Raw genomic sequence first — 389,008 nt, 5'->3', positions numbered from 1 at the left:
CTGGCGGAAGAGGTCACGCCGCAAAACGACGGTTCGGTCATTATTGACGGTACCGCCAACGTCCGGGAAATCAATAAAGCGTTTAACTGGCACCTGCCGGAAGATGACGCGCGCACCGTCAATGGGGTGATTCTGGAGGCGCTGGAGGAAATTCCGGTTGCTGGCACGCGCGTGCGCATTGAGCAGTACGATATCGATATTCTCGATGTACAGGAAAATATGATTAAGCAGGTAAAGGTTGTACCGGTAAAACCGCTGCGCGAGAGTGTGGCGGAGTAACACAATGGCGAACTCCGGTTCGCCTTTTTTATCGCCGTCTTTTAAGATTCCATCAATTCCTGCCATTTACTTAACAATGCAATAATGTCTTTTCAGGCATTCAGAAAGGATATTGATGTTATGTCAGAAAATTATGTAATTGAATGGGATAAAAATTTTGCAGACGACCTCAACGTCGTCGCCAACGTTTTTTTATCGCACAACCCAACCTTATGGCCCACTATTTTCTCTCAACTTTCGACGCAACCTGAAATCTTTGAAGACGAAGATGAAGACGAATATGGGTTGCAGGACGTCCTGGATTGTAGCGGTGGCGATCTCGGAAATAACGAGCTGGCACAGGCATTTTTACAAGTTCTACGCGGCGAAGGATTTATTCACCTCGTTGACTGGAAAGGTGAAGATGAAGAAGGCGAACTGGCTAATTTTGCCGCAGATCGCTTTTATGAACTCACAAAAAACCTGACGGATTCTGAGGAATTAAGAAATCTTCTTGTCGAAATAACCCAAGAGGATGAAATCTCCGATGTCTGTGAAGCCGGGGATCGTTACCTTGACGAGATCTTTGAACGCATCCAGACCGAACTCAATAAGAGGGGCTTCCAGATTTTTGATCTGAATGAAGGATCTGACACCTATAATGTGGTCGTTCTGCCAATGAGCGAATATAAAAAAATAGAGGATTTCAACACGCCGTGGCTGGAAGTGCAGGATTTTTTAAGCTAAAAAAATGGCCGACTTTACATCGGCCATCAGACTTTTACTTCGCCTTCGCTACAGTCACCATCGCCGCGCGAATGGTACGACCGTTCCTGGCGGAAGAGGTCACGCCGCAAAACGACGGTTCGGTCATTATTGACGGTACCGCCAACGTCCGGGAAATCAATAAAGCACTTAACTGGCACCTGCCGGAAGACGACGCGCGCACCGTCAATGGGGTGATTCTGGAGGCGCTGGAGGAAATTCCGGTTGCTGGCACGCGCGTGCGCATTGAGCAGTACGATATCGATATTCTCGATGTACAGGAAAATATGATTAAGCAGGTAAAGGTTGTACCGGTAAAACCGCTGCGCGAGAGTATTCTTGAATACCCCTCCTCCTTTCTTAAAACGGCAGCCAATGGTTTGCCGTTTTCCTTATTAATTAAGATTTTATTCATTCATCTCCTCTCCGGCATAGTGACACAATAAAAACTTATTAATGGAAAGGAAAACCATACTATGTACGATGATTACGTTATTGAATGGGATCTGGCGTTTGCTGAATATTTAAAAAAGCTGGCCAGCATTTTCTTAAAGGAAACGCCAGATTTATGGCCCAATATCGTCTCCCGCCTCGCCAGCGATCCTGCCAGTTTTGAAGACGACGAGGACGATGACTACGGGATGGTGGAGGTGCTTGATTGCAGCGGCGGTGATTTAGACAATCGTGCGTTGTTACAGGCATTCATGCAGGTTCTACGTGCTGAAGGCGTTATTGAAGAAATCGATTACAAGGGTGAGGGTGAAGAAGGTCTGCTCGCCACTTTTGCGGCCAATCGTTATTATAACCTGACAAAAGATTTTGCCAGTACAGATGAACTAAAAACGCGACTACTGGCACTCACCAGATATGATGAAATAGGCAAAGTCTGCAAAAAAGGCGACCGTTACGTCGATGAGATATTTGAGCGCATTCAAAGCCAGCTCAACGAACGTGGCTTTCAGATAGCCAGTCTCAATGAAAGCACTGATGCCTATAATATATTTGTTTTACCTATGGATGAGTACGAACAAATAGCTGACTTCGACACTCCATGGCTCGAAGTACAAGATTTTTTAAGCTAAAAAAATGGCCGACTTTACATCGGCCATTAGACTTTTACTTCGCCTTCGCTACAGTCACCATCGCCGCGCGAATGGTACGACCGTTCAGCGTATAGCCTTTCTGCATAATACCCAGCACATTGCCTGCCGGAACCTCTTCCGACTCCACCATCGCAATAGCCTGATGCACGTTCGGGTCCAGCGGCACGTTGGTCTCAGCAATCACTTCCACGCCGAACTTACGCACCACATCCAGCATAGACTTCAGCGTCAGCTCAATCCCTTCGACCATTGCCGCCATATCCGGATTGGCTTTGTCTGCGACTTCCAGCGCGCGATCCAGGCTATCGATTACCGGCAGCAATTCGTTGACGAACTTCTCGAGAGCAAATTTATGCGCTTTTTCGATATCCTGTTCAGTACGACGGCGCAGGTTTTCCATTTCCGCTTTGATGCGCAACACGGTGTCGCGTTCGCGAGTCTGGGCTTCTGCAAGCTGAACTTCCAGATTCGCAATTTTTTCATCGCGCGGATCCACCTGCTCAGCAGAATCGTTTGGTTCAACTGCCTCAACCTCTTCGTGCTGATCCATGATAATTTCTTCCGGGGCTTGCCCCTCAGGCGTTTTCTGTTCTTTACTACTCATGAATTTCTCCGCGTTTTTTTTCGCATTCATCTCGCTAACTTCGCTTATTATGGGGATCAGATTCAGGGTTTCAAGGGAAGTACTCACATTGTCATCAATCTTCGCTACAAGGACCTCAGAAAAATGAATAATCATTTCAAGTGTATCGGCATTGTGGGGCATCCGCGTCATCCCACCGCACTCACGACACATGAAATGCTCTACCGTTGGCTATGCGATCAGGGTTATGAGGTCATTGTGGAGCAACAAATCGCCCACGAATTACAGCTAAAAAATGTGCCAACCGGCACGCTGGCGGAAATTGGTCAACAGGCGGATCTGGCGGTAGTCGTGGGCGGCGACGGCAATATGCTTGGCGCAGCGCGTACGCTGGCGCGTTATGACATCAATGTGATTGGCATTAACCGCGGTAATCTTGGCTTCCTGACCGATCTCGATCCGGACAACGCCCTGCAACAATTATCTGATGTGCTGGAAGGGCGCTATATCTCCGAAAAACGTTTTCTGCTGGAAGCGCAGGTCTGCCAACAGGACCGCCAGAAGCGTATCAGCACAGCCATTAATGAAGTGGTGCTGCATCCGGGAAAAGTGGCGCATATGATCGAATTCGAGGTTTATATTGATGAAACCTTCGCTTTTTCACAGCGATCTGATGGTCTGATCATTTCTACGCCGACCGGCTCCACCGCCTATTCGCTCTCCGCAGGCGGCCCTATTCTGACCCCTTCACTGGATGCAATCACCCTGGTGCCGATGTTCCCGCATACCTTGTCGGCGCGCCCGTTAGTCATTAACAGCAGTAGCACGATTCGTCTGCGTTTTTCGCATCGCCGTAGCGATCTGGAAATTAGCTGCGACAGCCAGATAGCGCTGCCTATTCAGGAAGGAGAAGATGTGCTGATTCGCCGCTGCGACTACCATCTCAACCTGATACATCCCAAAGACTACAGCTATTTCAATACATTAAGCACAAAACTCGGCTGGTCAAAAAAATTATTCTAATTTTACGTTAGCCTCTTTACTGTATAAAAAACCAGTTTATACTGTATTTAATTACAGTCATGGTTTTTCATACAGGAAAACAGCTATGTTGGCGCAACTGACCATCAGCAATTTTGCTATCGTTCGTGAGCTTGAGATCGATTTTCAGAGCGGAATGACCGTCATTACTGGTGAAACCGGCGCGGGTAAATCTATTGCGATTGATGCCCTGGGTCTGTGTCTGGGCGGTCGCGCTGAGGCCGATATGGTCCGTACCGGAGCGACCCGCGCCGATTTGTGTGCCCGCTTTGCGCTGAAAGACACGCCTGCGGCATTGCGCTGGCTGGAAGAAAACCAGCTTGAAGAAGGTCGCGAATGCTTACTTCGCCGCGTTATCAGCAGCGATGGCCGCTCACGGGGCTTTATTAACGGCACCGCTGTGCCCCTGTCTCAATTGCGCGAGCTCGGTCAGTTGCTGATTCAAATTCACGGTCAACATGCGCACCAGCTGCTTACCAAACCCGAACAGCAAAAATCGCTGCTGGATAGCTATGCCAACGAAGCCGCTTTAGCGCAGCAGATGGCTGCCCGCTACCAATTATGGCACCAAAGCTGCCGCGATCTCGCCCATCACCAGCAACAAAGCCAGGAACGCGCCGCGCGCGCGGAACTGCTGCAATATCAGTTAAAAGAGTTGAACGACTTTAATCCGCAGGCCGGCGAATTCGAGCAAATTGACGAAGAATACAAACGGCTGGCCAACAGCGGGCAGTTGCTTACGACCAGCCAGAACGCTCTGGCGCTACTCGCGGACGGCGAAGACGTTAACCTGCAAAGCCAGTTATATAGCGCAAAACAACTGGTTAGCGAGCTGGTAGGTATGGACAGCAAGCTTTCCGGCATCCTGGATATGCTGGAAGAAGCCACTATCCAACTCACCGAAGCCAGCGATGAATTACGCCACTATTGCGAGCGTCTGGATTTAGACCCCAATCGCCTGTTTGAGCTTGAACAGCGCATCGCTAAACAAATTTCGCTGGCGCGAAAACATCACGTCAGCCCGGAAGCGCTGCCGCAGCTTTATCAGTCACTGCTCGAAGAACAGCAGCAGCTCGACGATCAGGCCGATTCGCTGGAAACGCTGACGCTGGCGGTTAATAAGCATCACCAACAAGCGCTGGAAACGGCGCAAGCGCTGCATCAACAGCGTCAGTTTTACGCCCAGGAGCTGGGGCAGTTGATCACTGAAAGTATGCATTTACTTTCGATGCCGCACGGTCTGTTTACTATCGACGTGAAATTTGATGAGCATCATCTGAGCAACGACGGCGCCGATCGCGTGGAGTTTAAAGTGACGACAAACCCGGGTCAGCCGCTGCAGCCTATCGCTAAAGTCGCGTCTGGCGGTGAACTGTCGCGCATTGCGCTGGCTATTCAGGTGATTACCGCGCGCAAAATGGAAACGCCAGCGCTAATTTTTGACGAGGTCGATGTTGGCATCAGCGGCCCAACCGCCGCCGTGGTCGGTAAACTCCTGCGTCAGCTTGGCGAATCCACTCAGGTGATGTGCGTCACTCACCTGCCACAGGTAGCCGGGTGCGGTCACCAGCACTTCTTTGTCAGTAAAGAAACAGACGGGGCAATGACCGAAACCCATATGCAACCTTTGGATAAACGTGCGCGTTTACAGGAACTGGCCCGCCTGTTGGGAGGAAGTGAAGTTACGCGTAATACGCTGGCAAACGCAAAAGAACTGCTGGCGGCGTAAACTTTTTTATCTCCCGAAGGTCTGAGTTCACAACAAAAACGCCGTAAGACCCGACAGCAAAAGGTTTTAAAGTGATGAAAGGTCTATTATCATCGGCATATTAATATGAGCCACGTACTGCTCAGGCCCGAAAAGGAACCCAATCACTATGCGCTGTAAAACGCTGACTGCTGCCGCAGCAGTACTCCTGATGTTGACCGCAGGCTGTTCCACTCTGGAGCGAGTGGTTTACCGACCTGACATCAATCAGGGGAACTATCTTACACCTACGGATGTCGCCAAAGTGCGTGTTGGTATGACGCAACAACAGGTTGCGTATGCTTTAGGCACGCCGATGATGACCGATCCTTTTGGTACGAACACCTGGTTTTATGTCTTCCGCCAGCAGCCAGGACATGAGAACGTGACGCAGCAGACTCTGACGCTCACCTTTAACAGCAGCGGCGTGTTAACCAATATTGATAACAAACCGGCGTTGACGAAGTAATTTTGTGATACCGCCTGATGAGGTTACGTTCATCAGGCCTGCAAACCTCTCCCCCGCCATTTGGTACGAATTTGCCTGATGGCGCTACGTTTATCTGGCTTACAGGCACACCTGTGCTTCAGGTGTTGTACGGCTTTCACACCGTTATCCGGCAAAAGAGGCTAATTATCTACCAGCCGATTTTTCGGCGCGCTGGCGGCGTAATGCTTTTGGATCGGCGATTAAGGGACGGTAAATTTCAACCCGATCGCCATCCTGCACCGTATCGGTGAGTTTTACCGGGCGACTGTAGATGCCCACTTTATTTTTCGCCAGATCGATATCCGTGCGCAATTCCAGCAAGCCGGAAGCGCGAATCGCCTCTTCGACCGTCGCGCCCTCCTCCAGCGTTACGCGCTGCAAATACTGCTTTTCCGGCAGCGCATAAGCCACTTCAACCACAAGTTTATCCGGCACGGTAAACCTCTTTGGCGCGAACCGTAAACGCCTGCACCATGTTGGACGCTAACTCTTTGAATACACGACCAAACGCCAGCTCAATGAGTTTATTGGTAAACTCAAAATCAAGCTGAAACTCAATGCGGCACGCCTCGGGGCTGAGCGGGGTAAATTTCCAGCCGCCGATCAGCTTTTTAAAGGGGCCATCCACCAGATGCATCAGAATGCTCTGGTTACGCGTTAGCTGATTACGCGTCGTAAACGTCTTGCTGATACCCGCCTTCGACACGTCAACAGCCGCCGTCATCTGTGCTGGCGATGACTCCAGGACGCGACTACCAACACACCCAGGCAAAAACTGGGGATACGATTGCACGTCATTCACTAACTGATACATCTGTTCCGCACTGTAGGGGACTAAAGCAGTCCGACTAATCTGAGGCATAGCAATTCCCATCAACATAAATCGTGTAAATAATACCACTTATCAGCGAGTAAAAAAAATGCTGTCCCCAACCGTCATGCCTTAATTGTGCGTGCATAGCCCAACTCATGCTAAGATAGATTTTTGCACCTCATCAGGACGTAATGGGGTGTTTTCGATATCAGATTACCTATGAATTCACGACACTTATGACGAAGAAAAAAGCACATAAACCGGGCTCAGCCACCATCGCGCTGAATAAGCGCGCCCGGCACGAATACTTTATCGAAGAAGAGTTCGAGGCTGGTCTCGCCCTGCAAGGCTGGGAAGTAAAATCTCTGCGCGCAGGAAAAGCCAATATCGGCGACAGTTACGTTATCCTCAAAGATGGCGAGGCCTGGCTGTTTGGCGCAAACTTTACGCCGATGGCGGTCGCCTCGACACATGTCGTATGCGACCCAACCCGAACCCGCAAACTGTTGTTAAATCAGCGTGAGCTTGATTCACTGTATGGCCGTATTAATCGTGAAGGTTATACTGTCGTCGCGCTTTCTCTGTACTGGAAAAATGCCTGGTGCAAAGTAAAGATCGGCGTGGCGAAAGGTAAAAAACAACATGATAAACGTTCCGATCTTAAAGAACGTGAGTGGCAACTGGATAAAGCACGCATTATGAAAAATGCAGGCCGATAATAGACATTTTTTGTGACCAGCTTCTCAGTATGAAGCTGGTCAATATTCATATCTCATTCATGCCTCGAAAATATATTCTCTGTGTCTGACGCTTATCAATAGCAATAAATATCACAACAAGAATATATTCTTTGTTTAAAAAATTTTTATAGCCTAATAACACAATACTTCAAATGATTTTTATAAAATTTAATATTGCTGAATACCTTCACAAAAGGTATTGTTTTTATGTTAAAAAAGAAAAAGAAGAAGAAATTAAAATTCATTATAAAACATAAAGATAAATAAAAAATCATCATACGTTGTTAGCCCACCCCACCTCTCCTTAACACAAACTCCGTTATATTTCAGACGCACTAACACCTTTATCAATAGATCTTAATTTGCAGAAAGATTTTTTTCTGACTATATCATCTAATACGAAAGCACTAGTCAGGCACAAAAAATAAAGGGTTATTCGGCGAGAAAACCAGACCTTCACCTACGCTCATAAAAAAGAATATGGCTACGGAAATTCATCTCTCATGATGAACGGGAAGGCTCGTCTACGCATTTTGCCCTGAACGTCGTGCCCGTTAATTAATACACAGAGCAAATCCATCAGGAGCTAATTTATGCGTCTACTCGCCGTGGTTTCGAAATTGACTGGCGTCTCCACCACTGTGGAATCCTCAGCGGTCACTCTTAACGCCCCGTCAATTGTTAAATTATCAGTGGCCCGGGAGGAAATTAGTCAACTTACGCGCATTAATCAGGATCTGGTGGTGACGCTCCATTCCGGCGAAACGATCACGATTAAAAACTTTTACGTTACCAACGATCTGGGCGCAAGCCAGCTGGTACTGGCGGAAAACGATGGCACGTTATGGTGGGTAGAAAATCCGCAAGCCGGGCTACATTTTGAACAAATCGCTGATATTAATGAGCTGCTGGTCACTTCTGGCGCTTCCCATGAAGCAGGCGGCGCCGTTTGGCCGTGGGTACTGGCTGGCGCGGTGGCGGCTGGCGGCATTGCCGCTATCGCGTCTTCCGGCGGCGGCGATTCCCACCATCATTCGGATGGCGATAATCCGCCCCCCGATAACACCAATCCTGACGGTAATCCCCCTGATAACAGCAATCCCGGCGGCAGTAACCCTAACGGCAATACTCCAGGTAGCAGTAATCCTGTAGATACTACCCCGCCTCTCGCTCCCGGCAAATTGTTGATTTCAGCGGACGGAAAAACGGTGAGCGGCGAGGCCGAAGCGGGCAGTACCATTACCATCAAAGATCCTTCAGGTAACGTCGTTGGCGAGGGCAAAGCGGATAGCGACGGTAAATTTAGTATTGATCTGACAGCGCCACAGATTAGCGGCGAACAACTTACCGTGACCGCGACTGACGATGCCGGCAATACCGGCCCATCCGCAACCATCGATGCGCCCAACATTCCTCTCCCCGATACACCAGCTATCACCGCCGCTATCGATGATGCCGCTCCCCTCACCGGCACGCTGAGCAATAACCAGTTTACGAACGACAATACCCCCACTCTGGAGGGCACCGGCAGCGCAGGCACAGTCATCCATATTTACGCCAATGGTCAGGAAATAGGCTCAACAACGGTTGATAGCAGCGGAAACTGGCATTTTGCCATTACCAGCGCGCTAGCGGATGGGGAAAATCATTTCACCGCCATTGCAACTAACGTTAAAGGCGAAAGTAGCGAATCAGCCCGCTTTACGCTGACTATCGACACACTCAGCCCCGATGCCCCACGCGTTGAACTGATTGCCGATAACACCGGTTTGCTCACCGGGCCGCTACAGAATAATGACCGGACTGACGAGGCAAAACCGCTATTTTCCGGGCAGGGAGAGGCAGGCAATACCATCACGATTAAAGAAGGTTCAACCGTTATCGGCAGCGCTACCGTAGACGAAAATGGACGCTGGACCTTTACGCCGACTACGCCGTTAAGCGATGGCGAACATACCTTTACCGTCGAACAAAGCGACAAAGCCGGAAACACGAGCCGCGTGACGACAACGCCTACTATCATTGTGGACACCACGCCGCCTGACGCCGCTACCATTGATAATGTCGCGAAAGACGGCACAACCGTTAGCGGCACCGCTGAAGCTGGCAGTACCGTGTCGATCTATGACCCGGCGGGAAATTACCTGGGCTCCACGATTACCGGAGAAAATAACCACTTCAGCATCACGCTGAATCCGGCCCAGACCCACGGCGAGCGTCTGGAAGCGCGTATTCAGGACGCCGTTGGTAACATCGGCCCCGCCACAGAGTTTACCGCTTCTGATTCACAGTATCCTGCCCAGCCGACTATCCTTACCGTGACGGATGACGCTGGCGCCGTTACCGGGCTGCTGAAAAATGGCGATGCCACAGATGATAACCGCCCAACCCTCAGCGGTACTGCTGAACCCGGCAGTACGATATCGATTAACGATAACGGCTTTCCTGTACTGACCTTTCCGCCCATTGTCGCTGACGCTGACGGCAAATGGAGCTTTACCCCCTCGCTGGCGCTTGCCGATGGCGACCATGTCTTTACCGCTACCGCGACCAACGATCGCGGCACCAGCGGGCAGTCCGTCTCCTTTACCATTGATATCGACACGCAGCCGCCGGTGCTGGAAGGCCTGGCGGTTAGCGACGTCGGCGACAGACTTACCGGCACTACGGAAGCTGGCAGTACTGTGGTTATCAAAGACAGCCTGGGAAATACGCTCGGGAGTGGAACGGCAGGCGACGACGGTACCTTCTCAATAGGTATTAGCCCGGCGAAAATTAACGGCGAAACATTAAGCATTAGCGTTACCGATAAAGCCGCGAATAGCGGTCCGGTAGAAACGCTGAACGCGCCGGATAAAACTGCGCCTGCGGCACCGGACGGTCTTACCGTGGCGACCGACGGTCTGTCCGTAAGCGGTCAGACGGAAGCCGGGGCAACGGTCACTATCCGCGACAGTAGCAACACCGTACTTGGCAGCGCCGTCGCTAATGGCAACGGACAATTTATCGTTCCGCTGAATACGGCGCAGACTAACGGCCAGGCGCTTATCGCTACCGCCACCGATGTCGCGAAAAACGAAAGCGCCGCCGCGACGGTTATCGCGCCGGACAGTACCGCGCCGGAAATGCCGAAAAACGTGGTAATTAGTGAGGATGGCACCAGTATCAGCGGCACCGCCGAACCGGGTAGCGCCATCACGATCGCCACGCCGGACGGCAAGCCGCTTGGCAGCGGCAAAGCAGATGGCGAAGGTCATTTTACCCTTCCCCTCGTCCCCGCACAGACCAACGGCGAACAGGTTACCGTCACCGCTACCGACAGCGCCAACAACGTCAGCCCGCCAACCACAGCGCAAGCGCCCGATATCACCGCCCCGGATAAGCCCATTATCACTCAGGTGCTGGACGATGTTGAAAGCTTCACCGGGCCGCTGGTTAACGGACAAACCACCAATGACAACCGCCCCACCCTTAGCGGTACGGCGGAGGCTGGCGCGCGTGTCGAAATTTTTGATAACGGCGTTTCGCTGGGACTCGCCACGCTACAGCCCAACGGCGGCTGGACGTTTACGCCGTCGCAAAATTTAGGTGAAGGCGCGCATCGACTGACCGTAATCGCAACCGACGCTAAAGGCAATGCAAGTCCGGCCGCGTCATTCGACCTGGTGGTCGATACGCAATCGCCGCAGCAACCGGTAATCACCTTCATTACAGATGATGCGCCGGGTATTCTCGGTAGCGTCGCGCATCTGGGGCTCACTAACGACAGCACGCCAACGATTAACGGTACAGGTGAACCGGGTTCCACAGTACACCTGTATCAGAATGGCGCCCGGATAGCGGATATTATCGTCGGTAATTCCGGCGTCTGGAGCTACGCCTACACCACGGCCTCGCCACTGGCGGACGACACCTACACCTTTACCGTGACGGCCAGCGACAGTAACGGCAACACCACGCCTTTTTCGACCGATTTTACGATTACCATTGATACCCAGGCCCCTGCCGCTCCCGGCGTTATCGGCGTAGCTGACGGCGACGGAAATACGATTGATACCAATCAGATTACCCAGGAATCCCAGCCCCGGTTGAGCGGTAGCGGCACCGCAGGCGATACAATCATCCTTTACGATAACGGCAATGCCATAGGTCAGGCGCTGGTCGGCACGGACGGGCGCTGGCAGTTTACGCCGCCTGCCGCGCTGGGCGACGGCGACCACCTTCTGACCGCTCGCGCCAACGATCCGGCGGGGAACGAAAGTCCCGAATCCATCAGCTTTACCCTACGCATCGATACCCAGGCGCCGGATGCGCCGCAGATCGTGTCAGCCGCCATCACCGGCGGAGAAGGCGAGGTGCTACTGGCAAACGGCAGTATTACCAATCAGCGTATGCCGACCCTCAGCGGCACCGGCGAACCCGGCACCATCATCACCCTGTACAATAACGGCGTAGAACTGGCTACCGTCCAGGTCAATCCACAGGGTAGCTGGACCTATCCGCTAACCCGTAATCTGAGCGAAGGGTTAAACATCCTGACGGCCACCGCCACGGATGCCGCAGGCAATAGTAGCCCCACCTCCAGCGTTTTCTCCGTTACCCTTGATACCCAGCCTCCAGCGCAGCCTGACGCGCCGCTAATCAGCGATAACGTCGCGCCGGTTATCGGCAACATCGGCAATAATGGCGCAACGAACGATACCACGCCGACCTTCAGCGGCACGGGAGAGATCGGCAGCACGATTATTCTCTACAATAATGGCAGTGAAATTGGTCGCACAACGGTAGGCGATAACGGTAGCTGGAACTTTACGCCTGCGGCACTTACGCCAGAAACCTATACCATTACCGTCACGGAAACCGATATAGCGGGCAATATCAGTCCGCCTTCCGCCTCAGTCACTTTTACGCTAGACACCACTGCGCCCGCCAATCCAGTTATCACTTTTGCCGAAGATAACGTCGGCGAAGTCCAGGATACTATTGTCAGCGGCGCAACCACTGACGACAATACACCAGTCATTCACGGCACTGGCGACATCGGCAGCATTATTACGCTCTATAACGGCAGCAGCGTTTTAGGCGTAGTCACCGTCGATGAGACCGGCACCTGGACGCTAGCGGTGACCAGCGCGTTGCCGGATGGCGTCTACACCCTGACCGCCATTGCCGCCGATGCCGCCGGAAACAGCAGCGGCGTATCGAACAGCTTTACCTTTACCGTCGACACCGTTCCGTTGCAGCCGCCCGTCGTCAATGAAATCCTTGACGATGTTGCGCCAGTGACCGGGCCATTAACCGATGGCGCCTTTACTAACGATCGGACGCTGACTATTAACGGCAGCGGCGAAAACGGCAGCACCGTCACGATTTACGACAATGGCGTGGCAATAGGGACGGCGCTCGTTACCGACGGGACCTGGACATTCAATACGTCCGAATTGTCAGAAGCCAGCCATGCGCTAACCTTCAGCGCGACTGACGATGCTGGAAATACCACGGCGCAAACCCAACCGATCACCATTACTGTGGATATCACCGCCCCGCCCGCGCCAACAGTCCAGACGGTGGACGACGATGGCACGCGCGTCGCCGGACTTGCCGATCCTTACGCTACCGTTGAAATTCACCATGCCGATGGCACCCTGGTCGGCAGCGCTGTCGCTAATGGCACCGGTGAATTCGTCGTTACGCTCAGTCCGGCGCAAACCGATGGCGGTACACTGACGGCAATTGCTATCGATCGCGCGGGGAATAACGGCCCGGCTACGAATTTTCCCGCTTCCGACAGCGGTCTGCCCGCCGTCCCGGCCATCACGGCGATTGAAGATGATGTCGGGAGCATACAGGGGAATATTGCGGCGGGCGGCGCCACGGACGACACCATGCCGACGCTGCGCGGCACCACGGATATCGGCTCTACCGTTGAAGTTTTCATTGATGGCGATTCGGCAGGCTTTGCCACCGTTGACGCCAGCGGGAACTGGATCTTTGAGATCGCGACGCCATTAAGCGAAAGCACACATTACTTCACCGTCCAGGCAACCAATGCGAATGGCCCGGGCGGCCTGTCCGCACCGGTCGGGATCACTGTCGATCTTAGCGCGCCGGCGCAACCGGTTATTACCAGCGCAACGGATGATGTCCCCGGCATGACCGGTACGCTGGATAACGGCGCGCTCACCAATGATTCACGCCCGACGCTCAACGGAACGGGAGAAGCAGGCGCCACCATCCATATTCTGGATAACGGCGTAGAAATCGGTTCCGCCACGGTAGATCAAAGCGGCAACTGGCGCTTCACCCCGAACGCGCCGCTGGAGAGCATCGCACACATCTTTACCGCCGTGGCGACCGATCCCGCCGGCAATAGCGGCCAGCCTTCGGACGGCTTTACGCTGAACATTGACGCGCAGGCGCCAGATGTGCCGGTTATCACGTCCGTGATTGACGATAACAATCAACCGACCGTCCCGGTGTTACCGGGGCAATCCACCGACGATCGGCAGCCAATACTGAACGGAACTGGCGAACCTGGCGCGACAATCACCATTTTTGATAACGGTACGCCGCTTGGCACGGCTCAGGTAGGCGAAAACGGTAGCTGGACCTTCCCGGTGCCCCGCAATTTGTCAGAGGGAAGCCATAATCTGACGGTTAGCGCTACCGATCCGGCGGGCAATACCAGCGCGGTCTCCGCGCCGTGGACGATCATAGTCGATATTACGCCTCCGGCGATCCCGGTTCTCACCTCCGTCGTGGATGACCAGCCCGGTATTACCGGCAACCTGGTTAGCGGGCAGCTAACGAACGATGCGACGCCCACCCTGAACGGGCGCGGAGAGGCAGGCGCGACGATTAATGTCTATCTTGACGGTAATCCCGCGTCCATCGGTACCACGACGGTGAATAGCGACGGCACATGGAGTTTCACGCCGCAGACGCCGCTTGCAAACGGTAGCCACACGTTCACCCTTAGCGCCACCGATCCGGCGGGTAATAGCAGCGCGGTGTCCAGCGGATTTGTGCTGACGATTGACGCCACACCGCCCGCCGCGCCGGTTATCGCCAGCGTGGCAGACAATACGGCGCCGGTGACGGGCATCGTCCCCAACGGCGGCTCGACGAACGAAACCCGACCAACACTCTCGGGTACCGGTGAGGCGGGTACAACCATCTCGATTTATAATGGCAGCGCGCTGGTCGGCACGGCGCAAGTTCAGGCCAACGGTAGCTGGAGCTTTACACCGTCTACCTCGCTGGGCGCGGGCATCTGGAACCTGACGGCGACAGCAACCGATGCGGCAGGCAATACCAGCGCCGCGTCCGAAATACGCTCGTTTACTATTGATACCACGGCTCCCGCCGCGCCTGTTATTGATACGGTCTACGACGGTACGGGCCCCATTACCGGCAATCTGAGTTCAGGACAGATCACAGACGAGGCGCGCCCTGTCATTAGCGGCACCCGTGAAGCCAACACAGCTATTCGTCTCTACGATAACGGCACGCTGCTGGCTGAAATTCCCGCCGACAATAGCAGTAGCTGGCGCTACACGCCCGATGCCTCGCTGGCGACGGGCAACCATGTAATTACCGTCATTGCCGTTGATGCCGCAGGCAACGCCAGTCCCGTTTCAGACAGCGTTAATTTCGTCGTCGATACCACGCCGCCGCTGACGCCGGTAATCACATCAGTCAGTGACGATCAGGCGCCAGGCCTCGGCACGATCGCGAACGGCCAAAATACCAACGATCCTACGCCAACCTTCAGCGGCACCGCAGAAGCCGGCGCCACGATTACGCTCTATGAAAATGGTACGGTCATTGGCACGACAACGGCTCAGCCTGACGGCGCGTGGAGCATCTCCACCTCAACGCTGGCAAGCGGAACGCACGTCATCACCGCCGTCGCCACCGATGCCGCAGGAAACAGCAGCCCGAACAGTACGGCTTTCACCCTGACGGTCGATACCACCGCGCCGCAAACGCCGATCCTGACGTCCGTAGTGGATGACGTCGCGGGCGGGGTCACAGGAAATCTCGCTAATGGTCAGATAACCAATGATAACCGCCCCACGCTGAACGGCACTGCCGAAGCGGGCAGCGTGATCAGTATCTATGATGGCAACACTCTGCTTGGCGTCACCTCGGCTAACGCGGGCGGCGCGTGGAGCTTCACGCCGACGACAGGGTTAAACGACGGCACGCGCATATTAACAGTGACCGCCACCGACCCGGCAGGCAACGTTAGCCCGGCCACCAGCGGTTTTACTATCGTGGTCGATACCCTTGCGCCAACGGTTCCGCTTATAACCAGCATCGTTGATGATGTCCCGAACAACACCGGCGCCATTGGCAATGGACAATCGACCAACGACACACAGCCGACGCTCAACGGTACCGCGGAAGCCAACAGCGCGGTAAGCATCTTCGATAATGGCGTGCTGGTCGCGACCGTGAACGCCAATGCCAGCGGCAACTGGAGCTGGACGCCAACCGCCGCGCTCGGCCAGGGAAGTCACGCCTATAGCGTTAGCGCCGCCGATGCGGCTGGCAACGTTAGCGCCGCTTCGCCATCGATAACGATTATCGTGGATACCATTGCGCCCGGCGCGCCCGGCAACCTGGTCATCAATGCTACCGGTAATCGCGTGACGGGCACCGCGGAAGCAGGCAGTACAGTGACGATTACCTCTGAGACTGGTGTGGTACTGGGAACCGCCACCGCCGACGGTACAGGCAGCTTCACCGCCACACTCACGCCCGCGCAGACCAATGGTCAGCCGCTACTGGCATTTGCCCAGGATAAAGCAGGCAACACCGGCATTGCCGCCGGATTTACCGCGCCCGATACGCGCGTGCCGGAAGCACCGATCATCACCAACGTAGTGGATGATGTGGGTATTTATACCGGCGCTATCGCCAACGGTCAGGTCACTAATGACGCACAACCCACATTGAATGGTACCGCTCAGGCGGGCGCCACGGTGAGCATTTATAACAACGGGGCGCTGCTCGGCACCACCACGGCGAACGCCAGCGGAAACTGGAGCTTTACCCCGACAGGTAATTTGACCGAAGGCAGCCACGCCTTCACCGCCACCGCGACTAACGCCAACGGTACAGGCAGCGTCTCCACCGCCGCGACGGTGATTGTCGATACGCTGGCGCCCGGTACGCCGTCAGGTACGCTCAGCGCCGATGGCGGTTCACTTTCCGGACAGGCAGAGGCAAACAGCACCGTAACCGTCACGCTGGCGGGCGGCGTGACGCTCACCACCACCGCCGGCAGCAACGGCGCATGGTCTCTCACCTTGCCGACAAAACAAATTGAAGGTCAGCTCATTAACGTGACGGCCACTGACGCTGCGGGTAACGCCTCCGGCACGTTAGGCATTACCGCGCCGGTTCTGCCGCTGGCGGCAAGGGATAACATCACCAGTCTTGATCTGACCTCGACCGCCGTCACCAGCACGCAAAACTATTCGGATTACGGCCTGCTGCTGGTTGGCGCGCTTGGCAATGTCGCCTCGGTTTTGGGTAACGATACCGCTCAGGTTGAGTTCACCATTGCTGAAGGTGGTACGGGCGACGTCACCATCGATGCCGCCGCAACGGGAATCGTGCTTTCGCTGCTCAGTACTCAGGAGATTGTGGTACAGCGCTACGACACCAGCCTCGGCGCCTGGACGACGATCGTCAACACCGCCGTTGGCGACTTCGCGAATTTGCTTACCCTGACCGGGAGCGGCGTTACCCTGAACCTGAGCGGCCTGGGCGAAGGCCAGTACCGGGTACTCACTTATAACACCAGTCTGCTCGCTACCGGGTCATATACCAGCCTGGATGTCGATGTACACCAGACCAGCGCAGGTATTATTAGCGGGCCAACCATCAGTACCGGCAACGTCATGGCTGATGATACCGCGCCGACGGGCACCACGGTCACCGCCATCACCAACGCCAACGGCGTCAGTACGCCGGTCGGCGCGGGCGGCGTGGATATCCAGGGACAATACGGCACGCTGCACATTAATCAGGACGGCAGTTACACCTACACGCTGGCTAAGCCCACGGCAGGATACGGACATAAAGAGAGCTTCACCTACACCATCACCCAGAATGGCGTCGGTAGCAGCGCCGCGCAACTGGTTATTAATTTGGGTCCCGCGCCTGTACCGGGCAGTGTGATAGCGACAGACAATAACGCCTCTCTGGTCTTTGATACTCACGTTAGCTACGTCAACAACGGTCCCTCGACACAAAGCGGCGTCACGGTATTAAGCATCGGACTTGGTAATGTACTGAACGCGAATCTGCTTGATGATATGACTAATCCGATCATCTTTAACGTTGAAGAAGGCGCTACGCGAACCATGACGTTACAGGGAACCGTCGGCGGCGTCTCACTGGTTTCCACGTTCGATCTGTACGTTTATCGCTTCAACGATGCCATTCAGCAATATGAGCAGTTCCGGGTGGAAAAAGGCTGGATTAACACCCTGTTGTTAGCCGGACAGTCCCAGCCGCTGACCCTGACGTTGCCTGGCGGCGAATACCTGTTCGTGCTGAATACCGCCAGCGGCATTAGCGTCCTCACTGGCTATACGCTGGCGATTTCCCAGGACCACACCTATGCCGTTGACAGTATCACCGCCAACACCACCGGCAACGTACTGACCAATGATGTCGCCCCTACGGGCGCCCTCCTCACTGAAGTAAACGGCGTGGCGATTGCGGCGACCGGCACGACGGAGGTAAACGGGCTGTATGGCTCGCTCATCATTGACGCAAGAGGCAACTATACCTACACGCTGAAGAACGGCGTCGGCGCCGACAGCATTAAAACGCCGGACAGCTTTATCTATACGGTCAAAGCGCCAAACGGCGATACCGATACGGCCTCGCTCAATATCACGCCAACCGCCAGGGCGCTGGATGCGATTAATGATGTCAGCGATACCCTCAGCGTCGCCACGCTTCAGGATACCGCTGCCTGGCTGGACTCCAGCGTCGGCAGCGCCAGTTGGGGGCTACTCGGCAAATCGGGCAGCGGGAGCGGCACCTTTGACGTTGCAACGGGCACCGTACTTAAAGGCGCGTCACTGGTCTTTGATGTCTCCACGCTCATTACGCTGGGCAATCTGAATATTAGCTGGGCCATTCAGGAGAACGGGACCGTCATACGCAACGGAACCGTTCCGGTGGCGAATATCACGCTGGGCAGCGCGACGGTGACCGTCAACCTGAGCGGCCTGGAGCTGGATGCCGGAACGTACACGCTTAACTTTACCGGCACCAATACCCTGGCCGGGGCGGCGACGATCACGCCACGCGTCATCGGCACCACCGTCGATCTGGATAATTTTGAAACGTCCGGAACGCATACCGTTCTCGGCAATATTTTTGACGGCAGCGACGCGGCGGGGGCGATGGATCAGCTTAATACGGTGAATACCCGCCTGAGCATTAGCGGGTATAACGGCAGCGCCGCCACGCTGGACGCCGCGGCGAATACCACCAGCGCCATGATTCAGGGACATTACGGCACATTGCAAATTAACCTTGATGGCGCCTACACCTACACCCTGAATAATGGCGTCGCGATGTCGTCCATCACCAGTAAAGAGGTCTTTACCTATCAACTGGATGACAAGATGGGTCATACGGATAGCGCCACATTGACCATTGATATGGCGCCGCAAATCGTCAGTACCAACCAAAACGATGTTCTCATCGGCTCCGCCTATGGCGATACGCTGATTTATCACCTGTTAAACGGCGCGGACGCGACCGGCGGCAATGGCGCCGATCGCTGGCAAAACTTCTCCACCGCGCAGGGCGACAAGATCGATATCCACGAACTGCTGACCGGCTGGGATCATCAGGCGGCGACGCTGGGTAACTTTGTTCAGGTTCATACCAGCGGCGCCAATACGGTGATATCCGTCGATCGCGACGGCGCCGGCAGCGCGTTTAAATCAACCGACCTTGTCACTCTGGAGAATGTGCAGCTTACGCTAAATGATCTGTTGCAGAACAACCACCTGATAACCGGCGGTTGATAAAAAAGCCCCGAACGCCACGACGTTCGGGGCAACAAGCGGTGATATTTAAAAGGGATAAACTATGGGAAGAGTCGCGCCTGTCGCCATCGTACTGGCATTTGCTTTGTTTCATCACCAGCCCCGGGGCGCAGAAGCGCCGCCAATTATTACATCCGAAGGATTAGCAACGGACCAGATGCTCCCTTCGCTGGATGGCTCCGCCGCTGAGTTGCCGCTCAGCGCCGCCGCGCCGGGCAACCTGACGCTCAATGACGCGGTCAATCGCGCCGTTAACTGGCATCCTTCTATTCGCGAAGCCGTCGGCAAACTGCTCGCACAGAATGAACAAATAGAGGTCGCCAAATCGAAATATTATCCGCAAGTCAGCGCTGGCGTGAACAATGGGTACAGCAATACCTACACCGATCACGGGTATAGCCCCTCGCTGGTGCTGTCGGTATCGCAAATGCTTTATGACTTCGGCAAAGTGGCAAGTCAGGTTCGTGCCGAAACCGCAGGCGCAGCGCAGCAACAGGCCAATGTGTTGCTCAGTATTGATACCGTCGCGCACGAAACCGCCAACGCCATTGTACAAACGCAGAGCTGGCAGCAAATGGTAGAAGCGGCGGAAGAACAGCTCGTCGCGCTGGACGGCATCGGTAAACTTATCCGGCAGCGCAGCGATGAAGGCGCTACGTCGCTATCTGACGTGGTGCAAACGGAAGCCAGAATCGAATCCGCCCGCTCGCAACTGGCGCAGTATCAGGCCAATCTCGACAGTGCGAAAGCCTCACTGATGAGCTGGCTGGGCTGGAATTCGCTTAACGGCATCAATAACGACTTCCCAGCGAAACTTGCTCGCAGCTGTGAGACGGCGACTCCCGACGATCGACTGGTGCCCGCGGTACTGGCCGCCTGGGCGCAGGCCAACGTTGCGCGGGCGAATCTGGACTATGCCAGCGCGCAAATGACGCCGACGATTTCGCTCGAACCTTCTGTACAACATTATCTTAATGATAAATATCCCAGTCATGAAGTGCTGGATAAAACCCAGTATTCCACCTGGATAAAAGTTGAGATGCCGCTTTATCAGGGCGGAGGGCTGACTGCCCGACGCAACGCCGCCAGCCATGCGGTAGACGCGGCTCAGTCGACCATTCAGCGCACCCGGCTTGATGTCCGCCAGAAACTGATGGAGGCGCGCAGCCAGGCAATGAGTCTTGCCAGCGCGTTACAAATCCTTCGTCGGCAACAGCAGTTTAGCGAACGTACGCGCGAACTGTATCAGCAGCAATACCTTGACCTCGGTTCCCGACCGCTGCTCGACGTACTTAATGCGGAGCAGGAAGTTTACCAGGCGCGTTTTGCCGAACTGCAAACGGAAAGCCAGTTGAATCAGTTGCAACTGAACTGTCTGTATAACACCGGCGCGCTTCGTCAGGCGTTCGCGTTAAATCATCGCAGCATTCAATCCGTGGAGATCCAGCCATGACCCGCGCCGCCCCCGATGCAGAAGAGGTACTCAGTGAGCGCGCGCTGAGCCAATGGGCGCAGGCCATCAGCCATGTCGCCGGTCATTATCGCGTTGCCTGTTCTCCCGGTTCAATTCAGGCCAACGCCCCGTGGTTTAGGGGTAAAAGCAGAACGACCGCCTTAACGCAGCTCGCGCGGCAGGCGGGTTTATCCTTTCATGCGCCGGACATAGACAAAACGGCATTTAGTCAGTGGCGATTGCCGTTGGTTGTCGAGCTCCGGGACGGGCAGTTATTGGTCATCGAGCATGTTAATGGCGAAGATGCGGTAGACGTTTTTGTGATTGAAGAAGAGGGTCAGCGTAACCGCCTGACGCTCAGCGAGTTATTGCCGGAGATCCTCTATGTTGCCGCGCTACGCCCGCTATCGGCGCTCAAGGATAGCCGCGTCGATCGCTATATCTCCCGCTTTAAACCCGACTGGATGCGCGAGCTGGTTCTGCAGGATATTCGCCCTTATTTACCGGTAATGGTCGCCGCCTTTCTGATTAACGTGCTGTCGCTGGCCGGGATTGTGTTCTCTATGCAGGTTTACGATCGGGTGATCCCCGCTCAGTCATATCCTACCCTGTACGTGCTCTCCTTCGGCGTGCTGGTAGCGGTGCTGTTCGGTTTTCTGCTGCGTGAAGCGCGTACGCACATTATGGACGTGCTCGGTAAACGCGCCGATATGCGCATTTCCGATCGGGTATTCGGTCATGCGTTAAGGCTGCGCAACAGCGCTATTCCCCGTTCCACCGGCAGTTTTATCTCGCAGTTACGCGAACTGGAGCAGATCCGCGAGATGATTACCTCTTCAACGCTGGCGACCATTGTCGATCTGCCTTTCTTTTTCCTGTTTATGATAGTCTTGGCGATTATTGCCCCACCGCTGGCATGGATAGCGCCCGTGGCGGCTCTGCTGATGATCCTGCCGGGCGTCGCACTGCAAAAAAAACTGGCTGTCCTCGCCAACCAGGCCGCCCACGAAGCGACGCTACGCAATGCAGTCTTGGTCGAAAGCGTTCAGGGGCTGGAGGATATTAAACTGATGCAGGCGGAGAACCGCTTTCTTCAGCAGTGGAATAGCTATATCCGTATTACCGGCGAGTCGGGTCTACGCACCCGCAAACTCACGCAAGGGCTTATCAGTTGGGGGATGTCGGTACAAAGTCTGGTGTATGCCGCAGTGATTATGTTCGGCGCGCCGATGGTCATTGAAGGCAGTATGACTACCGGCGCCGTGGTCGCCGCGTCGATGCTCGGCTCGCGGATGATCGCGCCAATGGCTAACCTGTGCGGCGTGCTGGCGCGCTGGCAGCAGGTGAAAGCGGCGAAGATGGGTCTCGACAACATTATGCAACTGCCCACCGAGACACAGCATGACGATAGCCTGATACACCGCGACATCCTCCACGGGCATTACCTCTTTGAAAACGCTCAGTTTCGTTACCATAACGACGATCAACGCATACCGCTGCGCCTCGTGCGTCTGGAGATCATGCCAGGCGAGCGGATTGCGATACTGGGGCGTAACGGCGCGGGTAAATCCACACTTTTACAGGCGATGGCGGGCGGCCTGGAGATGATTCAGGGAGATGCCCGGCTTGATAATCTCAGCTTGTCGCACATCGATATGGCGGATTTACGCCGCAACATCGGCTTTCTTAGCCAGAACGCGCGGCTTTTCTTCGGCACCCTACGAGAGAACCTGACGCTCGGCGCGCCGCACGCCAACGATGAACAGATTTTTGACGCGCTCGAAGTCAGCGGCGGCGCCGTCTTCGTCAGGCGGCTGGCAAAAGGGTTGGATCATCCCATTATGGAGGGCGGTAACGGCCTGTCCGGTGGGCAGCGCCAGTCCCTGTTGCTGGCGAGAATGCTGCTGCGCTCCCCCAATATTGTGCTACTTGACGAACCCAGCGCCTCGCTGGACGAGCATACGGAACGAGAGTTTATTCAGCGGTTACATCAGTGGCTTGGCAATCGAACCCTGGTCGTCGCGACGCACCGGGTACCAATACTGGAGCTGGTTGAGCGTGTCGTTGTCCTGAAAGAAGGACAACTGGTGATGGATGCGCCAAAAGCGCAGGCGCTTAACGCGGATCGGATGCAAAGTCACCGTCGGGAGTGGAAAAATGAAAATCAATCAGCATGATGCCGCGATGGACGATCCCGATATTCAGCGTGAACGGGCGTTTTCCGGCGCGGGTCGTATTGTTCTGATCTGCTCACTGTTATTTCTCATTCTCGGCATCTGGGCGTGGTTTGGCCGACTGGATGAGGTTTCCACCGGCAACGGGAAAGTGATCCCCAGTTCACGCGAACAGGTTCTGCAGTCGCTGGATGGCGGCATTCTGGCGCAGTTGACGGTGCGGGAAGGCGACAGAGTTCAGGCTAACCAGATTGTCGCCCGGCTTGATCCGACGCGTCTGGCGTCCAATGTGGGTGAAAGTGCGGCAAAATATCGAGCTTCACTCGCCTCCAGCGCACGGTTAACTGCGGAAGTCAGCGACTTACCTCTCGCCTTCCCCGCTGAGCTGAACGGCTGGCCGGACCTGATTGCCGCAGAGACGCGTCTCTATAAAAGCCGCCGCGCGCAACTGGCCGATACCGAAGCCGAGCTACGGGATGCGCTGGCGTCGGTTAATAAAGAGCTGACCATTACCCAGCGGCTGGAGAAAAGCGGCGCGGCCAGTCATGTTGAAGTGCTACGCCTGCAACGACAAAAAAGCGATTTAGGCTTAAAAATTACCGATCTGCGCTCACAATATTATGTGCAGGCACGCGAAGCGTTATCAAAAGCGAACGCTGAGGTCGATATGCTCTCCGCCATTTTAAAAGGACGCGAGGATTCCGTCACCCGCCTTACCGTGCGTTCGCCGGTACGCGGCATTGTTAAAAATATCCAGGTCACGACGATTGGCGGCGTGATCCCGCCTAACGGCGAGATGATGGAGATAGTGCCGGTAGACGATCGTCTGTTGATTGAAACCCGCCTTTCGCCGCGTGATATCGCCTTTATTCATCCCGGCCAACGCGCATTGGTTAAAATTACTGCTTACGATTACGCCATTTACGGCGGGCTTGACGGCGTGGTGGAGACCATTTCACCGGATACCATTCAGGATAAAGTGAAACCGGAAATTTTCTACTATCGCGTATTTATCCGCACCCACCAGGACTATCTACAAAATAAATCAGGACGCCGTTTTTCGATTGTTCCAGGCATGATCGCCACGGTAGATATCAAAACCGGTGAAAAAACCATTGTCGACTATTTAATCAAACCGTTTAATCGCGCGAAAGAAGCGCTGCGCGAGCGGTAAATCGTTGAAGATAAGAAGATACGGGGGCTGGTCACGCGTGTCACAAGTCTGTTATACTTACCTTACACATTGGGGCTGATTCTGGATTCGACGGGATTTGCGAAACCCAAGGTGCATGCCGAGGGGCGGTTGGCCTCGTAAAAAGCCGCAAAAAAATAGTCGCAAACGACGAAAACTACGCTTTAGCAGCTTAATAACCTGCTTAGAGCCCTCTCTCCCTAGCCTCCGCTCTTAGGACGGGGATCAAGAGAGGTCAAACCCAAAAGAGATCGCGTGGATGCCCTGCCTGGGGTTGAAGCGTTAAAACGAATCAGGCTAGTCTGGTAGTGGCGTGTCCGTCCGCAGGTGCCAGGCGAATGTAAAGACTGACTAAGCATGTAGTACCGAGGATGTAGGAATTTCGGACGCGGGTTCAACTCCCGCCAGCTCCACCAAATAAATCAAGGGGTTACGTAAAAGCGTAGCCCCTTTTTCTTTGGTGGTGGCGGCAAAATGGCGACAGACTTTTGCGTCCATCTTGCCTGTCGCCATCTTGAAATCATGCAAAGAGGTTTCACATGGAAGAACTTCACTTTGTTTACATCAATGCAAATGGTCGTATCGGAGTTCACTCAATACAGAGCATCAGTTATAGCGAAAATCATATACAGGGCATTTGTAAGAACACCGATCGAATAAAAACCTTCCGAAAAGACCGCATTCTTAAACAGTACGATTCACCAGAACAAGCCATTCAGGAATGCGCGTCATTCCTCCCCGAAAACTACTCACACCTCACTAAGCAGTCTGGTCCGAAAAAAAATACATTCGATGTGTGTTTCACCGGATTTAAGAAAGCAGATAAAGAAAGATTGGTTGATAAGGCGAATGAACAAGGATTAACGGTAAGAACCTCTGTAACCCAAAGCCTTCAGATGCTCTGTTGCGGTTACAATGCAGGCCCATCAAAAGTATCGGCAGCCAGGATGAAAGGCACAATCATCATAGATGAGCCTGGCTTTATACATTTTCTTGAAACGGGTGAGATCCCAGATGAATAAAAACCTGCCGTAGCAGGTTCTCTTTCTCAAAAATTCATATGCCCCTGACCACCTGGCAATGGATGTGGAGGAGCAGTAGCAATCAGTGCGGGTGTCACAATAAACCGGACCACTGTTTCATGGGTAACAAAAGTGCTCCCGCAGTTAATATTTTGGCACTGGCAGTAACGCTCTTTGGTGCTTTCAGTTACTTGAAAACTGCTCCTTGTGTGTGCCGCATGACCACACTTTGGACAATTCATCATATCCAGATCCCTACCTTTGCTATCAGAATCATTGTAATGATACACAAAATATCAATATTGAGAACACTTTATTCCATTTCAAGATCATCAATCTTCACTTCGAGTTCAATACTGGTCGTAAAACCATTATCCGGGCTGACGGTATGAGTCAGAGTCGTAATGGTCCATTCCGCATCATCTATCGGTTGTTTAAAGCCACTAACTTTCACTGGCATTTCCGTGTAAAGATCTGCCCGCCCTTCCGCCAGTTGTAGCGAGAATGACGCAACGCCGCGTTGCAGGCGTTCCCACTGCATTTTCGCTGCCCGTTCAGCGTTGCTCCGGTTGGCATAAGTGCGATTAAGTACCAGCACGTTTTCATCCGTACCCACCAGGTAATCGCCCTGCTTCGCTTCCGGCTCTTTCTTCTGCTTCTTAGTTCTGCGCTTACGCTTCACCGTGGTGCTTTCTTTCTTCGCAGGTTCGCGGGTATGCAACCAGCTGGCAATTACGCCCGTGTAGGCTCCGCGATCTGCCAGGGTAAATCGGTGACTGTCGCCGTCCTTGCGTGTGATAGTGATCACTGGCAGAGGTTTACCAGTGGCGCTTTTGCCCTGCCCCTGCCGGATGAATAACAGATTGCCATTTTTCACCGACGCGATGGCACCGTACTGTCGCGCCAGCCGCATCAGAAAACTGCCGTCACTCTCATTAGTCTGGTCTATATGCTCCACGGGCTTATCCGACAGGTCTTTACCCAGTGCCATCTTCAGCTTGTGCCGCGCGGCTATTTCCTTCACCACTTCCCCGACGGTGGTCTTATGCCACGATTTTTCACGGCGGGTATTCAGCGTTTCCCGAAAATCAGCACTTCGCGCCCGGATAGTCAGGCGGTCCGGTGCGCCAGTGTGTTCAATCTCGTCCACTGTGAATGCCCCTTTCGGGAAAAGCGGCTGCCCCTTCCAGCCCAGCGCCAGCGTAATAACCGCACCACGGCGCGGCAGCACGATTTTTCCGTCAGCGTCATCCAGCTCCAGATCAAGCTGGTCCGCTTCAAAGCCCCGGTTATCCGTCAGCGTCAAACTCATCAGGCGGTTATCCAGCACAGTGGTGATATCCCTGCCCTCAATACTGATGCTGAATGCGGGAGTTTTGTTGCCTTTGTTAAGCAGTTCAGAGCTGAAATTCACGACAGCAGCCCTCCCACCGTTTTACTGATATCGCTTAAGGCAGACGTTGCCGTGTCCTGCAGATTATTCAGTTGCGCACTGAGATCACCGAACATATCGGACAGGGATTCATCCACTCGTTTGAGCGACAGGGTGAACTCAATCCGGCGCGGCATACCGTCGCGGAAAAACTCCGTTTTAGTCTGATTCAGTCCCTCAATCACATACATGCCGTAAATCGTGCCGCTGCCTTCAATCAGGGGCCATGCTTTCCCCTGTTCTGCCATCTGCTCCAGTGCCAGCAACGACAGCCTGCCGCCTGTTATTTCCGGCATAAGAACACCGGAAAGCGTCAGCATGTCGTTTTCCGGTCCCAGAAACTGCGTGGACGGACGTCGGTTTACCCGACTGTTTGCCGCATGTCGCCAGCTGCGTTGATACTGCAGTTCCTGATACGGAACGGTGCGCAGCATAAACACATACAATCCCAGCACCATCATCATGCGTCGTATCCCCCCTGATCGCTGTAGTTACTCCTGGCTTTTGCCTTCAGCCTGCGTTCACGTTCATCAAGCTGGCGTGCCACCTCCCGCGCAATATCCTGCGCACTTTGTCCTGGCTGCGTCTGAATGATGATCTGCGTCGGTGCCTCAATCCGTTGAACGAGCGGCACAGTGGCTGCGCGACTCACAATTGCTTCTCCACCTTTCGCGGGAAGTGCCAAAGGGTGCAACGGTGGAAGCTCTGCTGGCGCGGCAGCAACGCCCATCATTCCGGCAACAACGGCAGCCAGTGCAGCTGTATTTCTCCGGCTGGTCACATTTGCCGGGCCGTTAACAATTTCCGGCCCGTTTTCACCGACGATGCCAAACTGCCCACGCGGGATATAGCCGCCGCTGTCATACATCCCCGCAAAGCCATATCCCCATGACGGAAAACCACCCGATGGCATCATCACTTTACCGTCTGCATTCACCGTCGCAGGTTGCTGACGCGTCACGCTTTCCGGCAGTTTCGCCTTTGCAGCCTCTTTACTGACAATGCCGAGTTTATCCAGCAACCAGGAAACGCCAGATTTCAGGGAGTCCAGCGGATGCATAACCATATTCAGCCCTTCCGCCAGTGCCTCCCCGAATCGTCGCCCCATTGCCGCTGCGCTCTGCAGTTCGGCAGAGGTCGACTTAACGGGCGTCAGCAGATCAGTAAACCAGCCCCACAGCGCCTGCACTTTGTCACCAATCCACTGGAACACAGGCTTAAGCGGTTCGAACGCTGCACTGATGGGACCTGCCGCCGCTTTGAATCCTTCCACCACGCCACCGAGAAATGCGGTGATGGGTTGCCAGTATTTCCAGACAACCAGTGCCACACCCGCCAGTGCAGTAACCACAAGACCTATCGGACTGAGCAAAGCACCTAACAGACCAGATACGGCATACAGGGCAACGCGCAACATCGCCAGTGGACCAGATGCCAGTACTCGCAGCACCGTGCCTGCGGCAGCCAGCCCGCCGCGCAGTACCGCCAGAGGATTCATAAACATCACAGCAACAGCACGTAAAGCGGATAATCCAGACCGCAATAGTGCAACCGGCGCACCTGCTACAGTTTTCAGGACATTTCCCGTCAGTGATGCCGTACGGCGCAAAGACGACAACGGCGCAGTAAGTAAACCCGCTGCGTTACCCGATGAAGCAAGCCCGCGTCGCAGCACTGCCAGTGGAGCGCCAGCCAGCCAGGACAACGCGCTGCTAGTTCGTGTTACTGCTGCCATAACGGAAGGTAACGTTTTGATGCCCAGCACAGAGAATCCCAGACGGATGACTGCCAGCGGCCCCAGCACTGCAGCCAGCGCCACAGCCAGGGTGCCGAGGCCTACGGTAACCGCAGCCACAATAGCGGCTACTTTCATCAGTGTGCCCGTCAGTTCCGGGTTAGCTTCCACCCAGCGACGCAACGCTCCCGTAACGCTTTTCACCGTGTACAGAATATCCATCAGCGGCTGGCGCAGCGTTTCGCCCAGGCTGCTGAAGGTATTCTGCGCTCCGGTTTTAACCAGCAACCACTGAGCAGAAAGTGAGTCCTTGTTGATGTCGGATTCTTTCTGCATGGAACCGAGCGCATCATTGCCCGCTGTCAGTTTTAGCTGGCGCTGTAGTTCCGGCAGGTTGTTTGCCAGTTTCGCCGCGTCATCGCCAAACTCTTTACCAAACAACATGGTCATGGCAGACAGACGCTTGTCCTGCGGCAGTGCGTTCACCTTCTCCAGCACACGCTGGATAGTTCCCATCGCATCCTTCGTCATCTGCTTTTCAATCACTTCAGGATTGAGTTTCAGCAGATTCATCCCTTCAAAGAAACTCTTGCTTTGCATGGTGGCAATGGACAATTCACGCACCATCGCGTTGGCAGCACTGGCAGCGACCTCCGGCGCAGCCCCCAGTGTCAGGAAGGTGGAACCCAGCGCCGCCGCTTTACGATAATCCAGACGATCAGCCACACCGCCCAGGCGTTGCATGACATCAATGATGTCTGCCCCTTTCGACATAGCGTTATCATCCAGATAGTTCAGCGCATCACCGAGCTGTTCAATATTGCGGGTTGGTATTTTGTAGAGCTGGGCGATTTTCCCCAGACTTTCTGACAGTTCATCCGCTGGCAGCTCAAAGGCTGTTGCCGCCTTTGCTGCCGTACTGGCGAAGGCCAGCAGGTCACGTTTCTGGTCCTCCCAGCTGTCGTCAGGGTTTGCCACATTCATGCGCGCACCACCTTCAACCAGTGCGGCGAAGTCCACAGCACCGTTTTCCATTGGCAGCTGTTCACTGGCAGCTTTGATGGCATCCTGCATTTCGTAAAAACGCGCAGTGCGGTTGCCATTATCGTCACGCAGACCATTGACCTGCTTTGCCACACCTTTCATGGCATCTTCCATGCTGGTATAGCTTTTTACCGCCGCCATCACTGGCGCGCCCATTGCCAGCCCTGCAGCCGTGGTGGTGGCTCCGGCTCCTGCGATGCGATCGCGCACTTCAAGCCGTCTTGAGTATTGTTCTCTGGCAGCGTTCATCCGTGCCTGTTGTTCACCCAGACGTTTAAGTGCTTTTTGCTGGCCCTCCAGTGCCTGACGAGTTTCTTCGGCATTTTTCTTAAGTTCTCGCTGGGCACTACTGAGTTGTCTGGTATCAATCCCTGATTCTTTAAGTGCCTGACGTTGTCTCTGGACCGCCCCCAACAAGCCGTTATAGGTCTGCTGAAGTTCCTGTACTCGTGTTTTGGCCTGACTGAATAACTTTGCCTGCGCGGCGGTTGGCCTGTTAGTGGCAGCAAATTGTGTGGCGAGTTTTGCCGCCTCTTCGCGGGCTGCGTTCAGGTTGTTGGCTGTTATGGCTAGTTGCGAGCGCGTCTTGCGAAATTCATCAATTCTGCCAGCCTGCTTATTCAGTTCTTTGAGGCTGTTTCGGGTATTCTGAATTGCGCCAGCCAGCTCTTTCGAACTGGCCTGTGCAGCACGGAATGGGCGGGTGAGTTTGTCAACCGCATTAAGAATGACCTGCAGGCGCAGGTTATTATCACTCATCGTTGGCCCCGCTTCTCTGAATCGCTTTATACCGCCATTCCAGCACTTCGGTCAGCGGCATAACGTCAGTAACGGATGGCGGCCAGTGAAAGATGGTGGCGATATCAGCCACCAGATCGTCAACCGTCAGGCTGTCGGTAAACCGGCAAGCACCGACTTCTTCAACAAAAAAGTGACAACCTCAACCGACATGGCTGTGAGATCTGCCGGGTCCATCTCTGCGATTTCCTGTGCAGTCAGTGCCGGACTGGAGATGCGAGGGATCACGGTCATCATCGCGTTCACATCCATATCCATAATGGCCTGCAGGCGTGTGCCGCGCAGCGCACCGGACTGCGGTTTACGCAACACAATTTCGGTAATTTCTGTTTTACCGCGCATGATGGGGGTATCCAGTTGAATGGTCTTTTCAGTCTGTTTATCGCTCATTTTGTTGTCCTGTAAATTAGGTTCTGGCGCGGCATTCCGCGCCGTTCAGATACATCAGAGGCCGAGGGCGTTGCGGTGCGCTTCCATCAGGTCCACACCGTCCACAATTTCCACCATATTGATAAGGTCCACTTCATAGAGCACCTCACCATTGATGGTCAGCTTCGCGTAGCTGTTGGTACTGGTCACTTTGGTGGTGTTGCTTTCGCCCGTCTTCCACTCGCCGGAATCCACTTCTTTGTGACGTCCACGCACGACAAGCTCCACGGGCTGCACTTCCCCGGTATCGTCACGCTGGATAGAGCCGGTAAAGCGCAGCTGGATGCCATCCACCGTGGATTTGCCCATCTGCTTAAACAGCAGCAGTTCAGTACCACCAATGGAAAATTCTGTATCCAGTGCACTGTCATCCAGTCCCAGATCCACATCCACTGCACCCGGCATTCCGCCGCCGCGATACTTCTCATATTTGCGGGTGAATTTCGGCAGCGTCAGCGACTCAACGATCCCCTGCCAGTTGTTCCCGTCGTTAAACAGGTTCAGATGTTTTAATTTGCGTGGTAAAGCCATGTTGTCCCCTTACGCGCTGACCTGGCTGGCGAAATTCACCAGGTACTGATCGGTGATGCGCTGGCGCAGCATCAGATTTTCAAGTGGCGGCACTGGCGTGTAGTCATAGTCGATGGTGAGTTTTCCGGCTTTCAGCGTGTCTTTGTCGTTCACCGACTCATCCAGCCAGCAATCACCACCAATGAGATAGCCCTGACTGACCAGGCTGCGCATTTTGGCGCGGATACCTTCGATAATGTCGCGGGCCAGCGACGGGTTAAGCGGTTTATCCACCGCCCACATGTGTGCTTCTGCCATCGTGTCCATCAGCACCTGGGCCGTGCGGGTGTAGTTTTCGAAGGCAAAGAGCGGGTCATCACTCAGGCAGCGGGAACCCCAGAAGCGGAAACCGTCTTTACGCACAAGCGTGGTGACGTCGTTCTGGTTCAGCAGACCTGCATCGGTTGCCGGGTCCTGCAGATCCCAGAACACATCAGCAGAAATTCCGGTGACACCGTTCACGCCCACGTTGGACAGGCTTTTGTGCCATCCAGTCTGCTCATCAATTTTGGCGCGCAGACCAAGCGCACGGGCGGTGGCATATGCCGTTGCTTCGGCATTCAGCACCGTGTCCCAGCCAGTAAAGTCAGGCCAGATCAGCATCCCTTCGCGCTGGCTGAAGTTTTCGCGGTAAGTGATCGCCTCCTGCACTGTCTTGCAGCCATACGCTGACAGGTAAGCAAATCCACGCAGGCTTTGCGCCACGCTCAGCAACTCAGTAGCTACCGCCTTGGTGTCGTGGCCTGGCACGCCGAGAATGCGCGGTTTAACGCCGAGCTGTGACTGGGCAGATAACAGGGCTTTCATACCTGTTTTTTTACCTTCAGCAGTCACTGCGCCGATGATATTGGTCGTGGTTTCGTCTTCCGTTTCACCCTGCGGCACACGCACAACAATGGTCACGGGTTTTGCCTGGTCAGCGATGGCATCCAGCGAACGGGCCAGAGTACCTGACTCACCCGCTTTACCGCTGGCAGTCAGCACATCAGTGATCAGCACGGGTTTATTAAGAGGAAACATTTTTGCATCGGCATCATCGCCCGTGCAGACCATACCCACGATGGCGGTGCTCACCGTGGTAATAGATCGGGTGCCTTCGTTGACTTCAACAACGCGCACCCCGTGGTGGTAATCCTGAGCCATAGTGGCGAACCTCCTGATTGGATTAGGCTTCGCCCTATGTTGAAGTGATTGTGCCTGACAAACAGCTAAGCGCAGTTGTGTCGTTATTCACACAAAATAACGGTATTTGTCTGCTTGCAGGGATAATCAACATAATGCTGATTCAGGGGGATTCATTGATCTTATTTGCCGGAAATTTTCTATAAATGGTAGAAACGCCTACATCAAAAATCAGTGCAATACGCTGTCTTGATTCTCCGGCCTCGAGTAAACGCCCAATCTGTGCCCACTGTTCGGTGGTCAACTTAGGACGGCGTCCACCTACTCTGCCTTTGGCACGAGCTGCAGCCAGCCCTGCCCTGGTACGTTCAACTATCAGTTCGCGTTCCATTTCAGCCAGGGCACCCATGACATGAAAAAAGAAACGGCCCATTGGGGTACTGGTATCAATACTGTCAGTCAGGCTTCTGAAATTCACACCACGCTGGCGCAACTCTTCTATCAGCGTAACAAGATGCCGCATACTGCGCCCCAACCTGTCCAGCTTCCAGACAACCAGCGTGTCTCCTGCCGATAGTGTCCTGAGTAGTTTTTTCAGCCCCGGTCTGTCGGACTTAGTGCCACTGATTTTGTCCTCAAAAATCCGCTCACATCCCGCGCAGTTCAGTGCATTACGTTGCAAATCGGTGTTCTGGTCATTTGTTGACACGCGTACATAGCCAATAAGCATGATCATCCCCCTGAATAAAAACCGGAGATGATGCCAGTTAGCTGTTACCTCTGCATTTTCTTAAACGTTGGTTTAGGAGAAGCGGCGAAAAGGGATGTGGGCACAGGAGATAATCAGATACCGGATATGGGAGCATTCGCTTCTGGTTCGGGATGGTTCAGGCTACCAGGTGGATATATTGTTCAGTTTGGCACTTTTGCAGGAAACACGACCCGCTTTATCAGTGGACACTTCCCTATACCATTCCCTAATCAGCCGATGGTTTCAGTCAGTGTTATGTCTGATGCCGTTCAGTCAGACCCGTCGATTCCTGCCCCGCAGGTTTTGTCTGTAAATTTTGAACATATCAGTAATTCAACGTGGCGTGTGGCAACCAGTGATATCTCACAGCAATACAGATTCAGTTATATTTCGATAGGACGGTAGAAATGCAGAAATATATTTTCAGTGCCGATAAAAATGCGTTTTTCCCTGTGGAGCTTAAAATCGCTTATCAGGAATCCGGCGAATGGCCCGGTGATGGAATCGAAATTGACGACACTGTTACCGCCGAATTTATGAAGGAAGCACCAGAAGGAAAATACAGAGGTGTCATCGACGGAATGCCTGCATGGATTGATATTCCACCGCCAACTCATGAGGAACAAATTGCTGCAGCCGAACTGGAAAAGCAGCAATTGATTAATCAGGTCAACGAATGCATAAACAGTAAGCAATGGCCTGGTAAAGCGGCGATTGGTCGCCTGAAAGGTGAGGAGCTGGCGCAATATAATTTGTGGCTGGATTATCTGGACGCACTGGAACTGGTCGATACTTCCGGTGCGCCAGATATTGAATGGCCTACGCCTCCGGCAGTTCAGGCCAGATGATATCCGGCGCGGTGCTCGTATCTGTTGCCGTCACCGCGTCAATGTAATCAAGCACGGCGTTAAGCCGGGTGGTTTCTGCCTGCGTCAGCTTCCGCCCGGCCTGTAATTTCAGCTGAATCAGACTGATGGAAGCCATTGCAGCATCAATCAGCGACTGGCGCTGTGCTTCTGCCGCTTCTACTGCGGCGCTATGCTGTGCCTCGGTATCCGTCACCCATTTCTCACCATCCCATTTATCGTATGGCGTTAACGGGGCGATAGTGGTTGTATTTTCAGGATAATCACCCGGAGCTGTGATTTCTTTCGATTCTCCTGTTTCGGTGCTATAGATGATTTCACCGCGATGGTCTGGCACATATTCCCATGAGTTAAAATCTGCAGAACGGCAGATTGCATAACCAGCTTTATGTGTAACTGGTGCATCTAAACAAGAACATGCCGGGATACCGACGCCAACCGCAAGATATTCAGTTGATGTGGAAATATATTCCCGCGTTTCACCATCATAATTATAAATGGTAATGACTCCCGCTTTTATGGCAATGAGTTCGTTATTTAATACGGCTTTATTCATCAGGCAGCCCTCACGATATAATTAAAGGCAATGTTACGAGGACGGTTTTCGTTTGCAGTTGGAACAATTCTTGAAGCATCAAGGCCAATCACTTTTGGGTAAACAGCGCCATCTGTTCTTTCTGTCACCATACTTCTGATTAAGGAGAAATAACTATTGTTCGTTGAGGGGTTCAAAGGCACTACTGCCCCCTTAAACGAGCCTACTGATTCCCATATTGAATAATTTTCGGTGTTTACAGTCTTGAACTCACCATAGATATTACGTATGGCATCGCCCTGAGCGGATAATATTGCCCTCCCCGTATCCATACCACGTCCGTCATCCCAGCCACGAATAAACTCACCACGTAAATCAGGCAATTTATTTGTCGGGTAAGCCTTTGCCAGCTCCGGGTATTCTTCAGCAGAAAAAGCTGCTCCGTTGCATTTCAGCCAGCCTGTTGGCGGAGTGGCTGAAGGCCACGGAACAGGCACCCCAACAGGTAATGCAGAGCCTTCTCCCAAACCAAGATATGTGAGAAGACCAGCTACATCCTTTCCACTCAAATTGGTAAGCGTATTGTCCAGCGGTTGTTTACCTGCCAGCGCATTAAGCATTGTCGTGGCAAAGTTCGGATCATTCCCCAGTGCCGCCGCCAGTTCGTTCAGTGTATCCAGTGCAGCAGGTGCAGAACCCACCATTCCTGCAATCGCCGATTTCACAAAAGCCGTAGTGGCAATCTGTGTATTGTTGACCGACTGCGCCGCCGTGGGGGCTGTTGGCGTTCCGGTGAGTGCCGGACTCGACAACGGTGCTTTTAGTGCCAGCGCATTGTTAATGGTGGTACTGAAATTCGGATCATTGTTAATGGCTGCGGCTATTTCTTTCAGCGTGTCCAGCGTGGCTGGCGCACCATTAATAAGGGCCGTCAGTGCCGCCTGTACAAACGCAGTGGTCGCAACCTGCGTGGTATTATTCCCCGCCGCTGGCGTTGGCGCTTTGGGGGTTCCGGTAAATGTCGGGCTGGCTTTTGGCGCGTACTGTGAATGCGGGTCCGGTGCGGCAAGATGTTTTGCCATCTGATCATCCGCGTACACCTTCAGCTCCAGTGCCTTGTCATCCACATACTTGCGGGTTGCCAGCACTACAGCAGGGTCGATTTTCAGGGTGATATTGTCCGTGCTGCTGGTAATCAGCACCATGCGCACGGTCTGAGTGCGCCCGCTACCTTCAGCCAGTTGCGGCTTATAGCTTTCCGGGCAGTTGCCCACGGCAATCAATGCCCCGGACTCATCAAACAGGCCCACTTCACGTATCCACCAACCGCCCTCGTTTTCAGGGATCACCTGTTCGGCAATAATCTGGCTGCTGTTCTGCGGGTCGATATAGAGCATATTCAGCGCAGCCCGGCGTTTCTCATTTACCAATGCTGTCTGCTTTGCGTCCGGCGTTGGCAATGTTCCGCCGCCATCGCCGACCGCCATATGGGTAATTTTTAAAGGCACACCGAGCGCGGCGGCGCTGGCAAGTTTCGCCGCGCCAATATCCGTCAGCAGGGTATAAAATTTTGTGCTCATGGATTCACTCTCATTGTGTCAATAACATGGACCGCCCCGCCTTCATGCGCGGTGCCACCGGAAATAATTGTTTCGTTGATATACGGATAGATCGTGATTTCTTCGCCAAGATAGCTGGCGGCTCCCACCCAATGCGGGCCGCTGGTCTGCAGATTGATGGACATGCCGATCATGTGACGGCTACATGGTTTGGCATCGCTTATCAGTCGCTCAAGTTCCAGATAGGTATCTTCAGTGATGCCCTGGTCCTGCACGCCGATATCCAGGCGAAACGTGCCCGGTGCCTCTCCGGTCTGCCACCACTCAATAATGCGGATCAGAAAGCCGAACGGCTCCACCACCCGCCGCACGGCACTGGTGGTCCCTTTATGCTGATGAATATAAAAAGCATCCTTCACCACCTGGCGCTTGACGCTTTCTGTCCAGCCCTCGTCCCAGCGATCCACAGAGAACGCCCAGGCGAGATAAGGCAGGAAACTGACCGGACAGGTTGCCGGATTCCACAAGTCACGAAGCGGCACCTGCAGATCAGAAATCCCGCTGCAGGTTTGCGCCAGTCGGCGCTCCAGTGAAGTTGAACCCGGTGGCAGCAGACTATTCATCCGTTCCTCCGTTGGTTACGCTCCACTGCGTACATGATGCGGCCTGTGTTTTGTTCAGGACCACATCCGCCAGCGGTGAAGCCAGCTCCACACGTTGAACCCCCTCAACATGCAGCGCGGCAAAAATGGCACTACGGCGAATATCCCGACCAAGCCGCGTCTGACTGGCGATGTACTTCTGCAGGCTGGCTTTTGCCGCTGCCATTACCGGCTCCGCTTCCGGTCCCGGATAGAGAAAAATGGTGGCTTCCACACGGTACGGGATGATTTCTGCGCTGCGAACCGTCAGACGGTCAGCCACCGGGCGGACGTTCTCACTGTTCAGGGCTTTCTCCACCACATCCAGCAAATCTTTTTCTGCTGTTCCGTCGCCTTCACGGCTTAGGACCGTAAGCACCACCTCTGCAGGAGCCGGACTGGTTGCACTGGCATCCGCCACCCGACCGTCGGCGCTTCGGGCATGAAATTCATAAGCGGCAGTTGGTCCCGCAACTGAAAGCCCCTCAAAGGCTGCAGGCACACGCAGGCGTAACGCTTCATCACTTTCCATCACAGCCGCAACGGGCGGCACAGCGTCATTATCAGCAGGTGTCACCGTCAGGCGTTTCACGTTGTAATTGGCAGCAAGCTGGTCCAGATCGCTCCCTATGGCATAAGCCACCATCACCGCCTGCGCGGCTTCGTTAATGCGCTGGCGCAGAAGCAACTCACGGTAAGCGTTCTCCTGCAACAATTTGGTAACGGGTTCAGATTCCAGTTCCAGCGTGCGGATCACTGCTTCCTGCTCATCTTTCGGATGAAGCGCCACAAATTCTGCCTTGCGTTCGGCAAGCAGCGTCTCAAAGTCCGGCACATCCACAATTTGCGGCGCAGGCAACTGCGAAAGGTCAATCACTGCCATTCTCTGCTCCTGTTGATACGGAAATGGAAACAGGCACACCGCTATTACGCCGCCCGGTCAGCTCCACCACCATTGAACCGTCAAAATTGCTGTTAATAGTGATGGAATCCAGCGTCAGCCGTGGCTCCCAGCGACTCAGCGCCACATACACTGCCGACATGACCTGCAGACGTAATGCCGGATTTTGTGGCTGGTCTATCAGTGCCGACAGCAGGGAACCATATTCACGACGGGTAATGCGGCTACCCTGCGGTGTCAGCAGAATGTCCCGCACCGACTGGCGCAGATGGTCAATATCAGTAATGGCTTTACCGCTGGTATTGTTCATCCCGATATAAAGCGTCATACCGGACCTCCGGTTGTGTCGCCGCCTTTCAGGACGCCAGTATGTTGATGCGCATCAACCACGATCCCGTTAGAACTCATCGCTCCGCCGCCCTGGGTAACGCCACCATTGATCACCACTTCGCTGTTAATGCGCGTGCGGTCAGCCTCCAGTACAAACTCACTGGTTTTCATGGTGATGTTGTCAGCGGCCTCAATGACCATTGATTTGATGCCCCTGACATACCAGCGCCCGGTGGCGGGTTCGTATTCAAACCAGCCACCGTCAGGATGTTCTGTCACGCAGGCGTCCGCCGACGTCGACGGTGGCGCGAACTGATTCGAATAGATGGCGGGTAACGCAAAGGCGGTTTCCAGATTGCCGCCCAGACTCAGCAGCACCACCTGCTCACCTTCCGATGGTCGCCACCATGTGCGGGCATTCCCGGCACGCAGCGTCAGCCAGCTGATCCAGTTGGTTTCAAGCTCGCCCGTTTTCACCCGGCAAAGCCAGTTGTCCCTGTCCACTTCGGTAACTACCCCAGTGCGGATCAGGTTGGTGATAAGGCGCATGATTTCGGTTAATTGTGCGTTCATAGGGAAAGGTTGCCATCAGGGGAAGAAAGGCGGCAGTGCTGCAACTTGTATCAGTGCTGATACAAAGATCACCCCGCCAGCCATTGCAAAATCATGTCGCGGGTCATTGCCTCAACATCATCATTTACACCCAGCAGGCGGCGCTCTGCGTAACGGACCTCCGGTCCTTTGCGACTGACGCGATCACGCAGGCCGTAATGGTGAACACGGGCAATACGCTGCACCTTGCCTTCAAACTGTACGCTGGCAGAGTCGGCGCTGGCGGCAGTTTTCAGGTATTTTGTGGTGCGCAGCTTTGCAAACATCTGACGTTTGATGCGGCCTTTTTTGCTGCGTGCTGTTACCCTGCGCGGTTCATAACTGCTGCCATCTGGATTGCGCTGCATCCTGATATTCTGCTGCTGTGTCCGGCGCAGTTCCTGCGCCAGCTGGCGCATCATGCGGCTTCTCGTGGCTGGTTCCAGATTCGCCAGCAAGGCACTCAGCCAGCCGTCCACCTTCTGCAGTTCAGCCACGTTTCACCGTCCACATTTCTTCAGGTTCATCGGGTTCTGCTACAGCTTCAACGCTCGACACACTGCCGTCAGTACTGACCAGCACACGTTCCGTCAGTTGCAGGTTAAGGCTGATATCACAGACATCGTTGCGCAAAATATCCACCTCAAAGGTGAAAAGCTTTTCCCGTAACGCCGGGTTATTGATGGCATCGGGCTGGTTATCCCGAAGCCACAGTAAAACCGGGGCCATCAGCAGATTCTGGTCGCCGCTGAAATCCTCTATCACCACGTTCAGGGTATAGCGGTACTCCCATGACATGGAGCTGGCCCCCGTGGCAACCAGCGAACCGTTATCCACAAACAGATGCAGTTTGTCCGGGTTATTGCGGACATAAGGCACCGCTTTATTGAGGGCGTGGCGCAGGGATTGTGGTTTGTTCACTGTTTCGCTCCTGACACGCAATAATCATGTCCACTTTGTCTGCACAGACCGCCCAGGCGGCCTCCGTTTCATCCAGCAACGCGTTCAGGTCACCGTTAGTGCGCGGCGCTGCCTGCCCCAGCCGACACGGCGTCACTCGCGGACAACCACTGACGGTAAGCTGCACCTCCGGTGAGTGTGGGGCGTTCCCGCAGCCGGATAATGTCAGCAGGCAAAGGAGTATCAGCCCAGCGGCGTAAATCCTCGTTCTCACGTTTCAGTTCCTCAATCCGGTGTTGTCGTTGTCTCAGCAGTACACTGGTCTGTTCTGCTTCGGCATAGAGCCGCGCCTGCTCCCGGTTATTGGTTTCAGTCAGAATGGACAGGCTGATAAGCTGGCTGTTGCTCTTTACCAGTGCCTGGCTTTTGCTCCGAAGCTCGTCTGCCTGCGTGCTGATGGTCTGGCTGGCATCAGCCAGCCGCCACGTCTGCCAGCCCAGCGCCGCCAGTAATAACGCCAGCACAACCAGCAGCAACCGGTTCATGCTGCTACCTGTTGCGCCATCTGATTACGGGTGATCCAGAAGGCAATAACGGTCAGTAGATAAAAGACCAGGGTAATAGCCCACCCCGTCCAGGCGAGACTGACGACAATCAGCAATCGCATCACCCAGCTGATAAATACGTTTTCTTTTCGGGTAATTGTCTTCAGCAAAGATGCCCTCAACTCCTGCCAGAGCGGGCCATTCTTAATTAACACAGCCAGTGCTACCGTAATTGCCCCCCATGTCAGCAAACAGGCTACCCAAACGCCGGACGCTGCCAGTACCGGAAAAATCCCCTGCGGATACACCATTGCGGCGATTAACAACGCCATCAATAACATCAGAAACAGCCCGCTGATTAATTTCTTTTTCATTTCAGTTTGCTCCCTGTAAACACCAGGCCATCTCCCGCGCACGGCGGTTATCCAGCCCCTGATTAAAAACACCTTTCACATAAACCCAGCGCGGCAACTGTCGGCACGCATCTGCCCAGCGCCGCTGATTGAGTAATTTCACCAGCGTGGAACTGCAGGCATTGCCCGTTCCCACGTTGAAGGCAAACGACACCGCAGCGTCATACACCTTCTGCGGCGGCTGTTGCTTCACACACCTTTCCAGCGCCCGCTCCACACGCAGCACGTTGGAGATCAGCCCTTCCGCTGCCTGTCGTTCCGTAATGGTTTTGCCTGGAATGACGCCAGATGTATTACCAATGCCGTCGGTCCAGACGCCCGCGCTGCACTGATACGGCTGCAGACGACAGCCTTCGTAATCGGCAATCAGTTTCAGCCCCTCCACGGAGGTGTGAAGCTGCTGAAAACCCGGCAGCGTGGCAGCAATAGCCAGCACGGCCCCGACAAGGCAGCGTTTAACGATTGATGGATTCATAGTCCTCCCGCGAGATCTGCCCGTCGCGCAGAAGCTGGTAGGCTTTGTGTTTGTAGTACCAGTTGATAGCCAGCATCAGCACACCAATCATCAGGCCGCCCAGCGTTGAGGCATCCTTGATGGACAAATCGCCCAGCCAGGCCAGCACAACGGCGATGCAGTACGTGATAAAGGCGCTGATTCGCTCAAGCGTCATAATTCAGTCCCATAGCTGGACGGTCTGCACGGTGGTGGTAGTCGGAATGTCCGGCAGCTCCACCTGCAGCCCGTGAGGTAAAAAGGGGCCGTATTCGGCAAGCCCCGGATTTGCCTTCAGTACCTGCTCCGTGACACCCTGCGTGCGCCCGTAATGACGCCAGCAAAGCGCGTCCACCGTGTCATACTGATGCGCACGCACTTTCATCAGATAAGCTCCACTGTGCAGTGCGGCGCGTCCTGTACCCGGCTGATGGCCCAGCGGGCGTCACGCCATAAATCACCGCTGGCTTCCGCCAGTTCCTCGCCTCGCTTCACACCAGACGCCGTGGCGTCATAGTCCTGGTATCGTTCGTTGAGCATGGCGCGTGCCCAGCAGTAAACCGCGTTGAAATAGTGCTGAATGCGCTCACTTTTCCCGTCCAGCTGTTCTGCCGGAACCTCTGCCAGCGAGGCATACCCCAGCATCTGCTGGCGTCTGCGAAACTCATACAGCTCTGCGTTAACCTCCGAAATTGCCGACAGCGCAACCTGCTTTAAACGCGGCTGCGTCACCGTGCCGTCAGTGCGCATGACACTGCGAAACTCCGACAGGTCCACATCAGGCCAGAACGGCGTATTTCTGATGATTTCCGCCTGTTCCGGTGCCTGTTCTGGCGCAACAAACTTCATGCTGCTTTCTCCTGAGATAGAGGGCGGTGGACGGGGTTTTGATGTGGCTGTGCCTTTCGCCACCCCGTGCCGCCCGTGCGCGGGGGCACGTTCTGTCAGCGGCTGTCATTGCGCAGTCTGCGCTCCAGCTGCTGTTTGTCTTTTTTCACGCCACAGCGGGGATCGAGCTGTAACGCATGGTTGAGATGATTAAGGGCGGAAGCCGGATTGCTTTCACTCAGGACAGCGCCAATCGCTTTATGCAGACGCGCCCGTGACTGGTCCGGCATATCCAGACCGTCTGTCAGCTCCAGCGTCTGCAGCAACAGATCAGCATCAAAGCCGGTGGCGGCAAGCATTGCGCTCTGCGCCGCGTCTGCCATTTCCTCTGCCAGCACGGTCTGCACGTTGCGGTTACCCAACGGCATCACCCATCCATGACGCAGGGCGTGACGCCCGATCTCCAGCGCCCCGGCATAATCTCCGGCATCAATGCGCCACAGCATCACGTACATCAGCACGTCATCCTGTTGCGCGCCTCCGCCAGCCAGGACACCCTCTGCCCAGGCGGCGTATTTCGGCAGCAGTTCCACCTTGATTTCCGCTTTTTTGACCGTGGACTGAACGCCCTTGAGACGGCGGCGGTCTTCCGCCAGTTGCAGCAGCATCAGGTCATAGCCCGATGCGTGGCGAACACTGCCGCCCTCGCGGGCGGCCTGTTCAGCCTGAACGCGCAGGCGATGCTGCCGTGCGGGACTCAGGCTCATGGATTACGCTCCGGTTTCGGCTGCGGCGGCGCTGAAATCACCAATCTGGATGTTTTCCACCAGTGCGGCGCAGCGGTAGTCCTCAACCACATAGGCTTCATTAACGGATTCAAAGTTTTCAATCCGGTCACGTTTCGGGTTGTCGATAACTGAACGGCGGCGGGTGTCTTCCTGCCAGTAGATGGACAGGTTATCCAGACGGGTGATCAGCAGCGCATTCGGCGGGAAGAACGGCGCACGCACGGCCTGCAGGCCACCCATGCGTTTCTGGCTGATGATCATATCGGCAGCCAGTTTTTCACTGTTTTCCTGCTCTTTGTTGACCAGCGGGAAATACTTGTCAGACAACAGTTCACGACCGCAAATCACCACCAGATCGTCATCGTCCTGGTAAACCACGTCGATAAGCTCATTGACGGCATCCATCACCACAGCGTCCAGGTTGGCATATTCGCCACCTTTCCCGACTTTCACCGCACCCGGAGTGGTTTCACCGCCCGTGGTGGTGCTGCCCATGACGTGATCCGGTGCATCCTCACGGATTTTCTGCAGCCAGCCTTTGTTCACATCCTGCAGCAGCGGGTTTTCACTACGGTTGGAGGTTTTCGCACGCTTCACGCCGTTAAAGCCGATCATGATGCGGTCCAGTGCCTGACGTTTCACGATGGCGTCACGGATACGCACCTGGAAATCCTGAAACTTCGCCCACAGGTCCAGCTTCGCGTAGGTCAGCACCGTGTCAAAGTTGGTCTGCTCGCATTTGTATTCCACATCGACCATCAGCGTCGGATCGACAGGTTCACGCTCTTTCGCGGTGGTGTCAGTGGTTCCGGCAATGGTGCTGCCAACACCCAGCCCCAGCAGCTGACCGGACTGCTCAGTCACTGGCGTGACGTTAATCAGCGTCAGGAAAGCGGCGGACTGCTGGATCTGGTCTTCCAGCGTCTGCTGCACAGACGGCTCTACAGTGAACTTGCTGGACAGTTCTTCAACTGCCACACCGTTCAGACGTGCCAGTTGCTGCAGGTAAGCGTTAAAAGCAAAGCGGGTATTCTTCTTCATCAGGTTTGTGCTCCATCAGCAATTGGTCAGAGTGTCAGCGGGGGCGTTACCGCCTGTTGCACGCTGGCGGTAGTCCTGGCGGCTGTCTTCATGACTCAGCTTATTCACCAGTTCGTTAAAGGCGGTCTGCTGTACCTGCAGGGCAGTCTCCAGCTCAGACAGACGTTCTTCCTGCTCAGACAGGGATTTTTCGGTGCGTGCGCTCAGGTTCTGCTGCTCAGTGGCGACCAGCTCCACGGCCTTATGCACATCAGAGAACCGGGCGTCATCGGACTGCTCTTTTTTGGTGAACAGCGCCGTGACGCGGGAAAACAGGGACGGTTTGTCATCCTGGATTTCTTCCAGTTCGATCACCGTTTCCTCTGCAGCGGTAAAAAGATTGGCGGGATTCTGCTTGCGGTTTGCCAGCGGGTTATGGGCTGCACTGGCGCTGAATGTCAGCATTTCCGTACCCAGACTGGCTGGATCATCAGTGGCGGCCAGGCCAACCAGGTAGGCTTTGCCCGTATCAGCAAACTTCGGGCTGACTTCCATAGAGGTGAATAATTTCTGGCCTTTTTTCACCAGCTCCACCAGGGATTCCGTTGGCTCAACGTCGGCATACAGCGCCATCTTGCCCGCCAGCGGACCTTCCGTGATTTCTTCAGCAAACAGCGCCGTCACCTTGCCGTAGCGGTTAAAGGTGCTGTCCGGCAGATAAGACTTGATGTGCTCAAGGTTAATCAGAGCGGTATACACCGCCGGGTTGTAGCTGGCTGCCATCTGTTCCAGCCATTCACGCTGGATTTCGCGTCCGTCGGTGGTGGCACCTTCCACCCCGATGCGAAAACGCTTTGCTTTCACTGTCATGAGCCGTGCTCCGTTAGAAAAAACTTACTGGAGCCTTATGGTTGCGGTGATGGGGGCAGTGAAACAATGCGCGGTATTTGTACCGACAACCACACAAACCGCAGGCGGGGAAAGCCTTCATTCAAGGCTGTAGGTTTGTGCCATGAACACCACACTGACACCCGCAGATCTCGATCCCCGTCGGCAGGCCATGCTGCTGTACTTTCAGGGATACCGCGTAGCCCGCATTGCTGAAATGCTGGGCGAGAAAGTTGCAACCGTTCACAGCTGGAAAAAACGCGACAAGTGGGGTGACTATGGGCCGCTGGATCAGATGCAGCTCACCACCGCCGCACGCTACTGCCAGCTCATCATGAAGGAGCACAAAGAAGGGAAAGATTTCAAAGAGATTGACCTGCTGGCGCGCCAGTCTGAGCGCCACGCGCGGATCGGCAAGTTTAACAATGGCGGCAACGAAGCCGACTTAAACCCTAACGTCGCCAACCGCAACAAAGGCCCGCGCCGTCAGCCGGAAAAGAATGTCTTCACCGATGAACAGATTGAGAAGCTGGAAGAAATCTTCCATTCCTCCATGTTCAACTACCAGCGCCACTGGTGGGAAGCCGGAAAAACCAATCGCATCCGTAACCTGCTGAAGTCACGCCAGATCGGCGCGACCTTTTACTTTGCCCGTGAAGCCCTGATTGACGCCCTGCTTACCGGACGTAACCAGATTTTCCTTTCCGCCAGTAAAGCACAGGCCCACGTCTTTAAGCAGTACATCATCGACTTCGCCAAAGAAGTGGAGGTGGAGCTGAAAGGCGATCCGATGGTGCTTCCCAACGGGGCCACACTGTATTTCCTCGGCACCAATGCCCGCACGGCCCAGAGTTACCACGGCAACCTGTATCTGGATGAATATTTCTGGATACCGAAATTCCAGGAGCTGCGCAAAGTGGCTTCCGGTATGGCTATTCACAAGAAATGGCGACAGACCTATTTTTCCACGCCATCCAGCCTGACACACAGTGCTTATCCGTTCTGGTCCGGTGCGCTGTTCAACCGTGGGCGCAACAAAGCCGATAAGGTGGACATCGACCTGTCCCACAGCAATCTGGCCCCCGGCCTGCTGTGCGCAGACGGGCAATACCGCCAGATAGTCACCGTGGAAGATGCGGTACGCGGCGGCTGTAACCTGTTCGACCTCGACCAGTTGCGCATGGAGTACAGCCCGGACGAATACCAGAACCTGCTGATGTGCGAGTTCGTTGACGATCTCGCATCTGTGTTCCCGCTCAGCGAATTGCAGGCGTGCATGGTGGACAGCTGGGAAGTCTGGACCGACTTTCATGCACTGGCCCTGCGCCCGTTTGGCTGGCGCGAAGTGTGGATCGGTTATGACCCGGCAAAAGGTACGCAGAACGGCGACAGCGCCGGATGCGTGGTGGTGGCACCGCCAGCCGTGCCAGGCGGTAAGTTTCGCATTCTTGAGCGTCACCAGTGGCGCGGGATGGACTTCCGCGCCCAGGCTGACGCCATCAAAAAACTGACCGAACAGTACAACGTGACCTATATCGGTATCGACTCAACCGGCGTCGGTCACGGGGTTTACGAGAACGTGAAAGCGTTCTTTCCTGCCGTCCGGGAGTTTGTCTACAACCCCAACGTTAAAAACGCCCTGGTACTCAAGGCCTACGACATTATCAGCCACCGCCGTCTGGAGTTTGACGCCGGACATACCGACATTGCGCAGTCATTCATGGCAATCCGTCGCGCCACCACCGCCAGTGGCAACCGCCCGACCTACGAAGCCAGCCGCAGCGAAGAAGCCAGCCATGCCGATCTGGCATGGGCAACCATGCACGCACTGTTTAACGAACCGCTGCAGGGCGAGTCCGCCAATACCAGCAATATTGTGGAGATTTTTTGATGAAAGAACATATCGCGCCAGGCGAAACCGTAACTGCAGAAGAAACTAAAAAACCCGTTGCGGAGGCTTTCAGCTTTGGTGATCCCATTCCTGTACTGGACCGCCGCGAACTGCTGGACTATGTGGAATGCGTACAGATGGATCGCTGGTATGAGCCGCCCGTCAGCTTTGACGGACTGGCGCGCACCTTCCGCGCCGCCGTGCACCACAGCTCCCCGATCAGTGTTAAGCGTGACATTATCAGCAGTACCTATATTCCACATCGCCTTCTCAGCCAGCAGGCATTTACCCGTTTTGTGCAGGACTATCTGGTTTTTGGTAACGCCTACCTGGAGAAACGCACGAACCGCTTTGGTGAAGTTATTTCGCTGGAGCCTGCACTGGCAAAATACACCCGACGCGGGCTTGACCTTGAAACATACTGGTTTGTGCAATACAGCCTGACGACACAGCCGTATCAGTTCACAAAAGGTAACGTCTTCCACCTGATGGAGCCGGATATCAACCAGGAGATTTATGGTCTGCCGGGTTATCTTTCTGCCATTCCGTCAGCTCTGCTCAACGAATCCGCCACGCTGTTCCGCCGCAAGTATTACATTAACGGCAGCCACGCAGGCTTCATCATGTACATGACCGACGCCGCACAGAACCAGGAGGATGTGAACAACATCCGCAAGGCAATGAAAAGTGCTAAAGGACCGGGCAACTTCCGCAACCTGTTTATGTACTCGCCTAACGGCAAAAAAGATGGCATTCAGATTATCCCGTTGTCGGAAGTCGCGGCGAAGGATGAATTTCTGAACATCAAGAACGTCAGCCGCGATGACATGATGGCGGCTCACCGCGTACCGCCGCAAATGATGGGCATCATTCCCAACAACACTGGCGGCTTTGGGGATGTGGAAAAAGCGAGCCGTGTCTTCGTCCGCAATGAACTGATGCCCCTGCAAAAGCGACTGCAGGAGCTGAATGACTGGCTGGATGAAGAGGTTATCCGTTTTGAAGCCTATGACTTAGGACTTAAGGGCAAACGAAGCTGACATACTCATAACATCAATAACCGACCAACTCTCACAACGCCTCAGCAGCATTCTGCGGGGCGTTTCTTTTTGCCCTGACATCTCCCCCCCTCCACTAAATGAGGCCGCCAGCGGGCCAGAGGCTGTGCCGGATTTTGGCCATTTTACCCCGTTGCGCGCGCTCGTATCCCCGCCACGCCTGCCCGCTTTATGTAGTGGTTTTCATGCACCTGCATGATCTACGCAAAAGCCCGCCAGTTCTGGCGGGCCTTAGCAAAAACGATCCTCAAACGATCATGCGATCTCATGCGGCATAGACATGCACTACAGAGCTAACGCCTCGCAAGGGCTCGTTGTTCAACCTTGCTGACGCCAGAAGCAAGTTCAGACGCCAGCAACGTTTCTTAATGCAGCCAGCTGTCGTCTTCCCACACCTTCTGCATAATTTTCATCACTTGTTTTCTTTCTTCGTCCTGTTGCAGCCCAGTCAGTTCCACACCGTTAGAGCTACCTTTGCGGATACGAATTACCGTTTTTGGATACAGGGGGCGCAGATTGCGGTAAAGCTCGGATTCAAGGGCGTCCAGGGTAGACTGGCTAATCTTCTGCTCTTTATCGATCATTATTTCAATGCGCATAAAAGTCACCTCAGCTGATGACATCCATTGAGCGGTTGTATTCGTGGCTTCTGATTTTTGCCATGAGTTCATCAGTCAATTCAGAAACCCACTGCAGAGCCAGCCCCTTCTCTTCATCACTACACTCACTAGCCGCTACAAGCTTAAGAAAAAAATCAATGCGCTGGAGCTTCAAAGACTCCAAAAAATAGTCCTGCATCTTTCCTCCTATGACACCACAAGCAACACTGTATACATAACCACTGTTTATATTTACAGTATATAATAATCTTACTGATGTAAAACGTTTTTTACGTTCATCAGCCTGATATGCCTGGTATTATTAAGAGCACGAATTGTTAACCCGCGTAATTAATACAGGTTTCGCCACTTATCATCTTCCTGCAAACGCTGGTTCCGATAGAAGATACGCAGGCCTGCTCCTGACGGAATACTGCCGCCGCGAAGGAGTAAATCGACCTCTTTCTCGCTGCCATCAAATCCTCTGGACTTCAGTTCGTAGACGAGCTGCTGTCGCTGATGGTCTGTAATTCGCTGTTTGTAGTCTTTACGCCGTTTCGGTTTCACCAGGCGTAACCTTGCAGCCAGTTCCCGGCGCTCTTTTTTGCTCATACTGTGCAGGTAATCGTGCAACTCCTTGTCATCCATGCGGGTAATGTCCGTCCTGGTATCCCCATCAGCTGATTTGTCTTTCCCTTGTTGGTTCAAATTTTCAGCAAGGGGACAGTTATTGCCACGAGTCCAAGGGGCGCAAGCGCCCTGGTCGGCTGCCGCCTCCTGAACGTCAACGGCCTTACGAACCATTTTCCACTTCACGGCATGAGTGCAGATCTTGCCCTCTGCAATAGGTGACCAGATGCCATAAATACGAATGCCGTGATCGCCATAGGCGGTCGGCTCTTCGTTGATTTCATAAGCAGTTCTGATGAGGTGATATTTACGGGGAACCAGTACGCCGCCCTGCTTCATGATGTAGGTGGCAAAACAACCAGCATCAGCAGCAGCCAGGATTGCATCAAGGCGCGGGTTATCCAGTACCGGCGCACCTGCTTTTTTGTCACCCTGTTGCCTTGCCGCCTGACCAGCCAGCAATCGCAGTTCACGGTAAGCCTGACGCCCCGGAATACCAAAGAAGCGGAATTGCTGAACACGATGCAGAGACGCCCAGGCATTCACGTATTCAGCGTTATCACGCAGGGATTTACCCGTTTCCTTGCTGATCTCGCCAGCCAGACCACGCCCGTCAATGTTCTTACTGATATATTTCGCGATGTAGCTTGTCGGCGTTCCTTTGCGCGGGTTAATCAACTCAGACTTAAAGCGTGGCCCCGTGTTATTCCCCAGCTCCTCGCGGTCTTCACGAATGGCAAACTTACGCAACAAAGCAGTAATGGCGCGGCGATCTTTTTTGCGCATAAAACACAACAGGTGCCAGTGAACTGTACCGTCATGATGCGGCTCAGCCACCCGCACGCCATACCAGCGCAATCCGGCTTTGTGCATCGCCTTACGAAATGCAGCAAACATGCCAACCAGATAATCACTGCTTTGTCTTACCGTCGCATTTGTCCAGGTCGGGTTGGGCCTGCCGTTATTTAGCGTGGAATGGAAACGTGACGGACAGGTGATGGTGTAGAAAACGGCGCAGTCACCGCGCATTTCCGCGATAAGCTCCAGGCCTTTAACACAGGCCATCATCTCATTGCGGCGATGCGCAGGGTTGCTGCTGCTGGCGTTTACCACATCCTCCATGTCCAGCGTGTCGCCGTCTTCGTTCACCAGTTCATGAGAACGGAAAAACTCCAGCGACTTACGGCGCTGCTCACGTTTATGCATCACGGCTTCATAGCTGACATAGGGAGATGCTTTTTTGCTGACCAGACAGACAGCACGCAACTGCTCTTCCCGCCATTCGCAACGCATCTTCCATAATTTCCGATACCACCAGTCGGCGCACAGCATACGCGCCAGCGAACCCGGAATGAGTTCATAGGGCACAGGTTTGCGGCGGTTTCTTTTCCGGCGGAGTTGCTCAAACGCAGGCGGTATGACATCCAGTCGCAGGGTTTCTGCTGCCACCTTTTCCCATGTCTTGCGGATTTCTTCCGGCTTAACGTCATCGGTGGCATACAAATCGCCACAAGCGGCATCAAGGCACATACTCATATGCGCAGCTACCAGGGTGGACAGGCGTTTCACCTGATCCTGACTCATTTCAGGCAGGATCAGCAGGCCGTCCAGCCCTTCATGGCTTGCCATAAAGCGAAAAGATGCAGATAGCTGACTGTCGCGTACATGCTCCAGTCGTTCCAGACATGGCTTAATCGTCTCACGTAAATAGCGGGAATAAGCCTTTGGCCTGCCCAGGCTGCTGAAGTATTCAATACGTTGCATCAGCGGCTTGCTGATATGGGAAGGCTGGGCGTTGACGTCCGCCAGAATGACCATATCCGGATTAAAACGCTGCTGCTCATGCGCCAGCTTTGCCCGACTAATGAGCTTATCCTGTTCCATTTCGCGCTGGACAGGATCACGGGATTCATTAAAGAAATAACGCTCCCAGACCTGATCACTCAGCGCCTCACGGCGCAGCTGTTCCTGCTCGTTATCGGCAGCGTACAGAGTGATCAGGTTTGAAAGCGTAGAAACCGGCGCAACTTCCGCCGGGTCCAGATAAGGGTTAATGGCCTTTTTCGGGCTGTTCCATGAGAACGATGCGGCAGCTTCGTTAAAGCCGCAGCAGTTGTTCATATCGGCATGACTCATGCACGTACTCCGTACACGGCAGAACTATCCACGCCACGCGAATAATCAAATCCCACCCAGCAGCGCGGCCCGGAAACAGCAATGATTTCTGTTGCTGATTTACCCTCGCCAGCTGCCACACCGATGCTGCGTTTTGCCTTGATGTAGTGGTGAGTAAAATTGCGATACAGCGAACGGATCAGGGATGTGTCACTGTTAGAAACAATGACCGGATGTCCTTCTGATGACCGATGTTCAAGAACAGATGCCAGGTGATACTGGTCATCTTCAGTGAAGCCGTCAGTGTGATAGCCGGAAAACGTACCGTCATACGGCGGATCGCAATACACCACATCCCCCGCCTTCAACATCGCCAGCGTTTCATCAAAGCTGGCGCAGATAAACGTTGCCCGCTGGGCTTTTTCTGCAAATGCGCGAATTTCTTTTTCAGGGAAATACGGATTTTTATAATTACCGTAGGGAATGTTGAAATGCCCGCTCTTGTTATAGCGACATAAACCACGGTAACCGTGACGATTGAGATACAGGAAATATACCGCTTTCATGAAATCAGTAATTTCAGTTGAGTAATTAAACTCCTGCCTTATGTTGTAATAAGCCACCTCCCTGTTTGCGATCTCAAATAAAACTCTGGCGCGAGATATAAACGATTCACAATCAGCGGCAACCTTTTTATAGAGGTTGATTAAATCAGGATTAATATCCGCAACCAGATAGCTGGGATAATCCGTCTCCATCATCACAGCACAGGAACCCGCGAAAGGTTCAACCAGTCGCGGGCCAGCAGGAAGATGTTTTTTCAGTTCGGACATTATGGCAGTTTTATTTCCCGCCCATTTCAGGATGGTGCTCATACAGCACCTCCTGCAATAACATATCCTAAAGCTTCTAATGGGGTTAATGGGCGAATTGATAGCATCACCCATTGTTCTGAAACTGCCATGACGTCATTAACCGGAAGCACATGAGAGATAACAGCGGCCCATTCCCTACCCGTAAATACGCCATGCTTCCATTCGCAAAGAGAAAGAACATCACCAACTTTATAGCCACGATCGTCTTTACGAAGTTCAGCCGTCTTTTGACCTGCAACCACAGCGTTGAAATACTTAGGTGCAATTTTTAATTGATGGATACGCACTGCCCTTGTCATACAGCACCTCCGTTGTAGTGCTTGCCTTTAAGCTCTGCGATTTCCTGACAGGTAATGCAAAGCTGCACACCCGGAATGGCGCGGCGTCGTGCTGGCGGAATTGGCGCTTCACATTCAATGCAAAGTACGCGGGACACGCCCGGCGTTTTGGTACGGTCAGCACGGATATGGCGCTGGCGTTCTTCTTCTACGCGCTGCTGTACGAGATCCATTGCATCAGCCATTAGTGGACCTCCTGCGCTTCGTTCTGGATTGCTTCAGCGGTCACACGCAGCAGTTCTGCTGCTTCGACGTGGTTTAGCTGGCGGGATGTAATATGACACGCAAGGCTATCAAGGCGGGCAGCCATTGCCTCAGCCCTTGCCCGACGTTCTTCCAGACGAGCCTCTGTCAGTAAAATATTAAGTCCTGCGTCATCCGGTCCGGTTTTAGTCGAGAGGGTTTCAATATTACGCATAATCAATTCTCCTGAATTTAGATAAAGGAATGCCCGGCGGGTTTACGCCATGAATTTCATTAATTGGTTAATTCGGCATGGCTAGCCGTCTGGGAAATAAGCTCACCACTGCACGAAGATGATTCATTACTTTAATCAACTCCCGCTTTTCGTCAGTGGTCAGTTCATTAATGCTGATGCTATGACGTTCAGCTGGAATTTTTGCTATAAAGAATATAGCAGCCAGTGCCCGTTTATTTCGTTCATAATTAACATCCCGTGGATCACGTATATCTTTAATAAACCGCTCAAGCTCTGACTCAATATTCAGGCCAAATACTTTCGCCCTTAACTCCGCAATATAATTAAGTCCATTCAGGCGTTCACCTGGGCTTAATGGAACAGTCGCCGCAGCGCCATTAATTGCCATAATTCATATCCCCAAAACGCAACTATCGCTCTTTGTTCTTACGGTAACGCTCAAGAGGAGATATATTTTTTCGTATCATCTCTTTAACCTGCTCTCCCCGTAAAAACGTCCCATCCTTTAGCGTGAAAAAGTAACTGCCATCGCCCGACAACGACGGATAACAACAGAGCAAATCATCTTCAGGTACTGAATAACTCTCCCCTCTGTAACGAAACTGATAAACCACTTCACTTTCCGCTGCATACATTTTGACTTTCTCCGTTTCCCCGTGGTCAATTCAGACAGCAATTCATCTTGTGAACGGCACGGATGCCAGCGTTTACCATCCTCACCCATGATCCAGCCGTGACCGTAGTGCATTGCCGGGCTTTGTTTTACCAGCAGCGATGCAAATGATGGTTCTTTCGTCAGCATAAGCACCTCACAGCAAACCGAATGAAGCACCGAGGCCAGTCACGGTATCAACTGCACTCGCCATCGCAGGATTAGCCTGTAAACGGGCCTGCAATGAAACAGCCGCCAGCGCCATCAGTCGTGTTACAGAGTTAATGCTGCTGATAGCATCACGACGACCTGCACTGGTTTTTACATCGCCAGATACCGCACCTGCAGCAACACGCCCGATCTCTGCGGTTGCACTCATGACGTAATGTGGCAGTTTCTCTTTTGCCACCTCATTAATTGGTACGCATGGCAGGCAGTGAATCTGTGCCAGAAAGCCATCTACCAGCGTTGAATCTTCAGTCAGATCGGTGAGCAACCAGATTTCTGGCGCTGTGAGCTGATGCGGTTGATCTGGGTTGAGTTTGTTTCGCAGTGTCTGAACATTCATTCCTGCACGTTCTGCCAGCTTCGCCATATTGTGGCGTAGTGCAAAAGCTCTACAGGCTTCATCAAAATGCGGATGTTTGGAAATCTTGTAATCAAACATGCTGCCCCCTTAGAAAGTTCTCATAATTGAACTTAGCCACCAACGATGACATTAAAATTGAAATTGGATTGGCCCATGTTTTTCCTGACTTGTTCCTTTTTGTACTCAAGGTAACGTATACATACTCTGTCTTTCGGTTTTTCCTTTTTTTCCAAGAATTTAGCGAGCTTACCATTATGAATCATTTGATATACCGAACCGCGAGAGCGGCCTTCCCATTCCGCGAACTCTGCAGGTGTCGCCATCACTTTTGGTACACGAATTGAAATGTCGTTGCTCATAGTGCAGTATCTCTCGATTAAGGTTTGGTTTATGTCGTTTTATCTTGTTTTACTAGATTCAATATTTGATACATCGAGATACTACGATCCAATATTTGATACGTCAATAGGATTAAGAAATGATACAGGTAAAAGCTGGCGAGAATACAGGGGGAAGAGAGGCTATCCATAGACTAATGGCAGCCTATGATTTCAAGTCCAGACAGCAACTTTGCGATCACTTAGGCGCATCAAAAAGCACTATGGCAAACAGATACTTAAGAGATAGCTTTCCCGCAGAGTGGGTGATTCAGTGCGCCTTGGAAACAGGAGTTTCTTTACTGTGGCTAACCACCGGACAAGGCGAGCCAGGTTCAAACATTGACCCTAAAAAAAATATCAATTCTGTGAACTCCAGCAGGGTTAAACCTCTTTCTGAGCTTGTATCTCCTGAAATTGACAAGGCAACTCTCAACGGTGGTTTATTGGTCGATGCTGGAAAAGCAATCATTGATAGCAGCATACTCCCCTCAGACTCAAGCAACCTGCTGCTGGTGAGTACTTCTGGTGATTCTTATTTAATAGATCGCAACCAAACACCACCAGTAAATGGTACGTGGTTAGTGGACATCGACGGGATAAAAAGCATTGTAAAATTGACACGACTCCCGGGAAACAGATTAGTAGTGCATCAGGATGATTCATCGTTTGAGTGCGAACTGGATGACATTGAGGTAATAGGTCGCGCACTGAAAATTATTAAGAGCCTTTGATATGACCATCAGAAAACAGCCGAACGGAAAGTGGTTATGTGAATGCTACCCAAACGGAAGAGATGGCAAACGCGTACGCAAACAATTTGCGACGAAAGGCGAAGCCATTGCGTTTGAGAATTTCACCATGGATGAGGTAAACAAGAAACCTTGGCTGGGAGAAAAGGAAGATCGGCGACAACTGTCAGAAGTGATTGAGCAATGGTATTCCCTGTACGGTCAGACACTCGCTGACCCTAAGCGATTAATGGCTAAGTTAAAAATCATTTGTAATGGACTTGGCGATCCCATCGCTTCTGAATTGACAGCAGGTGATTTCACAAAGTACCGGGAAGCCAGATTAAAAGGTGAGGTCAAAAACGAAGATGGCGTGCTCATGTCACCGGTTAAGCCCAGAACGGTGAACCTTGAACAGCGTAACCTATCCTCAGTTTTTGGCACACTGAAAAAGCTGGGACATTGGTCTGCACCCAACCCCCTCGCCGGTCTGCCAACTTTCAAAATTGCAGAAGGTGAACTGGCGTTCCTTGCTGCTGATGAAATCAAACGCCTGCTTGACGCATGTGCTGAATCTCAAAGTCCCAGTCTGCTAATGATTGCCAAGATTTGCCTGGCTACCGGGGCAAGATGGAGCGAAGCCGAAAACCTGCAAGGTAACCAGATATCAAAGTATCGAATTACCTATACCAAAACAAAAGGAAAGAAAAACCGAACTGTTCCTATTTCTCAGGAACTGTATGAAGAATTACCCAAAAACAGAGGAAAGTTATTCACACCATGCCGAAAGGCTTTTGAGCGTGCGGTAAAACGAGCTGGAATTGAACTACCTGAAGGTCAATGTACCCACGTTCTGCGCCACACTTTCGCCAGCCACTTTATGATGAACGGCGGAAACATTTTGGTATTGAGGGATATTTTAGGACACGCTGATATTAAAATGACCATGATTTATGCCCATTTTGCACCGGATCATCTGGAAGATGCCGTTACCAAAAATCCACTTCATAACCTCAACTGGCATCGCTAATAAATGGCGGCACTTTGGCGGCAGAGCACTAAAAACAAGTAAAACAAGCAAACACAGATTAACATTAACATCATGATTTAAAATGAGAAAATATGATTTCGTTAGTATAAAAATGGTATGTAGGAATTTCGGACGCGGGTTCAACTCCCGCCAGCTCCACCAAAATTCTCCATCGGTGATTACCAGAGTCATCCGATGAAGTCCTGAAAGCCCGCATGGCACAAGCCCTGCGGGCTTTTTTGTGTCTGTCCTTGTCCGAGAACATCCGGCTAAATCCGGTGATTGTTGGTATACGTTTAGGTATACGGTAGGATGTATACCTAAAAGCGTATACCAATTCATGAAGGAGCGGCCACAGTGGCACGGACAACGCGCTCCCTGACCAACACCGAAGTTCTGCGCGCTAAAGCGTTAGAGAAGGATCTAACGCTGCATGATGGCGATGGCCTTTTCCTGATAGTGAAAACCAGCGGGAAAAAGCTCTGGCGCTTCCGTTATCAACGTCCGGCGACAAAACAGCGGACAATGATGGGGCTAGGTGCTTTCTCCGCCCTTTCGCTTGCTGATGCTCGCGGACTAAGAGCGGATTACCTTGCCTTATTAGCCAACGGAATCGACCCGCAAATTCAAGCTGAAGTTGCAGAGGAACAGCAGCAAATCGCTCTGGACAGTATTTTTTCGACGGTCGCTGCTAACTGGTTCAAGCTCAAAAGCAAAAGCGTCACCCCTGATTACGCAAAAGACATTTGGCGTTCACTGGAGAAAGGTGTATTCCCTGCCATCGGTGAGATCCCTGTTCAGCAAATCAAAGCCCGGAAACTGGTTGAAGCTCTTGAGCCAATCAAAGCTCGTGGGGCGCTTGAGACTGTACGTCGACTGGTGCAGCGCATTAACGAGATAATGATTTATGCTGTCAACACTGGTCTGATAGATGCGAATCCAGCATCAGGTGTTGGGATGGCCTTTGAGAGGCCCAAAAAACAAAACATGCCGACACTGCGTCCGGAAGAATTGCCGAAGCTGATGCGTTCTTTGGTGATGTCAAATCTCTCTGTTTCGACTCGCTGTTTAATTGAATGGCAACTCCTGACGCTTGTGCGCCCTTCTGAGGCCTCCGGTGCTCGTTGGGCAGAAATCGATCTCGATGCAAAGCTTTGGACTATTCCAGCCGAACGGATGAAGGCGAAGAGGGAGCACATTGTACCTCTATCTTCTCAGGCATTAGAGATTCTGGAAGTGATGAAGCCAATCAGTGCTCACCGTGAACATGTTTTTCCCAGCAGAAATGATCCAAAGCAGCCAATGAATAGTCAAACGGCTAATGCGGCTATAAAGCGCATCGGATATGGAGGTAAGCTAGTAGCGCATGGATTGCGTTCTATAGCCAGTACAGCTATGAATGAAGCAGGATTAAACCCTGATGTTATTGAATCTGCTTTAGCACATACAGATAGAAATGAAGTAAGAAAAGCTTATAATCGGTCAACATATATTACTCAACGTGTTGAAATAATGTCATGGTGGGGATGCTATGTTAATGGTTCAAACAAATAAGATAAGGGAGTCTAACATGTCAAAAAAGACAAATGACCAAATAATACTTGAACAAATTCTTAAAGATAAAAAGAATTAACTCGATGTCGATATTAAAGATTCTGAGTTCTTTGAAATATACTCAGCGTCAGAAATCCTCAAAGATTACGATGTTACCTATGATGACATTGAATATGGCATTGTTGGAAATGGTGGTGATGGCGGCATTGACTCTATATTTACTTTTATTAATGGTGAACTACAAAAAGAAGATACTCAACTTAATACTCAAGCAAGAAAAAACCAAATTGAATTGGTAGTAATTCAGTCTAAAACATCCTCAACATTTAAAGAGGATGCAATAATTAAATTCCGAGAAACCATTCAGGATTTATTTGACTTAGGTAACGATCTCGATAAATTTAAAAAACGATATAACTCATTATTACTCGAGAAAGTTAGCCTGTTCAGAAATGCTTATTCAAAACTTGCAAAAACATTCCCGACGATTTTAATAAAATTCTTTTATGCAACCCAGGGTGTTGAAAATGACATTCATCAAAATGTAATTGATAAAGCAAGTAAGTTACGTGACGATATACATGGATTATTTAGTGGTTCAGTCTGCGACTTCTCTTTCATCGGAGCTACCACTCTATTAGAAATGAGCAGAAACATACCAGCGAGTTCACGCATATTAGAGGTATCAGAACAGCCAATAAGCACATCTGCAGGTAGCTACATTTGCCTTGCTTCACTTACAAAATATTATGAATTCATCAGCGATAATGGCGCATTAGCTCGAAGTATTTTCGAATCAAACGTTCGAGACTACCAAGGAAGTGTAACTGTTAACACAGGAATTCGACTGACGCTTCAAAATATGAACTCTGATGACTTCTGGTATTTGAACAATGGCGTTACAATAATTACACCGAAAGCAGTCAGCGCAGGAAAACAATTAACCATAGAAGACCCACAAATTGTTAACGGGCTCCAAACCTCACATGAAATATACCGACACTTTTCCAATTCCGAGAATTCTCAAAATGATAAAAGGTCTATTCTCATTAGAATAATCTGTGAAGAAAATGAAGATGCACGTGACAGAATAATCCGTGCCACCAACAGCCAAACAGCTATTTTACCTGCATCCCTTCGCAGTTCTGATGAAATTCATAGAAACATTGAAGATTATTTGAAAGCCAATGATTTCTATTATGATAGAAAGAAAAATTTCTACAAAAACCTTGGAAAACCAGTATCAAAAATCATAAGCATCGCGTATCTTGCACAAGCAATGATGACAATATTATTGTTCAGACCTGATAGTGCAAGGGCACGTCCATCAACACTTATCAACTCTGATGCTGAATATAAAAAAATATTCAGTCTAGATATCACCATTGATACCTACTTAAAAGTAATACTAATTATAAAGGCTACTGAAGCTTTTTTGAAAGTAGAAACAGAAAAATACACCCCAGATCCAAAAACCACAACAAATATTAAATATTATGTTGCGATGGTTGCAGCCATAAAATACTTAGGAACCAAAGATAATATCTTACAGGAACTATCAACAATAAATCAAATAAACATCGACAATGCTATATTTAATGAAAGTCTTGATATTGTATTAGCTCATTACCATAAGCTAGGAGGGGATGATCAGGTTGCCAAAGGCGCTGCGTTGACCCCAGCGATTCTAGCTTCACTTTAAAATAATCACTATACATCTGGAGGGGAGTCCCCTCCATTTTTAAAATAATTAATAATATTTCCAGCGCGCAATGTTCTCCCCGCCACGCCAGCCCGCTAAAGAAGTCGTTTTTAATGCAGGTGCAGGTGCCAGCTCCGCGCCGTGCTGCTGCATAAAGTCATGGAGCCGGTTAAGGATGTTGATACGTTGCACCTCCTCATGCGAGAAGATGTAGCGACCGGCGGCCTGATTCACCTCCCATTTTTTTACGTCAATCAGGTCACGCAATGTCTGTAATCTGCGGGAACCTGATGCGTGTCATCCAGCAATAATTCCTGATATTCCTGCTCTGCGGCGGTCAGTTCAGCTTTACGATCCAGCCACGCCGTTTTGTTCATCTGACAGGCTTCAAACGCCTGCTCTAAGGTCAGGGAGGAGCTCACTTACACCTGCATGTGTTTACCAAAGGAGTACAGGTTACTAATGCCTCGTCCATTTTCTCTCAACCCTAAGAAGAATTAGCCCGTAAGGAATAAGGGTAATATCCATGCATATAAACCTGAAAATCCAAACTTCGTGGTAAGTCCAAGCCTTACCCCCACTGGTGCTAAATTTTATCTCATATTCAGAAGGAGATGATAGAAAACTATATCTTTCACACGGTATCGAACTTCCTTGCCAAGCCATAATTGGTCAGTTATCTCTACCGTTTCAACACGTTTCTTTTTATCAGTAAAACCAGCATAACTAATATCTGAAACATATTTTTTATAATCTTTTGTCAGTTGCGTAAAATCGTCGATATCACAGTAAACTATAATAAATACCGGACTTAGCCCCTCATTATCATAAGATGAAATCTTATCCAAATGCCCACTAATAGTCCTTTTTTCAAGTGAGAAAAGGCGAAAAGCCTCAAAAATAGCAATTCTAGTATTATCACTGTGCTTAATAACACCATCTATTTCTCCGATACTTTGACCCGATGCTGAGCGCCCCATCCTTTTCTGGTCACCAAAACCAATCCTGGCTTCAGACATACGCATATCAAACAACGACGTAAACCAATCATTAATCAGATCCTCATTAGTAATCTGGTTGGTTATTGTACCTTTTGCTCTCCCACTAGCTTGAAGCTGAAGATTTTTTTTGCGCATCAAAAGTTCACGACCAATGCTGATAACCACATCTTTCAAGAAAATCTCAGTGGTTTGACCATTCCCAATAATTTCGACATATTCGTTAAATTTACGGCTAACGATCAAACCGTATTGTTGGGCAAGTTGAAATGTACTATTCTTCTGTGACTCAACCATAGCCCTGAAAATACCAGTAACAACAGGTTCTTCAGGAAGAGACTTATTTAACTTCTCAAGAAGTGGCATTAGACTGGTATCGTCGCCGATTTCAGCATTTAATTTTCGATAATTATCAATGATCTGCTGCGCTGCCCAGACTTCGTTTCGTTCTAGAAGAGCCAGGCAATATGGCAGCATTATTTCTTTAGTGTTACGCTGCTCAGGTGTTAATTTTCGCCAGAAAATATCAGCCTGATGTTGAAATTTCAGTTTCCGCATAACATCCAGTATTTGGCTTGCCCACTGAGTTCCAATATCTTCTGGTTTCGTCTCTTTAATAGATATGAGAAATTTATCAAGAGCGAGAGATAGAATTGAAAGATCCCCCACTTTCTCGCCATATTCAACTCTTGCCACAAAAAGGGCAAAGGAATGGTGAAGACTCTTACTAGTCCTACAAAGGGACTCCATTATACTTACACTTTTCTCCGGATCGCTTTTATACAAGGCTATTGCACAAATGTAACGACTAAACTGGTCACATTCATAACACAAATTCTTAAAGTGGATGTTATTCTCAGATAAATCTATATTGGGTTTCTTGAAAGTTATTAACTTCGAGGCTCTAATATATTCATCAGGGTTATCTTTTAATTCCATAAACAATCTTAAATGTTCATACTTATAAGCATATCCTTCCCATCGACAAATACGCTCTAGCAAATCAAGATTTTTCATACCTTTCAGTCGACTAAGAATAGGCTTTGCTGCCTGCAAGACCCCCCAAGCTAATTTTAAATGATTATTGTCACATGCCGATATGAATGCTAATTCAAGATCATTGAGACCTAAATTTTCTTTATCCAGGTCTCGACGAGATAAAATAATATCTTGCAAAACCTGCTCTCTAGCCAAGATATGACAATGGTCAAGCATGATGTACAAAGAGCTAACTGGAATTCTCTCTTTACACTGTTCAATGAAATCAACATAGAGATCATCGGGGATACTATTCAAAAAAACACTAAAGGCTACCCATAAATCCCTAGCATTATCAGTAATATATCTATCAAATATATATACCCTACCTTCCTGTTTTCCAAACCCATACGAACACACTATTTCTGTTACTTTTCGCCAAACCCTTTTCTGCTCAATGACATCAATTTTGCACTTAACAACACACATCAAAGTCTGCATGTAATGTCTTATAGCAGAAGCAACTGCCGACCAGTTTTCATTTTTATATGTCAGTGAATCTCTCCAATCTAATATCCTCACTGACATAGAAAGCAAAGGACTAGCTCCTTTTACTGCAATCAGACTTGCCCATGGTAAGGAGGCAAAAAAAGCACCAGGTTCAAGATCTCGGCGCTTTCCACTAAAACATTCTTCAAAGGCTGTTTGATAGAAGGTATACAAACAGGTACACAATTCATGCTGAATCTGTTTGTTATGGTTTCCCTCCACTTTTTCAATACGCTCAGCGAGCCAAAACCCAATATAATAAATGCTTCTTTCTCTAAGCCTCAAAACTCGTCGAGGTAGTTGCTCTTCTAATTGCTTAATGAAAGAACTGACCAATTGCAGCACACTCGCATCGTCAAGACGTTGTAGTAGACAAGTTAACATTCTGTATTCTGGCGAATCAATATAATTATCATTATAGAAACTACATAAATCAGCGATATGATATGCAATCTTCAGTAAACGTTGTCCATTGGCATCACAACTCTCAATTGTTCGTAAATACTCTTTTAAAAGCGCTTCCCTGTAGGTTTTCTCAATACCCGCAGCCCCAGAATAACTGCTCAAGAGCGTATGAAGCGTTTCCCTACTGGTCAAATGAACTAAGGCTGTATCACAAGTATCGACGCGGGACAACAGAAATAGCATATACGTCCAGGTAAATCGTTGTGGTAGGATATTAAATAGGATGTGCCTTAAAACCGGATTGATTTTAGCCATTACAAGCAGATTTAATAAAAAAGACGAACCTCTGAGGCATTGTCTGTCAATGTAGATTGAATGAATCAAACACTCTTGGATCAACCATGTTAAGGGCATCGACAATCCAATTTCATACCCGCGTTGTTCCCATTTTTCAAAAGCCTCCATTTCATCGGGGTCATCTCCTGCAGGATACATATATAGCGCATCTAAATCCTGAGCCGTTATATTTCCAGTAGCTGATATTTCTGACTTCATTCCAATTTCAGGCATATCCTTATTAATGGATACATTAAATTGTATAGTTCGAGGCTCAACAAGTTGCCGGAAATATCGAGAATTTGTAACTTGTTTGAATATGGTTTTCAATGAATATGACGACGAGAGTTCTGATGATAAGAACCTTTCAATTTCTTCAAGAAAATTTTCCTCTTGCTTCTTTTCCAGAAGGCTAAATAGTACAGGAACAATGGCTCTTCCCTGTACTTGTATACAGAGCATCCAGCGTCTAAACGCCTCCTCCGCAGGATACTTCTCAAGTAGAGTTTGCCAGAGATATGTACTATGAAGAGGAGTAAATTTTGAGGTCTCAGGTGCAACACTGACAGCGTCGTTTATCCGCGTACATAGTGGTAATAATGTTTCCAGAGAAACGTTGCCAAATTCTTCACTTAATAGTGCTGTAAGTTCGTTAACATTTATGCAAAAGTGTGGTTCAATAAAATCATTCAAGCCAAGCCGTATCTGTTTAAGCTGTTCCGCTGTGTTCAAAATATCGATAATACTGTCATCGAGCACTTCTGTTTGCCAAGGATGTTGACAATGTACGCTACACCAGTCAGCGTAAAATGACAAAAATCCCGCATCCTCGAGGAAATCAAGCGAACAGTTAGTTTGTATAAAATGGTGCTTACCATCTTTACATGGCCAGCCTCTCGATCCAGATAATAGTTCAGCTATAGTTGTTTTGTTAAGTACAGGGGTTGCCAAAGTGGCGTGCGCAAGATAGATCGCGAGCGCTCTGGCATGCTGATGCTCTTTGTAAGTCCAGAGTCTATCCCGAGTGAACACAGGTGTTTCATCAACCAATAACTTATGCAAAAGATACCAATTTGGGGAGTAATTATTCATTTTGTTCATCATCTTAGCATTCTTGCCTTTTGCTGATTGTAACCTAACTTAAAATGAATACTTATTTTCTCACTTACTGTAGTCCCTCAAGGTGATTATGGTTGTGAGGTGCCCCTAGCTTATAGCCTGACAGCTCCTGAAATCCCCATCAGAATATTAAACGTCTACTCCAAGTAGATAGAGGTCTGAACGAAAGGCTATCAGATCAGCTAGAAGCAACAAACCTATGACGTCCACCCACAAGCCTCGACTAACACGCAAAATTCTTCCTACAACAATCAACTTAAGAATCAATAAGATCCCCCCCTTCCATATCAACACCATCGCCACTCTTTTGCGCCTTCGCGCAAAAATAAAAATCCCCAACAAACTCAACCACCTCCCCCACCAATTACAAGGACGCCAGCAAATAAAACAAGGGGCAACGTGAATACGTAGCCCCTTTTTGTTGTCTATGTCCACTTTACGTCCACCAAATTAAAGGATTTAACGCCAGGATTAATGCAGTCATTAAAAGTATGGCACTGACTACTTTAGGAAGAGGCGTACGTCACATCACTGCACGGAAAGTCCACACAGAACACGATCTGCCGCCGGACACCAGTAAATTGCCCCGCAACGCGTTATCAATACTACTACCTACGTTTCCCATTACCTTGCTGTCGGTACGTTTACCTCATTGTCTGAAAGGTTATTTACGAAGTTATCATTAATAATCCACGGGCGTCTGGTATGCGAATCCAGTTCCCCAATCCTGGCGCTTTGCCTTCGCGACCATACGCACGTAAATAAGTCTGAAACCAAACTTCACCGCTTAACGCTCTCCTCTTCCCCGATTTTTATGAAAAAAATCATCACATGATCAAGGGTCGTATTTGTTATTGCATTTTTCAAATGATATTGGTAATTATTATCATTCTCATTAACGACTTGTTCGATTTATGACGTGGAGAGAGAGGATTTCTCATGCGTATTCTGTTTGTCGGTCCACCACTGTATGGACTGCTATACCCTGTGCTGTCCCTGGCGCAAGCTTTTCGTGTTAATGGCCATGAAGTGCTGATTGCAAGCGGTGGACAATTTGCACAGAAAGCAGCCGAAGCTGGGTTGGTGGTATTTGACGCTGCGCCTGGTTTCGATTCGGAAGCGGGTTATCGCCGTCAGGAGGCATTACGAAAAGAAAATAACATTGGAACAAAAATGGGGAACTTCTCATTCTTCAGCGAAGAGATGACTGACCCGCTGGTCGCGTTCGCCGGGCAGTGGCGACCAGATCTCATCGTCTACCCTCCCCTTGGGGTCGTTGGACCACTGATTGCCGCTAAGTATGACATTCCGATAGTGATGCAAACCGTCGGCTTCGGTCATACGCCCTGGCACATCAAAGGCGTGACGAAATCACTTTCTAACGCCTACCGCCGCCATGGGGTCAGCGCGCCACCAAGAGATCTGGCGTGGATAGACGTCACACCGCCCAGCATGAGCATACTGCAAAATGACGGAGAGCCGGTTATCTCCATGCAATACGTCCCGTATAACGGCGGCGCCGTCTGGGAAGAATGGTGGGAACGTACACCTGATCGCAAGCGTCTTCTGGTCAGCCTCGGCACCGTCAAACCGATGGTGGATGGCCTGGATCTGATTTCCTGGGTAATGGATTCTGCCGGCGAAGTAGATGCCGAAATCATCCTGCATCTTCCGGCAAACGCCCGCTCGGATTTACGTTCACTGCCGCCGAATGTCCGTCTGGTCGACTGGCTTCCGATGGGCGTTTTCCTTAACGGCGCCGACGGTTTTATCCACCATGGCGGCGCAGGCAACACCCTGACGGCGCTGCATGCCGGCATTCCGCAGATAGTCTTTGGCCAGGGTGCCGACAGACCCGTCAATGCCCGCGCCGTGGTCGAGCGCGGATGCGGAATTATTCCCGGTAAAAGCGGACTTACGAGCAGCATGATCAATACCTTCCTCGATAATCACGCGCTTCGCGAGGCGTCGCAGGAGGTCGCGGCGGAAATGGCGGCCCAGCCTTGCCCGACCGAGGTGGCAAAAAAACTGATCGCCATGCTGCAACACGGCTAACCGCGGCAGCGCAATGACAATATGGCGGCTGAACCCAGCGTGTGTCGCCATATCTCATCTTTCACCGATAAGGAGGCTTAATGCCCGCGACTCATTCCCCCATGCCCGCTCGTGCCTGGATAGTTCGCCTTGCCCGCGTGTGTTGGGAACGTAAAACACTGAGCATCATTGTCATCGTAGCATCAGTATCGACCATTTTACTGGCTGCGCTGACGCCGCTAATAACGCGTCAGGCCGTCAATGACGCGATAGCAGGCGATACGACCCACCTGCCGTTACTTGCCTGCGGCCTGCTGTTAATTGCCCTTTTTGATTTTATCGGGAATTACGTGCGCCGCGGCTATGCCGGAGAACTCTCGTTGTGGGTTCAGCATACGTTACGTAGCCGTGCGTTCGACAGTATTCAAAAACTGGACGGCGCAGGCCAGGACGCCTTGCGTACCGGGCAGGTCATTTCGCGTACCAACAGCGATCTTCAACAGGTACACACCTTGCTACAGATGTGTCCGGTGCCGCTGGCGGTGCTCACTTACTATGTGGCCGGTATCGCGGTGATGCTATGGATGTCGCCATCCATGACGCTTATCGTGATTTGCGTACTGGCCGCCCTTGCTATTACCGCCCTGCGCGCCCGTCGCCGTGTTTTCGCGCAAACGGGGCTTGCCTCAGACCGGCTGGCGCACATGACGGAACATATGCGCGAAGTATTGGAACAGATCTCAGTGGTGAAGTCCTGCGTGGCGGAGTTACGCGAAACGCGTTGGCTCGATGGTCAGTCGCGGCAGATGGTGCGGGTACGCATCGGCGCCGCTATCTCGCAGGCGATGCCGGGCGCAACCATGCTGGCGCTACCAGTGATAGGGCAAATCGTCCTGCTGTGCTATGGCGGCTGGTCGGTAATGAATGGGCGCATCGATCTGGGAACCTTCGTTGCGTTCGCGAGTTTTCTCGCTATGCTGACCGGCCCTACCCGCGTACTGGCATCGTTTTTGGTTATCGCACAGCGCACACAGGCGTCGGTAGAGCGCGTCTTCGCGCTTATCGACACGCGTTCTCGCATGGAAGACGGTACTGAGTCGGTTGAGGGTCAGATTATCGGGCTGGACGTGGAGAAGATGAGTTTCCACTACGACAACGGTAACCGTATCCTCAATGAGATCTCGTTTTCCATTCACGCCGGTGAAACCGTGGCAGTGGTTGGCGCCTCCGGCTCCGGGAAATCAACGTTGCTGATGTTGCTGGCGCGCTTTTACGATCCCACCTCCGGCGGGGTGTGGCTCAACACCACTACGGGTCAACAGAATATTCGCGACCTGAAACTGTCGGCGCTTCGTCGTCGCGTTGGCGTAGTGTTTGAAGACGCGTTTCTGTTTGCCGGTACGGTGGCGGAAAACATCGCCTATGGGCACCCGCAAGCGACTCAGGACGACATTCGACGCGCCGCCGATGCCGCAGGCGCCAGCGGGTTCATCAATGCGCTACCGCAGGGGTTCAACACCCGACTGGCCGAACGCGGAAGCAACCTCTCCGGCGGCCAACGCCAGCGTATTGCGCTAGCCCGGGCACTGATTACCGCGCCGGAACTGCTGATTCTCGATGACACCACCTCGGCGGTCGATGCCGGTACTGAAGCGGAAATTAACACGGCTCTTGGTCGTTATGCCGATAATGAGCATATGCTGCTGGTGATTGCACGCCGCCATTCAACACTGCAGTTAGCCGATCGGATCGTCGTGCTGGATAAAGGCCGCGTCGTGGATATCGGTACCCAGGCGGAGCTGGATGCAAGGTGTCCGACGTTTCGCTCGCTGATGAGCGGCGAGGGGGATTTTCTCGCCCTTGCCCCAGCAGAACAACGTACGCTATGGCCAACAACGCAGGCGGTAAAATCCGACGACGCGCATGAGCGCCAGACAACCGCCGGAAAAGGTTTTGTCGACCGGATGACGCGCGTTCCAGAACGCGCCGTACAGATGGCGCTGGCAGGCCACGGGCGTCAAGTCTCATCGCTGCTGACGCCAGTAGCCTGGATGTTCGTCATCGCCGCCCTGCTTATCGCGCTTGATTCCGCCGCAGGCGTTGGCGTGCTGGTGCTTTTGCAGCGCGGTATTGACTCAGGCGTTGCCGCAGGGGATATGTCGACTATTGGCATATGCGCTCTGCTCGCGCTGTGTCTGGTAGCGATCGGTTGGTGCTGCTATGCGCTGCAAACGATCTTCGCCGCCCGCGCGGCAGAGTCGGTACAGCATACGGTACGCTTACGCAGCTTCAGCCACCTGCTACGCCTGAGTCTTCCCTGGCACGAGAAGCACATCGACTCGCGTCTTACTCGCATGACCGTCGACGTTGATTCACTCGCCCGATTTCTGCAAAACGGTCTTGCCAGCGCGGCCACCAGCATCGTGACGATGGTCGCTATCGCCGCGGCAATGTTCTGGCTTGACCCCATTCTTGCGTTAACGGCATTAAGCGCCGTACCTGTAGTGATACTGGCGACGTGGATTTACCGCCGTTTGAGCTCGCCTGCTTACGCCCAGGCACGGCTGGAAATTGGTAAGGTGAACAGTACGCTTCAGGAAAAGGTCTCCGGTATGCGGGTAGTGCAGTCACACGGTCAACAGAAGCAGGAAGCCGCCAGGCTACGGGCGTTATCAGACAACTTCCGCGCCACCCGCGTGCGGGCGCAAAAATACCTTGCTGTCTATTTTCCGTTCCTGACCTTCTGCACCGAGGCCGCCTATGCCGCCGTGCTTTTAATCGGGGCGACCCGGGTCGCCGGAGGCGAAATGACGCCCGGGATACTGGCGGCGTTCTTCCTGCTACTGGGACAATTTTATGGCCCGGTACAGCAGTTGTCAGGCATTGTTGATTCCTGGCAGCAGTCGACCGCCAGCGGCAAACATATCAATGCGCTATTGGCGACTGAGGAAACGGAGAATATTGAACCGTCATCCATAACGCCTGGCACTGGCGGCGCGCTACGTCTGGAGGCATTGACATTCCGCTATCCCGAAAAAACGCAACCTGTGCTTGATAATCTCTCGCTCACTATTCCGCCAGGAACGGTAGTCGCGGTAGTCGGACGTAGCGGCGCCGGCAAATCGACGCTGATCAAGCTGCTGGCCGGGCTCTACTCTCCCGGCAGCGGGCAAATCCGTGTCGGTGAGCGCCTAATTGATGCCGCGTCGCTTAGTGATTATCGTCGCCAGACGGGGCTGGTCACTCAGGATGTCGCATTATTTAGCGGCGATATTGCCGAAAATATCCGCTATTCGCGGCCAAACAGCAGCGACACGGAGGTGGAAATCGCGGCGCGACGGGCGGGACTCTTTGAAACTGTGCAACATCTGCCGCTGGGGTTTCGTACTCCGGTCAATAACGGCGGCACGGATCTGTCCGCGGGCCAGCGTCAGTTGATTGCCCTCGCCCGCGCCCAACTGGCGCAGGCGCACATTCTGCTGCTCGACGAGGCGACAGCGCGTATCGACCGCAGCGCCGAGGAGCGCTTAATAACCTCGCTTACCAGAGTGACGCATACCGAGAAACGCATCGCGCTTATCGTCGCGCACCGGCTGACCACCGCTCGCCGCTGCGATGTTATTGTCGTAATCGATAAAGGATGTATCGCTGAATATGGCAGCCATGAGCAGTTGATAGCGGCTCATGGCCTGTATGCTCGTCTGTGGCGGGCCAGCGTCGGCCAGACACGCGATACGCAAGGAGAGGTCGTAGGATAGTTTTTATCGCCACGATTTACGCAAAAGAAAGCCCGCAAGCGGCTGTTCCTGTAACAGCCGCTTTAGCTATTGATACTGACCGAAATATAAATGAGATGGAATACAAAGAATGAGACTGAGCCCGCCCGTCGCTCCTGTCGCTATACAGACCGCTACGCGCCTTCGCCGTCAACTCGCCGCCGGAAGCCAGGTTGACGCTTCTCACTTCTGGCGAGAAGCAAACTCGCTCGCGCTGCCGCTGGTGACAGCCATTAACGGCGCAGACGATGAACGGGAAGTCACCTTCCTGTGGCGTGCCGCCTCTCCTCTGCGGGGGGTTTATGTTCGCCTGAACCGTGTCACCGATAAAGATAACGTGGCGAAAGGTATGATGACGCAACTGCCCACAACGGATATCTGGCATCTGACGCTTCGCTTACCGGCGTCCTACTGCGGTTCCTATACGATGGTCGAAATACCACCGGAAACCCCGGACGAGACGGTGTTGCAGCTTGGAAGCCGTTTCGCCCCCCTTGTCGGGAAGGCGGACCCGCTGAACAGCACGCCGGGAATAAATGTTCGGGGCAATGCGCAGGAGTCCGTTCTGGCGTTGGATCATGCCCCGGCACAGGAGGAGTGGTCAGGCTGTCGCGCTTACGCCGGGCAGCTTTTCACCTCAGAACATCGGCTCGCCGGACAATGTCGCCGTGTGCGGCTGTATCTTCCTGACGTTCCTGTCGAACAACCGCTGGGCTTGCTGGTACTCACGGATGGCGAGATCTGGTTCGACCATCTTGGGGTAAGCGCCGCCATTGACGCCGCCATCCGCAGCGGACGCATCGCGCCGGTGGCCGTACTCGGCGTTGATAATATCAATGCGCGTGAACGCGTCGCAATCCTCGGCGGTCGCCGCGAGCTGGTGCTCGACATTGCCGAACGCCTGCTGCCAACCCTTCGCGCCAAATACCCGGAACGACAGTGGGCGGACCGTACACAAACGGTGCTGGCAGGGCAAAGCCTCGGCGGCGTGACCGCGCTGATGGCGGCCCGCCACGCGCCAGAGAGCTTCGGCCTGGTGCTGAGCCACTCCCCCTCAGTGTGGTGGACGCCGGACAACCGCAATCGCCCGCCCCATTTCAGCGCAGAAGAGCGCTCATGGGTCAGCGAACATGTGTTATCCGCGCCCTCGCCAGCCGTACGTACGCATCTGTGCGTGGGATCGTTAGAAGGTTCGACGGTCCCGCAGGTCAAACAGTTGCATGAAAAATTGCGCGCCGCCGGCGTTGAAAGCCATTGCAGCGTGTACACCGGCGGTCACGATTATGCCTGGTGGCGCGGCGCGCTGATTGACGGATTACGTCTACTGCCCCGATAAAACTTCACCTGCCAAAAAGGAATCACATCCGATGTATGGTCGCCAGTACCACAACAAGTGCTATCGCATGGCGCTATTTTTAGTGAGTTTTTGTTTTAGCGCGCTGAGTTATGCGCAGCCGGATATGCAGCCATTAGGACCGAATATCGCTGATAAAGGTTCGGGATATTACCATTTTAGGGTCAATGACTTTCAATCTGCCGATGGCGCAAGACATTACCGGGTATGGACCGCTATCCCCAATAAAGCCGCCCCGCCGTCGGGTTATCCTGTCTTATATATGCTGGACGGCAACGCAGTGATGGACAGACTGCCGGAGACGCTGCTCAAACAGCTGGCAGACCACTCGCCGCCGGTGATTGTGGCGATTGGCTATCAGACTAACCTGCCGTTTGATCTTAACGGCAGAGCTTATGACTATACGCCGGCGCCGGGAATCGATCGCGAAGGCAGTGAAAATAACCCGCGTTTTCATCGTAAAACCGGCGGCGGGCCAGCGTTCCGCCAGCTACTGGAGAGACATATCGCGCCGCAGGTGGAACAAGGAATAACCATCAACCCCGAACGGCGCGGGGTATGGGGACATTCTTATGGCGGCCTGTTCGCTTTGGACTCCTGGCTGTCGTCATCCTTCTTTCATATCTATTACAGCGCCAGCCCGTCACTCAGCAGGGATAACTTTGCCCTGTTGAATCGCCTTACGGCAGTGAAGCCGTCGCCGTTCTACCATAAAAAACTCATTATAATGGAAGGTTCAGCGTCGAATGGGGATAGCAGGCAACGCCAGATGGCCGAGCTCCTGCAAAAAGTTCAGGAGACCGTGAGAACGCTTGAGAACAACGGCGTTAACGCGGCCCTGCAGCATTACCCGGGCCTGGGCCACGGGCCCATGTTTAACGCCTCTTTTCGCAGTGCATTGCTGGATATCAGTCGCGAACCGGCAAGCCAAAAACCACGCTGCCATTAACCCGCCGCCAGAATATGCCCGCCAGCGGCGGGCATAATCCATCAAAACGAGGCCGTCACACCGGCATAATAAGCCCGCCCCGGTTCGTTATAGGTATTTGCCCCTTCGGCGGAGCGATAGATCTGTTTATCGAAGATATTGCTGATACCGACATTAAGACGCAGGTTCTTATTGATATCGTAGTTAACGTTAGCGCCGACCAGTGAGTAAGCCCCCAGCGCTTTCCCGGACAATCCTTTGGTCTCTTCACTACGCGACTCCGCATGTGTTCGCGGTTTTTGCTTGCCGTATAACGTCCAGTTGACGTTAGCGGAGAGCGCGCTGGTGATAGTCCAGTCGAGGAAGGTATTCACCGTATATTTCGGGATTATCGATAAGGGATTGCCGGTATCTTTTTGCTCAGAAGCAATCATATAAGTCGCATTGGTATTCCAGTTCAGACGGTCCGGCATCAGCGGAACAGTCATGCTGGCTTCAATACCTTCAATCAGCGCTTTACCGCCGTTCTGCCATTGCAATACATAAGCGCCAGATGCGCTTCTGCCAATAATTTTATCACCTGCGACAATCTTATTCTGATAATCGTTACGGAAATACGTGACGCTTGCGTGGTAATCGTCTACGGTAAATTCCAGCCCGATCTCTTTATTGATGCTAATTTCAGGATCGAGGTTCTTATTACCGACCAGGTAACAGCCGCCCGACGTAATATCTTTTGGACAACCGTTGCCTTTCGAATAGAGTAAATACCCCTCACTGGTTTGATACAAGTTCGGTGCCTTAAAGGCACGGGCAATACCGGCTTTCACCTTGACGTATTCACCTAACTCCTGGGAAAGGTTAAGACTGGGACTAAAATTACTCCCGGATTCGCTCAAATAGTCAAAACGCAGACCCGGAATAATATTGGTACCGGCCATGGGTTCGATATTATCTTCAACGTACAGCGCACTGATTTCCGATTTATTTTTGCTGCTACGGTTAGCCGCCGAACCGGAAATCCCGGCGATATTGCTATCCTTAACCGTCAGACTGGTAGAGGAAGGATCGTTCAGCTCATCGCGGTTCCACTCCGCGCCGACGGTGAGCGTTTGCTCAAATAGCCATATCACCGGGACATTCACCTCGCCGCTGGTGCGATACGAGGTCAGGCGGTTAGTGGTGAACGTCTGGTCGTTGGTAATACGCCCCTCGCCGCCGCCGGAGAGCCCCTCATTCATGCGGGTGTTATCGGTTTTTTCATAGTAGAACCCCAGGCGGCTTTGCCCCCAGTCCCAGATGCCGTTATGAGTTAGACCGTAATTCTGCCGGTACAGGCGATTGGTCTCCCGCCCGGACTGCGCCAGACTTTTGGTAACCGCGTTTGAAGTACTGTTTTGCGTATCGCCAGCATAAATATTCCCCTGCCGACTATATCCCGCTTCAAAATCAAGGATTTGCTGCGGGGTCATTTTCCATGAGAAGACGCTATTAATATCTTTATTGGTGACCCCCTCCCGTCCGGCGGCATTTTTGGTCCCGGCGGAGGAGTTAATATCCCAGCTATCGGCATCGGTTCTGTTGAGATTACCGTACAGGCGCATCGTCAACGTATCTCCAGCCAACGGGCCGCTAAGGCTAAAGTTACCCCGCCGGGTGTCACCTTCTTTGCTGCTTTCCGGCTGGTTGGTATAGAGCGACAGCGAACCGTGCCAGTCATTAGTGGGGCGTTTGGTGATGATATTCACCACCCCACCTGCGGCACCGGAGCCATAGCGCGCGGCGGCGGGCCCACGGATCACTTCAATACGTTCTACCATCTCCGGCGGCACCCAGTTCGTATCGCCACGGGTGTCGCGTTCTCCGCGCCAGCTATAGCGAACCGAATTTCGCGACGTCACCGGCACGCCGTCAATCAGCACTAAGGTATTTTCCGGCCCCATACCACGAATATCAATTTGTCGGTTATTTCCGCGCGTCCCCGAGGCGCTATTGCCGGTAAGATTAACCCCAGGCATCTTACGAATAATATCGGCAAGATCGTTAACGGGAGGATTCTTCTGAATATCGTCACGAGTAATAATCGAAACGCCCGGCTGTTGCTTTAATACTTGCTCGGCGGTGGATTCAACCACCATCGTTTCGCCGTTGTCGTCAGTAGATTCTGCTGCTGATAATGGACTATTAACCCCTGTAGAAACCACGGTTATTAACCAGATGAACTTCTTAACTCTCATACCCATTCCCTAAATAATGTCTAAAGTAGCGCTGTTGCCCTCAAGCTCACATCCTTGCCAGGTTACGTCTATATAGTAATTATTATCATATGCTAATGATAATAATTATCATTCAATCAAGGAAAAGGCAATCTTTCGACCGCAAAAATCTGGTAATAAAAAAACGGAAACGGGATTTTGCAATATGACTCTCTGTCCGGGCTCCGCTTTGCCAGTAAATCCGGGAAGGGTGGCAGAATGCGCCTACTGAACGGAGGTTTTACAAAACAGGAGTAGAGAAATAAAACTATTTTTCAAAGCGTTAATGACAAGAAACACCCAGGTAAGATGGTATAGTGCGGTTCAGAGTTCACCGGCGCTTCCCTGTCGACGGCAAACCGTTCTTACAGTTTGCCGTCAGGGTAATGGCGGGATCGGATACGATTGTAGTCATTCGATATATGACAATGAAAGTGATGTTGGCGCCAAAATACAAAGCGCCTGGTAATATTTATCAGGCGCTTTGCAGACTGAAAACCATTAAACATCGGTTTCTCGTTCTCCAGGAACTACTGGAAAATATGGCAACCCACAGTTAGTGGATTTTACTGTCGGGTCTTGCCAGGGATGTTGTGTTACCCCCAAGTCTTTTAAAAGACCTCGTAACAGCACTAACTCACTGGGTGTCATTTTTTGCTTTGGTTCACCCTCCTTAGGTGGACGAATATCCTCCTGACTAGTACATGTAACACAATAACCTTTTAACTCTATCCACTTAGGCTTAGGGGGGGCCTTAGGATCGGGAGGCGTCGGGCTGGCAACGCACGAACAGGCACTTATACATCCAGGCATAACGTTTTCCTTTTCAAACAATTCGCTTTAGTTGGAAGTTCTACTTGAGAAAATAGAAATAGTTATTCAGATATTTTGATCGTCGCATACTCCTGTAATAATAAAAGATACTGTAAATAATTAACTCTCGGCTACTATTCAGTAGCAGATTGTCATTCTTACATTGCTTTTATTTCAGATTCACGTCAAAAAGGGCTAAATATTTTCACTATAAAATTCGTTAAAGAGTGTTTGTGTGCTTGTAGACATTCTGGCGTCTTCGGTACGCAAATGGGTTAGTGTACAATCTTTAAAACAGGTATTGTTTAAATTAGCCTCAGCCAAATCAGCCCCGTCCAGGTTCGTAGAAATGAAACTCGCCTTTCGCAGGTTTGCCCGGGTTAAGATAGCGCCTTCCATATCAGCAGCCATTATAGTAGCACTCTTTAATGTCGCACCGCTCATATCGGCGCGTATAAGGGTTGCGCCTGAAATATTAGCATGCTCCATATTTGCACCGGAACAAAGACATTCTACCATGCTACAGCCTAACAGACTTGCGTGTTGTAAATTGGCGCCGGTAAGATTAGCGCGATCGAGGGTAGCGCCACACATAATACTATCTTCCAGACAGGCGTTCATTAAATTACTGTCGCCTAATGATGCTCCCGATAGATTTGCCCCCTTAAGATTTGCACCGTCACAATCCGCCATGAACAGTACTGCCCCCCCTAAATCTGCGTCGCTTAGGTCTGCGCCACATAAATTTTCTGCCGTCAGATTTGCTCCGGTAAGGACAGCGCCTTTAAGATTCATGCCTCCCTGGTCAGTTAACATTACAGAATCCTGAGGGAGAGAAAATTCGCATCTGAATAGTAAAACTCGACATATTTTTTCAAAAGAGGCAAACGGAATTTCTCTCGTCTCAAAATTGTCGCCTTTACTGACCCGTACAATAACTTGTCCAGCTTCGTTATTCTCACCAGGAAGATTAAATTCGACACGACACCCATCCACATCCTCCAGTATGATGTTTTCTGGCAACGGAGCACCTCTGTCATGCATTGAACTTTTCAATGTATCAGCCATAACCTCTATCAATTCCTGATATTGTGCTTCATTTTTCCGACGTACCCCACCACAGGTAAAAAAGTTAATGATATGTTCCAGAATAGTTTTGGGAGAGGTGACTTGCCGCATAGCAGCAGAAGTCCCCGCGCCAAAAGCAGATGTAGCCATACCAGCCAGACTATCGAGTGAACGCTGCATATATTTTCTCCCAGAGAGAGCAACACAGTACATGATAAAATTTATCATATAGATTTGCATTTAGAGATAAGGTGAATACCCCCTTTGCGTCTGGTTACATAATCACGTATCACGGCGCTTTGCTGTCTGGCTTACACAATACCAGCCAAATAAATATATTGGCTTATACTCGTCATACTTCAAGTTGCATGTGCTGCGGCTGCGTTCCCTCACCCCAGTCACTTACTTTAGTAAGCTCCTGGGGATTCGCTCGCTTGCCGCCTTCCTGCAACTCGAATTATTTAGAGTATAAACATTATTTAAAATAATAAATACGGCATTCGTTTTAATACTACGTTCAGGACTCATCCCACTCATTAGCAGAAAATCTATTAAAAAGCGTGTTCAGGCGTTTTATTGCTGCCATTGATAAACTGTTTAACAACGTCGTCTGTACAGGCCTTCTTCGTTGCCTTTACGTTTAACTCAATCAGGCTACCGTCTCGGTTATAAGTCTATCGAGTAGTAGGGACGTAGTATGACGATGCAGCAAAGTGATATGGAAAGATATAATCCATTATTAATGTTAAAAGAAGTCATGGCGCAGACGCCTTATCGCCATAAACGCTGGGGAGAGCGTAAGTTTCGCTATAAATTTGTATTACGTTGCCTTATTAACCCCGTAACGACAATTAAATACTTCAATGAATTATGCCATCTGTCTCAGCCCAGAACGCTGATCATTCATCGTCCACTATTGCCGGCAAAAATCCAGCGGCCCTATTTGTATACCGGACTTAGCATACGTTGCCGGGCAAGGGCTATTCTGGAACACTACCAGTTCGTTCAGTCCTTTCCGGAAAGTAAAATTAAAAAGATCCTTCTGTCCGAGGAACAAATCTTACTCGCTCACCTGGAAGGAAAAAACGGTGCTCTGGTAGATATCTACTGCGGTCCCTGTGGCTATGACAGGGAAGGTGAACTGACATTAACGCTGTGCTTCAATGATACGCCGTTGGCACGTTTATCATTTTCCTTTATCCGTCATGAAGGGAAGCAAATAGCGCTGGTTGCCGGGTTACAAGGGCCCAGTAAACATGTCGGCCCACAAGTCATACGTAACGCCACCAAAGATTGTTACGGTCTCTTTCCTAAACGGATGCTGTATGAAGCATTTGCAACATTGATGCAGGCCTGTAATGTCGACGAGATTTATGCGGTAAGTGAAAACAACCATGTTTATCGTCAACTCAGGTACTTATTCCAGAAGAAAAAAACTTTTGTGGCCAGCTATAGTGAATTCTGGGAGTCGCTAAACGGCGTTAAGAAAGGTGCCTTATATCATCTGCCATCACAGGTGATGCGTAAAGCGCCTGAAAGTATCCCCAGCAAAAAACGCGCAGAGTATCGGAAACGCTATCATATTCTGGATACAATAATACAAGAGGTTAACAGCCTCTCCCGGTAGAACTATTTCATACGCGGATGTGCAGATCCTGCTACTGTTCAGCGGATCTTTTGAAATCTGTATCGCTACTGAATGGTTAAATACAGAATGGCTTGCGAGTGAAAAGTGCGGCATTAAACCGTCGCTTTCACTCATACTATGATCAACATCTTAATCTTATTCCCTTCACCATAACGTCATCGATTAGCATGTTAACCATTAAATACAAGCTAAACATTTGTCACATTTTTATTTGGTTGAGCAAAAAAATAATACAAAATAGAATTTTCAGTAAGCTAAGTCAGGAGTTTTGGTGAAAATACAAGAAGTTAAGCGTATATTAACCCGCTGGCAGCCGTCTTCCTTTACCCTATACCGGGAGGTGTTTACGCAATACGGCGGTAGTATCAATATGCACCCAGATATTGTGGATTATTTTATGAAGCGCCATAACTGGCATTTTAAATTCTTCCACTATAAAGAAGACGATAAGATTAAAGGCGCCTACTTTATCTGTAATGATCAAAATATTGGCATCCTGACGCGCAGAACCTTCCCGCTATCGTCAGATGAAATACTTATTCCGATGGCACCAGATTTACGCTGCTTCTTACCCGATCGTACTAACCGGCTTTCGGCGTTGCATCAGCCACAAATACGCAATGCCATATGGAAACTCACCAGAAAAAAACAAAATTGTCTGGTCAAAGAAACGTTCTCTTCTAAGTTTGAAAAAAGACGCCGTAATGAATATCAGCAATTTCTTAAAAAAGGCGGTAGTGTAAAAAGCATTGCTGATTGTTCTTCTGATGAACTGACTCATATTTTTATCGAGTTATTTAAGTCTCGTTTCGGCAATACTTTATCTTGCTATCCCGCTGATAACCTTGCCACCTTTTTTAGTCAACTGCATCACCTTCTGTTTGGGCATATTCTTTATATTGAAGGGATACCTTGTGCATTTGATATCGTACTGAAATCTGAAAGCCAGATGAACGTCTACTTTGACGTATCTAATGGTGCAATTAAAAATGAGTTCAGGCCACTCAGTCCCGGCAGCATACTGATGTGGCTAAATATTAACCGCGCCAGACATTACTGCCAGGAAAGACAAAAAAAATTGCTTTTTTCCATCGGCATACTAAGGCCTGAATGGGAATATAAGCGCATGTGGTCGACCCCCTATTTTACCGGGAAATCGATTTGCTAAGAAGAAAGCCTGGACGTAAATATGTTTTTACGCCCAGGTTTTTCATAAATCCTGATGAACTGATAAAAAACGAAATTTAATCAGAATTTAAAAAATAAGTTAACCACCATATAATCATAATGACAATTACTCGAAATTCACTTACACTATACTCGGTTTTATGGAATTGATTAACACGGTATGTTACAGATAACGTGCTAAAAAGCGTGCAGCGGTTATACATTTTCATATGTGTGTGTCATTAACCTGGCGTCAGGAACAGATGATGATGACAACTACCCTTTTATCTCTTCTGGCCTGGCATACCGTCAGTAGATTAAAGGTGTAGCCTTGCTTTATGGCATTACAAAAATGTGGGTGAGGTCTATGCTCAATGTATACGTTATTTGTAACAACGCTCTTGTGCATAAACAATACGTTATTGCCAACAGCACTGAACGGGTACAGTGGTTCTTGCTGACAACAGGCTTAAAGATCGCCTTAACACGGGATACCTGATAACTGGATTATATTATGACACATGCAGACTGGCTGATTCTTGGGTATACAACTGTTATTATTATTTTTGGTATTGTATGTTATATCGGATTGCTTAAATTGATAACGAAAGGCAAGCATGAAAAATAACGCGCTTACCGGGAAGAATATACTCTCAGGAGATAAAATGCTTCGGCAATGATATGACACCACTGCCGAAATGCTATTTTTACAGAAATCAATCAGGTATTGAGGGTGATTTTATCATAGCCGCGCCAGCGATAATTCAACAACGAGAGCAGCCAGAATAGCACGAAAGCGCCCACTACCCAGAAGCCCACATTCCCCATATGATCGTTAAGCGTGCTTACGGTCTGCCAAAATGTTCCGCTTAACTGTAACGCATCATCAATCAACCCCAGCGCCTCAAGCCCGCCAATCGCCAGCGCGACAATGACGGATGCGGCGGTAATGGTCATATTATAATAAAGCTTACGTAATGGATGCGAGAAAGCCCAACCGTAAGCGCCGACCATGACAAAGTTATCTAGGGAATCCACCAGCGCCATCCCGGCGGTAAACAGCACAGGAAAAATCATCATCGACCAGAGAGATAGCCCCTGGTTGGCTGCTGAAGCGGAAATGCCCAGCAACCCAACCTCGGTTGCGGTATCAAATCCCAGACCAAACAGAAAACCGACAAAATACATATGCCAACTGGAAGTGACTAAACGAAACGTACGCTGAAATATACGCGTCATCAGCCCGCCAGGTATCGCCTCGTCATGCGCCCTCACTGACTCGCCGCGGGTAACCGAGCGAAATTGCCGCCAGACGTTGAACAAAATAAACAGGTTAAGCAGGGCCATCGCCAGCAGAAAAAAAGCGGAAACAGCCGTACCGATCAATGAACCATATTGATGCAAAACATCAATACGATCGCGAAATGCCATCGACGTCACAACAATCGCCAGACATGCCAGAACGACAATGGTCGAATGACCCAATGAAAAAAATGCCCCCACGCCTAAAGGCGTTTTACCCTGCTGCATCAGTTTACGGGTGACAGTATCGATGGCTGCGATATGATCGGCATCAACCGCATGACGCAGCCCAAAGCTATACGCCAGTATGGCTGCGCTTAGCATGACGGCATGGTGATGAAAAACACAGAACGCCCAAATCCAGGCCAGGATGTTAACCCCAACAAGAAAGACGGTTAATGCTATTCCCCGTCGTTTAGTATGATTATTCATGCCCCTGCACCCACTATATTTTAATTAACGCTACGGTTTGTAGGGGGAATGTATGATCATTTGATTAAAACGTCACACCTCAAGATGCGACTTTTTGTAAACGTGCTTTACCGCTGACACATTTGTGCGCATTACTGCGGAACAAGGCTTAAAAAGCGTATCCGAACGTATAACCCTCCCAACGCTTCACTACGGGAAAAATGGGGATGAGTACGGTGCAGGCGTGCGATATCATTGACCAAAGCCAGACCAATGCCCGCCCCGGCCACATTTCCTACGTTATCGAGCCGGTGGAACGGCTGTAGCGCCAGATGGATGTGTTCATCATCAATGCCGGGGCCGCTATCTTCGACAACCAGCGTCACGGCATCGCCATCCCGTTCAAGCCGCGCGGTGACGATGCCTTGCTCAGGCGTGTATTTCAGCGCATTATCCAGCAAGTTTCCGCACAGCTCGCTAAGCAGTACCTCATCCCCCTCGATCCACATCGCTTCCTGTTCGCCTTCGTAGCCCAGGTCGATATGTTTACTCCGTGCCTGCGCCAGGCGGGTAAAACAGCCGCTCTGTACGATATCGTACAGATTCACCGGGGAAAAACGCCGCTCGCCCTGCTCTTTATGCTTTACCGCAGAAAGTTGCAACAATCTTTCCGTGAGCTGAATGGTGCTATCCAGCGTTACGCTCATCGCCTGCAGACTTTCGTACCAGTGATGAGGGTGCCGGCTGGCTAACGCCACCGCCGCCTGCGTTTTTAACACCGCCAGCGGCGTTTTTAACTGGTGAGAAGCATCAGCGCTAAAGCGTTCCTGCCGGGAAAGGATACCGCGGAGCCTGTCAATGTAGCGATTAAACGCCACGATTAACAAGCGTGTTTCCGACCACGGCAGCAGTTCCGGCAGCGGCGTTAACAGACCCGGTTCGCGGCGTACCATTAATGATGAAAGTTGACGCATAGGGCGCAGGATCCGGCGTAATAACCAGCCAACCAGCACCAGGGTCAGCAACACCAGCAGCCCCTGTGAGATCCAGGAAGAGAACAGCAGTTGGCCCGCCAGATAACGACGGGACTGCAGCGTCTCTGCGACATAAATCTCCGCCATGCCGATAATGCCGCCTTCGTTGACCGGCTGTAGCAAACGCGCCACGCGGATCGCCTCGCCGCGATACTCGGTATGATAGAACCACGCCAGCGCCGGATAAAGCCGGGTACGGGGCGTAGCGGGCGGCATGACGGGCAGATCGTCATAACCGGAAATGACCTTTCCGGAAGGGTCGACGACTTTGTAATAGAGTCGATCATTCATATTAAGCTCGAAGCTATCCAGCACCACCCAGGGCACGTTAACTTCCAGATGGTTATTGCGTACCACCAGCCGTTCCGATACCGTTCGCGCCGAGGAGAGCAACGTACGATCATAAGCCTGAGTGGCGGCCTGTAGCGCATTGACATAGCTGTTAAACGCCGACAGCCCCCATAGCAGAATCAGCGGCAACCCCAGGAACAGCAAGAGTTGCAGGTACAACGATTGCGGCTTAACCCACTTCATCGCCGCGCTCCAGCACATAACCCAGGCCGCGCAGCGTCGTAATTCGTACATCGCTTCCCTGGAGTTTTTTACGCAGTCGATGAATATAAAGTTCGATGCTTTCAGGGCTTACCTCATCGTTCAGGCTGAACACCTGTTCAAAAAGCTGCTGACGCGAAACCGGCCGCGTTCGTCGGTACATCAATACGGTTAAGAGCGCCTGCTCACGCGGCGTCAGCGCTAACGGTTGTCCCTGTAACAGAAAATACCCTTCATCATGAAAGATCAATTCCCCCAGTTGCTGAACTTCATGGACCTGCCCAGCGCTGCGTCGCAGCAAGGCCCGTAAACGGGCATCCAGTTCTTCCAGTTCAAAGGGTTTCGGCAGATAGTCATCGGCGCCGACGTTGAGACCTTTTACGCGATCCGCCACCGCGCTTCGCGCCGTGAGCAGCAAAACGGGCAAGGTCTGACCGCGTTTACGCAGCCGTTGCACCACCTCCAGTCCATCCATTCCCGGCATATTGATATCCAGCACCGCCAGCGCGTACATTTCACTGTGCAGAAGATGGTCAGCCGCCAGGCCGTCAAATACGCAGTCCACGGCAAAGCCGTTTTGCACCAGCGCTTTCTCCAGCCAGTGAGCCAGCTCACGGTTATCTTCCGCCAATAAGAGACGCATATCACATCCTGTAAAGTTTCTGCCGCATTGAAAGGGAATTGAAAGGTTATTGTTTTAACAATCACGCAACCGAACTGCTACATGTCGGCTCACATAATCACAAAAATCTTCTTCCGAACCTGAAAAATCCGGACGTCCGGCGTGAGGATAAAAAATGAAAAAACAATTACTTCGTACCCTTACTGCAAGCATTTTATTAATGAGTACCTCTGTTCTGGCGCAGGAGGCGCCGTCGCGAACGGAATGTATCGCACCAGCCAAACCTGGCGGCGGTTTCGACCTCACCTGTAAGCTGATTCAGGTGAGTTTGCTGGAGACTGGCGCTATCGAGAAACCCATGCGGGTAACGTATATGCCCGGCGGCGTCGGCGCTGTGGCCTATAACGCGATAGTCGCCCAACGCCCTGGCGAACCCGGGACTGTGGTCGCCTTTTCCGGCGGTTCGCTGCTCAACCTGTCGCAGGGGAAATTTGGTCGCTACGGCGTGGATGATGTGCGCTGGCTGGCAAGCGTGGGCACTGATTACGGCATGATCGCCGTGCGTGCGGATTCCCCGTGGAAGACGCTGAAAGATCTGATGACGGCGATGGAAAAAGATCCCAACAGCGTGGTCATTGGCGCTGGCGCCTCTATTGGCAGCCAGGACTGGATGAAGTCGGCGTTGCTGGCGCAAAAGGCGAACGTCGACCCGCACAAGATGCGCTACGTTGCCTTTGAGGGCGGCGGCGAGCCGGTGACGGCATTAATGGGCAACCATGTTCAGGTTGTCTCCGGCGATCTCAGTGAAATGGTGCCTTATCTGGGCGGCGACAAAATCCGCGTGCTTGCCGTCTTTTCAGAAAATCGTCTGCCGGGCCAGCTTGCCAATATCCCTACCGCTAAAGAACAGGGCTACGACCTGGTGTGGCCGATTATTCGCGGCTTCTACGTCGGGCCCAAAGTCAGCGATGCCGATTACCAGTGGTGGGTGGATACCTTCAAGAAGCTCCAGCAAACCGACGAGTTTAAAAAGCAGCGCGATCTGCGCGGCCTGTTTGAGTTCGACATGACCGGCCAGCAGCTCGATGACTACGTGAAAAAACAGGTTACTGATTACCGTGAACAGGCGAAAGCCTTCGGACTCGCGAAATAATCGCGGAGGCAATGATGAGCGATCGTATCTTTGCGGGTATCTGGCTGTTGCTCTGTATCGCCGGGCTATTCATCGCCTGGCAGATCCAAAGCGAATACAGCTATGAACCCGTCGGCCCCCGCCCTTTTCCGCTGGGGATTATCGGCCTGATGGCGCTCTGCGCGCTGGCGCTGTTATTGCGCCATCCCGACACGGTGAGCTGGCCGCGCCGTCATGTTCTGCAAAAGCTAATTACCATGATCATCATCCTGCTGATGTATGCCTGGGGATTCGAATGGCTGGGTTTTCCCATCGCCACCGCGCTTCTCACCATGGTTATCGGGATGCTGTTCGGCGCCACGATTCCGGCGGCGGGTATCTCCGGCGCGGTATTAGGTATTCTGCTGTGGTATGCCTTTGACCGGCTGCTTGATGTCACCTTACCTCTCGGCGCCTGGCTGAGTTAACGGAGCAACGATGGATACCTGGATATATCTTTCTCAGGGTTTTGCGGTGGCGATGACGCCGGAAAACCTGGTTATCGCGTTGATTGGCTGCTTCGTGGGCACGATCGTCGGTCTGCTGCCGGGCCTGGGACCGATCAACGGCGTGGCAATCTTACTGCCGCTGGCCTTTGCGTTGCATCTGCCTGCGGAGTCGGCGCTAATTCTGCTGGCGACGGTGTACATTGGCTGTGAGTATGGCGGCAGGATCTCCTCCATATTGCTCAACGTCCCCGGCGATGCGGCGGCGATCATGACGGCGCTGGACGGTTACCCAATGGCGCAGCAAGGGAAAGGCGGCGTAGCGCTGTCGATTTCCGCAGTCAGCTCATTTTTCGGTTCATTAATCGCTATCGGCGGCATCATTCTGTTCGCCCCTTTACTGGCGCAATGGTCGCTGGCCTTTGGTCCTGCGGAATATTTCGCCTTAATGGTTTTTGCCATCGCCTGTCTTGGCAGCATGATGGCGCAAAACCCGCTTAAATCATTTCTGGCAGCGCTGATCGGTCTTGGCCTTGCGACCGTCGGCGTCGACGCCAACACCGGGGTTTATCGCTTTACCTTTGACAGCGTTCATCTTTCCGACGGCGTACAGTTTATCGTCGTGGTGATCGGCCTGTTCTCGGTATCAGAAATACTTTTAATGCTGGAACATACCAGCAGCGGGCAAACAATGGTCCGCAAAACGGGTCGAATGTTGTTCAACCTGAAAGAAGGCGCGCAGTGTATCGGCACCACCCTGCGTTCTTCGGTAATCGGCTTTTTTGTCGGCGTATTGCCCGGCGCCGGGGCGACCATCGCCAGCGCCATTACCTATATGACCGAGAAAAAACTCAGCGGCAACAGCGATAGCTTCGGCAAAGGGGATATTCGCGGCGTCGCGGCGCCGGAGGCGGCAAACAACGCCTCTGCCTGCGGCTCCTTCATCCCGATGCTGACGCTGGGCGTTCCCGGTTCCGGCACTACGGCAGTGATGATGGGGGCGCTGACGCTGTACAACATCACGCCAGGCCCGGCGATGTTCACCGAACAGCCGGATATCGTCTGGGGACTCATCGCTGCGCTGCTGATTGCGAACGTGATGCTGCTGATCATGAATATCCCGTTGATCGGTCTGTTCACCCGTATGCTCACCATTCCGCTGTGGTTCCTGGTACCCGCCATCGCTGCCGTATCGGCGGTAGGGGTGTATGCGGTACACAGCACCACCTTCGATCTGGTGCTGATGGTCGCGCTCGGCGTGTTAGGGTACATTTTACGTAAAATGCACTTCCCCATGTCGCCGCTGATCCTGGGATTCGTACTGGGGGAAATGCTGGAGCAGAACCTGCGTCGCGCACTCTCCATCAGTAACGGCAATATGGCGATTTTGTGGCAAAGCGGCGTTGCCAAAGCCCTGCTGATCATGGCGATCATGGTCATTGTCGTACCGCCAGTGTTACGTCTGATCCGTAAACACAGCCGTAAACCGCAGGTTGACGCCGGTTAATTGACTGCTGAAATACGTTGTACTTGTCCGGCCTACGCGCTCATGTGCCAGGCCGGGCAACCCCGCCAGCATCACTCTTTCCATAACTCGCTCATTTTATACCCCTTCTTGCCGTTGTCAGGCTCGTGGCGCCGTTAACCTCACCTTTCGCATTGTTAAATATTTGTTGTTTTTGATCACAATAATTAAACAAAAGCGGTTATTTCATACGCGTTCCTGGAAAATGTCGATATTTTTAATTTATGGCTACGAAATGAGCATCGCCATGTCTCCCTGACCATCTACCGAGAGGAATGATTCTGATGAATGCACTGACTGCCGTAAAAGCGAACACAGATGATTTAGCCCAACGCCATACTGGTTTCACTCTTGCCCCTTCGGCGCAGTCGCCGCGCCTGCTGGCGTTAACGTTTACGGCGGATACCACAAGACAATTTCTCCACCAGGTTGCGCAGTGGCCGGTGCAGGCGCTGGAATACAAATCTTTCTTACGTTTTAAAATCGGCAAGATCCTCGACGATCTGTGCGGCAATCAGCTACAACCGCTGTTGATCAAAACGCTCCTCAACCGTGCACAAGGCGCGCTGTTGATCAGCGCCGAAGGGATCGATGATGTCGCACAGGCAGAAGAGATGGTCAAACTGGCGACGGCGGTGGCGCATCTTATTGGTCGCTCCAACTACGATGCGATGAGCGGCCAGTATTACGCGCGTTTCGTGGTCAAAAACGTCGACAACTCCGACAGTTATCTGCGCCAGCCCCACCGCGTAATGGAACTGCACAATGACGGTACCTATGTTGAGGAGGTGACCGACTACGTGCTGATGATGAAAATCGACGAACAAAATATGGAAGGCGGTAATTCGCTGCTGCTGCACCTTGATGACTGGGAACATCTGGAGTCGTTTTTTACCCATCCGCTGGCGCGTCGCGTCATGCGCTGGGCGGCGCCGCCAAGCAAGAATGTTAGCCATGACGTCTGGCACCCGGTGTTTGATGTCGACCAACAAGGCCGCCCGGTCATGCGTTATATCGACCAGTTCGTCCAGCCAAAAGACTTTGAAGAAGGCGTCTGGCTCAGCGAGCTTTCAGACGCGCTGGAAACCAGTCAAAACATCCTCTCCGTGCCGGTACCGGTCGGCAAATTCCTGCTGATTAACAATCTGTTCTGGCTACATGGACGCGATCGTTTTACGCCGCATCCTGACTTGCGTCGCGAGCTGATGCGCCAGCGAGGTTACTTCGCCTACGCCGCCAGCCATTATCAAACTCACCAATAAGCGCCACGGCGAAGGAATTACGCGGATGTATGATTTTGTGATTATCGGCGGCGGCATTATCGGCATGTCGACCGCCATGCAACTTATTGATGTCTACCCGGATGCGCGCATCGCGTTGCTGGAAAAAGAGTCCGCGCCAGCCTGCCACCAGACCGGGCATAACAGCGGCGTGATCCATGCCGGGGTGTACTACACGCCCGGCAGCCTCAAAGCGCGGTTTTGTCTGGCGGGCAATCAGGCGACCAAAACCTTTTGCGATCAAAACAACATCCGCTACGACACCTGCGGCAAAATGTTGGTCGCCACCTCGGAGCTGGAAATGGCGCGGATGCGCGCGCTATGGGAGCGGACGGCGGCCAACGGCTTAGAGCGCGAGTGGTTAAGCGCGGCGGAGCTGCGTGAACGCGAACCCAATATCATTGGCCTGGGCGGGATTTTTGTCCCTTCCAGCGGGATTGTCAGCTATCGCGATGTCGCGACGGCCATGGCGAACCGCTTTCAGGCCAAAGGCGGCGAGATCATCTACCATGCCGAGGTCAGCGCGCTAACAGAACATGCCGCTGGCGTTGTCATTCGCACCTCGCAAGGTCGGGAAATCGAAACCGCTACGCTTATCGGCTGTGCAGGACTGATGGCGGATCGGCTGGTCAAAATGCTGGGCGTGGAGCCCGGTTTTATTATCTGCCCTTTCCGCGGCGAGTACTTTCGTCTGGCCCCGCGACACAACCGGATCGTTAACCATTTGATCTACCCGATCCCCGATCCGGCAATGCCGTTTCTCGGCGTCCATCTTACCCGCATGATCGACGGCAGCGTTACGGTCGGGCCGAATGCGGTGCTGGCGCTTAAACGCGAAGGCTACCGTAAGCGCGACGTTTCCTTCACCGACACCCTGGAGATTTTCCGCTCCGCCGGCATTCGCCGCGTACTGCAAAACCATCTGCTTTCCGGACTGGGCGAGATGAAAAACTCGCTATGCAAAAGCGGCTATTTGCGGCGAGTACAAAAGTATTGCCCCAGCCTGACCGTCAACGATCTCCAGCCCTGGCCGGCAGGCGTGCGGGCGCAGGCGGTTTCACCGGACGGCAAACTGATTGATGATTTTCTGTTTGTCACGACGCCGCGTTCCATTCACACCTGTAACGCCCCCTCCCCGGCGGCGACATCCGCGATACCTATCGGCGCGCATATCGTCAGCAAAGTTCAGGCGCTACGCGAAAGCCAGAGCAACCCCGGACGTACGCTGCGTGCGGCACGCAGCGTGGACGCACTACACGCCGCATTTACCCGTTAACCCTTCAGACAGGAAGCAATTATGCAACTTAACGACTCTACCCTGTTCCGCCAGCAGGCCTTTATCGATGGCGACTGGCGCGATGCGCGCGGCGGCGATGTCATCCCCGTGAGCAACCCCGCCAACGGGAAACCGCTTGGCAATGTGCCCAAAATGGGGGCGGAAGAGACGCGCGACGCCATCAACGCCGCCAATCGCGCCCTGCCCGCCTGGCGCGCGCTCACCGCCAAAGAGCGAGCCAATATCCTGCGTCGCTGGTTCAATCTGATGATGGAACATCAGGACGATTTGGCGCGTCTGATGACGCTGGAACAGGGCAAACCGCTGGCGGAAGCGAAAGGCGAAATTAGCTACGCCGCCTCGTTTATTGAATGGTTCGCCGAAGAGGGGAAGCGTATCTATGGCGACACGATTCCAGGTCATCAGGCCGATAAACGGCTGCTGGTGATTAAACAGCCCATCGGCGTCACCGCCGCGATTACCCCGTGGAACTTTCCCTCGGCAATGATCACCCGTAAAGCCGGCCCCGCGCTGGCCGCAGGCTGCACGATGGTACTCAAACCCGCCAGCCAGACGCCGTTTTCCGCGCTGGCGCTGGCGGAACTGGCCCGGCGCGCCGGAATTCCCGCAGGCGTATTTAACGTCGTTACCGGTTCGGCAGGCGATATCGGCGGCGAGCTGACCAGCAACCCGCTGGTACGCAAACTGTCGTTTACCGGCTCGACGGAGATTGGCCGCCAGCTAATGGAACAATGCGCCAAAGACATTAAAAAAGTGTCGCTGGAGTTGGGCGGCAATGCGCCGTTTATCGTCTTTGACGATGCCGATCTGGATAAAGCCGTCGAAGGCGCGCTGGCTTCGAAGTTTCGCAACGCCGGGCAGACCTGTGTCTGCGCCAATAGATTGTATGTTCAGGACGGCGTTTACGATCGTTTTGCGGAAAAACTCAACCAGGCGGTAAATAAGCTCGCGGTCGGCGACGGCCTGCAAGCCGACGTCGCTATCGGGCCGCTGATTGATGAAAAAGCCGTGGCGAAAGTCCAGGAGCATATCGCCGACGCGCTGGAAAAAGGCGCCCGCGTCATTACGGGCGGTGAAGCGCACAAATTGGGCGGCAACTTCTTTCAACCGACCATTCTGGCGGATGTCCCTGATAACGCGAAAGTCGCCAAAGAAGAGACATTCGGGCCGCTCGCGCCTCTGTTCCGCTTCAGCGACGAGGCGGATGTCATCAGGCAGGCTAACGATACCGAGTTCGGCCTGGCAGCCTATTTTTATGCACGCGATTTAAGCCGCGTTTTCCGCGTCGGCGAAGCGCTGGAATACGGCATCGTCGGTATTAATACCGGCATTATCTCCAACGAAGTCGCGCCTTTCGGCGGTATTAAGGCCTCCGGATTAGGCCGTGAAGGTTCCAAATACGGCATCGAAGATTATTTAGAAATCAAATATATGTGCATCGGCCTTTAACAGGAGAGTCGCTAATGAATACCAATAACGCTTTAATGCAGCGCCGTCATAACGCCGTTCCTCGCGGCGTGGGGCAGATTCACCCGATTTTCGCCGAGCGGGCGGAAAATTGTCGGGTCTGGGATGTCGAAGGCCGTGAGTATCTCGATTTCGCGGGCGGCATTGCCGTCCTGAACACCGGTCATTTACATCCGGGCATTGTTTCAGCGGTCGAAGCGCAGTTGAAGAAATTGTCGCATACCTGTTTTCAGGTGCTGGCCTATGAACCGTACCTGGCGTTGTGCGAACGCATGAACCAGAAGGTACCGGGCGATTTCGCCAAAAAAACGTTGCTGGTCACGACCGGTTCAGAAGCGGTTGAAAACGCGGTGAAAATCGCCCGCGCGGCGACAAAACGCAGCGGCGCTATCGCGTTTAGCGGCGCTTACCACGGTCGTACCCACTACACGCTCTCTCTGACCGGGAAAGTACACCCGTACTCTGCTGGAATGGGATTGATGCCAGGCCATGTCTACCGCGCGCTTTATCCTTGCCCGCTACACAACATCAGCGACGACGACGCGATCGCCAGCATTGAACGCATCTTTAAAAATGATGCCGCGCCGGAAGATATCGCCGCCATTATTATTGAGCCGGTACAGGGCGAAGGCGGATTTTACGCTGCCTCTCCCGCGTTTATGCAGCGACTGCGCGCGCTATGCGACCAACACGGCATTATGTTGATTGCCGACGAAGTGCAAAGCGGCGCGGGCCGGACCGGTACGCTGTTCGCCATGGAACAGATGGGCGTTGCGGCAGATATTACCACGTTTGCGAAATCGATCGCTGGCGGCTTTCCGCTGGCAGGCGTTACCGGCCGGGCAGACGTGATGGACGCTATCGCGCCGGGCGGGCTGGGCGGCACCTATGCCGGAAACCCGATTGCCTGCGCCGCCGCGCTGGCGGTACTGGACATTTTCGAGCAGGAAAATTTACTGCAAAAGGCAAATACGCTTGGCAAAACGCTGCGCGATGGCCTGATGGAGATAGCGGAAACGCACCGTGAGATTGGCGACGTGCGCGGACTGGGCGCCATGATCGCCATTGAGTTGTTTGAAAATGGCGCCCCCGGCAAACCGAACGCGACTCTGACCGCCGACATTGTGGCCCGCGCCCGCGAGAAAGGGTTAATTCTGCTCTCCTGCGGTCCTTACTACAACATCTTGCGCATCCTCGTTCCACTCACTATTGAGGCCTCGCAGATTCGGCAAGGCCTGGAGATTATCGCCCAGTGCTTTGATGAGGCGAAACAAGCGTAATGTCCAATAAGCAGCGTCGGATGGCGACGTAACTGTCTTATCCGGCCTACAAAAACCGTTTCGATTGTAGGCCGAATAAGCCAGGCGCCATCCGGTAAACGAGCGCAATAACAATAAAGAGGTTTTAGGATGGGGCAATTGTCAGAATCACATGCATTAGGGGGCGGGCTGAAATCACGCCACGTCACCATGTTATCGATCGCCGGCGTCATCGGCGCCAGCCTGTTTGTCGGTTCCAGCGTGGCGATTGCGGAGGCCGGCCCTGCGGTACTGCTGGCCTATCTGTTCGCAGGACTTTTAGTCGTCATGATTATGCGAATGCTGGCTGAAATGGCCGTCGCCACGCCGGATACCGGTTCTTTTTCCACCTATGCGGATAAAGCGATCGGCCCCTGGGCCGGGTATACCATCGGCTGGTTATACTGGTGGTTTTGGGTACTGGTTATTCCGCTGGAGGCCAATATTGCCGCCATTATTCTGAATTCATGGATACCGGGTATTCCGGTGTGGCTATTTTCATTAGTGATTACGCTTGCCTTAACCGGAAGCAATTTATTGAGCGTCAAAAATTACGGCGAGTTCGAATTCTGGCTGGCGCTATGTAAAGTAATTGCCATTCTGGCGTTTATCGCGCTGGGCGCGACGGCGATTAGCGGTTTTTATCCGTATGCCGAGGTAAGCGGTATCTCCCGGCTCTGGGATCACGGCGGTTTTATGCCTAACGGCTTCGGCGCGGTGTTAAGCGCCATGTTGATCACCATGTTCTCTTTTATGGGCGCGGAAATCGTCACTATTGCTGCCGCGGAATCCGATACGCCGGATAAACATATCGTACGCGCCACCAATTCTGTTATCTGGCGAATTTCCATCTTTTACCTGTGTTCCATTTTTGTGGTGGTGGCGCTGATCCCGTGGAATATGCCGGGTCTGAAAAGCGTAGGTTCGTACCGTTCGGTACTGGAGCTGCTTCATATTCCGCACGCAAAATTCATTATGGACTGCGTGATTTTATTGTCGGTGACCAGTTGTCTGAACTCCGCATTATATACCGCCTCCCGGATGCTCTATTCCCTTAGCCGCCGCGGCGATGCGCCTGCGATAATGGGAAAAACTAACCGTAGCAAAACGCCCTGGGTGGCGGTTCTCCTCTCTACCGGCGCGGCGTTTTTAACCGTTATCGTCAATTATTACGCCCCGGCAAAAGTGTTTAAATTTCTTATCGACAGTTCTGGCGCCATCGCGCTGCTGGTCTATCTGGTGATTGCGATTTCGCAATTGCGAATGCGTAAAATTCTGCTGGCGCAGGGCGGAGAAATTAAGCTGAAAATGTGGCTTTATCCGTGGCTCACCTGGCTGGTTATCGGCTTTATCTGCTTTGTCCTGGTGGTGATGCTATTTCGACCGGCACAGCAATTAGAAGTCATTTCGACGGGGCTGTTAGGGCTGGGCATAATAGGTACTGTCCCCATTATGTCTCGCTGGAAAAAACTGATAAGGTGGCAAAAAGCCCCCCTGCAAAACCTACGTTAGTTATTCCCGGCGTCAGCCGGGAAGCTTCTCAGGAGTAAAAGATGACCGCCCTTTCCCAACCGACGGCCATAGATGGCTATCGCTGGCTTAAAAATGACATTATTCGCGGCACTTATCAGCCGGATGAGAAACTGCGGATGAGTTTATTAACCGCCCGCTATGCGCTCGGCGTAGGGCCGCTGCGTGAGGCGCTGTCGCAACTGGTGGCGGAACGGCTGGTCACCGTGGTGAATCAAAAAGGCTATCGCGTGGCATCCATGTCAGAGGCGGAACTCCTCGATATTTTTGACGCGCGCGCCAATATGGAAGCGATGCTGGTACGCCTGGCGATTGAACGCGGCGATGATGCGTGGGAGGCGGAGATCCTGGCGCGAGCGCATATGCTCAGTAAACTGGAAGCCAGCGATGCCAGTGAACATATGCTCGATGAATGGGACCAGCGCCACCAGGCGTTCCATTCCGCCATTGTCGCCGGGTGCGGCTCCCACTATCTGCTACAGATGCGCGAACGCTTATTTGACCTGGCGGCCCGCTACCGCTTTATTTGGTTACGTGAAACCGTTCTGTCCGTCGAGATGCTGGAAGATAAACATATCCAGCATCACACGCTAACCGAAGCGATACTGGCGCGCGAGGCGGCACGCGCCAGCGAATTAATGCGTCAGCATTTGCTGACGCCGATTCCCATTATTCGCCAGGCGATGGCAGGAAAAATGTAGCCAGGCGCGGCTTGATAGCCATTATTCTTCAGGAATACGCAACACTTGTCCCGGATATATTTTTTCCGGGCTTTTCAGCATCGGTTTATTTGCCTCGAAGATTTTATTATACAGATTGGCGTTACCATACACTTGCTTTGAAATAGCGCTCAGGGTGTCGCCTGATTTTACGGTATAAAACTGACTTTCAGCCGCTGGCGTCGTGGTTTTAACCTGATCGTCAACGCTGCTAATCCCGGCGATATTCCCCACGGCAACCAGAATTTTTTCTTTTGCCTCCTGACTCAGCCCATCCCCCGTCACTGTCGCTTTTCCATCCGCAATTTGCACATTCACTTTATCAGCGTCGGGTATTCCCGTTTTATTTAAATGTTCCTGGACTTTTTTCGCCTGATCGTCCTTATCATGATTAGCGGTTACCGCGTCCCAGAGTTTTTCACCTGCATCTTTTACAAAATTGAAAAGTCCCATATTCACCTCGCTTGTCAAAAATACACACAAAGAAAAGTGTAGCAGAGGGAATGAGGTTATCCTGATAAGCGGCGCTTATGCGCCGCCGGTGGCCGGTAATTAATGACGCATCTGAACCCAAAATGCGTGGATAAGCCCCGGAATATATCCGAGTAATGTCAGCAGGATATTAAGGATAAATGCCCAACCGAACCCTTTTCCTAAAAGTACGCCGAGCGGAGGCAAAATAATCGTAAATACAATTCTCCAGAAACCCATATACACTCCATACAAGCAAAATTAGTCATTGTTTAAAAAGAGATTTTATCTCTAAGCATAGTCAGTTTACCTGAGCCTGCCAGTCGCGCGCCGCGCTTTTACCCTCCTTTACGCTTTTTACGCTGGCATCAGGTTGATGTTTATTTTAGAATTAACTAAATTTAGAAAATACTTAAATAACTATGACAGAGCTTGAACAACTTCAGGCCAGCGCAGAACAGGCGGCGGCCCTGCTCAAAGCGATGAGCCACCCAAAAAGATTACTGATTTTATGTATGCTTTGCGGTTCGCCAAAAACCAGCGCAGGCGAACTGGCGCGCATTACCGGGCTAAGCCCCTCCGCGACGTCGCAACATCTGGCGCGGATGCGGGAAGAAGGGCTGATTGATAGTCAACGCGATGCCCAGCGCATTCACTATTTCATTAAAAATGAGGCGGTTAATACGATTATCGCCACGTTAAAGAATCTCTATTGTCCATAAGGAGGCACGATGTCCATTGGGATAGTTTCCCCCCGTGAGGCGCAAGCGCTGATAGCGCAAGGCGCGAAACTGATTGATGTGCGCGACGCCGATGAATATCTGCGCGAGCATATTCCACATGCGCAACTGGCGCCGCTTTCCCGGCTTGAACAGGGCGATTTGCCCGCCAACCTGCGAGCGGAACAGATTATTTTTCACTGTCAGTCAGGTAAACGAACCAGCAGCAATGCAGCAAAACTACAGGCCATTGCCGCCCCTGCTCAGGTCAGTCTACTGGAAGGCGGCATCGACGGATGGAAAGCGGCAGGATTGCCCGTCACAGAAGACAAATCGCAACCGTTGCCACTGATGCGTCAGGTGCAAATCGCCGCCGGCGGGTTGACGTTGCTTGGGGTGATTCTGGGCTATACGGTCCACGGCGGCTTTTTCCTCATTAGCGGTTTTGTCGGGGCCGGGTTAATGCTGGCAGGCATGACCGGCTTCTGCGGAATGGCGCGACTACTGGAAAAAATGCCCTGGAATAGCCGTACTCATTAAGCGATACCTTCACCACGCGTCGGTAAGTGTGTAGTAGACTGAAGGCGGGTTTATAGCATTGTTCAACAGGAGGGCGTGATGTTCACACCAGGCGATATCGTACAGCCCCGAATGGGTGGGCCGAAACTGAAAGTGATTGAAGTCAACGAGGATCATATTGTCGCGGTACAGGTCGGTAATGAGCCGGGCGAAAAATTGCTCCTCAAAGCGGCAGATGTCACCCCCTATTGCGAAGAGGGCGATTTTGGCGTGTGCTGATTTATCAGAATGAGCATGGCGCAACGTTCCCTGAGTCCCGGTTAATAGAGACAGGAAACGAAGCGCCATCTGTTAAAGGTTATCCGTGATTAGATTAAGAAATCATCCAGAGATTTCCCCGCCGCCAGCGCCTGGGCAATCGGTTTAGGCGTACGACCTTGTCCGGTCCAGGTTTTTTCTTCGCCATTGAAATCAGTAAAACGATATTTTGCCGGACGCGGCTGGCGCTTTTTAGCAGAACGCGGCATTGCTGAATCCATGGCAAATAACTCTTCCGGGTTAATACCGTCTGCTTTCATCAGCTCCAGAAAGGCATTAATTTTCTCCTGCTTCTCGGCAAGCTGGCGTTGCTGCAATTCTTCTTCTTCGCGTCTTTCTTTAGTGACAACCCTGAATTTTTCGAGCATTTCTTCAAGAACGTCAATGGAGAATTCGCGAGCCATAGCGCGCAGCGTGCGGATATTATTTAAGTTCTGTAACATCAAATTCATATCAATAAAAACCTTTTAACGCAGAAAACAAAAACTATTACAGGCGGTATTGTATGCGATTATTGATTATATTTCCAGATCCTAAAGTTCATACAGATATACTCAGTATAACTCGATTAATTATATTAATCTGTTAACCAGAAGGTTATATTCATTACCCCCTGTGTGTTTCAGGTTATTCTGCCTACGGTATATCTGTAGGTTTCCCGTTCGGCTGTTTATACCCTTCATTCTTCAAGTTGCTTATGTGTTGGCTACGGATTACCCGGCTCATCCATGGGCCTCGCCCTGACGGGTCGTCGCACGCGACGTTCAAATCTGCTCCCGGCAGATTTGTCGCTCCCCACAGTCACATCGTTATCTATACTCCTGGGGACTCACTCCCTTGCCGCCTTTAAGCAACTCGAAATCCATAGCGTATATAGCGTATTGCGTATCTCAGTAACCACGGTGACCCTCACGGTGGCTGACCTTATACAGAAGTGAATATTTCAGCACAATAAGAGATTAACCATTCAAAAATCATCATCAGAGCTTTATGCTAAAAATCAGCCTGCAATAGCTATAATTATGCTGAGAAAAGTAGAGCGCGTGCCGTTAGCCGAGAATACATCGCATCTGACAACATTTGGAATGTGGCTGAAAATCGCCAGAAAAACAATGCATTATAATGCATTGATTTAAAAGTAATTAATAACTAACAACAACGAAAATCTCGCCGCGAGTAAAAAACACACAACCACAGAGTATTTTATCGACAAAAAGTCTATAAATAAAAATATTGCACTAGTTGATAGTTATTATATAGGGATATACTCTATGCAAAGACAAAAGTGCTTTATGATTTCACTACCAACCATCACCTCATTCTGATTGATACACTACAAGGAGCATTAACATGTTCTCTCCACAGTCACGCTTGCGTCATGCCGTAGCAGACACGTTTGCGATGGTTGTTTACTGTTCTGTTGTGAACATGTTGATCGAGATATTCCTCTCCGGAATGAGCTTTGAGCAGTCGCTTTCTTCCAGGCTGGTAGCGATACCTGTCAACATTTTGATTGCATGGCCATACGGCGTTTACCGCGATCTGATTATGCGCGTCGCGCGTAAGGCAAGCCCGGCGGGATGGGCCAAAAACCTGGCGGATGTATTGGCTTATGTCACCTTTCAGTCACCCGTTTATATTATCATCTTGCTGACCGTCGGCGCCGGCTGGCATCAGATAGTGGCCGCCGTGAGTTCAAACATTGTTGTTTCAATGTTAATGGGCGCGGTTTATGGCTACTTCCTGGATTATTGTCGCCGCCTGTTTAAAGTGAGCAGCTATCATCAGGCTAAGGCGTAAGTTAACGTCGCGACTGGCATTGCCAGTCGCGCTTTTAGTCGCTTTTTTCGTCGCCAAAAAGCCCGTTCAGATAACGTTCTAACGCTATTCGGGAGCTAAAGCCGTGGGGAATACCGTAATGTTCGTGGGTCTCGCCGCCTAAATAGAGCGGAAAATTTTGGTAGTGATCGCAGGTTTTAATATCCGAAGCCGGGTCAGCCAGTGATGAGCTACGGTCTTTTAATCTGGGGTGAATGATCAGCGCGGTACGCCCCATACGCGCCTCGCGGTTAACATAAACATAATTCTCGCCGCGTCGATAACCATACGTCTTATTCGTCACCACATCGACGGTAAACCCTGCCTTTTCCAGTACCCGCGCCACCTCGTCAGGTCGTAAATACATATTTTATCCTCATTCTCTTGTACTGCGGGCTTACCTTACCCGATAGCGCGTTATCAACGCTTTCAGAAAAGTCCAGAAACGCATGATATCGCCGTAACAAGCCTCAGCAGGTAAAAATATGAACTACACTGAAAGCTACATCGAAATCAATGGAGGATCATATGCTTAACAAACCGAACCGAAACGACGTCGATGATGGTGTTCAGGATATTCAGAATGATGTCAATCGATTAGCCGACAGTCTGGAAGATGTCCTTAAATCCTGGGGAAGCGATGCGAAAGACGAAGCCGAGGCTGCGCGACGTAAAGCACAGTCGTTGCTGAAAGAGACCCGGGCGCGGATGCAGGGTCGTACTCGCGTAAAACAAGCCGCCTGTGATGCGATGGGGTGCGCGGATACGTTTGTGCGTGAAAAACCCTGGTGTAGCGTAGGAACCGCCGCAGCGGTAGGGATTTTTATCGGGGCGCTGCTTAGCCTGCGTCGCTAACGACGTGCGCTGCCGGATGGCGACATACTTTATTGGGCCTGCATCATTGCCGCAGGCCCAGGTCGCGCCATTCGGCGAAACGGTTACTGTATCGCCTGTCGAAGCTGCCATGCGACCTGTTTCGCCATGCCAGCGGAAGTAATATTGGTAAACGACAGTAAAATGCCCCCCTTTCCTGACGAAACCACTCGCCAACGGCTTAGCGCCTGTACCGCCAGTCCGGCCTGATTCGCTTTTGCTACCTGCGCTTTATCATCACCTTCAACCTCAATAACCAATTGAATACCGCCTTTCTGTAATGTCACGACAAATCCCTGTTCTGCCAGCGCCTCTTCAATCCATAACCGTCGCTGAGCATAATGTTGGCGCATCTTTTTCAGATGCCGCCAGAAATGGCCATCACGGATAAAATCAGCCAGCGTGTGCTGCCATAACAACGGTACGCTACAGGGCATCAGCGACGCCTGCTGGCGGAAATGCTCAATCTGCTTTATCGGCACCACCAGCCAGGCGGTACGTAATGCCGGAAAGAGCGACTTACTGAACGTTCCGGCGTAAATCACTCGCTGCGGGGCATCCAGACTCTTGAGCGGCGGAAGCGGTTTACCGTGATAACGAAATTCGCTGTCGTAATCATCTTCAATAATCCAGGCCTGCACATTCGCCGCCCATGCCAGAAGTTGCCGTCGGCGAGTTAACGACAGCGCCACCCCCAACGGACTTTGATGGGCGGGCGTCACCAATGCAAAGCGCCCCTGCGGGCAATCCCGCATCCCCGCCGCGACATTCAGCCCATCGGCATCGACCGGAATCGGCGCCAGCGTAATCCCCTCCTGCGTTATCACCGGGCGAATTAACGGAAAGCCGGGATCTTCCACCCACATGCTGTCTCCCGGCACAGACAATGTACGCAGGATTAGCCGCATAGAATCCGCATAACCCGAGGTAATAAATACCTGTTCCGGCAGACATTCAATGCTACGCGAAACCCGCAGGTAATCGACTATTGCCTGGCGCAAAATCGCCTCGCCGCAGACGTCGCCTAATGCCAGATCGAAGCGCGTCTGCGTGCGCAACCGACGCCCCATTACTCGCGCCCACTTCTCGCGTGGAAAGAGATCCAGCGCCGGTAACCCCATCTGAAAGGGTTTCGGTTCCGGACTTTCTCCGGCAAAAACAGCGGGTATCGGCGGCGCCGTCTCAAACCGTAGAGCGTTGCTCACAAACGTGCCTGCCTGGCCACGTCGCTCCAGCCAGCCCTGCGCCACCAGCTCGCCATAGGCATTTTCCACCGTGGCGCGAGAAACGCCCAGTTCCTGCGCCCACGTCCGACTGGAAGGCAAACGCGTTCCGGGCGCGAGTTCTCCTTGCTCAATGGCCGTTTTTAACTGACGAGCGATGTGCTGATAGCGCGGCATATGGTCTGCTTTTTCTGTAAAAATATGGCCCTCTTTTACAGACCATTATAGTGCTACAGTGCTCGTCATCAACACGAGGAGAAACATGATGACGACGTTACGCCAACCCTATTATGAACTGAGCCCGGAGGTTTACAGCGCTCTGGTGCAGGCGAAAAACGCGCTGGAAAAGAGCACGCTTGACCTCACTCTGATGGAGCTGATTTACCTGCGTGTTTCGCAAATAAATGGCTGTGCATTTTGCCTGGAGATGCACAGTAAAGCGCTGCGTAAGGCTGGCGTAAATCAAGCTAAATTAGATGCGCTGGCAGGATGGCGGGTAAGCCACCATTTCAGCGAGCAAGAGTGCGCGGCGTTAGCCTGGGCGGAATCGGTGACGCACATTGCTGAAACCCACGCCGAAGATAATGTTTACCTGCCGCTGCTCGATCATTTCAGCGCGCGTCAAATCAGCGATCTGACCTTCGCCATCGGTTTAATGAACTGCTTTAACCGTCTGGCGATTGGTATGCGAATGTGACGCATTGTTGCCGGATGGCGCGGATGTCAGCCAACTCTGTTATGCGTGAACCTGCAGGCCGGATCGGGCGTTCACGCCGCCATCCGGCAAAAATTAGCCATGCCGCCCCTACCCCGCTGCGTTCATCAGCGACGTTAAAATCAATCGAAAATTCCCATATCTTGTATGGTTGAATCTTAATTCAACTACATCTAGTATTTCCTGTATCAACACACGACAATCCGACGCGTTTCATCGCGCCGTTTTCTCATTTTAAATGGAAATACGAATCATGAGCATTACTATTTACACTCGCAATAACTGTGTTCAGTGCCACGCCACAAAGCGGGCGATGGAAAGCCGTGGATTTGAATTTGAGATGGTGAACGTCGATCTGGTGCCGGATGCAGCGGATACGCTCCGGGCGCAAGGATTTCGTCAATTACCGGTGGTGATGGCGGGCGATTTGAGCTGGTCTGGCTTCCGCCCGGACATGATTAACCGTCTGCACCCGACACCCCACGCGGCAAACGCATGAGCGCGCTCGTCTACTTCTCCAGCAGCTCTGAAAATACGCACCGTTTTATGCAGCGTCTGGGGCTGCCTGCCACGCGTATTCCGCTCAATGAACGGGAGCGAATTCAGGTAGACGAACCGTACATTCTGGTTGTGCCGTCATACGGCGGCGGCGGGATGGCCGGTGCGGTGCCGCGACAGGTGATCCGCTTTTTAAATGATGAACACAACCGGGCGCGCATTCGCGGCGTCATTGCCTCCGGTAATCGCAATTTCGGCGATGCCTGGGGATGCGCTGGCGATGTGATAGCACAAAAATGCGGCGTACCCTGGCTGTACCGCTTTGAGCTCATGGGCACACAACGCGACATCGATAACGTCCGAAAAGGAGTAAATGAATTTTGGCAACAACTACCCCGGAGCGCGTAATGCAGGAAACCATGGATTACCACGCCCTGAACGCGATGCTGAATCTTTATGATAAAGCAGGCCATATTCAGTTCGACAAGGACCAGCAGGCGATCGACGCCTTCTTTGCCGCCCACGTCCGCCCGCATTCCGTGACGTTTGCCAGCCAGCATGAACGTCTGGAGACGCTGGTTCGGGAAGGGTATTACGATGACGCCGTCCTCGCGTGTTACGACCGCGCCTTCGTCCTCCGCCTGTTCGAGCACGCCCACGCCAGCGGCTTTCGCTTCCAGACGTTTCTTGGCGCCTGGAAGTTCTATACCAGTTACACGCTGAAAACCTTCGACGGCAAACGTTATCTGGAACACTTTGAAGATCGGGTGACAATGGTGGCGTTGACGCTGGCGCAGGGTGACGAAACGCTGGCCACCCAACTGACCGATGAAATGCTTTCTGGTCGCTTTCAGCCCGCCACCCCGACTTTTTTAAATTGCGGCAAACAGCAGCGTGGGGAACTGGTCTCCTGCTTCCTGCTCCGTATCGAAGACAATATGGAGTCGATCGGGCGGGCGGTGAATTCGGCTCTACAACTCTCCAAACGCGGCGGCGGCGTCGCGTTTTTACTCTCCAATCTGCGCGAGGCGGGCGCGCCGATCAAACGCATTGAGAATCAGTCTTCCGGCGTGATCCCGGTGATGAAAATGCTGGAAGACGCGTTTTCGTATGCCAACCAGCTTGGCGCGCGCCAGGGGGCCGGCGCGGTTTATCTCCATGCGCACCACCCGGATATTCTGCGTTTTCTGGATACCAAACGGGAAAACGCTGACGAAAAAATCCGGATCAAAACGCTCTCTCTCGGCGTGGTGATCCCGGATATCACCTTCCGGCTGGCGAAAGAAAACGCGAAAATGGCGCTCTTTTCGCCCTATGACGTACAACGACGCTACGGCAAACCGTTTGGCGATATCGCCATTAGCGAACGGTACGATGAATTAATTGCCGATCCGCACGTGCGTAAAACCTATATTAACGCCCGTGACTTTTTTCAAACACTGGCGGAAATTCAGTTCGAATCCGGGTATCCCTACATCATGTTTGAAGATACGGTAAACCGCGCGAATCCCATTGCTGGGCGCATTAATATGAGCAACCTGTGCTCGGAAATTTTACAGGTCAATAGCGCCTCCCGTTACGACGATAACCTTGACTATACCCACATCGGGCATGACATTTCCTGCAATCTCGGCTCGCTGAATATCGCTCACGTCATGGATTCACCGGACATTGGTCGTACCGTAGAAACCGCTATTCGCGGCCTGACGGCGGTGTCGGACATGAGCCATATACGCAGCGTACCCTCAATAGCCGCCGGTAATGCCGCCTCTCATGCCATCGGTCTGGGCCAGATGAATCTGCATGGCTATCTGGCGAGAGAAGGCATTGCCTACGGTTCGCCGGAGGCGTTGGATTTCACCAATCTCTATTTTTACACCATTACCTGGCATGCCGTGCATACTTCAATGCGGCTGGCCCGCGAACGCGGCAAAACCTTCGCCGGATTTGCGCAGTCGCGTTATGCCAGCGGCGACTATTTTACGCAGTATTTACAGGACGACTGGCAACCGAAAACAGCGAAAGTCAGGGCGCTATTTGCCCGCAGCGGCATTACCCTGCCCACACGAGAAATGTGGCTAAAGCTGCGCGACGATGTGATGCGCTATGGCATCTATAACCAAAATTTGCAGGCGGTGCCGCCGACCGGTTCGATTTCTTACATTAATCATGCGACCTCCAGCATTCATCCGATTGTGGCCAAAATTGAGATTCGCAAAGAGGGCAAAACCGGGCGTGTGTATTACCCCGCGCCGTTTATGACCAATGAAAATCTGGACATGTATCAGGATGCTTACGATATCGGTCCGGAAAAAATTATTGATACCTATGCCGAGGCCACGCGCCACGTCGATCAAGGACTGTCGCTCACCCTGTTTTTCCCCGATACCGCCACGACCCGCGATATCAACAAGGCGCAGATCTATGCCTGGCGAAAAGGTATTAAGTCACTGTATTACATCCGGCTTCGCCAGTTGGCGCTGGAAGGTACTGAAATTGAAGGCTGCGTATCCTGCGCGCTATAAGGAAAGCCATATGAAATTATCTCGTATTAGCGCCATCAACTGGAACAAGATCCAGGACGACAAAGATCTGGAGGTGTGGAACCGGCTGACCAGTAACTTCTGGCTGCCGGAAAAAGTGCCGTTATCGAATGATATTCCGGCCTGGCAGACGCTGAGCGCCGCCGAACAGCAGCTCACCATTCGCGTGTTTACGGGACTTACGCTGCTCGACACTATCCAGAACATCGCAGGCGCGCCGTCGTTAATGGCAGATGCCATCACGCCGCATGAAGAGGCCGTGCTGTCGAACATCAGCTTTATGGAAGCGGTACACGCCCGCTCTTACAGTTCTATTTTTTCCACGCTGTGCCAGACGAAAGAGGTTGATGCCGCCTACGCCTGGAGCGAAGAAAACCCGCCGCTACAGCGTAAGGCGCAGATTATTTTGGCTCATTACGTCAGCGATGAACCGCTAAAGAAAAAGATTGCCAGCGTCTTTTTAGAGTCTTTTCTGTTCTATTCCGGCTTCTGGCTGCCGATGTATTTCTCCAGCCGCGGTAAGCTCACGAACACTGCCGACCTGATTCGTTTAATCATTCGCGATGAAGCGGTTCACGGTTATTATATTGGCTATAAGTATCAGATAGCGCTACAAAAACTATCGGCAATCGAGCGTGAAGAGTTAAAGCTTTTCGCGCTGGATTTGTTGATGGAACTGTACGACAACGAAATCTGCTACACAGAAGCGTTATATGCGGAAACCGGCTGGGTTAACGACGTCAAAGCCTTCTTGTGCTACAACGCCAATAAAGCCTTAATGAACCTGGGTTATGAGGCGTTATTTCCGCCGGAGATGGCAGACGTGAATCCCGCAATCCTTGCTGCGCTCTCGCCGAATGCCGACGAAAACCATGATTTCTTTTCCGGCTCAGGTTCATCTTATGTGATGGGGAAAACAGTCGAAACCGAAGACGAAGACTGGAATTTTTAACCTTACGGGCATGGGAAATAACGTTACATTTTCCATTCCTTTATTTCAAGCAATACCGGGTTAAATCGCGCAAATATTACAACATGTCCTACACTCAATACGAGTGACATTATTCACCTGGATTCCTCCAATTCAGGTGGATTTTTGCTGGTTGTCTCAAAAAATATCTCTCCCTCCCCATTCGCGTTCAGCCCTTATATCATGGGAAATCACAGCCGATAGCACCTCGCAATATTCATGCCAGAAGCAAATTCAGGGTTGTCTCAGATTCTGAGTATGTTAGGGTAGAAAAAGGTAACTATTTCTATCAGGTAACATATCGACATAAGTAAATAACAGGAATCATTCTATTGCATGGCAATTAAATTAGAAGTGAAGAATCTGTATAAAATATTTGGAGAGCATCCGCAGCGTGCCTTCAAATATATTGAAAAGGGACTATCGAAAGAGCAAATACTGGAAAAAACGGGGCTATCGCTTGGCGTTAAAGACGCCAGTCTGGCCATTGAAGAAGGCGAGATATTTGTCATCATGGGATTATCCGGCTCGGGTAAATCCACAATGGTACGCCTTCTCAATCGCCTGATTGAACCCACCCGCGGGCAGGTACTGATTGACGGTGTTGATATTGCCAAAATATCAGACGCTGAGCTTCGCGAGGTGCGCAGGAAAAAGATTGCGATGGTCTTCCAGTCATTTGCGCTCATGCCACATATGACCGTGCTGGATAATACGGCATTCGGTATGGAATTAGCGGGCATCGCGGCGCAAGAGCGTCGCGAAAAAGCGCTGGACGCCTTGCGTCAGGTGGGGCTTGAAAATTACGCTCATGCCTATCCGGATGAACTTTCCGGTGGGATGCGTCAGCGTGTTGGACTTGCCCGCGCGCTGGCAATCAACCCTGATATCTTATTAATGGATGAAGCGTTTTCCGCCCTCGATCCATTAATTCGTACCGAAATGCAGGATGAACTGGTGAAATTACAGGCGAAACATCAGCGCACCATTGTCTTTATTTCCCACGATCTTGATGAGGCTATGCGTATTGGCGACAGGATTGCCATTATGCAAAATGGCGAGGTCGTACAGGTTGGTACGCCGGATGAGATCCTGAATAATCCGGCAAATGATTATGTCCGCACGTTCTTCCGTGGCGTGGATATTAGTCAGGTCTTTAGCGCAAAAGATATTGCCCGTCGCAGTCCGGTCGGCTTAATTCGTAAAACGCCAGGTTTCGGTCCCCGTTCGGCACTGAAATTATTACAGGACGAAGACCGTGAATATGGTTACGTCATTGAGCGTGGCAATAAATTCGTGGGCGTCGTGTCCATCGACTCATTAAAAGCGGCATTAAGCCAGGCGCAAGGGATTGAAGCGGCGCTTATCGACGACCCTTTAGTTGTTGATGCGCAAACCCCACTCAGCGAGTTGCTCTCTCACGTCGGCCAGGCGCCCTGCGCGGTGCCGGTTGTCGATGAAGAACACCAGTATGTTGGCATTATTTCAAAACGTATGTTGCTACAGGCTTTAGATCGCGAGGGGGGTAACAATGGCTGATCAAACGAATCCGTGGGATACCGCACAGGTGGCCGATACTACGACGCAAACGGCTGATGCCTGGGGAACACCGGCAGGCGTAGCCACGGACGGCGGCAGTACCGACTGGTTGAACAGCGCGCCCGCGCCAGCCCCTGAACACTTTTCTCTTCTGGACCCGTTCCATAAGACGCTGATCCCGCTGGATAGCTGGGTCACAGAGGGAATCGACTGGGTCGTCACCCATTTCCGTCCCCTTTTTCAGGGGATTCGTGTGCCGGTGGATTACATCCTTAACGGCTTTCAGCAACTGCTGCTGGGAATGCCCGCCCCTGTGGCGATTATTCTCTTTGCGCTGATTGCCTGGCAGGTTTCCGGCGTGGGCATGGGGATCGCGGCGCTGATATCGCTGATCGCCATCGGCGCGATCGGCGCCTGGTCGCAGGCGATGATTACCCTGGCGCTGGTATTGACCGCCCTGTTGTTCTGCGTCGTGATCGGATTACCGATGGGAATCTGGCTGGCGCGCAGCCCGCGCGCGGCCAAAATAGTTCGTCCGCTGCTGGATGCGATGCAGACCACGCCCGCGTTTGTCTATCTGGTGCCGATTGTCATGTTATTCGGCATCGGTAACGTGCCGGGCGTGGTGGTGACGATTATTTTTGCTCTACCGCCGATTATACGCCTGACGATCCTGGGCATTAACCAGGTGCCTGCCGACTTAATTGAAGCGTCGCGCTCGTTCGGCGCCAGCCCGCGCCAAATGTTGTTCAAAGTGCAGCTACCGCTGGCGATGCCCACCATTATGGCAGGCGTTAATCAGACGCTGATGCTGGCTCTCTCGATGGTCGTCATCGCCTCGATGATTGCGGTCGGCGGGCTTGGCCAGATGGTATTACGCGGCATTGGTCGTCTTGATATGGGGCTGGCAACCGTCGGCGGCGTCGGCATTGTGATTCTCGCCATCATTCTGGACCGTCTGACGCAGGCCGTCGGGCGCGACTCGCGTAGCCGTGGTAACCGTCGCTGGTATACCACCGGTCCTGTTGGGCTAATCACCCGCCCTTTCGTTAAGTAACTCTCCTACGCCCGGTGACATTGCGCTTACCGGGCTTACAACTCCCTACCATAATTAAAGGAACAACGATGCGACATACCGTGATATTTGCCTCAGCGTTTGCCACCCTTGTCACCGCCAGCGCTTTCGCTGCCGACCTGCCTGGCAAAGGCATTACCGTCCAACCTATCCAAAGCACGATTTCTGAAGAGTCCTTCCAGACGTTACTGGTCAGCCGGGCGCTGGAAAAGTTGGGTTATACCGTAAATAAGCCGAGTGAAGTCGATTACAACGTAGGCTATACCTCCATCGCCTCTGGCGATGCGACGTTTACCGCCGTGAACTGGCAGCCGCTGCATGATGATATGTATGCCGCAGCAGGCGGAGACAAAAAGTTTTACCGTGAGGGCGTCTTCGTCTCCGGCGCTGCGCAGGGCTATCTGATCGATAAAAAAACCGCCGAGCAGTACAACATCACTAATATCGCTCAGCTAAAAGATCCGAAAATCGCCAAAATCTTCGATACCAATGGCGACGGAAAAGCGGACATGATGGGCTGCTCGCCGGGCTGGGGCTGCGAAGCCGTAATCAATCACCAGAATAAAGCGTTTGATCTGCAAAAAACCGTTGAGGTCAGCCACGGTAACTATGCGGCGATGATGGCTGATACCATTACCCGTTTTAAAGAAGGCAAGCCGGTGCTGTATTACACCTGGACCCCGTACTGGGTGAGCGACGTAATGAAGCCGGGTAAAGATGTCGTCTGGCTACAGGTGCCGTTCTCCTCTCTGCCGGGCGAACAGAAAAATATTGATACTAAACTGCCGAACGGCGCGAACTATGGGTTCCCGGTTAATACCATGCATATTGTCGCCAATAAGGCATGGGCGGAGAAAAATCCGGCGGCGGCGAAACTGTTCGCCATCATGAAGCTGCCGCTGGCGGATATCAACGCGCAGAACGCCATGATGCATGCCGGTAAATCGTCTGAAGCCGATGTTCAGGGCCACGTAGACGGCTGGATCAACGCCCACCAGCAGCAGTTTGACGGCTGGGTGAAAGAAGCGCTGGCCGCGCAGAAATAATATCGTTTTTTATGCCGGATAAGGCGCAGTTCATGCGCCGCTATCCGGCCAACGCAATCTCTCCTCAAAGCGCACGATTCATCACGTCACTGTTCCCCTTTATTCATCAACATCCGCTATGATTGTTTTCCCAGGAAATAATTATCTAAATCACGATTACCATAATGACGAAACCCACTCATGGGCTTAGCCCGGCGCTGATCGTTTTAATGTCTGTGGCCACGGGGCTGGCGGTCGCCAGCAACTACTACGCCCAGCCGCTACTTGATACCATCGCGCATCACTTTTCGCTTTCCGCCAGCTCCGCAGGGTTTATCGTTACCGCCGCGCAGTTGGGCTATGCCGCTGGCCTGTTGTTTCTGGTGCCGCTCGGCGACATGTTTGAACGCCGAACGCTGATTGTCTCCATGACGTTGCTGGCGGCTGGCGGAATGCTGATCACCGCCAGCAGTCAGTCGCTTAGCATGATGATACTCGGAACGGCCTTAACCGGACTGTTCTCCGTGGTGGCGCAGATTCTGGTTCCGCTGGCCGCCACGCTTGCGACGCCCGCCACCCGCGGTAAAGTGGTCGGCACCATTATGAGCGGCCTGTTGCTGGGGATCCTGCTGGCGCGAACGGTCGCCGGACTGCTGGCAAACCTCGGCGGTTGGCGCACCGTATTTTGGGTAGCGTCGGCGCTGATGGCGCTGATGGCCGTCGCGTTGTGGCGCGGACTGCCAAAGCTCAAATCCGACACCCATCTTAACTACCCGCAGCTGTTGGGTTCTGTATTCAGCCTGTTTATTCACGATAAGCTGCTGCGTACCCGCGCGCTGCTGGGCTGTCTGACCTTTGCTAATTTCAGCATCCTCTGGACGTCAATGGCCTTTTTGCTCGCCGCGCCGCCGTTTAGCTATTCCGAGGGGATGATTGGCCTGTTTGGCCTGGCGGGGGCCGCCGGCGCTTTAGGCGCGCGTCCGGCTGGCGGATTTGCCGATAAAGGTAAATCTCACCTCACCACCACGTTCGGCTTACTGCTGCTGTTACTCTCCTGGCTGGCGATCTGGCTTGGGCACACCTCGGTACTGGCGCTGATTATTGGCATTCTGGTACTGGACCTCACCGTTCAGGGGGTACATATCACCAATCAGACGGTCATCTATCGTTTGCATCCGGATGCGCGTAACCGGCTCACCGCCGGCTATATGACCAGCTACTTTATCGGTGGCGCCGCGGGGTCGCTGATTTCCGCCTCCGCCTGGCAACATGCCGGCTGGGCCGGCGTTTGTCTGGCGGGTGTCACGGTAGCCTTACTTAATTTACTGGTCTGGTGGCGAGGTTTTCACCGACAGGAAGCCGTAAATTAAGCGGATAGTGAGCGTTTACCTTTGTTTAAGCTCCTTAGGGTGTTAAGGAGCTCCCCAGTCTGTTAAGGTTATGCTATTCATTTATCATGGTTATTTTTATACCGGTGAAGAATAATATAATTCTATGGAAAGCCCTGCATCCCCATCTGCTCCCAGGCCAATAGCGCCCGTTCAAGGATTCGAAGGTCGTTCACCGATAGCTATCCGTGATATTCCGGTGGCTTTTGCATCGGGTTGTAAGGCCGTTTACCCGGCTTTCGCCCCTCCCGCTTATCGTTCTCTCCTGATTTTTTCATGCAGGCACTCACGCTTTTCTCGTCATTCCTGGATTTGCCGCAGGCGGCGCTTTACCGGGCCCAATGTTCCCGCTGACGTCTCAGTCTGCGTATCATTGGTTGCTTTATAGCCTGAAAGAATGATTTTGTATTAATAATACATTTACTTTATTTGTCACTGTCGTTACTATATCGGCTGAAATTAATGAGGTCATGCCCAAATGGATAGTTCGTTTACGCCCATTGAACAAATGCTAAAATTTCGCGCCAGCCGTCACGAAGACTTTCCTTACCAGGAAATTCTTTTGACTCGTCTTTGTATGCACATGCAAGGCAAGCTCCTGGAAAACCGCAATAAAATGCTGAAGGCTCAAGGGATTAACGAGACGTTGTTTATGGCGTTGATTACGCTGGAGTCTCAGGAAAACCACAGTATTCAGCCGTCTGAATTAAGCTGCGCGCTGGGTTCATCTCGCACCAATGCGACACGCATTGCAGATGAGCTGGAAAAACGCGGCTGGATTGAGCGTCGTGAGAGCGATAACGACCGCCGTTGCCTGCATCTGCAATTAACGGAGAAAGGCCAGGCATTTTTGCAAGAAGTGCTTCCGCCTCAGCATCATTGTCTGCATCAACTCTGGTCATCACTTAGCACAGCCGAAAAAGATCAACTTGAGCACATCACTCGTAAACTCCTGACGCGTCTTGATCAAATGGAGCAGGAAGGCACTGTTCTTGAGGCGCTGCGCTAAAGCGCCGACCCGCTCAAAAATCCAGATTAATAACAGGAAAGCGGACAGGCCGGCACGCATTACTGCTGGCCTTTCTGACAACAGGTCGGCTCAGCCGATGTGAATAATAAGATCGTGGAGAACAACATGAGCGCAAATGCGGAGATCCAAACCCCGCAGCAACCGGCTAAGAAGAAAGGCAAACGCAAAACAGCGCTGCTACTTCTTACCTTGCTCTTTGTTATTATTGCCGTGGCATATGGAATTTATTGGTTTTTAGTATTGCGTCATATTGAAGAGACAGATGATGCTTACGTGGCAGGGAACCAGGTTCAAATCATGGCGCAGGTGTCAGGCAGCGTGACGAAAGTCTGGGCTGATAACACCGACTTTGTAAAAGAGGGCGATGTTCTGGTCACGCTTGATCAGACGGACGCCAAACAAGCGTTTGAAAAAGCCAAAACGGCGCTGGCCTCCAGCGTGCGCCAGACGCACCAGTTGATGATTAACAGCAAGCAGTTGCAGGCGAATATCGACGTGCAAAAAACCGCCCTGGCGCAAGCGCAAAGCGACCTTAACCGTCGTGTGCCGCTGGGTAATGCCAATCTTATTGGCCGGGAAGAGCTGCAACACGCCCGCGATGCCGTCGCCAGCGCGCAGGCACAGCTGGATGTCGCCATTCAACAGTACAATGCCAACCAGGCAATGATACTCAACAGTAATCTGGAAGATCAGCCCGCGGTTCAACAAGCGGCGACCGAAGTGCGTAACGCCTGGCTGGCGCTGGAGCGTACTCGCATCGTCAGCCCAATGACTGGTTATGTCTCCCGCCGCGCCGTCCAGCCTGGCGCGCAAATCAGCCCCACCACGCCGCTGATGGCCGTGGTGCCTGCAACCGATCTGTGGGTGGACGCTAACTTTAAAGAAACCCAATTAGCGAATATGCGCATTGGGCAGCCAGTGACGGTGATTACTGATATTTATGGCGACGACGTAAAATACACCGGTAAAGTCGTCGGTCTGGATATGGGAACAGGCAGCGCCTTCTCCCTGCTGCCCGCGCAAAATGCGACGGGTAACTGGATTAAAGTGGTTCAACGTCTGCCGGTACGCGTCGAACTGGACGCCCGCCAGTTAGAACAACATCCGCTGCGTATTGGTTTATCGACGCTGGTCACCGTGGATACCGCTAATCGCGACGGTCAGGTACTGGCCAGCCAGGTACGAACGACGCCGGTTGCCGAAAGTAACGCACGCGAAATTAATCTCGCGCCGGTCAATAAACTGATCGACGACATCGTACAGGCTAACGCGGGTTAATCCTGAGGTGCGTGTGATGCAACAGCAAAAACCGCTGGAGGGCGCGCAGCTCGTCATCATGACGATCGCGCTGTCGCTGGCGACATTCATGCAGGTGCTGGACTCCACCATTGCCAACGTGGCGATTCCGACCATCGCCGGGAACCTGGGTTCTTCCCTAAGCCAGGGGACATGGGTTATCACCTCTTTCGGGGTGGCGAACGCTATCTCGATTCCCTTAACCGGCTGGCTGGCGAAACGTTTTGGCGAAGTCAAACTGTTCATGTGGTCGACGGTCGCCTTTGCCGCGGCCTCCTGGGCCTGTGGCGTATCCAGCAGCCTGAATATGCTGATCTTCTTCCGCGTGGTGCAGGGCGTGGTCGCCGGGCCGCTGATTCCGCTCTCGCAAAGCCTGTTGCTGAATAACTATCCGCCTGCAAAGCGCTCCATTGCGCTGGCGCTCTGGTCAATGACCGTCATTGTCGCGCCGATTTGCGGCCCGATTCTGGGGGGCTATATCAGTGATAATTACCACTGGGGATGGATTTTCTTCATCAACGTGCCGATTGGCATCGCCGTCGTCCTGATGACGTTACACACGCTGCGCGGACGTGAAACGCATACCGAACGGCGACGTATTGACGCCGTCGGGCTGGCGTTACTGGTGATTGGCATCGGCAGCCTGCAAATTATGCTCGATCGCGGTAAAGAGCTGGACTGGTTCTCCTCGCAGGAAATTATCATCCTGACCGTGGTCGCCGTCATCGCCATCAGTTTCCTGATCGTCTGGGAACTGACCGACGATCACCCTATCGTCGATCTTTCTCTTTTTAAATCGCGTAACTTCACGATTGGCTGCTTGTGCATCAGCCTTGCCTATATGCTCTATTTCGGCGCCATTGTTCTACTGCCGCAGCTTTTGCAAGAGGTGTACGGCTATACCGCAACGTGGGCAGGTCTGGCGTCGGCGCCAGTCGGCATTATTCCGGTAATTTTGTCGCCGATTATCGGACGCTTCGCGCATAAACTGGATATGCGCAGGCTGGTCACGTTCAGCTTCATTATGTACGCCGTCTGTTTTTACTGGCGCGCCTGGACGTTCGAACCGGGTATGGATTTCGGCGCTTCCGCATGGCCGCAGTTTATTCAGGGATTTGCCGTCGCCTGCTTCTTTATGCCGCTGACCACCATTACGCTCTCCGGGTTACCGCCAGAACGGCTGGCAGCGGCATCAAGCCTGTCGAACTTCACGCGAACGCTGGCAGGTTCAATTGGCACCTCGATTACCACCACTATGTGGACCGATCGTGAGTCGCTACATCATGCTCAGCTCACGGAGTCGATTACGGCGTATAATCCAAACGCTCAGGCTATGTACGATAAACTGGAAGGCTTAGGGATGACGCACCAACAGGCGTCAGGCTGGATAGCCCAGCAAATCACGAATCAGGGGCTGATTATTTCCGCCAACGAAATCTTCTGGATGTCGGCGGGGATCTTCCTGGTGCTGCTCGGCCTGGTGTGGTTCGCCAAACCGCCCTTCGGTGCGGGCGGCGGCGGTGGCGGCGCGCACTAACTATCTGATAAAAGGGATCTGCGGATCCCTTTTTTAGTAGACCAACAATCAGAAGAAATATTTGAATCTCAGACGCCCGCCGTAACGCGCATCTTCACTGTTATCGCCATTATTCGGATTGGCCTCTACCCATGAAGCATAGGCACCGAGGTAGATGTTAAAGTTTTTCATATCCATCACGTTGGGGAATAAATATGAGGCATGAATAGTGTGAATGTCATAATTGCCGGGATCGGTGATCCAACAATCGTCCTCACAAACGGCATCGATATTAGTAGCATTGAAGGCTTCGATTTTGTTATGCGCATAGATATAACCCAGTTCAAATCGATGCCACAGCGCATTCACCCCAGCGGTAAAATCTGTCTCATCGGTCGCATCCATATAGGCGGTATTCAGGTTAATCACCGCGCCATCTTCCGGGTCAGTTTTTTGACCATTCCAGGTCATGGTAAAACCATAGCCCGTACGATCTGACTGATCGATCCACTTCCCATTCTCATAATAGCCATAGGCGTTGTTAACGACGTTACTTTCCATCGCTATCGCCGTTGAAAAACGCCCGTTTTGCCAGGCGATAACCGGACGGACGTAAGCCACGTTTTTATCGTTGGTTAAATCCATTCCGTGGTACTGCTTCTCTGTATATAACGTACTGCCATTTTCCAGCAATGTGTTAACTTCGAAATACCAGTTGTCGATGGTTTTACTCAGCAGGAAGTTACCCCCACTGTCGCTACGTCCCCGTCCTTCTTTCATCATATAGATATAGCCGTAACCGTCACTGTAAAGATCGTTCGCTGTATTCCCCGAATATTCAATAAACGTATCCTGATTCAGCGGGAACATATCGTAGGCTTCAAAACGACCAACCTTAATTTTCCAGTCATTCTCACGACCAAAGAAGAAAACGGCATCATCAAGGTTCATTTTTCCGGTCAGGTCCGCCAGAGGCTGTACAGAGAATCCGGCAAAATTACCGTTGTCCAGCCGCTGGTAGCCATCAAAGCCCAGCAACAAGCGCCCGTTAATATCCCAGCGTTCATTGGTTCCTGATGCCCAATCTTTATTCGCTGACGTTCTCATCGAGGTCAGGCTACCGGAACGGCTTGCCGCATCCATATTAAATTCGACATCGCCATAGAACTTAATATCGCTGAATCCGGATAAGGTCAGCTTCGGCGGCGTTTTATCTGCTGCAATGGGCTCGGCGGACTGGACATTCACCGTCGGCGTAGCGGCGACCTGCTGCTGTTTCAGCGAGCGAATTTGCGCCTCGGCATCGGATGCCCGTTTTTCAGCATTAACAACACGTTGCTCCAGTTCAGCCAGACGCTGCTCAATAGTGATATTATTCGCTGCCCAAAGGTTATGAGAAAAGCAAGCGCCGATCATCAGCGCCAAATATTTAGCCTTCATTTTCTATCCCTTAAGTTTGATGTATACCAGATAAGATTTGCTAAAAACCCCATCGACCGGCTATTAGTAGAGTCTTGTTATTACCTGGATATCTGGCGCATTCCATTATGTTTTTCTATTAATTATTTATGATTTTTAGTTTATGTGATCAATACACTCTGGCATCGTGAGTTATCCGCCTTTTCTGTTTACCAGATCACATTTTATTATTTAACAGGCCAGGCATTACTTAATTTAAAATGTATTCTCGCCGCAAATATAATAAACGCAAATTATATTAAGCAATAAAAAAACCCGGCCATAGACCGGGGTTAATTTAAATACTGGAACCGCTTACCAATAAGACTAAATATGCAGTTCCTGCAGTTTTTCTTTCGGCAGCGCCAGCTCTTTATTGCTGTTCACGCGCACATCACGCTCCAGAATATGACGGGCAATGTCCTGCGCTTCACTGAGCGAGTGCATCTGATACGTACCGCACTGGTAAACGTTCAGCTCCGGGATCTGATTTTGATCCTGCACTTTCAGCACATCCGCCATCGCCGCTTTCCAGGCGTCGGCAACACGCTGCTCGTCCGGCGTGCCAATCAGGCTCATGTAAAAGCCGGTGCGGCAGCCCATTGGCGAGATATCGATAATCTCAACGCCGTTACCGTTGAGGTGGTCGCGCATAAAGCCAGCAAACAGATGCTCAAGCGTATGAATCCCTTTTTCCGGCATCACTTCTTTGTTCGGAATGCAAAAACGCAGATCAAACACGGTGATTGCGTCGCCATGCGGAGTGTTCATCGTTTTTGCAACCCGGACCGCCGGCGCTTGCATCCGGGTATGATCGACTGCGAAGCTATCTAATAATGGCATTTAGTCACCTCCGATAATTTTTTAAAAATAAACTGAACTCTTTGTTCCGGGGCGAGTCTGAGTATATGAAAGACGCGCATTTGTTATCATCATCCCTGTTTTCAGCGATGAAATTTTGGCCACTCAGTGAGTGGCCTTTTTCTTTTGGGTCAGGCGTGTTTTGCAAGCCACGCGGCAAACGGCTCGGTATCCGCCGCCTCAATCTCCTGCTGACGACGTACTGAAGCGTCACGTTCAGCAATAAACTCTTCTTCCTGTAAAATCTCCAGCGGCTCTTCGCGTAACAGATTACGGTAAGCCTCACCGAACGCTTTCCCGGTGCCGCCAATGCCTTCATCAATCATAGACCGTAGGATCCGGGCGGAGAATGTCAGTTCAGGATTATCAAAGCAGGCGACCAACTCATCACACACCTTTTGATACTCTTCTCCCCCGTGGATACTGTCCAGCGTTTGCGCCACGCGTTTCAGATCGCGGAAGAGATCTTTCCCTACTTTGGGCAGCGGGAACTGCGCAGTTTCACAGCCAATGCCTAACGTCAGGCCCGGCTTACGCCCTTCCAGAATAACGCGATTCCAGTTAGTACGCGTACATAACAGCTCATCGCTACTCATTTCCGGCGCATCGGCCAATACGCACCAGACCATAAACAGATCGAGGAAGCGCACCTGTTGCTCGTCTACGCCGATCGGTGAGAACGGGTTAATATCGAGAGAACGAACTTCAATATACTCAATACCACCACGCAGAAGCGCGTCAGAAGGCGATTCGCCGCTGCGCGTCACGCGCTTGGGACGAATGGGCGCGTACAGCTCATTTTCAATTTGCAGAACGTTGCTGTTAATCTGTAGCCGCTTACCGTCTTTTTCCACACCAATCCGCGCGTACTCCTCGGAAGGGGTTTTAATCGCGCGCTTCAGACCTGCAACATATTCATGCAAATCGTTAAACGTAATTCCGAGATTGCTTTGCGACTTATTGGTATAGCCCAAATCACTCAAACGCAGCGACGTCGCATATGGCAGGTAGTACATGCCGCAGTCCGTTTTTTCAAACGGTAATGTGGTTGGCTTTCCTTGCAGGAAAGAGGAACAAATGGCCGGAGACGCGCCAAACAGATAGGGGATGACCCAGCCAAAACGGTAATAGTTGCGAATCAGACGAAAATAGCCGGCAGAAATTTTTTCTTTTGCCGCTTCGCCTTCCGTAACGCCGCATTTCGCCTGCCAGAACGCCATCGGTAATGAAAAATTGTAATGTACGCCGGAGATGGTTTGCATCAAAGCGCCATAACGATTTTTCAGCCCTTCGCGATAGAGCGTCTTAAAGCGCCCGGTATTGGATGTGCCGTACTGCGCCAGCTCTATGTCCTGCCCTTCCGCAATATAGCAGGGCATACTTAATGGCCACATCCGCTCATCGCCCAGTTTCCTGGCCGTATACCGATGGAGATCGCGCATAAAAGTGAGCATATGCTGGATATCGCCATCGACTGGCGTAATAAACTCCAGTAGGGCTTCCGCAAAATCCGTGGTAATCCATTTATGGGTCAGCGCTGAACCTAACGCTTCAGGATGACCTGTTGTCGCCAGCGTGCCATCAGCATTGACACGCAGCGTTTCGCGCTCTAACCCGCGCTGTATCCCCTTTAACGCCTGAGGATGTTTTTCCAGCCAGGCCAGAGCCTGTGATACGTCCGGGATCAAATTGACCTCCCGCCTGTCCAAATCGTTTTAATAAGCATAACTGTAATGGCGGCCATACATGCCAAACCTACAATTATTACCACCACATCATGCCCTGAACCGTCGCCGCTGCGAGCGCAACATAGCGCAGCGCCTTACCAAGACACAAAAAAAAGATCGTCCGCCCCCACGGGATGCGCATCCATCCCGCTAACAGGCACAACAAATCACCGATGACCGGCATCCAGCTTAATAATAGTGTGGCTGCGCCATAACGCTTTAGCCAGCCAGTCGCTTTTTCCTGCCAGCGCGACGTTTTGCGCAGCGGAAAGAAACGCCCAAGAATAACGTTAGTTACCCCTCCAAGGCTATTACCCATTGTTGCTGTTAAGACTAAGACCCAGGGATGGCTGACGCCGGAGACCAGCATAGCAACCAAAACCACCTCAGAATTACCGGGTAACAGCGTCGCGCTGAGAAAACTACTGGCAAACAGAGACAGGAGCGACAGTCCGTCACTCACAATAGTCGGACATCCACGGCATCCATTCCCGCCGCCCGCGCCGCCTGTAAACCAAAATCGGCATCTTCAAATACCACGCACTGCGTCGGCATGACGCCCATCTGCTGGGCGCACAGTAGGAAGGTGTCAGGCGCAGGTTTGTGATGCTGTACGTGATCTGCCGCCACAACCGCATCAAAATAACGACGCAGCCCCAGATGCGCTAACAAGGCTTCCGCGATAGCGCTTTCGCTACCGGTACCGACCGACATGGGACGCCGCCCATGCCACGCTTTGACCACCTCAACCAGCGGCAGCGGTTCTACGCAGTCCAGCAGGATGCTTTTTACCGCGTCGGTTTTCTCACGCGCCAGTGACAGGGGATCAAGATCGGCATGGTTAAGCTCAATGATTGACTGGGCGATAAGCCAGGTTGGCGAACCGTTAAGCGCGACCATTGCCTGTTCATCAAAACGAAGACCATAGCGCCCCAAAACCTCACGCCACGCTTTGCGATGCGTGGGTTCGGTATCCAGGAGAGTACCGTCCATATCAAAAATCAAACCAGCATAACGTGCGTACATCGTGTTCTCGCAAACCGAATAACCAGACAGTACTTTATCGCAATTGGTTGATTTTGTCGCTAATAGAGATGAAGAGGTATATTCAGGATAAGGGGAAAAGCGATTGCAGGGCAGTGACGTATCCGGGAGGATTATTCACCTTATGGGCCGTTGCTGACGCAACGTTATCCTTCTGATGCCAGCGGTGATTACCGCTATCTTATCTGCATTGCTGAAAGTACGGAGAATATGGTGCATCCGGGAGGATTCGAACCTCCGACCGCTCGGTTCGTAGCCGAGTACTCTATCCAGCTGAGCTACGGATGCATTGGGAAACTTGCTTTACTGCTGATATTGATACCGCGGTGAAAGCCGTATCAAGTAAGAGATGGTGCATCCGGGAGGATTCGAACCTCCGACCGCTCGGTTCGTAGCCGAGTACTCTATCCAGCTGAGCTACGGATGCATCGGAAAACTTGCTTTACTGCCGATATTGATACCGCGGTGAAAGCCGTATCAAGTAAGAGATGGTGCATCCGGGAGGATTCGAACCTCCGACCGCTCGGTTCGTAGCCGAGTACTCTATCCAGCTGAGCTACGGATGCATCGGGAAACTTACTTTACTGCAGATTTTGATACCGCGGTGAAAGCCGTATCAGGTAAGAGATGGTGCATCCGGGAGGATTCGAACCTCCGACCGCTCGGTTCGTAGCCGAGTACTCTATCCAGCTGAGCTACGGATGCAAATGGCGGTGAGGCGGGGATTCGAACCCCGGATGCAGCTTTTGACCGCATACTCCCTTAGCAGGGGAGCGCCTTCAGCCTCTCGGCCACCTCACCACACGCCTCTTACGAGTGCTTCGAAGAACTTGTTCTGCTCATCGTCGCTGCGTGGCGCACATATTACTTTCTGGGACTTATAAGTCAAACAATTTTTCCAGAGCTTTTATCGTTTGCACACTTCACGCTCAATTAGTCTGTAAAAAAGCCAAAAAGAGTGTTTTATCAACAGATAATTTGATGACACGCTGGCCGCCAAAAGCGCACCATATCAACAGTGAGGTTGAAAAAAGTCATGAAGGGACAACGCGGGCGAGCGAGAAGAGAGGCTGCGTCTCACCCGAAAAGTGAGACGCGAAAACCTTAGTAACTGGACTGCTGGGATTTTTCAGCCTGGATACGCTGGTAGATCTCTTCACGATGGACAGAAACTTCTTTCGGGGCGTTCACGCCAATACGCACCTGGTTGCCCTTCACCCCTAAAACTGTCACGGTGACCTCATCGCCAATCATGAGGGTCTCACCAACTCGACGAGTCAGAATCAGCATTCTTTGCTCCTTGAAAGATTAAAAGAGTCGGGTCTCTCTGTATCCCGGCATTATCCATCATATAACGCCAAAAAGTAAGCGATGACAAACACCTTAGGTGTAAGCAGTCATGGCATTACATTCTGTTAAACCTAAGTTTAGCCGATATACAAAACTTCAACCTGACTTTATCGTTGTCGATAGCGTTGACGTAAACGCCGCAGCATGGGCTGCGGCGCCAACGAACGCTTATAATTATTGCAATTTTGCGCTGACCCAGCCTTGTACACTGGCTAACGCTGCAGGCAGAGCTGCCGCATCCGTACCACCGGCTTGCGCCATGTCCGGACGACCGCCACCCTTACCGCCCACCTGCTGAGCGACCATACCAATCAATTCCCCTGCTTTAACCCGGTCGGTCACATCCTTCGACACGCCCGCAATCAGAGAAACCTTACCTTCAACAACCGTTGCCAGTACGATAACGGTAGACCCCAGTTGATTTTTCAGATCATCAACCATGGTTCGCAGCATTTTCGGCTCAATACCAGCAAGCTCGCTGACCAGGAGCTTCACGCCGTTGAGATCAACCGCTTTACTGGAAAGATTTGCACTCTCCTGCGCTGCGGCCTGGTCCTTCAACTGCTGCAACTCTTTTTCCAGCTGACGCGTACGTTCCAGCACGGCACGCACTTTGTCGCCCAGATTCTGGCTGTCGCCCTTCAGCAGATGCGCAATATCGTTTAAGCGATCGCTTTGCGCGTGAACGGTGGCCATAGCGCCTTCACCGGTTACCGCCTCAATACGACGAATGCCCGCTGCGGTGCCGGACTCAGAGATAATACGGAATAGACCGATATCACCGGTACGACTGGCGTGAGTACCGCCGCACAGTTCGGTAGAGAAATCGCCCATGCTCAGAACGCGTACACGTTCGTCATATTTCTCGCCAAACAGCGCCATGGCCCCTTTCGCCTTCGCCGCGTCGAGATCCATGATGTTCGTTTCAATCGGCAGGTTGCGGCGAATTTGCGCATTCACCAAATCTTCAACCTGACGAATCTCCGACGGCTTCATCGCTTCATTGTGCGAGAAGTCGAAGCGCAGCACTTTATCGCTAACCAGCGAACCTTTCTGCGCAACGTGTGTCCCAAGCACCTGGCGCAACGCCGCGTGCATCAGGTGCGTGGCGGAGTGGTTCAGACGGATACGTGCGCGGCGCGCTTCATCTACGTCAGCCTGTACCGCATCGCCCACTTTCAGAGCGCCCGCAGACAATTTGCCGAGGTGACCAATCGCCTGACCATATTTTTGCGTGTCGTCCACAGCGAAAGTAAATCCAGCGCCTTTCAGCTCGCCTTTATCACCAACCTGACCGCCTGATTCCGCATAGAATGGGGTCTGATCCAGCACGACAACTGCTTCCTGTCCCGCGTTAATCACTTCAACCGCTTTACCATCGACAAACAGCGCGGTCACTTTGCCGTTCAGTTCCAGATGGTCATAACCTTTAAATTCAGAAGCGCTGTCAACGCGGATCATCGCGTTGTAGTCCGCGCCAAAACCGCTAGCTTCGCGCGCACGACGGCGTTGCTCTTCCATAGCGGCTTCAAAACCGGCTTCATCGACTTTGATGTTGCGCTCACGGCAGACGTCCGCCGTTAGATCGACCGGGAAACCATAAGTATCATACAGACGGAAAGCGGTTTCGCCGTCCAGGGTGTCGCCCTGCAATTTCGCCAGTTCTTCATCCAGCAGCGCCAGACCGCGCTCCAGCGTACGGGCGAACTGCTCTTCTTCCGTTTTCAGAACCTGCTCGACCTGCGCCTGCTGACGTTTCAACTCTTCGCCTGCGGAGCCCATTACCTCAATCAGCGGCCCAACCAGCTTGTAGAAGAAGGTCTCTTTCGCGCCCAGCATGTTGCCGTGACGAACCGCGCGACGAATAATGCGACGCAGCACATAACCACGGTTTTCATTCGACGGCAGCACGCCATCGGCAACCAGGAATGCGCAAGAACGGATGTGGTCGGCGATAACGCGCAGCGATTTATTACCCAGATCGGTAGCGCCGGTGACTTTCGCTACCGCTTCAATCAACGTGCGGAACAGGTCGATGTCATAGTTAGAGTTAACGTGTTGCAGTACCGCGGCAATACGCTCCAGCCCCATACCGGTATCTACAGACGGTTTCGGCAATGGTTCCATCGTCCCGTCAGCCTGACGGTTGAACTGCATAAAGACGATGTTCCAGATCTCAATATAGCGATCGCCGTCCTCTTCCGGGCTTCCCGGAGGGCCGCCCCAGATGTGGTCGCCATGATCGTAGAAGATTTCGGTGCACGGACCGCAGGGACCGGTGTCGCCCATCTGCCAGAAGTTATCCGATGCGTATGGCGCGCCTTTATTGTCGCCAATACGGATAATACGCTCGCGCGGGATGCCGACTTCTTTTTCCCAGATCTCATAGGCTTCGTCGTCGGTTTCATAAACGGTGACCCATAAACGCTCTTTTGGCAGAGCAAACCAGTTTTCACCGGTCAGTAATTCCCATGCGAACTGAATGGCGTCGTGTTTGAAGTAATCGCCGAAGCTGAAGTTGCCCAGCATTTCGAAGAAAGTATGGTGACGTGCAGTGTATCCGACGTTTTCCAGATCGTTGTGTTTACCCCCCGCGCGTACGCAACGCTGGGAAGTGGTTGCACGGGAATAATTACGTTTATCGAGCCCAAGGAAAACATCCTTGAACTGGTTCATCCCGGCATTGGTAAACAACAGAGTGGGGTCATTGTTAGGCACCAGGGAACTGCTGGCAACTACCTGATGCCCTTTACTATGGAAAAAGTCGAGAAACGCCTGACGGATCTCAGCGGTGCTCTTGCTCATAATTATCCTGAAATCAAGCTACACTTCATCCTTCAGGCCGCCTCTGCGTTGGCTGCGAGTTTCCCGGTCACGCGTTCCCGAGGCTCACTTGCCGCTTTGATGCGGCTTGAATGATTTTGTGTATTTAAGGAATATTCGTCGCAGACGCTGTTCGCCGTTAAGCAACCCGCGTCCAGACGGAAAAAGTGGGAATAAGATAAGTTTTCTTTACCGGGAAGTAAAATCCCGTATGCGCTCAATCTGCAAAATTTCGCCATATTTGCTGGATATCGTCCATCAGATACCCGCGATAGAGCAAAAAGCGCTGTACCTTAACCTTTTCTGAAAAGTTTGAAGGGAGCGGCTCGCCATATTTGCGAACAGCCTGTTCACGTGCCATTTCACTCCAGTCAATTTCACATTCTCGCATCGCTTTTTCAGTCGATTCACGGGAAATGCCTTTCTGATTCAACTCCTGGCGAATACGCGCCGGGCCATAGCCTTTGCGGCTACGACTGGCGATAAAGCGCATCACGAAGCGCTCGTCATCAAGATAGTGATGTTCGTGGCACCAGGCGATCACGCGTTCATAATCGTCTGCCGTCGCATCAATCTCTTCCGGCCCATTTTTGCCCATCACCGGCGCGGAGAGTTTACGCCGTAATTCCTGCTCGCTGTGATCGCGGACAGCAAGAATACGTACCGCACGATCAAGGAGACGAGCATAAGCGGGACGGCGCGATGTGGGTTCACTCATAAAAAACCTTAACAGGGAGAAATGCCAAAAGGGCCGCATAAATGCAGCCCTTGATGGTAATTTAACGTTTTGCTGAATGGCGGCTTCGTTTTGTCCGACCCACCATCACCTGATGATTAAAAATCTTCGTTGGTTTCTGCAACGCCTTCGCTATCGTCAACGGCGAAATCGGGCGTGGCATTCTGATTACTCAACAGTAATTCACGAACCCTTTTCTCGATCTCTTTCGCTGTCGCCGGGTTCTCTTTCAGCCAGGTAGTCGCGTTCGCTTTACCCTGGCCAATCTTCTCGCCGTTGTAGCTGTACCATGCGCCCGCTTTCTCGATCAGCTTCTCTTTCACGCCCAGGTCAACCAGTTCGCCATAGAAGTTGATGCCTTCGCCGTAGAGGATCTGGAACTCGGCCTGCTTAAACGGCGCGGCGATTTTGTTTTTCACCACTTTCACACGCGTTTCGCTACCCACGACATTATCGCCCTCTTTCACCGCGCCAATACGACGGATATCAAGACGAACAGAGGCGTAGAATTTCAGCGCGTTACCGCCGGTGGTGGTTTCCGGGTTACCGAACATCACGCCAATCTTCATACGGATCTGGTTGATGAAAATCAACAGCGTGTTGGACTGTTTCAGGTTCCCCGCCAGCTTACGCATCGCCTGGCTCATCATACGCGCCGCGAGGCCCATGTGAGAGTCGCCGATTTCGCCTTCGATTTCCGCTTTCGGCGTTAGCGCCGCTACGGAGTCGACCACAATGACGTCCACCGCGCCTGAACGCGCCAGCGCGTCACAGATTTCCAGCGCCTGCTCGCCGGTATCCGGCTGAGAGCAGAGCAGGTTATCGATATCGACGCCCAGCTTGCGTGCGTAAACAGGGTCAAGCGCGTGTTCCGCATCGATAAACGCACAGGTTTTACCTTCACGCTGCGCAGCGGCAATCACCTGCAGCGTCAGGGTCGTTTTACCGGAAGATTCCGGCCCGTAAATTTCGACGATACGCCCCATCGGCAGACCGCCCGCACCGAGTGCGATGTCCAGTGAAAGCGAACCGGTGGAGATAGTTTCCACATCCATAGAACGGTCTTCACCCAGACGCATGATGGAGCCTTTACCAAATTGCTTTTCAATTTGGCCCAGTGCTGCCGCCAACGCTTTCTGTTTGTTTTCGTCGATAGCCATTATTACTCCTGTCATGCAACTTGGTATTGAACCGGATAGTGAATTCGTACTGTTGAAGCAATTATACTGTATGCTCATACAGTATCAAGTGTTTTGTAGAAATTGTTGCCACAGGGTTTGTAGCGCGTACGTCGTCGCCTGTCGACGCACCGATTCACGGTCGCCGCTGAAGCATTCCCGACGCGTAATCCCTTCTCCGCTGACGCTGGCGAAAGCAAACCACACCGTACCAACCGGCTTTTCTTTACTGCCGCCATCCGGCCCGGCAATCCCGCTAATAGCGACAGCAAAATCGGCGCGAGCGGCCTTCAGCGCCCCGATCGCCATTTCGACCACTACGGGTTCACTGACCGCGCCATGCTGCGCCAGGGTCTCTTCACGCACGCCAATCATCTGCGCTTTGGCTTCATTACTATAGGTGACAAAGCCGCGTTCAAACCAGGCGGAGCTTCCGGCGATGTCGGTAATGGCTTTCGCCAGCCAGCCGCCGGTACAGGACTCTGCTGTCGTTACGGTCGCCCCGCGCGCTTTTAACGCCAGCCCGACCTGCTCGCTAAGCCGCATCAGTTCACTGTCAGTCATCATGACCTCTGTCAGTTAGAAATCCTGCCGCACAAGATAGCACTTTCTCACCAGAGATGGGGACGAGCAGTCGATTTTACGAGTCGGATTCCGAAAAAATGCCAGCAGGTTATTTATGCAGAATGAAATGAGGTAGCACATGACTAAATAGCAGTACCATGTCGCTAAATTTACACGCACGGAGAGAAAGCAAGGATGTCACTCAAAAAAACGGAAAGCACACAGCACAAACTGAAACAAACCTGTCAACTACGGCTGTGGTTAATTGTGGGTGGAGTATGTTCATTAGGAATGGGAGTACTGAATATATTGTCGTCAGGCTATTTTGAACCGTATGACGGCGGTCAAATTATCTTAGGTCTGGGATGTCTGGGATATAGTCTGGCACTATCAAAGAAGATATCCCACTTGCAGGCAGAGAATCAGCCCAAAAAGCCATAATAATAGCGGAGGGGGTGCTCCCCTCCCTAAGCGTAAATTAGCGCACCCGCGCCAGCGCTACCGCCTGGCCCAGTTGCCAAACCGCCATCGCATAATGCGTGCTGTGGTTATATCGGGTAATGGTGTAGAAGTTCGGCAGGCCGTACCAGTACTGGTAGCCCGTACCGATATCCAGACGCAGCAGGCTGGCTTCCTGATGATTGCCCAACGATTGCTGCGGCGTTAAGCCTGCGGCGGCAAGCTGAGAGAGGCTGTATTTTGTTTTGAAACCATTCGCCAGTCCCGGCGCCTGACCATTCGCCGGCACCGCAACCGTATCGCCTTTCACCCAACCATGCGCCTTGAAGTAGTTCGCCACACTGCCGATGGCATCTACCGGATCCCACAAGTTAATGTGCCCATCGCCATTGAAATCGACCGCATATTCTTTATAGGAAGATGGCATAAACTGGCCGTAGCCCATCGCGCCCGCAAAGGAACCTTTCAGATTGAGCGGATCGTCTTGCTCATCGCGCGCCATGAGCAGGAAGGTTTCCAGCTCGCCGGAGAAATATTCCGCCCGGCGCGGATAGTTAAATGACAGCGTCGCCAGCGCGTCCAGAATCCGCGTTTTCCCCATGATACGTCCCCAGCGGGTTTCCACGCCGATAATCCCCACGATGATTTCCGGCGGTACACCGTATACCTGCCAGGCGCGGTTCAGCGCGTCTTCATACTGATTCCAGAACGCGACGCCGTTTTGCACGTTATCCGGCGTAATAAATTGTTTGCGGTAGCGCAACCAGGCGCCATTTGGTCCAGCGGGCGGCTGAGTGGTCGGCGCTTGTCTGTCCATCAGACGCAGGACGTAATCCAGTCTTTTAGACTGCGAGAGGATCTCCTGCAGCTGCTGACGGTCGAAACCGTGTTTACTGACCATTTTATCAATGAACTGCTGCGCATTAGGGTTGTTGGCGAAGTCACCGCCCATTTGCATGACGTTATGCTGCGGCTCAAGCAGAAAGCCGCCGGAAGGCGTGCCCGTCGTCGCTTGAGTCTCGGAAGATTTTGGCGTGCTGCTACAGGCAGCAAGCAATACGCAAAGTGGAAGTAACGCTACATAACGACGCTTGAACATGAGAGATCCATTAAACAAATTCAGCCAGGGAGAAGTATGGTAAAGCATCCCCCGCCGCACAAGGAAGCGGCACAAGAGAATAAATCACCTTTCTCCTCTTTTCAGTTTGTATCCGCTCCCCCACCCCGCAATCTTTCAAGTTAAAATATTTTTCTTTTATTTTGCGATCACAATAACACTTTTGAATCTTTCAACATGATTACAATGAACAGGAAATTAGCAAGAAAACTAAAAACCCTACAGGAGAGAACAATGATCGAAACCATTACACATGGTGCGGAGTGGTTCATCGGGTTATTCCAGAAAGGCGGAGAGGTGTTTACCGGTATGGTGACAGGTATTCTTCCGCTACTGATAAGCCTGCTGGTTATCATGAATGCGCTCATCAATTTTATCGGCCAGCAGCGTATTGAGCGTTTTGCCCAACGTTGTGCCGGAAATCCGCTATCCCGTTACCTGCTTTTACCGTGTATCGGGACATTTGTTTTTTGTAATCCGATGACCCTGAGCCTGGGACGCTTTATGCCGGAGAAGTACAAGCCGAGCTATTACGCGGCGGCCTCCTATAGCTGTCACTCCATGAACGGTCTGTTTCCGCATATCAATCCCGGCGAACTGTTTGTTTATCTGGGTATCGCCAGCGGACTCACCACGTTAGGGCTTCCTCTCGGCCCGCTCGCGGTGAGCTATCTGCTGGTAGGTCTGGTGACGAACTTCTTCCGCGGTTGGGTCACCGATCTCACCACCGCTATTTTTGAGAAAAAAATGGGGATTCAACTTGAGCAGAAAGTTCATCTGACAGGAGCGGTATCATGACACGGGTTCGTATTGAGAAAGGCGCCGGCGGCTGGGGCGGCCCGCTTGAACTGGACGTTACGCCAGGCAAAAAGATCGTCTATATCACAGCCGGTACGCGCCCGGCGATCGTCGACAAACTGGCGCAACTAACAGGCTGGCAAGCGGTGGACGGCTTTAAAGAAGGCGAACCACCGGAAGCGGAGATCGGCGCGGCCATTATCGACTGCGGCGGTACGCTGCGCTGCGGTATCTATCCGAAACGCCGGATTCCAACCATTAATATTCACTCGACGGGTAAGTCCGGCCCCCTGGCGCAGTATATTGTTGAGGATATTTATGTCTCCGGCGTAAAAGAAGAAAACATTACTCTTGTCGGCGAAACGCCTGCCAGTCCCCAGCCTGCCAAAACGACATTAGGACGTGACTACGACACCAGCAAAAAAATCACCGAGCAGAGCGACGGGCTGCTGGCAAAAGTCGGTATGGGAATGGGCTCCGCCGTGGCGGTACTGTTCCAGTCCGGTCGCGACACCATTGATACGGTCCTGAAAACAATCCTGCCGTTTATGGCGTTCGTTTCGGCGCTGATCGGCATCATTATGGCCTCAGGTCTTGGCGACTGGATCGCCCACGGCCTGGCGCCATTAGCCAGCCATCCACTGGGGCTGGTGACGCTGGCATTGATCTGCTCTTTCCCGCTGCTGTCGCCCTTTCTCGGCCCTGGCGCGGTTATCGCTCAGGTTATTGGCGTTCTGATCGGCGTTCAGATAGGCCTGGGCAATATCCCCCCGCATCTGGCGCTTCCCGCCCTGTTCGCGATTAACGCGCAGGCGGCCTGCGACTTTATCCCGGTCGGCCTGTCGCTGGCGGAAGCGAAACAAGACACCGTTCGCGTCGGCGTACCTTCTGTGCTGGTCGGACGCTTCCTGACTGGCGCGCCCACGGTACTTATCGCCTGGTTTGTTTCCGGCTTTATCTATCAATAAGAGGTTCAGACATGAGCGTGATTTATCAAACCACCATCACCCGTATCGGCCAGAGCGCGATGGAGGCGCTCGGCGAACAGATGCTGATTACGTTTCGGGAAGGCGCGCCGGCGGATATCGAAGAATTTTGCTTCATCCATTGTCATGGCGAACTGACCGGCGCGCTGCAGCCTGGCGCGCGGTGTGAATTGGGCCAACATTGCTATCCGGTCACGGCGGTCGGCAGCGTAGCCGAGCAAAACCTGCGTGAACTGGGGCATATCACTTTGCGCTTCGATGGTCTGCGTGAAGCGGAATTTCCCGGCACCGTACACGTTGCGGGGCCTGTACCGGACGATATCGCGCCGGGCTGTATTTTGACGTTTGTCGCTTAAGGAGAAAAAACATGAATCAAGTTGCCGTTGTCATTGGCGGAGGCCAGACCCTGGGGGCATTCCTTTGCCGTGGGCTTGCAGAAGAAGGATACCGCGTGGCGGTCGTTGATATTCAAAGCGATAAAGCCGCGAATGTCGCCCAGGAAATTAACGCCGATTTTGGCGAAGGTATGGCGTACGGTTTTGGCGCCGACGCTACCAGCGAGCAGAACGTGCTGGCGCTGTCCCGCGGCGTAGACGAGATTTTCGGGCGCGTCGATCTGCTGGTTTACAGCGCGGGTATCGCCAAAGCGGCGTTTATCAGCGATTTCCAGTTGGGCGATTTTGACCGCTCGCTACAGGTTAATCTGGTGGGCTATTTCCTCTGCGCCCGTGAGTTTTCCCGCCTGATGATCCGCGACGGCATTCAGGGGCGCATTATTCAGATTAACTCTAAATCCGGCAAAGTGGGCAGTAAACACAACTCCGGCTACAGCGCGGCGAAATTCGGCGGCGTGGGGTTAACCCAGTCTCTGGCGCTGGATCTGGCGGAATACGGCATTACCGTACACTCGTTGATGCTCGGCAACCTGTTGAAATCGCCGATGTTCCAGTCACTGCTGCCGCAATACGCCACTAAACTGGGCATTAAGCCCGACGAGGTGGAACAGTATTACATTGATAAAGTACCGCTCAAACGCGGGTGTGATTATCAGGATGTGCTGAACATGCTGCTATTTTATGCCAGCCCGAAAGCGTCTTATTGCACCGGGCAGTCGATCAACGTAACCGGCGGTCAAGTGATGTTCTGACCGTGAATTGCCGGATGGCGCCGTAGGCCGGATAAGACGGTTACGCCGCCATCAGGCAAAACAACAGGAGCACATTATGGTTTCCACTCTGATTACCGTCGCCGTTATCGCCTGGTGTGCGCAGCTGGCGCTGGGCGGCTGGCAGATTTCCCGCTTTAATCGAGCTTTCGATAAACTTAGCCAACAGGGACGGGTCGGCGTCGGGCGCTCCGGCGGGCGTTTTAAGCCCCGGGTGGTGGTTGCCGTGGCGCTGGACGAACAGCAGCGGGTGACGGACACTTTATTGATGAAAGGCCTTACGGTATTCGCCAGACCGGTTAAAATTGCCGCAATGCAAGGAAAACATTTGCATGAATTACAGCCTGATGTGATCTTTCCCCATGATTCGCTCGCGCAGAATGCACTATCATTGGCGCTTAAACTGAAACATGGGTAATTTCGTTGTGAATGCGTATAGCTTGCGAAATTATCATTTTGCAACCAATACCCTAAATAATTCGAGTTGCAGGAAGGCGGCGACGCAGTGAATCCCAGGAGCGTACATCAGTACGTGACCGGGGTGAGCGAGGAAAGCCAACGCACATGCAGCGTGAAGTATGACGGGTAAATACATAAGTCAGGGTAATCACGCCTATGAAACCTCGTCAGCGTCAGGCCGCGATTCTGGAGCACCTGCAAAAACAGGGAAAATGCTCGGTTGAAGAACTGGCCCAGTACTTTGACACGACAGGCACCACTATCCGTAAAGATCTGGTCATTCTGGAAAATGCCGGAACCGTCATCCGCACCTATGGCGGCGTGGTGTTGAATAAAGAAGAGTCCGATCCGCCTATTGATCACAAAACGCTTATCAACACCCACAAAAAAGCGCTGATAGCCGCAGCCGCTGTGAAATATATCCATGATGGCGATTCCATTATTCTGGACGCCGGAAGTACCGTGTTACAGATGGTGCCGTTGCTTTCGCGTTTTAGCAACATCACGGTGATGACCAACAGCCTCCATATTGTCAACGCGCTATCGGAACTGGACAACGAACAAACTATCCTGATGCCCGGCGGCACCTTCCGTAAAAAATCGGCGTCGTTTCACGGTCAACTGGCGGAAAACGCCTTTGAGCAATTCAGCTTTGATAAACTTTTCATGGGAACTGACGGTATTGACCTGAACGTCGGTGTGACCACGTTCAATGAGGTTTACACCGTCAGTAACGCAATGTGCAATGCAGCACGCGAGGTGATTCTGATGGCGGACTCCTCAAAATTTGGTCGTAAAAGCCCCAATGTGGTGTGCAGTCTGGAAACCGTCGACAAACTGATCACGGACGCGGGTATCGATCCGGCATTTCGTCAGGCGCTGGAAGCAAAAGGGATTGAAGTAATCATAACCGGAGAAAGCAATGAGTGATGCACTACTAAACGCGGGCCGTCAGACCTTAATGCTGGAGCTACAGGAAGCCAGCCGTCTGCCGGAGCGTCTGGGCGATGATTTTGTCCGCGCCGCCAATATCATTATTCACTGTGAAGGCAAAGTGATCGTTTCCGGCATTGGTAAATCAGGTCATATTGGTAAAAAAATCGCCGCGACGCTTGCCAGTACCGGTACTCCCGCTTTTTTTGTTCATCCGGCGGAAGCACTGCATGGCGATCTGGGGATGATTGAAAGCCGCGACGTGATGTTATTTATCTCCTATTCCGGCGGCGCAAAAGAACTCGACCTCATCATCCCACGTCTGGAAGATAAATCCGTCGCGCTGCTGGCGATGACCGGTAAACCTCACTCTCCGCTGGGGCGAGCGGCAAAAGCCGTTCTGGATATTTCCGTCGAGCGTGAAGCCTGTCCGATGCATCTGGCGCCGACATCCAGTACCGTCAATACGCTGATGATGGGCGATGCGCTGGCGATGGCGGTCATGCAGGCGCGCGGTTTTAACGAAGAAGATTTCGCCCGTTCGCATCCGGCTGGCGCACTGGGCGCGCGTTTGCTCAATAATGTGCATCACCTGATGCGCCAGGGCGATGCAATACCGCAGGTAATGCTCGCCACCAGCGTGATGGATGCCATGCTGGAACTTAGCCGTACCGGGCTGGGGCTGGTGGCGGTTTGCGATGAGCAACATGTTGTGAAAGGCGTCTTTACCGACGGCGACCTGCGTCGCTGGCTGGTGGGCGGCGGCGCGCTCACCACGCCGGTAAGCGAAGCCATGACGCCCAACGGTATTACGCTCCAGGCGCAAAGCCGCGCCATTGACGCCAAAGAGCTCCTGATGAAACGCAAAATTACCGCCGCGCCGGTGGTCGATGAAAACGGCAAACTCACCGGCGCCATTAACCTGCAGGATTTCTACCAGGCGGGGATTATCTAATCCTTCAGTCCCAGACGCTTCGCCAGCCGATGCAGGTTGGCGACGTCGGTTTCCAGCGCCCGCGCACTGGCCGCCCAGTTGTGATTATTTTGCGCCAGCGCCTGGCGAATCATCTCTCGCTGGAAGTTCTCCGTCGATTCGCGCAAATTGCGGCAGGCCGGCAGCGCCAGAAAGCTTTCCGCAGACGGCGCGGGTAAAACGTCCTCTGACAAGGCAAAATGCTGCTCCTCCAGTACCACCTCATCCCCTGCCCGGGTCGCTCTCGCCAGTACAACCGCACGGTGAATGGCATGTTCCAGCTCCCGGACGTTGCCCGGCCAGCCATAGTTGAGCAAATGGCGGCGCGCGCCGGGACTCAGTACCACGCGGGACAGCCCCAGCCGCAGTCGGCACTGCTCGCAAAAATAGCCCGCCAGCAACACCACATCATCGCCGCGCTCGCGCAGCGGCGGCACAAAGAGCGGGAAAACGCTCAGGCGATGGAACAGGTCGGCGCGAAAACGCCCCGCCAGCACCTCTTCACGCAGGTCACGGTTGGTCGCCGCCAACACCCGCACATCCACGCGCAGGCTACGATCGTCGCCGACGCGCTGAATATCGCCATACTGCAACACGCGAAGTAGCTTGGCCTGTAGCGCCAGCGACAGTTCGCCAATCTCATCCAGAAACAGCGTGCCGTTATCCGCCATTTCAAACTTACCGCTACGATTACTGATAGCCCCGGTAAAAGCCCCTTTTACATGACCAAACAACTCGCTCTCCGCCACGCTTTCCGGCAGCGCGGCACAGTTGAGATAGACCAGCGGATTGACCGCTCTGGGGGAGCCCTGGTGAATGGCTTTCGCCACCAGCTCTTTACCAGTCCCCGTTTCACCGCCGATCAGCACGTTAAGATCGGAGCCCGCCACAATCTCGATCTCTTTTTTCAACTGCGTCATCGCCGGCGACAGGCCGATCATGTGCGTCTCTTTTATCGGTTCAAACACGCCTGACGACCCCGGCAGCATGTTCTGGCTTTCCAGTTGTTCAATTAACAGCGCATTGCTCAATGCCCCGGCGGCCAGCGCGGCGACAAGCCGCAGCTCTTCATCGCTAAATACCTCGAACTGCTCCGGCGTCATAGCATCAAGGGTCAGCGCACCGATGAGGTTCTGTCCGGCAAACAGCGGCAGACCAACACAGGCGTGGACTTTCAGGCTTTCCTGTCCGGGAATTAACCCGTCATACGGATCGGGTAAATCGCTATCAGCCGGAAAACGCACCACGTCCCCCGCGCGAGCGATGGCTTCCAGGCGCGGATGCCCTTCCAGGGTAAAACGTCTGCCGAGAACGTCCTGCGCCAGGCCATCAATCGCCAGTGGAATAAATTGTCGAGATTCATAACGCAACAGCGCCGAGGCGTCGCACGCCAGAACCTGACGCAGCGTAGTAATCAGCCGCTGAAAACGATCCTGATGCCCAATGCCGCGTTGTAACTCAATGGCGATGCCCGCCAATACCTCCACGGAAAAACTCATGGTTACCTCATTGTCATTTTGACAACCTATAGTGTCATATTGACAGCATCATTTATAGTCTTTTTGACTATATCAAAAATACAAACTTATTATAAATTCATATAAATCAATAAGATGCAAAATTGGCACACTACCTGCAATAAGCAAAACAACTTTTTGTAAACGTTGAATGAATTGAGGTGGTTATGTCTATTCTGGTTAAAAATAATATTCATTGGGTTGGCCAACGCGACTGGGAAGTACGTGATTTTCACGGCACTGAATACAAAACGCTGCGCGGCAGCAGCTATAACAGCTATCTCATTCGTGAAGAAAAGAATGTGCTGATCGATACCGTCGATCATAAGTTTAGCCGTGAGTTTGTGCAAAATCTGCGCAGTGAAATCGACCTCGCGGATATCGACTACATCATCATTAACCATGCCGAAGAAGACCATGCAGGCGCGCTGACCGAACTGATGGCGCAGATCCCGGACACGCCTATCTACTGTACCGCCAACGCCATTGACTCTATCAACGGCCATCACCATCACCCGGAATGGAATTTTAAGGTGGTGAAAACCGGCGATACGCTGGATATCGGCAACGGCAAGCAGTTGATCTTCGTGGAAACGCCGATGCTGCACTGGCCGGACAGCATGATGACCTATATGACCGGCGACGCGGTGTTATTCAGCAACGACGCCTTTGGTCAGCACTACTGCGACGAGCGCCTGTTCAATGATGAAGTGGACCAAACTGAACTGTTTGAACAATGCCAGCGCTACTACGCCAATATCCTGACGCCGTTCAGCCGTCTGGTAACGCCAAAAATTACCGAAATCCTCGGCTTCAACCTGCCGGTGGATATGATTGCCACCTCACACGGCGTGGTATGGCGCGACAACCCAACGCAAATCGTGGAGCTGTATCTGAAATGGGCGGCAGATTATCAGGAAGATCGTATCACTATTTTCTACGATACCATGTCGAACAATACTCGCATGATGGCGGATGCCATCGCACAGGGTATCAATGAAGTGGACCCCAACGTGGCGGTCAAAATCTTTAACGTCGCCCGCAGCGATAAAAATGAAATATTGACCAACGTCTTCCGTTCGAAAGGCGTGCTGGTCGGCACTTCTACCATGAACAACGTGATGATGCCGAAAATCGCTGGTCTGGTGGAAGAGATGACCGGCCTGCGCTTTCGCAACAAACGCGCCAGCGCCTTCGGTTCTCATGGCTGGAGCGGCGGCGCGGTGGATCGACTGTCCACGCGCTTACAGGATGCCGGTTTTGAAATGTCCCTGAGTCTGAAAGCGAAATGGCGTCCGGATCTGGATGCGCTGGAGTTGTGCCGTCAGCATGGTCGCGACATCGCCCGTCAGTGGGCGCTTGCTCCGCTGCCGGAAACCACACAGAAAACCGCGCCAGTCGAAGAAACCACAACCTGCGCCGCCGCAGACCTCGGCCCCAAAATGCAATGCAGCGTATGCCAGTGGATTTACGACCCTGCGCTGGGCGAGCCGTTGCAGGATGTCGCGCCGGGTACGCCGTGGAGCGACGTGCCGGATAACTTCCTGTGCCCGGAATGTTCATTAGGTAAAGACGTGTTCGACGTACTGGCGACGGAGGCAAAATGAGTCGGGGGATCATCATTATTGGGTCGGGCTTCGCCGCCCGCCAGCTCGTCAAAAATATCCGTAAACAAGATGCGCATGTGCCGTTAACTCTGATTGCGGCGGACAGCATGGATGAGTACAACAAGCCCGACCTCAGCCACGTTATCAGCCAGTCGCAGCGCGCCGATGATCTCACCCGCCAGTTAGCGGGGGAATTTGCTGAACAGTTTAATCTGCGACTGTTCCCGCATACCTGGGTTGCTGACATTGATGCCGATGCCCATGTGGTGAAAAGTCAGGATAAGCAGTGGCAGTACGACAAGCTGGTACTGGCGACCGGAGCGACAGCCTTTGTGCCGCCGATTGCAGGACGTGAGTTAATGCTTACTTTGAATAGCCAGCAGGAGTACCGCGCCTGTGAGACACAACTGCGCGACGCGCAGCGAGTGCTGATTGTCGGCGGCGGTCTCATTGGCAGTGAATTAGCGATGGATTTCTGCCGCGCCGGGAAAACGGTAACGCTGATGGATAACGCCGCCAGCCTTCTCGCCTCACTGATGCCACCGGAAGTGAGCAGTCGCTTACAGCATCACCTGACCGATATGGGGGTGCATCTGCTGCTGAAATCGCAGTTGCAAAAACTGGAGAAAACCGAAGCCGGTATCCGCGCTACGCTGGTAAGCCAGCATAGTATTGAGGTCGATGCGGTGATTGCCGCCACCGGCTTACGCCCGGAAACCGCTCTGGCGCGCCGCGCCGGGGTAGCCGTCAACCGCGGCGTCTGCGTGGATAGCTATCTACAGACCAGTCACCCGGATATTTATGCGATCGGCGACTGCGCGGAGATCAACGGTCAGGTGCTGCCCTTCCTGCAACCAATCCAGTTAAGCGCGATGTACCTGGCGAAAAATCTGCTTGGCGGCAACGCGCCGCTGAAGCTACCGGCGATGCTGGTCAAAGTCAAAACGCCGGAACTGCCGCTGCATCTGGCGGGAGAAACTCAGCGCCGTGATTTAAGCTGGCAGATTACCGCAGAATCTGACGGTATGATTGCCAAAGGCATGAGCGGAGAAGGCCAACTACGCGCCTTTGTGGTGAGTGAAGACCGCATGAAAGAGGCCTTTGCACTGCTGAAAACGTTGTCCGTATAAGCCTGTGATGCCGGATGGCGCCGCTTCGCGTCTTATCCGGCCTACGAGTGAGCATCTGTTTACAGGCCAGATAAGGCGCAGCCGCCATCCGGTGCCCTACACTTCCCTTAACGCTCGCGCTGCGGCAATCACGCCCTGTCCAAACGACAGTCCGCCGTCGCCCGCCGGTAACCGCTGCGGAAATAACAATTTAAAATCAGAAAGATAAAAGGCAAGACGCGCGCGAAGTAAGCGGTTGTGTATCACCCCGCCGCTGAAGACCAGAGTGGTTATCCCCCGCGCCGTAGCCTGCTGGCGCATTAGCGTGGCAAACCCGCACGCCAGCGCATCATGAAAAGCCCAGGCGCGTTGCGCGGGCGTGGCCTGCCAGTTCAACCATTGCCGCCAGAAAACGGCGACGTCCAGTTGAGCGCCGTTAAGCGGCATCGTTACCGGATGCTCAACGTTAGCGCATTGAGAGGCCAGCGCCTCCAGCGCGCAGGCGGCCTCGCCCTCATAGCTAAGCGATGCTGGCGCGCAGCGAAGCGCGGCAGCCACCGCGTCGAACAACCTCCCGCAGGAAGAGGCCAACGGGGCATTGACGCCGCGCTCAATGGCACTCGCCAGGACATTCCAGTTTTGCTGTTGCAGCCCCGCTGTCTCCGGATAATCCTGCCAGTCCGGCACAAAGCGCAGGCACTGCGCTAACAGATTACGCCACGGCTGTTTGGCAGCCAGATCGCCTCCCGGCAGCGCCACGGCGGGTAAACCGCCTAAATGTTCGCATTCGCGATAATTGACCCGCAAACATTCTCCGCCCCATAGCGCGCCATTCTCACCCATGCCGATACCGTCTACCGTCAGGGCAATCACCTCTCCACCGTCCAGCGGCCAACCATGCTCGGCCAGGCAAGCCGCCGCATGGGCATGATGGTGTAACACCGTCTCTGTCGGCAGACGCATCTCACTGGCCCACTGACTGGAAACATAGCCCGGATGCGCATCACAGACGATACGCTCTGGCGTAAAATCGTAGATTGACTGGATCAGACGCAATGCCTCGCGCCACTGCGCCTGGATACCGTCATCGCTGAGATCGCCCAAATGTTGGCTGACAACCGCCTGTTCGCCGCGTACCAGACAGAACGTGTTTTTCAGATCCGCACCCAGACAAAGTATCGGCGGCACATCGCGAAATCCGGGCGGCAACGCAATCGCGTCCGGCACGTATCCCCGCGAACGACGCAGCATTTCGCCGCTGTCGCGCACGACAGAGTCGTCCATGCGCTGTACAATGTCGCGATTGTGCAACAGAAAACCATCGGCAATATCGTGTAAATCGTCCAGCGCCTGTTCGTTGGTGATGGCGGGCGGTTTGCCGCTCAGGTTGCCGGATGTCATCACCAGCGGGTAATTGAGCTCCTGCAACAAGAGGTGTTGCAATGGGTTGGCTGGCAGCATCACACCCACCTCCGTAAGTCCTGGCGCGATGCCCTCACTCAGCGAAGGTACATACTGCTTATCCACCAGTACAATCGGGGCCGCTGGCATGGTCAGCAGCGAACGCGCCGCGGTCGGCAGCGTTTGCGCCGTGGGCAACATCACCGCCAATGGTTTCGCCGGACGATGTTTACGCGCCCGCAGCATCGCCACTGCGTTAGCGTTGCGCGCATCGCAGGCCAGATGAAAACCACCCAGCCCTTTAACGGCAATAATGCCTCCGGCGTTCAGTTGGGCGACCGCCGCCTGCAAAGCCGCCTCTTTTTCCGCTCGTTCATGTTGGCTCCGCCACTCAAGATGCGGCCCGCATGACGGACAGGCAACGGGCTGGGCATGAAAACGGCGATCGTACGGATCGCGGTATTCGCTGTCGCATTCCGGACACAAGGGAAACGCCGCCATCACCGTAAATGGCCGGTCATAGGGCATAGCACGAATAATGGTGAAGCGTGGTCCACAGTGGGTGCAATTGATGAAAGGATAACGGTAGCGCCGCTCGCCTGGGGTATTCATCTCGGCAAGACATGCCGGGCAGGTCGCCGCATCCGGCACGATTTGCGTGTTCATCGAACCGCCTGCGCTCTGACGAATGGTGAAATCCGTCGGTGCGCGCTCCCATACCAACGACGCGTGTTCAACGCTGTCAATGCGCGCCAGCGGCGGGCAATCCTGATAGAGCGCGGCAATAAATTGCGACGGATCTTCCAGCAGCCGAACGACGACGCCGTCGCCGTCATTACACACGTCGCCGTGTAATCGCAACTGCTGCGCCAGCTGCCAGACAAAAGGACGAAAACCGACGCCCTGTACTTTGCCCCGAATGCGTAGCTGTACGCCGGAAGGTGTGTCTATCGCCATCTTATTTTCCCGCCATCATCGACCCCGGATGCCTGATGGCGCGACGCTTATCAGGCCTACAACCGCACGGACCGTAGACCGGATAAGGCATTGATGCCGCCATCCGGCAATGCTTTGTGGCGTATTCTACGCGCAATCGCAGAAATCAGAAAAGCAGCGATGCCGTTGAATCCAGCGCCGCACGACGGCGTTTTTCCGCGCTTAGCTGTTCGAGCTTATTGCGGTCCACGCAGATGAGGGCGTGCGTTGGGCAAGCGGCCATACAGGCCGGACCGGCTTCACGGTGGTGACACAGATCGCACTTGTTGGCTTCGGCTTTTTCGGCACGCACGTTCAGCCCCGCGCCGCTATTGCGAACCACCGGACGTACCACCACTTCCATGGCGCCGTAAGGACATGCCACTACGCAAGTTTTACAGCCAATGCAGCGTTCTTGCATCACATGAACAAAGCCTTTGTCACGGCTGATAGCGCCATTCGGGCAAACGTTGGCGCACGGCGCGTCTTCACACTGGCGACACAGCGTTGCCGTGGAAACATTCACGCCTTTGATGACATGGATACGAGGTAAAAAGGTTTCAGGGGTCAGCGATGCGCAATCCTGATTTTCCTGATGGGATACGACGCAAGCCACTTCACAGGTACGGCAACCAATGCACTTACTCGCGTCTGCAATGATGAAACGGTTCATCAAATTCTCCAGCAATAACAGATGATGTGCCGATATATACACGAATCGTGCCAATTTTTATTTCATTGTTATTTAAGAACATTCTTTCTATTTTCGTGAGCATTTACGTGTCATCGTCACAAGTGTCGATGACACGTAATGTCGCCAGTGGTGGTCAAGATTTGCAGTGATAGCCAGCCAACTCTGCACCGCAACTGACATCAATCCTGATTAACGCCTGGCAATACGTTACCGCGTATTAAACAGCGCTGCGTAAGGGAAAGATCGTCCGTTTGCGGATTCCTTCCGGCAATAGGTTTGATAATTAATTTACGGCCAGGATAGTGATTAAAACGGGTCAGCGCCGGATAACTCAACCGGCCAAACCAGCCGTGTACGCGCTGCCAGCGGGCGTCCTTCACCTGATATAAATTGGTTATCCAGTAGCCTGAGTCAAACTGCATATCCAACAGTTGCGTGCGCCCATTGCCCTGTAAATCAAGCAAATCATCGACGCCAGTATCGGTGGCGGTATAAAACCCCCACGGTTCAAAGACGCAGGGGCGGCCATTCTTGAGAAAGGTGAAAATGATGTATTGCGCGCTCGGCGCCAGGCCCAACCCAGGATTGCCCAACCAGATAACCAGATCCTGAATGCCGTTACGATCGAGGTCAGCGCGATAAAATTGCGCATTACCCGCCAAATTAATCAGCATTCCCACCGGGACAACCCACGAATTACCGGCTCTGTCTTTTCCGCTAATCCGCCATTCGTTATCTTTTTTCGGCTCCGGCAGTAGCGTCACCCCACTGACTCCGACCTGGCGAAAATGCCAGGTCTGGTCGGGCGATACAGAATAAGGCAGGGTCAACAGCGGCTTCAGCGCACGCTTTTGCGCATATTCACCGTCGCTCATCGGCAGGTAACCGACAAAACCGGTGGCCAGTGCGCGCGCGGCGATGCAGAAAAATAGCAGTCCGCTCCATACGATAATCTTCACGTCCTTCTTACCGCCTATGCCGGGTAACACAAATTCTCCCTAAATATGTGCGCATTTTACGCCTCCGGCGCTTCCAGCGCGGCAAATCCGCCGTTTCCCTGCCAGCCTTCCAGACGCTGATAGACAGTGTTTACCGCGTCCTTAATCGGTTGAGTCATCGGATAATAAAACCCGACGATATCCGGCTGGATACCAACAAAAATCACCTCGCCGACATCCTCTTTCAGCTGATCGACCAGGTAGTTGAGCGGCATATTGTGGGTGGTCATCATAAACATTTCGGCGATATCATCCGGATCGATAATGCGGATCTCGCCCGGATTAAGTCCCATGTCGGTGGCGTCGACAATCAACAGACGCTGCGGGCGCAGTTCGCGAATCGCCACAATGTCGTTTTCCGGCGCGCTGCCGCCATCAATCACCACCCAATTACCCTTCGGCTGCGCCGCGCACATTTCCGCCAGTAACGGGCCTGCGCCGTCGTCGCCCATCATGCTGTTGCCGACACAGAGTAAAACGTCAGTCACGAAGCCTCCTCACCATCAGGTAGATGGCGCTTTCCTGATGAATGTCATGCAGCATACTGAGCATCAGTTTGCTCCATTCTTGCTGCTGCGGGGTCTGCGCGGCGCGCGCCTCATCAAACGCGCGCGCCAGCATTTGCACATGGTTGAAATCGATGACGATCTCGCCATACTTCGGCACGCCTTCCATTTTACGCCGGGCATCGCTACCGGCTTCCAGGGTGGCGATCCACGCCAGATACTCATCCCATGGGCAGGTGAGCGCGGCCTCCAGGCAATCGATAACCCCCAGGTGGTGACCAATCGCCAGGCTGTAATAGACAACCTGCTGCGCCTCGGCGGGCGTCGCATCGTTCTCATCAATAAACTTACGGCTCAGTTGACTGAACACCACCTGTTCGCTCATCGGATACGCGCCTCTTCAACAACATGATTGAGATGGGTGACAATTTCGGTTAAACGCGGATCGTTTTCCGCTTCCAGCCAACGCGCCACTTGCTGCTCGCCCTGCCCCAACTGTGTCAGGTAATCATCAGCGATCTGACGACCATAGCGATAACCCGCCAGCCGGCGCGCCGCGCGATCCACCTTCACGCGCAGCGGCTGCACCATATCCGGATGCAGGATCTCTGCGGGCTGCTCGTCCAGCTCACCCGGCGCGCGGGCGTGGATTTTCTGCTCCAGCAGGCCAAGCGCCATCGCAAAGCCATACAGCGTGGCGGCAGGCGTTGGCGGGCAGCCTGGAATATACACATCCACCGGGACGATTTTGTCGGTACCGCCCCAGACGCAGTAGAGATCGTGGAAGATGCCACCGCTGTTGCCGCAGGCACCGTAAGAGATACAAATTTTCGGGTCCGGCGCCGACTGCCAGGCGCGCAGCGCCGGAGAGCGCATGGCGCGGGTCACCGCGCCGGTAAACAGCAGAATATCGGCATGACGCGGCGACGGTACCACTTTGATACCGAAACGCTCGGCATCAAACAGCGGCGACAGCGTCGCAAAGATTTCGATTTCACAGCCGTTACAGCCGCCGCAGTCCACGCGGTAAACGTATGCCGAACGCTTAATATTTTTCAGTAGAGACGCTTTCATGCTGGCGATGGATTCATCCACCGTCATCGGTACCGGAATACCGTTGGCGTCACGCGGGCCTAATAAATTGCTCATTAGCTGACCTCTTTCATATGGCGAGTCAGTTCAATACGGTCGGACGGCACCAGGCATTTCTGACGCTTACAGTCCGGGCAGGTCTCAAAGCTTTCGCGGTGGTTTTCCGCGCGGCTGTCGCCGTTGTGCGCAAGCAGCGCAATGGCGTAGTCAATCTCTTTCTGTACGGCGAAAGGACGATTACACACGCGGCAGTTGCACAGCGCAAAGCGGGACTGTTGCAGGAAATCTTCTTTCTTCCACACTGCCAGTTCGTACTCTTGCGACAGTTTGATCGCCGCCGTCGGGCAAACTTCTTCGCAGCGACCGCAGAAGATGCAGCGGCCAAGATTGAACTGCCACGCCAGCTCATTGGTTGCCAGTAAGGTTTCCACCGTCAGCGCGTTCGACGGGCAGGCATTAACGCAGGCGGCGCAGCCGATGCACTGCTGCGGATTATGTTCCGGCTTGCCGCGGAAGTTTTTATCAACCGCAATCGGCTCCAGCGGATAAGACGAGGTCGCCGTGCCGGTTTTGATAACTTTTTTGATAAAGGTAAACATGGCGATTCCTTATTTCAGCGGCGAGTTTTTACGCTCAATGCTGTAGCGCTCAAGTTCTTTGTACGGCACGACTTTGCTCTTCTTCTTACGCACATCGACCACGGTCATCCGGTCGGTACAGGAGTAGCAAGGGTCGAGGCTGCCGATAATCAGCGGCGCATCGGAGACGGTGTTGCCGCGCAGCATATAGTGCAGCGTCGGCCAGTTGGCGTAGGTCGCCGCACGGCAGCGCCAGCGGTACAGCTTCTGGTTGTCGCCGGTCATGCTCCAGTGGATATCGTCGCCACGCGGCGCTTCAGCGAAGCCGAGCGCAAAACGGTGCGGAATATAGGTAAAGCCTTCCACCATCAGCGGGCCGCCCGGCAGATTATCCAGACCGAAATCGATCATATTCAGCGAGGTGTAAACTTCGTTGATACGGACTTTCAGACGAGAAATCACATCGCAGCCCTGCTCGCTATGTACTTCCATCGGCAGTAGACCGTAGCCGACAAACGGGTGGTCGGCGCGGGTGTCGCGGGCGTGGCCGCTGGCGCGCACCATCGGGCCGACATTACTGAAGTCGCGGGCAATTTCCGGGTCCAGACGGCCGATACCCACGGTACGCTGTTCCATATTCGGCGTGCTCAGCAGCATGTCCACCAGCTCCTGCACGTCACGACGCATCTGCTGCGCCAGTTGACGGGTCTGGATCATGTCCTCTTTGAGCAGATCGCGGCGAATCCCGCCGATCAGGTTCAGTCCGTAAGTTTTGCGCGCCCCGGTCAGTATCTCCGCCATTTTCATGGAGGTTTCACGCACGCGGAAGAACTGCATAAAGCCGGAGTCAAAGCCGGTGAAGTGGCAGGCGAGGCCAAGGTTGAGCAGATGCGAGTGCAGGCGTTCCACTTCCAGCAGAATAGCGCGAATCATTTGCGCACGCTCCGGCACCTGAATGCCCATCGCGTTTTCCACGGAAGTGGTGTAGGCGGTGCTGTGGGCGAAGCCGCAGATACCACACACGCGATCCGACAGGAAGGTGACTTCGTTATAACCCATGCGGGTTTCCGCCAGTTTTTCCATACCACGGTGGACGTAGAACAGGCGGTAGTCGGCGTCGATAATGTTTTCGCCATCGACGAACAGACGGAAGTGGCCCGGTTCATCGGAAGTAACATGCAGCGGGCCAATCGGCACCACGTTATTTTTCTTGTCACCCAGCTCGTTAATGAACTCGTAGGTTTCCGCATCGGTGGTCGGCGCCGGGCGCTGACGATAATCCATACTGTCTTTACGCAGCGGATAGAGTTCATCCGGCCAGTCGTCCGGCAGCACCAGACGGCGCTCGTCCGGCAGACCGACCGGGATTAAACCGTACATGTCGCGTACTTCGCGCTCACCCCACACGGCAGCCGGCACGCGCGGCGTAACGGATGGGAATTCCAGCTTATTGGCATCTACTTCAACGCGAACGGTAATCCAGCACTTCGTGCCCTGCTCCATCGACAGCACGTAATAAACGGCATAGTGGCCGCACAACTGGCGTTCGTCATTACCGAACAGCACCGACAACCACCCACCCTGCTGGTAGTAAAGAAACTCCACCACTTCCGGCAGATAGTTTACTTTCACCGTAATAGTCAGCTGATCTTTGGTCTGCCAGGCTTCGTCCAGCACGACGCCCGGAAACGCCTGGTGCAGCGCCGCAAGGTATTGTTGACCTAATTTTTCTTCAGACATGCTCAAACTCTCTTAAATCACGCCGCCAGCAAGGAGACGAAGGCTAAAAACGCAAACCCAAAACCGGCCCAGGTCACGCGTGAAGTGGCGCAAAAACGCAGTCGCGCCATGCTGTTTTCAAACAGGGCGATCACCAGTACGCCGACAATCAGCTTGACGACGGCAATCACCAGCGCCAGCAACAGTCCGCCTGCGCTGAATGTTTCCATCTGTCCCCACGGCAAAAACACGCCGACGAACATTTGCAGCACCACCAGTTGCTTAAGGCTGATGCCCCATTTCAGCACCGCAAAGCCGCTACCGCTGTATTCGGTCAACGGCCCTTCCTGCAACTCCTGCTCCGCTTCCGCCAGGTCGAACGGCAGCTTGCCCATTTCGATAAAGGTGGCGAAGGCGCAGGCGCACAGCGCCAGAATCAGCGGAATACTGCGCGCGACAGGCCAGTGATAAATGGTATCGGCGATATTGCTGATATGAGTTGAACCCGCCACCTGCGCGGCGACCCACAGACCCAGCAGCAGAATCGGCTCCACCAGCACGCCGAGCATCGCTTCACGGCTGGCGCCGATCGCGGTGAACGGGCTGCCGGTATCCAGGCCTGCAATAGAGAAGAAGAAGCGCGCGATGGCGAACAGGTAAATCAGGGTGATTAAATCACCCAGTTGCGGCAACGGAGATCCAACGGTGACGACCGGCAGCGCGGTGGCGATAGTCAGCATCACGCCGACCATCACAAACGGCGTCAGGCGAAAAACCCAGCCGGAATCCGCGGGCGCAATACTCTGACGACCGAGCAGTTTGATAATGTCGCGGTACTCCTGCAACACGCCCGGCCCTCGGCGATTGTGTAGACGGGCGCGCGCCACGCGAGTAATACCGGACAGCAATGGCGCAACGGCAAATAGCACCAGCGCCTGAATTAACGGATAAAACACACTCATTTTCAGGCTCCTCGTGAAACCACAATCACCACCAGCACCGCCAGCTCAATCAGCGCCAGACGACGGAACAGCACCGCGGCCGCCGCGTTCTGCCAGCCCGGCACCAGCGATACCGGGTTCAGCCATTTACGCAGTTTGAGTACCGGGGCAAAGGCCTCTTTCACCGGCATGGCAAAACCGTGCGCGGTAATCACCATCGACTGCTCATGGTCGTAGCCGCACACCCAGGCCGCGCCGCGAGAACGCGACGGCAGACGGTTGCCTTTGAACATCGCCATAATGATGAACGGCAGTAGCGGACAGGCGACCAACAGCAGCGTGATCATCGGCTGCGATACGGTGGTGTGCGCGGTTTCCAGCGGCAACGGTACCGCAGTGGAAATCATCGGCAGCAGCCACGGCGCGGCAACCCCGCCCAATACGCAGCAAATCGCCAATGCCACCACGCTGACGCCCATCAGGATCGGCGCGCAGCTGGCGTTTTCAGCTTCCTTCGTGCGCGGCGCGCCAAGGAACGTCACGCCGTAAACTTTCGCCATACACATCACCGCCAGCGCGCCGGTAATCGCCAGGCCAACCGCCAGCAGCGGTCCTAACAGACGACCAACAAACGCGCCGCTGTTGCCCAGTTTGAAGAAGGACTGGTAAATCACCCACTCGCCGGCAAAGCCGTTCAGCGGCGGCAACGCAGCCATCGCCATCAGACCGACCAGCATGGCGATAGAAATAACCGGCATCCGTTTACCAATACCGCCCAGTTTTTCGATATCGCGATGACCGGTACGGAACCAGATGCTGCCCGCGCCCAGAAACAGCACGCTTTTGAACAGGCTATGGTTCAGCAGGTGATAGAGCCCGCCAGTCAGACCCAGCGCGATCAGTACCGGCTGATTGAGAGCAATCCCGGTAACGCCTGCGCCCAGACCGAGCAAAATGATGCCGATATTTTCCAGCGTGTGATAGGCCAGCAGGCGCTGAATGTTATGCTCCATCAGCGCGTACAAACCACCGACAAAGGCGGTGATCATCCCAAGCACCAACAGCGCCACGCCCCACCACAGCGGCGCATTGCCGCCAAGCAGAGATAGCGTGAGAATGCCCAGCAGCCCGATTTTCATCACCACGGTCGAGAACAGCGCGGCGGCGGGAGCGCTGGCGTTGGCGTGCGCCTGCGGCACCCAACCGTGTAGCGGGATAATCCCGGCCAGCAGACCGAAGCCGATAACGCCGAGCAGCCAGATATCGGAGCCCAGCGGCAGTTGCTGAGCACGTTGATCCAGCAGCCCCAGATCCAGCGTGCCGTAGCGCTGCCACACCAACCAGCAGGCGATTGCCAGCAGCAGCGTACCGAGACGGCCCAGCGCAAACCACAGTTTGCCCTCTTTGCTACCGCCGGTGAGGAACACGGCGCAGAGCGCCATGATTTCCGCCATCACCACCATCGTCCCCAGATTACTGGCGACCACGGCGCAGACGGCTGCCGCCATCAGCAGGTTGATCAACAGTCCGTTGGCTTTTACCTGTGGATGGCGATGCCAGTCGATATTGAACAGGCTGACGAACAGGCCGCACAGCCCCAGCGTAATCAGCCAGATAGCATTCAGCGGCGTAATTTGCAGCATGTGACCGGTAAACGGCATCACGCCGCTCACCGTAACGGCGCTGGTCAGCGCGGTGAACCCCGCGCCTGCCGTACACAGGCTGCCGACCGCGCCGCCGATACCGGCAATCCAGCCGCTCAGCGCTTTATGAAACGAAAACAGAAACGCCAGAACGGCGGCGGCGGCAAACCACGCGACGCCGCTAGTAATCAGTGAAAGTGAACTCATTATGCATCCCCACTCTGAGCCTGCTGAAACAAGGTGAGATCGCCAAAATCGGTATTAAACGTCAGCTCACGTTTACGTTTGCTGGCGCGGGCGATATCCGTGTTCTCCACCAGGTGTAGCGCTTTAGTCGGGCACATCCGCACACAGGCCGGGCCTTGCTCGTCAAAGCTGCACAGGTCACATTTCACCGCGATAGCGCGTACGCCCGGCACCCAGTCGAGCAACGTACTGACGCGCGCAGGCGCTGGCGGCGCGGGCGGCGCTTTCGGCGTATTGGCGTTCGCCGGAATATGCAGCGGACGGCTGCCGGAAAACTCAATAGCGCCAAACGGACAGGCAATACCACACAGTTTGCAGCTCACGCACAGGCTTTCATTAAGCTGGACAGCGCCGTCAACGCGATTAATCGCGTTAACCGGGCATACCGTGGCGCATGGCGCATCTTCACAGTGGTGACAAAGCTGCGGCGCAGATTCTTTTTCATTCAGCATCACTTTCAGGCGCGGCATTGACTGCAGGCCATGCTGGCGATGCGTCTCTGAACAGGCGGCCTCACAGGTGTGGCAGCCGATACAGAGAGTGGAGTCAGCAATTACAAAACGATTCACCAGGCATTCCTCAGGTGATTGTCATTTTTGACGAAAACATGCCGTTGAAATGTCATTTTCGACACTTATCGACACGCCCATCCCCAAAACATTCATGACATGGCGCAACGCCACATCGCGAATCAAAGCGGGCAACGCCTCAGGCTTATACCGCCGGGCTGTTTCCCTTTACCAATTGACGCAAATTAACCGGCGAGTTGGTTTCTACAGCGGTATAGAGGCTGTCGTAAACGCTGGCGATTTTTTCCAGATAGTGCTCCAGCACCTGCTCGCGATCGCGGTTGTTAACCCGTTCATCAACCTTGCCGTCGATATCGAGCTGCGCCTGTGCAATCAATTGCTTATCTTCGCCATCTTTGGTTTCAACGTAGTACTCAATGGTGTGGCTGTTAAAACCATCCGCCAACGCGACGTAAATACGAAAGTGCTCAAACAGGACAAAGCAAAGATCCCTTTCCGGCGCGCAGCTCATTGCGTGATGCAGGCGCGCTTTCGAGAGGGTGATCCCCTGAACCAGCGAGTTGCAGTAAATATGCCACTGGTCCTGTAGGCGACGATGCCGTTGCGCGATGTAATCGGCCTTTTCGCTTATTTCCCAAATAGTCATGTCAGGTTACCCGTTTAACAGAGATGCCTGCGTTAAGCATTTTTCATGCCAATTTTTAACTTATTGTTTTTAATAGCAGACGAGCGCAGTTACTGCCGTTTCGACGCGGTGACGACATGTCATTTCGTCATCGTCGACATTAACCTGCCAGAGGATAAAAATATTGGCATAAATATTGCTTTACAGGGGCAACCACTACGGGAGGCGATATGCACGAAATCACCCTCTGCCAACGGGCACTGGAATTGATTGAACAACAGGCTTCAGCATACGGTGCAAAACGTGTGACAGCCGTCTGGATCAAAATTGGCGCATTTTCTTGCGTGGAAACCAGCGCTCTTTCCTTTTGTTTTGATCTGGTATGCCGCGGCACGATAGCAGAAGGTTGTAAACTGCACCTCGAAGAACAGGAAGCCGAATGCTGGTGTGAGCATTGTCAACAATATGTCACGTTGTTAACCCACCGTGTACGTCGTTGTCCGCAATGTCATAGCGATACACTGCGAATTGTGGCCGATGACGGCTTACAAATTCGGCGCATAGAGATTGATGAAACTGAAGATTAATGCCGGATAGACGCTCGCGTCGCCATCCGGCAGAAAGCCTGTAACAAGAAAAAGATCAGGAGTAAGCGATGTGTACGACTTGCGGTTGCGCTGAAGGCAACCTTTATATAGAAGGCGATGAACATAATCCGCACTCAGCGTTTCGTAGCGCGCCCTTTGCCCCAGCGGCTCGCCCGGCGCTGAATATTACCGGCATTAAAACGCCTGACTTTGCCCCAAGTCAGACCGCAGAAGGCGATCTGCATTACGGCCACGGCGAAGCCGGAACCCACGCGCCTGGTATGAGTCAGCGGCGGATGCTTGAGGTTGAAATCGACGTGCTGGACAAAAATAATCGTCTGGCTGAGCGCAACCGCGCCCGTTTTGCCGCCCGCCAGCAACTGGTGCTCAACCTGGTGTCCAGCCCCGGGTCCGGTAAAACCACCTTGCTGACTGAAACGCTGATGAAATTGAAAGACCGTGTACCGTGCGCGGTGATTGAAGGCGACCAGCAGACAGTGAACGACGCCGCCCGCATCCGCGCTACCGGCACGCCCGCCATTCAGGTCAACACCGGTAAAGGCTGCCATCTTGACGCGCAAATGATCGCCGACGCCGCGCCGCGCCTGCCGCTGGATGACCGCGGTATTCTGTTTATCGAAAACGTCGGTAACCTTGTTTGCCCGGCCAGCTTCGATCTGGGCGAAAAGCATAAAGTCGCAGTGCTTTCCGTGACCGAAGGTGAAGATAAGCCGCTGAAATATCCGCATATGTTTGCCGCTGCGTCGCTCATGCTGCTCAATAAAGTCGATCTGCTGCCCTACCTCAATTTTGACGTTGAGAAGTGCATCGCCAGCGCGCGTGAAGTGAACCCGGAGATTGAAATTATCCTGATTTCCGCCACCAGCGGCGAAGGCATGGATCAGTGGCTGGCCTGGCTGGAGGCGCAGCGATGTGCATAGGCGTGCCGGGTCAAATCCGCGCCATTGACGGCAATCAGGCAAAAGTTGACGTCTGCGGCATTCAGCGCGACGTCGATCTCACATTAGTCGGCAGTTGTGATGAAAACGGTCAGCCGCGTCTGGGTCAGTGGGTGCTGGTTCATGTCGGATTCGCCATGAGCGTCATTAACGAAGCGGAAGCGCGCGACACGCTCGACGCGCTACAAAATATGTTTGATGTTGAGCCGGACGTCGGCGCACTGCTGTATGGTGAGGAGAGATAATGCGTTTTGTTGACGAGTACCGTGCGCCGGAACAGGTAATGCAGCTCATTGAACACCTGCGTGAACGCGCCGCCCTTCTTCCTTACACTGCCGAACGTCCGTTGCGCATTATGGAAGTCTGCGGGGGTCATACCCACGCAATTTTTAAATTTGGTCTCGATCAGTTACTGCCCGAAAACGTGGAATTTATTCACGGCCCCGGTTGTCCGGTCTGCGTGCTGCCGATGGGACGCATCGACAGTTGCGTGGAAATCGCCAGCCATCCGGAGGTGATTTTCTGCACCTTTGGCGATGCCATGCGCGTGCCGGGGAAACAGGGTTCTCTGTTGCAGGCTAAAGCGCGCGGCGCGGATGTCCGTATTGTTTATTCTCCGATGGACGCGCTGAAGCTGGCGCAGGATAACCCGACCCGCAAAGTGGTATTTTTCGGGCTGGGCTTTGAAACCACCATGCCGACCACCGCCATCACGCTGCAGCAGGCAAAACAGCGTGACGTGCGAAACTTCTACTTTTTTTGCCAGCACATTACGCTGATCCCGACGCTGCGTAGCCTACTGGAGCAGCCGGACAACGGCATTGACGCCTTTCTTGCGCCAGGCCACGTCAGCATGGTCATCGGCACCGAGGCGTACCAGTTTATCGCCGCCGATTTTCATCGCCCGCTGGTGGTGGCTGGATTCGAACCGCTTGATCTACTGCAAGGCGTGGTCATGCTGGTTGAGCAGAAAATAGCGGCCCTAAGCCAGGTTGAAAATCAATACCGTCGCGTGGTGCCGGATGCCGGAAACATGCTGGCGCAGCAGGCCATTGCCGATGTGTTCTGCGTTAATGGCGATAGCGAGTGGCGCGGTCTGGGCGTGATTGAATCCTCCGGCGTCCACCTGACGCCGGAGTATCAGCGCTTTGACGCCGAAGCGCATTTCCGCCCAGCGCCGCAGCAGGTCTATGACGATCCGCGCGCCCGCTGCGGCGAAGTGCTGACCGGCAGATGCAAGCCGCATCAGTGCCCGCTATTTGGTAAAACATGTAATCCAGAGACCGCGTTCGGCGCGCTGATGGTCTCTTCCGAAGGCGCATGCGCCGCCTGGTATCAGTATCGTCAGCAGGAGTGTGAAGTTTGAACAATATACAACTCGCCCACGGCAGCGGCGGCCAGGCTATGCAACAGTTGATTAATAGCCTGTTTATGGAGGCCTTTGCCAACCCGTGGCTGGCGGAACAAGAAGATCAGGCGCGTCTGGAGCTGGCGCAACTGACGGCGGAGGGCGACCGTCTGGCGTTTTCTACCGATAGCTATGTGATCGATCCGCTCTTTTTCCCCGGCGGCAATATCGGCAAACTGGCGATTTGCGGTACGGCGAACGACGTAGCGGTGAGCGGCGCGATCCCCCGCTATCTCTCCTGCGGCTTTATCCTTGAAGAAGGGCTGCCGATGGAGACGTTAAAAAGCGTGGTCAATAGCATGGCGGCGACCGCGCGGGAAGCGGGTATCGCCATTGTAACCGGCGACACCAAAGTTGTGCAGCGCGGCGCGGCGGACAAATTATTTATCAACACTGCCGGCATGGGGGCGATTCCCGCCGATATTCGCTGGGGCGCGCAAACGCTGAGCGTTGGCGATGTGCTGTTAGTCAGCGGTACGCTTGGCGATCACGGCGCCACTATCCTCAACCTGCGTGAGCAACTGGGACTGGATGGCGAGCTGGCGAGCGACTGCGCAGTATTAACGCCGCTTATTCAGACGCTGCGTCATATTGACGGAGTGAAGGCATTGCGTGACGCCACGCGCGGCGGCGTGAATGCGGTCGCCCATGAGTTTGCGGCGTCCTGCGGTTACGGTATTGAATTGTCCGAATCCGCACTGCCGCTCAAACCTGCCGTGCGCGGCGTCTGCGAGCTGTTGGGGCTGGATGCCCTGAACTTTGCCAACGAAGGAAAACTGGTGATTGCCGTTGAACGGCAGGCCGCAGATCGGGCGTTGGCGGCATTACGCGCGCATCCGCTGGGACGTGATGCAGCGCTGATTGGCGAAGTCGTGGAACGCAAAGGCGTTCGCTTAGCCGGACTCTATGGCGTGAAGCGAACCCTTGATTTGCCACACGCCGAACCATTACCTCGTATATGCTAGCAGCCTGTTGGCAGCATACTGTAGGCCGGATAAGACGCATTTGCGTCGACATCCGGCATTAACGCTGCATTAACGCCTGATGGCGCTTTGATTATCAGGCCTACGGAGTGTGTGACCAGCGAGTTTGCGGTCAGCCATCCGGCAATAACTTACGACTTATACCTATAATTCATTTACCGTTTTCGCACCGTTTTGCGGTATTTTCCTGGAAAAGCAACATGTCGTATACACCCATGAGCGATCTTGGACAGCAAGGCTTGTTCGATATCACTCGTACCTTATTGCAGCAGCCCGATTTGGCGTCGCTCAGTGAAGCGCTTTCGCAACTGGTAAAGCGTTCAGCGCTCGCCGACAGCGCCGGCATTGTGCTATGGCAGGCGCAGTCGCAACGCGCACAATATTATGCGACGCGAGAAAATGGCCGTCCTGTTGAATATGAAGATGAAACCGTACTGGCGCACGGCCCGGTACGTCGCATCCTTTCTCGCCCCGATGCATTGCACTGTAATTTCCATGAGTTTACCGAAACCTGGCCGCAGCTTGCCGCGAGCGGCCTCTACCCTGAATTTGGTCATTACTGTCTGCTTCCTTTAGCCGCGGAGGGCCGTATTTTCGGCGGCTGCGAATTCATCCGTCAGGAAGATCGCCCCTGGAGTGAAAAGGAATATGACCGTCTGCATACGTTTACCCAAATTGTCGGCGTGGTCGCCGAGCAAATTCAAAACCGGGTAAACAATAATGTCGATTATGATCTGTTGTGCCGCGAACGCGATAACTTCCGTATTCTGGTTGCGATTACCAACGCCGTCCTGTCGCGTCTGGATATTGATGAGCTGGTAAGCGAAGTCGCAAAAGAGATCCACCACTATTTCAATATCGACGCAATCAGCATCGTGTTGCGCAGCCATCGCAAAAATAAGCTGAATATCTACTCCACCCACTACCTTGATGAGCATCATCCGGCGCACGAACAGAGCGAAGTCGACGAAGCCGGCACGCTCACGGAGCGCGTCTTTAAAAGTAAAGAGATGCTGCTTATCAACCTCAACGAACGCGATCCGCTTGCCCCCTACGAACGCATGCTGTTCGATACCTGGGGCAATCAGATCCAGACGCTTTGCCTGCTGCCGTTGATGTCCGGCAAGACGATGCTTGGCGTGCTCAAACTGGCCCAGTGCGAAGAAAAAGTGTTTACCACCGCCAACCTCAAGCTGCTGCGTCAGATTGCCGAACGGGTAGCCATTGCCGTGGATAATGCGCTGGCCTATCAGGAAATCCACCGACTGAAGGAACGCCTGGTCGACGAAAACCTGGCGCTCACGGAGCAGCTTAATAACGTCGACAGCGAGTTTGGCGAGATCATCGGGCGCAGCGAAGCGATGTACAACGTGCTAAAGCAGGTTGAGATGGTGGCGCAAAGCGACAGTACCGTACTGATTCTGGGCGAAACGGGAACCGGTAAAGAGTTGATTGCCCGCGCCATTCACAACCTGAGCGGACGTAGCGGGCGCAGGATGGTAAAGATGAACTGCGCCGCGATGCCGGCGGGGCTGCTGGAAAGCGATTTGTTTGGTCATGAGCGCGGCGCGTTTACCGGCGCCAGCGCGCAGCGGATTGGCCGTTTCGAGCTGGCGGATAAAAGCTCGCTGTTTCTGGATGAAGTGGGCGACATGCCGCTGGAGCTACAGCCTAAGCTGCTGCGCGTCCTTCAGGAGCAAGAGTTTGAACGTCTCGGCAGCAATAAACTGATCCAGACCGACGTGCGGCTGATCGCCGCGACTAACCGCGATCTGAAAAAAATGGTCGCCGATCGCGAATTCCGTAACGATCTCTACTATCGGCTGAATGTTTTTCCGATCCAGCTTCCTCCGTTGCGCGAACGTCCGGAAGATATTCCACTACTGGTCAAAGCGTTCACTTTCAAAATCGCCCGCCGAATGGGGCGTAATATCGACAGCATTCCCGCCGAAACGCTGCGCACACTCAGCAGCATGGAATGGCCGGGGAACGTTCGCGAGCTGGAGAATGTCGTCGAGCGCGCCGTGCTGCTGACGCGCGGCAATGTGCTACAACTGTCGCTGCCGGATATTACCGCCGTAACGCCCGATACCTCGCCTGTTGCAACTGAAAGCGCCAAAGAAGGCGAAGATGAATATCAGCTTATTATACGCGTGCTGAAAGAGACCAATGGCGTAGTGGCTGGACCAAAAGGCGCGGCGCAGCGTCTGGGGCTTAAACGAACCACCCTGCTGTCGCGTATGAAGCGATTGGGTATTGATAAAGACGCGTTAGCGTAACGGGTTGCCGGATCTGATCCGGCCTGGAGATGATGCGCGCCGTAGGCCTGGCGCTTCCCCTTCACTTCTTGCGCTGATATTTTTCCGGCAATTCCGGAACGGGGCGCTTATCGTCGATAAGGTGCCGCACGGTCAGGACAGGGTGTCGCCAAAGCATTCGCGGACCTGCCCAACGCATAATCTGCTTCATCTCCTCGCGTTTAGCCGGCTGATAGCAGTGCACCGGGCACTGCTTACAGGCGGGTTTTTCCTCGCCAAATACGCATTTATCAAGACGTTTTTGCGCGTAGGCGTACAGCGCGTCGTAATGCCCCTGCACCGCTGACGCCTGTGGACACTGGCTTTCATACAGCGCGATCATTTTTTTGATCGTCAGTTTTTCACGAGCGATACGTTTACCAGGCATCGTGCTCTCTCCGAACATTAAGGTGTATTTATTTTACACCTTATCCCTCTTTAGCACTATCACTGCATATCGTCGCCATTACGCAAATAAGAATTATTTTCATTTATTCATGCCTTGTGCTATATAACATAGCAAAGGCTATATTCGATGATTAATTAACCACATTGTTGCGAGGGATACTATGACGAATCTACATCGTCTGAAAACACTCCTGATTGCCGGTATTGTCGCGATACTCGCGCTATCGCCAGCCTATGCAAAAGAGAAATTTAAAGTCATCACCACATTTACCGTTATTGCCGACATGGCGAAAAACGTGGCGGGCGACGCAGCGGAAGTCAGCTCGATTACCAAACCCGGCGCTGAAATCCATGAGTATCAGCCAACGCCCGGCGATATTAAACGAGCGCAGGGGGCGCAGCTTATCCTCGCGAATGGTCTGAACCTGGAGCGATGGTTCGCCCGCTTTTATCAGCACCTTTCCGGCGTGCCGGAAGTCGTCGTCTCCACCGGTGTCAAACCGATGGGCATTACCGAAGGCCCGTATAACGGTAAACCGAACCCGCACGCCTGGATGTCGGCAGAAAACGCGCTGATTTATGTCGATAACATTCGCGACGCCCTGGTGAAGTACGATCCGGATAATGCGCAGATCTATAAGCAAAATGCCGAACGCTATAAAGCGAAAATTCGCCAGATGGCCGATCCGTTGCGTGCCGAACTGGAAAAAATTCCCGCCGATCAGCGCTGGCTGGTCACCAGTGAAGGCGCGTTCTCTTACCTGGCGCGCGATAACGACATGAAAGAGCTTTATCTCTGGCCAATTAACGCCGATCAACAGGGGACGCCAAAACAGGTGCGTAAAGTGATTGATACCATTAAAAAGCACCATATTCCCGCCATCTTTAGCGAGAGTACGGTTTCCGATAAACCCGCCCGCCAGGTCGCGCGTGAATCCGGCGCGCATTATGGCGGCGTACTGTATGTCGATTCTCTGAGCGCCGCTGACGGCCCTGTGCCAACCTATCTGGATCTGCTGCGCGTCACGACCGAAACCATCGTCAACGGCATTAACGACGGACTGAGGAGTCAACAATGAGTCAATCTGCGATTACCGTTGATCAAGTCACGGTGACGTATCGCAACGGTCATACCGCCCTACGGGACGCCACTTTTCAGGTGCCTGGCGGTTCAATCGCCGCGCTGGTAGGCGTAAATGGTTCCGGTAAGTCTACGTTATTTAAAGCGTTAATGGGCTTTGTGCATCTTGCGCAGGGCGATATCACTATCCTGCAACAGTCAGTCAACAAGGCACTGAAAAAAAACCTCATTGCTTATGTTCCGCAATCAGAAGAAGTGGACTGGTCATTTCCGGTGCTGGTAGAAGATGTGGTGATGATGGGACGCTACGGCCATATGGGCTGGCTACGCCGTCCCACTGCGCATGATCACGCCTGTGTTGACGCCGCGCTGGCGCGGGTGGATATGCAGGAATATCGTCACAGGCAGATTGGCGAGCTGTCCGGCGGGCAGAAAAAACGTGTGTTTCTTGCCAGGGCCATCGCTCAGGATGGACAGGTAATCCTGCTGGATGAACCTTTTACCGGCGTGGATGTAAAAACCGAAGCGCGAATCATCGATCTACTGCGGGAACTGCGCGATGAAGGCCGCACGATGCTGGTCTCAACGCATAATCTCGGCTCCGTCACCGAGTTTTGCGACTATACGGTAATGATTAAAGGAACCGTACTGGCCAGCGGCCCTACCGAAACCACGTTTACCGCCGCGAATCTGGAACAGGCGTTTAGCGGCGTTCTACGTCATATCGCGCTAAGCGGAGGCGAAGAGCACATCATCACCGATGACGAGCGCCCCTTTATTTCCCGGCGCGTGGCCAGCGGAGGAAAATCGTCATGAACTGGCTTGTTGAGCCGTTTGGCTACCAGTATATGCTCAACGCGATGTGGGTCTCCGCGATGGTGGGCGGTCTGTGCGCGTTTCTCTCCTGCTATTTGATGCTCAAAGGCTGGTCGCTCATTGGCGATGCGCTATCTCACTCTATTGTGCCTGGCGTCGCTGGCGCCTGGATGTTAGGGCTGCCTTTCTCGCTCGGCGCGTTTCTTTCCGGCGGACTGGCGGCAGGCAGTATGCTCTTTCTTAACCAACGCTCACGCCTGAAAGAAGACGCGATTATCGGGCTTATCTTCTCCTCTTTTTTTGGCGTCGGCCTTTTTATGGTGTCGCTCAATCCGATGTCGGTGAATATCCAGACGATTATTCTCGGCAACGTGCTGGCGATCGCGCCAGCGGATATTGCGCAACTGGCGATTATCGGCGCAGTCTCGCTGACGATTCTGCTGTTAAAGTGGAAAGATCTGATGGTCGTCTTTTTCGATGAAACCCATGCGCGTTCTATCGGGCTTAATCCGGGTCGACTAAAGCTGTTGTTTTTCACTCTATTGTCCGTCTCTACCGTGGCGGCCCTGCAAACCGTTGGGGCGTTCCTGGTGATCTGTCTCGTCGTCACGCCGGGCGCGACGGCCTGGTTACTCACCGACCGTTTTCCACGTCTGCTCATGATTGCCGTCGTGATTGGCAGCCTGACCAGTTTTCTGGGCGCATGGCTTAGCTACTGGCTGGATGGCGCCACGGGTGGAATTATTGTCGTCATGCAAACCTTACTGTTCATCACAGCCTTTATTTTCGCCCCGAAACACGGTCTGTTAGCCAACCGTCGACGCGCCCGCCTGCAGAAGGAGCCGACATGTTCTTAACAACGTTACTGGAACCCTTTCAGTTTGATTTTATGGTGAACGCCCTTATGGTTTCGGTCATTGTGGCGATTCCCTGCGCCTTACTGTCCGTGTTTTTAGTGTTAAAAGGCTGGGCGTTAATGGGCGATGCAATGAGTCATGCGGTATTCCCCGGGGTCGTGCTGGCATATATTGTGGGGATCCCCCTGGCGATTGGCGCCTTCATTGCCGGATTATTTTGCGCTATCGCGACCGGCTATCTGGACGATAACAGCCGCATCAAACGTGATACGGTGATGGGCATCGTCTTTTCCGGGATGTTTGGCGCAGGTCTGGTGCTCTATGTTTCTATTCAATCGGAAGTGCATCTGGATCACATCCTGTTTGGGGATATGCTGGGCGTATCGCTGGGGGATATCGTACAAACGTCAGTTATTGCACTGGGTATTGCGTTAATCATTGGGCTGAAATGGAAAGATCTCCTGCTACACGCTTTTGACCCGCACCAGGCGAAAGCCAGCGGGCTGAATACCACGCTACTGCATTATGGCCTGCTATGTATGATTGCGCTGACTATCGTCGCCACGCTGAAATCGGTGGGCATTATTCTGTCAATCTCACTACTTATCGCCCCCGGCGCAATTGCCATTTTGCTGACGCGACGCTTTGCGCGCGCGCTGGGATTAGCGGTGAGTCTGTCAGTTATTACCGCTTTTGCGGGCGTTTATCTGTCTTTTTATCTTGATAGCGCGCCAGCGCCGACCATCGTGGTATTATTTGCCATCGTGTTTATTGCGGTATTTATTTACGCAACATGGCGTGACAGGCGTAATGAAATCGTACCAGAGGCGCAAGGTTAACACTTTTTTGCCTGCTATTCAGGAAACATACGGTCATAATATAGAGTAGTCTTATGGCGCTGGAAGGATTTCCTCTGGCAGGCAACCTTATAATTTCATTACGGTTTAAGTAAAGACTTATATTCAGCTATCCTTTTTTTATGAGCGGATATAGAGAGTTTTTTATCGTTTAGCATAACGGCATTGTTATCGAATCGCTCATAAAGCGTTTCATTCTTTTTGTTTACTATACTGCTTCCCGCCGCCGGATTGGCCTCCACATATTCATTTAATCGTTGTACGCCTTGAGTATGTTTGTAAAAACTCACCGGCAGATAGCGGTCTGCTTTATCGGACGGGAGAAAAGGTTCTTCACCACACAGACGTTCACAAATATTATCTTCATGAATTTTTACTAAGTTCATAAATTCAAGCTGAAGTTTTTTGGCGAGCGCCAGGCTAAAAATACCGCATTCAGAAGAGCTTCGTTGAATGTCCAGCTCGACCATAGCAAAATAACAATCAGGCAGTTGTTCACGTTCAAGAGCTGCTTTGGTCCTCAACGCCAGTAAAGCAGGTCCAAAAGCGCTACACGCTGCTGGTTCGAACAAAATCACCGATGTCTTTCCGTCCATAACTCTAAAATCGACGACTGAAATATGGATACCTGAACTTCCCATATTTACGAGAAATCGGGCAGATTCAACGCCTTCCATTCTGGTCTCCTTTATAGAGGAAACAAGCTCATGGACTGACATAACAAATTTAAGATTTAACTCTGGATACTTCTTATTGGCCTGTGCAACAAGAAAAGGCATCATTTCGAGATCGGTTTCCTCGTAACTGATATGAATCCAGCTGCCATCTATAATTTCACTTTCCAGACGCTCAACAATACAGGTCAATGCTTCGGTGTTTAGCTCCCCGCTGACGTCAGGCTGAGGCGATAAACTCGCCCCCATATTACGAGCCGTAGGACTTAGCATACTTTTCCCTCCACATGATAGCTCCTGCACCGAAAATATCATCTTTAACTTTTCAGATTCAATATATTGCCCGCAAAAATATGCCTCAATGATTGAGCCAGGCAACCAATCACCTCCAGATGATTATATATACGAATTACTACTCAAAAAATCTTTTTTATAATAAAAGCTCAACACATGGTCATAAATGATAAAAAATATTTTAATTCATTCCTACCGCAATCGGTAACGCGCAATTATCGTCAAGTACACCAGGGTTATGTGCAAAAGCAGTGCGCTGTAAATGCGCGTCAAGTTTCAGTCCCCGGAACAGCGATAGCGGTGAAGAGTCCATCCCCAAACGATACATAACCTTCTTACGATAAATACTGACGGTTTTTGTTCCCAGACCAAATTTTTTCGCCAGTTCAATTGCCGGATGTCCGGAGGATAATAATATCAGCAGCGCATATTTCGCCTGAGTGACGCCGGGAGGTAGATTCCACCAGGCGTATTGATTGATATTAAACAATACCTCTTCCGGCGTCTCGCCGGCATTAAAAGCATACGTAGCAGCCACGGTTTTCTTTTGTGGCCTGTGGCAGAAACGCAGCCAGGCTTCCGGAAGACGAAGCTTCTCTCGATCCGAGCGGATAGCGCAGGATAGTTCGTCTTTTAAAACATAATCCATAACGCCAAAATATTGCAGCACACAGCGATCGATATAATACAAGCGATCTGCCACTACCAAAACTTTACGGTTCTGCAACCGCGTCTGCAACGCATGAAAAAGATAAACATGCTCATGCGGGTTCAAAGCTAAAATCAGCCCGGCGTCCGGCATATCAGATAGAGAATGCAAAAGTGCGGTTAATGAGTTACACGTTTTAACGCACTTTTCCGGATATTTTTGCTTAAAAATAGACTGAAGGGCATAACAATTAGTCCAGTTAATACCGTATATAATTACATTTCTCATTTATTTATCCTTTTTTGAAAACTGACCACAGCTTCGGTAATTATTTTTCTTCCTGGGCGACTACTGCGCAAGTAGATAACGCCTTCTTACTACAAAGGTAATAAGACCAGATACGTTATTACATGCGCAATGTCGTTACCGAAATGAATTCCTTTTACAAATCTGATAATGATTAAATTTGCTGTTTTACTTTACTGTAATCTCTTAGAGTACAACGATTGCCCGGCGCCTGGTGGCCATGTATGTCTGACAATGAACGCTTTCGATTCCCTTTCATTAACTACATATCACTGGTGTAGCGATACTGAAATATACACTACGATTAAAAAAATATTTGGTATCTGTAACGCAGACAGATAGTAACGTTTAAAATAATTTCACAAATCAATGATTCATTGTACGCATAAAGCTAAGCGGTGTAATCTTAAAATGCCTTTTAAAAATAGCGATAAAATAAGAAGGCGTATCATAGCCACACATCGTCGCGACTTGTGAAATATTTCCAGCCCCCATACGTAATAATTTTATAGCCTGATTCATACGAGCATCCAGGTATATTTTGCTAAAACTCACCTCTTCAGCGGCCAGTTTTCGCTTCAGACTTGATACGCTCATAAACAGCTTTCCTGCCACCTCAGCCTGTGACTATTTGCGGGTGAGATCGCTGATAATAATGTTATAAACTTTCTCTTTTGTCGTAATTTTTATTGCTCGCTCAAGGAAATCAAACCCACCGGGCTTACGTACAAATGCCGATATAAGATACATCAATGAGAAATATGAATAATCATGATCATCAATACTCACATTACTACAAACCCGTGGACATGCCACACCATGCAAAATAGAGTCAAAAGTATCACTCATCCCGGGCAACAAGTCCGCATGAAAAAAATACTTTGGTTTCGTTTTTAATGATAGCTCTCGATCATTATAGTTTCTTGTACTGTAAAAAACTTTGTAGAATTTTTGCATTAAGTCATAGGAAACTTCCAGTGAAGAAAAATCAATATGCCCTTCTATTTCGCTCATACTAAGAGTGATTGTTTGATCTTTTTCCAATAAAAATAAACACGGCGCAGATTGTTCGATGAACTCCCCAAATTCGTTTTCAATTCGCAAACTGCCTTTATTAAGTTTAAATAATAAGCAGTTTGCGACATAATAGTCTCTTACGTCAGCTAATCCATTTATTAATGGAAATTTGTTCGGCTGTTGAAGGTGATTATTGCTAATGGCCTCAACTGATTTATTCATTGAAGGCAATACCATATTTTATCCTGTGTGCTATAAGGAACTCAAAATCGTTATATTCTTATAAACAAATAATTAAAACTCACAGAGATGATTTAAATCCGATTTTTTTATTATTATAGCCAATAATTACATTCCAACGCGCGTTCATTTCGTCACAAAAAGATACTCTTACAAACTTTATGCACAATTTTGTAATGGAAGCTTACAATATTAATATAATCATTTCAGAATAAAACGCCTGGTAGATACCTTAATAATCCATATACATCAATAAGATAGATACACTGGCATGGTGCATTTTCTGCATTATTTGCTAATATATACACCATACCTTATCACAAATCGCCAGCAATGGGGGGTTCACCAGTCAATTGCCTCTTTGTTTTCCCCGCCCGATAAAATAATCTCCTGCATCCAGGAGGTCATTTGTGACTGCGCATTCATTGTACCAACTAATACCCCGTTTAAAGCCTCATATAAATGAGTGCCCGATTCAACTTTTGCTAACATGTTTTGTAGCATAGCCGTTTGCTGCTCAAAAGAAACAAAAGCCGAATCACCACTTTTCGGATCTTTGAAGGCATTCATCTCTTGATAAATGCTATCTTTAAGCGTTTCAGAAGAGGCTGACTCAGGAAGCGCCAAAAGTCGTTGGTAGAATGCATCATAAAGATCAACGTCGCCGCCATTGCTTAAAGGCGCGCTATCCACATTATTCAGCATAGCGGCCCTGGCACTCAACGAAACCACACCCGTCGCTTCAGTATCCGCTGTCGGGACCAAATAAGAAGTCGGAATCGTACCCGGTATCACCTTATAACCTCCATTTTACAATGCTTGCGTTTTTGTCTTCCATTCATCAATAAGTGCGTTAATGGCGTTATCAGAAATCGTCCGGCAGTCTTGTGGAAGTTCATCAAGATGATGCTTAATGACGCCTACTGCCGTTTCAACAAATTGTTCAGGTGAAAATTCTGCGATCTGATCGCCGCAACTCATGATAAAGCGCTGTTCCTGATGATATTTAAGATTAAAAGTGCCTGGCCAGTTCTCCATAAGCAACACCATCAGTTTTTGGTGATCTTTTTTCGCGTTAACTGGTAGTGTTAAAAAAAGTTGCCCCTCAGGCTTATCGAAATCCCTTAGCCACTCATCCAGGACGGTTAAAAGCGTTTCGGGATGGTCGACCGCAGCTGAAAATAACTCGCGGGCATAAATCTGTATTTTTTCCATCCACTTCCAGGCCATTGTCTGATTATCAGTAAGATAAGCGGCGACCTGCTGTAACGCGTCTATCATTCCCTGCTCGTAACCTTCCTGATAGGCGTACATCCGCAAGGTCTTTGCCTCTTCTTCCGCCTCTCGCAAAATACGCTTAGCCCGTTGATGCGCCTGCTGTTCTAATCTTTCAATAGAGAAATAACGTTCCAGCGTTTTACGCTTTATCAGTATCCCCTCAACAGGCGAAAGCGGGGACGGAATTGGGATATTTTTGAGCATATTGTAAGGCCAGTAGCAAAATTGACATTTCTACAGCATCCTGCTTCGATGCCTCCTCAATAAATGGAGGAAAAAGCAAAGGAAAACGCTGTGCTAAAGATTCAGGTAAAAATTCATTCAGGGCATTTAACTGTGCATACCCGACGCTAAGTAAAAACCGGTGATTCGGCGCCTTATTGCAGACAGATAAACTTGTTCCCTGATGCATTGCCAAAAATGCTTGCGCCCAATCCGGCAGGCCAAGCAAGGCTCCCTGCCTTGCCAGATCGGCTCTCAGTTTATGGCAACCGAGTAAATACGCTACCTGCGGCAGTCGGCGCCACTGACGCAGCCACAGCTGCGTCAGTGAGTTTTGAATACACTCCTTTTCTCCGTTCTTAAGCCGCCATGCCGCCAGTATTAACTCATTTGCCGCCGCCCTGGCGGCGGGTCTGACAATCATTTCCGGCGCTATCTGCAACCGCTGAGGATGGATATACGATAACGGATCAAAAATGATTCTTTGCCAGATAATGGGTAATGGCTGCCTATTCATTTGACGATTTCGCCTTATCATCAGCCGTTATGCCTTTCTTATTGCGGGCATAATGGTTTTTGTAATACCAGACGCCAAAGCCTGCTGACATCACGGATAACAAAATAATCAACACAATCCAACTGGTTGCAAAAGAATTACGTTTTACTGGTGTGCCGGGAGCCTGTAATTGGGCATCAGAACGTTCTGACAACACAACAGAAATGTTGTCATAATCCACATCGGCAAAACTATTCTTTAAGAAACGCTTGATATCGCTGATCTGATGCGCAAGCGGCGAACCTCGTTCATATACGGCTAATGCCGACAGATGAACAGGTTTTGGCGGGCGGCCATTTTCGCCAGCATCAATATCATAACTAATATGGACCCTGGCGGAGAGCACGCCCTCCATCGTCTGTAATGACTGTTCCAGTCGCTGTTCAATAGCCGAATATAACCTGGCCTTTTCAGCTCGCGGAGAGGATACCAGCGAATCCGCCGGGAACATCTGCGCTATTTCCACCCGCGGCCGGGGAGGAAGCTGATAAGTTTTAATCCAGTACACCGCAGCGGTAAAATCAGGCTCAGCAACGGTAATGCTATAGCCCAATTTTCCGCTATCAATTTTATTCGCCTCTATATTGTGCATTTGCAGAACGGCAATGACCTCATTAGCCTGTTCCTGGTCCAGTCCTTTTAAAAGATCCTTATCCTTACAGCCGGCAAGGGTCATTACCAGCAGAAAGGTATATAGATATCGACGAATCATGAGCGTAATAGCGTTTCAACAGCCCCGACTCCTTTACGAGTAAGGGTACTTACCATAGAAACATACAGGTTATAATCTGAAATCATCTCTTGCGAAATAGCCAGCTCTTTAGGATCCGTCACCAGATTAGGGTCCTCAATCCTGTTGGTAATCGTCTGTTTATCCACAGCCGTGGCAATCGCCGAACCAGAAAAAGCCTGGAGTAGCCGGTCATCCAGCGAGACAATGTCCGTTTCCATAGACCTGATATTGACCGCCTGCCCTATAACGGCATTCTCAGGGACAATAGTTGCAATCGACATAATCCACCTTATAACTGATTAACGGAAGTTCTGAATAATGGCAGCATCAATATCCTTAAAGACTTTTACCGTGTTCGATTGCGCGTTACGGTACAAGTTATATTCCGAGAGCTTACTCTGATACGCCGCCAGTAGCGCCGGATCGGAGGGTTTTGCTGCTAATTTATCCAGCGCATCTGTTACCTGCGTTTGTAGATCCTGAACGCCCGTATCAAATTTTGCTGAGACGTCATCCAGATAGCCTGACCAAGGTGTTGCCATAATGACTTCCTTATTTGCGTTAAATTAAAGTGGGCTTGGGAAATACCAATGGCCTGGGCTCATTTTGATATAACCTTCCGCCCCGTACTGAAATGAGCGCCCCTTGAGCCAGTCATCTTTTAATTCGATCGCAAACTGCACATAGCGTCCTCCCCATGTGCGGTAATAGCTATCGACAAATTGACGGGCTCTGAGTATTTCTACATCATCGAGCGCCCCCTGAATAACAAACGTTACGCCCCCCTTATGATTCCTGCGGGAATAAGGTAACGCCTGCTGTTTTAGCCCCGCTTCCGCCTGGCCTGCGGCGGTAACATCGTCCATCAACGTGATGTTAACCGAATCCGCGTAAGGCATTAGCGCTCTCAGCTTTTGACTTAACACCTCGAGCTCTTTCTTGCTCATCGTGTTTCGCTGGCGGCTTAGCCAGAAAACGGGTTTACGCGGCTCATCGAAATGAAGCCGATAATAAGCCAGCTGAGGATAATAGGTATCCAGCCAGGTAGAGATACGCTTATTTTCTTCGTTTTCGTTAATCACTCGCGCATTTTTATCATAATCGCCCCTCGCTAAAACCTGACGAGCCCACAGCGTATCTCTTTCATTTTGCGCAGCGACATAGAGCATTTTGTCCCGTCCTGGCAACACCTGAAAGCGCTCCTTCTCCTGCCCCAATAACGAATCGAGCTCTGCGGCCTGCCGCTGCGGCGAGTTAAGTATCCATAACGTCCCCACCGTCCCAATTCCCAATATAAAAAACCCGGCCAGTGCGGCTACAATTCCGTTTTTAAAACGCGGCTCGTTCTTTTTTGCAGACGTTTCTAACTTCTCAGGCTGCTCGGGCACCCACGGCTCGCTTTCCGGGCGAATCAGGATAAGCAATTCACCGACCTGTATTGGCGTATTTAATTGCACCGAACGAGATTCAGAATTTCCTTCTTTCAGCTCATGGAGTATAATTTCGGTCGCATCCGTATCCACCTGGATTTCAAAATTTACTCCGCCATGGTCCAGCGGGATAAAAAAGCTATCGGCAGGTATATCAGGGAGTTGGCCTGAAGCAGTGAGCGCATCACTCTGACCTACCACAAAGAGTGTTCGGCCTGTCAGCAATGGAAACTCACAGCCGTTCAGTGAGCTGTTAAGTAATCGAACTATGTATGGCCCAGGGCTTGTTATCGTCTTCTCTTTTGATGTTTCCATATATACTGTTAGCGATGTCTGTCGTTCTCGATAGCAGCAGATTACCGCACAGGACACAGGGATTCCTGATGAAAATAGAATGAAAAGTGAGAAATAAAATCAATTTATTCTGTATAATGCGTCTCAACACATATTAAAAGAACCATCATCCCCATTGGGGCTTAAACTACTGTAGATAAATTACCCAAATTTGGGTTCTTTTGGTGTAACAATCAGACCATTGCCAACACACGCTAATAAAGAGCATTTACAACTCAGATTTTTTCAGTAGGATACCAGTAAGGAACATTAAAATAACATCAACAAAGGGATAATATGGAAAATGTAACCTTTGTAAGTAATAGTCATCAGCGTCCTGCCGCAGATAACTTACAGAAATTAAAATCACTTTTGACAAATACCCGGCAGCAAATTAAAAGTCAGACTCAGCAGGTTACCATCAAAAATCTTTATGTAAGCAGTTTCACTTTAGTTTGCTTTCGGAGCGGTAAACTGACGATTAGCAATAATCACGATACGATTTACTGTGACGAACCTGGGATGTTGGTGCTCAAAAAAGAGCAGGTAGTTAACGTGACGCTTGAAGAGGTCAATGGCCACATGGATTTCGATATACTCGAGATACCGACGCAACGACTTGGCGCTCTCTATGCACTTATCCCAAACGAGCAGCAAACCAAAATGGCGGTACCCACAGAGAAAGCGCAGAAGATCTTCTATACGCCTGACTTTCCTGCCAGAAGAGAGGTATTTGAACATCTGAAAACGGCGTTCTCCTGTACGAAGGATACAAGCAAAGGTTGCAGTAACTGTAACAACAAGAGTTGTATTGAAAATGAAGAGTTAATTCCTTATTTTCTGCTGTTCCTGCTTACTGCTTTTCTCCGACTCCCGGAGAGTTATGAGATCATCCTTAGCTCGGCTCAGATAACGTTAAAGGAGCGCGTTTACAACATTATATCTTCGTCACCCAGTAGACAGTGGAAGCTTACGGATGTTGCCGATCATATATTTATGAGTACGTCAACGCTCAAACGGAAACTTGCAGAAGAAGGTACCAGCTTTAGCGACATCTACTTATCGGCAAGAATGAATCAGGCAGCAAAACTTTTACGCATAGGCAACCATAATGTTAATGCTGTAGCATTAAAATGTGGTTATGACAGCACGTCCTACTTCATTCAATGTTTCAAAAAATATTTTAAAACTACGCCATCGACATTCATAAAAATGGCGAACCATTAACATTTTTTGTATCTGTCACTCAAGTAAAGATTTTTATTAAAATTGTAATAATTTAAAATTCAGACTGCGCATTAACACGCTATATCAGGATGGGAGGCTATTTAATATCATTGTTCTGTCCGGAAGACAGCTTATACTGATATCTCTGGTAATTTAAAGTAAGGCTGATTATATAACACGATTTTTGTGAACTTGTCATCGCTATGATGACTGGTAAACCGATATTGCCTTATTCACAGCGTAAGAATTCGTCCAGATGACACTATCTCCTTCCGGCTTTAACCCTGTGGATTAAGGCCGGCATTTTATTCATATTTATACATCATCCGTTCCCTATGAGAACTATTTGCCTGAACGGTCTACACCGAAACAGTCACGCTTGTTAGCTTTCTGCCAGGCATACCTCTTCTCTTCCTCCTGATATCGATATAATGCCTGGGGGCCAGCCTGAGGATGATACTGCTCATAACCCCCCTGCCTTTTTGACGCTATAGCTGAAAGGAGTAAAGAAAAGACGATATCATTATTTTGCAAAAAAATATAAAAATAAGCGCACCATTAAAAACAGTCTTTCATTTATATTTTGACACCTAAGACAAATTACACTCTTAAACTTTCAACGAACGGTCATTTAGTGGAAATCTTCGAGAAAAATGGTTCTGATGGTGTAATTATCAGACCATTAACCATGAAGATATAATAAGCAGCATTTACACCCCCAAAAAATGCAGTAAGATAGCTACAAAACTAATCTCTATTGCAATGAAGCCAAGTTAAATATGTAAATATTTAGATGCCCGGCGCTGACTCTCTGCTCCAGGATATACGACAGCGTCCATTCGATAATCACGGTTAGTTATAACAATATTATTACCAACATGTCATTTATTTAAAGCACAGGCATAAGCTAAATAATCAAATGTTAAAAATATATAAACCCGAGCCCGTACAATATGACATTAAGCTCATAATAAAAGCTCAACCTGACCGTTAGTACTAACAGCAGAATTACTGAAACAGTAGATTCTATCCTAACGACTTGTATTAGCTATTATAACTTTTCACCCTGTAAGAGAATACACTATTATCATGCCACATTTTAATCCTGTTCCTGTATCGAATAAAAAATTCGTCTTTGATGATTTCATACTCAACATGGACGGCTCCCTGCTACGCTCAGAAAAGAAAGTCAATATTCCGCCAAAAGAATATGCTGTTCTGGTCATCCTGCTCGAAGCCGCCGGCGAGATTGTGAGTAAAAACACCTTACTGGACCAGGTATGGGGCGACGCGGAAGTTAACGAAGAATCTCTTACCCGCTGTATTTATGCCTTACGACGTATTCTGTCGGAAGATAAAGAGCATCGTTACATTGAAACACTGTACGGACAGGGCTATCGGTTTAATCGTCCGGTCGTAGTGGTGTCTCCGCCAGCGCCGCAACCTACGACTCATACATTGGCGATACTTCCTTTTCAGATGCAGGATCAGGTTCAATCCGAGAGTTTGCATTACTCTATCGTGAAGGGATTATCGCAGTATGCGCCCTTTGGCCTGAGCGTGCTGCCGGTGACCATTACGAAGAACTGCCGCAGTGTTAAGGATATACTTGAGCTCATGGATCAATTACGCCCCGATTATTATATCTCCGGGCAGATGATACCCGATGGCAATGATAATATTGTACAGATCGAGATAGTTCGGGTTAAAGGTTATCACCTGCTGCACCAGGAAAGCATTAAGTTGATAGAACACCAACCCGCTTCTCTCTTGCAAAACAAAATTGCGAATCTTTTGCTCAGATGTATTCCCGGGCTTCGCTGGGACACAAAGCAGATTAGCGAGCTAAATTCGATTGACAGCACTATGGTTTACTTACGCGGTAAGCATGAGTTAAATCAATACACCCCCTATAGCTTACAGCAAGCGCTTAAATTGCTGACTCAATGCGTCAACATGTCGCCAAACAGCATTGCGCCTTACTGTGCGCTGGCAGAATGCTACCTCAGCATGGCGCAAATGGGGATTTTTGATAAACAAAACGCTATGATCAAAGCTAAAGAACATGCGATTAAGGCGACAGAGCTGGACCACAATAATCCACAAGCTTTAGGATTACTGGGGCTAATTAATACGATTCATTCAGAATACATCGTCGGGAGTTTGCTATTCAAACAAGCTAACTTACTTTCGCCCATTTCTGCAGATATTAAATATTATTATGGCTGGAATCTCTTCATGGCTGGTCAGTTGGAGGAGGCCTTACAAACGATTAACGAGTGTTTAAAATTGGACCCAACGCGCGCAGCCGCAGGGATCACTAAGCTGTGGATTACCTATTATCATACCGGTATTGATGATGCTATACGTTTAGGCGATGAATTACGCTCACAACACTTGCAGGATAATCCAATATTATTAAGTATGCAGGTTATGTTCCTTTCGCTTAAAGGTAAACATGAACTGGCACGAAAATTAACTAAAGAAATATCCACGCAGGAAATAACAGGGCTTATTGCTGTTAATCTTCTTTATGCTGAATACTGTCAGAATAGTGAGCGTGCCTTACCGACGATAAGAGAGTTTCTGGAAAGCGAACAGCGTATTGATAATAATCCGGGATTATTACCGTTAGTGCTGGTTGCCCACGGCGAAGCTATTGCCGAGAAAATGTGGAATAAATTTAAAAACGAAGACAATATTTGGTTCAAAAGATGGAAACAGGATCCCCGCTTGATTAAATTACGGTAAAATCTGAGAGAGGAGATATGCATTATTTTTTTATCATCGTAATCTGGTTGCTTAGCATAAATACAGCATGGGCTGATTGCTGGCTTCAGGCTGAAAAAATGTTCAATATTGAATCCGAGCTACTTTACGCTATCGCCCAGCAGGAATCAGCGATGAAACCTGGCGCCATTGGTCATAACCGAGATGGTTCAACCGATCTTGGCCTGATGCAAATTAACAGCTTCCATATGAAAAGGCTGAAAAAAATGGGGATTAGTGAAAAACAGTTGTTACAGGATCCCTGCATTTCTGTCATTGTGGGCGCATCCATTTTATCAGATATGATGAAAATCTACGGTTATAGCTGGGAGGCCGTTGGCGCTTATAATGCCGGGACGTCGCCGAAACGATCGGATATAAGGAAACGTTATGCTAAGAAAATTTGGGAGAATTACAGAAGATTAAAAGGGATGTCAGCAGAAGAGAAAAACAAAAGACTTTCTATCGCGGTAAACAAATAATGAGACAGGAATAGCTTACTTTCAGATAGTTCTAAAAGTAAGCTATGTTTTTATCAGCTTGCCGTCGTCATAAGCAACTGGGCTTGCATTGCTTTTAGTTGTACAAACTGTGAGGCATCTTCCAGCATTCTATTGTTCCGTGAATCCCGGAAATCTGCACGTACCTGCTCCAGATTACTATGAGGATTATCCTTAAGTACAAGAGCCGCCGCCATCGTTCCGGTTCTCCCCACTCCGCCCAGACAATGAATCATCGGTAAATGCTTATCTGATGAACTACGCCCCGGCGCGCTATTTTGGTTACTATTTTTCACCCTATCTGCCAGGTATTCTAACTGATCAGTAGACGGTAACGGCTGGTGATCTGGCCAATTTTTGACATGTAATACCGGGATTGTATACTGCTTTTCCCCGCAGGACAGGTGCATATTGTATTGGTCTACCGCTTCTCCCTGACTGGCTGAGCTCACTTTTTGGCTGTTGGTATGCACCTCGCCAAAGGTGTAGCTCCCTCTGAAATAGGGTGGTAATTGTTTTGCCTGCATCTGATCTTCCGACGTTAACACCACCAGGCACGAACATTCTTTTTCAAGAAGCATTTTCATATGCGCTTCCAGCGCATCCGGCGTATTTTTTGGGTACGAACCGGCTAATGCCACAGGCTTACCGTCAAAAGTTAACGTATTCACTGGCACAGGCATTCCATCGCTCAGTTTCACCTGGGTTTGCTGATTAATTGGAATGCTGCTGACCGCAAACCGTGCCAGGCCCAGTGTCGGTCCGCTCATCGTCTGTGGCATTGGCGCGCCGGCTTTTATTTTCTCAAGTTCAGCTGTAACGTTTTTCAGTTCTTTAGCAATAACGTGAATTTTTTTTACAGCCTGGGTTAATTCATGGGTAGAGGCTTTATCAATCCACCTCTCAACCACTCCCCCACAGGTTCCCCATTGTGAGAACCTGTCTGCTCCTATCTGAATATTTGTTAACGTTGTAACATAATCATTAAGTTGTTTAACCTCTGGAATTTTATTTAAATTCTGTAAATTGGTCATTAATGAACGCAGCGGGCCGTTACCTGAAGCCATCTCCTGGAAGTTTTCTCGCAGGCTATTTCCATCCATTTGTTCCAGTTGCGGTAATGTTCTTTTAAGTCCCTTTAGCGTGATATCGAGTAAAGGTTGCTTACTTTCTGCTCCAACATCGTTATTTTTTTCTGCCACTTTTGTATCGCCGCCTTTTATGACTAAAGCGGCATTCCTGACACCAACATTATCCTTGCTATTAATAAGGTTTATAAACCCTTCGTCAGCAGCTTTTACACACTCCGTGATCTGCACTGCTAAACGTTGGGTAAGGGGTTTGTTCATATTTATACGGGACATTAACAGTGCGTCATTAACCGCTGTTTCCCCATATTTTTCCGTTAGTGCCTGGAGAAATGTCTGTAAAATCTTTTGGTCCTGTACTCTGATATTTTCCGTATGTTTTTGCACCACTTCAGTGTTTTTAAATAACGGCATTTTTCCAAGCCAGGTTAATACTTTTGACGAAAATTTTTCAGGCGCAACATATGCCTTATCAGTATTTTCCTTAGCAATATAAAGTCGGGCATCATTCGACACACCAACTTTTGAAAACGAAGACAACGTTAAATTATTCAATTTTCTCTCCTCATACTTTAGCATATTCCTGCAGTATGTTTTTGAGCGCTTCCTGCTGATTCACAAATGACTCAAGCTGCGATATAATATGGTAAGTATTTGTCAGATCGGTAATTGCATGTATAAACAACAACGTCTCTGCGGCATCAATATACGCTAACGTACCTTCATTATTCGCAGCCAGTTCACCATTAATCACCATAATCTGCCGCCAGATAGAATCGCCACAAAAAGGCGATAACGGTATAATCATACCGTTCAATAACCAGATATCATCTTTAGCTTCAATAGACGTAAAAATATCGCTATCGAGTAGTAATAAGCACTGATTGTTGTCGTCAAAAGTGAGCGGTAAACCCAATTTTTCACCAATATTAGCGATAATATCCTGGTGTGCTTGCAATTTACTTTCCTCTTGAATTATATCTTTTATAAGATTGCTTCTTCAAATTTAATCTGGTTACATGATGTTTTGATGCATTTTCGCGCCCATCGCCGGGCGCAATATTTCTCTCCTTTAATCCAGTAGAATAGCCATTCACTACGCATCGGAACACATATCAGCAGCTCCTTCGGATCATTTTCAACATGACGTAACTTGCCTTTAATAACAAAACGCGAACTGTCAGCAATATCATCATATATTGCAGCCATACCTGAACCGGGTACTACATGTGTGATGATTTTCATAACAATTAATCTTGTTCAATTGTTGTCGAGCGAGAGAAAAATACTACACCCTGGACTCAAGACTTTTTTTAACAACACGGCATATATCCGCAAAGGTCGTCATATCAGGAAGATCGTTTTCATTGCAACTAATGTCAAACTCCTCACTAAGACCAAATACAATATCAATTAAATCCAATGAGTCAGCGTAAAGATCCTCAACCAGATGGGTCTGACCATTGATACTATCAACATCAACGGCAATACAAGAGGTGATCACTTTTTTGACTCTTGCTTCAATATCCATATTCATCGCATCTTTCCCGGTTAATTAACGCTGCATGTGCAAGCCATCAACGGTAGTAATAACCCGATCCACGCCAGGTTTATTCAGGTATGACTCGTAAGCCGGGCCAGCTCGCCAGCTACCGTCTCCGATAAGGCCGTCCAGCACATTACTTAACACATAGTCAGTTTCCCCTTTTAGCCTGGTCAGCCCCGCCTCTCTGGCAAACTGCAGTGCAATCTCAGCCAGTTTTTCTTTTTGTGGATGATGAGTAATGACCTCTTTAAGCGTATCCATTTTCGCTTTCAATTCTGGGTGCTTGTCAATATCGCTACATTGCGCTTTCAACGCTGCACTCTTTATCGTGTCATTGGGTAATATTTCCGCACGCAAGCCGTCAAACGCTCTGCGTACAGGAAACGGTGTAGAGGCATCCGGCTCCAGGGCTTTACGTATCACACCCAAAAACGCCTCACGGGCGTCGAAATGCATTGAATGCATATTCGTAACGCTCGGTACTGTTGAGAGGAAACTATTTTGCTTAAACTTCAAACCAGAAAATGGGCCAGTCTTATCTGTCTGGCTATTATCATTATCGGTCGTACCGGCTTTATTACCTGTAATTACCGTCGAGTCTGATTGTAAAGTATTGATTTTAACATTCTCGACGCCAGCCAGTTGACTGGCAAGCGGCTTCACATTCACAATCTCTGCCGTCTGGCTTTGCTGTTTATTATCATCAACGCCGTGCACCGTGGCCTGTACCGGCTTGCCGATAATGCTCTTGCTGGTTACGCTATCGACTTCATCAAAAGAGGGTGTTTCACCCGTAGTGCCCTTTTCTGACGTGACCACCTTTCCATCTTTACTTTCAGATGAAGCGTTGGTCACAGCCTCTGCCGTCGCATGAGCCGTGACGTCAATTTTACCCGCGATGCCATGGTCAATTGCCCCTGTGCTGGCGCTGTGTGCCGTCTCCGTTTGATGCGTAGTCGAATCCACACGCGAATGACTATGACTTACGTTGCTGCTGTTAGTCGAATGGTGTGACTAGCCATGGCGTTGGCTGTTATCAATAAATGTTCGGCTATTATCAATCGTCTTCCGGCTATTATCATGGTTGCTATTATCGATATGGCGCTGGCTATTATCGACATGGCTTCGGCTATTGTTAATATGCTTACTGTTATCCACGCTATGGTTACTGCTATCAATATTAATATTGATATTAATACCCGTAGGTTCTGCTTTTTTCCCACCATCAGGTACTGGTCCAGCCGCAGGCTCCGGAATTTTAGGGTCAGGCAGTTTATCTGCAGGAATTTGTGCAAAAACATTACGTAGCAGCAGGGGTATCAACGTTTGCGTTTCAAGGTGCCGGGCTTCCCGTCCTACGCTGGTACCCTGCTCTTGCGTTAATTTTTGGTGGCACATATCAAGCGCCTCAACCGCCTTCGCCGCCGCTTTGTCAACAAGCTGCGTAAGACTGCTGCGGGTTAACGGATCCAACGTACAGCCAAAGTTATGTTCAATGCAGCTGGCAATATAGGGCATCACCTCCTGCATAACAAGATTCGTCGATAATTTACTTAATTCACCGCCAGTGTTATTTTTGATGATATCTAACAGCTGCTTTTCCAGGTTTTCCAGCTTCGCTTCCGCTTTCTTTGTTTCTGGCATCCATGGTCCAAAAGCTGACTTTTCTTTCAGGCCATCTTTTATGATTTGCGCGGTATACTCTGCCCCCACCTTCATCAGTAGCGTCTTCGCCGCAGGAGAATCACTGGTGGCGTTGAGCGCTGAACGAAAGAGCCCGGCAAACTCCATTATCGCTTTCTTACCGGCGACATTATTTGAATTGGTAAAAACTTCTTTTAACGCCTCAGCATCTTTCCCGCATTTAAACAATGCATCCAGACTCGCCTGTTTGATCAGCGCGGGAAAATCTTCCAGTTGCGGGCCTTTAATTTCCCCTGACAGCGTCGTTGTGGCACTTTCTCTGACTGCGGAAAGATTCGCCGCAAGATTCGTGGCCTGCGTTTTGATCTCGGTCTGCATACCTGGCATTATGACGGGGGGCTGAGTCCTTACACTTGTAACCATTATTAATATCCTCTTCTGTTATCCTTGCAGGAAGCTTTTGGCGGTTTCCAGGCTGCTACTTATCGTACTGCTCAGCACTTTTACCAGGTTGTCGTACAATGAATTGGCATTGCTATATTTTTGCGTCAGCGTCTGTAATGTGGTTTTCAAATTTTCTTCCTGCGCTTTAAAACCCGACTGCCAGGCTTGATATTTGGCGTTATCCATTTCGAGTTTTGAATCTTTTCCCGGCGCGCCTAAACCATCAATATCCTGAACCATTTTTTGTAATGGCGTCAGATCAACGGTGACGACATAACCGGATCCATAAGATTTCAGGCAGCTATTCGGCAAATTCAATTCACTGAGCCACTGTCTCGCTTCCGCTTCAGTAGCTACTTTAACGCCGCTGCCTGACTGCGCTGGGAATAAAACGGTATTACTGTTTATTTGATTATATTTATTGACTAAACTGTTTAAATCATTTTTGAGTGAGGTAACATCTAGCTTAACGGTATTACCGTCCTTACCTGGTAATAACCAGCCTCCCATTTTGGACAGAATGTCACTGAAGGCCTGATAAAAATCGGTATAGACTGCGACAACGTTTTCATAAACGCCCAGATAGCTGTCACCTATCGCCGATATATTTTGGGAAACCATATCCCAAATCTCAGCATCAGAAATGGTTGTTCTCGGCTGCGCCATAGGCGAAGCGCTAAATAAGGCCGACGTCGGCGCAGAAAACGCGCTCCGCAGGTTCTCATTTTGTTCTGCGGATAATGACACGCCAGACTTCGCCAGCGCATTCAGGCTGCTGGTCAACTGCTGGCGCGCCAGCGTGCGCTCGTCATTATTCTCTTCAGAGATCGGTGGCGTTGACTGCAGCGTCTGCTGTGCCTGCTGGATTTTAGTAGCCGCCTGCGATAATGAAATGATATCTGTACCGCGATGTTCTGTGGTAGACGGTACCACGGCAGTCTCGACGTGCTCGCTCGCCGAGGGAGTCTGCGGCCGTTCGGCAACGATCCCCGGATGAGGAGAAGCGGAATAATTTTGAATATTAAGCATAATATCCCCAGTTCGCCATCAGGAGCGCGATTAAATCACACCCATGATGGCGTATAGATGACCTTTCAGATTAAGCGCGAATATTGCCTGCGATAGCAGCAAGTGCGGATGCTTTCGACTGGTTAATGCTCTCCATTGTTTTCAGCATTTCCTGAATCAGGCTGGTCGATTTACGTGAACTTTCACGGGCTTCGTCCGATGCGGTGCTGGCAACACGGTTATTCACCTGGCTAATTTGCTGCTCGGAACGTTCCTGAGTAGCGGCGTACTGCCCGGAGGCCCCTGCAATACCACCGACCGTGACCGAGTTCTTCATAATCAGATCGCCCGTCATCTGCATCTTGCGCGCATCGATTCGGGTCATATCCATGGTATTCTGCTCAAGACGAATATCGGATTCGACAGACTCAAGACGTTTCGACAGAATAGCCTGATGTTCAGGGGAGATTTGTTTATTACTGTCTTTAATACCCAGACTTTCCGTGGCGCTGGTTCCGGCATTAGATTTAAGCGTCGCATCATTAAGATTTTTCGTCGCATCGGTACCGGTTTTCTTCATATTTAACGATTTCAGAGAATCGACGCCTTCAGCACCGAGTTTGACGCTATTCTGCCCGTTCAGCACGTTTTTAATACTGTGGCTTTCAGTGGTCAGTTTATCGATCTTCGCGGCATTATGTTTAAGCGCGCCTCTTTCATTCTGCAGCCCCTTATATTCCAGTTTGGCGCCCACGCCAGTGATCCCCAACTGAAGCGCGCTCTGGGAAATACTACCGGACAACGCATTCATCCCTTCGCGCATCATGGAGCTTGCCGTCGTTTTAGCTGCATCAAAACTGACTAATGACAACTTACCAGACAGTTTGCTATCAGCCTGGTTCAACGTCAGCATTAACGTATTCGCGGCAGCCAACAGCGCAACGGCACTGGAAGACATTCCGCTAATATCAAAAAACTTTCCGACTTCTGCCTGCTGCTCGCGTAACTGGGTTTGCACAACCTCATTCGCTTTAGTCGTGACATTATTTGCCAGAGCATTCAAATCCTGATTCATGTCGGTATTTTGAATACTGGCTTTTAAAAAGGACGTGATCGTTCCGGGGGTTTGCGTTAATACCCCTGGCGCAGGCGCGCTCAGTGTAGGACTCAACCCCAGGTCACTGACTTTACTGCTGCTAATACCAATACTATTCAGAATATCTTTAGCGCTAACGGATTGCGAAGCTGTCTGTGAACTATTCTCAACAGAATGATTATTTAAATAAGCGGCGGGATTTATTCCCACATTACTAATTAACATATTTTTCTCCCTTTATTTTGGCAGTTTTTATGCGCGACTCTGGCGCAGAATAAAACGCGAAGCATCCGCATTTTGCTGTACCGCAGAAGACATGGCTTTTTGCAGTTCCGCCGTTACCTTCTGGTTTTCACCAAATATTTCTACGGATTGTTTAAGCCACTGCTGAATCTGATCCATGGCAAAACGGGCGAGCATAAAATCAGCAAGCGCCTCGCTGGCATTTTTAATAAATACGCCCTCGGCAACACCACCGGCTGACTGGGCTGCGGTATTCGTGACTTCCATGCCCAACGCCACTTTATTTAGGGTATTACCTACCAGCTCTTTACTTAAGGCATTCGTTTGCAGGCCCATCTTGCTACCCACATTACCCAGGCCGCTAGTAATACGTTGCATCCCCTGGGTAAAGAGTTTGCTGCCGTTTTGCGCCAACTGTTTCAGCACGTTAGGCACCAACTTCTTAATCGTTTCGCCCATCATTTTGCTCAGCGCGTTACCCAGTTTCGCCGCCGCGCCTTTCCCGACAACTGCGACCACCACAATGACCGCTACCATCGCAATAGCGGCAACAATCGCACCAACAATGCTGCCTGCCATCTCTGCCGTTTTCTTATCGACGCCTAATCCTTCCAGCGCTTTGGTAATCGCCTTGCCAATCAGCTCCATTAACGGCTTCAGCACATGCTCCATAATCGGGTTTAGCGCCTGCTGAATAAACGACACCCCCGTCGCCGCCTTCACAATTTCATCGGCCACCATTACCGCAAGTCCCACCGCAGCCAGCGCCAGACTCGCCCCACCGGTAAAAACAGCGGCCACAACGCTGACAATGGTTAGCAGCGCGCCGAGGACTTTCCCGATACATCCCATAATGCGGTTCGTTTCCTCGGCTTTGCGCGTCTCTTCCTGGAATTCAGCCGATTTCTTTTCCATCTCCGCCTGACGCCCTTCCTGCAAGGCGTTGAAAAGCGCAAGATCGTTTTGCAGGCTTTCTTCCGTATTTTTGCCCACAATCTCAATAAACATGGCCATGAGCATAGTGAGGCGGGCGACATTTGACAGATTATCCTGCTCACCCTGGGAAACCTGATTCTGAGAGGCGGCATTAGCCGTTCCCTGGAATTTGGTCAGAATGTTATCCGCTTTCTCGGCTTTCGCTTTAGCGTCTGTGCCTGCTTTAACCGTCGCATCCGTGGCCTTATCTAAGGCCTCTTTCGCCTCTGTCGCTTCTTTTCCGGCCTGTTCTACCGCGGCTTCAGCTTGTGCATAGCCGGGGTCAGCCGGGTCCAGCGATTGCAATTTATTTTGCGCCTGCGTCAGTTTTTTGGCCGCAGCGTCATAAACACTCTTGGCGGTATCCGTCTTTTTGATGCTGGCTTCATAGAGATCCGTCGCCTCCTGAGCCTCTCCCAGAGCCGTCTGGAATTCTTTCGATACCTGAATCCCCATCTCTTTTTGTGACTCAATCATCGCCTGCCATACCGCCAGACGAGACTCCAGTTGAGACAGCGAAACATCGCCCAGTAGTGTCATTAACTTGCCAAGCAGTAATGTCAATTGCCCTTCGCTGGAGAGTTTTTCCCGGGCGGCGTCCGTAGGCGGCTTTAGACCCACCGTATTAATAGCGCTCTCGCCGGACTTTGTTCCGGCTTTAAGGTCGCCCGCTTTCGTTGCCACCACATCTTTAAAAGCTTTATCCGCCGCTTTTAAAAAGTCCGTGTTCTTACGAACGCCTTCAAAAGCCGCCTCAGCGAGGCGCGGATTTTGGGTATATCCGCTACGGCTAATGCTACTTGCGTCATTTACCATAATTATTCCTTTTCTTGTTCACTGTGCTGCTCTGTCTCCGCCGTTTTTAGCGCCTCCAGATAGACCAACGCTTTTGCCCGCAGAGACTCATCTTCAGTACGTTCATTGACAAGTTCAAAACACTGTCTGGCTTTTGCCGCCTTACGCATTAATAATTGACACTGCCCGGTAAAAAAGACGGGGCGATAATCATTTTTAAGTAACGTAAACGCTACTGCATAAAGGTCACATGCTTTCTGAAATTGTTTTTTCAGTTGGCATACCGCCGCCAGCCCCATGGTGTAATCGGGATTGTAAAAATCATAAATGCATAAGAAACGAAAGAATGTCTCAGCTTCATCCAGTCGTCCCTGGTTATAAAACTCATAAGCATGAGCATATAAACCGTCCATCATATCTTGAGGGATCCCGTGAACGTCTTTTAGCGTGGCGCCTTCACTAACGGCATCCCAAATCATTTCCGCAACACGTTCTTCGCTGACATTATTTTGATAATCCATTACTTACTCCTGTTATCTGTCACCGACTTTGTAGAACTTAACGACTGCGTTTATCTGATGCAGTTATTAAACCCCGACGGTGGTTAGTGAACATTCAAAAAACGCCCAATGAATACATCGCTACTGCTTTACGCGGCTCAATGCCGTACCTCGTTTTCTTGTGGCTGAATAACGTCTTTGCCCGCGTTTTCTACCTCTTCCAGCCAAACCAGAAGACGTAAAACTTCATCAATTTCTTCCAGACTCACCAGATCATAACGGCGATGGGTTTTGAAAAGACTGCGCGCCAGTTTGATATCGACGATCACAGGTACGCCAACCTTCTCCGCATAGGCGCGGACGGCCAGTGCGCGCTGATTCGTTTCATACACCGAGATCATCGGAATCGGCATCAATTCGGGTTTAAAATAAATCCCGATCGTAATATGCGTGGGGTTGGCAACAATCAGGCGTGAGTTTTCAATATCAGATTTCACCTGTTCAGACAGAATTTCCATATGAACTTCACGTCTTTTAGATTTAACCTCTGGGTTCCCTTCCTGCTCCTTCATTTCACGCTTCACTTCTTCCTTATCCATTTTCATATCTTTCATGGTCAGGAAATATTCCGCAATAGCATCCAATAATAAGACAATCAATGCGCAAGCAAGGCAAGTTAATACCAATGCGAGGAGAAGTTCACGCCAAATGACGGCAATACCTACAATATTGCCATTTAGCTGAGAAAAGATTTCAACCTTATATTTCTTCCAGCAAATGATGGCGGCCACCACAAAGGATGAGAGATACAGTAGGGTTTTGACCGTATCTTTAACCGTGCGCATACTAAAAAGTTTTTTTGCCCCTTCTACCGGGTTTAACGCCGATAAATTAGGCTTTAATGCTTCTGTCGCCAGCACAAAACCGGCCTGTAATAACGCCGGTAATGCGGAACACACTAAGCAGAGCAGCATAAATGGAATCAGATATTTTAACCCTATCCCAAAAACGGCCAAACTGTAGTCAGCCATGCTCTGATCAAAATTATCCGCAATAATGATCTTAATTATCCCCATAAACTCATTAAATGAGCCATACGACACCAGATAGGCAATTCCTCCCAGCGTCAGGCAGGCGATAATGAGATCTTTACTTTTAAATGACTGGCCTTTTTTAGCGGAGTCTTCCAGCCGTTTTTTAGTCGGTTTTTCTGTTTTATTCGAGGACATGCGTCGCCCCTCGCTCGTAAAACCAACTGCTTAACCCTGTGGCCTGGAAAGAGAGTCGCAGTACATTGTCCGGTAGTACCGGAGAGAAATAAAGCAGCATAATTAAAACGGCAATGCCGCTTTTTACCGTCAGTGAAATCGCAAAAGCGTTCATTTGCGGAGCAAAGCGCGACAATAAACCCAGGAATACTTCTGACAGCAACAGCACTAATACCACCGGGCTGGCCAGAACCAACGCGTTTTGAGCCACCTGATTAATAAACGTTAATAGCGGCGGTAATGAAGGCGTGCACTCGTTCATCGGATCGCATAGCTGATAGCTTTTATTTAACACGTCAACCATCGTGACCAGACCGCCGTTTTGTAAATAAACGACAGCGGCAAACATATTCAGGAAATTAGCCATTTCCGAGGTATCAATACCGTTTGCCGGATCGATACTGCTACTTAGCGTTGCCCCTCGCTGGTTATCGATAATACAACCCAGCGCATGCATAACCCAAAAAGGCCATGACAGCAGACAGCCCAGCATGACGCCTACCGCCGCTTCTTGCAGAACTAACGGGATCATCGCCACCGATAAAAACGGCGGCGCCTCGTTCAATGCATGCGGCCATACTCCCAATGCCACCAGGATGATAATGGCGTTTCTCGGCGCGCCGCTTAATACCCCGCTATTCAAAAACGGCAGGAAGAAAAAAATCGGCGCCACGCGAGCAAACCCTAGCGCCGCAGACGCAACCAGGTGATGAATTTCAAAGTACAACGCGTAAAACATTTTTTACCCCTTAGCCAACGCCAGGAATATCACCTGACGCCCGTAAGAGAGTAAAACTTCGCCATACCAGCCAGAGAGTAAAAACAAGCACAAACACACGCCAAGTAATTTAATGCCAAAAGGCAGCGTCTGTTCCTGTAATTGCGTTACCGTCTGGAATAACCCTACCAGGAGGCCGATAATCGTTGCGACAATCGTCGGCCACCCTGACAGGATCAAAACAAGATAGAGCGCCTTATTACCTGCAAACACTAAATCATCCATTTAACTATCCCGTCTCGTAATGATGTCATGTTGCAATGTCCATATACTGTAATATCAATCCCTTAGACAGTAAGGTCCAGCCATCAAGCGCGACAAAAAGCACCAGCTTAATAGGTGTAGATATCGTCACCGGACTCATCATCATCATCCCCAGCGCCAGTAGCACGCTGGATACCACCAGGTCGACGACGACAAAGGGCAAATAGAGATAAAAACCAATTTTAAACGCGCTTTTTATTTCGCTCAGCGCATAAGCAGGTAATAACGCAAATATTGATGGTTTTTCAATTTCATCTTTGTCACGCTTTACCGTCTCGGTCTCTTCTCCATACTGACGCTTCAGTTGCGCGTTTTCAAAAAACTGGACTAACTCGCGATCTGAATATTTGATCAGATAATCGCGATAACCATCCAGACCTTCATCAACGTGTTTACTTAATGACGAAATATCATTAAAGGTGACATCTTCGTCCTCAAAATAGACGTAGGCATCATGCATTATGGGCCACATAACAAACATAGAAAGCAGCAATGCGACGCCGTTAAGCGTCATATTTGAAGGTATCTGCTGCAATCCCAGGGCGTTACGCACCATGACAAATACAATAGAAAATTTAACGAAACAGGTTCCTGACGCAATAATAAATGGCAACAGGGTGGAAAATGCCAGTAAGGCAATTAATGAGATATCATTCCCCATTACCAGACTCGCTCAGCCATTCATGGATCTCAACGCCTAAGGTGTCATTCATCTGTACCAGTTCGCCATTACCCAGCAAAACACCATTCGCCATAATTTCAACGTTAAGTTCAGCATTGGTCGGCAGTGATAATAGCTGTTGCTGCCCCATGGCTTCGAGTTCGGCGAGGGTAACGTTCTTACGATACAAAACAAATTCCAGTTTGACGGGCAATTGGTTCAAGCCAGGCAGAGTTTCTGCAGTTTCAGTTGTATTATTTTCTTCTTCGATATGTTGAATATCTAACGTTTCCACAATAATTCCCCCTTCAACACGGTTGAAATGACCTAACTTTTTCGCGTAGCAATAAACTTCCGCACGGGAAGTACGAATCAGGAGTACATCTCCGATCCCGATTCGGCCCAGCAACGAACGCTGCGTATCACTGCTACCGATTACAAAGCGCAACGGCCAACGCAGCATTTTCGGCCTGCCGCCCCCGACTGCAGGCAGTTCAGGAAGATGCTCAAACCACAGGCCGCCCCGATCGCTCATAATGTGCAACAATTTCCCTTCCGGCAGCGCGCTTCCCGGCACGGGGTTCTCTACGCATAAACGCCGACAGGACAAATGCGGCACGGGCAACTCAAACGGTCGCTCTGTTGCAGCAAGCCAGGGAACGACCAGGTGCTCAGCGCCAGCAGAAACCGCCGCCCCCGCCAGAGCGGGAGAGACATGCTCAAGCCAGTCCCCAGGTTTAATCCAGGCCGACCACCGTTTTTCTGCATCGCTCAACCGAACCCACATTCCCTGTCGCGTCGGATATTCCAGCGTAGCTTCCCGGCCATGGCGCTGGCATTCTGTCGCGGTTTGCGCCAATAGCCATTCGCGACGATCAATCTGTCTCACACGCAATGACATCAGGCGTCATCCTCCTCGCCAGATTGCTGTCTGTGCTGTTGCTGCTGCGGATTTTGTTGATCGTCTCGCGTCAGGTGCCAGCGCTGGGGATTACCGTTTTGCCATTGATCATGCAAACGATGTTCAACCTGCGTATTTGACGGTATTAACGAAAACTCCCCTGCTTGCCGCGCCTGAATATTGACGGAATAGTCATTTCCCCAGCGCTGAAAACGGTAAGTCAGCGAGCTATCCTCTCCTTTCACGCCATCGGCAGTGGGAAAAATAGTCATCATCGGCTTTGATTGCGCCGCTAAAGGCATTTTTTCATCGCCGCCGGTTAATTGGCTAAGATCGGCGATAGTGGTTGGTTGCAGCGGAAGCTGAGAAACATCTTTAACCTTTTTATGATCTTTATCTTCAGGCTTACCGGTATTGGCTGCGGCCATTCGGGCAGGTGCGACATCCCGCGCCAGCGGCGCGCCCTCTTTACGAACGCCTTCGCCCGCGATGGCTTTATTATCCCCAGGCAATGCCTTGATATTATCGTCAGAGATTCCCGTGGCGTTATCGGTTACTTCACTAACGGATTCCACAGCTTTTAAATCAGCAGATAATTTTTTACCGCTTACGCTTTCTAACGGCCTATTTTTAGACGATAGCAACGCTGCGGATTTATCTGCTTTGGCCTCCGCAGAAATCAAACCGACAGATTTTTCAGCAGTGACTTTCAACAGTTTTTCAGCAATCCTGAGTTCGCCTTTTCCGTTATGATGCAGACCAGAAACGTTGCCATTGTGATGTTCTGATTTCGCTGGCGCGCCATGTCGCCATGCCGCCAGTAATACCGGTAAAGCCGTTTCTTTATGCATTACGAAAGCATCACCATAGTCGCGATCTTTTTTATCACCGGAATATTCTGTCTTATGTTTTTCCACCGCTTTTTTTAATGCTTCTGATAAACCGCCAACCTCATCCTGCTGCGGCAGTAAAATGTTCCCGGATGAACTGACAGCTGACACATCGCCCATTAAATTATCTCCTCTGACTCGGCCTCTTCCTGCTGTATCTCTCGCTGGATATAGTGTCTTTTCTGACGGATTATCCAGCGTTGATAGTTCCCTTCTTTGCGCAACCAATATTTACTTTTTTTCTGAAACTCTTCCCTTTTCTTTTCCAGCTCGCTCCGTTTTTCCTGAATTTGTATAATCTGGAGTTCTAAATCTTTTATCTGCCGGCGAACAATAGACTGCTTACGTAATAACGTATAAATTTCCTCACGACTGAGCTGTCTGTTTTCTGCACGCAGCGTATCTAATAACAATTTCAGACCCGCTATTTGTTCAAGGATCGCCTCCTCCTCGGCCTGCAGCCCGCGGTCCTCATCCTGATAGCGAAGTAATATCGACTCACACTGTGAATGAAATACCGTACAGCGCCGCTGCAATACTTTAATTCTGGTCAGCGAATGCATTCATACCGCTCAACGTGTCATCAAAGGATGAATACTGCGCTACCGGCTGGCATAACCAGGCTTTCAGGCTATCCCGCATCTGCATCGCCCGATCGTTATCGATATTTTCGCCAGGACGATATTCTCCCAAGTCAATGAAAAGCTGGAGCTCTTCCAGACGCGTCATTAATTTACGCACGGCAGATGCCTGTTCAGCATGTGTCGGCGTCGTGACTTGTCCAAAAACGCGGCTTACGCTTTTCAGTACATCGATTGCCGGGTAATGTCCCTGCCCGGCCAGCTTTCTGCTCAGATACAGGTGACCGTCAAGGATAGAGCGAATTTCATCCGCCATCGGGTCCGCCTCTTCCTCGCTTTCCAGCAGTACCGTATAAAAGGCAGTAATGCTTCCCTCGCTGGTCGCCCCGGGGCGTTCCAGCAAGCGGGGCAAATTATCGAATACGGAGGCGGGATAACCTCGACGGGCCGGACGCTCTCCCGACGCCAGTGCCACGTCTCGCAAAGCACGCGCATAACGGGTCATGGAATCGATAAAAAGCACGACCCGTTTTCCCTGGTCGCGAAAATATTCCGCTACGGTTGTCGCCAGTTGCGCCGCATTGCAGCGATCGACCGAGGGGAAATCGGAAGTGGCAAAAACCAGCACGCATTTTTCTTTCTTATGCGAAGCGCGCAACATATCCACGAATTCAGTGACCTCACGGCCTCGTTCACCGATAAGACCAATAACAAAGACATCCGCCTCCGTTTGCTCGATCAGCATATGCATCAGCATGGTCTTACCGCATCCTGCGGAGGCAAAAATGCCCATTCGCTGGCCTACGCCACAGGTCAATAACCCGTCAATCGCGCGCACACCGGTAATCAGCGGTTCACGGACGCCAACGCGCGAAGCGTAAGAAGGCGGTGCGACATCAATAACGCGTTCTTCGCTAATCGGCGCCACTTCAGGGGTAAAACGCTCAACGATTTTCCCCGTCGGATCCAACACCGCGCCTAATACTGAGTATCCCACCCACGCCGATAACGCACGTCCAGTGGGATAAAGCACGACATCGCGGCTCAGCCCCTGGGCATTGCCGATAAGGCTCAGCACGGTGCGTTCCCGCTGTAAGCCAACCACCTGCGCACGTGCAACAACCTGTTTTTGGTGCCAGCCACGGCGTATTTCACACAGTTCGCCAATGGCCACATCGCGCAATTCCGCCTCAATAATTGGGCCGGTTATTTTTTGTGGGTAGGCCAGATATTGCAGTAAACGAGGTGTTTTCATCTCATTAGCGACCGACTAAAAACTTCCAGATAGTTATAAAACCCATTCAAGGCAGTAGAGAACTTTTCACCGTCAGATAAAAAATCCGGATGCACTAAGGCTTTAAGCGTTAGCTCCCCATTCTGCTCCCCCAGTAGTAATTGCCCGCCGCGGGCAAAATGGCATCCTTCCATTATGGTCATTAAGATTTCATAAGCCCGCTGTTGTAATACCACCATGCTGTCAGCACCCAATTGCGCCCAGATCCATACATCATCGTCCTTGACGCTGATACAGATACTTGGCAATGCAAATAAATCCAGAACAATTGTTGAATGGCTATCTATTCCTCCAATTAATGAAGGATCGCAACCACTTACTTCCAGTGCGGAACGAACTAATTCAGCGATATCCAAATGTTGCATAGATCTTTTCCTTAATTAAGCCCTTATATTGTTTTTATAACATTCACTGACTTGCTATCTGCTATCTCACCGAAAGATAAAACCTCCAGATCCGGAAAACGACCTTCAATCATTTTCTTAATAAATCGACGGACATCGACAGACGTAAGGAGGACAAGATCTTTATGTGCAATCAATAAATCATCCAACTTAAGTGTAATGAGATCCATCAAATTAGCGGAGGCTTCCGGGTCAAGGCTGAGGAAGGTACTGCCAGAGGTCTGACGGATCCCTTTGCGAATAACATCCTCAACCTCAGCAGATACCATTACTGCTCGTAATTCGCCGCCATTGGCGAATTTATGACAAATATAACGCGCCATTGCTCCACGAATATGCTCCACAAGGTTAATGACATCTTTTTCTCTTGGCGCCCACAATGCGAGCGCTTCCATAATTAATTTCATATTACGCACGGAAACACGTTCGCTTAACAAACGCTGCAAAACTTCAGATATACGTTGTACCGTGGCATGTCTGAGCACTTCTTTAAGTAAATCAGGAAATTTCGCTTCCAGTTGGTCCAGCATATGTTTTGTTTCCTGAATACCGAAATATTCATTGACGTTGCGCGCCAGCGTCACCGCCAGACAGTGGTAAAGCTCATCAAGCGCGTTCCGCAACACATAGCCAAGCTCCCGGAGTTTCTCCCCCTCTTCATGCGTTACCCAGAAATACTGACTGCTACCTTGCTGATGGATTGTTGGATTAATACCAAAGGACACGACTTCATCGGAATAATTTACCACTCGCATCAAATCAAAATAGACCGTAAATTGTTCAACACGGATCTCATTAATCAACAATACGATGCTGTTATCGTCCAGGCCCTCGCCATCGCGTAACAATACTTCCGGCAGGCGCACGCCATAATCAATAAAGAACTGACTACGTAGACGCTCCGCAAGTTGAGCTTTTTCCAGATCTTCACGCCGGCTCTTCGGCACAAGTAATATCAACGGTACGGTCTCTGTAGAGACTTTATCGAGATCGCCAATCAGTCCCAACGACGACCCTTCTTTTTCCTCAATACTGAGCGGCTGCTCGCCTTTGCTGGTTTTAGGTTTGGCGGCGCTACGTTTTGCTTCACGGAATTTAAAATAGAAGAGTACGCTTAAAACCACCGATAAAATAACAAAAACCGGCAGCGGGAATCCCGGCAGAGTTCCCATTGAAATGGTCAAAATAGCCGTAACAACCAATACAAATGGGTTGTTCAACAGCTGCGTCATGATATTCCGCCCCATATTATCGCTATCGCCATTTACGCGAGTCACGATAAAACCGGCACTAATCGCAATCAACAATGCGGGGATCTGGGCGACAAGACCATCACCAATGGTCAGCATGGTATAAGTAGACAGGGCGGAGGACAAATCCATACCATGGCGGGTCATCCCCACCGAAATACCGCCAATAAAGTTCACAAAGATAATAATGATGCCGGCAATAGCGTCACCTTTGATAAACTTCATCGCACCGTCAAAGGAACCGTAAAGCTGGCTTTCCCTTTCCAGTACGCTTCGCCGTTCGCGCGCAGCATCCGCATCAATAATACCGGCCTTCAAATCGGCATCAATACTCATCTGTTTACCGGGCATACCATCCAGAGAAAATCGGGCCGCGACTTCCGCGACGCGTTCTGAACCTTTGGTAATAACGATAAACTGAACCACGGTGACAATAGAGAAGACAACAAAACCCACCGCCAGGCTATCGCCAATAACGAATTGCCCGAATGTGGCGATAATTTCACCGGCATCGGCTTCAATCAAGATAAGACGGCTGGTACTGATCGATAATGCCAGACGAAAGAGCGTGGTAATTAACAGTACCGCAGGAAACGTTGAAAAACTGAGGATTCTGTCAATATAGAACGACCCCATAAACACCAATATCGCCAGTACGATATTCAGTGCGATCAGGAAATCAACCAGATAGGTAGGTAATGGAATGACGAACATAGAAATGATCATCACCATTAGTACCAGAATCAGTAATTCAGGTCGTAAACGAGCACTGTTAAGTAGAGAAAGCAGCACTATAGGTATCCTGTTAATATTAAATTAAGACAGCTTTTCAATAGTACGACGCTGTTCTGCCATTTCATGCTTGTAGGCAATATCGGTCATACTACGTAACGCCATTAACAATTCTTCCTGCCAATATTCTTCATAAAAGAGTGAAGAGGGTATGGCTTTACATACTTGATAAAATATCTGCAAAAAGGATGCATGTTCTTTATGACTAAGCAATAACGCATTCAAGCCTATAATATCGGCTAACAGCGAATCCACTTCATGTGGCTGTTGCAATAGCGAAAGCATCAGTAGTAACCACGACGACTCCTCCGCATTAAACGCTTTGGTAAACGAATACGACAACAATGTACTCACAAACAGTAGGTCAGCGGAGCGCAACATTTTAAGTTGCGTCAGGCGTCGTAAAAGCTGGCCAAACTCCAGACGCGAACAGCTGGCGTCATTCGCGTCAATATCGGTTAATAGCGAACCCTCGATAAAATCCAGTACCACCAGTCGACGTTGATAGCCATAACTGGCTATCCAGTCAGAGTAAATCTCCACTTCATGTGATTCACTCTGGATAAATTGCCGATAGCTGGCGCGCAATAAGCCTGGTTTTAACGATAATGTTTTCCCAAAAAGCCGGGCCTTCAACGCACAATTAATCCCTGCCTTGAGGGTCTTCGGATCGGTTTGCTCTTCAACGTGCTTAAGTAACGACTCCAGCTTTTTCCGCACGATCTCTTCCAGGTCTTTACGACGAAGCAATTCGCGTAACACAAGGACTAAATCACTGGGGTCAGGAAATAAGCTACGCGCCTGACGTAAAAAATCTTCTAACGCGCCGCCATGTACGCTAATTAGCTTTAATATTTGCTTCGCCTTCGGTAAAGCCTCATCCTCCAGCACGCGTTCAAAACTGTTAGATAAATTACTGGATTTTTTTTCATAATCGCGACGGTTACGAAATTGCGCCAGCGCCGCTGACATTTCGTCCGTCGACTGGACAAATTTTTGTACTTCCGCCCCTGGAGACGAATCCTCTGCGGCCTGTTGTATTTCCGCCTGTTGCGCATCAGTATGCTGGGTCGCATCCTGATGAGATGCCTGCCGGGACAATATTCTGGAAAATGAAATACCAGAGGTTGAGCCAGGAATCATTTAATTACCTCCTGACCTCTATCCAGATAAACACGAACCCATTTCTGTAACTTATCGTCCCCACTCCAGGCACCGCTTTGCTTCAGAATATTGTTTACCGATTCGCTGGCATCCGGCGTTAACGGGTCGACAATTTCTTTTGGTTCAATCATGAACACACGAACAACATTACTTTTATTCTTACTGGAATAACGGAACAGGCTACCAATAAGCGGTAATTTGCCTAAAAACGGAATACTTTGGACAGTATCGGTATTTGCATCCCGTGTATAACCCCCGACCAGCAAACTTTTTCCGTGCGGCACTCTCGCAATAGTGCTAATTAACGTTCGCCCGACTTCGGGTAACGCATCTACGGAGGTGGTAGTATCAGATTGCGGCGTCTTATCGTTGCCATCTTCAATGTCCAGCGACATTTCTATCTGACCATCTGCGGAAAAACGGGGCAGCACTCGGATCATTGTTCCGTATGTTACATGCTCAAGCGCCACATTACGTTCCCCAATCAGCTTGGTGTAAAACGTTCTGTTGTTATCAAAAATAGCGGGAACATTTTCCTGAGTCAGTAATACCGGGCGCGAAACCACCGTCGCCTGTTTCTTCTCTTCTAACGCATTTACCGCGGCGATGAATCGACTGCCATCGAGGGTACTTATTGAAGACTGGTTTAACGACACGCCAAGTTTGTCCCCAATAGTAATGCTGCCGCTCCATGAAGTGCCCAAACGCTCCAGATCGCTTTTATTAAGATCGACAATCCACAGGGATAATTCTACGTGACGTTTGGCGACATCCAGCGCTTTAACCAGCATTTCGATAAAATGCACCTGCTCAGCCGTTCCCTTTACTAACAAACTGTTGGTATCCGGATAGGCCACGATTTTAATATTGCCCGCCGCGGCGTTTTGCTTTAAAGCTTCCTGCAGACTCATGCCACCGGCATAATTTGCTGCTTTACCTTTTTCTCCATTCGCTGAAAACGCTGGCATCGCCGGGGGTTCGCTACTGACAATATTACCTAAGGGTTGTTCCTCTCCCTGCAATAACCTTTCAATGGCCGTGGCAATACCGGGGATAACCATTTTCTGATCGCGCAGATTGTAGGTACGATCGCCCACGAAGGTATTATTCAGACGCATCACCCCTATTTTCTGGCGTCCCAGCTCAATACCATCGTTTTGCTTGTCCATCATGGTGGCGGCGTTGACCACCATATCAACATAAACGGGTGGCCCTGAAACATAGAATGTTCCTTTACGGTTATCGCCACGTAGCGGATAATTTTTGTTATATAAACCTGAGCGTTTTAGAAAATTGTTGAACTCATTGAGTGAGACGTTGCGTAAAGAAACCACGGCATTGCGCATTTCACTGGCGTCATAAATATAGATAGCCTGCCCATCGAAATACCAAATCAGCCCCAGTTGTAGGGAAAGCTTCTCCAGTAATGCGTTAGGATCGTGAAACTCAAAGTTGCCCGTAATTTTTTTTCGTGCCGCCATTTTGCTAACAATGACAGGCTCCTTTAGCTGTAGCGCCATGGCATCGAAAAATGTCCGCAGGCTATCGTCTTTCGCAACAAACCCACTTCCCGTTACAGGTATTTTTTCACTAGAATAACCAGGTGTAACCAGAACAAGCGCGGCACATGCCAGCACTCTGGCCAAAAGAATATGTGTCTTCATTTGTCTGCCAATTGAATAATATTTGATAATTTCCGCGGCGAAACGCCGATCAGCTCTTTGATCTCACTAGAAAAATGTGAAGGCGATGAGTAACCATGATTAACGGCTAATTGGGTGATGTTCTCGTGGCCTTCTACACTATTCAGCAGCGATTGCACCATACGCCAGTTTCGTAATTCACTCTTCGCTTTTCCGCCCAACGCTCTGCTGCACAAACGACGAAAATGGGTATAAGAAACGCCATAGTCTTCTCCCAGCATTCTCATCGTGTTGCCGCTGGTTGACTGAGCGAGTAAATAGCCAACCAACCAGTAACTCTCGCTTTTTCGTAACAGCGCCAGTACCTTATTGAAGGCCGGAGAAGGAGTAATAATTTGCTGCAAAAACCAGTACTCGCAGCGTTTACGATCTTGCCAAATAGCGCGAAACTCAGGACTCAGCAAAACCCATTTATCGGATTCAGCATATGTCGTGTCCACTAACCCTGCGCCATCGATAAATGCCAGTAATTTGCTGAGTACTTCAATTTTTAACGGTCGAAAAACCAGGTCTCCTGATACTGGTGCGACAACGGCCTGCTCGCAAAAAAGCAGCGCGCCTTCCTGAATCAGGCAATTTTCATTGTGTCGGCCTTCAGAAAATGACATATGCAGCTTTTGCGCGGAACACGTCTGTATAAACCATGCTTCCGGGCTGCGGATTTTCCGCTTCTCTCCTTCTTTAAGTACTTCCTGCGTATTTAGCATAGTTGTCAGCACCAGTTAAAAATCATTTTAATATGTAAACGATACCGGGAGCGGGTGGCAAAATCCTGATGCAATCATTATGAAACTGATGCCACCCGCTAATTAAATTGGCCAACTTGCACAGCGCTTGATAATTTAAAATAGAAAATCAGCTCATAGTGTATAAATTCCGGCTTATTATTCTGCAGCAGCAAAAATTCAGATATTGTCATCGGGATGGAGAATTAATTATTTATATCAGGAGTTTTTTTTGCTAGCATTCCTGAAACGCATTCGCCCCCTTATCACTATTGTCAGATAACGTTCTGACGGTTGTGTAAAAACATGGCGCCTCATTCTTCTGTAGTTGGAGTTAATATGAAAAAATTTTATAGCTGTCTTCCTGTCTTTTTACTGATCGGCTGTGCTCAGGTGCCCCTCCCTTCCTCCGTGAGCAAACCGGTACAGCAACCTGGCGCTCAGAAAGAGCAACTGGCCAACGCAAATAGTATTGATGAGTGTCAGTCTCTTCCGTATGTGCCGTCAGACCTTGCGAAGAATAAATCATTATCAAACCAGAACGCTGATAATTCCGCATCAAAAAATAGCGCAATCAGCTCAAGCATTTTTTGCGAAAAATATAAACAAACCAAAGAACAGGCGCTCACCTTCTTCCAGGAACATCCACAATACATGCGTTCGAAAGAAGATGAAGAGCAACTCATGACCGAATTTAAAAAAGTTTTGCTTGAACCCGGAAGTAAGAATTTAAGCATATATCAGACGTTACTTGCTGCCCATGAAAGACTGCAAGCCTTATAAGGCCATATCACCGTTGGCTGAACTCATCATGATATAATTAAGACCATATTTTGCATTGCCACTTAATATCAATATAATTATTATAGCTATGGTCACTTTTACGGTTGGCCATTTGTCTCTTACGTTGCATTTATCAATCTGCTTTTTGATACAGCAGCACCTCGCTGCTGCTTTTTTTTATTTGCGATAAAGAACTGCCTCCCAGACTCGGGAAAATAGCCGAAACTTATACTGACAAACTATCGTCTCGTATATCGCGATAAACTGACATCCCCCTCTTGCCCCACATGTTGGCATTCTTACGATACCCCATCCACTTTTCGCGGATAACGTTCTTTTGAACTTACCCATCAATAGTGGACACGCAACTAAGTGAGTAAACGCTCAAGCAAGAGGTGACTCACATGACAAAACCAGCATCAACCACCAATAAGCCACGCAAGCAGCACACGCCTGAAAGCCCTGAAACTGGCGGAACGCATTGGGGTGGCCGCTGCCACCAGCGAGCTTAACCTGTATAAATCACAGCTCTACAGCTGGCGAAGCAAACAGCAAACTCAGCTCTCTTCTTCTGAACGTGAGCAGGAGATGTCCGCCGCTTAGGGTTGTGTCCATACTACGCGGGTAGGATTAATCAACCAGTTACGGCAAAAAAGAGAATCATGAATATATTTAGCAAACTCCCTGATGATACGTAATCAGTGAGATTAAAGTAATGCAATCGCGATAAACCGAAGTTAATCCCCTGTTTAAAGACAGTGAACGACCTTCTTGCCATGTCTGGACTATATCAGCCTCATATGTACGCCTTGAAAGCGTACATATATGTATTATAATTGTACATATTGTTCATAAACAGGAGGATGAAAACCATGCCTCAGATAGCTATAGAATCTAACGAAAGGCTGTCGTTGCGTGTATCGACGGATGCCAAAAAGTTGATAGTCCGCGCTGCGGCAATCCAGCAAACCAACCTGACGGATTTTGTGGTCAGTAACGTACTACCTGTCGCACAGAAGATTGTTGATGCCGCCGAACGGGTATATCTGACGGAGCGCGATACTCAAATGATCATGGAAATTTTAGATAACCCGCCAGCGCCGAATGAAAAGCTTCTTGCCGCTGCTTTCGCCCTGCCGGACATGAAGAAATGATGTTTACAGACTGGCATGAGGCCGCGATAGGGAAAACCCACAATCGAATGAATTTTGATTGTGGGGATGCCGATCTGAACCAATTCCTGCAACGCCATGCACGACAAAATCATGAGAAAGGGACAACGAAAACCTATGTTGCGCTTGATAATTCGGATGTTACACGTATCCACGGCTTTTACTCAGTCAGTCCTGCATCACTGATATATACACAGGTTCCCGGCGCAATCAGCAAAGGATTAGGGAGATACGATGTGCCAGTGTTTCGTCTGGGTCGTTTAGCCGTAGACAAATCTATGCAGGGGCAAGGGCTGGGAGCACAACTTTTGTTATCTGCCGGAAAGCGTTGCATACAGGCGGCTTTGCAGGTCGGTGGCGTAGCCCTGCTTATTGATGCCAAAAATAAACAGGTCTGCGACTGGTACAAAGGATTTGGCGCAGTACCATTAAACGATCAACCCCTTTCCTTGTTGCTGTCGTTTAAAACGCTTTATGCTGCTTTATCTGCATCTGGTAGGTTATGACAACATGAGGCTTTGTTGAATAATTCAGAATCGGCCAACGATAAGGATACAGGACTCCCACCGGAGCACTCGTTATACGAGCCTGACGCTGGTCGGCATTGCCAACAACGTCATCCGGTTCAGCGCTTTGACCATCGCCATCACTTCACCCACCTGCGCGTCATGGTTCCGCAGGCTCAGATGGCCGCCCAGCAAGGTTTTGATACGGAACATGACCGTTTCCGCCACTGAACGACGGTGATAGCCCACTTTCTTTTCCAGACCTCATTGCTGCCGCTCCGATGTTGATTTTAAACTTTTGCTTTGCCATCGGAACCCGATGCTGAAACGACAGTAACGATTAGATCCGCCAATCTCCTGAAAGTTCTATTTATTCAACAAAGCCCCTTCGGGATAGAGTTTCCGCTGAATGGGAAAGTATGCCTTTGCAATTAATCAATAAAGTGTTGCGCAAGAAATCGTGCATCTTTTAAGCACATCGTCTACTTTAATTAACCAATTCATAAAATATATATTCTCTGTTCATTTCTAGCTTGTAGGCTATTTTAATAACTGTGTATTTTAAACAATAAAAATTAATATTACCCTACTTCTTTGTTATAATACCAGACTCCAAAATTGTGCTATAGGAACATCATGGAATTAATTCGTTATGCTGACATCAACAGCGATCTCTATCGCCACATTTGGGTCGTTGGTGATATTCATGGATGTTACTCCTTATTGTTAACCAGACTGGCTCAATTAAATTTCTCTCCTGATACCGATCTCTTGATCTCCACTGGAGATAACATTGATCGAGGAAAAGAAAACCTTGAAACACTGAGACTGTTAAATGCCTCATGGTTTATTTCTGTAGTGGGTAATCATGAAGCTATGGCGCTTGACGCTTTTGAAACACAGGATGGCAATTTCTGGTATGTAAACGGTGGTTACTGGTACGACTCGGTCACCGAAAAAGACAGGCAAGAAGCCACTGAGCTATTACTAACTTTTAAGCAGCGTCCTCACATCATAGAGGTTGAAACGTCCTCAAAGAAGTACGTGATTGCCCATGCCGATTATCCAGATGACAGCTACGATTATGGGAAGCAAGTTGATATTGATAGCGTTCTATGGTCACGCGATCGTCTGCTTGGTTCGTTACAGGGGAATATCCATCCAATACGCGGTGCGGATACTTTCATCTTCGGCCATATGATTGTTGACTACACAACAACATTCGCCAATCAAATCTACATTGACACAGGTTCTTTCTGTTCAGGCAATCTGTCTTTTTTTAAAATAAAGTAATCTGGAAATAGAATTATATAATATACGCAACGATAGCGTTACTTTATTTTGTATTCTGAGGATATATATTCAAACATAGAATTCTATCATATAATATTACCCCCCTGAATTATGGGCAATGATATAGCCTTCAATAAGTACCATTGCCCATTCGTAATAGCGTCTAAATTTCGCGTTTTTCTGCCCATTTCAGCATTAAGATCGCAGGCCAAAAAAACGAAGCCGTAATCCGACGCAGGTAGTTACCCGATCGCCTGAGACGAGTAAAGATCGCACAGCTCCAGATACCTATCGGAAGAAAGCGCAATAACCGTGGTGGCGAAATGGATCGGCTTGCCTTCATGCAACACAATTTTAATTACAGTCTCATTTTGAGTTTGGAAGCATCCGTTTCCCTCTTAATTTTGTTGGAATTTCTCTTTGTTGCGAGCATGGTCTGAACTAATTGCCTGGCTACTTGCCTTGTTTCATCAATATTTGGAAAATCGAACACATTTCCAACTTTTACTTTCAAGACAGAACTTGGCTTCCTACCCTCACTGACATTACGATCTGACGAGGCTACTCTTCGCTGGATTACGTAGGTTTTTTTCGTCAAACTGGCTTTTACCCCGAAACCAGCAGGAGCTTCTCTGTGGTCATCGAAAACAATGTAGAGTTTTTGAGCTGGGTTAGCTTCGAAAACGATTTTTCCAGAGCGACTGAATGCAGGCTTAACATTGATACTTAACTTGTTGATAATGAAAGGCTGGCTGAGAGTTGTTTTCAAAGTATCACCCCTGTTGTAGTCCAGGAATGATGAGAATGTAACCTGTCACATTTTAGGCTACAGGTGAGCTACAAATTTATGGGTTTATGTGAGTTTATAAGGGTTTTACCCGGGGCCACATGAGCACTTGAAAGAATAAAAAAACGAGTAAAATCAATATGAATGAGTCATTTGATAAGGACTTCTCCAACCACACCCCGATGATGCAGCAGTATCTCAAGCTGAAAGCCCAGCATCCGGAGATCCTGCTCTTTTATCGTATGGGAGACTTTTACGAGCTGTTTTATGACGACGCAAAGCGTGCGTCGCAGTTGCTCGATATTTCGCTGACCAAACGCGGCGCATCGGCTGGCGAACCTATCCCTATGGCGGGTATCCCGCACCACGCCGTAGAAAACTACCTCGCGAAACTGGTCAATCAGGGCGAATCCGTCGCTATTTGCGAACAGATTGGCGATCCGGCCACCAGCAAAGGTCCCGTTGAACGTAAGGTCGTGCGTATCGTTACGCCTGGCACCATCAGCGATGAAGCCCTGTTACAGGAGCGTCAGGATAACCTGCTGGCGGCTATCTGGCAGGATGGTAAAGGCTACGGTTACGCCACGCTGGATATCAGCTCCGGGCGCTTTCGTCTGAGCGAACCCGCCGACCGTGAAACGATGGCCGCAGAGCTGCAGCGCACCAATCCCGCCGAACTGTTGTATGCCGAAGATTTTGCTGAAATGGCGTTAATAGAGGGACGCCGGGGTCTGCGCCGTCGCCCGTTGTGGGAGTTTGAGATTGATACCGCCCGCCAGCAGTTAAATCTGCAATTCGGTACGCGGGATCTGGTCGGTTTCGGCGTCGAAAATGCCTCGCGTGGATTATGTGCGGCAGGCTGCCTGTTACAGTACGTAAAAGATACCCAGCGCACCTCCCTGCCGCATATTCGTTCCATTACGATGGAACGCCAGCAGGACAGCATCATTATGGATGCCGCGACCCGCCGCAATCTGGAAATTACCCAAAACCTGGCCGGCGGTGTCGAAAATACCCTCGCCGCGGTGCTTGACTGTACCGTGACGCCAATGGGTAGCCGAATGCTTAAACGCTGGCTGCATATGCCGGTACGAAATACCAACATATTGCGTGAACGCCAGCAGACCATCGGCGCCTTGCAGGACACCGTCAGCGAACTGCAACCGGTGCTGCGTCAGGTCGGCGATCTGGAGCGTATCCTTGCGCGTCTGGCGCTGCGCACCGCGCGTCCGCGCGATCTCGCCCGAATGCGTCACGCCTTTCAGCAACTGCCGGAATTGCACGCTCAGCTTGAAACCGTTGACAGCGCGCCGGTACAGGCGTTGCGTAAAAAAATGGGCGATTTCGCCGAGCTGCGCGACCTCCTGGAGCGCGCCATTATTGACGCGCCGCCGGTACTGGTCCGCGACGGCGGCGTTATTGCGCCCGGCTACCATGAAGAGCTGGATGAATGGCGCGCGCTGGCGGACGGCGCCACCGATTATCTCGATCGTCTGGAAATTCGCGAACGCGAGCGTACCGGGCTGGATACGCTGAAAGTCGGCTATAACGCGGTACATGGTTATTACATTCAGATTAGCCGTGGTCAAAGCCATCTGGCGCCCATCAATTATGTGCGTCGCCAGACGCTGAAAAATGCCGAACGCTACATTATTCCTGAGCTTAAAGAGTACGAAGATAAAGTTCTGACCTCGAAAGGCAAAGCGCTGGCGCTGGAAAAACAGCTATATGACGAATTGTTTGATCTGCTGTTGCCGCATCTGGCCGATTTACAGCAGAGCGCCAACGCGCTGGCGGAGCTGGATGTGCTGGTTAACCTGGCCGAACGCGCCTGGACGCTGAATTACACCTGCCCAACATTTACCGATAAACCCGGTATCCGTATTACCGAAGGTCGCCACCCGGTGGTTGAACAGGTACTGAATGAGCCGTTTATCGCTAACCCGCTCAATCTGTCGCCGCAGCGCCGGATGTTGATCATTACCGGCCCCAATATGGGCGGTAAAAGTACCTATATACGGCAAACGGCATTGATCGCCCTACTGGCCTATATCGGCAGTTACGTTCCGGCGCAAAACGTGGAAATCGGCCCCATCGACCGTATTTTTACCCGCGTCGGCGCAGCGGATGACCTGGCCTCCGGGCGTTCGACCTTTATGGTGGAGATGACCGAAACCGCGAACATTCTGCATAATGCCACGGAAAACAGTCTGGTATTGATGGATGAAATCGGGCGCGGTACCTCCACGTATGACGGGCTGTCGTTGGCCTGGGCCTGCGCGGAGAATCTCGCGAATAAGATTAAAGCGTTAACGCTGTTCGCTACCCACTACTTCGAGCTGACCCAATTACCGGAGAAAATGGAAGGCGTGGCGAACGTCCACCTGGATGCGCTGGAACACGGCGATACTATCGCGTTTATGCACAGCGTGCAGGACGGCGCGGCAAGTAAGAGCTATGGCCTGGCGGTCGCGGCGCTTGCGGGCGTCCCTAAAGAAGTCATCAAACGCGCGCGCCAGAAACTCCGCGAGCTGGAAAGCATCTCGCCCAATGCGGCGGCAACGCAGGTGGACGGCACGCAAATGTCGTTGCTTGCCGCCCCGGAGGAGACATCGCCTGCCGTTGAAGCGCTGGAGAATCTCGATCCGGACTCCCTGACGCCACGCCAGGCGCTGGAGTGGATCTATCGGCTGAAAAGTCTGGTGTAAACGTGTCAGACCCGATAGCGCCGCGCTATCGGGTCTGCGCGCAGGAACAGGCTTTTCAGGCTGTGACTGTTGTTTCGTGTAAATGACGCCAGACTATCCGTCCTCTTTCGCTTTTTAAAATGACCGTCGACCAGCGTACCGTCTCAGCCTGGCCCGGCAGTTGCTGGCGCTCACGATAACGCAGCGCGGCGCCTTCCGGCCACTCCGCCACAAGGTCAATGTGCTCAACCACGATAACCAGCCCCGGGCGACACGCGCGCTGCGCCTGGAAAAAAGCGCCCAGCGCCGGATAATCCAGACAAATACCTCCTGGCGTTATCATCGTAAAATCAACAGCGAAACGCGCTATCAACGCCTCCAGGCTACCCATCCCCTTACTAAGCCAGTTCTCAATCGCCGCATGGGCGTGAATAATTTCTTCTTTATATGGATTCATGATCTTTCCTTTTTCAGGCACAGAAGCGCCTGTCTATTGTTTAGACAGACAGCGTAAATAAGGGGCAGCAGGGTGATACCGGCGGCGGCAATAAAGGTCCAGCGATAAGCAACCTCAAGCGACATAACGCGCTGGAGCGCATTTAACAGCAGCGTCAACAGCGTCGCGCCAAGGAAAAAGCTGATCTGACGATTAAGATTCCATAGCGCGCTGGCGTCAGGCATGTCCCGGCGAGCAATAGTCAGGAAAGCGCCACTCTGCGCAGTACTGCTGCACAAACTGCCGCCAGCGCCCATTAAGGCGAATATAATCATCAGTACACGGTGCGATGTCGCAGGCGTAACGTTAGTTAAAAGCAGTATCCCTGCGGCCTGAAGAAGACAGCCGACGATAATCAGCGGACGCGGCCCAAGCCGATTGAAGTAACGTCCGGTAAGCATAATGGCGACAAATGAAGCGATCGACCAGGGAAGCATCAGCGACCCCGCCGCCGCAGGCGATAGCTGCGCGACGTTCTGTAGATAAAACATCCCGACCACGCTGATACCAATGAACATACCCGGCACACACAGATAGACGATCATGGCAAAACGCAGCAGCTTGTCCGTCAACAACGGCAGATGGAGCAATCTTGCTGACACCATTGTCGTCGAAGCGACGTTCAGCCAACGATAAGCGAGCAATAAAGTGAGAACGGCCACCGGCAGCGTGGCAAAGAATATCCAGCGCCAGCCGCACGTTTCCACCAGCAGCCCGCCAATCGCAGGCGAACATGCCGGCGCCAGTAGCGCCACCATCATGACAACCGATGACACGCCAGCGCGTTCATGCGGTTTAAACTGTTGCCAGGTTAACGCCTGACCAACCGGGATCAATAAGCCACCGCCCGCCCCCTGCACAATACGCCAGAAAACAAGGCTGTGTAAGGAATCGGCAAAACCTGCGGCAGCGGCGGCAACGCTAAACAGAATGAGCGAAAATATAATCAGCCGTCGTGCGCCGAGATAACGCGAAAGAAACGCGCTAAACGGAACGATCAGCGTTAATCCTGCGATATAACCGTTACTCACCCATGCCAGCGCCGATATGGACGTATGCAGATCCACGGACATCGCAGGAAAAGCCACGCTGGCAATAAACAGATTAATCAGATCAAGAAAGAAGCCGAGCAGGTAAACCACTGCCACTTTACTGCGATACGTCATTATGCATCCTCCGTCAGAGGCGCTAATGTAGCCGTCCGGAGAAAGCCAGATAAGTCCGCGCTTCAACGATATACTGTCAAAATAATTTTGACAGTAAAGGAGCTCGCCATGCTCAATTTGCAGCGTATGTCGCTGTTTATCGCCGTGGTAGATAGCGGCAGCTTCACGGCCGCCGCCGCCGCATCGGGCCAAACAAAAGCGGTAGTGAGTTTTAATATTCGGCAGCTTGAAAAAGAGCTTGGCGTAACGTTACTGCTACGTTCCACCCGACGACTGACGCTCACAGACGCCGGCGTCCTCTTTTACCAAAAAGGCATGAATTTACTCAATGCAGCGAAAAATTTGCAGGATGAAGTGCGTGCCAGCCATAGTGGGCTGGGCGGCGAGTTACGTATTACCACTACGCCCGAGTTTGGCGAACAGGTGGTCATTCCGGTACTGGCGCAGTTTAGTCAGCGCCATCCCGATCTCCGTATTCGGCATATGTCCTCATCACATCATGCCGATTTAATTGCCGAGCGCTTTGATGTGGCGATTCGGCTTGGCTCGCTGGCCGACTCCCGCTATCGCGCCGCGCTGATATCCCGCTTTACCATTCTGCCGGTCGCCGCGCCGCAGTGGCTCGCCCGCCACCCCGTGTCGTCGCTGGAGTCGTTGGCTCAGGCGGAATGGATTATTCATGAGCGATTACCTACGCCGCTACGGTGGACAGTAACGAATAATCATGGCCAACACTCACGCCTGGAGATAAGCAAAGCCGGCAAAATTTCTGTCGACAGCGCGCGCTCGCTGATGGCCTTCGCTCTCGCAGGAAGCGGCGTCGCATTACTGCCGCAATGGTTAGTCAACACCGCACTGGAGGAGGGAACGTTAATTCACCTGTTACCCGACTATCATTTTCCCCGTCAGGGCATTTATGCCGTTTACCCGGACGCCCGCCATGTATCGACAAAAGTACGCGCATTTATTGATTTTTTACGTTCGCAATGGGATTGCGGGGAGCACGCCCCATCATTGTAGCCAGTCCGGGAGCATTGCGCTCCCGGACGGATAATACCGTCTTAATCCTTAACTACCAGCTTGTCTTTGATCCCCTGCGCCTGCCAACGCACCCACAGCATAATTGCCGCCAGAACGACAATCGGCAGTAACGGATCGAGCCAACTGCCGCCGGAACCGAACAGCAGGTTAATCAGCGCCACGCCGGTGCCGCCAATCGCCCAGGCAATGGTCGTCGGTACAGACCAAACCACCATCTGCTGTTTGACATCAGAGACGCCCATCATGCGGTTAACCACCCAGAACAGGCTATCGTTGAAGTAGCCGAAGAACAGCGACCCCATCGTTGCGGCCTGAGCGGCAAGCAACATATTGATGCCGGGGATCTGCGCCAGGATCGGCGCGGAAATCGAGGCGGCAGTGATCATCGCCACCGTCCCCGATCCCTGAATCAGGCGTACCAGCGTCGCCACGATAAACGGGATCAGGATCGGCGAGATCGGCAGGTTGGCAACCTGCTCCGCCAGCTGTTGCCCCGCGCCGCTGTCGCGCAGGATCGCGCCCAACGCGCCGCCAGCGCCCGTGACCAGTAAGATAATCCCGGCGCTTTGCAAGCCCTCTTCCAGACGCTCTGCGGTGGTATGTTTATCCATACGCGGCACCAGCGTATACACCGCCAGCAGAACGCTGATGGCCAACGCGATCACTGGACTTCCCACAAAGTTGATTGCCTGTACCACCGGATGCGTCGCCAGGCCGGACCATCCTTCTACAGTGGCGAGGGTGGAACAGATAGCCTTCAGGAAGATCAGCACGATCGGCACCACAATAGGCAGCAGAGAGAGCGTCAGGCTCGGCAGATCCTTTTGCTCTTTCTCTTTATTGTACTGCTCCAGCGCGGCATTGACTTCATCGGCGTTCAGCGTGCGCGGCACGAAATCAGGGTAGCGTTTATCCAGCCACTGCGCATAGAACACAATGCCGATCACACAGGGCACCGCCAGCGCCATCCCGGTCAATAACATTGCGCCGATGTCGACGTTAAAAATTCCGGCTACCCCCAGCGGACCGGGCGTGGGAGGTACCGTATGGTGAGTGACCACCAGCCCGCCCGCCAGCGCGACGCCCAGCGTCAGTAGCGAACGCTTACCGCTTTTCGCCAGCGCTTTCGCCACCGGATAAAGAATGACAAAAGCGGAATCGACGAAAATGGGGATGCTGACAATATAACCCGTGATTGCCAGCGCCCACTCTTCACGGCGTTTCCCCAGCCATTTGATAAAGCTCCAGGCGATACGCTCCGCCGCGCCGGAAACCTCCAGCAAGCGCCCCATCATTACGCCGAGACCAATCACCAGGCCAATGCTGCCCAGCGTCGTACCGAATCCGCTGGTGATGACAGAGAGCGTTTTATCAATGCCCATTCCCCCCAACAGACCGGCGATGCAGGCCGCCGCCAGCATCGCGATCAGCGCATGAACACGGGTGCGTAACACCAGCCATACCAGCACGAAAACGGCAACGATCAGGCCGATAATTGGGGTCGGTAAACTTGTCATGACCTCCCCTCCATATCATCTTGTCGAAAGCGTTCAATAATGTCATCGAAGCGTTTATCGGCGACAAAACCTAACGCCAGCGCACGCTGGTTATCGATACGTCCCGGCCAGGAGGCGACAATTTTCTCGACGCCTTCGTCGCGCTGATGCGTAACCCGATCGCGCGCCGCCTGACCGCCCGCCTGACGCAACGTTTCCAGCATCTCGCCCACGGTTACGCTGATCCCCGGTAAGTTGATGCTGCTCGCCTCGCCAGGCGCGGGTAACGTTGCGGCCAGCGACAGGTTATGGATCACCGTCGCCGGGCTGGAAATCCACAGCCGCAAACTTTCCGATACCGGGCAGACGGTCGTCTCGCCCTGCAACGGTTCACGAATAATCGCGCTGACAAAAGAAGAGGCGGCGCGGTTTGGTTTACCCGGGCGAACACAGATCGTCGGCAAACGCAGCGCCAGCCCATCCACATAGCCTTTGCGGGTATAGTCGTTGACCAACAGTTCACAGGCGGCCTTCTGCGCGCCATAAGACGAGCGCGGCGTGAGCGCGGTGGTATCGGTGACGCATTCCGGCAGCGTACCGCCATAAACGGCAAGCGAGCTGGAGAAGACAAAACGAATTTTCTGCGGTTGCCGACGACACGCCTCAAGTAACTGGCGGGTAAGATCCAGGTTAACTTTCCATCCCAGATCGAAATCGTCTTCCGCATGACTGCTGACAATCGCAGCGAGATGATAAACAACAGAGGTATTAGCGGTAATCACATTCTCCAGCACGCCCGGCTGGGTTAAGTCAGCTTCCAGGCAGCGTAAACGAGGGGAATCTGATAACCGTGCAGGCATTTTTAAATCAACAAGAAGCAGTTCGTTAAACGCCAGCGATGAGTTTAATAAGGCGCTTGCGAGTTTCTGGCCTAAAAAGCCGCCCCCGCCGGTAATGATAATCTGCATCCGGATGTCCTCTTTATTGTTGTGTAGGGTAGTTCAGGGTTAGCGCCAGGCGTTAAACCAGCCAAGCCCGTCCTGAGTGGTATTCCGTGGTTGGTATTCGCAGCCTATCCAGCCGCGATAACCTACGTCATCGAACAGCCGGAACAGCCACGGGTAGTTGATCTCGCCATCATCCGGTTCATGTCTGTCCGGTAGCGAGGCGATTTGTACATGGGCATAGCGGCCCGCGTACTCGCGAATCAGGTGACTCAAATTGCCATCCACTTTTTGCGCATGGAAAGTGTCGAGCTGGATGAACACATTCGGGCGGTCAACCTCTTCTGCGATGCCCAGCGCCTGATATTGGCTGGAAAAGAGGTAGCCGGGTTTAACGCCGGGACTCAGCGCTTCGATCAAAATACGTTTATCGTGGGCGGCAAACCGGTCGGCGGCATAACGCAAATTATCGATAAACGTGGCGCGATAACGTGCGCCATCAGCGCCATCCGGCACGACGCCCGCCATGATGTGAACCTGCTCGCATTCCAGCGCCAGAGCGTATTCCAGAGCCAGTTCAATATCGGCGCGCGCGTCGTGTTCGCGCCCCGGTAGCACGGCACGTCCCCACTCGCCCGCCGCGGTATCGCCCGCCGAAGTATTAAACAGCGCCAGCGTCAGATCATGACGCGATAGCTGGGCTTTAATCTCGCTGGCGGCAAAGCCGTAGGGGAACAGAAACTCAACGGCCTGAAAACCGGCTTCGGCAGCAGCGGCAAAACGCTCGATAAACGGCGCTTCGGTAAACATCATCGACAAATTGGCGGCAAAACGCGGCATCGGGTTATCTCCTTAACTGCGCAATTTCTTCGGTGGTTAAATAACGAATCGGGCGTTCGCCAAGGATAAAAATCAGCTTTGCCGTCTCTTCCAGCTCCTCGGTATTATTAGCGGCTTCCTGCAAATTCTCCCCGCACACGACCGGCCCATGATTAGCCAGTAAAAAGGCCTGATGCCGGGCCGCCAGCGCAGCCAAATCGCGAGCAATTCGGTCATCCCCCGGGCGATAGTAGGGAACCAGCGGAATGTCTCCCATCCGCATCACCACATAGGGGGTAAACGGGCGAATCACATTTTGCGGGTCCAGCCCTTCGAGACAGGAAAGCGCCGTTGACCAGGTGCTGTGCAGATGTACCACGGCCTTGCAGCAAGGGTTATTGCGATACAACGCCAGATGAAAACGCACCTCTTTAGACGGTTTATCGCCGCTGAGCCATTCGCCCTGCGGGTCCACTTTGGATAGCCGCTGTGGGTCGAGATTGCCCAGACACGAACCGGTGGGCGTCGCCAGAATATTGCCGTCCGGCAGTAACAGCGAGAGGTTGCCTGCCGAGCCGGTGGCATAGCCGCGCTGGAAAAACGAGGCGGCTATCCTGACCATCTCTTCTCGCAAAGCGTGCTCTTCTTTTGCCAGTGTCGTCATACCTGAAACTCCCTTTGAGCGCGGATGAAAAAGGATTCATCGCCAAAATTGCCTGACTTTAGCGCCAGCGAGACCGGCGCATGGAGCGCATTGACCCACGGCACGCCGGGTGAAATGCACGGTCCGATGTGAAAACCGGTAATACCGAGGCTTTGCGTCACCACGCCCGAGGTTTCGCCGCCCGCCACGATAAACCGGGTGATACCGCCTTCCGCTAAGCGAGCAGCCAGCAGGGAAAAGAGCGCCTCTACCGCATGGCTGGCTTCGGTAGCGCCATATTGCTGCTGGATGGCGGCCAGCGCCTGCGTGGAGGCGGTGGCGCTAATCATTGGCGCCAGTTCGCTGTCCTGACTGAGCACCCACTGCGCCAGCGCTTCAGCGTAGGCCTCGCGCGTCTCGGATGACAGGCAGCGCGCCACGTCAACGTCGCGTGTGGGAGCATGTTGTCGATAGAAGGCCACCTGCTGATTCGTCATTTGCGAACAGGAACCGGAAAGCACCACCGCGCGACCGCTCAGCGGATAGCCTGCGGAACGGGCCTGAGAAACGCCGTGCTTCGCCCACTGACGCGCCAGCCCCATTGCCAGCCCGGAACCGCCGGTCACCAGCGGGGCATCACGCAAAACCTCGCCCTGGATTTCCAGGTGCCGCTCATTGAGCGCGTCAAGTACCGCGTAGCGATATCCTTCCTGCTGTAAACGCGACAGCGCCGCACGGGTCGCGGCAACGCCTTCATCAAGCGTCTGAGCCGGAATAACGCCGCAGCGTCCTTGCGCCTGCGCTTCCATCAGACGCGGCAGGTAGCTGTCGGTCATCGGATTGATAGGGTGGTGGCGCATACCGGACTCCGCCAGCAAGTGGTTCATGACAAACAGATAGCCCTGATAAACCGTGCGTCCGTTAACCGGCAGCGCGGGAGAAATCACGGTAAATGAGGTATCCAGCGCCACCATCAGCGCATCGGTGACCGGGCCGATATTGCCTTCGGCGGTACTATCGAAAGTCGAGCAATATTTGAAATAGACTTGCTGGCAGCCCTGTTTTTTCAGCCATACCAGCGCCGCCAGCGATTGTTTTATCGCCTCTTGCGCCGGGCATGAGCGGGTTTTCAGGCTGATAACCACCGCGTCGCACCCTTCCGGTTGCGTCCCGGTTGGGACATCATTAATCTGCACTGTCGGCATCCCGTTTTCGACCAGAAAACTGGCGATGTCGGTCGCGCCGGTAAAATCATCGGCAATGACGCCAATTTTTAACATGACGGCTCCTCAGGCGTGACGCCAGGCAGAGTAATCCCTGAGAAAATTTTGATCACAGCGCTGTCATCCTCTTTGCCATAACCGGCGTTACTGGCGCTGGTGAACATATTTAACGCCGTAGAGGCCAGCGGTAAGGGGAAGCGCAGCGCTTTCGCCGTGTCGGCAACCAGCCCCAAATCTTTGACAAAAATGTCGACGGCCGAACGCGGGGTATAGTCGCCGTCAACGACATGCTGCATACGGTTTTCGAACATCCAGGAGTTGCCGGCGGCATGGGTCACGACGTCATACATCACGTCCAGAGGAATACCGGCCCGCGCGGCCAGCGCCATCGCTTCGGCCGCCGCCGCAATATGCACGCCAGCCAGCAGCTGATGAATGATTTTGACGGTTGAGCCTGCGCCCGGCGTATCGCTGATGCGATAAACGTTGCTGGCAACGGCGTCCAGCACAGGCTTCAGGCGGGTAAACGCCGCCTCGCTCCCGGAGGCCATCACCGTCATTTCGCCCTGCGCCGCTTTTACCGCGCCGCCGGAAACCGGCGCATCCAGCATGTTAAGATTCAATGCCGTCAACGCCGCGGCTATCTCTTGCGCGTCGGCGCTTGAGATCGTGGACGAAACCATCACCGCGCTTCCGGGTTTCATCAGATGGGCGACGCCATCCTCACCGAATAACACCTGTCTGACCTGGGCGGCATTGACGACCAGAATGACTAACGCATCCACGACGCCGGCGAACTCCCTGGCGCTGGCGGCAGCCCCACAAGCCCCTTCAGCAAGAAGATTCGCGCACGCTTGCGGGTTAAGATCGGCCCCCCATGTGGAAAGCCCGGCGCGCAGGCATGAACGCGCAGCGCCCATTCCCATTGAGCCAAGCCCCACAATGCCGACATGAAAATCGGTTCCTGTTGTCATTATCACTCCATGTTAATTTACGTGATATTATGTTTTGTTATGTGAATATAGGCGTTTTTGTAAACAATTGCGGTGAGTTATTTCACAAAAAATAACAAAATGTGTTATTTTTTGTGAAGGCAATCCTCATAGAACTTCACACGCTGTGACGAGAAATCGCGTAAAATCGCGACAGGACTAAAGAAAGGAGCAGACGTTGATACCTACTGAGCGTCGACAAATCATTCTTGATATGGTGGCGGAGAAAGGCATCGTCAGTATCGCTGAACTGACCGAGCGCATGCATGTATCCCACATGACTATCCGCCGTGATTTACAAAAACTGGAGCAGCAAGGCGCGGTAATCCAGGTCTCTGGCGGCGTGCAATCATCGACTCGCGTGGCGCACGAACCCTCGCATCAGATCAAAACCGAACTGGCGACGCCGCAGAAAGCGGCGATTGGCAAACTGGCCGCCAGCCTGGTACAGCCAGAAAGCTGTATCTACCTTGATGCAGGTACGACCACGCTGGCGATCGCCAGGCAGCTGGTTACGATGAATAAACTTACGGTGGTGACGAATGATTTCGTTATCGCCGATTACCTGATGGACAATAGCGATTGCACAATTATTCACACTGGCGGGGCGGTATGCCGGGAAAACCGGTCGTGCGTCGGTGAAGCCGCGGCGACGCTTTTGCGTGGGTTGATGATTGACCAGGCCTTTATTTCCGCCTCTTCCTGGAGCGTGCGCGGTATTTCAACGCCGGCAGAAGATAAAGTCACGGTGAAACGGGCCGTCGCCAGCGCCAGCCGCCAAAAAATTCTGGTGTGCGACGCGACCAAATACGGCCAGGTCGCTACATGGCTGGCGTTACCGCTGGCGGAATTCAACCAAATCGTCACCGATGACGGCCTGCCGGAAAGCGCAATTCGGGCGCTGGCCAAAGTGGATATCTCACTGCTGATGGCCAAACAATAGCGAAGCGGCGCAAGCCGCTTACGTCATCATCTTGCGAACCAGTTGCGTAAACTGTTCGCGTTCTTCAGCGCTCAGTCGCCCCAAAAACTCATCGTCAACGCGATCCCCCAGTGGTATCGCGGCGGCGAGCAACGTTTGGCCCTGAACGGTGAGATAGACAAAACGCCGACGTTTATCCAGCGGATCGTTTTCTCGCTTTACCAGCCCACGATTTTCCATCCGGCTTAACATCTCCGCCAGCGTCGCTTTAGTGCTGACCGCCGCTTCGGTCAGATCGACCTGTTCAATACCCGGATGTTCAGCAATAACGCGCATCACCGCATATTGAGGTTTGGTGAGCTCCGGTAGTTCATGCTGCCAGCGTGCGGTATGTTGCTGAAAAAGTTGGCGTAACAGATGAAACGCGGTGTTTCGTAACTCCATGAGCGCTCCGGATAAATTAACTTTTTCTATCATAACGACTTATGCACGGTTTTTTAATGACGAATGCTTTAGCTAAACGTGCGCAGGCGTCGGGAGCGATCTTGTCGCAAAGGCCGTGTGGGCGTATTTTGATCAAAATGTTCGTATACGAACGATATTTGAGGTAAGAAATGAGATTGATTGTGGGGATGACCGGTGCGACCGGCGCGCCGCTTGGCGTCGAGCTACTCCAGGCATTGCGGGCGATACCTGATGTTGAAACGCATCTGGTAATGTCAAAGTGGGCGAAAACCACTATTGAACTGGAGACGCCCTACACGCCCGCTGAGGTAGCCTCCCTGGCAGATTATTGTCATAGCCCGGCCGATCAGGCGGCGACCATTTCCTCCGGCTCATTTCGTACCGACGGCATGATTATTATCCCCTGCAGTATGAAAACACTGGCGGGGGTTCGCGCCGGCTATGCCGAGGGGCTGGTGGGACGCGCTGCCGATGTCGTGTTGAAAGAGGGTCGCAAGCTGGTGCTTGTGCCGCGGGAAATGCCGCTCAGCACGATTCATCTGGAAAACATGCTAGCGCTTTCTCGTATGGGGGTGGCGATAGTGCCGCCCATGCCCGCCTTCTACAACCTGCCGCAAACCGTTGACGATATTATCCAGCACATCGTAGCGCGCGTTCTCGACCAGTTTGGTCTGGAGCATACGCGCACGCGCCGCTGGCAAGGACTGCGACAGGCAGCAAATTTTTCACAGGAGAATGGATAATGGCATTTGATGATTTGCGCAGTTTTTTACATGCGCTGGATCAGCAGGGACAACTGCAGAAAATCAGCGAGGAAGTGAATGCGGAGCCGGATCTCGCCGCCGCTGCCAACGCAACGGGACGCATCGGCGATGGCGCGCCCGCGCTGTGGTTTGACAATATTCGTGGTTTTACCGACGCCCGCGTGGCGATGAATACCATCGGTTCCTGGCAGAACCATGCCATCTCACTGGGTTTGCCGCCTAACACGCCGGTTAAAAAACAGATCGATGAATTTATTCGCCGCTGGGACAATTTTCCGGTAGCGCCGGAACGACGGGCGAATCCGGGCTGGGCGGAAAATACCGTCGACGGCGACGCAATCAACCTGTTTGATATCCTGCCGCTGTTTCGTCTGAACGACGGCGACGGCGGATTCTATCTGGATAAAGCCTGTGTGGTATCACGCGATCCGCTCGATCCCGATAACTTCGGCAAGCAGAATGTCGGCATCTACCGCATGGAAGTTAAAGGCAAGCGTAAGCTGGGTCTGCAACCAGTGCCGATGCATGATATCGCATTGCACCTGCACAAAGCCGAAGAGCGCGGAGAAGATCTGCCAATTGCGATCACGTTGGGTAACGATCCGATCATTACCCTGATGGGCGCAACGCCGCTGAAATACGATCAGTCAGAGTATGAAATGGCAGGCGCGCTGCGTGAAAGCCCCTATCCTATCGCCACCGCGCCGTTGACCGGTTTTGATGTGCCGTGGGGATCTGAAGTCATTCTTGAAGGGGTCATCGAAAGCCGTAAACGTGAAATTGAAGGACCGTTCGGCGAATTTACCGGCCACTATTCCGGCGGTCGCAACATGACCGTGGTGCGTATCGATAAGGTCTCTTATCGCAGCAAACCCATTTTTGAATCGCTCTATTTGGGGATGCCGTGGACGGAAATCGACTACCTGATGGGGCCGGCGACCTGCGTGCCACTGTATCAACAGCTGAAAGCCGAATTTCCGGAAGTGCAGGCGGTAAACGCCATGTACACCCACGGCCTGCTGGCCATCATCTCAACCAAAAAACGCTACGGCGGCTTTGCCCGCGCGGTGGGCCTGCGAGCGATGACGACGCCGCACGGTCTGGGATATGTGAAGATGGTGATCATGGTCGATGAAGATGTCGATCCATTCAATCTGCCACAGGTGATGTGGGCGTTGTCGTCGAAAGTGAATCCGGCAGGCGATCTGGTACAGCTACCGAATATGTCCGTCCTGGAACTGGACCCGGGCTCAAGCCCGGCGGGGATTACCGACAAGCTGATCATTGACGCCACCACGCCGGTTGCGCCAGATAACCGTGGTCACTATAGCCAGCCGGTTGTTGATTTACCGGAAACTAAAGCCTGGGCTGAAAAGCTGACCGCCATGCTGGCCAACCGTAAATAAGGAGTAACCGATGATTTGTCCACGCTGTGCCGATGCACATATTGAACTCATGGCGACTTCGCCGGTAAAAGGAGTCTGGACGGTATATCAGTGTCAGCATTGTCTGTATACCTGGCGCGATACCGAACCGTTACGCCGTACCAGCCGCGAACACTATCCACAAGCGTTTCGCATGACGCAAAAAGATATTGATGACGCGCCAATGGTGCCGAGTATCCCGCCGCTGCTGGCAGAAGACAAACGGTAAAAAAAAGGCCAGTCGACAGACTGGCCTTTTTTTGACAAGGGTACTTACTCGCGGAACAGCGCTTCGATATTCAGCCCCTGCGTCTGCAGAATTTCGCGCAGACGGCGCAGGCCTTCAACCTGAATCTGACGAACACGTTCACGCGTAAGACCGATTTCACGGCCTACATCTTCCAGTGTCGCAGCTTCATATCCCAGCAGACCGAAACGGCGCGCCAGCACTTCACGCTGTTTGGCGTTCAGTTCGAACAACCATTTGACGATGCTCTGTTTCATATCGTCATCTTGCGTGGTGTCTTCCGGACCGTTCTCTTTTTCATCGGCCAGGATGTCCAGCAACGCTTTTTCGGAATCACCGCCCAGCGGGGTGTCTACCGAGGTAATGCGCTCGTTGAGACGAAGCATACGGCTGACGTCATCAACCGGTTTATCCAGTTGCTCTGCAATTTCTTCCGCACTCGGTTCGTGGTCCAGTTTATGCGACAACTCACGTGCGGTGCGCAGGTATACGTTCAGCTCTTTAACAATGTGAATCGGCAAGCGAATCGTACGGGTTTGGTTCATAATCGCCCGTTCGATTGTCTGGCGAATCCACCAGGTTGCGTATGTTGAGAAGCGGAACCCGCGTTCCGGGTCAAACTTCTCGACTGCACGGATAAGCCCCAGGTTGCCCTCTTCAATCAGGTCCAGCAACGCCAGTCCACGATTGCCATAACGGCGGGCAATTTTTACCACCAGACGCAGGTTACTCTCAATCATGCGACGGCGAGAAGCGACATCTCCACGCAGTGCGCGACGCGCAAAATAGACTTCTTCTTCGGCTGTTAACAGTGGTGAATACCCAATCTCACCAAGGTAAAGCTGAGTCGCGTCCAACACACGCTGTGTGGCCCCTTGCGATAACAGCTCTTCTTCAGCCAGGTCGTTATCACTGGGTTCCTCTTCACTCAAGGCTTTTTCGTCAAAAGCCTCTACTCCGTTCTCATCAAATTCCGCGTCTTCATTTAAATCATGAACTTTCAGCGTATTCTGACTCATAAGGTGGCTCCTACCCGTGATCCCTTGACGGAACTAGCAAGTCAAAGCCTGGTTCCGCCGCTTTATCGCTGCGGTAAATAACGCAGCGGGTTTACGGATTTCCCCTTGTAACGAATTTCAAAATGCAAGCGTGTAGAGCTGGTGCCGGTGCTACCCATAGTAGCGATTTTTTGCCCCGCCTTAACTTCCTGTTGTTCCCGGACCAGCATCGTATCATTATGGGCGTAGGCACTCAGGTAATCATCGTTATGTTTGATGATAATAAGATTACCGTAACCACGCAGTGCGTTACCGGCATATACGACGCGCCCATCAGCGGTTGCGACGATAGCCTGTCCCTTACTGCCTGCAATGTCGATCCCTTTATTGCCCCCTTCGGAAGCGCCAAAGTTTTCGATCACTTTGCCATCCGTCGGCCAGCGCCATGCGGAAATCGGCGCGCTGGTTGACGTACTGCTTGCATTTGGTTCGGTCGTGCTTACCGTTGGTGCCGTTACAGGCGCTGTGACAACCGTCCCAGCAGGCTTGTTGTTTGGCAACATTTTGTTAGCACTTTGTTCACCTGAGCCCTCAGAATACGTAATTGTTGGTTGAGACGCAACTGCAACGGTGGAATTTTGTGCAGACCTGGTCACAACTCCTTGCTGTGCTGCATCCGCCTGGGTGATCGCATTTCCGCCAGTAATTGGCGTACCGGATGCGTTACCAACTTGCAAAGTTTGCCCTACATTCAGGCTATACGGGGCAGAAATACTGTTTCTCTGGGCCAGATCGCGGAAATCGTTCCCGGTAATCCAGGCGATGTAAAAAAGCGTATCACCCTTTTTCACGGTGTAAGTACTGCCACCCGTATAGCTACCTTTCGGAATATTCCCATACTGGCGATTGTATACGATTCGCCCATTTTCCATCTGCACGGGTTGTTCCGTGACCGGTTGAGTTTGCATGGGCTGCGTTACAGGACGCTGAACGGGTTGAATTTGCGGCGCTTGTTGCGGCGTTTGTTGCGTCGTCGCGCCCATTTTTGGCGGCGGTGTGATCAACATCCCGGAATTGGTATTTGACGACCCACTGTCCACAGACGTGACCGGCGCCGGAGGGTTTGACGAACTGGTACAACCTGCCAGCCATAGTGAAACCAGTGATAGTGCCGCAATGCGACTAACGGTGAATTTTGGGCTTCCCGCGCTCATTTATCCCCCAGGAAAAAATTTGGTTAACAACCAGTGACGTAAGAACCGTGCAACGCATTAAGTGAACACGGGAAAATGTGTTCACGATACGCTTAACCCACCGGGAATAACCAGGAAAACTCCAGGTATTCGTTTCGGCTTCATCAGGCGTAAGAGTGGGTGTTTGCAGGGCAAACTAGGCCAGCTCTCCCTTGACTAACGGGACGAAGCGAACGGCCTCCACGGTATCGATAATAAATTCGCCGCCCCGGCGACGCACGCGTTTCAAAAACTGCTGCTCATCGCCCACGGGCAGAACAAGAATGCCGCCTTCATCCAACTGTGCCATGAGCGCGGTAGGAATTTCCGGCGGCGCGGCCGTCACAATGATAGCGTCAAACGGCGCACGCGCCTGCCAGCCTTGCCAGCCATCGCCATGACGGGTAGAAACATTATGTAAATCGAGCTGCTTCAGACGGCGGCGCGCCTGCCATTGCAGCCCCTTAATCCGCTCAACGGAGCAAACGTGATGTACCAGATGCGCCAGAATCGCCGTCTGATAGCCGGAACCGGTGCCAATTTCCAGCACCCTGGATTGCGGCGTCAGTTCGAGCAGCTCCGTCATTCGCGCCACCATATAGGGCTGCGAAATCGTCTGACCCTGGCCTATCGGCAAAGCGATATTTTCCCAGGCCTTATGTTCAAACGCTTCATCAATAAATTTCTCGCGCGGCACTGCGGCAAGCGCATTAAGCACCTGCTCATCTCTGATGCCCTGCGCGCGCAATTGTTCAAGAAGAGCCTGTACACGTCCACTTACCATTGCGTGCCAACTCCCACGCTGTCTAACCAGTCTGAAACCACATCATGCGCGCTGTGCGCGGTTAAATCCACATGCAACGGCGTGACGGAGACGTAGCCTTCATCCACCGCCGCGAAATCGGTATCCGGCCCGGCATCGTATTTATCGCCCGGCGGGCCAATCCAGTACAATGTATTACCGCGCGGATCTTCCTGCGGGATTACTTTATCCGCTGGATGGCGGCTACCACAGCGAGTCACGCGGATGCCTTTAACCTGCGCTAACGGTAGATCCGGGACATTCACGTTGAGAATACGCCCGGTACGCAACGGCTCCCGGCTTAACCCTCGCAAAAGCGCGCAAGTCACGGCTGCAGCCGTATCATAATGCTGATAGCCGTTAAGGGAGACCGCTAATGCCGGAAAGCCGAGATGACGACCTTCCATCGCCGCGGCGACTGTACCGGAATAGATCACATCATCGCCCAGATTCGGACCCGCGTTAATACCGGAAACGACAATATCCGGACGCGGACGCATTAAGGCATTAACGCCCAGATAGACGCAATCGGTCGGCGTCCCCATCTGTACGGCGATATCGCCATTATCAAAGGTAAAAGTACGAAGCGAAGATTCCAGCGTGAGGGAATTAGACGCGCCGCTGCGGTTACGATCCGGGGCTACGACCTGTACATCAGCAAACTCACGCAGCGCTTTCGCCAGCGTTTGTATACCGGGCGCGTGAACCCCGTCATCGTTACTCAGCAATATGCGCATAATCACCCATTGTGTTGATCAGTTCCCTTACTACGCTGGTGGCAAAACTGCCTGCGGGCAGCCAGAAACGTAACTCGACGGTAACGTCATCCCACCAGTTCCAGCTTAATTGTTGCGGATAAAGCAGCATCGCTCTGCGCGACGCCTCTACTTTTTCGCGCAGCAACAGCGATTGCAACACCGTTTCCTGGGCAATGGCATCTTGCTCAAACGCCAGCGCCGCACGCTGTGTTCCCCACTCTCCGCTGCCCGGCAACGATGCTGTAATCATCAGCTCTTTTTCGTCTACCCGGCGCTGCAATTCAGGCAGTTCTTCAGATGTCGCGACGAACCAGCTTCCACGCCCCGCTAATTGTAGCGCATCGCCGTCAACAACTTGATTAAAGTCTGGTTTCTTCAGCCGCTGGTGAACAATTTGATTAAACAACGCGCTACGCGCCGCCGACAACCAAAAACTGCGTTTATTGCGATCGCGCACCGGCGCGTTACTTTGCGCCCAGCGCAGCGCGCCCTGCAAGTTGCTGCCGCCAATGCCGAATCGTTGTGCGCCGAAATAGTTCGGCACGCCGCCATCGCGAATCGCCTGCAATCGTGTTTCGACATCGCGGCGATCGCTTATTTCACGCAATACCAGCGTAAAGGCATTGCCTTTCAGCGCGCCTAAACGCAGCTTACGCTTGTGACGCGCGTATTCCAGCACTTTACAACCTTCCAGCTGAAAGGCGCTGAAATCGGGCATCTCTTTCCCCGGCACGCGCGCGCACAGCCACTGCTCGGTAACGGCGTGTTTATCTTTTTGCCCGGCAAAGCTCACTTCGCGAGCGTGAATTTTCAGGAATTTCGCCAGCGCGTCAGCGACAAAACGGGTATTACAACCGTTTTTCAAAATACGCAGCAGAATGTGCTCGCCTTCACCATCCGGCGTAAAGCCTAAATCTTCAACCACCACAAAATCTTCCGGATTCGCTTTCAGCAATCCGCTACCTTGTGGTTTTCCGTGCAGCCAGGTGAGATTGTCAAACTCTGTCATTTCGCCGCCTTCATCAGCAACGCGACCGCTTCGCAGGCAATGCCTTCTCCGCGTCCGGTAAATCCGAGCTTTTCCGTCGTCGTCGCCTTCACGTTAACGTCATCCATATGGCAGCCGAGATCTTCGGCGATAAAGACGCGCATTTGCGGAATATGCGGCAGCATTTTCGGCGCCTGCGCAATAATGGTGACATCCACGTTGCCGAGGGTGTACCCCTTCGCCTGAATACGACGCCAGGCTTCACGCAGTAGTTCGCGGCTATCCGCTCCCTTAAATGCCGGATCGGTATCCGGGAAGAGCTTGCCGATATCGCCAAGCGCCGCCGCACCCAGCAGCGCATCGGTCAGCGCATGTAACGCCACATCGCCATCGGAATGCGCCAATAGCCCTTTTTCATAAGGGATACGCACGCCGCCAATGATAATCGGCCCTTCTCCGCCAAACGCGTGTACGTCAAAACCGTGTCCAATTCGCATTATGCTTTCTCCTGGTGGATGGTTCGGGTCAGATAAAATTCCGCCAGCGCCAGATCTTCCGGACGGGTGACCTTGATGTTATCCGCGCGACCTTCTACCAGCGCCGGATGAAAACCACAATACTCCAGCGCTGACGCTTCGTCGGTGATGGTCGCGCCTTCATTCAGCGCACGCGTCAGACAATCGTGCAAGAGTTCGCGGGGGAAAAACTGCGGGGTGAGCGCGTGCCATAAATCGGCGCGCTCTACGGTATGGGCAATAGCGTTTTTCCCTGGTTCGCCGCGTTTCATGGTGTCGCGCACCGGACTGGCGAGGATACCGCCGACCCGGCTGTTTTCGCTGATAGCCAGCAACCGCGCAAGGTCATCCTGATGCAAACAGGGTCTTGCCGCGTCGTGCACCAGCACCCACTGCGCCTCTGCAACGGCCTGTAACCCGGCCAAAACGGAATCAGCGCGTTCGTTGCCGCCATCCACAACGGTGATTTGCGGATGATTCGCCAGCGGAAGTTGGGCAAAGCGATGATCGCCAGGGCTGATAGCAATAACAACGCGTGTCACCCGAGGATGCGCCAGCAGCGCATGAACTGAGTGCTCCAGAATGGTTTTATTACCGATTGAGAGATACTGCTTAGGACATTCTGTTTGCATTCGGCGGCCAAATCCGGCCGCCGGCACCACGGCGCAAACGTCCAATAAAGTGGCTGCCATGTTAAATCCCTGGATGGTTTATCGATGAGTTTGCCCCGCCGTTGCCGCGCGTTTTGAGGCGTCAGGCACCAGACGATAGAAGGTTTCGCCCGGTTTGGTCATGCTAAGTTCGTTGCGCGCGCGCTCCTCTATCGCTTCCTGGCCGCCATTGAGATCGTCAATTTCGGCAAAAAGCTGATCGTTACGCGCTTTAAGTTTGGCGTTTGTCGCCTGCTGCGCGACCACATCATCGTTGACGCGGCTATAGTCATGTATGCCGTTCTTACCGAACCACAGCGAGTACTGTAGCCAGACCAGTAAAGCCAGCAACAGCAGCGTTAGTTTACCCATCCTGCCCCCTGAAAAACGGCATCATCATCCCATAACGTCCTCTGTGACTCCACATTCAGGACGGGATTGCCGCGACAACGCCGGCAAATGTACCACATTTGCCGGATGTTACGTATACCCGAGTAAGGAGAACATAATCTCATTGTTGGTTACGGTTTGAATTATGACCGGAGGCGCAGTGATAACCCGTCTACCCTAATAGCCATATAAATAACGCGCCAAACAGCGCGCCTACGGCCAGTAGAGTAAACATGATGCTAAAAAGTATTTTGCCCTTTACCAGCAGATGCAACGCAATGCCGATAATCACCGATACCGGCATTAACGCGAGGAAAAAGGGCCAGGTATAGAGGAAAAAAAACAGCGTGTTAGGGCCATAAAGCAGAAAAGGGATCCCCAACGCCAGCAGCCATGACACAAAGCCGACCACCGCCCCCGGAAATGCACTGGTGGCGTCATCGTCGACCATGAAGGCGTCTGACCTTGTGAAAGTAATGTTATGGCTATTACGCATATTAAATCCTGTAACCTTGACCATACCGGGCATACAAGCCCGGTGGTGTCTCAGGATCTGATAATATCGCGCCGTCTCAGCAGGTCTAATAATTGGGAAACCAAATTTGTTACTAATTGTTCACCATTAAGATGAACCTGGGGCGAGTCAGGCGCTTCGTAAATGGCGTCGATACCGGTAAAGTTACGCAACTCGCCCGCCCGCGCTTTTTTATACAATCCTTTAGGATCGCGCTGTTCACAGATAGCCAGCGGCGTATTGACATAAATCTCGATAAAACGATCGTGGCCGACGCGCTCTTTTACCAGTTGCCGCTCGGCGCGGTGCGGAGAAATAAATGCCGTCAAAACAATCAGGCCGGCGTCCGCCATCAGACTGGCCACTTCGCCTACCCGCCGGATATTTTCCTGGCGATCGACATCGCTAAAGCCTAAATCACGGCACAAACCGTGGCGCACATTATCGCCATCCAACAGGTAGGTACTGACGCCACGGTGATGTAACGCCTCTTCCAGCGCGCCGGCCACCGTTGATTTTCCCGAACCGGAGAGCCCGGTAAACCACAGCACCACGCCACGGTGGCCGTGGAGCTGTTCACGGGCGGCGACAGTAACGGGATGAGAGTGCCAGACCACGTTCTCATCATGCAGCGCCATGTTTATCTCCCAGCAAATCTCGGGCGTCCCAGTGCGGAAAATGACGGCGTACCAGCGCATTCAGCTCCAGCTCAAACGCACTGTATTCCACGGGCGGCGTCGCTCCGCGTTCGTCCAGTTCCCGCACCATGCCAGCGCCCACGGTAACGTTAGAAAGTCGGTCGATAAAAATCAGCCCGCCCGTCACCGGATTTTGCTGATAAATATCCAGCGCGAGCGGCTCATCGAATGTCATCTCCACCAGACCAATACCGTTTAACGGCAGACTTTCGACGTCTCGTTGGGTCAGATTGTTGATATCAATCTGATAGCGAATAGCCTCGATACGCGCGCGGGTTTTCTTACCCGCAAGTTTAACGTCGTAGCTTTGGCCCGGCGCCAGCGGCTGTTCCGCCATCCATACCACGTCGATCGCAGCGTGCCGCGCAGGTGCCAGCGTCTCGTTTGCCGCCAGCAGCAGATCGCCGCGGCTAATATCAATGTCGTCGTTGAGTACCAGGGTAATGGCTTCGCCCGCACAGGCTTCTTCTTTGTCGCCATCAAAAGTAACGATACGCGCCACGCTGGATTCCACGCCGGACGGCAGCACTTTAATGCGCTCTCCGACTTTGACGCTACCAGACGCCAGAGTGCCGGCATACCCCCGAAAATCAAGATTTGGGCGATTAACGTATTGTACTGGAAAGCGCATCGGTTGACGGTCTACCGCACGCTGTATGTCTACCGTTTCCAGGACTTCCAACAGCGTCGGGCCGCTGTACCAGCGCATATTGGCGCTCTGCGCGGCGACATTATCCCCTTCCAGCGCCGAAAGCGGGACAAAGCGAATGTCCAGATCGCCCGGCAACTGTTCAGCAAAGGTCAGGTAATCTTCACGAATACGGGCGAAGGTCTCTTCGCGGTAGTCAACGAGATCCATTTTGTTGATTGCCACCACCAGGTGTTTGATCCCCAACAGAGTGGAGATAAAGCTATGGCGACGCGTCTGATCCAGCACGCCTTTACGCACGTCGATCAGTAGGATCGCCAGATCGCAGGTGGACGCCCCGGTCGCCATATTACGAGTATATTGTTCATGGCCCGGCGTGTCGGCGATAATAAATTTTCGTTTTTCCGTGGAGAAATAGCGGTACGCGACGTCAATAGTAATGCCCTGCTCACGCTCGGCCTGTAGCCCATCTACCAGCAGCGCCAGATCGAGTTTTTCTCCCTGCGTGCCATGACGTTTACTGTCATTATGCAGAGAAGAGAGCTGATCTTCATAAATTTGCAGGGTATCGTGCAGCAAACGACCTATCAGCGTACTTTTACCGTCATCAACGCTGCCACAGGTTAAAAAACGCAGCAGGCTTTTGTGTTGTTGGGCAATCATCCAGGCTTCGACGCCGCCCTCATTGGCGATTTGTTGTGCAAGTATGGTGTTCATGGCGACTCCTTAGAAATACCCCTGACGTTTTTTAAGCTCCATCGACCCCGCCTGATCGCGGTCAATCATCCTCCCCTGGCGCTCGCTGGTGGTAGAAACCAGCATCTCTTCGATAATTTCCGGCAGCGTTTGCGCGTGGGATTCCACCGCCCCGGTGAGCGGCCAACAGCCAAGTGTACGGAAGCGCACCATCCTTTTTTTGATGACTTCGCCAGGCTGGAGATCGATACGATCGTCATCCACCATCATCAACATGCCGTCACGTTCCAGAACCGGGCGTTCAGCAGCCAAATACAGCGGCACGATGTCGATGTTTTCCAGCCAGATGTATTGCCAGATATCCTGCTCTGTCCAGTTGGAGAGCGGGAAGACGCGTATACTTTCACCTTTATTAATCTGACCGTTATAGTTACGCCACAACTCTGGACGCTGATTTTTCGGGTCCCAGCGATGGAAACGGTCACGAAAGGAGTAAATACGTTCTTTCGCACGGGATTTTTCCTCATCGCGCCGTGCGCCGCCGAACGCGGCATCAAAACCGTACTTATTCAGCGCCTGCTTTAACCCTTCGGTTTTCATAATGTCGGTGTGTTTAGCGCTACCGTGAACGAACGGATTGATGCCCATCGCCACGCCTTCCGGATTTTTATGTACCAGCAATTCGCAGCCGTATGCGTTGGCGGTACGATCGCGAAAGGCGTACATCTCACGGAATTTCCAACCGGTATCAACGTGCAATAGCGGGAACGGTAACGTACCCGGATAAAACGCCTTACGCGCCAGATGCAGCATGACGCTGGAGTCTTTACCAATGGAGTACAGCATGACCGGATTAGCGAATTCCGCTGCCACTTCACGGATAATGTGGATACTTTCCGCCTCCAGTTGCCGCAGGTGGGTGAGTCGTTTTTGATCCATAACCGTTCCTTTGCAATACCGTTTTTTGCTAAACATTTCGATTACACGACTATAGGGAGCGCAGGAGAGTGAATGAAATGACGAATTGGAATGAGTAGTTCCTCAAAGGAATAACGCGGCCCAAAAACCAATATCAAAAAATGCTTAACGTACCGGATTGCCAGCATTTAGGAGCAAATGAAATTGTATTAACACGATCGCGGTTTCATACTAGCCACGTAAAATTTTGTTCTGTATTTAAGGACTCATTATGTTTTCCGCAACGCGCCGCTTTGCCGTCATTCTGGCGCTCGGCGTAGGCTTTATCCTTCCTGCACAAGCAGCATCACCAGGGCCTGGTGAAATAGCGAATACTCAGGCACGACATATCGCCACCTTTTTTCCCGGGAGAATGACTGGCTCCCCCGCCGAGATGTTGTCTGCCGATTATTTACGCCAACAATTTACCCAGATGGGATACCAAAGCGATATTCGAACGTTTAATAGCCGATTTATTTATACCACGAAGGATAATCGCAAAAACTGGCATAACGTGACGGGCAGTACGGTCATCGCCGCCCATGAAGGGCGCGTGCCGCAGCAGATCATCATTATGGCGCATCTGGATACCTACGCTCCGCAGAGCGACGCTGATGTCGATGCCAATCTGGGCGGTTTAACGTTACAGGGAATGGATGATAATGCCGCGGGATTAGGCGTTATGCTGGAACTGGCGGCGCGTCTGAAAGATATACCGACCCATTATGGGATTCGTTTTATCGCCACCAGCGGGGAAGAAGAGGGAAAGCTAGGCGCGGAAAATTTACTCAAACGAATGAGTGACGCTGAGAAGAAAAATACGCTGCTGGTGATTAATCTCGATAACCTGATTGTTGGCGACAAGCTCTATTTTAATAGCGGGAAAAATACGCCGGAAGCGGTGCGTACACTGACCCGCGATCGGGCATTAGCGATTGCGCGCCGTTATGGCATCGCCGCCAACACCAATCCGGGACGCAATCCATCCTACCCCAAAGGAACGGGTTGCTGTAATGATGCGGAGGTTTTCGATAAAGCGGGAATATCGGTGCTTTCTGTTGAGGCGACGAACTGGAATCTGGGTAAAAAAGACGGATACCAGCAACGCGTGAAAAATGCATCCTTCCCGAACGGCAATAGCTGGCACGACGTACGGCTTGATAATCAACAGCATATTGACAAGGCGCTGCCAGGGCGGATTGAGCGCCGTAGCCGCGATGTAGTGCGGATAATGCTGCCGTTGGTAAAAGAGCTGGCGAAGGCGGAAAAAACGTTCTGATATGCTGGTGAAACGTGTTTATCCCCGCTGACGCGGGGAACATTTTTCAGCCCTTGCCGACTGCGGAACGCCCCTCGGTTTATCCCCGCTGGCGCGGGGAACACCATTGCGTTGTGAGCGCATTGAGTTGATTACTCGGTTTATCCCCGCTGGCGCGGGGAACACGGCGGCGCAGTCCAGCGCGGTAGCGGCAGAGACGGTTTATCCCCGCTAGCGCGGGGAACACATTTCGTCGTGATTTAAGTTGCAGTAGTCACGCGGTTTATCCCCGCTAGCGCGGGGAACACTTTCGCTGCTTCAGCATTCCCCCTGTTAACAGCGGTTTATCCCCGCTAGCGCGGGGAACACCTCCAGCTCGGCTTTTTGCTGCGCTGCGCGTTCGGTTTATCCCCGCTGGCGCGGGGAACACCTTCCCTTTTTTGGTTGCTGAGTCGGCCTCTCCGGTTTATCCCCGCTGGCGCGGGGAACACTTCTCCGGCATTTCCCCGTTGTTGAACGCAGCCGGTTTATCCCCGCTGGCGCGGGGAACACGGCATTTTAGATTTAGCGATCATGCTGCCAACCGGTTTATCCCCGCTGGCGCGGGGAACACGATCATGCGCTGGTTAGTGCGGCGCTCAATCTCGGTTTATCCCCGCTGGCGCGGGGAACACGGCTGCGTCCGAACCGGTTATGTGCTGCCAGTCGGTTTATCCCCGCTGGCGCGGGGAACACCAGTAATCAATGCCCGATATAGAATTATCGGGCGGTTTATCCCCGCTGGCGCGGGGAACACCGCAGCGTTTTCGCCAGTACGGTGATATCGTTCGGTTTATCCCCGCTGGCGCGGGGAACACAACCCCTCAATAGACGGCGCTGATTCCGGGCGCGGTTTATCCCCGCTGGCGCGGGGAACACACATGCCGAGTCGTGAGGCGACGGTTATAGACCGGTTTATCCCCGCTGGCGCGGGGAACACTTCCAGTCGTCGCCGGACGTCATGTCAATCAGCGGTTTATCCCCGCTGGCGCGGGGAACACCAGGTTAGATTTCTGCGCCTCCGCCATCGTCTCGGTTTATCCCCGCTGGCGCGGGGAACACTGTATAAAGCCGTTCTCAACGTCCTGTGGAACCGGTTTATCCCCGCTGGCGCGGGGAACACTTTCATAATTCGCCTTATTGTTTAAATACAAACGGTTTATCCCCGCTGGCGCGGGGAACACTTCAAAGTGAATTGCAAAAGCACAAATTGTCCCGGTTTATCCCCGCTGGCGCGGGGAACACCCCCTAAGCGCGGATCGTATAGTTTTTTACCCCGGTTTATCCCCGCTGGCGCGGGGAACACATTGGAGATCACGTTATGAAAACAGCTATCGCCGGTTTATCCCCGCTGGCGCGGGGAACACAACTTTTGCTTAAAGCTTTCCATGTACTCATCCGGTTTATCCCCGCTGGCGCGGGGAACACTTTGTTTTTGTGCTGTCAGTGATGGCGGCGTGCGGTTTATCCCCGCTGGCGCGGGGAACACGTGAAGACTGCCTGTTTGCGGTGCGTGGCAAACGGTTTATCCCCGCTGGCGCGGGGAACACAAGGCTCTGTCATTCCACCTTTGAGTGTTAGACGGTTTATCCCCGCTGGCGCGGGGAACACACTGGAAATACTCTGGAGTACCGGGATCAGGCGCGGTTTATCCCCGCTGGCGCGGGGAACACTTTGCTTCGTTATTCGATATCATATATATTCGCGGTTTATCCCCGCTGGCGCGGGGAACACACTAAAACTATGTATTTGTTCTAAAAGCCCTTTTTTATTACCTAACAAACTACCAACGGTAAGATAACAATTCCTTATTATTAAAGAACATTCAACTTATTGATTTTCAACAGGAAGAAAAGAAACTAATCTAAGTCCATCCAAATCTACCGGAATACGTCTGTTTTCACCCCAGGTCTGGAACTCAAAACCAGACTCAGTATTTGTTGCCCAGGCCATTACTACGTTTCCGACTCCGCCAAGCTGTGTGATCTGTTGCCAAATCATTTCCCTAATACGCTTCGAGGTATCGCCAACATAAACACCTGCACGAACCTCAAGTAACCAGACGGCAAGACGTCCCCGCAGGCGCGGCGGTACGTTTTCCGTGACTACAACCACCATACTCATCAACCATGCCCCCGATGGCCGCTATCACCCAGTGATTCAGGTTCCGGTATTGCTGGCGGCAGCATATCCGGCGCAGGCTGAGGTGGTTTAATTTCACCGGCAGCGAGCACCTCTTCGATCAGCGGGATCAATTTTCCGGTCAGCTTCGAACTACGAAAAATATCCCGGCAGGCCAGGCGCACTTCTTTATCAGGTTCCGCCGGGTGACGAGCGGCGATCTCAAATGCTTTGGGCACCACCGATTCAAATTTGATGATATCGGCAATGTCATAAACAAAAGAAAGCGGCTTACCGCTATGGATAAAACCGATAGCCGGCGCATATCCCGCCGCCAGGATAGCCGCTTCTGAAATCCCGTACAGGCACGATGTCGCCGCGCTAATACATCGGTTGACGACATCCCCCTTCTCCCAGTCTTTCGGATCATAGTTACGACCATGCCATTTCACGCCATACTGCTTCGCCAGTAATGCATAGGTCGCCCGCACACGGGATCCTTCAATACCGCGCAGTTGCTCAACGGAACGACGGGCGGGAGGCGGCTCACGAAAACGCAGTTCATACATTTTGCGGACTACTTTAAGCCGCAGGTCATCATCTAACGCCAGCTTTGCCTGATAAAGCAACTTATCGGCTCGTGCGCCACCGGGTTGTCCGGAGGAATAGACCCGCACTCCCGCCTCGCCCACCCATACCAACAGGGTGCCGACCGTTGATGCTAAATGCACTGCCGCATGGGAAACCCGCGTTCCCGGTTCCAGCATGATGCAGGCGACCGAACCGACGGGAATATGCGTGCGGATTCCCGTTTTATCGATCAGCACGAATGCCCCATCCAGCACGTCAATTTGACCGTACTGGAGGAAGATCATCGAGGTTCGATCTTTTAACGGGATCGGGTTGAGCGGTACGAACGTCACGCGTCGTCTCCGGGTTTGATCATCATCATTCCGCAGCCAAACGCCCGACTTTTACCGTACCCCTGCGCCAGACGTTGCAGGAAAAGCACGGGATCGTTAATCACCAGCACGCCGGTATAGTCCACGCTGCTAAACTGAATCATCTGCCGGGATTTCTCGCGACGTATCTGCTGCTGCCGGTAAGCATCAACGCTCGCCTCGCGCAGAGTAAAGCCATTTTGCTCCCCCTGGCGCGCCAACCACGTCAGCGCCGCCTGCTGCTGATAAGACCAAATATCCTGGCTATCACCCTGCGTTTTACGCTGGCGTTTCGCCTCCATCAGCAAATCGTGACGCTTGCCGTTTTTGCAAACCGTCGGATTGGCGCGCAGGTTAAACCGCAGCGTCTGCCCCGCGCTCAGCGTTGGCGCAAATGGGCGAGTCTGCACGTCAAAAATCGCGCTGGCGGCAGGCTGTTCCTGTGAGAGAACAAAAAAGCGAAACGCGCCCTGTAACTCTTCGCGGCGATAAAGAAACTGCCGTTCCTTGCTGCCGGGAAAGAGATCCCATAACCACTGGTGCATCACGTACTCGCCGCGCTCCACCAGATGCAAGAGCTGTGCCGGCGAAAGCTCGCTGGTGTGCAGCGTTATTCTTGAGAGATACACGCGTCCTCCTTGCGGAGCCACGGCCCCTGATTCACGCTACGTTCACCGAACAGCCATTGCTGGCGGCTCAACGGCATGTCGCGACGACGTAAAATTTTGTTCGCAGTTAAGCCATCGTGTTCACCTTCCCACCAGCATTCGTTCTGTAATCTGGGGAGAGGCAGTTTCAGCGCATTGAATTTATCCTGATACTGACGATACGCTTCGCGTAACACATCCGCCGCACTCCCTTCCAGCAGTTGCGGCGCAAGCGGCAACGCCAGAGGGTGACTTTTGCGCCCCAGATACAGCGGGAATACAGGATGTTGTAGCGACGTCTGAAGCTGCGCCAACGTGTAAGGCGCGTCCGGCGTCGCGCTGACAGCGATCATCCACCAGGCGTCGGTGTAGTAGTCGCGTCGGGAAATCAGCGCGCTCAGTAACTCAGGATCCTGCAACTCTTCACGGCGGCTGAAGTAACGTGCCTTACGTACCTCTTTCGGCATCTGCACCGTGTGATAATCCCGCGCCCAGCGCGGGTTGCTACTGGCGCACAGCAAAAATTGGTAATGACGATTGAAGGCGTTTAGCCGTTCCTCCTCATCGCGGCGAATTCCCAGCGCCGCAGCTAATAACCCCAACAGCGCAGAACGCGAAGGAAGTTCATGGCTGTGGCGCACTTCGCCTGGCGCATCCACGCCCCAGGAGGCCATCGGCCCGTGAAGCTGAAAAACCAGATATTGGCTCATAAGCCGCCCCTTACGCGCAGATGAAGTCAAGCACGTCTTTCATGCTTCCCTGCTGATTCATCACGTTAAAGTTTTTGAACGCCGTCTCCTGTGCATAGACCTCATTCATATTTTCATGCAGCGCGGTAATACGCTTAACCGCAACGTTCAATTGGTCTGTACCGTTGATCGGTTCATAAAACGCGGCCGCCAGTGAACGTGGTTGGTCGGTGCCTTTTTCCGCCAGCGCCCACGAGGCATAGGCACGGCTGGCAAAGCTGTTCTGCTTGCCGGTCGGCGACACTTTCAGCGCCGCTTCAGTAAAGGCGCGCAGCGTTTTGTTTGCCAGTTCTTCATTGCCGTTCAGGTTTTTCACCAGCAGATCTTTGTCGATGCAGATATAGGTGTAAAACAGAGCGGAGCCAAAGCCGGTTTCGCCGAGATGGCCTGCGCCTGCATCTTCTGCCGATGCCTGGCGTAGGTCATCTACAGCGGTAAAGAAATCGTCTTCGACGATCGTTTCGCTGACGCCGAAGGCGTGAGCGACCTGGCAGGCGGCTTCCACGTTAAAATCAGTTTTCTTCGCTAACATCCGGCCAAACATCGCAATATCGACAGCCATGCGATCGTGACGTAACAGTTCCGCTTCCTCTTCTGTTGCCGGACGTTTTTCTTCTGCCAGACGGCGCGCCAGCGCTTTCACGGCCTCAAACTCAGCAGGGCTGATATGCACCAGTTGCTCGGTTTCAGCATTCGTCAAATCTTCTTTGGGTTTCTTATCCTCTTTTACCTTGCCAAAGCAGTTGGCGATGTTCTTGACGTACTCAACCGCTTTTTTGGCGTCAATGCCGCTATCAACGAGGATTTGCGCCGCCTCACGAGCAATGCGACCAGTACGAATACCAATATGGCCAGCTAATGCCTGTTCAAATAACTCAGATGTACGCCAGGCGCGTTTCAGGCTCTGAGAGGAGATACGCAGACGCGTTGCGCCGCCAAGCACCACGGTTTTTGGCGCACCGGTATCATCACGGTTCAGGTTAGCGGCGGGGTAAGCGGTCAGTAAATGGAGCTGAATAAACGTTGTCATAAAGATATCCCTGTTAATCTTGTTCGTTATCGGTATCGCCATCGCCGGCCTGGTAGTATTCCAGCGCCCAGCGGATACGAAGAAATTCGGTTGGCCGCTGCTGGCGGCGATGGTGGTTCAGCAAGTCATTCTGCTCCTGGCACCAGCAGAAAATATCGTCTGCAAGAGAAAACAGGTTGACCGCGCCATTTGACAGTTTTACCGCGCGGCGCAGTTGGCGCAGTAGTTCATCCGGCGTCTTTACTGCGCAAAGCCGGGTAAAACGCAGTTCCGACATCACGCCGTTGAGCTGTGCGGCGAATTTTTGCTGCTTATCAATCGCTTTCACATTCGCCGCCAGCGCCGCCGTTAGCGCCAGCGCGGTTACGCGCCACTCCTGCCCGTCAATTTTCCACAGCGTATGCGTCTGCATCAGCAGGGAGCGAAATCCCTCAGACAAGCAGGCCTCATTCACCGTTTTACTGCGCCGCAAACTGGCCCGTGCCCCCCGCTTCTCCTGCAAATCCTCATGCCATTTGCGCAGCGTGGCTTTGTGATCCTCTTGCATAATACTCATTCAGCAGCCTCCTGCTTCTTTGCTTTGGCGGCTTTCGCGCTTTGCTTTTCCGCCGATGAAGTAAAATATTTCTTGCGCGCGGTCATGATGCGCTTCAGATCGCTGCTCTCGTAGGGGTTGGTAAAGACGCGGTCGTCGAAGTAGCGCCGGGTAAATAGCCAAAGTTCTCTTTGCCATTTATTCAGCCTTTCGTCCGGCTTGTGTCCGTTTTCCAGATCGTGGATCAGGTTGAGAAAACGTCCCTGCGTCAGGTTCCAGAAATCAATGTCGATAAAACTGAAATCACCGCGGGCATCCTTCGCATTGGCGAACCACGCTTCTTTTAGCGCACTGCGTAGCAGGCTGAGGAGTCGGGTAGCAGTTTGTGTTGCTTTACGTAAATCAGGGATCAGACCTTCCGTCATCAGCAACGGGAAGTGATGCTCATACCAGCAGCGGATTTTCATATTGTCGAAATCCGCGCCAAAGCCCCAGCTCCCCGCTTTAACGTCAGCCAGCGAGCGGGCGTTAAACACCTTGACTACCTGCGCGGGAGATTCGTAATTCGCTTCCGTCTGGTTGTTCTGACTTAATCCCAGCCAGTCGCGCCAGATAAGGCCGCCGGGCTGCGGTTTAACGGAAAAGAAGGCGTTTTGATCTTTTACCGGGGCGCGATAAGGCGTCAGCGGGTGCCGCCAGCCATCGTAGTTAACGCCGTAGTTCTTGACGGTCATAAAGCCAAGAAGCTCATCGCTTTCAGCGCCGCAAATATCGCAGCAACCTGACTGTAAGGTGGCAAAATCCAGGCGGATACGACGCGGCATCCCCCAGTACGCCTGGAGTTTATTGACCTGCTCCGGCGTGGTAACGGCATTCGCCTGCTCGCTGGTCCGCGTCGCGGCAAGCCACGGGAAAACGGTCGCATCACACTGGTCTGGTAAAGGCAGATCCGCAGTATCCTGCGGCATCACGTTGAGCCACAGCTTGCGCCAGAGCGGCGTTTGCCGCTCGCCCTGATATTCCTGCAATTCAACCAGCGTGGTCAGTGGCCCGCCGCCGCGCAGCCCGGTACGATAGCCTTTGCCGCCCGCAGGCGCGTTAAGCTGCAACGAGAACAGCGCCAGCGCCGCGCAGTGCGGACAAAAACGTTCCGTTACGCCGCGTTTGACAAAATGATCTTTATTGAACTTCGTGGTTTGCGCGCCAGGTATTTCCGGCAACAATGAGGCGATCGACACTTTTTCGCCGGTTAACGGCTCAAAGTCCTGCATAAACGAGGGGGATTCCGCGCCAAACTGAAAAGCGTGTTCTAACGGTGCTAATGCCTTATGGAGCGCATCGGCATGCAATCCATCAAACCAGATATCCTCCCAGCGGGCGCTGTTTTTCGGCGCGATGCTGCATTGCAGCAATCCCAACAAAAACTGCCAGGCCGCTCCCTGCAAATCTGCTCGCGTTGCGGCGATATCCACCACGTTTTCATCTGCCAGATTGACAGGAGCCAGTTTGCCCGTGGAACCGTCTTTGAAACGGACGGGGAGCCAGGGCGTTGTTAAAAGCGAACCCATATTGCAAATCCTCTCGCAAAGATAGCCATCCGTGGCCAGTCGTCCATTACGTTACCTATAAATGTATATGGATCAGAAAAACAATCCGCTCAAAGAATACATTCAAATTAATTAATAAAAACAACGAATTAAACATAAGCTTTGACCGTCCCCCCTTTCGTTCCAGGTAAAGCTACTCCTGGGCAGAAAATATTTTATTGATCTGTGTCATGAAATATCATGATCATTACTTATCGCAAGATTGCTATTAACTCTTAATAGAAAAAGAAATTCACTCTTTTGTTTGTTTGGTTTCAACGTCCTTTGGTAGAGTAGCGCGGTTCCCTAAACGGGATAAACCGAGTTAGTAGCAAACTTGCGGTGATGTGTGTTCCCCGCGCCAGCGGGGATAAGCCCCGGCGCCCTCCGGCGCCGGGCAATCTACCCCATTTTCCCGGTCAGACCTTCTGTCGCTGAGTAACCGCATGCTGCTGAGTCCGTTACCACGATCACGATGGCAAAATCCTTATTCTGGTGTTGTTCAACGCACCACTGTTGAAACGATTCGCCTTTTAACCGTTCAAACTCGTCTTTATGTTTATTCCACCAGCTCTGACGTACTCGCAGCACGCTCATCTCCCAGGCGTGTTCACCGCTGGCATAAGGGGTTACGACGCTATCCACGATTTTCGCCAGCCACAGCGTGACAGACTCTTCCGCCAGCCGCGTTGACATTTTCTCCGGTAAAGAATCGCTAATTTCAGCACAGTAGCCCGGCGCAAAGTTAAGCAGCATCTGGCCGGCAAATGCCCGGTCGCAATAAAATTTGCCTTCCTGCAATTGCTCGGTTTTTGCAAATCCAACCGGCATGTTGACATCCTCACCGTAGACCGACTCAATCAACAAGCGGGCAGATTGCGGCATCCGAATCGTCCCCTGCTCACGTAATATGCGCTGCGTCAGCCACATGCGCCCATGATCGGGATAGACATAGGCGCTGTTACGCATAGCGCTGGATAACCAGTTCTCTCGCGGCGCGTCATCCCACTCCGGAGCAAGAATGCGCAGCACTGGCGTCTCTCGCTCATCCTGCCCACTCTTTTTCACCAGACCGTTACGATCGCGAATATGACGCTGTAGTCGACCGGCCCGCTGAATTAATAAATCCACCGGCGCTAAATCAGAGATCATCTCATCGCAGTCAATATCCAGACTTTGTTCGATGACCTGCGTGGCGATAATGACCTTACCGGCACGTTGCGCGCCGCTCTGTTTGCCAAAGAGATTCAGCATCTGCGACTCAATCCGCTGACGATCGTGAAAAGCAAAGCGACTATGGAAGAGTAAAAGGTTTTCCGTGGCGACGACCTTACTCAGTTGAAGCTGGCGATAGATACGAATCGCATCATCAACGGAGTTACGTATCCAGGCGATACAGTTTCCTTTTTCCACTGCTTCACCTATACGTTCAAGACACGACTCTTCACTATGTAGCCAGCCAATATCTACGCTACGCTCAACCTCTTTGCGTGTATCAACCCGCTGAGAAATCAGCTCTGTTTGTGTGACCTGAGTCAGCCAGGGATAATCGTCATGGCCTAGCAACGGCGCCTGCACACTACGCCTCACCCCACGGGAAAATGCCGCCACCAGCTTATCTCGCTGCTGCTGCGATAGCGTCGCGGATAAGAGAATAGTGGCGTTGCCATTACTGGCCTGCCGTTCGATCAAACCTTCAAGTATTCGGGACATCCATGCATCACAGGCATGGATCTCATCAGCCAGTAAAATCTTGTTGCTAAGACCCAATAACCGCAGGTTGTTATGTTTAAATGGCATTACCGCCATCATCGCCTGATCCAACGTGCCTACGCCAACCTCCGCCAACAACGCTTTTTTATTGCTGTCGGCAAACCAGGCGGCGCATCCCTGACTATAAGGCTGCGCTTCATCGGGTTCTTCCGTACCAGAAAGAGTGACCGACCATATTGACTGATTGAAACGATCCATTAAGCGACGCGCGCTATGCGCCAGAATCAGGCTGGGACGGGAATCCGGCTGATACAACGCCAGCCAGGTGTTCGCCATACGTTCAAACATCGCGTTGGCTGTCGCCATTGTCGGCAGTCCAAAATAGAGTCCCTGCGCTTTACCTGCCGCCATCAGTCGATGAGCTAATATGAGCGCCGCCTCTGTTTTTCCGGCCCCGGTGACATCTTCAAGAATAAAGAGTTGGGCGCCATCCACGTTGATATCCAGCTCAAGCGCCTTTTGTTGTAACGGTGTGGGATGCTGAATAAAAGGGAAAAGCGTTTCTATGCCCGTAAAGGCAGACACATTCGCCGCTGAGGGAAATAGCGTGATGGCAGTTTGTGCTTTAGCGAGAGCTTGCTGCCAGTAGGTATCAACAGGCATTTTTTCCGCAGTACGCGGAAAATAACGGCTGGCAGAACCAGTCCAGTCAGCCAGTACAACCGCAGCGGAAATAAACCAGGAAAGTTGCTGAAATTGGTCGATACCCTCATCTTCATCCCAGGCTTCAGGCAAAGTAATTAAAGGAAAGAGCGCTTTTATTCTCAGAAGAAAATCTCTTGCCGCATCTTTATCCTGCTGGCGAAAATGGTCCAGCTCCTGGATTGCCTCTGGAGGGCGTCCATGATGACCTGTAGTGACTGGCATCCAAAGCGCCATAACGCGCTTACTTTTACGAGCTGAAAGCGAAGAAGGAGGAAACAATTCAGGGCATTCACTTAGCCAGGAGTTCCACAACATGTATCCCAGCGTGGTATGCGCGATTTTTTCATAATGCCGTGTAGGCTCATTAAAGATATTTAAAGCCTCATGACGGTATAGTTGCTGGAAGGAATGAGCAAACTTTCCAATATCATGCCAACATAAAATCCAGGCAAAAAATTGCGCCGCCTGCTCCTTATCCTGGATGCCTAATTTTTTTAGATAGTGGTCAATAAAATAAATATTATTTATCACCATCCAGTAACCCACAGCCGCAACATCTAAAGAATGCCAGCAAAGCAAATGGTAATCATCACCGCCGTCAGTTTCTCCTCGTCGAGACTTTCCCCAATAGTGATATATCGACACGTAAACTCCAGCATGTGGATAATAAAAGCACTCTACGCCTTTTTAATGGTCTTTTTTGTTGATATATCTCACAAAAATTGCACCTCCTGAGATTATATTTAAATATACTCACTCAACTTTATATATTCTTCAGAAATATTTACCCCACGAATAATTATTATAAATTTTTCCGCTCTTTTCTTCTGGAAGAAGCGATCAAAGAGGCTTCTTCCAACGCCCCCTGCATAAACCAAAATTTAAAAAAACGACCATTTGCGGCGAATCATCTACCTTTTGTCTGAATTATCGTCACCACAAAGGATTACCAACCATAAATGTGCTGTATTAATAATGTCGTTCAAATTCTCTCCTGTAGTAAACTTTATCTGTTTAATAAAAAAGAGAGAATTGAACGATATATTTTACTCCGGATATTGAATAATATAAATTTGAAGGAAAATATTATGCCAGTCACTTTAAGCTTCGGTAATCATCAAAATTATACGCTTAATGAAAGTCGGCTTGCTCATCTGTTAAGCGCAGATAAAGAAAAAGCAATCCATATGGGGGGTTGGGATAAAGTCCAGGATCATTTTAGAGCGGAAAAAAAGGACCATGCGCTGGAAGTGTTACACTCCATCATTCACGGGCAGGGCCGTGGTGAACCTGGAGAGATGGAAGTTAACGTAGAGGATATAAATAAAATTTACGCCTTTAAACGGCTACAACATCTGGCCTGCCCGGCTCATCAAGATCTGTTTACTATCAAGATGGACGCTTCTCAGACACAATTTTTACTTATGGTCGGCGACACGGTGATCAGCCAAAGCAATATTAAGGACATCCTTAATATATCAGATGATGCAGTGATAGAATCTATGAGTAGAGAGGAGAGACAATTATTTTTACAAATATGTGAGGTGATTGGTGCGAAGATGACCTGGCACCCGGAATTACTTCAGGAGTCGATTTCAACTCTACGAAAAGAAGTGACGGGAAATGCACAAATCAAAACGGCGGTTTATGAGATGATGCGTCCCGCAGAGGCTCCAGACCACCCGCTTGTCGAATGGCAGGACTCACTTACTGCAGATGAAAAATCAATGCTGGCCTGTATTAATGCCGGTAACTTTGAGCCTACGACTCAGTTTTGCAAAATAGGTTATCAGGAGGTACAAGGTGAAGTCGCTTTTAGCATGATGCATCCGTGCATCTCCTATTTACTACATAGCTATTCACCGTTTGCAGAGTTTAAACCAACAAACTCTGGTTTTTTAAAAAAACTTAATCAGGATTATAACGACTATCATGCAAAAAAAATGTTTATTGATGTAATTCTTGAAAAGCTATATCTAACCCATGAACGTTCTTTGCACATTGGTAAAGATGGGTGCAGTCGTAATATATTACTGGTATAAAGATAGTCAGTAATATACCCTTCATACTTCAAGTTGCTTATGTGTTGGCTACGCTCGTTCACCCCAGTCACATAGTTATCTATGCTCCTGGGGACTCACTCCCTTGCCGCCTTTAAGCAACTCGAATTATTTTGGGTATATAACCAATTTAAAATCCGGCTGCCTGCCGGATTTTTCATAGCAGCAAGTATAATCATACCGCGTAAGGACAATCACCCTTCGTGCAGCCCGCACTCGCGCTTCAGCCCGAAGAACCGTGTCTCTTCTTCCGCCATACCCGGCTCCCATTTGCGGGTGGTGTGCGTATCGCCCACAGACAGATAGCCCTGATCCCACAGCGGATGGTATTTCAGACCGTGCTTTTGCAGATACTGGTAAACCGTGCGGTTATCCCAGTCTATAATCGGTAGCACTTTAAACACGCCGCGTTGGATAGCGAGAACAGGTAAATGCGCGCGGCTGCCGGACTGCTCGCGACGCAGACCCGCAAACCACGTCTGCGCTTTCAGCTCTTTTAGCGCCCGGTTCATCGGCTCGACTTTGTTGATCTCATTGTATTTCTCAATGCCCTCAACGCCCTGCTCCCACAGCTTGCCGTAGCGCGCTTCCTGCCAGGCCGGACTTTCGCCCGCGCGGTAAACTTTCAGGTTGAGTTTGAGTTTGTCCGTTAGCTCATCAATAAACTGATAGGTTTCCGGGAACAAATAGCCGGTATCGGTGAGGATCACCGGGATATCCGGGCGAATCTGATTCACCAGGTGCAGGCTCACCGCCGCCTGGATGCCAAAGCTTGAAGAAAGCACGTATTCGCCGGGCAGATTTTCCAGCGCCCAAGCCACGCGTTCTTCGGCAGTCAGCGTTTCCAGTTGGGCGTTGGTTTCCGCCAACGCCAGTACGCGATCGACTTTTGGCAGTTCATTCAATGCGTTGAGATCGAGTTGGGACATAAGTTCCTCACTGTTTGCCTTGCCTGATGGCGCTGCGCTTATCAGGCCTACACAGACGCCATCCGGCAATTCAGGTTATTCCCAGAAATCACGCGCGGGATCGAGCACCGGGCGAATGATGCCCGCACGCACCGTAAAGTCGCCGAAGCCTTCACCCGCTTCACGCTCTTTCGCCCAGCGCCCAATCAGTTCATCCAGCGAGGCCAGAATATCCGGCTCGGTGATATTTTCTTGATACATCCGTGGGATACGACTCCCGATGCGGTTGCCACCAAGATGCAGGTTATAACGACCAGGCGCTTTCCCTACTAAGCCAATTTCCGCCAGCATCGCGCGGCCACAGCCGTTCGGGCAGCCGGTCACGCGCATCACGATATGCTCATCAGGAATGCCGTGTTTTTCCAGAATCGCTTCCACTTTGTCCGTGAACGACGGCAGGAAACGCTCGGCTTCCGCCATTGCCAGCGGGCAGGTTGGGAACGACACGCAGGCCATTGAGTTTTCACGCTGCGCGCTCACGGCATTCATCAACCCGTGGTCGCGCGCCAGCGTCTCGATCTTCGCTTTCTGGCTTTCCGGCACGCTGGCAATAATCAGGTTCTGGTTAGCGGTGATACGGAACTCGCCCTGATGAATCTTCGCGATCTCCAGCAGGCCGGTTTTCAGCGGACGCCCCGGATAATCCAGGATACGACCGTTTTCGATAAACAGCGTCAGGTGCCATTTATCATCAATGCCTTTCACCCAGCCAATCCTGTCGCCACGCCCGGTAAATTCATACGGACGAATGGGTTCAAATGTGATCCCCGCGCGACGCTCGACTTCCGCTTTAAACGTCTCCAGTCCCACGCGCTCAAGGGTGTATTTGGTTTTGGCGTTTTTCCTGTCAGTACGGTTGCCCCAGTCACGCTGGGTCGTCACCACCGCTTCCGCTACCGCCAGCGTATGCTCCAGCGGCAGATAGCCAAACTCGCTGGCTGTACGGGCATACGTTTTCTTATTACCATGCTCAATAGACAGACCGCCGCCCACCAGCAGGTTAAAGCCCACCAGCTTGCCGTTTTCGGCAATCGCCACAAAGTTCATGTCGTTGGCGTGCAGATCGATATCGTTCTGCGGCGGGATCACCACCGTGGTTTTAAATTTACGCGGCAGATAGGTTGCACCGAGGATCGGTTCTTCGTCAGTGGTCGCGACCTTCTCCTGATCGAGCCAGATCTCCGCATACGCACGGGTGCGCGGCAGCAGATGTTCGGAGATCTTCTTCGCCCACTCGTAGGCTTCCGCGTGCAACTGCGATTCGTACGGGTTGGAGGTGCACAGCACGTTACGGTTCATGTCGTTGGCGGTTGCCAGCGCATCCAGCCCCACCGAGTGCAGCATCTGGTGCACCGGCTTGACGTTCTTCTTCAGAATGCCGTGGAACTGGAAGGTCTGGCGGTTGGTCAGACGGATACTGCCGTAAATCGTGTTATCCGCCGCGAATTTATCGATCGCTTGCCATTGCGTCGTAGTAATCACCCCGCCCGGCAGGCGGCAGCGCAGCAGCATGGCGTGGCGCGGCTCCAGCTTCTGCGCCGCACGCTCGGCGCGAATATCGCGGTCATCCTGCTGATACATGCCATGAAAGCGTATTAGCAGGAAGTTGTCGCCTTTAAAACCGCCGGTGAGACCGTCGTTCAGATCTTCCGCAATGGTACCGCGCAGGTAGTTGCTTTCCAGCTTCATGCGCTCGGCATCGGACAGTTTACCTTCGACCACCAGTGGGCCTGGATGTTTTTCGCTCATTAGTAGACATCTCGCTGATAACGGCGCTCGACGCGCAGCTCACTTAAAAATTCATCCGCCGCTTCGATGTCCATTGCACCGAACTCAGCAATCACTTCCAGCAACGCTTTTTCGACATCTGCGGCCATGCGCCTGGCGTCGCCGCAGACATAAATGTGGGCGCCGTCATTGATCCAGCGCCACAGCTCCGCGCCCTGTTCGCGCAGTTTGTTTTGTACGTAGATTTTTTCTTTTTGATCGCGAGACCAGGCCAGATCGATCCGGCTCAGCACGCCTTCTTTCACGTAACGCTGCCATTCAACCTGATAAAGGAAATCTTCGGTAAAGTGCGGGTTGCCGAAGAACAGCCAGTTCTTACCTTCCGCCCCTTCCGCCGCGCGCTGTTGCATAAAGGCGCGGAACGGCGCGATGCCGGTGCCGGGGCCAATCATAATGACCGGCGTCTGCGGGTTAGCTGGCAGGCGGAAGTTATCGTTATGCTCAATAAAGACGCGAACTTCGCCCTCTTCTTCCACGCGGTCGGCGAGGAAGCTGGAAGCGCCACCGGCGCGGGCGCGGCCTTCAATGTCATAACGAACCACGCCAACGGTGATATGCACTTCGCTTTCCACTTCAGCCTGTGCGGAGGCGATAGAGTAGAGGCGCGGCGTCAGCGGGCGCAGCAGGTCGATTAGCGCCTGAGCATCCAGCTGCGCCGGAGAGAAACGCACCATATCAACAATGGGCGTAGTGGCGGCGTAGTGCTGGAGCTGCGCTTTGTCACCCACTAATGGCAACAGCGACTCACTGCGCGTCAGGGTCGCGTAGTTCTCAACAATGTTGGCGGTATTCACCGTCAGCTCGAAGTGCCACTCCAGCGCTTCGGCGAGCGGCAGGGTTTTACCGTCAACCGTCACCGGCTCATCGCCTTTCAGCCACAGCAACTCAACCAGCTCCTTCACCAGAGCCGGATCGTTCTGATACCAGACGCCCAGCGCATCGCCCGGCTGATAGCGCAGGCCGGAGTCGCCTAAATCAATCTCAATATGGCGAACGTCTTTTTCCGAGTTGCGACCGGTGATTTTCTGATTCACGGAGAGGGTCGCGGTCAGCGGCGCGTCTTTGGTATAGGGGCTGGTGTGGATGTCGTTTACCGCGCCAGTAGCGACGGATTGCGAAGGTGCCGCGACAGGTGCGCGAGACTTCAGAACATCAACCACGCGGGCGCGCCATTCGCTGGCAGCTGCCTGATATTCAACGTCAGCATCGACACGGTCGAGCAGACGTTCACCGCCCAGTTCCGCCAGTTTGCTGTCGAAATCTTTTCCGGACTGGCAGAAAAATTCATAAGAGGTGTCGCCGAGGCTAAACACGGCAAACGCGGTATCGGTCAGCTTCGGTGCTTTTTTCGAGAACAGGAACTTATGCAGCGCGACGGCCTCTTCCGGCGGCTCGCCTTCTCCCTGAGTGGACGTCACTATCACCAGCAGTTTTTCACTGGCAATCTGTTTGAATTTGTAGTCGCCGGCGTTCACCAGTGTCACATTAAGGTTGGCCGCCAGCAGATCATCACGCAGCGCTTCCGCCACACGACGTGCATTGCCGGTTTGCGAAGCGGAGATAAGCGTAACTCCCGGCATCTTTCCCTCAGGAGCAGGCGTGACGGCAACAGCGCCTGAGCGCGGGTTCAGTACGCCCCAAAAATAGCCGGAGACCCAGGCAAGCTGTTCGGGAGTAAGGTCGGTTGTCGCGGCCTGAAGGCGCGCCAGTTGCTCCGGATTAAGCGGAAGCAACCCAGTCAGTGGAGCCGGTGTCGTCATGCGTCGTTATGTTCCAGTAAGCAAAGCGGATCTATACACAAAATCATTCAAGTTCGCCGTAAGCTGAGCGCGCCCCAGGAGCGTACATAAATACGTGACTGGGGTGAGTAAACGCAGTCAACACAGATGCGGCTTGAAGGATGAAGTGTATAAGCGATAAATCCCAAACTAAGGATAAGGGTAACGGTGAGAGGAATAACAATTAAAGAAGGGTTGGAAATAACAAATAACCAAATGAACTAACCTGTTTTAGTTATCGTTATTAACGCCAAAATCGATTTTATAATTGATTGATAATTATTAAATTTTCTGGAAATTCTTAAATTAATTGCCCGTCACAAGGCGGAGAATGGTTTTAGTTAATGATAAAAAATGCGCTTTCCGGTACCCTACGGCGGTTTTTTTATTGCCTGAGAGTTCATCATGTCCACCACGTTGTATAAAGATTTCACCTTTGAAGCCGCTCACCGCCTGCCTCACGTGCCTGAAGGGCATAAGTGCGGCCGCCTGCACGGACACTCGTTTATGGTGCGTCTCGAAATTACCGGTGAAGTCGATCCGCATACCGGTTGGATTATGGATTTCGCGGATCTCAAAGCGGCGTTTAAACCGACTTACGATCGTCTTGATCACTACTATCTGAATGATATTCCAGGGCTGTCCAATCCCACCAGCGAAGTGCTGGCAAAATGGATTTGGGATCAGGTTAAGCCCGTCGTGCCGCTACTGAGCGCCGTGATGGTGAAAGAGACCTGTACAGCCGGCTGCGTCTATCGCGGCGAATAAGGTTTATTAACGCGTGGGCTGGATGGCAAATTGATTCCAGCCTATCCACACGACGTTTTATCAGTGAAAACATTGTCCAGCGTGCGGTGTTAAAAGCGCAGCACATCACCGGTTGCAGGTGCGGTTATTTCCGGTAGCCACAACCGCCCCCAGGCCCCTGTACAGTGACAACCGCATAGTTTTTCAGGTTTTTGTTCTTGCAGAAAGCGCCTGACTCGCCACAGCGTGAACGGTGATGCGCAGCGGAGATGAAATCCGCCGACAAGCGCGTAAATCTGCTTTATACCGGTAATGTTCTGACAGTGCCGGACAATATTTGCGATTCCCCGATGCCCGCATCCCGTAATGATGACTAATCCTTTTGTCGACAGGTAAATCAGTACGCCCTCATCCAAAATAGAGTCCGGCTCCGCATCGTGGCCGCCAAAAATACCGTAGGCTTCAGGCGCGACCACCGGTATTTCCCCTGACCAGATAAAGTTTTCGCCAATCGGCAGGGGGTCACGCGTGTACATCATTCGGTAGCGTGAATAGTCCACCTCACGCGACAATTTTTTTATTTTCCGGGTAATACCGAGAAAAGTCATTGCCGCATAACGTTCACGCGCAATATCGGGATGGCAGATGATTCGACTGTTATCAGGAAGCCACGGCACGCCGCCGCAATGATCGTAATGACCATGCGAAAGCACCACAGCAGACACATCGGACAGGTCGATCCCCATCGCCAACGCGTTTTGCATAAAACTGCCATCAGGGCCGGTATCGAACAAGATAGACGTAGACTCATCCTCGACCAACAGGCTTAACCCTGGCCGGGCCTTCAACGATTTATCCGCTCCAGCTCCCTTATGATTTTCGAGCAATACCCTGATCCTTAACGCCATGGCCTTCTCCTGTATAAAAGCCTCCCCGGGAAAACGCGGCCTTTTTACTTTACAGGTTTGTAGCAGCCATTACTGGTACACAGATTATGATTATGCAACGGCTATCCTTGTTGGGGCGGGGAACACTACATCATCGGCTCAATGCGTAATTCTAAAATCGGTTTATCCCCGCTGGCGCGGGGAACACCTGGGCGGCAACTTCACACGTCACGATGGTTACGGTTTATCCCCGCTGGCGCGGGGAACACGTGAGTGAACGTAATGTCGAATGACGGCGAGGCGGTTTATCCCCGCTGGCGCGGGGAACACGACGACATGCAAAAACGCCTGGCGACGATGTTCGGTTTATCCCCGCTGGCGCGGGGAACACGTTCTATTTAACATAATGACCGTTACGCGCATCGGTTTATCCCCGCTGGCGCGGGGAACACGTTTGCCCCTGCTATGAAGAACATTCTCACTCCGGTTTATCCCCGCTGGCGCGGGGAACACTACAAGCGGCTCTGGTCGCTGATGCAAAAAGACGGTTTATCCCCGCTGGCGCGGGGAACACCTGGCGCGTAACCTGCCGTTTGCCTCATATCACGGTTTATCCCCGCTGGCGCGGGGAACACTATCCACTCCGGCACACATCACCGCTCGTCAACGGTTTATCCCCGCTGGCGCGGGGAACACCACGTGAACCGATTTACCCGGCAGGCCGTTGACGGTTTATCCCCGCTGGCGCGGGGAACACATCATTTCAGCGGAGTATTTCAAATTGTCAGGCGGTTTATCCCCGCTGGCGCGGGGAACACCTTGCGGGGCGTTCAGGTCAGTAATGATGCGGCGGTTTATCCCCGCTGGCGCGGGGAACACAGCTTCCGCCCCCCGCCCCGGCCCGGCGTTGTCGGTTTATCCCCGCTGGCGCGGGGAACACACTAAACGTATGTCATTGTTTATAAACCACTTTTTATCAGCACTACATTCCACCAACATAATCGCAACAATTTAAATTATTAAAGAACAGCTAATTTGCTGATTTTGATGCAAAAAAGTTCATAGAATGATTTTTTCTTTAAATTTACCAAAATAGCGTGATCCATGCATCGCTATGGAAAAATTTATCCGCGCTTTTATACACTCATCGAAATTCGCATAGAGAAAATAAACAATGCAAGGTAATGGATAAGTCACAGACGGCATCGGCAGGCCGTCCGTAAAATTGATAGAGCATCAGGCAATATTTAAATATTTATGCGTTTGCATAGACAGCCGCCAGTTACGTGCAATACAAGTTTCAATACACAGACGCGTCGCGTCTTCTTTCTGGCTAATGGGCTGCAAAGCAATCACGCGCGGTTTATCATCGCTCAACGTGGCTAACAGTTCATCCAGCGCCTCAATATCACGAACTCGCCCAACGGGATGCTTGATTTCATTGGCGCGTTCCAGCGCCTGGGAAAGCACGTCATATCCTCCGCGCATATTCACTTTTGGTGAAACCGTGACCCAGGTGTTAGGCGTACAGCGCACTTCGTGCGTCCCGCTGGTCTCAATCTGACAACTAAAACCACTCTTTTCAAGCAGATCGGTGAGCGGCATGAGGTCGTGAATACAGGGTTCGCCACCGGTGATGACAACGTGACGCGCGGTATAGCCCTGACGATTAATCACCGCCAGCAGATCTTCACTGCTCGCAGCACCCCATTTGTCGCTCTCTTTGGTTTTTGCCAGAATGCTGAACAGAGACACTTCCCGATCGCTCAGTTTATCCCAGGTATGCTTAGTATCACACCAGGCACAGCCGACCGGACATCCCTGTAAACGAATAAAAATAGCGGGGACGCCGGTAAAATAACCCTCGCCTTGTAGGGTCTGGAACATCTCGTTAATCGGGTACTGCATAGCGTTCTCTATTAAGGGGATAATCGTTAATTATTGCAGATTTCGTCTGCCCGGTCATGCACAGCGGCTGCGCTATTGAACCGATACAAAAAAACCCGCCGAAGCGGGTTTTTACATTAAGAGGTAAAAGCAGGATTACGCCTGGCCTTTGATCTCTTTACGACCGTTGTACGGTGCTTTTTCGCCCAGAGCTTCTTCGATACGAATCAGCTGGTTGTATTTAGCAACACGGTCAGAACGGCTCATAGAACCGGTTTTGATCTGGCCTGCAGCGGTACCAACAGCCAGGTCAGCAATGGTAGCGTCTTCAGTTTCACCAGAACGGTGAGAGATGACAGCAGTGTAGCCAGCGTCTTTCGCCATCTTGATTGCAGCCAGAGTTTCGGTCAGAGAACCGATCTGGTTGAATTTGATCAGGATGGAGTTAGCGATGCCTTTCTCGATGCCTTCTTTCAGGATTTTAGTGTTGGTTACGAACAGGTCGTCACCAACCAGCTGGATTTTGTCGCCCAGTACTTTGGTCTGGTATGCAAAACCGTCCCAGTCAGACTCGTCCAGACCATCTTCGATGGAAACGATCGGGTACTGTTTGGTCAGTTCTTCCAGGAAGTGGGTGAATTCTTCGGAGGTGAACGCTTTGTTGCCTTCGCCAGCCAGAACGTATTTACCGTCTTTGTAGAATTCAGATGCTGCGCAGTCCATCGCCAGGGTGATGTCTTTACCCAGCTCGTAACCAGCCGCTTTAACCGCTTCAGCGATAACAGCCAGTGCTTCCGCGTTGGAGCCCAGGTTCGGCGCATAGCCGCCTTCGTCACCCACAGCGGTGTTCATGCCTTTGCCTTTCAGCACTTTTGCCAGGTGATGGAAAACTTCAGAACCCATACGGATGGCTTCTTTAACCGTTTTCGCGCCAACCGGCTGGATCATGAATTCCTGGATGTCGACGTTGTTGTCAGCGTGCTCGCCGCCGTTGATGATGTTCATCATCGGAACCGGCATGGAGTATTTGCCCGGAGTGCCGTTCAGTTCAGCAATGTGCTCGTACAGCGGCATACCTTTAGCGGCAGCAGCAGCTTTGGCGTTAGCCAGAGAGACAGCCAGAATGGCGTTTGCACCGAAGTTAGATTTGTTTTCAGTACCGTCCAGGTCGATCATGATTTTGTCGATGCCAGCCTGGTCTTTAGCGTCTTTGCCAAGAATAGCCTGAGCGATCGGACCGTTAACCGCGCCAACAGCTTTGGTTACGCCTTTACCCAGGAAACGGGATTTGTCGCCATCGCGCAGTTCCAGCGCTTCGCGGGAACCAGTAGAAGCACCTGACGGAGCCGCCGCCATACCTACGAAACCACCTTCCAGGTGTACTTCAGCTTCAACAGTCGGGTTACCACGGGAGTCGATGATTTCACGACCGATGACTTTAACGATTTTGGACATTAGGTTTTCCTCAAGTCACTAGTTAAACTAAAACTTCAGACAAACGGTGCACCGCTGAGGGTGCACCGCCGTTCTAACTTTTTTACTTCGCCTGACGTTTCTGATGCTCGTTGGCGGCTTTAACAAAGCCGGCGAACAACGGATGTCCATCACGCGGCGTGGAAGTAAATTCCGGATGGAACTGACAGGCCACGAACCACGGATGATTCGGTACCTCAATGATCTCGACTAACTGATCATCACCGGAACGGCCTGCGACACGCAGACCCGCTGCTTCAATTTGTTTCAACAACATATTGTTGACTTCGTAACGATGGCGATGACGTTCAACAATCGTCGACGCGCCGTACAACTGACGTACCAGACTGTCATCGCTAAGCTGGCACTGCTGCGCGCCCAGGCGCATGGTGCCGCCCAGATCGCTTTTCTCGCTACGGACTTCAACGTTACCGTCTTCATCGCGCCACTCGGTAATTAACGCCACAACCGGGTACTTACAGTCTGGCACAAATTCCGTTGAGTTGGCGTTGTCCATGCCGGCCACGTTACGAGCGAACTCAATCAACGCAACCTGCATCCCCAGGCAAATGCCCAGATAAGGAATATTGTTTTCACGCGCATAGCGCGCAGTGGCGATTTTACCTTCAACGCCACGATAGCCGAAGCCGCCGGGGATCAGGATAGCGTCCAAATCTTTCAGAATTTCGACGCCGCGCGTTTCAACATCTTGCGAATCGATCAATTTGATGTTGACGGTAACGCGGTTTTTCAGACCACCGTGTTTCAGCGCTTCGATCACCGACTTATAGGCATCCGGCAGTTCAATATATTTGCCGACCATGCCGATAGTCACTTCGCCTGCCGGGTTCGCTTCTTCGTAAATGACCTGTTCCCATTCAGACAGGTTAGCTTCCGGACAGTTCAAGCTGAATCGTTTACAAATATAATCATCAAGCCCCTGAGATTTCAACAGGCCCGGAATTTTATAAATGGAATCGACATCTTTCATTGAAATAACGGCTTTTTCCGGCACATTACAGAACAATGCAATTTTTGCACGCTCGTTGGCAGGAACCGCGCGATCGGAACGACAAATCAGAATATCGGGCTGAATACCGATAGACAGCAGCTCTTTCACGGAGTGCTGAGTCGGTTTAGTTTTCACTTCGCCCGCAGCCGCCAGGTAAGGTACCAGCGTCAGGTGCATAAACAGCGCGTGTTCACGACCGATATCTACCGCCAATTGACGAATCGCCTCAAGAAACGGCAGCGATTCGATATCACCGACGGTACCGCCGATTTCCACCAGTACCACATCGTGGCCTTCGCCACCTTCCAGCACGCGCTCTTTAATCGCGTTAGTGATGTGAGGGATTACCTGTACGGTTGCGCCCAGATAGTCGCCACGGCGTTCTTTACGCAGAACGTCGGAGTAGATACGGCCAGTCGTGAAGTTGTTGCGGCGAGACATCTTGGTGCGGATGAAACGCTCGTAGTGCCCCAGGTCCAGGTCGGTTTCAGCGCCGTCTTCAGTAACGAACACTTCCCCGTGTTGGATTGGGCTCATAGTACCCGGATCGACGTTGATGTACGGATCCAGTTTCATGATGGTCACGTTGAGACCACGGGCTTCCAGAATGGCTGCGAGGGAGGCTGCGGCAATGCCTTTACCCAGAGAGGATACGACCCCGCCGGTCACAAAAATATAGTTCGTTGTCATGCGGAACCTGAGAAGTTAGGTTTAAAAGACGATGGAATAACCAGGACGGGAAAGCAGTATACCCGAACATGACCTACGCCACAAACTTTCATTATTCCTCCTCTTCGTCAGGCTGACATTCACACAGGGAGGGAGAAAATAGCCCCTTTGAGGTAAATGTTTTTGACGTAAATCAAGCGCTTGTTATTTAAAAAATCACACAAATCGCTCTTGACCGCCTAAAACCTTTAGAGATCAATTTCCTGGCGTTTTACTTCCTGCCAAACTTCTTCCATTGTTTCCAGGTCCACCCCGGTCATTTCCAGGCCTCTGGCTGCGACAATACGTTCAACTTCGCGAAAACGACGTTCAAATTTATCGTTCGCTTTTTGCAAAGCGAGCTCCGCTTTCGTACCTAAATGACGCGCCATGTTGACCGTGGCAAAGAGCAAATCGCCCATTTCCTCTTCCAGTTTAGCCTGATCAACAACCGCCTGCCGCGCCTCGAACATCACCTCATCGATCTCTTCATAGACCTTATCGACGACCGGTCCCAGCGTCGTCCAGTCAAAGCCCACGTTTGAACACCGTTTCTGGATTTTTTGCGCGCGCATTAAGGCCGGTAAACTGCGCGGAATATCGTCCAGCGCGGAATGCTGTGCTTTTTGCGCGCGCTCTTCCGTTTTGATTTGCTCCCAGCGAGCTAAGACTTCTTCGCTATTATCAGCGGAAAGCTCGCCAAAAACATGCGGATGGCGGCGCTCCAGCTTGTCGCTGATGGCAGCGCAGATATCATTAAAATCGAAGCGGCCTTCTTCCTGCGCCATCTGCGCGTAAAACACCACCTGGAACAACAGGTCGCCCAGTTCGCCGCGCAAATCGTCAAAATCCTCACGCGCAATCGCATCCAGTACTTCATAGGTTTCTTCCAGCGTATAAGGCGCGATGCTGGCGAAGGTCTGCTCTTTATCCCACGGGCAGCCGTTTTCCGGGTCACGCAGGCGCTGCATGAGGGTGAGAAGACGGTCAATTTGATGGTTAGTTGTCATGGTTTTTAATCAGTTGTAAATACCAGCGACAATTGTAACGTATTATTCTTAACCATTCACGCACAGAGACACTACGACAACGCCTATATAATAAAATATATTGTTAACAGGTGTTGAATGCTACCTTCCCCGTATAACTTTAAAATTATTAATCGATACACAACAATATAATAATCATATAGCTAATTTATTAAAAAAACAGATATTTGCACCAGGCATTATAAATAACATCAATTAAGTAAAAAAAATTATGCAAACACTATAAGCACCCCACCCAAAGAGCCTTCCCTTTCAGAAAAAATAAATTATTTCACTTTTACGAAAAAACGAGTAGCATGCACGCCAGTTTAATATTCAAAAAAGACCGCTTTTTTGTTTTTTCTGGAACATATATGAAATAAATATATTGAAAGTATTACATATAATATTCTATGAGCAGGTGCGATCATTCAGCTCATAAGAATATACTCATAAAAATGTAGAAATATAATATTTTTATTATGACCTATTTTTTACCCAAAGCCCGCAGCATGGCTCTATGCCGCATATCCCTTGGTATACGCGTACAAAATGTTGCCATAAAACACGTTAATTAAGGATAACACGATGAAGTCATCTCATTTTTGTAAACTGGCAGTAACTGCATCTTTAGTTATGGGAATTGTCTCCGGCGCTCAAGCCGCGGGTAGCAACACAGCGAAGGTCACTTTCCTTGGTAATATTGTTGATTCCCCCTGCTCTGTCACATTGGATACGGAAGATCAAACAGTCAATATGGGTTCAAGTATCGGTAATGGCACGCTGAGTAATGGTAAAACGACCATCAACAATGCCCGTACCTTTCATATCGATCTTGAGGGTTGTACCTGGGCTACCGAGAAAAATATGAATGTGGTATTCACTACAGGTAGTGGAACCACAGCGGCTACAGGCGCCACGGATAATCTCGCGCTGATGAAGACTGACGGCACTGGCGCTATTAGCAACGTAAGCCTGGCAATCGGCGATGCTGGCAAAAACAATATCAAACTGGGCGATACCTATACACAGGCCATTGCGGACCTGGACGGAGACAGCATCCTTGATGAGAAGCAAAGCCTGAATTTCACCGCCTGGCTGGTTGGCGCAGCAACCGGCACCGTAGGCACAGGTGAATTCAGCAGTGCCGCCAACGTCACTATCTCTTACCTGTAATTCAGTTAACAGAGTCACGACGATAATACCCTGCCGCTTTAGGTAGGGTATTCCTGTTGAGTTTTATTGCGGAATATATTTGATGAATAACACATGGAAAAGTGTTCTTTGCCCAATAGCGTGCGGAGTGGGAATGCTTCTAAGCGCCTCCCCTTATAGCGCGTCAGGCAAAGACATCGAATTTAATACCGATTTCCTCGATGTAAAAAATCGCGATAACGTTAACATTGCACAGTTTTCTCGTAAGGGTTTTATTCTGCCAGGCGTCTACCTCTTACAAATTAAAATTAACGGACAGACTCTGCCGCAGGAATTTCCTGTTAACTGGGTTATACCAGAACATGATCCACAAGGAAGTGAGGTTTGCGCAGAACCAGAATTAGTTACGCAATTGGGTATAAAACCGGAACTCGCGGAAAAACTCGTCTGGATAACGCACGGTGAACGACAATGTCTGGTGCCAGATTCACTGAAGGGCATGGATTTTCAGGCCGACCTGGGACACTCCACGCTGCTGGTGAATTTACCCCAGGCGTATATGGAATACAGCGATGTCGACTGGGACCCACCCGCCCGCTGGGATAATGGTATTCCCGGCATCATTCTGGATTACAACATTAATAATCAGCTCCGCCACGATCAAGAAAGCGGCAGCGAAGAGCAAAGCATCAGCGGCAACGGGACATTAGGCGCGAACCTGGGCGCATGGCGACTGCGGGCCGACTGGCAGGCCAGCTACGACCATCATGACGATGACGAGAACACTTCCACCCTCCACGATCAGAGCTGGAGCCGCTACTACGCCTATCGCGCACTACCGACGCTCGGGGCCAAACTTACGCTGGGCGAAAGCTATCTCCAGTCCGATGTTTTCGACAGCTTTAACTATATCGGTGCCAGCGTCGTTTCTGACGATCAGATGCTGCCGCCGAAACTGCGCGGCTATGCGCCGGAGATCGTGGGCATTGCGCGTTCTAACGCAAAAGTCAAAGTCTCCTGGCAGGGGCGCGTACTGTATGAAACGCAGGTGCCCGCAGGACCGTTCCGTATTCAGGATCTCAACCAGTCCGTTTCCGGTACGTTGCACGTCACCGTGGAAGAGCAGAACGGTCAGACCCAGGAGTTTGACGTTAACACCGCATCGGTTCCCTTCCTGACGCGCCCCGGCATGGTGCGCTACAAGATGGCGCTGGGCCGCCCGCAGGACTGGGATCATCATCCCATTACCGGCACATTCGCCTCGGCGGAAGCTTCGTGGGGGGTCACCAACGGCTGGTCGCTATATGGCGGCGCAATTGGAGAAAGCAACTATCAGGCCGTGGCGCTGGGAAGCGGTAAGGATCTTGGCGTGGTGGGCGCGGTGGCGGTCGACATTACGCACTCCATCGCCCACATGCCGCAAGACGACGGGTTTGACAGCGAAACGCTGCAGGGTAACTCATATCGCATCAGCTACTCCCGTGACTTTGATGAAATCGACAGCCGACTAACCTTTGCCGGATACCGCTTCTCAGAAAAGAACTTTATGAGCATGAGCGACTATCTGGATGCGAAAACCTATCATCATCTCAATGCCGGTCATGAAAAAGAACGCTATACGGTCACCTATAACCAGAACTTCCGTGAACAGGGCATGAGCGCCTATTTCAGCTACTCACGCAGTACCTTCTGGGACAGCCCGGATCAGAGTAACTATAACCTGTCTCTTTCCTGGTACTTCGACTTAGGGTCGATAAAAAATCTCAGTGCGTCGCTGAACGGCTATCGCAGCGAATATAACGGTGATAAAGATGATGGCGTCTATATCTCGCTGTCTGTTCCCTGGGGCAATGATTCCATCAGCTACAACGGTACGTTTAACGGTAGTCAACACCGTAATCAGCTCGGCTATTCCGGCCACAGCCAGAACGGCGATAACTGGCAGCTTCATGTCGGGCAGGATGAACAAGGCGCGCAGGCAGACGGTTATTACAGCCATCAGGGCGCGCTGACGGACATCGATCTAAGCGCGGATTATGAAGAAGGATCGTACCGTTCACTGGGCATGTCGCTGCGCGGCGGCATGACGCTGACCACCCAGGGCGGCGCGCTACACCGGGGAAGTTTAGCGGGCAGCACACGTTTGCTGGTTGATACCGACGGTATTGCGGACGTCCCCGTTAGCGGTAGCGGCTCGCCAACCTCAACCAACATTTTCGGCAAGGCCGTGATTGCGGATGTCGGAAGCTATTCGCGCAGCCTGGCGCGTATCGATCTGAACAAATTGCCGGAGAAGGCGGAAGCTACTAAGTCGGTTGTGCAGATCACGCTCACCGAAGGCGCCATCGGCTACCGTCACTTTGACGTGGTCAGCGGCGAGAAAATGATGGCGGTTTTCCGGCTGGCAGACGGCGACTTCCCACCGTTCGGCGCCGAAGTGAAAAACGAGCGCCAGCAGCAGTTGGGCCTGGTGGCCGATGACGGCAACGCCTGGCTGGCGGGCGTAAAAGCCGGGGAAACATTGAAAGTCTTCTGGGATGGCGCGGCGCAGTGTGAAGCATCACTCGCGCCCACGTTTACACCGGAGCTATTGGCCAACGCGCTATTGCTGCCGTGCAAAATGCTGGAAGGTCAGCCCCCCATCGCACCGCAGAAAAGTTCTCCGCTGCCTGCGCAACCGCTAATCCAGGAACATACGCAAACCGATGGCCAACCGGCCGCGCCGGTGGCGACAACCACTCAAACCCCGCCCATACCGCTGGCTGACAACCATGCGGTGAATCGCAAGGATATGGAATAAAGGGAATCTGTAATGAACAAGACCAACCATTTTAAGCGCCAGGCGCTTATCGCTTCGGTATTACTGGCTGCGCCGCTGGTATCGCACAGCGCGATTGTGCCGGATCGTACCCGCGTTATTTTTAACGGCAATGAAAATTCAATCACCGTCACGCTGAAAAACGGCAACGCCACTCTGCCCTACCTCGCACAGGCGTGGCTGGAAGACGATAAGTTCGCCAAAGATACCCGCTATTTTACCGCCCTGCCGCCGCTGCAGCGTATTGAGCCAAAATCCGACGGGCAGGTTAAAGTCCAGCCGTTACCAGCCGCGGCTAGCCTACCGCAGGACCGGGAAAGTCTGTTTTATTTCAACGTGCGGGAAATTCCGCCGAAAAGCGATAAGCCTAATACGCTCCAGCTGGCGCTGCAAACGCGTATTAAGTTTTTCTACCGCCCGGTAGCCGTCGCCCGGCAGGTGGATAAGACGCACCCGTGGCAAACGAAGCTCACGCTGACCTACCAGGGCGATGGTGTGATCTTCGACAACCCCACACCGTTTTACCTCGTCATCAGCAATGCCGGTAGCAAAGAGAACGAAACCGCCTCCGGCTTTAAAAACCTGCTGATTGCCCCGCGTGAAAAAGTGACCTCTCCCATCAAAGGAGCCTCGCTCGGCAGCTCGCCGGTGGTGGGCTACGTCGATGATTACGGCGGCCATCGCCTGCTGGTTTTCACCTGCTCAGGGAATACCTGTAAGGTCAATGAGGAAAAAACCCGTGACGCTGAGAAGAAAGCGAATAAGTAATCCTGTGCGAAAGAGATCCATGACGATGTTGACTCGCTGGAAAATACTGGTGCTGCTGTGCGGTGGATTCGTTGCCGGCACCGAGGCTGCCGGCACAAAAACCGTGCAACTGGAGCTGCATCTGGTCGTCACTCAACCACCGCCCTGTACAGTAGGCGGCGCTTCCGTAGAGTTTGGCGATGTCCTGACCACCAAAGTTGGCGATGCTTCTCAAACGAAACCTGTGGGCTACAGCCTGAACTGCGATGGCAGAGCGAGCGACTATCTGAAGCTACAAATTCAGGGGACCACCACCACCATCAGCGGGGAGCAGGTTCTGCAAACTTCGGTGGAGGGGTTAGGCATCCGTATTCAGCAGGCGGGCAATAAGCAACTGGTTCCGGTTGGCATAACGGATTGGCTGAACTTCACCCTGAGCGGCAGCAATGGGCCGGAGCTGGAAGCCGTACCGGTTAAAGAGCCCACCACGCAGTTAGCGGGTGGCGATTTTAACGCCAGTGCGACGTTAGTCGTGGATTACCAGTGATGGAGAGATTCATAGTGAAAAGGGTGCTTATCCTGACGCTTTTAATCACCCAGTTTGCCTGCGCTGACAATTTGACCTTTCACGGCAAACTGATAAACCCGCCCGCCTGTACTATCAATAATGGTGAAACGCTGGAGGTCAGTTTTGGTAGCGTGATTATTGATAATATTGACGGCGTCAATTACCTGACCGAGATCCCGTGGACCCTTACCTGCGACAGCAGCTTTCGCGATGACGCATTAACTTTTACGTTGAGCTATCTGGGCACGGCGACGCCTTACTCCGCAAATGCCTTAACCACCAATGTCCCTGAGCTGGGCATTGAACTTCAGCAGAACGGCACGGTATTTCCTCCCGGCACGTCGCTAACCATCGATGAGTCATCGCTTCCCACATTAAAAGCCGTGCCGGTAAAACAGCCCGGTAAAGAGCCTGCCGAAGGCGATTTTGAGGCTTTTGCCACGTTACAGGTGGATTACCAATGAACCGTATTTTTCAAACTGCCGGGTATTTGATCGGAGGCGTAATGTTATGGGCGGTTTGCAATACGCTACCTGCCGCCACGCCTAATGTGCACTACAGCGGTAAGCTGGTTGCCGGCGCCTGTAACCTGGTAGTGGATAATGACACGATGGCAACGGTGGATTTTCATACTATTGGCAGTGACAATTTCGACGCCAGCGGGCAAACGACTCCTGTTCCATTCACACTTAGCCTCCAGGATTGCAAAACAGCGCTAGCCAACGGCGTGCTGGTGACCTTTCAGGGCGTTGAAGACAGTACTCTGCCCGGACTGCTGGCGCTGGAGCCCTCGTCGGAAGCCAGTGGTTTTGCGATTGGTGTGGAAACGGCTGCACAGCAACCAGTGAGTATCAATGCAACAGAGGGTACAGCTTTTGTGCTGAAGGAAGGGATTACCACCATCAACTTGCAGGCCAGGCTGCAAAAATACGCTGGTGAAGATGTTATGCCGGGGGAATTTAAGGGTACTGCTACCGTGAGCTTTGAATATCAGTAAGCTATAGGTAAAATTATAAGGATATGAAATGCAGCGAATTTTATTACAGCTAATACTGGTAATAATATCTGGTTTTTGGTGTATTGCGCTACAATGCGCTGAAGTAAGAACGGATATAGAATATAATTCTCAAATTATTTCACAGTTTGATAGCCTTGGTGCACTGACTGGCGATCCTACACTCGATACCATCCATACCCCATTACCAACAAACATTCATATCCTTTCATCGTGCACTAAGTCAGGTGGAGGCGATGGGGGTGGTTGTGCTATTCAAGGTACAATTCCCTATGGTCTTGAATCCACCCTTGAGTTTGATCCATCAACTTCTTTCATCAATACAACCGCTGTCGATAACGGTATCACTTATAGTTTTACTGGTGAAGCGGTAAAAGCGACGGCACATGCCGACTGTACGGGTAATCAGGCAACTAACAGCGCAATTTGTGTATGGGATAAATCATTTTCACTTCCCCTCACCTTACTTACCAAACAGAATGGAATAACAATTAACCAGCAAAATCTTACAGTTTCGGTAATACCCGGAGGAGGAAATAATGACACTAATCAATATTCATCCCTTTCCGGCCATATTATTATTGATGAATCGGTAAGCAGTTACGCTAGTTATGAACCGGAAACATCGGGCATTGAGAATCTGAAATTCAAATGGACTGTAACAGTGACAGAAGATACCGAGGGTGATTTCGGTATATGGAACGGATCACTTGTACTTAATGGCTCCCCAGCGTCCACCCTACATCGTTATTTGCCTCCAGAAATATTAGATGCTTCATTTTCTGAAAATACGATAGTGCACAGTACAGAAGTCGCCATGACTGGCGCAAAAAATAATGTCGAGCTAGCCTCTGTATATCTCTACCATGGCAATACGCCATGCGACGATACATCCTTGTGTAACTACAGTCTTAATAAGACGTCAGTTGCTCTTGTATGTCACGATCTGAATGCGCAGCTTGCCTTTAGCAGCACTTGTAATGCTTCAGACACAACACATTGCCTGAACGGCAAAGTAGGTACGATAAATGGTACCTGGGGGAAAGTCAGCATTGATACAACTTGTGCAATTACCGTTTTGATACCCTACGAATAAACACAGGAAAAATGATGACCATAAGCAAAAAAATCATAATTTCATTCATTCTATTTATGTTCTTCGCCAACAATACATTTGGATCTGGATACGTTAAGATCAAGGCCGAATTGAATGATATGACAGGCACTGGGGCAGGTACAGCTGATTTAAATAGTGACCTACGGGTTAGAACATCATTATTACCAGAGAATATTGAGATGTTATGTACCGGTGGAAAGCTACGTGGAAGTCAGGTAACGTGCGGTCCTGGACTATGGGTCGATATTGAATCAACGATAACAATGGATTCCAGTATAAGAATGATCATTGGCAGCACTTTTTTCACACTTCCCAATATGACTGAAACCCGCCGGGCCCGCTGTACATCACATGATAATTCCACACTTGATTGTGTCTGGACCAGCAATATCGATGCACAATTAAATATATCACCACAATACGATGCACAAATAATCAAACAAGATTTAAAATTACATATCGAACCATCTTCATATGATTACGCACAATCGCAATATATTGATGGGGAAATAACTTACAACACCAAAAAACATCAAGTATCCTATGACGCTTATAGTATAACTACTTACGGCTTTACAGACCATAATATAAAAACGGAAATTTCGATTATTGACGCCAATTTTGGGACCAGCATTACCACCATTAATGATAAAATGTCATTTGATAGTGACAGCGTACAAATTATCGCTTCAATCGATCCTGAAAATTTAGCTGCTTCTTTTGATAAATACTCAGAAGTAACCTCAATAAATAAAGAATTTAGTGGACCAAAAACCAATGAGCTCATTGCAAATATTTTTTTAAGACATGGAAATATGCCCTGTGATGTCTATGAATCAGATTCAATTTGTGCACAAATAATAGATAATGCAACATTATCAATAGCATGTGATGATAAAAACATGCAGATTGAGGCTATTCCCTGTGATCAAAACAATACTGAATGTGCCCGTTCACAGATGGTAGAACTTCGTGGTACCTGGGGACGAGTCAACATTGACACCGATTGTGCGGTAACCGTATTACTGCCATACGAATAGAAATTTGAACAAAACCGATTTTCATGGAACCATACCAGATATCTGGTAAGCAGATAGCTACCAGATATCTTTATAAAACATCAAACCGTAGCCCCCGATTATCTCCCTACATCCCGAATAATATCTGATAGATGATTAATATATCGATCGGCCTTTATTTCGCCAAAATGCTGCCAGCCGTAATGCCAGATATTTTCCAGATCTTCACTGGCCTTTGGCGTTAATTTTACCGTTCTCATCGGGTTTGATCATCCCTGTTTTGACCTTCCGTAAAAAGGCATCCTTTTCCCAGGCCTGCGGCTCTCCGCTGTTCAGACCTTCAGCCAGAAGTTCACGTAACGCCTGAAGTCGTGACTCGGCCTGTTTTTCCCTCAGCAGACGAAGAGACTCTCTGATCACTTCACTTTGTGTTCTGTAATCACCTGATTCTATGAGCGATTCAATAAACTCGCGCAGTTCATCGCCAAGATCAACGGTCATTGTTCTGGCCATAACAGCCTCCACTGTAAGTATAAATCTTACATAAGAGTACACTGGAAATGAAATGTACGTCAAAAACATACCCCATATCTCATGCTTATGGGGTTGCTAATGCGGCTTTGCTGAACGAGTAGCAAAGCCGCTACATGATTACTGTCTGGGGTTTACCCCCCGTGCAGTCGCCGTGCATCAATCACATCCGGCACCTGGTTCAGCTTACCGAGCACGCGGCCCAGCACCTGCAGGTTGTAGATCTCGATGGTCATATCAATGGTGGCGATCTGCTGTTTAATGTCGCTGCGGCTGGCGACGCCCAGCACGTTGACTTTTTCGTTAGCCAGAATGGTGGTGATATCGCGTAGCAAGCCGCTGCGATCGTTGGCCTGGACGCGCACCACCAGCGAATATCCCGCCGAGTAGCTCTCGCCCCATACCGCCTCTACGATCCGCTCCGGCGCATGGGAGCGCAGTTCCGCCAGCTGTTCGCAGTCGGCCCGGTGCACGGAAATCCCTCGCCCCTGAGTAATGAAGCCGACAATTTCATCCCCCGGAATCGGCTGGCAGCAGCGGGCAATGTGGTGCATCAAATTACCCACGCCTTCTACCACCACGCGCCCGTCGTCTTTACGACGATTTTGCGGCGCGTATGTTTTTTGTTGAAGCTGTTTCAGCGCCGCTGCATCCTGCTCCTCTGCACTCGGCTTATTGAACTGCGATTGCAGGAAATTCACCATCTGATTAAGACGGATATCGCCGCCGCCTATCGCCGCCAGCAACTCTTCCAGCTCATTAAAGTTGTAGCGCGGCAGCAGATGTTTCTCGGCCTCTTTCAGGCTAATCCCCAAATGCGCCAGCTCATCGTCAAGGATCTGCCGTCCAGCCAGGATATTTTTGTCACGGTCCTGTTTACGGAACCAGGCGTGAATTTTCGAGCGTCCGCGGCTGGTCGTCACATAGCCCAGGTTTGGATTCAGCCAGTCACGGCTGGGATTCGGCTGCTTCTGAGTGATAATTTCAACCTGATCGCCCATCTGCAACTGATAGGTGAATGGCACAATACGCCCGCCGATTTTCGCGCCAATGCAGCGGTGCCCGACATCGCTGTGGATGTGGTAAGCAAAATCGAGCGGCGTAGATCCGGCAGGCAAGTCAACCACGTCGCCTTTTGGCGTAAAAACGTAGACCCGATCGTCAAACACCTGGCTGCGCACTTCATCCAGCATTTCGCCGGAATCGGCCATCTCTTCCTGCCAGGCGATCAGCTTACGCAGCCACGCAATTCTGTCTTCATGACCGGAGCGCACGCCGCCGGACGCGGCGCCTTCTTTATACTTCCAGTGTGCCGCCACGCCCAGTTCGGCGTCTTCATGCATCTGTTTGGTACGAATCTGGATCTCAACGGTTTTACCGCCCGGCCCCAGGACCACGGTGTGGATAGACTGGTAACCGTTCGGTTTCGGGTTAGCGACATAATCATCGAATTCATCCGGCAGGTGGCGATAATGCGTATGCACTATCCCCAACGCGGCGTAGCAGTCTTGCAGACGTTCAGCGACAATACGCACGGCGCGCACGTCAAAGAGTTCATCAAACGCCAGATGCTTTTTCTGCATTTTGCGCCAGATGCTATAAATATGTTTTGGTCGTCCGTAGACTTCCGCCTGCACGCCTTCGTTTTTCATTTCAGCGCGCAGATGTCCAACAAACTCTTCGATGTAATGTTCGCGATCGAGACGGCGCTCATGCAGCAGTTTGGCGATGCGTTTGTATTCCGCCGGATGCAGGTAGCGGAAACAGTAGTCTTCCAGTTCCCACTTCAGTTGCCCGATGCCCAGACGATTAGCGAGCGGCGCATAGATGTTGGTACATTCTTTCGCCGCCAGCACGCGCTCATCTTCCGGCGCCTCTTTCACTTCGCGCAAATGAGCGATTCGCTCGGCCAGTTTGATGACCACGCAGCGGAAATCATCCACCATCGCCAATAACATTCGACGGACGTTATCAACCTGCTCCGAAGAAACAGAGTCGTTATGAGTGGCGTTTAGCTGACGGATCGCCGCCATATCGCGCACGCCATGAATCAGGGTAACGATAGATTTGCCGACGCTTTCGCGCAGTACATCTTCGCTGACTACGTTGGCGTCGGCCAGAGGGAACAGTAGAGCCGCCCGCAGCGTGTCGATATCCATACTCAGCGTGGAAAGAATTTCTACCATCTCCACGCCACGCCACAGCAACAGATCCGCATCCGGATGTCCTTGTGTCTGTTGCAGGCAATACGCCCAGGTTTCGGCTAAGCGCTCACACGACTGCTGGCTGGAAATTCCCAGGCTTGCGATCCACTTCTTCGGATCAAATTCACCAGCTTTATTAATATGTGCACTTCTTACCGCGACCATCGTCCTCTCCTTAAGGGACCAGGCCTACCGAAGTCGGTAAGCCGGTAATCATTACATGCGCTCGAACAGAACCATTGATTCCAGATGTCCTGTGTGCGGGAACATGTCGAGCATCGCTAAACGCGTAACCTCATATCCCGCATTGACCAGCGCTTCACTATCGCGCGCCAGCGTCGCCGGGTTACAGGATACATAAACAATGCGAATAGGTTTTAATTTTATAATATGTCGCATCACTCCTGTAGCCCCCGCACGCGCAGGATCGAGTAAGACTTTGTCAAAGCCGTTTTTCGCCCACGGCTGCTTCGTGACATCTTCCTCCAGGTTCTCATGGAAGAATGTCACATTATGTAAACCATTGCGGATGGCGTTTTCACGGCCTTTTTCTACCAGCGCCGGAACGCCCTCAACCCCTATCACGCTTGCCGCGCGCGTTGCCAGCGGCAGCGTAAAATTCCCCATTCCGCAGAACAGATCCAGGACACGATCCTCGGCGCGCACATCAAGCCACTCCAGCGCGCGGGCGACCATTTGCTGGTTTACCGCCTCATTAACCTGAATAAAGTCTCGCGGACTGAAGGCTAAACGTAAGCCGTGCGAATCATACCAGGGCGCCTCGCCAGATACCGTTTCCAGTATCTCGCTAAACGGCGCCAGAAACAGAGACAATCCCTCAGAATGCGAAAAGCGTTCCAGTTTTTCTTTATCCGCCGCACTTAATGGCGCGGTATGGCGCAGAATCATCAGCGTACCGCTTCCCGCCTGTACCAGCTCAATATGCCCAAGATGTCGGGTGCCGTGTAAACTCGCCAGACACGCCCTGATTCGGGGCAGCAATGCTGCAAGCTGGGGCGCCAAAACAGGGCACTGTTCGACATTGACGATATCGCTGGAACCAGCTTTGCGAAATCCCATTTGCAGCGGTTTATCCGGCGGGCAATTCAGACTTAACCGCGCACGACGCCGATAACCCCAGGGCGCGCCGGCGATGATGTCATTCACCTCGTGTTTCATCAAACGCGCCAGCGCCGCGCTTTTGCTGCGTTGTTGCAGGGTGATGCTGACATGCTGTTGCTGACAACCGCCGCAGACGCCAAAATGCGGGCAGCGCGGCGTTTCTCGTTCCGGGCTATCATTCAAACGGCGCGAAACGCGTGCGCGGGCAAATTGCTTTTTATCTTCTGTAATAATGACTTCTGCGCTTTCCTCAGGCAATAAACCGGGGATAAACAGCGCCTTTCCGTTATGACGGGCTACGCCCTGACCAAATGAATCGAGGTCATTGACTTTAACGGTTATGATCTGACGCGTCGTCACGCGCCGTTTTGCAGAGTAGAATTGCGCCATCGACCAGCTTTTTCTCAATTTAACAGTGTGACCCTAATTGTCCCATAACGGAACTCCATGACCAACTACAGCCTGCGCGCACGCATGATGATTCTGATCCTGGCCCCGACCGTCCTGATAGGTTTGCTGCTCAGTATCTTTTTTGTAGTGCACCGCTATAACGACCTGCAGCGTCAACTGGAAGATGCCGGCGCCAGTATTATTGAACCGCTCGCCGTCTCCAGCGAATATGGTATGAACTTACAAAACCGGGAGTCTATCGGCCAACTTATCAGCGTCCTGCACCGCAGACACTCTGATATTGTGCGGGCGATTTCCGTTTATGACGATCATAACCGCCTGTTTGTAACGTCTAATTTCCATCTGGACCCCTCACAGATGCAGCTTCCCGCCGGAGCGCCGTTTCCACGTCGTCTGAGCGTCGATCGCCACGGCGATATTATGATTCTGCGCACCCCGATTATCTCGGAGAGCTATTCGCCGGACGAGTCAGCGATTGCCGACGCGAAAAATACCAAAAATATGCTGGGGTATGTGGCGCTTGAACTGGATCTCAAGTCGGTAAGGCTACAGCAATACAAAGAGATTTTTATCTCCAGCGTAATGATGCTTTTTTGTATTGGCATTGCGCTGATCTTTGGCTGGCGGCTTATGCGCGATGTCACCGGGCCTATCCGTAATATGGTGAATACCGTTGACCGCATTCGCCGCGGACAACTGGATAGCCGGGTGGAAGGATTTATGCTGGGCGAGCTGGACATGCTGAAAAACGGCATTAATTCCATGGCGATGTCGCTTGCCGCCTATCACGAAGAGATGCAGCATAATATCGATCAGGCCACTTCAGACCTGCGTGAAACCCTTGAGCAGATGGAAATCCAAAACGTTGAGCTGGATCTGGCGAAAAAGCGCGCCCAGGAAGCGGCGCGTATTAAGTCGGAGTTCCTGGCGAACATGTCGCACGAACTGCGAACGCCGCTGAACGGCGTCATTGGCTTTACCCGCCTGACATTAAAAACGGAGCTGAACCCCACCCAGCGCGACCATCTGAACACCATTGAGCGTTCCGCGAATAATCTGCTGGCAATCATTAATGACGTGCTCGACTTCTCCAAGCTGGAAGCCGGTAAGCTCATTCTGGAAAGTATCCCTTTTCCACTGCGCAACACGCTGGATGAAGTGGTTACGCTGCTGGCCCACTCGTCGCATGATAAAGGGCTGGAGTTGACGTTAAATATTAAAAACGACGTCCCGGATAATGTGATTGGCGACCCGCTGCGCCTGCAACAGGTCATTACTAATCTGGTGGGTAATGCCATTAAGTTCACCGAGAGTGGCAATATCGACATTCTGGTGGAAAAGCGGGCGCTCAGTAACACCAAAGTACAGATTGAAGTGCAGATCCGCGATACGGGGATCGGCATTCCGGAACGCGACCAGTCGCGACTGTTTCAGGCGTTTCGCCAGGCCGATGCCAGTATTTCTCGCCGTCACGGCGGCACCGGGCTTGGGCTGGTGATTACGCAAAAGCTGGTCAACGAAATGGGCGGGGATATCTCTTTCCACAGCCAGCCTAATCGCGGCTCGACCTTCTGGTTTCATATTAATCTTGATCTTAACCCAAATGTTATTATTGACGGGCCGTCGACCGCATGTCTGGCCGGAAAACGGCTGGCTTATGTCGAACCGAATGCTACCGCCGCGCAATGTACCCTGGATCTACTGAGCGACACGCCGGTGGAGGTGGTTTACAGCCCGACCTTCTCCGCGCTGCCGTTAGCGCACTACGATATTATGATTTTGAGCGTTCCGGTGACCTTCCGTGAGCCGCTCACCATGCAGCATGAACGTCTGGCGAAAGCGGCATCAATGACGGACTTTCTACTGCTGGCGCTACCTTGCCATGCGCAAATTAACGCCGAAAAGCTGAAACAAGGAGGCGCGGCGGCCTGCCTGTTAAAACCATTGACGTCAACGCGCCTGTTGCCAGCGCTGACGGAATATTGCCAGTTGAATCACCATCCTGAACCGCTGCTAATGGATACCAGTAAAATCACCATGACGGTTATGGCGGTTGATGATAATCCCGCTAATCTGAAGCTTATCGGCGCGTTACTGGAAGATAAAGTCCAGCACGTAGAACTTTGTGATAGCGGACATCAGGCGGTGGATCGGGCGAAACAAATGCAGTTTGATCTGATTTTGATGGATATTCAGATGCCGGATATGGACGGCATACGCGCCTGCGAATTGATTCACCAGCTTCCTCATCAGCAGCAAACACCGGTTATTGCCGTTACGGCACATGCGATGGCCGGGCAAAAAGAGAAGTTGCTCAGCGCGGGCATGAACGACTATCTGGCTAAACCGATAGAAGAAGAGAAGTTGCATAATCTGTTGCTGCGCTATAAACCTGGCGCCAACGTAGCAGCGCGCCTGATGGCGCCGGAACCGGCTGAGTTTATCTTCAATCCGAATGCCACGCTCGACTGGCAGCTTGCGCTCCGCCAGGCTGCCGGTAAGCCCGATCTGGCGCGGGATATGCTGCAAATGCTGATTGATTTTCTGCCGGAAGTGCGCAACAAAATTGAAGAACAACTGGTGGGAGAAAATCCCAACGGCCTGGTCGATCTGATCCATAAGCTACACGGGAGCTGCGGCTATAGCGGCGTACCGCGGATGAAGAACCTTTGCCAGCTTATTGAGCAACAGCTTCGCAGCGGCGTCCACGAAGAGGAGCTGGAGCCTGAGTTTCTGGAGCTGCTGGATGAGATGGATAATGTCGCGCGTGAAGCGAAGAAGATATTAGGATGATATTCGCCGGATGGCGGCGTGACCGCCTTATCCGGCCTACAACTCAGCGTAACTGTTGCCCCGCTTTCAGCGTTGCAGCCACGTTGCGCGCGGTCATTCGTACGTTTTCACTCGCATTCTTCAGCGCGTCCTCCAGCGTGCAGATGGTATAAATCACGCTGAAAACGGCATCAAGCCCATGTTCATGAACCACGCCAACGTCCGCCGTCAGGCTACCCGCTATACCAATTACCGGCTTGTTATACCGTTTGGCGATGTTTGCCACGCCAATAGGGACTTTACCGTGAATGGTCTGGCTGTCGATGCGTCCCTCGCCGGTGATGACTAAATCAGCATCCGCAAGACACGCTTCCAGATGAAGCGCATCGGTGACAATCTCAATGCCACGCCGTAGCTGCGCGCCGCAAAACGCGTATAACGCCGCCCCCATGCCGCCTGCCGCTCCGCCGCCTGCCAGATCCAACACATCGACATGCAGATCGCGGGCAATCAAATGCGCATAGCGAGTCAATGCCGTATCCAGGCGTTCAATCATTTCCGGCGTCGCCCCTTTTTGCGGACCAAAAACCGCAGACGCGCCCTCTTTGCCGGTAAGGGGATTCGTGACATCGCAGGCGACCTCTATATGGCACGCCGACAAACGCTTATCCAGGCCGCTGATATCAATGCTGGCGAGTGTTTCCAGCCCAATGCCGCCTTGCGCAATATCATTGCCCTGCGCATCCCGTAGCCTGGCCCCCAGCGCCTGCACCATCCCCGCGCCGCCATCGTTGGTGGCGCTACCGCCGATACCAATAATGATATGCTCAACGCCCGCATCCAGCGCATGACGGATCAGCTCGCCGGTTCCCCATGACGTGGTCTTCAACGGATCGCGTTGCGCGGGCGGCACCTGCTCCAGCCCGCTGGCGGCCGCCATTTCAATGAATGCGGAACGCGCATCGCCGGAAAGCCCATAAAACGCATTGACGCGATGCCCCAACGGCCCGGTGACCTCAACATGCACGATTCGACCCGCCGTCGCTTCAACCATCGCTTCGACAGTACCTTCTCCGCCATCAGCCAGCGGCAATTTCAGGTAATCGGCGTCAGGCCAGATCTCGCGAAATCCTTGTTCAATGGCGGTCGCTACCTCAAGAGCACTCAAACTTTCCTTATACGAGTCTGGTGCGATCACTATTTTCATAAGTCGTCCTTACGCATGTTGATCCTGTTAAGCATACACCCAGAGAAGAACCGGTTCCTTACGGAACCGGCTCTGACTTAACGCACCATGCAAGGACGCTTATTATCAAACGTCCAGCCAGGAATTAAGTACTGCATTCCCATCGCGTCGTCACGCGCGCCTAAGCCATGTTTTTGATAGAGCTCATGCGCTTTCATCACCTGATCCATATCGAGCTCAACGCCCAGACCCGGTTTGGTCGGTACTTGCACCATGCCGCCTTTAATTTCAAACGGTTCTTTAGTCAGACGTTGGTTGCCTTCCTGCCAGATCCAGTGGGTATCGATCGCGGTGATCTTGCCCGGCGCCGCCGCGGCAACATGGGTAAACATCGCCAACGAAATATCAAAGTGGTTGTTAGAGTGCGAGCCCCAGGTCAGACCGAACTCATGGCACATTTGCGCCACGCGTACAGAGCCTTGCATAGTCCAGAAGTGCGGGTCCGCCAGCGGGATATCGACGGATTGCAGCGACAGCGTATGCCCCATTTGACGCCAGTCGGTCGCTATCATATTGGTGGCCGTCGGTAATCCGGTCGCGCGACGGAATTCCGCCATCACTTCACGTCCGGAAAAACCCTGCTCCGCGCCGCACGGATCTTCTGCATAGGCCAGAGAACCTTTCAGGTATTTACCAATGCTGATCGCTTCGTTCAGCGACCAGGCACCGTTTGGATCGAGCGTAACGCGCGCTTGTGGGAAACGTTTCGCCAGCGCCACGATTGACTCGGCCTCTTCTTCGCCCGCCAGCACGCCGCCTTTCAGTTTGAAGTCGTTGAAGCCGTATTTTTCATAGGCGGCTTCCGCCAGACGCACTACCGTTTCCGGCGTCATCGCCTCTTCATGGCGCAGACGATACCAGTCGCATTGCTCATCCGGCTGGCTCTGATACGGCAGCGGCGTGGCCTTGCGATTGCCGACAAAGAACAGATAACCCAGCATTTCGACTTCGCTGCGCTGCTGACCGTCGCCTAACAGCGAAGCGACGTTGACGCCCAGGTGTTGGCCCAAAAGGTCAAGCATTGCCGCTTCAATGCCCGTCACCACATGGATAGTGGTACGGAGATCGAACGTTTGTAAACCGCGTCCGCCCGCATCGCGATCGGCAAACTGGTTGCGAACGGCGGTCAGGACATTTTTATATTCACCCAGCGTTTTTCCCACCACCAGTGGGATCGCATCTTCCAGCGTTTTGCGAATTTTTTCGCCGCCCGGAATCTCGCCAACCCCGGTATGACCGGAGTTATCTTTAATAATGACGATGTTGCGCGTGAAGAATGGGGCGTGCGCGCCGCTCAGGTTCATCAGCATACTGTCATGACCCGCAACCGGGATAACCTGCATTTCAGTCACTACAGGCGTCGTAAATTGAGTACTCATAACTGTGTCCTTATTCAGAATTAGTGACGACCAAAAACAGGGCGTTTGCGGTCAAAAGTCCAGCCGGGGATCAGGTATTGCATCGGGCCTGCATCATTACGCGCGCCGCCTGGCAGCTTTTTATACGCGTCATGTGCTTTTCGCACCTGTTCCCAGTCAAGCTCCACGCCCAGTCCTGGCGCATCCGGAACGGCAATTTTGCCGTTTTTAATTTCCAGCGGATTTTTAGTCAGGCGGCAATCGCCCTCCTGCCAGATCCAGTGCGTATCAATAGCGGTGGGTTTGCCTGGCGCCGCCGCGCCGACATGGGTAAACATCGCCAGTGAAATATCAAAATGGTTATTCGAATGGCAGCCCCAGGTTAGCCCCCAGTCATCGCACAGTTGCGCCACGCGAACGGCGCCGGTGAGGGTCCAGAAATGCGGGTCGGCAAGAGGAATGTCTACCGCGTTGAGCATCACCGCGTGTCCCATTTCACGCCAGTTGGTGGCAATCATATTGGTCGCCACCGGCAGACCGGTCGCACGGCGGAACTCCGCCATGACTTCACGACCAGAGAATCCTTGCTCCGCGCCGCACGGATCTTCCGCGTAGGTCAGTACATCTTTCAGCCCTTTGCACAACGCAATGGCTTCATCCAGTAGCCAGGCGCCGTTCGGATCCACGGTAATACGCGCGTCCGGGAAGCGTTTTTTTAGCGCGCGAACGGTATCAATCTCTTGTTCGCCCGGCAGCACGCCGCCCTTGAGTTTAAAATCTTTAAAGCCGTAGCGATCCTGAGACGCTTCCGCCAGCCGCACGACCGCGTCGCTGTTCAGCGCTTCCTGATGGCGCAGGCGATACCATTCATGACTGCCCGGCGTGCTTTCCAGATACGGCAGATCGGTTTTAGTACGATCGCCAATATAGAAGAGATAGCCTAACACGGTGACGGCATCGCGCTGTTTACCGGGTCCTAATAGTTCACAGACCGGCACATTAAGCGCCTGCCCCAGTAGATCAAGCAGCGCCGCTTCCAAAGCTGCCACCGCGTTAACCCGCAGTTCAAACGTCCATGCGCCTTTACCAAAGGTGTCAAAATCAGCGGCCTGGTTGCCTTTATGCACCTGCTGCACCACTTTGTTCAGGCGGGCGACTTCCTGGCCTAATACCATCGGAATAGCATCGACCAGCGTCTGATAAATCACTTCTCCGCCCGGCGCCTCGCCGACGCCAGTATGCCCGGCGTTATCGGTGAGGACGACGATGTTACGGGTGAAGTACGCGTTATGCGCGCCGCCGATGTTGAGTAGCATACTGTCATGTCCGGCAACCGGAATGACCTTCATGTCCGTAATAACGGGACTGGATTGCGTTGTCATGATAATTGCCCTGCGACAGGTTTCAGTTCAATACGCTTAATATCACCTACCAGCACCAGATAGCTGATGATGGCCACCAGGGCATGTACGCCGACATAGATCAACGCGCCGTTGAAGGAACCGGTGGTGCCAACGATGTAACCAATCGCGATTGGCGTCACAATACCGGAGATATTGCCGAACATATTAAACAAGCCGCCGGAAAGACCGCTGATCTCTTTCGGCGCGGTATCCGCCATTACTGCCCAGCCCAACGCGCCGATACCTTTACCGAAGAAGGCCAACGCCATAAAGCCGATGATCATCCATTCCACGTTCACATAGTTACAGAACACCATAACCATTGACAGCAACATTCCCAGCACAATCGGCGTCTTGCGCGCGATATTCAGGGAGCCAGTACGACGCATCAGCCAGTCGGAAATGATGCCGCCCAACACGCCGCCGATAAAGCCGCAGACCGCAGGAACCGAGGCGACAAAGCCCGCTTTGAGAATCGACATGCCGCGCGCCTGGACCAAATAGACCGGGAACCAGGTAATAAAGAAATAGGTCAATGCGTTAATACAGTACTGACCGATGTAAACGCCAATCATCATACGAGAGCCCAGCAGCTGTTTGATCTGGCCCCATTTGACGCTAAACGGTACTTTCGCTTTGGTGTCTTTCTGATCCATATTGATCAGCGCGCCGCCTTCTGCGATGTACTCCAACTCTTTCTTATTTACGCCCGGATGGTTATTTGGTTCATGGATAACTTTCAACCAGATAAAGCTGATGATGATCCCTAACCCGCCCATAAAGAAGAAGACATGCGACCAGCCCACTTCGTGCGTCAGCCAGCCCATAATCGGCGCGAAAATAACCGTGGCAAAGTATTGCGCGGAGTTAAAGATGGCCACCGCCGTTCCCCTCTCCTGCGCCGGGAACCAGGCTGCAACAATGCGACTGTTGCCCGGGAAAGAAGGCGATTCCGCCAGACCAACCAGGAAACGAAGCGTAAAGAGGGCGACAATAATGCCGAAACCACTAAAGATATCGACAAAACCCTGCAACAGGGTGAAGACTGACCAAATGAAAATAGACCAGAAATAGACGCGTTTGGAACCAAAGCGGTCCAGCAGCCAGCCGCCCGGGATCTGCCCGATAACATAGGCCCATGAAAAAGCAGAAAAAACATAGCCCATACCTACCGGATCAAGGCCGATATCTTTGGCCATTTCTGAGCCGGCAATGGACAATGTGGCGCGGTCGCCGTAGTTGAAGGATGTGACGATAAACAGCATCACCACTATCCAGTAGCGGGCGTTCGTGCGTTTCTCCGCACTGCTCGCCGCGTGACTTAATGAACTCATTGTTGCACTCCTGAAATTTCGCGTTAGCTACGCTCACTCTGAACTGCACAACCGGTAGGGAATCAGAGATAACGTTTCCTTGTTGCAGCTTTTATTAGGTCGTTTGCTTTGCACGCTGCATGCTTTTATTCACTGGCAGGAGAAGTATAAAAAGCGCGCCACACACACTCACCGTGCAACAACACAGTATTTTGGCGATGAATTACGCCTGTTTATGGCAAAAGCCCAGGACAGTGGAAGCCACTTCACGGAAATGAAATCAGAAGGCGTCGGCGTCGACGCAGGAGGAATAAAAAGAGAAGAATGTGAAACAGGTCGCTTGATTACATGAAAACGCCCGTAAAAAACTGCCGCTTTTGCGGGCATATGCCCAAAGCTAACACGATTCAGTTACTTTACACTGTGTACAGGTCGTGATTTTGCTTACTGGCAACGCAAGCAAACGAAAAGGTACCCTCCCGTAGGGGGGAGGGATTTACCTCAGGAAAGTAAAGTTCCCCAGTTTTCAACCCAGGGATTGGACTGGCTCTCCGGCTCCGGATGTTCGCTGGCGTCAATGAATAACATCTCCCCCACCCGCTGCGCGCTTTGCTCTTGCAACAGGGCATCAAACTGTTTGCCGCCATTACAGAAATTGGGGTAGCTGCTATCACCTAACGCAATCACCCCGTAACGCAGGTTTGGTTGAAAACCGACTGTATCTTTAATGCCGTGAAAGAGCGGCGCAATGCTATCCGGTAGATCGCCCTGCCCGGTCGTCGAGGTAACGACCAGCGCAACCTTATCCTGATATTGCTGCCAGTCGGACAGTTCAGGATCTTCAAACACGGTCGCGCTGTGGCCCTGTCTGGCGAGGATCGCTTCCGCTTCTTCCGCCACCAGCAGTGAGTTGCCATACATGGTCCCGACAAAAATACCAATTTCTGCCATTATGCGTATCTCCCTGAATTATGCCTGATGAGTCTCATCCTGCCGGGACGCCGCCGTAAACTCAACCCTTTCATTGTCAGGGAGAAGTCCACGCCAGCCAAACTGTGTCAGCGCCTGCATCCAGGTTTCATCCAACCCGGCCTGAATTATCAACGGCTGTCCGGTAAAGGGGTGCGTCAGTTCAAGCCGACTGGCATGAAGCATCAGGCGACGACAGGCAAAATGCTCTGCGGCGCTGCGGTTTTGTCGCAAATCGCCATGCTTGCTGTCGCCGATGATAGGATGACGCAGATGCGCCAGATGACGACGAAGCTGGTGCTTGCGTCCCGTTTTTGGTTCCAGCTCAACCAGACCATAACGCGTGGTGGGATAACGTCCGGTCGGCACCGCCATTTCGACCGTCGCCAGCCCGCGATACTGCGTTACAGCCGGCTGGGGCGCTTTATCTTCGCGGGCGAATTTATCGGCAATTTTATCGCGCTCTTCCACCAGCGGATAATCCAGTACCGCGTCATCCATCAGCCAGCCGCGCACAATGGCATGGTAGCGTTTACGGATGTGGTGCTGCTCGAACTGCTGCGCCAGACGGCGTCCCGCTTCGCTGGACAGCCCCATTAACAGTACGCCCGACGTGGGCCTGTCGAGACGGTGGGCGGTAAAAACATGCTGGCCGATTTGGTCGCGCACCGTTTGCATGACCACGACTTTTTCGTCGCGATCCAGCCAGCTCCGGTGAACAAGCCAGCCTGCGGGTTTATTCACGGCAACCAGCCACGGGTCTTGATAGAGGATCTCCAGCATCAGGATTTATCGCGGACGAATAGCGCATCCAGATCCTGCAAAACCGCCAGGATCGCCTCCCGCTGCGGATGATCCGCCGCCAGCGCCATTTCATAATAAGGGGCGACGGCAAATGCCTCGGGCAGCGGCTGCGCATTATCAAGTAGGGTATGCATACGTGGGATCAGTACCCATTGCAGCCATTCCAGCGGTTCCATGGTATCCATAAAAAATGGTTGGGTGCTGGTAAACAGGTGCGCCTGCGGCGCATCCTGCCGCCAGTGGCGATGCTCGCGCAGCAGCGTTTCAAGCGCATGTAACTGCTGACGCACACGGTCATGAGTCGTCATGTTAAAAACCTCAATGATGAAAATCTGGCGCGAAGAATAACAAAAAAAAGGGAGCACTGTATAAACAGTGCTCCCGGTTCGTTTCGCAGCATTCCAGCTACTTTTCGTGCTCCCTGCTCATCCGTGACAACTTTTCCTGTGACCTTACGGCCTGTTCATCCTGAACGTTTGCATCCTGCGCACATCGCCCGATGTGATAGCTTCTTCCTGAAGCGTCCCTGGTCATCCAGACCCGCCGAACATCCTGATCGGCTCTCGTTCTCCGTCCTGGAGGTGTCCTTTAACGCATCCTGCGCTTTCCACTTTGCTTCATCCTGAAGCCTTTCCTTGTAACACCATCCTGGCGTGTCCTGCCGAAGCGTCATCATCCTGACGTTCGCTTCGTTGTACGACTCCCTGTCGACGAAGATAGAATCGCCTGTTTCACCTTGTCTTACAAGACGCTTACAGACAATACCTTAAGTAAATTTTCATATGAAAGTGCGCAAAAACATTTTAACATGTTGTTTTATATAGATTTATATAAGAAAACGGGGCTCAGTATCCGCTGATATCCTGGCGATCTCCTACAGACTTTGTAAGAGATCTCTCACACCCGTTAGGGCAAACGATTACAGAAGAGGATTAAGTTGCGTAAGGAATTCCGCAAGCGTTGCGGCAAGAACGGTGCGATTACGGGTGCCCAGCGTTTCTTTAATCACCTCGCCGGACAGGTTACAGACCGAAATGACCTCAAGCTCATTTTCCTGCGTCGCAATAAAAAGCGTGGGAGGAAGCTTGAGCCGCTTTTGCGTGACCAGGTGGCCTATCAGATTTTCCTGCACGCGCCGAAAGTCATCCTGACTCCAGGTTTGCAGTAGCGTAAGCTTTTCATCCGCAAACTGCGCGGGCATGTCGCCAGCAAACTGCGTGGTGTAAAACGCGTGGAGCGCAGGTTGTACCATAATATCAAAGGCGCGTTCAACCGCGTTTACATTTTCTTCACCTTCAAAAGGTTGCGGCTGCCAGTAAACGGCATCGCGGGTTGAAGAAATAATGCACGGAGAAGGTACGCCATACAGTTCTTCGCTCAACGGCCAGCTACCGTGTTTTTCTTGCCACGCGTCGCAGTAACGCGTCGTAAAGGCTTTCAATGCCTGCGCTGTCAGTTCGTCCACCAGTTTCTCTCTTCATAAAAGCCAGGATACACTTGACGCATAGTGTATCTGGTTTATGACGGTGAAACATGTCTTCTTATGAAAACCATCAGGCTCTTGATGGCCTGACTCTCGGAAAATCAACGGATTACCGGGACAATTATGACGCCAGCCTGCTGCAGGGCGTACCGCGCAGTTTGAATCGCGACCCGCTCGGATTAACAGCCGATAATTTGCCGTTCCACGGCGCGGATATCTGGACGTTGTATGAACTTTCCTGGCTTAACAGCCAGGGTCTTCCACAGGTCGCCGTCGGGCATGTCGAACTGGATTACACCAGCGTTAATTTAATCGAATCCAAAAGCTTTAAACTGTATCTGAACAGCTTTAACCAGACGCGCTTTGACACCTGGGAGACGGTGCGCCAGACGCTGGAGCGCGATCTGCGCGCCTGCGCGCAGGGCAACGTTAGCGTGAGGCTTCATCGTCTTGATGAGCTGGAAGGACAGCCTGTCGCCCATTTCCACGGCACCTGTATTGACGATCAGGATATCAGTATCGACAACTACCAGTTTACTACCGACTATCTGCAACATGCGGTCAGCGGCGAGAAGCAAGTAGAGGAGACGCTGGTCAGTCATCTGTTGAAATCCAACTGCCTGATCACCCACCAACCGGACTGGGGCTCGATACAAATTCAGTATCGCGGGCGCAAAATCGACAGGGAAAAACTGCTGCGTTATCTGGTCTCCTTCCGTCACCATAATGAATTTCACGAGCAGTGCGTAGAGCGTATTTTTAATGACATTCTGCGCTTCTGCCAGCCGGAAACGTTAAGCGTTTATGCGCGCTATACCCGCCGCGGCGGGCTGGACATTAATCCCTGGCGCAGCAATACCGATTTTGTGCCCGCCACGGGCAGGCTGGCGCGACAGTAATTTTTTTGTCAATTTTGCGTGCCGGATTGCGCATGTAAGGTTGTGAAAGGTCATCAGCCAGGGCTATTGTAATCAACAGGGAATGGCGTGTTGCGTCCCATAAGGAGTTTACTTGATTACACATATTAGCCCGCTTGGCTCAATGGATATGTTGTCGCAACTGGAAGTGGACATGCTGAAACGCACGGCCAGTAGCGACCTGTATCAACTGTTTCGTAACTGTTCACTTGCCGTTCTTAACTCCGGCAGCCTGACCGACAACAGCAAAGAGCTGCTGTCCCGCTTTGAAAATTTCGATATTAACGTACTGCGCCGCGAGCGCGGCGTGAAGCTGGAATTGATTAATCCGCCTGAAGACGCCTTTGTTGACGGGCGGATTATTCGTGCGCTACAGGCTAACCTGTTCGCGGTGCTGCGCGACATTCTCTTTGTGAATGGGCAGATCCACAATGCCGGCCGTTTCCAGCATCTGGATCTTGAAAGCTCAACACATATCACCAATCTGGTGTTCTCCATTTTGCGCAACGCCCGGGCGCTGCACGTCGGCGAAGCGCCAAACATGGTGGTATGCTGGGGCGGCCACTCAATTAACGAAAACGAGTACCTGTATGCCCGTCGCGTCGGCACGCAGTTGGGATTACGCGAGCTGAACATCTGCACCGGCTGCGGCCCTGGGGCGATGGAAGCCCCCATGAAGGGCGCGGCGGTCGGTCACGCGCAGCAGCGCTATAAAGACAGCCGCTTTATCGGCATGACTGAGCCTTCCATTATTGCGGCTGAACCGCCTAACCCGCTGGTGAATGAACTGATCATCATGCCGGATATCGAAAAACGCCTGGAAGCGTTCGTCCGTATCGCACACGGTATCATCATCTTCCCGGGCGGCGTGGGTACGGCGGAAGAGCTGCTTTATTTGCTGGGTATTCTGATGAATCCAGCCAATAAAAATCAGGTGTTGCCGCTGATCCTGACCGGACCAAAAGAGAGCGCCGATTACTTCCGCGTGCTGGATGAGTTTATTACCCATACGCTGGGCGAAGCGGCCCGCCGTCATTACCGCATCATTATTGACGATGCGGCGGAGGTAGCGCGCCTGATGAAGAAAGCGATGCCGCAAGTGAAAGAGAATCGCCGCGATACCGGCGACGCCTATAGTTTTAACTGGTCGATGCGTATAGCACCGGATCTTCAGGTGCCGTTTGAACCGTCGCATGAGAATATGGCCAACCTGAAACTGTACCCGGATCAACCGGTTGAGATTCTGGCGGCGGATCTGCGACGCGCCTTCTCCGGTATTGTCGCGGGGAACGTGAAGGAGGTCGGGATACGCGCCATTGAAGCTAATGGTCCGTATAAAATCCACGGCGATCGAGAGATGATGCGTCGCATGGACGATCTGCTGCAGGGATTCGTCGCGCAGCATCGTATGAAATTGCCGGGTTCCGCCTACATCCCCTGTTACGAGATCTGCGCTTAACGCTTATGCCCGGTTGCCGCCAGCAGCCGGGCGCTTCTCCCATTCCTTTCATTGCGGTATGGCAATTAACGCATGCCTTCATTTTTTATGATGATCATCAGAGGCATAGCCCGCATTGTTTTATAAACACCATTTATAATTCATCATAAATAGATTGCCAGGCAAACGTTTCCTTCACTCCTCTTACCGTGATTTATCGGTTCAAACTCTTATTCTTCGCCAGAATTCACTAAAAACCTTGATTTTTATAGTCAAACCTCCGTATCTTGCGCCCCAATCTTTCCGGCCTTATATCGTTAATGGTAGCCTTCGCGCCCGGAAATTCGTTATGACGTTTTTTTAATAGATTAATGGTCCAAATTTATCCATGTAAGAAGCGGATTATTGCATTTGAGATCGGGATCACTGATAGATTCATCACTTAAATGTATCTTTCCGCCCGAAAATTATTACGGCGAAAAATTATATAAAAAGCGTCCCTAAGCAGATTTCATTTTACGATCAGGTCTTTTTTCATTGGATTAGACCAGCAACCTGATTTTTAGCATCCTCCAGGAGAAATAGATGGAAACCACTCAGACCAGCACTATTGCTTCGATTGACTCTCGAAGCGCATGGCGCAAAACGGATACCATGTGGATGCTGGGCCTTTACGGCACGGCTATCGGCGCGGGCGTTCTGTTCCTGCCGATCAACGCAGGCGTCGGCGGCATGATTCCGCTCATCATCATGGCGATTCTCGCTTTCCCGATGACCTTTTTCGCACACCGTGGTTTAACCCGCTTCGTGCTGTCCGGTAAAAATCCGGGTGAAGACATCACTGAAGTCGTTGAGGAACACTTCGGTATCGGCGCAGGTAAACTGATTACCCTGCTTTACTTCTTCGCGATTTACCCCATCCTGCTGGTTTACAGCGTGGCGATTACTAATACCGTGGAAAGCTTCCTGACCCACCAGTTAGCGATTAATCCGCCGCCGCGGGCGATTCTTTCCCTGATCCTGATTGTTGGCATGATGACCATCGTGCGCTTCGGCGAGCAAATGATCGTTAAGGCGATGAGTATCCTGGTATTCCCGTTCGTCGCGGCGCTGATGCTGCTGGCCTTGTACCTGATCCCGCAGTGGAACGGCGCGGCGCTGGAAACGCTGTCCTTTGATTCCGCCGCGTCTACCGGTAACGGTCTGTGGATGACGCTGTGGCTGGCGATTCCGGTGATGGTTTTCTCTTTCAACCACTCCCCGATCATCTCCTCCTTCGCGGTTGCGAAGCGTGAAGAGTACGGTGAAGGCGCAGAGAAGAAATGTTCTAAAATTCTGGCCTTCGCCCACATCATGATGGTGCTGACCGTAATGTTCTTCGTCTTCAGCTGCGTGCTGAGCCTGACGCCGGCAGATCTGGCGGCGGCAAAAGAGCAGAACATCTCTATTCTGTCTTACCTGGCGAACCACTTTAACGCGCCGATCATCGCCTGGATGGCGCCGATCATTGCGATGATTGCTATCACCAAATCCTTCCTCGGCCACTACCTGGGCGCGCGTGAAGGCTTTAACGGGATGGTGATTAAATCGCTGCGTGGTAAAGGTAAATCCATCGAAATCAACAAACTGAATAAAATTACCGCGCTGTTCATGCTGGTCACCACCTGGATTGTGGCGACGCTGAACCCCAGCATCCTGGGCATGATTGAAACCCTGGGCGGCCCGATCATCGCGATGATTCTGTTCCTGATGCCGATGTATGCCATCCAGAAAGTACCGGCAATGCGTAAGTACAGCGGTCATATCAGCAACGTATTCGTTGTGATTATGGGCCTGATTGCCATCTCCGCTATTTTCTACTCACTGTTCAGCTAAGTCCTTTAGCGCCGCTTACCGCGGCGCTTCTCTATGATACAACCGCAATGGATGCCCTATGATTAGCGTATTCGATATTTTTAAAATCGGCATTGGCCCTTCCAGTTCTCACACCGTCGGACCAATGAAAGCAGGCAAGCAGTTCACGGACGATCTGATTGCCCGCCATATCCTTACAGATGTCACCCGCGTCGTGGTGGATGTCTACGGCTCTCTGTCATTGACGGGTAAAGGCCACCACACTGATATCGCCATTATTATGGGCCTGGCGGGGAATCTGCCGGACACCGTCGATATCGACGCCATTCCGTCCTTTATCCAGGATGTGAACACCCATGGGCGTTTACTACTGGCTAATGGGCAGCATGAAGTCGAATTTCCGGTCGATAAATGCATGAATTTCCACGCCGACAACCTGTCTCTGCATGAAAACGGGATGCGTATTACCGCGCTGGCGGGCGATAAGGTGCTCTACAGCCAAACCTACTACTCCATTGGCGGCGGCTTTATCGTCGATGAAGAGCACTTTGGTTTGACGAATAGCGAACCCGTTAACGTACCGTACCCTTATAAAACCGCCGCGGATTTACAGCGCCACTGCCAGGAGACGGGTCTGTCGCTCTCCGGTCTGATGATGCAAAACGAACTGGCTCTGCACAGTAAAGAAGCGCTGGAGCAGCACTTCGCCAGAGTCTGGGAGGTAATGCGCAGCGGTATTGAGCGCGGTATCACCACCGAGGGCGTATTGCCGGGCAAACTGCGCGTTCCGCGTCGCGCGGCGGCGCTGCGTCGGGTGCTGGTCAGTCAGGATAAGACCACCACCGATCCGATGGCGGTCGTCGACTGGATCAATATGTTCGCGCTGGCGGTGAACGAAGAGAATGCCGCAGGCGGACGAGTAGTCACTGCGCCGACTAACGGCGCATGTGGTATTGTTCCGGCGGTGCTGGCGTACTATGACAAGTTTATCCGCGAAGTAAATGCTAACTCGCTTGCTCGCTATATGCTGGTCGCCAGTGCGATTGGCTCGCTGTATAAGATGAACGCCTCTATTTCCGGCGCCGAAGTGGGTTGTCAGGGAGAGGTCGGCGTGGCCTGTTCCATGGCGGCAGCGGGTCTGGCCGAGCTGCTGGGCGGTAGTCCGGCGCAGGTGTGTATCGCCGCAGAAATCGCCATGGAGCATAATCTGGGGTTAACTTGCGATCCGGTTGCCGGTCAGGTACAGGTTCCCTGCATTGAGCGTAACGCGATTGCTTCAGTCAAAGCGGTCAACGCCGCGCGTATGGCGCTGCGCCGTACCAGCGAACCGCGCGTATGCCTCGATAAAGTGATTGAGACCATGTACGAAACCGGTAAAGACATGAACGCTAAGTACCGCGAAACTTCGCGCGGCGGCCTGGCGATGAAGATCGTTACCTGCGATTAATTCTCAGCACATTTTAGGATCTGTAGGCCGGATAAGGCGCTCGCCGCCATCCGGCTTTTGTTGCCTGATGGCGCCTCGCTTATCAGGCCTACGGATAGCGCTATTTCGCAATGCTCGCCTCCCCCCGCCGTGAATGTTACCCTACGCGCAGGTTTGTAAGGGAGAACACCGTGGCTGCTCATCTGCTTATCGTCGACGCGCTCAATTTGATTCGCCGTATTCACGCCGTTCAGGGATCGCCCTGTGTGGAAACCTGCCAACACGCGCTCGATCAATTGATTATTCACAGCCAGCCAACCCATGCCGTAGCGGTATTTGATGACGACGCGCGCAGCAGCGGCTGGCGTCATCAGCGTTTGCCGGACTACAAAGCAGGACGTCCGCCGATGCCTGACGATTTACATAATGAAATGCCCGCCCTACGCGCCGCATTTGAACAGCGCGGCGTACGCTGTTGGGCATCAGATGGTAACGAAGCGGACGATCTGGCGGCGACGCTGGCGCTAAAAGTTACCGAAGCCGGACACCAGGCAACCATTGTGTCAACCGATAAAGGCTATTGCCAGTTGCTCTCTCCGGGATTGCGCATTCGCGACTACTTCCAGAAACGCTGGCTGGACGCGCCGTTTATTGAAAAAGAGTTTGGCGTACTTCCCCGGCAGTTGCCGGATTACTGGGGTCTGGCAGGAATCAGTAGTTCGAAAGTCCCCGGCGTTGCCGGTATCGGCCCCAAAAGCGCGACCCAGCTGTTGATTCAGTTTCAAAATCTGGAGGGAATTTACGCCCATCTGGACGAGGTGCCGGAAAAGTGGCGCAAAAAGCTTGAGACGCATAAAGAAATGGCATTTCTTTGCCGCGATATTGCACGTCTGCAAACCGATTTACATATCGACGGAAACTTACAGCAGCTACGGCTGGCGCGGTAGTTTTGTTGCCGGATGGCGGCGTGAACGCCTTATCCTGCCTACAGGACTGCACGAAATGTAGAGCGGATAAGCGCAGCGCCATCCGGCAAAATTACCAGGCGGTATGATACAGTTCGACAATGTCCGCCAGACTCGCTTCACGCGGATTGCCGCCCGTACAGACATCATCGAACGCCGCCTGCGCCAGCGCCGGGATATCCTCTTTTCGAACGCCGACATCACGCAAATGCAGCGGAATTCCCACATCGCGATTTAGCGTAAATACGGCTTCCACTGCGGCATTACGCGCCTCTTCAAGACTCAATCCTTCTACCTTCACCCCCATCGCCCGGGCGATATCACGGAATTTCTCGTTGGTAGACAAGGCATTAAAACGCATCACATGCGGAAGCAAAATAGCATTCGCGACGCCGTGCGGCGTGTTGTAAAACGCGCCCAGCGGATGCGCCATCCCATGCACCAGTCCCAGCCCCACATTGGAAAACCCCATCCCGGCAACGTATTGCCCCAGCGCCATCGCCTCACCGGCCTCTTTTTCTCCGGCTACGGCGCCGCGTAGCGCGCCAGCAATAATCTCAATGGCTTTGATATGTAATGCATCCGTCAGCGCCCATGCGGCCCGGGTAATATAGCCTTCAATAGCATGGGTTAACGCATCTACGCCCGTTGCCGCTTTCAGAGCGGGCGGCATACCGTCCATCATATCGGCATCGATAAATGCCGCCTGCGGAATATCATGTGGATCGACACAAACGAATTTGCGCCGTTTCTCTTCATCGGTAATCACATAATTGATAGTGACTTCCGCCGCGGTTCCCGCCGTTGTCGGGATCGCCATAATCGGCACGCTGGGTTTACGGGTCGGCGATAGCCCTTCCAGACTGCGCACATCGGCAAATTCCGGATTGTTACTGATAATACCGATCGCTTTGCAGGTATCCTGCGGAGAACCGCCGCCAATGGCGATGAGATAGTCCGCGCCGCTTTGGGTAAAGACCTTAAGCCCTTCCTGGACAACGGAAATCGTAGGATTAGGGATCACGCCAGCATAAATCTCCCACGCCAGCCCTGCAGCATCCATTCTGCTTGTCACTTTATCGACCACACCGCATTGCACCAACGTTTTATCGGTAACAATCAGCGCTTTATGATAACCGCGGCGCGTCACCTCATCGGTTAATGCGTCCACCGCTCCCCGGCCAAACCATGCCGTTTCATTCAGAATCATTCTGTTCGCCATCGCCTGTCTCCTGACATCACTCTTCAATACGTAACCCGTAAGTTTTAAATTTCTCCAGTACGATAGCGATCGCCTCGTCATCCAGTACCGGTACCGGATCGACAATGGCCAGCGTACTTAAATAGAGCTGCGCCAGCACTTCCACTTCATGCGCCAGCCACAACGCTTTGTCTAAATTTTCTTCACAAGCGATAAGCCCGTGATGCTGTAACAGCGTCGCTTTACGATTTTTAAGCGCCACGGCAACATGGTCAGAAAGTTCGCGGGTGCCAAAAGTGGCGTAGGGCGCGCAGGGAATAGAGTTTCCTCCTGCGGCGGCAATCATGTAGTGAATCGCCGGAATCGGGCGATTCAGGATCGAGACTGCCGTACAATGGACAGCGTGGTTATGTACCACGGCATTGGCGTCAGGGCGCGTCTGGTATGCCGCCATATGAAAACGCCACTCGCTGGAAGGCAGCTTGCCCTGCTCATGCTGACCGTCAGCATCAATAAAGACAATGTGCGACTCTGTCAGCTTCTCGTAGGGGATCCCCGTCGGCGTAATCAGCAATCCGCCCTGATAACGTACGCTCACGTTACCTGCCGTCCCCTGATTTAACCCTAACCGCGTCATTTCCAGACAGGTATCAATAATCTGCCGCGCCAGTCTATTTCGTTCCATTATTTACCTCTCTCTGTGATTCAAAATGAGACAACAAAACCGCCTTTCGCATTGCGCTGCTGTCCTGTTGAAATAATCGAATAGTTAGCAACTATCATCATACTGAATAAAGAGAAGGGAATTTAAATAACGATATTTTGTGATTCACATCAATTAATTCGCCACGATAAACCAGACGACTACCGTTTCTCTCGCCGATAAATGCCCGCTCTTAATAATATTTTTTAAAACGGGCAAAAATGAAGAATAAGCTACTACTGCCCGTTTTCGTGGCAATAATTTAATTCGGGCATTCAGTCTGTGGTTTTTTTAAATTAAACATCTCAAACGGTCATTTTTTTATGAAAATTAAAGTGATGATAATCACAGAATGCTCTGCTCTCAGGTATAAATGTGACCGCTATCATATTAAAAGGCCTTTTTTATTTGAAAATGACTCCATGAGTTCATTCCGGACGCCAATTTATTACCGGTAAGAAAAGCGAACTCACCTAATTTTACGGTCTGGTGACCAGAACCGACCGCACGCAAAAGCTTCTGAACCGATGAGGATGCTATGGGAAACACAACAATACAAACGCAGAGTTTTCGTGCTGTGGATGCAGAGCAAAGCAAGAGCAAGCGCTACATTATTCCATTCGCCTTACTTTGCTCGCTATTTTTTCTGTGGGCCGTCGCCAATAATCTGAATGACATTTTATTACCGCAATTTCAACAAGCTTTTACGCTAACTAACTTTCAGGCCGGACTTATTCAGTCAGCCTTTTATTTCGGTTATTTCGTCATTCCAATTCCTGCTGGGATTTTGATGAAAAAACTCAGTTATAAAGCAGGGATTATCACCGGGCTTTTTTTGTATGCTGTTGGTGCCGCATTATTCTGGCCTGCCGCCGAGATAATGAATTACACATTATTTTTAATTGGCCTGTTTATCATCGCCGCCGGTTTGGGCTGCCTTGAAACTGCGGCCAACCCTTTTGTTACGGTATTAGGTCCAGAAAGCGGCGGACATTTCCGGCTTAATCTGGCGCAAACTTTTAACTCCTTTGGCGCTATTATCGCCGTTGTGTTTGGGCAAAGCCTTATTTTGTCTAACGTGCCGCATCAATCGCAAGAAGCGCTTGATAAAATGACGCCGGATCAGCTTAGCGCCTATAAACACAGCCTGGTGTTATCGGTACAAACGCCATACATGATTATCGTCGCCATCGTATTAGTAGTTGCGCTACTGATTATGCTGACCAAATTTCCGGCCCTGCAAAGTGACGATCATAGCGATGCGAAACAAAGCTCTTTCTTATCTTCTCTCTCCCGACTCATCCGTATCCGCCACTGGCGCTGGGCGGTGCTGGCGCAGTTCTGCTATGTGGGGGCGCAAACCGCCTGCTGGAGCTATCTGATCCGCTACGCCATTGAGGAGATCCCTGGAATGACGCCCGGTTTCGCCGCCAATTACCTGACCGGCACGATGGTGTGCTTCTTTATCGGCCGTTTCACCGGGACCTGGCTTATCAGCCGCTTCGCGCCGCATAAAGTGCTGGCCGCCTACGCCCTGTTTGCCATGCTCCTGTGTCTGATTTCCGCCTTTAGCGGCGGACATATCGGCCTGCTGGCGCTGACGTTGTGTAGCGCATTTATGTCAATCCAGTACCCGACCATCTTCTCGCTGGGTATCAAAAATCTGGGACAGGACACCAAGTACGGCTCGTCTTTTATCGTCATGACCATCATTGGCGGCGGTATTGTTACGCCAGTAATGGGTTTCGTTAGCGACGCTGCAGGCAAAATCCCGACCGCCGAACTGGTTCCGGCATTGTGTTTTGCCGTCATCTTCATTTTTGCCCGTTTCCGTTCACAAGCGGCGACAAACTGAACATTTATCCGAATAACGTGAGGAATCTGTCATGAAAAAAATCAGCTTACCGAAAATCGGTATCCGCCCGGTGATTGATGGACGTCGTATGGGCGTACGCGAGTCGCTCGAAGAACAAACCATGAACATGGCGAAAGCGACGGCGGCGCTCATCACTGAGAAAATCCGCCACGCCTGCGGGGCTCAGGTGGAGTGCGTCATTGCGGATACCTGTATTGCCGGAATGGCGGAATCCGCCGCCTGTGAAGAAAAATTCAGCAGCCAGAACGTGGGCGTGACCATTACCGTTACGCCGTGTTGGTGCTATGGCAGCGAAACCATTGATATGGACCCGATGCGTCCGAAAGCCATCTGGGGCTTTAACGGCACAGAGCGTCCTGGGGCGGTTTACCTTGCCGCGGCGCTGGCGGCGCACAGCCAGAAAGGCATTCCGGCGTTCTCCATTTATGGCCATGACGTGCAGGATGCCGACGATACCTCCATTCCCGCCGACGTCGAAGAAAAACTGCTGCGTTTTGCGCGGGCAGGGTTAGCGGTTGCCAGTATGAAAGGCAAAAGCTACCTCTCCGTCGGCGGCGTGTCGATGGGGATCGCGGGTTCCATTGTCGATCATAACTTCTTTGAATCCTGGCTGGGAATGAAGGTGCAAGCGGTAGATATGACCGAACTGCGCCGCCGTATCGATCAAAAAATTTATGATGAGGCCGAACTGGAGATGGCGCTGGCGTGGGCGGATAAAAACTTCCGCTACGGCGAAGATCAGAACGCCTCGCAGTATAAGCGCAATGAAGCCCAGAACCGCGCGGTGCTAAAAGAGAGCCTGCTGATGGCGATGTGTATTCGCGATATGATGCAGGGCAACAAGACGCTGGCGGACAAAGGGTTAGTTGAAGAATCGCTGGGCTACAACGCCATTGCCGCCGGCTTCCAGGGCCAGCGCCACTGGACCGATCAATACCCGAACGGCGATACCGCCGAAGCGCTGCTCAATAGTTCTTTTGACTGGAATGGCGTACGCGAACCGTTTGTCGTCGCCACCGAAAATGACAGTCTGAACGGCGTAGCGATGCTGTTCGGCCATCAACTCACCGGTACCGCGCAGATCTTCGCCGACGTGCGAACCTACTGGTCGCCGGAAGCCGTAGAACGCGTCACCGGCCAGGCGCTCAGCGGCCTGGCGGAACACGGCATTATTCACCTGATTAATTCCGGTTCTGCCGCTCTGGACGGTGCCTGTAAACAGCGCGACAGCGAAGGCAAGCCGACCATGAAACCACACTGGGAAATCAGCCAACAAGAGGCGGATGCGTGTCTGGCGGCCACTGAATGGTGCCCGGCGATTCACGAATACTTCCGCGGCGGCGGCTACTCATCCCGTTTCCTGACCGAAGGCGGCGTGCCATTCACCATGACCCGCGTGAATATCATCAAAGGCCTGGGACCAGTGCTGCAAATCGCCGAGGGCTGGAGCGTCGAACTGCCGAAAGCGATGCACGATCAGCTTGATGCCCGCACCAACTCTACCTGGCCTACCACCTGGTTTGCGCCGCGTCTTACCGGCAAAGGCCCGTTTACCGATGTCTATTCGGTGATGGCGAACTGGGGCGCTAACCACGGCGTACTCACCATCGGCCATGTAGGGGCGGACTTTATTACTCTCGCCGCGATGCTGCGTATCCCGGTATGTATGCACAACGTGGAGGAGGCGAAGATCTACCGTCCTTCCGCCTGGGCGGCTCACGGTATGGATATCGAAGGCCAGGATTATCGCGCCTGCCAAAATTATGGCCCGCTGTATAAACGTTAATGCGGCTTAGCCCGGTGGCGCAGGCTTACCGGGCCTACGGGCGCGTGAACCGTAGGCCGGATAAGCGTAGCGCCATCGGGCGGCGTTTATGGAGTTATCTATGAAACAAGACGTTATCCTGGTTCTCGACTGCGGTGCGACTAACGTTCGGGCGATCGCCGTTGATCGCCAGGGGAAAATTGTCGCCCGCACCTCAACCGCTAACGCCAGCGACATTGCCGCAGAAAATAGCGCCTGGCATCAGTGGTCGCTGGACGCCATCCTGCAACGTTTCGCCGACTGCTGCAGGTCACTCTCCAGCGCCCTGTCGGAGTGTGTTGTTCGCGGTATTACGGTGACTACTTTCGGCGTCGATGGCGCGCTGGTCGATGCGCAGGGTAAGCTGCTCTACCCGGTCATCAGTTGGAAATGCCCGCGAACCGCCGCCGTGATGGAAACGATTGAGCGCTTTATCTCGCCCCGGCAATTGCAGACGCTCTCCGGCGTTGGCGCGTTCAGCTTTAACACGCTGTATAAACTGGTCTGGCTTAAAGAGAATCATCCGCGCCTGCTGGAACAAGCTCACTGCTGGCTGTTTATCTCGTCGCTGATTAACCACCGTCTGACCGGCGAGTTTACGACCGATATCACTATGGCAGGCACCAGCCAGCTACTGGATATCCATCAGCGCGACTTTAGTCCGGAAATCCTGCAAGCGACGGGCCTGGCGCGCCGCCTGTTCCCGCGTATCGTGGAAGCGGGCGCCCCGATAGGCACGCTACAGACAGACGCGGCCAGGCTACTCGGTCTCCCGGCGGGTGTGCCGGTGATCTCTGCCGGACACGATACTCAGTTCGCGTTATTCGGCGCTGGCGCGCAGCAAGGTGAACCGGTGCTCTCCTCCGGAACATGGGAGATTCTGATGGTACGCAGCGGTCAGGTGGATACCTCGCTGCTCAGTCAGTATCCGGGCTCGACCTGTGAACTGGACAGTCAGTCGGGGCTTTATAACCCCGGAATGCAGTGGCTGGCCTCCGGCGTACTCGAATGGGTACGAAAACTGCTGTGGACGCCGGAAACGCCATGGCAAACGCTGATCGACGAAGCGCGTGCTATTCCCGCTGGCGCGGAAGGCGTGCGGATGCAGTGCGATCTACTCGCCTGCCAAAATGCAGGCTGGCAGGGCGTGACGCTCAATACCACCCGCGGCCATTTCTATCGCGCCGCGCTGGAAGGCCTGACGGCGCAACTGCAGCGTAATCTGCGCACGCTGGAGAAAATCGGTCATTTTAACGCCACAGAACTGTTACTGGTTGGCGGCGGCAGTCGCAACGCTTTGTGGAATCAAATTAAAGCGAATCAGCTTGCTCTCCCTATCAAGGTGCTGGACGACGCGGAAACCACCGTGGCCGGCGCTGCCATGTTTGGCTGGTACGGCGTAGGCGAATTTAATAGCCCGGAGCAGGCGCGCGCGCAGGTCAATTATCAGTATCGCTATTTCTGGCCGCAAACCGAACCTGAAATTATTGAGGGAGTATGAAATGCTAAAAACCATTTCACCGTTAATTTCCCCGACACTGCTCAAAGTGCTGGCCGAGATGGGCCACGGGGACGAAATCATTTTTTCCGACGCTCACTTTCCCGCGCATAGCCTGGGCCCGCAGGTGATTCGCGCCGATGGTCTTAGCGTCAGCGATCTACTGCGGGCAATTATTCCGCTCTTTGAGCTGGATAGCTACGCCCCGCCGCTGGTGATGATGGCAGCCGTGGAAGGCGACACGCTCGATCCCAGCGTTGAAGCGCGCTATCGCGATGCCTTGTCATTAGAAGCGCCGTGCCCGGATATCGTCCGTATCGACCGCTATGCGTTTTATGAGCGGGCGCAAAAAGCGTTTGCGATCGTTATCACAGGTGAGTGCGCGAAGTACGGAAATATTCTTTTAAAAAAAGGGGTAACGCCGTAATCTCTTGCCGGTGCGCCCGCATGACGCGGGCGTTCATCGAATGATGGGATGAGAAAAATGAAAGCGGCACGCCAACAAGCGATAGTCGATCTGCTGATCAATCATAAAAGTCTGACCACCGAAGCGCTGGCCACCCGGCTTAACGTCAGTAAAGAGACCATCCGCCGCGATCTCAGTGAACTACAGACGCAGGGAAAAGTGCTGCGTAATCACGGACGAGCTAAATATATTCATCGTGAAAATCAGGACAGCGGCGATCCATTCCATATCCGCCTGAAAAGCCATTATGCGCACAAAGCCGATATTGCCCGTGAAGCGTTAGCGTGGATAGAAGAAGGAATGACGATTGCGCTGGATGCCAGTTCAACCTGCTGGTATCTGGCCCGCCAGTTGCCGGATATTCCCATTCAGGTTTTTACCAATAGCCATCCTATCTGTCAGGAGCTGGGAAAACGCGAACGCATTGCGCTGATAAGTTCCGGCGGCCAGCTTGAACGTAAATATGGCTGTTACGTTAACCCGTCGCTTATCTCACAGCTAAAATCGCTTGATATCGATCTGTTCATCTTTTCCTGCGAGGGGATCGACAGCGGCGGCGATCTGTGGGACTCCAATGCGATCAACGCCGATTTTAAATCTATCCTGCTCAGACGCGCCTCGCAGTCTTTATTATTGATTGATAAAAGTAAATTTAATCGTTCAGGAGAGGCGCGCATCGGCCATCTGGATGATGTGACGCATATTGTTTCAGATGCGCCGCAGTCATAGGCCGGATAAGCGTGCGCCATCCGGCGCTGATGACGGCAGCGCGTTTTTATCGCTCGTCGCGACGTCCGCCAACAGCCGCCCACAACCGACGCACGTGCACCGTCACTTCTTCGCGATCGTGATAAAGCTGACGTGCCTGGATCTGCGCATTAACGCCATGCTCATCCAACTGCGCCTGAAGATACGCCAGATTATGCGATACCTCTTCATAGCGTTTTTTCATCGGCAGTTTAAGGTTAAAAATCGTCTCCCGACACCAGCCGTTCACCAGCCACTGCGCCATTAACGCGGTGACTTTGGCCGGCTTCTCCACCATATCGCAGACCATCCATGAAATATTATTCCGGTTCGGACGGTACCTGAAGCCATCCTCACGCAACCAGGTCACCTGTCCGGTGTCCATCAGACTTTGCGCCATCGGGCCGTTATCTACGGAGTAAACCCACATATTGCGCTTCACTAACTGGTACGTCCATCCGCCGGGACAGGCGCCCAAATCCACCGCATACATGCCGTTCGCCAGACGTTCATCCCACTCATCTTCCGGGATGAAAACGTGGAGCGCCTCTTCCAGTTTCAGCGTTGAGCGGCTCGGCGCATCAGACGGAAACTTCAAACGCGGGATGCCCATATAAAACGGTGAATTGTTATGTGTGAACGAATAGCCGGTATAGCAGCATCCTGGCGCGATAAAAAAGACATGAACGACCGGACGCTTCGGCGTTTCATAATTCGTCAATACGCCCGCATCACGCAAAGCCGCGCGCAGCGGCACCGTAAATTTGCGGCAGAACTTCATCAGTTCTTTACTTTCATTGGTGTCGGCGACTTCAACCCGCAGCTCGCCGCCCTTTTCCACTACGCCCTGCAATATGCCGACAATCGGCGTAATTCTGTCTTCCGGCGGTAAATGTTGCAGCAGTTCACCCACCACAAACCACTGGCGGGCGAAAATCAGCGAACTGAACGGCAGTTCTGAAATCAGCTTTTCGCCATCTTCCGGCTGGTAGCATTCATAAATGACATAGCCTGCGTTCTCTTTTACGCGTGCAAAACCAAATATTTCCCGTTTTCCCGCTTTATCGGTAATTTCTGCAGCGCACTCTTTTTCAAACCCCGGACGGCAGAGCAATACAACTTTATTCATGGCTCGCGCCCTTACGTTTCATACGAATGGCGCCAATCAGCAATAGCGCCCAGCCCACCAGGAAACTGACGCCGCCGACAGGCGTGATATACGCCCACAGGCGCAGATGCGAAAGCGCAAGGCAGTACAGGCTGCCGCTAAACAGCACCGTGCCCAGCGCCAGAAAAACGCTGCTCCAGTAAAACCAGATGCTGATACGGCGCTGCATCGCCACCGCCAGGCCAAAGATCGCCAGCGTATGGAACGCCTGATATTGTAGGCCGGTCTGAATCCAGCCCATTTCAACCACGCCCAGGGTTTTACTCAAAACATGCGCCCCGAACGCGCCCAGAGCAACGTAAATAAAACCGCTGATAGCGGCGACAATCAGCATAAAACGGCTGGTCATGGTCATACCCTAAGTTAATTATTGTTCGTAACGAAAACGGAATTTTTCTTGCTCCGTCGCCGCCTTCGCCAAAATCCACTGACGGAAGGCGGCTATTTTACCCAGTTCTGCCTGGCTGTCATGACAAACCAGATAAAAAGCATTCTTACTCACCAGAACATCGTTAAATGGACACACCAGTCGCCCGGCTTCAATTTCCGACTGCGCCATAACATTATTCGCCAGCGCGATCCCCTGTCCGTGAATAGCGGCCTGTAGCACCATCGCGCTGTGGCTAAATATCGGCCCTTGCTGAACGTTAATATGGTTGAGCCCTAACTGACGAGTATAGGCCTGCCAGTCACGCCGGGAGGCATCGTGCAATAACGTGTGTTTCGCCAGATCTTCCGGCGTTTTTAACGGTTTTTCGCCTGTGAGCAATAAAGGAGAACAGACGGGCAGTAAATATTCTGCGTATAATTTTTCGACGCGCAAGCCCGGCCAGTTTCCCCGGCCATAAAAAATCGCGACATCGACATCGTCTGCCAGTTTATCTTCCTGACGGTCAACGGCTTGTATCCGAACGTCAATTCCCGGATAAGCTGAGTTAAAGCTGGAGAGCCTGGGCACCAGCCACTGGATGGCAAAACTGGGTGGTAAACTCACCGTCAGCGCCCCTTTGGCACTGCGCGCCTGGAGCTTACGCGTTGCTTCCGTGAGCTGGGAAAATATCTCTTTAATGTCGAGAAAATAGCTTTGGCCTTCTTCCGTCAGCAGCAGCGAACGATTGCGGCGGCGGAACAGTTTTAGCCCCAAAAAATCCTCAAGTGACTTAATTTGGTGGCTTACTGCGGCCTGCGTCACAAAAAGTTCTTCCGCTGCTCGCGTAAAGCTCAAATGGCGCGCGGCAGCATCAAAAACGCGTAACGCATTTAAAGGAGGTAATCGTTTTGACATGGCCTCTGGACTTAATGTCGAATGAATTTAACAAATAGGCAACAACATGTAACCTATTAGTTTTTTTAATCTGAGACATTATAAATTGTCCGTTGAGGTTCTACCAGCAAATACCTATAGTGGCGGCACTTCCTGAGCCGGAACGAAAAGTTTTATCGGAATGCGTGTTCTGATGGGCTTTTGGCTTACGGTTGTGATGTTGTGTTGTTGTGTTTGCAATTGGTCTGCGATTCAGACCACGGTAGCGAGACTACCCTTTTTCACTTCCTGTACATTTACCCTGTCTGTCCATAGTGATTAATGTAGCACCGCCATATTGCGGTGCTTTTTTTTGTATAACAAACGGTTAGTTTTCCAGAGCCACCATCTCTTTCACGTCAGTACGATTGATCTGCTGTTTGTTGCCATTAGCGTCTTTATACGAAATCATACCGGTATCGTTATCGGTCTGGGGTTTACCGTCGGTCACAATGCTACGTCCATCATTGGTGTGCATAACGTAATTAGGACCGGAACAGGCGCTCAGGGCAAAAGTCAGCATACATGCAGAGATAATTGCGGCAGTCTTTTTCATCTTCTTCTCCTTAAAGCTGTTTGTGCTATTTAAAGCGGACTCCGTAACAGGCTTAAACATTCGCCTAACATTATTCAGCATAACCTCCTTTACATAATTCGCCAGGATATACAGACGATTCCGATGGTTAGGACAAACCTTGTATCAGCCGCGCTTTTACGCCACGATCGGTAAACTGAACCGAGGAATATCATGAACGCTTTTAATCCCACGCAGTTTCGCGCGCAGTTTCCCGCGCTAGCCGATGCGGGTGTTTATCTCGATAGCGCCGCCACGGCATTAAAGCCACAGGCAGTCATTGACGCCACGCACCAGTTTTATTGTTTGAGCGCCGGTAACGTTCATCGTAGCCAGTTTGCGCAGGCGCAGCGCCTGACGGCGCAATATGAAGCGGCCAGAGCAAAAGCAGCGCGGCTGTTAAACGCGCCCGATGAAAAAAGTATCGTCTGGACACGCGGCACCACCGAAGCGATCAACATGGTAGCGCAGTGTTACGCCCGTCCTCGTCTGCGCCCCGGCGATGAAATTATCGTTAGCGTCGCCGAGCATCACGCCAACCTTGTGCCCTGGCTGATGGTGGCGCAACAAACCGGCGCGCAGGTCATAAAACTGCCGCTTAATGACCGGCGTCTTCCTGATGTTGAGCGTCTGCCGGAACTGATCACGTCGCGCAGCCGGATACTGGCGCTGGGGCAAATGTCGAACGTAACGGGCGGCTGTCCGGATCTCACAGGCGCTATCAGCGCCGCTCACGCGGCGGGAATGGTCGTGATGGTAGATGGCGCGCAAGGCGCGGTACACTTCCCGGCGGATGTTCAGCAGCTTGATATCGATTTTTATGCTTTTTCCGCTCACAAACTGTATGGCCCGACCGGTATCGGCGTGCTGTACGGTAAGCCGGAGCTTCTTGAGGCGATGTCGCCCTGGCTCGGCGGCGGCAAGATGATCCGTGACGTTAGCTTTGAAGGCTTCACCACTCAAAGCGCTCCCTGGAAGCTGGAAGCGGGGACGCCGAACGTCGCCGGGGTCATCGGCCTGAGCGCTGCGCTGGAATGGCTGTCCGATATCGATATTGAACAGGCCGAAAACTGGAGCCGGGGGCTGGCGACGCTGGCGGAAGACGCACTGGCGAAACGCCCGGGCTTTCGTTCGTTCCGCTGCCAGGACTCCAGCCTGCTGGCCTTTGATTTTGTCGGCGTGCACCACGGCGATATGGTGACGCTGCTGGCGGAATACGGTATTGCGCTCCGGGCCGGGCAACATTGCGCCCAGCCATTGCTGGCGGAACTTGGCGTCACAGGGACTCTGCGCGCCTCTTTTGCGCCGTATAATACCCAACATGATGTGGATGCGTTGGTTAACGCCGTTGACCGCGCGCTGGAACTGCTGGTGGATTAATGACAAACCCTCTTTATACCGGACACCCGTTCGGCACAACGGTAACGGAAGAGACGTTACGCGCTATCTTTCTCCCGCTGACCCAATGGGAGGATAAATATCGTCAGTTGATTCTGTTAGGAAAACAGCTCCCCGCTCTGCCGGATGAATGCAAAGCGCAGGCGAAGGAGATAGCCGGCTGCGAGAACCGCGTCTGGCTGGGCTTTACCCGATCAGATAACGGAACGATGCACTTTTTCGGCGACAGTGAGGGGCGGATTGTCCGCGGCCTGCTGGCGGTATTGCTCACTGCGGTGGAAGGAAAAAACGCCGCCGAACTACAGGCTCGTTCACCGCTGGCGCTGTTTGATGAGCTGGGTTTACGCGCCCAGCTTAGCGCCTCACGTAGTCAGGGGCTGAACGCGCTGAGCGAAGCGATTGTTGCCGCAACGCATAAGGGTTGAAATAGCGTAAATATTCTGTCGCCTGACAGCGCCGTCCGCGGCGGTCAGGCGATGCAGATAAAATAATCCAGTCACTTTATTAGTTTCGGCGTCAGATTTCCCTGATAAACATTCTTTTGATTTTTATCAGCTATCACAATGAAATTACAATGTTAGAATCCATGTTAAAACGGCGTGAAGATTTTAGAGTAAATAAAGCCACTCGATGTAGCGTAGCAGGAGAACTGGAAAATTCATACGCATCGGGTGAAGTTATAACAGGATATGGATAAGTGGAAAAATATCTGCGTAGCGGTACCATGTTTGTGGTACTGGCATTTATATTATGGGGGTTAACACCTTTATATTATCAATATTTATCAGGGGGAAATCTCGCACAAATATTGATATACCGGGTGTTCTGGTCAATTCCATTATTACTGGCAGTAAGATTGTTATTTCGGCAGCGAACGCGATTTCATGATGCCTGGAAAGATAAAAAATCTTTTTTCTTCTGCATGATCGCCGGACTTTTGATGATTGTATCATGGTCATCTTTTATTTATGCGCTAACCCATCATCTGGTGCTTGATGCCAGCCTCGGCTATTTTATCAACCCGCTATTTGTTATTGCGCTGGGATGCATTTTTCTTAAAGAAAAACTGTCGTTGTTTCAGGCCATCGCCGTTTTTTCCGGTGTCTGCGGCCTGACTTTTCAAATTATCATGCTACGGCATTTCCCGGCGCTGGCGCTAACCATGGGATTATCATTTGCGCTATATGGCCTGGCGCGAAAGTTTATACATTATGATGTGATGACATCGATAACGATTGAAACATTATGGGCATTGCCTGTCTCACTATTAATTTTTCTCTTTAGCGATAGCGGACCAATTATATCCGCTAATACTCCTTTCTTTTTGTATGTCATGACGGCGCCAGTGACGATCATTCCACTGGTATTATTTGCCATCGCGTTAAATCACACCTCGTTGATTGTCACCGGACTGGCGCAATATATAGAGCCGTCTTTACAGTTCTTACTTGCCATTATGATATTTGGCGAACACATTAATTACGCGGAACTGCTCTGCTTTTGTGCAGTATGGTTCGGGTTGTTTCTATGCATATCTGAAAATTTATATTCCCATTATCTCCGCGCCCGTCTGAAACCAGTGTTCGGCAGGGTACAGCGCTTCTTTCGCTAACAAAGGGCGCAGGGCCGGATACGCGTCTGCGTGACACTCCGCCCCGTCCTTTTATTCTTGTCGCGCCGCTTTAGCCATGATCTTCTTCAGCGCATGGGAAACGGCGACAAAACCGAACGTTGCCGTCACCATCGTCGCCGCGCCGAAGCCAGAGGCGCAATCCATCCGTTTTGGCCCTTCTGCGGTAGCTTTCATCGCGCATACGGAACCGTCCGCCTGTGGGTAAACCAGCGCTTCAGTGGAAAAAACACAGTCCACGCCCAGTTTACCTTTACTGTTCTTCACTACGCCAAAATTATGTTTCAATCTCTCACGCAGTTTTGCCGCCAGCGGATCCTGGATAGTTTTCGCCAAATCAGCGACCTGGATTTGCGTCGGATCGATCTGCCCGCCCGCGCCGCCTGTGGTCACTAAAGGAACCTTATATCGGCGACAGTACGCAATCAGCGCGGCTTTTGGACGAACGCTGTCAATGGCGTCAATGACATAGGTAAAACCCGCGTTCATATAACCCGCCACATTATCCGGCGTGATGAAATCATCGATAACCGTTACCCGGCACTCCGGGTTAATTTGCCGAATCCGTTCGGCCATCACTTCCGCTTTCGCCAACCCGACGTTATCACGCAACGCATGGATCTGACGGTTCGTATTGGTCACGCAGACATCGTCCATATCAATCAGCGTAATCGCGCCGATGCCCGTACGCGCCAGCGCCTCTGCCGCCCATGATCCCACCCCGCCGATTCCCACGACGCAGATATGCGCCTCAGCAAACCGCTGCAGCGCTTTTTCACCGTACAGACGCGCGGTGCCGCCAAAGCGTTGGCGCCAGGCATCACTTATCACCACTGACATATGACCTCAGAATAAAAAAAGGTGAGGTTATTCCTCACCCCTGCTCACTATTTTCAGGCCCGATAGCGATCGCGTTATCGGGCAATCCGGTTGTCGCAGAATACCACAATCAGCCGCTAAACACGTTACCGGCGCCCGGCGCGCTTTTTAACACCCAGACGCGACCATAGTGATTATACCATCCGGCACGATGCCCGGCATCCGGGCCAATTCCCTGGTAAATATCAAAGTGCTGGCCTTTAATCGCTCCGCCGACATCCAGCGCGACCATCAAACGTAGCTCATACTGACCGCTAAATTTACCGTTGTTATCCAGCAACGGTACTTCCGCCAACAAGGTCGTGCCAGGCGGAATGATGCTGCGGTCGGAGGCGACGGATGCTCGCCCAATCAGCGGTACAGCGCTGGCGCCTTTGACCGGCGCAAAAGATTGCGGCTTAAAGAAGACGAACGACGGGTTCTGCTCCAGTAATTCACGCACTTCCGCTTCGCTGTGCTTCTCTCCCCATTCGCGTATAGCCTGCATCGACATATCTTCTTTTTTCACTTCACCGCGATCGATAAGCACTTTACCAATACTGCGATAAGGCCAGCCGTTTTTACCGGCATAACTAAAGAAGTTCAGCGGACTACCATCACCGAAATCAATATAACCGCTGCCCTGGACATCCATAATAAAGTTATCCATCAGCGAATTACTCCAGGCCAGGATGTACTTATCGCTCAGCGCGCCTGCGTAGATCTGGGCGCGGGACGGTAAGCGTCCGCGTTTTGGCGGCATACTATAGATAGGGTACTGGAACGCGCCCTGGCGCGTATGGCGAGCCTGAACGACGGGCGTATAGTAGCCCGTGAACTGGACGTTACCGTAGTTGTCGGTGCCTTCCATCTGCCAGGCATCGATACCAAACTGACGCATAGTGCGCGTATCGCCTCCGGAACGTAACCAGTTCTGGACAGCGTTATAGACGTTGCTTTGATTGGTGTATAAACGCGGCGACGCGGAACGGATCTGATTGACCTGCTCGGCAAAGTCACCAGCATTAATCGGCGCGCCCACCGCGTCCGGCTGGTTTACCAGGGAGAAGGGCTGGGTAAATTTCCCGTCCTTATATTGCTGACCGCGATCGGTCGGTTTTGATGAACAGGCAGCCAGCATTGCCAGCATTACGCCTGTCGCCACATATTTTGCCCAACGTCCTTTCATGGTGTCTCGTCTTCTGCGTAATCGAAAGTGCCCGGTGAAGATAACAAACCGTCCGAAGTAATGAAATGCGATCGCGATCTCATTATGTAAATTCGTTTAAAAATCGCGCTATCTGCGGTGTATTTGCGCAATTCATGAGAAATTAGCGATTTATATGAAAAAAGGGTTGCAACAAAAGCTCAGCGGAGTATAGTGCGCATCCACGGACGCGGGGTGGAGCAGCCTGGTAGCTCGTCGGGCTCATAACCCGAAGGTCGTCGGTTCAAATCCGGCCCCCGCAACCAATTACAATGAGAATGCAAGTTTAGACGGACGCGGGGTGGAGCAGCCTGGTAGCTCGTCGGGCTCATAACCCGAAGGTCGTCGGTTCAAATCCGGCCCCCGCAACCAACTTAATGAACACCCTTACGGGTGTTTTTTTGTATCTGTCGTCTGGTCCGCAACGACAGTGCGGGCAGCATCCTACTTACCCGCGCAATAAACTCGCCGTCATCTCAGGTTAACTTCTTCTCGCCAGCGTCGCCCCATCGGCAAAATACGCTTTAATGCCCGCCAGAATCGACTCTGCGACCTGTTGCTGGAACGTCGCGGTCTTGAGCTTGCGTTCTTCTTCAATGTTACTGATAAACGCCGTCTCGACCAGAATAGACGGAATATCGGGCGCCTTTAACACCGCAAACCCCGCCTGCTCGACCTTGTTTTTATGCAGGTCATTAATTTTACCAAGCTGCTTCAACACCGCTTTACCGAATTTCAAACTATCGGCAATGGTCAGCGATTGCACCATATCGAACATCGTATGGTCGACATAACGGTCACCGCTTTTGCTCACGCCGCCAATTAAGTCCGAGGCGTTCTGCGTTTGCGCCAGATATTTCGCCGCGGTACTGGTGGCGCCTTTGGTCGATAGCGCGAATACGGATGAACCGCTAGGCTGCCGGCTGGTGAAGGCATCCGCATGAATAGAGACAAACAGGTCGGCGCGCTGTTTCTGCGCTTTCGCCACCCGGACTTTTAACGGAATGAAGATGTCTTCATTGCGCGTCATATAGACCTTCATGTTGCCTTCTTTTTCGATCAACGCGCGCAGGCGGCGGGCTATCTGGAGCACCACGTCTTTTTCACGCGTTTTGTATTTGCCTATCGCGCCGGGGTCTTCGCCGCCGTGTCCCGGATCAAGCATAATGACAATGGGACGATCGCGCCCCGCTTTACCGGGCTGCGGCCCGCTTTGCGAAGGCGGCACCTGCTTATCCAGATCGCCTTTATTGTAGTCTTCCAGCAGCGCCAGCAGCGGATCCTGCATATCCTGCGCATTGGCAGGATAAAGATCCATCACCAGACGTTCTTTAAAGCCTGCCACAGGCGCCAGCGCAAATAGCTGCGGCTTCACGTTTTGTTTTAGCTCAAAGACCATACGCACAGTCTTAGGATCAAACTGCCCTACCCTTGCGGATTTGATATACGGATCGTCGCTGCGAATCTGCGCACCAATGCCTTTAAGCACCGAGTTCAGATTCACATCCTCAATATCTACCACCACGCGGTCCGGGTTACTTAAGGCAAATTGTTTATATTTCAGCAGACGATTCGACTCTACCGTGACGCGGGTATAGCTGGACGCAGGCCAGATACGCACCGCAACGACCTGGCTTACGGCAGCCAGCCCGACCTGGCTCACGCTTAATAGCCACATGGCGCCCGCGCCTTGTAGTAAACGGCGACGGCTGATTGCTGAATTGGCTCCCGACATGCTTCTCCCGAGCAAAAACTAAATAGAGATCATACAAAGTTCATCCAAATTGACCGGAAACTTTAGCGAATGACGCATAATCTGTCATCTATAAAAGGGTAAACATTCTTTTTATATTCACGGCATTACTAAGAAAAGCGATCGGACCGCATAAAATTTACGCTTGCACAGAGGGCAAAAACAGAATAAAAATACACTAATTTCGAATAATAATTCACTAGTGGGGCGCGCAATGATAAAGGAACGTAAAACCGAACTGGTAGAAGGGTTTCGCCATTCAGTTCCCTATATCAACACCCATCGCGGAAAAACCTTTGTCATTATGCTCGGCGGCGAAGCCATTGAGCATGACAATTTTTCCAGCATCGTTAGCGATATCGGGCTACTGCATAGCCTCGGTATTCGCCTTGTCGTGGTGTATGGCGCGCGACCGCAAATCGACGCCAATCTGGCCGCGCATCATCATGAACCGATTTACCACAAAAACACGCGGGTGACGGACGCCAAAGCACTGGAGCTGGTGAAACAGGCCGCCGGTTTACTCCAGCTTGATATTACCGCCCGTCTGTCGATGAGTCTGAACAATACGCCGTTGCAGGGCGCGCACATTAATGTCGTCAGCGGCAATTTCACCATTGCGCAGCCGCTGGGCGTTGATGATGGCGTGGACTACTGTCATAGCGGCCGTATCCGGCGCATTGATGAAGATGCGATCAACCGCCAGCTGGATAACGGCGCGATCGTTCTGATGGGGCCGGTCGCCGTCTCAGTGACCGGCGAAAGTTTTAATCTGACCTCAGAAGAGATTGCCACTCAACTCGCCGTTAAACTGAAAGCGGAAAAAATGATCGGTTTCTGTTCTTCTCAGGGCGTTACCAATAGCGAGGGCGGCATCATTTCTGAACTCTTCCCGAATGAAGCGCAGGCGCGGGTGGAAGAGTTGGAAGCGCAGGGCGACTACAACTCCGGAACCGTACGTTTTTTGCGCGGCGCGGTAAAAGCCTGTCGTAGCGGCGTTCGTCGTTGCCATCTGATCAGCTATCAGGAAGATGGCTCGCTATTACAGGAACTGTTCTCGCGTGACGGTATCGGTACGCAGATCGTCATGGAGAGCGCCGAGCAGATCCGCCGCGCCACCATCAACGATATTGGCGGTATTCTGGAGCTTATCCGCCCACTGGAACAGCAGGGCATTCTGGTACGCCGTTCCCGTGAACAACTGGAGATGGAGATCGATAAATTTACCATTATTCAGCGCGATAATATGACTATCGCCTGCGCGGCGCTGTATCCTTTTGTGGAAGAGAAAATAGGCGAAATGGCCTGCGTAGCGGTACATCCGGATTACCGCAGCTCATCGCGTGGAGAAGTGCTTCTGGAGCGGGTTGCCGCCCAGGCGCGGCAAATGGGGCTGCGTAAATTGTTTGTGCTGACGACGCGCAGTATTCACTGGTTCCAGGAGCGCGGTTTCACGCCTGTCGATATTGAGTTACTGCCTGAGAGCAAGAAAAAAATGTATAACTATCAGCGACGTTCAAAGGTGCTGATGGCGGATTTAGGATAACAAGGTGGGCCTGATGGCGCTGCGCTTATCAGGCCTACGCTCGAAAGCATCATTTGGAGGCCGGATAAGACGCTACGCGTCGCCATCCGGCGAGAACTCGTCTTATCCGGTACGACTGACTTCATCAAATAAGGTGGCTAACCCGCTGCGCCGTTCCGTACGCGTCACAATCGCGCCTGCCAGGATCCGTTCATCGGCATACAGCGATAACCGCCGCCGCGCCCGCGTAACAGCGGTATACACCAGCTCCCGCGTCACGACCGGCGAACGCTGGCTGGGTAAAATCAGCGCGGCGTGATCAAATTCAGACCCCTGTGATTTATGTACCGTCATCGCCCAGGTTGTATCATGTTCCGGCAGACGGCTGGGCTGAACGGACTTGATCGTGCCGTCCGGCATCACAAACCAGACGCGTAACCCCTGCCCGCGATCGAGCGCAATACCAATATCGCCGTTAAATAGCCCCAACGCGCTATCGTTGCGCGCAATCATTACCGGACGCCCTTCATACCAGCGAGAGTGCGGGTGCCGCTGAATTTTTCGTTGCTGCACCATCGCCTGCTCAATGCGGTCATTCAGTCCCCTCACGCCAAATGGGCCTTCGCGCAGCGCACAAAGCAGTTGATACTCATTGAAAGCCTGAAGGATTGCCTCCGGCGCCGCTTTTTCATGCAGCAACCGCAGGTAGCGCCCATAGCCCGCCAGCGCTTCATCCAGCATCCCGGCATAATCGTCGCTGCTTTGCAATGTACGCTTCTCTATATCGCTAAACCCCTGCTGAAAAACAGCCTGGATTGCCGACCTGTCGCCGCAGTTAATCGCCGCCGCCAGCTTGCCGATGCCAGAATCGCTGCCGAAACGGTAGCTCTTTTGCAACAAACAGAGGCTATCGCGTAAAGATGCGGCTTGCGTTCCGGCCCCCGCCGGAATGGCGCTCCCTGTTAGTCGACTTAGCTGTCGGGCGCGTTCCGCCGTAAACCCTGCGTTGACATAGGCGCAAATATCGCCCAACACAGCGCCCGCCTCAACGGATGCCAACTGATCGCGATCGCCAAGAAAAATGACCCGCCCGTGCGGCGGCAGAGCGTCAATCAAACGTGACATCATCGGCAAATCAATCATTGATGCTTCATCGACCACCAGCACGTCCAGATGCAGCGGGTTGCCCGCATGATGGCGTAATCGCTGGCTGCCGGGCTGTGCGCCCAGCAGTCGGTGCAGCGTACTGGCGTCCTCCGGTATACGCTTTTTCTGCGCATCGGTAAGAGGAAGCTGACGCAACGCCGCGCCGAGCGACTCCGTCAGGCGTGCGGCCGCTTTCCCGGTCGGCGCCGCCAGCCGGATACGGCAACGTTCGCCATCCGCCATTTGAATTAATGCCGCCAGCAGCTTCGCGACGGTGGTGGTTTTACCGGTGCCGGGACCGCCTGAAATCACGGAGATACGGCGAGTTAGCGCTACGGCGGCGGCCACCTTTTGCCAGTTCACCTCGTCTGTCGGAGGGAATAGCGCGTCCAGAATACGGGATAACTGATCTTCATCTACGGCGATGGCCTGGTTAACCTCGTTAAAAAAGCGCGCAACCGTACGCTCGTTGCACCACATGCGATTCAGGTAGAGGCGATCGCCGCACAGAATTAACGGCGCGGGGCTATCGCCGCAGCTAACCGCCGCAGACGCCAGTAACCGCTTTTTCCAGTCAATTGGCGTAGCCGTTTCGCTTATCCAGGCGACCAGTAAGGGATGCGCCTCCTCCGTTAACGTTAAACGCGACAACGGCAGACACACGTGACCTTCACCTGCGTCATGACTAAGCAGCGCTGCCGCCAGCGTCACGGCGGGATCGTCGTTACCGGCGACGGTTAAAGCAAACTGGGCATCAATGGGCCGTAAGAGTTTTTGTTCAACGGCCTCCAGCAACCGCTCCTGGATTGTCATTGCGCCTCCTCACTCATTTCACCTGCAAACATATCATCCAGTTGGTTAATTAACGCCGCCGCAGGACGAGTGGTAAAAATACCCTGCTGCGGACGTTCGCTATCCACCCCGCGTAAAAAGAGATAGATGACGCCGCCGAAATGGCGTTCATAGTCGTAATTCGCCATTCGATGACGAAGGTAACGGTGCAATGCCAGCGTATAAAGCTGGTACTGCAAATCATAGCGATGCGCCTGCATCGCCGCAGCCATCGCCGTCTGGGTATAAGCGGCGCTATCCTCGCCCAGCCAGTTAGATTTATAGTCGAGCAGGTAATAGCGCCCTTCATAACGGAACACCAGGTCGATAAAGCCCTTTAACATGCCGCGAACCTGCATGAAATCCAGCGCAGGACAACCTGCTGAAAGCGGGTCGTATCGACGAATCAACGCATCCAGCTCTCCGGCGGTAAGCGGCTGGGCAATCGGCAGATAAAACTCCATTTCGACCTGTTTTTCACGCTCGGTCAGCACGCTCAGACTAACGCCCGTCTCGTTAAGGGGAACGTGCAACACGGTGTCCAGCCAGCGGGTAAGTACGGGCTCCCATCGCGTTTCAAAACCACTCAGCTCCAGTTTTTCCTGTACCCATTGGGGGTCTATTGGTTGAGTAAAATCAAGCTCTTCAAACAGGCTGTGCAAAAATGTTCCCGGCGATGCCCCGCGAGGAAAGTGATGCGGCGTCATTGCCGGCGCTTCCGCCGCTTCGCCAACGCCTGCGGCGTCAATGTCGAGACGAGGAATAAGATCTTGCGCCACGCTATGTCCCCGCTGCTGCAAACCGGAATAACTGGTGACGCGCCAGCTATCATAAAGCAGACGTTGCAGCATTCTGGCGCTGAGTTCCGCGTGCGATGCAGCGGCAATTTGCCAGCGGTCGTTATCCGTATTGCCTGGCGTTCGACACACGATATCCTCGTCGCATAGCGCCTCAATACAGGCGCGAAGGCCTGCGGCATCCATCGGTTCGCCTTTTTGCAGGAGTCGCCCAAGCGCGCTTTGGTGCACATCCGTCTCGCCTTTCTTATCGCTACGACGCCGCACCAGCGGCGCGACGCCGAGGCTGCAATGCCACACTGCACGGGTCAGCGCGACATAAAGTAGGCGCAGGTCTTCCGCCAGGCGTTCGGCTTCCGCCAGTGCTATGCTCTCTTCGGCGTGACTAAGGTCCAGCACCGCCTCGTAGGAGTGCCTGTCGTGATAAAAAGCCTGGTCCTGCACGCGGAAATGGGTGATAAAAGGTAACCAGACCAGCGGGTATTCCAGACCTTTCGATTTATGAATGGTGACGATTTGCACCAGATGCTTATCGCTTTCCAGACGTAGTTGCTGGCTGGAAGCATTGCTATCGGGTTCAAGGATATGCTGCGCCAGCCAACGCACCAGCGCATGTTCGCTTTCCAGCTGCGAACCGGCTTCCTGTAACAGCTCGCTAATATGCAAAATATCCGTCAGCCGACGTTCGCCTCCCGCCGTTGCCAGCAGGTTTTCAGCAATATTGCGCGCCGACATTAGCGCGCGCAGCATAGGCATCACGCCGCGTTTATGCCAAATCTGTCGGTAGCCATCAAACTCTTCAACAACCGCATCCCACGCATTTTCATCATTGTTAAGCGTTTCGATATCCAGCGCGGTAAGGCCCATCATTGATGTCGCCAGAGCGCTACGCAACGTATTTTCACGTTCGGGCGCCATCACCGCCTGCAACACCCACAGCATCTCCTGCGCTTCAAGCGTTTCGAATACGCTGTCGCGGTTAGAAAGATAGACGGAGGGGATCGCCAGTAAGGTCAGCGCATCCCGTATCAGCGCGGCTTCCCGCCTGCTGCGCACCAGCACGCTGATATCCGAGGCGCGAACGGGCCGCGACGAATCGCCGTTCGTCAGCAGCGCGTCGCCCGTTTGCCCGGCACGCAGCCAGTCGCGAATTTGCGTGGCGCACACCTGCGCCATATAACTTTGATAATCGCCCGAACCGCAGCTTTCCCCCTCCATTAGCCACAGGGTCATCGCCGGTTGAGGCGCGTCATTCACTTTAAATTGCAGCGACTGGTTTCTGGGTGCAAACTTTACCGGACTGAAGGGAATATCGCGGAACATAAAGGTGTCATTCATCTGACTGAACAGCTTGTTAACGCTATTCACCATCCCCGGCGCGGAGCGCCAGTTAGTGTCAAGCGTATAGTGCGCGCTCACTTCGCTGCGAGCCTTCATGTAGGTAAAGATATCCGCGCCACGAAACGCATAAATCGCCTGTTTAGGATCGCCAATCAGCAATAGCGCCGTATCGGGTTGATGTCGCCAGATACGGCGAAAAATACGGTACTGTTGTGGGTCGGTATCCTGAAATTCATCGATCATCGCCACCGGAAAACGGGTACGAATCGCCGCAGCCAGCGCCTCGCCGCTTTCACTACGCAGCGCGGTATCTAAACGGCTGAGCATATCGTCAAACCCCAGCTCGCCGCGCCGGCGTTTTTCCTGAGCCACCGTTTCACGGATCTCTGAGAGCGCTCGGGTAAGAACCAGATCTTTAATCGATAGCGGTTCGCCCAACAGGTTATCGATGGCGACAAACAATGGGTGCCGGGGCGTCACGCCGCCAGCTTTGGTGCGCTCAGCTAAAAAACGCTGTGAAAATTTTCCCAACGCCTCGGGTAATTGATAGTTTTTCGTCTCTTCTTGCGCCCACGCGGTGATCTTTTCGATCCATTTCGCCTGATTGCCGCGGTTGAACTTTCTGCGATCGATGCCGGATGATTCGATCAGCGCGTCCAGCTCGCTAACCGCCTCACACCACTGCTGCTTCACCTGGTTGATGCGCGCCAGGATCTGTTCATGACGCGATGCCAGCGTCTCCTCCTGCGATGGCGGCGCTTTAATGACCGGCGCTTCACCCTGCAGATAACGATCGATATCCTTTAAGAGCGCCTTCGGTCCCTTCCACACGTCAAACACCACCTGCGCGATGTCGCGCGGCAGCGGATAGCAATGACGCCGCCAGAAATCGGCGCAGGCCTGATAACGCAACAAAGATTCGTCTTCAATAAGCTGTTGCTCAAACAACATACCGGATTCGAAAGCGTTCAGGCTGAGCATACGCTGGCAAAAACCGTGGATGGTAAAGACCGCGGCCTCGTCCATTTGTCGTTCCGCCAGTAATAACCACTGCGCGGCCTGCTTTTTGTCGCTAATTTCTTCCAGCAAGCGGGCATACAGCGGATTATCCGTGCTTTCCCGCAGACAGGCGATGCGCAACTCATGGATATTACTGCGGATTCGCCCACGCAGCTCTTCAGTGGCGGCCTCCGTAAAGGTTACCACCAACAGTTCTTCAACGGTCAACGGACGGGGAAATGCGGCACTGCCGCCTAAACCGAGCAATAACCGCAGATACAGCGCCGCGATAGTAAACGTTTTGCCTGTGCCCGCTGATGCTTCAATCAAACGCTCGCCTGTCAGGGGCAAGCGCAGAGGATCAAGAGTCTCGGCGACATCATTCATTCTTTTCGCTCATTAGAGGTAACGTTTGCTGCAATGCGCTGACGTTATCCCACACTTTCCAGCCTGTCGGATGCACGTATTCTGCTTTTCCATTCTGGCTACCGGCAATCTGTGACAATATTGCCATACCTTGTGGTTCCACCACCGCCTGGTGGAAGAAGTCGGCAAGCTTTTGTGGCGTCAGCAATTTTATCTGAGCGATGATTTTATCACGCGAGTCAAAGCGCATATTACCCCGATCGAAATCCTTGCTTAAACGGGATGCTTCTTCGCCCAACGTTTGCGGCGCCTGGCGCATTTGCGTAATGATCGCCTGCTGAATTTGGGCGAACTCTTCTGGCTTCATCGCCCTCAGCTTCGCCTCGGCGTCAGGGAAAAATGCCTGATAGCGTTGCCACAGGTAAGAGGGCTGTTTATCGTTGCTCTGTAGCAGGAATCCCATTCCCCACTGACGGCCAACGCTCATCGGAAAGGCGAAAACGGCGTATCCCAGTTGCTCTTCGGTTCGTAGCTGATTGTAAAACCACGGTTGAACAATCTGACCTAACATCGCGCTGTAGGCGGCGCTGACGTACTCGTCGTAGCCGACCGGAACAAAGACCGCGGCTAACGCGGAGTCGGTGCTACTGCCCGCTTTTTCAAATATTACGGACTGCTTTTTCTCAACCACCACGTCTTTGTTACGACACCACGTCGATCCGTTCGCCGCGAGCTGTTTTTGAACATCTTGCGCCAGAGAGGTCGCCTGGGCTTCGCTCATATTCCCTATAACCAGAAATTCCGGACGAGCGCCCGTTTTTAACGCATTACGATAGGCCATCACCTCTTTCAACGTAATGGACGGCAGCAAAGCGCGACGTTCATCACGGGAAAAATAAGGCACCTGCGAAATCATCTGCACCGGCATAATCGCCTGTTCGTAGGCTTTTCCCTTCTCCGCAGAATCCATCATCTGCGTATACCAGGATTTCGCCTGCGCCAGCTGTTCTTCCGTGGCGTCGTAGCTAAAATATCCTTCCAGCAACGCCAGGAAAAGCTGCGGCAAACGCTGGGTATAACCGTTCGCAGTGACCATCAGACCATTGTTGGCGTTAGTAGAAAAGCTAATGCCGCCTACTGCCGCCTGGTTGCTGAGCTGATCGAGCGCCATTCCCGCCAGATAATCATTAAGGGCGAACAGTACCTGATTGCGGGCGCTGTCCATCGCCTGCGGGTTACGCAATACCACGCTCACGTCAGCTTTTGGCTCGCTGGCGAAATAACGACTCGGCGCATAAACCACGCGCAAATCCGCTTTATCGACAATCAGTTCTGGCCGCACGTAGTTTTTGTCATTCTTAACAAGCGTGAAATCATCAGGAATATAGGGGCTTAACTCCGGCAGCGACAACGCAATGCCCTGTGCTTTTTGCTGCCAGTTTTTAAACGTCTGTTCGCTAATCTTATCGACCTGATAAGGCGCATCCACAAAATACGCAATCTTATTATGGGGTTCCTGGGGACTGATGTACCAGATGCGCGCATTCTGCGGCGTCATCATCGCCAGGCGATTTTTGATAGCGGCAGGATCGTAACGATCGGCGATATTCGCCGCATCCAGCGTATGCGCTACCGGGACGCGGATCATAGTGTCCGCCAGCCATTCGACATAGTCCATATCGCGGGTAATCGACGGATAGCGGAAGTCGAGATCCAGCACATGCGCCAGCTCGTCAAAGTAACGTTTATCTATCCCTTTTTCACGTAACTTATTGAGATAGCTAAAGATAGCTGCGACGACTTCATCACGATTGGCCAAACCTTTATCAGTCAGCGTTGCCGAAATGGCAAATACGCCGCTGTTACCATTAACAATCGGATCGGAATCCGCGCTAATACCTTCGACCAGTCCTTGTTTTTGCAGCCAGTCAGAGAGCGTCCCCGGGCTACGATTGCCAATCAGATAAGAGACCAGTTCATCGGTCTTGCTACGGAACTGCGCGCTATTGTTATCAATACGAAACTCCACGCGCAGCACTTTACGGGGTAGCGCCGGCACGTAATGAATAATGATGCCCTTCTGCGCCTCGGTGATGACAGGTACGGTAATTTCCGGTTTTTTAATCTGTTTATTCGGCACGCGACCATAGGTTGCGGCGGCAATACTCGCCAGTTCCGGCAAGGGTTTATTACTGTAAATCACCGCCTTCATCAGATTAGATGAATAGTATTTTTCATGAAAAGCGATCAACGCCTGTTGCACCGGATTTCCCGGCTTATCGCTTAACGTTTCCAGATTGCCGCCAGAAAAGTGAGAGCCTGGATGCGCCGGGTTAATGGTTTCGGCGCTTACCTGCGCCATACGCATACCGTCGCGGGTGCGCGCCATCGTCAGCTCGGCATTCACCGCGTTTCGTTCGCGTTCGGCGTATTTTTTATCGAGCAATGGCGCGGCAATGGCGTCGGCCAGGCGATCTACGGCGCCTGGTAGCGCGTCGTTTTCAACCTCCAGGTAGAAGGCTGTTCGATAAGGCGCGGTGCTGGCGTTGTGGCTACCGCCATGTCTTTTAAGGTATTCGGCAAGGCTATCCGCCTGCGGATATTTTTTTGACCCCATCAGGCACATATGCTCAAGATAATGAGCAAGCCCCTGATGAGCCTCAGGATCTTCAAGCGATCCAACGGGCACCACTAACGCTGAAAGAGACTTTACAGCCTGCGGATCGGATACCAGCAACACCACCATGTCATTATCAAGACGTATCGCCTGATACTGCCGGGTATCTTTATCGCTTTTACGGATAGTTTCTTGCAGCGGTTGCCAACCGATATCCGCCTGAACTGCAGGCCCCCAGAGGGCGACCAATAACAATAACGCTTTGAACCAGGTGCTGCGGGGCATTCACGGACCTCATCATTAACTTTCATTCCCACTCATCTGTATGGTCACATAAACCATCGACCTGAGCAGAACGGGATATTATTGTGCTGAACCAGGCAGCATCTTTTTATCAGTAATCAGTCCGTGACGAAGAGCGCATCATAGTCGAAGCCTTTTAATTGTGCGATTTTCATACAATCAACGAGACTGATTAAAACGAAACAGCGGTAACAGGTAATGTCGGGACTGCGCAATGATAGCCTGCAACGTTTCAGATTCCAGCTGACGCCAAAGACGTTGATACCAGATATCTTCGCCTTCGCCGCTCACCATCATGTTGCCTTCATAAGCCTGTAAAAACTTTGTCCTGGCCTTCTGTAAGGTGTCATCGTCGTCTAACATGACATCATTTTCAGCGTCATAACAGGCTTTTATCCATGCGCCGCCGCTTTCCGGCAGTACCAATAGCGGAGAAGACATGCCTTCCCGGTAGCCTTCAATCAGTTGCGCCAGGTAAGCCATTGCCTGCGTTTTATCAAGAGGCGGAAATCGCCATTCTCCCTCTTTGCGCAAAAACAGGCGACTTTCGCCACTCCCGCCGCTGGCACAATAGACAAGGTGTTCCAGCCAAAGTTGCACACCTTGCGCAACGCTGATTAAAGCGGGACGCCAGCGCAATAATCCATCCTCCTGTACCTGCGGCAGCCAGCCGGTTAGCTGAACGCCATTGCAAAGCAGATCCACTTCCAGACTTTGGCTCGGCTTACGGCAGGCGATGACCCGGCTTGCCAGTTGCTGCATCTCCTGACATTGCGCATCCCAGAATATTTCGCCAAACGCGCCGTAAGGCAACTCTCCCGCAGCCCGGAAACGGCGGAACAAGCGTTCGGCGTCGTCCTCTTCAACCAACGTATTGAGCAACTGTTGGTTAAGTTGATATCGCGTCAATCCCTCTAATTCAAACGGTTCCGCATCAGGAATCTCACTCTCTTCCGAGCGGAAATTAACCTGAAGCCGCATCTGAAAAAATGCGCGTACCGGATGGGCCCAAAAACGCTGCAGACTTTCCAGAGTCAATGTTTCCGGCATCGTAAAAGGAAGCGGCTGCACAAAGTCAGAATGCGCTTTTCCCGACTGACTCGCCGCGGGCAACCACTCTCTGGCATAACTTTGCTGTTCGCCGGGTTGGTAATTTTGCGCATCAAAAGGCATACGGGTATGCAGACGCGTAATATGCGCTTTGACTCGTGCTTCGCTCTCATCACAGGTCAGCGTTTCGTCGCCCGGCAAATAGTGGCTTTGCCCGATGTAATCCACCAACTCTTGCACCAGTACAGAGGGAAAGCGTTCGCTATTATCCTGGATGGAGCGACCGATGTAGCTGATATACAGCGTCTGCTGCGCCGAGATTAACGCTTCCAGAAACAGGTAGCGGTCATCGTCGCGACGGCTTCGATCCCCGCGCATGGGTTTTTGGCTCATCAGGTCAAAGCCCAACGGCGCAAGCTGGCGCGGGTATACGCCGTCGTTCATTCCCAGCAGGCAAACGACTCTGAACGGAATGGAACGCATCGGCATCAGCGTACAAATATTGATGGGGCCCGCCAGGAAGCGCTGGCTAATACGTTCCTGATCCAGACGCTGCGCCAGTTCATCCCGCAGTAGCGAAATCGGTACCGCGTCGCCATATTCCGCCGCGACGCCTTCGGCGATAATGGCCTGCCACTGCTGTTCAATCAATGTCATTGCCGCTTCCGTGTCCGCATCGGGCAGGAAGAAATCATTGAGCATGTCGCGACAAACGGGCAGCCACTCTTCCAGCGGTCGCTCCTGCGCCAGACCGCGCCGCCAGATATTAAGCTGCATCAACAGCGAAGCCAGATGCCCGACCAGCTCGGCAATCAGACCGCTGGATTCGTCATAAGGCAGAACCGACTGCCACTCGCCCTGGGCGCTTTCCATCGCATACCCCAGCAGCATACGCGTCAGGCCAAATTGCCATGTATGCTGCCCTGTGGCAGGAAGTTCCAGCTCGCGTACGTTGTCATCGTCAATTCCCCAGCGAATGCCTGACTCATTGACCCACAAGCGCAAATAACGCAGCCCTTCTTCGTTGATCGTAAAGCGGGCTGCCAATACCGGTACGTCTAACAACGCCAGAACATCCTCGGAGACGAAGCGGCTGTCCGGTAACGAAAGTAGACTGATAAATGCCTGTAACACCGGATGTGACTGACGCGCCCGCCGATCGGAAATGGCATAAGGCAGATAGCGCTCCGTTGGCGCGCTACCAAATACCGCCTGGATAAACGGGCTATAGCTGTCAATATCAGCCACCATAACGATAATGTCGCGCGGCGTTAGCGTCGGATCGGCTTCCAGCATCGCCAGCAGGCGATCGTGCAGTATTTCCACCTCGCGCTGCGGGCTGTGACAAACGTGAAAAGAGAGGCTGTTATCCTCGGGATCGAGCAGACGCTTATTGTCGCTGCGCGAATACTCCTCAAGATTTACGCCCGCCACCGCATGGCTTTCCAGTTCAAGGATATCCGCCTGAATCCGATGCAAAAGATTATCTGGCGTAATATCAACAAACGCATCCAGCTCCTGGCTGTTTTCCAGTTCAGATAGCAGGTAGATATAATCCCGTCCCAGTTTTCCCCATGAGGCCAGTAGCGGATTACCGATATCCTGTTCGCCGTCGCTGTTAAACAAGGCTTCCGGATTCTGGTTTTCACGGAACAACGGTAAATGACGGTCTTCAAAACTGTGACGACGCTGGCGAGCCATGAGTTTTGCCAGCCAGGCTGGGTCTTTAATGTCCCCCCAGTAATACCGGCACGGATTAGTAAAAAGGAGATGGATTTCGATATGTTTACCCAACGCCTGCAATGCTCTGAGATACACTGGCGGTAACGCGGAAATACCGCAAATAAAAACGCGGGACGGCAACCCTGGCGGGCAGGCGGTCGCGCTTTCCAGCGTTTGAATAAAGCGTTGGTAGAGATTGGCGCGATGCCAGCGCGGCTGCCCCAGCGCGGCGGTATATTCCACCAATGCTTTCCACAGCGGCGCCTGCCAGTTTTGCGCCTCCCCCAGACCTTCCACGGTTTTTCCCGCTTCCCACTGCGTAAGCCAGTCAGGCCGATAAACCAGATACTGATCGAACAGGTCGGCGGCGCGCGCGGAAAGCTGAAAGAGTTTGCGTTTATCGGTGTCGTCGGTCAGATAATGGCGCAGCAGTACAAACTCATCCTTATCCAGCAACTGCGGCAGCAAGGTCATCAGTTTCCAGCTCATGCTTTGTTTGCTGAAAGCGCTTTCTTTGGGAATATCCGGCAACACGCGGACAAACATCTCCCAGATAAAACTCGCCGGTAATGGAAAAGCGATATTCGCCGCAATACCAAACTTTTGTGAAAGGGTCATCTGCAGCCACTGCGCCATACCCGTGCTTTGTACCAGAATCATTTCTGGTTCAAAGGGATCATCCAGCCGCTCGCGTTCGACGATGAACTCCATCAACGCTTCCAGCACATCCAGACGATTGGAGTGGTAGACCCTTAACATAATTACTCCTGACGATTAACGATTTGGACAATGCAAGCGCGTCATCTGCCCCTGCCTGCCAGAGGGTGAAACCATCGTGACGCTGATGCTGACACATCCCGATTGCGTTGTCTGCATCCGGTTGGCCTTCCAGTCGTCAGCAGGCGAAAATGGATACAGCGCCGTTTGCTGCCACGCCTGCCGCCAGATCTGGAGATACTGGTGTCGTAATGCAAAACTGTGCATTAATACCCGCTGATAGCCTGACAGCGCGGTGACGATCATTACCATTAGAACCATCGCCACTAAAACTTCCGGGAGGCTAAACCCGCGTTGTAAATTCAGGGGATGCGACATAACGCCACCTCTTTTAACGGACAAAAATCGCTCCAGCCGTGGGGAGAAAAGACAATGCTTCCCTGAATGACGTTGCCCAAACACCATAACGTCATGCTGTCATCTTGCGCCGCCATCACCACCTCATCCCCCGGTAACCTCCGCAAACAGACTCTCGCTCCTGAAGAGGAATAGCGCCGACATTCCATTTCGGTTACGCCTGACCATAGCTGCCCCCGCCCCCATTCCAGCGCCGACTGTATGAGCGCCTGGCGTTGTATCGCCATGCTCTGCGTCGTCACGCGGGCGGCATAGCTGGCCTGCTGCTGATTTACGCCTTGCAGTAGCAGACTACCCAGAATCAGTATTAAAAGCGCCAGTATTAGCGAAGAAGCGCCACGTTCCCGATTCACAGATTAAATCCCGTTACGCTGTATTGCGCGTCAATAACCGTCTGAGGCTCGGCTTTGCTGGCGCCACGCAGATGCAGCATGAGCACTGGCGAGAATCCCGTTATATCCCGGCGCTCAACGGTAAACGCCGTGATGAGTACCGTATTGGGATCGGTCATTTTTTCCCATCCCTTACCCTGGCAAGATGTTGCTCCGCGTAATGTCTCCAGAACGTTATCCTTCATACGGAACCCGGTCTGGTCGGCCTCTTTCGCCGGTATGGTATCCCAGACACCGTTATTATTCCCGTCCCACTGAACGATGACGCATTGCCCCTGTTCGGCAAGATGTAACCCTTCGCCAATACAGTGGCCATGGCAGTAACCCGCACGTTGAAGATGCTTCGCTACGGTATAGGTTCGCTGCCAGATTTCATCTTCCAGCGATAACTGTCGCGTGTTGTGCCAGATCTCACGCTGTAGCGCCGGTAAAAATCGTGCGGACCCAAGCAGTAAAATGGAACCTATCGCCATCGCCAGCACAACCTCCAGTAGCGAGAACCCTCGCGTGGTTATTGACACGTGGCGGCCTCATTACGCTCACATAGCCTGATTCGCCCCCAGGAGGAGACGACCAGACGCCACTCTCCGGCAGCGTTTTTCAGTACGATATGCCCTGCCCATGCCGTATTGCGCAGGCCAAAGAAGGCTAACGACGGCGTGATATCGGCAAGGACGACATCACGCCAGTCGGGCGTAAACACAAAGGGGGAAGATGGCGTACACGATGTTTGCGTAGCAACAGAGCTGACAAAGCACCATGAACCGCCTTCGCTGACCACGCGAAGAATGTGATCGCGGTTATGCCAGTGAGCGTCCTCACGAAGTTGCAGCAGGTAATCCCGCACCTGACATGCGGTTTGCCACAGGCGCTGTTGCTGCTGCCAGCGTTGCCAGCCATAAAGTCCTGTGGCGCTGAGAATGATAATGAGCGACATCGCGACCACCGTTTCAATGAGCGTATAGCCCTGTTGTTTTTTCATGTCGGCAGTATGGCGGGCGGAAGAAAAATAACGAGCGCCAAATACAGATTGTTCGGCGCGTTACGGAAAAAAGTTCATGTCTTGCAGCGCGTTGCAAAATTTCAGGAATCCGCGCCGAAGATTGAGACTAAGGGTAAAAAAAACCGACGCGCGATGACGTCGGTTATGGCAGGATCGTCAGCGCTTAGATAGCGACCGGCGCTTTAATACCGGGGTGCGGATCATAGCCTTCAATTTCGAAATCATCGAACCGGTAGTCAAAAAGCGAATCGGGTTTACGCTTAATGACCAATTTCGGCAGCGCGCGCGGTTCACGGCTTAATTGCAGGTGCGTCTGCTCCATATGGTTGCTGTACAGGTGCGTGTCGCCGCCGGTCCAGACAAAATCGCCGACGTCCAGGTCGCACTGTTGCGCCATCATATGCACCAGTAACGCGTAGCTGGCAATGTTGAACGGCAGACCGAGGAACACATCGCAGGAGCGCTGATAAAGCTGACAGGAGAGTTTTCCATCTGCGACATAAAACTGGAAAAAGGCGTGACACGGCGCCAACGCCATCTTATCCAGCTCGCCGACGTTCCACGCAGAAACGATAATACGACGAGAGTCCGGGTCGTTTTTAAGCTGGCTTAAGACCGTGGCGATCTGATCGATATGGCGGCCATCCGGTGTTGGCCATGCACGCCACTGCTTACCATAAACCGGGCCTAAATCGCCGTTCTCATCGGCCCATTCGTCCCAGATGGTGACATTATTTTCGTGCAGGTAAGCGATGTTGGTATCGCCCTGCAAAAACCATAGCAGTTCGTGAATAATTGAACGTAAATGGCAGCGTTTTGTCGTCACCAGAGGAAAGCCTTCCTGCAGGTTAAAACGCATCTGATGGCCAAAAATGGAAAGCGTGCCGGTGCCGGTACGGTCGTTTTTCTGTGTGCCTTCATCCAGCACTTTTTGCATCAGTTCTAAATACTGTTTCATGGTTCCTCAGGAAACGTGTTGCTGCGGGCGGCGGCGATATGCCCAAACCATCATGATCGCGCCAGCGATAATCATCGGGATAGAGAGAATCTGCCCCATGCTGATGTACTGTACCCACGCGCCGGTAAATTGCGCGTCCGGCTGGCGGAAGAATTCAACAATGATACGAAACGCGCCATAGCCAATCAGGAATAATCCGGAGACTGCGCCCATCGGACGCGGTTTGCGAATAAAGAGATTAAGGATGATAAACAGCACCACGCCTTCTAATGCCAGTTCATACAACTGGGAAGGGTGGCGCGGCAATACGCCGTAGGTATCAAAAATAGGCTGCCATTGCGGATGTGACGGCAGCAGCGCAATATCTTCCGCGCGTGAGCCAGGAAAGAGCATGGCAAACCGGAAGTCAGGATCGACGCGCCCCCACAATTCACCGTTGATAAAGTTGCCCAGACGCCCGGCGCCCAGGCCGAACGGAATTAACGGCGCAATAAAATCAGACACCTGAAAGAACGAGCGCTTCGTGCGCCTGGCGAAAATAATCATCACCAGTATCACACCGATAAGCCCGCCGTGGAAGGACATGCCGCCGTCCCAGACGCGGAATAAATAGAGCGGGTTATCCAGAAACAGAGGGAAGTTATAAAACAGGACATAGCCAATACGCCCCCCCAGGAAGACCCCCAGGAAACCTGCATAGAGTAAATTTTCAACTTCGTTTTTGGTCCAACCGCTTCCCGGACGGTTAGCACGACGCACCGCCAACCACATCGCGAAAACGAACCCCACCAGATACATCAAGCCATACCAGTGAAGCGCGACGGGCCCAATTGAGAAAATGACCGGATCAAAGTCCGGAAAATGCAGATAGCTACTGGTCATCTGTCACCACAATTTCTTGTTATTTCGCTGAAGAGATAGCGATTGATAAGCGCGCCTGCGCGTTGCAGACGCTCCAAAGGTGCGAATAATAGCACAAGGGTTAAAAGCGAGATGCCGATTACCGTTAAAAGATATGTATACGCATTGTCTTTCATCTTGCAGGCGTGTTGTCTGCGCCGTGAATCCACAGTCACTCTCTTTTCCCGCTCCAGTCGTTACAACCCTCCTCGAATCAATCCCCCCATCCCGCGGCGCTCCATAAACGCCGCCACCTGATGACGCACTTCGGTCGCCATCTGCGCCTCAAGGCTGCGTCTGGCAAGGGTTTGCGCGTCTTCAAAATCGATATGCCGCAGCAGATATTTCACACGCGCTACCGAACGGCCATTCATCGAAAGATGGCGATATCCCAGACCGATAAGAATCGCCACGCACATCGGATCGCCCGCCATCTCGCCGCACAAGCGAAGATCGAGGCCATTTTTTTCGGCTTCCTGCGCAATCATGGACAGCGCGCGCAGCATAGCCGGATGCAGACTGTCGTAAATACTGGCCACGCGGGTATTGTTGCGATCTACCGCCAGGATATATTGCGTTAAATCGTTGGTGCCGACCGAGATAAAGTCGATCCGGTTAGCCAGATGCGGCAGCATAAATACCATTGACGGCACTTCCAGCATAATGCCGATACGCGGTTTCGGGATCGCATAGCCGATCATCTCCTCGACCTCGCGCCCGGCGCGTTCGATCAAACGCCGCGCTTCATCGACTTCATCAATACTGGTGACCATCGGCAGCAAAATGCTGAGGTTGCCAGTCGCCGCATTGGCGCGCAGCATCGCGCGGACCTGGATCAAAAAGATCTCCGGCTGATCCAGCGTAATGCGGATCCCGCGCCAGCCCAGACACGGGTTCTCCTCGCTGATCGGCATATAGGGCAGTTGCTTATCCGCTCCCACATCCAGGGTCCGCAGCGTCACCGGTTTATCGTTAAACATTTGCAGCATCCCTTGATACTGCGCCACCTGCTCTTCTTCCGAGGGAAACCCGCTTTGCAGCATAAAGGGAATTTCAGTACGGTACAGGCCGATACCGTCGATCCGACTGCCTAACTTTTCCTCATGCTCGGGACTGAGCCCGGCATTCAGCATCACTTTGACACGCTCGCCGCTTTTCAGTTGGGCGGGAAGATTGACGTCGTCCTCCGCCAGACGACTGAGTTCTATCTCTTCACTAATGAGCCGCTGATATTCCTGAATAAGCACGGGTTCAGGATCGACCAGTAATTCACCGCGATAGCCATCCACCACCAACGTACGGCGATGTAGCACCGAAGGTTGGATATCCGCGCCCATGACGGTCGGGATACCGAGCGCGCGCACCATAATCGCCGCATGCGAGTTTGCCGCGCCGTCGCGCACCACAACGCCCGCCAGCCTGTCCTGCGGCAGCTCCGCCAGGGTGGTCGCCGACAGCTCATCCGCGACCAGAATAAAACGTTCCGGCCAGGCGTTTGGCCCCTGAACTGAATCATCAAGGTGGAATAACAGCCGCTGCCCCAGAGTGCGTAAGTCTCCCGCACGTTCTTTGAGGTAGTTATCGGTTAGCGCCGCAAATTGCTCGGCAAATTTTTCGATGATTTTTTTAACGGCCCACTCCGCAACAGCGCCTTTGTCGACCTCGGCGAAGAGTTCGCGACGCAGTCTGGCATCTGAAAGCAGGTGTGAGTACAGATCAAAAATGGCCGCCGTCTCTTTTTGCGCGCCGGCGGCAAAGCGTTTGCTGTATCGTCGGAATTCGTTCGCCGCCTCTTCCAGCGCGCCGGTCAGTCGTTCGCGTTCAAGAGAGGTATCCAGCGTAGACGCTTCGTAAACCTGTTCCATCAGCGGCATGGTCGCGTCTTGCCAGCCCGTTGCGATAGCCACACCCGGCGCCGCAGGAAGCGCGCGGATTCGCGTCTGCCGGTATTGCCCGAACAGCGCTGTGACCTGCGACTGTGACAGGATAGCCGCCATCTGCGTAGCGAGCGTGACGAGGAAAGACTCTTCGCTTTCATCGTACTGGCGCAATTCGCGCTGCTGTACGACCAGCACGCCGAGAAGTTGGCGACGCTGAATGATCGGCACGCCGAGAAACGCGCGAAAACGCTCCTCTTTTACCGAAGGAATGTATTTAAAGCTGGGATGTTTTTGCGCATCGGCAAGGTTAATGGGTTCCGCCAGTCTGCCCACCAGACCGACGATCCCCTCATCAAACGCAAGCGCAACGGTTCGACCACGCGGTTTTTTCAACCCCCGCGTCGCCATCAGGTAATAACAGCGTCGGTCATGATCGGCCAGGTAAACCGAGCAAACCTCTGTATCCATCGCAAGACAGATATCCGTGACCAGAATATTCAGCGCCTCGTTCAGACGCGGCGCACTGGCCACTTTTTCGACTATTTCGCGCAGGCGAGTGAGCATAATTTGCGTGGCTTAACCTCTTTTACGTCGATAAGCAGGCGCGCTTTGTAGCTTAGGGGGATTATCCTGAAGCGCCATGACAACACTTGCAAACTCTTTCATTACCCTGCGGTAGACATCGCGTTTAAATGACACCACTTGTCGAACCGGATACCAGTAACTTACCCAGCGCCAGCCGTCAAACTCCGGCGTACTGCTGGTTTGCATATTGATTTCGGCGTCGGCGCTCATTAACTGCAAAAGAAACCACTTTTGTTTCTGGCCGATACATACCGGCTTTGTGTCCCAACGCACCAAACGTTTTGGTAACTTGTAACGCAACCAGTTGCGAGTAGAAGCAAGGATCCGCACATCTTTACGGCTTAACCCAACTTCTTCAAACAGTTCCCGGTACATCGCCTGTTCTGCCGACTCCCCTGGATTTATCCCGCCCTGCGGGAACTGCCAGGAGTGCTGACCAAATCGCCGGGCCCACATCACCTGCCCCTGACGATTACAAATTACGATACCTACATTTGGGCGGTAGCCATCGTCATCAATCACCGGACTACCTCAACATAAACCTTATATATGAACGATTGTTTCATACTCCAGTGAGGCGGTAAACCACTCTGTAATAGTGACACAGCCTAATAACAATTGAATAACTCACAGTAAATAGCCGAGTTATAAACAGATGATGACGCCCTTGCGCCATTTTATTCACCTTTTCTGTGGATATAGTTGTGAAGAAGTATGGAATTACCACGGGAAAACCCAGAACAGTCTGAATTCCTCATGCGGAAAACAGTAAAAATAGTGCCTTATATTCATTGTGTTATAGACAAATCTTACATGCCACCTTCATAAAGCGTGACCAGCATCACATCTAAGATCCTTATGCTGATGAAAGATCAACCAGCGTCGGTTTTATCCACAGATTGTGCCAATAACTTACGCACTATTTGTCTGAATTTTCGATTTTCGTCGCACGTCAAGGCTGTAAATGGAAACAGTAGTGGCGGTTTTACACAGTTATCCCAACTTTCTGTGGATAACATAGTGTAAGATCCTGTTTATTGTCAGTGACCAGAATTGGAAAACCCGCTTCAGCGTTGCGCAACACGAAGAAACAACACAAAAAAGGCAATAAAAATCAGTCTATTGAATATAAGACACAGAAAAAGATAAACTCTGCCCATACGGTATAAAATCACTGCTCATTTTTTGACCTAAGGTAATTGTCATGTCCGCTCTTTGTCCGCTACTGACTCCGCCTGCTTCGGAAGCATTGCTGTTAGCCCAGGCGCGGCAGCTTTCCGGCTATACGTTAGGCGAGCTGGCGGCGATGGCCGGCATTACCACGCCTAAAGATTTGAAGCGAGACAAAGGCTGGATCGGCGTCTTGCTGGAGATCTGGCTCGGCGCCAGCGCCGGGAGCAAGCCGGAGCAGGATTTCGCCGCGTTAGGCGTAGAACTGAAAACCATCCCGGTGGATAGTCTGGGTCGTCCTCTGGAAACAACCTTTGTTTGCGTGGCGCCGTTAACCGGTAACAGCGGCGTGACCTGGGAGACAAGTCACGTACGGCATAAATTGAAGCGCGTGCTATGGGTGCCGGTCGAAGGCGATCGCAGCATACCGTTAGCCGAACGCCGCGTAGGTTCGCCGCTACTCTGGAGTCCGAGTGAAGAAGAGGACAGGCAGCTACGCCTCGACTGGGAAGAGCTGATGGACATGATAGTGCTGGGCCAGGTGGAACGCATTACCGCCCGTCATGGCGAAGTCTTGCAACTGCGACCCAAAGCCGCCAATGCCAGGGCGCTCACCGAGGCTATCGGCGCGCGCGGGGAACCTATTTTGACGCTACCGCGTGGATTTTATCTGAAAAAAAATTTTACGCAGGCGCTGCTGGCTCGCCATTTTTTATTGCAGAATCCGTAACGTCCATTACACGCAAATGCGCCTCCGCTATGGCTACGCATCGAGCCGGCGCCGGATAAACGTAAGCGTATTGTCGCCGCTATTTTACACCGTTCCTGGTTGCGCAAATTCAGCCTGGGCTTTCGCCCGTCACTCGACGGGCCTATAATTACCGCTTCTTTTTTTGGCAGGACTTTGTTCGATGTTATTTGCATGGATAACCGATCCTAATGCCTGGCTGGCGCTCGGTACGCTGACGCTGCTGGAGATTGTACTTGGGATCGACAACATTATTTTTCTTTCTCTGGTGGTAGCAAAACTTCCTACGGCGCAACGGAACCACGCACGGCGGCTTGGGTTGGCGGCGGCGATGGTTATGCGCCTGGCGCTGCTGGCGTCAATCGCCTGGGTCACTCGTCTGACTAATCCGCTGTTTGAGCTTTTCGGCGAAGCGATTTCCGCCCGCGATCTCATTCTTCTACTGGGTGGGTTATTTTTAATCTGGAAAGCCAGCAAGGAGATTCATGAGTCCATCGAAGGCGAAGAAGAAGGGTTAAAAACTCGGGTTTCTTCTTTCCTGGGCGCAATAGTGCAGATTATGCTGCTGGATATTATTTTCAGCCTTGATTCAGTTATCACAGCGGTTGGCCTCTCCGATCATCTGTTTATTATGATGGCGGCAGTCGTTATTGCCGTGGGCGTCATGATGTTTGCGGCACGGCCCATCGGCGAGTTTGTCGATCGTCATCCGTCGGTAAAAATGCTGGCGCTCTCCTTTCTGATCCTGGTTGGCTTTACCCTGATTCTGGAAAGTTTCGACGTTCACGTTCCGAAAGGGTATATCTATTTCGCCATGTTCTTCTCTATCGCAGTAGAGAGCCTGAACCTGTTGCGTAATAAAAAGAATCCGCTGTAATCCTGTCTCGCTCCCCCGCCGGGGAGCGAATACTCACTTTATTTCCTTTCTTCTCACAGATTAAGATTTTGCTGCTTCCGACATGCAGAGCTGCGCGTTATTACTAGACTATTATCAGACATATGATTAACAGACTATTATCAGATGCAGGCTACGTGAGGACAAACGGATGAAAAAGTGGGCAGTTGTAATTTCCGCAGTAGGGTTGGCTTTTGCGGTATCCGGATGCAGCAGCGATTATGTAATGGCGACGAAAGATGGTCGTATGATCCTGACCGATGGAAAACCGCAAGTTGACGATGATACCGGTCTGGTCAGCTATACCGATGCACAGGGAAACGAGATGCAAATCAACCGTGACGAAGTGTCTCAAATCATCGAACGTTAAGCGGTGGCCTGTGATCGAGGTCAGCGTTCTGCAAGCCTTCAGGCTGCGTCCCGTAACGGTGCGTGGCGACCACGCCCGGTAACAATTACGCCGCGCAGCCTGCAATTTTACTTTCCCTTTTGCCTTCCCTCTGCCATTTTTATTGTCCTTTGTCGGGAATTTCTGACTTCATAATAAAAAGGAAACGGCTATGCACTATCACCGTATACCCCACAGCTCGCTCGAAGTAAGTACGCTAGGGCTGGGCACAATGACATTTGGTGAACAAAACAGCGAAGCCGACGCTCACGCACAGCTCGACTATGCCATCGCAAATGGCATTAACCTTATCGATGCCGCCGAGATGTATCCGGTACCGCCGCGCCCGGAAACACAAGGGCTGACGGAGTCCTATATCGGTAACTGGCTCGCCAAACGCGGCAACCGTGAAAAACTGATCATCGCCAGCAAAGTTAGCGGACCGGCACGTAATAATGATCAAGGCATCCGGCCTCATCAGGCGCTGGATCGTAAAAATATTCGCGAAGCGCTACACGACAGTTTGACCCGGTTGCAGACCGACTATCTGGATTTGTATCAGGTGCACTGGCCGCAGCGCCCCACTAACTGCTTCGGTAAACTCGGCTATAACTGGACGGACTCCACGCCAGTAGTAAGTCTACTGGAGACGTTAGACGCGCTAAGTGAGTTTCAGCGAGCGGGTAAGATTCGTTATATTGGCGTTTCAAATGAGACAGCGTTTGGCGTTATGCGCTATCTGCATCTGGCGGAAAAACATGACCTGCCGCGTATTGTCACGATCCAGAACCCCTATAGCCTGTTAAACCGCAGCTACGAGGTCGGACTGGCGGAAGTCAGCCAGTATGAAGGTGTTGAATTGCTCGCCTACTCCTGTCTGGCGTTTGGCACATTAACCGGTAAATACCTGAACGGGGCCAAACCCGCAGGCGCGCGGAATACCTTGTTCAGCCGCTTCACACGTTACAGCGGCGAACAGGCGCAAAAAGCCGTTGCCGCCTACGTCGATATCGCGAAGCGTCACAATCTTGATCCGGCGCAGATGGCGCTGGCCTTTGTTCGCCGCCAGCCGTTTGTCGCCAGTACGTTACTGGGCGCAACCACGATGGCGCAGCTCAAGACGAATGTGGAAAGTCTGCATCTGACGTTAAGCGAAGAGGTTCTGGCGGAGATTGAGGCGGCGCATCAGGTTTATACCTACCCGGCGCCGTGATGGTCAGTGCCCGGTGGCGCTACGCTTCCGGGCTTACAGAGACAATATAAGCCGGATAACGCGCGCTCGCCACCCGGCATATTCACTCAGTATGATGCCTGCCGGCGCTGCCAGATCCACAGCGCCGCGATCGCCAGCGCGAACAGCACGCCAAAGCCGATACCTATCGCCACTGCCGGAACGCCAACCAGCACCGCCAGCGAGTACAGTCCCAGCATTAATAGCATGGCGCTATTCTCGCCCAGATTTTGTACGGCAATGGCATTCCCGGCGCCAACGCTCTTCTTACCGCGCTCCTGGAGCAAAGCGTTGAGCGGCACCACAAAAAAGCCGCCCAGCATACCTATCAACAGCAACAAGGCATAAGCAGGCAGCAATGCGTGCTGTAATGAGAAGATCGCAACCACAACGCCAATCAAAATCCCAGCGGGCATACAGCGCGATACGGTCTCCAGCGTCACCAGTTTTGCCGCCGCGCCCGCGCCGACCACAATGCCTACCGCCACCATAGCGTTCAGGTAAGTCGGCGTGGCGTTATCCGTAATCCCCAGCGCCACCGGCACCCACAGCACCAGCAGAAAACGCAGCGTCACGCCTGCGCCCCAGAATAGCCCGGTCCCCACCAGCGAAAAACGCGTTTCACCGTTACGCCAAAGGACAACGCAAGCGCTGAAGAAGCTACGCGTCATCGCCGACAACCGCCAGGATTGTCCTGGACGCGCCGCCACAAGCTTCGGGATAAACAGGTTCGCCGCCACTGCGCCAGCGTAGGCCAACGCGCAGGCAACCAGCGCGGCGATGACATGCCAGTCGGCCAATACGCCGCCCGCGACGGAACCGAGCAAAATCGCCGCAATCGTAGAGGCTTCCATCAGGCCATTGGCTTTCACCAGCTTATCGCCCGTCGTCAGTTCGCCCAGAATACCGTATTTCGCCGGAGAATAAGCCGCCGCGCCAATCCCGACCAACGTATAACCGACAAAAGGATTTACGCCGAGGCAGATACCTGCCGCTCCCGCCAGTTTAAGACCATTGGCGACCATCATCACCCGGCCTTTGGCAAAGCTGTCCGCTATCTGGCCGACAAACGGCGCAAAAAGAATGTAAGCGCCCACAAACACCATTTGCAAAACAGGCTGGCTCCAGTCCGGGTAAAACTGAGCTTTCAGCAGTGCCAGCGTCGCAAACAGCAGCGCATTATCGCCAAAAGCCGAGAGAAACTGCGCGACAATAACCGACAGCATCCCTTTCGACCAGATGGAGGTGTTAGTACGTACTGACTCACTCATGATGTTGTTCCGGCGCATCCACCCAACTTTTCAGCGTCACAAAATCGGGTTTCCCGCTGCCAAGCAAGGGAAGCTGCTTCAGATAACGGATATCACGCGGGACGGCCAGTTCCGGAATACCGTGTTCACGGGCATAGTGCTGTAACTTTTCTCGGGTGAGTTCGCTGTCAGTCGTAAACAGTACCAGCGCTTCACCTTTGCTGGCATCGCTTTTAATGGCGGTAGCGTGCATTTTGTCCGCCGAAACGCCAAGCGCCAGTTGCTCGACCATCTCCAGCGAGACCATTTCGCCAGCAATTTTCGCAAAGCGTTTCGCGCGCCCCTGAATCTGCACAAAACCATTTTCATCGAAGCGTACAATATCGCCCGTGTCGTACCACCCGCGCTCGGTTTCGCCTCTGGCGTTTTCCGCCGACGGCACCTCCAGCACGCCCGGTTTTTCCACGCGCAGATAGCCATTCATGATATTCGGCCCTTTCAGCTGTAGCCGACCGCCGTTTTCAATACCGGGCACCGCCAGCAGACGCGCGTCCATGCCAGGCAGAATGCGGCCAACAGTGCCAGGCTTAGCCGCCATCGGCACGTTAATCGAGACTACTGGCGCGCATTCCGTTACCCCGTAGCCCTCAAGAATGCGCAGACCGAATTTATCCTGCCACAGTTGTTTGGTGCTCTCCTGAAGTTTTTCCGCACCGGCCACCACATAGCGCAGGCGATAAAAATCATACGGATTGGCAAAGCGCGCATAGTTGCCGAGGAAGGTTGACGTACCAAACAGCACGGTACAGTTACGGTCATAGACCAGTTCCGGCACAATGCGATAGTGCAGCGGACTTGGATAAAGAAATACTTCCGCGCCGGTCAACAACGGCGTAAACAGGCCCACCGTCAAACCGAACGAGTGAAAGAGCGGCAGCGCCGACATAAAACGGTCATTGGCGGTGAAATCCGCAATCGTTTTTATCTGCTCGACGTTCGCCAGAATGCTTTTATGGCTGTGCACCACCCCTTTCGGGTGCCCTTCCGAGCCGGAAGTAAAAAGAATAATCGCCTCGTCTTCCGGCTGCTGTTTTACCTGCGCCAGTCGCGGCGCCAGGAGGTGGGCAAAAATCCACAGCTTGTCGGCGAGTGTGACGTCCGCTTTTAAATCTTCCAGGTAAACCCAGCGAACCTGCGTTAGCTGTTCCGGCAGGTGCCACAATTTACCTTTATCGAGGAACTGGCGGGAGGTAAAAATCGTTTTAATTTCCGCCGCGGTAATCGCGCTGGTCAGCCCTTTTACCCCCGCCGTGTAGTTCATCATGGCCGGAATGCGGCGACGAGAAACCGCGCCGAAAATCACCGCCGCGCTGATGGCGGCATTCGGCAGCATTAAACCGATTTTCTCGCCCTCAACGCTGTACTTTTCCAGAATCCGGCCAACAAAAAGCGTCTTGGTCAGTAACTTACGATACGTATCCGGCGTAAAGTTAATGTCCTCAATACAGTTTTTACCCGCGCCGTAACGATATTGCGCCGCCAGCAACGATTCGTATAACGTCTCGCGCGGGCGCACCGCCATACGCGCTTCCATCATGATCTGGTGCAGCATCTCACCCGCTATTTTACGCCTGTCGCGCGCGCGCGGCGCTTCCGGCATCGGTATTTGCGTCGGCGGTAAAATATGAAGCTGAATACGGGGGAACAAACGCCGTTTAACCAGACCTTTCAGGCGACTGAAAGGGGTAAGCTCCGCGCCGTCAATGCGGAGCGGAATGACGGTTGCGCCCGATTTTGCCGCCACAAAGCCTGCGCCGTCATAAATTTTCATCAGCGAGCCGGTCACGGAAATCCGCCCTTCCGGGAAAATCACCACTGGACGCCCCTGTTCCACCAGACGTACCAGGTGTTTAATGGACATGGGTTTAGTGGGATCGAGCGGTACAAAATCGATCAGCGGTGTTAACCAGCGCATATACCATTGCTGGCTGATGGAGGTATATACCGCAAAGACAGGCCGTACCGGCAAAAACAGCGCCAGTAGCATACCATCGATAAATGAAACGTGATTGGGGGTAATTAAGACCCGGTTCCCCTGTAGCGCCCGGACATCGCCAGTGACGCGCACACGATAAAGCACGCGAAACAGGTTACGGAAAAATCCAAACAGCATTTCAACTCCCTTTGGCCGACAATTCGCTAAAACATGAATTGTGGCAGATTACACGAGTTGCGTAACAGGAGCGATAGCAAAATAGGTTCGAAAAAAAACCTGCGCATCCGCGCAGGTTGGTGCAAGAGACAGGTACGAAGAGCGTACCGAATAATCTCACCAATCAATACCTCTGGGATCTTGATTGTGGGCTTCGCGCGTCTGCATCGCCAGTCCGAAAACGCAAAGGAATAAACGGAAATGCAACGAGTTGTGTAAATTATCCGTTACTGTTACAGGTTCAGGCGAAACAAAAAAAAACCTGCGCATCTCTACGCAGGTTGGTGTAATTCGTGTGATCAACAATGACGTTGATTCCACCTATCAATACCTCTGGGATCACCACTCTATCAACCTGACTCGCTGGCCTGCCAGCAGACAATCGCAACAGCGCTTCGCAAACTGTAACGAAAGATTTGTATTGTCACTTTACAGACGCATTTCTCCCGTGCAGGTCACATTTGCCCGATACGGCGGGGCAAGAGGCTTGAACAGACGTTCATTTTCCGTAAAACTGGCGTAATGTAAGCGTTTACCCACTATAGGTATTATCATGGCGACCATAAAAGATGTAGCCCGACTGGCCGGTGTTTCAGTCGCCACCGTTTCTCGCGTTATTAACGATTCGCCAAAAGCCAGCGAAGCGTCCCGGCTGGCGGTGACCAGCGCAATGGAGTCCCTGAGCTATCACCCTAACGCCAACGCGCGCGCGCTGGCACAGCAGGCAACGGAAACCCTCGGTCTGGTGGTCGGCGACGTTTCCGATCCTTTTTTCGGCGCGATGGTGAAAGCCGTTGAACAGGTGGCGTATCACACCGGCAATTTTTTACTGATTGGCAACGGGTATCATAACGAACAAAAAGAGCGTCAGGCTATTGAACAGTTGATTCGTCATCGTTGCGCAGCGTTAGTGGTACACGCCAAAATGATTCCGGATGCGGACCTGGCCTCATTAATGAAGCAAATCCCCGGCATGGTGCTGATTAACCGCATTTTACCGGGGTTAGAACATCGCTGTGTCGCGCTGGATGACCGTTACGGGGCATGGCTGGCGACCCGGCATCTGATCCAGCAAGGTCATACGCGTATTGGGTATATCTGTTCCAACCACACCATCTCTGATGCCGAAGATCGCCTGAGGGGCTATTACGATGCGCTGGCGGAAAGCCATATCCCGGCTAACGATCGGCTGGTGACGTTCGGCGAACCGGATGAAAGCGGCGGCGAGCAGGCGATGACTGAGTTATTAGGTCGCGGCAGAAATTTTACCGCGGTGGCCTGCTATAACGACTCGATGGCGGCCGGCGCAATGGGAGTATTAAATGATAATGGCGTGGGGGTGCCGGGCGAAGTATCGCTCATCGGTTTTGATGATGTACTGGTCTCACGCTATGTGCGTCCCCGACTGACCACCATTCGGTATCCGATCGTCACCATGGCGACACAGGCGGCGGAACTGGCGTTAGCGCTGGCAGGGAAATGCCCTACGCCGGAAGTAACTCATGTATTTAGTCCGACACTGGTACGCCGACATTCGGTATCCACGCCGACGGATACCGGACACCTGTCGACAACCGATTAATCAGGGTAGCATGATGGCGACAATGCTGGATGTTTCCCGCCATGCGGGCGTATCAAAGGCCACCGTCTCACGAGTGCTGAATGGGACGGGGCAGGTAAAAGAAAGCACGCGCCAGAAAGTGTTTACGGCGATGCAGGCTCTGGACTATCGCCCCAACCTGCTGGCACGCTCGCTGGCGAATCGCACCAGCAACAGCATCGGTCTGGTCGTCTCTACGTTTGACGGCTTCTATTTCGGCAGTTTGTTGCGCCGGGCGTCGCGCCAGGCGGAGTTGCATAACAAGCAGTTGATCGTCACCGATGGTCACGATACGCCGGAACGAGAGCAGAAAGCCGTACAAATGTTGGCCGACAGACAGTGCGACGCTATTATTCTTTACACTCGCTATATGGATGAGCCGGCGATTTTGTCGTTGATTGACGCCACGGAAATGCCGCTGGTGATTATTAATCGCAACGTCACTCAGGCCCGCGATCGCGCTATTTTCTTCGAGCAGGAGACGGCGGCATTCCAGGCGGTGGAATATCTGATTACGCAGGGCCATCGCGATATCGCCTGTATTACGCTGCCTGTTCATACTCCCACCGGCACATCACGCGTAGCGGGTTATCGCAAGGCGCTGGAAAAGTATGGTATTCCCTGGCAACCGGCAAAAGTGAAATACGGCGATTACACGCTGACGCGCGGCTATGACGCCTGCCGGGAATTACTGGAGGAAGGCGTCACGTTTAGCGCGCTATTCGCCTGTAATGATGACACGGCGCTGGGCGCGGCAAAAGCGCTGCGCCAGGCCGGATTACGCATCCCGCAGGATGTGTCGCTGTTTGGTTTTGACGATGCGCCGGGCGCAACCTGGCTTGAACCGGGGCTTTCAACAGTCTATTTACCCATCGAGGATATGATAGCCACCGCGATCGATCAGGCCGTTCGTCTGGCGAACAGCGAGCCGGTCGCCCCGATCCCGCCCTTTACCGGCACGCTGATTCTGCGCGAGTCCGTCGCCGCGGGCCCGTTTTTTCAACGTCCGGCCTAATGATGCGCTTCAGAGCATCTCCAGCGCTAACAGCTCTTCAATGGTCTGACGACGGCGGATCAGCCGCGCCTGTCCATTGTCAAACAGTACTTCCGGCAGGAGCGGGCGGCTGTTGTAATTCGATGACATTGACGCGCCGTACGCGCCGGTATCGTGCAATACGAGGTAATCGCCGGGGATGACCGCAGGTAAGGCGCGTGTTTCAACCATTCCCCCTTCCTGCTGCGTAAAAACATCGCCTGATTCGCATAGCGGCCCGGCGACCACCGTCTCGACCCACGGGCCATTTTCAAGCGCGCGACCATCCGCCGCCAGCGCCGAAATACGGTGATAGCTACCGTACATCGCCGGGCGCATCAGATCGTTAAAACCCGCATCTACCAGCACGAAATGGCGGCTTCCCATCTGTTTTACGCTACGCACCTGCGTTACCAGCACGCCCGATTGCGCCACCAGAAAACGTCCGGGTTCGATCTCAAGTTTGACCGCATGTCCCAGATGGCGGGCGATTTGCTCGCGCGCCGCGTTCCACAGGCCATAGTAATGGCGCGTATCAACGGGCTCTTCTCCCTCACGGTAAGGTATCGAGAGTCCGCCGCCTGCCGAAATCGCCTCCACATCCTGACCACATTCCAGCACCTGGCGTACCATCGCGCCGCAAACCTGCTCCAGATGGCCATAATCGACGCCGGAACCAATGTGCATATGGATACCGACAAGTTTCAGTCGGTATTTCTGCATTACCGCCAGCGCCGCCGGAAGATCGCTATGCCAGATGCCGTGTTTGCTGTTTTCGCCCCCGGTGTTGGTTTTCTGGCTGTGGCCGTGACCAAAGCCAGGATTCACGCGCAACCAGACGCGATGCCCAGGCGAAACCTGACCAAGCTGCGTCAGCATATCTACCGAGCCGGCATTGACCGGAATATGCAGTTCACTGACGCGCGCCAGCGTGGCGGCGTCAATCACATCGGCGGTAAAAACGATATCATCAGGGCACGTTTGCGGATCGTAGCCCGCCGCCAGCGCACGTTCGATCTCCCCCAATGAAACAGAATCCACCTTGACACCCTGCGCGCGCATTAAGCGCAGGATATGAATGTTCGAACAGGCTTTTTGCGCAAAACGCACGACGTCAAACTGCTGCAGGGCGGCTATCTGACGGCGAATAATGTGCGCGTCATAGACCCAGACCGGACAGCCGAATTCAGCAGGCAATCTGAGCAAATTTTCAGCGTTAAGGTCAGTTTCAGCGTGATAATGCGGCAATGACATAACAAACTCCGGAACAGGCTTTTTAACGATTACGCCATACCTTAGAAAGAATAAAAAATATCGTTTTATTGTCAGTCTATGCAAAAATGATATGGGATAAATGATTCAGGGAAACGTATGGCTGCCGTTAATTTACGTCACATTGAAATTTTTCATGCCGTAATGACCGCCGGAAATCTCACCGAAGCGGCGCGGCTGCTGCATACCTCGCAGCCTACCGTCAGTCGCGAGCTGGCGCGTTTTGAGAAAGTGCTGGGATTAACGCTGTTTGAGCGCACACGCGGGCGCTTACATCCGACGGTGCAAGGGCTACGCCTGTTCGAAGAGGTACAACGCTCCTGGTATGGGTTGGATCGCATCGTCAGCGCGGCGGAAAGTCTGCGCGAGTTCCGTCAGGGCGAACTCTCTATCGCCTGCCTGCCGGTCTTTTCACAATCCTTTTTGCCGCCGTTACTACCGCCTTTTCTGGCGCGTTATCCGGATGTCAGCCTGAATATTGTGCCGCAGGAGTCGCCGTTGCTGGAAGAGTGGCTCTCCGCTCAGCGCCACGACTTAGGGCTGACGGAGACGCTTCATGCCCCGGCAGGAACAACCCGTACCGAGTTACTAACGCTAAATGAAGTGTGCGTACTGCCCTGCGACCATCCGCGTGCCGCCAAAACGGTACTGACGCCAGACGATTTTCAGGGGGAAAACTTTATCAGCCTCTCCCGCCTGGACAGCTACCGACAGTTGTTGGATACGTTATTTGCCGAACATCAGGTGAAGCGCAGAATGGTGGTGGAAACGCATAGCGCGGCCTCCGTCTGCGCGATGGTGCGCGCCGGGGCGGGCGTTTCGATCGTTAACCCGCTGACCGCGCTGGACTATGCCGCCAGCGGCGTCACCGTTCGCCGCTTCAGCATTGACGTGCCCTTTACCGTCAGCCTGATTCGCCCGCTACACCGCCCCGCCTCCGCGCTGGTTGACGCCTTCAGTAAGCATTTACAAACGCATCTTTCGCGCCTGGTCGAACCGCTGGAGGTTATTCTGGGGCCGATGACGAAAGCATAAAGCTCACGGCATCTGCGGCATGAATTGCCGTGGTATCGAAAACCGGTAGCGCGCTTTGCGTCTGGGGAACAAGCAAACCTATTTCAGTGCAGCCAAAAATAACGCCCTGCGCGCCTTGCGCAGCCAGTTGTTCGATAACCTGTAAATAATAGTGGCGCGACGCGTCAGTGAATGTCCCCTGACAGAGCTCGTCAAAAATGACCTGATTGATACGCGCCCGATCGTCCGCCTCCGGCACGATGGTCTCAATCGCAAATTGCTGTTCCAGCCGCCCGCGATAAAAATCCTGCTCCATCGTATAGCGGGTCCCTAATAGCGCCACGCGATGCAACCCCTGACGGGCGATGGCTCGCCCGGTAGCATCCGCGATGTGTAGGAAAGGCAGAGAACAACGAGATTCAATAATGTGCGCGATTTTATGCATGGTGTTGGTACACAGCACAATACCTTCTGCGCCCGCCTGCTGTAACCCCTGCGCGGCCTGCGCCAGGATATCGCCCGCTTTATCCCACTCGCCGCGGCGTTGACATACTTCAATATCGTGGAAATCTACGCTATGCAGCAGTAAGCTCGCCGAGTGCAGGCCTCCCAGCTGCTGTTTAATGCCTTCATTGATTAAACGGTAATAAGGGATAGTCGATTCCCAGCTCATACCCCCCAACAGCCCGATCGTTTTCACTGCGCTCTCCTTTTTGTAAAGCATTATGGCAGTGAAGCAAACTTACACATCCGTTTCCAGTCTATTTTTCATCATGCCGGATAACAGGCGTCATCCGGCATGGGAGGGGTGATTACACGCCAATATTTCTTAGCTTCTCGCCCGCCATCAGCTTGCGTTCGATGTGCTCCAGGGTGACATTTTTGGTTTCCGGAATCAGCCAGAAAGTGATGCCGATAAAAGCGATATTCAGCGCGGTGTAGAGCCAGAATGTACCTGCCGCGCCAATGCTGTCCAACAGAGTCAGGAATGTCGCGCCGATGATCATGTTCGATACCCAGTTTGTCGTGGTTGAACAGGTAATGCCAAAATCACGGCATTTCAGCGGCTGGATTTCCGAACACAGTATCCACACCACCGGAGCGGCGCTCATCGCGTAACCGGCGATACACATCATCGTCATCCCAACGGAAAGCCAGGAGAGACCGCTTGATGCCGTACCGTTATCAAACTGCATCAGGCAGTAGCCCAACACCAATGTCCCTAACGCCATTACGCTGAAACCGATTTTTAACGCCGGTTTACGCCCGGCCTTATCGACCGTAAAGACGGCGATAAAAGTCGCGAACATAAAGGTCAGTCCGACCACCAGCGTGGCGATCATTTGCTGTTCCGTGGTGGTAAAGCCGGCCATTTTAAAAATGCGCGGCGCATAGTACATAATGATGTTCATGCCGGTGAACTGCTGCATTGCCTGTAGCAACATACCGAGGAACACGGCGCGGCGAACATTGCGGTTAGCTTTAAATAATGCCCACCCGCCCTGCTTGAGTTTGAGGCTTTCCCGAATCTCATTCAGTTCATCACGGGCTTTTTCCGAGGTATCGCGCAGCATACGCAGCACCTCTTCCGCTTCAATATGGCGACCTTTTTGCGCCAGCCAACGCGGACTATTCGGCAAGAATACCACCAGAATAATGAGCAACACCGCAGGAAGCGCCAGCACGCCCAACATCGCGCGCCAGTTGCCGCTGTAGCTGAATGCCGTATCGGATAAAAAAGCCAGCACAATGCCTAACGTCACCATCAGTTGATACATACTGATCATTTTGCCGCGAACATTTTCACTTGCCATTTCAGAGAGATAAAGCGGCGCGGTATAGGAGGCAATCCCTACTGCTACGCCCAGTATCACGCGGGCGCCAATCAATACTTCCACGCTGGAAGCAAACGCCGACCCCAGCGAGCCGAGCACGAACAAAATCGCGCCAGCCATCAGGCTATACTTACGCCCCAGCCGGAATGAAAGCCAGCCGTTAAATAATGCGCCAATTGCCGCGCCAAGCATCATGCTGCTGACGACCCATTCCTGCAGCCGGCTGGTCAGTACGAAATGGTCGGTAATAAAAGGCAGCGCCCCGGCGATAACGCCGATATCCAGACCAAATAACAGTCCCGCTACCGCTGCAGAAACCGAAACAAACATATTCATACGTCGTGTGTCGCGAAGCGAACGCGGCGTTAAAGCAGAGTCATGATTAATAGAGACCATATTTTCCTGCCACAACAGAGTAAGACATAGCCTGAAAGTACGGGATACTCTTCCTCAAGTGTCAGGCTGGAAACGGCATAAATATGGATTAAATGGCTACGCTATAGCGATATGTGATGGATATTACACTTTTTAAATTTAACGCCGTTGCCGGGTATTTTTTTAAACCACCAATATTTCAATAAGTTAAACCATTGATCATAGCTATTATTTAACAGTATATGGATTAAGTTAAACCCACAATATGGACTATGTTAATGAGATCATAAAAAAACCCTGTACGAGGACAGGGCTTTATCAGTTTTTTCGGCCAAAGCGTCGATTTTCCCAGAAACGCATTTGTCAGTAGCGGATTAACGCGCCAGCCAACCGCCATCTACCGCTATGGTATAGCCGTTAACATAATCAGCGGCGCTGGATGCCAGGAAGACTACCGGCCCCATTAAATCGCCCGGTAGCCCCCAACGTCCAGCCGGAATACGGTCGAGAATTTCGGCGCTACGTTGTGCATCAGCGCGCAATTGCTGGGTATTATTCGTGGACATATAGCCCGGCGCGATGGCGTTTACATTGATATTGTGTTTCGCCCACTCGTTCGCCATCAGACGCGTTATTCCCATTACGCCGCTTTTCGACGCGGTATAAGACGGAACGCGAATGCCGCCCTGGAAGGAAAGCATAGACGCGATATTAATAATTTTGCCGCCGTTGCCCTGGGCAATAAAATGTTTTGCCGCCGCCTGAGACATAAAGAACACGCTCTTGATGTTCAGGTTCATGACGTCATCCCAGTCTTTTTCCGTGAAATCAATCGCATCTTCACGACGGATCAAACCCGCGTTATTCACCAGAATATCAATATGACCGTATTCCGCCACCGCCCGTTCCAGTAGCGCCGGAATGCCATCGATTTGACGCAGATCGGCTGTCAGGCTTAAAAAACGACGTCCCAGAGCGGTGACGCGCGCAATAGTTTCCGTCGGTTCAACAATGTTAATACCGACAATGTCACAGCCCGCTTCCGCCAGCCCTAACGCCATCCCCTGCCCCAATCCGGTATCGCACCCCGTCACAACCGCGACTTTACCCTCAAGAGAAAATGCATTCAAAATCATTGTTAATCCTTATTTTTGTCATGCCTGTCACGCACAGGCGTTATCACCGGTCGCGACTAGCGCAGATCTTGTACCGCAACGTGATCCATGTCATCGAAGACCTGATTTTCTCCCACCATGCCCCAAATAAACGTATAGGCTTTGGTGCCAACCCCGGAATGTATTGACCAGCTTGGGGAAATAACCGCCTGTTCATTACGCATTACAATATGACGGGTTTCCTGAGGCTGCCCCATCATATGGAAAACGCAACTGTCCTCTTCCATATTGAAATAGAGGTAAACTTCCATACGGCGCTCATGGGTATGGCATGGCATGGTGTTCCATAGATTACCGGGCGCCAGTTCGGTGAGTCCCATACTGAGCTGACAGGTTTCCAGTACATCCGGTACGAAGTATTTATTGATGGTGCGACGGTTACTGGTGAGGTTATCGCCTAAGGTGACGGGCGCAACGTCGGCAGGCGACACTTTTTTCGTCGGATAAGCGGTATGCGCTGGCGCGCAGTTGTAATAAAACTTCGCCGGTCTGCTCGCCTCATTGCTGACGAAGACCAGCTCTTTCGCCCCTTTACCAATATACAGAGCATCACGATGACCAATATCATGGCGCTGCCCGTCAACGATAATGGCGCCCGCGCCGCCAATATTAATGACGCCCAGCTCGCGGCGGTCCAGTAACCGGGAAACGCCAAGCTGTTTACCCACCTCTCCGCCGATTTCAACGGGATGGCTGACGGGCATAATGCCGCCGACAATAATACGGTCGATATGGCTGTAGACCATCGTATATTCATCAGCGACAAAAATATTTTCTATTAAAAACTCGCGTCGCAGCGCCTGGGTGTCCAGCGTTTTAGCGTGCTCGCTATGGATACTTTGCCTTACGTCCACTTTTCCCTCCAATGATAAATCGATCGCAATGGCATAAAATCAAAACACTGTTTTGATTTATTTAACGGCATCATAGTCGCCTGGATAAAGGTTTTCAACAATAAATAAAACAACGTTTCATTTATGTGGTTGGTTATTTTTAAAACTGCTGTAGCGATCACGATCGGCGCTAAAACTTACGCACTTATCTGATTTTCAGACATGTGCGCCAGATGCTGTATGCGGTTACTCAGATAAAAATTGGGGCTTGTTTTGGAACGGGGTCTGATGTGCGAATTGAATTAAAAGCGGTATGCGTCTGCAATGCCCGACGCGGCAAGACGTTCTGCGCTATAACGAAAAAGGGGGTTCTGTCACTGGCTTTGCCCTCGTGATAGAGGGCTTTTTATAACGGAATACTGAAGCAGGAAAAGGATGGCTGGCGCAGGATCAGTCGCGTTCAATGGTTAAAGCAACGCCCTGGCCGCCACCGATACACAGCGTCGCCAGACCTTTTCGCGCGTCGCGTTTAACCATTTCGTGCACCAGTGAAACCAGAATTCGACAACCGGAAGCGCCAATGGGATGCCCCAGCGCAATCGCGCCGCCATTAACGTTTACCCGTCGCTCATCCCATTCCAGCATTTTTCCTACCGACAACGCCTGGGCGGCAAACGCTTCGTTGGCTTCGATAAGGTCGACCTCCGTCAGTTGCCAGCCGGCACGCTCCAGACAGCGCCGGGTAGCATATACCGGCGCAATCCCCATTAGCGCAGGATCGACGCCGACGCTGGCAAACGCGCGGATGCGCGCCAGCACCGGCAGCCCCAGCGCCTGGGCTTTCGCCTCGCTCATCATCATCACCGCGGCGGCGCCATCGTTGATTGAGGAGGCATTACCCGCCGTCACCGAACCTAAACTATCAAACGCCGGATGCAGCAGGGCTAACCCCTCCGCACTGGCGTCGGCCCGCGGTTGTTCATCCGTATCGACAATTGCGGTCTGCCCATTACGTTGCGTGACGATGGGGACAATCTCATCTTTAAAACGCCCGGTATCAATCGCGGCCCTGGCTTTTTGCTGCGAACTGAGCGCATAAGCATCCTGTAACTCGCGGCTGATGCCATATTCCCGCGCCAGGTTTTCTGCCGTCACGCCAATGTGATAATCGTTGAAGGCATCCCATAAGCCATCATGTACCAGACTATCCACCAGATTGTCGGCATCAGGCAACGCGCCGCTACGGCTGTCATTGAGGACATGCGGCGCACGGCTCATATTCTCCTGCCCGCCCGCAATAACAATGTCCGCTTCGCCGCACTGAATAGCCTGCGTCGCCAGGTGCAACGCTTTTAAACCGGAACCACAAACGTCATTAATGGTAATAGCGGAAACGGTAGTCGGCAGCCCTCCTTTGATGGCTGACTGGCGCGCCGGATTCTGCCCGGCGCCAGCCGTCAGCACCTGACCGAGGATGACCTCATCGATAGCGTTAGCGTCCACGCCGGTGCGCTCAATTAACGCTTTTACGACCATGCTCCCCAGCTCGACGGCGGAATGACGGGCCAGCGTTCCCTGAAAACAGCCGATGGGTGTCCGTAAAGCCCCCACTATCACAACCTCTTTCATTACCACCTCAGCGCAAAATGACACCGCCATAGTAGAGCATTGTTAAAATTAGTTATCTTGATTGTTTAAAAAAAGTGAGTTTTATCACAAAGGAAATGACGCTGATTTGACGGTGATACAGCTTATTTCTGCTGCAAATGGTAGCGAAGCCAGTTCCCCGCCGTTCCGGGCGGCGTTTTCTTGTTCCACAGCAAATCAATAGCAATCGCCCTCGGCCAGCCAGGAACATCCAGCTGCGCCAGCGGTTTTTCCGCCGCAAACTCTTCCACCAGCGCGCAGGGCAATACGCACCAGCCAAATCCCTGAACCGCCATGCTCAACAGTAATAAATAGTTTGGCGCTGACCAGGCCGGGCCGCGCGTAATGTTGGCGTTAGAGTCAAGATAGGTATTCAGACGCAGCTCGCGCCAGGTATGCAGTTGCTCCCATTGCAGGTTCGTCTGTGACGCCAACGGATGCGTGGTCGCCACATAAACCCCCATCCAGCTTTGAACAGGCAGACGCGCCGCGCCAATGTCTGTGGGATAGTCATCACGCGCTTCAATCAGACCTATCTGGGCGCGCCCTTTTTGCAGCAGGTCGATGACATCATCATTTTCTCCGATCAAACATTCAAACTCGGTATGCGGAAATTGACGATCAAACTGCGCCATTAACTCTTCCAGACTGTCAGGGTGCAGGGTATCAGAGAGGACGAACGTGAGCCTTGCCTCCGTCTCGCCGGATAACGTCAGCGCCACCTCATCCAGACGGTCGCTCGCCGATAAAATAGCCTGAACGTAGCTAAGCACCCGTTTTCCTTCTTCGGTCAGAACGGGCTGGCGCGAAGATCGATCAAATAATGAAAATCCCAGATCCGCCTCCAGATGCGCAATGGCGGTACTAATGGTGGACTGGCTTTTACGCAGGCGGCGCGCCGCCGCAGAAAACGAACCGCAAGAGACGGTCTCAACAAATGCCATTAACGCTTCAGGTGAGTAACGCATAACCTATCTGCTTTATCGATGGATGTTATCTTTTAGGTATCACATTAAACGATAAAATAGCGGAAATTTCTTTAGCTTGATTAAGAGTAAGGTTTTTTCGTTTATGCAACATGACGCCATACAACGTCGCTCGCTGCCGGAGCGTATTTTCCATGCTGTCTGTTTTGAAGGTATTGCGACTGCGATACTGGCGCCAACGACCGCCTGGCTAATGCAGCGCTCGGTGCTGGAGATGGGCGGCCTGACGATATTGCTGGCAACGACGGCCATGATCTGGAATATCATTTATAACGCTCTGTTTGATCGACTGTGGCCCGCGCATCAGGTGAGACGAACCGCCAAAGTGCGCGCACTCCATGCGTTAGGATTTGAAAGTGGGTTTATTGTCATTGGCGTGAGTATTGTCGCCTGGGTACTGAATGTCAGCCTGCTACAAGCATTCACCCTGGAAATTGGTTTCTTCCTGTTCTTTTTGCCGTACACGATGCTGTACAACTGGGCATACGATGTTTTACGCCAGCGAATAGTGACCCGCCGCCAACAGCGCGTTAGTGCATGATATTGCTCTTTTTTGCCGGGATCGCAACGCTCCCGGCCCTCCGCCTCCACGACATCCATCTGCTTAAAACGCCCCCAACTGACGCTATTTATGGTAAATTGCGCTTCTTTTTGTGTGTTTTATAGTTGATAAATTCAAATAATGTCTAAAATTTGGTCAAAAGATGAGACTCTCTGGAGTTTTGCATTATACGGAACGGCTGTAGGCGCAGGCACTCTTTTCCTTCCCATCCAGTTGGGATCGGCAGGCGCAATCGTGCTATTTATTACCGCGCTGGTCGCCTGGCCTCTAACATACTGGCCGCATAAGGCGCTGTGTCAGTTTATTCTTTCCTCAAAGACTTCTGCCGGTGAGGGAATTACTGGCGCCGTTACTCATTATTACGGCAAGAAAATCGGCAGTATTATTACCACGCTTTATTTCATTGCGTTTTTTGTCGTGGTATTAATTTATGCTGTGGCAATTACCAATTCCCTGACAGAGCAATTAGCGAAGCATATTCAGATAGATATTCGCATCCGGATGGCAGTTAGCTTCGGCGTAGTACTTATCCTGAATATGATTTTCTTAATGGGAAGACATGCCACTCTTCGCGTAATGGGCTTTTTAGTCTTTCCACTTATCGCTTACTTCTTGTTCCTTTCGCTCTACTTAACCGGAAGCTGGCAACCCTCGTTACTGACCGGGCAGATGTCATTGGATAGTCACACGTTGCACCAGGTATGGATTTCTATTCCGGTGATGGTTTTTGCTTTTAGCCATACGCCCATTATTTCGACGTTTGCCATCGACAGACGGGAAAATTTTGGCGATCAGGCCATGGATAAATGCAAAAAGATCATGAAGGTCGCCTACCTGATTATCTGCCTGAGCGTGCTGTTCTTTGTCTTTAGCTGCCTGCTCTCCATTCCGCCGTCATACATTGAAGACGCGCGCAACGAAGGCGTTACCATCCTTTCCGCGCTCTCGATGATGCCCAATGCGCCGGCCTGGCTCTCTATTTCCGGTATTATCGTTGCCGTCGTGGCCATGTCGAAATCTTTCCTCGGCACCTATTTCGGCGTCATTGAGGGCGCAACCGAAATGGTAAGAACCACCCTACAGCAGGTTGGCGTGAAAAAAAGCCGGGCGTTCAATCGCGCGCTGTCTATCATGCTGGTTTCCGGGATTACGTTTATTATTTGCTGTATTAACCCGAATGCCATCTCTATGATTTATGCCATTAGCGGCCCGCTCATTGCGCTGATTCTGTTTATTATGCCCACGTTGTCAACGTACCTGATACCGGCATTGAAACCCTACCGTTCAGTAGGTAATTTCATTACGTTGGTCGTCGGTTTACTTTGCGTATCGGTGATGTTTTTCGGCTAAAGTAAAAGATAGCCGGGATATAACTCCCGGCTATTTAATATAAGAATCCAGCACCTTTAATATTACGTCCAGATCTTCTTCACGCCTGGCTTCATCACTCTGATGAACGATATGCTCGGTCAGATGCCCTTTAATCACCTCACGCATTAAGCCATTTACCGCGCCGCGAATCGCCGCGATCTGTTGTAACACGGCCGCGCATTCATGCGGTTCATCCAGCATTTTTTTTAGCGCTATCACCTGTCCCTGAATCTTGCTGGTTCTGGCTTTAAGCTTTTGTTTGTCCCGGATGGTATGTGACATTGCAACACCTCACTAACATTAACGAATACAAATTATAGCATTACGATGCTACTGGGGGGTAGTATTCCATACTGGGGGGGAGTAGAATGACGCCCCACATAAAACAACTAAGAATCATTCTCATGGGTGAATTTTCGACACTTCTTCAGCAAGGAAACGGCTGGTTCTTCATTCCCAGCGCCATTTTATTAGGTATTTTGCACGGGCTTGAACCAGGGCACTCCAAAACTATGATGGCGGCTTTTATTATTGCCATTAAAGGTACGGTTAAACAGGCCGTCATGCTCGGTCTGGCAGCAACGCTTTCTCATACCGCGATCGTCTGGTTAATCGCTCTGGGTGGGATGTATCTTAGCCGGGCATTCACCGCACAATCAGTGGAACCATGGCTGCAGTTAATTTCTGCGATCATTATTCTGAGCACCGCGTGCTGGATGTTCTGGCGGACATGGCGAGGCGAGCAGCAGTGGCTGGCGGGAAACCACCATCACGACCATGACCATCACCATGACCATGACCATGACCATGACCATGACCATGACCATGACCATGACCATGACCATCATGGTCACATACATCCGGAAGGCGCAACGTCAAAAGCGTATCAGGATGCCCATGAACGCGCCCATGCTGCCGATATTCAACGCCGTTTTGATGGTCAAACAGTGACTAATGGACAGATCCTGCTATTCGGCCTGACCGGAGGGCTTATCCCCTGTCCGGCTGCGATCACTGTTTTACTGATTTGTATCCAGCTTAAAGCGTTTACGCTGGGCGCCACGATGGTGCTGAGCTTTAGTCTTGGCCTGGCATTAACGCTGGTGACGGTAGGCGTTGGCGCGGCGATAAGCGTTCAACAGGCAGCAAAGCGCTGGAGTGGTTTTTCGACGCTTGCCCGGCGGGCGCCCTATTTTTCGAGCATTCTGATTGGTCTGGTCGGCGTGTATATGGGAATTCATGGCTATACCGGGATCATGCAGTAAATATGTAACGCTTCTGCTCAGGCCGTATCATTCACGTCGGGTTTCATTCCAGAAGCGTTTTTACTTATCAAACGGTATGAAAGGCCATACATTCAGCGTCCCGCCTGAATTCTGTATTTTACTCCACTACAGGCAAAACATACCCCACCGCCACCGGGTGTAGCCGGCGTGTCAGTGTTTCTGGATAGGGTCGCCGGAGGCGGGTTATTGCGGAGCGATAAACGGAGTTCGCTGCAGTGATTTACAAAACCGGGTACCAAACAGCAGTTCCCGTAATCGGTTCCGCATTCCCAGCTTCACCAGTAACCGGTATTTGTCCTGCCAGATTTGCTTCTCCTGTGTATTCAGCCTTCCACACAACGCTGACAACCTTCCTCGTCCACGGTAAACTTCCTGAAGCAAGCGTAACTGGGCCAGGCTCACTCCGCATGCCAGTATCTCCCGGTGCATCAACTGATCCATATAGTTCATCAACCGCTTCGGATTGTTAAATATCGGTGGCACTTCCAGAAAGCCCGTCACCGGATCCGGAGATAACAAAAAGGCGTCCAGCGCTCCTGTCCTGCGCAGGCGTGCGCCCCCGGCCCACTGTTCATCCCGCCGCCACCGAATAAGTATCTCCGCCAGTTCCTGCTCCAGCAGCGCCGGGATGCCGCCGTATACCTTCAGTACCACCCGGTCGCTGAAAAACAGCTCATCGCTGATAATCATAACCGGGTAGTCCGGCAGTATCTGTCTCAGGGAATAGAACAAAAAGAGATGTTCACGGGGACGCAGACACAGTATCAGTATGGCCTCCGGTTTCCGACGTAATTGCTGCAACAGAACAGGCAGCCTGTATGCGGTTTCACAGTTGCAGCCCGGCAGAAATCTTCGGACCAGGTGTGCCACGGCGATCGTCACCGGCCAGCAGTCACCGTAAACGATAATCTGCCGGGCCGGTATCCGGTTATGTTCCGTCATCCTCATCCTCCTTCTTTTTCAGGATCTTCCCCGCATTTCTGTTACTGCACAGCCGGTTCCACAGTTCATTTGCCATCGACCTGTCACCATTACCGACCCGGCGTTTTGATACCAGCGGCGGTCCGGCTTTTTCACGGCGCGTGGACGGGGTGGGACTGCCAAGAACCCGGATAACATAAATCTCATAGCGTCGTGCTTTATTGGGCAGGGTCTGGTGACGGCAGATGCTGACCACCCGCGATGTTTTGCTTCGCAGATAGGCAATCAGGTAGCTGGCCCGTCTGGCCGTGATGTGAAACGCCTCTGCTATCTGGTTACGCTGAACCCAGTTCTGCTGCAACAGGCACCAGTGTGCCACGATGATATACAGGGGCTCGCCGGCATACTGGCGGACACTTACCGGAATAAAACAGGCATCATGGTTGGTCTGTCCGGGATAATGAATATCGTTACCTGAAAAAACTATCTTCTCTTTTGATTTATCAGAAGACATGCAGACTCTCCGTTTTTTTAGTGAAAAAGACCGAGAAGAAAAAAATAATCATAAAGATAAATTTATAGCTATTTTTAATTAACTATCAGGAAATGGTATTTAATCCTGCTAATTGTAAGTAACAATAACTGTCATTGCTGCTGAAAAAGCACCTGTTTTAATTACCTCACCGGGTATAGCTTCGACCTTTGCTTTGTACCGTTTTATAATTCTGCCACCGGCACCGTTATCAAGATGGATAGGTCCCATATCTGCTTTCACATTAAATTTAACTGGTGTGTTATTATCCACATCCATTACCGACAGTCTGAAACCATTGTTTTCTTGTTTATTATTCTTAAGAATCACGGTGCTGTCAGCATCTGCCAGTGTCAGACCGTTGGTCCTGAACTCTATAGCCAGTGGGGCGACGAACGGGATCTGCGTTCCGACATTCTGTTGTGCTGTAACGGTGAAAGGTACTTCCCTGGGCACCATGGTTTCCTTATATTCCGTATAAAAATGCCCCATTTTGATAGTATTAGAAGGAGAGATAATAACCGTGCCTGAGTTGTCAGGAATAAACCTGAGATTAAACGCAGAAACAGTTAAAGGTCTGAATGGAACAGTTGGTGGCCCAACAGATATTGAGGGTTGTGACGGGCTATAGGGATATATATTAATTTTACTTTCCGGAATATTTATGTCCACAAAATTATTACTGAAAACCTGTTCAACAAAAATACGTACTGTAATCGTTCCGCTCCGGTTATATGTTTTTTGCGCTTCCATACGTTCTCCGAATGCTTTTGAACTGGACCAACCGGAAAACCCTGCCTGTATATCCTTCCATGAAAATAGCGCGGGAGTCCCGTTCCCTTCCTGAATAACGATATCCATTCCAAGACCACGATCTTTTAGCGCAGTGGCTACCTGTTTCATATTGGAAAGCGAAACTGCTGTAGAGTAAACAAGTGAACCAATACTGCTCCATGTTGTAGTACAGGTATAACTTATGGGAACAGTAATCTTCTGCAGTTCCTGCCCCTGTAAATATTGTCCTCCCCTCAGACTGATATTCTGAATATTTACATTTCCATTGGCATCACATTTTGACCAGTCGTAGTTTGCCCGCGCAGAATCACAGACAGCAAAGAAAAGAAACACACCTGACAGTATCAGTGATTTCATATCGAATAATCGTCCTGTCATGATGTCGCCCCTGCGTCCTTAAACGCGCAACTCAGGGCATCGCAGGTGTAGCGGTTCATCTGCAGTCCACCGTAATCATCAATATACCCCACCCACAGCGTCCGGGTTTCTGCCGGCAGAAAAGCCTTTAAAGGCAGGCTCCCCAGGGGTGGCACCATCACGCCCTCGCGGAAACCGCTGAGCCTGTGGCTACGGTCTGCTCCCAGCCACGCCACAGTGATGTAGTACGGCGTCGGGTTTCTGAGGGTCAGATGTCCCGCATTTCGCTCAGCGGTCAGCTTTCTTTCCGGCTGGTCACTGCTGCTTCTGATAATGGCTTTAGGACGGTAAAACAGTTTCAGCTGGCTCTGCATGGCCAGCTGCAGGACGTTGTCGTCTTCCGGCTTCGGGGGAACGCCCCGCACGTTAAACCAGAACAGCGTTTCCCTGTCCTGAGGGAGCTTATCTGTCAGCCCACGAACCTGGGTAATGCGGACCTGGGATTTCTGTCCGGCATCAATACGCTGCAGCGGCGGCAGCGCCATCAGCGCATCGGTTCTCACCCCGTCAGCGTCCGTCACCCAGGACTGCGCCAGAAACGGCGTGGTTTTATCATCGTTATTCAGCGTGATGGCCACCGTTTTCTGCGGCGCATCCATGATAATACGGGTCCGGTCGACATTGACGGCCTCCGGGCTGCACTGGCTCCATGCTGCCGCCAGCGCGAGTAAAATCACACGGCTTCTTCTGCTGTTTTTCACCTGTTTTCTCCTTTAGACCTGCTCTGTGACAGGGATATTTTTATCTGCAGGGCAGTAACAGCGGCCCCCGGCTGAGTGTCACCGTTTCCGGCAGGGTGAGTCTGCACTGCACCCGGCCATCCCAGGACACATTCAGGGTCCGGCGGTCTTCCCCGCTGAGACCTGTCAGGTAGGCCAGACCGCCATCTCCGACCATCCCCGCGGTTCTGCCGCTTTTCCCGGACACCACCAGGGCGCCAAACGGCGGACTTGCGCTATCAGCCAGCCGGATATGACCGAGCACCTGCTCCCCCTGGCTGGCGTCAATCTTCCGGTAGCCCACCGCGCCCTCCGTCAGTACCTGACTGATGACGGAGCTGCTGACGTCCACGTCCTCCGGCAGGGCGGCCACATCAACCGAAATATCGCTGCGCCGATAGCTGCTGCCGGCGCTCACCACGCCCACCCCGAAGCGGTTGGTCACTCCGCTGTTGCCGTTCACCGGCACACCGGCCACGTCTCCGGTATCTATCATCATGCGAGGCTCATTCCCGGCCATCGACTGGCTGAAGGCGGCGCCGTGGGCGGTGGCGGTCACCGAGCCGTACCAGCTCAGGCCCAGGCTGCGGTACTGTCCGGGCTGCAGGGTGGCGTCCGCTGCCGCCTGGCCCCACGGCAGACGGCTCTGCACGCTGCCGCTGAAGCTGCTGTTACTGCCGGTGTCATAGCGGTTATGACCGGCGCTGATGTTCCATGTGGTGTCCGGGTTATGGAAATCGCTGTAATTCACGGTCTGCTGCAGGCCACCCCGGTTATCTTTCTGTACGCTGTAACTCACCTGGCGGCTGTCTCCCCACGGGATACTGATGGTGGCGTAGACCTGGTTCTGGCTCCCCCCGCCGGTGTACTGGTTACGGGCAAACGACACCGAGGCCGAGAGCCCCTGAAGGTCGCCGAGACTGAACACTTTATTGAAGCTGAGCATGTAGTTATTGTTGGACTGCGCATTCCAGTAATTGAGCCGGCTTACCGAGAGGACCGCGCTCATGTTGAGTACCGGAACGGACTGGCTATAAGTCACGGTGTAGCTCTGTTTTTCATGCCATGCATCGCCGCCGTCGGTGGCCCGACGCTGCAGGTACTCCGGCATGGACAGAAAATGGCGGTCCGAGAAGCGGTATCCGACGAACGCCAGGGTACTGCCGGTTTTATCAAACGTTTTGGCATAGTTGATACGGTAGCTGTAACCGGACTGCTTCTGCCCATGCGGCAACCGCGCATCTGAGCGGGTGACGTCCGCAGACAGAGCGCCCAGCAGCCCCATATTCTGGCCGATCCCGAGCGCCGCGGACTGGTAGTCGCCGGTGGAAGCAATGAGGCCGCCATACAGCGACGTGTTGTTAAATGCTCCCCAGGTGGCCTCCCCGAGCAGAAAGTCAGGGCTGACCGTGCTGTTGTTATGCGTCCCGCCGTACAGCGGACGTCCGGCGGCCACCTTATAGCGAACCTGTCCCTGGCGTGCCATAAAGGGGACGCTGGCCGTGTTGACCTGCCAGGTCCGGACGCTACCGTCGCTTTCCCGGACGCTGACATCCAGGTTGCCGCTGATATTCTGGCTCAGGTCGGGAAGCTCAAAAGGCCCCGGCGACACCCGGGTCTGGTACAGAATGCGGCCATTCTGGCTGACGGTAACCTGTGCATTACTGTTCGCAATGCCGCTGATTTTCGGGGCATACCCCTGAAGAGAGGGCGGCAGCATGCGCTCATCGCTGGCCAAAGTGAGCCCGGCAAAGCGGAAGGAGTCAAAAATAGCGGAGCTGAGGTACGTCTGTCCGAGCGTCAGTTTTGAGCGCAGTGCTGGCAGGGCACGGAACAGATACGTCTGCGGCAGATAAAAATCGGACTGTAATGCGCCCCGCCCACTGTCAAAACGGCTGTACTGGTAATCGCTCCGCAACCGCCAGGCGCCGAGATTAAACCCGGCGGTGCCGTAGAGGCTGTAGCTGGTAGAGGTCTCCCCCTGCTGCGGCATATAGCGGTTGGCCATCAGGCTGTAATCGAGCAGGCCGGCGGTGACGCCGTCGCTCCAGCGTGAAGGAGGCACCCAGTCCGGGTCCTGATAACGCATCCAGGCCTGGGGGATAATGAAGGTCAGACGCTGATTTTCAGCGCTGTACCGTACCTGACTGTCAGCGGAGCGCAGCTCAAGGCATTGCCCGTCCGGGATACCGGTAACGGGTTTCAGGCCATGAATAATCTTATCCTTAAGACCCAGCATGGCCACCATGTCTGTTGTCACACAGATGACGGCCGCGTCGCGTCCGGCAACCGGTACAACTCTGACCGGATACTGTTCCCGTACCGGCTGGTCATTGAGCCAGATATCGAGAATATAGTTACCGGGCGCCACATACCCCTCGCGGCTGAAGGCCGTGAGGTCCACGTTAGACAGGTTCCCGCTGTCCAGCAGGCTGGCATTGAACTCCGTGGCCTGCGACTTCAGGACGGAAAATGTCAGGGTAATCAGAATGGCAAGCCGGGTAATTTTCATGGCATGGCGCTTTCGTGTTGTCGTCCGTGTAACAGACAGCCCGCAGGCACAGTCAGATATAAAAGCCGTCCGATCCCCTCCGTGGACGGCTTCTCCCTGTCGTTATTTACTGCGTAAAATCACAAGTATTTCAGGGTGTAGGTGACGGATGCGTTAACATCGCCAGGAGTTGCGGCATTTGTCAGGGCTATCAGGCGGGCAAAGAAGTTGAGTTCGTTATTCCCGGCCTGCAGTTGCTGAGCTTCGCCATCCGGCATCGGGGTGTTGGGCTCGATAATTGTGGTGTTGTCACTCTTCAGTAGCTGGACACCAACATGCTGGGCCCTGCCGGTGCTGACGTAAGCTTTACCTGAGGTATCAGCTGTGCCACTGAAAGAGACGGTTACTTTAGACATTTTCCCTGCGGAGCCGGCTATTGTAGTTTCATTCGGATCGAAGGCGCAGTTCTGCAGATGAATGGTGAACGGTTTTGAGTCCGTGGTTGCGTCGGCGGTATTCAGTTTACGGTAAGAAATCTGTCCAAACGGAACGGTGATCGCATCGTCGCCCGGTGCGATATCACAGGGTGAGTTGGTGATGGTACCAGTGAAAAGAATTTTACCTGAGCCGAACGGGCCTGCTGTGGGTGTAGTATCGGCGGCAAATACAGAAGCGCCATACATCATACCGGCAGCTGCCATGGCAAGTATTATTTTATTACGCATAGATAATATGTCCTTTGGGTGAATGAGAATTATTTTGCAAAGGCTGAAAACAAATATGAGGGTATTAATGAAAGCGTTCAGAAAAGATTCGTATGAATAATAAACGCCGGGTGTTAAACGAAGCACCTGAACTTTCCATCGAAAAATATTGATTTCAGCTAACGCCTAATCAGTTGTAAGAAAATTCTTATTCAAATTAAAACAATAAAAATAGATCGATACGATCGATGATTATGATCGTAATTTAAGAATAATCATCAAAGAAATACTTTTTAATGTAATTATAAGCAGATGAATACCTAACAGACAGATATTCGCAGCGGACATGAAATATTTTGTAATATGTTATCGGGAATGTATGTTTTGCTTTTCCATCACACTGGATATTTACAAAACATAATACTAATCATATATAGCAATGAAATTGCTGGCAGCATAAAAAACCAGATATGACGCAAGTGAAAGGCATTTAATTTCAAAACATTAACTTAATAAATGATTATGAACCATCATAAGTGGAAGGAATAAAAAATAATAAATGAAATGATATTCTTCTGTATTTGTGATGGGCATCACAATAGATATAAATGCAGGTACCCTGACATTTCTGAACTTCGCGGATGAAATTTAAAAACAATGCCGACAGCAAAGAACAAACTGGTAATAGCTGTCAGACATAATGCTGCCTGCTGTAATGTATACAGCAGGCTGGGGGATATTAATGCGCGGCGTCGTGCTGCACAGAGTGCGTGGGTGATTCCTGAACTGACTGAGAGTCTACAACTATGCCATCCTGAGCTGATTTCAGTAATAGACCTGCCTGATAGTATTTTCCTTCGTTCATCAAGGAAAGCGCTGTGGTCACATCCTTACGGGTTTGCTGAAGAGGAATGAGTTCCTGATTTTCAATAACACTGACGCCTGCTAGTTTCAGGGCCTCTATAGTCCCTTTTTTATCTCCTTCTTTCATTTTCTGGTTTGCTTTATTAATAGCATCATTTTTCTGGCCCGCAGGGAGATAATCTTCTGCTACCGTAATCGATGAATTTATCCGAATATAGTGGTCTCCTTCAACTGGGGCTTTTTTATCTGATTTGACATACAGCTTCCAGTCAGTGCTGTCATCGTTCAGGAGTTTTTCTGCTTGCGCAGCCAGTTGTTCCGCCTTTTGGGTCCGACCATTAAACAACTCGAATCGCGACATTCCGATATCACGCATGGCCTGCCAGGCCTGTCCGGATATCTTGTCATTATTCAGAGTAACGTTATCAGTCATGTTTGTTGCGGCCATAATATTTCCTGAAAACAGGATAAACATCAGCGCAACGCCTGGCATAATATGGCTTTTCATAATCCATCATCTCCACAAAGTAACATTTTTTATCGGATTATCCTATTCAGAACCGGTAACCCACGCCAAGATTAAAACCATTGCTATTAAGGCTTCCGCTGTTATGGGTAGCATCAAAATCCGCTCCCTCATAACCCAGAGTTATAGCGACATTACTGACCGGGGTATAAGCCACGCCAGCAGAATAACCATATCCGACCTTACTATCAGACTCATTTATCCCGTGATCACGCTGATGCAATAATACGGGGCCCACTTGACTATACAGACTTAACTGGTTATTTATTTTCCATGAGGGGCCTGCAAGCAGGGAGTAATAACGGGTTGTTACACGACCATTACTGCTTTCATCGGAATAGCGCTGGCTTCCATTTAGCCAGGCAAATGAGGTTGTCAGCCCCCAGTCCGGTGACATTTCATAGTTGTTTGCCAGCCGAACCCCACGCAACGTCCCGGCGTGATTAGTATGGGACTGGGCGTATCCAAGTGAAAATGTACTGGCATTATCGTCTGCCCATACCGGACTGGCTGCAGCAGACAGCAGAACAATACCGGCACTTCCGGCTAATAGCATTTTGTTCATCTTCTTCTCTCCGGTTATTTTTACCTGATGCCTTACTGGCATGTATTAAGTTAAAATCTTTCCGTGATAACAAACTATAAATAAATCTTTTAAATTATGAGCGCTGTTACGCCAGCAAATACCTTTATCTCCGGCTGTCGGGAGGCTATTCACGAAAATATATCCAGGCCAGAAACAGTATTTAATAATAAATAAACTGAAAAATAAAAACTGACAAAAATAGAAGTTCACTGATATATACCCAAAATAATTCGAGTTGCTTAAAGGCGGCAAGGGAGTGAGTCCCCAGGAGCATAGATAACTCTGTGACTGGGGTGAGCGACAAATCTGCCGGGAGCAGATTTGAACGTCGCGTGCGACGGCCCATCAGGGCGAGGTCCATGGATGGACTGAGTAATCCGTAGCCAACACATAAGCCACTTGAAGTATGAAGGGTATATAACGGGAAAGAAGGCATATCGGCCTGGTAAATCAACGTCTGTGACTTAGTTGCAGGAAACGGCTATGGTGAGGGGGGGCGGCAGTTATCGGGCAGTAACGGCATTGTTCAGTGAGTATCCAGGAAACAAAAAAAGAAGGGAGCTGTACTCCCTTCGTAAACATGTCAGAATACGACATTTTGGTACTCTTTTATTTATTATCTGGCCGTAAAAGTTATGCTGTTGGCAGATATCTCCAGTCAACATAAAAAAATACCACCAGCTAAAAATGTGATGCAAACCACCATTAAGCAGGTAACCAAATTGACTGTGCCACTAAATCCGGAAAAGAGTTTGAATCCGGGGATAACATCTGATGCAGAAATTAGCACCAGTCTTCGATTCGGATACCCGGAATGCGTTCAAACTCGCGGAGATTGTTTGTGACGACGACCAGTCCGCGGCTACGGGCATGGCCAGCAATCATCTGGTCATAAGGCCCGACAGGTGTTCCCTTGCGGGCCAGTTCGGCACGGATTTGACCGGTATGTATCGCCAGCCTGAAGGGGCATGTTGGCTTTGACGATCAGGCAAAAAACAACGGCGAATAAAGTCGTATGATGATCTTCACATTTATCATCATCAGCGTTCATATTACTCAACCTGTAATCAACCTCTGGCGTTTTTCTGTATCCATCACAACCATTTCCGGTAAAGGTAAAAAAGGGATTTGAACCTTTCCGGAGATGATAATGAAGGTAAATGCATGGACAATTTTGCTTATGTCGGCGCATCTGACGGCCTGTGCCGTCCCTGGCACAGAAAAATATCAGACCAGCATGGACAGCGTTACGGCAGAAAAAGTAAGCCGGATTATCCAGTCGGATGTCATTCCTTATAAAGGCGAAAACCATGGAGAAGTTATTAGCCGCGTATCGTCTGCTTTTCTCGGAACACCTTATCAGGCGGATACGCTCATCGGTGGGCCCGGAACCCCCGAAGTCCTTGTAGCGAATTTCAACGGCGTGGACTGCTTTACCCTGGCTGATTACGTTGAGGCCCTGGCCCGCAGTGATAATCAGAAATCGTTTCTGCATAATCTTGCCAGGACTCGCTACGCCGCGGGCAAAGTTGCTTATCTCAGCCGCCGGCACTTCTTCTCTGACTGGTTCGCCGCAGCACCGCGTAATGCACGGGATGTAACGCCGGATATCAGCCCTGATTATGTCGTTGTTGACAAGCAGCTTAACCATAAACCTGATGGCGGCGAGTACATTCCTGGTCTGGGCATCCATCCTCGTAAAATAAATTACATTCCCGGAAGAGCCATCAACCAGCAGGTCATGAACCACCTAAAAAACGGGGATTATATCGGTGTCTACTCCCCGCTTGACGGGCTGGACGTTTCACATGTGGGTATCGTAGTTCGCCATGATGAACAGGTGTGGTTCAGGAACGCCTCCTCATTGGCCGCAAACAGAAAAGTGGTGGACACACCGTTTATGGAATACATGCATTCCAGACCGGGCATCGTTGTGCTGCGGGCTGAATGATAAAGTCATTACCGGAGTCGCCAGCTGATAATAGCCGTCCGACATAGGTATTGAAACCCTGTGTACTGTGGGGCCGACACGGAAAATTGCTATAAATTCGTGGATTTAGTAAATACTAGAAGATATTTGTCTGGAGCGGGCGAAGGGAATCGAACCCTCGTATAGAGCTTGGGAAGCTCTCGTTCTACCATTGAACTACGCCCGCTTTGAGATGCGTAGGCATTATAAACCTTACGCTCTGGTTGGCAAGAGACTTACTGGCTGACTGGCGATTAATTCACCGTCAGCACTTCGGTTTACTCCCCTGCGGCGGCAGATAACGCAGCGGATCGATGGCCGTCGCCCGATAGCGAATCTGGAAGTGTAGTCTTACAGATGCGGCATCCGTGCTGCCCATCGTAGCGATTTTTTGCCCCGCTTTAACGCTTTGTCCATTATTAACCAGCATGGTGTCATTATGAGCGTAAGCCGTAATGTAATCTTCATTGTGCTTAATCATGATGAGATTGCCGTAACCGCGCAGCTGATTCCCGACATAGACAACTTTACCCGCTCCCGCCGCATAAACAGGCGTTCCGCGCGCGCCCGCAATATCGATCCCCTTATTTCCGCCCTCCGCGGTGGAATAAGGTAAAATCACTTTACCGTTAGCAGGCCATACCCAACAACGCTGCCCCACCGGCGGCCAGGAGGATTTTGGCACCGAAGATGACGGTCTGACCGCAGCAGTTTTTGTTGCTGTTTTATTGCTGGTTTTGCGTGTTGAAGTGCTACTCTTTGCGCTGCCGCGCACTTTAATTCGCTGCCCCACCTCAATAGTATAAGGCGGAGAAATGCCATTCAGTCGGGCCAGTTCTTTCACGCTGGTTCCCGTAGCGCGCGATATACGATACAACGTATCGCCGCGCTTAACGGTATAGACGGAGCCGGAATACGTTCCTGAGCCGGAATTACTGGAACACCCCGCCAGCAGCAGCCCTGTGCATAACAGCACCGCAATACCCAGGCTATTTTTGTTCAGGCGTCCTGCGCTCAAAACCATTCCTCACTCTATTGACAGACGCCTTATGATAGCAGCCAAATGCCGTATGCCCAATCCATTGACGCCGGAAAGGGTCCGCGCGGATGATGATGCCGCGAATATCCGATATGCCAGCATAATATCGACTCACGGCACAATGGTGCTCGTCTGCGTTCTGTCAGGGCCTGTTTTGGTAATGCCTTTCTTTCTGTTATGCGCTACGCTGATCGTCTGAGTATATGGCCTGGCCATGCTGCCGGGTCATTTTAATTTTCAGGAGCTTTCATGACTGAGGAACATGTCGTTTTATTGGATGAGCAGGATAAGCCTTCCGGCACACTGGAAAAGTATGCGGCTCATACGCTTAATACGCCTTTGCATCTGGCTTTCTCCTGCTGGCTATTTAACGAAGATGGTCAGTTGCTGGTAACACGACGGTCGCTGAGCAAGAAAGCCTGGCCAGGCGTGTGGACGAATTCGGTTTGCGGTCATCCGCAACAAGACGAAACCACCGAAGAGGCGATCATCCGCCGTTGTCGGTTCGAACTCGGCGTGGAAATTACCGATCTCACCCCCGTCTATCCGCACTTCAGCTATCGGGCGACAGATCCAAACGGTATTGTGGAAAATGAAGTCTGTCCGGTATTTGCCGCGCGGGCAACCAGTGTGTTACAGGTTAACAGCGAAGAAGTGATGGACTATCAGTGGAGCGAATTTAAAAGCGTATGGAAAAGCCTTCTCGCTACGCCGTGGGTATTTAGCCCGTGGATGGTCATGCAAGCGTCAGACGAACAAGCGCGTGAACGACTGCTCAATTACTGCCAGCGTTAAAGATTGCCTGATGGTGCTACGTCTGAACGAAGAGATGCCGGATGGCGGCTAATGCCCCATCCGGCAATTTACATCTTATTTCACCGGACGCATCGCCGGGAACAGAATAACGTCGCGAATCGTGTGGCTGTTAGTAAACAGCATCACCATACGGTCGATACCAATTCCCAGACCCGCTGTCGGCGGTAAACCGTGTTCCAGCGCCGTCACGTAGTCTTCGTCGTAGAACATGGCTTCGTCGTCGCCCGCCGCTTTTGCATTAACCTGATCCAGGAAACGCTGCGCCTGGTCTTCCGCATCGTTCAACTCGCTAAAGCCATTGCCGATTTCACGACCGCCGATAAAGAACTCGAAGCGGTCAGTGATTTCCGGGTTCACATCATTACGACGCGCCAGCGGAGACACTTCAGCCGGATATTCGGTGATGAAGGTCGGCTGAATCAGATGCGCTTCAGCGACTTCGTCAAAGATCTCGGTGACGATACGGCCCAGACCCCAGCTCTTCTCGACGTGAATGCCGATGCTTTCAGCAATCGCCTTCGCGGAATCGAAGTTGTCCAGATCAGCCATATCTGTTTCCGGACGATATTTCTTGATCGCTTCACGCATGGTCAGTTTTTCGAACGGCTTACCGAAGTCAAACACTTCATCACCGTACGGAACCTGGGTGGTGCCCAGAACATCCTGCGCCAGCGTACGGAACAGAGACTCAGTCAGCTCGATCAGGTCTTTGTAGTCCGCATACGCCATATAGAGTTCCATCATGGTGAACTCAGGATTATGGCGCACGGAGATGCCTTCGTTACGGAAGTTACGGTTAATTTCGAATACGCGTTCGAAGCCGCCAACCACCAGACGCTTGAGGTACAGTTCCGGCGCGATACGCAGGTACATGTCCAGATCCAGCGCGTTGTGATGGGTGATAAACGGACGGGCAGACGCGCCGCCTGGGATCACCTGCATCATCGGCGTTTCGACTTCCATAAAGCCGCGAGCAACCATAAACTGGCGAATACCAGCCAGGATCTTCGAACGGGTTTTGAAGGTGTTACGGGATTCATCGTTAGAGATGAGATCCAGATAACGCTGGCGATAGCGCGCTTCCTGGTCCTGCAGGCCGTGGAATTTATCCGGCAACGGACGCAGCGCTTTCGTCAGCAGGCGCAGTTCGGTGCAGTGGATAGACAGCTCGCCGGTTTTGGTTTTGAACAGCTTACCTTTCGCGCCGAGGATATCGCCAAGATCCCACTTCTTGAACTGCTCGTTGTAAACGCCTTCCGGCAGATCATCGCGCGCCACATACAGCTGAATGCGGCCGCCTACGTCTTGCAGGGTAACAAAAGAGGCTTTACCCATAATACGGCGAGTCATCATACGGCCCGCGACGGACACTTCAATATTCAGCGCTTCCAGTTCTTCAGCTTCTTTCGCGTCAAACTCTGCGTGCAGTTGGTCTGAGGTACGGTCACGACGGAAATCGTTCGGGAACGGGATACCCTGCTCACGCAGTGCAGCCAGCTTCTCGCGACGTGCCTTCATTTCATTGTTAAGATCGACTACCTCGTCAGCGCCCTGTGCGTTTTGTTCAGACATGTTGATTCCTCATAGCCCTGCTTTCAAACTTGCTTCGATAAATTGATCCAGACTACCGTCCAGTACCGCCTGTGTATTGCGGGTTTCCACCCCAGTACGCAGGTCTTTAATGCGGGAATCGTCCAGGACATAGGAACGAATCTGGCTTCCCCAGCCGATATCGGACTTAGTGTCTTCCATCGCCTGTTTTTCAGCGTTCTTTTTCTGCATCTCCAGTTCATAAAGCTTCGCTTTCATCTGCTTCATGGCCTGGTCTTTGTTTTTGTGCTGCGAACGGTCGTTCTGGCACTGCGTCACGATTCCGGTTGGAATATGGGTGATACGCACGGCGGATTCCGTACGGTTAACGTGCTGACCGCCTGCGCCAGACGCGCGATAGACGTCGATACGCAGATCCGCCGGGTTAATGTCGATATCGATATCGTCGTCCACTTCCGGGTACACAAACGCGGAGCTAAACGAGGTATGACGGCGACCGCCGGAGTCAAACGGACTTTTACGCACCAGACGATGTACGCCGGTTTCAGTGCGCAGCCAGCCATAGGCATATTCGCCGGAGATTTTGATAGTCGCGGACTTAATACCGGCGACTTCCCCTTCCGATTCTTCAATGACTTCTGTCTTGAAGCCGCGCGCTTCCGCCCAACGCAGATACATACGCAGCAACATGCTGGCCCAGTCCTGCGCTTCAGTACCACCGGAACCGGCCTGAATATCGAGATAGCAATCGGCGCTATCGTACTCGCCGGAGAACATCCGGCGGAATTCCAACTGCGCCAGCTTCTCTTCCAGCGTATTCAGTTCCGCGACGGCTTCGTTAAACGTCTCTTCGTCGTCAGCTTCTACCGCCAGTTCCAGCAGCCCGGAAACGTCGTCCAGCCCCTGAGTCATTTGATCAAGCGTATCGACGATCGCTTCGAGCGATGAACGCTCTTTTCCCAGCGCCTGCGCGCGCTCAGGTTCGTTCCAGACATCCGGCTGTTCCAGCTCGGCGTTTACTTCTTCCAGACGCTCTTTCTTAGCATCGTAGTCAAAGATACCCCCTAAGAACGTTGGTGCGTTCCGTGAGGTCCTGAATGCGGTTATTCACCGGGTTAATTTCAAACATGGTCTGATTTCTTTTATTTGACTTGTCAAAATGCGGTTATAAGGGCGAAATATTAGCGGATTTCGCCCCTTAATTACAGCGAAAGTGTTGTTAAATCGCCCCGATCATAGCGGCCAAATATCATCGATAATAATCTGTAAACTACGGTTGCCGCGAAACTCGTTAATGTCCAGTTTATAAGCCAGTTCTACCTCCCGCACGCCGTTATCCGGCCAACAGGTCGTATCAATATTAAATGCGATGCCATCCAACAGCGGGCCGCCGCCGACGGGCTCCACCATCACCTTGAGGTGGCGCTCGCCCACCAGACGCTGCTGTAGCAGACGGAAACGACCATCGAATAACGGTTCCGGGAACATTTGCCCCCACGGTCCGGCATCCCGCAACAGTTGCGCCACTTCCATAGACATCTCCGCCGCGCTTAATGGACCATCGGAGATCACCTCGCCTTGCAACAGGGCAGGATCGAGCCATTCCGTCACCAGCTCGCCAAAACGTTGCTGAAACTGCTCGAATTTATGCTCTTCCAGCGACAATCCCGCCGCCATCGCATGACCGCCGAACTTGATCATCAGATCAGGGTAAAGGGTATCCAGCCTTTCCAGCGCATCGCGCATATGCAGCCCCTGAATCGAACGGCCTGAGCCTTTTAGCGTGCCGTCGCCCGCAGGCGCAAAGGCGATCACCGGGCGGTGAAAACGCTCTTTAATGCGCGACGCCAGAATTCCGACCACGCCCTGATGCCATTCAGGATGATACATCGCCAGACCGCCCGGAAGCGTTTCACTACTGCGCTCAAGCTTTTCGCACAGGATAAGCGCTTCCGCCTGCATCCCCTGCTCTATTTCTTTGCGCGTCTGGTTAAGCGCATCCAGCTCGCTGGCCAGAACACGCGCTTCGCCGAGGTTGTCGCACAACAGTAACGCCACGCCAACGGACATATCATCCAGCCTGCCGGCGGCATTCAGGCGAGGCCCCAACGCGAAGCCTAAATCACTGGCGGCAAGCTGCTGCGGATCGCGATTCGATATCTCCAGCAACGCTTTAATTCCCGGACGGCATTTCCCGGCACGAATACGACTTAGCCCTTGCCAGGTCAGAATACGGTTGTTGGCGTCCAGCGGCACAACGTCTGCTACCGTTCCCAACGCCACTAAATCCAGCAGCTCCGCCAAATTCGGCGGCGCAATGTTGCGCTCGTCGAACCATCCTTTGTCGCGCAAAAATGTTCGCAACGCCAGCATCAGGTAAAACGCCACGCCGACGCCTGCCAGCGACTTAGACGGGAATTCGCAGTCGCGCAGATTAGGATTAATAATCGCTTCGGCCTCCGGCAACGTGTCGCCAGGCAGGTGGTGATCGGTCACGATCACCGGAATCCCCAACGTCTTTGCATGCGCTACGCCGGCGTGGGATGAGATGCCGTTATCTACGGTGACGATAAGCTGCGCGCCGCGCGCCTTCGCCTGATCGACCACTTCCGGGCTTAAACCGTAGCCGTCCTCAAAGCGATTAGGCACCAGATAACTGATGTTGTCACATCCCAACGCACGCATTCCCAATACGCTTAGCGCAGTACTGGTCGCGCCGTCGGCGTCAAAATCGCCAACAACAATAATGCGGGTACCTTCGCGAAAGGCGTTGTAGAGGATCTCCACCGCGTTATCTATGCCGCTAAGCTGTTGCCAGGGCAGCATTCCTTTCACGCTGCGCTCCAGTTCGCGGGCGCTACGAACGCCCCGGCTGGCATATAGACGTCGTAGTAATGGAGGAAGATCGGCGGGGAGTTCCGCCGTCTCATCAGCCTCGCGCCGACGAAGTTGTCTCTGTTGTTTCACGCGTATTATTTACCACTGGTCTGTTTTTGATGCTCATCAAGAAACGCTTTCATCTCTTTCGGTCCCTGATAGCCAGGCACCACATAGCCGTTACTCAATACAATGGCTGGCGTACCGCTGACGCCCAACTGCACGCCCAACGCATAATGATCAGCAATGTTCACGTCACAGCTTGCCGGTTTCACGCCCTTACCTGCCATGGCGTCATCAAACGCTTTGTTTTTGTCTTTGGCGCACCAGATAGATTTCATATCCTGCTCCGCCTGGCTTTCCAGCCCCTGGCGCGGGAAGGCCAGATAACGTACCGTAATCCCCAGCGCGTTATAATCTTTCATCTCTTCATGTAGCTTATGACAATAGCCGCAGGTGATATCGGTAAAAACAGTAATGACATGTTTCTCATCCGGCGCTTTATAGACGATCATCTCTTTTTCCAGCGCATTTAGCTGGCTCATCAGCAGTTTGTTCGTCACGTTTACCGGATGCGCGCCGCTCACGTCATACATCGGCCCTTGAATAATATGTTTGCCGTCATCAGTGACGTACAGTACGCCGCTGTGAGTGAGGACGGTTTTCATCCCTGCCACTGGCGAGGCCTGAATTTCCGTACTCTGAACGCCCAGCTTAGCCAGCGACTGACGGATAGCCGCATCATCCGCATGGGCCACGCCTGAAAACGCCGCCGCCAGTAAAGTGAACATCATAAAACGCTTTTTCATAAACTATCCTTTCCTGTCAGCACTCATGCCCGCGGATGGTGCTGTTGATGAAGTTGACGCAAACGCTCCGTTGCGACATGCGTATAAATTTGTGTCGTCGAAAGATCACTATGCCCAAGTAGCATTTGTACAACGCGCAAGTCGGCGCCGTGATTCAGCAAATGCGTGGCGAAAGCGTGACGTAAAACATGCGGCGATAGTTTTTCGCTATCGATTCCAGCCAGTACCGCATAATGTTTAATACGGTGCCAGAAGGTCTGCCGCGTCATCTGCTGCGCACGCTGGCTGGGGAACAATACGTCAATCGATACGCCATTGAGTAACCAGGGACGCCCATGCTCCAGATACGTTTCCAGCCAATATACCGCCTCTTCGCCTAACGGCACCAACCGCTCTTTATTGCCTTTACCGATAACCCGCACCACGCCCTGCCGCAGACTGATATCGCTCATTGTCAGCCCCACCAGTTCCGACACGCGCAAACCGGTGGCATACAGCACTTCCAACATAGCTTTATCGCGCAACTCCAAAGGTTGATCAATAAGCGGCGCCTGCAAGAGCCGTTCAACCTGCGCCTCGCTAAGGTCTTTCGGTAAACGCTGCGGAAGCTTAGGCGAGGCCAACTGCGCGCTCGGATCATCCTCACGATACTTTTCACGGTACAGATGCTGGAAGAAGCGCCGCATAGCGCTTAACAGGCGTGCGGAGCTGGTCGCTTTGTATCCGCCCTCCACCCGTTCAGCCAGCAGCGTTTGTAAATCATCAGCCTGCGCCGTCGCAAGCGTTTTTCCGCGATGATGCAACCACGCAACGACCATCGATAAATCGCGACGATACGCGCTTAATGTATTTTCCGCCAGATTTCGTTCCAGCCACAGGGCATCCAGAAACTGCTCAATACGCGCTAAATCCTGTTCCATTCGCGCTCCCCACTTCACGCTGACTTTTGGTGCATTATGCCTCATTGTGCCGTGAATGCAGTGATTCTGTTACACTACCCGCAACGCTATAGCAGAATCGAGATGTAACGTAATGAACATGGGTCTTTTTTACGGTTCCAGCACGTGCTACACCGAGATGGCCGCAGAGAAAATTCGCGATATTCTCGGCCCGGAGCTGGTGACATTACATAACCTCAAGGATGACGCCCCCGCCTTAATGGAGCAGTACGACGTGCTCATTTTAGGCATCCCCACCTGGGATTTTGGTGAAATTCAGGAGGACTGGGAAGCCGTCTGGGAGCAACTGGACGATCTCAATCTGGAAGGCAAAATCGTTGCGCTTTACGGTATGGGCGACCAGCTCGGCTACGGTGAGTGGTTCCTGGATGCGCTGGGTATGTTGCATGACAAACTTGCCCTCAAAGGCGTTAAATTTGTCGGCTACTGGCCCACAGAAGGCTACGAATTTACCAGCAATAAACCGGTCATTGCGGATGGGCAACTGTTTGTCGGCCTGGCGCTGGATGAAACGAACCAGTACGATCTCAGCGATGAACGTATACAGACCTGGTGTGAACAAATTCTCGGCGAAATGGCCGAACACTACGCCTGAAACCTTACTCGCTGTATTTCCCTCTCGACGGAACCGCGTTTACGCCGTTCCGTCAGTGTTGGCCTGATATCGGCTGCTGTAACAGTATCCGACGCAACTCACGCCATTCCGCTTCTTCCATGCTATCCGCCGCCAGCCATAAATGCTGATGACGTCCAGACTCTGCGCGTAAACGCAACACCATCCCGCTTTTCAGTAACCAGGGCGGACGCAAGAGCGTCCAGTCCTGCCCCTGCCAGCGTAAGCGGCCGTCCATGAGTAGCTTGATCTCTCCCTGACAGGTATTAATCCTGCGCTGGCTACGTACACAGTCAAACACGACCAGCGACAGTAGTATCATCCATAACGGGGTATAACTCAGCGGCCAGGGCATCAATAAAATCACCGCGGCAACCAGCCCATGAATGAGCAATGAGATCCACTGAGCGCGCCATGAGACGCGTAAATCAGATTGCCACAGGACCACGTTCCCGATTCCGTGTCTGAATGAGTCGGACCATCTGTTCCAGTTCAGCGTCAGCCGGTTTACCGTGATTCATTAACCAGTTAAATAAATCCGGGTCATCACTCTGCAACAAACGGACAAAAATACGCTTTTCTTCATCACTTAAACTATCGTACTCATGTTCAAAAAACGGCATGATGGAAATATCAAGTTCGCGCATACCGCGACGACATGCCCAGTGAATACGTGCTTTATTGTGAATATCCATGTTCTTCCTGCCTCGCGAAAATGAAGTACCGGGCTATTGTAACGTGTTTTTGGCGTTGTTTTACGGGAATCTCAGTAATCTGGAACGCGATCGCGAAATAAAAGGCTGGGAATCAATATGTTCATCCATTTTGGATACCGCCTCGCAAAACGATCAATCCGCTCTCAATGGGCTATTTAAAGCACTTGCAATGACCGATGGCTCTTTTACCATTAACCATTATTGTTGCAGCTAACCAGGACATTATTTATGGCTTTTATCTCCTTTCCACCACGTCATCCTTCATCGTCAGCCCGCCTGCCGCTGACGCTGATCGCGCTTGACGACTGGGCGCTGTCGACCATTACCGGCGTAGACAGTGAAAAGTATATTCAGGGCCAGGTCACCGCTGACGTAAGCCAGATGACTGAACAGCAACACCTTCTCGCCGCCCACTGCGATGCTAAAGGTAAGATGTGGAGCACTCTGCGCCTGTTCCGTGAGCGCGACGGTTTCGCCTGGATTGAACGCCGTAGCGTGCGTGAAGCGCAATTAACGGAGCTGAAAAAGTACGCCGTATTTTCCAAAGTGGTCATCGCGCCGGATGACGAACGCGTATTGCTTGGCGTGGCAGGTTTTCAGGCCCGCGCGGCGCTGGCTAATGTCTTTAGCGAACTGCCCAATAGCGAAAATCAGGTGGTCAGAGACGGCGCCTCCACGCTGCTATGGTTTGAACATCCTGCGGAACGATTCCTGCTTGTCACCGATGTCGCGACGGCCAACATGTTAACAGAGAAGTTGCATGGCGAAGCCGAACTGAATAACAGCCAACAGTGGCTGGCGTTGGATATTGAAGCAGGCATTCCGGTGATTGACGCGGCGAACAGCGGTCAGTTTATCCCCCAGGCGACTAACCTACAGGCGCTGGGCGGCATCAGCTTCAAGAAAGGCTGCTACACCGGACAGGAGATGGTCGCACGGGCAAAATTCCGCGGCGCCAATAAACGCGCGCTTTGGTTGCTGGCGGGCAAAGCCAGCCGGGTACCGGAAGCAGGAGAAGATCTGGAGCTACAGATGGGCGAGAACTGGCGTCGTACCGGCGCTATTCTGGCGGCGGCGCAGTTAGACGACGGTCAGTTACTGGTTCAGGCCGTCATGAATAACGATTTAGAAGCCGAAAGCGCCTTCCGCGTTCGCGACGATGCCAACACCCTGCATATCGTCCCGCTGCCCTACTCGCTGGAAGAGTGATATCACGTTAAAAGCCGGATAGCCTGATAGCGCAACGCCATCAGGCTCGCACGTGCTGTTCTCGTAGGCCGGATAAGGTACGACAGCGCCGCCATCCGGCACGGGCATCCGGGAATTACGCCTGTCCCACATACAAATAGATGGCCAGGAAGTGGCACACGCTGCCGCCCAGCACAAAGCCATGCCAGATGGCGTGGTTATAAGGTATGCGTTTGCAAACATAGAAAATTACGCCCAGCGAGTAAACGACGCCACCTACCGCCAGCAGCGTCACGCCGCCTATCGCCAGCTTAATCGCCAACTGATAAACCACTATCAGCGACAGCCAGCCCATTGCCAGATACGTAACCAGTGAAAGCACTTTAAATCGGTGCGCAATCGTCAACTTGAAGAGGATACCGAATAGCGCCAGGCTCCAGATCACAATCATTAGTCCGCGCGCCAGCGGCGAATCCAGACCTACCAGCAGAAATGGCGTATAGGTTCCGGCAATGAGCAGATAGATAGCGCAGTGATCAAATTTCTTTAACCAGATTTTTGCCCGCTGATGAGGAATGGCATGATAAAGCGTTGAGGCAAGAAAAAGCAGGATCATGCTCCCGCCATATAAACTGTAGCTGGCGATAGCCGTCATACCCGCATTCGCCTCTACCGCCTGAACCAACAACAGCACCAGGCCGACAATACCAAATACCAATCCAATGCCGTGGCTAATACTGTTGGCGATTTCCTCAGCCAGCGAATATCCCTGCGTCATCAATGGTTTTTGCACCATAACTTACTCCGGAGAAACGTTCATAACGATGAACTGCGCCTCTAGCGTAACTGAGAATGGTTCCAGTGAACACATGTTAGCTAAAATAAATTCGCAAAATTAAATTTTGTTTATTATTCAATAAGTTAATTACAAAAACTCAACTAACACGCGTTCATATTTATCAAAGGCATTTAAAATCAATCACATAAAATTGCGTCTGGTTGGGATAGATTTCAGCAATGACCCGTTTCAGCTCATCAAGCGACATATTTTCCTGTTGCGCATGTTTTTCGTTCAGCGTATCCAGCGTCACAGTTGACGTTCCTGTCACTTCGATTGTGCAAAAATAGCCATCATCTTCGAACCGTCCCACGCGTAGCACATCGCCTGCTTTAAAGTGGGACTCGGAGGCATCACGAATAGTGATGGTTTTACGCCCTGCCAGAATGTCATTCTGGAAACGTTGAAAGAAAGTAATGTCGTTTGGCTGCATGTGGTTATCCCCTGAATATGGCCCCTTGAAGTGGATGTTACGATCTGAATGTGTTCTTGTCCCGACACGCGAGCCCCCTGGAATTTTGCGTACGCTTTACATGTCATTTGGTGCAGAATGAATGATAACAGACTAAATAAATTGAGATTATGCAACAATGAGAAAACTCACCCTGCCAAAAGATTTTTTATGGGGCGGCGCGGTTGCCGCACACCAGGTTGAAGGCGGCTGGAATAAAGACGGTAAAGGCCCCAGCATCTGCGACGTGCTAACCGGCGGCGCACACGGCGTGCCACGCGAAATCACCCAGAATGTCGTTGCTGGCAAATACTATCCGAACCACGAGGCGGTGGATTTTTACGGACATTACAAAGAAGACATCCGTCTTTTCGCCGAAATGGGGTTCAAATGCTTCCGTACCTCTATTGCCTGGACGCGTATCTTCCCGAATGGCGACGAATCCCAGCCAAACGAGGCCGGTCTGAAATTCTACGACGACATGTTTGATGAGTTACTCAAATACAACATCGAACCGGTCATCACCCTTTCCCACTTTGAAATGCCATTACATCTGGTACAGCACTACGGCGGCTGGACCAATCGTAAGGTCGTTGATTTCTTTGTCCGTTTTGCTGAAGTCGTGTTTGAACGCTACAAACATAAGGTCAAATACTGGATGACCTTCAACGAAATCAACAATCAGCGAAACTGGCGCGCGCCGCTGTTTGGCTACTGCTGTTCCGGCGTGGTGTATACCGAGCATGAGAATCCAGAAGAAACCATGTATCAGGTCTTACATCATCAGTTTGTCGCCAGCGCGCTGGCGGTAAAAGCGGCACGTCGCATTAACCCGCAGATGAAAGTGGGTTGTATGCTGGCGATGGTCGCGCTGTATCCTTTCTCCTGTAAACCAGAAGATGTGATGTTTGCTCAGGAGTCGATGCGTGAACGCTACGTCTTTACCGATGTGCAGCTGCGCGGCTATTACCCGTCCTATGTGTTGAACGAGTGGGAGCGCCGCGGATTTAACATCAAAATGGAAGATGGCGATCTTGAAGTGCTGCACGAAGGCACCTGCGATTATCTTGGTTTCAGTTATTACATGACCAACGCGGTCAAAGCCGAAGGCGGTAGCGGCGATGCGATTTCCGGTTTTGAAGGCAGCGTACCGAACCCCTATGTTAAAGCATCTGACTGGGGCTGGCAGATTGACCCGGTGGGCCTGCGTTATTCATTGTGTGAACTGTACGAACGCTATCAAAAGCCGCTGTTTATTGTCGAAAACGGTTTTGGTGCTTACGACAAAGTAGAAGAAGATGGCAGCATCAACGACGACTACCGAATTGACTACCTGCGCGCCCATATTGAAGAGATGAAAAAAGCGGTGACTTACGATGGTGTCGACCTGATGGGCTACACGCCGTGGGGCTGCATCGACTGCGTGTCGTTCACCACCGGTCAGTACAGCAAGCGCTACGGCTTCATCTACGTGAACAAGCACGATGACGGTACGGGCGATATGTCGCGTTCGCGTAAGAAAAGCTTCAACTGGTACAAAGAGGTGATTGCCAGCAACGGCGAGAAGCTTTAACTCCTGCACGTTACCCGCCAGTCGGCGGGTAACACTTTGAACGAGTCTTACCAGGTCTTACCTATTTTAAATTCCCAGCGTACATCTTCCATTTTGGTTGGCGACTTCGCTTCCTGCATTACCGGGAAGAAGGCTCCGGCACCAAACCATAATTTCAGTGAATCGACGGCAATATTAAATGACGGACCAACAACCCATTCGGTAGTTCCAGAATGGTTATTAATTACGCTGCCATTAGACAGTTTTTTCGTTCCAGAGGCATTATTGCTGTAGGCACTTTCCAGACCAAGATCCAGCGGTAAATCGCTAAACATATACCGCACCTGGGTATTCCACTGGAATTCGTTACCTCGTTTCACGTCCTGGTTACCGCGCTCAAATGGTCCCTGATATACAAAACCCATATCCCCTTTAATGTTAGGAGTAAATAATTTTGTTAAAGTGAGTGTTACTCTTCCTCCCCAGGCGCTATTCCCAGGCAAATGATTATCTCCATCTTGCCCGGTGGGTAGTAATACTGCCCCACCTACCGTAACCCAAAACGGATCACCTCTTCGCTGGCTCATTAAAGCATAATTGACCCCCACCGATTGGTCGCCCATTCCCTCTATGTGCTCAGGAGACAGATTGTCTCGTTTGTTATTGATATAGGAACCCACAGTTGATAATTCCAGTCTGTCGGTCAAACCGTAACGAATCTTCAATAACCATATCTGGGAGTAAACATCCGGACTTCCGTGCCCCTCGATTTGATGATCTTTATCGCGAAATGAGCTATTCACGGCGGTTAATAACTTTCCTTCCGGCAATACTGAACCACCAGAAATAGCGGTATTAACTGGTGCACCTAATAGATTACTGGGATTATTTTCTCCGTTAGCTGCCATTGCATTCATTAATAGAAAATATGTCATTAATGGCAGAAATATAAATCGTTTCATTATTCCCTCCAGGTATAAAAAACAAAGCGCTAAGTTAATAAATATTTACGTTATTTATGTTTATTTTTAATTTATAATTCAAATTAATAACTTGATGAATTTAATATACGGAAATTTTTGTAACTATATTGAGAGGTAAATAACGATTCCGGAGAGAAACTATTTGTAACTACATGTAAATATACTGTGTTGTTTTGATTAAATAACAGCAAGGTAAAAATGATGCACAATGAATCATTAGGCTCTAAAAAAGCGGTAATTTAATTCTGGCTAATACACTGATACAAACGCCAGGTTGCCTGACAGGAGCCAACGATTTAGTGTAATATATTGAATTAGTAACACTTTGTAGCCTGAATAAGGCACTCACACTGCATCCGACATAAACAAAGCGCACTTTATTAACAAGCTGAAAAGGCGCCGAAGCGCCTTTAGAAAACAGTCGAATCAGTAAATTACTGGTAGTCGCTAATCGGTACGCAGGAGCAGAACAGGTTACGGTCGCCATAAACATCATCCAGACGTTTCACCGTCGGCCAGTATTTGTCTGCCACGCCTGCCGGGAATACGGCAACTTCACGGCTGTACGGATGCGCCCACTCGGCGACCAGTTCGCTCTGAATGTGCGGCGCGTTCACCAGCGGGTTATCTTCCAGCGGCCAGACACCCGCTTTCACCTGGTCAATCTCTGCGCGAATAGCCAGCATCGCATCGATAAAGCGATCCAGCTCGGCCTTACCTTCAGATTCCGTCGGCTCTACCATCAGCGTGCCCGCCACCGGGAACGACATGGTTGGCGCGTGGAAACCGTAGTCGATCAGACGCTTGGCAATATCCAGCTCGCTGATGCCGGTTTCTTCTTTCAGCGGACGAATATCAAGAATACATTCGTGCGCCACACGGCCATCGCGACCAGTATACAGTACCGGGTACGCGTCTTTCAGACGGCTGGCGATGTAGTTAGCGTTAAGAATCGCGACCTGGCTTGCCTGCTTCAGGCCTTCTGCGCCCATCATGCGGATGTACATCCAGCTGATTGGCAGGATAGAGGCACTACCGAACGGCGCCGCAGAAACCGCGCCCTGACGGGTTAACATGCCTTCGATTTGCACCACGCTATGACCCGGTACGAACGGTGCCAGATGCGCTTTCACGCCGATCGGTCCCATGCCTGGGCCACCGCCGCCGTGCGGAATGCAGAAAGTTTTATGCAGGTTAAGATGCGAAACGTCCGCGCCAATAAAGCCCGGTGAGGTAATGCCGACCTGGGCGTTCATGTTCGCGCCGTCAAGGTAAACCTGACCGCCGAACTGGTGCACAACTTCACATACTTCACGGATCGTTTCTTCATAGACGCCGTGGGTGGAAGGATAAGTCACCATGATGCAAGAGAGGTTCGCAGCATGTTGTTCTGCTTTGGCCCGCAGATCGTCCAGGTCGATGTTGCCGTTCTTATCACAGGCGACTACCACCACCTGCATTCCTGCCATATGTGCAGAAGCAGGGTTAGTGCCGTGAGCAGAAGCTGGGATCAAGCAGATATCGCGATGCCCTTCGTTGCGGCTTTCGTGATAGTGACGAATCGCCAGCAGCCCCGCGTATTCCCCCTGTGCGCCGGAGTTAGGCTGCATACAGACGGCGTCGTACCCGGTGAGTTTCACCAGCCAGTCAGAAAGCTGGCTAATCATCTGATGATATCCTTCGGCCTGTTCCGGCGGGCAGAACGGATGCAGTTCAGCGAATTCCGGCCAGGTGATAGGTATCATCTCGGCGGCGGCGTTCAGCTTCATGGTGCAGGAACCCAGCGGGATCATCGCCTGGTTCAGCGCCAGATCTTTACGCTCCAGCGAGTGCATATAGCGCATCATCTCGGTTTCGCTGTGGTAGCGGTTAAATACCGGATGCGTCAGAATCGCATCGTCACGCAGCATACCTTGCTGAATGGAACGGCTATCAAGCGCCACGTCTTTATCCAGTGTTTCAATGTTCAGACCGTGGCTGTCGCCCAGCAAAACATTGAACAACTGCGCCACATTCTCACGGGTAGTGGTTTCATCAAGGGTAATACCCACCGCGTTATGAATATCGCTGCGCAGATTGATCTCTGCCGCTTCCGCACGCGCCAGTACCGCAGCTTTATCAGCCACTTCCACACACAGGGTGTCGAAGTAGTGCGCATGACGCAGCTTTAAGCCTTTCTGTTGCAAACCTGCCGCCAGAATATCGGTCAGGCGGTGGATACGATTAGCGATGCGCTTCAGACCGACCGGACCATGATAAACGGCATACAGACTGGCGATGTTAGCCAGCAGTACCTGCGAGGTACAAATATTGGAGTTCGCTTTCTCACGACGGATATGCTGCTCGCGAGTCTGCATCGCCATGCGCAGTGCGGTATTGCCCGCCGCATCTTTTGAGACGCCGATAATACGGCCTGGCATGGAGCGTTTAAATTCGTCTTTGGCGGCAAAGAACGCCGCGTGCGGGCCACCGTACCCCATCGGTACGCCGAAGCGTTGCGCAGAGCCGAAAACAATGTCCGCGCCCTGTTTACCCGGCGCGGTAAGCAGCACCAGCGCCATAAAGTCGGCGGCGACGCTGACAATCACTTTACGGGCTTTGAGTTCGCTAATCAGCGCGCTGTAATCGTGAATTTCGCCCGTGGAGCCAACCTGCTGCAACAGCACGCCAAACACATCCTGGTGATCCAATGCTTTCGCCGCGTCATCCACAATGACGTCAAAGCCAAAGGTTTCGGCGCGAGTACGCACGACGTCCAGAGTTTGCGGATGGACATCAGAGGCGACAAAGAAACGGTTGGCATTTTTCAGTTTGCTGACGCGCTTTGCCATCGCCATCGCTTCAGCGGCGGCGGTCGCTTCATCCAGCAGCGAGGCGGAAGCCATGTCCAGCCCCGTCAGGTCCAGCGTCACCTGTTGGAAGTTGAGCAGCGCTTCCAGACGCCCCTGAGAGACTTCCGGCTGATAAGGAGTGTAGGCGGTATACCAACCCGGATTTTCCAGCATGTTGCGCAGGATAACCGGCGGTAGCTGCACGGCGGTGTAGCCCATGCCAATATAGGACGTGAAGCGCTTGTTACGCCCGGCGATGGCTTTTAATTCCGCCAGTGCGGCATATTCGGTTGCCGCCTCGCCAACCTGAGGCGGAGTCGCGAGCTGAATGTCTTTCGGCACAATCTGACCTGTCAGCGCGTTTAACGACTCGGCGCCAACCGCATTCAGCATCTCTTGTTGCTGTGCGGCGTCCGGTCCGATGTGGCGTTCAATGAAAGCGCCGCGGTTTTCAAGCTGGCTTAACGTCTGTGTCATGGGCGATGGTTCCTGAAACGTGCAGTGAATCGTGATTGTCTCTAACTCAATTGCCCGGTGGCGCTGACGCTTACCGGGCCTACGCGTGCGAAAACGAATACGCAAAATCATTCGCGTTGCAGTGAGTAGGCCGGATAAGCATTAGCGCCATCCGGCACAACATTATTCGTCTTCTAACAATGCCTCGTACGCGGTGGCATCCAGCAGCGATTCAAGTTCGCTTTCATCGCTGGCTTTGATTTTAAAGATCCAGCCACCGGCATACGGTTCGCTGTTCACCAGCTCCGGGGAGTCGCTCAGCGCATCGTTTACCGCCACGATCTCGCCGCTTACCGGCGCATAAATGTCGGACGCCGCTTTTACGGACTCCGCCACGGCGCAGTCGTCGCCCGCGCTTACGGTCGCGCCGACTTCCGGCAGATCAACAAAAACCATATCGCCCAACAGCTCCTGAGCGTGTTCAGTAATGCCAACGGTGTAAGTGCCATCCGCTTCTTTACGCAGCCATTCGTGTTCTTTGCTGTATTTCAGTTCTGCGGGTACGTTGCTCATCAATTAATCTCCAAAAAAGGATGAATCACGCGACGGCTTTGCCGTTACGCACAAAAACAGGTTTAGTCACTTTTACCGGCATTTCACGGTTACGAATTTGTACAATCGCCGTCTCGCCGATGCCCGCCGGAACGCGCGCCAGCGCAATGCTGTAGCCCAACGTTGGGGAAAACGTCCCGCTGGTGATAATGCCTTCTTGCTGATTGCCCTGCGCATCGGTAAAACGCACCGGCAGTTCATTACGCAATACGCCTTTCTCGGTCATCACCAGACCGACAAGCTGCTCATGGCCTTTTTCACGCTGCATCTCCAGCGCCTCACGGCCAATAAAGTCGCGGTCAGCAGGTTCCCAGGCGATAGTCCATCCCATATTAGCCGCCAGCGGAGAGATACCTTCATCCATCTCCTGACCGTACAGGTTCATGCCTGCTTCCAGACGCAGCGTGTCACGCGCGCCAAGACCGCACGGCTTCACGCCCGCCTCCACCAGCGCACGCCAGAAATCCGCCGCTTTTTCATTCGGCATGGCGATTTCATAGCCCGCTTCGCCGGTATAACCGGTGGTGGCGATAAACAAATCACCCGCCTGAACGCCGAAGAACGGCTTCATACCTTCTACTGCATGGCGCTGTTGGTCAGTAAACAGAGTCGCCGCTTTTTCCTGCGCATTCGGCCCCTGTACCGCAATCAGCGACAGGTCGTCACGAACGGTGATGTCGATGGCATAAGGTTCAGCGTGTTGGGTAATCCAGGAGAGGTCTTTTTCGCGGGTGGCGGAGTTAACAACGAGACGGAAGAAATCTTCAGTGAAGTAGTAGACGATAAGGTCATCAATCACGCCGCCCGATGCGTTAAGCATACCGGAGTAGAGGGCTTTACCCGTCTTCGTTAGCTTCGCGACGTCGTTGGCCAGCAGATAACGTAGAAACTCTCGTGTGCGGCTGCCATGAAGATCGACAATGGTCATATGCGATACATCAAACATCCCGGCATCGGTGCGCACAGCGTGGTGTTCATCAAGCTGAGAGCCGTAATGCAGGGGCATCATCCAGCCATGAAAATCGACCATGCGGGCGCCGCATAGCGTGTGTTGTTCGTACAAAGGCGTCTGTTGGGCCATCTTTTCCTCGTTGAATTAGCGGGGGCTAACAACCATTTTCATGGGAAATCTTCGCCACGAAACCTGGCATCGACGCCCTTTTTCCTGCGCCGACGCAAACGTTCTCTTGCTCCTGAACTTACCACCGAACCAGGCGCTAAACCATAAGGATGAATTTACCATCACATTAGCTTATGACTAAAAAACGCTAAAATCCCATCAGCACAAAAAACCACTATTACGCTAAATAACCGTCATAAAAAGGAAGCTGATACGATTTATCACAACATAAATTAATATTAAATGCGGAAAAAATGTCGAAAATCGCGTTCGCTAAAAATAATGACATTAGAAAATATAATGCGAAATAGGCGGTGAAATTAGATTATTTCAAACGAGGAAAGCCCCCCGGCGCGATAGCCGGGAAAGCAAAGTGTGACGGGTTTCAAACTCTTGCTGACGTGCAGTCAGACGCTTAACGAAGCCATTGCGGAAGATCGTTTAGCCCCATTGCCTGGCGAAGCAGTTGGGGTTTGACGCCGGGGAGCGTATCCGCCAGTTTCAGTCCGATGTCGCGCAGCAATTTTTTTGCCGGGTTTTCGCCGGCAAACAGGTCACGAAAACCTTGCATCCCGGCAAGCATCATCGCCGCACTATGTTTACGGCTACGCTCATAACGACGGAGATAAAGATGTTGGCCAATGTCTTTGCCCTGACGCTGAAGCCGGCGCAGATCGTCCACCAGTTCGGCCGCGTCCATAAAGCCGAGGTTGACGCCTTGCCCTGCCAGCGGATGGATGGTGTGCGCGGCATCGCCGACTAACGCCAGACGATGCGCGGCAAACTGGCGAGCATAGCGGCCCGTCAGCGGAAAAACCTGCCGTTCGCTTTCCAGGCGGCATAAGCCCAGCCGATTATCGAAGGCGATAGTTAACGCCTGGTTAAACGCCTCGTCGCCGCTCTGTTGCATACGCTCCGCATCCTGCGGAGAAAGCGACCAGACAATGGAACACAGATGCGGATCGCTTAACGGCAAAAACGCCAGAATACCTTCACCATGAAACACCTGGCGAGCAACCGCGCCGTGCGGCTCTTCGGTGCGGATAGTCGCTACCAGCGCATGGTGACGGTAGTCCCAGAAAGTTAAGGGAATATCCGCTTTGTTACGCAGCCAGGAGTTGGCGCCATCCGCGGCAATCACCAGACGCGCGGTTAACATCGCGCCATCTTTTAAAGTCAGGAAGGCGTCGTTCTCTCCCCAGGCGACCTGCTGTAACTCCGCTGGCGCCATTAAGGTGATATCCGCCGCTTGCTGCGCTTTTTGCCACAGTGCATAGTGAATGACGCTGTTTTCAACAATATGCCCCAGATGGCTATATCCCATGCTTGCGTCATCAAACGTAATACGGCCAAAGCTGTCTTTATCCCAGACTTCCATACCGTGGTAGCAACTTGCCCGTCGCGCCACAATGTTTGACCATACGCCAAGACGGGTAAGCAGTTTTTCGCTGGCGGCATTAATCGCCGACACCCGAAGCTGAGGCGACGCATCGTTCGCCAACGGCTGGGGGACAACGTGATCCAGTACCGCAACGCGCAAACCGCTCCCCTGCAAGCCGCAGGCGACAGCCAGTCCCACCATGCCTCCGCCAACTATTGCTACATCAACACTTTGCACTATTTACTCCTGGAAACCGGAACAATCAAAACCGTAGGCCGGATAAGGTGAAGCTGCCATCCGGCATTTTTACGAACACGATGCCGGATGGCGGCGTAAATGCCTTATCCGGCCTACAGATCGGCTTAACGCGCAACCCAACCTAAGGTCCGCTGTGCCAGCGCATCGCGCGCAGGTGGTAATAATTCCATCGCCATTAAACCGATATTGCGCCCAATAACCAGCGGCGCCCAACGATTTGCAAACAGATGGACCAGACCGTTCGTTACGCCAATCGTCGTATTCCGGTCAACCTGACGACGCTGCTGATAGCGCGATAACACGTGCCAGGCGCCAATATCCTCGCCCGCGTCCTGTGCCGCGACCAGCGTTTCCGCCAGGCTCATGACATCGCGCAGACCGAGATTAAACCCTTGTCCGGCGATAGGATGCAACGTCTGCGCCGCATTGCCGACCACGACAGTCCGGTGAGAAAACACTTTCGCCGCCGTAGTCAGGGCAAGCGGATACGCGCTGCGCTTACCGGCCTGAGTAATTCGCCCCAGCCGCCAGCCGAACGCGGCCTGCAATGCATGACAGAACTGCGCGTCGGACCAGCTCAGCACCTCATCACGCTGGTCGAGCGGGTGACACCAAACCAGCGAACATCGGCCATGCGACATCGGCAACATCGCCAGCGGGCCATTGGGAGTAAAACGTTCAAAGGCGCGTCCCTGATGCGGGATAGCGGTCGCGACATTCGCTATCACCGCTAACTGTTCGTAAGGCTCCTGATGCCAGTCAACGCCGCAGGCTGACGCGAGCGCGGAGTGGGTACCGTTAGCCGCCACCAGCACGCTGCCAGCTATCACATTGCCGTTTTCCAGAGTGACGTTAACCTGCTGTTGGGTACGCGACACGCTGGCTACGCGCTCCGGGCAGTGCAGCGTAACGCCTGGCGCTTTACGCAAGAGCGCAAACAGACGCAGCCCGATATCATGCAGCTCCGCAACGTGACCCAACGCTGCCAGGCTGTAATCCTGCGCGTCGAGAGTCACAAATCCGGCATGACCGCGATCGCTGACGTGTACGGTGTTGATTGCCGTTGCGCAATCGGAAATCGCCTGCCAGACGCCAATTCGCGCCAGTTGCTGGCAAGTGCCCGCCGCCAGCGCAATCGCTCTGGCGTCAAAGCCGGGATGACCGTCGGCTTCAGGCGCTTTCGCTTCAATCAGGTGTACCGGCAACGTCCCATGACTGAACTGAGAGATAGCCAGCGCCAGCGTCGCGCCTGCCATGCCGCCGCCAACGATAATGACGCTCATTGCTGCCGCGCCGCCGCCATTAATGCCTCAATGTCATCCGCCTTCTTCACAACGCCAGCGGTCAGGTTTTCATTACCGGTTTCGGTAATGACAATGTCATCTTCAATTCGAACGCCAATGCCGCGATACGCTTCCGGCACGTCGGCATCCGGCGCGATATAGAGACCTGGCTCTACGGTCAGCACCATGCCCGGCTCCAGGATGCGGGAGCGCTCCGGCCCATAAACCCCGACATCATGAACATCCAGCCCCAGCCAGTGGCTCAAGCCATGCATAAAGAAAGGACGATGCGCATTTTCGGCAATCAGTTGATCAACCTCTCCTTGCAAAATCCCCAGCTTCACCAGCCCGGTTATCATGATGCGCACGACTTCGCCGGTCACCTCCTGAATAGAGGTGCCAGGACGGAACAGTCGCAGGCTGGTCTCCAGCGATTCCAGAACGATGTCATAAATTTCACGCTGAGCTGGCGTAAATTTCCCGTTCACCGGGAAAGTACGCGTGATGTCGCCCGCGTAACCTTTATATTCACAGCCCGCGTCGATAAGCACTAAATCGCCGTCGCGCATTTCACTTTCGTTTTCAGTGTAATGCAGGATACAGCCATTTTCGCCGCTGCCGACAATGGTGTTATAGGAGGGATAGCGCGCGCCGTGGCGATTAAATTCGTGGTGAATTTCCCCCTCCAGCTGATACTCAAACATCCCCGGACGGCATTTTTCCATCGCGCGGATATGCGCCAGCGCGCTAATTTCCCCGGCGCGGCGCAGGACAGCAATCTCTTCCGGCGATTTGAACAGGCGCATCTCATGGACGATCGGTCGCCAGTCAGTCATGGTGGCCGGCGCGGTCAGATTCTGGCGGGAGCCTTTACGCAGCTTCTCCAGCGCAGCCAGAACAATCTCGTCGGCATACGCATATTCGCCCTGCGCGTGGTACACCACATCCAGACCATTAAGCAACTGAAAGAGTTGCTGGTTGATTTCGCTAAACGCCAGCGCCCGGTCAACGCCCAGTTTTTCCGGCGCGGCATCCTGTCCTAAACGGCGACCAAACCAGATTTCCGCCGTCAGGTCGCGAACGCGGTTGAACAAAACGCTGTGGTTGTGGGTGTCATCACTCTTAATCAGTACCAGCACGGCTTCCGGTTCGTTAAAACCGGTGAAATACCAGAAGTCGCTACTCTGGCGATACGGATATTCACTGTCTGCGCTGCGCGTCGCCTCCGGCGCGGCAAAGATCAGCGCGGCGCTGCCGGGCTGCATTTGCGCCAGTAATGCCTGGCGACGGCGTTGGTATTCCTGCTGAGTCATGACATGGCCTCCATTTCGTTTTTTCTTAGTGTAGCGTCGGTTTACGCACTTCCGGCGCGGTCGGCTGTTGGCGCGTGAAAGTGTCATGACATAACAACGCCGCAACACGGACATATTCGATGATCTCTTCGAGCGACATCTCCAGCTCTTCCTGATCTTCGCTCTCATCATAACCAAGCTGCGCAATATTACGCAGGTCGTCAATCGCTTCACCCGTTTCGCCGGTGACTTTATCAAGTTTAGGCTGCGTTACGCCGAGGCCAAGCAAAAAGTGGTTAACCCACCCGGCTAATGCATCAGCGCGATCGAATACGCTGACATCGTCGCCTTCAGGCAGATAAAGCTGAAAAAGAAAGCCGTCGTCTTCCAGCGCGTCGCTGGTCGCCGCGTGCATTTTGCGCAGCGCCTGAGCAAGCTCATGCCCGAAGGCCAGACCTTCGTTCGTCAGGTCGTGCAACAGCGGCTGCCATGAGCTGTCGTTGTTGCCGCCGCAAATCATCCCGCTGATTAAACCATGCATTTCAGCCGGGGTCAGACCGGCCCCTTGTTGATTCAAAAACCGGTTCATTTCGTTGTAACCAGGCATTTCGTTCTGTATAGACATAAGCATTCGTCATCAAAGGGAGGATATTCATGATATGCTACCACTTTGGACCCTGGTGAACCAGAAAAGGGCTTGTATCTTCACACCAGGGTAGCTATAGTGTCGCCCCTTCGCGGACCCTGGGTCTGGAGACGAAGGCAGCGCAGTCAATCAGCAGGAAGGTGGCATGTCTGCACAACCCGTCGATATCCAAATATTTGGCCGTTCACTGCGAGTGAATTGCCCGCCTGACCAAAGGGATGCGTTGAATCAGGCTGCGGACGATCTGAATCAGCGGTTGCAAGATCTGAAAGTTCGCACTAGAGTCACAAATACTGAGCAGTTGGTTTTCATTGCCGCATTGAATATCAGCTATGAGTTAACTCAGGAAAAAGCGAAGACCCGCGATTACGCGGCGAGCATGGAACAACGTATTCGGATGCTACAACAGACCATCGAACAGGCGTTGCTTGATCAAGGTCGCATAACCGAAAAAACGGGCCAAAACTTTGAATAACACTTTTCGCTTTACTATGGTAAAGTGATTGTGAAAACAGAATTTCTCTGAGATGTTTGCAAGCGGGCCAGTCCCCTGAGCCGATATTTCATACCACAAGAATGTGGCGCTCCGCGGTTGGTGAGCATGCTCGGTTCGTCCGAGAAGCCTTAAAACTGTGACGACACATTCACCTTGAACCAAGGGTTCAAGGGTTACAGCCTGCGGCGGCATCTCGGAGATTCCCCTTCTGACTGGCGACAGCCATGACGCAACTTCCCGAACTCTCTTTATCACGACAAGAAATCCGCCGAATGATTCGGCAACGTCGCCGTGCGCTGACGCCAGAGCAGCAACGCCGTTTTGGTCAACAGGCCGCCGCCCGAATGCTCAGCTTTCCTCCCGTCGTGATGGCGCACACTGTCGCCGTGTTTTTCTCCTTTGATGGCGAACTCGACACCCAGCCGCTGATAGAACAGCTATGGCAAGCGGGCAAGCGCGTCTACCTTCCGGTTCTTCATCCCTTCAGCCCTGGCAACCTCCTGTTCCTGCACTATCATCCGCAGAGTGCGCTGGTGACCAACCGCTTAAAGATCCAGGAGCCACGGCTTGATGTCCGCGACGTATTGCCGCTGCCAAAGCTGGATGTGCTGGTAACGCCGTTAGTCGCGTTTGACGAAGGCGGGCAGCGCCTGGGGATGGGCGGCGGATTTTATGACCGTACGCTACAAAACTGGCAGCAGCATAAGATCCAGCCCGTGGGCTACGCGCATGATTGCCAGTTAGTAGAAAAGCTGCCGGTTGAAGAGTGGGATATCCCGCTGCCTGCGGTGGTAACGCCGTCCAAAATTTGGGAGTGGTAGCCGTGTTTTGTCGATTGACAGCGTCGCTTTTTTGACCTAAATTTCTCGGTGAAGGGTGAGGGAGGCGAACCTCCCTCCTGCGTACTCTCTGTTAATATGCTGGCGTAGCGATGATTAACAGGATCAGCAGCATGATGACGTATCTCATCATCGTCCCTTTCCTTTTTAGAGCCCCTGCTTCGGTAGGGGCTTTCCCGTTTCAGCGCTATGCTGAGCCCTTATCGTAAATTCCTTTTATTGCTGTACAACACGCAACGCTGCCTTTAATTACCAATTGCGGCAAGGCTCGAAAACAGAATGTATGCGTTACACGAAGAGATGTTGAGGCAGGGAAACCAGAAGAAAGGATGGGCAGGTCATCTCCTGCCCATTTAGAGGAAATTAGTACAGCAGACGGGCGCGAATGGTGCCCGGAATCGCCTTCATCGCCAGCAGCGCTTTCTCCGCCACATCGCCATCGGCTTCTATATCAATCACCACATACCCCATTCGGGCGGAGGTTTGCAGATACTGCGCGGCAATGTTAACGCCCTGCTCGGCAAAGATCTGGTTAAGCGCGGTCAATACGCCTGGGCGGTTTTCGTGGATGTGCATCAGGCGACGACCGCCGTGCAGCGGCAGCGACACTTCCGGGAAGTTCACGGCGGACAGCGTCGAGCCGTTATCCGAGTACTTAATCAGTTTTCCTGCGACTTCCAGACCGATGTTTTCTTGCGCCTCCTGCGTCGAGCCGCCGATATGCGGCGTCAGGATCACATTATCGAATTCGCACAGCGGAGAGGTAAACGGATCGCTATTAGTGGCCGGTTCCGTCGGGAAGACGTCGATAGCCGCCCCCGCCAGATGTTTCGTCGCCAGCGCGTCGCACAAAGCCGGGATATCCACTACCGTACCGCGCGCGGCGTTAATCAGCAGCGAACCCGGCTTCATCAGGGCAATCTCTTTTGCGCCCATCATGTTTTTGGTGGAGGCGTTTTCAGGTACGTGCAGACTGACCACATCGCTCATATTCAGCAATTCAGACAGGTGCTGCACCTGAGTTGCGTTACCAAGCGGCAGTTTATTTTCAATATCATAGAAATAGACATGCATCCCCAGCGATTCCGCCAGAATGCCCAACTGCGTTCCGATATGGCCGTAACCGATAATGCCAAGCTTTTTACCGCGCGCTTCGAACGATCCCGCCGCCAGTTTATTCCATACGCCGCGGTGCGCTTTGGCGTTCGCTTCCGGCACGCCGCGCAGCAGCAGCAATAGCTCGCCAATCACCAGCTCCGCCACGGAACGGGTATTCGAGAATGGCGCGTTAAAGACCGGAATACCGCGTTTTGCCGCCGCATTTAAATCCACCTGGTTGGTGCCGATGCAAAAACAGCCAATCGCCACCAGCTTCTCTGCGGCGTTAATCACTTCTTCTGTCAGATGAGTACGGGATCGCAGACCGATGAAGTGGGCATCGCGGATGGACGCTTTCAACTGTTCAGCGTCCAGCGCGCCCTTGTGATATTCAATGTTGGTGTAACCTGCCGCACGAAGGCTTTCCAGCGCCTTTTGATGCACCCCTTCAACCAGCAGAAATTTAATTTTATCTTTCTCCAGCGATACCTTTGCCATTTCCCCGATCCTGTCTTTTTTTGCCATCTGATGTTGTGTGTGGATTTGCATCCGTCCTTCAACATATCAAAAAAAATTATCACGGCAATATGAACGTTTGCGCCAGCGTCGTGAAGGAATCGCATACAGCGGGAAATAGCAGATGAAAATACCGGGAATAACTTTTTCTTTGGAGGGATCGGCAGGGCAAACGATTAAACGTGATACATGTCACCAAATTTGCCCTGACCGAATTTTTTACGCGGCAGGAAATACGCCTGGCGGGATCATTTTACGATGGTTTTCACCCCGTCCGGCGTGCCGATCAGTGCGACATCGGCGCCACGGTTGGCGAACAACCCTACGGTCACGACGCCCGGAATCGCGTTAATGGCGTTTTCCAGCGCGATGGGATCAAGGATTTCCATACCATAAACATCCAGAATCACGTTGCCGTTATCCGTGACCACGTTCTGACGGTACTCCGGACGCCCGCCCAGCTTCACCAGTTGACGAGCGACCGCGCTGCGCGCCATCGGAATCACTTCGACCGGCAACGGGAATTTGCCAAGAATATCCACCTGTTTAGAGGCATCCGCAATACAGATAAATTTCTCCGCCACGGAAGCAATAATTTTCTCACGGGTTAATGCCGCGCCGCCGCCTTTGATCATCTGCATATGACCGTTGATTTCGTCCGCGCCGTCGACATAGATACCCAGGCTATCCACTTCGTTGAGATCAAACACGTGAATACCGAGGCCTTTGAGTTTTTCAGTCGAGGCGTCCGAGCTGGAGACCGCGCCTTCAATCTGGCCTTTCATTGTGCCCAGCGCATCAATAAAGTGTGCGGCCGTTGAGCCTGTACCAACGCCCACAATGGTGCCGGGCTGTACATACTGAAGTGCCGCCCATCCTACCGCTTTTTTCAGTTCATCCTGCGTCATAGATCGTTTCGCCTGTGGTGTGAAAATACAGCCGCATTATAGAACATTGTCGGGAAAAATCTCCGTGTCCGTACACAGGCTACGGATTTCATCTGTACCGACGGCAAATTTATGTCATAGTGCGGAAAAAAATAACAGGAGCATGACACAACAATGAAACGTCCGGACTACAGAACACTACAGGCGCTGGATGCCGTTATACGTGAACGAGGATTCGAGCGCGCCGCCCAGAAGCTGTGCATCACGCAATCCGCCGTCTCACAGCGCATAAAACAGCTTGAGAATATGTTCGGACAACCTTTGTTGGTGCGTACCGTTCCTCCTCGCCCCACGGAGCAAGGGCAAAAATTACTGGCTCTGCTGCGTCAGGTTGAACTGCTGGAAGAAGAGTGGCTGGGCGATGAACAAACCGGCTCTACGCCGCTACTGCTGTCGCTGGCGGTTAACGCCGATAGTCTGGCGACCTGGCTGCTTCCGGCGCTGGCGCCGGTGCTGGCGGACTCCCCTATCCGTCTCAATTTACAGGTGGAAGATGAAACGCGCACGCAAGAACGTCTGCGTCGCGGCGAGGTGGTGGGCGCGGTGAGTATCCAGCATCAGGCGTTGCCCAGTTGCCTGGTGGACAAACTGGGCGCGCTCGACTATCTGTTTGTCGCGTCAAAGCCGTTTGCCGAGCGCTATTTCCCCAATGGCGTTACCCGGTCCTCGCTGCTGAAAGCGCCCGCCGTCGCGTTCGACCATCTGGATGATATGCATCAGGCCTTTTTGCAACAAAATTTCGATCTACCGCCCGGCAGCGTGCCGTGCCATATCGTTAATTCATCCGAAGCGTTTGTACAGCTTGCGCGTCAGGGCACGACCTGCTGCATGATCCCTCACCTGCAGATTGAGAAAGAGCTGGAAAGCGGCGAGTTGATCAACTTAACGCCTGGTTTGCTACAGCGCCGGATGCTTTACTGGCACCGCTTTGCCCCGGAAAGCCGGATGATGCGCAAAGTGACCGACGCGCTGCTGGAGTACGGGCACAAGGTGCTGCGTCAGGATTAGCCTCTCTATGAATGCCGGATGGCGGCGTGAACGTCTTATCCGGCCTGCATGACCCATTATTCCCCCGCCACTTCTTTGAAATTCATTACAAAATCATTGCGTTCAGGCGGCAAAAAACGACGCGCCATTGGCTATTTTTTGCTGGCGGCAAGACGATTCAAAACGCTCACCGTATTAGCAAATCTTCATTTCATTGCGTAATACGGAGTAAAAAACGCGAACATCGGGAGAAAACTCGGCCTGGAAGCGCCCAGGCCGGGCGAGATTACTGCGTGCTGGCGGCCGTGGTCGACGTCTGCCCTGTTCCAGGTTCAAGCTGGAATACCACATCGACCTGATCGTCGAACTGAATGGTCGGCTGCTCGTAAGTTTCCTGCGCGGATACCGGCGCAGCATCTGCGGCTTTCATCATTCGCACTACCGGACTCGGCTGATAATTAGAGACATGGTAACGAACGCTGTAAACCGGCCCCAATTTGCTGTTAAAACCGGCTGCCAGCGCTTGCGCCTGATGAATCGCGTCATCAATGGCGGCTTTACGGGCCTTGTCTTTATAGGCGTCCGGTTGCGCCACGCCCAGCGATACCGAACGAATCTCGTTCAGACCCGCCTTCAGCGCGCCGTCCAGCAGCGAATTAAGTTTATCTAACTGACGCAGCGTCACCTCAACGGTTCGCACCGCGCGATACCCTTTCAGAATGCTTTTACCGTTTTGGTAATCATAATCCGGCTGCGTGCGCAGATTCGCCGCGCTAATGTCTTTTTTCGCAATCTGATTTTGCTCAAGGAAGGAAAGATATTGCGCCACGCGCTCATCGGCCTGCTTCTTCGCCGTCGCCGCATCCTTCGCCGCGACGTTCACTTCAATCGCTAAGGTGGCGATATCAGGCACAGCATCGACGCTTGCCGTACCGGAAGTCACGATGTGCGGGCCTTCCGGCAATTCGCTTGCCTGCGCCGACATTGCACTTAAACCCACTAATGCCGCCAGGGCCATCACTTTGAACTTCACAGTCTCTCCTCCATATTGCAGTCATTGCCCTGATATACAGGGCGCATGCAGGCAAGCTTAGCGGATATCGGCCTGTTGTCCATCAGACAACGCTTAGTTGAAAAGCGCGTGCATATGCGCGACGCCTTCCCGCGCCAGTTGGAAGGCGATAAGCCACATCACCACCCCTACCAGAATGTTGATAATGCGTTGAGCTTTCGCCGTACGCAGTCGAGGCGCAAGCCAGGCCGCCAGTAGCGCTAACCCAAAAAACCATAAGAACGACGCGCTAATCGTGCCGAGGGCGAACCAGCGCTTTGGCTCCATAGCCAGTTGTCCGCCGAGACTGCCCAACACGACAAACGTATCCAGATAAACGTGCGGATTCAGCCAAGTTACCGCCAGCATCGTAGCAATAATTTTCCAGCGCCCCTGCTTCATAACCTCGGCGCTGGCCAGCTCCAGATTACTGCTCATTGCCGTTTTCAGCGCGCCAAAACCGTACCATAACAAGAACGCGACCCCGCCCCATGTGACCAGCGCCAGCAGCCACGGCGACTGCATCAGCAACGCGCTGCCGCCAAAAATACCGGCGCTAATCAGGACTAAATCACTTAACGCGCAAAGCAGCGCTATCATGAGGTGGTACTGGCGACGAATTCCCTGATTCATCACAAACGCATTTTGCGGGCCAAGCGGAAGGATCATGGCGGCGCCAAGGGCAAACCCTTGAAAATAATAAGATATCACGTTAACTACCCTGAGCTGTTTTTCTTAAAGGCAGACTATAGCGCGGGAATATTATTAGCGGAAATTGATAATTTTAATCACTAATAAGAAAAGCTAATGAAGAGACTGAATAACGGATGGCGGCTACGCTTATCCGCTCAATAACCAGAGAATACTGGAGGCGGATAAGCGCAGCGCGGGAGGAAAATTACTCCGCGGCGTTATCTTTCACGCGTTTAAAATTGACGTCCATCTGCGGGTACGGGAAGCTAATACCAGCGGCGTCAAATTCACGTTTAATACGTTCCAGCACGTCCCAGTAGACATTTTGCAGGTCGCTGCTTTTACTCCAGACACGCACCACAAAATTAATTGATGAGGCGCCCAGCTCATTCAAACGCACCGTCATTTCGCGATCTTTTAAAATACGATCGTCGGACTCGATAATCGTCGTTAGCAGCTGTTTCACCTGATCGATATCCGAATCGTAGGCCACCCCAATAATGAATTCGTTACGGCGAACCGGCTCACGAGAATAGTTGATGATATTTCCCGCGATAATTTTGCCATTCGGAATCACAATAATTTTGCCGTCTACCGCGCGCATTGTCGTGGAAAAGATTTGCACGTTCAGTACCGTACCGGCAACGCCGCCCAAATCGACATACTCACCGGCGCGGAACGGACGGAACATAACCAGCAATACCCCAGCCGCAAGGTTAGAAAGCGATCCCTGTAATGCCAGGCCAACGGCTAAACCGGCGGCGCCCAGTACTGCGATCACCGACGCCGTTTGTACCCCCACGCGACCCAGAGCCGCAATCAGCGTAAAAGCGATAACCCCATAGCGCACCAGCGCAGAAAGAAAGTCGGCCACTGTCGCATCAATATGACGCGCACGCATCAGACGATTTACCGTATTGGAAATCACACGCGCTACAATCAAGCCGATGATGATAATAGCGATAGCCGCAACAATATTCACAGCATAGCTGAGCAATAACGCCTGGTTGCGTACCAGCCAGGTGCCCGCACCATTTATGCTGTCGACAACATTCAAATCTTCCATTCAATATTCCTTGGTCATAGCAAAACAAGCAAATGAGATCATTCTCACGAAAAGAACTTTTTAAAGGTAAACAAAAACAGAGGAATATGCCATTTTTCGGCATCATCCCAAAAAAGGCAGGTACATTGTGTATTGGCCGGATGAAAGCGCTAACTAACGCCGCTCTCCGGAAATAACGATAAAAAAATGGCTTCCCAAGGGAAGCCATTTCAATCAGCAGACTATATTACAGAACGTCAATCGCGTTCAGTTCTTTAAATGCTTTTTCCAGACGAGCGATCATCGAAGTCTGGCCAGCACGCAGCCATACGCGCGGGTCATAGTATTTCTTGTTCGGCTGATCTTCGCCTTTCGGGTTGCCCAGCTGACCTTGCAGATACGCTTCGTTTTCTTTGTAGTAGTTCAGAACACCTTCCCAGGTTGCCCATTGGGTATCGGTATCGATGTTCATTTTCACTACGCCGTAGCTTACGGAGTCTTTGATTTCCTGAGCAGTAGAACCGGAACCGCCGTGGAAAACGAAGTTCAGGCTGTTGTGCGGCAGGTTGTGTTTCTTAGAAACATAGTCCTGAGAATCACGCAGAATGGTCGGGGTCAGAACCACGTTACCCGGCTTGTAAACGCCGTGTACGTTACCGAAGGAAGCGGCAATGGTGAAACGCGGGCTGATTTTGCTCAGCTCAGTGTACGCGTAATCAACGTCTTCCGGCTGGGTGTACAGAGCAGAAGCGTCCATGTGGCTGTTGTCCACGCCGTCTTCTTCACCACCGGTGCAACCCAGTTCGATTTCCAGAGTCATGCCAATTTTGGACATGCGCGCCAGGTATTTGGAGCAGATTTCGATGTTTTCGTGCAGAGACTCTTCAGACAGGTCAATCATGTGAGAAGAGAACAGCGGTTTACCGGTAGCCGCAAAGTGTTTTTCACCCGCGTCCAGCAGACCGTCAATCCACGGCAGCAGTTTCTTCGCGCAGTGGTCAGTGTGCAGGATAACCGGCACGCCATAATGTTCAGCCATCTGGTGAACGTGATGCGCGCCAGAGATAGCGCCCAGGATTGCCGCGCCCTGAGGTACGTCAGTTTTCACGCCTTTACCCGCGATGAAGGACGCGCCGCCGTTGGAGAACTGAACGATGACCGGCGCTTTAACTTTTGCAGCGGTTTCCAGAACAGCGTTGATGGAATCAGTGCCCACGCAGTTAACTGCCGGCAGAGCAAAATTGTTTTCTTTTGCTACCTGGAACACTTTCTGTACGTCATCACCAGTGATCACGCCTGGTTTTACGAAATCAAAAATTTTAGACATGTTTCGTTGTCCTGTATCGTCGGGCTTTGGGAAAAAACACGGGCCGCCCTGAATGTCAGATCGGCGATAAATCAACGGGCAGGAATCCCTGCCCGTAACGATTACTTCTTAGCGCGCTCTTCGAGCATCGCTACGGCTGGCAGAACTTTACCTTCCACGAATTCGAGGAATGCGCCGCCGCCAGTAGAAATGTAGGAAATTTTGTCAGCAATGCCGAACAGGTCGATTGCCGCCAGGGTGTCGCCGCCGCCAGCGATGGAAAACGCTTCGCTATCAGCGATGGCATTCGCCACGATTTCAGTCCCTTTACGGAAGTTCGGGAACTCAAACACGCCAACCGGGCCGTTCCACAGAATGGTTTTGGCATTCTTGAGGATTTCAGCCAGCTGCTGAGCGGAAGCATCGCCGATATCCAGGATCTGCTCGTCTTCTTTCACGTCGTTAACGGATTTCAGAGTCGCCGGTGCGGTTTCGGAGAACTCGGTGGCAACGCGAACATCGGTCGGAACCGGGATATCGCAAGTGGTCAGCAGACGTTTTGCTTCGTCAACCAGGTCAGCTTCGTACAGGGATTTACCGACGCTGTGGCCCTGAGCGGCAACGAAGGTGTTGGCAATACCGCCGCCGACAATCAGCTGGTCAGCGATTTTAGACAGGGAATCCAGAACGGTCAGTTTGGTAGATACTTTAGAACCACCAACGATAGCCACCATCGGACGAGCCGGTTCTTTCAGCGCTTTACCCAGCGCATCCAGTTCAGCGGCCAGCAGCGGGCCTGCGCACGCGACGTCAGCAAATTTGCCGATACCGTGGGTAGAAGCCTGCGCGCGGTGCGCAGTACCAAAGGCGTCCATCACGAATACGTCACACAGGGCGGCATATTTTTTAGACAGCGCTTCGTCGTCTTTCTTTTCGCCTTTGTTAAAGCGAACGTTTTCCAGAACCACCAGCTCACCTTCGGCCACGTCAACGCCGTCCAGGTAATCTTTGACCAGGCGAACCGGGTTAGACAGTTTGTCTTTCAGGTAGTTAACAACCGGCAGCAGAGAGAATTCTTCGTTGTACTCGCCTTCGGTAGGACGACCCAGGTGGGAAGTTACCATCACTTTCGCGCCCTGTTTCAGAGCCAGTTCGATGGTCGGCAGAGAGGCGCGGATACGCGCGTCGCTGGTCACTTTCCCTTCTTTAACAGGTACGTTCAGATCCGCACGGATAAAAACGCGTTTCCCGGCCAGATCCAGATCGGTCATCTTAATTACAGACATGGTGAATCCTCTCAATGATGCTTAAAGTTTTGTCGACGCTGACGCGTCGAGCCTGAAACCAACTGCGGCCATCGCTAACGTGGTGTCGAGCATCCGGTTAGCAAAGCCCCATTCATTATCGCACCAGACCAGCGTCTTGATCAGGTGGGCGCCACTAACCCGGGTTTGCGTGCCATCAACAATGGCGCTGTGCGGGTCGTGGTTAAAATCTATCGAGACCAACGGTGATTCCGTATAGTCAACTATACCATGAAATGCACCTTGTGCTGCTTTTTGCAGCAACTGGTTGACTTCACTGGCTTTTACTGGTTTTTTCACCGTCACGCTTAAATCGATCGCCGTCACATTAATGGTTGGAACGCGCACCGCAATCGCCTCAAAACGATCGTTAAACTGCGGGAATATACGCGTAATGCCTGCCGCCAGTTTTGTATCTACCGGGATAATCGACTGGCTGGCCGCGCGCGTGCGCCGCAGATCGGAGTGATACGCGTCGATCACCTGCTGATCGTTCATCGCGGAGTGGATCGTCGTGACGGTACCAGACTCGATGCCGTAAGCATCATCCAACAATTTAATGACGGGAATTATGCAATTCGTGGTACAGGACGCGTTTGAGACAATACGATGTTCCGCACGCAGTTGATTGTGGTTCACGCCAAAAACGACGGTGGCGTCAAGATCGTTGCTGCCCGGATGAGAAAAGAGCACTTTCTTCGCGCCAGCGGCAATATGCGCCTCGCCATGCTCCCGGTTGCCATATACGCCCGTACAATCCAACACGATATCCACGCCCAGTTCGCGCCACGGCAGATCCGCCAGCGTTCGTTCATGCAGAATACGAATGACATCGTCGCCGACAAAAAGCTGCTCGCGCTCGTGGCGAACCTCCCATGCAAAACGCCCGTGGCTGGTATCGTATTTCAACAAATGCGCCATGCCTGCGGCATCCGCCAGCTCGTTGATGGCTACCACGGTAATTTCCGCCCGACGTCCGGATTCATACAAAGCACGAACCACGTTACGCCCGATGCGACCAAAGCCATTAATCGCTATGCGTACGGTCATAGGTCTCCTGCAAGGCTATCCCGATTCAGATGAGGCTGACAGAGTAATGCAGCTCATCGTCGAGTAAAACCTCACCTGTCGCAAACTGCGACTGATTGGTTAATTGTCGAACATTTAATTAACTGAAACGCTTCAGCTAGAATAAGCGAAACGGGGAATAAAAGGAATGTTTGTCCAGTCGAAGAAGACAGTTATCTGACCTGCATCACATTTCATGGCCGCTTACGCTGCAATTTATTCCATATTTAAGAATCACCAGTACATCCGTCAGATCTTTTCATCGTCGCGTCACAAATACTGATTTATATCAGAAAGCGCTGTCGCCAGCGTCTATATTATCAGCGCCACGTCCGAGTCTCGGAGTCCTGTAACGATGACTGTATCTCACCACAATGCCTCTACAGCGCGCTTTTACGCGCTTCGTCTGCTTCCCGGCCAGGAAGTGTTTTCCCAATTACACGCCTTTGTGCAACAGAACCAATTACGTGCCGCCTGGATAGCAGGGTGTACCGGCAGTCTGACCGATGTTGCGCTGCGTTATGCCGGGCAAGAGGCGACCACATCGCTCACCGGCACGTTTGAAGTTATCTCGCTAAACGGCACGCTTGAATTGACCGGCGAGCATCTGCATCTCGCGGTATCGGATCCCTACGGGGCCATGCTCGGCGGCCATATGATGCCAGGGTGTACCGTGCGTACCACGCTGGAACTGGTTATCGGCGAGCTGCCAGCGCTGACGTTCAGCCGTCAACCGTGCGCCATTTCCGGTTATGACGAACTGCATATTTCTTCCCGTTAATTGACGACTCTTTAAGAGGTACTTTATGGCGCGTCGCCCGTTTTCCAGCCAGTCTCTGGTGCTGATTGTCATCGCTATTGCCATCAATATGATTGGCGGACAGCTTATTAGCATGTTGAAGCTGCCTATTTTTCTCGACTCGATCGGCACCTTAATTAGTGCGGTACTGTTAGGGCCGTTCATCGGCATGTTGACTGGGCTTCTGACCAACTTGCTGTGGGGGCTGCTTACCGACCCTATCGCTGCCGCGTTTGCCCCGGTAGCGATGGTTATCGGTCTGGTCGCCGGGTGGCTGGCGCGCGCAGGCTGGTTTCGTACCCTGCCCAAAGTGATCGTCAGCGGGGTCGTCATTACGTTGGCGGTGACGCTGGTCGCCGTACCGCTTCGTACCGCGCTTTTTGGCGGCGTTACCGGTAGCGGCGCTGATTTGTTCGTCGCCTGGATGCATTCAATGGGCCAAAACCTGGTGGAGTCAGTCGCGATTACCGTCATAGGCGCTAATCTGGTCGATAAAATTCTGACGGCGATCATCGTTTGGGTGCTGCTGCGTCAGCTACCGTTACGTACGACACGGCATTTTCCTGCGATGTCAGCCGTACGCTAAATGCATCCGTTTACCTCGTTAACCTTATGGGCGTTGGCGGCCTGCACCACGCTGCTACTCCCTGCGCAGACCGTGCTCCCGGTTTATAGCGCGGCGGCCTTCCTCTGTCTGCTGGCGCTGAAATCAACGCGGCGGCGGGCGAAGTATGTCGCCTGGCTGATGCTGTCTTTAGGGTTTGGGCTATGGCTGGTACATGGCGGTTGGCTAACGGAATGGATAAGCGGGCAGCCTCGCGATCCGCAGCGCTGGGTATATGCCGTTACGCTATGGCTACGTCTGCTGGCGATCGTGTCGACGTCGCAGCTATGGATGCAGTATGTGCCGGTTCAGCGGTTTATTCGCGCCCTGTTCGCTTCACGTCTGCCACCCGGCATCGCTTACCTGTTCGCTGGCCCGCTGCTGGTCGTCGAACAGCTCAAACGACAACTGACGATCGTTCATGAAGCCCAGCGCGCGCGCGGCGTACCGCTGGATGAAGGCTGGTATCAGCGGCTACGGGCAATGCCTGCGCTGATCGTGCCGCTTACGCAAAATGCGCTTAACGATCTGACAATACGCGGCGCGGCGTTGGATATGCGGGGGTTTCGGCTGCATCGCGCCCGAACCACGCTGTGGGCGCCGAAAGATAGCGTGTTACAACGGGTTGCGCGGTATGGCATGGTACTGCTAATACTGGCGGAAGCGGGAGTATGGATATGGTTACGTTAGAGCAGTTTCGTTATCTTCCGTCCGATGCGACACGCCCGCCGGCATGTTTTGATTTCCACTATTCAACACCCGGAATAGTGGCGATAGTCGGCGATAACGGCAGCGGAAAAAGTACGCTGGCGCAACTGATGGCTGGCTGGTATCCGGATTATCTTCCCGGCGATATTGACGGCACAGGCTTACTGCTTGGCGTCCCTATCGGGCGGCTCCCGCTGGTAGAACAGTCGCCCACCATCCAGTTGGTGCAGCAATCGCCATATTTACAGCTTTCCGGCTGTACCTTTAGCGTAGAGGAAGAGGTGGCGTTTGGCCCGGAGAATCTCGGCCTCCATGAAGCGGAAATTCTACGGCGCATTGACGAGGCGCTGACTCTGACAAACTGCCAGTCGTTACGCCATCGCCATCCCGGCACGCTCTCCGGCGGCGAAACGCAGCGGGTAGTGATTGCCAGCGCGCTTGCCATGCAGCCCAGATTATTAGTTCTTGATGAAGCCTTCAGTCGACTGACCTCAGCGGCCACCGGGACGCTGCTGGAACGGTTACAACAGTGGGCGCTGGAACGTCATTCTCTCATTGTGCTTTTTGAGCGTAATCATTTTCCTTTTCTGACGCGATGCCAGCGGGTATGGCAATTGCGCGACGGAGCGCTAACCCCATTATGTTGACGTTAAATCAGGTCGCTTATCGCTGGCCGGATGCCGCAACCGACTGTCTGCACGCTATCTCGCTTGAACTTCGTGACGGCGAATGGCTGGCGTTGACCGGCGATAACGGCGCGGGAAAATCAACGCTGTTACGGATTATGGCCGGCCTGCTTTCCCCCGCTTCCGGCTCGGTAACGCTTAATGGAGAGCCGATTGCGCAGCTTAAAAATCGTCAACGCGCCGCCGCTATCGGCGTACTCTTTCAGGAAGCGGAAAACCAGATTTTCCACAGCAATGTCGCGCAAGAGGTCGCTTTTGGGCTGAAACTACAACGCTTATCGGCGGAGGAAATTTCACGGCGCACGCAGGCCGCGCTGCGGTTATGCCAGCTAACGGACGTCGCCGAGGCACACCCGCTTGATCTGCACGCCGCGCAGCGCCGGATGGTGGCGGTCGCCAGTCTGGAGGCGATGGCGCCGCCTGTGTTATTGCTGGATGAACCCAGCCGGGATTTTGACGCCCACTGGCTAACCGTATTTGAACACTGGCTGGCGACATGCCGGGCACGGGGAACCAGCGTCGTCGCGATTAGCCATGACGCTGCGTTTACCCGGCGTCATTTTTCACGGGTGGTACAGCTGGAAAACGGCAGGTTGTCAAAGGGGGAATAAATATCCTCCGGCATAGCCGGAGGTTTTTCAGATGCGCCTGTAAGGCTCTCTTACCAGCCGCGCCCTAACAGGCGCATACGATCTGACATTTGCATCAAACTTCGTTACTTACGGCCCGTAAACGGGCTGCCCGGATAAGGGATCGATAATTGCTCACCCATTTTATCCTCTTCAAGCTGGTGCTTTATGTAGTCCTGTATCTTCGCCGTGTTCTTACCCACCGTATCGACATAGTACCCTCTGCACCAGAACTCCCTGTTCCTGTATTTGAATTTTAGATCCCCAAACTGCTCGTAAAGCATCAGACTACTTTTACCCTTCAGATATCCCATGAAGCTCGACACACTCATCTTCGGCGGGATCTCCAGAAGCATGTGAATATGATCTGCACAACATTCCGCTTCCAGAATTCGTACGTTTTTCCATTCACACAATTTTCTTAATATGCTGCCTACTGCCCTACGCTTCTCTCCATAGAACGCTTGTCTTCGGTATTTGGGCGCGAAAACTATGTGATATTTACAGTTCCATCGGGTGTGCGCTAAGCTCTTTTCGTCCCCCATTGGGACCCCCTTTTGATTTCTTGTTGAACTTTTGCAGTTGCCAGACCGCAAGATGTTTTAACAAATCAAAAGGGGTTTTAATAACTG

At 52.2% G+C, this 389,008-nt stretch carries 358 protein-coding genes, 8 tRNA genes, 2 other RNA genes, 10 pseudogenes and 2 CRISPR repeat arrays; of the genes and pseudogenes, 142 read left to right on the top strand and 236 right to left on the bottom strand.

What is annotated here, in order from left to right:
* From ABVN44_RS15125 to ABVN44_RS15110, 4 genes and pseudogenes are all read left to right on the top strand, one after another.
* The coding region (locus tag ABVN44_RS15125) for a transporter associated domain-containing protein (protein ID WP_393954297.1) at positions 1 to 279 on the top strand (279 nt) is incomplete at its 5' end.
* Positions 280 to 399: 120 nt separating this feature from the next.
* Positions 400 to 1,005, top strand: a complete 606-nt coding sequence (locus tag ABVN44_RS15120) for a hypothetical protein (RefSeq protein ID WP_001294017.1) — start codon at positions 400 to 402, stop codon at positions 1,003 to 1,005.
* Between the two features lie 80 nt (positions 1,006 to 1,085).
* Positions 1,086 to 1,367 (top strand): annotated as a pseudogene (locus ABVN44_RS15115) (transporter associated domain-containing protein); the annotation flags it as partial.
* Between the two features lie 132 nt (positions 1,368 to 1,499).
* Positions 1,500 to 2,105, top strand: coding sequence for a hypothetical protein (locus ABVN44_RS15110; protein WP_023202584.1), 606 nt, complete (start codon positions 1,500 to 1,502; stop codon positions 2,103 to 2,105).
* A 34-nt stretch (positions 2,106 to 2,139) separates the two neighbouring features.
* On the opposite strand, the gene grpE is transcribed toward ABVN44_RS15110, so the two are convergent.
* Positions 2,140 to 2,730: a nucleotide exchange factor GrpE gene (gene grpE, locus ABVN44_RS15105; RefSeq protein WP_001518875.1), complete on the bottom strand. Its 591-nt coding sequence runs from the start codon at positions 2,728 to 2,730 to the stop codon at positions 2,140 to 2,142.
* A 123-nt stretch (positions 2,731 to 2,853) separates the two neighbouring features.
* On the opposite strand from grpE, the gene nadK reads away from it, so the two are divergent.
* From nadK to bamE, 3 genes are all read left to right on the top strand, one after another.
* Positions 2,854 to 3,732, top strand: coding sequence for an NAD(+) kinase (gene nadK / locus ABVN44_RS15100; protein WP_001059155.1), 879 nt, complete (start codon positions 2,854 to 2,856; stop codon positions 3,730 to 3,732).
* Between the two features lie 85 nt (positions 3,733 to 3,817).
* Entirely contained in the window at positions 3,818 to 5,479 is a 1,662-nt protein-coding gene (recN, locus tag ABVN44_RS15095) for a DNA repair protein RecN (RefSeq protein WP_023231958.1), read from the top strand.
* 148 nt (positions 5,480 to 5,627) lie between these two features.
* Positions 5,628 to 5,966, top strand: a complete 339-nt coding sequence (gene bamE / locus ABVN44_RS15090) for an outer membrane protein assembly factor BamE (RefSeq protein ID WP_001203445.1) — start codon at positions 5,628 to 5,630, stop codon at positions 5,964 to 5,966.
* A 165-nt stretch (positions 5,967 to 6,131) separates the two neighbouring features.
* Here bamE and ABVN44_RS15085 read toward each other — a convergent pair whose 3' ends face one another.
* Both ABVN44_RS15085 and ABVN44_RS15080 read right to left on the bottom strand, forming a co-directional pair.
* Positions 6,132 to 6,422 carry an RnfH family protein gene (locus ABVN44_RS15085; RefSeq protein ID WP_001112990.1) on the bottom strand — a complete coding sequence of 97 codons (291 nt, stop codon included), beginning with the start codon at positions 6,420 to 6,422 and terminating at the stop codon, positions 6,132 to 6,134.
* The gene (locus ABVN44_RS15080; RefSeq protein WP_001543334.1) at positions 6,412 to 6,849 is read right to left on the bottom strand and encodes a type II toxin-antitoxin system RatA family toxin; all 438 of its coding nucleotides are present in this window, start codon (positions 6,847 to 6,849) and stop codon (positions 6,412 to 6,414) included. The genes ABVN44_RS15085 and ABVN44_RS15080 overlap by 11 nt, the downstream gene beginning before the upstream one ends.
* A 188-nt stretch (positions 6,850 to 7,037) precedes the next feature.
* Here ABVN44_RS15080 and smpB point away from each other — a divergent pair, with 188 nt between their 5' ends.
* The 7 genes from smpB (at position 7,038) to ABVN44_RS15045 (ending at position 25,471) form a co-directional block, all read left to right on the top strand.
* Entirely contained in the window at positions 7,038 to 7,520 is a 483-nt protein-coding gene (smpB, locus tag ABVN44_RS15075; RefSeq protein ID WP_001518569.1) for an SsrA-binding protein SmpB, read from the top strand.
* Positions 7,521 to 8,134: 614 nt separating this feature from the next.
* Positions 8,135 to 19,609 carry a biofilm-associated protein BapA gene (gene bapA, locus ABVN44_RS15070; RefSeq protein ID WP_023231957.1) on the top strand — a complete coding sequence of 3,825 codons (11,475 nt, stop codon included), beginning with the start codon at positions 8,135 to 8,137 and terminating at the stop codon, positions 19,607 to 19,609.
* Between the two features lie 64 nt (positions 19,610 to 19,673).
* Positions 19,674 to 21,083, top strand: a complete 1,410-nt coding sequence (locus tag ABVN44_RS15065) for a TolC family outer membrane protein (RefSeq protein ID WP_023231956.1) — start codon at positions 19,674 to 19,676, stop codon at positions 21,081 to 21,083.
* Positions 21,080 to 23,260, top strand: coding sequence for a type I secretion system permease/ATPase (locus ABVN44_RS15060; protein WP_023231955.1), 2,181 nt, complete (start codon positions 21,080 to 21,082; stop codon positions 23,258 to 23,260). The genes ABVN44_RS15065 and ABVN44_RS15060 overlap by 4 nt, the downstream gene beginning before the upstream one ends.
* Positions 23,261 to 23,267: 7 nt before the next feature.
* Positions 23,268 to 24,431, top strand: a complete 1,164-nt coding sequence (locus ABVN44_RS15055; protein WP_000342601.1) for an HlyD family type I secretion periplasmic adaptor subunit — start codon at positions 23,268 to 23,270, stop codon at positions 24,429 to 24,431.
* A 71-nt stretch (positions 24,432 to 24,502) separates the two neighbouring features.
* Positions 24,503 to 24,865, top strand: a transfer-messenger RNA (tmRNA) gene (gene ssrA, locus ABVN44_RS15050).
* Positions 24,866 to 24,988: 123 nt separating this feature from the next.
* Positions 24,989 to 25,471, top strand: a complete 483-nt coding sequence (locus ABVN44_RS15045) for a hypothetical protein (RefSeq protein ID WP_000391794.1) — start codon at positions 24,989 to 24,991, stop codon at positions 25,469 to 25,471.
* Positions 25,472 to 25,497: 26 nt separating this feature from the next.
* On the opposite strand, the gene ABVN44_RS15040 is transcribed toward ABVN44_RS15045, so the two are convergent.
* From ABVN44_RS15040 to ABVN44_RS15000, 9 genes are all read right to left on the bottom strand, one after another.
* Positions 25,498 to 25,716 (bottom strand): ogr/Delta-like zinc finger family protein, encoded by a 219-nt coding sequence (locus ABVN44_RS15040; RefSeq protein WP_000980501.1) that lies wholly within the window; start codon positions 25,714 to 25,716, stop codon positions 25,498 to 25,500.
* 68 nt (positions 25,717 to 25,784) lie between these two features.
* The gene (locus tag ABVN44_RS15035) at positions 25,785 to 26,885 is read right to left on the bottom strand and encodes a phage late control D family protein (protein ID WP_001011796.1); all 1,101 of its coding nucleotides are present in this window, start codon (positions 26,883 to 26,885) and stop codon (positions 25,785 to 25,787) included.
* The gene (locus ABVN44_RS15030) at positions 26,882 to 27,367 is read right to left on the bottom strand and encodes a phage tail protein (protein ID WP_000980413.1); all 486 of its coding nucleotides are present in this window, start codon (positions 27,365 to 27,367) and stop codon (positions 26,882 to 26,884) included. The genes ABVN44_RS15035 and ABVN44_RS15030 overlap by 4 nt, the downstream gene beginning before the upstream one ends.
* Entirely contained in the window at positions 27,364 to 30,441 is a 3,078-nt protein-coding gene (locus ABVN44_RS15025; protein ID WP_006801364.1) for a phage tail tape measure protein, read from the bottom strand. Before ABVN44_RS15025 ends, ABVN44_RS15030 begins: the two co-directional genes overlap by 4 nt.
* Positions 30,434 to 30,553 (bottom strand): GpE family phage tail protein, encoded by a 120-nt coding sequence (locus ABVN44_RS15020; protein WP_000763311.1) that lies wholly within the window; start codon positions 30,551 to 30,553, stop codon positions 30,434 to 30,436. Before ABVN44_RS15020 ends, ABVN44_RS15025 begins: the two co-directional genes overlap by 8 nt.
* 14 nt (positions 30,554 to 30,567) lie before the next feature.
* On the bottom strand, positions 30,568 to 30,870 hold the full coding sequence (locus ABVN44_RS15015; protein WP_001281016.1) for a phage tail assembly protein: 303 nt from the start codon (positions 30,868 to 30,870) through the stop codon (positions 30,568 to 30,570).
* A gap of 54 nt (positions 30,871 to 30,924) precedes the next feature.
* Positions 30,925 to 31,440: a phage major tail tube protein gene (locus ABVN44_RS15010; protein WP_006801366.1), complete on the bottom strand. Its 516-nt coding sequence runs from the start codon at positions 31,438 to 31,440 to the stop codon at positions 30,925 to 30,927.
* 9 nt (positions 31,441 to 31,449) lie between these two features.
* Complete coding sequence (locus tag ABVN44_RS15005) at positions 31,450 to 32,622, bottom strand: phage tail sheath protein (protein WP_000046120.1); 1,173 nt, start codon at positions 32,620 to 32,622, stop codon at positions 31,450 to 31,452.
* A 142-nt stretch (positions 32,623 to 32,764) separates the two neighbouring features.
* Positions 32,765 to 33,331, bottom strand: coding sequence for a recombinase family protein (locus tag ABVN44_RS15000; protein ID WP_000905032.1), 567 nt, complete (start codon positions 33,329 to 33,331; stop codon positions 32,765 to 32,767).
* A 27-nt stretch (positions 33,332 to 33,358) separates the two neighbouring features.
* On the opposite strand from ABVN44_RS15000, the gene ABVN44_RS14995 reads away from it, so the two are divergent.
* The gene (locus tag ABVN44_RS14995; protein ID WP_393954290.1) at positions 33,359 to 33,757 is read left to right on the top strand and encodes a phage tail protein; all 399 of its coding nucleotides are present in this window, start codon (positions 33,359 to 33,361) and stop codon (positions 33,755 to 33,757) included.
* Positions 33,758 to 33,759: 2 nt separating this feature from the next.
* Positions 33,760 to 34,200: a tail fiber assembly protein gene (locus tag ABVN44_RS14990; protein WP_393954288.1), complete on the top strand. Its 441-nt coding sequence runs from the start codon at positions 33,760 to 33,762 to the stop codon at positions 34,198 to 34,200.
* Here ABVN44_RS14990 and ABVN44_RS14985 read toward each other — a convergent pair.
* The 18 genes from ABVN44_RS14985 to ABVN44_RS14900 all read right to left on the bottom strand — a co-directional run bounded on the left by ABVN44_RS14985 (position 34,172) and on the right by ABVN44_RS14900 (position 44,632).
* Positions 34,172 to 34,774, bottom strand: coding sequence for a tail fiber assembly protein (locus ABVN44_RS14985; RefSeq protein ID WP_006807600.1), 603 nt, complete (start codon positions 34,772 to 34,774; stop codon positions 34,172 to 34,174). The two genes, ABVN44_RS14990 and ABVN44_RS14985, sit on opposite strands and share 29 nt — an antisense overlap.
* Positions 34,774 to 36,333, bottom strand: coding sequence for a phage tail protein (locus tag ABVN44_RS14980; RefSeq protein ID WP_241366406.1), 1,560 nt, complete (start codon positions 36,331 to 36,333; stop codon positions 34,774 to 34,776). The genes ABVN44_RS14985 and ABVN44_RS14980 overlap by 1 nt, the downstream gene beginning before the upstream one ends.
* Positions 36,330 to 36,935: a phage tail protein I gene (locus tag ABVN44_RS14975; protein ID WP_001086833.1), complete on the bottom strand. Its 606-nt coding sequence runs from the start codon at positions 36,933 to 36,935 to the stop codon at positions 36,330 to 36,332. The genes ABVN44_RS14980 and ABVN44_RS14975 overlap by 4 nt, the downstream gene beginning before the upstream one ends.
* Positions 36,928 to 37,836 carry a baseplate assembly protein gene (locus tag ABVN44_RS14970; RefSeq protein ID WP_006799387.1) on the bottom strand — a complete coding sequence of 303 codons (909 nt, stop codon included), beginning with the start codon at positions 37,834 to 37,836 and terminating at the stop codon, positions 36,928 to 36,930. The genes ABVN44_RS14975 and ABVN44_RS14970 overlap by 8 nt, the downstream gene beginning before the upstream one ends.
* On the bottom strand, positions 37,823 to 38,182 hold the full coding sequence (locus ABVN44_RS14965; RefSeq protein WP_006799384.1) for a GPW/gp25 family protein: 360 nt from the start codon (positions 38,180 to 38,182) through the stop codon (positions 37,823 to 37,825). The genes ABVN44_RS14970 and ABVN44_RS14965 overlap by 14 nt, the downstream gene beginning before the upstream one ends.
* Positions 38,179 to 38,757, bottom strand: a complete 579-nt coding sequence (locus ABVN44_RS14960) for a phage baseplate assembly protein V (protein WP_006799382.1) — start codon at positions 38,755 to 38,757, stop codon at positions 38,179 to 38,181. The genes ABVN44_RS14965 and ABVN44_RS14960 overlap by 4 nt, the downstream gene beginning before the upstream one ends.
* A gap of 68 nt (positions 38,758 to 38,825) precedes the next feature.
* Complete coding sequence (locus tag ABVN44_RS14955) at positions 38,826 to 39,272, bottom strand: phage virion morphogenesis protein (protein WP_006799381.1); 447 nt, start codon at positions 39,270 to 39,272, stop codon at positions 38,826 to 38,828.
* Complete coding sequence (locus ABVN44_RS14950) at positions 39,265 to 39,696, bottom strand: phage tail protein (protein WP_001039945.1); 432 nt, start codon at positions 39,694 to 39,696, stop codon at positions 39,265 to 39,267. Before ABVN44_RS14950 ends, ABVN44_RS14955 begins: the two co-directional genes overlap by 8 nt.
* Positions 39,659 to 39,907 carry an Rz1-like lysis system protein LysC gene (gene lysC, locus ABVN44_RS14945; protein WP_223931488.1) on the bottom strand — a complete coding sequence of 83 codons (249 nt, stop codon included), beginning with the start codon at positions 39,905 to 39,907 and terminating at the stop codon, positions 39,659 to 39,661. Before lysC ends, ABVN44_RS14950 begins: the two co-directional genes overlap by 38 nt.
* Positions 39,792 to 40,220, bottom strand: coding sequence for an Rz-like lysis system protein LysB (gene lysB, locus ABVN44_RS14940; RefSeq protein ID WP_024139947.1), 429 nt, complete (start codon positions 40,218 to 40,220; stop codon positions 39,792 to 39,794). The genes lysC and lysB overlap by 116 nt, the downstream gene beginning before the upstream one ends.
* Positions 40,217 to 40,594 carry a DNZ54_00345 family protein gene (locus ABVN44_RS14935; RefSeq protein WP_006799375.1) on the bottom strand — a complete coding sequence of 126 codons (378 nt, stop codon included), beginning with the start codon at positions 40,592 to 40,594 and terminating at the stop codon, positions 40,217 to 40,219. Before ABVN44_RS14935 ends, lysB begins: the two co-directional genes overlap by 4 nt.
* 1 nt (position 40,595) lies before the next feature.
* Complete coding sequence (locus ABVN44_RS14930; protein ID WP_001069905.1) at positions 40,596 to 41,108, bottom strand: lysozyme; 513 nt, start codon at positions 41,106 to 41,108, stop codon at positions 40,596 to 40,598.
* Positions 41,089 to 41,304: an HP1 family phage holin gene (locus ABVN44_RS14925; RefSeq protein WP_000171568.1), complete on the bottom strand. Its 216-nt coding sequence runs from the start codon at positions 41,302 to 41,304 to the stop codon at positions 41,089 to 41,091. Before ABVN44_RS14925 ends, ABVN44_RS14930 begins: the two co-directional genes overlap by 20 nt.
* Before the next feature lie 3 nt (positions 41,305 to 41,307).
* Positions 41,308 to 41,511, bottom strand: coding sequence for a tail protein X (locus tag ABVN44_RS14920; RefSeq protein WP_000868175.1), 204 nt, complete (start codon positions 41,509 to 41,511; stop codon positions 41,308 to 41,310).
* A complete protein-coding gene (locus ABVN44_RS14915; protein ID WP_000673523.1) occupies positions 41,511 to 41,975 on the bottom strand; it encodes a head completion/stabilization protein in 465 nt (154 codons plus the stop codon). Before ABVN44_RS14915 ends, ABVN44_RS14920 begins: the two co-directional genes overlap by 1 nt.
* 95 nt (positions 41,976 to 42,070) lie before the next feature.
* Positions 42,071 to 42,721, bottom strand: a complete 651-nt coding sequence (locus ABVN44_RS14910; protein WP_000059205.1) for a terminase endonuclease subunit — start codon at positions 42,719 to 42,721, stop codon at positions 42,071 to 42,073.
* A 3-nt stretch (positions 42,722 to 42,724) separates the two neighbouring features.
* Complete coding sequence (locus ABVN44_RS14905; protein ID WP_000742511.1) at positions 42,725 to 43,783, bottom strand: phage major capsid protein, P2 family; 1,059 nt, start codon at positions 43,781 to 43,783, stop codon at positions 42,725 to 42,727.
* Between the two features lie 15 nt (positions 43,784 to 43,798).
* Positions 43,799 to 44,632, bottom strand: coding sequence for a GPO family capsid scaffolding protein (locus ABVN44_RS14900; RefSeq protein ID WP_006799371.1), 834 nt, complete (start codon positions 44,630 to 44,632; stop codon positions 43,799 to 43,801).
* Between the two features lie 142 nt (positions 44,633 to 44,774).
* Between ABVN44_RS14900 and ABVN44_RS14895 the strand changes: the two genes are divergently transcribed.
* Both ABVN44_RS14895 and ABVN44_RS14890 read left to right on the top strand, forming a co-directional pair.
* Complete coding sequence (locus tag ABVN44_RS14895; RefSeq protein ID WP_001098431.1) at positions 44,775 to 46,541, top strand: terminase ATPase subunit family protein; 1,767 nt, start codon at positions 44,775 to 44,777, stop codon at positions 46,539 to 46,541.
* A complete protein-coding gene (locus tag ABVN44_RS14890; protein WP_000658059.1) occupies positions 46,541 to 47,581 on the top strand; it encodes a phage portal protein in 1,041 nt (346 codons plus the stop codon). The genes ABVN44_RS14895 and ABVN44_RS14890 overlap by 1 nt, the downstream gene beginning before the upstream one ends.
* A 383-nt stretch (positions 47,582 to 47,964) precedes the next feature.
* On the opposite strand, the gene ABVN44_RS14885 is transcribed toward ABVN44_RS14890, so the two are convergent.
* The 12 genes and pseudogenes from ABVN44_RS14885 to ABVN44_RS14830 all read right to left on the bottom strand — a co-directional run bounded on the left by ABVN44_RS14885 (position 47,965) and on the right by ABVN44_RS14830 (position 54,195).
* On the bottom strand, positions 47,965 to 48,198 hold the full coding sequence (locus ABVN44_RS14885; protein WP_001555842.1) for a DinI-like family protein: 234 nt from the start codon (positions 48,196 to 48,198) through the stop codon (positions 47,965 to 47,967).
* A gap of 10 nt (positions 48,199 to 48,208) precedes the next feature.
* The gene (locus tag ABVN44_RS14880) at positions 48,209 to 48,397 is read right to left on the bottom strand and encodes a hypothetical protein (RefSeq protein WP_001154431.1); all 189 of its coding nucleotides are present in this window, start codon (positions 48,395 to 48,397) and stop codon (positions 48,209 to 48,211) included.
* Positions 48,398 to 48,549: 152 nt separating this feature from the next.
* Positions 48,550 to 50,964: a replication endonuclease gene (locus ABVN44_RS14875; protein WP_024139945.1), complete on the bottom strand. Its 2,415-nt coding sequence runs from the start codon at positions 50,962 to 50,964 to the stop codon at positions 48,550 to 48,552.
* Positions 50,961 to 51,818 carry a DNA adenine methylase gene (locus ABVN44_RS14870; RefSeq protein ID WP_000104157.1) on the bottom strand — a complete coding sequence of 286 codons (858 nt, stop codon included), beginning with the start codon at positions 51,816 to 51,818 and terminating at the stop codon, positions 50,961 to 50,963. The genes ABVN44_RS14875 and ABVN44_RS14870 overlap by 4 nt, the downstream gene beginning before the upstream one ends.
* The gene (locus ABVN44_RS14865; RefSeq protein WP_000196280.1) at positions 51,815 to 52,117 is read right to left on the bottom strand and encodes a DUF3850 domain-containing protein; all 303 of its coding nucleotides are present in this window, start codon (positions 52,115 to 52,117) and stop codon (positions 51,815 to 51,817) included. The genes ABVN44_RS14870 and ABVN44_RS14865 overlap by 4 nt, the downstream gene beginning before the upstream one ends.
* A complete protein-coding gene (locus ABVN44_RS14860) occupies positions 52,114 to 52,341 on the bottom strand; it encodes a TraR/DksA family transcriptional regulator (RefSeq protein WP_006799362.1) in 228 nt (75 codons plus the stop codon). The genes ABVN44_RS14865 and ABVN44_RS14860 overlap by 4 nt, the downstream gene beginning before the upstream one ends.
* Positions 52,341 to 52,574: a DUF2732 family protein gene (locus tag ABVN44_RS14855; RefSeq protein ID WP_001244214.1), complete on the bottom strand. Its 234-nt coding sequence runs from the start codon at positions 52,572 to 52,574 to the stop codon at positions 52,341 to 52,343. Before ABVN44_RS14855 ends, ABVN44_RS14860 begins: the two co-directional genes overlap by 1 nt.
* Before the next feature lie 67 nt (positions 52,575 to 52,641).
* Positions 52,642 to 52,983 carry a DUF5347 family protein gene (locus ABVN44_RS14850; protein WP_006799360.1) on the bottom strand — a complete coding sequence of 114 codons (342 nt, stop codon included), beginning with the start codon at positions 52,981 to 52,983 and terminating at the stop codon, positions 52,642 to 52,644.
* A 22-nt stretch (positions 52,984 to 53,005) separates the two neighbouring features.
* The gene (locus ABVN44_RS14845) at positions 53,006 to 53,230 is read right to left on the bottom strand and encodes a hypothetical protein (protein WP_021576389.1); all 225 of its coding nucleotides are present in this window, start codon (positions 53,228 to 53,230) and stop codon (positions 53,006 to 53,008) included.
* An 11-nt stretch (positions 53,231 to 53,241) separates the two neighbouring features.
* A pseudogene (locus ABVN44_RS14840) lies at positions 53,242 to 53,397 on the bottom strand (phage filamentation protein Fil family protein); the annotation flags it as partial.
* Positions 53,398 to 53,404: 7 nt separating this feature from the next.
* The gene (locus tag ABVN44_RS14835) at positions 53,405 to 53,914 is read right to left on the bottom strand and encodes a phage regulatory CII family protein (RefSeq protein WP_006799357.1); all 510 of its coding nucleotides are present in this window, start codon (positions 53,912 to 53,914) and stop codon (positions 53,405 to 53,407) included.
* Between the two features lie 32 nt (positions 53,915 to 53,946).
* The gene (locus tag ABVN44_RS14830; RefSeq protein ID WP_001547639.1) at positions 53,947 to 54,195 is read right to left on the bottom strand and encodes a hypothetical protein; all 249 of its coding nucleotides are present in this window, start codon (positions 54,193 to 54,195) and stop codon (positions 53,947 to 53,949) included.
* Between the two features lie 119 nt (positions 54,196 to 54,314).
* On the opposite strand from ABVN44_RS14830, the gene ABVN44_RS14825 reads away from it, so the two are divergent.
* The 4 genes from ABVN44_RS14825 (at position 54,315) to ABVN44_RS14810 (ending at position 59,230) form a co-directional block, all read left to right on the top strand.
* Complete coding sequence (locus tag ABVN44_RS14825) at positions 54,315 to 54,947, top strand: phage repressor protein CI (protein WP_016242322.1); 633 nt, start codon at positions 54,315 to 54,317, stop codon at positions 54,945 to 54,947.
* A 1-nt stretch (position 54,948) separates the two neighbouring features.
* Complete coding sequence (locus ABVN44_RS14820; protein WP_001547641.1) at positions 54,949 to 55,974, top strand: site-specific integrase; 1,026 nt, start codon at positions 54,949 to 54,951, stop codon at positions 55,972 to 55,974.
* Between the two features lie 357 nt (positions 55,975 to 56,331).
* Complete coding sequence (locus ABVN44_RS14815) at positions 56,332 to 57,528, top strand: integrase domain-containing protein (protein WP_023231826.1); 1,197 nt, start codon at positions 56,332 to 56,334, stop codon at positions 57,526 to 57,528.
* Between the two features lie 292 nt (positions 57,529 to 57,820).
* On the top strand, positions 57,821 to 59,230 hold the full coding sequence (locus tag ABVN44_RS14810; protein ID WP_023231824.1) for an AIPR family protein: 1,410 nt from the start codon (positions 57,821 to 57,823) through the stop codon (positions 59,228 to 59,230).
* 114 nt (positions 59,231 to 59,344) lie between these two features.
* Here ABVN44_RS14810 and ABVN44_RS14805 read toward each other — a convergent pair.
* Together ABVN44_RS14805 and ABVN44_RS14800 are read right to left on the bottom strand one after the other, a co-directional pair.
* Positions 59,345 to 59,607: pseudogene (locus tag ABVN44_RS14805) on the bottom strand (phage polarity suppression protein); the annotation flags it as partial.
* 216 nt (positions 59,608 to 59,823) lie between these two features.
* Positions 59,824 to 63,600 (bottom strand): hypothetical protein, encoded by a 3,777-nt coding sequence (locus tag ABVN44_RS14800; protein ID WP_023231823.1) that lies wholly within the window; start codon positions 63,598 to 63,600, stop codon positions 59,824 to 59,826.
* A 954-nt stretch (positions 63,601 to 64,554) separates the two neighbouring features.
* Here ABVN44_RS14800 and iroB point away from each other — a divergent pair.
* The 4 genes from iroB (at position 64,555) to ABVN44_RS14780 (ending at position 71,728) form a co-directional block, all read left to right on the top strand.
* The gene (iroB, locus tag ABVN44_RS14795) at positions 64,555 to 65,670 is read left to right on the top strand and encodes a salmochelin biosynthesis C-glycosyltransferase IroB (RefSeq protein WP_023231822.1); all 1,116 of its coding nucleotides are present in this window, start codon (positions 64,555 to 64,557) and stop codon (positions 65,668 to 65,670) included.
* A gap of 80 nt (positions 65,671 to 65,750) precedes the next feature.
* Entirely contained in the window at positions 65,751 to 69,407 is a 3,657-nt protein-coding gene (gene iroC, locus ABVN44_RS14790) for a salmochelin/enterobactin export ABC transporter IroC (RefSeq protein ID WP_023231821.1), read from the top strand.
* 109 nt (positions 69,408 to 69,516) lie between these two features.
* The gene (locus ABVN44_RS14785) at positions 69,517 to 70,761 is read left to right on the top strand and encodes an esterase family protein (protein ID WP_023231820.1); all 1,245 of its coding nucleotides are present in this window, start codon (positions 69,517 to 69,519) and stop codon (positions 70,759 to 70,761) included.
* 31 nt (positions 70,762 to 70,792) lie between these two features.
* Positions 70,793 to 71,728: an alpha/beta hydrolase gene (locus ABVN44_RS14780; protein WP_023231819.1), complete on the top strand. Its 936-nt coding sequence runs from the start codon at positions 70,793 to 70,795 to the stop codon at positions 71,726 to 71,728.
* Between the two features lie 41 nt (positions 71,729 to 71,769).
* Here ABVN44_RS14780 and ABVN44_RS14775 read toward each other — a convergent pair whose 3' ends face one another.
* From ABVN44_RS14775 to pipB2, 3 genes are all read right to left on the bottom strand, one after another.
* Positions 71,770 to 73,944 carry a TonB-dependent siderophore receptor gene (locus tag ABVN44_RS14775; RefSeq protein ID WP_001532079.1) on the bottom strand — a complete coding sequence of 725 codons (2,175 nt, stop codon included), beginning with the start codon at positions 73,942 to 73,944 and terminating at the stop codon, positions 71,770 to 71,772.
* Between the two features lie 519 nt (positions 73,945 to 74,463).
* Positions 74,464 to 74,796, bottom strand: coding sequence for a hypothetical protein (locus tag ABVN44_RS14770; RefSeq protein ID WP_077248411.1), 333 nt, complete (start codon positions 74,794 to 74,796; stop codon positions 74,464 to 74,466).
* A gap of 174 nt (positions 74,797 to 74,970) precedes the next feature.
* A complete protein-coding gene (pipB2, locus tag ABVN44_RS14765; protein WP_023231817.1) occupies positions 74,971 to 76,023 on the bottom strand; it encodes a type III secretion system effector PipB2 in 1,053 nt (350 codons plus the stop codon).
* A gap of 517 nt (positions 76,024 to 76,540) precedes the next feature.
* Between pipB2 and ABVN44_RS14760 the strand changes: the two genes are divergently transcribed.
* Positions 76,541 to 77,470, top strand: coding sequence for a VirK family antimicrobial peptide resistance protein (locus tag ABVN44_RS14760; protein ID WP_023231816.1), 930 nt, complete (start codon positions 76,541 to 76,543; stop codon positions 77,468 to 77,470).
* Positions 77,471 to 77,762: 292 nt separating this feature from the next.
* Complete coding sequence (locus tag ABVN44_RS14755; protein ID WP_023231815.1) at positions 77,763 to 78,659, top strand: antimicrobial resistance protein Mig-14; 897 nt, start codon at positions 77,763 to 77,765, stop codon at positions 78,657 to 78,659.
* A gap of 719 nt (positions 78,660 to 79,378) precedes the next feature.
* Here the strand turns inward: ABVN44_RS14755 and ABVN44_RS14750 are convergent.
* The 3 genes from ABVN44_RS14750 to tctD all read right to left on the bottom strand — a co-directional run bounded on the left by ABVN44_RS14750 (position 79,379) and on the right by tctD (position 82,600).
* Positions 79,379 to 80,392: a HoxN/HupN/NixA family nickel/cobalt transporter gene (locus tag ABVN44_RS14750; RefSeq protein ID WP_001059351.1), complete on the bottom strand. Its 1,014-nt coding sequence runs from the start codon at positions 80,390 to 80,392 to the stop codon at positions 79,379 to 79,381.
* A gap of 131 nt (positions 80,393 to 80,523) precedes the next feature.
* Entirely contained in the window at positions 80,524 to 81,939 is a 1,416-nt protein-coding gene (locus ABVN44_RS14745; protein WP_023231814.1) for a sensor histidine kinase, read from the bottom strand.
* Entirely contained in the window at positions 81,926 to 82,600 is a 675-nt protein-coding gene (gene tctD / locus ABVN44_RS14740) for a transcriptional regulator TctD (protein WP_001237934.1), read from the bottom strand. The genes ABVN44_RS14745 and tctD overlap by 14 nt, the downstream gene beginning before the upstream one ends.
* Before the next feature lie 154 nt (positions 82,601 to 82,754).
* Between tctD and ABVN44_RS14735 the strand changes: the two genes are divergently transcribed.
* The 9 genes from ABVN44_RS14735 (at position 82,755) to csiR (ending at position 93,294) form a co-directional block, all read left to right on the top strand.
* Positions 82,755 to 83,732: a tripartite tricarboxylate transporter substrate binding protein gene (locus ABVN44_RS14735; RefSeq protein ID WP_000744413.1), complete on the top strand. Its 978-nt coding sequence runs from the start codon at positions 82,755 to 82,757 to the stop codon at positions 83,730 to 83,732.
* 11 nt (positions 83,733 to 83,743) lie between these two features.
* Positions 83,744 to 84,178 carry a tripartite tricarboxylate transporter TctB family protein gene (locus ABVN44_RS14730; protein WP_001574835.1) on the top strand — a complete coding sequence of 145 codons (435 nt, stop codon included), beginning with the start codon at positions 83,744 to 83,746 and terminating at the stop codon, positions 84,176 to 84,178.
* A 10-nt stretch (positions 84,179 to 84,188) separates the two neighbouring features.
* Positions 84,189 to 85,703 carry a tripartite tricarboxylate transporter permease gene (locus ABVN44_RS14725; protein ID WP_000382034.1) on the top strand — a complete coding sequence of 505 codons (1,515 nt, stop codon included), beginning with the start codon at positions 84,189 to 84,191 and terminating at the stop codon, positions 85,701 to 85,703.
* Positions 85,704 to 86,005: 302 nt separating this feature from the next.
* Positions 86,006 to 86,983 carry a glutarate dioxygenase GlaH gene (gene glaH, locus ABVN44_RS14720; protein ID WP_000993100.1) on the top strand — a complete coding sequence of 326 codons (978 nt, stop codon included), beginning with the start codon at positions 86,006 to 86,008 and terminating at the stop codon, positions 86,981 to 86,983.
* A gap of 25 nt (positions 86,984 to 87,008) precedes the next feature.
* Positions 87,009 to 88,277 (top strand): L-2-hydroxyglutarate oxidase, encoded by a 1,269-nt coding sequence (lhgO, locus tag ABVN44_RS14715; RefSeq protein WP_023212485.1) that lies wholly within the window; start codon positions 87,009 to 87,011, stop codon positions 88,275 to 88,277.
* A gap of 21 nt (positions 88,278 to 88,298) precedes the next feature.
* Positions 88,299 to 89,747: an NADP-dependent succinate-semialdehyde dehydrogenase gene (gabD, locus tag ABVN44_RS14710; protein WP_001176532.1), complete on the top strand. Its 1,449-nt coding sequence runs from the start codon at positions 88,299 to 88,301 to the stop codon at positions 89,745 to 89,747.
* A 14-nt stretch (positions 89,748 to 89,761) separates the two neighbouring features.
* Positions 89,762 to 91,045 carry a 4-aminobutyrate--2-oxoglutarate transaminase gene (gabT, locus tag ABVN44_RS14705; protein WP_131045316.1) on the top strand — a complete coding sequence of 428 codons (1,284 nt, stop codon included), beginning with the start codon at positions 89,762 to 89,764 and terminating at the stop codon, positions 91,043 to 91,045.
* Between the two features lie 129 nt (positions 91,046 to 91,174).
* Entirely contained in the window at positions 91,175 to 92,575 is a 1,401-nt protein-coding gene (gene gabP / locus ABVN44_RS14700) for a GABA permease (protein ID WP_000531282.1), read from the top strand.
* A gap of 41 nt (positions 92,576 to 92,616) precedes the next feature.
* On the top strand, positions 92,617 to 93,294 hold the full coding sequence (csiR, locus tag ABVN44_RS14695; RefSeq protein WP_000126152.1) for a DNA-binding transcriptional regulator CsiR: 678 nt from the start codon (positions 92,617 to 92,619) through the stop codon (positions 93,292 to 93,294).
* 21 nt (positions 93,295 to 93,315) lie between these two features.
* On the opposite strand, the gene lysM is transcribed toward csiR, so the two are convergent.
* Positions 93,316 to 93,765: a peptidoglycan-binding protein LysM gene (gene lysM / locus ABVN44_RS14690; protein ID WP_000522406.1), complete on the bottom strand. Its 450-nt coding sequence runs from the start codon at positions 93,763 to 93,765 to the stop codon at positions 93,316 to 93,318.
* Positions 93,766 to 93,864: 99 nt separating this feature from the next.
* Positions 93,865 to 94,023, bottom strand: a complete 159-nt coding sequence (locus ABVN44_RS14685; RefSeq protein WP_000508175.1) for a YqaE/Pmp3 family membrane protein — start codon at positions 94,021 to 94,023, stop codon at positions 93,865 to 93,867.
* A 182-nt stretch (positions 94,024 to 94,205) separates the two neighbouring features.
* Here ABVN44_RS14685 and ABVN44_RS14680 point away from each other — a divergent pair, with 182 nt between their 5' ends.
* The 3 genes from ABVN44_RS14680 (at position 94,206) to ABVN44_RS14670 (ending at position 95,300) form a co-directional block, all read left to right on the top strand.
* Positions 94,206 to 94,505: a helix-turn-helix transcriptional regulator gene (locus ABVN44_RS14680; protein ID WP_000137432.1), complete on the top strand. Its 300-nt coding sequence runs from the start codon at positions 94,206 to 94,208 to the stop codon at positions 94,503 to 94,505.
* 9 nt (positions 94,506 to 94,514) lie between these two features.
* Positions 94,515 to 95,042, top strand: a complete 528-nt coding sequence (locus ABVN44_RS14675) for a rhodanese family protein (RefSeq protein WP_001607345.1) — start codon at positions 94,515 to 94,517, stop codon at positions 95,040 to 95,042.
* 78 nt (positions 95,043 to 95,120) lie between these two features.
* Complete coding sequence (locus ABVN44_RS14670) at positions 95,121 to 95,300, top strand: hypothetical protein (RefSeq protein WP_001650453.1); 180 nt, start codon at positions 95,121 to 95,123, stop codon at positions 95,298 to 95,300.
* Positions 95,301 to 95,389: 89 nt separating this feature from the next.
* Here ABVN44_RS14670 and stpA read toward each other — a convergent pair whose 3' ends face one another.
* A complete protein-coding gene (gene stpA, locus ABVN44_RS14665) occupies positions 95,390 to 95,791 on the bottom strand; it encodes a DNA-binding protein StpA (RefSeq protein WP_001051100.1) in 402 nt (133 codons plus the stop codon).
* Positions 95,792 to 96,689: 898 nt separating this feature from the next.
* Here stpA and alaE point away from each other — a divergent pair.
* On the top strand, positions 96,690 to 97,139 hold the full coding sequence (gene alaE / locus ABVN44_RS14660) for an L-alanine exporter AlaE (protein ID WP_000492669.1): 450 nt from the start codon (positions 96,690 to 96,692) through the stop codon (positions 97,137 to 97,139).
* A 34-nt stretch (positions 97,140 to 97,173) separates the two neighbouring features.
* Here the strand turns inward: alaE and ABVN44_RS14655 are convergent, their stop codons facing one another.
* Positions 97,174 to 97,524, bottom strand: a complete 351-nt coding sequence (locus ABVN44_RS14655) for a DUF2002 family protein (RefSeq protein WP_000281304.1) — start codon at positions 97,522 to 97,524, stop codon at positions 97,174 to 97,176.
* A gap of 161 nt (positions 97,525 to 97,685) precedes the next feature.
* Here ABVN44_RS14655 and ABVN44_RS14650 point away from each other — a divergent pair, with 161 nt between their 5' ends.
* Complete coding sequence (locus ABVN44_RS14650) at positions 97,686 to 98,012, top strand: DUF883 domain-containing protein (protein ID WP_023231813.1); 327 nt, start codon at positions 97,686 to 97,688, stop codon at positions 98,010 to 98,012.
* An 83-nt stretch (positions 98,013 to 98,095) separates the two neighbouring features.
* Here ABVN44_RS14650 and ABVN44_RS14645 read toward each other — a convergent pair whose 3' ends face one another.
* The gene (locus ABVN44_RS14645) at positions 98,096 to 99,430 is read right to left on the bottom strand and encodes a PLP-dependent aminotransferase family protein (RefSeq protein WP_001138466.1); all 1,335 of its coding nucleotides are present in this window, start codon (positions 99,428 to 99,430) and stop codon (positions 98,096 to 98,098) included.
* An 88-nt stretch (positions 99,431 to 99,518) separates the two neighbouring features.
* On the opposite strand from ABVN44_RS14645, the gene ABVN44_RS14640 reads away from it, so the two are divergent.
* The 12 genes from ABVN44_RS14640 (at position 99,519) to emrB (ending at position 112,869) form a co-directional block, all read left to right on the top strand.
* Positions 99,519 to 99,950 carry a carboxymuconolactone decarboxylase family protein gene (locus tag ABVN44_RS14640; protein WP_000209808.1) on the top strand — a complete coding sequence of 144 codons (432 nt, stop codon included), beginning with the start codon at positions 99,519 to 99,521 and terminating at the stop codon, positions 99,948 to 99,950.
* A 271-nt stretch (positions 99,951 to 100,221) separates the two neighbouring features.
* Entirely contained in the window at positions 100,222 to 100,467 is a 246-nt protein-coding gene (gene nrdH, locus ABVN44_RS14635; RefSeq protein WP_000028870.1) for a glutaredoxin-like protein NrdH, read from the top strand.
* Positions 100,464 to 100,874 (top strand): class Ib ribonucleoside-diphosphate reductase assembly flavoprotein NrdI, encoded by a 411-nt coding sequence (gene nrdI / locus ABVN44_RS14630; RefSeq protein ID WP_001275401.1) that lies wholly within the window; start codon positions 100,464 to 100,466, stop codon positions 100,872 to 100,874. Before nrdH ends, nrdI begins: the two co-directional genes overlap by 4 nt.
* The gene (nrdE, locus tag ABVN44_RS14625) at positions 100,847 to 102,991 is read left to right on the top strand and encodes a class 1b ribonucleoside-diphosphate reductase subunit alpha (RefSeq protein WP_024148457.1); all 2,145 of its coding nucleotides are present in this window, start codon (positions 100,847 to 100,849) and stop codon (positions 102,989 to 102,991) included. The genes nrdI and nrdE overlap by 28 nt, the downstream gene beginning before the upstream one ends.
* A gap of 10 nt (positions 102,992 to 103,001) precedes the next feature.
* Entirely contained in the window at positions 103,002 to 103,961 is a 960-nt protein-coding gene (nrdF, locus tag ABVN44_RS14620; RefSeq protein WP_000777901.1) for a class 1b ribonucleoside-diphosphate reductase subunit beta, read from the top strand.
* 354 nt (positions 103,962 to 104,315) lie between these two features.
* Complete coding sequence (proV, locus tag ABVN44_RS14615; RefSeq protein WP_000985529.1) at positions 104,316 to 105,518, top strand: glycine betaine/L-proline ABC transporter ATP-binding protein ProV; 1,203 nt, start codon at positions 104,316 to 104,318, stop codon at positions 105,516 to 105,518.
* The gene (gene proW / locus ABVN44_RS14610) at positions 105,511 to 106,575 is read left to right on the top strand and encodes a glycine betaine/L-proline ABC transporter permease ProW (RefSeq protein ID WP_000775015.1); all 1,065 of its coding nucleotides are present in this window, start codon (positions 105,511 to 105,513) and stop codon (positions 106,573 to 106,575) included. The genes proV and proW overlap by 8 nt, the downstream gene beginning before the upstream one ends.
* A gap of 68 nt (positions 106,576 to 106,643) precedes the next feature.
* Positions 106,644 to 107,639 carry a glycine betaine/L-proline ABC transporter substrate-binding protein ProX gene (gene proX, locus ABVN44_RS14605; RefSeq protein WP_001216613.1) on the top strand — a complete coding sequence of 332 codons (996 nt, stop codon included), beginning with the start codon at positions 106,644 to 106,646 and terminating at the stop codon, positions 107,637 to 107,639.
* A 164-nt stretch (positions 107,640 to 107,803) separates the two neighbouring features.
* On the top strand, positions 107,804 to 108,988 hold the full coding sequence (locus ABVN44_RS14600; RefSeq protein ID WP_000165769.1) for an MFS transporter: 1,185 nt from the start codon (positions 107,804 to 107,806) through the stop codon (positions 108,986 to 108,988).
* A 496-nt stretch (positions 108,989 to 109,484) separates the two neighbouring features.
* Entirely contained in the window at positions 109,485 to 110,015 is a 531-nt protein-coding gene (gene mprA / locus ABVN44_RS14595) for a transcriptional repressor MprA (RefSeq protein ID WP_000378431.1), read from the top strand.
* A 126-nt stretch (positions 110,016 to 110,141) separates the two neighbouring features.
* Entirely contained in the window at positions 110,142 to 111,314 is a 1,173-nt protein-coding gene (gene emrA, locus ABVN44_RS14590) for a multidrug efflux MFS transporter periplasmic adaptor subunit EmrA (protein WP_001275603.1), read from the top strand.
* Positions 111,315 to 111,330: 16 nt separating this feature from the next.
* Positions 111,331 to 112,869: a multidrug efflux MFS transporter permease subunit EmrB gene (gene emrB / locus ABVN44_RS14585; RefSeq protein WP_001187297.1), complete on the top strand. Its 1,539-nt coding sequence runs from the start codon at positions 111,331 to 111,333 to the stop codon at positions 112,867 to 112,869.
* A gap of 48 nt (positions 112,870 to 112,917) precedes the next feature.
* Here the strand turns inward: emrB and ABVN44_RS14580 are convergent, their stop codons facing one another.
* The 15 genes from ABVN44_RS14580 to pncC form a co-directional block, all read right to left on the bottom strand.
* A complete protein-coding gene (locus ABVN44_RS14580) occupies positions 112,918 to 114,288 on the bottom strand; it encodes a carbohydrate porin (RefSeq protein WP_000645137.1) in 1,371 nt (456 codons plus the stop codon).
* Between the two features lie 345 nt (positions 114,289 to 114,633).
* Positions 114,634 to 115,149 carry an S-ribosylhomocysteine lyase gene (gene luxS, locus ABVN44_RS14575; RefSeq protein ID WP_001130194.1) on the bottom strand — a complete coding sequence of 172 codons (516 nt, stop codon included), beginning with the start codon at positions 115,147 to 115,149 and terminating at the stop codon, positions 114,634 to 114,636.
* Positions 115,150 to 115,298: 149 nt separating this feature from the next.
* Positions 115,299 to 116,855: a glutamate--cysteine ligase gene (gshA, locus tag ABVN44_RS14570; RefSeq protein WP_000611821.1), complete on the bottom strand. Its 1,557-nt coding sequence runs from the start codon at positions 116,853 to 116,855 to the stop codon at positions 115,299 to 115,301.
* A gap of 76 nt (positions 116,856 to 116,931) precedes the next feature.
* The gene (locus tag ABVN44_RS14565) at positions 116,932 to 117,357 is read right to left on the bottom strand and encodes a YqaA family protein (protein WP_001279499.1); all 426 of its coding nucleotides are present in this window, start codon (positions 117,355 to 117,357) and stop codon (positions 116,932 to 116,934) included.
* A complete protein-coding gene (gene yqaB, locus ABVN44_RS14560; protein WP_000271291.1) occupies positions 117,354 to 117,920 on the bottom strand; it encodes a fructose-1-phosphate/6-phosphogluconate phosphatase in 567 nt (188 codons plus the stop codon). Before yqaB ends, ABVN44_RS14565 begins: the two co-directional genes overlap by 4 nt.
* Before the next feature lie 229 nt (positions 117,921 to 118,149).
* Positions 118,150 to 118,226: transfer RNA gene (locus ABVN44_RS14555), tRNA-Arg, on the bottom strand.
* A gap of 62 nt (positions 118,227 to 118,288) precedes the next feature.
* A tRNA-Arg gene (locus tag ABVN44_RS14550) sits at positions 118,289 to 118,365 on the bottom strand.
* Between the two features lie 62 nt (positions 118,366 to 118,427).
* Positions 118,428 to 118,504 (bottom strand) — tRNA-Arg (locus tag ABVN44_RS14545).
* 62 nt (positions 118,505 to 118,566) lie between these two features.
* A tRNA-Arg gene (locus ABVN44_RS14540) sits at positions 118,567 to 118,643 on the bottom strand.
* A gap of 3 nt (positions 118,644 to 118,646) precedes the next feature.
* A tRNA-Ser gene (locus tag ABVN44_RS14535) sits at positions 118,647 to 118,739 on the bottom strand.
* 303 nt (positions 118,740 to 119,042) lie between these two features.
* A complete protein-coding gene (gene csrA, locus ABVN44_RS14530; RefSeq protein WP_000906486.1) occupies positions 119,043 to 119,228 on the bottom strand; it encodes a carbon storage regulator CsrA in 186 nt (61 codons plus the stop codon).
* 234 nt (positions 119,229 to 119,462) lie between these two features.
* The gene (gene alaS / locus ABVN44_RS14525) at positions 119,463 to 122,093 is read right to left on the bottom strand and encodes an alanine--tRNA ligase (protein ID WP_023232043.1); all 2,631 of its coding nucleotides are present in this window, start codon (positions 122,091 to 122,093) and stop codon (positions 119,463 to 119,465) included.
* 235 nt (positions 122,094 to 122,328) lie between these two features.
* Positions 122,329 to 122,829: a recombination regulator RecX gene (gene recX / locus ABVN44_RS14520; protein ID WP_001294863.1), complete on the bottom strand. Its 501-nt coding sequence runs from the start codon at positions 122,827 to 122,829 to the stop codon at positions 122,329 to 122,331.
* A 116-nt stretch (positions 122,830 to 122,945) separates the two neighbouring features.
* Positions 122,946 to 124,007, bottom strand: a complete 1,062-nt coding sequence (gene recA, locus ABVN44_RS14515; RefSeq protein WP_000963150.1) for a recombinase RecA — start codon at positions 124,005 to 124,007, stop codon at positions 122,946 to 122,948.
* An 84-nt stretch (positions 124,008 to 124,091) separates the two neighbouring features.
* On the bottom strand, positions 124,092 to 124,589 hold the full coding sequence (gene pncC / locus ABVN44_RS14510; protein WP_023232042.1) for a nicotinamide-nucleotide amidase: 498 nt from the start codon (positions 124,587 to 124,589) through the stop codon (positions 124,092 to 124,094).
* 195 nt (positions 124,590 to 124,784) lie between these two features.
* On the opposite strand from pncC, the gene ABVN44_RS14505 reads away from it, so the two are divergent.
* A complete protein-coding gene (locus tag ABVN44_RS14505; protein WP_001519391.1) occupies positions 124,785 to 125,030 on the top strand; it encodes a hypothetical protein in 246 nt (81 codons plus the stop codon).
* A gap of 37 nt (positions 125,031 to 125,067) precedes the next feature.
* On the opposite strand, the gene mltB is transcribed toward ABVN44_RS14505, so the two are convergent.
* Positions 125,068 to 126,147 (bottom strand): lytic murein transglycosylase B, encoded by a 1,080-nt coding sequence (gene mltB, locus ABVN44_RS14500; protein ID WP_000476822.1) that lies wholly within the window; start codon positions 126,145 to 126,147, stop codon positions 125,068 to 125,070.
* Between the two features lie 252 nt (positions 126,148 to 126,399).
* Between mltB and srlA the strand changes: the two genes are divergently transcribed.
* The 7 genes from srlA to gutQ all read left to right on the top strand — a co-directional run bounded on the left by srlA (position 126,400) and on the right by gutQ (position 131,461).
* Positions 126,400 to 126,963, top strand: a complete 564-nt coding sequence (srlA, locus tag ABVN44_RS14495; RefSeq protein ID WP_000573333.1) for a PTS glucitol/sorbitol transporter subunit IIC — start codon at positions 126,400 to 126,402, stop codon at positions 126,961 to 126,963.
* On the top strand, positions 126,960 to 127,931 hold the full coding sequence (locus tag ABVN44_RS14490; protein WP_000199039.1) for a PTS glucitol/sorbitol transporter subunit IIB: 972 nt from the start codon (positions 126,960 to 126,962) through the stop codon (positions 127,929 to 127,931). The genes srlA and ABVN44_RS14490 overlap by 4 nt, the downstream gene beginning before the upstream one ends.
* 11 nt (positions 127,932 to 127,942) lie before the next feature.
* On the top strand, positions 127,943 to 128,305 hold the full coding sequence (gene srlB / locus ABVN44_RS14485; protein WP_000111555.1) for a PTS glucitol/sorbitol transporter subunit IIA: 363 nt from the start codon (positions 127,943 to 127,945) through the stop codon (positions 128,303 to 128,305).
* 11 nt (positions 128,306 to 128,316) lie between these two features.
* Positions 128,317 to 129,096 carry a sorbitol-6-phosphate dehydrogenase gene (gene srlD, locus ABVN44_RS14480; RefSeq protein WP_023232041.1) on the top strand — a complete coding sequence of 260 codons (780 nt, stop codon included), beginning with the start codon at positions 128,317 to 128,319 and terminating at the stop codon, positions 129,094 to 129,096.
* 76 nt (positions 129,097 to 129,172) lie between these two features.
* Complete coding sequence (gene gutM, locus ABVN44_RS14475; protein WP_000255198.1) at positions 129,173 to 129,532, top strand: transcriptional regulator GutM; 360 nt, start codon at positions 129,173 to 129,175, stop codon at positions 129,530 to 129,532.
* Between the two features lie 197 nt (positions 129,533 to 129,729).
* Positions 129,730 to 130,503: a glucitol operon DNA-binding transcriptional repressor SrlR gene (gene srlR / locus ABVN44_RS14470; RefSeq protein ID WP_000804536.1), complete on the top strand. Its 774-nt coding sequence runs from the start codon at positions 129,730 to 129,732 to the stop codon at positions 130,501 to 130,503.
* Positions 130,496 to 131,461 carry an arabinose-5-phosphate isomerase GutQ gene (gene gutQ / locus ABVN44_RS14465; RefSeq protein ID WP_001278206.1) on the top strand — a complete coding sequence of 322 codons (966 nt, stop codon included), beginning with the start codon at positions 130,496 to 130,498 and terminating at the stop codon, positions 131,459 to 131,461. Before srlR ends, gutQ begins: the two co-directional genes overlap by 8 nt.
* Here gutQ and norR read toward each other — a convergent pair.
* Positions 131,458 to 132,978, bottom strand: coding sequence for a nitric oxide reductase transcriptional regulator NorR (gene norR / locus ABVN44_RS14460; protein ID WP_000010816.1), 1,521 nt, complete (start codon positions 132,976 to 132,978; stop codon positions 131,458 to 131,460). The two genes, gutQ and norR, sit on opposite strands and share 4 nt — an antisense overlap.
* Before the next feature lie 185 nt (positions 132,979 to 133,163).
* Between norR and norV the strand changes: the two genes are divergently transcribed.
* Positions 133,164 to 134,603, top strand: coding sequence for an anaerobic nitric oxide reductase flavorubredoxin (gene norV / locus ABVN44_RS14455; RefSeq protein ID WP_000026012.1), 1,440 nt, complete (start codon positions 133,164 to 133,166; stop codon positions 134,601 to 134,603).
* Entirely contained in the window at positions 134,600 to 135,733 is a 1,134-nt protein-coding gene (norW, locus tag ABVN44_RS14450) for an NADH:flavorubredoxin reductase NorW (RefSeq protein ID WP_000086335.1), read from the top strand. Before norV ends, norW begins: the two co-directional genes overlap by 4 nt.
* A gap of 96 nt (positions 135,734 to 135,829) precedes the next feature.
* Here norW and hypF read toward each other — a convergent pair whose 3' ends face one another.
* From hypF to hycA, 12 genes are all read right to left on the bottom strand, one after another.
* Complete coding sequence (gene hypF, locus ABVN44_RS14445) at positions 135,830 to 138,070, bottom strand: carbamoyltransferase HypF (RefSeq protein ID WP_052908326.1); 2,241 nt, start codon at positions 138,068 to 138,070, stop codon at positions 135,830 to 135,832.
* A 145-nt stretch (positions 138,071 to 138,215) separates the two neighbouring features.
* A complete protein-coding gene (hydN, locus tag ABVN44_RS14440) occupies positions 138,216 to 138,761 on the bottom strand; it encodes an electron transport protein HydN (RefSeq protein WP_001078791.1) in 546 nt (181 codons plus the stop codon).
* A gap of 200 nt (positions 138,762 to 138,961) precedes the next feature.
* A complete protein-coding gene (locus ABVN44_RS14435; protein WP_000936681.1) occupies positions 138,962 to 139,771 on the bottom strand; it encodes a hypothetical protein in 810 nt (269 codons plus the stop codon).
* 26 nt (positions 139,772 to 139,797) lie between these two features.
* Positions 139,798 to 140,268, bottom strand: coding sequence for a hydrogenase maturation peptidase HycI (hycI, locus tag ABVN44_RS14430; protein WP_000132987.1), 471 nt, complete (start codon positions 140,266 to 140,268; stop codon positions 139,798 to 139,800).
* Positions 140,261 to 140,671, bottom strand: a complete 411-nt coding sequence (locus ABVN44_RS14425) for a formate hydrogenlyase maturation HycH family protein (RefSeq protein ID WP_000003725.1) — start codon at positions 140,669 to 140,671, stop codon at positions 140,261 to 140,263. The genes hycI and ABVN44_RS14425 overlap by 8 nt, the downstream gene beginning before the upstream one ends.
* Positions 140,668 to 141,435, bottom strand: a complete 768-nt coding sequence (hycG, locus tag ABVN44_RS14420; protein WP_000067422.1) for a formate hydrogenlyase subunit HycG — start codon at positions 141,433 to 141,435, stop codon at positions 140,668 to 140,670. Before hycG ends, ABVN44_RS14425 begins: the two co-directional genes overlap by 4 nt.
* Positions 141,435 to 141,977 (bottom strand): formate hydrogenlyase subunit HycF, encoded by a 543-nt coding sequence (hycF, locus tag ABVN44_RS14415; protein ID WP_000493773.1) that lies wholly within the window; start codon positions 141,975 to 141,977, stop codon positions 141,435 to 141,437. Before hycF ends, hycG begins: the two co-directional genes overlap by 1 nt.
* 9 nt (positions 141,978 to 141,986) lie before the next feature.
* Positions 141,987 to 143,696 (bottom strand): formate hydrogenlyase subunit HycE, encoded by a 1,710-nt coding sequence (gene hycE / locus ABVN44_RS14410; RefSeq protein WP_052908327.1) that lies wholly within the window; start codon positions 143,694 to 143,696, stop codon positions 141,987 to 141,989.
* Positions 143,697 to 143,713: 17 nt separating this feature from the next.
* Positions 143,714 to 144,637, bottom strand: coding sequence for a respiratory chain complex I subunit 1 family protein (locus ABVN44_RS14405; RefSeq protein ID WP_000110563.1), 924 nt, complete (start codon positions 144,635 to 144,637; stop codon positions 143,714 to 143,716).
* 2 nt (positions 144,638 to 144,639) lie between these two features.
* Complete coding sequence (hycC, locus tag ABVN44_RS14400) at positions 144,640 to 146,466, bottom strand: formate hydrogenlyase subunit 3 (protein ID WP_000097041.1); 1,827 nt, start codon at positions 146,464 to 146,466, stop codon at positions 144,640 to 144,642.
* On the bottom strand, positions 146,466 to 147,074 hold the full coding sequence (hycB, locus tag ABVN44_RS14395; protein ID WP_001079164.1) for a formate hydrogenlyase subunit HycB: 609 nt from the start codon (positions 147,072 to 147,074) through the stop codon (positions 146,466 to 146,468). Before hycB ends, hycC begins: the two co-directional genes overlap by 1 nt.
* Before the next feature lie 145 nt (positions 147,075 to 147,219).
* Positions 147,220 to 147,681, bottom strand: coding sequence for a formate hydrogenlyase regulator HycA (hycA, locus tag ABVN44_RS14390; protein ID WP_000158075.1), 462 nt, complete (start codon positions 147,679 to 147,681; stop codon positions 147,220 to 147,222).
* Positions 147,682 to 147,890: 209 nt separating this feature from the next.
* Between hycA and hypA the strand changes: the two genes are divergently transcribed.
* The 6 genes from hypA to flhA all read left to right on the top strand — a co-directional run bounded on the left by hypA (position 147,891) and on the right by flhA (position 153,876).
* A complete protein-coding gene (gene hypA, locus ABVN44_RS14385) occupies positions 147,891 to 148,247 on the top strand; it encodes a hydrogenase maturation nickel metallochaperone HypA (protein WP_000544461.1) in 357 nt (118 codons plus the stop codon).
* Between the two features lie 68 nt (positions 148,248 to 148,315).
* Positions 148,316 to 149,188, top strand: a complete 873-nt coding sequence (hypB, locus tag ABVN44_RS14380; protein ID WP_000337640.1) for a hydrogenase nickel incorporation protein HypB — start codon at positions 148,316 to 148,318, stop codon at positions 149,186 to 149,188.
* Positions 149,179 to 149,451, top strand: a complete 273-nt coding sequence (gene hypC / locus ABVN44_RS14375; RefSeq protein ID WP_000334871.1) for a hydrogenase 3 maturation protein HypC — start codon at positions 149,179 to 149,181, stop codon at positions 149,449 to 149,451. The genes hypB and hypC overlap by 10 nt, the downstream gene beginning before the upstream one ends.
* On the top strand, positions 149,451 to 150,572 hold the full coding sequence (gene hypD / locus ABVN44_RS14370; RefSeq protein ID WP_001212958.1) for a hydrogenase formation protein HypD: 1,122 nt from the start codon (positions 149,451 to 149,453) through the stop codon (positions 150,570 to 150,572). The genes hypC and hypD overlap by 1 nt, the downstream gene beginning before the upstream one ends.
* Complete coding sequence (gene hypE, locus ABVN44_RS14365) at positions 150,569 to 151,579, top strand: hydrogenase expression/formation protein HypE (RefSeq protein ID WP_001059962.1); 1,011 nt, start codon at positions 150,569 to 150,571, stop codon at positions 151,577 to 151,579. Before hypD ends, hypE begins: the two co-directional genes overlap by 4 nt.
* Positions 151,580 to 151,797: 218 nt before the next feature.
* Positions 151,798 to 153,876 (top strand): formate hydrogenlyase transcriptional activator FlhA, encoded by a 2,079-nt coding sequence (flhA, locus tag ABVN44_RS14360; protein ID WP_000122692.1) that lies wholly within the window; start codon positions 151,798 to 151,800, stop codon positions 153,874 to 153,876.
* Positions 153,877 to 153,937: 61 nt separating this feature from the next.
* On the opposite strand, the gene ABVN44_RS14355 is transcribed toward flhA, so the two are convergent.
* Positions 153,938 to 154,282 (bottom strand): nitrous oxide-stimulated promoter family protein, encoded by a 345-nt coding sequence (locus ABVN44_RS14355; RefSeq protein WP_001117940.1) that lies wholly within the window; start codon positions 154,280 to 154,282, stop codon positions 153,938 to 153,940.
* Positions 154,283 to 154,463: 181 nt separating this feature from the next.
* Between ABVN44_RS14355 and sitA the strand changes: the two genes are divergently transcribed.
* Genes sitA through sitD form a run of 4 tightly spaced genes read left to right on the top strand, consistent with a single transcriptional unit; the run spans position 154,464 to position 157,895 of the window.
* On the top strand, positions 154,464 to 155,381 hold the full coding sequence (gene sitA, locus ABVN44_RS14350; RefSeq protein ID WP_000182930.1) for an iron/manganese ABC transporter substrate-binding protein SitA: 918 nt from the start codon (positions 154,464 to 154,466) through the stop codon (positions 155,379 to 155,381).
* The gene (gene sitB, locus ABVN44_RS14345; protein WP_000083153.1) at positions 155,378 to 156,199 is read left to right on the top strand and encodes an iron/manganese ABC transporter ATP-binding protein SitB; all 822 of its coding nucleotides are present in this window, start codon (positions 155,378 to 155,380) and stop codon (positions 156,197 to 156,199) included. The genes sitA and sitB overlap by 4 nt, the downstream gene beginning before the upstream one ends.
* A complete protein-coding gene (sitC, locus tag ABVN44_RS14340; RefSeq protein WP_001104336.1) occupies positions 156,196 to 157,056 on the top strand; it encodes an iron/manganese ABC transporter permease subunit SitC in 861 nt (286 codons plus the stop codon). Before sitB ends, sitC begins: the two co-directional genes overlap by 4 nt.
* Positions 157,047 to 157,895, top strand: coding sequence for an iron/manganese ABC transporter permease subunit SitD (gene sitD / locus ABVN44_RS14335; protein ID WP_000480209.1), 849 nt, complete (start codon positions 157,047 to 157,049; stop codon positions 157,893 to 157,895). The genes sitC and sitD overlap by 10 nt, the downstream gene beginning before the upstream one ends.
* Before the next feature lie 98 nt (positions 157,896 to 157,993).
* Here sitD and avrA read toward each other — a convergent pair whose 3' ends face one another.
* The 10 genes and pseudogenes from avrA to prgH form a co-directional block, all read right to left on the bottom strand.
* Complete coding sequence (avrA, locus tag ABVN44_RS14330) at positions 157,994 to 158,902, bottom strand: type III secretion system YopJ family effector AvrA (RefSeq protein WP_021000700.1); 909 nt, start codon at positions 158,900 to 158,902, stop codon at positions 157,994 to 157,996.
* A gap of 160 nt (positions 158,903 to 159,062) precedes the next feature.
* Complete coding sequence (gene sprB, locus ABVN44_RS14325) at positions 159,063 to 159,818, bottom strand: transcriptional regulator SprB (RefSeq protein WP_001246666.1); 756 nt, start codon at positions 159,816 to 159,818, stop codon at positions 159,063 to 159,065.
* 384 nt (positions 159,819 to 160,202) lie between these two features.
* A pseudogene (gene hilC / locus ABVN44_RS14320) lies at positions 160,203 to 161,090 on the bottom strand (invasion transcriptional regulator HilC).
* A 345-nt stretch (positions 161,091 to 161,435) separates the two neighbouring features.
* On the bottom strand, positions 161,436 to 161,888 hold the full coding sequence (locus tag ABVN44_RS14315; protein WP_000612178.1) for a type III secretion system effector protein OrgC: 453 nt from the start codon (positions 161,886 to 161,888) through the stop codon (positions 161,436 to 161,438).
* Between the two features lie 15 nt (positions 161,889 to 161,903).
* A complete protein-coding gene (gene orgB / locus ABVN44_RS14310) occupies positions 161,904 to 162,575 on the bottom strand; it encodes a type III secretion system linker protein OrgB (protein ID WP_000916655.1) in 672 nt (223 codons plus the stop codon).
* On the bottom strand, positions 162,532 to 163,131 hold the full coding sequence (gene orgA / locus ABVN44_RS14305) for an oxygen-regulated invasion protein OrgA (protein WP_001591231.1): 600 nt from the start codon (positions 163,129 to 163,131) through the stop codon (positions 162,532 to 162,534). The genes orgB and orgA overlap by 44 nt, the downstream gene beginning before the upstream one ends.
* A complete protein-coding gene (gene prgK / locus ABVN44_RS14300; protein WP_000621238.1) occupies positions 163,103 to 163,861 on the bottom strand; it encodes a type III secretion system inner membrane ring lipoprotein PrgK in 759 nt (252 codons plus the stop codon). Before prgK ends, orgA begins: the two co-directional genes overlap by 29 nt.
* Positions 163,858 to 164,163, bottom strand: a complete 306-nt coding sequence (prgJ, locus tag ABVN44_RS14295) for a type III secretion system inner rod protein PrgJ (RefSeq protein WP_000020431.1) — start codon at positions 164,161 to 164,163, stop codon at positions 163,858 to 163,860. Before prgJ ends, prgK begins: the two co-directional genes overlap by 4 nt.
* Before the next feature lie 18 nt (positions 164,164 to 164,181).
* Positions 164,182 to 164,424 carry a type III secretion system needle filament protein PrgI gene (prgI, locus tag ABVN44_RS14290; RefSeq protein ID WP_000235229.1) on the bottom strand — a complete coding sequence of 81 codons (243 nt, stop codon included), beginning with the start codon at positions 164,422 to 164,424 and terminating at the stop codon, positions 164,182 to 164,184.
* Between the two features lie 24 nt (positions 164,425 to 164,448).
* Positions 164,449 to 165,627 carry a type III secretion system inner membrane ring protein PrgH gene (gene prgH, locus ABVN44_RS14285; protein ID WP_000450196.1) on the bottom strand — a complete coding sequence of 393 codons (1,179 nt, stop codon included), beginning with the start codon at positions 165,625 to 165,627 and terminating at the stop codon, positions 164,449 to 164,451.
* A 315-nt stretch (positions 165,628 to 165,942) separates the two neighbouring features.
* Here prgH and hilD point away from each other — a divergent pair, with 315 nt between their 5' ends.
* The 3 genes from hilD (at position 165,943) to iagB (ending at position 170,123) form a co-directional block, all read left to right on the top strand.
* The gene (gene hilD, locus ABVN44_RS14280) at positions 165,943 to 166,872 is read left to right on the top strand and encodes a transcriptional regulator HilD (protein ID WP_000432699.1); all 930 of its coding nucleotides are present in this window, start codon (positions 165,943 to 165,945) and stop codon (positions 166,870 to 166,872) included.
* 1,089 nt (positions 166,873 to 167,961) lie between these two features.
* Positions 167,962 to 169,623 carry a transcriptional regulator HilA gene (gene hilA / locus ABVN44_RS14275; RefSeq protein WP_001120085.1) on the top strand — a complete coding sequence of 554 codons (1,662 nt, stop codon included), beginning with the start codon at positions 167,962 to 167,964 and terminating at the stop codon, positions 169,621 to 169,623.
* Positions 169,624 to 169,640: 17 nt separating this feature from the next.
* Positions 169,641 to 170,123 carry an SPI-1 type III secretion system invasion protein IagB gene (gene iagB, locus ABVN44_RS14270; protein WP_023231972.1) on the top strand — a complete coding sequence of 161 codons (483 nt, stop codon included), beginning with the start codon at positions 169,641 to 169,643 and terminating at the stop codon, positions 170,121 to 170,123.
* Between the two features lie 53 nt (positions 170,124 to 170,176).
* Here the strand turns inward: iagB and sptP are convergent, their stop codons facing one another.
* From sptP to invF, 22 genes and pseudogenes are all read right to left on the bottom strand, one after another.
* Positions 170,177 to 171,808 (bottom strand): SPI-1 type III secretion system effector GTPase-activating protein SptP, encoded by a 1,632-nt coding sequence (gene sptP / locus ABVN44_RS14265; protein ID WP_023231971.1) that lies wholly within the window; start codon positions 171,806 to 171,808, stop codon positions 170,177 to 170,179.
* The gene (sicP, locus tag ABVN44_RS14260; protein WP_001748715.1) at positions 171,795 to 172,187 is read right to left on the bottom strand and encodes a chaperone SicP; all 393 of its coding nucleotides are present in this window, start codon (positions 172,185 to 172,187) and stop codon (positions 171,795 to 171,797) included. The genes sptP and sicP overlap by 14 nt, the downstream gene beginning before the upstream one ends.
* 26 nt (positions 172,188 to 172,213) lie before the next feature.
* Positions 172,214 to 172,474: a hypothetical protein gene (locus ABVN44_RS14255; RefSeq protein ID WP_000692252.1), complete on the bottom strand. Its 261-nt coding sequence runs from the start codon at positions 172,472 to 172,474 to the stop codon at positions 172,214 to 172,216.
* 43 nt (positions 172,475 to 172,517) lie between these two features.
* On the bottom strand, positions 172,518 to 172,766 hold the full coding sequence (locus ABVN44_RS14250) for an acyl carrier protein (protein ID WP_001055579.1): 249 nt from the start codon (positions 172,764 to 172,766) through the stop codon (positions 172,518 to 172,520).
* A gap of 18 nt (positions 172,767 to 172,784) precedes the next feature.
* A pseudogene (gene sipA / locus ABVN44_RS14245) lies at positions 172,785 to 174,842 on the bottom strand (SPI-1 type III secretion system effector SipA).
* An 18-nt stretch (positions 174,843 to 174,860) separates the two neighbouring features.
* Positions 174,861 to 175,892 (bottom strand): SPI-1 type III secretion system needle tip complex protein SipD, encoded by a 1,032-nt coding sequence (gene sipD, locus ABVN44_RS14240; RefSeq protein WP_023231968.1) that lies wholly within the window; start codon positions 175,890 to 175,892, stop codon positions 174,861 to 174,863.
* 70 nt (positions 175,893 to 175,962) lie between these two features.
* On the bottom strand, positions 175,963 to 177,192 hold the full coding sequence (gene sipC / locus ABVN44_RS14235) for an SPI-1 type III secretion system needle tip complex protein SipC (RefSeq protein ID WP_000909019.1): 1,230 nt from the start codon (positions 177,190 to 177,192) through the stop codon (positions 175,963 to 175,965).
* Positions 177,193 to 177,219: 27 nt separating this feature from the next.
* Positions 177,220 to 179,001, bottom strand: a complete 1,782-nt coding sequence (gene sipB / locus ABVN44_RS14230; RefSeq protein ID WP_000245782.1) for an SPI-1 type III secretion system needle tip complex protein SipB — start codon at positions 178,999 to 179,001, stop codon at positions 177,220 to 177,222.
* A 2-nt stretch (positions 179,002 to 179,003) separates the two neighbouring features.
* Complete coding sequence (gene sicA / locus ABVN44_RS14225) at positions 179,004 to 179,501, bottom strand: SycD/LcrH family type III secretion system chaperone SicA (protein WP_000386309.1); 498 nt, start codon at positions 179,499 to 179,501, stop codon at positions 179,004 to 179,006.
* A 137-nt stretch (positions 179,502 to 179,638) separates the two neighbouring features.
* Positions 179,639 to 180,709: an SPI-1 type III secretion system export apparatus protein SpaS gene (spaS, locus tag ABVN44_RS14220; RefSeq protein WP_000097719.1), complete on the bottom strand. Its 1,071-nt coding sequence runs from the start codon at positions 180,707 to 180,709 to the stop codon at positions 179,639 to 179,641.
* Positions 180,696 to 181,487, bottom strand: a complete 792-nt coding sequence (gene spaR, locus ABVN44_RS14215) for an SPI-1 type III secretion system export apparatus protein SpaR (protein ID WP_000498965.1) — start codon at positions 181,485 to 181,487, stop codon at positions 180,696 to 180,698. Before spaR ends, spaS begins: the two co-directional genes overlap by 14 nt.
* A gap of 3 nt (positions 181,488 to 181,490) precedes the next feature.
* Positions 181,491 to 181,751, bottom strand: a complete 261-nt coding sequence (spaQ, locus tag ABVN44_RS14210) for an SPI-1 type III secretion system export apparatus protein SpaQ (protein ID WP_000342503.1) — start codon at positions 181,749 to 181,751, stop codon at positions 181,491 to 181,493.
* Between the two features lie 25 nt (positions 181,752 to 181,776).
* Positions 181,777 to 182,451 (bottom strand): SPI-1 type III secretion system export apparatus protein SpaP, encoded by a 675-nt coding sequence (spaP, locus tag ABVN44_RS14205; RefSeq protein ID WP_000526016.1) that lies wholly within the window; start codon positions 182,449 to 182,451, stop codon positions 181,777 to 181,779.
* Positions 182,441 to 183,352: an SPI-1 type III secretion system protein SpaO gene (spaO, locus tag ABVN44_RS14200; RefSeq protein WP_000058734.1), complete on the bottom strand. Its 912-nt coding sequence runs from the start codon at positions 183,350 to 183,352 to the stop codon at positions 182,441 to 182,443. The genes spaP and spaO overlap by 11 nt, the downstream gene beginning before the upstream one ends.
* Positions 183,352 to 184,362, bottom strand: coding sequence for an SPI-1 type III secretion system protein SpaN (spaN, locus tag ABVN44_RS14195; protein ID WP_023231967.1), 1,011 nt, complete (start codon positions 184,360 to 184,362; stop codon positions 183,352 to 183,354). The genes spaO and spaN overlap by 1 nt, the downstream gene beginning before the upstream one ends.
* Positions 184,362 to 184,805, bottom strand: a complete 444-nt coding sequence (gene spaM, locus ABVN44_RS14190) for an SPI-1 type III secretion system protein SpaM (RefSeq protein WP_000555884.1) — start codon at positions 184,803 to 184,805, stop codon at positions 184,362 to 184,364. Before spaM ends, spaN begins: the two co-directional genes overlap by 1 nt.
* Positions 184,783 to 186,078: a SctN family type III secretion system ATPase InvC gene (gene invC, locus ABVN44_RS14185; RefSeq protein ID WP_000856766.1), complete on the bottom strand. Its 1,296-nt coding sequence runs from the start codon at positions 186,076 to 186,078 to the stop codon at positions 184,783 to 184,785. Before invC ends, spaM begins: the two co-directional genes overlap by 23 nt.
* Entirely contained in the window at positions 186,075 to 186,482 is a 408-nt protein-coding gene (gene spaK, locus ABVN44_RS14180; protein ID WP_001164066.1) for an SPI-1 type III secretion system chaperone SpaK, read from the bottom strand. Before spaK ends, invC begins: the two co-directional genes overlap by 4 nt.
* Before the next feature lie 23 nt (positions 186,483 to 186,505).
* The gene (gene invA, locus ABVN44_RS14175) at positions 186,506 to 188,563 is read right to left on the bottom strand and encodes a type III secretion system export apparatus protein InvA (protein WP_000927219.1); all 2,058 of its coding nucleotides are present in this window, start codon (positions 188,561 to 188,563) and stop codon (positions 186,506 to 186,508) included.
* Positions 188,564 to 188,587: 24 nt separating this feature from the next.
* Complete coding sequence (gene invE / locus ABVN44_RS14170; protein ID WP_000612166.1) at positions 188,588 to 189,706, bottom strand: type III secretion system gatekeeper InvE; 1,119 nt, start codon at positions 189,704 to 189,706, stop codon at positions 188,588 to 188,590.
* On the bottom strand, positions 189,703 to 191,391 hold the full coding sequence (gene invG / locus ABVN44_RS14165) for a type III secretion system outer membrane ring protein InvG (protein WP_000848114.1): 1,689 nt from the start codon (positions 191,389 to 191,391) through the stop codon (positions 189,703 to 189,705). Before invG ends, invE begins: the two co-directional genes overlap by 4 nt.
* On the bottom strand, positions 191,388 to 192,038 hold the full coding sequence (gene invF / locus ABVN44_RS14160) for a type III secretion system transcriptional activator InvF (RefSeq protein ID WP_393954273.1): 651 nt from the start codon (positions 192,036 to 192,038) through the stop codon (positions 191,388 to 191,390). The genes invG and invF overlap by 4 nt, the downstream gene beginning before the upstream one ends.
* 456 nt (positions 192,039 to 192,494) lie before the next feature.
* On the opposite strand from invF, the gene invH reads away from it, so the two are divergent.
* From invH to ABVN44_RS14140, 4 genes and pseudogenes are all read left to right on the top strand, one after another.
* Complete coding sequence (gene invH / locus ABVN44_RS14155; protein ID WP_000715096.1) at positions 192,495 to 192,938, top strand: SPI-1 type III secretion system invasion lipoprotein InvH; 444 nt, start codon at positions 192,495 to 192,497, stop codon at positions 192,936 to 192,938.
* Between the two features lie 404 nt (positions 192,939 to 193,342).
* Positions 193,343 to 193,532: pseudogene (locus ABVN44_RS14150) on the top strand (IS3 family transposase); the annotation flags it as partial.
* A gap of 269 nt (positions 193,533 to 193,801) precedes the next feature.
* The gene (locus tag ABVN44_RS14145; protein WP_000855694.1) at positions 193,802 to 194,092 is read left to right on the top strand and encodes a DUF1778 domain-containing protein; all 291 of its coding nucleotides are present in this window, start codon (positions 193,802 to 193,804) and stop codon (positions 194,090 to 194,092) included.
* Positions 194,089 to 194,616 (top strand): GNAT family N-acetyltransferase, encoded by a 528-nt coding sequence (locus ABVN44_RS14140; protein WP_023231965.1) that lies wholly within the window; start codon positions 194,089 to 194,091, stop codon positions 194,614 to 194,616. Before ABVN44_RS14145 ends, ABVN44_RS14140 begins: the two co-directional genes overlap by 4 nt.
* 72 nt (positions 194,617 to 194,688) lie before the next feature.
* Here the strand turns inward: ABVN44_RS14140 and ABVN44_RS14135 are convergent.
* Positions 194,689 to 194,906: pseudogene (locus ABVN44_RS14135) on the bottom strand (IS5/IS1182 family transposase); the annotation flags it as partial.
* 346 nt (positions 194,907 to 195,252) lie between these two features.
* On the opposite strand from ABVN44_RS14135, the gene pphB reads away from it, so the two are divergent.
* Entirely contained in the window at positions 195,253 to 195,909 is a 657-nt protein-coding gene (pphB, locus tag ABVN44_RS14130) for a protein-serine/threonine phosphatase (protein ID WP_000420451.1), read from the top strand.
* Between the two features lie 242 nt (positions 195,910 to 196,151).
* On the opposite strand, the pseudogene ABVN44_RS14125 reads toward pphB, so the two are convergent.
* Positions 196,152 to 196,678 (bottom strand): annotated as a pseudogene (locus tag ABVN44_RS14125) (cytoplasmic protein).
* Between the two features lie 158 nt (positions 196,679 to 196,836).
* On the opposite strand from ABVN44_RS14125, the gene mutS reads away from it, so the two are divergent.
* On the top strand, positions 196,837 to 199,404 hold the full coding sequence (mutS, locus tag ABVN44_RS14120; RefSeq protein ID WP_129339431.1) for a DNA mismatch repair protein MutS: 2,568 nt from the start codon (positions 196,837 to 196,839) through the stop codon (positions 199,402 to 199,404).
* A 55-nt stretch (positions 199,405 to 199,459) separates the two neighbouring features.
* Here mutS and ABVN44_RS14115 read toward each other — a convergent pair whose 3' ends face one another.
* A complete protein-coding gene (locus ABVN44_RS14115) occupies positions 199,460 to 199,840 on the bottom strand; it encodes a DUF4440 domain-containing protein (RefSeq protein ID WP_001070475.1) in 381 nt (126 codons plus the stop codon).
* On the bottom strand, positions 199,837 to 201,045 hold the full coding sequence (locus ABVN44_RS14110; RefSeq protein WP_023231400.1) for an MFS transporter: 1,209 nt from the start codon (positions 201,043 to 201,045) through the stop codon (positions 199,837 to 199,839). Before ABVN44_RS14110 ends, ABVN44_RS14115 begins: the two co-directional genes overlap by 4 nt.
* 87 nt (positions 201,046 to 201,132) lie before the next feature.
* On the opposite strand from ABVN44_RS14110, the gene ABVN44_RS14105 reads away from it, so the two are divergent.
* On the top strand, positions 201,133 to 202,065 hold the full coding sequence (locus ABVN44_RS14105; RefSeq protein WP_072103646.1) for a LysR family transcriptional regulator: 933 nt from the start codon (positions 201,133 to 201,135) through the stop codon (positions 202,063 to 202,065).
* 41 nt (positions 202,066 to 202,106) lie between these two features.
* Here the strand turns inward: ABVN44_RS14105 and ABVN44_RS14100 are convergent, their stop codons facing one another.
* Genes ABVN44_RS14100 through ltnD form a run of 6 tightly spaced genes read right to left on the bottom strand, consistent with a single transcriptional unit; the run spans position 202,107 to position 208,185 of the window.
* A complete protein-coding gene (locus ABVN44_RS14100) occupies positions 202,107 to 203,603 on the bottom strand; it encodes a GntP family permease (RefSeq protein WP_000202725.1) in 1,497 nt (498 codons plus the stop codon).
* Positions 203,600 to 204,550: a D-erythronate dehydrogenase gene (denD, locus tag ABVN44_RS14095; protein ID WP_001165731.1), complete on the bottom strand. Its 951-nt coding sequence runs from the start codon at positions 204,548 to 204,550 to the stop codon at positions 203,600 to 203,602. The genes ABVN44_RS14100 and denD overlap by 4 nt, the downstream gene beginning before the upstream one ends.
* A gap of 39 nt (positions 204,551 to 204,589) precedes the next feature.
* The gene (locus ABVN44_RS14090) at positions 204,590 to 205,366 is read right to left on the bottom strand and encodes an HPr family phosphocarrier protein (RefSeq protein WP_048348954.1); all 777 of its coding nucleotides are present in this window, start codon (positions 205,364 to 205,366) and stop codon (positions 204,590 to 204,592) included.
* Between the two features lie 4 nt (positions 205,367 to 205,370).
* Positions 205,371 to 206,009 (bottom strand): aldolase, encoded by a 639-nt coding sequence (locus ABVN44_RS14085; RefSeq protein WP_000209068.1) that lies wholly within the window; start codon positions 206,007 to 206,009, stop codon positions 205,371 to 205,373.
* The gene (gene otnK / locus ABVN44_RS14080) at positions 206,006 to 207,268 is read right to left on the bottom strand and encodes a 3-oxo-tetronate kinase (RefSeq protein ID WP_000912488.1); all 1,263 of its coding nucleotides are present in this window, start codon (positions 207,266 to 207,268) and stop codon (positions 206,006 to 206,008) included. The genes ABVN44_RS14085 and otnK overlap by 4 nt, the downstream gene beginning before the upstream one ends.
* Positions 207,262 to 208,185, bottom strand: a complete 924-nt coding sequence (ltnD, locus tag ABVN44_RS14075; RefSeq protein ID WP_000206958.1) for an L-threonate dehydrogenase — start codon at positions 208,183 to 208,185, stop codon at positions 207,262 to 207,264. The genes otnK and ltnD overlap by 7 nt, the downstream gene beginning before the upstream one ends.
* 196 nt (positions 208,186 to 208,381) lie before the next feature.
* On the opposite strand from ltnD, the gene ygbI reads away from it, so the two are divergent.
* The gene (gene ygbI, locus ABVN44_RS14070) at positions 208,382 to 209,146 is read left to right on the top strand and encodes a DNA-binding transcriptional repressor YgbI (protein WP_000613179.1); all 765 of its coding nucleotides are present in this window, start codon (positions 208,382 to 208,384) and stop codon (positions 209,144 to 209,146) included.
* Between the two features lie 18 nt (positions 209,147 to 209,164).
* Here ygbI and ABVN44_RS14065 read toward each other — a convergent pair whose 3' ends face one another.
* A complete protein-coding gene (locus ABVN44_RS14065; RefSeq protein WP_000423338.1) occupies positions 209,165 to 209,569 on the bottom strand; it encodes a MarR family winged helix-turn-helix transcriptional regulator in 405 nt (134 codons plus the stop codon).
* Positions 209,570 to 209,739: 170 nt separating this feature from the next.
* Between ABVN44_RS14065 and ABVN44_RS14060 the strand changes: the two genes are divergently transcribed.
* Genes ABVN44_RS14060 through ABVN44_RS14050 form a run of 3 tightly spaced genes read left to right on the top strand, consistent with a single transcriptional unit; the run spans position 209,740 to position 212,007 of the window.
* Positions 209,740 to 210,333, top strand: a complete 594-nt coding sequence (locus ABVN44_RS14060) for a non-oxidative hydroxyarylic acid decarboxylases subunit B (protein ID WP_001237183.1) — start codon at positions 209,740 to 209,742, stop codon at positions 210,331 to 210,333.
* Entirely contained in the window at positions 210,333 to 211,760 is a 1,428-nt protein-coding gene (locus ABVN44_RS14055; RefSeq protein WP_023232713.1) for a non-oxidative hydroxyarylic acid decarboxylases subunit C, read from the top strand. Before ABVN44_RS14060 ends, ABVN44_RS14055 begins: the two co-directional genes overlap by 1 nt.
* Before the next feature lie 10 nt (positions 211,761 to 211,770).
* Positions 211,771 to 212,007, top strand: a complete 237-nt coding sequence (locus ABVN44_RS14050) for a non-oxidative hydroxyarylic acid decarboxylases subunit D (RefSeq protein WP_000562964.1) — start codon at positions 211,771 to 211,773, stop codon at positions 212,005 to 212,007.
* Positions 212,008 to 212,051: 44 nt separating this feature from the next.
* Here ABVN44_RS14050 and rpoS read toward each other — a convergent pair whose 3' ends face one another.
* Complete coding sequence (rpoS, locus tag ABVN44_RS14045) at positions 212,052 to 213,044, bottom strand: RNA polymerase sigma factor RpoS (RefSeq protein WP_000081498.1); 993 nt, start codon at positions 213,042 to 213,044, stop codon at positions 212,052 to 212,054.
* A 62-nt stretch (positions 213,045 to 213,106) separates the two neighbouring features.
* Positions 213,107 to 214,186: a murein hydrolase activator NlpD gene (nlpD, locus tag ABVN44_RS14040; RefSeq protein WP_223156435.1), complete on the bottom strand. Its 1,080-nt coding sequence runs from the start codon at positions 214,184 to 214,186 to the stop codon at positions 213,107 to 213,109.
* Between nlpD and ABVN44_RS14035 the strand changes: the two genes are divergently transcribed.
* The gene (locus ABVN44_RS14035) at positions 214,116 to 214,274 is read left to right on the top strand and encodes a peptidase (protein WP_223148970.1); all 159 of its coding nucleotides are present in this window, start codon (positions 214,116 to 214,118) and stop codon (positions 214,272 to 214,274) included. The genes nlpD and ABVN44_RS14035 overlap by 71 nt on opposite strands.
* 138 nt (positions 214,275 to 214,412) lie before the next feature.
* Here ABVN44_RS14035 and ABVN44_RS14030 read toward each other — a convergent pair whose 3' ends face one another.
* The 10 genes from ABVN44_RS14030 to cysD all read right to left on the bottom strand — a co-directional run bounded on the left by ABVN44_RS14030 (position 214,413) and on the right by cysD (position 221,854).
* Complete coding sequence (locus ABVN44_RS14030; protein ID WP_000253545.1) at positions 214,413 to 215,039, bottom strand: protein-L-isoaspartate(D-aspartate) O-methyltransferase; 627 nt, start codon at positions 215,037 to 215,039, stop codon at positions 214,413 to 214,415.
* Complete coding sequence (gene surE / locus ABVN44_RS14025; RefSeq protein WP_001221538.1) at positions 215,033 to 215,794, bottom strand: 5'/3'-nucleotidase SurE; 762 nt, start codon at positions 215,792 to 215,794, stop codon at positions 215,033 to 215,035. The genes ABVN44_RS14030 and surE overlap by 7 nt, the downstream gene beginning before the upstream one ends.
* Entirely contained in the window at positions 215,775 to 216,824 is a 1,050-nt protein-coding gene (truD, locus tag ABVN44_RS14020) for a tRNA pseudouridine(13) synthase TruD (RefSeq protein ID WP_000134246.1), read from the bottom strand. Before truD ends, surE begins: the two co-directional genes overlap by 20 nt.
* Positions 216,821 to 217,300, bottom strand: coding sequence for a 2-C-methyl-D-erythritol 2,4-cyclodiphosphate synthase (gene ispF / locus ABVN44_RS14015; protein ID WP_001219244.1), 480 nt, complete (start codon positions 217,298 to 217,300; stop codon positions 216,821 to 216,823). The genes truD and ispF overlap by 4 nt, the downstream gene beginning before the upstream one ends.
* The gene (gene ispD / locus ABVN44_RS14010; protein WP_020839118.1) at positions 217,300 to 218,010 is read right to left on the bottom strand and encodes a 2-C-methyl-D-erythritol 4-phosphate cytidylyltransferase; all 711 of its coding nucleotides are present in this window, start codon (positions 218,008 to 218,010) and stop codon (positions 217,300 to 217,302) included. The genes ispF and ispD overlap by 1 nt, the downstream gene beginning before the upstream one ends.
* An 18-nt stretch (positions 218,011 to 218,028) precedes the next feature.
* A complete protein-coding gene (gene ftsB / locus ABVN44_RS14005; RefSeq protein ID WP_000517480.1) occupies positions 218,029 to 218,340 on the bottom strand; it encodes a cell division protein FtsB in 312 nt (103 codons plus the stop codon).
* Positions 218,341 to 218,530: 190 nt separating this feature from the next.
* Positions 218,531 to 218,854: a DUF3561 family protein gene (locus ABVN44_RS14000; RefSeq protein ID WP_001537530.1), complete on the bottom strand. Its 324-nt coding sequence runs from the start codon at positions 218,852 to 218,854 to the stop codon at positions 218,531 to 218,533.
* 50 nt (positions 218,855 to 218,904) lie between these two features.
* Positions 218,905 to 219,510: an adenylyl-sulfate kinase gene (cysC, locus tag ABVN44_RS13995; protein WP_023232711.1), complete on the bottom strand. Its 606-nt coding sequence runs from the start codon at positions 219,508 to 219,510 to the stop codon at positions 218,905 to 218,907.
* Positions 219,497 to 220,936 carry a sulfate adenylyltransferase subunit CysN gene (gene cysN, locus ABVN44_RS13990; protein WP_023232710.1) on the bottom strand — a complete coding sequence of 480 codons (1,440 nt, stop codon included), beginning with the start codon at positions 220,934 to 220,936 and terminating at the stop codon, positions 219,497 to 219,499. The genes cysC and cysN overlap by 14 nt, the downstream gene beginning before the upstream one ends.
* A gap of 9 nt (positions 220,937 to 220,945) precedes the next feature.
* Positions 220,946 to 221,854, bottom strand: coding sequence for a sulfate adenylyltransferase subunit CysD (cysD, locus tag ABVN44_RS13985; protein WP_000372384.1), 909 nt, complete (start codon positions 221,852 to 221,854; stop codon positions 220,946 to 220,948).
* Positions 221,855 to 222,104: 250 nt separating this feature from the next.
* Here cysD and ABVN44_RS13980 point away from each other — a divergent pair, with 250 nt between their 5' ends.
* Positions 222,105 to 223,151, top strand: a complete 1,047-nt coding sequence (locus ABVN44_RS13980) for an aminopeptidase (RefSeq protein ID WP_023232709.1) — start codon at positions 222,105 to 222,107, stop codon at positions 223,149 to 223,151.
* Between the two features lie 14 nt (positions 223,152 to 223,165).
* Positions 223,166 to 224,903: a CRISPR direct-repeat array (repeat unit 29 nt; unit sequence CGGTTTATCCCCGCTGGCGCGGGGAACAC).
* Positions 224,904 to 224,999: 96 nt separating this feature from the next.
* Here the strand turns inward: ABVN44_RS13980 and cas2e are convergent.
* The 8 genes from cas2e to ABVN44_RS13940 all read right to left on the bottom strand — a co-directional run bounded on the left by cas2e (position 225,000) and on the right by ABVN44_RS13940 (position 233,841).
* Positions 225,000 to 225,293 carry a type I-E CRISPR-associated endoribonuclease Cas2e gene (cas2e, locus tag ABVN44_RS13975; protein ID WP_001518648.1) on the bottom strand — a complete coding sequence of 98 codons (294 nt, stop codon included), beginning with the start codon at positions 225,291 to 225,293 and terminating at the stop codon, positions 225,000 to 225,002.
* Positions 225,293 to 226,213, bottom strand: coding sequence for a type I-E CRISPR-associated endonuclease Cas1e (gene cas1e / locus ABVN44_RS13970; protein ID WP_020839116.1), 921 nt, complete (start codon positions 226,211 to 226,213; stop codon positions 225,293 to 225,295). Before cas1e ends, cas2e begins: the two co-directional genes overlap by 1 nt.
* Positions 226,210 to 226,860 (bottom strand): type I-E CRISPR-associated protein Cas6/Cse3/CasE, encoded by a 651-nt coding sequence (cas6e, locus tag ABVN44_RS13965; RefSeq protein ID WP_023232708.1) that lies wholly within the window; start codon positions 226,858 to 226,860, stop codon positions 226,210 to 226,212. The genes cas1e and cas6e overlap by 4 nt, the downstream gene beginning before the upstream one ends.
* A complete protein-coding gene (gene cas5e / locus ABVN44_RS13960; RefSeq protein ID WP_023232707.1) occupies positions 226,842 to 227,588 on the bottom strand; it encodes a type I-E CRISPR-associated protein Cas5/CasD in 747 nt (248 codons plus the stop codon). The genes cas6e and cas5e overlap by 19 nt, the downstream gene beginning before the upstream one ends.
* 10 nt (positions 227,589 to 227,598) lie before the next feature.
* The gene (cas7e, locus tag ABVN44_RS13955; RefSeq protein ID WP_023232706.1) at positions 227,599 to 228,657 is read right to left on the bottom strand and encodes a type I-E CRISPR-associated protein Cas7/Cse4/CasC; all 1,059 of its coding nucleotides are present in this window, start codon (positions 228,655 to 228,657) and stop codon (positions 227,599 to 227,601) included.
* A gap of 13 nt (positions 228,658 to 228,670) precedes the next feature.
* Entirely contained in the window at positions 228,671 to 229,213 is a 543-nt protein-coding gene (gene casB, locus ABVN44_RS13950; RefSeq protein WP_023232705.1) for a type I-E CRISPR-associated protein Cse2/CasB, read from the bottom strand.
* Positions 229,210 to 230,760: a type I-E CRISPR-associated protein Cse1/CasA gene (casA, locus tag ABVN44_RS13945; protein WP_023232704.1), complete on the bottom strand. Its 1,551-nt coding sequence runs from the start codon at positions 230,758 to 230,760 to the stop codon at positions 229,210 to 229,212. Before casA ends, casB begins: the two co-directional genes overlap by 4 nt.
* Before the next feature lie 420 nt (positions 230,761 to 231,180).
* The gene (locus ABVN44_RS13940) at positions 231,181 to 233,841 is read right to left on the bottom strand and encodes a CRISPR-associated helicase/endonuclease Cas3 (RefSeq protein WP_023232703.1); all 2,661 of its coding nucleotides are present in this window, start codon (positions 233,839 to 233,841) and stop codon (positions 231,181 to 231,183) included.
* 443 nt (positions 233,842 to 234,284) lie between these two features.
* Between ABVN44_RS13940 and sopD the strand changes: the two genes are divergently transcribed.
* Positions 234,285 to 235,238 (top strand): SPI-1 type III secretion system effector SopD, encoded by a 954-nt coding sequence (gene sopD / locus ABVN44_RS13935; RefSeq protein WP_023232702.1) that lies wholly within the window; start codon positions 234,285 to 234,287, stop codon positions 235,236 to 235,238.
* Between the two features lie 212 nt (positions 235,239 to 235,450).
* Here the strand turns inward: sopD and cysH are convergent, their stop codons facing one another.
* The 3 genes from cysH to cysJ form a co-directional block, all read right to left on the bottom strand.
* Entirely contained in the window at positions 235,451 to 236,185 is a 735-nt protein-coding gene (cysH, locus tag ABVN44_RS13930; protein WP_000080390.1) for a phosphoadenosine phosphosulfate reductase, read from the bottom strand.
* Between the two features lie 75 nt (positions 236,186 to 236,260).
* Complete coding sequence (gene cysI / locus ABVN44_RS13925) at positions 236,261 to 237,973, bottom strand: assimilatory sulfite reductase (NADPH) hemoprotein subunit (protein WP_023232701.1); 1,713 nt, start codon at positions 237,971 to 237,973, stop codon at positions 236,261 to 236,263.
* Positions 237,973 to 239,772 (bottom strand): NADPH-dependent assimilatory sulfite reductase flavoprotein subunit, encoded by a 1,800-nt coding sequence (gene cysJ / locus ABVN44_RS13920; protein WP_023232700.1) that lies wholly within the window; start codon positions 239,770 to 239,772, stop codon positions 237,973 to 237,975. The genes cysI and cysJ overlap by 1 nt, the downstream gene beginning before the upstream one ends.
* Positions 239,773 to 240,195: 423 nt before the next feature.
* Between cysJ and queD the strand changes: the two genes are divergently transcribed.
* Entirely contained in the window at positions 240,196 to 240,558 is a 363-nt protein-coding gene (gene queD / locus ABVN44_RS13915; protein WP_000108313.1) for a 6-carboxytetrahydropterin synthase QueD, read from the top strand.
* Between the two features lie 89 nt (positions 240,559 to 240,647).
* On the opposite strand, the gene ABVN44_RS13910 is transcribed toward queD, so the two are convergent.
* From ABVN44_RS13910 to mazG, 5 genes are all read right to left on the bottom strand, one after another.
* Positions 240,648 to 241,445, bottom strand: coding sequence for an MBL fold metallo-hydrolase (locus ABVN44_RS13910; RefSeq protein ID WP_023232699.1), 798 nt, complete (start codon positions 241,443 to 241,445; stop codon positions 240,648 to 240,650).
* 97 nt (positions 241,446 to 241,542) lie between these two features.
* Positions 241,543 to 242,364: direct repeats of the CRISPR family, unit length 29 nt; unit sequence CGGTTTATCCCCGCTGGCGCGGGGAACAC.
* A gap of 296 nt (positions 242,365 to 242,660) precedes the next feature.
* Entirely contained in the window at positions 242,661 to 243,332 is a 672-nt protein-coding gene (queE, locus tag ABVN44_RS13905; protein WP_001199961.1) for a 7-carboxy-7-deazaguanine synthase QueE, read from the bottom strand.
* 135 nt (positions 243,333 to 243,467) lie between these two features.
* On the bottom strand, positions 243,468 to 244,766 hold the full coding sequence (gene eno / locus ABVN44_RS13900; RefSeq protein WP_000036734.1) for a phosphopyruvate hydratase: 1,299 nt from the start codon (positions 244,764 to 244,766) through the stop codon (positions 243,468 to 243,470).
* Positions 244,767 to 244,848: 82 nt separating this feature from the next.
* Positions 244,849 to 246,486, bottom strand: coding sequence for a glutamine hydrolyzing CTP synthase (gene pyrG / locus ABVN44_RS13895; protein ID WP_000210863.1), 1,638 nt, complete (start codon positions 246,484 to 246,486; stop codon positions 244,849 to 244,851).
* Between the two features lie 227 nt (positions 246,487 to 246,713).
* On the bottom strand, positions 246,714 to 247,514 hold the full coding sequence (mazG, locus tag ABVN44_RS13890) for a nucleoside triphosphate pyrophosphohydrolase (RefSeq protein WP_000210454.1): 801 nt from the start codon (positions 247,512 to 247,514) through the stop codon (positions 246,714 to 246,716).
* 606 nt (positions 247,515 to 248,120) lie between these two features.
* On the opposite strand from mazG, the gene ABVN44_RS13885 reads away from it, so the two are divergent.
* The 8 genes from ABVN44_RS13885 (at position 248,121) to ABVN44_RS13850 (ending at position 255,992) form a co-directional block, all read left to right on the top strand.
* Entirely contained in the window at positions 248,121 to 248,708 is a 588-nt protein-coding gene (locus ABVN44_RS13885; protein WP_000842511.1) for a fimbrial protein, read from the top strand.
* An 82-nt stretch (positions 248,709 to 248,790) separates the two neighbouring features.
* Positions 248,791 to 251,487: a fimbrial biogenesis outer membrane usher protein gene (locus ABVN44_RS13880; protein ID WP_071786864.1), complete on the top strand. Its 2,697-nt coding sequence runs from the start codon at positions 248,791 to 248,793 to the stop codon at positions 251,485 to 251,487.
* Between the two features lie 12 nt (positions 251,488 to 251,499).
* Positions 251,500 to 252,273, top strand: a complete 774-nt coding sequence (locus ABVN44_RS13875) for a fimbria/pilus periplasmic chaperone (RefSeq protein ID WP_001044459.1) — start codon at positions 251,500 to 251,502, stop codon at positions 252,271 to 252,273.
* A 19-nt stretch (positions 252,274 to 252,292) separates the two neighbouring features.
* Entirely contained in the window at positions 252,293 to 252,799 is a 507-nt protein-coding gene (locus ABVN44_RS13870; protein WP_023232696.1) for a fimbrial protein, read from the top strand.
* A 14-nt stretch (positions 252,800 to 252,813) separates the two neighbouring features.
* The gene (locus tag ABVN44_RS13865) at positions 252,814 to 253,284 is read left to right on the top strand and encodes a fimbrial protein (RefSeq protein ID WP_000832396.1); all 471 of its coding nucleotides are present in this window, start codon (positions 252,814 to 252,816) and stop codon (positions 253,282 to 253,284) included.
* Positions 253,281 to 253,817, top strand: coding sequence for a fimbrial protein (locus ABVN44_RS13860; protein ID WP_023232695.1), 537 nt, complete (start codon positions 253,281 to 253,283; stop codon positions 253,815 to 253,817). The genes ABVN44_RS13865 and ABVN44_RS13860 overlap by 4 nt, the downstream gene beginning before the upstream one ends.
* 28 nt (positions 253,818 to 253,845) lie before the next feature.
* On the top strand, positions 253,846 to 254,931 hold the full coding sequence (locus ABVN44_RS13855) for a hypothetical protein (protein ID WP_023232694.1): 1,086 nt from the start codon (positions 253,846 to 253,848) through the stop codon (positions 254,929 to 254,931).
* Positions 254,932 to 254,942: 11 nt separating this feature from the next.
* Positions 254,943 to 255,992 carry a hypothetical protein gene (locus ABVN44_RS13850; protein WP_071786863.1) on the top strand — a complete coding sequence of 350 codons (1,050 nt, stop codon included), beginning with the start codon at positions 254,943 to 254,945 and terminating at the stop codon, positions 255,990 to 255,992.
* 119 nt (positions 255,993 to 256,111) lie between these two features.
* Here the strand turns inward: ABVN44_RS13850 and ABVN44_RS13845 are convergent.
* From ABVN44_RS13845 to rlmD, 4 genes and pseudogenes are all read right to left on the bottom strand, one after another.
* Positions 256,112 to 256,231 (bottom strand): annotated as a pseudogene (locus ABVN44_RS13845) (type II toxin-antitoxin system RelE/ParE family toxin); the annotation flags it as partial.
* Positions 256,197 to 256,553, bottom strand: a complete 357-nt coding sequence (locus tag ABVN44_RS13840) for a type II toxin-antitoxin system ParD family antitoxin (RefSeq protein WP_000480218.1) — start codon at positions 256,551 to 256,553, stop codon at positions 256,197 to 256,199. The gene ABVN44_RS13840 and the pseudogene ABVN44_RS13845, both read right to left, overlap by 35 nt.
* A gap of 83 nt (positions 256,554 to 256,636) precedes the next feature.
* Positions 256,637 to 258,871: a GTP diphosphokinase gene (gene relA, locus ABVN44_RS13835; protein WP_000226841.1), complete on the bottom strand. Its 2,235-nt coding sequence runs from the start codon at positions 258,869 to 258,871 to the stop codon at positions 256,637 to 256,639.
* 51 nt (positions 258,872 to 258,922) lie between these two features.
* A complete protein-coding gene (rlmD, locus tag ABVN44_RS13830; protein WP_023232692.1) occupies positions 258,923 to 260,218 on the bottom strand; it encodes a 23S rRNA (uracil(1939)-C(5))-methyltransferase RlmD in 1,296 nt (431 codons plus the stop codon).
* Positions 260,219 to 260,275: 57 nt separating this feature from the next.
* Between rlmD and barA the strand changes: the two genes are divergently transcribed.
* Entirely contained in the window at positions 260,276 to 263,032 is a 2,757-nt protein-coding gene (gene barA / locus ABVN44_RS13825) for a two-component sensor histidine kinase BarA (RefSeq protein WP_000186399.1), read from the top strand.
* A 43-nt stretch (positions 263,033 to 263,075) separates the two neighbouring features.
* On the opposite strand, the gene ABVN44_RS13820 is transcribed toward barA, so the two are convergent.
* From ABVN44_RS13820 to gudP, 4 genes are all read right to left on the bottom strand, one after another.
* A complete protein-coding gene (locus ABVN44_RS13820) occupies positions 263,076 to 264,218 on the bottom strand; it encodes a glycerate kinase (RefSeq protein ID WP_000706477.1) in 1,143 nt (380 codons plus the stop codon).
* A 77-nt stretch (positions 264,219 to 264,295) separates the two neighbouring features.
* A complete protein-coding gene (gene gudD / locus ABVN44_RS13815) occupies positions 264,296 to 265,636 on the bottom strand; it encodes a glucarate dehydratase (protein ID WP_000107113.1) in 1,341 nt (446 codons plus the stop codon).
* Positions 265,637 to 265,656: 20 nt separating this feature from the next.
* Entirely contained in the window at positions 265,657 to 266,997 is a 1,341-nt protein-coding gene (locus ABVN44_RS13810) for an enolase C-terminal domain-like protein (RefSeq protein WP_000211801.1), read from the bottom strand.
* Entirely contained in the window at positions 266,994 to 268,352 is a 1,359-nt protein-coding gene (gene gudP, locus ABVN44_RS13805; RefSeq protein WP_000097015.1) for a galactarate/glucarate/glycerate transporter GudP, read from the bottom strand. The genes ABVN44_RS13810 and gudP overlap by 4 nt, the downstream gene beginning before the upstream one ends.
* 82 nt (positions 268,353 to 268,434) lie before the next feature.
* Here gudP and ABVN44_RS13800 point away from each other — a divergent pair, with 82 nt between their 5' ends.
* A complete protein-coding gene (locus ABVN44_RS13800; protein WP_001531815.1) occupies positions 268,435 to 268,683 on the top strand; it encodes a hypothetical protein in 249 nt (82 codons plus the stop codon).
* A 149-nt stretch (positions 268,684 to 268,832) separates the two neighbouring features.
* Here the strand turns inward: ABVN44_RS13800 and ABVN44_RS13795 are convergent, their stop codons facing one another.
* The 4 genes from ABVN44_RS13795 to syd all read right to left on the bottom strand — a co-directional run bounded on the left by ABVN44_RS13795 (position 268,833) and on the right by syd (position 271,569).
* A complete protein-coding gene (locus ABVN44_RS13795) occupies positions 268,833 to 269,282 on the bottom strand; it encodes a flavodoxin (protein WP_000807739.1) in 450 nt (149 codons plus the stop codon).
* An 18-nt stretch (positions 269,283 to 269,300) separates the two neighbouring features.
* A complete protein-coding gene (gene truC / locus ABVN44_RS13790) occupies positions 269,301 to 270,083 on the bottom strand; it encodes a tRNA pseudouridine(65) synthase TruC (protein ID WP_000890028.1) in 783 nt (260 codons plus the stop codon).
* Positions 270,083 to 270,412: a YqcC family protein gene (locus tag ABVN44_RS13785; protein ID WP_000207015.1), complete on the bottom strand. Its 330-nt coding sequence runs from the start codon at positions 270,410 to 270,412 to the stop codon at positions 270,083 to 270,085. Before ABVN44_RS13785 ends, truC begins: the two co-directional genes overlap by 1 nt.
* 611 nt (positions 270,413 to 271,023) lie before the next feature.
* On the bottom strand, positions 271,024 to 271,569 hold the full coding sequence (syd, locus tag ABVN44_RS13780; protein WP_000343990.1) for a SecY-interacting protein: 546 nt from the start codon (positions 271,567 to 271,569) through the stop codon (positions 271,024 to 271,026).
* A gap of 68 nt (positions 271,570 to 271,637) precedes the next feature.
* On the opposite strand from syd, the gene queF reads away from it, so the two are divergent.
* The 5 genes from queF (at position 271,638) to xni (ending at position 278,169) form a co-directional block, all read left to right on the top strand.
* Positions 271,638 to 272,486, top strand: coding sequence for an NADPH-dependent 7-cyano-7-deazaguanine reductase QueF (gene queF / locus ABVN44_RS13775; RefSeq protein WP_000100463.1), 849 nt, complete (start codon positions 271,638 to 271,640; stop codon positions 272,484 to 272,486).
* 112 nt (positions 272,487 to 272,598) lie between these two features.
* Positions 272,599 to 273,963, top strand: coding sequence for a nucleotide 5'-monophosphate nucleosidase PpnN (gene ppnN, locus ABVN44_RS13770; RefSeq protein ID WP_000627973.1), 1,365 nt, complete (start codon positions 272,599 to 272,601; stop codon positions 273,961 to 273,963).
* A 564-nt stretch (positions 273,964 to 274,527) separates the two neighbouring features.
* A complete protein-coding gene (sdaC, locus tag ABVN44_RS13765; protein ID WP_000450462.1) occupies positions 274,528 to 275,817 on the top strand; it encodes an HAAAP family serine/threonine permease SdaC in 1,290 nt (429 codons plus the stop codon).
* A 58-nt stretch (positions 275,818 to 275,875) separates the two neighbouring features.
* Positions 275,876 to 277,243 (top strand): L-serine ammonia-lyase II, encoded by a 1,368-nt coding sequence (gene sdaB / locus ABVN44_RS13760; protein WP_000626384.1) that lies wholly within the window; start codon positions 275,876 to 275,878, stop codon positions 277,241 to 277,243.
* 170 nt (positions 277,244 to 277,413) lie between these two features.
* Positions 277,414 to 278,169 carry a flap endonuclease Xni gene (xni, locus tag ABVN44_RS13755; protein WP_001519360.1) on the top strand — a complete coding sequence of 252 codons (756 nt, stop codon included), beginning with the start codon at positions 277,414 to 277,416 and terminating at the stop codon, positions 278,167 to 278,169.
* Between the two features lie 91 nt (positions 278,170 to 278,260).
* On the opposite strand, the gene fucO is transcribed toward xni, so the two are convergent.
* Together fucO and fucA are read right to left on the bottom strand one after the other, a co-directional pair.
* The gene (gene fucO / locus ABVN44_RS13750) at positions 278,261 to 279,409 is read right to left on the bottom strand and encodes a lactaldehyde reductase (protein WP_023232691.1); all 1,149 of its coding nucleotides are present in this window, start codon (positions 279,407 to 279,409) and stop codon (positions 278,261 to 278,263) included.
* 16 nt (positions 279,410 to 279,425) lie between these two features.
* Complete coding sequence (gene fucA, locus ABVN44_RS13745; RefSeq protein WP_000440819.1) at positions 279,426 to 280,073, bottom strand: L-fuculose-phosphate aldolase; 648 nt, start codon at positions 280,071 to 280,073, stop codon at positions 279,426 to 279,428.
* Between the two features lie 556 nt (positions 280,074 to 280,629).
* Here fucA and fucP point away from each other — a divergent pair.
* The 5 genes from fucP (at position 280,630) to fucR (ending at position 286,464) form a co-directional block, all read left to right on the top strand.
* Positions 280,630 to 281,946 carry an L-fucose:H+ symporter permease gene (gene fucP / locus ABVN44_RS13740; RefSeq protein ID WP_000528622.1) on the top strand — a complete coding sequence of 439 codons (1,317 nt, stop codon included), beginning with the start codon at positions 280,630 to 280,632 and terminating at the stop codon, positions 281,944 to 281,946.
* Between the two features lie 31 nt (positions 281,947 to 281,977).
* Positions 281,978 to 283,753: an L-fucose isomerase gene (gene fucI / locus ABVN44_RS13735; protein WP_000724126.1), complete on the top strand. Its 1,776-nt coding sequence runs from the start codon at positions 281,978 to 281,980 to the stop codon at positions 283,751 to 283,753.
* Positions 283,754 to 283,853: 100 nt separating this feature from the next.
* On the top strand, positions 283,854 to 285,272 hold the full coding sequence (gene fucK / locus ABVN44_RS13730; protein ID WP_048348957.1) for an L-fuculokinase: 1,419 nt from the start codon (positions 283,854 to 283,856) through the stop codon (positions 285,270 to 285,272).
* 1 nt (position 285,273) lies between these two features.
* On the top strand, positions 285,274 to 285,696 hold the full coding sequence (fucU, locus tag ABVN44_RS13725) for an L-fucose mutarotase (protein WP_000920848.1): 423 nt from the start codon (positions 285,274 to 285,276) through the stop codon (positions 285,694 to 285,696).
* Between the two features lie 57 nt (positions 285,697 to 285,753).
* Positions 285,754 to 286,464, top strand: coding sequence for an L-fucose operon activator (gene fucR, locus ABVN44_RS13720; protein WP_000642331.1), 711 nt, complete (start codon positions 285,754 to 285,756; stop codon positions 286,462 to 286,464).
* Positions 286,465 to 286,510: 46 nt separating this feature from the next.
* Here the strand turns inward: fucR and rlmM are convergent, their stop codons facing one another.
* The 4 genes from rlmM to ABVN44_RS13700 all read right to left on the bottom strand — a co-directional run bounded on the left by rlmM (position 286,511) and on the right by ABVN44_RS13700 (position 289,509).
* A complete protein-coding gene (gene rlmM / locus ABVN44_RS13715) occupies positions 286,511 to 287,611 on the bottom strand; it encodes a 23S rRNA (cytidine(2498)-2'-O)-methyltransferase RlmM (RefSeq protein ID WP_023232687.1) in 1,101 nt (366 codons plus the stop codon).
* Positions 287,604 to 287,999, bottom strand: a complete 396-nt coding sequence (locus ABVN44_RS13710; protein WP_000203913.1) for a DUF423 domain-containing protein — start codon at positions 287,997 to 287,999, stop codon at positions 287,604 to 287,606. The genes rlmM and ABVN44_RS13710 overlap by 8 nt, the downstream gene beginning before the upstream one ends.
* 18 nt (positions 288,000 to 288,017) lie before the next feature.
* Positions 288,018 to 288,935, bottom strand: coding sequence for a glycine cleavage system transcriptional regulator GcvA (gcvA, locus tag ABVN44_RS13705; RefSeq protein ID WP_000044409.1), 918 nt, complete (start codon positions 288,933 to 288,935; stop codon positions 288,018 to 288,020).
* A 346-nt stretch (positions 288,936 to 289,281) separates the two neighbouring features.
* Positions 289,282 to 289,509: a YgdI/YgdR family lipoprotein gene (locus ABVN44_RS13700; protein ID WP_000750393.1), complete on the bottom strand. Its 228-nt coding sequence runs from the start codon at positions 289,507 to 289,509 to the stop codon at positions 289,282 to 289,284.
* Between the two features lie 192 nt (positions 289,510 to 289,701).
* On the opposite strand from ABVN44_RS13700, the gene csdA reads away from it, so the two are divergent.
* The 3 genes from csdA to rarD all read left to right on the top strand — a co-directional run bounded on the left by csdA (position 289,702) and on the right by rarD (position 292,537).
* Complete coding sequence (gene csdA, locus ABVN44_RS13695) at positions 289,702 to 290,907, top strand: cysteine desulfurase CsdA (RefSeq protein ID WP_000991059.1); 1,206 nt, start codon at positions 289,702 to 289,704, stop codon at positions 290,905 to 290,907.
* Positions 290,907 to 291,350, top strand: a complete 444-nt coding sequence (gene csdE / locus ABVN44_RS13690) for a cysteine desulfurase sulfur acceptor subunit CsdE (RefSeq protein WP_000184198.1) — start codon at positions 290,907 to 290,909, stop codon at positions 291,348 to 291,350. Before csdA ends, csdE begins: the two co-directional genes overlap by 1 nt.
* Positions 291,351 to 291,649: 299 nt before the next feature.
* Positions 291,650 to 292,537: an EamA family transporter RarD gene (rarD, locus tag ABVN44_RS13685; RefSeq protein WP_077248417.1), complete on the top strand. Its 888-nt coding sequence runs from the start codon at positions 291,650 to 291,652 to the stop codon at positions 292,535 to 292,537.
* 51 nt (positions 292,538 to 292,588) lie between these two features.
* Here rarD and tcdA read toward each other — a convergent pair whose 3' ends face one another.
* Positions 292,589 to 293,395 carry a tRNA cyclic N6-threonylcarbamoyladenosine(37) synthase TcdA gene (gene tcdA / locus ABVN44_RS13680; protein WP_000117748.1) on the bottom strand — a complete coding sequence of 269 codons (807 nt, stop codon included), beginning with the start codon at positions 293,393 to 293,395 and terminating at the stop codon, positions 292,589 to 292,591.
* A gap of 109 nt (positions 293,396 to 293,504) precedes the next feature.
* Positions 293,505 to 294,602, bottom strand: coding sequence for a murein transglycosylase A (mltA, locus tag ABVN44_RS13675; RefSeq protein WP_000678626.1), 1,098 nt, complete (start codon positions 294,600 to 294,602; stop codon positions 293,505 to 293,507).
* Between the two features lie 207 nt (positions 294,603 to 294,809).
* On the opposite strand from mltA, the gene ABVN44_RS13670 reads away from it, so the two are divergent.
* Positions 294,810 to 294,886, top strand: a tRNA-Met gene (locus ABVN44_RS13670).
* A 29-nt stretch (positions 294,887 to 294,915) separates the two neighbouring features.
* Positions 294,916 to 294,992: transfer RNA gene (locus ABVN44_RS13665), tRNA-Met, on the top strand.
* A gap of 109 nt (positions 294,993 to 295,101) precedes the next feature.
* Here ABVN44_RS13665 and amiC read toward each other — a convergent pair.
* Positions 295,102 to 296,355, bottom strand: a complete 1,254-nt coding sequence (amiC, locus tag ABVN44_RS13660; protein WP_000011919.1) for an N-acetylmuramoyl-L-alanine amidase AmiC — start codon at positions 296,353 to 296,355, stop codon at positions 295,102 to 295,104.
* A gap of 232 nt (positions 296,356 to 296,587) precedes the next feature.
* On the opposite strand from amiC, the gene argA reads away from it, so the two are divergent.
* Entirely contained in the window at positions 296,588 to 297,919 is a 1,332-nt protein-coding gene (gene argA / locus ABVN44_RS13655) for an amino-acid N-acetyltransferase (protein WP_000588964.1), read from the top strand.
* Positions 297,920 to 298,021: 102 nt separating this feature from the next.
* Here argA and recD read toward each other — a convergent pair whose 3' ends face one another.
* The 12 genes from recD to rppH all read right to left on the bottom strand — a co-directional run bounded on the left by recD (position 298,022) and on the right by rppH (position 316,444).
* The gene (recD, locus tag ABVN44_RS13650) at positions 298,022 to 299,857 is read right to left on the bottom strand and encodes an exodeoxyribonuclease V subunit alpha (protein WP_001660909.1); all 1,836 of its coding nucleotides are present in this window, start codon (positions 299,855 to 299,857) and stop codon (positions 298,022 to 298,024) included.
* Entirely contained in the window at positions 299,854 to 303,399 is a 3,546-nt protein-coding gene (gene recB / locus ABVN44_RS13645) for an exodeoxyribonuclease V subunit beta (protein ID WP_023232686.1), read from the bottom strand. Before recB ends, recD begins: the two co-directional genes overlap by 4 nt.
* Positions 303,392 to 306,280: a pitrilysin gene (gene ptrA / locus ABVN44_RS13640; RefSeq protein WP_023232685.1), complete on the bottom strand. Its 2,889-nt coding sequence runs from the start codon at positions 306,278 to 306,280 to the stop codon at positions 303,392 to 303,394. The genes recB and ptrA overlap by 8 nt, the downstream gene beginning before the upstream one ends.
* 177 nt (positions 306,281 to 306,457) lie before the next feature.
* Positions 306,458 to 309,829, bottom strand: coding sequence for an exodeoxyribonuclease V subunit gamma (gene recC / locus ABVN44_RS13635; protein WP_000946832.1), 3,372 nt, complete (start codon positions 309,827 to 309,829; stop codon positions 306,458 to 306,460).
* 15 nt (positions 309,830 to 309,844) lie between these two features.
* Entirely contained in the window at positions 309,845 to 310,165 is a 321-nt protein-coding gene (locus tag ABVN44_RS13630; RefSeq protein ID WP_000019286.1) for a prepilin-type N-terminal cleavage/methylation domain-containing protein, read from the bottom strand.
* Positions 310,150 to 310,557 (bottom strand): DUF2509 family protein, encoded by a 408-nt coding sequence (locus ABVN44_RS13625; protein WP_023232684.1) that lies wholly within the window; start codon positions 310,555 to 310,557, stop codon positions 310,150 to 310,152. Before ABVN44_RS13625 ends, ABVN44_RS13630 begins: the two co-directional genes overlap by 16 nt.
* Positions 310,554 to 311,117, bottom strand: a complete 564-nt coding sequence (locus tag ABVN44_RS13620; RefSeq protein WP_000029150.1) for a prepilin peptidase-dependent protein — start codon at positions 311,115 to 311,117, stop codon at positions 310,554 to 310,556. The genes ABVN44_RS13625 and ABVN44_RS13620 overlap by 4 nt, the downstream gene beginning before the upstream one ends.
* A complete protein-coding gene (locus tag ABVN44_RS13615) occupies positions 311,108 to 311,578 on the bottom strand; it encodes a prepilin peptidase-dependent protein (RefSeq protein WP_000744668.1) in 471 nt (156 codons plus the stop codon). The genes ABVN44_RS13620 and ABVN44_RS13615 overlap by 10 nt, the downstream gene beginning before the upstream one ends.
* A 184-nt stretch (positions 311,579 to 311,762) precedes the next feature.
* Positions 311,763 to 312,557 carry a thymidylate synthase gene (gene thyA / locus ABVN44_RS13610; protein WP_000816247.1) on the bottom strand — a complete coding sequence of 265 codons (795 nt, stop codon included), beginning with the start codon at positions 312,555 to 312,557 and terminating at the stop codon, positions 311,763 to 311,765.
* Between the two features lie 6 nt (positions 312,558 to 312,563).
* Positions 312,564 to 313,439: a prolipoprotein diacylglyceryl transferase gene (gene lgt, locus ABVN44_RS13605; RefSeq protein WP_000204645.1), complete on the bottom strand. Its 876-nt coding sequence runs from the start codon at positions 313,437 to 313,439 to the stop codon at positions 312,564 to 312,566.
* Positions 313,440 to 313,654: 215 nt separating this feature from the next.
* Positions 313,655 to 315,901, bottom strand: coding sequence for a phosphoenolpyruvate--protein phosphotransferase (gene ptsP, locus ABVN44_RS13600; protein ID WP_000957888.1), 2,247 nt, complete (start codon positions 315,899 to 315,901; stop codon positions 313,655 to 313,657).
* A 12-nt stretch (positions 315,902 to 315,913) separates the two neighbouring features.
* Positions 315,914 to 316,444 carry an RNA pyrophosphohydrolase gene (gene rppH, locus ABVN44_RS13595; RefSeq protein WP_000564481.1) on the bottom strand — a complete coding sequence of 177 codons (531 nt, stop codon included), beginning with the start codon at positions 316,442 to 316,444 and terminating at the stop codon, positions 315,914 to 315,916.
* A 682-nt stretch (positions 316,445 to 317,126) separates the two neighbouring features.
* Here rppH and mutH point away from each other — a divergent pair.
* The 4 genes from mutH to ABVN44_RS13575 all read left to right on the top strand — a co-directional run bounded on the left by mutH (position 317,127) and on the right by ABVN44_RS13575 (position 320,336).
* Positions 317,127 to 317,822: a DNA mismatch repair endonuclease MutH gene (gene mutH, locus ABVN44_RS13590; protein WP_001274930.1), complete on the top strand. Its 696-nt coding sequence runs from the start codon at positions 317,127 to 317,129 to the stop codon at positions 317,820 to 317,822.
* 181 nt (positions 317,823 to 318,003) lie between these two features.
* Positions 318,004 to 318,717 carry a TerC family protein gene (locus ABVN44_RS13585; protein WP_000895635.1) on the top strand — a complete coding sequence of 238 codons (714 nt, stop codon included), beginning with the start codon at positions 318,004 to 318,006 and terminating at the stop codon, positions 318,715 to 318,717.
* Between the two features lie 169 nt (positions 318,718 to 318,886).
* Positions 318,887 to 319,105: a YgdI/YgdR family lipoprotein gene (locus ABVN44_RS13580; RefSeq protein WP_000758662.1), complete on the top strand. Its 219-nt coding sequence runs from the start codon at positions 318,887 to 318,889 to the stop codon at positions 319,103 to 319,105.
* Positions 319,106 to 319,295: 190 nt separating this feature from the next.
* Entirely contained in the window at positions 319,296 to 320,336 is a 1,041-nt protein-coding gene (locus ABVN44_RS13575; protein ID WP_000558960.1) for an NADP(H)-dependent aldo-keto reductase, read from the top strand.
* 86 nt (positions 320,337 to 320,422) lie between these two features.
* On the opposite strand, the gene lplT is transcribed toward ABVN44_RS13575, so the two are convergent.
* Together lplT and aas are read right to left on the bottom strand one after the other, a co-directional pair.
* Positions 320,423 to 321,625, bottom strand: coding sequence for a lysophospholipid transporter LplT (lplT, locus tag ABVN44_RS13570; protein ID WP_000004686.1), 1,203 nt, complete (start codon positions 321,623 to 321,625; stop codon positions 320,423 to 320,425).
* Complete coding sequence (gene aas, locus ABVN44_RS13565) at positions 321,618 to 323,777, bottom strand: bifunctional acyl-ACP--phospholipid O-acyltransferase/long-chain-fatty-acid--ACP ligase (protein WP_000896096.1); 2,160 nt, start codon at positions 323,775 to 323,777, stop codon at positions 321,618 to 321,620. Before aas ends, lplT begins: the two co-directional genes overlap by 8 nt.
* 592 nt (positions 323,778 to 324,369) lie before the next feature.
* On the opposite strand from aas, the gene galR reads away from it, so the two are divergent.
* Together galR and ABVN44_RS13555 are read left to right on the top strand one after the other, a co-directional pair.
* Positions 324,370 to 325,398 (top strand): HTH-type transcriptional regulator GalR, encoded by a 1,029-nt coding sequence (gene galR, locus ABVN44_RS13560; protein WP_000201030.1) that lies wholly within the window; start codon positions 324,370 to 324,372, stop codon positions 325,396 to 325,398.
* A 10-nt stretch (positions 325,399 to 325,408) separates the two neighbouring features.
* Positions 325,409 to 326,431 (top strand): LacI family DNA-binding transcriptional regulator, encoded by a 1,023-nt coding sequence (locus tag ABVN44_RS13555; RefSeq protein WP_000968346.1) that lies wholly within the window; start codon positions 325,409 to 325,411, stop codon positions 326,429 to 326,431.
* A gap of 9 nt (positions 326,432 to 326,440) precedes the next feature.
* Here the strand turns inward: ABVN44_RS13555 and lysA are convergent, their stop codons facing one another.
* Positions 326,441 to 327,703 (bottom strand): diaminopimelate decarboxylase, encoded by a 1,263-nt coding sequence (lysA, locus tag ABVN44_RS13550; RefSeq protein WP_000056587.1) that lies wholly within the window; start codon positions 327,701 to 327,703, stop codon positions 326,441 to 326,443.
* A 117-nt stretch (positions 327,704 to 327,820) separates the two neighbouring features.
* On the opposite strand from lysA, the gene ABVN44_RS13545 reads away from it, so the two are divergent.
* Positions 327,821 to 328,756 (top strand): LysR family transcriptional regulator, encoded by a 936-nt coding sequence (locus ABVN44_RS13545; RefSeq protein ID WP_023232683.1) that lies wholly within the window; start codon positions 327,821 to 327,823, stop codon positions 328,754 to 328,756.
* On the opposite strand, the gene ABVN44_RS13540 is transcribed toward ABVN44_RS13545, so the two are convergent.
* The 6 genes from ABVN44_RS13540 to ABVN44_RS13515 all read right to left on the bottom strand — a co-directional run bounded on the left by ABVN44_RS13540 (position 328,728) and on the right by ABVN44_RS13515 (position 335,568).
* Positions 328,728 to 329,435, bottom strand: a complete 708-nt coding sequence (locus tag ABVN44_RS13540) for an aspartate/glutamate racemase (protein WP_000848629.1) — start codon at positions 329,433 to 329,435, stop codon at positions 328,728 to 328,730. The two genes, ABVN44_RS13545 and ABVN44_RS13540, sit on opposite strands and share 29 nt — an antisense overlap.
* A gap of 112 nt (positions 329,436 to 329,547) precedes the next feature.
* On the bottom strand, positions 329,548 to 330,966 hold the full coding sequence (gene araE / locus ABVN44_RS13535; protein ID WP_000253650.1) for an arabinose-proton symporter AraE: 1,419 nt from the start codon (positions 330,964 to 330,966) through the stop codon (positions 329,548 to 329,550).
* Positions 330,967 to 331,319: 353 nt separating this feature from the next.
* Positions 331,320 to 332,081 (bottom strand): 2-dehydro-3-deoxy-D-gluconate 5-dehydrogenase KduD, encoded by a 762-nt coding sequence (gene kduD, locus ABVN44_RS13530; RefSeq protein WP_000602491.1) that lies wholly within the window; start codon positions 332,079 to 332,081, stop codon positions 331,320 to 331,322.
* Between the two features lie 56 nt (positions 332,082 to 332,137).
* On the bottom strand, positions 332,138 to 332,974 hold the full coding sequence (kduI, locus tag ABVN44_RS13525) for a 5-dehydro-4-deoxy-D-glucuronate isomerase (protein ID WP_000383270.1): 837 nt from the start codon (positions 332,972 to 332,974) through the stop codon (positions 332,138 to 332,140).
* Positions 332,975 to 333,403: 429 nt separating this feature from the next.
* Positions 333,404 to 334,582 (bottom strand): acetyl-CoA C-acetyltransferase, encoded by a 1,179-nt coding sequence (locus ABVN44_RS13520; protein WP_000665977.1) that lies wholly within the window; start codon positions 334,580 to 334,582, stop codon positions 333,404 to 333,406.
* A gap of 122 nt (positions 334,583 to 334,704) precedes the next feature.
* Complete coding sequence (locus tag ABVN44_RS13515; protein WP_020839089.1) at positions 334,705 to 335,568, bottom strand: LysR family transcriptional regulator; 864 nt, start codon at positions 335,566 to 335,568, stop codon at positions 334,705 to 334,707.
* Positions 335,569 to 335,671: 103 nt separating this feature from the next.
* Here ABVN44_RS13515 and ABVN44_RS13510 point away from each other — a divergent pair, with 103 nt between their 5' ends.
* Both ABVN44_RS13510 and ABVN44_RS13505 read left to right on the top strand, forming a co-directional pair.
* The gene (locus ABVN44_RS13510; protein WP_001519547.1) at positions 335,672 to 336,127 is read left to right on the top strand and encodes a multidrug/biocide efflux PACE transporter; all 456 of its coding nucleotides are present in this window, start codon (positions 335,672 to 335,674) and stop codon (positions 336,125 to 336,127) included.
* 141 nt (positions 336,128 to 336,268) lie between these two features.
* Positions 336,269 to 337,498, top strand: a complete 1,230-nt coding sequence (locus ABVN44_RS13505) for an amino acid permease (protein WP_023232682.1) — start codon at positions 336,269 to 336,271, stop codon at positions 337,496 to 337,498.
* A gap of 30 nt (positions 337,499 to 337,528) precedes the next feature.
* Here ABVN44_RS13505 and rcnR read toward each other — a convergent pair whose 3' ends face one another.
* On the bottom strand, positions 337,529 to 337,801 hold the full coding sequence (rcnR, locus tag ABVN44_RS13500) for a Ni(II)/Co(II)-binding transcriptional repressor RcnR (RefSeq protein ID WP_000019953.1): 273 nt from the start codon (positions 337,799 to 337,801) through the stop codon (positions 337,529 to 337,531).
* A gap of 122 nt (positions 337,802 to 337,923) precedes the next feature.
* Here rcnR and ABVN44_RS13495 point away from each other — a divergent pair, with 122 nt between their 5' ends.
* Positions 337,924 to 338,784 carry a nickel/cobalt efflux protein RcnA gene (locus ABVN44_RS13495; RefSeq protein ID WP_052896655.1) on the top strand — a complete coding sequence of 287 codons (861 nt, stop codon included), beginning with the start codon at positions 337,924 to 337,926 and terminating at the stop codon, positions 338,782 to 338,784.
* 204 nt (positions 338,785 to 338,988) lie between these two features.
* On the opposite strand, the gene ABVN44_RS13490 is transcribed toward ABVN44_RS13495, so the two are convergent.
* From ABVN44_RS13490 to vapC, 9 genes and pseudogenes are all read right to left on the bottom strand, one after another.
* Positions 338,989 to 339,747, bottom strand: coding sequence for a hypothetical protein (locus tag ABVN44_RS13490; protein ID WP_023232680.1), 759 nt, complete (start codon positions 339,745 to 339,747; stop codon positions 338,989 to 338,991).
* Positions 339,734 to 340,240, bottom strand: a complete 507-nt coding sequence (locus tag ABVN44_RS13485; protein ID WP_023232679.1) for a CaiF/GrlA family transcriptional regulator — start codon at positions 340,238 to 340,240, stop codon at positions 339,734 to 339,736. Before ABVN44_RS13485 ends, ABVN44_RS13490 begins: the two co-directional genes overlap by 14 nt.
* Before the next feature lie 108 nt (positions 340,241 to 340,348).
* Positions 340,349 to 341,431, bottom strand: a complete 1,083-nt coding sequence (locus tag ABVN44_RS13480; protein WP_023232678.1) for a hypothetical protein — start codon at positions 341,429 to 341,431, stop codon at positions 340,349 to 340,351.
* Positions 341,428 to 342,171 (bottom strand): fimbrial biogenesis chaperone StdC, encoded by a 744-nt coding sequence (gene stdC, locus ABVN44_RS13475; protein ID WP_198870410.1) that lies wholly within the window; start codon positions 342,169 to 342,171, stop codon positions 341,428 to 341,430. Before stdC ends, ABVN44_RS13480 begins: the two co-directional genes overlap by 4 nt.
* Positions 342,172 to 342,211: 40 nt before the next feature.
* On the bottom strand, positions 342,212 to 344,701 hold the full coding sequence (stdB, locus tag ABVN44_RS13470) for a fimbrial outer membrane usher protein StdB (protein ID WP_023232676.1): 2,490 nt from the start codon (positions 344,699 to 344,701) through the stop codon (positions 342,212 to 342,214).
* A 119-nt stretch (positions 344,702 to 344,820) separates the two neighbouring features.
* Positions 344,821 to 345,405 (bottom strand): fimbrial protein, encoded by a 585-nt coding sequence (locus tag ABVN44_RS13465; protein ID WP_023232675.1) that lies wholly within the window; start codon positions 345,403 to 345,405, stop codon positions 344,821 to 344,823.
* 718 nt (positions 345,406 to 346,123) lie between these two features.
* Positions 346,124 to 346,756, bottom strand: coding sequence for a YfdX family protein (locus ABVN44_RS13460; protein ID WP_023232674.1), 633 nt, complete (start codon positions 346,754 to 346,756; stop codon positions 346,124 to 346,126).
* A gap of 46 nt (positions 346,757 to 346,802) precedes the next feature.
* Positions 346,803 to 347,339 (bottom strand): STM3031 family outer membrane protein, encoded by a 537-nt coding sequence (locus ABVN44_RS13455; protein WP_001038500.1) that lies wholly within the window; start codon positions 347,337 to 347,339, stop codon positions 346,803 to 346,805.
* A gap of 804 nt (positions 347,340 to 348,143) precedes the next feature.
* Positions 348,144 to 348,314 (bottom strand): annotated as a pseudogene (gene vapC, locus ABVN44_RS13450) (tRNA(fMet)-specific endonuclease VapC); the annotation flags it as partial.
* Positions 348,315 to 348,504: 190 nt separating this feature from the next.
* Here vapC and ABVN44_RS13445 point away from each other — a divergent pair.
* Entirely contained in the window at positions 348,505 to 349,311 is an 807-nt protein-coding gene (locus tag ABVN44_RS13445) for a DUF1460 domain-containing protein (protein WP_077248415.1), read from the top strand.
* 131 nt (positions 349,312 to 349,442) lie between these two features.
* Here ABVN44_RS13445 and ABVN44_RS13440 read toward each other — a convergent pair.
* Positions 349,443 to 349,516: transfer RNA gene (locus ABVN44_RS13440), tRNA-Gly, on the bottom strand.
* Between the two features lie 78 nt (positions 349,517 to 349,594).
* Entirely contained in the window at positions 349,595 to 350,353 is a 759-nt protein-coding gene (gene actS / locus ABVN44_RS13435; RefSeq protein ID WP_000244329.1) for an amidase activator ActS, read from the bottom strand.
* Positions 350,354 to 350,617: 264 nt separating this feature from the next.
* Here actS and idi point away from each other — a divergent pair, with 264 nt between their 5' ends.
* Positions 350,618 to 351,163 (top strand): isopentenyl-diphosphate Delta-isomerase, encoded by a 546-nt coding sequence (gene idi / locus ABVN44_RS13430; protein WP_023232673.1) that lies wholly within the window; start codon positions 350,618 to 350,620, stop codon positions 351,161 to 351,163.
* 75 nt (positions 351,164 to 351,238) lie between these two features.
* Here idi and lysS read toward each other — a convergent pair whose 3' ends face one another.
* The 5 genes from lysS to xerD all read right to left on the bottom strand — a co-directional run bounded on the left by lysS (position 351,239) and on the right by xerD (position 357,341).
* Positions 351,239 to 352,756: a lysine--tRNA ligase gene (gene lysS / locus ABVN44_RS13425; protein WP_000003339.1), complete on the bottom strand. Its 1,518-nt coding sequence runs from the start codon at positions 352,754 to 352,756 to the stop codon at positions 351,239 to 351,241.
* A gap of 9 nt (positions 352,757 to 352,765) precedes the next feature.
* Positions 352,766 to 353,864, bottom strand: a protein-coding gene (gene prfB, locus ABVN44_RS13420) for a peptide chain release factor 2 (RefSeq protein ID WP_010989230.1) whose coding sequence is annotated in 2 segments (ribosomal slippage) — positions 352,766 to 353,788 and positions 353,790 to 353,864 — 1,098 coding nt in all. Because the reading frame shifts where the segments join, the coding sequence is not laid out codon by codon here.
* A gap of 104 nt (positions 353,865 to 353,968) precedes the next feature.
* A complete protein-coding gene (gene recJ / locus ABVN44_RS13415; protein ID WP_023181521.1) occupies positions 353,969 to 355,702 on the bottom strand; it encodes a single-stranded-DNA-specific exonuclease RecJ in 1,734 nt (577 codons plus the stop codon).
* Positions 355,703 to 355,707: 5 nt separating this feature from the next.
* Entirely contained in the window at positions 355,708 to 356,421 is a 714-nt protein-coding gene (gene dsbC, locus ABVN44_RS13410) for a bifunctional protein-disulfide isomerase/oxidoreductase DsbC (protein WP_000745614.1), read from the bottom strand.
* Between the two features lie 23 nt (positions 356,422 to 356,444).
* Positions 356,445 to 357,341: a site-specific tyrosine recombinase XerD gene (gene xerD / locus ABVN44_RS13405; RefSeq protein WP_000434302.1), complete on the bottom strand. Its 897-nt coding sequence runs from the start codon at positions 357,339 to 357,341 to the stop codon at positions 356,445 to 356,447.
* A gap of 112 nt (positions 357,342 to 357,453) precedes the next feature.
* Here xerD and fldB point away from each other — a divergent pair, with 112 nt between their 5' ends.
* Positions 357,454 to 357,975: a flavodoxin FldB gene (fldB, locus tag ABVN44_RS13400; protein WP_001055885.1), complete on the top strand. Its 522-nt coding sequence runs from the start codon at positions 357,454 to 357,456 to the stop codon at positions 357,973 to 357,975.
* A 52-nt stretch (positions 357,976 to 358,027) separates the two neighbouring features.
* On the opposite strand, the gene ABVN44_RS13395 is transcribed toward fldB, so the two are convergent.
* Entirely contained in the window at positions 358,028 to 358,441 is a 414-nt protein-coding gene (locus tag ABVN44_RS13395; RefSeq protein WP_000244756.1) for a protein YgfX, read from the bottom strand.
* On the bottom strand, positions 358,422 to 358,688 hold the full coding sequence (sdhE, locus tag ABVN44_RS13390) for an FAD assembly factor SdhE (RefSeq protein ID WP_000351186.1): 267 nt from the start codon (positions 358,686 to 358,688) through the stop codon (positions 358,422 to 358,424). Before sdhE ends, ABVN44_RS13395 begins: the two co-directional genes overlap by 20 nt.
* Positions 358,689 to 358,937: 249 nt before the next feature.
* Between sdhE and ygfZ the strand changes: the two genes are divergently transcribed.
* Entirely contained in the window at positions 358,938 to 359,918 is a 981-nt protein-coding gene (ygfZ, locus tag ABVN44_RS13385) for a tRNA-modifying protein YgfZ (protein ID WP_023232672.1), read from the top strand.
* Between the two features lie 115 nt (positions 359,919 to 360,033).
* On the opposite strand, the gene ABVN44_RS13380 is transcribed toward ygfZ, so the two are convergent.
* Complete coding sequence (locus ABVN44_RS13380; protein WP_000250289.1) at positions 360,034 to 360,693, bottom strand: hemolysin III family protein; 660 nt, start codon at positions 360,691 to 360,693, stop codon at positions 360,034 to 360,036.
* Positions 360,694 to 360,856: 163 nt separating this feature from the next.
* The gene (yqfB, locus tag ABVN44_RS13375; RefSeq protein WP_001182976.1) at positions 360,857 to 361,168 is read right to left on the bottom strand and encodes a N(4)-acetylcytidine aminohydrolase; all 312 of its coding nucleotides are present in this window, start codon (positions 361,166 to 361,168) and stop codon (positions 360,857 to 360,859) included.
* Positions 361,169 to 361,325: 157 nt separating this feature from the next.
* Between yqfB and bglA the strand changes: the two genes are divergently transcribed.
* On the top strand, positions 361,326 to 362,759 hold the full coding sequence (gene bglA / locus ABVN44_RS13370; protein ID WP_023232670.1) for a 6-phospho-beta-glucosidase BglA: 1,434 nt from the start codon (positions 361,326 to 361,328) through the stop codon (positions 362,757 to 362,759).
* A gap of 47 nt (positions 362,760 to 362,806) precedes the next feature.
* Here the strand turns inward: bglA and ABVN44_RS13365 are convergent, their stop codons facing one another.
* The 8 genes from ABVN44_RS13365 to ABVN44_RS13330 form a co-directional block, all read right to left on the bottom strand.
* Positions 362,807 to 363,700, bottom strand: coding sequence for a transporter (locus ABVN44_RS13365; protein WP_000819375.1), 894 nt, complete (start codon positions 363,698 to 363,700; stop codon positions 362,807 to 362,809).
* Positions 363,701 to 364,155: 455 nt separating this feature from the next.
* The gene (gene gcvP / locus ABVN44_RS13360; protein ID WP_023232669.1) at positions 364,156 to 367,029 is read right to left on the bottom strand and encodes an aminomethyl-transferring glycine dehydrogenase; all 2,874 of its coding nucleotides are present in this window, start codon (positions 367,027 to 367,029) and stop codon (positions 364,156 to 364,158) included.
* Positions 367,030 to 367,191: 162 nt separating this feature from the next.
* Positions 367,192 to 367,581 (bottom strand): glycine cleavage system protein GcvH, encoded by a 390-nt coding sequence (gene gcvH / locus ABVN44_RS13355; RefSeq protein WP_001295377.1) that lies wholly within the window; start codon positions 367,579 to 367,581, stop codon positions 367,192 to 367,194.
* 25 nt (positions 367,582 to 367,606) lie between these two features.
* Entirely contained in the window at positions 367,607 to 368,701 is a 1,095-nt protein-coding gene (gene gcvT / locus ABVN44_RS13350; RefSeq protein WP_000068738.1) for a glycine cleavage system aminomethyltransferase GcvT, read from the bottom strand.
* Between the two features lie 454 nt (positions 368,702 to 369,155).
* The gene (gene ubiI, locus ABVN44_RS13345) at positions 369,156 to 370,358 is read right to left on the bottom strand and encodes an FAD-dependent 2-octaprenylphenol hydroxylase (RefSeq protein ID WP_001192149.1); all 1,203 of its coding nucleotides are present in this window, start codon (positions 370,356 to 370,358) and stop codon (positions 369,156 to 369,158) included.
* Positions 370,359 to 370,483: 125 nt separating this feature from the next.
* A complete protein-coding gene (ubiH, locus tag ABVN44_RS13340; RefSeq protein WP_023232668.1) occupies positions 370,484 to 371,662 on the bottom strand; it encodes a 2-octaprenyl-6-methoxyphenyl hydroxylase in 1,179 nt (392 codons plus the stop codon).
* Complete coding sequence (gene pepP / locus ABVN44_RS13335) at positions 371,659 to 372,975, bottom strand: Xaa-Pro aminopeptidase (RefSeq protein WP_023232667.1); 1,317 nt, start codon at positions 372,973 to 372,975, stop codon at positions 371,659 to 371,661. Before pepP ends, ubiH begins: the two co-directional genes overlap by 4 nt.
* A 25-nt stretch (positions 372,976 to 373,000) precedes the next feature.
* On the bottom strand, positions 373,001 to 373,579 hold the full coding sequence (locus tag ABVN44_RS13330) for a YecA family protein (protein ID WP_000027236.1): 579 nt from the start codon (positions 373,577 to 373,579) through the stop codon (positions 373,001 to 373,003).
* A gap of 166 nt (positions 373,580 to 373,745) precedes the next feature.
* On the opposite strand from ABVN44_RS13330, the gene zapA reads away from it, so the two are divergent.
* From zapA to ABVN44_RS13315, 3 genes are all read left to right on the top strand, one after another.
* Positions 373,746 to 374,075 (top strand): cell division protein ZapA, encoded by a 330-nt coding sequence (gene zapA / locus ABVN44_RS13325; protein WP_001276011.1) that lies wholly within the window; start codon positions 373,746 to 373,748, stop codon positions 374,073 to 374,075.
* 41 nt (positions 374,076 to 374,116) lie between these two features.
* A non-coding RNA gene (gene ssrS / locus ABVN44_RS13320) (6S RNA) lies at positions 374,117 to 374,300 on the top strand.
* Between the two features lie 20 nt (positions 374,301 to 374,320).
* Positions 374,321 to 374,917, top strand: coding sequence for a 5-formyltetrahydrofolate cyclo-ligase (locus tag ABVN44_RS13315; protein ID WP_031619524.1), 597 nt, complete (start codon positions 374,321 to 374,323; stop codon positions 374,915 to 374,917).
* Positions 374,918 to 375,298: 381 nt separating this feature from the next.
* On the opposite strand, the gene serA is transcribed toward ABVN44_RS13315, so the two are convergent.
* The gene (serA, locus tag ABVN44_RS13310) at positions 375,299 to 376,531 is read right to left on the bottom strand and encodes a phosphoglycerate dehydrogenase (RefSeq protein WP_001151627.1); all 1,233 of its coding nucleotides are present in this window, start codon (positions 376,529 to 376,531) and stop codon (positions 375,299 to 375,301) included.
* 266 nt (positions 376,532 to 376,797) lie between these two features.
* Complete coding sequence (gene rpiA / locus ABVN44_RS13305; RefSeq protein WP_000189741.1) at positions 376,798 to 377,457, bottom strand: ribose-5-phosphate isomerase RpiA; 660 nt, start codon at positions 377,455 to 377,457, stop codon at positions 376,798 to 376,800.
* Between the two features lie 153 nt (positions 377,458 to 377,610).
* On the opposite strand from rpiA, the gene argP reads away from it, so the two are divergent.
* Positions 377,611 to 378,504, top strand: a complete 894-nt coding sequence (gene argP, locus ABVN44_RS13300; protein WP_000828345.1) for a DNA-binding transcriptional regulator ArgP — start codon at positions 377,611 to 377,613, stop codon at positions 378,502 to 378,504.
* Positions 378,505 to 378,769: 265 nt separating this feature from the next.
* On the opposite strand, the gene ABVN44_RS13295 is transcribed toward argP, so the two are convergent.
* The 6 genes from ABVN44_RS13295 to epd form a co-directional block, all read right to left on the bottom strand.
* Positions 378,770 to 379,516, bottom strand: coding sequence for an oxidative stress defense protein (locus tag ABVN44_RS13295; RefSeq protein ID WP_000669854.1), 747 nt, complete (start codon positions 379,514 to 379,516; stop codon positions 378,770 to 378,772).
* A gap of 93 nt (positions 379,517 to 379,609) precedes the next feature.
* On the bottom strand, positions 379,610 to 380,245 hold the full coding sequence (gene argO, locus ABVN44_RS13290; protein ID WP_000626863.1) for an arginine exporter ArgO: 636 nt from the start codon (positions 380,243 to 380,245) through the stop codon (positions 379,610 to 379,612).
* A 187-nt stretch (positions 380,246 to 380,432) separates the two neighbouring features.
* Positions 380,433 to 381,293: a small-conductance mechanosensitive channel MscS gene (locus ABVN44_RS13285; RefSeq protein WP_000389833.1), complete on the bottom strand. Its 861-nt coding sequence runs from the start codon at positions 381,291 to 381,293 to the stop codon at positions 380,433 to 380,435.
* Between the two features lie 226 nt (positions 381,294 to 381,519).
* Positions 381,520 to 382,599, bottom strand: coding sequence for a class II fructose-bisphosphate aldolase (gene fbaA, locus ABVN44_RS13280; protein WP_000034386.1), 1,080 nt, complete (start codon positions 382,597 to 382,599; stop codon positions 381,520 to 381,522).
* A 101-nt stretch (positions 382,600 to 382,700) separates the two neighbouring features.
* Positions 382,701 to 383,864, bottom strand: a complete 1,164-nt coding sequence (gene pgk / locus ABVN44_RS13275; protein ID WP_000111274.1) for a phosphoglycerate kinase — start codon at positions 383,862 to 383,864, stop codon at positions 382,701 to 382,703.
* A gap of 21 nt (positions 383,865 to 383,885) precedes the next feature.
* Positions 383,886 to 384,932: an erythrose-4-phosphate dehydrogenase gene (epd, locus tag ABVN44_RS13270; protein ID WP_023216277.1), complete on the bottom strand. Its 1,047-nt coding sequence runs from the start codon at positions 384,930 to 384,932 to the stop codon at positions 383,886 to 383,888.
* A gap of 373 nt (positions 384,933 to 385,305) precedes the next feature.
* Between epd and ABVN44_RS13265 the strand changes: the two genes are divergently transcribed.
* The 5 genes from ABVN44_RS13265 to ABVN44_RS13245 are packed head-to-tail and all read left to right on the top strand — an operon-like array spanning position 385,306 to position 388,358.
* Positions 385,306 to 385,731 carry a PPC domain-containing DNA-binding protein gene (locus ABVN44_RS13265; protein ID WP_000218568.1) on the top strand — a complete coding sequence of 142 codons (426 nt, stop codon included), beginning with the start codon at positions 385,306 to 385,308 and terminating at the stop codon, positions 385,729 to 385,731.
* Between the two features lie 25 nt (positions 385,732 to 385,756).
* The gene (locus ABVN44_RS13260; protein ID WP_000124001.1) at positions 385,757 to 386,335 is read left to right on the top strand and encodes an ECF transporter S component; all 579 of its coding nucleotides are present in this window, start codon (positions 385,757 to 385,759) and stop codon (positions 386,333 to 386,335) included.
* Positions 386,336 to 387,043, top strand: coding sequence for an energy-coupling factor transporter transmembrane component T (locus tag ABVN44_RS13255; RefSeq protein ID WP_000553271.1), 708 nt, complete (start codon positions 386,336 to 386,338; stop codon positions 387,041 to 387,043).
* Entirely contained in the window at positions 387,031 to 387,708 is a 678-nt protein-coding gene (locus tag ABVN44_RS13250; RefSeq protein ID WP_001517914.1) for an ABC transporter ATP-binding protein, read from the top strand. Before ABVN44_RS13255 ends, ABVN44_RS13250 begins: the two co-directional genes overlap by 13 nt.
* Positions 387,702 to 388,358 carry an ABC transporter ATP-binding protein gene (locus ABVN44_RS13245; protein ID WP_048348960.1) on the top strand — a complete coding sequence of 219 codons (657 nt, stop codon included), beginning with the start codon at positions 387,702 to 387,704 and terminating at the stop codon, positions 388,356 to 388,358. The genes ABVN44_RS13250 and ABVN44_RS13245 overlap by 7 nt, the downstream gene beginning before the upstream one ends.
* Before the next feature lie 104 nt (positions 388,359 to 388,462).
* On the opposite strand, the gene tnpA is transcribed toward ABVN44_RS13245, so the two are convergent.
* The gene (gene tnpA / locus ABVN44_RS13240; protein WP_000502119.1) at positions 388,463 to 388,921 is read right to left on the bottom strand and encodes an IS200/IS605-like element IS200F family transposase; all 459 of its coding nucleotides are present in this window, start codon (positions 388,919 to 388,921) and stop codon (positions 388,463 to 388,465) included.
* Between the last annotated feature and the right edge of the window lie 87 nt (positions 388,922 to 389,008).

The organism is Salmonella sp. SJTUF15570 (genome assembly GCF_043357055.1).
In the GTDB taxonomy this organism is placed as follows: Bacteria; Pseudomonadota; Gammaproteobacteria; order Enterobacterales; family Enterobacteriaceae; genus Salmonella; species Salmonella enterica.
Note: the sequence above shows the minus strand (reverse complement) of the source record. Positions and strands in the feature narration are given on the sequence as shown.

Coding starts and splice junctions, on each gene's coding strand:
- proW (WP_000775015.1), top strand. CDS start 105,511: ATGGCTGATCAAACGAATCCGTGGGATACCGCACAGGTGGCCGATACT.
- lysB (WP_024139947.1), bottom strand. CDS start 40,220: ATGAACCGGTTGCTGCTGGTTGTGCTGGCGTTATTACTGGCGGCGCTG.
- spaR (WP_000498965.1), bottom strand. CDS start 181,487: ATGTTTTACGCGTTGTACTTTGAAATTCATCACCTGGTTGCGTCTGCG.
- ABVN44_RS14975 (WP_001086833.1), bottom strand. CDS start 36,935: ATGAATAGTCTGCTGCCACCGGGTTCAACTTCACTGGAGCGCCGACTG.
- srlR (WP_000804536.1), top strand. CDS start 129,730: ATGAAACCTCGTCAGCGTCAGGCCGCGATTCTGGAGCACCTGCAAAAA.
- ABVN44_RS13510 (WP_001519547.1), top strand. CDS start 335,672: ATGCAACATGACGCCATACAACGTCGCTCGCTGCCGGAGCGTATTTTC.
- rpoS (WP_000081498.1), bottom strand. CDS start 213,044: ATGAGTCAGAATACGCTGAAAGTTCATGATTTAAATGAAGACGCGGAA.
- ABVN44_RS14870 (WP_000104157.1), bottom strand. CDS start 51,818: ATGAGCACCATCCTGAAATGGGCGGGAAATAAAACTGCCATAATGTCC.
- glaH (WP_000993100.1), top strand. CDS start 86,006: ATGAATGCACTGACTGCCGTAAAAGCGAACACAGATGATTTAGCCCAA.
- ABVN44_RS13580 (WP_000758662.1), top strand. CDS start 318,887: ATGAAAAAGTGGGCAGTTGTAATTTCCGCAGTAGGGTTGGCTTTTGCG.
- cysI (WP_023232701.1), bottom strand. CDS start 237,973: ATGAGCGAAAAACATCCAGGCCCACTGGTGGTCGAAGGTAAACTGTCC.
- gabD (WP_001176532.1), top strand. CDS start 88,299: ATGCAACTTAACGACTCTACCCTGTTCCGCCAGCAGGCCTTTATCGAT.
- emrA (WP_001275603.1), top strand. CDS start 110,142: ATGAGCGCAAATGCGGAGATCCAAACCCCGCAGCAACCGGCTAAGAAG.
- ABVN44_RS13880 (WP_071786864.1), top strand. CDS start 248,791: ATGAATAACACATGGAAAAGTGTTCTTTGCCCAATAGCGTGCGGAGTG.
- argA (WP_000588964.1), top strand. CDS start 296,588: ATGATAAAGGAACGTAAAACCGAACTGGTAGAAGGGTTTCGCCATTCA.
- ABVN44_RS13460 (WP_023232674.1), bottom strand. CDS start 346,756: ATGAAAAGCCATATTATGCCAGGCGTTGCGCTGATGTTTATCCTGTTT.
- ABVN44_RS14935 (WP_006799375.1), bottom strand. CDS start 40,594: ATGAAAAAGAAATTAATCAGCGGGCTGTTTCTGATGTTATTGATGGCG.
- csiR (WP_000126152.1), top strand. CDS start 92,617: ATGACCGCCCTTTCCCAACCGACGGCCATAGATGGCTATCGCTGGCTT.
- hycG (WP_000067422.1), bottom strand. CDS start 141,435: ATGAGCAATTTATTAGGCCCGCGTGACGCCAACGGTATTCCGGTACCG.
- ABVN44_RS14250 (WP_001055579.1), bottom strand. CDS start 172,766: ATGAATATGGATATTGAAGCAAGAGTCAAAAAAGTGATCACCTCTTGT.
- ABVN44_RS14910 (WP_000059205.1), bottom strand. CDS start 42,721: ATGAGCCTGAGTCCCGCACGGCAGCATCGCCTGCGCGTTCAGGCTGAA.
- gabT (WP_131045316.1), top strand. CDS start 89,762: ATGAATACCAATAACGCTTTAATGCAGCGCCGTCATAACGCCGTTCCT.
- ABVN44_RS13875 (WP_001044459.1), top strand. CDS start 251,500: ATGAACAAGACCAACCATTTTAAGCGCCAGGCGCTTATCGCTTCGGTA.
- ABVN44_RS14600 (WP_000165769.1), top strand. CDS start 107,804: ATGACGAAACCCACTCATGGGCTTAGCCCGGCGCTGATCGTTTTAATG.
- proX (WP_001216613.1), top strand. CDS start 106,644: ATGCGACATACCGTGATATTTGCCTCAGCGTTTGCCACCCTTGTCACC.
- sopD (WP_023232702.1), top strand. CDS start 234,285: ATGCCAGTCACTTTAAGCTTCGGTAATCATCAAAATTATACGCTTAAT.
- ABVN44_RS14100 (WP_000202725.1), bottom strand. CDS start 203,603: ATGACAAGTTTACCGACCCCAATTATCGGCCTGATCGTTGCCGTTTTC.
- ispF (WP_001219244.1), bottom strand. CDS start 217,300: ATGCGAATTGGACACGGTTTTGACGTACACGCGTTTGGCGGAGAAGGG.
- truD (WP_000134246.1), bottom strand. CDS start 216,824: ATGACAGAGTTTGACAATCTCACCTGGCTGCACGGAAAACCACAAGGT.
- prgI (WP_000235229.1), bottom strand. CDS start 164,424: ATGGCAACACCTTGGTCAGGCTATCTGGATGACGTCTCAGCAAAATTT.
- ABVN44_RS14875 (WP_024139945.1), bottom strand. CDS start 50,964: ATGAGTCATGCCGATATGAACAACTGCTGCGGCTTTAACGAAGCTGCC.
- kduD (WP_000602491.1), bottom strand. CDS start 332,081: ATGATTTTGAATGCATTTTCTCTTGAGGGTAAAGTCGCGGTTGTGACG.
- ABVN44_RS14865 (WP_000196280.1), bottom strand. CDS start 52,117: ATGACAAGGGCAGTGCGTATCCATCAATTAAAAATTGCACCTAAGTAT.
- sipC (WP_000909019.1), bottom strand. CDS start 177,192: ATGTTAATTAGTAATGTGGGAATAAATCCCGCCGCTTATTTAAATAAT.
- ABVN44_RS14655 (WP_000281304.1), bottom strand. CDS start 97,524: ATGTATTTACGACCTGACGAGGTGGCGCGGGTACTGGAAAAGGCAGGG.
- ispD (WP_020839118.1), bottom strand. CDS start 218,010: ATGGCAGCCACTTTATTGGACGTTTGCGCCGTGGTGCCGGCGGCCGGA.
- queE (WP_001199961.1), bottom strand. CDS start 243,332: ATGCAGTACCCGATTAACGAGATGTTCCAGACCCTACAAGGCGAGGGT.
- iagB (WP_023231972.1), top strand. CDS start 169,641: ATGCATTATTTTTTTATCATCGTAATCTGGTTGCTTAGCATAAATACA.
- ABVN44_RS13485 (WP_023232679.1), bottom strand. CDS start 340,240: ATGTCTTCTGATAAATCAAAAGAGAAGATAGTTTTTTCAGGTAACGAT.
- gabP (WP_000531282.1), top strand. CDS start 91,175: ATGGGGCAATTGTCAGAATCACATGCATTAGGGGGCGGGCTGAAATCA.
- ABVN44_RS14900 (WP_006799371.1), bottom strand. CDS start 44,632: ATGACAGTGAAAGCAAAGCGTTTTCGCATCGGGGTGGAAGGTGCCACC.
- ABVN44_RS14880 (WP_001154431.1), bottom strand. CDS start 48,397: ATGCAGGACTATTTTTTGGAGTCTTTGAAGCTCCAGCGCATTGATTTT.
- pepP (WP_023232667.1), bottom strand. CDS start 372,975: ATGACTCAGCAGGAATACCAACGCCGTCGCCAGGCATTACTGGCGCAA.
- ABVN44_RS14785 (WP_023231820.1), top strand. CDS start 69,517: ATGAGACTGAGCCCGCCCGTCGCTCCTGTCGCTATACAGACCGCTACG.
- lysS (WP_000003339.1), bottom strand. CDS start 352,756: ATGTCTGAACAAAACGCACAGGGCGCTGACGAGGTAGTCGATCTTAAC.
- fucO (WP_023232691.1), bottom strand. CDS start 279,409: ATGGCGAACAGAATGATTCTGAATGAAACGGCATGGTTTGGCCGGGGA.
- ABVN44_RS13520 (WP_000665977.1), bottom strand. CDS start 334,582: ATGAAAGAGGTTGTGATAGTGGGGGCTTTACGGACACCCATCGGCTGT.
- ABVN44_RS14855 (WP_001244214.1), bottom strand. CDS start 52,574: ATGCGTAATATTGAAACCCTCTCGACTAAAACCGGACCGGATGACGCA.
- ABVN44_RS13855 (WP_023232694.1), top strand. CDS start 253,846: ATGCAGCGAATTTTATTACAGCTAATACTGGTAATAATATCTGGTTTT.
- ABVN44_RS14985 (WP_006807600.1), bottom strand. CDS start 34,774: ATGAATAAAGCCGTATTAAATAACGAACTCATTGCCATAAAAGCGGGA.
- idi (WP_023232673.1), top strand. CDS start 350,618: ATGACTGAGGAACATGTCGTTTTATTGGATGAGCAGGATAAGCCTTCC.
- ABVN44_RS13980 (WP_023232709.1), top strand. CDS start 222,105: ATGTTTTCCGCAACGCGCCGCTTTGCCGTCATTCTGGCGCTCGGCGTA.
- sitD (WP_000480209.1), top strand. CDS start 157,047: ATGTTCTTAACAACGTTACTGGAACCCTTTCAGTTTGATTTTATGGTG.
- ygfZ (WP_023232672.1), top strand. CDS start 358,938: ATGGCTTTTATCTCCTTTCCACCACGTCATCCTTCATCGTCAGCCCGC.
- ABVN44_RS13455 (WP_001038500.1), bottom strand. CDS start 347,339: ATGAACAAAATGCTATTAGCCGGAAGTGCCGGTATTGTTCTGCTGTCT.
- ABVN44_RS13555 (WP_000968346.1), top strand. CDS start 325,409: ATGATGGCGACAATGCTGGATGTTTCCCGCCATGCGGGCGTATCAAAG.
- amiC (WP_000011919.1), bottom strand. CDS start 296,355: ATGTCGGGAGCCAATTCAGCAATCAGCCGTCGCCGTTTACTACAAGGC.
- sitA (WP_000182930.1), top strand. CDS start 154,464: ATGACGAATCTACATCGTCTGAAAACACTCCTGATTGCCGGTATTGTC.
- ABVN44_RS14905 (WP_000742511.1), bottom strand. CDS start 43,783: ATGAAGAAGAATACCCGCTTTGCTTTTAACGCTTACCTGCAGCAACTG.
- ABVN44_RS14425 (WP_000003725.1), bottom strand. CDS start 140,671: ATGAGCGAACAGGTGGTGTTCAGTCAACTGAGCCGTAAGTTTATTGAT.
- ABVN44_RS13315 (WP_031619524.1), top strand. CDS start 374,321: ATGACGCAACTTCCCGAACTCTCTTTATCACGACAAGAAATCCGCCGA.
- prgH (WP_000450196.1), bottom strand. CDS start 165,627: ATGGAAACATCAAAAGAGAAGACGATAACAAGCCCTGGGCCATACATA.
- bamE (WP_001203445.1), top strand. CDS start 5,628: ATGCGCTGTAAAACGCTGACTGCTGCCGCAGCAGTACTCCTGATGTTG.
- ABVN44_RS14730 (WP_001574835.1), top strand. CDS start 83,744: ATGATGAGCGATCGTATCTTTGCGGGTATCTGGCTGTTGCTCTGTATC.
- cysC (WP_023232711.1), bottom strand. CDS start 219,510: ATGGCGCTGCATGATGAGAACGTGGTCTGGCACTCTCATCCCGTTACT.
- ABVN44_RS14925 (WP_000171568.1), bottom strand. CDS start 41,304: ATGACGCTTGAGCGAATCAGCGCCTTTATCACGTACTGCATCGCCGTT.
- ABVN44_RS14745 (WP_023231814.1), bottom strand. CDS start 81,939: ATGAAGTGGGTTAAGCCGCAATCGTTGTACCTGCAACTCTTGCTGTTC.
- ABVN44_RS14860 (WP_006799362.1), bottom strand. CDS start 52,341: ATGGCTGATGCAATGGATCTCGTACAGCAGCGCGTAGAAGAAGAACGC.
- hypA (WP_000544461.1), top strand. CDS start 147,891: ATGCACGAAATCACCCTCTGCCAACGGGCACTGGAATTGATTGAACAA.
- ABVN44_RS15030 (WP_000980413.1), bottom strand. CDS start 27,367: ATGATGATGGTGCTGGGATTGTATGTGTTTATGCTGCGCACCGTTCCG.
- ABVN44_RS14735 (WP_000744413.1), top strand. CDS start 82,755: ATGAAAAAACAATTACTTCGTACCCTTACTGCAAGCATTTTATTAATG.
- sdaB (WP_000626384.1), top strand. CDS start 275,876: ATGATTAGCGTATTCGATATTTTTAAAATCGGCATTGGCCCTTCCAGT.
- ABVN44_RS15010 (WP_006801366.1), bottom strand. CDS start 31,440: ATGGCTTTACCACGCAAATTAAAACATCTGAACCTGTTTAACGACGGG.
- ABVN44_RS14490 (WP_000199039.1), top strand. CDS start 126,960: ATGACACGGGTTCGTATTGAGAAAGGCGCCGGCGGCTGGGGCGGCCCG.
- norW (WP_000086335.1), top strand. CDS start 134,600: ATGAGTCGGGGGATCATCATTATTGGGTCGGGCTTCGCCGCCCGCCAG.
- cysJ (WP_023232700.1), bottom strand. CDS start 239,772: ATGACGACACCGGCTCCACTGACTGGGTTGCTTCCGCTTAATCCGGAG.
- sprB (WP_001246666.1), bottom strand. CDS start 159,818: ATGAGAAATGTAATTATATACGGTATTAACTGGACTAATTGTTATGCC.
- queD (WP_000108313.1), top strand. CDS start 240,196: ATGTCCACCACGTTGTATAAAGATTTCACCTTTGAAGCCGCTCACCGC.
- rpiA (WP_000189741.1), bottom strand. CDS start 377,457: ATGACGCAGGATGAACTGAAAAAAGCGGTAGGATGGGCGGCACTTCAG.
- dsbC (WP_000745614.1), bottom strand. CDS start 356,421: ATGAAAAAGCGTTTTATGATGTTCACTTTACTGGCGGCGGCGTTTTCA.
- stdB (WP_023232676.1), bottom strand. CDS start 344,701: ATGAAAATTACCCGGCTTGCCATTCTGATTACCCTGACATTTTCCGTC.
- grpE (WP_001518875.1), bottom strand. CDS start 2,730: ATGAGTAGTAAAGAACAGAAAACGCCTGAGGGGCAAGCCCCGGAAGAA.
- ABVN44_RS14405 (WP_000110563.1), bottom strand. CDS start 144,637: ATGAGTGTGTTTTATCCGTTAATTCAGGCGCTGGTGCTATTTGCCGTT.
- denD (WP_001165731.1), bottom strand. CDS start 204,550: ATGCAGATTATCATTACCGGCGGGGGCGGCTTTTTAGGCCAGAAACTC.
- ltnD (WP_000206958.1), bottom strand. CDS start 208,185: ATGACAACAGGAACCGATTTTCATGTCGGCATTGTGGGGCTTGGCTCA.
- lhgO (WP_023212485.1), top strand. CDS start 87,009: ATGTATGATTTTGTGATTATCGGCGGCGGCATTATCGGCATGTCGACC.
- bapA (WP_023231957.1), top strand. CDS start 8,135: ATGCGTCTACTCGCCGTGGTTTCGAAATTGACTGGCGTCTCCACCACT.
- lysM (WP_000522406.1), bottom strand. CDS start 93,765: ATGGGACTTTTCAATTTTGTAAAAGATGCAGGTGAAAAACTCTGGGAC.
- cysD (WP_000372384.1), bottom strand. CDS start 221,854: ATGGATCAAAAACGACTCACCCACCTGCGGCAACTGGAGGCGGAAAGT.
- ABVN44_RS14085 (WP_000209068.1), bottom strand. CDS start 206,009: ATGACGACACTGGCAAAAGAAGAGCACGCTTTGCGAGAAGAGATGGTC.
- bglA (WP_023232670.1), top strand. CDS start 361,326: ATGAGAAAACTCACCCTGCCAAAAGATTTTTTATGGGGCGGCGCGGTT.
- ABVN44_RS15040 (WP_000980501.1), bottom strand. CDS start 25,716: ATGATGAATTGTCCAAAGTGTGGTCATGCGGCACACACAAGGAGCAGT.
- ABVN44_RS14990 (WP_393954288.1), top strand. CDS start 33,760: ATGCAGAAATATATTTTCAGTGCCGATAAAAATGCGTTTTTCCCTGTG.
- serA (WP_001151627.1), bottom strand. CDS start 376,531: ATGGCAAAGGTATCGCTGGAGAAAGATAAAATTAAATTTCTGCTGGTT.
- ABVN44_RS14680 (WP_000137432.1), top strand. CDS start 94,206: ATGACAGAGCTTGAACAACTTCAGGCCAGCGCAGAACAGGCGGCGGCC.
- rcnR (WP_000019953.1), bottom strand. CDS start 337,801: ATGTCACATACCATCCGGGACAAACAAAAGCTTAAAGCCAGAACCAGC.
- ABVN44_RS15060 (WP_023231955.1), top strand. CDS start 21,080: ATGACCCGCGCCGCCCCCGATGCAGAAGAGGTACTCAGTGAGCGCGCG.
- nrdI (WP_001275401.1), top strand. CDS start 100,464: ATGAGCGCGCTCGTCTACTTCTCCAGCAGCTCTGAAAATACGCACCGT.
- mprA (WP_000378431.1), top strand. CDS start 109,485: ATGGATAGTTCGTTTACGCCCATTGAACAAATGCTAAAATTTCGCGCC.
- gutM (WP_000255198.1), top strand. CDS start 129,173: ATGGTTTCCACTCTGATTACCGTCGCCGTTATCGCCTGGTGTGCGCAG.
- ABVN44_RS13480 (WP_023232678.1), bottom strand. CDS start 341,431: ATGACAGGACGATTATTCGATATGAAATCACTGATACTGTCAGGTGTG.
- fucP (WP_000528622.1), top strand. CDS start 280,630: ATGGGAAACACAACAATACAAACGCAGAGTTTTCGTGCTGTGGATGCA.
- ABVN44_RS14675 (WP_001607345.1), top strand. CDS start 94,515: ATGTCCATTGGGATAGTTTCCCCCCGTGAGGCGCAAGCGCTGATAGCG.
- gcvT (WP_000068738.1), bottom strand. CDS start 368,701: ATGGCCCAACAGACGCCTTTGTACGAACAACACACGCTATGCGGCGCC.
- pncC (WP_023232042.1), bottom strand. CDS start 124,589: ATGACTGACAGTGAACTGATGCGGCTTAGCGAGCAGGTCGGGCTGGCG.
- thyA (WP_000816247.1), bottom strand. CDS start 312,557: ATGAAACAGTATTTAGAACTGATGCAAAAAGTGCTGGATGAAGGCACA.
- ABVN44_RS14760 (WP_023231816.1), top strand. CDS start 76,541: ATGACGATGCAGCAAAGTGATATGGAAAGATATAATCCATTATTAATG.
- ABVN44_RS13265 (WP_000218568.1), top strand. CDS start 385,306: ATGACTGTATCTCACCACAATGCCTCTACAGCGCGCTTTTACGCGCTT.
- ABVN44_RS15000 (WP_000905032.1), bottom strand. CDS start 33,331: ATGCTTATTGGCTATGTACGCGTGTCAACAAATGACCAGAACACCGAT.
- ABVN44_RS14850 (WP_006799360.1), bottom strand. CDS start 52,983: ATGGCAATTAATGGCGCTGCGGCGACTGTTCCATTAAGCCCAGGTGAA.
- csdA (WP_000991059.1), top strand. CDS start 289,702: ATGAACGCTTTTAATCCCACGCAGTTTCGCGCGCAGTTTCCCGCGCTA.
- cas5e (WP_023232707.1), bottom strand. CDS start 227,588: ATGAGCCAATATCTGGTTTTTCAGCTTCACGGGCCGATGGCCTCCTGG.
- gcvP (WP_023232669.1), bottom strand. CDS start 367,029: ATGACACAGACGTTAAGCCAGCTTGAAAACCGCGGCGCTTTCATTGAA.
- hycF (WP_000493773.1), bottom strand. CDS start 141,977: ATGTTTACCTTTATCAAAAAAGTTATCAAAACCGGCACGGCGACCTCG.
- ABVN44_RS14050 (WP_000562964.1), top strand. CDS start 211,771: ATGATTTGTCCACGCTGTGCCGATGCACATATTGAACTCATGGCGACT.
- ABVN44_RS14110 (WP_023231400.1), bottom strand. CDS start 201,045: ATGACGTATCGCAGTAAAGTGGCAGTGGTTTACCTGCTCGGCTTCTTT.
- iroC (WP_023231821.1), top strand. CDS start 65,751: ATGCCCGCGACTCATTCCCCCATGCCCGCTCGTGCCTGGATAGTTCGC.
- ubiH (WP_023232668.1), bottom strand. CDS start 371,662: ATGAGCGTCATTATCGTTGGCGGCGGCATGGCAGGCGCGACGCTGGCG.
- araE (WP_000253650.1), bottom strand. CDS start 330,966: ATGGTCTCTATTAATCATGACTCTGCTTTAACGCCGCGTTCGCTTCGC.
- fucA (WP_000440819.1), bottom strand. CDS start 280,073: ATGGAACGAAATAGACTGGCGCGGCAGATTATTGATACCTGTCTGGAA.
- sitB (WP_000083153.1), top strand. CDS start 155,378: ATGAGTCAATCTGCGATTACCGTTGATCAAGTCACGGTGACGTATCGC.
- tcdA (WP_000117748.1), bottom strand. CDS start 293,395: ATGTCAGTGGTGATAAGTGATGCCTGGCGCCAACGCTTTGGCGGCACC.
- truC (WP_000890028.1), bottom strand. CDS start 270,083: ATGCTGGAGATCCTCTATCAAGACCCGTGGCTGGTTGCCGTGAATAAA.
- ABVN44_RS13585 (WP_000895635.1), top strand. CDS start 318,004: ATGTTATTTGCATGGATAACCGATCCTAATGCCTGGCTGGCGCTCGGT.
- orgA (WP_001591231.1), bottom strand. CDS start 163,131: ATGATAAGGCGAAATCGTCAAATGAATAGGCAGCCATTACCCATTATC.
- ABVN44_RS13615 (WP_000744668.1), bottom strand. CDS start 311,578: ATGAAAAAACAACAGGGCTATACGCTCATTGAAACGGTGGTCGCGATG.
- fucU (WP_000920848.1), top strand. CDS start 285,274: ATGCTAAAAACCATTTCACCGTTAATTTCCCCGACACTGCTCAAAGTG.
- casB (WP_023232705.1), bottom strand. CDS start 229,213: ATGAGTATTATGCAAGAGGATCACAAAGCCACGCTGCGCAAATGGCAT.
- ABVN44_RS13575 (WP_000558960.1), top strand. CDS start 319,296: ATGCACTATCACCGTATACCCCACAGCTCGCTCGAAGTAAGTACGCTA.
- alaE (WP_000492669.1), top strand. CDS start 96,690: ATGTTCTCTCCACAGTCACGCTTGCGTCATGCCGTAGCAGACACGTTT.
- ABVN44_RS14980 (WP_241366406.1), bottom strand. CDS start 36,333: ATGAGCACAAAATTTTATACCCTGCTGACGGATATTGGCGCGGCGAAA.
- ABVN44_RS14580 (WP_000645137.1), bottom strand. CDS start 114,288: ATGAAGGCTAAATATTTGGCGCTGATGATCGGCGCTTGCTTTTCTCAT.
- ABVN44_RS14825 (WP_016242322.1), top strand. CDS start 54,315: ATGATACAGGTAAAAGCTGGCGAGAATACAGGGGGAAGAGAGGCTATC.
- pyrG (WP_000210863.1), bottom strand. CDS start 246,486: ATGACAACGAACTATATTTTTGTGACCGGCGGGGTCGTATCCTCTCTG.
- csdE (WP_000184198.1), top strand. CDS start 290,907: ATGACAAACCCTCTTTATACCGGACACCCGTTCGGCACAACGGTAACG.
- ABVN44_RS13380 (WP_000250289.1), bottom strand. CDS start 360,693: ATGGTGCAAAAACCATTGATGACGCAGGGATATTCGCTGGCTGAGGAA.
- hycE (WP_052908327.1), bottom strand. CDS start 143,696: ATGTCTGAAGAAAAATTAGGTCAACAATACCTTGCGGCGCTGCACCAG.
- galR (WP_000201030.1), top strand. CDS start 324,370: ATGGCGACCATAAAAGATGTAGCCCGACTGGCCGGTGTTTCAGTCGCC.
- srlA (WP_000573333.1), top strand. CDS start 126,400: ATGATCGAAACCATTACACATGGTGCGGAGTGGTTCATCGGGTTATTC.
- csrA (WP_000906486.1), bottom strand. CDS start 119,228: ATGCTGATTCTGACTCGTCGAGTTGGTGAGACCCTCATGATTGGCGAT.
- ABVN44_RS14725 (WP_000382034.1), top strand. CDS start 84,189: ATGGATACCTGGATATATCTTTCTCAGGGTTTTGCGGTGGCGATGACG.
- ABVN44_RS14060 (WP_001237183.1), top strand. CDS start 209,740: ATGAGATTGATTGTGGGGATGACCGGTGCGACCGGCGCGCCGCTTGGC.
- srlD (WP_023232041.1), top strand. CDS start 128,317: ATGAATCAAGTTGCCGTTGTCATTGGCGGAGGCCAGACCCTGGGGGCA.
- epd (WP_023216277.1), bottom strand. CDS start 384,932: ATGACCGTACGCATAGCGATTAATGGCTTTGGTCGCATCGGGCGTAAC.
- ABVN44_RS14090 (WP_048348954.1), bottom strand. CDS start 205,366: ATGCCGCGTTTTGCCGCCAATTTGTCGATGATGTTTACCGAAGCGCCG.
- ABVN44_RS13465 (WP_023232675.1), bottom strand. CDS start 345,405: ATGCGTAATAAAATAATACTTGCCATGGCAGCTGCCGGTATGATGTAT.
- fucI (WP_000724126.1), top strand. CDS start 281,978: ATGAAAAAAATCAGCTTACCGAAAATCGGTATCCGCCCGGTGATTGAT.
- ABVN44_RS13245 (WP_048348960.1), top strand. CDS start 387,702: ATGTTGACGTTAAATCAGGTCGCTTATCGCTGGCCGGATGCCGCAACC.
- aas (WP_000896096.1), bottom strand. CDS start 323,777: ATGCTGTTTGGATTTTTCCGTAACCTGTTTCGCGTGCTTTATCGTGTG.
- ABVN44_RS13810 (WP_000211801.1), bottom strand. CDS start 266,997: ATGACAACGCAATCCAGTCCCGTTATTACGGACATGAAGGTCATTCCG.
- ABVN44_RS13860 (WP_023232695.1), top strand. CDS start 253,281: ATGAACCGTATTTTTCAAACTGCCGGGTATTTGATCGGAGGCGTAATG.
- avrA (WP_021000700.1), bottom strand. CDS start 158,902: ATGATATTTTCGGTGCAGGAGCTATCATGTGGAGGGAAAAGTATGCTA.
- sdhE (WP_000351186.1), bottom strand. CDS start 358,688: ATGGATATTCACAATAAAGCACGTATTCACTGGGCATGTCGTCGCGGT.
- casA (WP_023232704.1), bottom strand. CDS start 230,760: ATGGGTTCGCTTTTAACAACGCCCTGGCTCCCCGTCCGTTTCAAAGAC.
- tnpA (WP_000502119.1), bottom strand. CDS start 388,921: ATGGGGGACGAAAAGAGCTTAGCGCACACCCGATGGAACTGTAAATAT.
- sicA (WP_000386309.1), bottom strand. CDS start 179,501: ATGGATTATCAAAATAATGTCAGCGAAGAACGTGTTGCGGAAATGATT.
- rarD (WP_077248417.1), top strand. CDS start 291,650: ATGTTTGTGGTACTGGCATTTATATTATGGGGGTTAACACCTTTATAT.
- mltB (WP_000476822.1), bottom strand. CDS start 126,147: ATGTTCAAGCGTCGTTATGTAGCGTTACTTCCACTTTGCGTATTGCTT.
- mutS (WP_129339431.1), top strand. CDS start 196,837: ATGAATGAGTCATTTGATAAGGACTTCTCCAACCACACCCCGATGATG.
- ABVN44_RS13885 (WP_000842511.1), top strand. CDS start 248,121: ATGAAGTCATCTCATTTTTGTAAACTGGCAGTAACTGCATCTTTAGTT.
- gcvH (WP_001295377.1), bottom strand. CDS start 367,581: ATGAGCAACGTACCCGCAGAACTGAAATACAGCAAAGAACACGAATGG.
- ABVN44_RS14065 (WP_000423338.1), bottom strand. CDS start 209,569: ATGGAGTTACGAAACACCGCGTTTCATCTGTTACGCCAACTTTTTCAG.
- barA (WP_000186399.1), top strand. CDS start 260,276: ATGACCAACTACAGCCTGCGCGCACGCATGATGATTCTGATCCTGGCC.
- recD (WP_001660909.1), bottom strand. CDS start 299,857: ATGACAATCCAGGAGCGGTTGCTGGAGGCCGTTGAACAAAAACTCTTA.
- ptsP (WP_000957888.1), bottom strand. CDS start 315,901: ATGCTCACTCGCCTGCGCGAAATAGTCGAAAAAGTGGCCAGTGCGCCG.
- norV (WP_000026012.1), top strand. CDS start 133,164: ATGTCTATTCTGGTTAAAAATAATATTCATTGGGTTGGCCAACGCGAC.
- ABVN44_RS14505 (WP_001519391.1), top strand. CDS start 124,785: ATGTCACTCAAAAAAACGGAAAGCACACAGCACAAACTGAAACAAACC.
- yqaB (WP_000271291.1), bottom strand. CDS start 117,920: ATGTACGCACGTTATGCTGGTTTGATTTTTGATATGGACGGTACTCTC.
- ABVN44_RS15055 (WP_000342601.1), top strand. CDS start 23,268: ATGGACGATCCCGATATTCAGCGTGAACGGGCGTTTTCCGGCGCGGGT.
- sdaC (WP_000450462.1), top strand. CDS start 274,528: ATGGAAACCACTCAGACCAGCACTATTGCTTCGATTGACTCTCGAAGC.
- alaS (WP_023232043.1), bottom strand. CDS start 122,093: ATGAGCAAGAGCACCGCTGAGATCCGTCAGGCGTTTCTCGACTTTTTC.
- relA (WP_000226841.1), bottom strand. CDS start 258,871: ATGGTCGCGGTAAGAAGTGCACATATTAATAAAGCTGGTGAATTTGAT.
- ABVN44_RS14835 (WP_006799357.1), bottom strand. CDS start 53,914: ATGTTTGATTACAAGATTTCCAAACATCCGCATTTTGATGAAGCCTGT.
- spaQ (WP_000342503.1), bottom strand. CDS start 181,751: ATGGATGATTTAGTGTTTGCAGGTAATAAGGCGCTCTATCTTGTTTTG.
- ABVN44_RS14775 (WP_001532079.1), bottom strand. CDS start 73,944: ATGAGAGTTAAGAAGTTCATCTGGTTAATAACCGTGGTTTCTACAGGG.
- orgB (WP_000916655.1), bottom strand. CDS start 162,575: ATGCTCAAAAATATCCCAATTCCGTCCCCGCTTTCGCCTGTTGAGGGG.
- ABVN44_RS13490 (WP_023232680.1), bottom strand. CDS start 339,747: ATGACGGAACATAACCGGATACCGGCCCGGCAGATTATCGTTTACGGT.
- ABVN44_RS14750 (WP_001059351.1), bottom strand. CDS start 80,392: ATGAATAATCATACTAAACGACGGGGAATAGCATTAACCGTCTTTCTT.
- smpB (WP_001518569.1), top strand. CDS start 7,038: ATGACGAAGAAAAAAGCACATAAACCGGGCTCAGCCACCATCGCGCTG.
- norR (WP_000010816.1), bottom strand. CDS start 132,978: ATGAGTTTTTCCGTGGAGGTATTGGCGGGCATCGCCATTGAGTTACAA.
- invF (WP_393954273.1), bottom strand. CDS start 192,038: ATGTCATTTTCTGAAGGCCGACACAATGAAAATTGCCTGATTCAGGAA.
- queF (WP_000100463.1), top strand. CDS start 271,638: ATGTCTTCTTATGAAAACCATCAGGCTCTTGATGGCCTGACTCTCGGA.
- sptP (WP_023231971.1), bottom strand. CDS start 171,808: ATGCTAAAGTATGAGGAGAGAAAATTGAATAATTTAACGTTGTCTTCG.
- mazG (WP_000210454.1), bottom strand. CDS start 247,514: ATGACAACTAACCATCAAATTGACCGTCTTCTCACCCTCATGCAGCGC.
- srlB (WP_000111555.1), top strand. CDS start 127,943: ATGAGCGTGATTTATCAAACCACCATCACCCGTATCGGCCAGAGCGCG.
- ABVN44_RS14140 (WP_023231965.1), top strand. CDS start 194,089: ATGATGTTTACAGACTGGCATGAGGCCGCGATAGGGAAAACCCACAAT.
- cysH (WP_000080390.1), bottom strand. CDS start 236,185: ATGTCCCAACTCGATCTCAACGCATTGAATGAACTGCCAAAAGTCGAT.
- ABVN44_RS14895 (WP_001098431.1), top strand. CDS start 44,775: ATGAACACCACACTGACACCCGCAGATCTCGATCCCCGTCGGCAGGCC.
- ABVN44_RS14965 (WP_006799384.1), bottom strand. CDS start 38,182: ATGACGCTTTATATCGGGATGAACAATACCAGCGGTAAAGCCATTACT.
- ABVN44_RS14820 (WP_001547641.1), top strand. CDS start 54,949: ATGACCATCAGAAAACAGCCGAACGGAAAGTGGTTATGTGAATGCTAC.
- tctD (WP_001237934.1), bottom strand. CDS start 82,600: ATGCGTCTCTTATTGGCGGAAGATAACCGTGAGCTGGCTCACTGGCTG.
- rlmM (WP_023232687.1), bottom strand. CDS start 287,611: ATGAATAAAGTTGTATTGCTCTGCCGTCCGGGGTTTGAAAAAGAGTGC.
- ABVN44_RS14995 (WP_393954290.1), top strand. CDS start 33,359: ATGATGCCAGTTAGCTGTTACCTCTGCATTTTCTTAAACGTTGGTTTA.
- hydN (WP_001078791.1), bottom strand. CDS start 138,761: ATGAACCGTTTCATCATTGCAGACGCGAGTAAGTGCATTGGTTGCCGT.
- spaS (WP_000097719.1), bottom strand. CDS start 180,709: ATGTCCTCGAATAAAACAGAAAAACCGACTAAAAAACGGCTGGAAGAC.
- ABVN44_RS13710 (WP_000203913.1), bottom strand. CDS start 287,999: ATGACCAGCCGTTTTATGCTGATTGTCGCCGCTATCAGCGGTTTTATT.
- ABVN44_RS13250 (WP_001517914.1), top strand. CDS start 387,031: ATGGTTACGTTAGAGCAGTTTCGTTATCTTCCGTCCGATGCGACACGC.
- spaK (WP_001164066.1), bottom strand. CDS start 186,482: ATGCAACATTTGGATATCGCTGAATTAGTTCGTTCCGCACTGGAAGTA.
- ABVN44_RS15065 (WP_023231956.1), top strand. CDS start 19,674: ATGGGAAGAGTCGCGCCTGTCGCCATCGTACTGGCATTTGCTTTGTTT.
- hycA (WP_000158075.1), bottom strand. CDS start 147,681: ATGACTATTTGGGAAATAAGCGAAAAGGCCGATTACATCGCGCAACGG.
- hycC (WP_000097041.1), bottom strand. CDS start 146,466: ATGAGTTCACTTTCACTGATTACTAGCGGCGTCGCGTGGTTTGCCGCC.
- surE (WP_001221538.1), bottom strand. CDS start 215,794: ATGCGCATATTGCTGAGTAACGATGACGGGGTTCACGCGCCCGGTATA.
- ABVN44_RS14650 (WP_023231813.1), top strand. CDS start 97,686: ATGCTTAACAAACCGAACCGAAACGACGTCGATGATGGTGTTCAGGAT.
- ABVN44_RS14960 (WP_006799382.1), bottom strand. CDS start 38,757: ATGAACGCACAATTAACCGAAATCATGCGCCTTATCACCAACCTGATC.
- xerD (WP_000434302.1), bottom strand. CDS start 357,341: ATGGAACAGGATTTAGCGCGTATTGAGCAGTTTCTGGATGCCCTGTGG.
- ABVN44_RS13910 (WP_023232699.1), bottom strand. CDS start 241,445: ATGGCGTTAAGGATCAGGGTATTGCTCGAAAATCATAAGGGAGCTGGA.
- ABVN44_RS14830 (WP_001547639.1), bottom strand. CDS start 54,195: ATGAGCAACGACATTTCAATTCGTGTACCAAAAGTGATGGCGACACCT.
- recB (WP_023232686.1), bottom strand. CDS start 303,399: ATGAATGATGTCGCCGAGACTCTTGATCCTCTGCGCTTGCCCCTGACA.
- ABVN44_RS15045 (WP_000391794.1), top strand. CDS start 24,989: ATGGAAGAACTTCACTTTGTTTACATCAATGCAAATGGTCGTATCGGA.
- luxS (WP_001130194.1), bottom strand. CDS start 115,149: ATGCCATTATTAGATAGCTTCGCAGTCGATCATACCCGGATGCAAGCG.
- ABVN44_RS13285 (WP_000389833.1), bottom strand. CDS start 381,293: ATGGAAGATTTGAATGTTGTCGACAGCATAAATGGTGCGGGCACCTGG.
- pphB (WP_000420451.1), top strand. CDS start 195,253: ATGGAATTAATTCGTTATGCTGACATCAACAGCGATCTCTATCGCCAC.
- pgk (WP_000111274.1), bottom strand. CDS start 383,864: ATGTCTGTAATTAAGATGACCGATCTGGATCTGGCCGGGAAACGCGTT.
- invC (WP_000856766.1), bottom strand. CDS start 186,078: ATGAAAACACCTCGTTTACTGCAATATCTGGCCTACCCACAAAAAATA.
- fucR (WP_000642331.1), top strand. CDS start 285,754: ATGAAAGCGGCACGCCAACAAGCGATAGTCGATCTGCTGATCAATCAT.
- ABVN44_RS15080 (WP_001543334.1), bottom strand. CDS start 6,849: ATGCCTCAGATTAGTCGGACTGCTTTAGTCCCCTACAGTGCGGAACAG.
- ABVN44_RS13630 (WP_000019286.1), bottom strand. CDS start 310,165: ATGTCGCATCCCCTGAATTTACAACGCGGGTTTAGCCTCCCGGAAGTT.
- fucK (WP_048348957.1), top strand. CDS start 283,854: ATGAAACAAGACGTTATCCTGGTTCTCGACTGCGGTGCGACTAACGTT.
- hypF (WP_052908326.1), bottom strand. CDS start 138,070: ATGGCGATAGACACACCTTCCGGCGTACAGCTACGCATTCGGGGCAAA.
- ABVN44_RS13840 (WP_000480218.1), bottom strand. CDS start 256,553: ATGTTTTTGACGTACATTTCATTTCCAGTGTACTCTTATGTAAGATTT.
- spaO (WP_000058734.1), bottom strand. CDS start 183,352: ATGTCATTGCGTGTGAGACAGATTGATCGTCGCGAATGGCTATTGGCG.
- ABVN44_RS14670 (WP_001650453.1), top strand. CDS start 95,121: ATGTTCACACCAGGCGATATCGTACAGCCCCGAATGGGTGGGCCGAAA.
- spaM (WP_000555884.1), bottom strand. CDS start 184,805: ATGCATTCGCTGACCAGAATTAAAGTATTGCAGCGGCGCTGTACGGTA.
- recX (WP_001294863.1), bottom strand. CDS start 122,829: ATGAGTGAACCCACATCGCGCCGTCCCGCTTATGCTCGTCTCCTTGAT.
- mutH (WP_001274930.1), top strand. CDS start 317,127: ATGTCCGCTCTTTGTCCGCTACTGACTCCGCCTGCTTCGGAAGCATTG.
- invE (WP_000612166.1), bottom strand. CDS start 189,706: ATGATTCCTGGCTCAACCTCTGGTATTTCATTTTCCAGAATATTGTCC.
- iroB (WP_023231822.1), top strand. CDS start 64,555: ATGCGTATTCTGTTTGTCGGTCCACCACTGTATGGACTGCTATACCCT.
- ABVN44_RS15110 (WP_023202584.1), top strand. CDS start 1,500: ATGTACGATGATTACGTTATTGAATGGGATCTGGCGTTTGCTGAATAT.
- ABVN44_RS13700 (WP_000750393.1), bottom strand. CDS start 289,509: ATGAAAAAGACTGCCGCAATTATCTCTGCATGTATGCTGACTTTTGCC.
- ABVN44_RS14800 (WP_023231823.1), bottom strand. CDS start 63,600: ATGATGAACAAAATGAATAATTACTCCCCAAATTGGTATCTTTTGCAT.
- invH (WP_000715096.1), top strand. CDS start 192,495: ATGAAAAAATTTTATAGCTGTCTTCCTGTCTTTTTACTGATCGGCTGT.
- ABVN44_RS13515 (WP_020839089.1), bottom strand. CDS start 335,568: ATGCGTTACTCACCTGAAGCGTTAATGGCATTTGTTGAGACCGTCTCT.
- zapA (WP_001276011.1), top strand. CDS start 373,746: ATGTCTGCACAACCCGTCGATATCCAAATATTTGGCCGTTCACTGCGA.
- ABVN44_RS14645 (WP_001138466.1), bottom strand. CDS start 99,430: ATGCCGCGCTATCAGCACATCGCTCGTCAGTTAAAAACGGCCATTGAG.
- ABVN44_RS15015 (WP_001281016.1), bottom strand. CDS start 30,870: ATGAGCGATAAACAGACTGAAAAGACCATTCAACTGGATACCCCCATC.
- gcvA (WP_000044409.1), bottom strand. CDS start 288,935: ATGTCAAAACGATTACCTCCTTTAAATGCGTTACGCGTTTTTGATGCT.
- ABVN44_RS13785 (WP_000207015.1), bottom strand. CDS start 270,412: ATGACGACTCATGACCGTGTGCGTCAGCAGTTACATGCGCTTGAAACG.
- lplT (WP_000004686.1), bottom strand. CDS start 321,625: ATGAGTGAGTCAGTACGTACTAACACCTCCATCTGGTCGAAAGGGATG.
- ABVN44_RS14145 (WP_000855694.1), top strand. CDS start 193,802: ATGAAAACCATGCCTCAGATAGCTATAGAATCTAACGAAAGGCTGTCG.
- cas2e (WP_001518648.1), bottom strand. CDS start 225,293: ATGAGTATGGTGGTTGTAGTCACGGAAAACGTACCGCCGCGCCTGCGG.
- argP (WP_000828345.1), top strand. CDS start 377,611: ATGAAACGTCCGGACTACAGAACACTACAGGCGCTGGATGCCGTTATA.
- fbaA (WP_000034386.1), bottom strand. CDS start 382,599: ATGTCTAAAATTTTTGATTTCGTAAAACCAGGCGTGATCACTGGTGAT.
- recA (WP_000963150.1), bottom strand. CDS start 124,007: ATGGCTATCGACGAAAACAAACAGAAAGCGTTGGCGGCAGCACTGGGC.
- nadK (WP_001059155.1), top strand. CDS start 2,854: ATGAATAATCATTTCAAGTGTATCGGCATTGTGGGGCATCCGCGTCAT.
- ABVN44_RS14255 (WP_000692252.1), bottom strand. CDS start 172,474: ATGAAAATCATCACACATGTAGTACCCGGTTCAGGTATGGCTGCAATA.
- ABVN44_RS13870 (WP_023232696.1), top strand. CDS start 252,293: ATGACGATGTTGACTCGCTGGAAAATACTGGTGCTGCTGTGCGGTGGA.
- spaP (WP_000526016.1), bottom strand. CDS start 182,451: ATGGGGAATGATATCTCATTAATTGCCTTACTGGCATTTTCCACCCTG.
- hilA (WP_001120085.1), top strand. CDS start 167,962: ATGCCACATTTTAATCCTGTTCCTGTATCGAATAAAAAATTCGTCTTT.
- ABVN44_RS14355 (WP_001117940.1), bottom strand. CDS start 154,282: ATGCCTGGTAAACGTATCGCTCGTGAAAAACTGACGATCAAAAAAATG.
- ABVN44_RS13365 (WP_000819375.1), bottom strand. CDS start 363,700: ATGAAACGATTTATATTTCTGCCATTAATGACATATTTTCTATTAATG.
- hypD (WP_001212958.1), top strand. CDS start 149,451: ATGCGTTTTGTTGACGAGTACCGTGCGCCGGAACAGGTAATGCAGCTC.
- cysN (WP_023232710.1), bottom strand. CDS start 220,936: ATGAACACCATACTTGCACAACAAATCGCCAATGAGGGCGGCGTCGAA.
- ABVN44_RS14845 (WP_021576389.1), bottom strand. CDS start 53,230: ATGTATGCAGCGGAAAGTGAAGTGGTTTATCAGTTTCGTTACAGAGGG.
- ABVN44_RS14685 (WP_000508175.1), bottom strand. CDS start 94,023: ATGGGTTTCTGGAGAATTGTATTTACGATTATTTTGCCTCCGCTCGGC.
- gutQ (WP_001278206.1), top strand. CDS start 130,496: ATGAGTGATGCACTACTAAACGCGGGCCGTCAGACCTTAATGCTGGAG.
- nrdH (WP_000028870.1), top strand. CDS start 100,222: ATGAGCATTACTATTTACACTCGCAATAACTGTGTTCAGTGCCACGCC.
- ABVN44_RS13255 (WP_000553271.1), top strand. CDS start 386,336: ATGCATCCGTTTACCTCGTTAACCTTATGGGCGTTGGCGGCCTGCACC.
- ftsB (WP_000517480.1), bottom strand. CDS start 218,340: ATGGGTAAACTAACGCTGCTGTTGCTGGCTTTACTGGTCTGGCTACAG.
- ABVN44_RS13795 (WP_000807739.1), bottom strand. CDS start 269,282: ATGGCAGAAATTGGTATTTTTGTCGGGACCATGTATGGCAACTCACTG.
- ABVN44_RS14780 (WP_023231819.1), top strand. CDS start 70,793: ATGTATGGTCGCCAGTACCACAACAAGTGCTATCGCATGGCGCTATTT.
- gudP (WP_000097015.1), bottom strand. CDS start 268,352: ATGAGTTCATTAAGTCACGCGGCGAGCAGTGCGGAGAAACGCACGAAC.
- ABVN44_RS13505 (WP_023232682.1), top strand. CDS start 336,269: ATGTCTAAAATTTGGTCAAAAGATGAGACTCTCTGGAGTTTTGCATTA.
- hypB (WP_000337640.1), top strand. CDS start 148,316: ATGTGTACGACTTGCGGTTGCGCTGAAGGCAACCTTTATATAGAAGGC.
- flhA (WP_000122692.1), top strand. CDS start 151,798: ATGTCGTATACACCCATGAGCGATCTTGGACAGCAAGGCTTGTTCGAT.
- mltA (WP_000678626.1), bottom strand. CDS start 294,602: ATGAAAGGACGTTGGGCAAAATATGTGGCGACAGGCGTAATGCTGGCA.
- nrdF (WP_000777901.1), top strand. CDS start 103,002: ATGAAATTATCTCGTATTAGCGCCATCAACTGGAACAAGATCCAGGAC.
- emrB (WP_001187297.1), top strand. CDS start 111,331: ATGCAACAGCAAAAACCGCTGGAGGGCGCGCAGCTCGTCATCATGACG.
- ABVN44_RS14920 (WP_000868175.1), bottom strand. CDS start 41,511: ATGAAAGTGCGTGCGCATCAGTATGACACGGTGGACGCGCTTTGCTGG.
- gudD (WP_000107113.1), bottom strand. CDS start 265,636: ATGAGTACTCAATTTACGACGCCTGTAGTGACTGAAATGCAGGTTATC.
- ABVN44_RS14885 (WP_001555842.1), bottom strand. CDS start 48,198: ATGCGCATTGAAATAATGATCGATAAAGAGCAGAAGATTAGCCAGTCT.
- sipD (WP_023231968.1), bottom strand. CDS start 175,892: ATGCTTAATATTCAAAATTATTCCGCTTCTCCTCATCCGGGGATCGTT.
- ABVN44_RS14915 (WP_000673523.1), bottom strand. CDS start 41,975: ATGAAGTTTGTTGCGCCAGAACAGGCACCGGAACAGGCGGAAATCATC.
- rlmD (WP_023232692.1), bottom strand. CDS start 260,218: ATGGCGCAATTCTACTCTGCAAAACGGCGCGTGACGACGCGTCAGATC.
- ABVN44_RS13820 (WP_000706477.1), bottom strand. CDS start 264,218: ATGAAAATAGTGATCGCACCAGACTCGTATAAGGAAAGTTTGAGTGCT.
- ABVN44_RS13445 (WP_077248415.1), top strand. CDS start 348,505: ATGATAATGAAGGTAAATGCATGGACAATTTTGCTTATGTCGGCGCAT.
- ABVN44_RS13260 (WP_000124001.1), top strand. CDS start 385,757: ATGGCGCGTCGCCCGTTTTCCAGCCAGTCTCTGGTGCTGATTGTCATC.
- lysA (WP_000056587.1), bottom strand. CDS start 327,703: ATGTCATTGCCGCATTATCACGCTGAAACTGACCTTAACGCTGAAAAT.
- yqfB (WP_001182976.1), bottom strand. CDS start 361,168: ATGCAGCCAAACGACATTACTTTCTTTCAACGTTTCCAGAATGACATT.
- otnK (WP_000912488.1), bottom strand. CDS start 207,268: ATGTTAAAAATTGGCGTCATTGCCGATGATTTTACCGGCGCGACCGAC.
- ABVN44_RS15005 (WP_000046120.1), bottom strand. CDS start 32,622: ATGGCTCAGGATTACCACCACGGGGTGCGCGTTGTTGAAGTCAACGAA.
- ABVN44_RS14970 (WP_006799387.1), bottom strand. CDS start 37,836: ATGGCAGTGATTGACCTTTCGCAGTTGCCTGCGCCGCAAATTGTGGAT.
- ABVN44_RS13850 (WP_071786863.1), top strand. CDS start 254,943: ATGATGACCATAAGCAAAAAAATCATAATTTCATTCATTCTATTTATG.
- ABVN44_RS14640 (WP_000209808.1), top strand. CDS start 99,519: ATGACGACGTTACGCCAACCCTATTATGAACTGAGCCCGGAGGTTTAC.
- ABVN44_RS13495 (WP_052896655.1), top strand. CDS start 337,924: ATGGGTGAATTTTCGACACTTCTTCAGCAAGGAAACGGCTGGTTCTTC.
- stpA (WP_001051100.1), bottom strand. CDS start 95,791: ATGAATTTGATGTTACAGAACTTAAATAATATCCGCACGCTGCGCGCT.
- spaN (WP_023231967.1), bottom strand. CDS start 184,362: ATGGGCGATGTGTCAGCTGTCAGTTCATCCGGGAACATTTTACTGCCG.
- cas7e (WP_023232706.1), bottom strand. CDS start 228,657: ATGACAACGTTTATTCAGCTCCATTTACTGACCGCTTACCCCGCCGCT.
- recC (WP_000946832.1), bottom strand. CDS start 309,829: ATGTTAAGGGTCTACCACTCCAATCGTCTGGATGTGCTGGAAGCGTTG.
- ABVN44_RS14890 (WP_000658059.1), top strand. CDS start 46,541: ATGAAAGAACATATCGCGCCAGGCGAAACCGTAACTGCAGAAGAAACT.
- ABVN44_RS15025 (WP_006801364.1), bottom strand. CDS start 30,441: ATGAGTGATAATAACCTGCGCCTGCAGGTCATTCTTAATGCGGTTGAC.
- invG (WP_000848114.1), bottom strand. CDS start 191,391: ATGAAGACACATATTCTTTTGGCCAGAGTGCTGGCATGTGCCGCGCTT.
- proV (WP_000985529.1), top strand. CDS start 104,316: ATGGCAATTAAATTAGAAGTGAAGAATCTGTATAAAATATTTGGAGAG.
- recN (WP_023231958.1), top strand. CDS start 3,818: ATGTTGGCGCAACTGACCATCAGCAATTTTGCTATCGTTCGTGAGCTT.
- ABVN44_RS13545 (WP_023232683.1), top strand. CDS start 327,821: ATGGCTGCCGTTAATTTACGTCACATTGAAATTTTTCATGCCGTAATG.
- hypC (WP_000334871.1), top strand. CDS start 149,179: ATGTGCATAGGCGTGCCGGGTCAAATCCGCGCCATTGACGGCAATCAG.
- sipB (WP_000245782.1), bottom strand. CDS start 179,001: ATGGTAAATGACGCAAGTAGCATTAGCCGTAGCGGATATACCCAAAAT.
- ptrA (WP_023232685.1), bottom strand. CDS start 306,280: ATGCCCCGCAGCACCTGGTTCAAAGCGTTATTGTTATTGGTCGCCCTC.
- ABVN44_RS14055 (WP_023232713.1), top strand. CDS start 210,333: ATGGCATTTGATGATTTGCGCAGTTTTTTACATGCGCTGGATCAGCAG.
- ABVN44_RS13330 (WP_000027236.1), bottom strand. CDS start 373,579: ATGTCTATACAGAACGAAATGCCTGGTTACAACGAAATGAACCGGTTT.
- ABVN44_RS14000 (WP_001537530.1), bottom strand. CDS start 218,854: ATGCGTAATAGCCATAACATTACTTTCACAAGGTCAGACGCCTTCATG.
- ABVN44_RS15120 (WP_001294017.1), top strand. CDS start 400: ATGTCAGAAAATTATGTAATTGAATGGGATAAAAATTTTGCAGACGAC.
- ABVN44_RS14030 (WP_000253545.1), bottom strand. CDS start 215,039: ATGGTAAGTGGACGTGTACAGGCTCTTCTTGAACAATTGCGCGCGCAG.
- sitC (WP_001104336.1), top strand. CDS start 156,196: ATGAACTGGCTTGTTGAGCCGTTTGGCTACCAGTATATGCTCAACGCG.
- ABVN44_RS14930 (WP_001069905.1), bottom strand. CDS start 41,108: ATGAATCCATCAATCGTTAAACGCTGCCTTGTCGGGGCCGTGCTGGCT.
- pipB2 (WP_023231817.1), bottom strand. CDS start 76,023: ATGCAGCGTTCACTCGATAGTCTGGCTGGTATGGCTACATCTGCTTTT.
- fldB (WP_001055885.1), top strand. CDS start 357,454: ATGAACATGGGTCTTTTTTACGGTTCCAGCACGTGCTACACCGAGATG.
- prgJ (WP_000020431.1), bottom strand. CDS start 164,163: ATGTCGATTGCAACTATTGTCCCTGAGAATGCCGTTATAGGGCAGGCG.
- eno (WP_000036734.1), bottom strand. CDS start 244,766: ATGTCCAAAATCGTTAAAGTCATCGGTCGTGAAATCATCGACTCCCGT.
- ABVN44_RS14115 (WP_001070475.1), bottom strand. CDS start 199,840: ATGAATCCATATAAAGAAGAAATTATTCACGCCCATGCGGCGATTGAG.
- actS (WP_000244329.1), bottom strand. CDS start 350,353: ATGGTTTTGAGCGCAGGACGCCTGAACAAAAATAGCCTGGGTATTGCG.
- hilD (WP_000432699.1), top strand. CDS start 165,943: ATGGAAAATGTAACCTTTGTAAGTAATAGTCATCAGCGTCCTGCCGCA.
- prgK (WP_000621238.1), bottom strand. CDS start 163,861: ATGATTCGTCGATATCTATATACCTTTCTGCTGGTAATGACCCTTGCC.
- lgt (WP_000204645.1), bottom strand. CDS start 313,439: ATGACCAGTAGCTATCTGCATTTTCCGGACTTTGATCCGGTCATTTTC.